Origin of the sequence: Bradyrhizobium sp. SZCCHNR1093 (genome assembly GCF_032381175.1) — a bacterium.
GTDB lineage: Bacteria > Pseudomonadota > Alphaproteobacteria > Rhizobiales > Xanthobacteraceae > Bradyrhizobium.
In genome coordinates this window covers 57,672-510,403 of record NZ_JAUHJJ010000004.1, presented here as the reverse complement: position 1 = coordinate 510,403, position 452,732 = coordinate 57,672, and the positions used below count along the sequence as shown (strand labels likewise).

Annotated in this window: 400 protein-coding genes, 8 tRNA genes and 9 pseudogenes (2 of these 417 cut by a window edge); 207 read left to right on the top strand and 210 right to left on the bottom strand. The window is 65.0% G+C overall.

The window, feature by feature from the left end; genetic code table 11:
* The 10 genes from QX070_RS16955 to surE form a co-directional block, all read left to right on the top strand.
* On the top strand, window positions 1-672 hold the end of the coding sequence (locus tag QX070_RS16955; RefSeq protein WP_315738151.1) for an SPOR domain-containing protein. 864 nt of this gene lie to the left of the window's left edge; only the last 672 of its 1,536 coding nucleotides appear in the window; its start codon lies beyond the left edge, outside the window; the stop codon is at window positions 670-672.
* Window positions 673-714: 42 nt separating this feature from the next.
* Window positions 715-1,743, top strand: coding sequence for a beta-N-acetylhexosaminidase (gene nagZ / locus QX070_RS16950; protein ID WP_315738150.1), 1,029 nt, complete (start codon window positions 715-717; stop codon window positions 1,741-1,743).
* A complete protein-coding gene (locus tag QX070_RS16945; protein WP_315738149.1) occupies window positions 1,740-2,579 on the top strand; it encodes a ScpA family protein in 840 nt (279 codons plus the stop codon). Before nagZ ends, QX070_RS16945 begins: the two co-directional genes overlap by 4 nt.
* 19 nt (window positions 2,580-2,598) lie before the next feature.
* Complete coding sequence (scpB, locus tag QX070_RS16940) at window positions 2,599-3,693, top strand: SMC-Scp complex subunit ScpB (RefSeq protein WP_315738148.1); 1,095 nt, start codon at window positions 2,599-2,601, stop codon at window positions 3,691-3,693.
* A 284-nt stretch (window positions 3,694-3,977) separates the two neighbouring features.
* Window positions 3,978-4,211: a twin-arginine translocase TatA/TatE family subunit gene (locus QX070_RS16935; RefSeq protein WP_006614346.1), complete on the top strand. Its 234-nt coding sequence runs from the start codon at window positions 3,978-3,980 to the stop codon at window positions 4,209-4,211.
* A 112-nt stretch (window positions 4,212-4,323) separates the two neighbouring features.
* On the top strand, window positions 4,324-4,851 hold the full coding sequence (tatB, locus tag QX070_RS16930; protein ID WP_315738147.1) for a Sec-independent protein translocase protein TatB: 528 nt from the start codon (window positions 4,324-4,326) through the stop codon (window positions 4,849-4,851).
* The gene (tatC, locus tag QX070_RS16925; protein ID WP_315738146.1) at window positions 4,848-5,666 is read left to right on the top strand and encodes a twin-arginine translocase subunit TatC; all 819 of its coding nucleotides are present in this window, start codon (window positions 4,848-4,850) and stop codon (window positions 5,664-5,666) included. The genes tatB and tatC overlap by 4 nt, the downstream gene beginning before the upstream one ends.
* A gap of 118 nt (window positions 5,667-5,784) precedes the next feature.
* Window positions 5,785-7,116, top strand: a complete 1,332-nt coding sequence (gene serS / locus QX070_RS16920; protein WP_315738145.1) for a serine--tRNA ligase — start codon at window positions 5,785-5,787, stop codon at window positions 7,114-7,116.
* A 102-nt stretch (window positions 7,117-7,218) separates the two neighbouring features.
* The gene (locus QX070_RS16915; RefSeq protein WP_315738144.1) at window positions 7,219-7,575 is read left to right on the top strand and encodes a hypothetical protein; all 357 of its coding nucleotides are present in this window, start codon (window positions 7,219-7,221) and stop codon (window positions 7,573-7,575) included.
* Between the two features lie 99 nt (window positions 7,576-7,674).
* Window positions 7,675-8,442: a 5'/3'-nucleotidase SurE gene (gene surE, locus QX070_RS16910; protein WP_315738143.1), complete on the top strand. Its 768-nt coding sequence runs from the start codon at window positions 7,675-7,677 to the stop codon at window positions 8,440-8,442.
* Between the two features lie 8 nt (window positions 8,443-8,450).
* On the opposite strand, the gene QX070_RS16905 is transcribed toward surE, so the two are convergent.
* The gene (locus QX070_RS16905; protein ID WP_315738142.1) at window positions 8,451-8,834 is read right to left on the bottom strand and encodes a response regulator; all 384 of its coding nucleotides are present in this window, start codon (window positions 8,832-8,834) and stop codon (window positions 8,451-8,453) included.
* Window positions 8,835-9,098: 264 nt separating this feature from the next.
* Here QX070_RS16905 and QX070_RS16900 point away from each other — a divergent pair, with 264 nt between their 5' ends.
* Both QX070_RS16900 and QX070_RS16895 read left to right on the top strand, forming a co-directional pair.
* Window positions 9,099-9,746, top strand: a complete 648-nt coding sequence (locus QX070_RS16900; RefSeq protein WP_315738317.1) for a protein-L-isoaspartate(D-aspartate) O-methyltransferase — start codon at window positions 9,099-9,101, stop codon at window positions 9,744-9,746.
* Between the two features lie 107 nt (window positions 9,747-9,853).
* Entirely contained in the window at window positions 9,854-11,296 is a 1,443-nt protein-coding gene (locus tag QX070_RS16895) for a LysM peptidoglycan-binding domain-containing M23 family metallopeptidase (RefSeq protein WP_315738141.1), read from the top strand.
* A gap of 51 nt (window positions 11,297-11,347) precedes the next feature.
* Here QX070_RS16895 and QX070_RS16890 read toward each other — a convergent pair whose 3' ends face one another.
* Window positions 11,348-12,364 carry an ATP-binding protein gene (locus QX070_RS16890; RefSeq protein ID WP_315738140.1) on the bottom strand — a complete coding sequence of 339 codons (1,017 nt, stop codon included), beginning with the start codon at window positions 12,362-12,364 and terminating at the stop codon, window positions 11,348-11,350.
* A gap of 203 nt (window positions 12,365-12,567) precedes the next feature.
* Here QX070_RS16890 and yajC point away from each other — a divergent pair, with 203 nt between their 5' ends.
* From yajC to QX070_RS16865, 5 genes are all read left to right on the top strand, one after another.
* Window positions 12,568-12,936, top strand: coding sequence for a preprotein translocase subunit YajC (yajC, locus tag QX070_RS16885; protein ID WP_315738139.1), 369 nt, complete (start codon window positions 12,568-12,570; stop codon window positions 12,934-12,936).
* 89 nt (window positions 12,937-13,025) lie between these two features.
* Window positions 13,026-14,627 (top strand): protein translocase subunit SecD, encoded by a 1,602-nt coding sequence (gene secD, locus QX070_RS16880; protein WP_315738138.1) that lies wholly within the window; start codon window positions 13,026-13,028, stop codon window positions 14,625-14,627.
* 8 nt (window positions 14,628-14,635) lie between these two features.
* Window positions 14,636-15,643 (top strand): protein translocase subunit SecF, encoded by a 1,008-nt coding sequence (gene secF / locus QX070_RS16875; RefSeq protein WP_315738137.1) that lies wholly within the window; start codon window positions 14,636-14,638, stop codon window positions 15,641-15,643.
* Between the two features lie 50 nt (window positions 15,644-15,693).
* Window positions 15,694-16,071, top strand: a complete 378-nt coding sequence (locus tag QX070_RS16870) for an Mth938-like domain-containing protein (protein ID WP_315738136.1) — start codon at window positions 15,694-15,696, stop codon at window positions 16,069-16,071.
* The gene (locus tag QX070_RS16865; protein ID WP_315738135.1) at window positions 16,068-16,931 is read left to right on the top strand and encodes a phytoene/squalene synthase family protein; all 864 of its coding nucleotides are present in this window, start codon (window positions 16,068-16,070) and stop codon (window positions 16,929-16,931) included. Before QX070_RS16870 ends, QX070_RS16865 begins: the two co-directional genes overlap by 4 nt.
* Window positions 16,932-16,944: 13 nt before the next feature.
* On the opposite strand, the gene QX070_RS16860 is transcribed toward QX070_RS16865, so the two are convergent.
* The 5 genes from QX070_RS16860 to QX070_RS16840 all read right to left on the bottom strand — a co-directional run bounded on the left by QX070_RS16860 (window position 16,945) and on the right by QX070_RS16840 (window position 21,689).
* Complete coding sequence (locus tag QX070_RS16860; RefSeq protein WP_315738134.1) at window positions 16,945-17,637, bottom strand: TauD/TfdA family dioxygenase; 693 nt, start codon at window positions 17,635-17,637, stop codon at window positions 16,945-16,947.
* Window positions 17,638-17,880: 243 nt separating this feature from the next.
* Window positions 17,881-18,771, bottom strand: coding sequence for a TauD/TfdA family dioxygenase (locus QX070_RS16855; protein ID WP_315738133.1), 891 nt, complete (start codon window positions 18,769-18,771; stop codon window positions 17,881-17,883).
* Between the two features lie 67 nt (window positions 18,772-18,838).
* Entirely contained in the window at window positions 18,839-19,939 is a 1,101-nt protein-coding gene (locus QX070_RS16850) for a serine/threonine protein kinase (protein WP_315738132.1), read from the bottom strand.
* 7 nt (window positions 19,940-19,946) lie between these two features.
* Window positions 19,947-21,380: a methylenetetrahydrofolate--tRNA-(uracil(54)-C(5))-methyltransferase (FADH(2)-oxidizing) TrmFO gene (gene trmFO / locus QX070_RS16845; RefSeq protein WP_315738131.1), complete on the bottom strand. Its 1,434-nt coding sequence runs from the start codon at window positions 21,378-21,380 to the stop codon at window positions 19,947-19,949.
* Between the two features lie 156 nt (window positions 21,381-21,536).
* Window positions 21,537-21,689, bottom strand: coding sequence for a DUF1127 domain-containing protein (locus tag QX070_RS16840; RefSeq protein WP_006614327.1), 153 nt, complete (start codon window positions 21,687-21,689; stop codon window positions 21,537-21,539).
* A 474-nt stretch (window positions 21,690-22,163) separates the two neighbouring features.
* Between QX070_RS16840 and QX070_RS16835 the strand changes: the two genes are divergently transcribed.
* Window positions 22,164-22,427, top strand: a complete 264-nt coding sequence (locus QX070_RS16835) for a hypothetical protein (protein WP_315738130.1) — start codon at window positions 22,164-22,166, stop codon at window positions 22,425-22,427.
* A 72-nt stretch (window positions 22,428-22,499) separates the two neighbouring features.
* On the opposite strand, the gene QX070_RS16830 is transcribed toward QX070_RS16835, so the two are convergent.
* Window positions 22,500-23,321: a lytic murein transglycosylase gene (locus QX070_RS16830; protein ID WP_315738129.1), complete on the bottom strand. Its 822-nt coding sequence runs from the start codon at window positions 23,319-23,321 to the stop codon at window positions 22,500-22,502.
* A gap of 193 nt (window positions 23,322-23,514) precedes the next feature.
* On the bottom strand, window positions 23,515-24,426 hold the full coding sequence (locus tag QX070_RS16825) for a DUF2189 domain-containing protein (protein WP_315738128.1): 912 nt from the start codon (window positions 24,424-24,426) through the stop codon (window positions 23,515-23,517).
* 403 nt (window positions 24,427-24,829) lie between these two features.
* Here QX070_RS16825 and QX070_RS16820 point away from each other — a divergent pair, with 403 nt between their 5' ends.
* The gene (locus QX070_RS16820; RefSeq protein ID WP_315738127.1) at window positions 24,830-25,234 is read left to right on the top strand and encodes a DUF3597 domain-containing protein; all 405 of its coding nucleotides are present in this window, start codon (window positions 24,830-24,832) and stop codon (window positions 25,232-25,234) included.
* Window positions 25,235-25,322: 88 nt separating this feature from the next.
* Here the strand turns inward: QX070_RS16820 and QX070_RS16815 are convergent, their stop codons facing one another.
* The 3 genes from QX070_RS16815 to QX070_RS16805 form a co-directional block, all read right to left on the bottom strand.
* Window positions 25,323-25,487, bottom strand: a complete 165-nt coding sequence (locus QX070_RS16815) for a DUF1127 domain-containing protein (protein ID WP_315738126.1) — start codon at window positions 25,485-25,487, stop codon at window positions 25,323-25,325.
* 115 nt (window positions 25,488-25,602) lie between these two features.
* Window positions 25,603-25,875 (bottom strand): GNAT family N-acetyltransferase, encoded by a 273-nt coding sequence (locus tag QX070_RS16810; RefSeq protein ID WP_315738125.1) that lies wholly within the window; start codon window positions 25,873-25,875, stop codon window positions 25,603-25,605.
* Window positions 25,876-25,881: 6 nt separating this feature from the next.
* Window positions 25,882-26,424, bottom strand: coding sequence for a DUF3828 domain-containing protein (locus QX070_RS16805; protein ID WP_315738124.1), 543 nt, complete (start codon window positions 26,422-26,424; stop codon window positions 25,882-25,884).
* A gap of 255 nt (window positions 26,425-26,679) precedes the next feature.
* Between QX070_RS16805 and QX070_RS16800 the strand changes: the two genes are divergently transcribed.
* The 6 genes from QX070_RS16800 (at window position 26,680) to QX070_RS16775 (ending at window position 33,356) form a co-directional block, all read left to right on the top strand.
* Window positions 26,680-28,281, top strand: coding sequence for an acyl-CoA synthetase (locus tag QX070_RS16800; RefSeq protein WP_315738123.1), 1,602 nt, complete (start codon window positions 26,680-26,682; stop codon window positions 28,279-28,281).
* A gap of 6 nt (window positions 28,282-28,287) precedes the next feature.
* A complete protein-coding gene (locus QX070_RS16795; RefSeq protein ID WP_315738122.1) occupies window positions 28,288-29,145 on the top strand; it encodes a PCC domain-containing protein in 858 nt (285 codons plus the stop codon).
* Window positions 29,146-29,220: 75 nt separating this feature from the next.
* Window positions 29,221-29,991, top strand: coding sequence for an AAA family ATPase (locus QX070_RS16790; RefSeq protein ID WP_315738121.1), 771 nt, complete (start codon window positions 29,221-29,223; stop codon window positions 29,989-29,991).
* A gap of 693 nt (window positions 29,992-30,684) precedes the next feature.
* Window positions 30,685-31,476 carry a UPF0149 family protein gene (locus QX070_RS16785; protein WP_315738120.1) on the top strand — a complete coding sequence of 264 codons (792 nt, stop codon included), beginning with the start codon at window positions 30,685-30,687 and terminating at the stop codon, window positions 31,474-31,476.
* 116 nt (window positions 31,477-31,592) lie between these two features.
* Window positions 31,593-32,147 (top strand): SRPBCC family protein, encoded by a 555-nt coding sequence (locus QX070_RS16780; protein ID WP_315738119.1) that lies wholly within the window; start codon window positions 31,593-31,595, stop codon window positions 32,145-32,147.
* A 276-nt stretch (window positions 32,148-32,423) separates the two neighbouring features.
* Entirely contained in the window at window positions 32,424-33,356 is a 933-nt protein-coding gene (locus tag QX070_RS16775; RefSeq protein ID WP_315738316.1) for a cytochrome D1 domain-containing protein, read from the top strand.
* A gap of 128 nt (window positions 33,357-33,484) precedes the next feature.
* Here QX070_RS16775 and QX070_RS16770 read toward each other — a convergent pair whose 3' ends face one another.
* Complete coding sequence (locus tag QX070_RS16770; protein ID WP_315738118.1) at window positions 33,485-34,129, bottom strand: HAD hydrolase-like protein; 645 nt, start codon at window positions 34,127-34,129, stop codon at window positions 33,485-33,487.
* Between the two features lie 274 nt (window positions 34,130-34,403).
* On the opposite strand from QX070_RS16770, the gene QX070_RS16765 reads away from it, so the two are divergent.
* The 3 genes from QX070_RS16765 to QX070_RS16755 all read left to right on the top strand — a co-directional run bounded on the left by QX070_RS16765 (window position 34,404) and on the right by QX070_RS16755 (window position 36,473).
* Window positions 34,404-35,396 carry a lipase family protein gene (locus QX070_RS16765; protein WP_315738117.1) on the top strand — a complete coding sequence of 331 codons (993 nt, stop codon included), beginning with the start codon at window positions 34,404-34,406 and terminating at the stop codon, window positions 35,394-35,396.
* A 194-nt stretch (window positions 35,397-35,590) separates the two neighbouring features.
* Window positions 35,591-35,908: a hypothetical protein gene (locus QX070_RS16760; protein ID WP_315738116.1), complete on the top strand. Its 318-nt coding sequence runs from the start codon at window positions 35,591-35,593 to the stop codon at window positions 35,906-35,908.
* A 235-nt stretch (window positions 35,909-36,143) separates the two neighbouring features.
* Complete coding sequence (locus QX070_RS16755; protein WP_315738115.1) at window positions 36,144-36,473, top strand: hypothetical protein; 330 nt, start codon at window positions 36,144-36,146, stop codon at window positions 36,471-36,473.
* 191 nt (window positions 36,474-36,664) lie between these two features.
* Here the strand turns inward: QX070_RS16755 and uvrA are convergent, their stop codons facing one another.
* The 6 genes from uvrA to QX070_RS16725 form a co-directional block, all read right to left on the bottom strand.
* A complete protein-coding gene (gene uvrA / locus QX070_RS16750; RefSeq protein WP_315738114.1) occupies window positions 36,665-39,652 on the bottom strand; it encodes an excinuclease ABC subunit UvrA in 2,988 nt (995 codons plus the stop codon).
* 275 nt (window positions 39,653-39,927) lie between these two features.
* Window positions 39,928-40,572 carry a porin family protein gene (locus QX070_RS16745; protein ID WP_315738113.1) on the bottom strand — a complete coding sequence of 215 codons (645 nt, stop codon included), beginning with the start codon at window positions 40,570-40,572 and terminating at the stop codon, window positions 39,928-39,930.
* A gap of 286 nt (window positions 40,573-40,858) precedes the next feature.
* Complete coding sequence (locus QX070_RS16740; RefSeq protein WP_315738112.1) at window positions 40,859-41,599, bottom strand: outer membrane protein; 741 nt, start codon at window positions 41,597-41,599, stop codon at window positions 40,859-40,861.
* A gap of 212 nt (window positions 41,600-41,811) precedes the next feature.
* Window positions 41,812-42,597, bottom strand: a complete 786-nt coding sequence (locus tag QX070_RS16735) for an outer membrane protein (RefSeq protein ID WP_315738111.1) — start codon at window positions 42,595-42,597, stop codon at window positions 41,812-41,814.
* 273 nt (window positions 42,598-42,870) lie between these two features.
* Entirely contained in the window at window positions 42,871-43,626 is a 756-nt protein-coding gene (locus tag QX070_RS16730; protein WP_315738110.1) for an outer membrane protein, read from the bottom strand.
* A gap of 192 nt (window positions 43,627-43,818) precedes the next feature.
* Window positions 43,819-44,574, bottom strand: a complete 756-nt coding sequence (locus tag QX070_RS16725) for an outer membrane protein (protein ID WP_315738109.1) — start codon at window positions 44,572-44,574, stop codon at window positions 43,819-43,821.
* 461 nt (window positions 44,575-45,035) lie between these two features.
* Between QX070_RS16725 and QX070_RS16720 the strand changes: the two genes are divergently transcribed.
* The 3 genes from QX070_RS16720 to gyrA all read left to right on the top strand — a co-directional run bounded on the left by QX070_RS16720 (window position 45,036) and on the right by gyrA (window position 48,914).
* Window positions 45,036-45,536 carry a single-stranded DNA-binding protein gene (locus QX070_RS16720; RefSeq protein WP_315738108.1) on the top strand — a complete coding sequence of 167 codons (501 nt, stop codon included), beginning with the start codon at window positions 45,036-45,038 and terminating at the stop codon, window positions 45,534-45,536.
* A gap of 58 nt (window positions 45,537-45,594) precedes the next feature.
* Window positions 45,595-45,993 carry a DUF2306 domain-containing protein gene (locus QX070_RS16715; RefSeq protein ID WP_315738107.1) on the top strand — a complete coding sequence of 133 codons (399 nt, stop codon included), beginning with the start codon at window positions 45,595-45,597 and terminating at the stop codon, window positions 45,991-45,993.
* A 170-nt stretch (window positions 45,994-46,163) separates the two neighbouring features.
* A complete protein-coding gene (gyrA, locus tag QX070_RS16710) occupies window positions 46,164-48,914 on the top strand; it encodes a DNA gyrase subunit A (RefSeq protein ID WP_315738106.1) in 2,751 nt (916 codons plus the stop codon).
* Window positions 48,915-49,047: 133 nt separating this feature from the next.
* Here the strand turns inward: gyrA and QX070_RS16705 are convergent, their stop codons facing one another.
* Window positions 49,048-49,305, bottom strand: coding sequence for a hypothetical protein (locus QX070_RS16705; protein WP_315738105.1), 258 nt, complete (start codon window positions 49,303-49,305; stop codon window positions 49,048-49,050).
* A 290-nt stretch (window positions 49,306-49,595) separates the two neighbouring features.
* Here QX070_RS16705 and coaD point away from each other — a divergent pair, with 290 nt between their 5' ends.
* The 4 genes from coaD (at window position 49,596) to queA (ending at window position 52,713) form a co-directional block, all read left to right on the top strand.
* Window positions 49,596-50,090 carry a pantetheine-phosphate adenylyltransferase gene (gene coaD / locus QX070_RS16700; protein WP_315738104.1) on the top strand — a complete coding sequence of 165 codons (495 nt, stop codon included), beginning with the start codon at window positions 49,596-49,598 and terminating at the stop codon, window positions 50,088-50,090.
* A 68-nt stretch (window positions 50,091-50,158) separates the two neighbouring features.
* Window positions 50,159-50,722: a peptidylprolyl isomerase gene (locus QX070_RS16695; protein ID WP_315711771.1), complete on the top strand. Its 564-nt coding sequence runs from the start codon at window positions 50,159-50,161 to the stop codon at window positions 50,720-50,722.
* A gap of 291 nt (window positions 50,723-51,013) precedes the next feature.
* A complete protein-coding gene (locus tag QX070_RS16690; protein WP_315738103.1) occupies window positions 51,014-51,478 on the top strand; it encodes a peptidylprolyl isomerase in 465 nt (154 codons plus the stop codon).
* Between the two features lie 140 nt (window positions 51,479-51,618).
* Window positions 51,619-52,713, top strand: coding sequence for a tRNA preQ1(34) S-adenosylmethionine ribosyltransferase-isomerase QueA (gene queA, locus QX070_RS16685; RefSeq protein ID WP_315738102.1), 1,095 nt, complete (start codon window positions 51,619-51,621; stop codon window positions 52,711-52,713).
* A gap of 39 nt (window positions 52,714-52,752) precedes the next feature.
* On the opposite strand, the gene QX070_RS16680 is transcribed toward queA, so the two are convergent.
* Window positions 52,753-53,778: an aspartate-semialdehyde dehydrogenase gene (locus QX070_RS16680; RefSeq protein WP_315738101.1), complete on the bottom strand. Its 1,026-nt coding sequence runs from the start codon at window positions 53,776-53,778 to the stop codon at window positions 52,753-52,755.
* Between the two features lie 272 nt (window positions 53,779-54,050).
* Here QX070_RS16680 and tgt point away from each other — a divergent pair, with 272 nt between their 5' ends.
* Window positions 54,051-55,205, top strand: a complete 1,155-nt coding sequence (gene tgt, locus QX070_RS16675) for a tRNA guanosine(34) transglycosylase Tgt (RefSeq protein WP_315738100.1) — start codon at window positions 54,051-54,053, stop codon at window positions 55,203-55,205.
* 174 nt (window positions 55,206-55,379) lie between these two features.
* On the opposite strand, the gene QX070_RS16670 is transcribed toward tgt, so the two are convergent.
* On the bottom strand, window positions 55,380-55,598 hold the full coding sequence (locus QX070_RS16670) for a hypothetical protein (protein ID WP_315711782.1): 219 nt from the start codon (window positions 55,596-55,598) through the stop codon (window positions 55,380-55,382).
* 488 nt (window positions 55,599-56,086) lie between these two features.
* On the opposite strand from QX070_RS16670, the gene cysK reads away from it, so the two are divergent.
* A complete protein-coding gene (gene cysK, locus QX070_RS16665; protein WP_315738099.1) occupies window positions 56,087-57,049 on the top strand; it encodes a cysteine synthase A in 963 nt (320 codons plus the stop codon).
* 2 nt (window positions 57,050-57,051) lie between these two features.
* Complete coding sequence (locus tag QX070_RS16660; protein ID WP_315711784.1) at window positions 57,052-57,291, top strand: BrnA antitoxin family protein; 240 nt, start codon at window positions 57,052-57,054, stop codon at window positions 57,289-57,291.
* Between the two features lie 75 nt (window positions 57,292-57,366).
* On the opposite strand, the gene QX070_RS16655 is transcribed toward QX070_RS16660, so the two are convergent.
* Window positions 57,367-58,827, bottom strand: a complete 1,461-nt coding sequence (locus tag QX070_RS16655; RefSeq protein WP_315738098.1) for a caspase family protein — start codon at window positions 58,825-58,827, stop codon at window positions 57,367-57,369.
* Between the two features lie 208 nt (window positions 58,828-59,035).
* Window positions 59,036-59,926, bottom strand: a complete 891-nt coding sequence (locus QX070_RS16650; RefSeq protein WP_315738097.1) for a DMT family transporter — start codon at window positions 59,924-59,926, stop codon at window positions 59,036-59,038.
* A gap of 223 nt (window positions 59,927-60,149) precedes the next feature.
* Here QX070_RS16650 and QX070_RS16645 point away from each other — a divergent pair, with 223 nt between their 5' ends.
* The gene (locus QX070_RS16645) at window positions 60,150-60,380 is read left to right on the top strand and encodes a hypothetical protein (RefSeq protein WP_315738096.1); all 231 of its coding nucleotides are present in this window, start codon (window positions 60,150-60,152) and stop codon (window positions 60,378-60,380) included.
* Between the two features lie 6 nt (window positions 60,381-60,386).
* Here QX070_RS16645 and QX070_RS16640 read toward each other — a convergent pair whose 3' ends face one another.
* The 9 genes from QX070_RS16640 to QX070_RS16600 all read right to left on the bottom strand — a co-directional run bounded on the left by QX070_RS16640 (window position 60,387) and on the right by QX070_RS16600 (window position 79,522).
* Complete coding sequence (locus QX070_RS16640) at window positions 60,387-60,854, bottom strand: hypothetical protein (RefSeq protein WP_315738095.1); 468 nt, start codon at window positions 60,852-60,854, stop codon at window positions 60,387-60,389.
* 25 nt (window positions 60,855-60,879) lie between these two features.
* Entirely contained in the window at window positions 60,880-61,230 is a 351-nt protein-coding gene (locus tag QX070_RS16635) for a hypothetical protein (RefSeq protein WP_315738094.1), read from the bottom strand.
* Between the two features lie 293 nt (window positions 61,231-61,523).
* Window positions 61,524-62,117 (bottom strand): formyltransferase family protein, encoded by a 594-nt coding sequence (locus tag QX070_RS16630; protein ID WP_315738093.1) that lies wholly within the window; start codon window positions 62,115-62,117, stop codon window positions 61,524-61,526.
* Window positions 62,118-62,824: 707 nt separating this feature from the next.
* The gene (locus QX070_RS16625) at window positions 62,825-67,051 is read right to left on the bottom strand and encodes a sulfotransferase (RefSeq protein WP_315738092.1); all 4,227 of its coding nucleotides are present in this window, start codon (window positions 67,049-67,051) and stop codon (window positions 62,825-62,827) included.
* 252 nt (window positions 67,052-67,303) lie between these two features.
* Complete coding sequence (locus QX070_RS16620; RefSeq protein WP_315738091.1) at window positions 67,304-69,118, bottom strand: hypothetical protein; 1,815 nt, start codon at window positions 69,116-69,118, stop codon at window positions 67,304-67,306.
* A gap of 566 nt (window positions 69,119-69,684) precedes the next feature.
* Entirely contained in the window at window positions 69,685-72,948 is a 3,264-nt protein-coding gene (locus tag QX070_RS16615) for a hypothetical protein (protein ID WP_315738090.1), read from the bottom strand.
* Window positions 72,949-73,500: 552 nt separating this feature from the next.
* On the bottom strand, window positions 73,501-75,633 hold the full coding sequence (locus QX070_RS16610) for an autotransporter strand-loop-strand O-heptosyltransferase (protein WP_315738089.1): 2,133 nt from the start codon (window positions 75,631-75,633) through the stop codon (window positions 73,501-73,503).
* A gap of 67 nt (window positions 75,634-75,700) precedes the next feature.
* Complete coding sequence (locus QX070_RS16605) at window positions 75,701-77,656, bottom strand: HlyD family type I secretion periplasmic adaptor subunit (RefSeq protein ID WP_315738088.1); 1,956 nt, start codon at window positions 77,654-77,656, stop codon at window positions 75,701-75,703.
* Between the two features lie 3 nt (window positions 77,657-77,659).
* Window positions 77,660-79,522, bottom strand: coding sequence for a type I secretion system permease/ATPase (locus QX070_RS16600; RefSeq protein WP_315738087.1), 1,863 nt, complete (start codon window positions 79,520-79,522; stop codon window positions 77,660-77,662).
* 777 nt (window positions 79,523-80,299) lie between these two features.
* On the opposite strand from QX070_RS16600, the gene QX070_RS16595 reads away from it, so the two are divergent.
* The 3 genes from QX070_RS16595 to QX070_RS16585 are packed head-to-tail and all read left to right on the top strand — an operon-like array spanning window position 80,300 to window position 83,444.
* The gene (locus QX070_RS16595; RefSeq protein WP_315738086.1) at window positions 80,300-80,482 is read left to right on the top strand and encodes a hypothetical protein; all 183 of its coding nucleotides are present in this window, start codon (window positions 80,300-80,302) and stop codon (window positions 80,480-80,482) included.
* The gene (locus QX070_RS16590; protein ID WP_315738085.1) at window positions 80,479-82,410 is read left to right on the top strand and encodes an ethylbenzene dehydrogenase-related protein; all 1,932 of its coding nucleotides are present in this window, start codon (window positions 80,479-80,481) and stop codon (window positions 82,408-82,410) included. Before QX070_RS16595 ends, QX070_RS16590 begins: the two co-directional genes overlap by 4 nt.
* A complete protein-coding gene (locus tag QX070_RS16585) occupies window positions 82,410-83,444 on the top strand; it encodes a 2Fe-2S iron-sulfur cluster-binding protein (protein ID WP_315738084.1) in 1,035 nt (344 codons plus the stop codon). The genes QX070_RS16590 and QX070_RS16585 overlap by 1 nt, the downstream gene beginning before the upstream one ends.
* A gap of 40 nt (window positions 83,445-83,484) precedes the next feature.
* Here the strand turns inward: QX070_RS16585 and QX070_RS16580 are convergent, their stop codons facing one another.
* On the bottom strand, window positions 83,485-84,342 hold the full coding sequence (locus QX070_RS16580; protein ID WP_315738083.1) for a VOC family protein: 858 nt from the start codon (window positions 84,340-84,342) through the stop codon (window positions 83,485-83,487).
* A gap of 150 nt (window positions 84,343-84,492) precedes the next feature.
* Between QX070_RS16580 and QX070_RS16575 the strand changes: the two genes are divergently transcribed.
* Complete coding sequence (locus QX070_RS16575; protein ID WP_315738082.1) at window positions 84,493-85,803, top strand: NAD(P)/FAD-dependent oxidoreductase; 1,311 nt, start codon at window positions 84,493-84,495, stop codon at window positions 85,801-85,803.
* On the opposite strand, the gene QX070_RS16570 is transcribed toward QX070_RS16575, so the two are convergent.
* From QX070_RS16570 to QX070_RS16540, 7 genes are all read right to left on the bottom strand, one after another.
* Entirely contained in the window at window positions 85,800-87,428 is a 1,629-nt protein-coding gene (locus QX070_RS16570) for an ABC transporter ATP-binding protein (RefSeq protein WP_315738081.1), read from the bottom strand. The two genes, QX070_RS16575 and QX070_RS16570, sit on opposite strands and share 4 nt — an antisense overlap.
* Entirely contained in the window at window positions 87,425-88,255 is an 831-nt protein-coding gene (locus QX070_RS16565) for an ABC transporter permease (RefSeq protein ID WP_315738080.1), read from the bottom strand. The genes QX070_RS16570 and QX070_RS16565 overlap by 4 nt, the downstream gene beginning before the upstream one ends.
* A 2-nt stretch (window positions 88,256-88,257) precedes the next feature.
* Window positions 88,258-89,235 carry an ABC transporter permease gene (locus tag QX070_RS16560; protein WP_315738079.1) on the bottom strand — a complete coding sequence of 326 codons (978 nt, stop codon included), beginning with the start codon at window positions 89,233-89,235 and terminating at the stop codon, window positions 88,258-88,260.
* A gap of 24 nt (window positions 89,236-89,259) precedes the next feature.
* A complete protein-coding gene (locus QX070_RS16555; protein ID WP_315738078.1) occupies window positions 89,260-90,876 on the bottom strand; it encodes an ABC transporter substrate-binding protein in 1,617 nt (538 codons plus the stop codon).
* A 276-nt stretch (window positions 90,877-91,152) separates the two neighbouring features.
* Window positions 91,153-92,763: an ATP-binding protein gene (locus QX070_RS16550; RefSeq protein WP_315738077.1), complete on the bottom strand. Its 1,611-nt coding sequence runs from the start codon at window positions 92,761-92,763 to the stop codon at window positions 91,153-91,155.
* On the bottom strand, window positions 92,760-93,461 hold the full coding sequence (locus tag QX070_RS16545) for a response regulator transcription factor (protein ID WP_315738076.1): 702 nt from the start codon (window positions 93,459-93,461) through the stop codon (window positions 92,760-92,762). The genes QX070_RS16550 and QX070_RS16545 overlap by 4 nt, the downstream gene beginning before the upstream one ends.
* 23 nt (window positions 93,462-93,484) lie before the next feature.
* The gene (locus QX070_RS16540; RefSeq protein WP_315738075.1) at window positions 93,485-95,062 is read right to left on the bottom strand and encodes a DUF4173 domain-containing protein; all 1,578 of its coding nucleotides are present in this window, start codon (window positions 95,060-95,062) and stop codon (window positions 93,485-93,487) included.
* A 108-nt stretch (window positions 95,063-95,170) separates the two neighbouring features.
* On the opposite strand from QX070_RS16540, the gene QX070_RS16535 reads away from it, so the two are divergent.
* The gene (locus tag QX070_RS16535; protein WP_315738074.1) at window positions 95,171-96,532 is read left to right on the top strand and encodes a glycoside hydrolase family 3 N-terminal domain-containing protein; all 1,362 of its coding nucleotides are present in this window, start codon (window positions 95,171-95,173) and stop codon (window positions 96,530-96,532) included.
* Between the two features lie 20 nt (window positions 96,533-96,552).
* Here QX070_RS16535 and QX070_RS16530 read toward each other — a convergent pair whose 3' ends face one another.
* Window positions 96,553-96,840, bottom strand: coding sequence for a hypothetical protein (locus tag QX070_RS16530; protein ID WP_315738073.1), 288 nt, complete (start codon window positions 96,838-96,840; stop codon window positions 96,553-96,555).
* A 289-nt stretch (window positions 96,841-97,129) separates the two neighbouring features.
* Between QX070_RS16530 and QX070_RS16525 the strand changes: the two genes are divergently transcribed.
* The gene (locus QX070_RS16525; protein WP_315738072.1) at window positions 97,130-97,324 is read left to right on the top strand and encodes a hypothetical protein; all 195 of its coding nucleotides are present in this window, start codon (window positions 97,130-97,132) and stop codon (window positions 97,322-97,324) included.
* A gap of 103 nt (window positions 97,325-97,427) precedes the next feature.
* Here the strand turns inward: QX070_RS16525 and QX070_RS16520 are convergent, their stop codons facing one another.
* Window positions 97,428-98,012, bottom strand: a complete 585-nt coding sequence (locus tag QX070_RS16520) for a hypothetical protein (protein WP_315738071.1) — start codon at window positions 98,010-98,012, stop codon at window positions 97,428-97,430.
* Between QX070_RS16520 and QX070_RS16515 the strand changes: the two genes are divergently transcribed.
* Both QX070_RS16515 and QX070_RS16510 read left to right on the top strand, forming a co-directional pair.
* On the top strand, window positions 98,005-98,565 hold the full coding sequence (locus tag QX070_RS16515) for a type 1 glutamine amidotransferase domain-containing protein (RefSeq protein ID WP_315738070.1): 561 nt from the start codon (window positions 98,005-98,007) through the stop codon (window positions 98,563-98,565). The two genes, QX070_RS16520 and QX070_RS16515, sit on opposite strands and share 8 nt — an antisense overlap.
* A gap of 303 nt (window positions 98,566-98,868) precedes the next feature.
* Complete coding sequence (locus tag QX070_RS16510) at window positions 98,869-101,154, top strand: FdhF/YdeP family oxidoreductase (protein ID WP_315738069.1); 2,286 nt, start codon at window positions 98,869-98,871, stop codon at window positions 101,152-101,154.
* A gap of 14 nt (window positions 101,155-101,168) precedes the next feature.
* On the opposite strand, the gene QX070_RS16505 is transcribed toward QX070_RS16510, so the two are convergent.
* The gene (locus QX070_RS16505) at window positions 101,169-102,662 is read right to left on the bottom strand and encodes an HWE histidine kinase domain-containing protein (RefSeq protein WP_315738068.1); all 1,494 of its coding nucleotides are present in this window, start codon (window positions 102,660-102,662) and stop codon (window positions 101,169-101,171) included.
* Window positions 102,663-102,675: 13 nt separating this feature from the next.
* The gene (locus QX070_RS16500; protein ID WP_315738315.1) at window positions 102,676-108,855 is read right to left on the bottom strand and encodes a HAMP domain-containing protein; all 6,180 of its coding nucleotides are present in this window, start codon (window positions 108,853-108,855) and stop codon (window positions 102,676-102,678) included.
* 650 nt (window positions 108,856-109,505) lie between these two features.
* Here QX070_RS16500 and QX070_RS16495 point away from each other — a divergent pair.
* Window positions 109,506-109,697: a hypothetical protein gene (locus QX070_RS16495; RefSeq protein WP_315738067.1), complete on the top strand. Its 192-nt coding sequence runs from the start codon at window positions 109,506-109,508 to the stop codon at window positions 109,695-109,697.
* Between the two features lie 24 nt (window positions 109,698-109,721).
* The gene (locus QX070_RS16490; RefSeq protein WP_315738066.1) at window positions 109,722-109,853 is read left to right on the top strand and encodes a hypothetical protein; all 132 of its coding nucleotides are present in this window, start codon (window positions 109,722-109,724) and stop codon (window positions 109,851-109,853) included.
* 10 nt (window positions 109,854-109,863) lie between these two features.
* On the opposite strand, the pseudogene QX070_RS16485 reads toward QX070_RS16490, so the two are convergent.
* Window positions 109,864-110,290 (bottom strand): annotated as a pseudogene (locus tag QX070_RS16485) (SDR family oxidoreductase); the annotation flags it as partial.
* A 210-nt stretch (window positions 110,291-110,500) separates the two neighbouring features.
* Here QX070_RS16485 and QX070_RS16480 point away from each other — a divergent pair.
* Window positions 110,501-110,665 carry a hypothetical protein gene (locus tag QX070_RS16480; protein WP_315738065.1) on the top strand — a complete coding sequence of 55 codons (165 nt, stop codon included), beginning with the start codon at window positions 110,501-110,503 and terminating at the stop codon, window positions 110,663-110,665.
* 71 nt (window positions 110,666-110,736) lie between these two features.
* Window positions 110,737-111,105 (top strand): PRC-barrel domain-containing protein, encoded by a 369-nt coding sequence (locus QX070_RS16475; protein ID WP_315738064.1) that lies wholly within the window; start codon window positions 110,737-110,739, stop codon window positions 111,103-111,105.
* A gap of 85 nt (window positions 111,106-111,190) precedes the next feature.
* On the opposite strand, the gene QX070_RS16470 is transcribed toward QX070_RS16475, so the two are convergent.
* Both QX070_RS16470 and QX070_RS16465 read right to left on the bottom strand, forming a co-directional pair.
* Window positions 111,191-111,466, bottom strand: coding sequence for a hypothetical protein (locus QX070_RS16470; RefSeq protein ID WP_315738063.1), 276 nt, complete (start codon window positions 111,464-111,466; stop codon window positions 111,191-111,193).
* Between the two features lie 265 nt (window positions 111,467-111,731).
* Entirely contained in the window at window positions 111,732-111,887 is a 156-nt protein-coding gene (locus QX070_RS16465; RefSeq protein WP_315738062.1) for a hypothetical protein, read from the bottom strand.
* 1,129 nt (window positions 111,888-113,016) lie between these two features.
* Between QX070_RS16465 and QX070_RS16460 the strand changes: the two genes are divergently transcribed.
* The 3 genes from QX070_RS16460 to QX070_RS16450 all read left to right on the top strand — a co-directional run bounded on the left by QX070_RS16460 (window position 113,017) and on the right by QX070_RS16450 (window position 116,011).
* Window positions 113,017-115,053, top strand: coding sequence for an acyltransferase family protein (locus QX070_RS16460; protein WP_315738061.1), 2,037 nt, complete (start codon window positions 113,017-113,019; stop codon window positions 115,051-115,053).
* Window positions 115,054-115,202: 149 nt separating this feature from the next.
* Window positions 115,203-115,676 (top strand): hypothetical protein, encoded by a 474-nt coding sequence (locus QX070_RS16455; protein ID WP_315738060.1) that lies wholly within the window; start codon window positions 115,203-115,205, stop codon window positions 115,674-115,676.
* A 122-nt stretch (window positions 115,677-115,798) separates the two neighbouring features.
* On the top strand, window positions 115,799-116,011 hold the full coding sequence (locus QX070_RS16450) for a hypothetical protein (protein WP_315738059.1): 213 nt from the start codon (window positions 115,799-115,801) through the stop codon (window positions 116,009-116,011).
* 82 nt (window positions 116,012-116,093) lie between these two features.
* Here the strand turns inward: QX070_RS16450 and QX070_RS16445 are convergent, their stop codons facing one another.
* The 3 genes and pseudogenes from QX070_RS16445 to QX070_RS16435 form a co-directional block, all read right to left on the bottom strand.
* Complete coding sequence (locus tag QX070_RS16445; protein WP_315738058.1) at window positions 116,094-116,240, bottom strand: hypothetical protein; 147 nt, start codon at window positions 116,238-116,240, stop codon at window positions 116,094-116,096.
* Between the two features lie 499 nt (window positions 116,241-116,739).
* Window positions 116,740-117,465, bottom strand: a pseudogene (locus tag QX070_RS16440) (FkbM family methyltransferase); the annotation flags it as partial.
* Window positions 117,466-117,596: 131 nt separating this feature from the next.
* Window positions 117,597-117,673: transfer RNA gene (locus QX070_RS16435), tRNA-Arg, on the bottom strand.
* Between the two features lie 487 nt (window positions 117,674-118,160).
* Here QX070_RS16435 and QX070_RS16430 point away from each other — a divergent pair.
* The 6 genes from QX070_RS16430 to QX070_RS16405 all read left to right on the top strand — a co-directional run bounded on the left by QX070_RS16430 (window position 118,161) and on the right by QX070_RS16405 (window position 129,348).
* Window positions 118,161-123,380, top strand: a complete 5,220-nt coding sequence (locus QX070_RS16430) for an alpha-2-macroglobulin (RefSeq protein ID WP_315738057.1) — start codon at window positions 118,161-118,163, stop codon at window positions 123,378-123,380.
* Complete coding sequence (pbpC, locus tag QX070_RS16425; RefSeq protein ID WP_315738056.1) at window positions 123,377-125,590, top strand: penicillin-binding protein 1C; 2,214 nt, start codon at window positions 123,377-123,379, stop codon at window positions 125,588-125,590. Before QX070_RS16430 ends, pbpC begins: the two co-directional genes overlap by 4 nt.
* 51 nt (window positions 125,591-125,641) lie before the next feature.
* Window positions 125,642-127,384, top strand: coding sequence for a glycosyltransferase family 39 protein (locus QX070_RS16420; RefSeq protein ID WP_315738055.1), 1,743 nt, complete (start codon window positions 125,642-125,644; stop codon window positions 127,382-127,384).
* The gene (locus QX070_RS16415) at window positions 127,385-128,176 is read left to right on the top strand and encodes a phosphatase PAP2 family protein (RefSeq protein WP_315738054.1); all 792 of its coding nucleotides are present in this window, start codon (window positions 127,385-127,387) and stop codon (window positions 128,174-128,176) included.
* Between the two features lie 96 nt (window positions 128,177-128,272).
* Entirely contained in the window at window positions 128,273-129,010 is a 738-nt protein-coding gene (locus tag QX070_RS16410; protein ID WP_315738053.1) for a glycosyltransferase family 2 protein, read from the top strand.
* On the top strand, window positions 129,010-129,348 hold the full coding sequence (locus tag QX070_RS16405) for a lipid-A-disaccharide synthase N-terminal domain-containing protein (protein WP_172109779.1): 339 nt from the start codon (window positions 129,010-129,012) through the stop codon (window positions 129,346-129,348). The genes QX070_RS16410 and QX070_RS16405 overlap by 1 nt, the downstream gene beginning before the upstream one ends.
* A gap of 145 nt (window positions 129,349-129,493) precedes the next feature.
* Here the strand turns inward: QX070_RS16405 and QX070_RS16400 are convergent, their stop codons facing one another.
* Together QX070_RS16400 and metC are read right to left on the bottom strand one after the other, a co-directional pair.
* Window positions 129,494-131,188, bottom strand: coding sequence for a Na/Pi cotransporter family protein (locus QX070_RS16400; RefSeq protein WP_315738052.1), 1,695 nt, complete (start codon window positions 131,186-131,188; stop codon window positions 129,494-129,496).
* A gap of 120 nt (window positions 131,189-131,308) precedes the next feature.
* Window positions 131,309-132,502: a cystathionine beta-lyase gene (gene metC / locus QX070_RS16395; RefSeq protein ID WP_315738051.1), complete on the bottom strand. Its 1,194-nt coding sequence runs from the start codon at window positions 132,500-132,502 to the stop codon at window positions 131,309-131,311.
* Between the two features lie 315 nt (window positions 132,503-132,817).
* On the opposite strand from metC, the gene QX070_RS16390 reads away from it, so the two are divergent.
* The 4 genes from QX070_RS16390 to QX070_RS16375 are packed head-to-tail and all read left to right on the top strand — an operon-like array spanning window position 132,818 to window position 137,351.
* Complete coding sequence (locus QX070_RS16390; RefSeq protein ID WP_315738050.1) at window positions 132,818-133,834, top strand: amino acid ABC transporter substrate-binding protein; 1,017 nt, start codon at window positions 132,818-132,820, stop codon at window positions 133,832-133,834.
* 28 nt (window positions 133,835-133,862) lie between these two features.
* Window positions 133,863-135,068, top strand: a complete 1,206-nt coding sequence (locus QX070_RS16385) for an amino acid ABC transporter permease (RefSeq protein WP_315738049.1) — start codon at window positions 133,863-133,865, stop codon at window positions 135,066-135,068.
* Window positions 135,065-136,585 carry an amino acid ABC transporter permease gene (locus QX070_RS16380; RefSeq protein WP_315738048.1) on the top strand — a complete coding sequence of 507 codons (1,521 nt, stop codon included), beginning with the start codon at window positions 135,065-135,067 and terminating at the stop codon, window positions 136,583-136,585. Before QX070_RS16385 ends, QX070_RS16380 begins: the two co-directional genes overlap by 4 nt.
* Before the next feature lie 22 nt (window positions 136,586-136,607).
* Window positions 136,608-137,351 (top strand): amino acid ABC transporter ATP-binding protein, encoded by a 744-nt coding sequence (locus QX070_RS16375; RefSeq protein ID WP_315711850.1) that lies wholly within the window; start codon window positions 136,608-136,610, stop codon window positions 137,349-137,351.
* A 64-nt stretch (window positions 137,352-137,415) separates the two neighbouring features.
* On the opposite strand, the gene QX070_RS16370 is transcribed toward QX070_RS16375, so the two are convergent.
* The 4 genes from QX070_RS16370 to QX070_RS16355 form a co-directional block, all read right to left on the bottom strand.
* Entirely contained in the window at window positions 137,416-138,450 is a 1,035-nt protein-coding gene (locus QX070_RS16370; RefSeq protein ID WP_315738047.1) for a cysteine synthase A, read from the bottom strand.
* An 81-nt stretch (window positions 138,451-138,531) separates the two neighbouring features.
* Complete coding sequence (locus tag QX070_RS16365; protein ID WP_315738046.1) at window positions 138,532-139,764, bottom strand: cyclopropane-fatty-acyl-phospholipid synthase family protein; 1,233 nt, start codon at window positions 139,762-139,764, stop codon at window positions 138,532-138,534.
* 110 nt (window positions 139,765-139,874) lie between these two features.
* Window positions 139,875-140,720, bottom strand: a complete 846-nt coding sequence (locus QX070_RS16360) for a DUF1365 domain-containing protein (RefSeq protein WP_315738045.1) — start codon at window positions 140,718-140,720, stop codon at window positions 139,875-139,877.
* A 7-nt stretch (window positions 140,721-140,727) separates the two neighbouring features.
* Entirely contained in the window at window positions 140,728-142,041 is a 1,314-nt protein-coding gene (locus QX070_RS16355) for an NAD(P)/FAD-dependent oxidoreductase (protein ID WP_315738044.1), read from the bottom strand.
* Window positions 142,042-142,408: 367 nt separating this feature from the next.
* Between QX070_RS16355 and QX070_RS16350 the strand changes: the two genes are divergently transcribed.
* The 6 genes from QX070_RS16350 to QX070_RS16325 are packed head-to-tail and all read left to right on the top strand — an operon-like array spanning window position 142,409 to window position 152,510.
* Window positions 142,409-143,863: an efflux transporter outer membrane subunit gene (locus QX070_RS16350; RefSeq protein ID WP_315738043.1), complete on the top strand. Its 1,455-nt coding sequence runs from the start codon at window positions 142,409-142,411 to the stop codon at window positions 143,861-143,863.
* Window positions 143,853-145,247: an efflux RND transporter periplasmic adaptor subunit gene (locus tag QX070_RS16345; RefSeq protein WP_315738042.1), complete on the top strand. Its 1,395-nt coding sequence runs from the start codon at window positions 143,853-143,855 to the stop codon at window positions 145,245-145,247. Before QX070_RS16350 ends, QX070_RS16345 begins: the two co-directional genes overlap by 11 nt.
* A 29-nt stretch (window positions 145,248-145,276) precedes the next feature.
* Window positions 145,277-148,405, top strand: coding sequence for an efflux RND transporter permease subunit (locus QX070_RS16340; protein WP_315738041.1), 3,129 nt, complete (start codon window positions 145,277-145,279; stop codon window positions 148,403-148,405).
* The gene (locus QX070_RS16335) at window positions 148,405-151,509 is read left to right on the top strand and encodes an efflux RND transporter permease subunit (RefSeq protein WP_315738040.1); all 3,105 of its coding nucleotides are present in this window, start codon (window positions 148,405-148,407) and stop codon (window positions 151,507-151,509) included. The genes QX070_RS16340 and QX070_RS16335 overlap by 1 nt, the downstream gene beginning before the upstream one ends.
* Window positions 151,510-151,548: 39 nt before the next feature.
* Window positions 151,549-152,286 carry a tRNA-uridine aminocarboxypropyltransferase gene (locus tag QX070_RS16330; RefSeq protein ID WP_315738039.1) on the top strand — a complete coding sequence of 246 codons (738 nt, stop codon included), beginning with the start codon at window positions 151,549-151,551 and terminating at the stop codon, window positions 152,284-152,286.
* Between the two features lie 50 nt (window positions 152,287-152,336).
* Entirely contained in the window at window positions 152,337-152,510 is a 174-nt protein-coding gene (locus tag QX070_RS16325; RefSeq protein ID WP_315738038.1) for a hypothetical protein, read from the top strand.
* Window positions 152,511-152,560: 50 nt separating this feature from the next.
* Here the strand turns inward: QX070_RS16325 and QX070_RS16320 are convergent.
* Window positions 152,561-152,634 (bottom strand) — tRNA-Cys (locus QX070_RS16320).
* A 223-nt stretch (window positions 152,635-152,857) separates the two neighbouring features.
* On the opposite strand from QX070_RS16320, the gene QX070_RS16315 reads away from it, so the two are divergent.
* Window positions 152,858-153,442, top strand: a complete 585-nt coding sequence (locus QX070_RS16315) for a Panacea domain-containing protein (protein ID WP_315738037.1) — start codon at window positions 152,858-152,860, stop codon at window positions 153,440-153,442.
* 348 nt (window positions 153,443-153,790) lie between these two features.
* Here the strand turns inward: QX070_RS16315 and QX070_RS16310 are convergent, their stop codons facing one another.
* Window positions 153,791-154,267, bottom strand: a complete 477-nt coding sequence (locus QX070_RS16310) for a hypothetical protein (RefSeq protein ID WP_315738036.1) — start codon at window positions 154,265-154,267, stop codon at window positions 153,791-153,793.
* A 67-nt stretch (window positions 154,268-154,334) separates the two neighbouring features.
* Here QX070_RS16310 and QX070_RS16305 point away from each other — a divergent pair.
* Window positions 154,335-154,834, top strand: a pseudogene (locus QX070_RS16305) (PQQ-binding-like beta-propeller repeat protein); the annotation flags it as partial.
* Between the two features lie 120 nt (window positions 154,835-154,954).
* On the opposite strand, the gene QX070_RS16300 reads toward QX070_RS16305, so the two are convergent.
* The 6 genes from QX070_RS16300 to QX070_RS16275 form a co-directional block, all read right to left on the bottom strand.
* The gene (locus QX070_RS16300; RefSeq protein ID WP_315711867.1) at window positions 154,955-155,134 is read right to left on the bottom strand and encodes a hypothetical protein; all 180 of its coding nucleotides are present in this window, start codon (window positions 155,132-155,134) and stop codon (window positions 154,955-154,957) included.
* A gap of 371 nt (window positions 155,135-155,505) precedes the next feature.
* A complete protein-coding gene (locus QX070_RS16295) occupies window positions 155,506-155,910 on the bottom strand; it encodes a response regulator (protein ID WP_315738035.1) in 405 nt (134 codons plus the stop codon).
* Window positions 155,888-156,352 (bottom strand): response regulator, encoded by a 465-nt coding sequence (locus QX070_RS16290; RefSeq protein WP_315738034.1) that lies wholly within the window; start codon window positions 156,350-156,352, stop codon window positions 155,888-155,890. Before QX070_RS16290 ends, QX070_RS16295 begins: the two co-directional genes overlap by 23 nt.
* A 221-nt stretch (window positions 156,353-156,573) precedes the next feature.
* Window positions 156,574-157,419, bottom strand: coding sequence for an EamA family transporter (locus QX070_RS16285; RefSeq protein ID WP_315738033.1), 846 nt, complete (start codon window positions 157,417-157,419; stop codon window positions 156,574-156,576).
* A 15-nt stretch (window positions 157,420-157,434) separates the two neighbouring features.
* Window positions 157,435-158,157 carry an NUDIX domain-containing protein gene (locus QX070_RS16280; protein ID WP_315738032.1) on the bottom strand — a complete coding sequence of 241 codons (723 nt, stop codon included), beginning with the start codon at window positions 158,155-158,157 and terminating at the stop codon, window positions 157,435-157,437.
* Window positions 158,124-158,198: transfer RNA gene (locus QX070_RS16275), tRNA-Asn, on the bottom strand. Before QX070_RS16275 ends, QX070_RS16280 begins: the two co-directional genes overlap by 34 nt.
* A 257-nt stretch (window positions 158,199-158,455) precedes the next feature.
* Between QX070_RS16275 and QX070_RS16270 the strand changes: the two genes are divergently transcribed.
* From QX070_RS16270 to QX070_RS16250, 5 genes are all read left to right on the top strand, one after another.
* Window positions 158,456-158,641, top strand: coding sequence for a hypothetical protein (locus tag QX070_RS16270; RefSeq protein WP_315738031.1), 186 nt, complete (start codon window positions 158,456-158,458; stop codon window positions 158,639-158,641).
* 132 nt (window positions 158,642-158,773) lie between these two features.
* The gene (locus tag QX070_RS16265; protein ID WP_315738030.1) at window positions 158,774-159,439 is read left to right on the top strand and encodes a protein-L-isoaspartate O-methyltransferase; all 666 of its coding nucleotides are present in this window, start codon (window positions 158,774-158,776) and stop codon (window positions 159,437-159,439) included.
* A gap of 282 nt (window positions 159,440-159,721) precedes the next feature.
* Window positions 159,722-161,107 carry a TolC family outer membrane protein gene (locus QX070_RS16260; RefSeq protein WP_315738029.1) on the top strand — a complete coding sequence of 462 codons (1,386 nt, stop codon included), beginning with the start codon at window positions 159,722-159,724 and terminating at the stop codon, window positions 161,105-161,107.
* A gap of 379 nt (window positions 161,108-161,486) precedes the next feature.
* Entirely contained in the window at window positions 161,487-162,245 is a 759-nt protein-coding gene (locus QX070_RS16255) for a DUF2497 domain-containing protein (RefSeq protein ID WP_315738028.1), read from the top strand.
* Window positions 162,246-162,554: 309 nt separating this feature from the next.
* Entirely contained in the window at window positions 162,555-165,419 is a 2,865-nt protein-coding gene (locus QX070_RS16250; protein ID WP_315738027.1) for a valine--tRNA ligase, read from the top strand.
* A gap of 108 nt (window positions 165,420-165,527) precedes the next feature.
* Here QX070_RS16250 and QX070_RS16245 read toward each other — a convergent pair whose 3' ends face one another.
* Complete coding sequence (locus tag QX070_RS16245; RefSeq protein ID WP_315738026.1) at window positions 165,528-166,151, bottom strand: DNA-3-methyladenine glycosylase; 624 nt, start codon at window positions 166,149-166,151, stop codon at window positions 165,528-165,530.
* A gap of 135 nt (window positions 166,152-166,286) precedes the next feature.
* Between QX070_RS16245 and lipA the strand changes: the two genes are divergently transcribed.
* Window positions 166,287-167,246, top strand: a complete 960-nt coding sequence (lipA, locus tag QX070_RS16240; protein ID WP_315738025.1) for a lipoyl synthase — start codon at window positions 166,287-166,289, stop codon at window positions 167,244-167,246.
* Window positions 167,247-167,256: 10 nt separating this feature from the next.
* Complete coding sequence (locus tag QX070_RS16235) at window positions 167,257-167,730, top strand: type II toxin-antitoxin system RatA family toxin (protein ID WP_315738024.1); 474 nt, start codon at window positions 167,257-167,259, stop codon at window positions 167,728-167,730.
* Window positions 167,731-168,078: 348 nt separating this feature from the next.
* On the opposite strand, the gene QX070_RS16230 is transcribed toward QX070_RS16235, so the two are convergent.
* Together QX070_RS16230 and QX070_RS16225 are read right to left on the bottom strand one after the other, a co-directional pair.
* Window positions 168,079-169,341, bottom strand: a complete 1,263-nt coding sequence (locus QX070_RS16230) for a methyl-accepting chemotaxis protein (protein ID WP_315738023.1) — start codon at window positions 169,339-169,341, stop codon at window positions 168,079-168,081.
* Complete coding sequence (locus QX070_RS16225; protein ID WP_315738022.1) at window positions 169,313-169,666, bottom strand: hypothetical protein; 354 nt, start codon at window positions 169,664-169,666, stop codon at window positions 169,313-169,315. The genes QX070_RS16230 and QX070_RS16225 overlap by 29 nt, the downstream gene beginning before the upstream one ends.
* Window positions 169,667-169,894: 228 nt before the next feature.
* Between QX070_RS16225 and QX070_RS16220 the strand changes: the two genes are divergently transcribed.
* The 3 genes from QX070_RS16220 (at window position 169,895) to QX070_RS16210 (ending at window position 171,359) form a co-directional block, all read left to right on the top strand.
* Window positions 169,895-170,155: a hypothetical protein gene (locus QX070_RS16220; RefSeq protein ID WP_315738021.1), complete on the top strand. Its 261-nt coding sequence runs from the start codon at window positions 169,895-169,897 to the stop codon at window positions 170,153-170,155.
* Window positions 170,156-170,201: 46 nt separating this feature from the next.
* Window positions 170,202-170,759, top strand: coding sequence for an HD domain-containing protein (locus tag QX070_RS16215; RefSeq protein WP_315738020.1), 558 nt, complete (start codon window positions 170,202-170,204; stop codon window positions 170,757-170,759).
* Between the two features lie 249 nt (window positions 170,760-171,008).
* A complete protein-coding gene (locus tag QX070_RS16210; protein WP_315738019.1) occupies window positions 171,009-171,359 on the top strand; it encodes a DUF1127 domain-containing protein in 351 nt (116 codons plus the stop codon).
* 36 nt (window positions 171,360-171,395) lie between these two features.
* On the opposite strand, the gene QX070_RS16205 is transcribed toward QX070_RS16210, so the two are convergent.
* From QX070_RS16205 to QX070_RS16185, 5 genes are all read right to left on the bottom strand, one after another.
* Window positions 171,396-172,127, bottom strand: coding sequence for an alpha/beta hydrolase family protein (locus QX070_RS16205; RefSeq protein ID WP_409997700.1), 732 nt, complete (start codon window positions 172,125-172,127; stop codon window positions 171,396-171,398).
* 480 nt (window positions 172,128-172,607) lie between these two features.
* Window positions 172,608-172,970 carry a hypothetical protein gene (locus QX070_RS16200; RefSeq protein WP_315738017.1) on the bottom strand — a complete coding sequence of 121 codons (363 nt, stop codon included), beginning with the start codon at window positions 172,968-172,970 and terminating at the stop codon, window positions 172,608-172,610.
* A gap of 266 nt (window positions 172,971-173,236) precedes the next feature.
* Window positions 173,237-173,746, bottom strand: coding sequence for a hypothetical protein (locus QX070_RS16195; protein ID WP_315738016.1), 510 nt, complete (start codon window positions 173,744-173,746; stop codon window positions 173,237-173,239).
* 159 nt (window positions 173,747-173,905) lie between these two features.
* Window positions 173,906-174,517: a CinA family protein gene (locus QX070_RS16190; protein ID WP_315738015.1), complete on the bottom strand. Its 612-nt coding sequence runs from the start codon at window positions 174,515-174,517 to the stop codon at window positions 173,906-173,908.
* A gap of 66 nt (window positions 174,518-174,583) precedes the next feature.
* A complete protein-coding gene (locus QX070_RS16185) occupies window positions 174,584-175,765 on the bottom strand; it encodes a bifunctional 2-C-methyl-D-erythritol 4-phosphate cytidylyltransferase/2-C-methyl-D-erythritol 2,4-cyclodiphosphate synthase (protein WP_315738014.1) in 1,182 nt (393 codons plus the stop codon).
* 449 nt (window positions 175,766-176,214) lie between these two features.
* Here QX070_RS16185 and dusB point away from each other — a divergent pair, with 449 nt between their 5' ends.
* The 7 genes from dusB (at window position 176,215) to hflX (ending at window position 185,626) form a co-directional block, all read left to right on the top strand.
* Window positions 176,215-177,168 (top strand): tRNA dihydrouridine synthase DusB, encoded by a 954-nt coding sequence (gene dusB / locus QX070_RS16180; RefSeq protein WP_315738314.1) that lies wholly within the window; start codon window positions 176,215-176,217, stop codon window positions 177,166-177,168.
* The gene (locus QX070_RS16175) at window positions 177,165-178,340 is read left to right on the top strand and encodes a nitrogen regulation protein NR(II) (protein ID WP_315738013.1); all 1,176 of its coding nucleotides are present in this window, start codon (window positions 177,165-177,167) and stop codon (window positions 178,338-178,340) included. The genes dusB and QX070_RS16175 overlap by 4 nt, the downstream gene beginning before the upstream one ends.
* Before the next feature lie 9 nt (window positions 178,341-178,349).
* On the top strand, window positions 178,350-179,792 hold the full coding sequence (gene ntrC / locus QX070_RS16170) for a nitrogen regulation protein NR(I) (RefSeq protein WP_315711890.1): 1,443 nt from the start codon (window positions 178,350-178,352) through the stop codon (window positions 179,790-179,792).
* Window positions 179,793-179,967: 175 nt separating this feature from the next.
* Window positions 179,968-182,313 carry a PAS domain-containing sensor histidine kinase gene (locus QX070_RS16165; protein ID WP_315738012.1) on the top strand — a complete coding sequence of 782 codons (2,346 nt, stop codon included), beginning with the start codon at window positions 179,968-179,970 and terminating at the stop codon, window positions 182,311-182,313.
* Window positions 182,314-182,330: 17 nt separating this feature from the next.
* Window positions 182,331-183,701 (top strand): sigma-54 dependent transcriptional regulator, encoded by a 1,371-nt coding sequence (locus QX070_RS16160; RefSeq protein WP_315738011.1) that lies wholly within the window; start codon window positions 182,331-182,333, stop codon window positions 183,699-183,701.
* A 269-nt stretch (window positions 183,702-183,970) separates the two neighbouring features.
* Window positions 183,971-184,219 carry an RNA chaperone Hfq gene (hfq, locus tag QX070_RS16155; protein WP_006613906.1) on the top strand — a complete coding sequence of 83 codons (249 nt, stop codon included), beginning with the start codon at window positions 183,971-183,973 and terminating at the stop codon, window positions 184,217-184,219.
* Window positions 184,220-184,246: 27 nt separating this feature from the next.
* Window positions 184,247-185,626, top strand: coding sequence for a GTPase HflX (gene hflX, locus QX070_RS16150; protein ID WP_315738010.1), 1,380 nt, complete (start codon window positions 184,247-184,249; stop codon window positions 185,624-185,626).
* A 64-nt stretch (window positions 185,627-185,690) separates the two neighbouring features.
* On the opposite strand, the gene QX070_RS16145 is transcribed toward hflX, so the two are convergent.
* From QX070_RS16145 to QX070_RS16135, 3 genes are read right to left on the bottom strand one after another with little or no spacing between them, the layout of a single operon-like run.
* Window positions 185,691-187,424, bottom strand: a complete 1,734-nt coding sequence (locus QX070_RS16145; protein ID WP_315738009.1) for a thiamine pyrophosphate-requiring protein — start codon at window positions 187,422-187,424, stop codon at window positions 185,691-185,693.
* Window positions 187,421-189,121, bottom strand: coding sequence for an FAD-dependent oxidoreductase (locus QX070_RS16140; protein ID WP_315738008.1), 1,701 nt, complete (start codon window positions 189,119-189,121; stop codon window positions 187,421-187,423). The genes QX070_RS16145 and QX070_RS16140 overlap by 4 nt, the downstream gene beginning before the upstream one ends.
* A 20-nt stretch (window positions 189,122-189,141) precedes the next feature.
* Window positions 189,142-190,515: an MFS transporter gene (locus QX070_RS16135; RefSeq protein ID WP_315738007.1), complete on the bottom strand. Its 1,374-nt coding sequence runs from the start codon at window positions 190,513-190,515 to the stop codon at window positions 189,142-189,144.
* 128 nt (window positions 190,516-190,643) lie between these two features.
* Between QX070_RS16135 and QX070_RS16130 the strand changes: the two genes are divergently transcribed.
* A complete protein-coding gene (locus QX070_RS16130; protein WP_315738006.1) occupies window positions 190,644-191,546 on the top strand; it encodes a LysR family transcriptional regulator in 903 nt (300 codons plus the stop codon).
* Window positions 191,547-191,569: 23 nt separating this feature from the next.
* On the opposite strand, the gene mazG is transcribed toward QX070_RS16130, so the two are convergent.
* Window positions 191,570-192,388: a nucleoside triphosphate pyrophosphohydrolase gene (gene mazG / locus QX070_RS16125; RefSeq protein WP_315738005.1), complete on the bottom strand. Its 819-nt coding sequence runs from the start codon at window positions 192,386-192,388 to the stop codon at window positions 191,570-191,572.
* Window positions 192,389-192,522: 134 nt separating this feature from the next.
* Here mazG and queC point away from each other — a divergent pair, with 134 nt between their 5' ends.
* Window positions 192,523-193,239, top strand: coding sequence for a 7-cyano-7-deazaguanine synthase QueC (queC, locus tag QX070_RS16120; RefSeq protein ID WP_315738004.1), 717 nt, complete (start codon window positions 192,523-192,525; stop codon window positions 193,237-193,239).
* 52 nt (window positions 193,240-193,291) lie between these two features.
* Here queC and QX070_RS16115 read toward each other — a convergent pair whose 3' ends face one another.
* From QX070_RS16115 to nthA, 4 genes are all read right to left on the bottom strand, one after another.
* Window positions 193,292-194,059, bottom strand: a complete 768-nt coding sequence (locus tag QX070_RS16115; RefSeq protein ID WP_315738003.1) for a hypothetical protein — start codon at window positions 194,057-194,059, stop codon at window positions 193,292-193,294.
* 186 nt (window positions 194,060-194,245) lie between these two features.
* Complete coding sequence (locus tag QX070_RS16110; RefSeq protein ID WP_315738002.1) at window positions 194,246-194,632, bottom strand: nitrile hydratase accessory protein; 387 nt, start codon at window positions 194,630-194,632, stop codon at window positions 194,246-194,248.
* Entirely contained in the window at window positions 194,629-195,291 is a 663-nt protein-coding gene (nthB, locus tag QX070_RS16105; RefSeq protein ID WP_315738001.1) for a nitrile hydratase subunit beta, read from the bottom strand. Before nthB ends, QX070_RS16110 begins: the two co-directional genes overlap by 4 nt.
* Window positions 195,291-195,926 carry a nitrile hydratase subunit alpha gene (nthA, locus tag QX070_RS16100; protein WP_315738000.1) on the bottom strand — a complete coding sequence of 212 codons (636 nt, stop codon included), beginning with the start codon at window positions 195,924-195,926 and terminating at the stop codon, window positions 195,291-195,293. The genes nthB and nthA overlap by 1 nt, the downstream gene beginning before the upstream one ends.
* 278 nt (window positions 195,927-196,204) lie before the next feature.
* Between nthA and QX070_RS16095 the strand changes: the two genes are divergently transcribed.
* Entirely contained in the window at window positions 196,205-197,665 is a 1,461-nt protein-coding gene (locus QX070_RS16095; protein ID WP_315737999.1) for a GH1 family beta-glucosidase, read from the top strand.
* 103 nt (window positions 197,666-197,768) lie between these two features.
* Here the strand turns inward: QX070_RS16095 and QX070_RS16090 are convergent, their stop codons facing one another.
* Complete coding sequence (locus QX070_RS16090; RefSeq protein WP_315737998.1) at window positions 197,769-197,909, bottom strand: hypothetical protein; 141 nt, start codon at window positions 197,907-197,909, stop codon at window positions 197,769-197,771.
* Here QX070_RS16090 and QX070_RS16085 point away from each other — a divergent pair.
* Window positions 197,908-198,795: a hypothetical protein gene (locus tag QX070_RS16085; protein WP_315737997.1), complete on the top strand. Its 888-nt coding sequence runs from the start codon at window positions 197,908-197,910 to the stop codon at window positions 198,793-198,795. The genes QX070_RS16090 and QX070_RS16085 overlap by 2 nt on opposite strands.
* A gap of 69 nt (window positions 198,796-198,864) precedes the next feature.
* On the opposite strand, the gene QX070_RS16080 is transcribed toward QX070_RS16085, so the two are convergent.
* Entirely contained in the window at window positions 198,865-199,689 is an 825-nt protein-coding gene (locus QX070_RS16080; protein WP_315737996.1) for a hypothetical protein, read from the bottom strand.
* A 359-nt stretch (window positions 199,690-200,048) separates the two neighbouring features.
* Between QX070_RS16080 and QX070_RS16075 the strand changes: the two genes are divergently transcribed.
* The 6 genes from QX070_RS16075 (at window position 200,049) to QX070_RS16050 (ending at window position 206,480) form a co-directional block, all read left to right on the top strand.
* Window positions 200,049-200,867 (top strand): DUF2167 domain-containing protein, encoded by an 819-nt coding sequence (locus QX070_RS16075; RefSeq protein ID WP_315737995.1) that lies wholly within the window; start codon window positions 200,049-200,051, stop codon window positions 200,865-200,867.
* Window positions 200,864-201,589 (top strand): site-2 protease family protein, encoded by a 726-nt coding sequence (locus tag QX070_RS16070; protein WP_315737994.1) that lies wholly within the window; start codon window positions 200,864-200,866, stop codon window positions 201,587-201,589. Before QX070_RS16075 ends, QX070_RS16070 begins: the two co-directional genes overlap by 4 nt.
* A gap of 296 nt (window positions 201,590-201,885) precedes the next feature.
* On the top strand, window positions 201,886-203,118 hold the full coding sequence (locus QX070_RS16065) for an ABC transporter substrate-binding protein (protein ID WP_315737993.1): 1,233 nt from the start codon (window positions 201,886-201,888) through the stop codon (window positions 203,116-203,118).
* A 76-nt stretch (window positions 203,119-203,194) separates the two neighbouring features.
* On the top strand, window positions 203,195-204,070 hold the full coding sequence (locus QX070_RS16060) for a branched-chain amino acid ABC transporter permease (protein ID WP_315737992.1): 876 nt from the start codon (window positions 203,195-203,197) through the stop codon (window positions 204,068-204,070).
* 2 nt (window positions 204,071-204,072) lie between these two features.
* Entirely contained in the window at window positions 204,073-205,002 is a 930-nt protein-coding gene (locus QX070_RS16055) for a branched-chain amino acid ABC transporter permease (RefSeq protein ID WP_315737991.1), read from the top strand.
* Between the two features lie 8 nt (window positions 205,003-205,010).
* A complete protein-coding gene (locus tag QX070_RS16050) occupies window positions 205,011-206,480 on the top strand; it encodes an ATP-binding cassette domain-containing protein (RefSeq protein WP_315737990.1) in 1,470 nt (489 codons plus the stop codon).
* 51 nt (window positions 206,481-206,531) lie between these two features.
* On the opposite strand, the gene QX070_RS16045 is transcribed toward QX070_RS16050, so the two are convergent.
* On the bottom strand, window positions 206,532-207,257 hold the full coding sequence (locus QX070_RS16045; protein WP_409999172.1) for a hypothetical protein: 726 nt from the start codon (window positions 207,255-207,257) through the stop codon (window positions 206,532-206,534).
* Window positions 207,258-207,826: 569 nt separating this feature from the next.
* On the opposite strand from QX070_RS16045, the gene QX070_RS16040 reads away from it, so the two are divergent.
* The 3 genes from QX070_RS16040 to QX070_RS16030 are packed head-to-tail and all read left to right on the top strand — an operon-like array spanning window position 207,827 to window position 212,440.
* Window positions 207,827-208,846 (top strand): TRAP transporter substrate-binding protein, encoded by a 1,020-nt coding sequence (locus QX070_RS16040; protein WP_315737989.1) that lies wholly within the window; start codon window positions 207,827-207,829, stop codon window positions 208,844-208,846.
* Between the two features lie 35 nt (window positions 208,847-208,881).
* Window positions 208,882-210,768, top strand: coding sequence for a TRAP transporter large permease subunit (locus tag QX070_RS16035; protein ID WP_315737988.1), 1,887 nt, complete (start codon window positions 208,882-208,884; stop codon window positions 210,766-210,768).
* A gap of 28 nt (window positions 210,769-210,796) precedes the next feature.
* Window positions 210,797-212,440 (top strand): acyl-CoA synthetase, encoded by a 1,644-nt coding sequence (locus QX070_RS16030; protein WP_315737987.1) that lies wholly within the window; start codon window positions 210,797-210,799, stop codon window positions 212,438-212,440.
* A 43-nt stretch (window positions 212,441-212,483) separates the two neighbouring features.
* On the opposite strand, the gene QX070_RS16025 is transcribed toward QX070_RS16030, so the two are convergent.
* Together QX070_RS16025 and QX070_RS16020 are read right to left on the bottom strand one after the other, a co-directional pair.
* Window positions 212,484-212,720 carry a helix-turn-helix transcriptional regulator gene (locus QX070_RS16025; RefSeq protein ID WP_315711932.1) on the bottom strand — a complete coding sequence of 79 codons (237 nt, stop codon included), beginning with the start codon at window positions 212,718-212,720 and terminating at the stop codon, window positions 212,484-212,486.
* 6 nt (window positions 212,721-212,726) lie between these two features.
* On the bottom strand, window positions 212,727-213,275 hold the full coding sequence (locus tag QX070_RS16020) for a DUF2975 domain-containing protein (RefSeq protein WP_315737986.1): 549 nt from the start codon (window positions 213,273-213,275) through the stop codon (window positions 212,727-212,729).
* 76 nt (window positions 213,276-213,351) lie between these two features.
* Between QX070_RS16020 and QX070_RS16015 the strand changes: the two genes are divergently transcribed.
* A complete protein-coding gene (locus tag QX070_RS16015; RefSeq protein ID WP_315737985.1) occupies window positions 213,352-213,936 on the top strand; it encodes a hypothetical protein in 585 nt (194 codons plus the stop codon).
* A 5-nt stretch (window positions 213,937-213,941) separates the two neighbouring features.
* On the opposite strand, the gene QX070_RS16010 is transcribed toward QX070_RS16015, so the two are convergent.
* From QX070_RS16010 to QX070_RS15980, 7 genes are all read right to left on the bottom strand, one after another.
* The gene (locus QX070_RS16010; RefSeq protein WP_315737984.1) at window positions 213,942-214,571 is read right to left on the bottom strand and encodes an antibiotic biosynthesis monooxygenase family protein; all 630 of its coding nucleotides are present in this window, start codon (window positions 214,569-214,571) and stop codon (window positions 213,942-213,944) included.
* A 177-nt stretch (window positions 214,572-214,748) separates the two neighbouring features.
* Window positions 214,749-215,549 (bottom strand): MBL fold metallo-hydrolase, encoded by an 801-nt coding sequence (locus QX070_RS16005; RefSeq protein WP_315737983.1) that lies wholly within the window; start codon window positions 215,547-215,549, stop codon window positions 214,749-214,751.
* Window positions 215,546-216,337, bottom strand: coding sequence for a TatD family hydrolase (locus QX070_RS16000; protein ID WP_315737982.1), 792 nt, complete (start codon window positions 216,335-216,337; stop codon window positions 215,546-215,548). Before QX070_RS16000 ends, QX070_RS16005 begins: the two co-directional genes overlap by 4 nt.
* Complete coding sequence (gene metG, locus QX070_RS15995) at window positions 216,337-218,415, bottom strand: methionine--tRNA ligase (protein ID WP_315737981.1); 2,079 nt, start codon at window positions 218,413-218,415, stop codon at window positions 216,337-216,339. Before metG ends, QX070_RS16000 begins: the two co-directional genes overlap by 1 nt.
* 70 nt (window positions 218,416-218,485) lie before the next feature.
* On the bottom strand, window positions 218,486-219,526 hold the full coding sequence (locus QX070_RS15990) for a DNA polymerase III subunit delta' (protein WP_315737980.1): 1,041 nt from the start codon (window positions 219,524-219,526) through the stop codon (window positions 218,486-218,488).
* The gene (gene tmk, locus QX070_RS15985; RefSeq protein WP_315737979.1) at window positions 219,523-220,203 is read right to left on the bottom strand and encodes a dTMP kinase; all 681 of its coding nucleotides are present in this window, start codon (window positions 220,201-220,203) and stop codon (window positions 219,523-219,525) included. The genes QX070_RS15990 and tmk overlap by 4 nt, the downstream gene beginning before the upstream one ends.
* Before the next feature lie 4 nt (window positions 220,204-220,207).
* A complete protein-coding gene (locus QX070_RS15980) occupies window positions 220,208-221,401 on the bottom strand; it encodes a D-alanyl-D-alanine carboxypeptidase family protein (protein ID WP_315737978.1) in 1,194 nt (397 codons plus the stop codon).
* 231 nt (window positions 221,402-221,632) lie between these two features.
* On the opposite strand from QX070_RS15980, the gene QX070_RS15975 reads away from it, so the two are divergent.
* Entirely contained in the window at window positions 221,633-222,586 is a 954-nt protein-coding gene (locus QX070_RS15975) for an alpha/beta hydrolase (protein WP_315737977.1), read from the top strand.
* Here QX070_RS15975 and QX070_RS15970 read toward each other — a convergent pair.
* Together QX070_RS15970 and QX070_RS15965 are read right to left on the bottom strand one after the other, a co-directional pair.
* Complete coding sequence (locus QX070_RS15970; protein ID WP_315737976.1) at window positions 222,583-223,101, bottom strand: GNAT family N-acetyltransferase; 519 nt, start codon at window positions 223,099-223,101, stop codon at window positions 222,583-222,585. The genes QX070_RS15975 and QX070_RS15970 overlap by 4 nt on opposite strands.
* Before the next feature lie 19 nt (window positions 223,102-223,120).
* Window positions 223,121-224,041: a septal ring lytic transglycosylase RlpA family protein gene (locus tag QX070_RS15965; protein WP_315737975.1), complete on the bottom strand. Its 921-nt coding sequence runs from the start codon at window positions 224,039-224,041 to the stop codon at window positions 223,121-223,123.
* A 1,081-nt stretch (window positions 224,042-225,122) separates the two neighbouring features.
* On the opposite strand from QX070_RS15965, the gene QX070_RS15960 reads away from it, so the two are divergent.
* The 6 genes from QX070_RS15960 to QX070_RS15935 all read left to right on the top strand — a co-directional run bounded on the left by QX070_RS15960 (window position 225,123) and on the right by QX070_RS15935 (window position 230,106).
* Window positions 225,123-225,530, top strand: a complete 408-nt coding sequence (locus QX070_RS15960) for a thermonuclease family protein (protein WP_315737974.1) — start codon at window positions 225,123-225,125, stop codon at window positions 225,528-225,530.
* Between the two features lie 1,144 nt (window positions 225,531-226,674).
* Window positions 226,675-227,088: a hypothetical protein gene (locus QX070_RS15955; protein WP_315737973.1), complete on the top strand. Its 414-nt coding sequence runs from the start codon at window positions 226,675-226,677 to the stop codon at window positions 227,086-227,088.
* Between the two features lie 91 nt (window positions 227,089-227,179).
* Window positions 227,180-228,394 (top strand): restriction endonuclease, encoded by a 1,215-nt coding sequence (locus QX070_RS15950; protein WP_315737972.1) that lies wholly within the window; start codon window positions 227,180-227,182, stop codon window positions 228,392-228,394.
* A gap of 2 nt (window positions 228,395-228,396) precedes the next feature.
* On the top strand, window positions 228,397-229,092 hold the full coding sequence (locus QX070_RS15945) for an SOS response-associated peptidase (protein ID WP_315737971.1): 696 nt from the start codon (window positions 228,397-228,399) through the stop codon (window positions 229,090-229,092).
* Window positions 229,073-229,627 carry a hypothetical protein gene (locus tag QX070_RS15940; protein ID WP_315737970.1) on the top strand — a complete coding sequence of 185 codons (555 nt, stop codon included), beginning with the start codon at window positions 229,073-229,075 and terminating at the stop codon, window positions 229,625-229,627. Before QX070_RS15945 ends, QX070_RS15940 begins: the two co-directional genes overlap by 20 nt.
* Before the next feature lie 29 nt (window positions 229,628-229,656).
* Window positions 229,657-230,106 carry a hypothetical protein gene (locus QX070_RS15935; RefSeq protein WP_315737969.1) on the top strand — a complete coding sequence of 150 codons (450 nt, stop codon included), beginning with the start codon at window positions 229,657-229,659 and terminating at the stop codon, window positions 230,104-230,106.
* Window positions 230,107-230,943: 837 nt separating this feature from the next.
* On the opposite strand, the gene QX070_RS15930 is transcribed toward QX070_RS15935, so the two are convergent.
* From QX070_RS15930 to QX070_RS15895, 8 genes are read right to left on the bottom strand one after another with little or no spacing between them, the layout of a single operon-like run.
* The gene (locus QX070_RS15930) at window positions 230,944-231,327 is read right to left on the bottom strand and encodes a hypothetical protein (RefSeq protein WP_315737968.1); all 384 of its coding nucleotides are present in this window, start codon (window positions 231,325-231,327) and stop codon (window positions 230,944-230,946) included.
* Window positions 231,305-231,457, bottom strand: a complete 153-nt coding sequence (locus QX070_RS15925) for a hypothetical protein (protein ID WP_315737967.1) — start codon at window positions 231,455-231,457, stop codon at window positions 231,305-231,307. Before QX070_RS15925 ends, QX070_RS15930 begins: the two co-directional genes overlap by 23 nt.
* 29 nt (window positions 231,458-231,486) lie before the next feature.
* Window positions 231,487-231,675, bottom strand: coding sequence for a hypothetical protein (locus tag QX070_RS15920; RefSeq protein ID WP_315737966.1), 189 nt, complete (start codon window positions 231,673-231,675; stop codon window positions 231,487-231,489).
* Complete coding sequence (locus QX070_RS15915) at window positions 231,672-232,559, bottom strand: hypothetical protein (protein ID WP_315737965.1); 888 nt, start codon at window positions 232,557-232,559, stop codon at window positions 231,672-231,674. Before QX070_RS15915 ends, QX070_RS15920 begins: the two co-directional genes overlap by 4 nt.
* A gap of 21 nt (window positions 232,560-232,580) precedes the next feature.
* Window positions 232,581-232,799, bottom strand: coding sequence for a hypothetical protein (locus QX070_RS15910; protein ID WP_315737964.1), 219 nt, complete (start codon window positions 232,797-232,799; stop codon window positions 232,581-232,583).
* A gap of 12 nt (window positions 232,800-232,811) precedes the next feature.
* Entirely contained in the window at window positions 232,812-233,156 is a 345-nt protein-coding gene (locus QX070_RS15905; protein ID WP_315737963.1) for a hypothetical protein, read from the bottom strand.
* A 3-nt stretch (window positions 233,157-233,159) separates the two neighbouring features.
* Window positions 233,160-233,555 carry a hypothetical protein gene (locus tag QX070_RS15900; protein WP_315737962.1) on the bottom strand — a complete coding sequence of 132 codons (396 nt, stop codon included), beginning with the start codon at window positions 233,553-233,555 and terminating at the stop codon, window positions 233,160-233,162.
* A gap of 12 nt (window positions 233,556-233,567) precedes the next feature.
* Entirely contained in the window at window positions 233,568-233,786 is a 219-nt protein-coding gene (locus QX070_RS15895; RefSeq protein WP_315737961.1) for a ribbon-helix-helix domain-containing protein, read from the bottom strand.
* 344 nt (window positions 233,787-234,130) lie between these two features.
* Between QX070_RS15895 and QX070_RS15890 the strand changes: the two genes are divergently transcribed.
* Window positions 234,131-234,469 (top strand): hypothetical protein, encoded by a 339-nt coding sequence (locus QX070_RS15890; RefSeq protein WP_315737960.1) that lies wholly within the window; start codon window positions 234,131-234,133, stop codon window positions 234,467-234,469.
* Between the two features lie 500 nt (window positions 234,470-234,969).
* Window positions 234,970-235,182, top strand: a complete 213-nt coding sequence (locus QX070_RS15885) for a hypothetical protein (RefSeq protein WP_315737959.1) — start codon at window positions 234,970-234,972, stop codon at window positions 235,180-235,182.
* 633 nt (window positions 235,183-235,815) lie between these two features.
* Here the strand turns inward: QX070_RS15885 and QX070_RS15880 are convergent.
* The 4 genes from QX070_RS15880 to QX070_RS15865 form a co-directional block, all read right to left on the bottom strand.
* Window positions 235,816-236,586: a hypothetical protein gene (locus QX070_RS15880; protein ID WP_315737958.1), complete on the bottom strand. Its 771-nt coding sequence runs from the start codon at window positions 236,584-236,586 to the stop codon at window positions 235,816-235,818.
* A 726-nt stretch (window positions 236,587-237,312) separates the two neighbouring features.
* On the bottom strand, window positions 237,313-237,858 hold the full coding sequence (locus QX070_RS15875; protein ID WP_315737957.1) for a hypothetical protein: 546 nt from the start codon (window positions 237,856-237,858) through the stop codon (window positions 237,313-237,315).
* 129 nt (window positions 237,859-237,987) lie between these two features.
* A complete protein-coding gene (locus QX070_RS15870) occupies window positions 237,988-239,820 on the bottom strand; it encodes an AAA family ATPase (protein ID WP_315737956.1) in 1,833 nt (610 codons plus the stop codon).
* Window positions 239,817-240,188, bottom strand: a complete 372-nt coding sequence (locus tag QX070_RS15865) for a hypothetical protein (RefSeq protein ID WP_315737955.1) — start codon at window positions 240,186-240,188, stop codon at window positions 239,817-239,819. The genes QX070_RS15870 and QX070_RS15865 overlap by 4 nt, the downstream gene beginning before the upstream one ends.
* Window positions 240,189-240,552: 364 nt before the next feature.
* On the opposite strand from QX070_RS15865, the gene QX070_RS15860 reads away from it, so the two are divergent.
* The 3 genes from QX070_RS15860 to QX070_RS15850 all read left to right on the top strand — a co-directional run bounded on the left by QX070_RS15860 (window position 240,553) and on the right by QX070_RS15850 (window position 242,292).
* On the top strand, window positions 240,553-240,864 hold the full coding sequence (locus QX070_RS15860) for an Arc family DNA-binding protein (RefSeq protein ID WP_315737954.1): 312 nt from the start codon (window positions 240,553-240,555) through the stop codon (window positions 240,862-240,864).
* Window positions 240,857-242,110: a tyrosine-type recombinase/integrase gene (locus QX070_RS15855; RefSeq protein WP_315737953.1), complete on the top strand. Its 1,254-nt coding sequence runs from the start codon at window positions 240,857-240,859 to the stop codon at window positions 242,108-242,110. Before QX070_RS15860 ends, QX070_RS15855 begins: the two co-directional genes overlap by 8 nt.
* Window positions 242,111-242,202: 92 nt before the next feature.
* Window positions 242,203-242,292 (top strand) — tRNA-Ser (locus tag QX070_RS15850).
* A 66-nt stretch (window positions 242,293-242,358) separates the two neighbouring features.
* Here the strand turns inward: QX070_RS15850 and QX070_RS15845 are convergent.
* Window positions 242,359-242,838, bottom strand: coding sequence for an OsmC family protein (locus tag QX070_RS15845; RefSeq protein ID WP_315737952.1), 480 nt, complete (start codon window positions 242,836-242,838; stop codon window positions 242,359-242,361).
* A 244-nt stretch (window positions 242,839-243,082) separates the two neighbouring features.
* Between QX070_RS15845 and QX070_RS15840 the strand changes: the two are divergent.
* From QX070_RS15840 to QX070_RS15825, 4 genes and pseudogenes are all read left to right on the top strand, one after another.
* Window positions 243,083-243,313 (top strand): annotated as a pseudogene (locus QX070_RS15840) (transposase); the annotation flags it as partial.
* Between the two features lie 79 nt (window positions 243,314-243,392).
* The gene (locus QX070_RS15835) at window positions 243,393-243,821 is read left to right on the top strand and encodes a MerR family transcriptional regulator (protein WP_315737951.1); all 429 of its coding nucleotides are present in this window, start codon (window positions 243,393-243,395) and stop codon (window positions 243,819-243,821) included.
* Window positions 243,757-244,170, top strand: a complete 414-nt coding sequence (locus tag QX070_RS15830) for a carboxymuconolactone decarboxylase family protein (protein ID WP_409998833.1) — start codon at window positions 243,757-243,759, stop codon at window positions 244,168-244,170. The genes QX070_RS15835 and QX070_RS15830 overlap by 65 nt, the downstream gene beginning before the upstream one ends.
* Entirely contained in the window at window positions 244,167-245,000 is an 834-nt protein-coding gene (locus QX070_RS15825) for a serine/threonine protein kinase (RefSeq protein WP_315737949.1), read from the top strand. The genes QX070_RS15830 and QX070_RS15825 overlap by 4 nt, the downstream gene beginning before the upstream one ends.
* A 225-nt stretch (window positions 245,001-245,225) precedes the next feature.
* On the opposite strand, the gene QX070_RS15820 is transcribed toward QX070_RS15825, so the two are convergent.
* The 4 genes and pseudogenes from QX070_RS15820 to QX070_RS15805 form a co-directional block, all read right to left on the bottom strand.
* Complete coding sequence (locus QX070_RS15820; RefSeq protein ID WP_315737948.1) at window positions 245,226-246,509, bottom strand: hypothetical protein; 1,284 nt, start codon at window positions 246,507-246,509, stop codon at window positions 245,226-245,228.
* Window positions 246,510-246,939: 430 nt separating this feature from the next.
* Window positions 246,940-247,203 (bottom strand): annotated as a pseudogene (locus tag QX070_RS15815) (hypothetical protein); the annotation flags it as partial.
* 58 nt (window positions 247,204-247,261) lie between these two features.
* A complete protein-coding gene (locus QX070_RS15810; protein WP_315737947.1) occupies window positions 247,262-248,464 on the bottom strand; it encodes an integrase core domain-containing protein in 1,203 nt (400 codons plus the stop codon).
* Window positions 248,465-248,550: 86 nt separating this feature from the next.
* A pseudogene (locus QX070_RS15805) lies at window positions 248,551-248,934 on the bottom strand (hypothetical protein); the annotation flags it as partial.
* Window positions 248,935-249,427: 493 nt separating this feature from the next.
* On the opposite strand from QX070_RS15805, the gene QX070_RS15800 reads away from it, so the two are divergent.
* From QX070_RS15800 to QX070_RS15745, 12 genes are all read left to right on the top strand, one after another.
* Entirely contained in the window at window positions 249,428-250,768 is a 1,341-nt protein-coding gene (locus QX070_RS15800) for an ABC transporter substrate-binding protein (protein ID WP_315737946.1), read from the top strand.
* A gap of 123 nt (window positions 250,769-250,891) precedes the next feature.
* Window positions 250,892-251,827 (top strand): sugar ABC transporter permease, encoded by a 936-nt coding sequence (locus QX070_RS15795; protein ID WP_315737945.1) that lies wholly within the window; start codon window positions 250,892-250,894, stop codon window positions 251,825-251,827.
* A complete protein-coding gene (locus QX070_RS15790) occupies window positions 251,827-252,738 on the top strand; it encodes a carbohydrate ABC transporter permease (protein WP_315737944.1) in 912 nt (303 codons plus the stop codon). The genes QX070_RS15795 and QX070_RS15790 overlap by 1 nt, the downstream gene beginning before the upstream one ends.
* A 19-nt stretch (window positions 252,739-252,757) precedes the next feature.
* On the top strand, window positions 252,758-253,858 hold the full coding sequence (locus QX070_RS15785) for a sn-glycerol-3-phosphate ABC transporter ATP-binding protein UgpC (RefSeq protein ID WP_315737943.1): 1,101 nt from the start codon (window positions 252,758-252,760) through the stop codon (window positions 253,856-253,858).
* A gap of 28 nt (window positions 253,859-253,886) precedes the next feature.
* Window positions 253,887-254,885, top strand: coding sequence for a hydroxyacid dehydrogenase (locus QX070_RS15780; RefSeq protein ID WP_315737942.1), 999 nt, complete (start codon window positions 253,887-253,889; stop codon window positions 254,883-254,885).
* Between the two features lie 252 nt (window positions 254,886-255,137).
* Window positions 255,138-255,548 (top strand): hypothetical protein, encoded by a 411-nt coding sequence (locus tag QX070_RS15775; RefSeq protein WP_315737941.1) that lies wholly within the window; start codon window positions 255,138-255,140, stop codon window positions 255,546-255,548.
* Between the two features lie 172 nt (window positions 255,549-255,720).
* Complete coding sequence (locus tag QX070_RS15770) at window positions 255,721-256,512, top strand: transporter substrate-binding domain-containing protein (RefSeq protein WP_315737940.1); 792 nt, start codon at window positions 255,721-255,723, stop codon at window positions 256,510-256,512.
* Window positions 256,513-256,786: 274 nt separating this feature from the next.
* Entirely contained in the window at window positions 256,787-257,155 is a 369-nt protein-coding gene (locus QX070_RS15765; protein ID WP_315737939.1) for a hypothetical protein, read from the top strand.
* Window positions 257,156-257,246: 91 nt separating this feature from the next.
* On the top strand, window positions 257,247-257,639 hold the full coding sequence (locus tag QX070_RS15760) for a FixH family protein (RefSeq protein ID WP_315737938.1): 393 nt from the start codon (window positions 257,247-257,249) through the stop codon (window positions 257,637-257,639).
* A 77-nt stretch (window positions 257,640-257,716) separates the two neighbouring features.
* The gene (locus QX070_RS15755) at window positions 257,717-259,141 is read left to right on the top strand and encodes an efflux RND transporter periplasmic adaptor subunit (protein ID WP_315737937.1); all 1,425 of its coding nucleotides are present in this window, start codon (window positions 257,717-257,719) and stop codon (window positions 259,139-259,141) included.
* On the top strand, window positions 259,138-262,311 hold the full coding sequence (locus tag QX070_RS15750) for an efflux RND transporter permease subunit (RefSeq protein WP_315737936.1): 3,174 nt from the start codon (window positions 259,138-259,140) through the stop codon (window positions 262,309-262,311). Before QX070_RS15755 ends, QX070_RS15750 begins: the two co-directional genes overlap by 4 nt.
* Window positions 262,312-262,380: 69 nt before the next feature.
* Window positions 262,381-262,662: a GNAT family N-acetyltransferase gene (locus QX070_RS15745; RefSeq protein WP_315737935.1), complete on the top strand. Its 282-nt coding sequence runs from the start codon at window positions 262,381-262,383 to the stop codon at window positions 262,660-262,662.
* Window positions 262,663-263,673: 1,011 nt separating this feature from the next.
* On the opposite strand, the gene QX070_RS15740 is transcribed toward QX070_RS15745, so the two are convergent.
* A complete protein-coding gene (locus tag QX070_RS15740; RefSeq protein WP_315737934.1) occupies window positions 263,674-264,693 on the bottom strand; it encodes a 1-aminocyclopropane-1-carboxylate deaminase in 1,020 nt (339 codons plus the stop codon).
* Window positions 264,694-264,826: 133 nt separating this feature from the next.
* Here QX070_RS15740 and QX070_RS15735 point away from each other — a divergent pair, with 133 nt between their 5' ends.
* Both QX070_RS15735 and QX070_RS15730 read left to right on the top strand, forming a co-directional pair.
* Window positions 264,827-265,315, top strand: a complete 489-nt coding sequence (locus tag QX070_RS15735; protein WP_315737933.1) for an Lrp/AsnC family transcriptional regulator — start codon at window positions 264,827-264,829, stop codon at window positions 265,313-265,315.
* A gap of 91 nt (window positions 265,316-265,406) precedes the next feature.
* On the top strand, window positions 265,407-266,294 hold the full coding sequence (locus tag QX070_RS15730) for a DUF2147 domain-containing protein (RefSeq protein WP_315737932.1): 888 nt from the start codon (window positions 265,407-265,409) through the stop codon (window positions 266,292-266,294).
* Window positions 266,295-266,383: 89 nt separating this feature from the next.
* Here QX070_RS15730 and QX070_RS15725 read toward each other — a convergent pair whose 3' ends face one another.
* Window positions 266,384-266,791, bottom strand: coding sequence for a cupin domain-containing protein (locus QX070_RS15725; RefSeq protein ID WP_315737931.1), 408 nt, complete (start codon window positions 266,789-266,791; stop codon window positions 266,384-266,386).
* 48 nt (window positions 266,792-266,839) lie between these two features.
* On the bottom strand, window positions 266,840-267,538 hold the full coding sequence (locus QX070_RS15720) for a ribonuclease activity regulator RraA (protein WP_315737930.1): 699 nt from the start codon (window positions 267,536-267,538) through the stop codon (window positions 266,840-266,842).
* Window positions 267,539-267,785: 247 nt separating this feature from the next.
* Between QX070_RS15720 and pxpB the strand changes: the two genes are divergently transcribed.
* Genes pxpB through QX070_RS15705 form a run of 3 tightly spaced genes read left to right on the top strand, consistent with a single transcriptional unit; the run spans window position 267,786 to window position 270,366 of the window.
* Window positions 267,786-268,517, top strand: coding sequence for a 5-oxoprolinase subunit PxpB (gene pxpB / locus QX070_RS15715; protein ID WP_315737929.1), 732 nt, complete (start codon window positions 267,786-267,788; stop codon window positions 268,515-268,517).
* Window positions 268,514-269,548 carry a biotin-dependent carboxyltransferase family protein gene (locus QX070_RS15710; protein WP_315737928.1) on the top strand — a complete coding sequence of 345 codons (1,035 nt, stop codon included), beginning with the start codon at window positions 268,514-268,516 and terminating at the stop codon, window positions 269,546-269,548. The genes pxpB and QX070_RS15710 overlap by 4 nt, the downstream gene beginning before the upstream one ends.
* Before the next feature lie 50 nt (window positions 269,549-269,598).
* Window positions 269,599-270,366 carry a 5-oxoprolinase subunit PxpA gene (locus QX070_RS15705; protein ID WP_315737927.1) on the top strand — a complete coding sequence of 256 codons (768 nt, stop codon included), beginning with the start codon at window positions 269,599-269,601 and terminating at the stop codon, window positions 270,364-270,366.
* A gap of 6 nt (window positions 270,367-270,372) precedes the next feature.
* On the opposite strand, the gene QX070_RS15700 is transcribed toward QX070_RS15705, so the two are convergent.
* The 5 genes from QX070_RS15700 to QX070_RS15680 form a co-directional block, all read right to left on the bottom strand.
* The gene (locus QX070_RS15700; protein ID WP_315737926.1) at window positions 270,373-270,522 is read right to left on the bottom strand and encodes a hypothetical protein; all 150 of its coding nucleotides are present in this window, start codon (window positions 270,520-270,522) and stop codon (window positions 270,373-270,375) included.
* Window positions 270,523-270,682: 160 nt separating this feature from the next.
* Complete coding sequence (locus tag QX070_RS15695; protein WP_315737925.1) at window positions 270,683-272,284, bottom strand: sulfite reductase subunit alpha; 1,602 nt, start codon at window positions 272,282-272,284, stop codon at window positions 270,683-270,685.
* Window positions 272,281-274,071 (bottom strand): NirA family protein, encoded by a 1,791-nt coding sequence (locus QX070_RS15690; RefSeq protein WP_315737924.1) that lies wholly within the window; start codon window positions 274,069-274,071, stop codon window positions 272,281-272,283. Before QX070_RS15690 ends, QX070_RS15695 begins: the two co-directional genes overlap by 4 nt.
* Before the next feature lie 345 nt (window positions 274,072-274,416).
* The gene (locus QX070_RS15685; protein ID WP_315737923.1) at window positions 274,417-275,571 is read right to left on the bottom strand and encodes a CmpA/NrtA family ABC transporter substrate-binding protein; all 1,155 of its coding nucleotides are present in this window, start codon (window positions 275,569-275,571) and stop codon (window positions 274,417-274,419) included.
* Window positions 275,568-276,158 carry an ANTAR domain-containing response regulator gene (locus tag QX070_RS15680; protein WP_012044202.1) on the bottom strand — a complete coding sequence of 197 codons (591 nt, stop codon included), beginning with the start codon at window positions 276,156-276,158 and terminating at the stop codon, window positions 275,568-275,570. Before QX070_RS15680 ends, QX070_RS15685 begins: the two co-directional genes overlap by 4 nt.
* Before the next feature lie 113 nt (window positions 276,159-276,271).
* Here QX070_RS15680 and rimO point away from each other — a divergent pair, with 113 nt between their 5' ends.
* Window positions 276,272-277,597 carry a 30S ribosomal protein S12 methylthiotransferase RimO gene (gene rimO, locus QX070_RS15675; protein WP_315737922.1) on the top strand — a complete coding sequence of 442 codons (1,326 nt, stop codon included), beginning with the start codon at window positions 276,272-276,274 and terminating at the stop codon, window positions 277,595-277,597.
* Window positions 277,598-277,688: 91 nt separating this feature from the next.
* On the opposite strand, the gene QX070_RS15670 is transcribed toward rimO, so the two are convergent.
* Complete coding sequence (locus tag QX070_RS15670) at window positions 277,689-278,810, bottom strand: DUF2336 domain-containing protein (protein ID WP_315737921.1); 1,122 nt, start codon at window positions 278,808-278,810, stop codon at window positions 277,689-277,691.
* Window positions 278,811-279,228: 418 nt separating this feature from the next.
* Here QX070_RS15670 and QX070_RS15665 point away from each other — a divergent pair, with 418 nt between their 5' ends.
* The 3 genes from QX070_RS15665 to QX070_RS15655 all read left to right on the top strand — a co-directional run bounded on the left by QX070_RS15665 (window position 279,229) and on the right by QX070_RS15655 (window position 281,972).
* A complete protein-coding gene (locus QX070_RS15665; protein ID WP_315737920.1) occupies window positions 279,229-280,425 on the top strand; it encodes an acetylornithine transaminase in 1,197 nt (398 codons plus the stop codon).
* Window positions 280,426-280,814: 389 nt separating this feature from the next.
* Entirely contained in the window at window positions 280,815-281,096 is a 282-nt protein-coding gene (locus tag QX070_RS15660; RefSeq protein ID WP_315737919.1) for a hypothetical protein, read from the top strand.
* A gap of 120 nt (window positions 281,097-281,216) precedes the next feature.
* Window positions 281,217-281,972, top strand: coding sequence for a hypothetical protein (locus QX070_RS15655; RefSeq protein ID WP_315737918.1), 756 nt, complete (start codon window positions 281,217-281,219; stop codon window positions 281,970-281,972).
* A 24-nt stretch (window positions 281,973-281,996) separates the two neighbouring features.
* Here QX070_RS15655 and QX070_RS15650 read toward each other — a convergent pair whose 3' ends face one another.
* The 3 genes from QX070_RS15650 to pcsA all read right to left on the bottom strand — a co-directional run bounded on the left by QX070_RS15650 (window position 281,997) and on the right by pcsA (window position 284,628).
* Window positions 281,997-282,971: a quinone oxidoreductase gene (locus tag QX070_RS15650; RefSeq protein ID WP_315737917.1), complete on the bottom strand. Its 975-nt coding sequence runs from the start codon at window positions 282,969-282,971 to the stop codon at window positions 281,997-281,999.
* Between the two features lie 200 nt (window positions 282,972-283,171).
* Entirely contained in the window at window positions 283,172-283,897 is a 726-nt protein-coding gene (locus QX070_RS15645; RefSeq protein ID WP_315737916.1) for a TerC family protein, read from the bottom strand.
* Complete coding sequence (pcsA, locus tag QX070_RS15640) at window positions 283,894-284,628, bottom strand: phosphatidylcholine synthase (RefSeq protein WP_315737915.1); 735 nt, start codon at window positions 284,626-284,628, stop codon at window positions 283,894-283,896. Before pcsA ends, QX070_RS15645 begins: the two co-directional genes overlap by 4 nt.
* 118 nt (window positions 284,629-284,746) lie before the next feature.
* On the opposite strand from pcsA, the gene QX070_RS15635 reads away from it, so the two are divergent.
* A complete protein-coding gene (locus QX070_RS15635) occupies window positions 284,747-285,946 on the top strand; it encodes a UbiH/UbiF family hydroxylase (RefSeq protein ID WP_315737914.1) in 1,200 nt (399 codons plus the stop codon).
* Window positions 285,947-285,952: 6 nt separating this feature from the next.
* Here QX070_RS15635 and QX070_RS15630 read toward each other — a convergent pair whose 3' ends face one another.
* The gene (locus QX070_RS15630; RefSeq protein WP_315737913.1) at window positions 285,953-286,906 is read right to left on the bottom strand and encodes an AEC family transporter; all 954 of its coding nucleotides are present in this window, start codon (window positions 286,904-286,906) and stop codon (window positions 285,953-285,955) included.
* A 144-nt stretch (window positions 286,907-287,050) separates the two neighbouring features.
* Here QX070_RS15630 and hspQ point away from each other — a divergent pair, with 144 nt between their 5' ends.
* Window positions 287,051-287,383 carry a heat shock protein HspQ gene (gene hspQ, locus QX070_RS15625; protein WP_315711998.1) on the top strand — a complete coding sequence of 111 codons (333 nt, stop codon included), beginning with the start codon at window positions 287,051-287,053 and terminating at the stop codon, window positions 287,381-287,383.
* Between the two features lie 149 nt (window positions 287,384-287,532).
* Here hspQ and QX070_RS15620 read toward each other — a convergent pair whose 3' ends face one another.
* Window positions 287,533-288,309 (bottom strand): invasion associated locus B family protein, encoded by a 777-nt coding sequence (locus QX070_RS15620; RefSeq protein ID WP_315737912.1) that lies wholly within the window; start codon window positions 288,307-288,309, stop codon window positions 287,533-287,535.
* A gap of 261 nt (window positions 288,310-288,570) precedes the next feature.
* On the opposite strand from QX070_RS15620, the gene QX070_RS15615 reads away from it, so the two are divergent.
* The 3 genes from QX070_RS15615 to QX070_RS15605 all read left to right on the top strand — a co-directional run bounded on the left by QX070_RS15615 (window position 288,571) and on the right by QX070_RS15605 (window position 293,345).
* A complete protein-coding gene (locus QX070_RS15615; RefSeq protein ID WP_315737911.1) occupies window positions 288,571-290,397 on the top strand; it encodes an extracellular solute-binding protein in 1,827 nt (608 codons plus the stop codon).
* A 51-nt stretch (window positions 290,398-290,448) separates the two neighbouring features.
* A complete protein-coding gene (locus QX070_RS15610; protein WP_315737910.1) occupies window positions 290,449-291,957 on the top strand; it encodes a class I adenylate-forming enzyme family protein in 1,509 nt (502 codons plus the stop codon).
* A 155-nt stretch (window positions 291,958-292,112) separates the two neighbouring features.
* Complete coding sequence (locus tag QX070_RS15605; protein WP_315737909.1) at window positions 292,113-293,345, top strand: GGDEF domain-containing protein; 1,233 nt, start codon at window positions 292,113-292,115, stop codon at window positions 293,343-293,345.
* Between the two features lie 53 nt (window positions 293,346-293,398).
* Here QX070_RS15605 and QX070_RS15600 read toward each other — a convergent pair.
* Window positions 293,399-293,530: pseudogene (locus QX070_RS15600) on the bottom strand (IS3 family transposase); the annotation flags it as partial.
* Between the two features lie 431 nt (window positions 293,531-293,961).
* Entirely contained in the window at window positions 293,962-295,329 is a 1,368-nt protein-coding gene (opgC, locus tag QX070_RS15595) for an OpgC domain-containing protein (protein WP_315737908.1), read from the bottom strand.
* 570 nt (window positions 295,330-295,899) lie between these two features.
* On the opposite strand from opgC, the gene QX070_RS15590 reads away from it, so the two are divergent.
* Entirely contained in the window at window positions 295,900-296,562 is a 663-nt protein-coding gene (locus QX070_RS15590; protein WP_315737907.1) for a response regulator transcription factor, read from the top strand.
* Here QX070_RS15590 and QX070_RS15585 read toward each other — a convergent pair.
* The 4 genes and pseudogenes from QX070_RS15585 to QX070_RS15570 all read right to left on the bottom strand — a co-directional run bounded on the left by QX070_RS15585 (window position 296,557) and on the right by QX070_RS15570 (window position 303,772).
* Complete coding sequence (locus tag QX070_RS15585) at window positions 296,557-298,677, bottom strand: MASE1 domain-containing protein (RefSeq protein WP_315737906.1); 2,121 nt, start codon at window positions 298,675-298,677, stop codon at window positions 296,557-296,559. The genes QX070_RS15590 and QX070_RS15585 overlap by 6 nt on opposite strands.
* A 217-nt stretch (window positions 298,678-298,894) precedes the next feature.
* A pseudogene (locus QX070_RS15580) lies at window positions 298,895-299,588 on the bottom strand (integrase core domain-containing protein).
* A gap of 381 nt (window positions 299,589-299,969) precedes the next feature.
* Window positions 299,970-303,485, bottom strand: a complete 3,516-nt coding sequence (mfd, locus tag QX070_RS15575) for a transcription-repair coupling factor (RefSeq protein ID WP_315737905.1) — start codon at window positions 303,483-303,485, stop codon at window positions 299,970-299,972.
* Window positions 303,485-303,772 carry a succinate dehydrogenase assembly factor 2 gene (locus QX070_RS15570; protein WP_315737904.1) on the bottom strand — a complete coding sequence of 96 codons (288 nt, stop codon included), beginning with the start codon at window positions 303,770-303,772 and terminating at the stop codon, window positions 303,485-303,487. Before QX070_RS15570 ends, mfd begins: the two co-directional genes overlap by 1 nt.
* Before the next feature lie 196 nt (window positions 303,773-303,968).
* Between QX070_RS15570 and recG the strand changes: the two genes are divergently transcribed.
* On the top strand, window positions 303,969-306,071 hold the full coding sequence (gene recG, locus QX070_RS15565) for an ATP-dependent DNA helicase RecG (protein ID WP_315737903.1): 2,103 nt from the start codon (window positions 303,969-303,971) through the stop codon (window positions 306,069-306,071).
* A gap of 126 nt (window positions 306,072-306,197) precedes the next feature.
* On the opposite strand, the gene QX070_RS15560 is transcribed toward recG, so the two are convergent.
* Together QX070_RS15560 and QX070_RS15555 are read right to left on the bottom strand one after the other, a co-directional pair.
* Entirely contained in the window at window positions 306,198-307,061 is an 864-nt protein-coding gene (locus QX070_RS15560) for an NAD(P)-dependent oxidoreductase (protein WP_315737902.1), read from the bottom strand.
* 162 nt (window positions 307,062-307,223) lie between these two features.
* Window positions 307,224-309,116: an autotransporter domain-containing protein gene (locus tag QX070_RS15555; protein ID WP_315737901.1), complete on the bottom strand. Its 1,893-nt coding sequence runs from the start codon at window positions 309,114-309,116 to the stop codon at window positions 307,224-307,226.
* Window positions 309,117-309,397: 281 nt separating this feature from the next.
* Between QX070_RS15555 and QX070_RS15550 the strand changes: the two genes are divergently transcribed.
* Window positions 309,398-309,772: a VOC family protein gene (locus QX070_RS15550; RefSeq protein ID WP_315737900.1), complete on the top strand. Its 375-nt coding sequence runs from the start codon at window positions 309,398-309,400 to the stop codon at window positions 309,770-309,772.
* Between the two features lie 60 nt (window positions 309,773-309,832).
* On the opposite strand, the gene QX070_RS15545 is transcribed toward QX070_RS15550, so the two are convergent.
* The 3 genes from QX070_RS15545 to glmS all read right to left on the bottom strand — a co-directional run bounded on the left by QX070_RS15545 (window position 309,833) and on the right by glmS (window position 313,313).
* Window positions 309,833-310,630 carry a DUF502 domain-containing protein gene (locus tag QX070_RS15545; RefSeq protein WP_315737899.1) on the bottom strand — a complete coding sequence of 266 codons (798 nt, stop codon included), beginning with the start codon at window positions 310,628-310,630 and terminating at the stop codon, window positions 309,833-309,835.
* Between the two features lie 189 nt (window positions 310,631-310,819).
* Window positions 310,820-311,434, bottom strand: coding sequence for a LysE family translocator (locus QX070_RS15540; protein ID WP_315737898.1), 615 nt, complete (start codon window positions 311,432-311,434; stop codon window positions 310,820-310,822).
* Window positions 311,435-311,486: 52 nt separating this feature from the next.
* Window positions 311,487-313,313: a glutamine--fructose-6-phosphate transaminase (isomerizing) gene (glmS, locus tag QX070_RS15535; RefSeq protein WP_315737897.1), complete on the bottom strand. Its 1,827-nt coding sequence runs from the start codon at window positions 313,311-313,313 to the stop codon at window positions 311,487-311,489.
* A gap of 229 nt (window positions 313,314-313,542) precedes the next feature.
* On the opposite strand from glmS, the gene QX070_RS15530 reads away from it, so the two are divergent.
* The gene (locus QX070_RS15530; RefSeq protein ID WP_315737896.1) at window positions 313,543-313,770 is read left to right on the top strand and encodes a hypothetical protein; all 228 of its coding nucleotides are present in this window, start codon (window positions 313,543-313,545) and stop codon (window positions 313,768-313,770) included.
* A gap of 9 nt (window positions 313,771-313,779) precedes the next feature.
* On the opposite strand, the gene glmU is transcribed toward QX070_RS15530, so the two are convergent.
* Window positions 313,780-315,126 (bottom strand): bifunctional UDP-N-acetylglucosamine diphosphorylase/glucosamine-1-phosphate N-acetyltransferase GlmU, encoded by a 1,347-nt coding sequence (glmU, locus tag QX070_RS15525; RefSeq protein WP_315737895.1) that lies wholly within the window; start codon window positions 315,124-315,126, stop codon window positions 313,780-313,782.
* Window positions 315,127-315,261: 135 nt separating this feature from the next.
* Here glmU and QX070_RS15520 point away from each other — a divergent pair, with 135 nt between their 5' ends.
* Both QX070_RS15520 and QX070_RS15515 read left to right on the top strand, forming a co-directional pair.
* Window positions 315,262-316,617 carry a hypothetical protein gene (locus QX070_RS15520; RefSeq protein WP_315737894.1) on the top strand — a complete coding sequence of 452 codons (1,356 nt, stop codon included), beginning with the start codon at window positions 315,262-315,264 and terminating at the stop codon, window positions 316,615-316,617.
* Window positions 316,618-316,725: 108 nt separating this feature from the next.
* Entirely contained in the window at window positions 316,726-317,106 is a 381-nt protein-coding gene (locus tag QX070_RS15515; RefSeq protein ID WP_284416120.1) for a hypothetical protein, read from the top strand.
* On the opposite strand, the gene QX070_RS15510 is transcribed toward QX070_RS15515, so the two are convergent.
* Window positions 317,066-318,646 carry a beta-(1-6) glucans synthase gene (locus QX070_RS15510; RefSeq protein ID WP_315738312.1) on the bottom strand — a complete coding sequence of 527 codons (1,581 nt, stop codon included), beginning with the start codon at window positions 318,644-318,646 and terminating at the stop codon, window positions 317,066-317,068. The two genes, QX070_RS15515 and QX070_RS15510, sit on opposite strands and share 41 nt — an antisense overlap.
* A gap of 381 nt (window positions 318,647-319,027) precedes the next feature.
* Between QX070_RS15510 and QX070_RS15505 the strand changes: the two genes are divergently transcribed.
* The 4 genes from QX070_RS15505 (at window position 319,028) to QX070_RS15490 (ending at window position 324,819) form a co-directional block, all read left to right on the top strand.
* Complete coding sequence (locus tag QX070_RS15505; protein ID WP_315737893.1) at window positions 319,028-319,621, top strand: beta-1-3, beta-1-6-glucan biosynthesis protein; 594 nt, start codon at window positions 319,028-319,030, stop codon at window positions 319,619-319,621.
* A 343-nt stretch (window positions 319,622-319,964) separates the two neighbouring features.
* Window positions 319,965-322,670 (top strand): glycosyltransferase, encoded by a 2,706-nt coding sequence (locus QX070_RS15500; RefSeq protein WP_315737892.1) that lies wholly within the window; start codon window positions 319,965-319,967, stop codon window positions 322,668-322,670.
* A 425-nt stretch (window positions 322,671-323,095) separates the two neighbouring features.
* A tRNA-Lys gene (locus tag QX070_RS15495) sits at window positions 323,096-323,171 on the top strand.
* Between the two features lie 463 nt (window positions 323,172-323,634).
* Window positions 323,635-324,819 (top strand): TylF/MycF/NovP-related O-methyltransferase, encoded by a 1,185-nt coding sequence (locus tag QX070_RS15490; RefSeq protein WP_315737891.1) that lies wholly within the window; start codon window positions 323,635-323,637, stop codon window positions 324,817-324,819.
* A gap of 444 nt (window positions 324,820-325,263) precedes the next feature.
* Here QX070_RS15490 and QX070_RS15485 read toward each other — a convergent pair whose 3' ends face one another.
* From QX070_RS15485 to QX070_RS15465, 5 genes are all read right to left on the bottom strand, one after another.
* Entirely contained in the window at window positions 325,264-326,247 is a 984-nt protein-coding gene (locus QX070_RS15485; protein ID WP_315737890.1) for a site-specific DNA-methyltransferase, read from the bottom strand.
* A gap of 28 nt (window positions 326,248-326,275) precedes the next feature.
* Window positions 326,276-327,928, bottom strand: a complete 1,653-nt coding sequence (locus tag QX070_RS15480) for a phospholipase D family protein (protein WP_315737889.1) — start codon at window positions 327,926-327,928, stop codon at window positions 326,276-326,278.
* Between the two features lie 182 nt (window positions 327,929-328,110).
* Window positions 328,111-328,182 (bottom strand) — tRNA-Lys (locus QX070_RS15475).
* Between the two features lie 326 nt (window positions 328,183-328,508).
* Window positions 328,509-329,054, bottom strand: coding sequence for a hypothetical protein (locus QX070_RS15470; protein ID WP_315737888.1), 546 nt, complete (start codon window positions 329,052-329,054; stop codon window positions 328,509-328,511).
* A 1,071-nt stretch (window positions 329,055-330,125) separates the two neighbouring features.
* The gene (locus QX070_RS15465) at window positions 330,126-331,289 is read right to left on the bottom strand and encodes an IS110 family transposase (RefSeq protein ID WP_315737887.1); all 1,164 of its coding nucleotides are present in this window, start codon (window positions 331,287-331,289) and stop codon (window positions 330,126-330,128) included.
* Between the two features lie 397 nt (window positions 331,290-331,686).
* Here QX070_RS15465 and QX070_RS15460 point away from each other — a divergent pair, with 397 nt between their 5' ends.
* Window positions 331,687-332,310, top strand: coding sequence for a LysE family translocator (locus QX070_RS15460; RefSeq protein ID WP_315737886.1), 624 nt, complete (start codon window positions 331,687-331,689; stop codon window positions 332,308-332,310).
* Between the two features lie 322 nt (window positions 332,311-332,632).
* Here the strand turns inward: QX070_RS15460 and QX070_RS15455 are convergent, their stop codons facing one another.
* Window positions 332,633-334,270 carry an isocitrate lyase gene (locus QX070_RS15455; protein WP_315737885.1) on the bottom strand — a complete coding sequence of 546 codons (1,638 nt, stop codon included), beginning with the start codon at window positions 334,268-334,270 and terminating at the stop codon, window positions 332,633-332,635.
* Window positions 334,271-334,414: 144 nt separating this feature from the next.
* On the opposite strand from QX070_RS15455, the gene QX070_RS15450 reads away from it, so the two are divergent.
* The 4 genes from QX070_RS15450 (at window position 334,415) to QX070_RS15435 (ending at window position 337,529) form a co-directional block, all read left to right on the top strand.
* Entirely contained in the window at window positions 334,415-335,890 is a 1,476-nt protein-coding gene (locus QX070_RS15450; protein ID WP_315737884.1) for a short-chain fatty acyl-CoA regulator family protein, read from the top strand.
* A 159-nt stretch (window positions 335,891-336,049) separates the two neighbouring features.
* Entirely contained in the window at window positions 336,050-336,460 is a 411-nt protein-coding gene (locus QX070_RS15445) for a hypothetical protein (protein WP_315737883.1), read from the top strand.
* 132 nt (window positions 336,461-336,592) lie between these two features.
* Entirely contained in the window at window positions 336,593-337,006 is a 414-nt protein-coding gene (locus QX070_RS15440) for a response regulator (RefSeq protein WP_315737882.1), read from the top strand.
* 94 nt (window positions 337,007-337,100) lie between these two features.
* Window positions 337,101-337,529, top strand: a complete 429-nt coding sequence (locus tag QX070_RS15435; RefSeq protein WP_315737881.1) for a group II truncated hemoglobin — start codon at window positions 337,101-337,103, stop codon at window positions 337,527-337,529.
* A 12-nt stretch (window positions 337,530-337,541) separates the two neighbouring features.
* Here the strand turns inward: QX070_RS15435 and QX070_RS15430 are convergent, their stop codons facing one another.
* The 4 genes from QX070_RS15430 to QX070_RS15415 form a co-directional block, all read right to left on the bottom strand.
* Window positions 337,542-337,736: a hypothetical protein gene (locus QX070_RS15430; protein WP_315737880.1), complete on the bottom strand. Its 195-nt coding sequence runs from the start codon at window positions 337,734-337,736 to the stop codon at window positions 337,542-337,544.
* A gap of 47 nt (window positions 337,737-337,783) precedes the next feature.
* A complete protein-coding gene (locus QX070_RS15425) occupies window positions 337,784-338,170 on the bottom strand; it encodes an NUDIX hydrolase (RefSeq protein ID WP_315712048.1) in 387 nt (128 codons plus the stop codon).
* 145 nt (window positions 338,171-338,315) lie between these two features.
* A complete protein-coding gene (locus QX070_RS15420; RefSeq protein WP_315737879.1) occupies window positions 338,316-339,191 on the bottom strand; it encodes a hypothetical protein in 876 nt (291 codons plus the stop codon).
* Window positions 339,192-339,642: 451 nt separating this feature from the next.
* On the bottom strand, window positions 339,643-339,888 hold the full coding sequence (locus QX070_RS15415) for a hypothetical protein (RefSeq protein WP_315712050.1): 246 nt from the start codon (window positions 339,886-339,888) through the stop codon (window positions 339,643-339,645).
* Between the two features lie 322 nt (window positions 339,889-340,210).
* Here QX070_RS15415 and QX070_RS15410 point away from each other — a divergent pair, with 322 nt between their 5' ends.
* Window positions 340,211-340,564: a DUF6481 family protein gene (locus tag QX070_RS15410; protein WP_315737878.1), complete on the top strand. Its 354-nt coding sequence runs from the start codon at window positions 340,211-340,213 to the stop codon at window positions 340,562-340,564.
* Between the two features lie 119 nt (window positions 340,565-340,683).
* Here QX070_RS15410 and QX070_RS15405 read toward each other — a convergent pair whose 3' ends face one another.
* Complete coding sequence (locus tag QX070_RS15405; RefSeq protein WP_315737877.1) at window positions 340,684-340,923, bottom strand: pentapeptide MXKDX repeat protein; 240 nt, start codon at window positions 340,921-340,923, stop codon at window positions 340,684-340,686.
* A 364-nt stretch (window positions 340,924-341,287) separates the two neighbouring features.
* Between QX070_RS15405 and dctP the strand changes: the two genes are divergently transcribed.
* The 3 genes from dctP to QX070_RS15390 are packed head-to-tail and all read left to right on the top strand — an operon-like array spanning window position 341,288 to window position 344,214.
* On the top strand, window positions 341,288-342,310 hold the full coding sequence (gene dctP, locus QX070_RS15400; protein ID WP_315737876.1) for a TRAP transporter substrate-binding protein DctP: 1,023 nt from the start codon (window positions 341,288-341,290) through the stop codon (window positions 342,308-342,310).
* 3 nt (window positions 342,311-342,313) lie between these two features.
* The gene (locus QX070_RS15395) at window positions 342,314-342,859 is read left to right on the top strand and encodes a TRAP transporter small permease (RefSeq protein WP_315737875.1); all 546 of its coding nucleotides are present in this window, start codon (window positions 342,314-342,316) and stop codon (window positions 342,857-342,859) included.
* The gene (locus QX070_RS15390; protein WP_315737874.1) at window positions 342,856-344,214 is read left to right on the top strand and encodes a TRAP transporter large permease; all 1,359 of its coding nucleotides are present in this window, start codon (window positions 342,856-342,858) and stop codon (window positions 344,212-344,214) included. Before QX070_RS15395 ends, QX070_RS15390 begins: the two co-directional genes overlap by 4 nt.
* 59 nt (window positions 344,215-344,273) lie before the next feature.
* Here the strand turns inward: QX070_RS15390 and QX070_RS15385 are convergent, their stop codons facing one another.
* From QX070_RS15385 to QX070_RS15375, 3 genes are read right to left on the bottom strand one after another with little or no spacing between them, the layout of a single operon-like run.
* The gene (locus QX070_RS15385; RefSeq protein ID WP_315737873.1) at window positions 344,274-345,188 is read right to left on the bottom strand and encodes a hydroxymethylglutaryl-CoA lyase; all 915 of its coding nucleotides are present in this window, start codon (window positions 345,186-345,188) and stop codon (window positions 344,274-344,276) included.
* Between the two features lie 23 nt (window positions 345,189-345,211).
* On the bottom strand, window positions 345,212-347,218 hold the full coding sequence (locus tag QX070_RS15380) for an acetyl/propionyl/methylcrotonyl-CoA carboxylase subunit alpha (RefSeq protein ID WP_315737872.1): 2,007 nt from the start codon (window positions 347,216-347,218) through the stop codon (window positions 345,212-345,214).
* A 2-nt stretch (window positions 347,219-347,220) separates the two neighbouring features.
* The gene (locus QX070_RS15375; protein WP_315737871.1) at window positions 347,221-348,828 is read right to left on the bottom strand and encodes a carboxyl transferase domain-containing protein; all 1,608 of its coding nucleotides are present in this window, start codon (window positions 348,826-348,828) and stop codon (window positions 347,221-347,223) included.
* Window positions 348,829-349,155: 327 nt separating this feature from the next.
* Here QX070_RS15375 and QX070_RS15370 point away from each other — a divergent pair, with 327 nt between their 5' ends.
* Complete coding sequence (locus QX070_RS15370; RefSeq protein ID WP_315737870.1) at window positions 349,156-349,800, top strand: TetR/AcrR family transcriptional regulator; 645 nt, start codon at window positions 349,156-349,158, stop codon at window positions 349,798-349,800.
* A 13-nt stretch (window positions 349,801-349,813) separates the two neighbouring features.
* Window positions 349,814-350,299: an Lrp/AsnC family transcriptional regulator gene (locus tag QX070_RS15365; RefSeq protein WP_315737869.1), complete on the top strand. Its 486-nt coding sequence runs from the start codon at window positions 349,814-349,816 to the stop codon at window positions 350,297-350,299.
* 16 nt (window positions 350,300-350,315) lie between these two features.
* Here QX070_RS15365 and QX070_RS15360 read toward each other — a convergent pair whose 3' ends face one another.
* Window positions 350,316-350,621: an ETC complex I subunit gene (locus QX070_RS15360; RefSeq protein ID WP_315737868.1), complete on the bottom strand. Its 306-nt coding sequence runs from the start codon at window positions 350,619-350,621 to the stop codon at window positions 350,316-350,318.
* A gap of 222 nt (window positions 350,622-350,843) precedes the next feature.
* Between QX070_RS15360 and QX070_RS15355 the strand changes: the two genes are divergently transcribed.
* From QX070_RS15355 to QX070_RS15335, 5 genes are all read left to right on the top strand, one after another.
* Window positions 350,844-351,986: an OpgC domain-containing protein gene (locus tag QX070_RS15355; RefSeq protein ID WP_315737867.1), complete on the top strand. Its 1,143-nt coding sequence runs from the start codon at window positions 350,844-350,846 to the stop codon at window positions 351,984-351,986.
* Window positions 351,987-352,159: 173 nt separating this feature from the next.
* Complete coding sequence (locus QX070_RS15350; RefSeq protein ID WP_315737866.1) at window positions 352,160-352,564, top strand: translational machinery protein; 405 nt, start codon at window positions 352,160-352,162, stop codon at window positions 352,562-352,564.
* Window positions 352,565-352,606: 42 nt separating this feature from the next.
* Window positions 352,607-353,686 carry an efflux RND transporter periplasmic adaptor subunit gene (locus QX070_RS15345; protein WP_315737865.1) on the top strand — a complete coding sequence of 360 codons (1,080 nt, stop codon included), beginning with the start codon at window positions 352,607-352,609 and terminating at the stop codon, window positions 353,684-353,686.
* Complete coding sequence (locus QX070_RS15340; RefSeq protein ID WP_315737864.1) at window positions 353,683-354,918, top strand: ABC transporter permease; 1,236 nt, start codon at window positions 353,683-353,685, stop codon at window positions 354,916-354,918. The genes QX070_RS15345 and QX070_RS15340 overlap by 4 nt, the downstream gene beginning before the upstream one ends.
* A complete protein-coding gene (locus QX070_RS15335) occupies window positions 354,915-355,607 on the top strand; it encodes an ABC transporter ATP-binding protein (RefSeq protein WP_315737863.1) in 693 nt (230 codons plus the stop codon). The genes QX070_RS15340 and QX070_RS15335 overlap by 4 nt, the downstream gene beginning before the upstream one ends.
* 316 nt (window positions 355,608-355,923) lie before the next feature.
* On the opposite strand, the gene QX070_RS15330 is transcribed toward QX070_RS15335, so the two are convergent.
* The 3 genes from QX070_RS15330 to QX070_RS15320 all read right to left on the bottom strand — a co-directional run bounded on the left by QX070_RS15330 (window position 355,924) and on the right by QX070_RS15320 (window position 357,777).
* A tRNA-Pro gene (locus QX070_RS15330) sits at window positions 355,924-356,000 on the bottom strand.
* Between the two features lie 161 nt (window positions 356,001-356,161).
* Complete coding sequence (locus QX070_RS15325) at window positions 356,162-356,815, bottom strand: cold-shock protein (RefSeq protein ID WP_315737862.1); 654 nt, start codon at window positions 356,813-356,815, stop codon at window positions 356,162-356,164.
* A 200-nt stretch (window positions 356,816-357,015) separates the two neighbouring features.
* The gene (locus QX070_RS15320) at window positions 357,016-357,777 is read right to left on the bottom strand and encodes an SIR2 family NAD-dependent protein deacylase (protein ID WP_315737861.1); all 762 of its coding nucleotides are present in this window, start codon (window positions 357,775-357,777) and stop codon (window positions 357,016-357,018) included.
* Window positions 357,778-358,150: 373 nt separating this feature from the next.
* On the opposite strand from QX070_RS15320, the gene QX070_RS15315 reads away from it, so the two are divergent.
* Window positions 358,151-358,315: a hypothetical protein gene (locus QX070_RS15315; RefSeq protein WP_315737860.1), complete on the top strand. Its 165-nt coding sequence runs from the start codon at window positions 358,151-358,153 to the stop codon at window positions 358,313-358,315.
* A gap of 62 nt (window positions 358,316-358,377) precedes the next feature.
* Here the strand turns inward: QX070_RS15315 and QX070_RS15310 are convergent, their stop codons facing one another.
* A complete protein-coding gene (locus tag QX070_RS15310; RefSeq protein ID WP_315737859.1) occupies window positions 358,378-358,662 on the bottom strand; it encodes a hypothetical protein in 285 nt (94 codons plus the stop codon).
* A 132-nt stretch (window positions 358,663-358,794) separates the two neighbouring features.
* On the opposite strand from QX070_RS15310, the gene QX070_RS15305 reads away from it, so the two are divergent.
* Window positions 358,795-358,920 carry a hypothetical protein gene (locus tag QX070_RS15305; RefSeq protein WP_315737858.1) on the top strand — a complete coding sequence of 42 codons (126 nt, stop codon included), beginning with the start codon at window positions 358,795-358,797 and terminating at the stop codon, window positions 358,918-358,920.
* Window positions 358,921-359,387: 467 nt separating this feature from the next.
* On the opposite strand, the gene QX070_RS15300 is transcribed toward QX070_RS15305, so the two are convergent.
* On the bottom strand, window positions 359,388-359,690 hold the full coding sequence (locus QX070_RS15300) for an HU family DNA-binding protein (protein WP_172109121.1): 303 nt from the start codon (window positions 359,688-359,690) through the stop codon (window positions 359,388-359,390).
* 591 nt (window positions 359,691-360,281) lie between these two features.
* Between QX070_RS15300 and QX070_RS15295 the strand changes: the two genes are divergently transcribed.
* Both QX070_RS15295 and QX070_RS15290 read left to right on the top strand, forming a co-directional pair.
* Complete coding sequence (locus QX070_RS15295) at window positions 360,282-360,734, top strand: VOC family protein (protein ID WP_315737857.1); 453 nt, start codon at window positions 360,282-360,284, stop codon at window positions 360,732-360,734.
* Window positions 360,735-361,001: 267 nt separating this feature from the next.
* Entirely contained in the window at window positions 361,002-361,643 is a 642-nt protein-coding gene (locus tag QX070_RS15290) for a glutathione S-transferase family protein (protein ID WP_315737856.1), read from the top strand.
* 5 nt (window positions 361,644-361,648) lie between these two features.
* Here QX070_RS15290 and QX070_RS15285 read toward each other — a convergent pair whose 3' ends face one another.
* From QX070_RS15285 to QX070_RS15270, 4 genes are all read right to left on the bottom strand, one after another.
* Window positions 361,649-361,918: a porin gene (locus tag QX070_RS15285; RefSeq protein ID WP_315737855.1), complete on the bottom strand. Its 270-nt coding sequence runs from the start codon at window positions 361,916-361,918 to the stop codon at window positions 361,649-361,651.
* Window positions 361,919-361,961: 43 nt separating this feature from the next.
* The gene (locus QX070_RS15280) at window positions 361,962-362,219 is read right to left on the bottom strand and encodes a PilZ domain-containing protein (protein WP_315712079.1); all 258 of its coding nucleotides are present in this window, start codon (window positions 362,217-362,219) and stop codon (window positions 361,962-361,964) included.
* Between the two features lie 168 nt (window positions 362,220-362,387).
* Window positions 362,388-362,462: transfer RNA gene (locus QX070_RS15275), tRNA-Glu, on the bottom strand.
* 215 nt (window positions 362,463-362,677) lie between these two features.
* Entirely contained in the window at window positions 362,678-363,010 is a 333-nt protein-coding gene (locus QX070_RS15270) for a Rieske 2Fe-2S domain-containing protein (protein ID WP_315737854.1), read from the bottom strand.
* Window positions 363,011-363,209: 199 nt separating this feature from the next.
* On the opposite strand from QX070_RS15270, the gene QX070_RS15265 reads away from it, so the two are divergent.
* Window positions 363,210-363,962 (top strand): hypothetical protein, encoded by a 753-nt coding sequence (locus QX070_RS15265; protein WP_315737853.1) that lies wholly within the window; start codon window positions 363,210-363,212, stop codon window positions 363,960-363,962.
* Window positions 363,963-364,236: 274 nt separating this feature from the next.
* Here the strand turns inward: QX070_RS15265 and QX070_RS15260 are convergent, their stop codons facing one another.
* The 4 genes from QX070_RS15260 to QX070_RS15245 form a co-directional block, all read right to left on the bottom strand.
* Complete coding sequence (locus QX070_RS15260) at window positions 364,237-364,362, bottom strand: hypothetical protein (RefSeq protein WP_315737852.1); 126 nt, start codon at window positions 364,360-364,362, stop codon at window positions 364,237-364,239.
* Between the two features lie 172 nt (window positions 364,363-364,534).
* Window positions 364,535-365,113, bottom strand: a complete 579-nt coding sequence (locus tag QX070_RS15255; protein WP_315737851.1) for a hemerythrin domain-containing protein — start codon at window positions 365,111-365,113, stop codon at window positions 364,535-364,537.
* Between the two features lie 140 nt (window positions 365,114-365,253).
* Window positions 365,254-366,483, bottom strand: a complete 1,230-nt coding sequence (hemA, locus tag QX070_RS15250; RefSeq protein ID WP_315737850.1) for a 5-aminolevulinate synthase — start codon at window positions 366,481-366,483, stop codon at window positions 365,254-365,256.
* A 185-nt stretch (window positions 366,484-366,668) separates the two neighbouring features.
* On the bottom strand, window positions 366,669-367,817 hold the full coding sequence (locus QX070_RS15245; protein ID WP_315737849.1) for a PLP-dependent cysteine synthase family protein: 1,149 nt from the start codon (window positions 367,815-367,817) through the stop codon (window positions 366,669-366,671).
* 776 nt (window positions 367,818-368,593) lie between these two features.
* Between QX070_RS15245 and QX070_RS15240 the strand changes: the two genes are divergently transcribed.
* The 3 genes from QX070_RS15240 (at window position 368,594) to QX070_RS15230 (ending at window position 371,654) form a co-directional block, all read left to right on the top strand.
* A complete protein-coding gene (locus tag QX070_RS15240) occupies window positions 368,594-369,622 on the top strand; it encodes a PrsW family intramembrane metalloprotease (protein ID WP_315737848.1) in 1,029 nt (342 codons plus the stop codon).
* Between the two features lie 128 nt (window positions 369,623-369,750).
* On the top strand, window positions 369,751-370,338 hold the full coding sequence (locus QX070_RS15235) for an HdeD family acid-resistance protein (protein WP_315737847.1): 588 nt from the start codon (window positions 369,751-369,753) through the stop codon (window positions 370,336-370,338).
* 230 nt (window positions 370,339-370,568) lie between these two features.
* Window positions 370,569-371,654 (top strand): 3-deoxy-7-phosphoheptulonate synthase, encoded by a 1,086-nt coding sequence (locus QX070_RS15230; protein WP_315737846.1) that lies wholly within the window; start codon window positions 370,569-370,571, stop codon window positions 371,652-371,654.
* A 48-nt stretch (window positions 371,655-371,702) separates the two neighbouring features.
* On the opposite strand, the gene QX070_RS15225 is transcribed toward QX070_RS15230, so the two are convergent.
* Genes QX070_RS15225 through epmA form a run of 3 tightly spaced genes read right to left on the bottom strand, consistent with a single transcriptional unit; the run spans window position 371,703 to window position 374,137 of the window.
* On the bottom strand, window positions 371,703-371,960 hold the full coding sequence (locus QX070_RS15225; protein ID WP_315737845.1) for a hypothetical protein: 258 nt from the start codon (window positions 371,958-371,960) through the stop codon (window positions 371,703-371,705).
* A 36-nt stretch (window positions 371,961-371,996) separates the two neighbouring features.
* On the bottom strand, window positions 371,997-373,091 hold the full coding sequence (locus tag QX070_RS15220; RefSeq protein ID WP_315737844.1) for a lysine-2,3-aminomutase-like protein: 1,095 nt from the start codon (window positions 373,089-373,091) through the stop codon (window positions 371,997-371,999).
* A complete protein-coding gene (gene epmA, locus QX070_RS15215) occupies window positions 373,088-374,137 on the bottom strand; it encodes an EF-P lysine aminoacylase EpmA (protein ID WP_315737843.1) in 1,050 nt (349 codons plus the stop codon). Before epmA ends, QX070_RS15220 begins: the two co-directional genes overlap by 4 nt.
* 138 nt (window positions 374,138-374,275) lie before the next feature.
* Here epmA and efp point away from each other — a divergent pair, with 138 nt between their 5' ends.
* The 3 genes from efp to QX070_RS15200 all read left to right on the top strand — a co-directional run bounded on the left by efp (window position 374,276) and on the right by QX070_RS15200 (window position 376,818).
* On the top strand, window positions 374,276-374,842 hold the full coding sequence (gene efp / locus QX070_RS15210) for an elongation factor P (protein WP_315712097.1): 567 nt from the start codon (window positions 374,276-374,278) through the stop codon (window positions 374,840-374,842).
* Window positions 374,843-374,881: 39 nt separating this feature from the next.
* On the top strand, window positions 374,882-376,492 hold the full coding sequence (locus QX070_RS15205; RefSeq protein ID WP_315737842.1) for a M23 family peptidase: 1,611 nt from the start codon (window positions 374,882-374,884) through the stop codon (window positions 376,490-376,492).
* A gap of 62 nt (window positions 376,493-376,554) precedes the next feature.
* The gene (locus QX070_RS15200) at window positions 376,555-376,818 is read left to right on the top strand and encodes a hypothetical protein (RefSeq protein ID WP_315737841.1); all 264 of its coding nucleotides are present in this window, start codon (window positions 376,555-376,557) and stop codon (window positions 376,816-376,818) included.
* A gap of 96 nt (window positions 376,819-376,914) precedes the next feature.
* On the opposite strand, the gene QX070_RS15195 is transcribed toward QX070_RS15200, so the two are convergent.
* Both QX070_RS15195 and QX070_RS15190 read right to left on the bottom strand, forming a co-directional pair.
* A complete protein-coding gene (locus tag QX070_RS15195) occupies window positions 376,915-377,097 on the bottom strand; it encodes a hypothetical protein (protein ID WP_315737840.1) in 183 nt (60 codons plus the stop codon).
* A 59-nt stretch (window positions 377,098-377,156) separates the two neighbouring features.
* Window positions 377,157-377,627, bottom strand: coding sequence for a carboxymuconolactone decarboxylase family protein (locus QX070_RS15190; RefSeq protein ID WP_315737839.1), 471 nt, complete (start codon window positions 377,625-377,627; stop codon window positions 377,157-377,159).
* Window positions 377,628-377,680: 53 nt separating this feature from the next.
* Between QX070_RS15190 and QX070_RS15185 the strand changes: the two genes are divergently transcribed.
* On the top strand, window positions 377,681-378,226 hold the full coding sequence (locus QX070_RS15185) for a MarR family winged helix-turn-helix transcriptional regulator (RefSeq protein WP_315737838.1): 546 nt from the start codon (window positions 377,681-377,683) through the stop codon (window positions 378,224-378,226).
* A gap of 58 nt (window positions 378,227-378,284) precedes the next feature.
* Window positions 378,285-379,517 (top strand): lytic murein transglycosylase, encoded by a 1,233-nt coding sequence (locus QX070_RS15180; protein WP_315737837.1) that lies wholly within the window; start codon window positions 378,285-378,287, stop codon window positions 379,515-379,517.
* A gap of 190 nt (window positions 379,518-379,707) precedes the next feature.
* On the opposite strand, the gene QX070_RS15175 is transcribed toward QX070_RS15180, so the two are convergent.
* The gene (locus QX070_RS15175) at window positions 379,708-380,499 is read right to left on the bottom strand and encodes an NYN domain-containing protein (RefSeq protein WP_315737836.1); all 792 of its coding nucleotides are present in this window, start codon (window positions 380,497-380,499) and stop codon (window positions 379,708-379,710) included.
* Between the two features lie 295 nt (window positions 380,500-380,794).
* Between QX070_RS15175 and QX070_RS15170 the strand changes: the two genes are divergently transcribed.
* On the top strand, window positions 380,795-381,196 hold the full coding sequence (locus QX070_RS15170) for a hypothetical protein (protein ID WP_315737835.1): 402 nt from the start codon (window positions 380,795-380,797) through the stop codon (window positions 381,194-381,196).
* A gap of 121 nt (window positions 381,197-381,317) precedes the next feature.
* On the opposite strand, the gene QX070_RS15165 is transcribed toward QX070_RS15170, so the two are convergent.
* Together QX070_RS15165 and recJ are read right to left on the bottom strand one after the other, a co-directional pair.
* Window positions 381,318-382,325 (bottom strand): serine hydrolase, encoded by a 1,008-nt coding sequence (locus tag QX070_RS15165; RefSeq protein ID WP_315737834.1) that lies wholly within the window; start codon window positions 382,323-382,325, stop codon window positions 381,318-381,320.
* Window positions 382,326-383,050: 725 nt separating this feature from the next.
* Window positions 383,051-384,892: a single-stranded-DNA-specific exonuclease RecJ gene (gene recJ, locus QX070_RS15160; protein WP_315737833.1), complete on the bottom strand. Its 1,842-nt coding sequence runs from the start codon at window positions 384,890-384,892 to the stop codon at window positions 383,051-383,053.
* A 309-nt stretch (window positions 384,893-385,201) separates the two neighbouring features.
* Between recJ and QX070_RS15155 the strand changes: the two genes are divergently transcribed.
* The gene (locus QX070_RS15155) at window positions 385,202-386,290 is read left to right on the top strand and encodes a methyl-accepting chemotaxis protein (protein ID WP_315737832.1); all 1,089 of its coding nucleotides are present in this window, start codon (window positions 385,202-385,204) and stop codon (window positions 386,288-386,290) included.
* Between the two features lie 10 nt (window positions 386,291-386,300).
* Here the strand turns inward: QX070_RS15155 and QX070_RS15150 are convergent, their stop codons facing one another.
* From QX070_RS15150 to QX070_RS33035, 5 genes are all read right to left on the bottom strand, one after another.
* The gene (locus QX070_RS15150) at window positions 386,301-387,020 is read right to left on the bottom strand and encodes a haloacid dehalogenase type II (protein WP_315737831.1); all 720 of its coding nucleotides are present in this window, start codon (window positions 387,018-387,020) and stop codon (window positions 386,301-386,303) included.
* 123 nt (window positions 387,021-387,143) lie between these two features.
* Complete coding sequence (gene glpX / locus QX070_RS15145; RefSeq protein WP_315737830.1) at window positions 387,144-388,145, bottom strand: class II fructose-bisphosphatase; 1,002 nt, start codon at window positions 388,143-388,145, stop codon at window positions 387,144-387,146.
* A gap of 204 nt (window positions 388,146-388,349) precedes the next feature.
* Window positions 388,350-389,669 (bottom strand): homoserine dehydrogenase, encoded by a 1,320-nt coding sequence (locus QX070_RS15140; protein ID WP_315737829.1) that lies wholly within the window; start codon window positions 389,667-389,669, stop codon window positions 388,350-388,352.
* A 39-nt stretch (window positions 389,670-389,708) separates the two neighbouring features.
* Window positions 389,709-390,929: an LL-diaminopimelate aminotransferase gene (locus QX070_RS15135; protein ID WP_315737828.1), complete on the bottom strand. Its 1,221-nt coding sequence runs from the start codon at window positions 390,927-390,929 to the stop codon at window positions 389,709-389,711.
* Between the two features lie 234 nt (window positions 390,930-391,163).
* The gene (locus QX070_RS33035) at window positions 391,164-391,352 is read right to left on the bottom strand and encodes a hypothetical protein (RefSeq protein ID WP_409999088.1); all 189 of its coding nucleotides are present in this window, start codon (window positions 391,350-391,352) and stop codon (window positions 391,164-391,166) included.
* A 369-nt stretch (window positions 391,353-391,721) separates the two neighbouring features.
* Here QX070_RS33035 and QX070_RS15125 point away from each other — a divergent pair, with 369 nt between their 5' ends.
* Both QX070_RS15125 and QX070_RS15120 read left to right on the top strand, forming a co-directional pair.
* Window positions 391,722-393,527 (top strand): class I poly(R)-hydroxyalkanoic acid synthase, encoded by a 1,806-nt coding sequence (locus QX070_RS15125; protein ID WP_315737827.1) that lies wholly within the window; start codon window positions 391,722-391,724, stop codon window positions 393,525-393,527.
* Between the two features lie 73 nt (window positions 393,528-393,600).
* A complete protein-coding gene (locus tag QX070_RS15120) occupies window positions 393,601-393,999 on the top strand; it encodes an MAPEG family protein (RefSeq protein WP_315737826.1) in 399 nt (132 codons plus the stop codon).
* A gap of 9 nt (window positions 394,000-394,008) precedes the next feature.
* Here the strand turns inward: QX070_RS15120 and QX070_RS15115 are convergent, their stop codons facing one another.
* The 10 genes from QX070_RS15115 to QX070_RS15070 all read right to left on the bottom strand — a co-directional run bounded on the left by QX070_RS15115 (window position 394,009) and on the right by QX070_RS15070 (window position 403,900).
* Window positions 394,009-395,073: a LacI family DNA-binding transcriptional regulator gene (locus QX070_RS15115; protein ID WP_409999171.1), complete on the bottom strand. Its 1,065-nt coding sequence runs from the start codon at window positions 395,071-395,073 to the stop codon at window positions 394,009-394,011.
* Window positions 395,055-395,699 (bottom strand): ThuA domain-containing protein, encoded by a 645-nt coding sequence (locus tag QX070_RS15110; protein ID WP_315712128.1) that lies wholly within the window; start codon window positions 395,697-395,699, stop codon window positions 395,055-395,057. The genes QX070_RS15115 and QX070_RS15110 overlap by 19 nt, the downstream gene beginning before the upstream one ends.
* A gap of 10 nt (window positions 395,700-395,709) precedes the next feature.
* Window positions 395,710-396,807: a Gfo/Idh/MocA family oxidoreductase gene (locus QX070_RS15105; protein WP_315737824.1), complete on the bottom strand. Its 1,098-nt coding sequence runs from the start codon at window positions 396,805-396,807 to the stop codon at window positions 395,710-395,712.
* 22 nt (window positions 396,808-396,829) lie between these two features.
* A complete protein-coding gene (locus tag QX070_RS15100) occupies window positions 396,830-397,678 on the bottom strand; it encodes a carbohydrate ABC transporter permease (protein WP_315737823.1) in 849 nt (282 codons plus the stop codon).
* Window positions 397,671-398,612 carry a sugar ABC transporter permease gene (locus QX070_RS15095; RefSeq protein WP_315737822.1) on the bottom strand — a complete coding sequence of 314 codons (942 nt, stop codon included), beginning with the start codon at window positions 398,610-398,612 and terminating at the stop codon, window positions 397,671-397,673. The genes QX070_RS15100 and QX070_RS15095 overlap by 8 nt, the downstream gene beginning before the upstream one ends.
* 1 nt (window position 398,613) lies before the next feature.
* The gene (locus tag QX070_RS15090) at window positions 398,614-399,873 is read right to left on the bottom strand and encodes an extracellular solute-binding protein (protein WP_315737821.1); all 1,260 of its coding nucleotides are present in this window, start codon (window positions 399,871-399,873) and stop codon (window positions 398,614-398,616) included.
* Between the two features lie 247 nt (window positions 399,874-400,120).
* Window positions 400,121-401,347, bottom strand: a complete 1,227-nt coding sequence (locus QX070_RS15085; protein WP_315737820.1) for a threonine ammonia-lyase — start codon at window positions 401,345-401,347, stop codon at window positions 400,121-400,123.
* Window positions 401,348-401,464: 117 nt separating this feature from the next.
* Window positions 401,465-402,457: an N-acetyl-gamma-glutamyl-phosphate reductase gene (argC, locus tag QX070_RS15080; RefSeq protein WP_315737819.1), complete on the bottom strand. Its 993-nt coding sequence runs from the start codon at window positions 402,455-402,457 to the stop codon at window positions 401,465-401,467.
* Entirely contained in the window at window positions 402,454-403,119 is a 666-nt protein-coding gene (locus QX070_RS15075; protein WP_315737818.1) for an FMN-binding negative transcriptional regulator, read from the bottom strand. Before QX070_RS15075 ends, argC begins: the two co-directional genes overlap by 4 nt.
* A 250-nt stretch (window positions 403,120-403,369) precedes the next feature.
* Window positions 403,370-403,900 (bottom strand): DedA family protein, encoded by a 531-nt coding sequence (locus QX070_RS15070; RefSeq protein ID WP_315737817.1) that lies wholly within the window; start codon window positions 403,898-403,900, stop codon window positions 403,370-403,372.
* A gap of 270 nt (window positions 403,901-404,170) precedes the next feature.
* On the opposite strand from QX070_RS15070, the gene parE reads away from it, so the two are divergent.
* From parE to QX070_RS15050, 4 genes are all read left to right on the top strand, one after another.
* The gene (gene parE, locus QX070_RS15065; RefSeq protein WP_315737816.1) at window positions 404,171-406,234 is read left to right on the top strand and encodes a DNA topoisomerase IV subunit B; all 2,064 of its coding nucleotides are present in this window, start codon (window positions 404,171-404,173) and stop codon (window positions 406,232-406,234) included.
* Window positions 406,235-406,472: 238 nt separating this feature from the next.
* Window positions 406,473-407,246: a porin family protein gene (locus QX070_RS15060; protein ID WP_315737815.1), complete on the top strand. Its 774-nt coding sequence runs from the start codon at window positions 406,473-406,475 to the stop codon at window positions 407,244-407,246.
* 202 nt (window positions 407,247-407,448) lie between these two features.
* On the top strand, window positions 407,449-407,634 hold the full coding sequence (locus tag QX070_RS15055; RefSeq protein WP_315712631.1) for a hypothetical protein: 186 nt from the start codon (window positions 407,449-407,451) through the stop codon (window positions 407,632-407,634).
* A 28-nt stretch (window positions 407,635-407,662) separates the two neighbouring features.
* A complete protein-coding gene (locus QX070_RS15050; protein ID WP_315737814.1) occupies window positions 407,663-408,430 on the top strand; it encodes a glucose 1-dehydrogenase in 768 nt (255 codons plus the stop codon).
* Between the two features lie 8 nt (window positions 408,431-408,438).
* Here QX070_RS15050 and QX070_RS15045 read toward each other — a convergent pair whose 3' ends face one another.
* A complete protein-coding gene (locus QX070_RS15045; RefSeq protein ID WP_409999170.1) occupies window positions 408,439-409,938 on the bottom strand; it encodes a caspase domain-containing protein in 1,500 nt (499 codons plus the stop codon).
* 484 nt (window positions 409,939-410,422) lie between these two features.
* Here QX070_RS15045 and QX070_RS15040 point away from each other — a divergent pair, with 484 nt between their 5' ends.
* Window positions 410,423-411,883, top strand: a complete 1,461-nt coding sequence (locus tag QX070_RS15040) for a DEAD/DEAH box helicase (RefSeq protein ID WP_315737812.1) — start codon at window positions 410,423-410,425, stop codon at window positions 411,881-411,883.
* A 349-nt stretch (window positions 411,884-412,232) separates the two neighbouring features.
* Window positions 412,233-413,300, top strand: coding sequence for a diguanylate cyclase (locus QX070_RS15035; protein ID WP_315737811.1), 1,068 nt, complete (start codon window positions 412,233-412,235; stop codon window positions 413,298-413,300).
* 33 nt (window positions 413,301-413,333) lie between these two features.
* Here QX070_RS15035 and QX070_RS15030 read toward each other — a convergent pair whose 3' ends face one another.
* From QX070_RS15030 to QX070_RS14995, 8 genes are all read right to left on the bottom strand, one after another.
* Entirely contained in the window at window positions 413,334-413,885 is a 552-nt protein-coding gene (locus QX070_RS15030; protein ID WP_315737810.1) for a TfoX/Sxy family protein, read from the bottom strand.
* Between the two features lie 117 nt (window positions 413,886-414,002).
* A complete protein-coding gene (locus tag QX070_RS15025) occupies window positions 414,003-414,404 on the bottom strand; it encodes an iron-sulfur cluster assembly accessory protein (protein WP_315737809.1) in 402 nt (133 codons plus the stop codon).
* 61 nt (window positions 414,405-414,465) lie between these two features.
* Entirely contained in the window at window positions 414,466-414,837 is a 372-nt protein-coding gene (locus tag QX070_RS15020; protein ID WP_315737808.1) for an SUF system Fe-S cluster assembly protein, read from the bottom strand.
* The gene (locus QX070_RS15015; protein ID WP_315737807.1) at window positions 414,834-416,081 is read right to left on the bottom strand and encodes a cysteine desulfurase; all 1,248 of its coding nucleotides are present in this window, start codon (window positions 416,079-416,081) and stop codon (window positions 414,834-414,836) included. The genes QX070_RS15020 and QX070_RS15015 overlap by 4 nt, the downstream gene beginning before the upstream one ends.
* The gene (gene sufD / locus QX070_RS15010; protein ID WP_315737806.1) at window positions 416,078-417,391 is read right to left on the bottom strand and encodes a Fe-S cluster assembly protein SufD; all 1,314 of its coding nucleotides are present in this window, start codon (window positions 417,389-417,391) and stop codon (window positions 416,078-416,080) included. Before sufD ends, QX070_RS15015 begins: the two co-directional genes overlap by 4 nt.
* A 22-nt stretch (window positions 417,392-417,413) precedes the next feature.
* Entirely contained in the window at window positions 417,414-418,166 is a 753-nt protein-coding gene (sufC, locus tag QX070_RS15005; protein ID WP_315712154.1) for a Fe-S cluster assembly ATPase SufC, read from the bottom strand.
* A 113-nt stretch (window positions 418,167-418,279) separates the two neighbouring features.
* Complete coding sequence (gene sufB / locus QX070_RS15000) at window positions 418,280-419,776, bottom strand: Fe-S cluster assembly protein SufB (RefSeq protein ID WP_315737805.1); 1,497 nt, start codon at window positions 419,774-419,776, stop codon at window positions 418,280-418,282.
* A gap of 84 nt (window positions 419,777-419,860) precedes the next feature.
* The gene (locus QX070_RS14995; RefSeq protein WP_315737804.1) at window positions 419,861-421,024 is read right to left on the bottom strand and encodes a cysteine desulfurase family protein; all 1,164 of its coding nucleotides are present in this window, start codon (window positions 421,022-421,024) and stop codon (window positions 419,861-419,863) included.
* A gap of 172 nt (window positions 421,025-421,196) precedes the next feature.
* On the opposite strand from QX070_RS14995, the gene QX070_RS14990 reads away from it, so the two are divergent.
* Entirely contained in the window at window positions 421,197-421,988 is a 792-nt protein-coding gene (locus tag QX070_RS14990; protein ID WP_315737803.1) for a LytTR family DNA-binding domain-containing protein, read from the top strand.
* Window positions 421,989-422,306: 318 nt separating this feature from the next.
* A complete protein-coding gene (locus QX070_RS14985) occupies window positions 422,307-422,954 on the top strand; it encodes an alpha/beta hydrolase (protein ID WP_008971476.1) in 648 nt (215 codons plus the stop codon).
* A gap of 327 nt (window positions 422,955-423,281) precedes the next feature.
* Here QX070_RS14985 and QX070_RS14980 read toward each other — a convergent pair whose 3' ends face one another.
* Entirely contained in the window at window positions 423,282-423,959 is a 678-nt protein-coding gene (locus tag QX070_RS14980; protein WP_315737802.1) for a glutathione S-transferase family protein, read from the bottom strand.
* A gap of 81 nt (window positions 423,960-424,040) precedes the next feature.
* On the bottom strand, window positions 424,041-425,144 hold the full coding sequence (locus QX070_RS14975; RefSeq protein WP_315737801.1) for an anhydro-N-acetylmuramic acid kinase: 1,104 nt from the start codon (window positions 425,142-425,144) through the stop codon (window positions 424,041-424,043).
* Between the two features lie 193 nt (window positions 425,145-425,337).
* On the opposite strand from QX070_RS14975, the gene tyrS reads away from it, so the two are divergent.
* From tyrS to QX070_RS14960, 3 genes are all read left to right on the top strand, one after another.
* Window positions 425,338-426,591 carry a tyrosine--tRNA ligase gene (tyrS, locus tag QX070_RS14970; protein WP_315737800.1) on the top strand — a complete coding sequence of 418 codons (1,254 nt, stop codon included), beginning with the start codon at window positions 425,338-425,340 and terminating at the stop codon, window positions 426,589-426,591.
* 55 nt (window positions 426,592-426,646) lie between these two features.
* Window positions 426,647-427,906, top strand: coding sequence for an MFS transporter (locus QX070_RS14965; protein WP_315737799.1), 1,260 nt, complete (start codon window positions 426,647-426,649; stop codon window positions 427,904-427,906).
* 149 nt (window positions 427,907-428,055) lie between these two features.
* Entirely contained in the window at window positions 428,056-429,753 is a 1,698-nt protein-coding gene (locus QX070_RS14960; RefSeq protein ID WP_315737798.1) for a methyl-accepting chemotaxis protein, read from the top strand.
* 52 nt (window positions 429,754-429,805) lie between these two features.
* On the opposite strand, the gene QX070_RS14955 is transcribed toward QX070_RS14960, so the two are convergent.
* Entirely contained in the window at window positions 429,806-433,516 is a 3,711-nt protein-coding gene (locus QX070_RS14955) for a DUF3971 domain-containing protein (protein ID WP_315737797.1), read from the bottom strand.
* A gap of 514 nt (window positions 433,517-434,030) precedes the next feature.
* Here QX070_RS14955 and QX070_RS14950 point away from each other — a divergent pair.
* Together QX070_RS14950 and QX070_RS14945 are read left to right on the top strand one after the other, a co-directional pair.
* Window positions 434,031-434,717: a peroxiredoxin gene (locus QX070_RS14950; protein WP_315737796.1), complete on the top strand. Its 687-nt coding sequence runs from the start codon at window positions 434,031-434,033 to the stop codon at window positions 434,715-434,717.
* A gap of 105 nt (window positions 434,718-434,822) precedes the next feature.
* On the top strand, window positions 434,823-436,181 hold the full coding sequence (locus QX070_RS14945) for a peptidoglycan DD-metalloendopeptidase family protein (protein ID WP_315737795.1): 1,359 nt from the start codon (window positions 434,823-434,825) through the stop codon (window positions 436,179-436,181).
* Here the strand turns inward: QX070_RS14945 and QX070_RS14940 are convergent, their stop codons facing one another.
* Entirely contained in the window at window positions 436,182-437,348 is a 1,167-nt protein-coding gene (locus tag QX070_RS14940; protein ID WP_315737794.1) for a trans-sulfuration enzyme family protein, read from the bottom strand.
* A gap of 249 nt (window positions 437,349-437,597) precedes the next feature.
* Window positions 437,598-438,725 (bottom strand): pyridoxal phosphate-dependent aminotransferase, encoded by a 1,128-nt coding sequence (locus tag QX070_RS14935; RefSeq protein WP_315737793.1) that lies wholly within the window; start codon window positions 438,723-438,725, stop codon window positions 437,598-437,600.
* Window positions 438,726-438,832: 107 nt separating this feature from the next.
* Here QX070_RS14935 and QX070_RS14930 point away from each other — a divergent pair, with 107 nt between their 5' ends.
* A complete protein-coding gene (locus QX070_RS14930) occupies window positions 438,833-440,269 on the top strand; it encodes a PLP-dependent aminotransferase family protein (RefSeq protein WP_315737792.1) in 1,437 nt (478 codons plus the stop codon).
* 207 nt (window positions 440,270-440,476) lie between these two features.
* On the opposite strand, the gene QX070_RS14925 is transcribed toward QX070_RS14930, so the two are convergent.
* The gene (locus tag QX070_RS14925) at window positions 440,477-441,724 is read right to left on the bottom strand and encodes a LysM peptidoglycan-binding domain-containing protein (protein WP_315737791.1); all 1,248 of its coding nucleotides are present in this window, start codon (window positions 441,722-441,724) and stop codon (window positions 440,477-440,479) included.
* A 440-nt stretch (window positions 441,725-442,164) separates the two neighbouring features.
* On the opposite strand from QX070_RS14925, the gene QX070_RS14920 reads away from it, so the two are divergent.
* On the top strand, window positions 442,165-443,337 hold the full coding sequence (locus tag QX070_RS14920) for a DNA (cytosine-5-)-methyltransferase (protein WP_315738310.1): 1,173 nt from the start codon (window positions 442,165-442,167) through the stop codon (window positions 443,335-443,337).
* A complete protein-coding gene (locus tag QX070_RS14915; protein WP_315737790.1) occupies window positions 443,334-443,750 on the top strand; it encodes a very short patch repair endonuclease in 417 nt (138 codons plus the stop codon). Before QX070_RS14920 ends, QX070_RS14915 begins: the two co-directional genes overlap by 4 nt.
* On the opposite strand, the gene QX070_RS14910 is transcribed toward QX070_RS14915, so the two are convergent.
* Window positions 443,712-444,554, bottom strand: coding sequence for a hypothetical protein (locus QX070_RS14910; RefSeq protein WP_315737789.1), 843 nt, complete (start codon window positions 444,552-444,554; stop codon window positions 443,712-443,714). The genes QX070_RS14915 and QX070_RS14910 overlap by 39 nt on opposite strands.
* 798 nt (window positions 444,555-445,352) lie before the next feature.
* Between QX070_RS14910 and QX070_RS14905 the strand changes: the two genes are divergently transcribed.
* Window positions 445,353-447,503, top strand: a complete 2,151-nt coding sequence (locus QX070_RS14905) for a methyl-accepting chemotaxis protein (RefSeq protein WP_315737788.1) — start codon at window positions 445,353-445,355, stop codon at window positions 447,501-447,503.
* Window positions 447,504-447,515: 12 nt separating this feature from the next.
* On the opposite strand, the gene QX070_RS14900 is transcribed toward QX070_RS14905, so the two are convergent.
* A complete protein-coding gene (locus QX070_RS14900; RefSeq protein ID WP_315737787.1) occupies window positions 447,516-448,070 on the bottom strand; it encodes a DUF3124 domain-containing protein in 555 nt (184 codons plus the stop codon).
* Window positions 448,071-448,095: 25 nt separating this feature from the next.
* On the opposite strand from QX070_RS14900, the gene QX070_RS14895 reads away from it, so the two are divergent.
* Together QX070_RS14895 and upp are read left to right on the top strand one after the other, a co-directional pair.
* Window positions 448,096-449,823: a cation:proton antiporter gene (locus tag QX070_RS14895; protein WP_315737786.1), complete on the top strand. Its 1,728-nt coding sequence runs from the start codon at window positions 448,096-448,098 to the stop codon at window positions 449,821-449,823.
* A 53-nt stretch (window positions 449,824-449,876) separates the two neighbouring features.
* Window positions 449,877-450,512 carry a uracil phosphoribosyltransferase gene (upp, locus tag QX070_RS14890; protein ID WP_315737785.1) on the top strand — a complete coding sequence of 212 codons (636 nt, stop codon included), beginning with the start codon at window positions 449,877-449,879 and terminating at the stop codon, window positions 450,510-450,512.
* A gap of 15 nt (window positions 450,513-450,527) precedes the next feature.
* Here upp and QX070_RS14885 read toward each other — a convergent pair whose 3' ends face one another.
* The 3 genes and pseudogenes from QX070_RS14885 to prfB all read right to left on the bottom strand — a co-directional run.
* Window positions 450,528-451,451, bottom strand: coding sequence for a DMT family transporter (locus tag QX070_RS14885; protein ID WP_315737784.1), 924 nt, complete (start codon window positions 451,449-451,451; stop codon window positions 450,528-450,530).
* Window positions 451,452-451,539: 88 nt separating this feature from the next.
* Window positions 451,540-452,445: pseudogene (locus QX070_RS14880) on the bottom strand (NAD(P)-dependent oxidoreductase); the annotation flags it as partial.
* The gene (prfB, locus tag QX070_RS14875; RefSeq protein ID WP_315737783.1) for a peptide chain release factor 2 occupies window positions 452,424-452,732 on the bottom strand (it continues 826 nt past the right edge of the window). Within the gene, window positions 452,424-452,732 belong to an annotated coding region that runs on past the window's edge; the region does not span the whole gene. The gene prfB and the pseudogene QX070_RS14880, both read right to left, overlap by 22 nt.

The window sequence follows — 452,732 nt, the reverse complement described above, 5'->3', positions numbered from 1 at the left end:
GGCGGCGAGAAGCTGGTGTCCCGCGAGGAGACGCCGATGGATCTGAACGCCCGCGGCGGCAATCCGCGCGTGGTGTTCCCGCAAATGAACCAGAATGCGGCTCCGCCGCCGGTCAGCGCCGGGGCGGCCCCGATGTCGCAAATGGCCAACGCCAATGGCATTTTGCCCAACAGTGATCCGCGTCCGATCAAGACGCTGTCCGTGACGGGGGGCAATCAGGCCGCAGCGGCCGATCCGCCGATGCCGGCGACGCCTGCAACCAAGCCGGCGGCGACGCCGAAGGGCCGCAAATCGCCGGCCAACGCCAACGCGTCGGCCGCCAACGACAGCCCGATGCCGCTGACTCCGCAGGCCGCAGCACCGGCGCGCATCGCCGCGGCCGTGCCGGTCACCGAGCAGACCCAGAATGATCGTACCGGCGGCTATCTGGTCTCGATCTCGTCGCAGGCCAGCGAGGCGGAGGCGATGTCGTCCTACAAGGCGGTGCAGGACAAATACGGCGCCGTGCTGGGCAAATATGAGCCGATCATCAGGCGGATGGATCTGGGTGAGAAGGGCGGTGTCAGGTACCGCGCAGCCGTCGGGCCCTTCGCGACCAAGGAAGAGGCCAACAAGATGTGCGGATCGTTGAAAACCGCCGGCGGACAGTGTTTCCCGTTTAGCAACCAGTAAGGCTTGCTTGACCGCCCCCGAGGCGGGGTCTATGCGGCCCGCATGACCATGCGGGCTTTCATTACCGGCATCTCCGGGCCTGATCTCACCGACGCCGAGCGCGCGTTCATCCGCGAGTTCAGCCCCTGGGGTTTCATCCTGTTCAAACGCAACGTCCAGTCACCCACCCAAGTGACTGCACTGGTTGAGGAATTAAGGGCCTGCGTCGGCCGCGCCGAGGCTCCAGTCCTGATCGACCAAGAGGGGGGCCGGGTGCAGCGGCTGGGGCCGCCGCATTGGCCGGCCTATCCCGCCGGCGTGGTGTTCGACCGTCTCTACGATCTTGATTCGGCCGCAGGCCTCCGTGCCGCTTGGCTCAGCGCCCGCCTGATCGCCGACGACCTGCTCAAGCTCGGCATCACCGTGGATTGCCTGCCGCTCGCCGACGTCCCCGTCGCCGGCGCTGATGCCGTGATCGGGGATCGGGCCTATGGCACGACGCCAGAAAAGGTGGCGGCGATCGCCCGGGCGGTGACGGAGGGGCTGGAGCAGGGCGGCGTGCTGCCGGTGCTGAAGCACATTCCGGGGCATGGCCGGGCCACCGCCGACACCCATTTCCGGCTGCCGACCGTGGACACGCCAGAAGCGGAACTCGACGCAACCGATTTCGCCGCCTTCCGGCCGCTGGCCGACCTCCCGATGGCGATGACTGCACATGTTGTGTTTAGCGCGATCGACGCCGCCCATCCGGCCACGACTTCTGCGACAATGATCGAACGGGTGATTCGCAAACGGATCGGGTTCCAGGGTTTGTTGATGAGTGATGACGTTTCCATGAACGCATTGGCCGGATCGATCGCCGAGCGCACGCGTGCGATCGTGGCGGCCGGCTGCGACATGGTTCTTCACTGCAACGGCCGACTGGACGAGATGCAGGCGGTCGCGGCCGAGACGCCGGAGCTGGCCGGCCAGGCTCTGGTTCGCGCCGATCGCGCGCTTGCGGCGCGCAAGGCACCCACAGGCTTCGATCGTGACGCCGCGCGCGGCGAGCTCGACGCCTTGATCAACCGGCTGGGACCCGCGAGCGCATGACCGCTGAAATTCTGTCGTTTGAAACCGGCCGGCCCACCACGGAGCTGGCCGAGGCCGAACCGGCGTTGGTCGTCGACGTCGAGGGCTACGAGGGCCCGCTCGATCTGCTGCTCGCGCTGGCGCGGCAGCAGAAGGTCGACCTCGCCAAGATCTCGATCCTAGCGTTGGCCGACCAGTATCTCCAGTTCATCGAGGCTGCGCGCAAGATCCGGCTCGAGCTCGCTGCCGACTATCTGGTGATGGCGGCTTGGCTCGCCTTCCTGAAGTCGCGTCTCCTGTTGCCCGAGCCGCCAGCGCAGGAAGGGCCGAGCGCCGAGGAGATGGCGACCGCGCTCGCCAACCGGCTGCGCCGCCTGGAGGCGATCCGCGAGGCCGCCAATCGTCTGATGAATCGGCCGCAGTTCCAGCGCGACGTGTTCCCCCGCGGCAATCCGGAAGAGATCGCGGAAGTCCGCCGCCCCAAGTTCACAGCCACCCTGTTCGACCTGCTGTCGGCCTACGCCATTCAGCGGCAGGCACGTGTCGTGACATCCGTTCATATGGCCAAGCGCACCGTCTGGTCGCTCGCCGAGGCGCGCGCGTCGCTCGAACGGCTCGTCGGCATGACCGAGGTGTCGGACGACTGGGGATGTCTCGACGACTATCTGCTGAGCTACGTCGCCGAGCCGGCCCAAAAGGCTACCGTCTTCGCATCGAGCTTTGCGGCCGTGCTGGAGCTGGTCCGCGAAGGGCAGCTCGAGCTGAACCAGAAGCAGGCGTTCGCGCCACTGTATTTTCGTAAGCGTCCACCGATCCAGCCCGGCGCCATGGCTGCGCCGGACTTGACGGTTGAGTAACGAAGAAGGAGACCCTGCCATGGCAAGCTTGGCGGAACTGCGCATGGAAGAGCCCGACGAGATCGCGACGAGCGAGCCCGAGGTGCGCCCCGAAGAGTTGCGCATCCTCGAGGCACTCTTGTTCGCCTCGGCCGAGCCGCTCGAGCAGGCTACGCTTGCCAAGCGTATGCCTGAAGGTGTCGATATCAAGGCCGCGTTGGCGCAACTGCAGGCGGAATACGCCAATCGCGGCGTCAACCTCGTGCGCGTCGCCAACAAGTGGACCTTCCGTACCGCCGGTGATCTCGCCTGGCTGATGACGCGCGAGAGCACCGAAACGCGCAAGCTGTCACGCGCGGCGATCGAAGTTCTGGCCATCGTTGCCTATCACCAGCCGGTGACGCGTGCCGAGATCGAAGAGATCCGCGGCGTCGTCACCTCCAAGGGAACGTTGGACGTTCTGTTGGAGACCGGCTGGATCAAGCCACGCGGGCGCCGCAAGACCCCGGGCCGTCCGCTGACCTTCGGCACCACCGATGCGTTCCTGGCCCAGTTCAGCCTGGAGACCCTGGGCGATCTGCCAGGACTGGAAGAGCTGAAGGGCACGGGCCTGCTGGATTCCCGCTTGCCGACCGGCTTCACCGTCCCGACGCCATCGGACGATCCGACGCTCCGGGAGGACGAGGAGCCGCTGGATCCGGGCGATCTCGATCTGGCGCTTGCGCCGGCGGTCGAGGCCGAACCTGGCGAAGCCGAAGCTGCGGAAGACGAAACGGCCGAGATGGAAACGGTCGCAGCCGACACGGCTGCGGCCGAGGTCGCCGAAGGCCAGATTGCGACCGCCGAGGCCGCTGTTCGGGACGACACCTCGTCGCAGGTCGCTATTGGCGATCTGGAACTGCCGGGCGCCGATGCGGAAACCGAGATCACCGAGGTGGACTTGGCCGTCGAGGAGATCGAGGTCGGGCCGGACGACGGGGCCGTTATCGAGCTCGTCGAGCTGTCTGCCGACGCTGACGCTCAGGTAGACGACGAGGCAGAGGCAGAGGCCGAGGTCGACGCGGCGGATGAGGAGATCGACGCGGCCGATGACGCGCACGACCGCGATACCGACGACAACGGCTCGCCGCACTAAAACTAGCGGCCGGGGCTGTTAACACTCGCGTTATTGCGTAGGTCCGGCCTCGATTTGTCGGACCTTAAGTGCTTGTTTTTGGAGGCGTTGGCGCCTACCTTCCGCCCAGATCGGGCTGTCCGCGCGCCATTTTGGCCAGTGACAGGCCGCGTTCGTGTTGCTGTTTCGCAATCGAATGCTAGAAGCGAAGTGTCGCGGTCAAGTCCATGGATATGGCGCGGTTTCGGCGGTAGCGTCGACGGGCAGTCGGGTGAAGGCTGCGCCGGTGTTTGGAGGGTTGCAGGATGGGTTCGCTTAGCATTTGGCACTGGATCGTCGTGATCGCGGTCGTCCTGCTGTTGTTCGGGCGCGGCAAGATTTCCGATCTGATGGGCGACGTCGCGCAGGGCATCAAGGCCTTCAAGAAGGGCATGCAGGACGACGACAAGGCGCCGGAGAAGACCGAGCCAGTCAAGTCGATCGACCACGGCGCGACACCTTCGGCCACCCGCACGGATGTCGGCAGCAAAGCCGTTTGATCTGCGCGTGAAAGGCGCGGGCGGCGCGCTCCCGCAGAGACGGCACCGGGACCTGTTCGGACAGACCCGGGCAGGCGGGATCAGAGGCGTCGTCGCGTAGGCGGATTGTTTCATGTTCGATATCGGCTGGAGTGAGCTGCTCGTCATTGGGGTCGTCGCGTTGATCGCGATCGGTCCCAAGGAGCTTCCGGGCGTCCTGCGTATGGTCGGGCAATGGATCGGCAAGGCGCGCCGGATGGCCTCGGAGTTCCAGGGCCAGTTCCAGGAGGCGATGCGCGAAGCGGAGATGGCCGACCTCAAGAAGAGTTTCGATGAGGTCCGCGAGGCGGCCAGCGGTTTCACCCCGACCGGCGTGATCTCCTCGTTGCAGCGCGACGTCGACAAGGCGCTCGATATCGAGGGGATCGACAAGTCCGCCGAGCCGGCACCAGCATCGGACGTGGCTGCTGCTTCGCCCGAGCCTCCTGTGATGACCCCGACCACCCCCGAACCTCCAGTGGCCGAGACCTTCGTCGAGCCTGAAGTCCATCAAGCCGTGGGCGAGCCGCTGGCGATCGTGCGTGAAATCAAGCCCGAGCCGCAGCCTGAAATGTCTGCGTCAGCAGAAGCTGAACGTCTGAAGGACGCCAAAGCGTCATGACCGTCGAAGATATCGAGGCCAGCAAGGCCCCGTTGATGGATCACCTGATCGAGCTGCGGTCGCGGCTGATCAAGGCACTGCTCGGCTTCGGCGTGGCCTTCATCTTCTGCTTCTTTTTCGCCAAGCAGATCTACAACATCCTGGTGCTGCCGTTCGTCTGGGTGGCAGGGGCCGAGAACAGCAAGTTCATCTACACCCAGCTGCTCGAATATTTCATCACGCAGCTCAAGCTCGCGATGTTCGGCGCTGGTTTCATCTCGTTCCCGATCATCGCGACGCAGATCTACAAGTTCGTGGCGCCGGGGCTGTATCGCCACGAACGCAATGCTTTCCTACCCTACTTGATAGCGACCCCCGTCTTCTTCGTGCTCGGCGCCATGCTGGTCTATTTTGCGGTGTGGCCGATGATCGTGCGCTTCTCATTGGGCATGCAGCAGCTCGGCGGCCCCGAGACGGCGCAAATCGCGCTGATGCCCAAGGTCGGCGAATATCTGTCGCTGATGATGTCGCTGATCTTCGCCTTCGGCATCGCGTTCCAGTTGCCGGTGATCCTGACCCTGCTTGGTCGCATCGGCATCGTGACCTCGCAGATGCTGAAAGAGAAGCGGCGCTATTTCATCGTCATCGCCTTCATCATCGCCGCCGTGCTGACGCCGCCGGACGTGCTGAGCCAAGCGTCCTTGGCGATCCCGCTGCTGGCCCTCTACGAAGGCGCCATCATCGCGGTGGGGATCGTCGAGAAGCAAGCGGCTGCGAAGTCGGGCTCCGGCACGTCGTCCGGCTCCGGCAATCTGCCCAGCAATCCGGCCGAGTAGGGCCGGGCTTCCCGCCCGGCCTGGCCTGTTCCCATCCGCTGCCATTCGCGGTAGTGCAAGCCGGCCCGTGACCCCGGGCGACTCGCCGAGATCTTTTCGTCTCCAGGACCGAACGACCATGCACGACATCAAATCGATCCGCGACAATCCGCAAGGTTTCGATGCGGCGCTGACGCGCCGGGGTCTGTCGCCCCAGTCGTCGCAGCTGCTCGCCATCGACGAACGGCGTCGCGCTGCGATCCTGGCGTCCGAGCAGGCGCAGGCGCGGCGCAACGCCGCCTCCAAGGAAATCGGCGAGGCCAAGAAGGCCAAGGACGACGCGCGCGCATCGGCGCTGATGGAGGAGGTCGCCAAGCTCAAGACCACCATGCCGGAGCTCGAGGCGGCCGCGAAGCAGGCAGATGAGGAGCTGGCGCGCGAGCTCTCGGCGATTCCCAATTTGCCGCTCGACGAGGTGCCGGACGGCAAGGACGAGCACGACAATGTCGAGCGCCACATGTTCGGCGCGCGGCGCAACTACGCCTTCGCGCCGAAGCCGCATGATGATCTCGGTGCGGCTCTTGGCACCATGGACTTCGAATCGGCTGCGAAGCTGTCGGGCGCGCGCTTCGTCGTGCTGAAGAGGGGCCTGGCGCGGCTCGAGCGCGCGCTCGGGCAGTTCATGCTCGACCTGCATACCAATGAGCACGGCTACACCGAGATCAATCCGCCGCTGCTGGTGCGCAACGACGTCATGTTCGGTACGGGCCAATTGCCGAAATTCGAGGACGACCAGTTCTGGGCCGTGAAGGGCGAGCTGATTGCAGCGCCGGATGATCGCCTCAAGACCGAGCGGCTGGGTCTCATTCCAACTGCCGAGGTGGCCCTGACCAACCTGGTCCGCGAGTCCATCGTTGACGAGAAGGAGTTGCCGATGCGGCTCACGGCGCTGACGCCGTGCTTTCGCGCCGAGGCCGGAGCAGCCGGACGCGACACCCGCGGCATGATCCGTCAGCATCAGTTCACCAAGGTCGAGCTGGTGTCGATCACGACGCCGGAGACCAGCAAGGACGAGCACGAGCGCATGCTGGCCTGCGCCGAGGAAGTGCTGCGCCGGCTCGATCTGCACTATCGCGTCATCACGCTGTGCACCGGCGACATGGGCTTCTCCTCGCAGAAGACCTACGACATCGAGGTCTGGATGCCCGGGCAGGGCGATGGCGGCGCCTTCCGCGAGATCTCCAGCTGTTCGGTGTGCGGCGACTTCCAGGCACGCCGCATGGATGCACGCTATCGCGGAAGCGACGGCAAGCCGCGCTTCGTGCACACATTGAACGGCTCGGGCACGGCAGTCGGCCGCGCGCTGATCGCAGTGATGGAGACCTATCAGCAGGCCGACGGCTCGATCGCCGTCCCCGATGTGCTGCAGCCCTATATGGGCGGCCTCAAGGTGGTGGCCGCGGAGCCATAGCGCCGCGGCAAATTGCATCCGCCCAGGTCGCCGCCATTGCGTGGGCGCCGGCGGGTCGTATCCTCGGTTCTGTTCAGCAATTGCTTTTCAGATACCGGCATCATGGCTCTGCATCGGGATATTTTCTGGATCGGACGGCAATGGGCCGTCACCGGCTCCGGCATCCAGGCGGTCGACCAGCGCCTGAAGGGAGCATTCGATATCGATCGTGCAGCGGTGTGGCATGATGGCCCGCCGGAGGCCCTGCGCCATCAGGCCTGGTTCAACGCTGCTGATTTCGACAAGGCGCTGGGTGTTGCGCGGGCCCGGTTTCCGGCGCCGCCGCTGGCCGAGTCCGCTGTGCCTTCGCCGGTCCCTCCGCCAGCGTCCCATGTGTCCGTCACCCCCGCCGCGTTGCTCCGGCTGGGTACGCGAGGGAAGCTCGCCAGGTTCCTGCCGCAGTGGCGGATTCGGCCCTGAACCACTGCCGAACCCGGCTCGAGGTGGCGGGTTTGCCTCGATGTCGCGCAGCAGATAAGACACCGCGGCAATCGTCTTGAACGGGATGGAAAGGTGGCCATGCGGATTCTCTGCACCAATGACGACGGAATCCATGCGCCGGGTCTCAAGGTGATCGAGGAGATCGCACGCGCCCTGTCCGACGACGTCTGGATCGTGGCTCCCGAACTGGACCAGAGCGGCGTGTCCCATTCGCTCTCGCTCAATGACCCCCTGCGGCTGCGCGAGGTCGGCCCGCGGCATTTCGCGGTGCGCGGCACGCCGACCGACTGCGTCATCATGGGGGCCCGTCATATTCTGGGGGCGAAGCTGCCCGACGTGGTGCTGTCCGGCGTCAACAAGGGCCGCAACGTTGCCGAGGACGTCGTCTATTCGGGCACCATCGCCGGCGCGCTCGAAGGCACCATTCTCGGCTTGCCGTCGTTCGCCCTGTCGCAGGAATTCAGCGTCGCAACCCGTGACAAGCCGTCCTGGGACACCGCGCTCAAATTCGGCCCGCAGATCGTGCGCAAGGTGCTCGAAGCCGGCGTGCCGAGGAATACGGTGATCAACGTCAACTTCCCGGCCTGTGCGCCGGAAGAGGTCAGGGGCGTCGTGGTCACCCGCCAGGGCAAGCGCAATCTCGGCTTCTTGAAGGTCGACGAGCGTCGCGACGGCCGCGGCAATCCCTATTTCTGGATCGGCTTCGACCGCGCTGCCTCGCTCGACGTGCCCGACGAGGGGACGGACCTCGCGGCCCTCGCGGCGCACTACGTGTCAGTGACTCCGCTTCGCCTGGATCGCACGGACGAGGCGTTCTCCGGCAAGCTCAGCGACATTCTGGGCTGAAGCGCCGTCTACCCCTGTGGCTCAGCGCCACGCAGCGCATGGTCGATCGCCTTTCCGAGCGTCTCGAGCTGGAACGGCTTCTGCAGGGCCGGCCGGTCGCGATATTCTTCCGGCAATCCCGACGAGCCGTAGCCGGTTGCGAAGATGAAGGGCCGGTTGCGCGCCTTGATGAGATCGGCCACCGGCGAGATGACCTTGCCGTTGACGTTGACGTCGAGAATGGCGACGTCGAAAAAGGTGCTCTCGGCCAGCCGCATCGCTTCGCCGATTTCGCCGGCCTCGGCCGCGACGGTATAGCCGAGCTCCTCGAGCATGTCGGCCACCATCATCCGGATCATGACTTCGTCTTCAACCAGAAACACAGAGCCGCGCGGCGGCCGCGGTGCAGTCATGATGTCAGTCCTTGCCCATACCCGATTTGACGCTCGCAAATAACGGCTTATGGCGCAACGTCAACAATGTCATCTTTCACTGCCGTGCGGCGTGGGCAGGCTCGCCCATAAGGTGAACGAACCGGAGCCGACTTGGTTCCTCGTGCGAAACGCGGTCGTCGTCGGGACCATGTCGGTGCGTAGTTGCGACGCGGGCGCGGAAATTCGGTGCGCAACCCTCGCCCCGCAGGTAAATTGCCCACGAGCCCACCAACCGACATCCCGATGCCCCCAGCCGCTCCTCCCGAGAAAATGATGTTTCAGCTGACCCTGCGTCGGCGGGGGATCAGCGATCAGGCGGTGTTGCGTGCGATGGAGGAGGTGCCGCGGGAAGAGTTCGTTCTGCCGGCCGACCGCCCGGACGCCTATCGCGACAGCGCGATGGCGATCGCTTGCGGGCAGACCATCAGCCAGCCGTTCGTCGTGGCCTACATGACCGAACAGCTCAAGCTGCAAAAGACCCACCGCGTGCTCGAAATCGGCACCGGGTCCGGATACCAGGCCGCGATCCTGTCCCGGCTTGCGGCTCATGTCCTGACGGTAGAGCGCTTCCGGACATTGGCCGACAAGGCCAGGGAGCGGCTGGAGAAGCTCGCCTGCTTCAATGTCGAGGTCATGCTCGGCGATGGCTACGCGCTGCCGCCGGGGGGCGGCCAATTCGGTCGCATCATCGTGACCGCGGCGATGGACGAGATTCCCCAGAGCCTGCTCGACCGGCTGGAGCCGGACGGTATCCTGATCGCGCCGGTCGGGCCGCAACACGGGGTGCAGACGCTCGTCAGGATCACGCGAACGGGCGATCGTTTCGACCGAAAAGAGCTCGTCGACGTGCGATTTGTGCCGGCAATTCCGGGGATTGCGCGCGAACTTTAAACGTGCGGATCAGCAGGCCGCACAACGCTTTATTCGCGGCTTAAGCGCTTATTTACCGCGGCTGTGTTTACTCGAATTCGTTGTTTGTTGCGTACGAGTGAGTAACCATGCCCACTACCGTCGAGTTGCTTCGCTCGCGCCGCCTGCCGCAGGTTGCGGCATTGGCGCTGATGTCGTTCGGCGTCGCCGGCTGCAGCGCCGACATGTCGACGCGGCTGTCGCAGACGCAAAACCCGTTTTCAAACCCCTTTGCATCCGATTCCACGGGGTCGGTGCAGGCGCAGCCGCCCCGGCAGCACCAGCCCTACACGCCCGCTCCGGCGCCGGCGCCGGCCTACTCGTCCTCGGCGCTGCCGCCCCCGGCGGTCGGGGCTCCGCAATCCTATCCGGCCGGCGGCGGTGCGGGAGGCGTATCCTCGGGCGGGCGCGGCGTCGCATCCTATGCGCCACCTGCTGCGGTCCCCGTGGCTGCACCCCCGGTCGCTGCACCCCAATCCTATGCACAGCCGGCGCATTCCTATGCTCCGCCGGCCCAGCCGCGCCTCGAGACCACCGGCACCGTGCCGCCGCGTTCGGTCGCCGCCGCGCGTCCCGCCATCGGCACCAAGATCATCGTCGGCACCAGCGATACGCTCGACATCCTCGCCAAGCGCTATCGCGTGACACCGGCTGAGATCCTGGCTGCGAACGGCTACAAGGGCCCGCGCGCGTTGTCGCCGGGCCAGCAGCTGATCATTCCGCATCCCGGCACGGTCGCGGCTGCGCCCGCGGCCCAGCCCGTTGCTGCGGCGCCAATGGTTGCGCCGAAGCCGGTGGCGGCCGCAACACCGTCCACCGTCCACTTCGTCAACCGCGGCGAGACACTCGCCAGCATCGCCCGCCAGAATCATCTGACGGCGGCTGAGCTCGCCCGCGCCAACAATCTCGATCAGGCTTCGCCGCTCAAGCTCGGGACCAGGCTGACCGTCCCTGGCAGGGCCGTGGCGGCAGCTGCGCCGGTGGCTCCGGTCGCAACCGTTCCCCAGGCGGTTGCGACCGTGCCGGCGCCAGCGCCGACCACACGGGTCGCGACGGCCGCAGGTCCGGTCCAGACCGCCCGCCTGGCCCAGGCCAATCCGGCACCCGAGAAGGAGGAGGAGCCGGCTCGGTCGGCCGAGACCACCAGCTCGCTGCCGACATTCCGCTGGCCGGCGCGCGGCAAGGTGATCACGAGCTATGGCGCCAAGACCAACGGCAAGTCCAATGATGGCATCAACATCGCCGTTCCCGAGGGCACCCCGGTAAAGGCGGCCGAAGATGGCGTCGTCGCCTACGCCGGCAATGAATTGAAGGGCTATGGCAATCTGGTCCTGGTGCGGCATTCCAACGGCTACGTCACCGCATATGCCCATGCGAGTGAGCTGATGGTGAAGCGCGGTGATCCGATCAAGCGCGGCCAGGTCATTGCCAAGTCGGGTCAATCGGGAGAAGTCGGATCGCCGCAGCTCCACTTCGAGATCCGCAAGGGATCGTCGCCGGTTGACCCGCTGCAATTCCTCAACGGGGCGTGAGGTCCGGTCGTTTGACCTCACGCAATCGTGGACGACACGGGGCCGCGCAGATTACTGCGCGGCTTTTTGCGTTGTCAGCCGCACGCCGAGGCGGCCCGCCAGATCTTGCGTGAACTGCCACGCGACGCGGCCCGAGCGCGAGCCGCGCGTCGTGGCCCATTCCAGCGCCTCGCGCTCCAACTGATCCTCGGCGACCGCGATGTCGAAATGGCTGCAATAGCCTTTGACCATCGCGAGGTACTCGTCCTGGCTGCAGCGGTGGAAGCCGAGCCACAGTCCGAAGCGGTCGGACAGCGAGACCTTTTCCTCGACCGCTTCGCCCGGATTGATCGCGGTCGAGCGCTCGTTCTCGATCATGTCGCGCGCGAGCAGGTGGCGCCGGTTCGAGGTGGCGTAGAGAATGACGTTCTCGGGGCGGCCCTCGATGCCGCCTTCGAGCACGGCCTTCAGCGACTTGTAGGACGCGTCATTGCCGTCGAACGACAGGTCGTCGCAGAACACGATGAAGTGGAACGGCGCGGCACGCAGGATGTCCATCAGCGCGGGCAGGCTCTCGATGTCCTCGCGATGAATCTCGATCAGCTTGAGCCGGTCCGCCGGCTTGCGGGCGACATTGATGCTGGCATGGGCGGCCTTGACCAGCGATGACTTGCCCATGCCGCGCGCGCCCCACAACAACGCGTTGTTGGCCGGCAGGCCGTTGGCGAAGCGCTCGGTGTTCTCGATCAGGATGTCGCGCATCCGGTCGATGCCCTTGAGCAGGTCGATCTCGACACGGCTGACGCGCGGCACCGTCGAGAGCCGGCCGTCCGGATGCCAGACGAAGGCGTCGGCCGCGTTGAGGTCCAATGCCGGCGCGGCACCCGCATGGGTTGTTGCCAGATGCGTCGCAATGGCTTCCAGCGCACGGGCGATGCGCTCGGCGATGTGGTCGGGAGCAGGGCCGGCGGGACGTTTTGCCGCGACCTTCGCCGGCTTTTGCGCTGCGGGCTTGGAGCTTTTTTGGAGACGTCTGACGACGGTTTGGGCGGGACCGCGGGACGGGGCTTTGGCTGGTTTTTTCGACATGCTGCAAGTTCCTGATGGGGCAGCCATATCGGGCCTCGCCCGCTGCCGCAAGCGGGGCGAAATGAAGGGGCGGGGCGCCTTGCTATTGGGACTGCTGCCGCTATATTCCGCGCGAAATTCGCAAGAGGCCGGCCCGCGCCGAGACAAGCGTGGTTCGCCGGCTATTCCCGTCTCACCGGGCGCTGCCCACGAGGATCGACCACATGCTGATCACCCCTGCCTATGCCCAGGCCGCCGGCGCTGGCGACACCAACAGCATGCTGATGTCGCTGCTGCCGTTCGCGCTGATCTTCGTGATCATGTATTTCCTGATCCTGCGGCCGCAGCAGAAGAAGGTCAAAGAGCACGCCGACCTCGTCAAGAACGTCCGGCGTGGCGACACGATCGTGACCCAGGGGGGTCTGGTCGGCAAGGTCACCAAGGTCGTCGACGACGACCAGGTCGAGTTCGAGATCTCCGATGGTGTCCGCGTGCGCCAGATGCGCCAGATGATCACCGGCGTCCGCACCAAGGGCGAGCCGGCCAAGGCGGACGCAAAGGACGACAAGAAGGACGAGAAGGCCGCGAGCTGATCGCCGGCCTGGCCAGTCGAACGCCGGCCGTCGCTCTTTGTGATGTTCTGATTTTTTCGGGCCGGATACGGCCCTTACGGACAACCTCCATGTTGTATTTCACGCGGTGGAAGGCGCTGGGCATCATTCTCACGGCGCTCGTCGTGTGCCTGTGCGCGGTGCCCAACTTCTTCTCCGAAGCGACGGTCAAGACCTGGCCGTCCTGGGCGCAGCGCCGGCTGGTGCTCGGCCTCGACCTGCAGGGCGGCTCCTATCTGCTGCTCGAGGTCGATTCCAACTACATCAAGAAGGAGCGGCTCGATGCCGTGCGCGACGACGTTCGCCGCACGCTGCGCGATGCCAAGATCGGATACACCGGATTGGTGAGCCGGGGTGATGGGGTCGAGGTCCGGATCACCAAGGAAAGCGACACGGGAACTGCGATTTCCAAGCTGCGCGATCTCTCGCAGCCGCTCGGCGGGCTGCTCGGCTCCAGCGGCCAGCGCAGCCTCGAAGTCAGCGATGCCGGTGGCGGACTGGTCCGGCTGACGATCCCGCCGGCGGCCATCACCGAACGCATCCGCCAGACCATCGAGCAGTCGATGCAGATCGTCGAGCGCCGCGTCAACGAGCTCGGCACCGTGGAGCCGGTGATCCAGCGCCAGGGCAACGACCGCATCCTGGTGCAGGTGCCGGGCTTGCAGGATCCGACGCAGCTCAAGAACCTGCTCGGGCGCACGGCCAAGATGGAATTCCGGATGGTCGATACGTCCGTGCCGGCGGATCAGGCGGTGCAGGGAAGGGTGCCGCCGGATTCCGAGGTGCTCCAGAGCGCATCGCCACCCAACCAGCCCTATGTCGTGAAGAAGCAGGTGCTTGTCTCCGGCGGTGATCTCTCCGATGCGCAGACCGGCTTCGACCAGCGCACCAACGAGCCGATCGTCACCTTCCGCTTCAACTCGGCCGGCTCGCGCAAGTTCGCGCAGGCCACGACCGAAAATGTCGGGCAGCCGTTCGCCATCGTCCTCGACAACAAGGTGATCTCGGCGCCGGTCATCCGCGAGCCGATCACCGGCGGCTCCGGCCAGATCTCCGGCAATTTCACCGTGCAGTCCGCCAACGAGCTCGCGATCCTGCTGCGCGCCGGCGCGCTGCCGGCGCCGCTCACGGTCATCGAGGAGCGTACCGTCGGTCCGGGCCTCGGCGCCGATTCGATCGCCAAGGGCGAGCTCGCATCCTATGTCGGCTCGATCCTCGTCATCGTGTTCATGCTGGTGACCTACCGGCTGTTCGGCGTGTTCGCCAACATCGCCGTGGTGGTGAACGTCGCGATGATCTTCGGCGTGCTGTCGCTGTTGAATGCGACGCTGACGCTCCCGGGCATCGCCGGCATCGTGCTGACGGTCGGCATCGCGGTGGACTCCAACGTGCTGATCTATGAGCGCATCCGCGAGGAGCTGCGCGGCGGCCGCAATGCCATTTCGGCAATCGACGCGGGCTTCAAGCGCGCATTGGCGACGATCCTGGACTCCAATATCACCACATTCATCGCCGCAGCCGTGCTGTTCTACATCGGCACCGGCCCGGTGCGCGGCTTTGCCGTGACGCTGGGCATCGGCATTCTCACCACGGTCTTCACCGCCTTCACGCTCACCCGCCTGATTGTGGCGGCCTGGGTGCGGTGGAAGCGGCCGCAAAGCGTGCCAATCTAGGAGCTACTGTGACATACTGGGTTCTCATCGGGCTTGGCATCCTGATCGCGGTGCTGACGGTGGTCAGCGCGCTCGGCCTGCTGCCGTCGCTGCGCATCGTTCCCGACGACACGCATTTCGATTTCACGCAGTTCCGCCGCATCAGCTTCCCGATCTCGGCGGCGCTGTCGATCCTCGCGATCGTGCTGTTCTTCACCCATGGCTTGAACCTTGGCATCGATTTCCGCGGCGGCACCTTGCTTGAGGTGCGCGCCAAGTCCGGCACCGCCGACATCGCGGCGATGCGCGCGACGCTGGCGACCCTCGGTCTGGGCGAGGTGCAGCTGCAGCAGTTCGGCGGGCCGGCGGGGGTTCTGATCCGTGTTGCCGAGCAGCCGGGTGGCGACGCCGCCCAGCAGGAGGCGGCCAACAAGGTCAAGGCGGCGATCGGCGATTCCGTCGAGTATCGCCGGGTCGAGGTGGTGGGTCCGCGCGTTTCCGGCGAGTTCCTAGCCGTCGGCATGCTCGGCCTGATGCTCGCGATCGTCTCGATTCTGATCTATCTCTGGTTCCGGTTCGAGTGGCAGTTCGCGCTCGGTGCCATGATCGCCAACGTCCACGACATCGTGCTGACGATCGGCTTCATGTCGATCAGCCAGGTCGATTTCGACCTCACCAGCATCGCGGCGCTGCTGACCATTCTCGGCTATTCGCTCAACGACACCGTCGTCATCTACGACCGTATCCGCGAGATGTTGCGGCGCTATAAGAAGATGCCGATGCCGCAGCTGCTCAACGAATCGATCAACTCGACCTTGTCGCGCTCGATCATCACGCACGTCACGGTGACCCTGGCGCTGCTGGCGCTGCTCTTGTTCGGCGGCCCGGCGATCCACAGCTTCACCGCGGTGATGATGTTCGGCGTGGTGCTGGTCGGCACCTACACCTCGATCTTCATCGCCGCGCCGATCCTGATCTATCTCGGCGTCGGAGCCGTTCGGGGTGATCAGGCCGACGAGCCGAAGAAGAGGCCTTGATCGGGACTTGAGCCGTTGGACCCGAACCGGGGCTGAGAGGTTGGTCTCGCATGGCAACTGACGCTCCGCATTTCCCGCGGTCCGCGCCGATCGACGGCTATGGCAAAGGCGGCTTCGCCTTTGCCGGCATGTCGCATCGCGGCTCGCTGCTGTGCCTGCCGGATTCGATCTGGGCCTGGGACGTCACCCAGCCGAGCCAGATCGACCGCTACGCGTTGCAGCGCGTTTTCGACGCAGCCAACAAGATCGACACACTGATCGTGGGGACCGGAAACGATGTCTGGATCCCGCCGGCACCGCTGCGCGCGGCCTTGCGGGGCGTGAACGTCGTGCTCGATGCGATGCAGACCGGTCCCGCGATTCGCACCTACAACGTCATGATCGGCGAGCGGCGGCGGGTGGCGGCAGCGCTCATCGCCGTCCCATGAGCGAGGCCAGCGCCAACAGCGACGCCGCGTTCTGTGCGAGCCTCGTCCGCGAGCATGATTTCGACCGCTACGCTTCGACGCTGTTCATGGCGCCGGAACTCCGGCGTGCGCTGTTGTCGCTATACGCATTCAACGTCGAGGTGAGCCGTATTCGAGATCTCGTGTCGCAGCCGCTGCCGGGCGAGGTCCGCCTGCAGTGGTGGCACGACACGCTGACGGGGCATGAACATGGCGGCGCGGAGGGAAATCCCGTTGCAGCCGAATTGCTGCTCACCGTGCAGCGCTTCGCGCTTCCGGTCGAGCGGCTGACGCGCCTGATCGATGAGCATCAGTTCGATCTCTACAACGATCCGATGCCGACGATGGCGGCGCTGGACGGCTATCTCGGCGACACGCGCGGCGCGCTGTTCGCGCTGGCGGCACAGATCATTGCGCCGCCGTTTGCGGAGGCGGATCACCTCGCGCACCATGCCGGCATCGCGCAAGGGTTGCTCCAGGTGATCGCATCGCTGCCGCGCGATGCCGCCCACCGGCAGCTCTATGTTCCGCTCGATCTCCTCGCGCGCCATGGCGTCAGCCAGGAGGAGATGTTCGCAGGCAAGGCATCATCGGCGATCCAGGATGTGATCATGGACCTGCGTGGGCAGGCCCGGCAGCATCTCGATCACACCCTCGAGCTGGCGCGTCAGGCGTCGCCGGCGGTGCGGCCGGTTCTGCTGCCGCTGGCGCTGGTCCGGCGCGACCTCGCGCGGGCCGATCGCCGCACCGACGATCCGTTTCAGCCGCAACCCCGCTCGCGCCTTGCGACGTTGTGGACGCTGTGGCGCGCTGCGAGGACGGCGAGTTTTGGCGCGCGCTGACGCTCTCGCGGGCTCAAGCCGAGGGCATCGTATTCCAGAGTGGCGGGCTGTGAAGGAGTCTCGGCATGTCTGGCGGCTCGTGCCGGTGGATCGTGCAGCGGGTGTCCCAGACGACGAGATCACCGGACCGGCAGGTGTGGGCCCAGCTGAACTCGGGCCGCTCGGCAAGCTGCCAGAGATCGTCGAGCAGCGCATCCGATTCGTCCTGCTCGAGACCGACGACACAGGAATAGCGGCGCTGCCCAAGCGCGAGCATCGCTCGGCCCGTATCGGAGTGATTGCCGACCAGCGGATGCACGGGGCCTGCGACGATGGTGCGACGGCCATCATCGGCGGTGTCGCTCGCGACATGACGGACCTTCAGATGAGCGACGCGGCTGCGCAGCGCCGGCGAGAGCGCGTCATAAGCGGCGTAGAGGCTGCAGAACGACAGCCTGCCGCCCAGCAAGCTGCCGGGGGAGGTGTAAAATAGATCCGCGTGACCAAAGCGACGACTGAAGGCCGCGATGTCACACTCACCAAGACGCTGGCCGCGCACGAGCAGGACCTGGTGCTTGAGCAGCGCGCGCATGAACGAGGCGAACGCCCAATCGTCGAAGGATCTGAGATCGACATTGCAGACCTCGGCACCGAGCGTCTTTCCCGTCGGGATGACCTGGATGAGGCTGCTTTCGGCGCTTCGAGCAACGTTGCTTCTGAGACTCACTTGCGTCATCTCCCAAGTTTCACCAGCGCCTGCAAATCAACCATCGTAATTTGTCGGGGGTGTTTCGGCTCGGAGGCAATTCGCGGAAGGATCGCGGCACGATCTGGCGATTGTCGGCACACTCTGCCGCTCTGAGTCGGAAATTGGACGCTTCAAGGCGACGCGTGAGGAAATATCCAGCAACCTGCAACTCATTCGCAGGCATTCTGGCGCTTGATCGTGCGGATGCCGCGCGCAAGCGAATCAGTGCGGGCGATCTGTTCCCTTGATCTGGGTTCGATGCATGATTCGCCGCGCATGATCATCGAACGGATCGCGCCGATGCATGGTGCAGCGATTGTCCCAGATGACGAGGTCGCCGACCTTCCAGACGTGCTCCCAGGCGAATTCCGGACGAGCAACATAGGTCCACAACTCGTCGAGCAATGCTTCCGACTCGGCGAGCCCGAGGCCGACCAGATAGGCGTTGCGCCGGCGGCCGAGATAGAGCGTCTGCCGGCCGGAATCGGGATGCGTGCAGACCAGCGGATGGATCGCGCCCGGCGACGTGCGCGGATCATCGGTCGGCGTCACGCCCTGCCGGACGAAGCCGCCGCTGTTGTAGGTGCCGTCATGCTTGATCTTCAGATCCGCGACGCGGCGCTTCAGTTCAGGAGGAAGCGCGTCGTACACGGCATACATGCTGCAGAACGACGTGTTGCCCCCGACGGGGGGAATTTCCAGCGCGTAGAGCGCGCTCGCGATCGGCGGCGTGTCGAGATATGACATGTCCGTGTGCCACACCGCTTCGCCGGCGCCGAGGCTGCCGATCGCCTCGCCGTTCACCCTCACGTTCGACACGATGTAGATTTCCGGCAGACCGTCGACGAAGCGCCGGCCGTTCTCCTGCACCGGCGCCCAGTCGAGATCGCCGAAGCGGCGGCTGAAGGCGATCAGATCCTGGTCCGTCAGACCCTGGCCGCGCACCAGCAAAACGGAGTGCGTGTGAAAGGCACGGAGCAGGGCGCTGAAGCCCGCGTCGTCCAGATGCTTGAGATCGACATTTCGAATCTCGGCACCCAGTTGCCGGCCGGTCGGGATAATCTCGATGTTCGACGACCGAGACGTTGTGGCCGCGCGGGTCTCGACGTTCATTGCCAGATCCTCCCAAAGGACATTGCATTCGCAGGATACAATGGTCGGACCGCGAAGTCTCGTCCGCTCAGGCCGAAGGCAGTTTCAGGTCCGCCTCGAAATTGAACCGGTCGCGCAGGTTCTTGCGCGAGTCCAGGATGTCCTTGAGGAAAGCGCGATCGCTGTCGCTCGTGAGCATCGGTTCGATCAGGTCGATCTGGTTCATCGCCACCAGCTGCAACAGCTCAGTGCGTGGCCTGCCGCTGGCGTCGCGCGGCAGGGCATGCACGACCTGGATATGCTCCGGCGGCTTCGGGCCCTTGGCTGAAGCAAGCTCGTTTTGCAGCTGAGTTTCAAGCGTCGGCTGCTCGCTCTCGACGAACGCATAGAGCCCGACGCCGGTCCGGCGATCGGCGAAGGCAACGATCGCGGCGTCGCGCACGGCCGGGTTCTTCCGGATCATGTCCATCAGCACCGGCGCATCGTTGACCAGGCGTCGTCCGCCACCCTCGCGGTCGGTGAAATTGAAGATGCCGCGCGTGATGGCGCGATACACCTTTTTGCCGGTCATCAGCCAGATGCGCGCGAACAGCGATTTGCGCGCCAGGATCTTGCGCTCCTTCGGCGTCAGCGCCTCGGGCGCGTAACTCCGCTTATGCTTGAGCAGATGACGCAGGTCCTCATAGGCCGCGATCCGGAACAGCCGGCTGCGGCTCTCGAAGCAGGCGGCCAATTGGAAATCGGTCACGTAGCAATGGCCGTCGTGACCGACGAGCCAGTTCTGCTCCTTGGCGAGATCGTTGTGCGTGATCCCAGCGCGATGCAGCCGGCGCATCATCTGTTTGGCCGAGCGGAAATAGGCGACGTTGCCGTGCGGCTTGGCCAGATGCAGCGCCACGCCATTGATGAAGCCGCGGACCAGCGCGCGATCCCCAGCCCATAGCAGATCAGGGCCGGCGTTGAGCCCCTTGGCGCGCATCAGCGCCTTGCGCTCGCGCGCGAACAAATGCCGCGCCAGCATGAACGACCACCACGGCACCTCGTCGAGCCGGCGCAGCACGGCGTCGACATCGCCGGCCTCGCTCTTGAAGCGGCCGCGCTCGACGGTCGAGAACACGTCGCGCTTGAGCAGCACACCTTCGCACCAGCGCGCCGCCAGCAAGGCAGAATCGGTCTTCGGCAGGCTCATCGTACTCTCACGCAGCGGCCGCGACGGGCAGGTGCTCGGCGATCCAGCGGTCGAGATCGGCCAGCGCGCGGGCGCTCATCGCCTGCTTCTTCGCCACCGTCTTCTCGTTGCCCTTCAGCCGCGTGCCGTCCGGCTTGCGGGTCGGGGCCGTCGCCAGCGGCGGGAACAGGCCGAAATTGATGTTCATGGGCTGGAACGAGCGCGTCGCTCCATCGATCGTTTCGATATGGCCGCCAGTGATGTGGCCGAGCAGGGCACCGAGCGCAGTGGTCGGAGGCGGCGGCAGCAGATTTGCGCCACGTGTCTCCGCGGCGGCGTAGAGGCCGGCGATCAGGCCGATGCTCGCTGACTCCACATAGCCCTCGCATCCTGTCATCTGGCCGGCAAAGCGCAGCCGCGGCTGGGCCCGCAGGCGGAGCTGCGAATCCAGCAGTTTCGGTGAGTTGAGGAAGGTGTTGCGATGCAGGCCGCCGAGCCGCGCGAATTCCGCGTTCTCGAGGCCTGGGATCGTGCGGAAGATCTGCTGCTGCGGGCCGTATTTCAGCTTCGTCTGGAACCCGACCATGTTGTAGAGCGTGCCGAGCTTGTTGTCCTGGCGCAGTTGCACGATCGCGTAGGGCTTGACCGTCGGATTGTGCGGATTGGTCAGGCCGACCGGCTTCATCGGGCCGTGACGGAGCGTCTCGTGGCCGCGTTCGGCCATCACTTCGACCGGCAGGCAGCCGTCGAAATAGGGCGTGTTGGTCTCCCACTCCTTGAAGTCGATCTTCTCGCCCGCGAGCAACGCCGCGACGAAGGCGTCGTACTGCTCTTTCGTCATCGGACAGTTGATGTAGTCGGCACCGGTGCCGCCCGGACCGACCTTGTCGTAACGCGACTGGAACCAAGCGACCGACATGTCGATCGTGTCCTTGTGCACGATGGGCGCGATGGCGTCGAAGAACGCGAGCGCCGTCTCGTCGGTCAGGTCACGGATGGCCTCGGCGAGCGGCTGCGAGGTGAGGGGACCGGTGGCGATGATCACCTTCTCCCACTCCGCGGGCGGCAGGCCCGCGATCTCGCCGCGGCGCAGCGCGATGCGCGGATGGCCTTCCAACGCGCTTGCGACGGCCGCCGAGAAGCCGTCGCGGTCGACGGCCAATGCGCCACCGGCCGGGACCTGGTTGGCGTCAGCGGCCCGCATGATCAGCGAGCCCAGCCGGCGCATCTCAGCATGCAGGAGGCCGACGGCGTTGTTGGCGGCATCGTCGGAGCGGAACGAATTCGAGCAGACCAACTCGGCAGGCGTGGCAGTCCGGTGCGCCTCGGTCATGCGGTCCGGCCGCATCTCGTGCAGCACCACGTCGACGCCGGCCTCGGCCAGCTGCCAGGCGGCTTCGGATCCGGCGAGGCCGGCACCGATCACGTGGACGGTATTCGAAGGTGATTTGGTCCCTGTCATGCGCGGGACAGGTAGCGCTTTTCCCGAGCGCTGCAAATGCGCCAGTGGGGTTCAGCGTGAGAAACCGGGCGCGTGTGTTCCGTTGCGCCAGGGCCCAGACGCGGCAACGCCCGCAGCGAGGCGGGCGATGTCCGGTAGATATCGGAAGAAGGCTGATCAGCCGTTGTAGTGACCGGCAGCAACGCGCGGGATGTCCGAACGATCGAGACCGATGTCGGCGAGCTCGCGATCGCTGAGCTGCGACAGCTCGGCAACGTTGCGCTGATACTCACGGAACGCCTGCACCATGCGGATGAGCGAGAGCAACATGAAAAATCTCCTTTAGTTCACGATTCAGTTCTTCATCGGAACATCATCGTTGAAATGAACATAGAAGAGCTTGTTGCGATGCGGAAGCGTGAATGTTGCGATGCAGCTAAACCCCGGACGCATAGCTTGCATAACCCTTGAGTAAGAATCGGGCAGGCGCCCGGCAGCTCAGCGACCCGCGCAAGGCTCCGTATTCATGCGGATTTTCGATCGCCCGTTCGAATTGCCGGATCGAGCAATGCCGGCTTAAAGGCCGGTCCAGGCACGAAGCCATTGCCCGACATACACCCCACGAAACGCATGGGTTCATATAATGAACATAAATTCATTATGTACGCTGCGCCTCTCAAATCGATGATCGCCATCACGGACCGCTCGCGCGGATTTCACTTCGCGGCATATAACGAAAGGTGCGACAAAGTGTCGCGGTGCTGGGCAATGATGCCGGCGCCGTCGCACCAGCGAGGAAAAACAATGAACAAACTTTTTGGGGCCGCGCTCATCACTGCGGCAATTGTGGCGGTCGGTCCGGCTCAGGCGGCGCGGATGCATGGCGCCGGCTGTAGCGGGGCCAATCTGGAGAAGACCGAGACGGCGATCGAGGCGATGGCCGACGGCGACGCCAGATATACTGCGCAGAAGGAGATTGCGGCAGCGCAGGACGCGCTGCTGAGCGGCAAGATGGGCGCCTGCAGCGTGCACCTGACCAAGGCGATGCAGGCCGGGATGATCAAGTAGCAGGCGCATCTTTCGCATCATCGAACGAACGGCCGGTCGCGATGCCGCGATCGGCCTCATTCCTGACCCGGGCTACGGCGCCCGCGCCAGCTGGGTCGCGAAGGTCGCGACCGTCCGCGCGTAGACCTCGCTCTTGTTCCACTGCTGGATGACCGCAAAATTCGGGCCGCCGGGCTCCCAATCCTTGCCCTTCTGCCAGCCATAGCCCTTCAAATAGTTCGCGGTGGAGGCGAGAACGTCGGGCGCGCTGCGGATCAGATCGCGCCGGCCATTGCCGTCGAAATCGACGGCGTATTTGATCCAGGACGACGGCATGAACTGCGTCTGACCGATCTCGCCGGCCCAGGCGCCGCGCATGTCGGCCGGCTGAAGGTCGCCGCGGTCGACGATCCGCAGCGCATCCAGCAACTCGCCGCGAAACTGCTCGGCGCGGCGGCAGTCATAGGCCAAGGTCGCGAGCGCACGGATGGTCGGAAATTTTCCGACATTGACGCCGAAATCGGTCTCGAGCCCCCAGATCGCGACCAGCACCTCGCCCGGCACGCCGTAGCTCTGCTCGATCCGCGACAGCACCGAGCCGTATTGCTTCAGCATGTTGGAGCCGCGGGTCATGCGCGGCGGGATCATGCGCCCGGAGAATTCCTCGAAGGTCTGGCTGAACACCTTCTGACCGCGGTCGCGGTTCAGCACGCTTTGGTCGGGCGTCACGCCGGTCAGCGCCGCATTGATCGTGTTTTGTGAGATGCCCTTGGCCGCAGCTTCGGTCTTGAACTCGGCGAGCCAGCCGTCGAAATTGCCGCTGCCGCAAGGCACCGCGGCGCGCGCTGGCGCTGACAGGGTGGTGACGGCAGCGAGGCAGGCAAGAGCGGAAACGGCGAGAACGCGAGCAATCATCGAAACACCTGGACGGCAATGGATTCAAAAAGCGTTGCTGGGCGCGCTCCATGTCGGGCGTAACCGCGGCAGCAACAAGGCCTTTCGATCACATTGGCGTCGGATTTCGTGAGCGCTGCAACACGCTGGCGGCTTCTCGAGACGGCCGCCGGCCCGGGAGGCCGGCGGCCGTGACAAACTCGTCGCTGCGTCCTCACATCCCGTCGCGCGAGCGCCATGGGAACAGGTTCGCCGGGAAGTCGGCCGCGGGTTTGGAGCCGCGCGGGGCCGGCGGCACGATCCGGGCTGCGTCGGGATTGATCGCGATGGCTTCGCGGTAGAGATGCCAAGTGGCGTGGCCGAGCACCGGGATCACAACGGCGAGCCCCAGGAAGAACGGAATCGTGCCGGCGACCAGAAGCACCGCGACGATGAGGCCCCAGGCCGCAACCGGAACGGGATTCTTGGCCACCACGCGCAGCGAGGTGACGACTGCTTCGAGCGCGCCGGCGTGTCGGTCGAGCATCAGCGGGAAGGACACGACGCTCAGGCACAGCGCCAGCAGCGCGAACAGGAAGCCGACGCCGCAGCCGACCGCGATCAGCCACCAGCCTTGCGGCGTCGTGAACACCCGCTGCAGGAAATCGCCCGCGCCCGTCGCGCCGCCGTAGCCGAACACTGCGACGTAGATCGCCTGCGCGGTCGCGACCCAGGTGACGAACAGCGCGAGCAGCAGCGTGCCTAGTCCGAGCATCGAGCCGAACGACGGCGACCGCAGCACCTCCAGAGCATCCCAGGCACTGGTGTCCTCGCCGCGGTCCCGGCGGCTGCTGAGCTCATAGAGACCGAGCGCGGCGAATGGGCCGAGCAGGGCGAAGCCCGCCGCCAGTGGAAACAACAGCGGTACCACCGCATAGCCGAACACCGCGCGCGCGATCACCAGGCCGAGAACGGGATAGATCGCACATAGCATCACGGCGTGACTCGGGACGGCCTTGAAATCGTCCCAGCCGAGCCGCAGCGCGCGCATCAGGCTCGACATGTCGATCGTGCGAATCGTCAGCTCAGCCGCGACCTCGTCTGCCGCCCGAACGTGGGAGGCGGCATTGCTGTGGTAGGTGGCCATCGTCGTGTGCTCCCTCAACTTGCGTAGGGCGCTACCCAACCACGCAGGCGGGCTGCGCTTCTCGTTGGAACAAATTCGCGGATGGCCAGACGCGACGAACCTCGGGGCGGCCATTCGCGAACGGAAGTCATCAGGATAGTGGCAAAACAGGCCGCGCCTACTCACGCCTCGGTGAGTGCTGTGAATGTCGCGGTGCATTAGAACGGTGCCCGCGACCGAAGAAGCCGAGCCATCCACGGACAAAGTCATTCCGCCGTCATTCCGCCTTGGGTAAGCTTCACATTCGTCGCCGTGGTCGCCTTGGCAGGCCTCGGCGGGTGGCGGAGCGGCTCTACGGCCGTCTTTGCAACGGAACAACGCCGGCCGAGTTCTTCTTACGATCACCATCCATTGGGAGCCATTGATGAGCATTTTCGGAAAGATCATGGGCGCTATTTTCGGTCATCATGCCGAGGCTGCCCCGGCCGGCGGCAGCACGCCCGCCGCGGGCGGCACCGCGCCGGCAGGCGGCACGGCAGCTCCGACCGGGGGCCCGGCTGCTGCGGCGCAAAACGTCGATGTGGCGGCGATCGTCGACAAGGCCGCGGCTGCCAAACACGAGAAGCTGGAGTGGCGGACCTCGATCGTCGACCTGATGAAGGCGCTCGACATCGATTCGAGCCTCGCCGCGCGCAAGGAGCTTGCCAAGGAGCTCGGCTACAGCGGCGACACCAACGACTCGGCCAGCATGAATGTGTGGCTGCACAAGCAGGTGATGAGCAAGCTCGCCGCCAATGGCGGCAAGCTTCCGCCGGAGATCAAGCACTGAGGCGGTCGGCCCAGTTGTCGAAAAGCGAAAGGCCCGCCATCGCGCGGGCCTTTGTCGTCTTTGATATCGTCCGGTGTATGCAGGCGCCTCAGGCGTGCACCAGGCTGGCGCGCTCCCAGGCCTCGGCGTGCAACTGGTCGCGGTTGAAGCCGATGTCGCGCAGCGTGCGCTCGTCGAGCTGGTCAAGATAAGCGAGCTGGGTGCGGTAGTGGACGTAGCGCTTGAGAACGTCGAAAATGGCAGTGATGAACATGAGCCTCTCCCCATCGGTCTGGTTGCTTGTTCGGCGGGGGATTGCTGGTCCATCCGGGTAGCCATTGCGTTAAAGCACACGGTCCAATCGTCTTGCTCGGTAATTCTACGGAACGTCACGCCATGATGTCCCGGTTCTCCGGGTGGTCACGGAGGTAGTCGGCGACGAAGCTGCAGCCCGCGATCACCTTGCGGCCCTCGGCGCGGATCAACTCCAGTGCGCCCTTGACCAGCTCGGACCCGATGCCCCGGCCGCGCAGGGCCGCCGGGGTCTCCGTGTGGGTGATGACGACCGCCTGCGGCGTCGCTCGGTAGTTTGCAAAAGCGATGCTGCCTTCGACGTCGAGCTCGAAGCGGCTCTGGGCCTTGTTGTCGCGGACGACGGTCATGCTCCTCTACCTTCGTTTCGGTTTGTCGGTCTGCTTGATGAACTCCGCCAGCATTTCGCGGATCGACCAGGGCTTGCCGTCGACGGCGCCGCGGATGTCGTCGATCTTCCATTGGCCGGCATCGCGCACGAAGTCGTAACGGATGACGTTGTCGGCCTGTTCCGTGCGATCGTTGCGATGGCCGGCGATGGTGACGGCGACCGTCGCCTTGTCGGCCTCCTGCTTCTCCGGACTCACCTTGAACGAGGCGACATCCGGATCCTGCGAATTGGTGACGGGATCGAAATCGACCGCGCCGACCTCGCCCTTCGGCGTGCGGGCGTCCATCTTTGCCCATTGGGCGGCCAGCGACTTTGACAGATAGTACGCGCGTGCCGCCTTGTTCTCGATGACGAAGTTGCCGCCATCCTCGCCCTTGCCCTTGGCGACGCGGGTGTAGATCGCGGTCATGATGCCGGTAGGCTCATTGGCGGCGGGGGCCTGCGCGCGAAGCGGGGATACGGCGAGCACGCCAGCGAGGCCGAGAAGCAGGAAACGACGATTGATCATGGGTGTCCTCAAATCAGATTCGGTGCGTGGTGAAACGAAGGAATGCGCGGCCGGCCTCGGGTTTGTCGCACGGCATCTGCATTCGTTCGAATGACACCGTCGCATGGGAGCGATGGGCAGGCCGCGCTTGCGAGGTCGCGCGGGACCGCGATAAACAAGCGGGAAGGTAACGGGTGGCCGAGACCGCCCGAGAATCGATCGAGGGGACGCTGTCATGGGTCTGTTCATTTGCTGCCGGGATGCGAGGGCTCGTCGATGAGTGGCACACAGCTGCGGATGTCGCGGCGGGTGATGAATCTCGCGCATATCGTGACGCAGAACGGCCGCCGGCTCGGCGACCGCGTCGGCTTCGTCTGGGGCGAGAGGTCGTGGACCTGGCGCGAGATCGACGCGATGGTCTCGGCGCTGGCGGCAGCGCTGGCGGAGCAGGGCATCGCCAAGGGCGATCGCATCTTGGTGCATTCCAAGAATTGCGAGGAGATGTTCGTCTCGATGTTTGCCGCGTTCCGGCTCGGCGCGGTCTGGGTGCCCACCAATTTCCGCCTGATGCCGGACGAGGTCGCCTACCTCGCGACCGCCTCGGGCGCGAAGGCGTTTCTCTGCCACGGCGACTTTCCGGAGCACGCTGCCGCAGTGACGACTGCTGACTTTACCTGGCGCATCGGTGAAGGCGGCAGCTTCGGCACGGGGGCCGTGGCCGACGCAATGAAGGCGAACGCCGGCGCAGACGTTGCGAACGCAGCCGTGGAGCACGACGATCCCTGCTGGTTCTTCTTCACCTCGGGCACGACAGGCCGCTCCAAGGCGGCGGTGCTGACGCATGGCCAGATGGCCTTCGTCATCACCAACCATCTCGCCGATCTGACGCCCGGCACCACCGAGCACGACGCATCGCTCGTCGTCGCGCCGCTGTCGCATGGCGCCGGCGTGCACCAGTTGATGCAGAGCGCGCGCGGCGCCAGGACGGTGCTGCTGCCGAGCGAGAAGTTCGACATCACCGAGGCGTTCCGTCTCATTGAGGCGCATCGCATCAGCAACCTGTTCACGGTGCCGACCATCCTGAAGATGATGGTCGAGCATCCCGCCGTCGACCAATTCGATCATTCCTCGCTGCGCCATGTGATCTATGCCGGCGCGCCGATGTATCGCGAGGACCAGAAGCGCGCGCTGGCGCGGCTCGGCAAGGTCATCGTCCAGTATTTCGGCCTCGGCGAGGTCACCGGCAACATCACGGTGCTGCCGGCCGCGGCGCACGAGGAAGAGGATGGACCGGAGGCGCGGATCGGCACCTGCGGCTATGAGCGCACGGGCATGCAGGTCTCGATCCAGGACGATCAGGGGCGCGAGCTGAAGCCGGGCGAGACCGGCGAGATCTGCGTCATCGGTCCGGCCGTGTTCGCGGGCTACTACGACAATCCCGACGCCAATGCCAAGGCGTTTCGCGACGGCTGGTTTCGCACCGGCGATCTCGGCCACATGGACGCGCAGGGCTTCGTCTATATCACCGGCCGCGCGTCGGACATGTACATCTCCGGCGGCTCCAACATCTATCCGCGCGAGGTGGAGGAGAAGATCCTGACCCATCCCGACATCGGCGAGGTCGCCGTGCTCGGCGTGCCTGATCCCGTGTGGGGCGAGGTCGGCGTCGCCGTCTGCGTGGCGCGCGAGGGCGCGGCCGTGCCGAGCGAGAGCGCGATCGCCGGCTATCTCGCGACCAAGCTGCCGCGCTACAAGATGCCGAAGCGGTTCTTCTTCTGGGATGCCTTGCCGAAGTCCGGCTATGGCAAGATCCCCAAGCGTCTCGTGCGCGACGAGCTCGAGGCGCGCGGCTTGCTCGATCTCACCAGGCAGGGCTGAGCACTGATGCGATTCATCAAACAGCCCGGCGCGCCGGTAGCCGACCGCGTCCAGTGGGTCGAGGCGCGCGGCCGCGCCTTCACCTTCACCATGGAGCAGGGGTTGCCGCTGCTGGAAGCGGCCCATCGCGGCTTTGCGCGTGAAGGCTTTGCCGGCGGCGTGCTCGACATCAAAGGTGGTGCGCTCGGACCGTTCGCCTATGTCATGCCGGCGCTGTCGAAGGCGCCGGATCATGCCGCGTTCTACAGCGAGACCTATCGGCCCGCCGGTGTCACCCAGCTCTCGACCGCGACCATGACGCTGGGTGTGCGCGACGGCGCGCCGTTCTTCCATTGTCACGCGCTGTGGACCGAAGAGGGCGGCCGGGCCGGTGGTGGGCACATCCTGCCCGAGGAGACTGTGGTCGCCGAGCCGTTCGAGGTCGAGGCGTTCGGGCTCGATGGCGCGATCTTCACCGCCGCGCCTGATCCGGAGACCGGCTTCAAGCTGTTCGGCCCGGTGGCGGCCGCACCGAGCAGCGCCCCAACGGATCGCCGTGCCTTCGCCCTGCGGCTGCGGCCGAACCAGGATTTTGCCGGCTGTCTGGAGGAGTTCTGCCGCGCGCAAGGCATCAGCAGGGCGCGGATCCGCGGCGGTGTCGGCTCGACCATCGGCGCGCGCTTCGAGAGCGGTGCTGTGGTCGAGCCGTTTGCGACCGAGCTGACCATCGCCTCGGGCGCGATCGCGCCCGGCGCTGTCGGTCTCGAAGCCACGCTCGACGTCGCGCTGGTGGACTACACCGGCGCGTTGGCGCAGGGGCGTCTGGTTCGCGGCGACAACCCGGTGCTGATGACGATGGAGCTGGTGCTGGAGGTCGCGGCGTAGCCCGCGTGGGACGGTAGCCGATCCCGCCGCCTTGTGCGAGATTGCCCGCGATGTCACCGAATTTGTGAAGGCGTCATGGCGAGGAAGCAACGCGAGATCCGGCTGCGCGCCCCCTATCTGAAGCGGCTGTGGCTCGATCCGGCCAAGATCGCCGACCGCGCTGAATATCCGTTCTGCCTGCCGTTCCTGCAGGACGAGTTCGAGCTGAGCTTCACGAGCGCCATCACCATCATCGTCGGCGAGAACGGCACCGGCAAATCGACCCTGCTCGAAGGCATCGCGGCGCTGGCCGGCTATGACGAGGCCGGCGGCGGCAAGGGCTACAGGCCGGTGGATCATGGTCGTGCGATCGAGCGCATGGGGGGCACGCTCGGTGCCGCGTTCCGTGCGAGCTGGCTGCCGAAGATCACGCAGGGCTGGTTCTTCCGCGCCGAGAGCTTCTTCTCGGTGGCGCGCTATCTCGACGAGGCCGCGTTGGACGATCCATTCGGAGGGCCGCCGCCCGACTTCCTGTCGCATTCCCACGGCGAGGGCTTCCTGCGCTTCTTCGAGGAGCGCTGCCAGCGCCAGGGCATCTACATCTTCGACGAGCCGGAATCGGCGCTGTCGCCGGCGCGCCAGATCGAGTTTCTCAAGCTGATGCGGCGGATGGACGAGTCCGGTCATTGCCAGGTGCTGATGGCGACGCATGCGCCGGTGCTGATGGCCTATCCCGGCGCGACCCTGCTGCGCCTGACCAAATACGGTCTCGAGAAGGTCGTTGTGCAGGACACCGATCACTTCAAGGCCCTGCGCGAGTTCTGCGCCGATCCCGACGGCTTCGTGCAGGCGGTGCTTGCGGAGTGAGGGCGGGGCGTGGTGCATGAGAGTTGGCGAGGTCGACCAACTTGCTCCGCCGTCATTGCGAGCGAAGCGACGTGTCCGCCGAAGCCCATCGGGCGCAGGCGGAAGCAATCCAGGGCTGCGCAAAGACTCTGGATCGCTTCGTCGCTTTGCTCCTCGCGATGACGGAGAGACATGAGTCCGCGTTCCCGCGTGCGAATGGCGTCCGGGCTTTGCATCATATTCTGCCCTCCTCGAAGTGAGAGGGCGCAGGGAAGGCCGGGCATCCGCTGATGCCCGCGGCCCCCGTGCGGGAAAAATGCACGGGGCAGGAACCACAGGCTCAGCCGAGATGACCCGGCCTTCCCTGCGCGATGGTGTTACGGCTTATACGTGATCTCCTCGGTGCACCGGGCTTTCTGGCCACCGTCACCGGCGCGATGCGTGAGCATCACCACCAGCTTGACCTCAGCGTCGGGAGGTCAGGACCACACGATTTCGCCGTCCGCCGCCGGACCCGTCGTCTGCGCATTTGCGCCGGGCCCGTGACGTCCATCGCATCCCGCACTCAACGCCCGTGACGACCGCGAAGCGCCCCTCTCGTGAGTGCAGGACGCACCCAGAAGAACGCAAATTCCGAAAAAGCGAAAGAAGAATATTTTTCGCGACACGACTGGACAGGGGTGATGGCGCTGATCCCGCGTCGAAATATAGATTTTGCGCGCATGGCCGTTTTGGTGTCAAAACGGTCGCGTCACGCCTTCGCGGCGTGCGCGTCGGGCAAATCAGGTCGCGACGCGGGTGAGGGAAGCAGGGTTTCAGATGTCGGAGCAGGCCAACCGTCACGACGAGCTCGACCAGGCGCTGCTCGCCCTCGACGACCGCGCCATGGTGCTGGAGGAGCTCGACGGCTTCATCGCCGGCCTGCTGGTCCTGCCGGAGCAGGTCCCGCCCGGCGAATGGTTCGCCGCGGCGTTCGGGTTCGGCAAAGGCCGCCACTCGGTGTTTGCGAGCATCGACCACGCCAATGCGGTGCTCGACCTGGTGATGGCGTATCATGACGAGATCGCCCGGACGCTCACGCAAACGCCGGAGCTGTATCAGCCGCGCTATCCGGTCGATCCGATCGACGGCAGTGTGATCTGGGAGTTGTGGATCGACGGCTTCGCTGCGGCGGTGGACCTGCGTCAAGAGCGGTTCAAGGCCTACCGGAACGTCGACGGCGACGTGGGCGAGGCGGCGCTGAGCCTGATGGTGGCGATCGAGCTGGCGCGCGACGAGAATGCCGACCGCGTCGAGAATACCAGGCTCGACCGCGAAGCACCTGCTGACATCCGCCATGCGGTGCTGACCCTCAACCGTCATCGGCGGAGCGGGGCGCCCGTGCCCGGCGCGCCCGCCTTCATTGAGCAACCCAATCCGTTCGCCTCCTTCGGCAAGGTCGGCCGCAACGATCCCTGTCCGTGCGGTTCCGGCCGGAAATACAAGCGCTGCTGTGGCGCCAATTGACCCGCTTTCGAGCGCCACGACACGGTCTTTTTTGTTGCAACAATCGGGAGCGGTGCAAAGATGGGCCCGCCGCGTGCCAGATGCGCGGGCCAAATGAGAATGGTTGAGGAAACGAGATGAGGATGGTGTTCGGCAAGGCGCTGGCCGTAACGGCGGCGCTCGCGATCGCAACGACGGCTTTGAGCACGGCGGATGCGCATGGTCCCACCCGGCGCAAGGTGCAGGAGCACGTCGAGATCAACGCCGCGCCCGCCAAGGTGTGGGCCGTGATCGGCAACTTCCAGGACATGAGCTGGCTCGGCGTCGTCGACAAGACCGCGGGCGAGAAGGGCAACGAGATCGGCGCCACGCGCAAGCTGACCCTGAAGGGCGGCGCCACGGTCGACGAGGAGCTCTACAAATACGACGCCGAGAAGATGAGCTATTCGTACCGGATCACGGCGGTCGATGTGAAGGTGCTGCCGGTGACAAACTACTCGTCGACCATCGCGGTGACGCCGAGTGCGGACGGCAAAGGCAGCGTGGTCGAATGGACCGGCGCGTTCTACCGCGGCTTCCCCAACAACGATCCGCCGCCGGAGCTGAGCGACGAGGCCGCGGTCAATGCGGTGACCGGGCTCTACAAGGGCGGGCTCGAGGGACTGAAGAAGAAGGTGGAGAGCGGGAGCTGATTGGATACGACCATGTCGCCAAGTCAGCGCTGCGCTCCCTCTCCCCGTTCTTACGGGGGGAGGGTTGGGGTGAGGGGCAGCCGAACGGGGGGTGTGGGCGGTGAGACCTGTGCCGCCTCACCCGGATTGCATCTGGCGATGCAATCCGACCTCTCAGCGCGAGCGAAGCTCGTCGCGGCCCCGCATCCGCCTTCGCTCTGCGAGCTACGGCGGACAAGAGCGGGGCGAGGTGGGTACAAGGCAGGGCGCTGTACCACTCCTCGTCTCTCAGATCCTATTCGAGCTTTTCTGCTCGCAGCCTTGCTCGTCTGCTGCGCCAGTGCCCATGCCGAAGAAGCCTTCGTCACCAATCAGCTCAGCGATGATCTGACCATCGTCGACCTCGCGACCTCGAAGCCGGTGGCGACGATCCCGATCGGCGGCAAGCCGGCCGGCGTTGCGGTGGCTGCCGACGGACGCTTCGCCTATGTGGCGAGTCCGGACGACAAGAGCATCAGCGTCGTCGACGCTGTCGCGCGAAAGGTTGTTGGACGGATCGAGGTCGGTGGCGGCCCGCTCGGCATTGCCGTGACGCCGGACGGTTCGACGGTCTACGTCGCAGACTGGTACAACGCCGCAATTCGCGTGATCGATGCGAAGACCCGGACCGTGACCGGCAGCATCGCGGTCGGCGCCTCGCCGTCGGGGCTTGCGGTGACACAAGACGGCAAGCTGCTGCTCTCCGCCGACCGCGACGACGACATGGTCTCGGTGATCGACACGGCGACGCGCCAGCGCCTTGCGACCATCAAGGTTGGCACGCGGCCGTTCGGTGTCACCATCGACGCCGAGGGCAAGCGCGCCTACACGGCAAATGTCGCCTCCAACGACGTCTCGGTGATCGACCTCGCCGAGCGTCGCGAGATCGGCCGGGTCAAGACCGGCTTGCGGCCCTATGCAGTGGCGCTGGCGCAGGGCAGGGGCTTCGTAACCGACCAGTATGACGGCACGGTCAGCGTGTTCGACCTGGCGAGCCTCCAGCCGCTCCAGCGCATCAATGTCGGTGACTATCCCGAGGGCATCGAGGCGACGGCCGACGGCCGACGCGTCATCGTCGCCAATTGGGAGAGCAACATCCTGAGCGTCATCGACGTGGCCGCACTGAAGGTCACAGGGGAGATCAAGGTCGGCAACGGCCCGCGCGCGTTCGGCGCGTTCCTGCGGCGGTGAGGCAGGCCGGCCAGTGGCGGGAATGGAGTTGCATCTGCAGCCTCCGTCATTGCGAGCGTAGCTCGCAATGACGCGGGGAGGTATCGAGGCTCGTCGTTATCCCTGCATGTCGCCGGCGCTGATGCAGGCTACGAATCTCGTCTGGCGGGCACCACCAACCGTTCCACGATCTCGTCCATCCGGGTGAACAGCATCTCCGGCTGGTGGTCGCGCAGCGCCTGCTCCGCGGCATAGCCCCATGTCACCGCACCGAAGGCGATGCCGGCGGCGCGCGCAGCCTCGATGTCGCGGGTCTCGTCGCCGATCGCGATGACCTGGGCCGGGTCGACGCGCAGCCGCTTCAGCACCCGGCGAAACTTCCGTGCCTTGCCGAACACCGAGGCTGAGCAATCGAAATCGGCGAACAGACCGGCGCGCGATCCGAGCTTCTGCCGCGCATTGGCCTCGCTGTCCGACGAGACCAATGCGAGCATGGTGCCGTTCGCGGCAAGGGTGTCGAGCATGATGTCGACGCCTGCAAACAGCGGGATGCTTGCTGCATGCGCCGTCTTCAGCCGGCGCACGTGGCGCGCGATCAAGGGCAGCTTCCAGCGCGGCACCTGAAGGAAATCGAGGATCTCACGGGTCGAGGCATGGCGCAGCCCGTCGATGTCCTGCTCCTCGACCTGACGAAAGCGGTACCGCACGGCGACGGCATTCACGTGGGTGCGAAACCACGGGAAGCTGTCGGCGAGCGTGCCGTCGAGATCGAAGATGACGAGGGAATATGGCATCGCGTGGGGTGAGCGCGGCGAGGGGCTGATGATCGTCGAGGCGTGTCGTCCTGCGACAGTCCCTGCGCCATAGCAATGGGAGGGGCGGCGCGCAATGAGCTGCGACCCTTGCGTGTCGCAGCTCCATGATGACGTTCTACGATCAGGGGTTGAACATGTTGTGATGTGCACCTGGAAATGACGCGGTCTATGATCCCGATGCGCCGGCGGATCAGAGTCTGCCTGCCCAATTTGATCGAATTTGTTTTCATCATTCAAGCCAGAGAGATTTCACATGGCCCTCAACAAGGTTGCTGCAGCGTATCTGTCCTACTTCGCCTATATCGACGACGCGCTCGATACGGTTCAGCCGAGCGATTTCGTGACGATGCTGAAGTCCGTTCCGTCGGGCGCAGCGAACGGTCCGTGGTCGCTCGTCTGGGGCCCGGCGGTCAACAACGGCGTGCTCGCCTATGTCGCGCAAGGCAGCGACGGCAGCTACGCGCTGGCGTTCCGCGGCACCGATGTCGACGGCTCGGTCGGCGGTGCCTTCGAGAACGTGCTCGCCGACGTCGATGCAGTCTTCCAGGTGCCGTGGCTGTATCCGCAGCAGGCCGGCTCGCCGCTGCAGATCAGTGCCGGGATCAACGATGCGCTGGCGCTGGTCATCGCGCTCACCGATCCCGCGACGGACCTGTCGCTGCTCGACTATCTGCGCGGCCTTGCGGCCAAGCAGAATCTGCAACTGATGGTGACCGGGCACAGCCTGGGCGGCGCGCTCGCCGTGGTGGCGACGGCGTGGCTGCAGGATCAACTGCCGAAGCTGAACTCGTCGCTGAAGTTCACGCTGTGGCCGCACACCTTCGCGGCTCCGACCATGTGGAACGCGGGCTTCGCGACCACCTTCGCGAAGGCCTATACCTACTATGCGGCGGTCAACAGCAACGACATCGTGCCGATGGGATGGGCCAATCTGAAAGGGATTCTCGTCACCTATGCGCCGCCGGCGCCGGTCCTGAAGGACACCAACTACTACTCGATCTACAAGCCGCTTGAGATCCTCAGCGCAACGATCCCGACCTATACGTCGATCGTGCCGAGCAATCCGGACCTGTTCACGATCACGCCGATCGTGGAGACGAACGATTCCTGGACCGCAGAAGCCGGCTACATGCATTCCATGCAGTTGCAGTACTTCCCGCACGCGACTGGCACGACGGCGCCGCCACTGCCGGGGGTCACCAAGACCGGCGTGGCGCGGCCGCGCGCGGTCGCCGTCGCGGCGTGAGCTGCTGATCAGGGGGACGTCGCCGTTCGGGTCGCGTCTCGCGTTGCCCTCTTGCGAGCCTGCTCCCGCAGGTCTGCAAGAGGGTTTTGACGCGCATCCGATCAACAATCTCTCACGGCCTTTGTGAGCGTGCGCTGCAGGAACACCTTGCGCAGTGCGATCGTTGACCCCCGTACAAGAGCAAGGAGAGACACATGCAACGCACGCTCAAGATGGCCGCGCTGGCCGCCGCCACGCTGGTGCTCGGCACCGCCGCCGCATCCGCGCAGGGCTATGCCCGCTACGGCGACTCGATGGCCTGGGGGCCGCCGACACAGGGCAACGATTCCGAGCCGGTGTATGACGCCGCGCCGGCGCCGGCCTACGCGCCGGGTGAGGTGGCGTGGGGTACAACGGCCTGGGGCCACGGCTACAACGGCACCAACCATCCGACCCCTGGCTCGACCCAGGGCGATGTCGGTCCGTCCGGCAACAACAACGGTACGCTGACCGGTGTCTACCGGCAGTGGTAGCCGCCATCTCGCGTTAGACGTTAGGCGATCAAACCCGCCGCTCGACAAGAGCAGCGGGTTTGTCGTGTCGGACGGGTTCGCTGCGCGTGTCGGCGATGTCACGAAGCCGTTGGATCACGAGGTCGCGCGAAGGGGAGCGTCGCGTTGTGTCGCACGATTGTTGTGGGAACCGGCGGAACCTTGGATGGATCGATATCGTTTGTTCTCCGAGAATTAGGAACGAAGGAGCAAGTTCATGACGCGCACGTTTGGATTCGCCGTGCTGACCGCCGTCACGCTCGTGGCTGGCACCGCTGCGGCCTCGGCCGGCGAATACGGCCCGGGCGGCTACGGCTATGGTGGCCAGGTCACCAGCACCTACGCCTACCGCGATTCCTTCGCCTGGGCGCCGGGGCCGGTCTATGAGGAAGGCTACGTCGCGGTCGCGCCGGGCCCGTATGACGGCCCGGGCTGGGGCACCGGCTACAACGGCACCAACCATCCGACCCCGAGCTCGACCCAGGGCGACGTCGGCCCGGGCGGCAACAACAACGGCACGCGCAGCGGATATTATCGCCAGTGGTAATCTGAGTTCGTTGTGGAAACATCGAGCCCGCCGCTCTGTAGAGAGTGGCGGGCTTTGCTGTGATGAACCGGTATCGACCACATGCGTCATTGCGAGGAGCGAAGCGACGAAGCAATCCAGAGACGCGCACGCGGCCCTGGATCGCTTCGCTTCGCTCGCAACGACGATCGATACAAGGGAATTGAGGGCAACTACTCCGCCGCCTCGCTGGCTGCGCCCCGGCCGCGCTTCTTCGGCTTGGCTGACTTCTCCAGCACCGGCTTGAGGAACTGCCCGGTGTAGCTGCGCGGCGCCTTGACGATGTCCTCGGGCGGGCCCCAGGCGACGATCTCGCCGCCGCCGTCGCCGCCTTCGGGGCCGAGATCGATCACCCAGTCGGCGGTCTTGATGACCTCGAGATTGTGCTCGATCACCACTACCGAATTGCCCTGCGCGACCAGCTCGTGCAGCACCTCCAGCAGCTTCTTGACGTCGTGGAAGTGCAGGCCGGTGGTCGGCTCGTCCAGGATGTAGAGCGTGCGGCCGGTGGCGCGCTTGGACAGCTCCTTGGCGAGCTTGACGCGCTGCGCCTCGCCGCCGGAGAGCGTGGTGGCCTGCTGGCCGACATGGATGTAGTCGAGGCCGACGCGACGCAGCGTCTCGAAGGTGTCGCGCACGCGCGGCACCGCCTTGAAGAATTCGGCGGCTTCCTCGACGGTCATGTCGAGCACGTCGGCGATCGACTTGCCCTTGAACAGCACGTCGAGCGTCTCGCGGTTGTAACGCTTGCCCTTGCAGACGTCGCAGGTGACGTAGACGTCGGGCAAAAAGTGCATCTCGATCTTGATGACGCCGTCGCCCTGGCAGGCCTCGCAGCGGCCGCCCTTGACGTTGAAGGAGAAGCGGCCCGGCTCGTAGCCGCGTGCCTTCGATTCCGGCAGGCCGGCGAACCATTCGCGGATCGGGGTGAATGCGCCGGTATAGGTCGCGGGATTGGAGCGCGGGGTGCGGCCGATCGGCGACTGGTCGATATCGATGATCTTGTCGATGTGCTCCAGGCCCTCGATGCGATCGTGCGGCGCGGCGGCCTCGTTGGCGCCGTTGAGCTTGCGCGCGATCGCCTTGTAGAGCGTGTCGATGAGAAGCGTCGACTTGCCGCCGCCGGAGACGCCGGTGATGGCGGTGAACAGGCCGAGCGGGATCTCGGCCGACACGTTCTTTAAGTTATTGCCGCGGGCGTTGACGACCTTGATGGTGCGGCGATGGTTCGGCGGCCGCCGCTCGGGCACCTCGACCTCGAGCTCGCCGGTGAGATATTTGCCGGTCAGCGACGCCGGATTGCGCATGATCTCGGCCGGCGTGCCCTCGGCGACGATGTTGCCGCCATGGGTGCCGGCGCCGGGGCCGATGTCGAGCACGTAGTCGGCGAGGCGAATGGCATCCTCGTCATGCTCGACCACGATCACGGTGTTGCCGAGGTCGCGCAGCCGCTTCAGCGTGTCGAGCAGGCGGGCGTTGTCGCGCTGGTGCAGGCCGATCGAGGGCTCGTCGAGCACGTAGAGCACGCCGGTCAGGCCCGAGCCGATCTGCGACGCCAGGCGGATGCGCTGGCTCTCGCCGCCCGACAAGGTGCCGGAGGAGCGCGCCAGGGTCAGATAGTTCAAGCCGACGTCGAGCAGGAAGGTCAGGCGGTCGCGGATCTCCTTGAGGATGCGGGTGGCGATCTCGGTCTGCTGCGCGTTCAGGGCCTTCGGCACCTCGGCGAACCATTCGCCGGCAGCCCTGACGCTGAGCTCGGAGATCTCGCCGATGTGCTTGCCGGCGACCTTGACGCACAGCGCCTCGGGCTTCAGCCGGAAGCCGTTGCAGCCGGCGCAGGGCACGTCGTTGAAGTACTTGCCGAGCTCCTCGCGCGCCCATTCGCTCTCGGTCTCGCGGAAGCGGCGCTCGATGTTGGTGATCACGCCCTCGAACGGCTTCTTGGTGTCGTAGGCGCGGACGCCGTCCTCATAGGTGAACTTGATCTCGTCGTCGCCGGAGCCGTGCAGCAGCGCGTTCTGCGTCTTCTTCGGCAGGTCCTTCCACTTGGTGTCGAGCGTGAACTTGTAGAACTTGCCGAGCGCTGTCAGCGTCTGCAGGTAATAGGGCGAGGACGACTTGGCCCAGGGGGCGATCGCGCCCTTGCGCAGGGTGACGTCCTTGTCGGGAATGACGAGATCAGCATCGACGTGCTGCTCGACACCGAGGCCGCCGCATTCCGGGCAGGCGCCGTAGGGATTGTTGAACGAGAACAGCCGCGGCTCGATCTCGGGAATGGTGAAACCGGAGACTGGGCAGGCGAACTTCTCCGAGAACAGGATGCGCTCGGGCCCGCTCTTGTCATGGATCTTGGCGGTCTTCTTCTTCTCCTCGGCCGGGGCGGCGGAGGCGGGCGCGTCGGCGAACTCGATCACGGCGAGTCCCTCCGCGAGCTTCAGCGCGGTCTCGAAACTCTCCGCGAGGCGCTGGCCGATGTCGGCGCGCACCACGATGCGGTCGACGACGACGTCGATGTCGTGCGGGAACTTCTTGTCGAGCGTGGGCACCTCGGCGAGCTCGTGGAAGGTGCCGTCGATCTTGACGCGCTGAAAGCCCTTCTTGAGATATTCGGCGAGCTCCTTCTTGTACTCGCCCTTGCGACCGCGCACGACCGGGGCCAGCAGATAGAGGCGGGTGCCCTCGGGCAGCGCCAGCACGCGGTCGACCATCTGCGACACGGTCTGGCTCTCGATCGGCAGGCCCGTGGCCGGCGAGTAGGGCACGCCGACGCGCGCCCACAGCAGCCGCATGTAGTCGTAGATCTCGGTGACGGTGCCGACGGTCGAGCGCGGATTCTTCGAGGTGGTCTTCTGCTCGATCGAGATCGCCGGCGACAGGCCGTCGATCTGGTCGACATCAGGCTTCTGCATCATCTCCAGGAACTGGCGGGCATAGGCCGACAGCGATTCGACGTAGCGGCGCTGGCCCTCGGCATAGATCGTATCGAAGGCGAGCGAGGATTTGCCGGAACCGGACAGGCCGGTGAAGACCACGAGCCTGTCGCGCGGGATCTCGACGTCGATGTTCTTGAGGTTGTGCTCGCGGGCGCCGCGGATCGTGATCGCCCGCAGGCTCGACTGGTTGGCTTGCGCGCGCTGCTTGGCCTTGAGCACTTCATCCATGACGATCGTCCCACGGCGCAGAGTCGCGCCATCGTTGCAGGCGCGTTCGCCGGAAGCCGGCCATCGGACGCCAGAGGGAAAAGGTATCGTCGGAACGTAGGAAGAACGGGGCTGGATTTCCAGTGCCGTCAGCGAATCATCAACAATGCGCTCAGGGAATGGCAGCGAATGGCAGGAGGCTGCCGGTTCCGTCCTGCCTTGTGCGCGATCCCGCAAAGAAAAAGCCTCCGCTCTGGCAGAGCGGAGGCTGTGTGCGTTGGCCCGGAGGCGAAGACTTAGAAGTGGTAGTTGATGCCGACCTGACCGGAATGCACGTTGAGCGTGCCGGTCGCGAGCGTGCCGAGGCCGGTGAAGGTGTAGCTCTCGCCACCGAAGCTCTTGTAGAGGTATTCGCCCTTCAGCGACCAGTTCGGGGCGAACATGTACTCGACGCCAGCGCCGACGGTCCAGCCGGAGTGGATCTTGCTGTCCGAAGCGGCGAAGCCCGGAGCCGTCAGCGAGACGCGGTTGTCAGCCCAGGCGTAACCACCGGTCGCGTACAGCAGGGTCGGGCCGAAGGCGTAGCCGATGCGGCCGCGGACGGTGCCCCAGTCACGGATCTTGGATTCGGCGTTGACACCGAGCGCGCCAACGTTTGCGTTGATGTCGGCCCAAGCGGCGTCGGCCTCGAGGCCGAACACGACAGCGCCCTGCTGCCAGTTGTAGCCGACGGTGCCGCCAGCGAAGCCGCCCTTCATGGCCGCGAAGTCAGCATCCTCGTTGGCATAGCCGCCCATGGCACCGATGTAGAAGCCGGTCCAGGTCAGCACAGGCGCGGCAACCGGCGCCTTGGTATAGGTCGGGCGCGCGGCAAGATCAGCGGCGGCAGCGGGAGCGGCCAGGGCGGCCAAGGCCACGGTCGCGAGCAGGATCTTCTTCATTCCAGTCTCCAGTTAATTCCTAGCAGTCCGCATCGCACCGAGAGTTTTACGCACGAAACAGACTCACCCGTTCAAGTTGACGAGGTTCCTATAGCCCGGTTCCGTACGGATTACCGTCACCCTGAAGACACACTCGCGGCCAAACCGCGTTTTTACGGGCAAGTTCCAGAAAGCCTATGTCACTCAACTGCTTGGTTCCGGGTGTGGCGAGCCGGCAAGGTGGCATCAGGGCAACAAAAAAGGCCGGCTTTCGCCGGCCTTTCTCGGAACCTGTCGGTTGCAGGTGTCAGTACTTGGCGATGACCGGGCCGCCGAAATGGTAGCTGAGGCCGGCCTTGACGGTGTGGACGGTGTCCTTCCACTCGGAGCGGTTGGTTGCGAAAGCGCTGTACTGGATCGCGCTCTTGCCGAAGTCGAGATAGTTGTACTCGAGCTTGGCCGACCAGTTCGGCGCGAACATATACTCGGCGCCGGCGCCGACCGTGTAGCCCCAGCGGGTGGTGTTCTGGCTGAAGACGTTGCCGGGGACGCCGTCATAGCGATGCTGCAACTGGCCCACCGCGGCGCCGCCGCTGACGAAGAACAGGGCGGGGCCTGCGGCATAGCCGAGGCGGCCCTTGATGTCGCCGAAGCTGGTCAGCTTGGTGAAGAAGGTGTCGCCGAGGCCGGCATTGACCACGGCGGAGCGGCCGTTGATGTCGGCCCAGTGATAGTCGCCTTCGAGGCCGAACACGACGTTGTCGACCTGCCAGTTGTAGCCGACCACGCCGCCGACGAAGCCGCCATTGGTGTTGTAGTTCTGGGTGCCCAGGAAGCCCGGCGCATTGAAGCGGCCGAGGAAGGTCTCCTTGCTGGTGCCCCAGCCGCCGCCGCCCTGGATGCCGGCGTAGAGGCCCGACCAGCTCAGGATCTGCGCGACCATCGGCGGCGCCTTCGTATAGGGACGTGCCGCCATGTCGGCCGCCGAAGCGGACGTGGCCGTTGCGATGCCGACGAGCGCCGTCGTGATCACAAACAACTTCTTCATCAAATTCTCCCCCGGGAGGTTGGAATGACAAGCGATGGGCAAGTCATACACAGGGCATCCCGGCGAGGCTGTAACGCGCCCGCCACAGAAACGAAAAAGCATTATAAATCATATATTTAGCACAAAAACGCCGCGACGCTGCCGGGCTGTTGACACGAAAAAGGCCGGCGCGAGGGCCGGCCTTTCCGAATGCGCGCGAGCGGCGGCTTTTTTCAGTAGCGCGTGCCCATCGGCGCCCCGAATCGATAGTTCACCCGGACTGTCGCCATGTCGATGTCCTGCTTGATGGTATCGACGCGCGACAGCACGGTTGCGGTGGCCGGGAAGCTGATGTCGCGCGAGCCCATGAACAGGTGGTCGTACTCGACGGCGACCGACCAGTTCGGCGCGAAGCCGAACTCGACGCCCGTGCCGACGGTGCCGCCCCAGCGGGTCTCACTGGCGGAATCCAGCAGCGTGCCGACCGGGAAGGGCGCAGCCGCATTCGCCGTGCCGGTGTATTTGTTGTGGGTGACGGCGGCGCCGCCCTTCACGTACCAGAGCACGTTGCCCCAGGCGTAGCCGACCTGGCCGGTGAACAGGCCGATCGCATCGGTCTTGGTGTTGTTGGTGATGCCCGCAGCCAGCGCCGCCGTGCTCGCATTGGACGACTTCAGGTCGGTCCAGTTGCCCTGGGCCTCGACGCCGAACACCCAGCTCGCCGCCTGCCAGCGATAGCCGACCTGGCCGCCGATGAGGCCGCTCGAGGCATTGTGGCAGCCTTCGGACTGGGTCGGCACGACCGGCACGCCGCCGACGCGATTGAGCGTCCAGCAGTTGTGGCTCCAATCGGCGCCGCCATTGACGCCGAGGTAGAACCCGGCCCAGTTCGGCAGCGGCGTGACATAAGCCGGCGGTGGCGCCTTGCTGTAAGGGCGCGTCGCGAAGTCGGCCGCTGAGGCCGGCGCCAGTCCCAGCGCCGCGGCGCTTGCGGTCAAGATCAAGGTCGTCTTCTGCATTCGTCTCTCCCCAGTCCCAATACACCACGCTCCGGATCCCTCCGATCCGGGCCCACGCGAAGGTGGCCTGTTGCTGGTTGTAGGAGAGACTGCTTTCTAAACTCGTGATCGGGAGCAGGCGCGTGGCGGGATGTGCCGAACGTACTTAAGCGCTGGTAAAGATCGCGACCGGTCGTGCAGATCGCAGAGCTGTCCCGAAGCGCGAGGGGCGGGTGAGCGCTTGGCGCGTCAGACCCTCGACCACCAGTCCTCGAGGGTCAGCGCTTGGAAAAGTCAGTGCTTGGATACGACGGGGCCGCCCCAGCGATAGTTCACGCGGACCGTCGCCATGTCGACGTCCTGGCCGACCGCATCGGTCCGGCCCGCGGCTCCACCGGGAACGCCCGAGAAGCCCAGGGTGCGGTTGCCCATGAACAGGTGCTCGTATTCGGCTGCGACCGACCAGTTCTTGGCGAAGCCGACCTCGACGCCGGTGCCGACAGCCGCACCCCAGCGCGTGGCGCTGGACTGGTCGAGCACACCGCCAGTTGCCGTGGACAGACCGTTGTACTTCTCACCCGCAACCGCGGCGCCGCCCTTCACGTACCAGAGCACGTTGTTCCAGGAATAGCCGATCTGGCCGGTGAGCAAGCCGATCCCATTGATCTTGGTCTGGTTGGTCACGGGCGGGACCAACTGGCCGGTGTTGCTGCCCTTGAGGTTGGCCCAGTTTCCCTGGCCTTCGACGCCGAACACCCAGCCGCCGGCCTGCCAGCGATAGCCGATCTGGCCGCCAGCCAGCGCGCCGGTTGCGTCATGGCAGCCTTCCGCGTTGGTTGCGGCCACGCCAGCGAAGCTGACCTTGTTGGTCCAGCAGGTGCGGGCCGATGCGCCACCGGCATTCAGGCCGATATAGAAGCCACTCCAATCATAGATCGTCGTGATCATCGCAGGCGCTTTGGTGAAGGTGCGCGCGGGCAAGTCGGCAGCGATGGCCGGCGCAATCCCCAGCGCCAGCGAAGTTGTCGCCCCCAGCAACAGCCTTCTCATCGCATTCCCCAAACCAAGTCCGACGCCCGCACGCACACTCTCACCAACGCCCACCCGCCGGACCTTGATAGCCCCTTCCGTCGTAAAAAGCCGTCACCCAAATGACACAACGGCCCAGCAAGTACCGGTTCTGGCACACAAAAAAGGCCGGCGCGAAGCCGGCCTTTCGACACATTCGATTTGCGCGTGCAATCAGTAGCGCGACACGATCGGGCCGCTGAAGTGATAGGAGACGCCGGCCTTGACGGTGTGCACGGTGTCGCTCCACTCGGAGCGATTGGCCGGAACCGCGCTGTACTGAATCGAGCTCTTGCCGAAGTCGAGATAGTTGTATTCGACCTTGGCCGACCAGTTCGGCGCGAACATGTACTCGGCGCCGGCACCGATCGTCCAACCCCAGCGCCAGTTGTTCTGAGCGAAGCTATTCGCCGCGCCGCCATTGAGCGCTGCGTCGTAGCGGTGTTGGAGATCGCCGACGGCAGCGCCGCCGCTGACAAAGAACAGCGCCGGACCCGCAGCCCAGCCGAGGCGGCCCTTGATGTCGCCGAAGCCGCGCAGCCTGGTGAAGTAGGTATCGCCGAGACCGGCGTTGATGACGCCCGACCGGCCGTTGATGTCGGCCCAGTGATAGTCGCCCTCGAGACCGAACACGATGTTGTCGACCTGCCAGTTGTAGCCGACCACACCGCCGATGAAGCCGCCGCTGGTGTTATAGTTCTGGGTGCCGGCAAAGATCGCCGTATTGGGCGCTCCGAAGAAGGTCTCTTTGCTTCGGCCCCAGCCGCCGCCGCCCTGCAGACCGAGATAGAAACCGGCCCAGGTCGGAAGTGGCGCCGGCGCCACTACCGGGGCCTTCGTGTACGGGCGGGCGGCGAGATCGGCGGCTCCCGCCGGCGTCAGCGCCCCCAAAACCATTAAGCTGACAGCTCCGAGAAAAATTCTTTTCATCCCAAGTCTCCCGCGTTGGGCGTCTCCAATTGGTCCCCGGAGACGCACTTCTGTGAAGTTGGTGCGACCACGCTTGCGGCCCCAATCCGTCCAGAAATATACGCTATTCAACCCTGGATACCGTCTCCCAAAAGCCACAGCCGAGGAGGAAGTGCGGCGAGCTAACTTGATGAAAATTAATCCCTTTTTCGTGAATAGGGAACTTTTTCCGGGTTCCATTTGCGAGAAGTTGCGGTTCCATCGAGTTCCGCGGAACTCGACGCACGGTTGTGGACATATGTGTGCGAACAAAACTGGAACAATGGCTTTCCGCCTGCTATATGTGGATAAGCAATGGACAGGGCGGGTGGACCGCGCGGCAACCGTATAGGGTCCGCCGCGAGAGGAAGGGTTAGCCACCGGACGCCGTGAGGCCGGTGTGGACGGCCGGTCCGATGATCGAGAACCGCGGGAGAGTGGTGATGGCGGGTAGTGTGAACAAGGTGATTCTGGTCGGCAATCTTGGCAAGGACCCCGAGATCCGGCGTACGCAGGATGGGCGGCCGATCGCCAATCTGAGCATTGCGACGTCGGAAACGTGGCGCGACAAGGCGACCGGCGAGCGCAAGGAAAAGACCGAGTGGCACCGCGTGGTGATCTTCAACGAGGGTCTTTGCAAGGTCGCCGAGCAGTATCTGAAGAAGGGCGCCAAGGTTTACATCGAGGGCGCGCTGCAGACCCGCAAATGGACCGACCAGAGCGGTGTCGAGAAGTACTCGACCGAGGTCGTTCTGCAGGGCTTCAACTCGACCTTGACGATGCTCGATGGCCGGGGCGGCGGCGGTGGCGGCAGCTTCTCCGATGACATGGGTGGCGGCGATTTCGGCAGCAGCGGTCCGTCGATGGCGCCGCCGCGCCGCGCGGTCGCCTCGGCCGGTGGTGGCGGACGCAACAGCGACATGGACGACGACATTCCGTTCTGAGGCGCAGGGGCGGCCGCACGACGTTCAGGCCGCTGCCGTCTGACCACGGGGGTGTTGCATGAGCTTCGCACCGCTGCTCGCCGCCGAACCCTCCGTCCTGCTGCACGCCGTCGCCGCGATGTCGGCGTTTGCGCTGGGACTCGTCCAGTTCGCGGCCCCGAAGGGGACCTTGCCGCATCGAACGATCGGCTGGGTCTGGGTCGCGCTCATGGTTGCCGTTGCAGCCAGCTCGTTCTGGATCCACACCATCCGGCTGGTCGGGCCATGGAGCCCGATCCACCTGCTGTCGCTCTACACGCTGGCCGTGCTGCCGCTTGCGGTGTGGGCTGCGCACCGCCATCGGGTGGCGGCCCATCGCCGGGCCATGATCACGCTGTTTTCCGGTGCCCTCGTGATTGCCGGACTGTTCACGCTGCTGCCCGGACGGATCATGCACAAGGTGGTCTTCGGGCCCTAGCCAGAGACGGTTCCCGAGCAAGCCTCGCGGAGCCGTGTCATGTGGTTAAGTCCCTGGAAAGGCGAGCAGAAAAAGCGCGGCCCACCTCGGTTTGGGGGTGGCCTGCGGCGCGCTCCTGCGCTATATGATTCCAAGCGATTTTCGCGTGTCAAAACCGACCGGTATCCCCTTTGTCCGATAAAGAAGATGAGAAGCCCGGCGAGCCGGGCGGACCTTCCGACATTCGTCCCGTTTCCATCCTCGACGAGATGAAACGCTCCTACCTCGATTACGCGATGAGCGTGATCGTGTCGCGAGCGCTGCCCGATGCGCGCGACGGCCTCAAGCCCGTGCACCGGCGCATCCTGTATTCGATGTACGAGCAGGGGCACACGCCCGACAAGAAATACGTCAAGTCCGCGCGCGTGGTCGGCGACGTCATCGGTAAATATCATCCGCATGGCGACCAGTCGATCTACGACGCCATGGTGCGCATGGCGCAGGACTTCTCGATGCGCGTGCCGCTGATCGACGGCCAGGGCAATTTCGGCTCCGTCGACGGCGATCCGCCGGCCGCCTATCGATACACCGAAGCCAAGCTCGCCAAGTCGGCGATCCCGCTGCTCGACGACATCGACAAGGACACCGTCGACTTCCAGCCGAACTACGACAACTCGGACAAGGAACCGTCGGTTCTTCCGGCCAAATATCCGAACCTGCTGGTCAATGGCGCCGGCGGCATCGCGGTCGGCATGGCCACCAACATCCCGCCGCACAATCTCGGCGAGGTGATCGATGCCTGCATCGCGCTGATCGACAATCCCGCGCTCACGATCGATGACCTCATCAACATCATTCCGGGGCCGGATTTCCCGACCGGCGGCATCATTCTTGGCCGCGCGGGCGCCCGCTCGGCCTACCATCTGGGCCGCGGCTCGATCATGATGCGCGGCAAGGTGACGATCGACACGATCCGCAAGGATCGCGAGGCGATCATCATCTCCGAGATCCCCTACCAGGTGAACAAGGCCACGATGGTCGAGCGCATCGCCGAGCTGGTGCGCGAGAAGAAGATCGAAGGCGTCGCCGACCTGCGCGACGAAAGCGACCGCGACGGCTACCGCGTCGTCGTCGAGCTGAAGCGCGACGCCGTGCCGGACGTCGTGCTCAACCAGCTCTACAAGTTCACGCCGCTGCAGACGAGCTTCGCCGCCAACATGCTGGCGCTCGACGGCGGCCGCCCGCAGACGATGACGTTGAAGGACCTGCTGACGATCTTCGTCGCGTTCCGCGAGCGTGTCGTCACGCGCAGGACCAAGTTCCTGCTCAACAAGGCGCGCGACCGCGCTCATATCCTGGTCGGCCTTGCCGTGGCCGTGGCCAATATCGACGAGGTCATCAGGGTCATCAGGACCTCGCCCGATCCTGCGACGGCGCGCGAGGCGTTGATGTCGCGCGACTGGCCGGCGCGCGACGTCGAGGCCATCATCACGCTGATCGACGATCCGCGCCATCGCCTGGCCGAGGACGGCACCATCCGGTTGTCGTTCGAGCAGGCCAAGGCCATTCTCGACCTGCGTCTGCAGCGCCTGACCGCGCTCGGCCGCGAGGAGATTTCCGACGAGCTCGACAAGCTCAAGGTCGAGATCAACGACTATCTCGACATCCTGCGCTCGCGGGCGCGGGTTCAGGGCATCATCAAGGACGAGCTCGCCGCCGTGAAGGCGGAGTTCGGCACGCCGCGCCGCACCGTGATCGCCGAGCAGGAAGGCGAGGTCGAGGACGAGGACCTGATCCAGCGCGAGGACATGGTCGTGACCGTGTCGCATGCCGGCTACACCAAGCGCGTGCCGCTGTCGGCCTATCGGGCGCAGCGTCGCGGCGGCAAGGGCCGCTCGGGCATGCAGACCCGCGAGGAGGATTTCGTCAGCCGGCTGTTCGTGGCCTCCACGCACACGCCGGTGCTGTTCTTCTCGTCGCGCGGCCAGGTCTACAAGGAGAAGGTCTGGCGGCTGCCGATCGCGGCGCCCAACGGGCGCGGCAAGGCGCTGATCAACATCCTGCCGCTGGAGCAGGGCGAGCGCATTACCACGATCATGCCGCTGCCGGAGGATGAATCCTCCTGGGCCAATCTCGACGTGATGTTCGCCACCACCGGCGGCAATGTCCGCCGCAACAAGCTGTCGGATTTCGTCGACGTGCGCCGCTCCGGCATCATCGCGATGAAGCTCGACGAGGGCGAGGAGATCGTCAACGTGCAGATCTGCACCGAGCGCGACGACGTTCTGCTGACTGCGGCCGGCGGCCAGTGCATTCGTTTCCCGGTCACTGATGTGCGCGTCTTCACCGGGCGAACCTCGATGGGCGTGCGCGGCATCGCGCTCGCCGGCGGTGACAAGGTGATCTCGCTGTCGATCCTGCGCCATGTCGAGACGACCTCGGACGAGCGTACGGCCTATTTGAAGATGCGCCGGGCGATGTCGGGCGATGCTGCCACCGAGGAGCCGGTCGAGACCGAGGGCGAGGAGGCGGCCGCTGGCGCGATCCAGCTGTCGCAGGAACGCTATGTCGAGATGTCCGCGCAGGAGCAGGTGGTGCTGACCGTCTCGGTCAACGGCTACGGCAAGCGCACCTCGTCCTACGAGTACCGCACCACCGGCCGCGGCGGCAAAGGCATCGTCGCGATGTCCGTCAACAACCGCAACGGCAAGCTCGTCGCCTCATTCCCGGTCGAGGATGGCGATCAGATCATGCTGGTGACGGACAAGGGACAGTTGATCCGTTGCCCGGTCGACGGCATCCGCATCGCAGGACGCTCGACCCAGGGCGTCATCGTGTTCGACACCGCCGATGATGAGCACGTCGTTTCGGTGGAGCATATCGGCGAGGAGACCGAGAACGGCACCGGTGGGAACGGGACTGAAGGTGCGAATGGCGAGTGAGTTGCGAATGGCGAATAGGGAGTAGCGAATAGAGGAGGAATCAAGTCTTCCCGCTATTCGCTATTCGCTATTCGCTATTCGCTATTCGCTATTCGCTATTCGCTATTCGCTATTCGCTATTCGCTATTCGCCCTTACTGTGTCCGCTCGACGGAGACCATCCTGGCCTCGCGGATCGTTCCCCTGGTGCCGGCGCTGCGCAGGCAGCCCGCTTCGAAGTTCGGCCAAGCCTGCTGCGAGCAGTCGCGGCCGATCGGGCGAATGTCCAGGCGGTCCGCCTTGGCGAGCGGACGCGGCACGCTGGCTTCAACCTGAGGAGCGAAGCCGGGCAGGACGGTGATGCCGGCAGCCACCAAGCCGGCAGCTGCGACTGCAGATAGCGCTTTGATCATGACGGTCCCCTGTCCGGGCCGTTCGGCCCGTTGTTCGTTAAGGATTTGATAATCAGCTCGGGTTTCGAGACGTCTTCGCGGGACGGGCGAATTGGTTTCTTCTCGGCCCGGCGTGTTTCATGTCCCAAGTTCCGATGAAACAATCGCGGTAGCCGACCACAGTTCCGGCCCCCCGGCGTCGCACCTCATTTCATTGCGGTGCAGTCTCGGCCACTCTTTGCCCATCACAGCCACGCCAGCGGGCCTGGCGGTGGCTTGCCGGCCTGTTCCCGGCGGTATAGGACGGGCGCATGCAACGCATTGCGCTCTATCCGGGCTCGTTCGATCCCGTCACCAACGGCCATCTCGATGTGGTCCGGCAGGCCGTTCATCTCTGCGATCGCCTGATCGTTGCGGTCGGCGTGCATCATGGCAAGAAGCCGCTGTTCTCGACCGAGGAGCGGCTGGCGATGGCGCATGAGATCTTCGGCCCCGTCGCAGCCGCTGCGGGCTGCGGCTTCGAGGCTTCGACCTACGACAATCTGACCGTCACGGCCGCGGAAAAAGCCGGCGCGATCATGATGATCCGGGGCCTGCGCGACGGCACCGATTTCGACTACGAGATGCAGTTGGCCGGCATGAACCAGACCATGGCACCGCAGGTCCAGACGGTGTTCGTTCCAGCCTCGGTGAGTGTCCGCCCGATCGCCGCCACGCTGGTTCGCCAGATCGCCGCCATGGGCGGCGAGATCTCGCATTTCGTGCCGCCGTCGGTGGCCGAAAGTCTCAAGGCCAAGTTCAACTGATCCTTCAGGCACCGGCCGCTTCCGGCGGTGCCTTCCTCTCCTCATCGTCTCATGCCATCGGAGTTGCCATGATCCGCGCTCTCGCTTTCGTCTTTGCTCTCGTGTTCGCATTGCCGGCGTTGGCCCAGTCGCTGCCTGCCGGGCTCGACAAGCAGAATGCCCTGGTCATCGACACCACCAAGGGCCGCATCATCATCAAGCTGCGCACCGATCTGGCGCCGCAGCATGCCGAGCGGCTGAAGACGCTGGCGCGCGAAGGCTTCTACAACAACGTGCCGTTCCACCGCGTCATGGACGGCTTCATGGCGCAGACCGGTGACGGCCAGAACTTCAATGGCACCGGCGGCTCGAAGTACCCGAACCTGAAGCAGGAGTTTTCGAGCACGCCGTTCAAGCGCGGCACCGTCGGCATGGCGCGCCGGGGCGATAGCGTCGATTCTGCCAACTCGCAGTTCTTCATCTGCTTCGGCGACGCCTCCTTCCTCAACGGCCAATACACCGTGATCGGCGAGGTCGTGCAGGGCATGGACGTCGTCGACAAGCTCAAGAAGGCGCCTCCGGGCTCGTCGGGCGGCGCCGTGACCGATCCCGACAAGATGGTCAAGGTGCAGGTCGCCTCGGACATCAAGTAGGTCCGAGAAAGCAGGGCACCTGGGTCTCGCGCCCGGTTCCCTCAGGCATTAAGGAACCTTTTGCCACGTCGCGGAGGCATGCCGATTCTGCCGCCCCGTCACATCGACAGGGCCGGTGGCTTCAGCTTTAAGCGCATTGGGTCTATTCTCGACCAGCATCGCGGGCCTCGTCGTGCTCGGATCGCCGTCAGGAGGGGTGACGGCCGCACATGGGAAGGCGCCGCGACATTTCAGACCCAGGATTTACTTTGTCCTGACCCCCGTCAATTCCACAAAAACCGAGAGACCAGCATGGCTGTGACCGAAAATACCTTGATCCTCGAAACCACCCAGGGCCCCGTCACCATCGAGATGCGTCCCGATCTCGCGCCCGGCCATGTCGCGCGCATCAAGGAGCTCGTCCGCGAGGGCTTCTACGACGGCATCGTCTTCCACCGCGTCATCGACGGCTTCATGGCGCAGACCGGCTGTCCGCAGGGCACCGGCACCGGCGGCTCCGGCAAGAAGCTGAAGGCCGAGTTCAACGCCGAGCCGCATGTGCGCGGCACGACCTCGATGGCCCGTGCGGCCAATCCGGATTCAGGCGACAGCCAGTTCTTCATCTGCTTCGATGACGCCCGCTTCCTGGACAAGCAGTACACGGTCTGGGGCAAGGTCACCGAGGGCATGGAGAACGTCGACAAGATCAAGCGCGGCGAGCCGGTGCAAAACCCGGACAAGATCGTGAAGGCCTACATGGCCGCCGACGCGGCGTAGACTTTGCGATCCTCACGGTGAGGCGCGTGCGCAGCACGCGTTCTCGCACCATGAGGCAGACAGTCGGGCCTTCATCCTTCGCGACGCGTGCTGTCGCACGCTCCCCGGAATGAAGGGCCGATGGTCGTCCCAGAACGACGATGCGCACCGACCTGTTCGATTTCCATCTTCCCCCCGAAAACATCGCGCTCCGCCCGGCGAGCCCGCGCGAGTCCGCGCGCATGCTGGTGGTGCAGGGCGACGGTGTCTTACGCGACCGCACGGTCGCCGACCTGCCGGACTGGCTGGAGCCCGGTGATCAGCTCGTCGTCAACGACACCAAGGTGATCGCGGCGCAGCTGTCCGGTCGCCGCATCAGCCGCGAGACCGAAGCGAAGATCGAGGCGACCCTGATCAAGCGGCTCGACGGCTCGCGCTGGCAGGCGCTGGTGCGGCCCGCCAAGAAGCTCGCGCCAGGCGATACGATCCGGTTCGGCAACGAGGGCAAGGTCTGCCTGCTCGGCCATCTCGACGCCACCGTCGAGGCCAAGGGCGAGGAGGGCGAGCTGACGCTGTCCTTTGTGTTCCATGGGCTCGCGCTCGACCAAGCGATCGCCGATCTCGGCCGGCCGCCGCTGCCGCCCTACATCGCCGGCAAGCGGCCCGCAGACGAGCAGGACGCGACAGATTATCAGACCATGTTCGCGGCCAAAGAGGGCGCGGTGGCTGCGCCGACGGCTGGGCTGCATTTCACGCCGACGCTGGAGCAGCGGCTGCGCGAGCGCGGCGTCGGGCTGCAGCGTGTCACCCTGCATGTCGGCGCCGGCACGTTCCTGCCGGTCAAGGTCGAGGATACCGAGGGCCACCGCATGCATGCGGAGTGGGGCAGTCTCACGCCGGACACGGCGGCCGCATTGAACGAGGCGCGCGCCAAGGGCGGCCGCATCGTTGCGGTCGGCACGACGTCGCTGCGGCTCGTGGAGAGCGCGGCGCAGCCCGACGGCACGATCGCGCCGTTCGAGGCGGAGACGTCGATCTTCATCACGCCCGGCTATCGCTTCCGCGCGGTCGATATCCTGATGACCAACTTCCATCTGCCACGCTCGACGCTCTTCATGTTGGTCTCGGCCTTCGCCGGCTTGGAGACGATGCACGCGGCCTATGCGCATGCGATCCGCAGCGGCTATCGCTTCTATTCGTATGGCGATGCGTGCCTGTTGTTTCGTCAGCCAGACGAGCGCATCGTCGAGCCGTAGGGTGGGCAAAAGGCCCACCCTGCAAGTTCGCTCTGAGAGCTACGCCATCGCGCGCTCCGGCAAGAGCTCCGCGATCTGCACCGCATTGAGCGCGGCGCCCTTGAGCAGCTGATCGGCGGCCACGAACATCGCGATCGAGTGGCCTGACGGATCGGACAGATCCTTCCTGATGCGCCCGACCAGCACGTCGTCCTGTCCCGACGCGTCGACAGGCATGGGGAAGTGGTTCTTGGCGCGGTCGTCGACGACGCGCACACCCGGCGCGGTGGCGAGGATGCGGCGGACTTCATCTTCCGTGATCGGCTTCTCGCATTCGAAGGTGATCGACTCGCAATGGGCGCGCAGCACCGGCACGCGCACGCAGGTGACGCCGATCGCAATGCCCTCGTCCTCGAAGATCTTGCGGGTCTCGTTGATGACCTTGGTTTCCTCGTCGTTGTAGCCGGTCTCGGGATCGATGGCGGTGTTGTGGCTGAACAGGTTGAAGGCGAACGGATGCGGCATCACCTTGGGCGCGTAGACCTGGCCGTTGAGGCTCGCGCGGGTCGACTGCACCAGCTCGTCCATCGCCGCCGCACCGGCGCCGCTGGCGGCCTGATAGGTCGAGATGATCACGCGCTTGATGCGGTTCTTCTGATGGATCGGCCACAGCGGCACCAGCGCCGTGATCGCCGCGCAGTTCGGATTGGCGATGATGCCCTTGTGGTCGCGGATTCGGCGGGCGTTGATCTCCGGGATGACCAGCGGCACGTTCGGGTCCATGCGGAAGGCCGAGGAATTGTCGACCACGACGGCGCCGGAACGCACGGCGATCGGCGCGAACTTCTTGGAAATGCCGCTGCCGGCCGAGAACAGCGCGATGTCGACGCCCTCGAAGGAGCGTTCGGTCAGCTCCTCGATCACGATGGTCTGGCCGCGGAAGGTCACGGTCTGGCCGGCCGAGCGGGCGCTCGCCAGCGCCTTGAGCTTGCCGACGCGGACGTTGCGGCGGTCCAGGGTGGCGATGAACTCGGCGCCGACGGCGCCGGTCACGCCGACGATGGCAATGGTGGGATCGTGGGGCACGTCTCAGGTCTCCGGTTGAAATTCGGGCAATAAAAAAGCCCCGGACCTTCATCAGGCGGGGCTTCGGTTCGAAGATGGTCGCAATCGAGTTCGACTACGCGCGCACGCCTCCCGAGGCCCTCGTGGGCTTGGTGGTTTTCGTCGTGCGTTTGGTCAAGATCGACATGGCGCGGGACCATAGGGGCGGTCGGAACCGCCGTCAACGGCCGAAATGGGCGAAAACGGCGCCATCGCGGTTGAATCGGGGGCCGTCCTGACGCAATAAGCCGGCCATGAGCTCTCCCGCTGGCGACCTTCCCAACCACTTCGAATTGCTCGCGACCTCCGGCGCGGCCCGCACGGGCCGGCTGACGACGCCGCATGGCGTGGTCCGCACGCCGGCCTTCATGCCTGTCGGCACCGCCGGCGCCATGAAGGGGATCCACTGGCGGGACGTGCGCGAGGCCGGTGCCGACATCGTGCTCGGCAACACCTATCATCTGATGCTGCGGCCCACGGCCGAGCGCATCGCCGCCCTCGGCGGCCTGCAGCGCTTCACCGGCTGGGGCGGTCCGATGCTGACGGATTCCGGCGGCTTCCAGGTGATGTCGCTATCGGGCTTACGCAAGGTCACGGAGCAGGCGGTGACGTTCCGCTCGCACATCGACGGCGCTAGAATCGAGCTGTCGCCGGAGCGCGCCATCGAGGTGCAGCGCCTGCTGAACTCCGACATCGCGATGCAGCTCGACGAATGCGTGCGGTTGCCGGCCGAGCGCGACGACATCGAGCGCGCGATGCGGCTGTCGCTGCGCTGGGCCGAACGCTGCCGCCGCGCCTTCGAGAGTGCGCCGGCAGGCTACATGCTGTTCGGCATCGTGCAGGGCGGCGACGTGCCCGCGCTACGCGTCGCCAGCGCGCAGGCGCTGGTCGACATCGGCTTCCACGGCTATGCGATCGGCGGCTTGGCCGTCGGCGAGCCGCAGGCGGTCATGCTCGAGATGATCGAGGCGGCCGCTCCGGCACTGCCGGCCGGCCGCCCACGCTACCTGATGGGTGTCGGCACGCCTGACGATCTCCTGGAGTCGGTCAGGCGCGGCATCGACATGTTCGACTGCGTGCTGCCGACCCGCAACGGCCGCCACGGCGTCGCCTACACGCGCTTCGGGCCGGTGAACCTGCGCAACGCGCGTCACGCCGACGACCCGCGTCCGCTGGATGAAGAGAGCCCGTGGCCGGCGGCGCGCAGCTATGCCCGCGCCTATCTGCATCATCTCATCAAGGCCGGCGAGGCGCTCGGCGCGACGCTGCTGTCGGAAATCAACATTGCCTATTTCCAGCAATTGATGGCTGGGATGCGCGAGGCGATCGCACAGGGGCGCTTCACGGAATTCTACGAGCGCACCAAGGCGGATTGGGCCCGCGGCGACATCGCCCCGCGCGCCGGCTGACGGCCGCGTCAGGTGAAGGCCGTCAGCTTGTTGTGAGCCCGCCCCTATGCGCCGGCCCACATGAAATCGTGCTGGTGATGCATTGCCGACCTGCCCGGTGGCCGACCGTTGTGCGATCCGTAGCGACGGACGGCAGTGATATCGCGTCGCGGAACTCTCTCGCCCTGGCGCCGTTCAGTTGCAGACGAAACGGCTTTTCACGGAGTGCTTGGTGACGAAGCCATAGCCGCAGGTGTCGCAGGTCCAGAGATAGCTGATGGCATTGTCGGCCAAGTATGCCGACGCCTCCGCGGCAATCATGGAGTCGGCGCAGACCGGGCATGTCGGCAGATCGCAGCCGCGGGGATTCGGGCGGGCGGTTGCGGTCGACACGAGATCAGCGAGTGCTGACATATTGACCTCCTGTACGATCTCTTTGTGGGCGATCTCTGCTTGAACGACGTCAATTTCGAAAGGGTCGATTTCGAACGAGTCGCGTTCGAACGGGTCTATTTCCGACGAGTCCAACTTTTCGCGGATATCAAGTCCGTCACACAAAGAGTTTGTCTGGGTGGTCTGTTCTTATGTCTGTTCTACAACGGCGCTGTCGTTTGGCACGAACGCCCCGATTGTATCACTCCGAAGATGACATCTTGCTGATGTCCGCCCGGGTTGCCGTCGACCTGCATCATGAATTTTCGTCCGGCTGAAGTCAAACATACACCCGGTTTATTGACCTTGTCGCAACACAAATGCGTTGGTTTTTCGCAATTTAGCCACGACTTGTTGTGCGCCGCGATCGTCTTAAGATCGCGCAAACGTGCTTGCGCAGCGCAACAGGCTCGCTGAAGATGGTCAGAAGCGTTGTCGATGTCGCGCGGGGCGCGCAGAGGAGTGATTTCATGGAGTCGTCAGCACAGCGTCCCGGACGCGGGCGCGTATTTGATTCAATTGTCGACGCGTTCGGCAATACGCCGATTGTGCGGTTGCGAAAGCTGCCGGAGCAGCATGGCGTCAAGGCGACCATCCTCGCCAAGCTGGAATACTTCAATCCCGCCGCGAGCGTGAAGGATCGGATCGGCGTCGGCATGATCCTGGCGATGGAGCAGGCCGGCGTGATCAAGCCCGACACCGTGCTGATCGAGCCGACCTCGGGCAATACCGGCATCGCGCTGGCCTTCGTCGCGGCGGCGCGCGGCTACAAGCTGAAGCTGGTGATGCCGGAGTCGATGTCGGTGGAGCGGCGCAAGATGCTCGCCTTCCTCGGCGCCGAGATCGTGCTCACGCCGGCGTCGCAGGGCATGAAGGGCGCGATCGCCACTGCCGAGGAGCTGTTGCGGACGACGCCGAACTCGGTGATGCCGCAGCAGTTCAAGAACCTCGCCAATCCGGACATTCATCGTCGCACCACGGCCGAGGAGATCTGGAACGACACGGCCGGCAATATCGACGTCTTCGTCGCCGGCGTCGGCACCGGTGGCACCATCACCGGCGTCGGCCAGGTGCTGAAGTCGCGCAAGCCCGGCCTCAAGGTCGTCGCGGTCGAGCCGGAGGAGAGCCCGGTGCTGTCGGGCGGCCAGCACTCGCCGCACAAGATCCAGGGCATCGGTGCCGGCTTCGTGCCCGACATTCTCGACCGGTCCGTGATCGACGAGATCGTCAAGATCAACAGCACGACCGCGATCGAGACATCGCGTGCGCTGGCCCGCAACGAGGGCATTCCCGGCGGTATCTCCTCGGGCGCGGCGATTGCGGCCGCGATCGAGATCGGCAAGCGACCGGAAAGCGCGGGCAAGACAATCCTGGCGATCGTGCCGTCGTTCTCCGAGCGTTATCTGTCCACCGCGCTGTTCGAGGGGATCTGATCATGGCCGACCAGCCGCGGCGGCCCCGCACCCTCGCTGACGCCCGTACCGAGGCCGAGGCCGCGTTCAAGAAGGTGACCACCAAGCCGGTGGAGGCGCCGCCGAAGAAGGCGGCGGTCCCTGGCGTGCGCGAGCAGGTGACGTTGCGGATCGACCAGGACGTGCTCGAGCACTTCCAGTCTGAAGGGCCGGGCTGGCAGGACCGCATCAATGCGGCGCTGCGCAAGGCGGCAGGGCTCTGAGGGCGGCCGCATTATTCTAACGAAAGAGCCCGGAGCTCGTGCTCCGGGCTCTTGACGTGGGGGAGACGACGACGTTTACCGGCGCAGCGCGCTGCCGAGCACACCGCCCATCATGCCACCGATGAAGGCAGCGCCGGCGGCGTTTCCCGCGTTGTCCTGCGGCGGCGGATTGCGATAGACGGGCGCGCCCTGCGGCGGCGGGCCGCCGGCAGCGACGTTGCCGGCCGGCTTGGCGCGTCGCGGCTTGGCCTCGTCACCGACTGCGGCGGTCGCCGGCGCCGGCTGCGGCTCGGCCAGCAGCGCCTTGTGCTGCAGCTTGGTCAGGAATCCGGTCGACGGATAGCCGCGGGCCGCCTGCCAGCGCTTCATGACGCCGCGGGTCTGGTCGTCGAACACGCCTGTCATCTTGGTGTCGAAGCCAAGGCCGGTCAGCCGCCGCTGCACGTCGCGGCGCTTGGTCTTGTCGAGGCCGATCTGATCCTCGCTGACCTGGCTGCCTTCCTCGGTGTAGGTGGCGGGATCGACGCCCTTGGCGACATTGCGCGTCGCGGTGTTGATGGCGCCGCTCTCGATCGCGGCGATGCGCGCCATCGCCAGCGACTTGAACTGCCCGTTCGGGTAGGTCGCGAGATAGGCGTTGAGCTCTTCCGGCTTGTTGGAATCTTTCACCGAGCGCCAGAATTCGAGCTCGGCCTCGCCCGCGGTCACGGTGGCCGTCGCGACGGCCGGCGTCGTCCCGGCCGTGGCGGCCGTTGCAGCAGGGGCAGCCGCCGGGTTGAGGTAGACCGCGCCGATCAGGTTGGTATGCCCCCAGGGCAACTGGCCCTTGCTGGTCTCCTCATTGACCTGGGCGCGCACCGCCGTCATGGCCTGCTGGATCTCGATGCCGGGCTGGGCGATGTGCGAGATCAGCGCGCGGGTGAACGGGCTGTTGGCGCCGGCCTCGCCGTCGAGGGCGGTCTGGCCCGGGCCGGTGGCGAACGCGATCAGCGTGCCCTCGCCGGACTTCATCTCGGCCAGACCGGTCTGCACCGACACGCTGCGGGTCGGCGAGTTCGACTTGATCTTGGCGGCGAACGGATTGTCGCGGCAGGCATCGAGGAACACCAGCTTGACCTTGGCGTCCCCCATCGTCTGGTCGAGGGTCACGTCGATGTTGATGGCCGAGCCCAGCTTGACGTCCATTTCCGACTTCAGGTCGGCGTCGACCGGCAGCAGGTAGTTGGTGCCGGCAATGGCGATGCCGTGCCCGGCGTAATAGAACACCGCAATATCGGCGCCCTGCGCCTTGCGACCGAAATCGAGCAGCTTCTCGGTCATCTTGTCGCGCGTGAGATTGGTGCCCTCGACGACGTCGAAGCCGACGTTGCGCAGGGTTGCCGCCATGGCCTTGGCATCGACCGGCGGGTTCGGCAATTGAGCCACGCTCTTATAGGCACCGTTTCCGACGACAAAGGCGACGCGGCGGTCGGCCTTGGCGGCTTCAGCGGTCAGCACCATGCAGAGCAGGGACAGGGCGACGGTGAGATAGCGCATCAGGAGATCCCCCAACGATCAAGCGAAGCGTTCACTGCAGCATTTGTCGCGGATCGGCGCGAAAAGTCTTGTTCCCGAGCAAAAAATCACGATTCCGCCACAAACCAGTTCGCGGGTGTTGCGCCAGATCCACGACGGTCGCGTGTAGCGCGCCCGTTTCGTGATCCGAATCACGTCGCTCGAGGGGAGGCAGGGGCTCCCCGGCGCCTCAGGTCCCTGCCGAACCGCCGATCGGCACGGGCCGAGGTTGCGGCGGACGCAGGTTCAGCAAGTTTCCGGCGAGAATCAACCCAGCGCCGAGCACGGTCAATCCGTCGAGACGCTCCGCATAGACCAGCCAGCCGACGGTGGCGGTCAGCGGAACGCGGAGAAAATCCATGGGTACCACGATGGTGGCGTCGGCGTAGAGCAGCGCGCGCGCCATGCAGAAATGCGAGAAGGTCCCACAGAAGGCGACGAGGAGGATCCAGCCCCAGGTCGTGGCCGATGGTGGCATCCAGAATACGAGCGAGGGGATGAGACCGGCGATGGATTGCACCACCAGCATCCAGAAGATGATCGACACGGTGGGCTCGGTGCGCGTCAGCAGCTTGACCAGAGCGATCGAGATGCCGAAGCCGACCGCGGCGGCCAGCGCGATGAGCTGTCCCGAATTGACCGCCCCGGTATCCGGGCGGACGATCACGACGACGCCGACGAGGCCGAGCCCGATCGCCGCCAGCTTGAACAGGGTGATGCGCTCGCCGAGGAAGGCTGCTGCCAGCAGCGCCGTCCAGATCGGCATCGTGAACTCGATCGCCACCACCTGGCCGATCGGGATCAAGGTGAGCGCGAAGAACCAGCCGAGCTGCGCGCCGTAATGGACGAGGTTGCGCGCCGCGTGCTGCTTGAGCCGCGAGGTGCGCAGCCTCGCAAAGCCGCCGCTCAGTGCGATGACCGGCGACAGCATCACCAGGCCGATCAGGCAGCGCAGCTCCATCAGCTCGAACACGTTGAGCTCGCGCATGGCTTCGCGTCCGGCCACCGCCATCACCAGCATCAGGCTGAGCCAGCCCGTCATCCACAGTGCGGCGATCAGTTTCGAAGCGGGACGATGCATGAGGTGGTGGGGACAGGGAGGAGGGCGGCGAAGGCGCGCTGTATCACCTCGCGTGCAGAGCAATGCAAATGAAATCAACGGTGCAGTGCATCAACGCCGCTACAGGCTTTGCTCGCGACGGACGCGTGTCATCGAGAAAAACGTGGAGTGTGGCTGTGTTTCGTCCTAAAGCGACCGCCGCGAAACAGCCCGTGAAACAGCCCAAGGCAGCCAGAGACAAGACATGACCGAACGCGCCGCTTCAGCCGACTTCGTGACCGCCTTTGCCACTGGCTGGCCGGAGCGGGAGCCTCATCTCATGGTGCTGTCGCTGACCACCCATAAAGGTGTGCAGGACTTTGCCATGACGCGGGAGCAGGCGCTGCTGGTCGCCAAGACCATCAAGCGCACCGCCGCGCAGCTGGCTCCGGCGCCATCCGCAGGTGCGGTCCCCGGCGCCAAGCGCAGCGGCTGATCGGGATCACCGCGACATTGAAATGTTGGCTGCGCGGAACTGGCTGTCGGCCCGGATCGATACCGACTGCCTGTTACCGCGGGTGGCGAGCGCGATGTTGGCATTGAAGCCGGCGGTGGTTGCAACCAGCTGGAAGTTGCCGCCGCCGCCGCGTCCCTGCAGCACGCCACTGATTCCGCGGCTGGACTCACTCCAGGTTCCCGAGATGGCGGAGCCCTCGGCGATCACCTCGGCCTGCAGAGCGAACTTGTAGGCATCGCTGGCGCAGGTCAGGACGAGCGTCATCCGCGGTCCCGAGACGCCATAACGGGCCCGGCACCGGATGCGCTCGGTTGAGCCGTCCTCGAGGGCAACCGTGCCGCTGCCGCCCCATGTTCCGGCCAAGGCGGTGAAGGGACCGGGATCGGCGCGCCCCGGCGAAGCGGTCACACCCGCCGTCAAAACGACGGCGGCGGCTGCGAGCCGCCGCACCATCTTCAGGAGCGCGTGCTGCGCGCCGTTACAGGCGCGAAGCCTGCCAGCGGCCGCTGCAGGGGATACCTGCCGAGGCGCCGTTCCACTTGCCCGAGCCAGAATTGCCGTTGAGCTGCCCATTCGCATATGCGCCATTGATGGAGACCTTGACGAGGCCTTCGCGTCCAATCGAACCCGACACATTGGCGCCAGCCGCAGAAATCTTACCGTCTGCGACGATCAAGGTCGAGCTGGCTGTGGGCTCGCAGGTGCCACTGTTGGTCACGATCGTCACCTGCCACTGGCCGTCATAGGGCGACTGGGCGAATGCGGGGGCGGCCGAGCTACCCACCAGGATCGACGCGGCGAAAGCCATTCCAATGCGGTCGAGACGCATGAATCGTTGTCCCTCAATGTCGTTTGATCAGGACCTTATTTGGAAGAATTGTGACGAAAATTTGCCGCACCGCCGCAACGGAATTTTATCGAGCAATTTCAGCTCATTAACGATTAATGCGGAACTCCGCCTTGAACCATTCGGGCGGCATTATGGGCAAACTGCGCCTTCGCGCACCCCACGAGCGGACCAGCGTCACAGCCTTGCAATGGCAGGTGATGCTGCCGTCGCAGGGCACAGGAGCGCGCCGGCTGGAGCGACGACGCAATTGTCGGGGCGATGCGATCGGATGCTCAGTGCGGGGTGAGGCTGGGCGCGTTGGTCGCGAACTGCTCGTCCTGCGGCTTGGCCGGAATCGTGCCGGTCACCTTGGCCGATTCGATGACATCGCCGAGCAGCTTGAGGCCGAGCGGCGCCAGCGCGCGCTCCCACAGCTCGCGGGCGGTCTCGCCCTTCTTGACGAAGCACCAATCCTGAGCGGCGATGGCGCCCGCATCCATGCGGTCCGCGAGGTGATAGATGGTGCCGCCGGCGATCGGATCGCCTTCATTGATGGTCCACTCCACCGCAGCGATGCCCCGGTGACGCGGCAGCAGCGACGGATGGTAGCCGATGCCGCCGAGCCGGGCGGCTGCGACCGCCTCATGGGTGACGCGGGCGTGGCTATGCGCCGTGACGATCAGGTCCGTGTCGGGGGCGATCTCCCCCGCCGGCACGACCTTCGGATTGGCCTGGACTACGACCTCGATCCCGGCCGCCCGCGCCGCTGCTGCGAGCCGGTCCTCGCCATCATGAACGACGACCCGCGCGATCTCGATTCCTCTCTCGCGCAGCATGTTCAGTGTGGCGACACCGAAATGGCGGGAGCCGACGAGAGTGATGCGCATGGTCAGGGATCTTCCACGGTTGGGGGCTGGATCCGGTCGGACTCTGACCGGATGAAACGGGTCAAACCAAGCCTTGGCCTCCAGGTCAAGCGCCTGCTGGGCCGTCGTCACAGTCTGGCTTCGTCCGGCCGGCCGAGGCGTTGGGGACCCAAACGGGAACGGGAAAGCCGCTCCGAGCCAGAGTTGGGGCAGGGCCCTTCGCGCCTATCGGCGCGCCGATCGCCATGGCCGCCATCAAGATGCAGGCCGAGATGACCGTGGCGGATGACACGCCCTCTTTGGTGCCGGCTGCAGCTTCAGATGGACCGGGAGTCAGGATAGGTACCGGCGGCTCGCCGAAAGGTTGTGTCAAGGCCGGTTGCTGCATCACGGCATATCGGTCGACACACCTCAACTAAAAGGATCGAACTATCAGCCGAACTGATGAAGACAACCGAAGACGCTACTCCTGCCGGCTCAATGGACGCGATCTGGTCGGTCTGCGAACGCAATTCCCCTCGGCCAATGGCTGAAGAGGTCAATGAACTTGTGATTGTATTATCAGTTGGCCGTCTGCGTAGTAAAATTGACGCTTCTGCATATGACGAAGATAATTTCTTAAAGGCCCTGCAGCACAATGCTCAAGCCGCTCCGCCGCGCGGCCGGATAGCCGGGTGCCGCGCCTGTCACCGATCCCTGGGCAACAGCACCCGGTTATTTGCCGGCGGTCATGTGGCTTCCGGCGGCGGATGGTCGATGCCGAGCGCGGCGCACAGTGGTCCGAGATGTTTCTCGTAGCGGCGCCAGCTTCCGATCGAACGGCGGTAGATCGGCTCGCGCACCTGCATCAAGCTCGCCGTGCGCACCATGCGCTCGGTGCGATGGAAGTCGAGGCAGGCATCCTCCCAGTCGAGCCCGCAATGGGCGAGCACGCGGCGTGACACGCCCTCGAGGTCGTCGACCAGATCCTCGTATTGAACGTCCATCAGGATGCCGGGCGGCAGCACCTGGTGCCAGTGGTCCATCACGCTCTCATAGCCCCGGTAGTAGTGGCCGAGCTCGGTCAGGTCGTAGGCGAAGGGCTGGGCTCCGGTGAACAGCAGCGAGTAGCAGGAGACGCAATTGTCGAGCGGGTCGCGCCGCGTGTTGATGATCCTAGCGCGCGGGAATGCTGCGTGGATCAGCCCGACGAACAGGAAGTTCAGCGGCATCTTGTCGACGATACGCTCGGCCTCCGGCGCCAGCGTCCGAACGCGGGCTGTGTATTCCTGCCCGATCTTCGTCATCTCCTCGGGTGGCAGAAGCGTGATCAGATCGGGATAGGCCGGAACGACTTTCTGGCGGTTGGCGCATTCGCCGACGAGCTCCTTGAAGGTCTCGAGCTCGCCCGCGCCGAAGACCTTGGAATGGCTGGCCAGCACCTGCTCCATCAGGGTGGTTCCAGAGCGCGGCATGCCGACGATGAAGATCGGGGCCCAGGAGTTGTCGCCGTGCCCTTCAACCGTGCGAAAGAACTCGGGGGTGAAGCGCGCCGCGACATTTTTCATCATGCCGAGCCGCTGCTCGGAGTCGTAGTCGAAGGTCTTGCGCTTGAGGGTGTTGGCCTTGTGCAGATGTGAGAAGGCCTGGTCGTAGTCCTTCAGGTCGGACAACGCCTTGCCCATCGCGAAATGCGCTGCGATCTGCTTCTCCTGATCGAGCTGGTCGACGCGTTCGAGGAGCTGCCGCAGACTCGGAAGCCGGCTGTCGTCCGGCTTGAACTTCGACATGTTCGCGAGATTGAGGTGGATCGGCGCATCGTCCGGCGCCAGCTCCAAGGCCTTCTGGAACGCCGCCGTCGCCTCCTCGAAGCGCCCGAGCGCCTGGTAGGCGACGCCGAGATTGTTGTAGGAGCCGAAGCGCTCCGGCTTGATCCTGATGGCCAGCAGGTTCTGCTCGATCGACTCCTCGAGCCGGTTGAGCTCGAGGAAGGCGTTGCCGAGGTTGCCATAGGCGTCGGCATAGTCGGGCCGACTCGCGATCGCCCGCTTGTAGTGCTCGATGGCACGTTCGCGATGGCCCTGGCGCAGCAGCACGTTGGCGATGTTGTTGTGGGTCTCGGCGTGCTCCGGGCTGAAGTCGAGGACCTTGAGGTAGTGTTTCGCCGCCTCGATGTCCTTGCCCGCCGTATACAGCAGGTTGCCGAGCGCGAAATGCGCGTCCAGGTGCTGCGGCTTGTTGTCGATCGCCCGCCGGAGCAGAGCCATCGCCTCGTCTATCAGGCCCTGGTTCTGCCGGACCATGGCGAAGGCGTAGAGAATGCCGGGATGGCTCGGCGACAGCGACAATGCGGTCTCGTAATGCTGCACCGCTACGTCGTAGCGCCCCGCCGAGGCCTCGACAGCGCCGATGCTGCCATGGGCTTCGGCGGACTTGTCGTTTACCGCCACCGCGCGCTGGAAGTAGTCCTTGGCCTCGTCGAGCCGGTTGGCCGTGGTTGAGATCATCCCGAGGCCGATGAGGGCGTCGAAATTGGCAGGCTGGCCGGCAAGGATCAGCTTGAAGATCTGTTCGGCATCGCTGATTTCGCCGCGGCTCTGCAGCCTCTTGGCGACGGCGACCACGCCGTCTGCCAGCGTCTGCAGGGACGCAAGCCGCGTAGCGTCGAACGGGCGCGAGTCCGTCGTCGGCGTGACCACCGGCGGGGCGACGTTGCCGGGCTGAGGCTGCGTCATGCCCGCGATCGCCTCGGCGATCGTCGGCCGCAGGGCCTCGGTGCCGAGCGCATCGAGCAGCGGCTTCAGCCGGTCGCCATACATGCGCCAGCGGCCGACCGATCCGGTGAACAGCGGCTTGCGCACCTGCACCACGCTCGCGGTGTTCACCGGGCGCTCGTTCTCGTGGAAGGAAAGGCAGGCCTCATCCCAGTCCAGCCCGCAATGCGCGACGATCTTGCGGGCATTCGGCTCGAAATCGCGCACGACGTCCTCGTAGGACAGTTCGAGCATGACGCCCTGCGGCAGGACCGCACGCCAATGGCTCATCAGCGCCTCGTAGGCCCGGTAGTAGCGACCGAGCTCGGCGAGGTCATAGGCGAATGGCTGCGGCTCGGCAAACAGTTGCGTGTAGCAGGACAGGCACGTGTCGATCGGATTGCGCCGGACGTGAATGATGCGCGCATTCGGCAGCGCGAGATGGATGAGCCCTGCGAACAGGAAGTTCGACGGCATCTTGTCGACGATGCGCTGGGTACTCGCCGGAAGCTCCGTGAAACGCTGGAGATAGGCGCGCGCGAGGGCGGTGACATCGGCATCGGACAGTTGGGCGAGCATCTCCGGATAGTCGCCGCGGGCGCGATCGGTGAAGAGCCCCGCGGCTGCCGCGAAGTAGTTGACCTCGCCGGCGCCATGCACGGCGGGATGGCTGGCCAGGATCTGCTCGATCAGGCTGGTGCCGGACCTGGGCATGCCGATGACGAACACCGGCGCGTGCGATGGATCGCCATGGCCTGCGCGCGCCTGTAGCATGTCCCGGGAGAACACCGCGCGGATGCGCTCGATCTGGCGCAGCGTCTGGTTCTCGTCATAGTTGATGCGGCGGCGCTCGAGGGCATTGCCGGCGTTGAGGTGGACCAGCGACCGTTCGCCGTCCTTGATGTCGGCATAAGCCCGCCCGAGGGTGAAGTGCAGGGCGATGCGCGCATCCTCGGTGAGCGTCTCCGATCTCGCGGCCAGATCCTGCAAGGGCGCCCAGCGCGCGTCGTCGACCGCGAACGGCTTGACCACGCCGTAGTTGAGGTGCGTGCCGATACTGCGCGGGTTGACAGCCAGTGCGGATTCGTAGGCACGCGCCGCCTCGTCGAGCCGGCCCACGATCGTCAGGACGCCCGCAAGGTGGTTCATGGTCGTGGTGTCGCCGGGATCGTGCGCAAGAGCGGCCTGATATCCGGCGATGGCCTCGTCGTAGCGCTGCACGTTCCGCAGCGAGTCGGCGCGATTGCGGTGGGCAATGGCGTAGTCTGGTCGCAGCCGCAGTGCCTCGTCATAGTGGGACAGGGCCTCCTCGTGCCGGCCCGCCGACTGCAGCGCATTGGCGAAATTGTTGTGCGCTTCGGGGAAGTCCGGCCGCTCAGTGACGGCTCGCTCGTAGTGGAAAATCGCCCCCGGCCAGCTCTTCATGTCGAGGTGGATATTGCCGAGATTGTAGTGCGCCTCGGCGAGATGAGGGCTCAACGCGAGCGCCTGCTGCAAGGTGCGAATGGCGGCATCCAGTTCGCCCATCGCTTGATGACAGCCCCCGAGATTGAGCAGGACCGTCGGCATCCTGGGCTCGATGGCGAGCGCTCGGGTATAGTGAGCGATGGCTTCCGGATGCCGGCCGAGCTGCCGGCAGGCATCACCGAGACTGCTGGCTGCTGCCGCAAATTGCGGCCTCGCCGCAAGCGCTGCCTCATGATGCGACATCGCTCGCTCGGACTGGCCGAGCCGCTGCAGGGCGAGTCCGAGCGCCTGGTGGAGGTCCGGGTTCGTGCCATCGATGGCAAGCGCCAGTTCGAGGTGCCGGACGGCCGCTGCGGGATCCCCCAGGCCGTACAGCGCGCCGCCGAGCAGCAGGCGGGGCTCGATCGAGGATTCGTCGAGTGCGGCAGCGCGCGCGAAATGCGATGTCGCCTTGGCGAGGTCGCCCAAACCTGCGAACGCCTTTCCGACCGTCAAGTGCAGGTCTGCCGAGTCGCCCGCCGCGTCCGCGGCCCGGTCGAGCAGGGTTCGTGCCTCCTGCGCGTCGCCGAGTTGCAGGCGGACAGTCGCAAGGCTGCACAGGGTCCGGAAATGCCTTGGCTGAAGAGCAAGCACTTTCCGGTAGGCCTCCTCGGCAACCTGCAGAGCGCGACCGTCGAGCGTAGACGGGAGTGGCGCGCTGGAGTTGGTCGATGCGGACACGAGTCGGGGGCGGAAGGCGAGTGCTGGCTCGTTCATGATCACAACTGACTGATTGTTCGACGGAAGCAGTTGTCGTGGCGGAATGAAGCGAAACGGAGGCTTGGCGGGTGCCGATCCCGATTGATCGTCTAGAACCCTTCGAGCCGGTGCGGTCGGTGCGCTCCGCGATCTCGCTGCCCGGTCTCGCCAATGTCTTTCGCGCGATCGCCGGCTCTCGCCGGAATGCAACGAAGCCGGTGCAGACCAAGGAGTCTGCACCGGCTTTGATCGGGCGTGTCGTTGGAGGCGTCAGCCCCACATGTGATGCATCGCGTGGTGGTGCGACATGTCCGGACCGCTCGAAGCTGCTGCCGCCGTTGCGGCTGTGGCCGCTGCCGCCGTGTGGTGGCTGCCATGATGGCTATGGTGGCCGCCGCAGTGGTGCGTCGTGGTGGTGTTGTTGTTGCCGCCGGTTGTTCCACCGCCGGCCGTTCCACCGCCCGTCGTGCCGCCACCGGTCGTCCCGCCTCCCGTGGTGCCTCCGCCCGTAGTGCCTCCGCCGGTGGTGCCGCCTCCCGTCGTGCCACCTCCGCCCATGCCGCCGCCGGGCGTGGTCGGGCTCGCCGGGGCGCCGCCCGTGCCGTTGGCGATGTTCGGATTGGCGCCCGCCGGCATGCCGGTGCCCTGGGCAATGCCATTGACCGCAGTCGCCGTCACGAAGCTCGTCGCGGATGTCACGTAGGCCGATCCGCCGATCGCGATGTTGTTGCCAGCAATGTCTCCGGCATTGCCGATGTAGTTCGCGGCCGCAGCCTTCAACATCGCCTGATCCGTCGCCAGGGCTGCACCCGTGTCGCCGTTCATGATGCCCATCAGCGCCTTGGTGGCCATGATGGTGTCAGACTGTAGAGCTCCGGCGGCGAGCTCGTCGTCGAACCGTCCCTTGAACACCGCTCCCTGCGCCGCATCGAACGCCGCGCCAAAGTTCTGGTAGTTCGTGATCTGGTCGATCAGGGCTTGCGACGCCGCACCTGTTCCATTGGCGACCGCAACCAACTTCGCTCCCAGCGTATTGCCCTCGGCGAGGAACGAGGCCCAGAAATTGGTCTGCGCCTGGTTGTCCTGGAACTTCGTGACGGTCCCGGTCAGGCCGCCGGCCATTTCGGAGAACCCGCCAATGTGACCGGGCGCCCCGGTGCCGCCCGCTGCCGCGTTGAGCGCCGCGTCGTTCTGAAACACGTCGATCATGTCGACGATGTTGTCGGCGGAACCGCGCAGCGCCGTCGGACTGGCCATCGTCTCGGCGACATCGTATTTGTTCAGCTGAAGGTTTGCTTGGCTGAGCAGCGTCATCAGATGAAGTGTCGTCGTTTGGGCAGCAACGGAGGTCTGACCTGCTTCAATCGCGGCGAGCTTCGCCGGGTCATTCAGGATCGCTTGAAGGCCCTGCGTCACGGCCGTGAAATCAGTCTGGATCTGGTTGATGTTGTTGGCGCTCATGCCGCCCAGCGAAAGGTCAGCGACGGCATTGAACACCGTTCCGATGGCGGTCAGGTCGCCCGCTGCCGCTGCAGCAAGATTGGTGGCGCTGTCGTTACCGGCGGGAAGGCTCTGGAACGCCACGTCCATGGCACCCGTGTTGGCCAGGAAGGGAACGTTGTTGAGCGCGGCCGAAAGATGCGCGTCACCCTGGATCTGCGCCAGGATCTGCATCTGCACGTTGTGGATGGTCTGGTCGGCTTCGGCGAGCGTCGCCGGATTGGCCGTCAGCGGGGCGGCGTTGATCAGCGTCGTGAGCTCGTTCGAAACCTGGGTGAGCACCGCGGTGTCGGTCGCGTTGAGCGTGAAGGCCTGACCGCCGACCGTGACCTGGCCGGGATTGGCCAGCATCGCGTTGATGTCGTTCTGCACGGCATGCAGGTCGGTGGTGTAGCTGCCGAGGAACGGGTTGGAGTTGCCGCTGTTCTGCGGCGTCGAGAACAGCCCGATCGAGATGCGAGTAGCGTCGTTGAATACGACGCCGGCCTGCACGAGGTCGGTCGACAGGTTGAGCGCAGAGGCGCGAACCAGCAGATTGGACGTGCCATTCGCCAGCGCCGTCGGGTTGAAGGTATTGGCTGCCATTGATCATCTCCCCAAGTTTCAACCCGGCGTCTGCTGCTTGGCGTATCGGCAGCACGCGGGCGTTGATCGGGCTGCGACGTCTCGTTCACCCCTCGCGGAACGGGCGAAATGTCGCAGCCTCAGAGCACCTGGGAATTATTTGCTCCAATGGGGCCAAAAGAAGCGCCGCCGAGTCCTCAAATATGATGTTGTTCGGGCAAATGGCTCCTGTCGCAGCCGGGTCACGGCGGCGATCGGAAGCTTACTAACTCGTTGATTTCCGTCGTGGCATCCCCGCAACATCGTCGCTCAGCGGCGCTTCGACGCACGGTCCAGACAAGAAGTTGCCCCGATCTCGCGACCGGTCACCGATCTCTCCTTAGAAAAGTTCCAGCGTGACGAGCCTCCGCGATGCGGAACGGAACGTGCATCTTTGTTGATCTTCCGAGGCCTCCTTCTTCAACGCGTGTCGTCTCGCCCGGCTCATTGTCCTTCTCATTTCCCCCGGGAGCACTGCGCGAGTGGACCTCATCTGCTTGCTCCCAGGTATCCGTATTCGAGCCGCAGCAGCTGCTGCGGCTGCCTCGTCAACCCCACATGTGATGCATGGCGTGGAGATGCGACATGTCGGGCCCGGCAGCCGCGGCCTGGCTCGTATGCGCGCCCTGGCTGTGATCGTGATGATGGTGATGATCGCTGTGATGCGTGGCGTTGCTGCCGTTGTTGGCCGTGGTGCCCGCCGCCGTTCCGCCAGCCGCCGTTCCGCCGGTCGACGTGCCTCCGTTCGCCGCGGTGCCACCGGCTGCAGCGCCACCGGCGGCGGTGGTTCCTGCCGCTGCGGTGCCGCCGGTGCCGTTGGCCAGGTTCGGTGTCGCAGTGACGGGAATGGTGCCGTGCGCGGTGCCCTTGATGGAGGTTGCCGCCGAGACCGTCGTGGCCGTCCCGACATAGGTGCCGCCATTGACGGGAATGTTGTTGCCGGAGACGTCCATGGCGTCCGCCGCAAAGCCCTGGCCGGCAGCGGCGATCATCGCCTTGTCGGCCGCGAGTGCTGCGCCGGTGTCGCCGTTGAGGATGCCCTGCAGGCCCTTCACGGCACCGGCCGTGTCAGCTTCGAGCGTGCCGCTGAGCAGCTCGTTGTCGAACCGTCCCTGGAACACGGCGCCCTGGGCGGCGTCGAAATTGGCGCCGAACTGCTGGTAGTTCTGGATCTGCGTGATCAGGGCCGCACTCGCCTGCGCGCCGCCGGTCGAGATTTTCTGCAGCGTCGCGTTGATGGTGTTGGCCTCGGCCAGGAATGCGGCCCAGAAATTCGTCTGTGCCTGGTTGTCCTGGAACTTGGTGACCGTCCCTTTGAGCCCGCCCGGATCCTCGGCAAAGCCGCCCGCATGGCCGGCGTTGCCGTTGCCACCTGCCGCCATGTTGAGGTTGGTGTCGCCCTGGATGATGTCGATGATGTCGAGCAGGTTGTCGGCAGTGCCGCGGAGAGCGGCCTGATTGCCGGTGGTCGCAGCCTGATCATACTTGCCCAGCTGCAGGTTGATCTGGCCGAGCGCTGTCTGCAGATGGATCGTCGTCAGCGCCGCGGCGTTGGCAGTCTCGCCAGCCTCGATCTGCGCGAGCTGGGTCTTGTTGTTGAGGATGGCCGTCAGTCCGTGCTGGACGGCGGTGAAGTCCGCGGTCACCTCGGCAAGGTTACCGGTGTTGATGCCGCCCGAGGCGACCTCGACGGCCTTGTTGAAGACCAGACCAACGTCCTTCAGGCTGTTGCCGGCGGTAGCGGCGGCAAGACTCGCCGGATCGTCCGCGCCCGCGGGCGACGTCTGGAAGGCGACGTCCTGGCCGCCGGTATTGGCGAGGAAGGGGACGTTGTTCAACGCGTTCGCCAGATGCGCGTCGTTGTGGATTTCGCCGAGGATTTCCTGCTGCAGCGCATGAATGGTCTGGCTGGCCGCGGCCTGTGTGGTGGCGTTCGCAAATTGTCCCGCGGCCTGCAGCAGCGTGCCCAACTGGCCCTCGACATTGGTGAGAACCGCCGTATCGGTGGCGTTCAACGCGAAGGTATGCCCGCCGAGCGTGACCTGGCCCGGATTGGCGAGCATCGCGGCGATGTCGGTCTGCACCGCGGTGATGTCGGCCTGGTAGCTGCTCAGGAAGGTCGGCGAGTTGCCGCTGTTGGCGAGACTGAAGAGACCGAGCGAGGCGCGCACCGCGTCGTTGAAGACGACGCCAGCCTGCACCAGATCGGTCGAATGCTGGATCGCCGTGGCACGGGTCAAGAGGTTCGACGTGCCGTTGGCAAGCGCGGTCGGGCTGAAGTTCACCGGCGTGGCGCCGCCAGCCGGCGGCGTCGACGATGAGCCGCCGGTGCCGTTGGCAATGTTCGGGGTTGCCGTCACCGGGATCGTGCCTTGGGCCAGGCCGTGCACCGACGTGGCCGTCGAGACCGTGGTCGCCGAGCCGACATAGGTCGCGCCGCCGATGGCGATGTTGTTGCCGGAGACGTCCATGGCGTCGGCCGCGAAGCCCTGGCCGGCAGCGGCGAGCGCCGCCTTGTCGGCCGCCAGCGCCGCGCCGGTGTCGCCGTTCAGAATGCCCTGCAAGCCTTTCACGGCGGCCGCCGAGTCGGCTTCCAGCGTGCCGCTGAGCAGCTCGTTGTCGAAGCGGCCACGGAAGACGTTGCCTTGGGCGGCGTCGAAATTGGCGCCGAACTGCTGGTAGTTCTGGATCTGCGTGATCAATGCCGCGCTGGCTTGCGCGCCACCGGTCGAAATCTTCTGCAGGGTTGCGTTGATGGTGTTGGCTTCGGCCAGGAATGCGGCCCAGAAATTGGTCTGCGCCTGGTTGTCCTGGAACTTGGTGACCGTGCCGGTCAATCCGCCGGGATCCTCCGCGAAGCCGCCGGCATGGCCGGGCATTCCGTTGCCGCCGGCCGCCGTGTTCAGATTGGCGTCGTTCTGGATGATGTCGATGCTGTCGAGCAGATTGTCCGCGGTGCCGCGCAACGCGGCCTGATTGCCGGTCGTCTCCGCCTTGGCATACTGGTTGAGCTCGAGGTTGACCTGTCCGAGTACCGTCTGCAGATGGATGGTCGTCAGCGCGGCTGCATTCGCCGTCTCGCCTTTCTCGATTTGCGCGAGCTGGGTCTTGTTGTTGAGGATGTTGGTGAGACCTTGCGAGATCGCGGTGAGGTCGGTCGTGACCTCCTGAAGGTTGCCGGTGTGGATGCCGCCGGAGGCGAGGTCGACGACCTTGTTGAAGACGAGGCCGACATCCTTCAGCGTGTTGCCTGCGGTCGCTGCGGCCAAGGTCGCCGCATCATCGGCACCGGCCGGCGTGTTCTGGAAGCCGACGTCCTGGCCGCCGGTGTTGGCGAGGAAGTTGACCTTGTTGAGCGCGCCGGACAGATGCGCGTCGCCGTTGATCTCCTGCAGGATCTCCTGCTGGACCGCGTGCAGCGTCTGATCCGCGGCCGTGATCGTGCCAGCATTCGTGATCTGCGGTGCGGCCGTGAGCAGCGTCGAGATCTGCGCCTGCACGTTGGTGAGAACGGCGGTGTCGGTCGCATTCAGCGTGAAGGTCTGGCCGCCCAGCGTCACCTGACCGGGATTGGCGAGCATCGCGGCGATGTCGTTCTGTACGGCGTGGAGGTCGGTCGTGTAGCTGCCGAGGAACGGGTTCGAGTTGCCGCTGCCGGCCTGTGAGAACAGGCCGAGCGAGGCGCGCACTGCATCGTTGAACACCACGCCGGCCTGGACGAGGTCGGTCGACATGTTGAGCGCTGAGGCGCGCACCAGCAGGTTCGACGTTCCGTTGGCCAGCGCCGTCGGGTTGAAGGTGTTGTTCGCCATAGATCATCTCTCCCCAAGTTCATCCGACGCCCGGCAGGGCCCCGTACCGAAACTGGCCAGACGATGCGGAAGCGCATCGGCCCTGCGTCGGACGTGCTGCGCGCCGCGCCTCACGCCCGTGCGCTTCTGTGCCGCGCGCTTTTCTGACGCGCGTTACTTTGTCGCACCTCGCTATATGCTCGGAGCAATCGGGCCAAAAAAGGCGTGGGGGAGTCCGCAATTATGTCGTTCTCGAGACATCGCGGATCTGTGACGGATGCGCCGCGATCGCGTGCCAAGTGATTGATTCTTGGTGGCAAGCGGCAAATGCGAGGGGTCGCGATCAGGCGCGAGCTGCATGTTGTCGTCAAGATGCTGCCTGTATCTCGCCGGTGAGTGGCCGGTCTCCAGAAGTCAGCCGTAGGGTCTGTCAGACGTTGTCAAGGCTGCCCGGCGACACTTGCGCGCGGCCTTGCCGCAGGGCCATCGCTGGAAAAATGCCACGATGGATCATCCGTCCGGGTGAGCTTTAAGGTGAAGGCGTGGCGGCCGGCCAACCGCGCCGAACGCTGTTCAGGACGGCGGCGCAGCCTGGCGCTGCGCCAGGAGCGCAGTCCTGATCTTCTGCAGCAGCGTCGTGTAGAGCTGATTCCAGGCCGGATCATTCTGCCCGTTCGCGTCCAGCCCTTGCTTGGTGAGGCCGAGGCTGATCCGGTAGACGGCGAGGGCGCCGTCGATGTTGCCGAGCGGAACGAAGGCATCGCCCAGATTCTGGTAGGAGTTTGCAAGCGTCTGCTGCAGCAACGGATCGTTGGAGGCGCTGTTGGCGAGGTGGGTAATCAGCGCGGTGTTGGCGCGACGCTGATCGAAGGCTTCGGCATGCCGGCCCTGGGCGGCGAGCACGTCCGCCAGCAGAGCGTGACACCAGGCGAGATCGCGCTGGAAGCTGAGATTGCCGCGGTGTGCTGCGGTCAGCTTCTGAACGATGGCGAGGCTGGCGGAATAGGCGGCATGCGCGGCCTCGAGGTTTCGCTGAACGAACAGCACGGCGCCGATGCGGTTCAAGGCGACCGAGAGGTTGCGTTGAAACCCGGCGTCGTCCGGATTGGCTCCGGTCAGGTGTCTGACGATGGCGATGCTCTGCTTGTAGTTCTGCAAGGCCTCCATCAGATCGCTGGCGGTGGCGGCGCGATCGCCTTCCGCGATCCCGGCGGCGGCCTGATCCAGCAGTCTGCCGGCGGCGACCGTGACGCCGACCGCAAGGCCCCCGTGGGGAACGTCGCCGCGCGGCTGCGCCAGCAGTGCGGCGAGCGCGACCGGCTCGTCGCTCTCTACGGAGTCCTGCGCAGACTCTGCCCTGGAGGTTCGCTGCCGATCAAAGGGCGCAGGCGGCGCCTGCTGCTGAGAGGTGCGCGGTTTCGGAGGCAATCCCTGTCCGAAGCCGGGAATTCGAAGCAACATGCCCTCGACCTGCGCGGCCGTGATCAGGCGCGTGCATTCGAACTGTCGAGGCGTGCCCTGCCATCGCGGGCACCACAGAAAGTCCTCATGGTCGAAGCGATGACGGACATCATTCCAGCAACTGTTGCAGGCGTGACGGTTGATGACCCGATAGGGGGTCGCAAACTCGTTGGTCGGATGAGTGAAGCCGCTGATCAGCACGACCGGAGTGCCGACAGCCCAGGCCAGCCATGACAGCCCCGAGGAAAGGCCGATGAAGAATGCGGCGTGCTTGAGCCAGCGGGCGCGCTCGGGCAACGGCCGGTCACCGGTCTGATCCTCGGCTGCGGCGGGAATTTGCGTTCGGAAAGCGCCGTGGCTGCGCGCCGCGGTCTGATCGATGCAGATCACGCGATAGCCGGTCGCGCGCAGGAAATCGACGAGGCTCTGCCAGCCCTCAGGATTGTTCCAGTGCTTGCACGCGGTCGTCGCCTGCACCGCGATGCAGACATAGGGCTCCTCGATGGGACGGCTGTCTTCGCTCAGTGCGACGCGCGGCGGCTGCTCGGCCGGATCGACGCCGAGGATATGAGCGGCCGTCCGATGCAGGCCGACCTGCCGGAAATCACAGGGCTGATGGACCAGCTCGGCATCGTCGAAGAACAGCGCGACCGAGTAGGTGGCGTAGTATCGCTCCGCCTGGACCATCTCGTGGCTGAGGAACGTGATGTCAGGGTAGGCGGCGCGGAACAGCGGGATCAGCGGCTCGCCCATAGCACAGCTCAGGCGGCACCGATGCAGGTCCTTGAACCTCACCGCATAGCCCATCCAGCCGATGATGTCGCCGATCGTGCCGACCGGGAACTGGATCAGGACGTCTCGGTCGGTGGCATCATAGTCGTGGCACAACAGCAGCTCGGGCCCTGACCAGACTTCGAGCCTGAACGGGACGAAATAGCGCTTGCTACTGTTGACGTGCCCTGAACGCAGGTCGATGTCGAACAGGACGTTGGTGGTCTCGAGATCGCTCAGCCGGACGCGCCAGGGGTGTCCGGTGTCGGGGAGCATCACGCGGCAGCCGTCGTTGAAATCGAAGCGCAGCCCCTGGGGACCCTCCTGGGTCGGCACGGCCGCTGGCGGCGGCAGTCGCGGCTTGCGTGCGTGATCAGACGCCTCGGTGCGGGCGCCGGGCTGGGCGTCGGCGGGTAACGCACGTGTCGGCACCATCGCCAGGTCCGAGGTGCGGGGAAAATTTGCAACGTTCATGTTGAGGTGCTGACGCGGTCTGCGTTCATTCGTGAGCGATGACGCCGACCGCGGCTGTTCGGCCTTGTTACTCCACGAAGGCGCGGCGCCACTGATCGAGAACCGGCTTCATCAGATAGCTGAGCATCGTCCGGCTGCCGGTTTGAACATAGACTTCGGCCTGCATGCCGGGCATCAGGTTGACGTTGCCAAGCCGCTTGCGCTCCTCGTCGGACAGCGTGATCCTGACCGTGTAGAAGGTGGAGCCGGTTCGCGGGTCATTGGTGATATCAGGCGACACGAACGAGACTTGGCCGCTCAATTTCGGCGTGGTGCGCTGGTTGAAGGCGTTGAAGTGGACCATCGCATCCTGCCCGGTGTGAACGTGATCGATGTCCTTGGGCTGGACGTGCCCTTCGACCTGCAGTTCGTCCGAATCGGGGACCAGCTCCATGACGGTCTCACCCGGCTTGATGACGCCGCCGATGGTGTGGATCGCGAGCTGGTGGATGGTGCCGGAGTTCGGCGCGCGCATCTCGATGCGATCGAGTTGGTCGCGCGCGGCGACGCCCTTCTCGACCAGATCGCCTTCCTTGGCCTGGGACTCGCTGAGGTCCTTGACCACCTCGCTGCGGAAATCCTGATCGATCTTGACGGTCTGGAGCTCGGCTTCGCTGATCTTGGACCTCGTCTCGGCCACGCTGGAGACCAACTGGCCGCGTTCGCCGTCGATTCGAGCGGCTTCCCGCTGCAGCGTCGTCAGTCGCGTTAGCGGAACGAGCCGTTTGTCATAGAGCTCCTGCACGCCGGCCAACTCGCCCTTGATCAACTCGATCTGCTTGTTCTTGGATTCGAGCTGAGACTCCATACCGCTGATCTCGTTGTTCAGTTGGACGATGCGGCCTTGCAGCAGCTCCTTCTGGCTCTTGCGGGTCGTGGCACGGGCCTTGAACAGCGCGTTCTCCGACGCGATGACGGTGCGGACATTTGGATCGTCCTGACGTGAGGTCAGCGTGGACGGATAGTCCGGCTGATCGAGACCGTCACGCTCGGCCGAGAGCCGCGCAATCTTGGCGCGCTGTTCGTTCAATTGCTTGGTGATCGCCTGGAGCTGGGCCTGGCTCTGCGTGGCGTCGAGCCGCACGAGCAGATCGCCCGCTGCGACGCGCTTGCCGTTGTCGACCTTGATTTCCGCGACAATGCCGCCGGTCGGATGCTGAATCGCCTTCACGTTGGATTGCACCACGAGATTGCCGGGGACCACGATCGCGCCGGCGAGCGGCACGAGGGTCAGCCAACCGCCGCCGAGAACGCCGGCGACAAGCAGCACCCGCATGCCGAGACGCAGCTCGTTCTCGAACATGCGGCTGACGCGCGGCACCAGCGATTCGTCCGAGCCGTCGTCGAGATCGGCCGCCGTTCCTTGCGTCGCAATGAAGGTCATGCCAGTGGTCAAGGCCGTGCCGGCGGTGCCGACCAGGCGGCCGACTCGGGTTTGCGGAACGACAGGCGCATGCGCCAGGCGGGCAGGGAGGTTCTGCTGTCCCATCGGCCGCGGCGCACCGACGCCGAAATTGCCGTCGCGTCGCGCATCCTGCAGGTCGAGCAGGGGTGCCGAATTGCCGCCCGCCATGCGTGCAGGCGGATTGCGCTGGGGTGGCGACAGCTCCGGCTCGTAGCCACGCATCGGTGCGGGCTGCTGCCAGTCCATCTCGCGGATGCCTTCACCCCGGCGTGCCCGGGGCGCCTGGGCGCCGAGACCGAACAGCGACAGTGACGCACCGAGGGCGCGGCCCATGGTGCTGCCCTTCTTCTTCGAGCGCGGCTTTGGCCTGACTTGCGACGGCGGCGGACGCCGGCGCTTCTTGCCGCCGTCACGTGCGCCGCGGCGCTGCCGCGGGTCCTCGTCCGAGCCGTCGTCGAATGCGCCCTGCAGCCGCTGCAGTTCGAGAATCAATGCATCGCCCTGCGGACCGACGGCGCGGGTCTTCGGTCGCACATAGTCGTCGTCGTCGAAGGGCCTGAAGTCGTTGATGTGTTTCATTGATCAAGCGCTTTCTGCTGGGGCGGCGCGACGAAGCGAGCGGGCGTTCGGATTTGGCGCCGCTGCCGGAGCTGCAACCCTGGGCGGAGCAGGAGCATGCGCGACGGCAGGTCCCGCGGCCTTGTTGGCCCCGGCGACGCGGGCAAAGATCTCCTGGCAGGGCCCGAATGCGATCGCCTTGCCCTCGTACAGCACCAGCGCCACGTTGAGCGCATTCAGCGCGCTGGGACGGTGTGAGATCACGATCACGATGCTCTGATTCTGTTGCCGCATGATCTGAATGGCGCGGCTGAGCGCGTTCTCGCCGTCGGTGTCCAGATTGGCATTTGGCTCGTCGAGGACGATGAGAAACGGATCGCCATACACCGCGCGGGCCAGACCCACGCGCTGCCGCTGACCGGCCGACAGCGACATGCCGCCTTGGCCGATTCGCGTCGAATAGCCTTCCGGCAGCCGCAGGATGATGTCGTGCACGCCGGCGATCTGCGCCGCCTTCAGAATCGCATCCGAGCTCGCATTCTCGTCGAAGCGGCAGATGTTGTCGGCGATGCTGCCATCGAACAGGGCAACGTCCTGCGGCAGGTAGCCGATGTGGCGGCCGAGATCCTCGTTGCTCCATTGGTCGAGCGCTGCGCCGTCGAGGCGGACGGAACCATGCTGTGCAGGCCAGATGCCGACCAGCGCCTTCGAGAGTGAGGTCTTGCCGGAGGCACTCGCGCCGAGCAGTGCCAGACCCGTGCCTGCCTTGATCGAGAACGACACGTTTTGAACAATCGGCCGGTCGGTGCCCGGCGCGGTGACCGTCAGCTCCTGTACGGTCAGCTCGCGGAACGGGCGGGGCAACGCGACCGGCGGCGCTTCCGGCCTGGCGGTGGCCTTGCAGATATCGCGCAGACGCGCGATGCCCTGGCGCGCGGCGACCAGCTGTTTCCAGCTGCCAAGTGCGATCTCGATCGGGGCGAGCGCGCGGCCCATCAGGATCGACGAGGCCATCATCACGCCGCCGGAGGCCTGCTCGGAGACGACGAGCGCCGCGCCGATGCCGAGCATGCCCGACTGCAGGATGAAGCGCAGCACTTTCGCGGCGGCCCCGAGATTGGCGTAGACATCGCTCGCGCGAATGTTGTCCTTCAGATAGCGCTCGTTGACGGCGTTCCAGCGTGCCGAGAAGCGATCCAGCATTCCGAGCGCGCGAATCACCTCTGCATTGCGCTGGGTAGCATCGGCGAGAACCTGCCGTGCGGCGCTCGTATCGCTGGCGGATTTGCTCGCCTGACGCGACAACCGGTCGGTCACCAGCGTCATCGAGATGATTCCGACCGTGCCGATGACGGCCGTGATGCCGATCAGCGGATGAAACAGAAACATGCCGATCAGGAAGATCGGTATCCATGGCATGTCGAGAAAGGCGGTCGGTCCCATGCTCGACATGAAGGCGCGGAGCTGGTCGAGATCGCGCAGTGGCTGCTGCATCAGCATCGGCTTGGTGCCGCGCAGGGGCAGGGTGGCCAGAGCGTGATGAATCGCGTCCTGCAAGCTCGCGTCGAACACGGTCGCCACCCGGCACAGCATGCGGGTGCGCAATGCGTCGAAATAGCCTTGAATCAGATAGACGACCAGAATCATCACCGACAGGCCGACGAGCGTGGCGAGATTTTTGCTCGGAACGACGCGATCATTGACCTGCATCATATAAACCGAGCCCGAGAGCATCAGGATGTTGATGACGCCGCTGAACACGCCGATGCCGGCCATGCGTTTGACAGCCTGGCGCAACCCGCGCGTCACCGGATCGTCGCTTCCCGAGAGAAGGTCGTTGAGGGCAGCCGCGGCTTTCGTTCTCGGGCGGTCTTGAGCCAGACTCATCCAGGCGCGTCTCCCAAAACACAGTGCTTCACTCCGCGCTATTGACAGTCGATACCGACGATTTTCCGGCAACAATTGGACACGTGGGCAATTCTGTCGCAGCGACGGGGGTACACGACCGGTGCGAGGTACAATGCGCCGGGCCGGCTCTGAAAAGTTGTGGCGTCGCTCAGCGCGATCGGGTCTGCGCGAAATCTGTCCGCGATCGTCGATAGTTGCAGCGTGATAACAGCCATCGGCATGCGACGCGCGTCACACATTCGTCCGTCTATCACCTTGGTTCCGTACTCATTGGTCGCGGTCCGGGCCGAATGACGCCACGAAGGCGAATAAATCTTCCTGCGGTGCAACGCACAGGCGTTGTCATCTCGATCATGCGGTATTCGATGATGGTGCTGAGAACGATCATGATGGCGGCGGCAACACGAGGGCGTGCGGCTCCGCGCACCAATCCAAGACGTGCAATCAGCTCAGCCGGCCATGGTGGCCGACGATGTGTTCTATCATCGAACGTGCGGCCGCTGTGGAACCAGTGACCCGTCCAGCATCGGGCGCACGAGATCAACATCAACTCGAGGGAGGACGAAGCAGATCAGTCCGCGGGTGATCCGAGCAACTCGTCACCGGCTCGGGCCGCGGCAGCTGATCGACCATAGGCGTGATCCAACCGATCACGTTCAAGCGTAGCGGGGCAACGATTGGGTGCAGAACGGCGCTGTGACGCCGAAGTCGGACGAAGTTGCTCACTTAGTAAAGCGTATCCGGGGGACGACAAAGTTGCTGGACGACATCACCATCGAGACGCGTGATGCGGGAATGGATTCGGGTCGAGGGGCGGCCTGCAGGGTTGAATACTTAATCATCCCGCGCCGGATCGATCCGCTGAGACGAAATACGGTCGCCGGGTCGGCGGTGAATCGCGCCGATCGCGTGCGCGCAGCTCTGGAGGCGCACGCATGAAGATCCGCAAGACCGACTATGGAACGATCATCCTGCATTGGACCCTGGTTGGGGCCACTGTGATCGCCTTCATGACAGGGCTTCGCATGGCGACCGAAGCGCCTGGACACGCGTGGATCGCCAACAATCTCGACTGGCTGCTGCCCCGGCACCGGACCTGGACCTGGCACATGCCGGCTGGGGTCGTGCTCGCGAGCGTGGCCCTCGCCTACATGATCTATATCTCGAAGTCAGGGCTCGGTCGCCGCGTCACCATCGACAAGATGCGCTTCAAGGGCTTGCTCGGCCGCCGGCCGGCGCGGCTGGGATCGATCAGTGTGATGCTGCATTGGGTGCTTTTCATCTCCATGGCGATCCTGATCGTCACCGGAGGCATGCTCTTCTTCGGCGTGGCCTCCGGCTACGTCACCATGATGATCCACTGGTACGCGACCTGGGTGATCCCGGCCTTCGTGGTGCTGCACGTCCTGGTTCACTTCAGCATCGGCGGAAAGATGCAGCTCTATCGCGTGTTCCGGCCGGCGCCGTTGCCGCCCCCGCCGCCGAAGCTCGATCCCGTCGAGCTCCTCACGATGTTGGTTGAGCAGTCGGAAAAGCTGGAGGAGGCGGAGGCGCCTCCGAAGAGGCCGGCGCCCGCTGCGCGGCCTGCAGCGCGTGAGCCGATGCCGGCGCCGCGGCGCATGGAGGAGCCGATGCGGGCGCGTTCCGAGCCGCGTGTGCCGCCAGGCCGCATGCGTCCGCCGCCGGCACCTGCCAAGGGCAATTCCCGCCGCCGCAATCCGAGCTTCCAATCCAACCCGTTCATGGTCGCGATCGCCGCAGCCATCGTGATCGGTTCCGCGATGTTCGCCGCCGACTACTACGCCGAGGACACCGTCACGGTGTACCGGATTGCCACATCCGATGCGCCGACCCTCGACGGCGATTCGTCGGATCGCGTCTGGCGCAACATCCAGCCGCACATGGTCACGACCAACCAGGGCGACAATTTCGACGGTACCGGCGAATCGCGAGTGTGGATCAAGGCAGCGCATGACGGCACGTGGGTCTACTTCCTCGTCATCTGGGAGGATCCGACGCGGTCGTTGAAGCAGCTGCCGCTGATCAAGAAGGCGGATGGCTGGCATCTCCTGCAGAACGGATTCGACAAGGGCGACGAGAACGACTTCAACGAGGACAAGTTCTCGCTGTTGTTCACGACGCTGCCGATCACCTTGGCCGCGGACCGAACGTTTCACATGAGCTCGCAGCCGATGCCAGACAAGCCGCCGACCCTGTCCGGTCGCGGCATCCACTACACGCCGGCGCCGAATCTCTATGCCGACGCCTGGCTGTGGAAGGCGACGAGCGGCGGCCCGACCGGATGGATGGACGATGATCATTTCGGTCCGCCTGCGGAGCCGACACCGGATCAGGTCAAGGGACTCACGCCCTACAAGGGCGGGTTCGCGTCGGATCCGGGCACCGCGAACTATTCGGACAATTTCGTGATCGACAGGGAGGCCGCAAGACTAGGGAATCGGGGTGTGAGACCGAAGCGTCTTCCGAAGGACGTCGCCGCGATGACCGCGGCGATGGGCGAGATCAATCTCGATCCGAACATCGGCGAGAGTGAAGGCGCACGCTGGTTCATGACGGAGGCCGAATCCGTGCCGTATTCGGCCGAGGCGGATGCGCAGACGCCGATCGGGACCGTCGTGCCCGGTGTTCTCGTCAGCGGCGAGTTCACCGGTGATCGCGCGGACATCCGTTGCGCAGCGCGTTGGGCCGCGGGCCATTGGACGCTCGAAATTGCCCGCAAAATGGACACGAAAAGCAAGTACGACGTTCCGATCAAGAATGGCGTGTTCATGCGTGTCGCAGCGTTCGACCATACCCAGATCAGACATACGAGGCAGATCCGGCCTATGCGACTTGAGGTGCAGTGATGGGTAAGATTTGCAAAATCCAGTACAACAGGGAAACGTTCTACGCGAATGTGGGCGATATCCTGCTCGACGGCGCCATCAACAGCGGCGTGGATCTGCCCCATGACTGCCGCAGCGGAATCTGCGGATCCTGCAAAGTGACGGTCGTCGACGGCAAGCTGTTCGGCGGCATGGAAGGCGACATGGCGCATGCGTGCCAGGCGCGTGTGGTGTCCGACCTGAAGATCATCACGGAGCCCGTGCCGGATACGGTGACGATGAATTGCGAGGTGGGTGATCTCGTCCGGCTCGCGCCCGATGTCGTCGGTGTCACCATCGAGATGCCGAAGCCGCTGCGATTCTTCCCCGGGCAATACGCCAAGGTCCAGTACCGCGGTTTTCCGACGCGTTGCTACAGCCCGACCTATCCGATGGTCGGCGCGCCTGACAGCCATCTGCTGTATCTGCACATCCGCATCCTGAAGGATGGCTTGGTGTCGTCGGCGCTTGGCCGCGACATCCAGGTCGGCCATCGCGTCAAGCTGACGGCGCCGCTGGGCACTGCGTTCTTTCGGCAGAAGCATCGCGGTCGAATCATCCTGGTCGCGAGCGGCACGGGCTTTGCCCCGATGTGGGCGATCGCGGTCGCCGCCATCACCGAAAATCCGAAGCGCGAGATCGTCTTCATCGTCGTGTCGCGCACCTTGCAGTCGTTCTACATGCATCAGGCGCTGTGCCGGCTCGCGCGCTTCCCGAACGTGAAGATCATCCCGATCGTGTCGGAGCCGCAGAACGTCTCGCCGGCGATTCGCAGCGGCCGGCCGACCGAACACATGCCGGAGCTCACACCGAACGACGTCGTCTACACCTGTGGCGCGCCGGCCATGACGGAGGCGGTTGCGAAGATGGCGCGCGGGGCCGGAGCGAAGTGTCACTGCGATCCGTTCGTATCATCGGCGCAGCCCTCCGAGTCGAGCGGCGGACTCATGAATCGGCTGGTCGGGTGGCTCGACAGCCAGCGCGGCCGGCCGGCCATGTTCCAGCCGGCGGAATGAGATCGTGGCGGCCGCGACGCGCGCGGCCGCAGTCCGGCGCTCAGCCGGCCACGAAAGCGAGCAGAGTGCCCGTGGCCGATGCGGGCGGCACGACCAGGCTCGCACCGCTGCGCACGGCTGCAGCCCCCAGAGCCTTTTCGGTCGTGGTCAGATCATGTGAGGCCAGCACCAGGCCGGCGCCGCCCCGCTCCGGCAGACCGGCAAGCGACACGCCCGGATAGCGCGCTGCGAGCTGGTCCCTGGTCAGGAACACGAAATCGGCGCGGTCACCGCCCGAGGTGACGGTCACGGCGCCGTCGGCTTCGTCTCGCCCGTCGCGATCGATCAGGCGCGACAGGTGAGCCGCGTCCTTGGCCGGATCCGGCGTCACGATCAGCGCCTGCTTCAGTTGCCTGGCGGCGTTGGCATGGCGCATCAGTTCCGGGATCCACACCGTTTCGCGCGTCTTGTGCTGGCAGGCGAAGATGCGCAGGCCGCCCGGAGCCTCCGCGACCGGCCATTGAAACACGCGGAATTTCGCGGCCGAGATGCTGCCGTCGGGCAGGGGCACCGGACGCTCGAAGTCGATGGGACCAATCGGCTCGAAGCCCTTCGCGCGAATTTCCTCGGCGCCGGCCGCGGAATCAATCGCCGTGAAGGCGATGCGCTCGATGCCTTCGCCGCGCTGGGCGAGGAAGTTGCGGGTCGGAACGTTATGGTCGGTCTCGGCGAGGATGCCGAGCAGCTCGATGTAGTCCGGATCGAGCATGATGGTGTAATTGCCGGATCCCATCTTGGCGCTGTGCGTGCCGCGCGGAGACAGCGTAAAACCCAACCGCTTCCAGGTATCCGCCGCCGCGTCGAGATCCTTCACCACGACGACCGCGTGATCGATACCGATGACATTCTTGAGGGCCACGCGTTTGTCTCCTTGCAGCGAACTTGGCATATTGGCGGCCGAACTATGCCCAATCGACCCATGCACCGCAACCGGCGCAGCCGGGCGCCGGGTGCAAGGCAAGATCGACCTCCGGGATGTTGGTCGATCAGCAAGGATGAGCTGTCCTCCATGAGCATGACCGCAGAAAACGTTCAATGGCCGCCGTCCTTGTGGGCCGCACAGACCCCGCCTGGCCCTGATCTGCCCGTGCTACAGGGCAGCTTGCAGGCCGATGTCGTGATCATCGGCGGCGGCTTCACCGGCTTGTCGACGGCGCTGCATCTGCGCGAGGCCGGCGTCGATGTCGCGATCGTCGAGGCGATGGAGCCGGGCTGGGGCGCATCCGGCCGGAACAACGGTCAGGTCATTCCGACGCTGTCACGTCCCGATCCTGACGATCTCGTCGCGCGTCATGGCGCCGCGGGCGAGCGCTTCGTGGCGATGTTACGCGACAGCGCGTTCAGTCTGTTCGATACCGTGAGACGGTACAACATCGACGCCGAGCATGAGCAGGCCGGCTGGGTCCAGCCGGTGCATACGCCCGGCCGCATCAAGATCGCCGAGCGCAGGTTCAAGCAGTGGTCGAAGTTCGGCGCGCCGGTCGAGCTGCTGTCGCGCGATCAGGCGCGAGACATGCTCGGCTCGGACGCCTGGCATGGCGGCTTCTGGAACAAGACCGGCGGCCACATCAATCCGCTCGCGCTGGCGCGTGGCTTGGCGCGGACGGTGCTGAACCTGGGAGGCCGGATCTATGCGCGCTCGCCGGTGATCGATTTCGCCCGGCGGGGGGATCGCTGGATCGTGCGCACCGCACGAGGGGAGCTGTCGGCGCGCGCGCTGGTGCTGGCGAGCAATGCCTATAGCGGCGAGTTCTCCAAGGCGCTCGCACCGGATATCGCGCACGAGGTGATGCCGGTGCTGTCGTGGCAGATGGCGACGCAGCCGCTGTCGGACAATGTGCGGAAGACCGTCATCCCGGCGCGGCAGGCGATGTCCGATACCCATGGCGAACTCTATTTTGCGCGTTACGACGCCCGCAACCGGCTGGTCACCGGCGGCGCCGTGATCGGCCCCGGCAATAAGGCCGAGCGGCTGAAGGCGCGGGTCGCCGAACGCCTGCAGCGCCTGTGGCCGCAGATCGGCGAGGTCAGGTTCGACTACGTCTGGAACGGCTATGTCGGCATGACCACGGACTACATGCCGCGGATTCATCGCCTCGGTCCTGATGCCTATGGCTGGACCGGCTGCAACGGCCGGGCGGTCGCGCTCACGATCCCCCTCGGTGCGGAGCTTGCGAAAGCGGTGCGCGGCGTGTCGGCGAACGAGCTGGCGCTGCCATTCACGGAGCCGGTCACCATTCCGGCGCACGCCCTGCTGCGTCCGTTTGCGCCGCTGATGCTGCTCTTGTACCGATACCGTGACGCGCGCGAGATCAGCTAAGAGGTGGGATGTTCGGTCCGGGCGAAGTCGCCGCCCGGAATGGCCTCGAGCAGAGCCTGCGTATACGGATGCTGCGGGTTGCCGAACACGTCGTGCGTGGGTCCATGCTCGACGACGACGCCGTCCTTCATCACCGCGACCAGATCGCAGATCTGGGCTGCAACGCGCAAGTCATGCGTGATGAAGATGATCGACAGGTCGAGCCGCTCGCGCAGGCTGGTCAGCAGCTTCAACACCTGCGCCTGGACGGAGACGTCGAGCGCGGACACCGGTTCGTCCGCGACCAGCACCTTGGGCCTTAGTGCCAGCGCGCGCGCCAGCCCGATGCGCTGACGCTGACCTCCGGAGAACTCATGCGGGAAGCGATCGGCGGCGGACGGGTCGAGCCCCACCAGGCTGAACAGCTCGCGCGCCTCGGTCAGCGCCTGGTCTCGGGCGGTGCCGTGCACGATCGGTCCCTGCGCCACCAGCTCGACCGCCTTGCGCCGGGGATTCAGCGAGGCGAACGGGTCCTGAAACACCATCTGCATCTGCCGGGTCCGGCTTCTGACCTCGCTGCGCGAGAGGCGAGCCCAGTCCTGACCGTCGAGCAGGATCGTTCCTGCATCGGGATCGATGAGGCGGATGATGCAGCGGGCGAGGGTGGATTTTCCGGAGCCCGATTCGCCGACAACGCCGAGCGTTGCGCCCTTTGGCAGTGCGAGCGAGACGTCCCTGACCGCATGGGTGACGCGCTCGCCGCGGCCGAGGAAGCCACCGGTGCGATAGGTCTTCGAGACGCCGGAGATGGTGAGGATCATCCGGTCCGACAGCTCGCGTGCCGGGGGCGCCGCCACGGGCGGCACCGCGGCGATCAACTGCCTGGTGTAGTCATGCTGCGGCCGTTGCAGGATATCCGCCGCCGCGCCCTGTTCGACGACGATCCCATGCTGCATCACGACGACGCGGTCGGCGATCTCGGCGACGACACCGAAGTCGTGGGTGATGAACAGCACCGCGGTCTTGCGCCGCTGCTGCAGCTCGCGGATCAGCTTGAGGATCTGGGCCTGCGTCGTGACATCGAGCGCCGTGGTCGGCTCGTCGGCGATCAGCAGCTTCGGATCGAGCGCCAAGGCCATGGCGATCATCGCGCGCTGGCGTTGGCCGCCGGACAACTCGTGCGGATACGCCTTCGCCGCGCGCGGCGGATCGGGAATATGGACGTCGGACAACAGGGACAGCACGCGCGACCTGATCTCGGCCTTGGAGAGATCGGTATGGATGTCGAAGACCTCGCCGATCTGGTCGCCGATCGTGCGCAACGGATTGAGCGCGGTCATCGGCTCCTGGAACACCATCGCGATCTCGGCGCCGCGAATGCTGCGCATCTCGGCCGCCGTGGCGGTGCAGAGATCGCGCCCGGTAAACAGGATGCGTCCGCCATCCGTGCCTACACCGTCGGGCAGCAGCCGCATGATGGCATTGGCCATCATCGACTTGCCGGAGCCGGATTCGCCGACGATGCAGACGATCTCGTTTTCGGCGATCGCAAGCGAGACCTCGGAGATGGCATGCGTGCGGTCGGCGCCTTTCGGCAGACGAACGCTGAGGCGATCCACGGTCAGAACGGGCTGTGCTGGACTCATCGCTGCTTCAGCCGCGGGTTCAGTGCATCGTTGAGGCCCTGGCCGACCAGCGACACCGCAAGCACGGTGATGAGGATGGCAACGCCGGGGATCGCCGACACGTACCACTGCACGCGCAGCACATCGCGCCCGAGACCGATCAGGTTGCCCCAGGAGGCGACGTTGGCGTCGGACAGCCGCAGGAAGGCGAGTGCACTCTCCAGGAGGATCGCGACCGCCATCACGACGCCGGCATAGACGATCACCGGGGGCAGCGCGTTGGGCAGGATCTCGCCCAGGATCAGCTGGGTGTCGCGCATGCCGAGCGTGCGGCCGGCCTGGACGAATTCGCGGCCGCGCAGCGACAGGAACTCCGCCCGCGTCAGCCGCGCCGGCGCGGGCCACGACACGATGCCAACCGCGATCGTGACCGTCGTCAAGGTCGAGCCGAACACCGCCACCAGTACCAGCAGCAGCACGAAGTTCGGCAGCGTCTGGAAGGCCTCGGTGATGCGCATCAGGATGTTGTCGACCCATCCGCCGTAGTAGCCCGCGAGCGCGCCGACCATGACGCCGATCGCCACGGCAATCAGCGTCGCGACGCCGCCGATCAGGAGCGAGATGCGGGCGCCATGAAAGATCTGGGCGGCAATGTCGCGGCCGGAATTGTCGGTGCCGAGCAGGAAGCGCGGATTGGCGAACGGCCAGATCAGCGGACGCCCGGCGAGCGCGAGCGGATCGCGCGGATAGAGATAGCCGGCGCTGATCGCCATGCCCACCACCACAAGAAGCAGGATTAGGCCGAACACCGCGGAGGGACTGCGGAAATAGCGTTTCACGGCGTCCATGCTCAGTTCTCCGCCGTGATGCGCGGGTCGAGCCGCGCATAGAGCAGATCGGTGATGAAGTTGACCACGATCACCAGGAGCGCGGAGACGAACACGATGCCGAGCAGGGTGTTGAGATCGCGCTGGACCACGGATTCATAGGCAAGGCGTCCGAGGCCAGGCAGCGAGAACACGGTCTCGACGACGACGGAGCCGCCGAGCATCGTCCCCGCCTGCAGTCCGATCAGCGTGACCATCGGCAGGAGCGCGTTGCGCAGAACGTGGCGGGTAATGATGCGGGTCTCGTCGAGGCCCTTGGCACGTGCGGTGCGGACGAAATCGAGGTTCTGGACCTCGAGCATGGATGCGCGCATGATGCGTAGATAGATGGCCAGGAAGATCAGGCCGAGCGTCAAGGACGGCAACATCAGGTGGCGGGCGATGTCGAGCACGCGCCAGAGGCCGCTCGTGACCGCGCCGATATCCTCGAAGCCGCCGGCTGGCAGCCACTGCAGGTAGATCGAGAACACGACGATGGCCATCAGACCAAACCAGAACGACGGGGTCGCGTAGAAGATCAACCCCACGGTGGAGATCAGCGTGTCGGGCCACCGGTTGACGTCGCGCGCAGCGATCACCCCGAAGACAAGACCGAAGAAAAAGGCAAAGGACAGGGACGAAGTCATCAACAGCAGGGTCGGCGGCAGCCGCTCCAGGATCACGGCGGCGACGGGCTTGCCGTAGATCGCGGAGAATCCGAGATCGAGGCGCACCAGCCGCCACAGGTAATTGGCCAGCTGCATCGGGACCGACAGATCCAGCCCATAGAAGCGGCGCAGCTCGCGGGCAGTCGCAGCATCGCCGCCGCCCATCTGGGCCATCATCGCGTCGACCGTGTCGCCCGGCGCGAGTTGCAGCAGAAGAAAGACGCCGATCAGGATCAGGAACAGGGTGGGGATCGAGGCGGCGAGCCGCCGCCCCGCAAGGCTCAAGATGCGCATGGCCTTATCCTGACGGATTCCGGCTCAGGCGGAAAGCCACAGATCGTGCCAGCTCGACGATCCCCAGCGCGGCGTGTTCGAGTGGTTGCGCGCCTTGGCCGTGATCACGGTGACGAAGATCTGCTCGATCGGCATCCACACCGGCAGCTCGGTATTGGCCTCGCGCACGAAATCGGCATAGAGCGCCTTGCGCTTGGCCGGATCGACCTCGGTCGCCGCGTCATCGATGATCTTGTCGATCTTGGCGTTGTCCCACCCCCACTGGTTGGTCCACGGCGCGCCCTTGGGCTGCCCGGAGCGGTACCAGACCGTGGTCGAGACGGCCGGATCGTTGCGATACTGGTGCCAGCCGGTCGCGAGATCGAAGGCGTGCTCGTCATAGACCTGCTTGAGGAAACCGCCGCCATCATTGCGCACGATCTCGATCGCGATGCCGACCTCGCCCAGCGATTGCTGGAGGAAGGTCGACCACAGCGAGATGTCCTCGCCCCATGGCGCGGGCAGCAGCCGCAGCGAGAAGCGGGTGCCGCCGGAGCCGGGCTTGTAGCCGGCCTCGTCCAAGAGCGCTGCCGCCTTGACCTTGTCGTAGGGATATTGCGGCGTATTGGCGCCGGGGTAGAAGTCGGTCGAGGTCGACGGGATCGGGCCGGTGCCCAGCTTGGCGAAATCGCCGAGGAAGTTCTCGATGAAGAAGGGAACGTTGATCGCATGCGCGATGGCGCGGCGGACCTTCACGTCCGCCAGCTCCTTGCGGCGGACGTTGAACTCGAGCGTATTGGTGCGCGCGTTGCCCTCGTTGCCCTTCGTCGAGACGATGAAGCGCTTGTCCTTGCCGAGCCGCGCCATGTCGGAGATGGTCAGGCCAGAGAACGGGCTGTAGTGCAACTCGCCGGCCTCCATCTGCGCGGCTGCGGCGGCGCGGTCAGTGATCACTTTCCACACGATGCGATCGAGGTAGGGCGCGTTCGGCCGCCAATAATCGGTGTTGCGCTCGGCCATGATGTATTGCCCGCGCTCGTACTTCACGAACTTGAACGGACCGGTGCCGATGGGGGCGAGGTTGGCGGGGTTCTGCCGGATGTCGCCGCTCTCATAGATGTGCTTGGCCGAGACGTAGCCGAGATCGGGTAGCGCGCGCAGGAGCAGGTTGAGCGGCATCGGCCGCTCGTAGCGGAAGATCGCGGTCTGCGGATCCGGCGTGTCGACCGCTGTCAGGAACAGCTGCAAGGTCGATCCGTAGTTGAGGATCTTCTTCCACATGTTCATCGCGGTGAAGGCGACGTCCTCCGACGTGAACGGCTTGCCGTCATGCCAGGTGATGCCCTTGCGCAGCTTGAAAGTGACGGTCTTGCCATCCGGCGTCGCCTCCCAGCTCTCGGCAAGCACGCCGACCGGCTGGCCGTTGGCATCGAGGTCGACGAGGTTCTCCTGGATCTTGCCTCCGATGATGTAGACGCCGGTCGATGCCTGAAGGCTCGGGTTGAGCTGGCGCTGCTCGGCGCCGTAATGCACGTTGAATACGCCGCCTTTGCGCGGGGTCTCCTGGGCGAAGGCCCGGAATGGATTGACCACGTTCGCGGCGATGGCGGCGGAGGTCAGGAGGGCGGTCCGGCGGCTGATCTCGAAACGGCTCGAATTCATCAAGGTCTCCCGAAGGCCAAGCGGGGACGCTGGCCGATGGTGCAATTGCGGCGAAGATTACGCGGATCGCGGGTCCAAGTCATTTGCGAATTGCGATGCAGATCTGCGGCATTCTCGGCCGGTCCATGCAGCCGGCGGCACCGTGGCATATATTGCTCGTATACAAACGAATGGGAGAAGATCTTCGCCGACGGGGACTTGAATGAGGTGGGGATTGCCGGCTGCCACGAACCGACCGGAGGCAACTCTGACGCGGTGCCAATAGACTGCGCTATCTCAGGTCGACGTCATGGGGCCTTCGATCGGCAGCCGCAGCTCGAACGCAACACCGTTGTCGCCCGGCCGCAGCGAGATCTCGCCGCCATGGCTTGCCATGATGGCGCGCACGATCGACAGCCCCATGCCGGTACCGCCGCTGTCGCGCCGGGTCGTGAAGAAGGCATCGAAGATGCGGTCGCGGTTCTCCGGCGAGATCGGATCGCCGTCATTGCTGGCGATGACGATCAGCATCTCCTTGCTCTCCTCGGCCTCGAGGCGGATGCGCCGGGCGCCGTGCCGGACGGCGTTGTCGACGAGATGCGTGAGCACGATCAGCGCGGTCTCGTTCGGGAGCATGGTGCTGCGCTCGACAGGGCCGGACGTCTCGATGACGGTCGACGGGAAACGCGCTCGCAGCGTGCTGACGGCCTCGGCTATGCTACCGGCCTCGACCGTCGACACCGTCTCCGCCCGTGCCAGCTCGCGCAAGCGTTGGGCCAGCGCCGCGAGGCGGTCGGCGTCGCCAAGGATGTTGGTGAGGAATTTCTCCTGCTCGGCGCGTGTCAAGGTCTCGGAAGGACTGGCCAGAGAGTCGAGCAGCAGCTCGGCTGCGCCCTTGATCGAGGTCAACGGCGATTTGAGCTCGTGCGTCAGATGCGCGGAAAAGCTCCGGATGTAGTTGGAGCGTTGGGCCAGTTGCTCGGCCATGGCGAAGAAGTGCTCGGCGAGCTCGGCGAAGTCGCGGGTGCCGTAATGGGCGAGCGGGCGGAAACCGGCGGGATCGTTGCGTCCGATCCTGCCGGCGCGATCGACCAGCTCGCGCATCGGCCGTGTGATCGTCCGTGCCACGATGAGGCCGACCAGCAGCGTCGTGAGGACAATGGCGGAGCCTGCGGCAACGAACTTGCCGCGCTCTTGATAAAGATGCTCGAAGATGTTGCGGGGCGTCCGCGAGGTGTAGATGACGCCGGCGACGCGATCGTTGACGACCACCGGCATGGCCGAGAACACATGGACACCGACGCCGCGGCTGATCGAATAGATCGGTGGCGGCGTCTTGTCCGGAATGCGAATGCGGAGCGCGGCGCTGTAGCGTCCCTTCAGCGCGGCAGCCACCTCGTCGATATGGGCGAGTGACTTGCCCATTTCATCGCGGCCGGCGATCACGACGCCTTGCGGATCGAGCACACGGAATCCGGCCAAGGTGACCTTCTGCGTCTCCCTGACGATCGGAAGCAGCCGCGCGCCAATCGCGACATAGGCGGGATCCGCAGGATGGATCGCGTCGCGGGCGTCCGGGCGGCGGACGAACAGATCGTTGGCCAGCAGATCGAGCAGGGGACGGATGGGTGTCACCTCGTCTGCGGAATCGGGGCGTGCCTCGGGCGGGATTTCGGCGCCGAGCGGAAGGCCAGCGGCAAGGCGCGCGGACACCTCCTCGGCAAAGACCGCCGCGAGCACACGGCTCTGCGCGATCAGCTCTGCCTGTGTCTGACGGATCAGCTGGTTGTCGTAGATGCGAAAGAAGAACAGCCCGACCAGGGGCAGGGTGGCGACCAGCGCCAGCACGCCGAAGACGATCTGTCCCAGCGACGGCCGCCATTTCGCCCTGGGCTTGGGCGCGATCATGAGGCGCCGCAGCGGCCGAGCCGGAAGCCCACGCCATGGACGGTCTCGATCGCGTCGTCGCAATGCGCGGCTGCGAGCTTCGCTCTGATGTTGCGGATGTGGCTGTCGATCGTTCGGTCGGAGACCTGGATGTTGAGCTGATAGGCGGCGGTCATGATCTGCTCGCGACTGAAAACGACTGCAGGACGCGTCATCAGCGTGCGCAGGATGCTGAACTCCAGCGCTGTGAGCGTCAGCGGCGTATCGCCGAAGCGCGCCAGATGCTGCTGCGAGTCGAGACGAAGCCTGCCGTGCGCCAGCTCCTCCGGTTCGAGCGTACGATCCGCAGCACCGGAGTTGACCCGGCGGAGAATGACGTTGACGCGGGCAACCAGCTCGCGCGGGCTGAACGGCTTGGTCACGTAGTCGTCGCCGCCGATCTCGAGCCCGAGAATGCGGTCGATCTCCTCGTCGCGCGCCGACAGGAACAGGATCGGCACCTGCGAGGTCCGGCGGATGCGCCGGCAGACTTCGAGCCCGTCGAACTCCGGCATGCCGACGTCGAGCACGATGAGGTCGGGCCGGTCCTCAGCGAACCTGACCAGCGCGGCCCGACCGTCGGCCGCCTCCGTCACCGCCATGCCGGCCTTGCTCACGGCGACACGCAGGACCTCGCGGATATGCGCGTCATCGTCGACAATGAGGATTCGGGGGGACACGGCCAGGGCTCCGCGGCGAGGCATCAACTGGGATTCTGCGTTAGAGGATGTCTATCGAGATAGCGCTGCAAGCGCCAGCCGCGAAAACTCCAGGATCGCCACGACGCCATTTCGGCCACCTGCTGGTCCAGCAGCCGGTCGTGGATCCGGGGCAGACCGGCGTCCTGCGGCAACAGCAACATGGCCCGCCGCACGGCCGGCAGGGCTTGGGTACCGAGGCTGGAAAGATAGTCCCTATCGATGGCAGAGCCGCTGCGTCCTGCCTCACGGCTGTTGGTCACGTTGTAGTCGGCGATCAGCCCGTTGAAATTGACCAGCGCGCAGCCGTAAAGCGTCGCCGCGAGCGCAAGCAGGTTCATGCGCACGAGCCATGCATTGGGCTTCTCCAGAATGATCCGCGCCATGATCAGGATCAGTCCCACGGCGACCAGCGCCATCCATATCAGAGCCGCGATGCGCCACTGCGTCAGGAGATAGCTCTCGATATAGATGTGGACCCGCTGAATCGAGGATGCGACCAGCATCACGTTCTGTGCGACCCAGAGATAGACGAGCGGGCGGATGAGCCGCGACCCCTCCTGTCCCGAGCGGACGGCGGCGATGACAAAGGCGGCCGCCAGAAGTGCCGTAGCGATCAGCGGGTAGGCGCCTCGGTGGGCGTAGGTCGCGTAAGTCATTCCGTTGGGAAGCGCCGCATGTCCCCACAGATAGACGCCATCCAGGGCGGTCTGGATCGCAAACAGCAGGTTGAACAGAATCAAGGAGCGGACGACGGTCTGCTGGTTGAGGAGGGGGCTGACGACCGACGGCGCCTGGTCGTCGCCATCGAGATCGATCGGAGGACGTTGCGTCTTGCCTCGTTGGCGCCTGCGCAAGTTGATGAATGGCCAGATCAGGGACACCATCAGGAGCCAGAAGATGGGACGGCCCACGCTCAGGCTCGACGCAATGTGCTGAGGATGCAGTTCGTCGAGCCATTGCTCGATGACGGGATTGGCTGCCGCGAACAGGAGAATGAAGACGAGGCTGAGGGCGAGGGGGATGCTCCAGGTCAGCACGATGCGTGTAAAATCGTTGGCACGAAGCGTGGCCAAAGTATCGGGGATCAGTTGGAACGGTCCGATCAGAAGAAGTTGCCGTGCTGCGCTCAGCGGCACGAGAAGTCCTTCGGCGGCCGGATCGGTCGACAGGGCGACGGCCGATATCGTCCCGAGGACGACGATCAATACCGACAACGTCGTCAGGTCCTCGATCGCGGGCAACAGGCCTGCAACGAGGACGATATTCGCAAGAATCGCGCGCGGGCGGTGGATCCGGTCGTGATTGGCGAGGAGGCTGGCTGCGAAGAGCGCTGCCGCAAAGATCGGGAAGGAGAGGCCTAGCGTCTGGTCGTAAAGCAGGATGTCGGCGAGCCCGAGCAGGCCGATCGCGATGATGAACTTGTGCCACATGGACTCAGATGCCTCTGGGGAAGCCGTCAGCTCGGCGGAGCCTTTCATTGAAGTAGTCCTTGGTTGAATCACGACTCGGTCGGCAGCGCCCGCCGATGAAGCGAGCATGACCCCCGCGTGTGCAGCGGTGCCGGAGATGGTCTGCAGCATTTCAGGGTTTGTTTGCAGATTTCGTGCAGACGCGATTCCACATCTGGCGCAGGGGAAGCGTGATTGTTACGCAATGGTCGTCTTTCCCTGGGATGATCGGCTGCACACATGCTCGGACGTATCAGGACCGCGGTTCTCTGGCTTCTTGCTCTGCTCTTCATTTTCGTCACGCTGAACAGCAACGAGCCCTATCTGGTTCGGCTGCGGGGCAGCGGCCACGCAGCCCTGCTTCTCATAGGACTTGCCGTTCCGCTGCTACTGATGCTCGGCGGTCGGTGGCGGCGGGATGCCGCCGGACGCGCTCTCGTCGTGGCATGGTGTGTTCCGCTGATCATGCTGACGTCGACGCAGTTCATGTTTGCTTGGCGCAAGTACGAGACGTTCCGCACGCCCCCGGACGTGGCGCATCTGCTCGGCCGGCATTTCATCGTCGGCTACACGGCCGTGGACGACGCCGCCGCGCTGGCGCGACAGGGATTGATCGCGGGCGTCTATGTGACACACCACAACGTACGTGGCCGGACCGAGCCTCAATTGCGCGCCGAGATCGCGCGATTGCAGGCCGAGCGCCGGAGCGCCGGGCTGTCGCCCCTGCTGGTTGCGGCGGATCAGGAGGGAGGCACTGTCGCACACCTGTCTCCGACCCTGCCGAACATGCCCGGCCTCGCGACGCTGGCCGATCTGCCGGCCTCTCGCCGCGCGCAGGATGCGTTCGCGATGGGACGTACCCAAGGTGAGGCGCTCGCGGCTGCGGGCATCACCCTCAATCTGGCTCCTGTCGTCGACCTTCGCCCGAGCTGGACGCGCAACCGACTGGACTTCCACACCTTGATCGGCCGGCGCGCGATCTCCAACGATCCCACGGTGGTCGGCGACATCGCGCTTGGTTATGTCCGCGGCCTGGAAGCAAGCGGTGTTCGCGCGGCGGTGAAGCACTTCCCTGGCCTCGGGCGCGTCGCGGCGGACACGCATCACTTCTCGGCACAGCTCGACACGGCAGTCGATGTGTTGGAACAGTCGGATTGGCGGCCGTTCCGACAAGTGCTGCAGGGCTCGCACGCGGCAATGATGGTCGGTCACGTGATGGTCTATGCGATCGATCCAGAACGGCCTGCCTCACATTCCAAGGCCGTGCTCGATGGCCTCATTCGCGGCCGCTGGAACTATCAGGGCGTGATCGTGACGGATGATCTGGTCATGGGGGCGGTCTATGGCAATGATCTGTGCAAAGCCGTTGTGGAAGCGCTCAATGGCGGCGCCGATCTCTTGCTGGTGGCCTATGACGGGACCCAGTTCCATCGCGTGCTTGCTTGCGCCAAGGAAGCTCTGGCGGAAAGACGCATCGATCTCGATGCACTCCGGAGGAGCGATGAGCGGCTGAGGCGCTGGAGGCCTGAGGACAATCCGTCCGAGCCTTCGACCATCTCGACGGTTCGGGTGGAAGGCGTGCGTCGGAATGTCGTCGACTGACTCGCAGCAGGAGCCCACACTCAGCGCGGGCCGTTGCCCGTCCAGTTGCGCCAGGCGACGTTGGAGAGGCTACGCAGGTCGGTCGCCAGCGGGCGTCGCGTCTGCTTATCGTGCTGGGCAATGACCTGCTCGGACTCACGAATCTTGAGCTGGAGCTCAGCCACTTGCCGCTTGGTCAGTTCCAGCGCTTTCCCGTCGGCGCTCTCGCCGACGGTGAACCGGGCCGTCTCGATCTGCTTCAAGACCGCACGATTCTTTTTGAGCTGGGCGCGATGCCAGGCAACCTTGCTGTCACTGTCCGCAACCATGGTGCACTCCCGCGAAATGCCGCGAAGACTAAACAACCAGGTCTTGATTCGCGACGGCTCCAGGCCGGCATCGGCAACATGGGAATACCATTTGTCGATCTGTTGTCCTGATTACTTGGGGCACGAACGCTCCAGTCCCCCGCGAGCGTCTCGATCTCATTAATCAGTTCGGATGCCCCAGCCTGTGGAGTGGCTTGCGTAAGTTCATGATTTGTTCTAGATTGCAGCGATGCTTGCCTATGGGTGCTCCATGCGCGATCTGTGTTGGGTCCGAGACGAGATCGATCGAATGCGTCTACAGGTCGGGCGGCAGCGTCGTGAAATCTTGCAACTGCGGCGAGCCGGAGTGGCGACAGCCGCGGCCGAGGCGCTGTTGCAGCGCATGCTGCAAACTCTCGAGCGGCTGCGGCAGCAGCGCGAGCAGCGCAAGGTGGAGCAGGCGAGCCTGCTGCCTCGCAAGCAGCGGGGCGCCCGGCACGCATGAGATGCTGGCGGCGTTGGGAGCATCGCGGAGCGATGCCAGTCGTCTGGAGCCAGAGCGAAAAACGGACCCTCCGGACGCGAGGGCTCTGACCGGCCGATGTGCGTCAGCGGTTCGATGCTTGCGACAGGTCGTTGTTCGGCGCGCCCGAGCCGACTTCATCCTGATCCGTTGCACCCTGGCTGGGGCGTGCGGAGCCCTGCGACTTCCTGTTGGCTGCCGTCGTTGGCGCTGGTTCGGAGGTACGAGCCTCGGGCAAGACGATGTCCGGCGGCACGGTCATGAGCTCTTCCGCGGTAGCCTCGCACGATTTGATCTCGAAATTGTTGTCCAGGATCTTTTCGCCGTGCGTGCCGAGCGTGATGAGATCAGCCTGTTCCGCAGCCTCCCAGACCTCGCGCTCGGTACGAAACGGACGGGTCAGCTGTTCGTCATTCTCAAACAATGCGTAGGGCACGAGCGCCTCCAGATTGCGATCCATCGAGGCAGCGATGCCGCGCTGCTCAAAGCCGGCCGTCCATTCGAGGCAGGCACGTCCAGACAAACTGCTGCAGGTGCTGGCTGGTTCCACGCAGGAGCTTGCCGATCCGATCGACCAGTTGTGACGATCCGTCCGGCCCGCCCGGCGGAACATGGACGCAAGCGCGAGGTTGCCCGCGGTGTCGAATTTCCAGGAGAATTCAATGGACATCAAGGGAAAGAAGATCGCGATCCTCGCGACCAACGGGTTCGAACAATCCGAGCTCGAAGTGCCGTGCGACCGCTTGAAGCAGGCGGGCGCGACCGTCGAGATCATCTCGCTCGCGCCGGGCGAGATCAAGGGCTGGGATGACAAGGATTGGGGACGGTCCGTCAAGGTCGACAAGACTTTGGACCAGGCTTCTGCTGCGGACTACGACGCCGTCGTGCTGCCGGGCGGTCAGATCAATCCGGATCTGCTGCGTCTGGAGCCGAAGGCACTGCGGTTCATCAAGGAGATCTTCGAAGCCAAGAAGATCGTTGCTGCGGTCTGTCATGCGCCGTGGCTCCTGATCGAGACCGGAATTGCCAAGGGGCGCAAGATGACGTCCTACAAATCGATCAAGACGGACGTCGCCAATGCCGGCGCGCAGTGGCAGGACGCGGAGGTCGTGGTCGATCAGGGCGTGATCACCTCGCGCAATCCCAGCGATCTGGAAGCCTTCAGCGCCAAGATTATCGAAGAGGTCAAGGAAGGCCGCCATCTCAAGCGCAGCGCGGCTTGATGCTGAGATCGGAAGCCGGGAGAAAACCCGGCTACCTCAGTGGGACGGGCCCAGCGCCCGAGGGGTCGAACGCTGGGCCGCAGTCCACACGGAGTGCCTCCAGCGCGATGGGGGAACGCCGCCAGAGGCACGGAAATGACTCGCGGCGGGCTGGGTCGTTCCCAATTCCTATGCGCGGACCTTCGCCCGCGGGATCTCGACGATAGCCTCGCAACGTTCAGTCTCGCAACGTTCAGTGAGACGTCGGAACTTCGCTGCTCATCCCGGGTTTGCCGCTCTTGAACGGGCCCCCGGAGATGTGTCGTGAGTGAGAAAGCAAAAATCGAGGACTACAAGGCTCCGGCCGGCGGTTGGGGATCGGTGCGCGCGGTCGCGAGCATCCTGACGCAGGAGGAGGTCACGCTGCTCGGCAGCGAGATCCTGCTCAAACAGAACAAGCCAGGCGGCTTCATGTGCGTCAGCTGCTCCTGGGCCAAGCCGGCAAAGCCGCACCCGTTCGAATTCTGCGAGAATGGCGCCAAGGCAACCGCGTGGGAAATCACCGGCAAGACGGTCCGACCGGAGTTCTTTGCTCGGCACACGCTAGCTGAGTTGCGGACATGGTCGGATCATCAGCTGGAAGAGCAAGGGCGTCTTGCTCATCCCCTGCGCTACGATGCTGCGGCGGATCGCTATGTCGCCGTGAGCTGGGAGGAGGCCTTTCGTGACGTCGGCGCGGAGTTGAACAATCTCGATCCGCATTCGGTCGTGATGTACACCTCGGGCCGGGCTTCGCTCGAGACCAGCTACATGTATCAGTTGTTCGGCCGCATGTACGGCACCAACAATTTTCCCGACAGCTCCAACATGTGCCACGAATCCACATCAGTGGCTCTGCCGGAGGTGATTGGCGTCCCCGTCGGTACGGTGCTCCTTCAGGATTTCGACAAGGCAGATTGCTTCTTCTTCTTCGGCCAGAACACGACGACCAACTCGCCGCGCATGCTGCATCCGTTGCAGAAGGCGGCACAACGCGGCGTGCCCATCATCACGTTCAATCCGCTGCGGGAGCGTGGGCTGGAGCGCTTCACCAATCCACAAAATCCCATTCAAATGGTGCTGACCGGGGGAACGCGGATCAGCACGCAGTATCATCAGCTGCGCATTGGCGGCGATGGTGCGGCGCTACTCGGATTGTGCAAGGCCGTGATCGAGGCGGATGATGCCGCGGTCGCGACCAAGAGCCCGCGCGTGCTCGATGTCGCCTTCATCGAGCAGCACACGTCCGGCTTCGAAGCTTTCGCAACCTGCTGCCGGCAGGCGTCGTGGAGCGATATCGAACGCTCCTCCGGCCTCACGCGCAGCGCTATTCTGGAGGCCGCCAAGGTCTACGCAGGCTCACGCGCCGTCATAGCCAACTATGGGATGGGAATTACCCAGCATCGCCATGGCGTCGAGACAGCCAAGATGATCGTGAATCTGCTGCTATTGCGCGGCAACATCGGGAAGCCCGGGGCGGGTATCTCGCCTGTCCGCGGCCATTCCAGCGTGCAGGGGCAGCGTACCGTGGGAATCTCGGAGAAGACCAAGCTCGTGCCGCTCGACAAGCTGGCCGAGCTTTATTCCTTCGAGCCGCCGCGCTGGGACGGTCTCAGCACGGTCGATGCCTGCCAGGGCATCATCAAGGGCGACGTGAGGGGCGTCGTCAGCCTCGGCGGCAATTTCCTGCGCGCCGTTCCGGAACGTTCGCTGATGGAGCCGGCATGGTCGAAGCTGCGGCTGTCGGTGCAGATCGCAACCAAGCTCAATCGCAGTCACCTCGTTCCGGGCGAGGTGACCTATCTGTTGCCGTGCCTCGGCCGCATCGAAATCGACCGGCAGGCGGGCGGAGAGCAGGCGGTCTCGATGGAGGACTCCACTACCTGCATTCACGGCTCGCGCGGCCAGCGCCAGCCAGTCGCCGAGACCCTGTTGTCCGAACCAGCCATTGTCGCCGGTCTCGCCAAGGCCACCCTGAAGCCAAATCCGCGAGTCGACTGGGATGCCTGGGTCGGCGACTACGCGCGCGTCAGAGATGCCATCGAGCGAACCTATCCCGACCAGTTCAACGACTTCAACAAGCGCCTGTTTCAGCCCGGCGGCTTTCCGCGGCCCATTGGCGCCCGCGAACGCAAATGGAAGACATCGACCGGCAAGGCGAACTTCACCGTGCCCAAGGCGGCACTCAATCCGCCGGAGGAAGGCAATGGCGTGTACCAGCTGATGACCTTGCGCGCCGACGGCCAGTTCAACACCACCATCTACAACGAGGACGACCGATTTCGCGGCGTCACGGGTGGCCGTCAGATCGTTTTCATGAACGCGAGCGACATGGCTGATCTGGGCATCAAGCAGGGCGAACTGGTTCGGCTTTCGACCGAGGCCGATGACGGCGTGGCGCGCTCGCTGGGCGGGCTTCAGGCGGTGGCGTTCGACATTCCGCGCTACAGCGTCGCGGCCTACTACCCCGAATGCAACGGATTGATTCCGCTATGGCACTACGCGGAGGGGAGCAAGGTGCCCGCCGCCAAGTCGATCCCGGTCCGGATCTCGCGCGACATGGCCGCCTGAGCCGTCCGGAGCGGTCAGCCCGCAGCCCGTTGTCGTGCGTCGCCCGGCGCCACCGTTGCGCAAGGGCTTGTGATCTCCGGCGGGGTCGCGCCGGGGCGGAGCGGGACAACCAGCCGGCACACCAATCCCTCGGGACGCCAGTCGAACGAGGCGCGCCCACCGAGCTGGCTTTCCACACTGGCCATCAGGCTGCGCGTGCCGAAGCCGCGCGAGGTCGGCGCGCGCACCAAGGGACCGCCGGTTTCAATCCAGATCAGATCCAGGCGCTCATTCTCGATGGTCCATTTGACTGAGAGATGCCCGGAGCGGACCGACAGCGCGCCGTATTTGGCCGAGTTTGTCACCAGCTCGTGCAGCGCCAGCGCCAGCGTCTGCGCGGTCGCCGGCTCGAGTTGCAGCTCGGCGCCGTCGAAGGCGACCTGGCCGCCGGTTGCATAGGGCGCGAGTTCTTCGGCCACCAGCCTGCTTATCTTCGCACCTTCCCAGCTTGATAGCGAGAGGATGGTGTGTACGCGGGCCAGCGCGCTGATGCGCCCCTCTACCGCGTCGACATAGGTCTTCACACTGTCGGCTTTTGTCAGGCGAACGATCGACTGGGCCAAGGTCAGCGCATTCTTGGCGCGATGATCGACCTCGCGGGTCAGCAGGTTCTGGCGTTCCTCGGCGCGTTTGCGCTCGGTGATGTCGATCGTGACCCCGCTGACGCGGATCACGCGACCGGTCCTGTCGGTTGTCGCTGCGGCTGTTCCGACGCACCAGCGTTCTTCGCCATCTGGCCGGTTGATCCGGAACTCAGCCTCATACGATGTCGTGCCTCGGCTGAATTCCCCGACCACCTGGCGGGCACGCTCGGCATCCTCCCGGTGCAGGAGCGCCATGATGTTCACGGTGTTCAGCTCGAAGCTCTGAGGCGAGACGCCGAAGATACGGTACTGGCCCTCGTCCCACATCCAATCGCCATTGACACCGTCCCAGTCCCACGAGCCCATCCTGCCGGCCGCGATCGCCATGCTCCGACGCTGCTCGCTCTCGACGAGCTTTGCTGTCGATCGCTCAAGCTCGGCCGTGCGGGCCCGTACCCGGTCCTCCAGCTCAAGGTTGAGATGTTCCAGCTCGCGTGTCTTGCGATAGAGCTCGGCAAAGACCTTGATCTTGGCGCGCAGCACCTCCGGCACGACGGGAACCGGTACGTAGTCGACGGCGCCCATCTCATAGCCACGAAGGCGATCGAAGTCGCTCACCTGGATGGCGGAGATGAAGATGATCGCAATCTTCTGGAACCTCGGATGCTCACGGATCATTTGCGCCAGTTCGAAGCCGTCGAGCTCGGGCATGCAGACATCGACGAGGATCACCGCGATCTCGTTCTTCAACAGAATTTCGAGCGCCTCGCGCCCGGAGGTGGCGACTACGAGTTTCTCGCCGAGTTCCTTCAGGATGACCTCGTAAGCCAGCAGCTTCGCCGGCTGATCGTCGACCAGGAGGATGTTGACCTTCGCATGTTCCATCATGATGAACCGTTCAGCGGTGCAGCCACATGCGGATCGCAAGGAGCAGCTGCTCGGTGTTGACGGGTTTTGCCAGATAATCGGAGGCGCCAGCTTCGAGACACTTTTCGCGGTCTCCCTTCATGGCTTTCGCGGTTAACGCGATGATGGGGAGCCGGACGAAGGCGGGATTTTGCCTAATGACGCCGATCGTCTGGTAACCATCCATCTGCGGCATCATGATGTCCATCAGGACGATCGAGATCGCGGGATTGCTCTGCACCAGGTCGATCGCTTCGCTTCCGGTGGTCGCCGTCAGCACTTTCATGCCGCGGCGTTCCAGCACGCTGGAAAGAGCAAAGATGTTGCGGGCGTCGTCGTCGACCAGCAGCACCGTCTTGCCGATCAGATCTTCGTCGGAACTGTTCAGCTTCTCCAGCATGCGCTGCTTCTCGAGCGGCAGTTCCGTAATCACACGGTGTAGGAACAACGACGTCTCGTCGAGCAGCCGCTCCGGCGACTCGACGCCCTTGACGACGATGCTGCGCGCCATCGTATGCAGTTCCGCATCCTCCTCGGCCGACAATTCCCGCCCGGTGAAGACGACCACCGGAACGCTCGATAAGAAACCGTCGGAGCGCAATTGATCGAGTACGTCGAACCCGCTCATGTCGGGCAGCCGCAGATCGAGAACCACGCAATCGCACGGCGCGCTGCGCAGCGTCTCGAGCGCCGAAGCTCCCGTATCCGCCGCGATGATCTCGATGTCGTCGTGATCCAACAACTGGCGGATGCTGAGTTGCTCGGCCGCGTTGTCCTCGACGATCAGCAGCCGCTTGCGTCGCGGCTTGGCGTATTCCTTGATCTGCGACAGGGCCGCGCTGACGCCTTCCGTTGTCGTGGGCTTGCTGACAAAGGAGAACGCGCCACGCGCCAAAGCGTGCTGGCGGTCTTCGTCGAGCGTGATGATCTGCACCGGGATGTGCCGCGTCAGCGGATTATGCTTGAGCTGGCTCAGAACGGTCCAGCCGAGCATGTCCGGCAGGAAGACGTCGAGAGAGATCGCGGCCGGTTGATACTGCTTGGCGAGGTCCAGCGCCTCGGCGCCGCGGCCGGCGATCAGCACCTTGAAGCCCTTGTCGCGCGCGAGGTCGATCAGGACGCGCGCGTAGTGCGGATCGTCCTCGACCACGAGCAGGATCGTATCGCCGGGTTCGAGATCGAGACGATCGTCCGGCGGGGGCTCGATCCCGCGTTCCGGCGCGGCCGCTTGCTGTAGGGCTGGGGGTTGAACATAGGGAACGGGCGATGCTGGACTGACGCGCGGCGTCGTTGCGGGACCTGAATATTTGAGCGGCAGATAGAGCGTGAAGGTGCTGCCCTTGCCGGGTGCGCTCTTGAGATGGATCTCGCCGCCCAGGAGGTTGGCGAGCTCGCGGCTGATCGCGAGCCCGAGGCCGGTGCCACCATATTTGCGGCTCGTGCCGGCATCCGCCTGCTGGAACGCCTCGAAGATCAGTTTCTGCTTGTCTTGCGGAATGCCGATGCCGGTGTCCGAGACTTCGAACGCGATCACGGCCGGTGCAGTGTTGAGCACCGGATGTTCTGCGCTCCATCCGCCGAGCGCCGCAGATACCTTCAAGCGCACCCCTCCTTCGGCGGTGAACTTGAAGGCGTTCGAGAGCAGATTCTTCAACACCTGCTGCAGGCGCTTGGAATCCGTGACGATGCTACGCGCAAGGTTCGGGTCCACGTCGATGTTGAAGGCGAGCAGGCGATTTTCCGCCTCGTGGCGGAACGGACGTCCCACGGTTTCCAGGAGGTTGGTGGTGAGGATCTCCTCGGCATCGACCGTCACGGTGCCGGACTCGATCTTGGAGAGATCGAGGATGTCGCTGATCAGATTGAGCAGATCGGTGCCGGCGCCATGGATGGTGCGGGCGAACTCGACCTGCTTGAGGGTGAGATTGCCGTCCGGATTCTCGGTCAGCTGCTGGCCGAGGATCAGGATGCTGTTGAGCGGCGTGCGCAGCTCGTGCGACATGTTGGCGAGGAACTCGGACTTGTACTTGGATGTCAGCGCGAGCTCGGTCGCCTTTTCCTCGAGCGCGCGGCGGGCCTGCTCGATCTCCTGGTTCTTGCGCTCGACCTCGACGTTGCGCTCGGCGAGCTGTTGCGCCTTCTGCTCGAGCTGCTCGTTGGTCTGTTGCAGCTCGCGCTGCTGGGTCTGAAGCTCCGCGGCGAGCTGCTGCGACTGCTTCAACAGCCCTTCGGTCTGCATCGTGGCTTCGATCGAATTGAGCACGATGCCGATGGAGTCGGTGAGCTGCTCGAGGAACGTCATCTGCGACGTCGTGAACAAACTAAGCGACGCCAGCTCGATCACCGCCTTGACCTGGTTCTCGAACAACACCGGCAGCACCACGAGGTTCTTCGGGACGGCGCGGAGCAGGGCGGAGCCCACGGGGATGACGTCGGATGGAATCTCGGAGACGAGCCGCTGTCGCTTGTCGATCGCGCATTGTCCGATCAGCCCCTCGCCGAACTGGACGTGAGTCCGGTGAGGATAGATGCCGTCATCGGCGTATGAGGCAAGCAGGCGCAGCTGTGGCGTGGACTCGGTCTCGACCTGGTAGATCACACCGCGGTGGGCGTTCACCAGCGGCGTCAGCTCGGTCAGCAGCAGGCGGCCGACGGTGGTCAGGTCGCGCTGGCCCTGCAGCATGTTGGTGAACTTGGCCAGGTTGGTCTTGAGCCAGTCCTGCTCCGTGTTGAGGTCGGTGGTGAGCCTCAGATTGGTGATCATCGTATTGATGTTGTCTTTGAGCTCGGACACCTCGCCGCGGGCATCGACCTGGATGGAGCGGGTGAGATCGCCCTTGGTCACGGCCGTCGCGACCTCGGCGATGGCGCGCACCTGGGATGTCAGGTTGGCCGCAAGCAGGTTGACGTTGCCGGTCAGATCCTTCCACGTGCCGGCCGCGCCGGGCACGTTGGCCTGGCCGCCGAGCCGGCCCTCGACGCCGACCTCGCGGGCAACGCTCGTCACCTGGTCGGCGAAGGTCGCCAGCGTCTCCGTCATGTTGTTGATGGTTTCGGCGAGCGCTGCGACCTCGCCCTTCGATTTGACCGTGAGGTTCTGCTTGAGATCGCCATTGGCGACGGCGGTCACGACCTTGACGATGCCGCGGACCTGTTCGGTCAAATTCGCGGCCATGAAGTTCACGGTATCGGTGAGGTCCTTCCAGGTGCCGGCAACGCCCGGCACCTGCGCCTGTCCGCCGAGCTTGCCCTCGGTGCCGACCTCGCGTGCCACGCGCGTCACCTCGCCGGCGAAGGCGTTGAGCTGATCGACCATGGTGTTGATGGTGTTCTTCAGCTCCAGGATCTCGCCCTTCACGTCGACGGTGATCTTGCGCGACAGGTCGCCGCGCGCCACCGCGGTGGTCACCTCGGCGATGTTGCGGACCTGCGTGGTCAGGTTGGCCGCGAGCAGGTTGACGTTGTCGGTCAGGTCCTTCCAGGTGCCGCCGACGCCGGGCACAACGGCCTGGCCGCCCAACCGGCCCTCGGTGCCGACCTCGCGCGCGACGCGCGTCACTTCGGCCGCGAACGAGCGCAACTGCTCCACCATCGTGTTCAGGGTGTCCTTGAGCAGCAGGATCTCGCCGCGCACGTCGACGGTGATCTTTTTCGACAGGTCGCCGCCGGCGATCGCGGTCGCGACCTCGGCGATGTTGCGCACCTGGGCCGTCAGGTTCGAGGCCATGAAGTTGACGCTGTCGGTCAAATCCTTCCAGGTGCCCGCGACTTCCGGCACCTCGGCCTGGCCGCCCAACTTGCCTTCGGTGCCGACCTCGCGCGCCACGCGCGTCACTTCGGAGGCGAAGGCGTTGAGCTGATCGACCATGGTGTTGATGGTGTTCTTCAGCTCGAGGATCTCGCCCTTCACGTCGACGGTGATCTTGCGCGACAGGTCGCCGCGCGCCACCGCCGTGGTCACCTCGGCGATGTTGCGGACCTGAGCCGTCAGATTGCCGGCCATCGAGTTGACGCTGTCGGTGAGATCCTTCCAGGTGCCGGCGACGCCGGGCACGTTGGCTTGGCCGCCGAGCCGGCCCTCGGTGCCGACCTCGCGCGCGACGCGCGTCACCTCGCCCGCGAAGCGGTTGAGCTGATCGACCATCGTGTTCAGCGTCTCTTTGAGGCTTAGGATCTCGCCGCGCACGTCGACGGTGATCTTACGCGACAGGTCGCCTCCGGCGATGGCCGTTGCCACCTCGGCGATGTTGCGCACCTGCGCCGTCAAATTGCCGGCCATCGAGTTGACGCTGTCGGTGAGATCCTTCCAGGTGCCGGCGACGCCGGGCACCTCGGCCTGTCCGCCGAGCTTGCCGTCCGTGCCGACCTCGCGCGCCACGCGCGTCACTTCGCCGGCGAAGGCGTTGAGCTGGTCCACCATCGTGTTCAACGTCTCCTTCAGCTGAAGGATCTCGCCGGAGACGTTGACCGTGATCTTCTTCGACAGGTCGCCCTTGGCGACGGCGGTGGCGACCTCCGCGATGTTGCGGACCTGGCCTGTTAGGTTCGAGGCCATCGAGTTGACGCTGTCGGTCAGGTCCTTCCAGGTGCCGGCGACTCCGCGCACCATGGCCTGCCCGCCGAGCTTGCCCTCGGTGCCGACCTCGCGGGCGACGCGGGTCACCTCGCCCGCGAAGGCGTTGAGCTGGTCGACCATCGTGTTGATGGTGTCCTTCAGCTCCAGAATCTCGCCGCGCACGTCGACGGTGATCTTCTTCGACAGGTCGCCATTGGCGACAGCGGTCGTCACCTCGGCGATGTTGCGGACCTGCGCCGTCAGGTTCGACGCCATCGAGTTGACGCTCTCGGTGAGATCCTTCCAGGTGCCGGCAACGCCGAGCACGTTGGCCTGGCCGCCGAGCCGACCGTCGGTGCCGACCTCGCGCGCCACGCGCGTGACCTCGCCGGCGAACGCATTGAGCTGGTCGACCATCGTGTTCAGCGTCTCCTTCAACTGAAGGATCTCGCCGGAGACGTTGACCGTGATCTTCTTTGATAGATCGCCGCTGGCGATGGCGGTCGCGACGTCGGCGATGTTGCGGACCTGTGCCGTCAGGTTCGACGCCATGAAGTTCACGTTGTCGGTCAAATCCTTCCAGGTGCCGGCAACGCCGGGCACCTGCGCCTGGCCGCCGAGCTTGCCCTCGGTGCCGACCTCGCGCGCCACGCGCGTCACCTCGGAGGCGAAGGCGTTGAGCTGGTCGACCATCGTGTTGATGGTGTCCTTCAGCTCCAGGATCTCGCCGCGCACGTCGACCGTGATCTTGCGTGACAGGTCACCGCGGGCGACCGCAGTGGTGACGTTGGCGATATTGCGGACCTGAGCGGTGAGGTTGCCGCACATCGCGTTGACGGAGTCGGTGAGGTCCTTCCAGGTGCCGGCAACGCCGGGAACGATGGCCTGGCCGCCGAGCTTGCCGTCGGTGCCGACCTCGCGCGCCACGCGCGTCACCTCCGACGCGAACGAGCGCAGCTGGTCGACCATCGTGTTGATGGCTTCCTTCAACTGCAGAATTTCACCACGCACGTCGACCGTGATCTTCTTCGACAGGTCGCCATTGGCAACCGCGATCGTCACCTCCGCGATATTGCGGACCTGGCCGGTCAGGTTGTTGGCCATCGAGTTGACGCTCTCGGTGAGGTCCTTCCAGACGCCCGTGACTTCGGGAACCTGGGCCTGGCCGCCGAGCTTGCCCTCGGTGCCGACCTCGCGCGCCACGCGGGTCACTTCGGACGTGAAGACGCTGAGCTGCTTGATCATCGTGTTGACGATGGTCGCCGACTGCAGGAACTCGCCGCCCAGAGGCCGGCCATCGACGTCCAGTTTCACGGTCTGCAGGAGGTCGCCTTGGGCCACGGCGGCGACCGCGCGAGTCACCTCACGGGTGGGCCATAGAAGATCGTCGATCAACGTGTTGATCGAGCTCTCCATATCCGCCCAGGAGCCGCTTGCGATCCCGAACCGCACGCGCTGGCGCGTCTTTCCCTCCCGTCCCACGACCTGGCCGACGCGCTCGAGCTGCTGCGCCATCCGCTCGTTGGCCGCAATGATCTCGTTGAACGTGTCGGCGATCTTGCCGTCGATGCCGAGATAGTCGCCGCCCATACGCACGGAGAAATCTCCGGAACGCATGGCCTGGAGAGCGCGGAGCAGGTCCTGGCTGGCATCGGCCGCCTCGGCTCCGTTGCCTTGGCGGCCAAACCCTTGGCGCTCGGGCATCGGACCGGCAGCAGAATCGAGATCGCTCATCAAGTTCCCCGTGGCAGACCGTCTACCAGCAAAAATCCGAGACTCGGATAGCCGGCGGCCATAGAAGCCGCCGCAACTACTCAAATCAAGCCAGGATGCCGATTTCCAAGGCTAATGGAACCGGCCTTTACTGGCGCGAGTGCTTCAACTCCAATCCAGGAAAAGGGTTCCCATGTATTCGTCGCTGACGAAGGAGGCGATTTCCATTGGAACGGGGAAAGGGGGCGCGTCTCATTCGAGTAAGAGGAGAACCCGCCTCAAGTTCGCTATTGCTGCCGTCTTGATGCCTCCGAAGGGGACTAGCAATGGAAACCACGGCAGAGACGGGGATGCCGGAAGCAATGGCGCCGGGATGCCGACGGATCCGAAGATCCCGAGACGCCTAAGAATGCAGGCCCTTCACGATGGCAGTGTCGCGTCGCTTCTGAGCAGGGCCCGCGCTGCAACGTGCGCCATGTTCCACCAGCGCAGAGCGAACATTAATATCGTGTAACAGAGTTGCGGCGGTCCGCCGTGGCTCCCAGCTGATTGAGATGAAACGATCGGATCTTTTCAGAGAGAACGCAGACAACTGTCTCCAGCTCGCGGAGCGCGCCGAGGGAGAGCCGGCGTTCCGGCGCTATCGACGCATGGCTCAAGGCTGGAAAGCGCTCGCGCTCCAGCAGGATTGGCTCGATGGCGAAATCGCACCGCTCGGCGAGTCCCGGACCGCGCTACGCGAGTAACCAATCTGGATGGAGGAGCGTCCCATGACCCCCCGCACCGTTCTCGTTGCGCTGCTGACGGCCTTCAGCCTGGCCTCGGCCGTCGCCGCGTTCACGACAATTCGTCAGGTGCATACGGAAGCGTATTCGCTGCCGCAGCCCATCACCCACATCTGAACCAGCGGCAGCCGAACTTCTCCATCTTCTCCATCGTGGCCCCGCCGGAGACCTGAAGCGGCGTCCAGATCGGCCCGGGCGCGACGGTGTTCACGCGTATGGCCTTCGGTCCGAGCTGCTTGGCCAATGACTTCACATAGTTCATGGTCGCCGCCTTTGTTCGCGCATAGTCGTAGAGATCCGCAGAGCCATCATAGGCCTGCTCGGACGAGGTGCCGATGATGACCGATCCCGGCTTCAGATGGGGCAGGGCGGCCTTGATGATCCAGAACGGGGCATAGATATTGGTTTTCATCGTCGCGTCGAAATCTTCGGACGAGACATCCAGGGTCGACTGACGCGTCTGCTGCCGCGCGGGTGTTATTGACGACAATGTCGAGTCCGCCGCGTGCTTCGACGGCCCGTTGCACCAGCCGCCGGCAGAACGTCTCCTCTCGAGGGACGTGGTCAACAGCCTGAGATCGCCAACGTTTCATTTGGATCGCTCAAGCACCGTGTTGCGCCAGATGCGCGGTCGGCTCTGCGGCCTGTTGGCTCAAGGAGGGAACGAACAGGCGCGGCCCGCGTCGTTTCGATCGAATCGCAGCGGCGTCAGCGCTATCCAATCCGGCGCCCTTCGTGGATCACCAACCAAGGAGAGCCATCCGATGGCGCAGCAAGGCCAAGGCATCGTCAGGACAGGACGCGGTGAGGATCAGCCCGCCGACAAGGAGCGTGCGCAGCAGGTTCATAAGACCACATCTCCGGATGCTCCGTCCCGCGAGGCGACACGTCATCCCGAGCAGGACGGTAACCCGTCGGAGGCCGACTGAGAGCGCTCAGGCTCTTGGGAACGGCCGGTGACGGCCGAACGTTATCGATCCACTCGCACCGGGAGGACCACATGACGTCGATGCTCGATGAACGCGAATATGGCAACCTGATTGGAAGCGACAAGGTCGAAGGCACGGCCGTTTATGGCGCCGACGACACCAAGATCGGCACCATCGAACGCGTGATGATCGACAAGCTGAGCGGGCGGGTCTCGTATGCCGTCCTGGGCTTCGGCGGTTTCCTCGGGCTTGGGAATGATCACTACCCGTTGCCCTGGCAATCCCTGAAGTACGACACGCGACTCGGCGGCTACGTTACCGGCGTGACCGAGAACCAACTGCGAGGCGCGCCGAAATATTCCGACGAGCGTGAGTGGGACTGGGGGGATGCCGGGGCGGGGCGCAAGGTCGACGACTATTACGGCGTCCAACTCGCGTAGGACCGCCGATCCCGTTCATTGCCCTGGCGAGGCTTGCTGACGAACGTGGCGCGTAGCGGCCATCGTCAGCGATCTCCGATGAATCTCAGGCGGCCGGCGGCTGAGCGCCGCTTTCGGCCGCCGATCCAGCCATCATGCTGCGGCGGCTCGACAGCCAGATCGGGATCTCGCGGTAGCAGGTGCCTTTTTCATTCATCTCCGCGACCGTCCACCGGCTCGGATGCCGTTCCTTGCCGACGAAGACCCAGTCGTCGGCGGCGGGCGGCGGCTCATTCGGCCTCGTCCTCAGCCATGCCGAACGAGCTCCTTTCGGCAAGCGATCCTGCTTCATCTGATAGAGATCATATACTGGTGAACGCATGACGCTACTCGTCCTCAAGCAACCGCAATCCTCAACACCCTCAGCGTGTCGCGTCGTCGCGGCGGAATTGTGGGAGCGGCGCGGCCAAGCTGTGCAAAAGCACGATCAAGCCTGCAATGGACGGCATCTGCCATATTCTTCGCGTGGCGCGTATCACTTCGAAAAGGCGACGCGCGGGGCCGTTCAACAACCCCGCGAGCCCGGACCGACGCCGATTGCGTCCGGCAATGAAGAGCCGCCAGCCTCGACCGGCAGACTGATCAAATCAGAAGAAGGCGTAGCTGAGATCGAGACCGTAGGTGGCGTGGAGAATGAAGCCAAACGCAGTGGCGCCGCAGAGCATCAGGATCGTGCGCAGCTTCTCGGAGTCGATACGAGTCTCTTCGAGATGGGTCGGGAGAGCCTTGATGAGTGTTGTCATTGTGGGACCTCTGTACGCGAAACGAAGACGGAGAGTGAGTTTTGAAAAGTATATCCGAGGTTGTTAGATCCCGTTTCTGGGGAGGTGGTTTTGTAGGGCCCCAGAAGAGTTCTAATTGTGAAAGAGGAACCCAGCATCGTGCAGTTTTTGGGGCAAAGTTGCGGAAAGTAAATGATCAGTAAATTAAATCTGAGGTTGATATTAGTTGCGTGCAGTATTGTTGCACGTTTTGGCTGTTGAAAGAAGTTGCCAGGTTGCGGAGACGCGGCGTCGCACGTTTTTAAGCCAAATTCCTTCAGGGAAGCGGTTTAGGCGCGCTCAGCCTGCGCGGGCCGGTGCCGATAAGCACTGTCCGAGGTACGACGCCAATGCGGTTGCAAAAGCAACTCGAAGTATAGAGGCAGCCCACCTCGACCTCGGCCGATTTGTGGCGAGGTGTTAACGGCTATGGCGATGTCGCCACTCGCTCGCCAGCTTCTTTGGCATGACTGGTATCATGTGAGTGGTGACGACGGAAGGCGGTCGCTGAAATCTCGCGGGTGGGTGTGCTCATCAAACAACAGCCGCACAATCATCGAGCGTGGATCCCGCGTGCGTCTCGCGTCGAGCCTAGTTGAGGCGTCAGCGTGGCAGGCGTTTCGTGGATGATGATCGCGGGAGTACGCGCGGCACGTCTGCCCGCGTGACGACAGCGCGTTGCTAGGCCGGGGCAATCAAGGCGGAGGGCTGGTCAGTCACGGACACACAAGCGGTCCTTGTGTCGAAAGCTGCGTCGGGCGGGGGCGCGCTGGCGCAGTGAATGATCCGGCTTGCCGGCATGTTGGCCTTGACGGTGCTGCCATTCTCTCTGGCGCGTCGGGCTTCCAATCACCGCCTCGAAGTCAGCACCGGGATCGGGACCGAGTGCGAGTTCTCTTGATGCTCGCGGGATGCACCCCCGCAGGCGAATGGCCTCCCGCTGGGCCTGCGATCCGTCGGCGTCCCCACGCGGCGGGACCGTGGGATAGTGCGGCAATTCGGATACACCAACCAAGAACGGTATTTCCGTGTGTTTCGGAACGTTGCAATCCATTTGCGGACATGTCAGCAGGTAACTCGTTAGGGCGAACGGCCCGCCCAGGCTACCAGCATGACGCGCACAAAGGATTTGGAGTACCGGCCGGACATCGATTGGCTGCGCGCCGTAGCCGTGATTTCGGTCATTGGATTTCATTTCGAGTTGCCAGGCTTTGGCGGCGGGTTTGTCGGCGTCGATATCTTCTTCGTCATCTCCGGTTATGTGATCTCCCGGCTCATCTGGACCGGCATTCAATCCAATTCGTTTTCGTTCATCGCCTTCTACGAACGAAGGGCGCGGCGCCTGCTTCCGGCGCTCTACCTGATGATTGTCGTCACCGGGATAGTCGCGTGGTTCTTTGCGCCTCCTGGCGACTACCGAATGTTTTTCGGAAGCGCGGTCTCTACGCTTCTGTTTTCGTCGAACATCTTCTTCTGGTCGCAGACCGGCTATTTCGATCTTCCAACGATCGGGAAGGTTCTCATCCACACTTGGTCATTGTCGGTGGAGGAGCAGTTCTACTTCCTGTTTCCGGTCGTGACTTGGCTCTGGAGCAGGCTGTTTCCCGACCCAACGTCGAAGCTGTCGCTCGGACTGGTCGTCACCGGAACGGTCGCGCTGTGCGTGCTCGATGAGCTTTGGATCAAGCAATCGCCCTCTGCCGCCTTCTACATCGCCCCGCTGCGGGCCTGGGAGTTTTTGATCGGAAGCATCGCGTTCTTTCTGCATCGATGGTCACCGGTCAGAAGCGAGGCGCGTCTCATCCTTGCGACAGCCGGCATGGGCTCCATGCTGATTCCCGTGGTCATCTTCCGCGCGGAGACACGATTCCCCGGGTTGCATGCGCTAATTCCCTGTCTCGGTACTGCGTTCTATATTGTCGCCTTCAATCAGAAGCAGGGCAGGCCCCGGCTGCCGTTCCGCGAGACCGGAGCCTTTCTCGGCCGTCTGTCCTATTCGCTCTATCTTTGGCATTGGCCGGTGTTCGTCCTCGGCAGGGCCGCGCTGCCGCTCGATGTCGCGCCCTCGGCGTTTGCCACCGCCGGGCTCCTGCTGTGCTCGCTGCTGCTGGCCTATCTCTCTTACGTCATCGTCGAGCGGCCGGCACGCGCGCGAACGGAGTGGGTTGGCGTGCGTGGCTCCCCGGTGATCGCGGGCATTGCCGTCGTCCTGATCGCGGTCGGAGTTCACGGCATCGCTCATGACGGCTACGCCGATCGCTTCCCGCAATCCCAGGCACGAATGCTCCGGTACGATTCCCGGACGATGGAGCCGTTCTATCGTGCGCACAGCTGCTTCTTGCAGCCCGATGAGCCGCCATCGGCCTACGACTTTGATGCGTGCCTGAAGCCGGCCGCAAACAAGCGCAACATTCTGCTCGCCGGCGACAGTCTCGCCGCACATTATGCCTGGGGATTGCGCAGCTACCTATCCTCCGATGCCTATCATCTTCTGCAGCGTACGTCAGCGGCCTGTCCCCCGTTCGTCGAGCTCAAGCTGAGCACCTCGCGAAACTGCAACGACGTCAATCAGCTGCTACGCGATCAGATCAGGGCCCACGGCTTTGACGGCGTCGTTCTTTCCGGCAATTGGCGCGCCTATCTCGAAACCTACGGCCAGCCTCCTGCACGGCGCGTCGATCGGTATTTGAACGCGCTGCTGGCGGCAGCTCAGGAAGCCGGCGTTCCAGTTCTGCTCCTCGGTCCTTCGATCGAGTTCCCCGCTCCCTTGGCTTCGACGTTGTTCAACCATGAGCAGACGCACGTCCCAATCGGCAATTCGCTCTTGCCGAGAGAGGGGGCGTTCAAGGCGGACGACCGTTTGAAGGAGATCGCCAGCGCGTATCCGCTCGTTCAATACGTTTCCATTCTCGACACGATTTGCAGCAAGAGGCGTTGCCCGCTGACGATCGACGCGGAAACGCCGATTGTTTGGGACACCATCCATTTCACCCCGGAAGGGTCGAGGTTTTTCCTTTCGCAACTCGCGCCGCAACTGGATGCGTTCTTGCGGAGACTTGAGCAGCCCGCCGAGACCGGAACGCACGAACTCATGGCGGGTGACGGCCCGACGGCAACCCGGAACGTCGCTCCATCCCAGGTTCAATGATGAGGAGCGATCGAGCACGGGACCTGCGGGAGCCATGAACCTTCGACTGGGGTCGCGCGTTCGCCTGCCGCTGATGGCGGACGCTGCCTTCGCTGAGCCGCGAAGGTGGTTCAACGTCATGTTTTCTCAAGCCGTTGGGGACGACAGACATGAATCCGATCATCAAGGCCATGGCTGTGCTTGCATGCGCCGCGTGCTGGAGCAACGCCGCGCCGGCCGAATCGGTGCGCTGGAACACCTATAGGATCCCGGAGACCGGCACGTCGGTCGACATTCCCGTCTCGATCTTCAGCGACACGGCGGGCCAACCCGAGGGCTACGGCCAGCGCTTCCAGACCGCGGACGGTCGCGCCAATCTGACCGTGCAGTCGATGCCCGATGACACCCGGGAGTCGCCGGCGCGATTCCTCGCCCAGAAGAACCCGCCGCCGAACATCCAGTACAAGCGCGTCACCTCGCGCTTCTTCGCGGTGTCGAGCTACAAGGGCGACTACGTCTGGTATAATCGCTGCAACTTCGTTGGGGGCTATGTCCACTGCGTGCTGATCAACTACCCCCGGGCCTGGGAGCGCGATTGGGACGGCATCGTCACCCGCATCAGCCTGTCGCTGAATCGGAGCTGAGCGGGACGCCCATAGCGAAGCCTGGGACCGGCGGCTTTGATCCGCCTCAATGATACCGTCGGGCTGCGTCGCATAAGCTTCGGCTTCATTTCAGCCGCCGCTTACAGACGAGCCCGCCCCTCATGGCCGCCGCGTCCTTCACCGTCCGGGCCGAAAGCGCCAGCGCGATCGCCACCATCAGGTGCCGCAGCGCGCAGGATGCGCTGCTCACGGCAAACGCCTATCTGCGTCTCGGCGCTGCCTGCGTCAGCATAGAGACGCCGGGTGGACAGAGGATGAGCCCAGACCGGCTCGATGCGCTGCTCAACGATTCCGGCGGGCGCATCGGCTTGTGAAGCCGGGCGTCATGCAGATCGGCAATCATCGCTGGCGTGATCGCGACGGCCTGCCCGGTGCCTCCCGGGAGCACATCCAGGTTCAGGGTGACGACGCTTCGATGCGGTCGTCGGGCAGCGCCGTCGGCCACGAGACATCCGCGATATAGGGGCCGTAGAGGACGTCCTGACGCCGCCGGTAAATGATCGTGAGGGCGACAGCGGCGATGAAACAGATTGCGGCAAACATGGCTAGTTCAAACATGGTCCAACTCCATCGCCCAAGACGTGGCGGATGAAGGGCGTCGGCGTCAAATGGAAGCCGCCATTAAGCTGAAGAGCAAAGCTTGATGCGCGTGGGTTTTCCGGACGAGCAGTCTGCAGGCAGACAGCCAAAGTGGGCCGGCGGCGCCCGCGCGGCTCAATCTCGGATCGAAATTCCGGCCACTCGGCCGCGACCTACTCCGCGACGGTCGACTGATCGGTATTGAGCTCTGGAAACATCGCCCGGCAGCTCAGGCAATAGGATTCGAAAATGAAGCTCAGCAACGCGGACATCGGTAACCCCTACGGTCGATTTGATGTTCGGCAACATGCCGGGGGTCTGTTTCACGACGACTTCGTAGGCGCGGCGAAATGGTTTCGATCGGCTCCCGGAATGTTTCGTCCTGCGCGGGGGAGGGGCGATTGATCAGCGACTGTGACGTCATCATCGACCAGCCCGGCTCATCCGCAGTTCCGGACGTGGGCGCGTGCAAGCTCCTGAAGATGAAGTTGTTGCAGTAGTCCTTCCGCTTCCAGAACCATTCGCCATCGGCGCGCTGGTGGATCTCCGGGTCGAAGGCGGACAACGGAAGCAATCTCCCGCGGCTCAGGAATTGGCCTCGATAGCCAAGACCCCGCAGGAGCAAGAACGTCTCCTTCACCCTGTCGAGCGTCGCCAGGCGGTGGTCGCACTCGACCACGATCAACGGCCGGCATCGGCGCAAGGTGCGCTCGGCGCCGCGCAGCACGTCGAGTTCGGCACCCTCGACGTCGATCTTGATCGCAGACACATTTCCCGTATCGGGGAGATAGTCGTCCAACGACGTCGTCTGCACCTGGATCGTCTTCGAGGTCTCGGCGGGGCGGAGCAGCGAGGCCCCGGGCTGGTGCCCCTCGGGCACGAACAGGGTCTTCTTGCTGGAGCACGAATAGACGGCGCGTGGTTCGACCACGACGTTGTCGAGCGAGAACCGCTTGCAGAGCCGCGCCAATCTTTCGGCCAGGTCCGGCTGGGGCTCGAAGGCGACGACCCGCCCCGGCGCCGACCACCGCGCCAGCCAGTAGAGAAAACTGCCCTTGTTGGCGCCGATGTCGCAGACGACGTCGCCGCGCCGGATGTGACGCCGCAGCTCGGAAAGCTCCGTCTTGTGGTCGCGGAATCTGGACCGCAAAATTCTCACCAGAAACCGGGATGCCTCATGTTTCGCCAACCGAGCCCCCCAATGCCATGGCCACGCATCCGCCAAACGAAGGCAAGCTTGGGTGCGCACGCCCTGTCGTTCACGGCAATGTTTCGAAATGGACGAGCGGCGGGGCGCCACGATGGCGCTGGCGTGGCGATTGGCGATCCCAGCAGGACTCGAACCTGCAACCCGCGGAGTAGAAATCCGCTACTCTATCCAGTTGAGCTATGGGACCGTCGTCGCGACGTGAACGGCACGGGCGGACGTCACGGGATGAACGCCCCGAGGCGAAGCCCCGCAGGTACGGCCATCCCATAGCATGGGTCATATGAAAAATCTTCCGTTTCGCCAAGACCGTCCGAACCGGATACGGGCCGGCGGCGACCAAGCGGAGGCGGAGGAGGGTCATCAAGGGCCCGTTCGCGCGTCAGCGGCGCTGGTCAAACGGCTGCCGCGGCCTTTGCCGGTATGCCATGTCCTGTGAACATGTCCTTTGAATTGCCGTTGATGAACAGATTTTCCCGGCCGCGGCCGCCTGCCGATGGCAGCCAAGGCCACGGGTCGCTATCTTGGCCCCTACAACCCTTGCCATCAGTCCGTCACCATTTCGCGTCCATTCTCGCCACCAATCGGTCAAACACGGGCGTCGATCCGTGCACCGCCAAGAGCTGTCTGGAAATCTTTCCAGAGAACTTTCAAAGAGCCGTCCAAGGAGCTGCCCCATGATCGGTCTGGTTCGCGCCGTCGCCCTCTGCGCCATCATGGCGCTCGGCCTCGTGTCCGCCCATGCCGCCGACAAGGCGTTCAAGCGCGACGATCTGGCTGACGCCGCCGTCAAGCTGGAGGCCCAGATCAAGAGCGAGGCGGGGGCGGTCAACAAGCCGCTGGCGACCTTGCGCACCGACGCCGATGCTGCGCTGCGCCGCAACGACCTCCGCACGGGTCTGCAAATCCTCGGACAGATCGCCACAGTGGCCCCGGATGATTCCGGTAATTGGCTGCGGCTGGCGCGCACCGTGCTCAACCAGATCAAGCCGATCAACTCGTCGGAGCAGACCTTCCTGCTGGAGCGCGCCTCGACGGCGGCCTACATCGCCTATCAGCGCGCCGGCAATGCCGGCGAGGAGGCGGACGCGCTCGCGGTGCTCGGCAAGACCATGGCCGAGCGCAAGCTGTGGCGGCCGGCGCTGGATGCGCTGCGGATGTCGCTCGACCTGCGCGAGGTCGCCGATGTCAGGGGCCAGTATGAGCGGATGCGCGACGAGCACGGCTTCAAGCTGCTCGACTATACCGTGGATTCCGACTCGGCGAGCCCGCGCGCCTGCTTCCAGTTCTCCGAGGATCTTGCCAAGCGCACCGACTTCTCGCCGTTCGTGGCACAGGCAGGTACCGACAAGCCGGCGCTGACCGCGGAGGACAAGCAGCTCTGCGTCGAGGGCCTCAAGCATGGCGAGCGCTACAACATCAATCTGCGCGCCGGGCTGCCGTCAGGCGTGAAGGAAAGCCTGCCGAAATCGGCCGAGTTCAACATCTATGTCCGCGACCGCAAGCCGTTCGTGCGCTTCACCGGCAAGGCCTATGTGCTGCCGCGCACCGGCCAGAAGGGCATTCCGCTGGTCAGCGTCAACACGCCCGCCGTCAACATCAACGTCTTCCGGATCGGCGACCGCAACCTGATCAACACCGTCATCGACAGCGACTTCCAGCGGCCGCTGTCGAGCTACCAGCTCACCGATCTCGGCGACCAGCGCGGCATGAAGGTGTGGAGCGGCGAGCTCTCGACCGCGATGACCCTGAACCAGGACGTCACCACCGCCTTTCCGGTGGATCAGGCGCTCAGCGACATGCAGCCGGGCGTCTATGTGATGACGGCCGCGCCGAAAGGCCCGACCAGCGGCAATGACGAGGACAGCGGCGGCCAGCTCGCCACGCAATGGTTCATCGTGTCCGATCTCGGCGTCGCCTCGTTCTCCGGCAATGACGGGATCCATGTGTTCGTCAACTCGCTGGCTTCAACCGATCCGGTGGTGCGCGCCGAGGTGCGGCTGGTGGCGCGCAACAACGAGATCCTGGCGACCCGCAGGACCGATGAGGCCGGGCACGCGCTGTTCGAGACGGGGCTGGCGCGGGGCGAGGGCGGGCTGGCGCCGGCGATGCTGACGGTGGTCGGCGAGAAAACCGACTACGCCTTCCTCAGCCTGAAGACGACCGCCTTCGATCTCTCCGACCGGGGCGTGTCCGGACGCGAGGCACCGGCCGGGCCGGACGCCTTCGTCTATTCCGAGCGCGGCGTCTACCGTTCCAACGAGACCGTCTACCTCACCGCGCTGCTGCGTGACGGCAAGGGCAACGCCATGACCGGTACGCCGCTGACGCTCGTCGTTGAGCGTCCTGACGGGGTCGAGTTCCGCCGGGCCGTGCTGCCGGATCAGGGGGCGGGCGGCCGATCGTTCAGCGTGGCGTTGAACTCGGCGGTGCCGACCGGCACCTACCGCGTGCGCGCCTTCACCGATCCCAAGGGGGCGGCCATCGGCGAGACCACCTTCATGGTCGAGGACTACGTCCCCGAGCGGCTGGAATTCGACTTGTCGTCCAAGGACAAGCAGATCAAGGCTGAGACTCCTGTGGAGGTGAAGGTCGACGGCCATTTCCTCTACGGCGCGCCGGCCTCCGGCCTGCAGCTCGAGGGCGACCTGCTGGTGACGACCGCGTCCGAGCGGCCGGGGTTCCCGGGCTACCAGTTCGGCGTCGCCGACGAGGAGAGCGCCTCCAACGAGCGCACCCCGATCGAAGGCATGCCGGAAACGGACGAGAAGGGCGCGGCGACGTTCCCGGTCAGCCTTGCCAAGCCGCCGTCCTCCAGCCGGCCGCAGGAGGCGCAGATCTATGTGCGGATGGCTGAGACCGGCGGCCGGGCCGTCGAGCGCAAGCTGGTGCTCCCCGTGGCGCCCAAGGCCGCGCAGATCGGCATCAAGCCGTCGTTTTCCGGCAAGAGCGTCGGCGAGGGCGAGAAGGCCGAGTTCGACGTCGTGTTCGTCTCGCCCGAGGGCAAGACGCTGGCGCGCAATGGGCTGCGTTATGAGCTGCTCAAGATCGAGTCGCGCTATCAGTGGTACCGGCAGAACTCCTATTGGGAGTACGAGCCGGTGAAGTCGACGCGCCGGATCGGCGATGGCGACGTCACGATCGCCGCCAACAAGCCGGCGCGGCTGAGCTTCCTGCCGGAGGCCGGGCGCTATCGCCTCGACGTCAAGTCGGCGGATGCCGACGGTCCGGTGACGTCGCTGCAGTTCGACGTCGGCTGGTACACCGACGGCAGCGCCGATACGCCGGATCTCTTGGAGACCTCGCTCGACAAGCCGCAATACCAGTCGGGCGACAGCATGGTCGTGACGGTCAATGCGCGCACCGCCGGCAAGCTGACGGTCAATGTGCTCGGCGACCGGCTGCTGACGACGCAGACCACCGAGGTCAAGGAGGGCACCAACCAGGTCAAGCTTGCAGTCGGCAAGGACTGGGGCACTGGCGCCTATGTCGTGACGACGCTGCGCCGTCCGCTCGATACGGCCGCGCAGCGCATGCCGGGCCGAGCGCTCGGCGTCGCCTGGTTCGGTATCGACAAGTCGGCGCGCACGCTCAATGTCGCGCTGACGCCCCCGGCGCTGGTGCGTCCGGGCTCGGCCTTGAAGATTCCGGTCAAGATCGGCGGGCTCAATCCCGGCGAGGACGCCAAGGTCGTGATCGCGGCGGTCGATGTCGGCATTCTCAACCTCACCAACTACAAGCCGCCGGCGCCGGACGAGTATTATCTCGGCCAGCGCCAGCTCTCGGCCGAGATCCGCGATCTCTATGGCCAGTTGATCGACGGGATGCAGGGCACGCGCGGCCAGATCCGCTCTGGCGGTGACTCTGGCGGCGCCGAGCTGCAGGGCTCGCCACCGACGCAGAAGCCGCTGGCGCTGTATTCGGGCATCGTCACCGTCGGGCCCGACGGAACTGCCGAGGTCAGCTTCGACATTCCGGAGTTCGCCGGCACAGCGCGGGTGATGGCGGTGGCGTGGAGCGCCACCAAAGTTGGCCGCGCCAATGTCGACGTCACCGTGCGCGATCCCGTGGTGCTGACCGCGACCCTGCCGCGCTTCCTCCTGTCAGGCGATCGCGGCACGCTGTCGTTCGATGTCGACAATGTCGAAGGCGGGCCCGGCGACTATGTCGTCAGCGTGAAGGCGGGCGGTCCGGTCAAGGTGTCCGGCAATGCCAACGTCACGATGAAGCTCGCGGCCAAGCAGCGGGCGTCGTCGACCCTGCCGCTGGAGGCCAGCGGCACCGGCACGGCGCAGCTCGACGTCGAGATCAAGGGACCGAACGGGCTTTCGCTGGCGCGGCACTATCAGCTCGACGTCAAGCCGGCGACCCAGGTGCTGGCGCGGCGCTCGATCCGCACGCTCGCCAAGGGCGAGAGCCTGACGCTGACGTCCGACATGTTCTCCGATCTCGTGGCGGGCACCGGCACGGTGTCGCTGTCGGCGGGGTTGTCGACCGCGCTCGATGCGGCGACCATCCTGAAGGCGCTCGACCGCTACCCCTATGGCTGCTCGGAGCAGATCACGAGCCGCGCGATGCCGCTGCTCTATGTCAACGAGCTCGCGGCCGGCGCGCATCTGGCGATGGACACCGAGGTCGACCAGCGCATCCGCGACTCGATCGACCGGCTGCTGGCGCGGCAGGGATCCAATGGCTCGTTCGGCCTGTGGTCGTCGGGCGGCGACGATCCCTGGCTCGATGCTTATGTCACGGACTTCCTGACCCGCGCCCGCGAGAAGGGCTTTGCGGTGCCGGACGTGCTGTTCAAGAGCGCGCTCGACCGCGTCAGGAACTCGGTGGTGAATGCCGAGGAGCCGGAGAAGACGGGCGGCCGCGATCTCGCTTATGGCCTCTACGTGCTGGCGCGCAATGGCGCGGCGCCGATCGGCGACCTGCGCTATCTCGCCGACACCAAGCTCGGCAATCTCGCCACCCCGATCGCCAAGGCGCAGCTTGCCGCGGCGTTGGCGCTGGTCGGCGACCGCGCCCGTGCGGAGCGGGTCTATGCCGCCGCGGCCGACAGCCTCGCGCCGAAGCCGGTCTTGGTGTTCGGCCGCACCGATTACGGCTCCGACCTGCGCGATGCAGCGGCGCTGGTGTCGTTGGCGGGCGAGGGCAATGCGCCGCGGGCGACGTTGACGCAGGCCGTCGCCCGTGTCGAAGCCGCGCGCGGGCTGACGCCGTACACCTCGACGCAGGAGAATGCGTGGATGGTGCTGGCGGCGCGCGCGCTGGCCAAGGAGACGCTGACGCTCGACATCAACGGCCAGGCCGTGAAGCAGGCGATGTACCGCAGCTACAAGGCGGCGGAGCTCTCAGGCCAGCCGCTGAAGATCACCAACACCGGTGATGCGCCGGTGCAGGCAGTGGTCTCGGTCTCCGGCTCGCCGCTGACGCCGGAGCCGGCCGCGTCGAACGGTTTCAAGATCGAGCGCGGCTACTACACGCTCGACGGCAAGCCGGCCGATATCAGAACCGCGAAGCAGAACGACCGTTTCGCTGTCGTGCTGAAGGTCACCGAGGCCAAGCCGGAGTACGGCCACATCATGGTGTCGGACTATCTGCCGGCGGGGCTTGAGATCGACAATCCGCACCTGGTGTCGTCGGGTGACAGCGGCACCTTGGACTGGATCGAGGACGGCCAGGAACCGGTCAACACCGAGTTCCGCGACGACCGCTTCACCGCCGCGCTCGACCGCGCCGCGGATTCCAAGTCGGTGTTCACGGTCGCCTACGTCGTGCGCGCGGTGTCGCCCGGCAAATACGTGCTGCCGCAGGCCTATGTTGAGGACATGTACAATCCCTCGCGCTATGGTCGGACGGGCACGGGCTCGGTGGAGGTCCGCGCGGCCAAATGAGCGAGGGTGGGACGAGCGATCGTGAGCTGGGTGGCAAGACGGACCTCCACACTCCGCCATGCCCGGTCGCTCCGCGCGCTCCGAACGACGTGGATGGCCGGGACAAGCCCGGCCATGACGGCAGGAGAGGGTGGGGCGTCAAACGGCTGTTCGCCATTGCGCTCGCATTGGTCGCGTCGGTCGCCGTCGCCATCACCGCCTGGACCATCTCCCTCGGCCCGCTGCCGCTGGGCGAGGCGAGGGCGGTCTCCACCACCGTGGTCGACCGCCACGGCAAGCTGCTGCGTGCCTATGCGATGGCGGACGGGCGGTGGCGGCTGCCGGTCAGCGTCAAAAAAGACGTCGATCCGACCTATCTGAAGCTGCTGCTGGCCTATGAGGACCAGCGCTTCTTCGACCATCACGGCGTCGATCCGCGCGCGCTGGTGCGGGCGGCCATCCAGCTCGGCTCGCACGGCCACATCGTCTCCGGCGGCTCGACCATCACGATGCAGCTGGCGCGGCTGCTCGAGCCGCGGCGGCAGCGCTCGCTGCATGCCAAGCTCCGGCAGATCGTGCGCGCGCTCGAGCTCGAGCGAAAGCTGAGCAAGGACGAGATCCTCGATCTCTACCTGACGCTGGCGCCCTATGGCGGCAATCTCGAAGGCATCCGTGCCGCCTCGATTGCATATTTCGGCAAGGAGCCGAAGCGGCTGTCGCTGGCGGAAGCGGCCCTCTTGGTGGCGCTGCCGCAGTCACCGGAGACGCGGCGACTCGACCGGCAACCCGAGGCCGCTCGACGCGGCCGCGACCGCGTGCTCGACCGCATGGTGTCGGAGAACGTGATCTCCGCCGAGGACGCGGCGCAGGCGAAGGCGCAAGCCGTGCCGGCCTTCCGCAAGCCGATGCCGATCCTGGCGCCGCATGCCGCCGACCAGGCCTCGGCGGCCGTCAAGGATCAGCCGATCATCCGCCTGACGCTGGATGCGTCGCTGCAGAGGGTGCTGGAGCCGCTGGCGCGCGACCGTGCCATCGCATTGGGACCGAACATCTCGGTCGGCCTCATCGTGATCGACAATGACAGCGGCGACGTGCTCGCCCATGTCGGCTCGGCGGATTATTTCGACGAGAAGCGGGCAGGGCAGGTCGACATGACCCGCGCGGTGCGCTCGCCGGGCTCGACCCTGAAGCCGTTCATCTATGGACTCGCCTTCGAGGACGGCTTCGTGCACCCGGAGAGCCTGATCGAGGACCGCCCGGTGCGCTTCGGCTCCTACGCGCCGGAAAATTTCGACATGACGTTCCAGGGCACGGTGCCGGTGCGCAAGGCGCTGCAACTGTCCCTGAACGTGCCCGCTATCGTGCTGCTCGATCGTGTCGGCGCCAGCCGGCTGTCGTCGCGACTGAAGCAGGCCGGCGGCAATCTGGTGCTGCCGAAGGACGAGGCGCCCGGCCTTGCGATGGGGCTCGGCGGCGTCGGCGTGACCCTGCAGGACCTCGCCCAGCTCTATGCAGGCTTTCCGCGCCTCGGCACCACCAGGCCGCTGCGCGAGATCATGACGGCTGAGGGGACTGACGGCGCGCGCGAGCCGATGCGGCTGATGGATTCGGCGGCCGCCTGGCAGGTCGGCAACGTGCTGCTGGGGACGCCGCCGCCGGAAAACGCAGCCCGCAACCGGATCGCCTTCAAGACCGGTACCAGCTACGGCTATCGCGACGCTTGGTCGGTCGGCTTCGACGGCCGCGTCACGATCGGCGTCTGGGTCGGCCGGCCTGATGGCGCGCCGGTGCCCGGCCTGATCGGTCGCGTCGCCGCGGCGCCGATCCTGTTCGACGCTTTTGCCCGCAGCGGCAAGCTGCCAGCAACATTGCCGAAGCCGCCCAAGGGGGCACTGGTCGCCAGCAATTCAAAGTTGCCGCTGCCGCTGCGCCGGTTCCGGCCGATCGGCGAATTGGTGCGGACCGGCGCCGAACAGGCGCCGCACATCCAGTTCCCGCTGAACGGCTCGCGCATCGATGTCGACCGATCCGCGGGACGCGAGGCATCGGTGATGCCGGTGAAAGTGTCGGGCGGCGTGCTGCCGCTGACCATGCTGGTCAATGGACTGGCCGTCGGCGAGATCGATAGCCGCCGCCAGCGCCTGATCGATCCGCCCGGGCCGGGCTTTGCCCGCCTCACCGTGATCGATGCCACGGGCGCTGCGGACACAGTTGTGGTCAGAATCCAGTGAGGGTTCGCTAAGCGGTTGTCGGCATGGCGGTTTCAGCGTATTCGGAACCCCATGGTCGAGACCTATGCCCGCCCCCGTTTTGGAGAGCCGCGCGAGCCGAAGAACCTGGTCAATCCAGGCAATCGGCTGGTGCGGATGATCGATGCCGTCACCGTGAGCCACACCAGGGCGGCGGCGTTCCTGCTCGTCTGCGGGCTGCTGTTGTTCCTGCCGGGCTTCTTCACGATCCCGCCGATCGATCGCGACGAGGCGCGCTTCGCCCAGGCGACCAAGCAGATGGTCGAGAGCGGCGATTACGTCGACATCCGCTTCCAGGACGACGTGCGCTACAAGAAGCCGGTCGGCATCTACTGGTTGCAATCGGCCGCGGTCGAGACGGCGTCGGCGATCGGTCTGCCGCGTGCGCAACTGCGCATCTGGGTCTACCGCATTCCCTCGCTGATCGGCGCGATCGGCGCGGTGCTGCTGACCTATTGGACCGCGCTCTCCTTCGTGACACGGCGCGGCGCCGTGTTCGCCGCCTTGCTGATGTGCTGCTCGGTGCTGCTCGGCGTGGAAGCCCGGCTCGCCAAGACCGACGCGATGCTGCTGTTCACCGTGGTGGCTGCCATGGGTGCGCTGGCGCGCGTCTATCTGTCGTGGCAGCGCGGCGAGGATCCGGTGCATCCGCCCTGGGGACCGCCCGCGATCTTCTGGACGGCGCTCGCCGGCGGCATCCTGATCAAGGGCCCGCTGATCCTGATGTTCGCGGGACTGACGATCGTGACCCTGGCGATCATGGATCGCGGCGCCGGCTGGCTATCGCGTCTGCGCCCTCTGTGGGGACTGATGTGGATGCTGGTGCTGGTGCTGCCCTGGTTCGTGCTGATCTTCCTGCGCGCCGGCGACACCTTCTTCGCCGACTCCGTCGGCGGCGACATGCTGAGCAAGATCGGCGCCCAGGAGTCGCATGGCGCGCCGCCGGGCCTCTATCTGCTGCTGTTGTTCATCACCTTCTGGCCCGGCGCGCCGCTGGCCGCGATGGCGGCGCCTGCGGTGTGGCGCGCGCGGCGCGAGCCGGGGGCGCAGTTCTTGCTGGCCTGGCTGCTGCCGTCCTGGATCGTGTTCGAGGCGGTGCTGACCAAGCTGCCGCATTATGTGCTGCCGCTGTATCCGGCGATCGCGATCCTCACGGTGGGCGCGCTGGAGCGGCGGGTGCTGGCGCGCAACTGGCTGCGGCGCGGCGCGGCCTGGTGGTTTGCGATTCCCGCCATCACCTCGGTGGTGGCCGTGATCGGCGCCATCATCGTCACGCACCAGCCGGTGTTCCTGGCCTGGCCGTTCGTCGCGGCGTCGCTGATCTTCGGCCTGTTCGCCTGGTGGCTCTATGACGACGGCCGTGCCGAGCGCTCGCTCTTGAATGCCGGCGTGGCGGCGATGTTCCTGGCGTTCGTGGTATACGGCGCCGTGCTGCCGGCGCTGACGCCGCTGTTTCCCAGCGCGGAGATTGCGCGCGCGCTCCGCAACGTGGTCTGCGTCGGGCCGAAGGCGGCGGCGGCAGGCTTCCACGAGCCGAGCCTCGTCTTCATGACAGGGTCGTCGACGCAACTCACCGACGGCTCCGGCGCCGCCGACTTCCTCAGCCAGGGCACCTGCCGCTTTGCTTTGGTCGAGCAGCGCACCGAGCGCGCCTTCGTGCAACGGGCCGAAGCGATCGGGCTGCGCTACAACGTCGCCAAGCGCATCGACGGCTACAACATCTCGCAGGGCCGTCCGGTCTCGATCGCGATCTATCGCTCGGAGGGCACCGAATAGATGTCGGCGCCCGACAGCCCCGCGCGATCGTCAGGCTATTTCGCCCAGCTCGCGCTGGTCGGCAAATTCTCGCTCGGCCGGCTGGTCCGCCAGCCGCAAACGGCGCCGGAGGCCGCGAGCCGGCAACGCCTGGGGCGCGAGCTTCTCCTGCTCGGCGCCATCGGCCTGAGTGCGATCCTGATGCTGATGTTCGCGTTCGATGCTTACGAGATCGGGCTGATGCCGACACGCGGAACATCGAGCCTTTGGCCGGTGCGGATCATCACCGAGTTCGGTCAGGATGAATACGTGCTGGGACTGTTGGCCGTGAGCGTCGTCGCGACGATCCTGATTGCGCCGCTGTGGCCGGAAGCCAGCCGCAGCCGTCTGCTGAATTTCGCGACCCACGTTCAATACGCCTTCTTCGCGGTGCTGAGCGCGGTACTTGCTGCCCAAGTGCTGAAATACATCATCGGCCGCGGCCGCCCCTTCGTCGGCGGCAAGGCGAATGCCTTCAATTTCGACCCGTTCAACGGCACGCCGGCCTATTTCAGCATGCCGTCCGCACATGCGGTGACGGCCTTCGCGCTGGCCTTTGCAATGTCCGCCATCTGGCCGCGGTTGCGCGTTCCCATGTTCATCTATGCCGTCGTGATCGCCTTGAGTCGGCTGGTGCTGCTGGCGCATCATCCGAGCGACGTGGTCGCCGGCGCCGTGGTGGGATTGGCCTGCGCCGTGCTCGTCCGCTACTGGTTCGCAGCTCGTCGGCTCGGCTTTCGTCTCGGCAAGGACGGCCAAATCGTACCGCGCTAAAGGGGTTGATAGCGGGCCCCAAGCCCCATAAGAAGCCTCCGCCGGAGCGCCCCGGGGCAGGAACCGGCCCGATCACGCCCTTACGAGTCTCAACTCTTGTCGACCGAATCCCCCGTTGCCGTCTCCATCGTCGTTCCCGTGCGCAACGAGGCCGGCAACATCACGCCGCTGATCAGCGAGATCGCGACCGCGCTCGATGGTCTGTGGCCGTACGAGATCATCTACGTCAATGACGGCTCGACCGACGAGACCGCGCAGCGGCTCACCGAGGAAATGGCACTGCGGCCGAACCTGCGCGTCCTGCGGCATGAGACGTCTTCCGGCCAATCGGCGGCTGTCAGGAGCGGCATCCGCGCCGCCCACGGCGCTGTCGTCGCGACGCTCGACGGGGACGGGCAGAACAACCCTGCTTTTCTGCCCGAGCTCATCGCCGCGCTCGAAAAGGGCGGTGCGCATGTCGGCCTCGTCGCCGGGCAGCGGGTCGGCCGCAAGGATACTGGCTTTAAGAAACTGCAGTCACGGCTCGCCAACAAGATCCGCAATGCGGTGCTGCACGATGGAACGCGTGACACCGGCTGCGGCCTCAAGGCGGTTCGCCGCGACGTGTTCCTGATGATGCCGTATTTCGATGGTCTGCACCGCTTCCTGCCGGCGCTGGTGCGGCGCGAGGGCTATGACATCGCCTATGTCGACGTGATCGACCGGCCTCGGCACTCTGGTGTCTCGAACTACGGGTTCTTCGACCGGCTCTGGATCGGGATCATGGATCTCGCCGGCGTGTGGTGGCTGATCCGCCGCAAGAAGCCGACGCCGGTTGCGATCGAGGTGAAGTAATGCTGATTCAATTCGGGCAGGCGTTCAGCAACTATCTCTACGACATCTTCATCGCCAAGTTCGATTTCTGGCTGGTGTTCGGCCTCGCGGCACAACTGGCCTTCGCTGCGCGCTTCCTGGTGCAGTGGATCGCCAGCGAGCGCGCGGGCAAGAGCGTCGTGCCGCTCGCATTCTGGTTCTTCTCGATCGGGGGAGGGCTGATGACGCTGATCTATGGTCTCGTGAAGCGCGAGCCGGTCATCATCTTCGGCCAGCTGTTGTCGAACATCATCTACGTCCGCAACGTGATGTTGATCTTCAAGAACCGCCAGCGGGAATCGCAGACGCTGAGCAATTGATCGGGCCGTAGGGGTCTCACCACCGCCGACATTCCGGGTTCAATCGCCACGCGCAGCCGCGTCGCGGCTGCACATTGACGCTTGCCCAGGAATGACGGTGGTCGTGAAACCGGAAGAGTAGTTTCACTGATAGGACGCGCAAGACTCAGCGCGGCAATGGCTGGGCCGACGATGCGGGCAGGGCGGCGGCCTCTGCGCTCTCGACTGCTTCGCTGCGGCGGGGCGCGACCTCGCCGGCCGCATCGAGCACGGGATAGGCGACCGAGCAGATGTGCGAGTGGATACGCCTGAGATCGCGCAGCACGTCGAGATGCAGCGAGGTGGTTTCCAGCGTCTCCGAGCGGCCCTCGCGCAGACGTTCGAGGTGCCGCTCGGTCGCGCCGAGTTCGGCGTTGCGGAGCTCGGCTTTCTGATCGAGCAGTTGGTGGGCTTGCTGCGCATCGCCGGACATGAAGATGCCGAACGCGATGCGGAGCGCCTCCATGATCTGGCGATGAAAGGCCTGCAGCTCGTCGGCGCCCTCAGCGGAGAACTGGAACCTGCGTTTGATCTTCTTGGTCGCGAGCTCGCTCAGGTTCTTGTCGATGATGTCGCCGATATGCTCGAGGTTGATCGCGAAGGAGATGATCTCCATCGCGCGCTTGCCCTCGCGCTCGTCCAGGCTGCCGCGCGTCAGCTTGGTGATGTAGAGCTTGATGGCCTCGTCGAGCCGGTCGACGACGTTGTCGGCGCGTGACACCTGATCCACGAGGCCACGGTCGTTGGTCATCATCGCGGTCATGACGTTGCGCAACATGGTCTCGACCAGATCGCCCATGCGCAGCGCCTCGCGCGCCGCGTCCGCAAGCGCAAGCGACGGGGTTTCCAGCGCGGTCTCGTCGAGATAGCGCGGCTTCGCCGGATCGACCTCGGCCGGGCGGTCCGGAAACAGTCGCGTGAGCAACTTCTCCATGCCGCCCAGCAGGCCGATGAAGACCACGGCCGTGCCGAGATTGAACGCCATGTGGAACTGCGCTGTCAGCTTCGACAGATCCGGTTGCCACGATTGCAGCAAATTGGCGAGCGGATGCAGGAAGGGTGTGATCAGCGCGACGCCGATGATGCGGTTGAGGAGATTGCCGACGGGCAGGCGATAGCTCGCAGGATTGTCGCGGTGCGCGCCCTCGAACACCGGGTTGACGGCGCTGCCGAGATTGGCCCCGAGCACGAGCGCCAGCGCCGCATCGGCCGTAACGAAATGCGCATAGGCCAGCGACATCACCAGCAGCACGCTGGCGACGCTGGAGTGCACGACCCAGGTGACGAGCGCACCGAAGATGATGCACAGCGTGACATCGGCCGTGATCGCCTGCATGAACACGCGCATCGCCGGCGCTTCTTCGGCGGGTGCCAACGTATCGATCAGAATATGCAGCGACAGCAGCATCAGGCCGAGGCCGATTGCTACTCGGCCGAGATCCTTGATGCGCGATCGCGGCCCACTGCGGAACGCCACCAGGCCGAGCACGAACAGGATGGGGGCGACTGCCGCCACGTTGAACGAGAGCACCTGGACGATCAGCGTGGTGCCGATATTGGCGCCGAGCATGATCGCGAGCGCCGGGATCAGGCCGACCAGGCCTTCCGCTGCGAAGGAGGTCGTGATCAGCGCGGTCGCCGTGCTGCTCTGGAGCAGAGCGGTCAGACCGAGGCCGGCAGCGAGGGCGCTGAAGCGGTTGCGCAGCGCCCGCGACAGCAGCAGCCGGAGATCCGGGCCGAAGGCGCGGAGAATGCCGCTGTGGACCATGTGAAGGCCCCACAGCAGCAACGCCACGCCGCCCATCAGATCGAGCAGAACCATGATTTCCGTTCGTTCGAGCTTTCCTTGCCGCGCAGGCTACCCCCAATCGGCGGGACATCAACGCCAATTTGTCGGCCCCGGCTGCCCGATCGCGCGGCGCTCCGCTGGCTGCGAGCGTGCTTAAGCCGCGTTGAACGCCGCAAAGCCTCGGTCGAGATCCTCCTTGAGATCCTCCACGTTCTCCAGGCCGATATGCAGACGCAGCGTGGGCCCCCCCGGCGCCCAGGTGGTGGCCGTGCGGTAGCTCGCGCAGTCGAACGGAATCGCAAGGCTCTCGAAGCCGCCCCAGGAATAGCCCATTCCGAACAGCGTCAGCGTGTCGAGCATCGCATCGACCGCGGCTTGTGGCTTTGGTTGCAGCACGATGCTGAACAGGCCGGAGGCGCCGGTGAAGTCCCGCTTCCAGATCGCATGCCCCGGATGGCTCTCCAGCGCGGGATGCAGCACCTCGATCACCTCGGGACGCGCGGCGAGCCAGCGGGCCATTTCCAGCCCCGAGCGATGGTGCTGCGCCAGGCGCACGCCCAGCGTCCGCACCCCGCGCAGGGCGAGGAACACGTCGTCCGGGCCGGCGCAGACGCCGAGCAGGCGAATGCCCTCGGCGATCAGCGGCCATGCCTTCGCATTGGCCGAAATCGTGCCGAACATGATGTCGGAGTGGCCGCCGATATATTTGGTGGCCGCCTGCATGCTGATGTCGACGCCCTGGTCGAGGGAGCGGTGGTAGAGCGGCGTCGCCCAGGTGTTGTCGTCGATGACCAGTGCGCCGTGCGCATGTGCGACCGCGGCAATGGCGGGGATGTCCGGCATTTCGAACGACTGCGAGCCCGGCGCCTCGACAACCACCGCGCGTGTATTTGGTTTGAGCAGTTGCTCAATTCCTGGGCCGATCAATGGGTCGAAATAGGTCGTCTCGACGCCGTAGCGTGCCAGCATGCCGTTGCAGAAATTGCGGGTCGGACGATAGATGCTGTCGCACACCAGCACGTGGTCGCCGGCCTTGAGCACCGACAGCAGCGTGGTCGAGATTGCCCCAAGGCCGGATGGTGCGATGCCGACGCCGGCGCATTGCGGTCCCTCCAGCGCCATCAGGACCTGCTGCAGGGCCTTCGTCGTCGGCGTGCCGTGGCGGCCATACTGGAATTCGCCGCGGTGTGCGTGCAGGTCCTCGGCGGTTGGATACAGAACCGTCGAACCATGAACGACGGGGGGATTCACGAATCCGTGCTGCGCCTTAGTATCCCGCCCCGCCGTGATCAGCCGTGTTTCGACGTTTTGTCGCACCGCCGCAGCGGGGTCATTCGATGATGCCATTCGCGTGTCTTTTCTCTCTTAACCTGCCGGGATAGCTCGAAATCGGGCAGCACTGCGGTCGTTAATAACAGAATGCAGAACAGGCCCGTCAACCCCTTGACCCGGACCGCCAGTCGTTCTGTGATGCCGGCGCAATTCGATCGCTGCACGTTGAGGGGCTTGCCGCGATTTCCGCTTCATCTCGCCTGCACGGCTTCGTCGTGCATGGTGTACGCCATATTCTTGGTATGGCGTTTGCAACGCGGATTCAGGTCGGGCCCCCCTGCGCGCTGAGACTTCATCGCTCCCCAAGGACGACCGCGAAAGGCTGTATTTATGAAACGCGTCACTCTGGCTCTCACTCTTGCTCTCGCCCCGGTGCTGGCGAGCGTCGGCGCCCAGGCCGAAACGCTCAAGACCGTCAAGGATCGTGGCATGCTCGCCTGCGGCGTCAGCCAGGGCCTCCCTGGCTTCTCGTCGCCTGACGACAAGGGCAACTGGACCGGGATCGACGTCGACGTCTGCCGCGCCATCGCCGCCGCGATCTTCAACGATCCGACCAAGGTGAAGTTCGTTCCGCTGTCCGCCAAGGACCGCTTTACCGCACTGCAGTCGGGCGAAGTGGACGTGCTGTCGCGCAACACCACCTGGACCCTGTCGCGGGACACCTCGCTGGGCGCCAATTTCGCCGGCGTGACCTATTATGACGGCCAGGGCTTCATGGTGAAGAAGGCCCTCAAGGTGAATTCTGCGCTCGAGCTCAACAGCGCCTCGGTCTGCGTGCAGACCGGCACCACCACCGAGCAGAACCTCGCCGACTACTTTAAGGCCAACAAGATGAAGTACGAGGTAATTGCGTTCGCCGGCGCCGACGAGACTGTGAAGGCCTATGAATCCGGCCGCTGCGACGTGTTTACCACCGACGTCTCGGGCCTCTACGCCGAGAGGCTGAAGCTGTCCAATCCGGCCGATCACGTCGTGCTGCCTGAAGTGATCTCGAAGGAGCCGCTGGGCCCGATGGTACGTCACGGTGACGATCAGTGGTTCGACATCGTCAAGTGGACGCTGTTCGGGCTGGTCACCGCCGAGGAGCTCGGCGTGACGCAGGCGAACGTCGACGAGATGGCCAAGTCGGACAAGCCCGAGTTCAAGCGCGCCTTCGGCACCGATGGCAATCTCGGCGAGCAGCTCGGCCTCACCAAGGACTGGTTCTCGCGCATCGTGAAAGCGGTCGGGAATTATGGCGAGATGTATGACCGCAACGTCGGCGCAGGGTCCAAGCTGCAGATTGCGCGCGGTCTGAACCAGCTCTGGAACAAGGGCGGTCTGCAGTACGCGCCGCCGATCCGCTGATCGCTGCACGAGATCGGGGCTGCGGCGAATGAGCATCGAAGCGAGGCTACCGCCTCCGCAATATGGGCTTCGGCTGAAGCGCATGCTCGGAGGAAAGGCAGGATGGAACGGCATCATCCTGCAGATCCTGTTCGTCGCAGTCCTGGTGTGGGTTGGCTACGAGATCGTGGCCAACGCACGCAGCAACCTCGCAGCCCAACGTATCACGTCGGGATTCGGCTTTCTCAACAACACGGCCGGCTTCGACGTCAACCAGACCCTGATCAGCTACTCCGGCTCCGACAGCTACAGCCGCGTGCTGATCGTCGGCGTGCTGAACACCCTGCTGGTCTCGGTCATCGGCATCGTGCTGGCGACCATCCTGGGCTTCCTGGTCGCTCTAGGCCGGCTATCACCGAATGTGCTGCTGTCGCGTGTCTCCGGCGCCTATGTCGAGCTGATCCGCAACCTGCCGCTCCTGTTCCAGATCCTGTTCTGGTATCTTGCGGTGTTGGCGGCTCTGCCCGGACCGCGACAGAGCATCTCTCTTTTCTCGACGTTCTTTCTCAACAATCGTGGCTTCATCGTTCCGCGACCGATCGAGGAGCCCGGCCTGATGCCGTTCCTGGTCGCGCTCGGTGCCGCGATCGTCGGCTCGGCCGGTCTGCACTATTACGCGCGGCGTGAGCTGTTCGTACGCGGCCATGCGATGCGGATCTGGCCCTACGTGCTGGGGCTGCTGATCGGCCTGCCGCTGATTGCAACGCTCGTGTTCGGCGTGCCGATTTCGTTCGAGGTGCCGGCGCTCAAGGGATTCAACTTCGCCGGCGGTTCGCGCATCATTCCCGAGCTCGTCGCGCTGACCCTGGCGCTGACCATGTACACGGCGTCGTTCATCGCCGAGGTGGTGCGTGCCGGCATCCTCTCCGTCCACAAGGGGCAGATGGAAGCGGGGCTCTCGCTCGGACTGAGCCGCGGCACCGTGCTGCGCCTGATCGTCGTGCCGCAGGCGCTCCGCGTCATCCTGCCGCCGCTGACGAACCAGTATTTGAACCTGACCAAGAACTCCTCGCTCGCGGTCGCCATCGGTTATCCCGATCTCGTTTCGGTGTTCGCGGGCACGACGATGAGCCAGACGGGTCAGGCCATCGAGATCATCGGAATCACGATGGGCGTCTATCTGGCGCTGTCGCTGATCACCAGCGCGATGATGAGCTTCTACAGCTGGCGGCTTGGGAAGAGACTTGGCGCATGACCGACATCACGGCCTCAACCTTCATCCGTCAGGACATGGCCGGAGAACGTCCGGCGCCCATCAAGACGACGGGGTTCGTCGGCTTCGTCCGCACGAGGCTGTTGAACTCGCCGACCAATATCCTGCTCACCCTGGTGAGCGCGCTGTTGATCTGGTTCACCGTGATCCCGGCGGTCAAGTTCCTGCTGGTCGACGCGGTGTGGGTCGGCAAGGACCGCGAAGCTTGTCTGGCGCAGAACGCGGGCCATCCGGTCGGCGCCTGTTGGCCCTACATTTCGGCGAAGTTCGGCCAGTTCATGTACGGCTTCTATCCGGAGGCCGACCGGTGGCGGGTCAATCTGACCTACGGGCTCGCGGTGGTGCTGCTGGCGCCGCTGCTGATCCCGCGCCTGCCGGCCAAAGGATTGAACGCGGGCCTGTTCTTCTTCGCGCTTCCGGTGGTCGCATTCTTCCTGCTCTATGGCGGTGGGCTGGAGGGCTTCGGCGTGAGCTGGACCACAGGCGCGCTCCAGCTGTTCGTCGAGAGCATCGATACGGCCGGTAACGCGCTGGTTCGCGCCGGCGACAATTTGCCGGTGGTCGGCATGCTGCTATGGCTGCTCGGCAAGCTGGTCGTGCTGATCGGTACGCTTGCATCGCTCGTGATCTGGCCGCTGGTCTGGATCCGCAATGAGCTGCAGCAATCTCACCAACCCGTGTGGAACGATCTCGTGCTCTCCGCGATCATTGTCACCGCGCTGGTCTTCATCGTCGGTGGCGGGAGCAGGGCGCTGCGCAGCGTGATCGCCACGGCCGCGGCCTTCGCCGGCATCGCCATCGTCATTGCGATCATGGGCCTCGATCGCGGCGGCCTTCCCATCGTCGATACAAGGCTGTGGGGCGGAATGCTGGTGACGCTGGTCGTCTCGGTGATCGGCATCGTCGCGTCGATGCCGATCGGCATTGCGCTTGCGCTGGGCCGCCGTTCAACCATTCCACTGATCCGCATCTTTTCGATTGCCTTCATCGAGCTGGTGCGCGGCGTGCCGCTGATCACGGTGCTGTTCTTCGCCACCTACATGCTGCCGCTGTTCCTGCCCGGCAATGTCAGGGTCGACGGCCTGGTTCGGGCGCTGATCGGCGTCGCGCTGTTCTCGGGCGCCTACATGGCCGAGGTCATCCGTGGCGGCCTGCAGGCCATACCGCGTGGTCAGGCGGAGGCATCGAGCGCGCTCGGGCTGTCCTGGTGGAAGACGACCAGCTTCATCGTGCTGCCGCAGGCGCTGCGCCACGTCATCCCCGGCATCGTCAACAGCTTCATCTCGCTGTTCAAGGACACCTCGCTGGTGTCGATCGTGGCGCTGTTCGACCTGCTCGGCAGCCTCAAGGCCTCGTTTGCCGATCCGGTGTGGGCGACGCCGACCACGGCCTTCACCGGCTTTGCCTTCACCGGCCTGATCTACTTCGCCTTCTGCTTCGGCATGTCACGCTACTCCATGCTGGTCGAGCGCCGCGTCAATGCGCACCGGCGCCATTGAGCCAGAGATCATCGAGAGACCCATGACTGCAAATTCGATCGTCAGCATTTCCGCCCTCAACAAATGGTACGGCGAATTCCACGTCCTGCGCGACATCAACCTCTCCGTCGGGAAGGGTGAGCGCATCGTGATCTGCGGGCCCTCGGGCTCGGGCAAGTCGACCCTGATCCGCTGCATCAACGCGCTCGAGGAATTCCAGGAGGGCGAGATCAATGTCGACGGCATCGATCTCGGGCCCAACCTCAAGCGCGTCGACGAGGTCCGCCGCGAGGTCGGCATGGTGTTCCAGAGCTTCAACCTGTTTCCGCACCTGACCGTGCTGGAGAACTGTACCCTGGCGCCGATCTGGGTGCGCAACATCCCCCAGAAGGAAGCCGAGGCGACTGCGATGAAGTTCCTGGAGCGGGTCAAGATCCCGCATCAGGCGCAGAAATACCCGGGCCAGATGTCGGGCGGTCAGCAGCAGCGCGTCGCCATCGCGCGCGCGCTGGCGATGAACCCGAAGGTCATGCTGTTCGACGAGCCGACATCGGCGCTCGATCCGGAGATGGTGAAGGAGGTGCTCGACACGATGGTCGATCTCGCCAAGGAGGGCATGACCATGCTGGTCGTGACCCACGAGATGGGCTTCGCGCGCGAGGTCGCCAACCGCGTCGTGTTCATGGACGCCGGCCAGATCATCGAATCGAACACGCCGCAGGAATTCTTCGCCAACCCGCAGCATGCGCGCAGCAAGCTGTTCCTGAGCCAGATTTTGCGGCATTGATGAGGAAGCGAATAGGGACTTGCGAATAGCGAATAGGGCGAAAAGTTCTACTCGCTACTCGCCCTCAAACGAAAGGCGGCTTGATGCCGCTGCGCCGCTCCAGCCAAGCCGGCACCGGCAGGTTCTTCGAACGCATGAATTCCGGATTGTACAGCTTCGACTGATAGCGCGTGCCCGAGTCGCACAGGATGGTCACGATGGTGTGGCCGGGGCCGAGTTTCCTGGCGAGTTGCACCGCGCCGGCGACGTTGACGCCGGTCGAGCCGCCCAGGCATAAGCCTTCATGCTGTACGAGGTCGTAGATCGTGTTGACGGCGTCCTCGTCGGACACCAGGAACGCGTCGTCGACCTTGGCGGTCTCGATCACGGGCGTCACACGACCGATGCCGATGCCTTCGGTGATGGAATCGCCGGGCGTCGATTTGACGACGCCGTTCTTGAACCATTCGTACATCGCGAAGCCGTGCGGATCGGCGCAGGCGGTGACGATATTCTTGTTTCTGTCCTTCAAATAGCGGCTCGTGCCGGCGATCGTGCCGCCGGTGCCGACCGCGCAGATGAAGCCGTCGACCTTGCCGCCGGTCTGCTCCCAGATCTCGGGTCCCGTGGACTCATAATGCGCCTTGGCGTTGTCGAGGTTGTTCCACTGGTCGGCGAACAGCACGCCGTTCGGTTCGGTCTTGCGCAATTCGTCGGCGAGCCTGCGCCCGACATGCTGATAGTTGTTGGGATTGCTGAACGGCAACGCCGGCACCTCGACCAGCTCCGCACCGCACAGCCGCAGCATGTCCTTCTTTTCCTGGCTCTGCGTCTCCGGGATCACGATCAGCGTGCGATAGCCGCGCGCGCTGGCGACCACGGCCAGACCGATGCCGGTGTTGCCGGCTGTGGCCTCCACCACGAGGCCGCCGGGCTTGAGATCGCCGCGCCTCTCGGCCTCCAGGATCATCCACTTGCCGGCACGGTCCTTGACCGACTGGCCCGGGTTCATGAACTCGGCCTTGCCGAGAATGGTGCAGCCCGTCGCCTCCGAGGCGCGATTGAGCTTGATCAGGGGCGTGTTGCCGATCGCCGCGACGACGTCGTTGTGAATGGTCATTTTGCAGATACCGTAGGAGTTTCCTCGAGCACACTTAAGAGGACCCTAGCCTGATATCCAGGGCAGCGTAAGCCGGCCGGATCAGCCCCCTGATTTCGCAAAGACGACCTGGCGAACATCGATGTTCCCAGAGAGGAAACCTGCTTCGCAGTAGGACAGATAATATTCCCAGAGCCGCCTGAAGCGCTCATCGAATCCTGCGGGCGTGAGGTCCGGCCAGGCCTCCCGGAAGTTCTTTCGCCAGATCGCGAGCGTCCTGGCATAATCTTCCCCGAAGATGCGCTCGCGGATGACGGGTATGCCAAAGCGGTCGCCGAGCGACTTCAGGATCTGCGGCGTCGGCAACATGCCTCCCGGGAAGACGTAGCGTTGGATGAAGTCGACCTCGCGGCGGTAGTGCTGGAACAGGCTGTCCTGGATGGTAATTGCCTGGACACCGGCCAATCCGCCCGGCAGTAGACGGTCTCGCAGTTGCGAGAAATATTTCGGCCAGAACTGTTCGCCGACAGCCTCGATCATCTCGATCGAGGCGATGCGATCGTAGCGGTCACGCTCGTCGCGGTAATCCTGCAGGCGGATTTCGACTTTCTCGGCGAGCCCGGCCTCGTGGATGCGGCGCTGCGCGAAGTCGCGCTGCTGTTGGCTGATCGTCAGCCCAACGACCTGGGCGCCGAACGTCTTGGCGGCATATTCGGCAAAGCCGCCCCAGCCGCAGCCGATCTCGAGCAGCTTCTGCCCGGGCTTGAGATCGATCGCCTCGGCCAGCCGCTTGTACTTGTTGGTCTGCGCGGCGGTGAGGTCGGTGGTGTCCTCCTCGAACAGGGCCGAGGAGTAGGTCATGCTCGGATCGAGCCACGCCGAGTAGAACGAATTCCCGATGTCATAATGGGCGTAGATGTTGCGCTTTGCCTGACGCTTGGTGTTGCGGTTGAACCAGTGCCGGACCAGCTGGGCAAACCGGATCAGCGGCTTGTCTTCCAGCATCGACTGCAGCAGGTGCTGGTTGACGCAGAACAGATAGAGAAACTGCGTCAGGTCCGGCGTGTCCCAGTCGCCGTTCAGATAGGCCTCGGCGATGCCGATGTCGCCACCATTGAGAAGGCGCGATGCGAAGCCGTAATTGGCCAGGATCATTGCGGCGGCCGGCCCGGGCTCAACGCCGCCGAGCCGGATCACCCGTCCGTCCGGCAGGGTCACGTCGAGCGTGCCTTTCCGCAAGCGCGAGCCGAAGCCGAGGGCAAGGCGGGGCAGGCGGGGAAGATCGGCAAGCACCTTGTCGATGGTGTCAGGGGTGACTGGGATGACGTTCTGCATGGCAGGTCCATTCACGCAAACGGCTCGAGCCCACGTCCCCCGTCGGCTGGCCGGTGTGGCACCTGTGCGGGCAGGGAATCACGGACGCAGAGCGCGCCGGCCGTTTCCGGTCAGCGTCGTGAAATATAAGCGTGGCTGCCGTTCCCCGCCAAGCCGGTATTGGTTCCAGGGCTTGCGCTGATTTCGCCGCGCGGGACGAGGCGGACGCCTTTGGCCCACAGCCGCAGCGCCTCCCAATGGATCGCGGCAAAGATTTTGACAGTCACCAGCGGGAGCGAGACGAAGGTGGCGAGCAGGGAGCCAGAGGTCAGCGTGCGACGGCGGCCGGAGAAGGTTGCGGCGAGCAGGGGGCCGTCGGCCCCAGTTTCGAGAATCCGCAGCTTGACATTGTCGCCCGGCGGCATGACCCGGAAATAGTAACGCATCGCCATGTCGATGAAGGGCGAGACGTAGAAGGTCTTGTCCTGCGCCTGGCGGAGCCCTGCTGCCGATAGCTCATCCGGCCTGACCGGCAGCACATAGGGCTTGATCTCGCCGAAGGTGTTGCGGACCTCGTAGATCATCAGCGCCAGGGTGTCGTCGCTGCGATAGCAGAAATAGACCGACAGCGGATTGAACACGTAGCCGAGCAGCCGCGGATAGCACAGCAGCAGCACGCGCCCACCGCTGAGATCGATCCCCTGATCCGCCGCACAGGTCTGCGCATAGGCCAGTAGCGACGAGCCGTCGCCCGGACCGTGGTCGGCCTCGTGGAAGCTGTAGAGCGCGCGCCGATTGACCCCGAACAGCGAAGCCTGCCGGTCCGCCTGGTCGAGCCGACCGAGATCGATCAGCAGGCTCATCACGCGATAGCGGAAGCGATGCGTGGTCGGGCGCATGCGGGCATGCATGACCTGTCCGACATAGAGCGCGGCCGCTTCCGTTCTGTCATCTGGTCCCGAGTGATCCATGTCCATATCGCGCCTATTCCGCAGCCTCGGCGAGCTCGGTGGGAAGCCCGCGCCACGGCACGTTCGCGCCGAGCGCCTCTGCCACGGCGAGACCCGAGCGTAGCCCGTCCTCATGAAAGCCATAGCCGGTCCAGGCGCCACAGAACCAGGTATGGCGCTGCCCCTGAATCGCTGCCAGACGCTTCTGCGCCGCAAAGGCGGCAGCCGTGTATTGCGGGTGCTCACAGATATACTTGCCAAAGGTTAGCTCCGGAGCCGGAGCGAAGGGTGGGTTGAGGCTGACGAACAGCGGCTTGGCGTTGTCGATGTCCTGGAGGTTGTTCATCCAATAGGTGACGGCGACGTCGTTCATGGGAACGCCCTCACGCTGCCAGCGCAGGAAATTCCACGAAGCCCAGGCGCGGCGACGCTTCGGCATCAGCCTGCTGTCACGGTGCAGATAGATCGTGTTGGGCGAATATTTGATCGCCCCGAGGATGCTGCGCTCCCGCTCGTCCGCATCGGTGAGCATCGACAACGCCTGGTCGCTGTGTGCGGCGATCACGACATGATCGTAGGTGTCGCGACGGCCGCTGCTGTCCTGAACGACGACGCCGTGGGCAGTGCGTTCGATGCTGGTCACGGCGCTGCCGAGCCGGATGTGCTTGCGGAAGCTCGACGTCAGCTTCTCCACATAGCGGCGGCTGCCGCCCTTGACGGTGCGCCAGACCGGACGGTCATATTGCAACAATCTGTGATTGCTGAAGAACGCGACGAAGTTCTCGGCCGGAAAGTCCAGCATCTCGGACGCCGGGGCTGACCAGATCGCGGCACCCATCGGCGCCAGATAGTCGGTGAGCAGTCGCGGGGCGAAATGGTTGCGCCGGAAATAATCCCGGAGCGTAAGGCCATGCAGGCGCCCGGCCTTGAAGTCGGCTGTACTCTGCTCGTTGAAGGTCAGGATGTCCCTGAGCATCCAGAGATAGGATGTCGACAGCAGATTGCTCGGCTGCGCGAACAGCCCCTTGGCGGTGTCGAGCCAGGTGTTGCCGCCCCCCTTCCATTCGAAGCGGCCGGCATCCGCGGTGACGGCAAAGCTCATGCTGCTGTCGACCGTCTCGACCCCCAGATGGTCGAACAAGGCGGTGAGCTCAGGATAGTTCAGCTCGTTGTAGACGATGAAGCCGATGTCGACAGAGACCGGAGCGCCGTCATAGTCGATCGTCACGGTGTGGCTGTGGCCGCCCGGACGGAGATCGCGCTCGTAGACGGTGATCGGATAACGCTTCGCCAGGGACCAGGCCGCGGCGTTACCCGCAATACCCGTTCCGACCACCGCAACTCGCATGAATGCCCCCCTGAAGTTCACGTGCAAGTTACGGAGTCGCCGCCAAAGGGTTTCACGGGCGCGCTCCCCGCGTCACACCCCGTCCAAAACGGCATTCGACAGATGAAATCTTGGTAAGGCGGCAGCCCGTGGCCCGTGGCCGTGCCTGCACGAAACTCCGCTGATTTACGGGAGATTCGTCGATTCGGTGGACTTTATCGGCACCATCGCTGCTGGGGGGACGGGGGGCTGCAGGGCTGTCCGGCGCCGTGGGCTGCGGCTAGAATGATTCCCAAGACTACAGGGAAGCATCACGCCAGTGTCCATCGTGCCGATCGCCGTCGACGAGCCTTGCCGCGCGTCCGCTGACCCGCGGATCGTCGCCGGGATGCGGGAGCGCCGTGTGCCGGCTACCCTGCGGCGATTTGTCCACTGGCTGGCGGCGATCGGATTGGCGGCGAACTCGGCCGGCTGCCTGCTGACCCAGGATATTCCCGATCCGGCCCTCGACTTGCCCCAGCGCTACAAGGCGGCGTCCGGTTCCGATATGGCGGCGCCGCCGCCGCTGGATTGGTGGCGCGGCTTCGGATCACGCGAGCTGACCCAGCTGATGGAGGAGGCGCAGAGCGTCAACCTTGATATTGCCGCTGCTGTGGCAAGGTTCCGGCAGGCCGATGCGCTGGCGCGGCAGGCCGGCGCGGCGCTGCTGCCAAGCCTGTCGAGCACGGGGCAGGAGACCTATTCGCGCACGTCCGGGTCGAGCTCCAGCGGGCTCACCAATGGCGGCCGCGAGGTCGTCAATTACCAAGCCTCGCTCTCTGCGAGCTACCAGCTCGACTTCTTCGGCCAGAATCGCGACGCGCTGCAGGCGGCCGAGGAAACCGCGGTGGCCAACCGCTTCGACCGCGACGTCACGCAGTTGACGACGCTCGCCACCGTCGCCAATGCCTATTTCCAGGTGCTGGCCGCTCAGGATCGGATTCGGACCGCCGAGCGCAACATCGCCAGCGCCACGCGTGTGCTCGATGCCATCCGCGAGCGGCAGAAGGCGGGCACCGGCAATGATCTCGACGTCGCGCAGCAGGAGAGCGTGCTCGCCAACCAGAAGGCGGCGGTGCCGCCGCTGCGCCAGACGCTCGATCAGAACGTCAACGCGCTGGCCGTGCTGGTCGCGCGATCGCCCGAGGGCATTCGCATTGCCGGCGGCTCGCTCGACCGGATCAGGACGCCGCGGGTCACGCCCGGGCTGCCGTCCGAACTCTTGACGCAACGGCCGGACATCCGCCGGCAGGAAGCGCAGCTGGCGTCGGCCACCGCCAATGTCGGCAGCGCGCGGGCGCAGTTCTTTCCCAGCATCCAGCTGACCGGCAATGGCGGCTACCAGAGCGCAGCACTGGTGTCGCTGTTTCAGCCGCATGCGGCGTTCTTCAGCCTCGCCGGCAGCCTGACCCAGCCGATCTTCGATGGTGGCAGAATCCTGGGCAATTTCGAGAACGCCAAGGCGCGACAGGACGAGCTGCTGCAAACCTACCGCAAGACGGTCATCCAGTCTTTCACCGACGTCAACAATGCGCTGTTCTCGATCAAGCAGACCACGATCAAGTTGCAATTGCAGCGAGAAGTCGTTGCCGCCTCCCGCCGCGCCTTCCAGCTCTCCGAGCAGCAACTGCGCGCGGGAACTGCCGACATCGTGACAGTCTTGAATACGCAATTGACGCTGTTCCAGGCCGAGGACGCGCTATGGCAGGCGCAACTGGCGCGCCTGCAGGCGTTCGTGAGCCTCTATCAGGCGCTCGGCGGCGGCTGGGAGCCGCGCATGGAGAAGTCGGCCGATGCTCTTTAAACCGGACGAGAAGGGAGCAGCGGCAGTGAAGCGCGCGCGGTCCAGCGTGGCACGGCGGCTGGTGTCGATCACGATCACGCTGCTGATCCTGGGCGGCCTCGGCTATATCGGCTGGTCGGCGATGCAGCAGAAGCAGCAGGCCAACAACCGCTTCGCGCGGCCCGACCTTCCGGTTCCGGTCCTGGCCGCCTCGCCTGTCATCAAGGACGTGCCGGTCTATCTCGACGGCGTCGGCGCGGTGCGCGCGCTCAACACCGTCACGGTGCGCTCCCAGGTCGACGGCAAGCTGATCGCCGTCAATTTCGTCGAGGGGCAGGACGTCAAGAAGGGCGACGTGCTCGCCGAGATCGATCCGGCGATCTACCAGGCGCAGTACGACCAGGCCGTCGCCAAGAAGGCACAGGACGAGGCGCAGCTTGCCAACCAGAAGCTCGACCTCGCCCGCTACGAGCAGCTGGCCGCCAGCAATGCCGGCTCCAAGCAGCAGGCCGACACGCAGCGCGCGGTGGTGGCGCAGCAGCAGGCGCTGATCAAGGCGGATCAGGCCGCGATCGATAATGCGGCGACGACCTTGAGCTACACCAAGATCGTGGCGCCGTTGTCCGGCCGCGCCGGCCTGCGCCAGGTCGACCAGGGCAACATCGTTCATGCCTCCGACGCGACCGGTCTCGTCGTCATCACGCAGCTTCAGCCGATCGCGGTGCAGTTCAGCCTGCCGCAGCAGCAGATCATGCGCGTCAATGCGGCCGCCGCCAAGGGGCCGCTCGCTGTCGACGTGTTCGGCAATGACGGCGTCACCGTCATCGACACCGGCACGTTGCGGGGTATCGACAACCAGGTCGATCAGACGACGGGCACGCTGAAACTGAAAGCAGAATTCCCCAACGGCAAATTCCAGCTCTGGCCCGGACAGTTCGTCAATGTCCGCCTCAAGGTCGAGATCTTGTCGCAGGCGATCACGGTGCCGACCTCGGCCGTGCAGCGCGGGCCGGCAGGCACGTTCAGCTACGTGATCGGCGAGGGCGACATCGCCTCGGCCCATCCGGTGACGGTCGTGCAGCAGAACGAGAGCGAGGCCGTGATCGCCAGCGGCTTTAGCCCGTCGGACCGCGTGGTGACGACCGGCTTTGCCAATCTGGCCGACGGCGTCAAAGTCGTGGTCGGACGCGCCGAGCAGACGCCGCAGGCCGATCTGGCGCCGCGCAAGCGCAGCCGCAATCCGCAAGGAAAAGAGCAGGCGAAGGAGGGCGGAGCGCCACCCGAAGGCGCGCCGAAGGACGGCGAGCGGCGCCGCAGGCCTGAGGCTGGGGGGCAGACCGACGCCGGCGGTGCAGCGCCCCAGGGAGGGAGTGAGGCAGGTCGCGGCGCGAAGGCACAGCCATGACGCAAGCGCAAGAGTGACGAGCAGTCGCGATGAGCGTCTCCGAACCCTTCATCCGCCGTCCCATCGCGACCTCGCTGCTCGGCGTCGCCCTGCTGATCGGCGGCCTGCTTGGCTATCTCGCGCTGCCGGTCTCGGCCCTGCCGCAGGTCGACTTCCCGACTGTCCAGGTGACGACGCAACTGCCGGGCGCCAGCCCTGATGTGATCGCCTCGCTGATCACGGCCCCGCTGGAACGCCAGCTCGGCCAGATCCCGTCGTTGTCCGCGATGAACTCGACAAGCTCGTTCGGCGTCAGCCAGATCTCGCTGCAGTTCGATCTCGGACGCGACATCGACGGCGCCACGCAGGACGTCCAGGCGGCAATCAATGCCGCCGCCGGCGTCTTGCCAAAGTCGCTGCCCTATCCGCCGACCTACGCCAAGGTCAATCCGGCCGACGCGCCGGTCATGACGCTCGCGCTGACCTCGGACACGATCTCTTTGCGCGCGATGAGCGACATGGCCGACACGATCCTGGCGCAGCGGCTGAGCCAGGTCTCCGGCGTCGGCCGCGTCTCGGTGCTCGGCGGACTGAAGCCCGCGGTGCGCGTGCAGGCCGACCTGGCGCGGCTCGCGGCCTATGGCATCTCGATAGAGGACCTGCGCGCCGCCATCGCAGGCGCCAACGTCTCCGGACCCAAGGGATCGCTGGACGGGGCGCAGCAGGCCTATCTGATCACGGCCAACGACCAGATCGGGGCCGCCGACGCCTACAAGCCGATCATCATCGCCTACCGCAACGGCTCGTCGGTCACGATCGGCGATGTCGCAACGATTCTCGATGGTCTGGAGAACGATCGGACCGGCGGCTGGTACCAGGGTGTCCCTGCGGTCATCCTCGACATCCAGCGCCAGCCGGGTGCCAACGTCATCGAGGTCGTCAAGCAGATCCGTGCCGAGATCCCGAAGCTGCAGCGCATGATTCCGGCCGGGGTGAAGCTCGCTATCGTCAGCGATCGTACCGTGACCATCCGCGCCTCGGTGCACGACGTGCAGTTCACGCTGCTGCTCAGCGTGGTGCTGGTGACGCTGGTCGTGCTGCTGTTCCTGCGCTCGTTGCGGGCCACGATCATCGCCGGCGTCGCGCTGCCGCTGTCGCTGATCACGAGCTTCGGCGTGATGTACTTCGCCGGCTTCAGCCTCGACAATCTCTCGCTGATGGCACTCACGATCGGCACCGGCTTCGTCGTCGACGACGCCATCGTGATGATCGAGAACATCGTGCGCCACATGGAGAATGGCGAGAGCGCGATGAACGCCTCGCTGCGAGGCGCGCGCGAGATCGGCTTCACTGTCATCTCGCTGACGGTATCGCTGATCGCAGTGTTCATTCCACTCTTGTTCATGTCCGGTCTGGTCGGCCGCATGTTTCGGGAATTTGCGCTGACGCTGACGATTGCAGTGGTGACATCGGCGGTGGTGTCGTTGACCTTGACGCCGATGATGTGCTCGCGGCTGTTGAAGCACGCCAGCGAGGAGTGGGTGCTGCCGGGGCTGAACGCCGTCAGCCGCTTCATCGACCGTACCGTGGCCGTCTATCATCGCAGCCTGCTGTGGGTGCTGGATCGCCAGACCGAGACGCTGGTCGTGACCTTCGCGACCTTGGCGGCGACCTTGGCGCTCTACGTCGTCGCGCCCAAGGGCTTTCTGCCGCTGCAGGATACCGGCTCGATCACTGCGGTGACCGAGGCCGGCCCCGACGTGTCGTTCGCCGAAATGACGAAACGCCAGGCGGACGTCGCCGCCGCGATCCAAGCTGACGCCGACGTCGTCGGCGTCGTCTCGGTGATCGGCGCCGGATCGGTCAACCCGACCACCAATGTCGGCCGTCTCGTCATGACCTTGAAGCCGCTTGGCGAGCGGCAAGATGGCGTCGCCGAGGTGATCGATCGGCTGAAGCAGAAGACCTCGGGCGTGCCCGGCATGACCGTGTACTTCCAGCCGGTCCAGGACGTGCAGATCTCGACCCAGGCGAGCCGCTCGCAATATCAGTACACGCTGACCGGCGCCGATGCCACCGAGGTGTCGAAATGGGCGAGGCAGCTTGTCGGAGAAATGCGCCGCGACCCTCTATTCCGCGACGCCTCCTCCGAAGCCCAGGAGGGCGGCCTGCGCGCGGAGCTGACCATTGACCGCCAGCGCGCCGGCCAGCTCGGCGTCAGTCTGCAGGGCGTCACCGACACGCTCAACGACGCCTTCGCGCAGCGGCAGATCTCGACGATCTATGGTCAGGCCAATCAGTACCGCGTCGTGCTGGAGGCGCTGCCGATGTATCAGCGCGATCCCTCGATCCTATCGAAGCTCTATCTGCCTGGCGCCGGCGGCCAAGTGCCGCTCTCGGCGGTGGCGAGCCTGAAGCGCACCACCGCGCCGCTCGCCATCTCGCACCAGGCGCAGTTTCCGGCGGTGTCGCTGAGCTTCAATCTCGCGTCCGGCGCGGCGCTGAGCGAGGCGGTCGAGGCGCTCCATGCGACCGAGAACCGCATCGGCATGCCCGGCAGCATCATCGGTGTCTATTCGGGCGATGCCGCCGAGTTCGCCAAGTCGCTGGCCGGCCAGCCCTGGTTGCTGCTGGCGGCCGTGGTCACGATCTACATCGTGCTCGGCGTGCTCTATGAGAGCTACATCCATCCGATCACGATCCTGTCGACCTTGCCGTCGGCGGGCGTCGGCGCCATCCTGGCCTTGATGCTGTTCGGCCAGGATCTCTCGGTCATCGGCTTGATCGGCATCATTCTGCTGATGGGTATCGTCAAGAAGAACGCGATCATGATGATCGACTTCGCGCTCGAAGCGGAGCGTCACGAAAACCGCACACCCTACGAAGCGATCGTGCAGGCGTGTCTCCTGCGCTTCCGCCCGATCATGATGACGACCCTGGCCGCGCTGTTCGGCGCGCTGCCGCTGGCGATCGAGAGCGGCACCGGCTCGGAGCTGCGCTTTCCGCTCGGCATCTCCATCATTGGCGGCCTGCTGCTCAGCCAATTGCTGACGCTGTACACGACGCCGGTCATCTATCTCGCGCTCGACCGCATCAATCGTCGCTTCGAGCGCGCGCTGCCGCCGGCGCCGAACCTGCCGTCGCCGCCGATCGCAGGTGCGACCGAAGGCATCCAGTGATGGCCTCGATCTCCGAGCCGTTCATTCGCCGGCCGGTCGGCACCACGCTGCTCTCGATCGGCTTGTTCCTGGTCGGGATCGTCGCCTATATCTTCCTTCCCGTCGCGCCCGTGCCGAACGTCGATTTCCCCGCGATCTTCGTCAGCGCGTCGCGCCCGGGTGCGGACCCGTCCGTCATGGCGGGGACGGTCGCGGCGCCGTTGGAGCGGCGGCTCGGCGAAATCGCAGGTGTCGACCAGATCACATCGACGAGCTCGCTCGGCACCACCAACATCCAGATCCAGTTCTCGATCGGCCGCGACATCGACAAGGCCGCGCGTGACGTCCAGGCGGCCATCAACGCCTCGCTGTCGGACCTTCCGAGCGACCTGCCGGCGCTGCCGCGCTTCCGCAAGGCGAACACGGCCGCGGCTCCCGTATTCGTTCTGGCCCTGACCTCGAAGACGATGACGCCGAGCGCGATGTACGACGTCGCCGACACCGTTCTGGCGCAGCGTCTGTTCCAGGTGCCCGGCGTCGGCAATGTCACGGTCAGCGGCGCCGATCAGCCTGCCGTGCGCATCGCACTCAATCCGGTCTCGCTCGCCAATGCCGGGATTTCGACCGACGATGTCCGGACGGCGATCATCAATGCCAATCCGATCGGGCCGGTCGGCATCTTCGAGGGCGCGCGGCAGAGCGAGACCATTGCCATCAACCGGCAGATGCGCAGTGCGGCCGAATTCCGCGACATCCTGATCAAGAGCAGCAATGGCAGCTTCGTGCGGCTGTCGGATGTCGCCGACGTCGAGGATTCCGTACGCAACGTGCGTTCGATTGCCTGGTTCAACAAGCAGCCGGCGGTGCTGATCCAGATCGCCAAGCAGGGCGACGCCAATGTCATCGAGACCGTCGACCGCGTGAAGGCGCTGATCCCGGAGCTCAAGCAATGGCTGCCGGCCGGCATCGAGATCTCCACTCTGGTCGACCGCACAGGGACCATTCGCGCCTCGGTCGAGGACATGCAGTGGACCTTGCTCGCGACCGCCGTGCTGGTGATGGTCGTCGTGTTCATGTTCCTGCGCCGCCTGGTGCCGACGGTCGCGGCCGGCGTCTCGGTGCCGCTGGCGCTGGCTGGCACCTGCGCGGCGATGTGGCTCGCAGGCTTCTCGATCGACAATCTCTCGCTGATGGCGCTCGCGATCTCCGTCGGCTTCGTCGTCGACGACGCCATCGTCATGATCGAGAACATGTACCGCAATCTCGAGCATGGCCTGTCGCCGATGCGCGCCGCGCTCGATGGCGCCCGCCAGATCGGCTTTACCGTGTTGTCGATCAGCCTTTCTTTGATTGCAGCCTTCGTGCCCTTGATCTTCATGGACGGCGTCGTCGGCCGTCTCCTGCGTGAGTTCTCGCTGACGCTGACCTTCGCAATCGTCGTGTCGACATTGGTGTCGCTGACGGTGACGCCGATGATCTGCGCGCATTACATCAAGGAGACGCTGTCCGATCGTGCCACCTGGTTCGACCGTATCGTCGAAGGCGCGCTGTCCGGCATGGTCCGCTTCTATGCCTGGACGCTGCGCGGCGTGCTGGTTTATCCGTTCCTTACCCTGATCGTGTTCTTCGCCACCATCGCGCTCACGGTGACGCTCTACATCAAGGTGCCCAAGGGCTATTTCCCGACCGACGATTCCGGCTTCGTCATCGGTGCGACGCGCGCCTCGGCCGACATTTCGTTCCAGTCCATGCTGGGCCTGCAGCAGCGGCTCGCCGACATCGTGATGGCCGATCCCGCCGTGGCCGGGATCGGCTCGACGATCGGGGGCGGCGGCGGGCCGGGCGGCGCGACGTCCAACCGCGGCACCATGTTCATCAACCTCAAGCCCCCGGCGGAGCGCGAGGGCGTCTCGACTGAGCTCGTGATCAACCGCCTCAGGCGGAGCCTCGCGATGGTCCCCGGCATTCGGCTCTTCATGTTCGCCGCGCAGGACGTGCGCACCGGCGGTCGTCAGAGCGATTCCGACTACCAGTACACGTTGAGCAGCCCCGATCTCGACCTTCTGCAGAAATGGGCGCCGATCGTCGCCAAGCGCCTGGAGACGGTCGACGGCATCACCGACATTTCCAGCGACCGCGATCCCGGTGGCCTGCAGCTCGCGCTGCGGATCGACCGACAGAAGGCGGCGAGCCTCGGCGTCCGCGTCCAGGACATCGACAACGCGCTCAACAACGCCTTCGCGCAACGCCAGATCTCGATCGTCTACAGCCAGCGCAACCAGTACATGGTCGTGCTGGAGATCGACCCGAAATTCCAGACTGATCCCTCCAATCTCGACCGCATCTATGTGGCCGGGGCAGGGGACGCGCAGGTGCCGTTGTCGGCGCTGGTCAAGGCCGAGCGCGGCCTATCACCGCTGGCGGTGTATCACTCACAATCGTTCCCTTCGACCACCGTGTCGTTCAACCTGCTGCCGGACGTGCCCTTGCAGACCGCGACGGCCAACATCCAGCGCGCCGTCGATGAGCTGCACATGCCGGAGGGCATCCGCGGCAGCTTCGACGGCAATGCCGGAGACTTCAACAAGAGCAGCGGCCGCCAGCCGCTCTTGATCCTGTTCGCCCTGGCCGCGATGTATATCGTGCTCGGCGTGCTCTATGAGAGCCTGGCGCATCCGCTGACCATCATCTCGACGCTACCGTCGGCGGGGCTCGGCGCGCTGCTCGCGCTGCAGATCACCAATACGCCGCTGACCGTGATCGCCTTCGTCGGCATCATCCTGCTGATCGGCATCGTCAAGAAGAACGGCATCATGCTGGTCGACTTCGCGCTCGAGGCCGAGCGCCAGCGCGGCATGTCCTCGGCCGATGCGATCTTCGAGGCCTGCCGGGTGCGCTTTCGCCCGATCCTGATGACGACGCTCGCCGCGCTGTTCGCCGGCCTGCCGCTGGTGATCGCGACCGGTCCCGGCACCGAGCTGCGCCGTCCCCTCGGCATCACCATCATTGGCGGCCTCCTGGTGTCGCAGATCCTCACCCTCTACACCACGCCGGTGATCTACCTGCTGATCGACCGGCTACGCCGCCGGCCTGCGCCGGAGCCGCTTGCCGCGCCCGCCGAATGAGCCGTTGTGGCGCTGTCCGCGGGCGCGTATAGCCGCCGCATGCCAGAACCACACGACCATCCGCCGCTCGCCACCGAGGCGCCGCCCGATTGCCCGCGTTGCCAGAAGCCGCTGCCGCTGTGCATCTGCGACAGCGTCACACCGCTGGAAAGCCGGCTGGGGCTCCTGATCCTGCAGCACCCGCAGGAGCAGGATCGCGCCCTCGGCACCGCGCGGCTCGCCGCCCTGCATTTCAAGAACGCGGTGGTCAAGGTCGGGCTGTCCTGGCCGAGCCTCGCCAAGGCACTGGGACGGCCGGTCGCCGATCCCGCGCGCTGGGCCATTCTCTATCTCGGCTCGGCGAAGGCGGCCGAGCTCGATCCCGAGAGCGAGGTGGTCGCGGTGACCCGCAAGGGTGAGGTGGCCGACAACCAGCGCGCCATCCTCAAGTCGATCGAGGGCGTGATCCTGCTCGACGGCACCTGGAGCCAGGCCAAGGCGCTGTGGTGGCGCAATCCGTGGATGCTGAAGTGCCAGCGCGTGATCCTCGGGCCGCGGCAGCCGTCGCGCTACGGTCGGCTGCGCCGCGAACCGCGCCGCGACGGGCTGTCGACCATCGAGGCGGCCGGGATGCTGATGGCCGCGCTGGAACGGCGGCCTGAGATCGCCACGGCCCTCGACGCGAGCTTCGAGCGCATGCTTGCGCGGTATCGGGAGGTGGAGAAAGAGCATCCGGAGCTCACGCCCCGCCCAAAGGCCCGCAAGCCGGATTGGCGCAGCCGCAAACGGCGGGTTTAGGAACCGAGGGTACGCTTCTTGCATCGCAGCATGGAACGAGGATGAGAGCCATGCAGGAAGCAGAAAAGTCCAATGTGGTGCAGTTCCGGGATTACGCGCCCCGGCTGGCCGGCAGGTCTGGCTCGGATCGGGGCGGTGTCTCGGCCGGTGAACGGAGGGCAATTCTGACCTGGCCGCGCGCGCAGGTCAGCTATCCCGGCGGCATCGACGATCTGCCCTTCTAGGGCCGGTTCGCGGCCCCAATGGGTAGTCCAACCGCTTGATTTTGATTGAGTGGAGGCCACGACCAGAATTGAACTGGTGTAAACGGTTTTGCAGACCGCTGCGTAACCACTCCGCCACGTGGCCCCAACATGACGGATCGATACCGGAGATCAATGGGTTAGGCAACCGGCTTGTTTCGTTCCATCCACCAGTTCTGAAACTCCCGGCCGCTTCATTTCTGAAACTGGAGTTGCGGGTTCGTTCCATGAGAATGCGTGAGACGCTGATGAATGTCATTGGGCGGATCAGTCGGCGCCGGATCTGACGAGGGCTAGCGTAGAATCGTTCGAGAGCCTAGGTTACTGACATGTCAAGCATTCCGGAGACCCGAGCAAAATTGACCTGGGAGGTCGATCTACCCGGCGGCCAGCGCCGTCTTCGGGAGGCGGTCCTTTATGTCTCCAAGGCTTGTGAGAGGACACCTTTCTTTGGCCTCGTAAAACTCAACAAGATTATTTGGCACGCCGATTTCGAGTCATTCACCCAGCGAGGGCAGCCGGTAACTGGGCGGATGTATCAGAAGCTAAGACAGGGCCCGGCTCCTGTTGAAATGCTCCCGGTTCTCAATGACCTTCAAGCCGAAGGCCATCTAAAGATTAGCAGAATTCTAAAGGGACATCACTACGAACAGCGCCCTGTCGCTCTCTCAGATCCATTCCTTACAATCTTCAGCAGGCAGGATTTAGATTACCTTGATCGTGCCGTTGCCGCCTATTGGGATTTGACGGCAAAGGAGGTCAGCGAGAAGTCGCACGGGGTTGCGTGGAGAACGCGGGAAAATGGTGAACCGATGCCGTATCAATCGGCCTATTTGTCGGATGAACCAATAGGGGCTGGACAGCGTGGACGACTCCTCAAATTGGGAGCTGAACACGGTTGGCGCAGCAAATAGCAAGTGCGACAGATAATCGAGGGCCCCAATTTTGCGGAAAGCGTGGAGCAGCTTGGAGGCTACCGAGCAGTTGACCTAGCCCTTGAAACAATCATTGAAGGACTACAAGAAAATCCGTTTGGCTTTCCGCTTTTTGAAAACGACTGGTGTCGCTTCAGGTACGCGCGAACACGCATGATCGAGGGTTATATCCCGCCTCTAGTCGTGACCTTCGTAGTCAACGAGGATAACGACGTAATTCTCCAGTGGGCGGAAGTCGCAGACGAGGGCGAAGACTACTAATAATCGGTGAGCGTCCTATCGAATTGAGCGTCCTATCGAACACGGGCCTTGGGTCTGGTTCTGATCTCACCCTACGATCCCGATCCGATGCGCATAGCGCTTCCGTGTTGCCGCCAGCGCCCGTTTCTTCGCATATCCCTCATACGCCTTCGACTTGTGGGCAGACAGCGCGCGGCCCGGGCCGTCGGTGAACTCTGCCTCTTCGAGTTCGGTCATGCCGCCGTGGCGGCAGGCGTCGATGGTGAAGGTCGCGGGCAGGCCAAGCCGCTCGCGCAGCGCCCGCACCAGGCGGGCCATGCTCATGTTGTCCCATTTGCGCGGGCCGCTCGGCGTCGGGCGGTCGCGCATGACGATGCCCAGGCCGAGGCGCGGCACCTTGGCCAGCACGGCCTCGGCCTCCTCGTAGAACAGCGTGTGGCCGTCGGCCGTCGTCTCCTCGAGCGGATGTAGCACCATCTCGCCGGTCTTGTGGTGCTCGATGCGGATCTGCGTCGGCGCGCGCGGGCCGCGGTAGTCGTTCCAGGTCAAGTAGCCGGCCAGCACGTTTTCCGGCCGCTGCAGCTACTCGAAGCAGATCACCGCGGCGGCCGCCGCATCGGGATGACCGGCGTACGTGCCGGCGAACGAGAATTTCTGCGGCGGCTTCACCGGGGAAAAGCTGTCGCTCGTTCCCGCCAGCTCTGGCTCGGCACCAAGGCCGAGGACATCAGGCTCACGGTGCGGCCCGGTGCCGACCATTTCGGGGAGCTGCAGGCCTGGGATCCAGCGACAGGCAAGAAGGTCTGGTCGCACAATTTCCCCAAATCCCAGCTGTTCGGGTCGGTGACCGCGACGGCGGGCGATCTCGTCCTGGTCGGCGGCACCAATGACCGGATGTTCCGGGCTTTCCATGCCAAGACCGGCGAGCTGCTGTGGGAGCAGAAGACGAATTCGGGCATCATGGGCATGCCGGTCGCCTATGAGGTCGATGGTACCCAGTACATCGCCGTGCAGTCCGGCTGGGGCGTCGACGCGCAGCGCATCCAGGATGCGCTCTCGAAAGGCAACATCGGTCTCGAAGACAACGTTCCGCAAGGCGGCGTCGTCTGGGTGTTCGCAGTCAGGAAGTAGCGCCGGTGATCTGAATGGCGGCGGCCTCGGCCGTCGCCATTCCGGGAAACGAAGATCGCAGCAGTGTTCCGGCCAAGACGTGCCGATCGCCTGGCCTGCATGGCGACAGAAGATCGCGCGTCAGCAGGCCGCGAACCAGCCGTCTGGAAACGGGATCAGCGGCCAGGCGCCCTGGTTGTCGTTGGCTGCCGTGGGGAAATGCAGGATCGAAAACAAGCGGGCCATGGAATCGGTCTCGGTCTCGGGCGCAATAGCCGTTCTCACAACGTCCATCAACAACTCGTATTCGGCTTCGCTCATCTTGCCCTCGCGCAAACTGCGAGCCACGATGGCAGAATTCCACTTTGTTCAAATTGAGCGGATCGCTCAAATTCTAACGATCGGGCGCAAAGGACCTAATCGTTACCGGTGCCCGTCGTTCCAAAAGGTACGGCGGTCCGCGCTGTTCCGATGTGAACAGGCTCACACCCCTCGAGACTTCTCGTCTTCCCTTGACCCGTCTCCCTGTGCGGCAGGTGATGCCGTACAGCGACGACGAGCCGGCCTGCAGCCGACCGTGAGCAAGAGATCGACATGGCCGCCGCGAGTCGCAGGCTGCTTCTCCGGCAAAGGTCGAAGAGGCGATCCGCTCCAAACGTTCGGCTCGACGCGTGCGACCGAATCGCTGGCGGTCAGACCGCGACGGCGAGAGGTTCGGTGTCCTGCGCCAGAATGTCACGCATCAGCTGCGACAGGTCTTTCGGCTTGAACGGCTTCGCCAAACGATGAAGGCCGACCACTTTGGCCGAGGGGCCGAGCAAATCAGCCGTCCCACGTCCTGATTCCAGCACCATGCCCGACATCATCACGATGGGCATCGTGGGCCGAGCCGCGCGTGCAGCCCGGATCACGTCGTTGCCGTCCATGTCGGCCAAGTTGAGATCGATCAGAGCCGCGGCGAAGTCACCGCGGGTCACCGCATCCATCGCCAGCCGACCGTCGGTGACGGCAGTGACCGCGTAGCCCTCGCGAACCAGAAGGTGCTGGATGACACAGCAAACGCCGACTTCGTCATCAACGACCAGGATGTTCATCATGAGGCCTTCCTGACAGATGTGAGCGAGGAGCCACGTGCCGCGCCTCGGTCAGAAGTCGTTGACGCACCTCGATCGCACGATCGACCGCTTCGAGCAGATCGCGGATGTCGAACGGCTTCTGCAACGCAGCCGTCGCTCCGAGCTTGATTGCCATACCGAGGAAATCCGGAGCGCCCTGTTTCTTGTCGGTGAATGCGTAGCCGGAGATCGCGATGAACGGCACCGTGGGATCGATCTTGATGAGCTCACGAATGGTTGCGATCCCATCCATACCCGGCATGAACATGTCGATCACGACGGCATCGAAGGACACGCTGCCGATCAATCGAATGCCGGTCGGACCGTCCGGCGCGAGAAACACGCAGAACCGCTTCTTCTTCAATGATGCTTCCAGCGCAGCGCGCGTAGGATAGTCATCGTCAATAATGAGGACAGTAGGCATGGGCCACCTCAGTATCAGCGGGACTGAAGGACTCTCACGCTACAAGGACAATGGGTTGAAGCTCGAAAATGACAAAGTGGTTAACACTGAATTAGTTGTTACGATTCTGCAACGAGGAGTTTTACGGAACTTCCCGGCCGCGGGCCGGCGCATGTTGTGCACTAAGCGACGAAGATGGAACCATGCTTTCCGGACCAATCGCTTCGGCAGTTTGGAGAAGCTCAGCCCGGCTTGAGCAAGGCGATGGCGACCAGCCCGGCTGCGATCAGTGCGGCGCAGCAGAGCCGCCGCGGCGTCGCATGCTCCTTCAAGAACAGCACGCCGATCAGCGTCGCAAACAAGACGCTGCATTCGCGGAAGGCCACCACATTGGCGATCGGATTGCGGCTCAAGGCCCAAAGGAATACCACGAATGACGCCAGCCCCAGGGTTCCTGCGATCAGCACCGGAATCCAGGCGTCGCGGATCTCCCACACCAGCGCAGGCCCTCGCAGCATCATCGCGACGAGGAAGAACGCGACACTGTCGAGCACGATCATCCAGACCGTGAACGAAGCCCAGCCTTCGGTCTGCCGGGTGCCTGCCGCATCGATGACCGAATAGCCAGCGACCAGTGCGGCGGCGCAGATCGCAGCCCAGAACGCACGGCGATCGACGGGACCGTGGATGCGGTCGCGCGCCAGGCCGGTGATGCCGAGGACGATGACGGCAATCCCGATCAACTGCCCGCTCCGTGGCGGTTGCTGTAGACCCAGCGAGGCAAACAGCGTTGCGAACAGCGGAACGGCGCCGCGCGCGATCGGGTAGGAGCGTCCAAGCTCGGCCGAGCGGTAGGCCGTTGCGAGGCTCGCCTTGTAGCCTGCGTGCAAGACGAGCGAAGCGACGATGAGCGGCCAAGTCGAGGGGGCCGGAACGGGAACGAGAAACATGAAGGGCAGGATCAGGATGCTGCTCACCAGCCCCATGCCAGCCAGGAGAGAGAGGCTGCTGCCGGTCTTGACGATGGCATGCCAAGTCGCGTGAAGCAGACCGGCCATCAGCATGAGGCTTGCGGCGACAGGATCCAACGTCTTGTGTCCGGATCAGCTCTCGGGCCGCCAGCTCGCGGCAGCGAAGTAGGGGACGGGGTCGTGCTGGAGCGCCTGCCGCGAGATGATTCGGCTCGATGGCGACACCGCGAGCTGTTCCCATTCCGCGCGATCGACAAATCGCAGGCTCGCCATCTCCTCGCCGTCGGGCGCAAGCGCGCCGCCTTCGATGACGGCCTCGAACGCGATGACCGTATAGTAGGTCAGATCACCGTTGGGATAGCGGATGAGGAACTCCGGGCCGCCGAACACCCCGAGCAGACGTTTTGGCCGGACCACCAGTCCGGTCTCCTCGAAGCATTCGCGGGTGGCCGCGTCGGCTGGGTGCTCATTCGGATCGATGGCGCCGCCAGGCAACGTCCAGAGGCCCGTCTCCGCGTCGCGTCCGAGTAGAATGCGTCCTTGGTCGTCGAACACGGAGATGGAAACTGCCGTGGTCGCCAACAGATCATGGCCGATCTTGCTGCGGACGGCTCTCAGATGATCGGAAATCGGCATCGCTGGTCGCCACTTGCAAGAGATCCGTCCCGCTTGCCCGACGCCCCATGCGCCGTCAAGGCGGACAGCCACGCCGCCCAGCCAGATGACGGTCAGGAGGCGCGCGTTCGCCGCGAATCGGCGGGTGCCCAGCGTCACAAGAAAGAGGGAATGTGAGGATAAAGAGCCATTCGGCTTGGCCAGAATGGCTCCCCGGGCTGGATTCGAACCAGCGACCATTCGATTAACAGTCGAATGCTCTACCGCTGAGCTACCGAGGAACAGGCGAAACAATGTTCGCGAATGCGGCTGCGTATAACAAAGCCGTTTCGCCTTGCATAGAACGAAATCGCATCTTTGCGACGATTGCGGGTTCAGGAATAAAATACCGAAATTTCAGATGGTTAGATTCATTTTGAACGCTTGCTGGGCAGCGGTCGCCCACAGTTCGATGACAGGAAATTCACTTGGAGGGGAGCAAACCGGCCCCGATAGTTTGCTGGAACCGGCCAGTGCCCGCGCTCATGGAGTGTCGCAGATGCCAAACACCGTGATCCAATTCGCCGAAGCCGCCTCCGCGCCCTCCTTGATTCCCGACCAGGTCGAGCGTCTCAGCGACGACGAATGCCTCACGCGGCTGGCCGACATGGTGACGCGCGGTGATTCCGAACACATTGACGAGATCGTGCAGTTGCTCGGACGACTCGCCGTGGTGATCGAGTAGCTGGCGACCGCCCTCGCAGACGCGGCTTCCCAGCGGATCCGTTCAAACCCGCATGTTGCCTTTTCGGGGACCTTGTACCAAAAGATTGCGCAGATCGTCCGCGGTCCATCCACTTTGCTTGCAGGTCTGCTCATGTCTTCATTCGCGACGGCGCGCCAGAAAATGGTCGATGGTCAGGTTCGGACCAGCGACGTCACCGATCACCGCGTGCTGGATGCGTTGTTGACCGTGCCGCGGGAAGCCTACGTTCCCGCAGATCGGCAGGCGCTGGCCTATCTCGACTTGGATCTCGACGTCTCCGAATCCGCTTCTGCCAAGCGGTATCTGATCAAGCCGATGCTGACCGGAAAGCTGCTGCAGGCTGCCGAGATCAAGCCAACCGACAACGTGCTGGTGGTTGGATGTGCGACGGGCTATCTCGCCGCGCTGACCGCCCGACTCGCGGGCAGCGTGACGGCGACCGAGGTCGATTCTGCGGTCGAAGGGCGCGCCAAGCAGCTGCTTGCCGCCGTCGATGGCTGCCCGGTCACGATTCGGGTCGCGCCGGCCGCGCAGGGTGATCCGGCGGACGGCCGCTTCGACGTGATTCTCCTCAATGGGGCCACCGAGGTCCCTGTCGACGGTCTTTGCCGTCAATTGAAGGAGGGCGGCCGCCTTGTCGGTGTCTTCGCCACCGTACGTCCCGCCCGCGCCATGATCTTTACGCGATCGCATGGTGATATCGGCAGCAGGGTCCTGTTCGATGCCGCGGCACCGGTCATTCCCGGTCTCGAACAGCTCCCGGAATTCGTGTTTTAAATCGCCCAACGAAGTTCTTCGCGGCTTCTCTGAACTGGCGGGCCATCCCGTGGCGAGCAGGGTTTGCTGCGTCGTTTTCGCGCCCTCTAGCGGGCGAAATTCTGTTTTAAATCAGAAGTGTGGCCCGGATGCTGCACGTTGACAGTTTTCGGCACAGGTTCCAGGCTTGGGTAGTTCCGTTGCGCATGCATGGGGAATAAGGTGCGAGGTGCGCGGGAGTCTCTTCAACAGGTTACGGCCCGGCTCTGGCGTTCGAGCCGGTAACAAATGAATGGAACAGGGATGTTTGGGGTGAAGCTCGTCACTGCAGCGGCGGCTGCGGTCCTCGTGATGGCTTGTGCGGGCCCGACGCCTGCGCTGGCCGACACGATCGAGGCTGCGCTGGTGCGCGCCTATCAGAACAACCCGCAACTGAACGCGTCGCGGGCTCAGGCTCGTGCGGTCGACGAAGGCGTTCCGCAGGCACTCTCGGGGTATCGGCCGAAGGTCAGTCTGAATGCGACGGCGGGCATTCAGTATACGGATTTGCAAGCGGCACCCGCGACGCCGGCCGCGCACGGCGTGCAGAGGCCGCGAAGCGTCGGCCTGACGGTCAACCAAACTCTCTACAACGGTCAGCAGACGGCAAACGGCGTGCGCAAGGCCGAGGCGAACGTCTCGGCGCAACGCGAGGCTCTCCGCATTCTTGAGCAGCAGGTGCTGCTAGCGGCGGCCACGATCTATATGGACTATCTGCGCGATGCGGCGATCGTCGAGGTCCAGCGCAGCAACACGCGGGTGCTGGAGCAGACGCTCAAGCAGACTCGCGATCGGTTCAACGTCGGCGAGGTCACCCGCACCGACGTCGCACAATCCGAGGCTCAGCTCGCCGCCGGCCGCACGCAGCAGCTCACAGCAGAGGCCCAACTAACGGCGACCCGCTCGAACTTCCGCCGAATCATCGGCAACGATCCCCAGAACTTGGCGCCGGGCTCTCCTGTCGACCGTTACTTGCCGCCGACCCTCCAGCAGTCGGTCGAAACGGCCCTGACGGAAAACCCGAGCGTGACCTCGGCGATGTACGGCATCGACGTCCAGTATCTTGACACGAAGATCAAGGAAGGTGCGCTGCTGCCGACCGTAAACGTCCAGGCTCAGGCTCAGCAGGGCTATGAGTCGAGCCTGCAATCCTATCGTGGGTTCAGCGCGTCGGCTGTCGCCTCGCTGAACGTCCCAATCTACAACGGAGGGGCGGAATATTCGCTGATTCGTCAGTCCAAGGAGTCGCTGGCGCAGCAGCGTCTGGTCCTGGAGCAGACCCGCGATCAGGCTCGCTCCGACGTGGTATCTGCCTGGGGCAAGCTGCTCGCGGGCAAGGCACAGGTGCAGTCGGCACAGGCCCAGGTCTCAGCCTCCGAGATCGCCCTCAATGGTGTCCGCGAAGAGGCCAAGGCCGGGCAGCGCACCACCCTCGACGTGCTCAACGCTCAGCAGGCGCTGGTCAACGCGCGGAATTCGCTGGTGAACGCCCAGCATGACCGCGTGGTGGCATCCTATACGGTGCTTCAGACCGTGGGGCGGCTGTCACCGCAGGTGCTGAACCTGCCGACCACCACCTACGATCCCAGCGTGCACTACCAGCAGGTCCGGGATAACTGGGCGGGTGTACGGACGCCGGATGGTCATTAGTACATTCTTAATATCGACCCTGATCCCTCGGTCCTTGGCCGGGGGATTTTTTTGTGGCACATGCTGTGGTTGTGACGAATGGGCGACGCTTGACAGGCGACCTCCGTGCTCCACCGGGTTCGCGGCCGGCGTTGCTTGCATTCATTTGTTGCCATGACATAGCCTCAAAATGGCCGCCGAACGATTCGGACTGCGTCGGAAGTTCTTCCAAGAATAGACTCCGACATGGGCAGTATCGTTCTGTTGTTTTGCATCGATCAGGCCTTGTCCGGAGACAAGTTGGCATGTCCGTTGAGAAGTCCAAGCCACTTGGGGCCGGCGCCCGGGACTTTTGCGCTGAGCCGGTTCGTACGGCAGCGTTGCTGATTTGGAGTCGGAAATGACGCAGCCTGCGAAGGTCCAAGAACCCTCCATGGAGGAGATTCTGGCGTCGATCCGGCGTATCATTGCCGACGACGAGGGTAAGCCGCCGGCGGCAGACAAGGCCGCCGCGCCGGAGCCGGTCAAGGCCGAGAAGCCGGCGGCCCCGGCAGCGAAGTCGGCGATGAACGACATCCCACCTTCGAAGATCGCCGCTGCGGCTCCCGCCAAGCCCGCACCTCCACCTCCCGCACCGCCGCCAGCGCCTGCGGCCGCCGCGAACAACAACCAGGACGACATTGACGCATTGCTGGCGGGTTTGGATGAAACGACTCCAGTCGCAGAGGTTCGGCCGGTAGCACCCGAGCCCGATCCCGAACCTGAAGTACTCGAGTTGACGGACGACATGGCAGTGGCCCCACCGACTCCCGCTCCAGCGCCAGCCCCCGCCGCGGCATCCTTCCGAAAGGTGGATCCGCGGGACGATATCGAGTTCATCGAGGCCGGGCGGCTCAATCAGAAGGCTGCCAGCTTCGAGTCCCCGTTCGAGCAAGTCACGCCGAAGCAGCCGATCCTGGCCCCATCGACGGTGAACGCCGTCGAATCGGCGTTCAACGCGCTGGCCAATACGGTGCTGAGCAACAACGCCCGGACGCTTGAGGACCTCGTCAAGGAGATGCTGCGTCCGATGCTGAAATCGTGGCTGGATGACAATCTTCCGGCCCTGGTCGAGCGCATCGTCAAGGCGGAGATCGAGCGCGTCTCGCGCGGCCGCTGACGCCAAGACGGCACGATCTCCCGTTCCGTTCTGGAGTGAGCCGCGGCGGGCGGTAGACGCTATCCGTCAATGTTCGCCGCTGCTGTTGACTTGGCGCGCCGCGGCGGCTTTCTAGCCCTGTCAAGCTGATCCCTGCCGGACGGATCGAGAGGGCTCTTCCGGGAGCGCGGTCCGCGGTCGGGCATCAGTCCGAAAACAGCCCAAGCACCAACAGCTTGCGCGAGCTTTTTCAGGTCGTGTCACAAAAGGCCCGGACGAGTTCCGCGACATCCCGAATTGGACAGCCGGCCCCGCGCCGCTGGAAATGCCATGATCGATAAGAATTATCAGCCCACCGATCTCGAAGGTCGCATGTCCCTGGTCTGGGAGGATGCCCGCGCGTTCTCCGCCGGTCGCCCCGATCGGCGCAATGCGGATCCCTTCACCATCGTGATCCCGCCGCCGAACGTGACCGGCTCGCTGCACATGGGGCACGCGCTCAACAACACGCTGCAGGACATCCTGTGCCGTTTCGAGCGCATGCGCGGCCGCGACGTGCTGTGGCAGCCGGGCACCGACCATGCGGGCATCGCGACCCAGATGGTGGTCGAGCGTCAGCTGATGGAGCGCCAGCAGCCCGGCCGCCGCGAGATGGGCCGCGAGAAGTTTCTCGCGCGCGTCTGGCAGTGGAAGGACGAGAGCGGCGGCACCATCATCAACCAGCTCAAGCGCCTCGGCGCCTCCTGCGACTGGGGCCGCGAGCGCTTCACCATGGACGAGGGCCTGTCCAAGGCCGTCGTGAAGGTGTTCGTCGAGCTGCACCGCGCCGGCCTGATCTACAAGGACAAACGGCTGGTCAACTGGGACCCGAAGCTCCTGACCGCGATCTCCGACCTCGAGGTGCAGCAGATCGAGGTCAAGGGCAATCTCTGGTACCTGCGCTATCCGATCGAGGGCACGACGTTCAGCCCCGAGGATCCCACGAGCTTCATCGTGGTCGCCACCACGCGTCCCGAGACCATGCTCGGCGACAGCGCGGTCGCGGTGCATCCGGACGACGAACGCTATCAGCATCTCGTCGGCAAGCGCGTGATCCTGCCGCTGGTCGGTCGTGAGATCCCGATCGTCGCCGATACCTATTCCGATCCTGAGAAGGGCACCGGCGCAGTCAAGATCACGCCGGCGCACGACTTCAACGATTTCGAGGTCGGCCGCCGCCACGGCCTGCCGCAGATCAGCATTCTCGATCGCGAAGGCTGCATCGCGCTGGTCGACAACGAGGACTATCTGCGCGGCCTGCCCGAGGGCTCCGAGGAGTTTGCCAGGGAGTTCCACGGCATCGAGCGCTTTGCTGCGCGCAAGAAGATCCTGGAGCGGCTGGAATCCTTCGGCTTCCTCGAGCGCGTCGAGCCGAACACGCACATGGTGCCGCATGGCGACCGCTCCGGTGTCGTCATCGAGCCGTACCTCACGGACCAGTGGTACGTCGACGCCAAGACCCTGGCGCAGCCGGCGATCGCAGCCGTCAGGTCGGGCGCGACGACGTTCGTGCCGCGCAACTGGGAGAAGACCTATTTCGACTGGATGGAGAACATCCAGCCCTGGTGCATTTCGCGCCAGCTGTGGTGGGGCCACCAGATCCCGGCCTGGTACGGGCCCGACGGCAAGGTGTTCGTCGCCGAGACCGAGGAAGAGGCGGTGTCCAACGCACTCGGCTACTACGTCGAGCAGGAGGTCATCACGGCCGAGCAGGGGCGGGAGATGGCGCTCGACCGCAACAAGCGCGACGGCTTCATCACACGTGACGAGGACGTGCTCGACACCTGGTTCTCCTCGGCGCTGTGGCCGTTCTCGACGCTCGGCTGGCCCGACGCCACGCCGGAGGTGAAGCGCTACTACCCGACCAACGTGCTGGTCACCGGCTTCGACATCATCTTCTTCTGGGTCGCCCGCATGATGATGATGGGCATCCACTTCATGAAGGAGGTGCCGTTCTCGACCGTCTACATCCATGCGCTCGTCCGCGACGAGAAGGGCGCCAAGATGTCGAAGTCGAAAGGCAACGTCATCGATCCGCTCGCGCTGATCGACGAGCACGGCGCCGATGCGCTGCGCTTCACGCTGGCCGCGATGGCGGCGCAGGGCCGCGACATCAAGCTGTCGACCCAGCGCGTCGACGGCTACCGCAAGTTCGCCAACAAGCTCTGGAACGCGAGCCGCTTCGCCGAGATGAACGGCTGCACCGTGCCGGACGGCTTCGATCCGGCCGCTGCGAAGGAGACGCTGAACCGCTGGATCGCCCACGAGGCCGCCGCCGCGACGCGCGAGGTCACCGAGGCGCTGGAGGCGTATCGCTTCAACGACGCGGCCAATGCGATCTACCGCTTCGTCTGGGATGTCTATTGCGACTGGTATGTCGAGCTCTCCAAGCCGACGTTGCTCGGCGAGGACGGCCCGGCCAAAGCCGAGACCCGTGCCATGGTCGCCTGGGCGCGCGACGAGATCCTCAAGCTCCAGCATCCCTTCATGCCCTTCATCACCGAGGCGCTGTGGGAGTCGACCGCCAAGCGCGACAGTCTGCTGACCCTGTCGCCCTGGCCGCACCGCACCGACAGGCCGACGGTCGCCGAGATCGCCGCGCTGTCGGCCGCCAGCTTCGGCGATCCCCTGGTGCCGCCGCTGCTGGTCTCGTTCGACGCCGCCAGCTTCAAGGACGAGGCGGCCGAGGCCGAGATCGGCTGGGTGGTCGATCTCGTCACGTCCATCCGCTCGGTCCGCGCCGAGATGAACATCCCGCCGGCGACTCTGATGCCGCTCGCGCTCGTCGCTGCCTCCGCCGAGACGAGGGAGCGCGCGCCGCGATGGAGCGAGGTCATCAAGCGCCTTGCGCGTCTCTCCGACATCTCCTTCGCCGATACGGCGCCCGAAGGCTCCGCCCAGCTCGTCGTGCGCGGCGAGGTCGCCGCGCTGCCGCTCAAGGGCGTCGTCGATCTCGCCGCCGAGCGCACCCGCCTGGGCAAGGAGATCGCCAAGGCCGAGGCCGACATCGAGCGCGTCGACAAGAAGCTCGGCAACGAGAAGTTCGTCGCTAACGCGCCCGAGGAACTCGTCGAGGAGGAGAAGGAGAAGCGCGAGGCGGCACTGGCCCGCAAGGCCAAGCTTCAAGACGCGTTGTCGCGGCTTCAGGGCGCGTGACGTCGTCCTCTCTCCCTCGTCATTCCGGGGCGATGCGAAGCATCGAACCCGGAATCTCGAGATTCCGGGTCTGGTCCCTTGGGCCATCCCGGAATGACTGCCATGGGCTTAGCGCGCGAACGGCTTGCTCAAAAACCGCGAGCCCTTCAGTCCGAACCGCCAGGGCAGCTCGACGGCCTTGGTGATGCCGATGCGCACGCCGGTGACGACGTCGACATCACCCGCTCGTGCGAACAGCTCGATCGGTAGAGCATCCAGCGCCAGGCCATTATGGGCGATCGTGATCCCCATCGCCTCGGTCAGCTTGCCCGGCCCCGAGCACAGTGTCCTGACATCCTCCAGCCCGCGCCGCTGCCGCATCTCGTCGATCCCGAACGTCGGCTCGATCGCCCGGATCAGGACCGCGCTCGCCGAGCCCTCCACCTCGCAGACGAAGTTCACGCACCAGTGAATGCCGTAGGAGCGGTAGACATAGGCGAAGCCGGGCGGACCAAACATCACCTGGTTGCGCGGCGTCGGGCCGCGGAACGAATGCGCCGCCGGGTCGGTGTGATGATAGGCCTCGACCTCGACGATGGTTCCGCCGACGCCGTCGACCAGAAAGGTCGCCCCGATCAGCTCCGGCGCCACCGCGAGCACCTCGCGGGCGAAGAACGCCCGCGTCAGCCGTTTGGCCGCGCCATGCCGCCGGGGCCGTGAAACCCCGGGGGCTTTTGCCGGTTTTTGCGCCATTCTTGAGGAAATCCGCCGTGATGAGCGCTGTTCCGCGCTGCCCATATCTGCCATGCCCTGGTATCGTCGGCCAGCCGGTTGCGGCGCGCCGCGGCACGGAATAGCTAGGGCGCAACAGAGGTTTGTGCGAATCCCATGGTCACCATCGTCGACACGCTCTCGAACACGCCGCTGCGCCCGCGCCACCCCGAAAAAGCGAACCGGCCGGACTCGATCTCGCCGGCCAAGCCTGCCTGGATCCGGGTCAAGGCGCCGACCACCCGCGGCTATGCCGACACCCGCAACATCGTGCGCGAGAACGGCCTCGTCACCGTCTGCGAGGAGGCCGGCTGCCCGAACATCGGCGAGTGCTGGGACAAGAAGCACGCCACCTTCATGATCATGGGCGACACCTGCACGCGGGCTTGCGCCTTCTGCAACGTCAAGACCGGCCTTCCCGCCGCGCTCGACGCCGGTGAGCCCGAGCATGTCGCGGAAGCGACCTTCAAGCTCGGCCTGGCCCACGTCGTCGTCACCTCCGTCGACCGCGACGATCTCGCCGACGGCGGAGCCGGCCATATCGCCGCGACCATCCGTGCCATCCGCGCGAAATGTCCGACCACCACGATCGAGGTGCTGACCCCGGACTTCCTGCGCAAGGACGGCGCGCTGGAGCAGGTCGTCGCGGCCAAGCCCGACGTCTTCAACCACAATCTCGAGACCGTGCCGTCGCGCTACCTCTCGGTCCGTCCCGGCGCGCGCTACTTTCACTCGATCCGGCTGCTGCAGCGGGTCAAGGAGATCGATCCGACCATCTTCACCAAGTCCGGCATCATGGTCGGCCTGGGCGAGGAGCGCCACGAGGTGCTGCAGGTGATGGACGACCTGCGCTCGGCGGAGGTCGATTTCCTCACCATCGGCCAGTATCTGCAGCCGACCAGGAAGCACCACGCCGTGATGCGCTTCGTCACGCCGGAGGAATTCTCCGGCTACGAGACCGTCGCCTATACCAAGGGCTTCCTGATGGTGTCGGCGAGCCCGCTCACGCGCTCCTCGCACCATGCCGGCGAGGACTTCGCCAAGCTGAAGGCCGCGCGCGAAGCGATCGCGCGCTGATCGAGACCAGATGCCGAGATTTTCCAACAAGCGCCGCGTCGCGCATACGGCCGAGCAGATGTTCGACCTCGTCGCCGATGTCGAGCGCTATCCCGAATTCGTGCCGCTGTGCGAGAAGCTGGTGGTGCGCCAGCGTAGCCAGAAGCCCGATGGCACCGAGGTCGTCGTCGCCGACATGACGGTGTCGTTCAAGCTGGTGAAGGAGACCTTCACCAGCCGGGTTACGCTGGATCGGGCCAAGCGCAACATCCTGGTCGAATATGTCAGCGGGCCGTTCTCCAGCCTGGAGAACCGCTGGAGCTTTGAGCCGCGCGAGCAGGGCGCCTGCGAGGTGACGTTCTTCATCGCCTACGAGTTCAAGAGCCGCATGCTGGCGATGCTGATGGGCTCGATGTTCGACACCATCTTCGCGCGCATGTCGGCGGCGTTCGAAAAGCGCGCGGATGCGATCTACGGCCGCAAGCCGGCGGTGTCGTCGACGTAAGTCCTTGCCAATCCCTGCCGATGGTAGACCACGGCCGGCGCCCCAACCTCAGCTGTCATCCCCGCGAAGGCGGGGATCCATGGCCACAGGATGCGGTGTGGCTGCACCCGCGAAGTTCCAGTCTCGTCTCACCATAGCCGCCGCGGAGTATGGGTCCCGGGTCGGCGCCTCCGCGACGCTCTGGCTTGCCCGGGACGACAGCGTGAGGACGCTCCTCGTCATCTCACCCCGCGCGTTCCGAGTGCGAAGCCCGAGCGCTTTCCTTCCTATCCACGTCTTCAAACAGCTGCTCCGCGACATCGTCGCGGAGTCGTTCTGATCGCGGACACGTCGCGCCGGCGATCGAAACTACGCCGCCTGCACGGCGCTCAAAAAGTCCTTCACCTTGCCGCGCAGCTCGTCCGCGTGCTTGGCGAGCTGGCCGGCCGCGCCCAGCATCTGCCGCGCGGCGCCGCCAGCTGATTCCACGGTCTGGCTGACCGAGCCGATGTTGGTGGCGACCTCGCGGGTGCCGCTGGCGGCCTGGCTGACCGAGCGGGCGATCTCCTGCGTCGCGTGGCCCTGCTGGTCGACCGCGGTCGCAATGGTCTTGGCGATCTCGCTGATCTGGCCGATGGTGCCGCCGATGCCCTGGATCGCGGCCACCGTGTCGCTGGTGGCGCGCTGCATCGCGCTGATGTGGGCTGATATCTCGTCAGTCGCCTTTGCGGTCTGGCTCGACAGGCTCTTCACCTCCGAGGCGACCACGGCGAAGCCGCGGCCGGCATCGCCGGCGCGCGCCGCCTCGATGGTCGCGTTCAGCGCCAGCAGGTTGGTCTGGCTCGCGATCGCATTGATCATGTCGGTGACCGCGCCGATCTTGGCTGCGGCGTCCGCGAGGCTGTTGACGAGATCGTTGGTGCGCGAGGACGCCTCGACCGCTTCGGCTGCGATGGTTGAGGAGGTCGCGACCTGGCGGTTGATCTCGCTGACCGAGGTCGAGAGCTCCTCGGTGGCGCCGGCCACCGACTGCACGTTGGACGATGCGGAGTTCGAGGCGGAGGCGACCAGCGCCACGCGCTGCGCGGCCTGGTCCGCCGTGGTCGTCAGCGACGCGGCCGTCGTCTCGACTTCGCGCGAGGCGCCAGAGATCGCATTGGCGATGGCGCCGACGCTGGTCTCGAAATCCTTGGCGATCTGGTCCAGCGCGCGCTTCTTCTCCTCGCGTGCGGCGACGAGGTCGGAAAGATCGCGGCGGAAGCTCATGACGTAGGTCTGGCCCTCGACCTGGGTCGGCACCAGCGTGATCTGCACCAGGGCCGGGCTGCCGTCGGCGCGCTTGGTGGTCCACTCGAACGTCGCGTGGCCCTCGCGCCTGGCCTTGGCATCCATCTCCTTCACCACGTCGGCGGAGCGCTTGCCACTGGGCTGAAACTCCGGCGCCATGGTCGCCGGCGAACGCGACAGCAAGTCCTGCTTGCTGCGGAAGCCGCCGAAGCGAACCGCGGTCTCGTTGCAGGCGATGATCTTGCCGTCGGACATCACCAGGATGGCGTCGCGATGGCGTTCGAACAGCTCCGTCATCAGGAGGTTATGCGTGCGATCAGCCGACTTGCCGGAGAAGAAAGCCATGGGGTCCCGAATCCACTGTCAGAGAAGAATGCGCGAGACGTAGCAGGACAAAATTAACCAAAACCTTTAGGCCGTGGAGGGGCGAGCGATAATGGTCGGCGATCGCGGTCCGGACGGTGAGGGACGGCATCCAGCGGGCACGCAGCCGCATCCTCCGCGGCGCAATCACGCCCGGGCTGTGCATCTCGATCGACCCTCTGAAATCACGAGGGCGCAGGGAATGCCGGGTGCTGGCCGCAACCCATGGCCCGCCTGCAACAAAAAGCAGGCGGCAGTCACCACAGGTCCAGCCGACATCCGGCATTCCCTGCGCGATGGTCTTCACGTTTATACGCAGTCTCCCCGGGGACCGGGCTGTCTTGCCCCCGTGACCGGCGGATCATCATCTCCACCGGCGTGACACCAGCATCGGGGTGCCAGGACGCTGCGACTTCACGTCCGCCAAGAGCCGTTCGTCCGCACGTCATCAGACGTGCTGCGGCCCATCGGCGGCCATCGCCTCCCCACCTCGCGTGTCGTGACGATCGCGATACGCCCCTCGTGTCGAGGCGGGATGACGAGAGGGAAGCATGAATTCTGGAAAATAGAAACGAGAATATTTTCGTCGGCAGGACTGGACAGTGAGTCGGACATTGAACGGATTGAGGAAATCAGTGTCTTGGCGCACGCCCTCGCGATGCGCTTCGATCGCAGCAAGGCACCGGAGGCGGGCTCTCCGCTATTCCGCACGCCAGCTGATTCGCCCGACGGGTCGGCTAGGATGATGCTCGACGTGGTGCCCAATGATTGGAACAATGCCGACAATCCCCAATGACGAACCATCGGTCTGACCCTGCGTCAGCCAGAGAAGAAAGCAAGCAATGTTACTCTCCCATCTCTACGACGAAGTGCTCGTCTATGCGACAAGGCTGCACCGGACCCAATTGAGAAAGGGCAGCAACGTGCCCTACATCGCGCATCTGCTGAGCGTCTCCAGCCGCGTGCTGTCGGCGGGCGGCAGCGAGGTGCAGGCTATCGCGGGACTGTTGCATGACGCCGCCGAGGACCAGGGCGGGCAGGCCACGCTGGATGAGATCCGCCGGCGTTTTGGCGATCGCGTCGCCGGGATCGTCGCGGACTGCACGGATTCCTGGGGCGATCCGAGGCCGGCCTGGCGCCCGCGGAAGGAAGCCTATCTCGCCCGGCTGCCGCTCAAGCCGGCGTCATCGCTGCTGGTCTCGCTCGCTGACAAGGTTGACAACGCGGAAGCGATCGCGAGCGACCTTGATGAGGTGGGCGACGTCGTGTGGCAACGCTTCACCGGTGGAAGGGATGGGACGATCTGGTATTACCGCACGCTGAGCCGGATTTTCGATGAGGCTCTGCCCGGACCGTTGGCGCGGCAACTTGCGCGGACCGTCGGTGCTTTTCCCTCCTGACCAGATCGGGCAAGGCGCTTGCCCGCCTCGCACCGGATTCGATGATGACAACCTCAGGGCGATCAGCTATAGAGCCGGCCATGATCACCGTCGCTTCCCATCGTTTTGGTCGCATCACGCACCGTAGCTCGCTGGCGGCGGGAGGATCGCGCTCAATCTGACGATTTGCAGCAAATGATCCGATCAGCCGCCAGAACCTGGCGGCTTTTTTTGTTGCCGGCAGGTTCTTCATTTGAAGGGGAGCCCGCCATGCCGAGCACGACCGACGATCCGAGGGGCAGCGCCATCGAGGAGCGAACTCCGCTCCATCATGTGCTGCGTTTCCAGGAACTCGACGAGCGGCGCCGTGGTCCCTCGGCGAGCCATCCCATCTCGCCCAAGCCCGGCGCCGAGATCTACTACTTGGCGCGACCGGCGCCTGATCAAAGCTGCGCCGAGCTGCAGCCAGTGTCATTGCTGCGGCTCTGGTGGAAGCGCTGGCGCGAGCGCGGTCGCTTCGCCCGGGAGTTGCCGTGGATCGCCGACGAGGTGCTGCAGGACTACGGCCTGACACGCGACGAGGCGCGGCGGCTGTGCCGGCGCCCGTTCTGGCGCGCATGAGAGCGACGCGGCGGAACGCAGGTTCTGCCACGGATCCTACTTGCCCAGCTTCTCGGAGAAGAACCTGACGACCTGGGCGTCAAACTCTCGGTGAAACGCCGCGCGGTCGAAATCCGCAGGCGTATCAGCACAGATGCGCGGGACGGCGGCCGCGAGCTCCGCGGAGCACGGCGCGAGGAAAGCAAAATGCGCGGCGGGCACGGTGTGGACCTCGGGCGTGCCGGGAAGGCTCGCGGTTACGCGGGCGGTCCCTTCCGGATCGACCCCGTTGCCGCCGAGCTCCGAGCGCCAGACCTGGAGGGGAATCTTGATGCTCGCGAGATTTGCTCGCGTGAATCCGACCGTGTGGGCGGCGTCGGCCAGCACGGCCGCCTTGATCCTCTCGTCGTGCGGCCAGCTTCTGGGAAACTCGCCATTGCGGACCTGCTCGCAGAACGGGTTCTGTTGCGTGCAGTAGTGCGCCACCCTTTGAAAGTCCGGGTCGACGCCGGCGAGAACGGTTCCGGTGTAGCCACCGCGCGAAAAGCCGAAGAAGCCGATACGGTCCGGATCAATCGCGGCTCTGCTTGTCCAATCGTTCAACATGAAATCGATCAGATGCATCATGTCCTGCGGCCGTGAGAGCCAGACCGACAGGCTGTCGCGCAGCGCCAGGTCGCCGACACTGTCGCCGGGATGGTTGATCGCCGCGACGATGAATCCCGCGTCCGCCAGCGCTTCCGCAACATCGTGGTTTCCACCGATCCAGCCGCCGCGCCCGTGGGACATGACGACCAATGGCAGCTTCGTGCCCTTGATTGGACAATTCTTTACCCCGGGCAGTGTCTCCAGCCCTGGGATCGCGAGGCTTCCAACCGGCACCCTACCGGCGTCTGCGGCGCAAGGCGTCCAGATGATGCCGTGGAATCCATGATCGACCTCTAAGAGCTGCAAGCCAGCGGCGTGGGCGGAGGAGGTCAGGAGTAGGAGGACGAACGAGAGGGCAGCGAATGTGCGGTCTAGCAATATGATCTCCTCCTGACATGTAGCTCGGCGCGCTCTCGCGAGGGTTGCGTCGATCAAGTTCGCGGTGCGCAATGGTCTAGCGAGCTTGTCATGCTGTCAGGAGCGCTTCGCGTCCGTCGTCGCGATGTCCTTGACGGTTCAACGCCAGCCCAAGCTTGATTCATGACAACATTGTTAAATCACGCTTTCGAGATCGTGCGGCAACTCTCCGTTTATCATCATTGCGAGGCGCACTTTCGATGCTCAATTGATCGTGCCTTCAGCGTAACCGATCAGGAGGAATTCAAAATCGGCACATTGCAGAGATAGCAACTGCGATTCGTCATCGACCACCTCGAAGCGTATTCCCTCCCGCTGCCAATGACCGATGTCCCTGACGTCCAGACGGAAACCGTCCATGCGGTCCAGGTGTCCGATCCTGACCTCGACCGCGCCGATGAAGCGCAATTCCAGCCGCGGTTCGGTTCGCGATCGATCCGTCAGGAGCACCAGCTCGACGATGCAAGTCGGTTGTCCAGAATACAGATGCTCGACCGTCAGCCGGCGAATCTCGTGAAACGCCCATGGCCGCAGCGCATGGAATTTGTCTATCTTCGACTCGCTCATTGGATCGAGAGCCTTGTATCACGCGAGGTTGCTAACGACGGACGGATTGGATGAGCCCAGCGTCGCCGTCCGTTCTGGCATGCGTGAGAGATGTGTAGGGTGGGCAAAGGCGCCCCAATTCTTTTGCTCTTGTCCGCGACCGTATGAGCGCGCCGTGCCCACCATTCCGGTGCACCGTTGCCGCTGGTGGGCGCGCGTCCACCTTGCGGCGGACGCTTTGCCAACCCTACGGACTACGCGTTTGCTGCGGCTACCCCGCCGACGAGCTACGACATGGCGATGCTGGCGCGCAACTCCGCAAGACCCAAACGAAATATGTGGGACATCTGCTTCATGTCTTCTTCGGACCAAGCTGGATCATAGTGCGTGCCGATCGGCGTTACGGAGGGGAGATTATTGGCCCAGAACAACTTGTCGTAAACGTATCCTGCCTCACTCAAACTGTGCTCATGAAGGCTACGCACACCTGATTTAAAGCTGTGCGCGTCATCGAGCATGTTCCAGGCATTGAGGAATGCCGCGGGATCAATATCCCGAATCGCAGCATTCGTACACCACGCTGCAATACGATCGAAGTCATAGACCACGGCTGGCTCTGCCATGAGCGATATGCCAGCTACGCGACAGAATTCGGCGGCCCCGCTTTCGTCTCGGAAAGTAGCGATCTTTCCATTCGACAGACGTATCAACTCGTCCGTATTGTTCGACGCCCAAATGACGTAGGGGCGTTGCCCGTCAAATAGAAATTGACAGAGGTAGTAGTTGCGTTGACCCATGGATAGTTTTCCGATCAGTAACTTCGGCAGAGCTCCTCAATCATTATTGCCAAGCGCGATTTGGTCGATGCAATCTAGTACGGATGCCTTGGCAAAAACTGGATTGCGTCGCTGCGCTCGCGATGACGATGCGGCGAGAGCCGCGCGCGTCACTTCCAACTACGTCCGGGGCCGCCTCGGCCGCTTGACCGGATGCAGCCGCGGCGTGCGGGCGACGCGCGGACGTAGTCGCGTCGCCGCCGCGCGTTTCGGCTTGGCGGGGACCTGTGGCCGGGCCAGCTCCATCAGCAGGCGCAGGGCCTCGATGACGGAGCGCGTGCGCACGGCGCTGCGGCCGATGGCGCCGAAGCGGTGCTCGCGGTGGGTGATGCGGCCGTCGCGGGCGGCGACGGCGAAATGGACCAGGCCGACCGGCTTGCCGGGGGTGGCGCCGCCGGGGCCGGCAATGCCGGTAATGGCCACCGCGAGGTCGACGTCGGCGCGCTCCAGGGCGCCGACCGCCATCTGAATCGCGGTCTCCTTGGAGACGGCGCCGAAGGTCTGCAAGGTGGAGGCCTCGACGCCGAGCATCGCGCGCTTGGCCTCGTTGGAGTAGGTGACGAAGCCGCGGTCGATGACGTCGGACGAGCCGGGGATGTCGGTCAGCGCTGCGGCGACCAGGCCGCCGGTGCAGGACTCGGCGGTCGCGATCATCAGCTTGCGCGACCGGCACAGGTCGAGCAGCGAGCGGGCCAGCGCGCTGGTAGAGCCGATTTGACGTTCGCTGGCCATGGCTGCGTTGTCCTCATCCGACCGTCAGATCGAAAGCTCCACGAGCGGTGACAGGGTGGTGCGCCTCTAGGCGCTCCACGGCAGACGGATCGTCGCGCTCGCCGTCGCTGCGATGCCTTCCTCGCGGCCGGTGAAGCCGAGCCGCTCGCTGGTGGTGGCCTTCACCGCGATGCGCGAGATGTCGACGCCGGTGATCTCGGCGATGCGGGCGCGCATCTGGTCGCGCAGGGGGCCGATCTTCGGGCGCTCGCAGATCATCGTGACCTCGAGATTGGCGACCCGGCCGCCGCGCGCGGTCACGCGCTCGATGGCGTATTTCAGGAACTGGTCGGATGCGGCGCCTTTCCACTTCATGTCGGAGGGCGGGAAGTGCGAGCCGATGTCGCCATCGGCCAGGGCGCCCAAAATTGCATCAACCAGAGCGTGCAGACCGACGTCACCGTCGGAGTGGGCAAGGAACCCCTTGCTATGCGGCACACGCAGGCCGCACAGCCAGACATGGTCGCCTTCGCCGAAGGCGTGGACGTCGTAGCCGGTGCCGGTCCGGATGTCGCCGAGCTGCGCGGCAAGGCGCGCTTCCTCGCGCACGAAATCTTCCGGTGTGGTGAGCTTCATGTTGGCAACATCGCCCTCAAAGGTCGCGACGGTCAATCCCGCCCATTCGGCGATCGCCGCATCATCTGTGAACTCGGTGAGGCCGTCGCGCGCGGCGCGGCGGTGTGCCTCCAGGATCGTGTCGAACTTGAAGGTCTGCGGCGTCTGGGCGATGCGCAGCTTCGCGCGCTCCGGTGTCGCGGTGATGTCGCCGCCCGTGCCGACTTCCTTGATGGTGTCGGTGACCGGCACCACGGGAATCGCCGCACCGGTCTTGCCGGCCGCTCGAATCGCGCGCGAGATCACGGCGGGCGTGACGAACGGGCGCGCGGCATCGTGGATCAGCACGATGTCGGGCTTGTGCGGCGCCAGCGCTTCCAGGCCTGCGAGCACCGAGGCCTGGCGCGTCGCACCGCCATGCGCCGGGACCTCGTGGCGCAGGCCGAAGACGGCTGCGTTGAAGATGTCGATGTCGTCGGGGTTCACCACCGGCTGGACCACCGCCACCTCGGGGTGATCGGCGAAGGCGGCGAGCGCGCGATGGATGACCGTGCGGCCGCCGATCATGCGGTATTGCTTCGGACCGCCGGCGCCGGCGCGCAGGCCACGTCCGGCCGCGACGAGAATGGCTGCAGTCCGCTGAGAAGTCGTCATGGGAACAGGGTATCGATGCAAAGGGAGATGATGGGTTCGCGGCTTCTTACATCTGCAGAACATGTTAAGCGAGCAGGATCACACGTTGCCTGAGCGGCAACTGCGATCGCGATGCATGTGCCGGGAGGCGCCGTGGCCTCGAGCGGACCGATCGCCCTGCCGCCTGTGGGCATCCTCGCTGAGCCATGCAAAAATCCGGCGGCTCACGGGTTTACCATGACTGCCGAACAAGCATATTTTGCTGCACTGCACTTGAAATGCTGATTGTCTTGGCTAAAGTGTAGGCATGACGCTTGACTGCCCAAGATTTGTGCTTGAGAGTACAGCGCAGACGCGATGATGCGTCCGAAGAGCTTTAAGAGTCGTTCGTGACCGGTCCGGCCAATACACACGCCAAAGCCTTGAAGATAGGCGACGTTTCACTCGCCAACCGGGCCATTCTCGCGCCGATGTCGGGCATCACCGACGCGCCGTTCCGCCGACTCGCGGCCGAGCTCGGCGCCGGGCTGGTGGTGTCCGAGATGACCGCGAGCGACGATCTCGTGCGCGGGCGGTGGATATCCCGGTTGCGCTGCGAGGCGAGCGGCGTCGGGCCGCATGTGGTGCAGCTCGCCGGCTGCGAGGCGCATTGGATGGCCGAGGGCGCGAGGGTCGCCGAGGAGGGCGGCGCTGATATCATCGACATCAACATGGGCTGCCCGGCGCGCCACGTGACCGGCGGCCAGTCCGGCTCGGCCCTGATGCGTGATCTCGATCATGCGCTGACCCTGATCGAGGCGACGGTCGAGGCCGTCGATGTGCCCGTGACGCTGAAGATGCGGCTCGGCTGGGACCAGGGCAGCCTCAATGCACCGGAGCTGGCGCGCCGCGCCGAAGCCGCGGGCGTGCAGCTGATCACCGTGCACGGCCGCACGCGGCAGCAGTTCTACAAGGGCGAGGCCGACTGGAGCGCGGTGCGCGCGGTGAAGGATGCCGTCGATCTGCCGGTCGTCGTCAACGGCGACATCACCACCTACGAAGACGCGCGCGAGGCGCTCGATACGTCCGGCGCCGATGCCGTGATGATCGGGCGCGGCGCGCAAGGACAGCCGTGGCTGCCCGGCCAGATCGGCCGCCGGCTCGACGGCGGTGCGGAAGAGGGCGCGCCCGAACTGGCGCAGCAGCTCAGTCTTCTCACCGCGCTCTATGACGAGATCTGCCGTCACTATGGCGCGCGTGTCGGCCTGCGCCACGCCCGCAAGCATCTCAGCTGGGGGCTCGACGTCGCCGCCCAGCACGCCCAGGCGCCGGCCGAAAAACGGAAGGCATGGCGCGAAAAGATCCTGACGTCCGAGCAGCCATCCCAGGTGCATCGGGCGCTGCGTGAGGCTTTCGACGATTTTGCCTGGAGTGCAGCCGCATGAGCTCAGCCGCAGAACAGCGCAAGCGACTTCCGTCGGATGGCGACGCCATCCTCAACGCTTTGCCGAATCCGGTCCTCGTCATCGGCCCGGATGGCATGATCGTGGACGCCAACATGGCGGCGGAATCCTTCTTCGATTCCTCGACGCAGTTTTTGCAGCGGCAGTCGCTGAAGAAGCTGGTGCCGTTCGGCAGCCCCTTGCTGGCGCTGATCGACCAGGTCCGCACCACCAGCGCGCCGGTCAATGAATACAAGGTCGATCTGGGCACGCCGCGCACCGGCGCCGATCGGCTCGTCGACCTGCACGTCGCGCCGCTGCCGGAGCGCCCCGGCCATATCGTGGTGATGCTGCAGGAGCGCACCATCGCCGACAAGATGGACCGCCAGCTCACGCATCGCAGCGCTGCGCGCTCGGTGATCGCGCTGGCCGCGATGCTGGCGCACGAGATCAAGAACCCGCTGTCGGGCATCCGTGGCGCCGCGCAGCTTTTGGAGCAGCAGGCCTCCTCCGAGGACCGCATGCTGACCCGGCTGATCTGCGACGAGGCCGACCGCATCGTCACTTTGGTCGACCGCATGGAGGTGTTCGGCGACGACCGCCCGGTGGCGCGCGGGCCCGTGAACATCCATTCCGTGCTCGATCACGTGAAGCGGCTGGCGCAGTCGGGCTTTGCCCGCAACATCCGCTTCGTCGAGGATTACGATCCGTCGCTGCCGCCGGTGCTCGCCAACCAGGATCAACTGATCCAGGTGTTCCTGAACCTGGTCAAGAATGCCGCGGAAGCGGTCGTCGATCTCGGCTCGGATGCCGAGATCCAGCTCACCACGGCCTTCCGCCCGGGCGTGCGCCTGTCGGTGCCCGGCAAGAAATCGCGGGTGTCGCTGCCGCTGGAGTTCTGCGTCAGGGACAACGGCCCCGGCGTGCCGGAAGACCTGATGCCCAATCTGTTCGATCCGTTCGTGACCACCAAGCCGACCGGAAGCGGCCTCGGACTTGCATTGGTCGCGAAGATCGTCGGCGACCATGGCGGGATCATCGAGTGCGAGTCGCAGCCGCGCAAGACGACCTTCCGGGTGCTGATGCCGATGTACAGCGCAGCCAGACAACCAGACCACGGCCATCGCGATGACGTTTCGGGGACGCCGTTGCATGCCTCACAGGGATCAAATTGAGGACCACCTATGCCTGCAGGTAGCATTCTCGTTGCCGACGACGATACGGCCATCCGCACGGTCCTGAACCAGGCGCTGTCACGCGCCGGCTATGAGGTGCGGCTGACCGGCAACGCCGCCACGCTGTGGCGCTGGGTGAGCCAGGGCGAGGGCGATCTCGTCATCACCGACGTGGTGATGCCGGACGAGAACGCGTTCGACCTGCTGCCGCGGATCAAGAAGATGCGGCCCAACCTGCCGGTCATCGTGATGAGCGCGCAGAACACCTTCATGACCGCCATCAAGGCGTCGGAGCGCGGCGCCTATGAGTATCTGCCGAAGCCGTTCGACCTGAAGGAGCTGATCGCGATCGTCGGCCGTGCCTTGGCCGAGCCGAAGGAGCGTGCGGCGAGCCAGCCCGACGACGGCGAGTTCGAATCGATCCCTCTGGTCGGCCGCTCGCCGGCGATGCAGGACATCTACCGCGTGCTGGCGCGACTGATGCAGACCGACCTCACGGTGATGATCTCCGGCGAGAGCGGCACCGGCAAGGAGCTGGTGGCGCGCGCGCTGCACGATTACGGCAAGCGCCGCAACGGCCCGTTCGTTGCGGTCAACATGGCGGCGATCCCGCGCGACCTGATCGAGTCGGAACTGTTCGGGCACGAGCGCGGCGCCTTCACTGGCGCCAACACCCGAGCGTCCGGCCGTTTCGAGCAGGCCGAGGGCGGCACGCTGTTCCTGGACGAGATCGGCGACATGCCGATGGAGGCGCAGACGCGGCTTTTGCGCGTGCTGCAGCAGGGCGAGTACACCACCGTCGGCGGCCGCACCCCGATCAAGACCGACGTGCGCATCGTCGCCGCCTCCAACAAGGACCTGCGCATCCTGATCCAGCAGGGGCTGTTCCGCGAGGATCTGTTCTTCCGCCTCAACGTCGTGCCGCTGCGGCTGCCTCCCTTGCGCGAGCGCATCGAGGACCTGCCGGATCTCGTCCGGCATTTCTTCGCGCTGGCCGAGAAGGACGGCCTGCCGCCGAAGAAGCTCGATGCCGCGGCGCTGGAGCGGCTCAAGCAGCACCGCTGGCCGGGCAATGTCCGCGAGCTGGAGAATCTCGCCCGGCGTTTGGCCGCGCTGTATCCGCAGGACGTGATCACTGCCTCGGTGATCGATGGCGAGCTGGCGCCGCCGGCAGTCACGACCGGCTCGAACACGCCGACCTCGATCGACAATCTCGGTGGCGCCGTGGAGGCCTATCTGTCGTCGCACTTCCAGGGGTTTCCCAACGGCGTGCCGCCGCCGGGGCTGTACCACCGCATTCTCAAGGAGATCGAGATTCCGCTGCTGACGGCAGCGCTGGCGGCGACCCGCGGCAACCAGATCCGCGCGGCCGATCTGCTCGGCCTCAACCGCAACACGCTGCGGAAGAAGATTCGCGACCTCGACATTCAGGTGTACCGCAGCGGCGCTTGATGGTGATTTGATACCTTTCCGGCGGGCTCAGGCCCGCCTCAGGTGAGAATTAATGTAGACAAATCCGCGACGCGCTCCGGCGCCGCGGATTTGTCGCAATTTGGCAACAGCGTGGTAGGAATGCATCAGTCCGATTCCCGGACATGCCGCGTTCAGCATCACCCACCTTGCCGGAATGACCAGCGCAGAGACCTCGGCCACCCCCTTCGATTCGTCGTCCACCGACGGCCGGCGCTGGACCTGGCGCACCTGGCTGGCGCCGGTGGCGGTGGCGCTCGCGCTGCTGTCGGCCTTCCTCACCTTCATCGTGCTGGTCGGGTTGACCCCGGTCGAGCCGACGACCGACGTCGTCAAGACCTTCTACCTGATCGACGCCGGAACGATCCTGGTCCTGGTCGGGATCATCATCCGCGAGGTCTGGCAGGTGGTGCAGGCCCGCCGGCGCGGCCGGGCGGCGGCGCGGCTGCACGTGCAGATCGTCAGCCTGTTCTCGGTGATCGCGGTATTGCCGGCGGTGCTGGTCGCCGTGGCGGCCAACGTCACCATCGATCGCGGCCTCGACCGGCTGTTCTCCGGACCGGCCAAGGTCGCGATCCAGAACTCGCTGACCATCGCGCGCGCCTACATGCAGGAGCACGCGCAATTCATCCGCGGTGACATCATCGGCATGGCGACCGACATCGCACGCGCGCGGCCGCTGTTCGACCAGGACCGCGCCAGCTTCCGCGAGCTGCTCACCACCAGCGCCGCCTCGCGCAACCTGCCGGGCGCGATGATCATCGACAAGAACACCAATCCGATCGTCTGGGCCGAGACCGGCGGGGTGCAACTGGCCTATTCGCCGCCGGCGCCCGAGTTCCTCAACAATGTCCGGGAGGAGGAGCCCGAGATCGCGGTCCTGCCGGAATCGAACTACGTCGCCGCGGTGATCCGGCTGCGCGCGTTCAACGACACCTTCCTCTACGTCGCGCGTCCGCTCGATCCGCAGGTCGTCGAGCAGCTCAAGCAGACCGAGCTGTCGGTCGCCGAATACGCCCAGGTCGAGGCGCGGCGCTTCGGCATCCAGATCGCCTTCGCGCTGATGTTCGCGGTGATCGCGCTGACCATCCTGATGGCCTCGGTGCTGATCGGGCTGAACTTCGCCAACTGGCTGGTGGCGCCGATCCGGCAATTGATGAATGCCGCGAACACCGTGTCGACCGGCGATCTCAACGTCCAGGTCCCGGTGCATCGCTCGGAGGGCGATCTCGCCCAGCTCGGCCAGACCTTCAACAAGATGACGCAGGAGCTGCGCACGCAGCGCGACGAGCTGGTCAGCGCCAGCGAATTGATCGACAGCCGGCGCCGCTTCATCGAGGCGGTGCTGTCGTCGGCCTCCGCCGGCATCATCGGCGTCGATGCCTCGGGCAGCGTCGGCATCCTCAACCGCTCGGCCGAGAAGCTGATTGGACATGCCGAGCAGGAGGTGCTGGATCATCCGCTCTCCGACGTGCTGCCCGAGCTCGACGACATGATGAAGACGGCGCGCGAGGGCAAGCAGCGGCTGGTGCAGGGGCAGATCACGATCCAGCGCGACGGCCACGAGCGCAATCTGTCGGTGCGCGTCACCGCCGAGCAGACCAACCAGGCGCGCGACAGCTACATCATCACGCTGGACGACATCACCGAGCTGGTCTCGGCGCAGCGCACGTCCGCCTGGGGCGACGTCGCGCGCCGCATCGCGCACGAGATCAAGAATCCGCTGACGCCGATTCAACTCTCGGCTGAGCGCATCCGCCGCAAATTCGGCAAGGTCATCACCGAGGACAAGGCGGTATTTGAGCAATGTACCGAGACGATCGTGCGGCAGGTCGACGACATCAGGCGAATGGTCGACGAGTTCTCGCGATTCGCGCGGATGCCGAAGCCGGTGATGGAAGGCGAGGACGTCGCCGACACCGTGCGGCAGGCCGTGTTCCTGATGAAGGTCGCGCATCCCGAGATCGACATCGAGACCGAGATCAAGCAGGACCCGTTGCGCGCGCAGTTTGACCGCCGCCTGATCTCGCAGGCGCTGACCAACATCATCAAGAACGCCACCGAGGCGATCGAGGTGGTGCCCGAGGCGGAGCTCGGCAAAGGCCGAATCGATGTCGTCGCCTCGCGCGAGGGTGAGGACGTGCTGATCGACGTCATCGACAACGGCATCGGTCTGCCGAAGGTGGCGCGGCAGCGGCTGCTCGAGCCCTATGTCACGACGCGCGCCAAGGGCACCGGCCTCGGGCTCGCCATCGTCGGCCGCGTGCTGGAAGACCATGGCGGCAAGCTCGAGCTGAAGGACGCGTCCGATTTCCGTCCCGGCCAGCGCGGCGCCTGGATGCGGCTGCGCTTTGCCGTCTCCGGCCAGGCCGCGAAGACGGGCGCGAAGGAGCAGGCGGGGGCGTCTGACAATGCGCAGAAGACCGAGGCCGGCGGCGAAACCGCTGACACGGTTCAAACGACCAATGATGAACCAAAAATCCAAGCCGCAACCGGCAGCTGACGAGACAGGCGTGACCCATGGCGAGTGATATTCTGATTGTCGACGATGAAGCCGATATCCGGGAGCTGGTCGCCGGCATCCTGGATGACGAAGGCTTCACGACGCGAACCGCGCGCGACAGCGATTCGGCGCTCGCGGAGATCACGAGCCGCCGTCCCAACCTGGTGTTCCTGGACATCTGGCTGCAGGGCTCCAAGCTCGACGGTCTGCAGCTCCTCGAGCAGATCAAGAAGGACCATCCCGACCTTCCGGTCGTGATGATCTCCGGCCACGGCAACATCGAAACGGCGGTCGCCGCGATCAAGCGCGGCGCCTATGACTTCATCGAGAAGCCGTTCAAGTCCGACCGCCTGATTCTGGTTGCCACGCGTGCGCTAGAGAATTCCCGGCTGAAGCGCGAGGTGCGCGAGCTCAAGCAGCTGGCGCCGACCGCGAGCAGCATGACCGGCCGCTCGCCATCGATGAACCAGTTGCGCCAGACCATCGAGCGCGCCGCCAAGGCCAACAGCCGCATCCTGATCGTCGGCCCGCCGGGCTCGGGCAAGGAGCTTGCCGCGCGTTCGCTGCACGCTCAATCGCCGCGCTCCGAGGGCCCGTTCGTCGTCATCAACGCCGCCGCGATCACGCCGGAGCGGATGGAGGAGGAGCTGTTCGGCATCGAGCAGTCGAACGGCGAGCAGTCGCGCAAGACCGGCGCGCTGGAAGAGGCCCATGGCGGCACGCTGTTCGTCGACGAGATCGCCGACATGCCGCGCGAGACGCAGAACAAGATCTTGCGCGTGCTGGTCGATCAGACGTTCCAGCGTGCGGGCGGGACCACCAAGGTGCACGTCGACGTGCGCATCATCTCCTCGACCGCACGGAATCTCGAGGAGGAAATTGCCGCCGGGCGTTTCCGCGAGGACCTCTATCACCGTCTGTCGGTGGTGCCGATCCGGGTTCCGCCGCTGTCGGAGCGCCGCGAGGACATTCCCGAGCTGATCGACTATTTCATGGAGCAGATTTCGGCCACGACCGGCCTGCCAAAGCGCCAGATCGGCCAGGACGCCATGGCCGTGCTGCAGTCGCATGTGTGGCCCGGCAACGTCCGTCAGCTTCGCAACAACGTCGAGCGTGTCATGATTCTGGCTGCCGGTGGACCGGAGGTGATCATCACCGCCGACATGCTGCCGCCGGATGTGGGATCGATGGTGCCGGCGATGCCGACCAGCAACAATGGCGAGCACATCATGGGCCTGCCGCTGCGCGAGGCACGCGAGGTGTTCGAGCGCGACTATCTGATCGCCCAGATCAGCCGCTTCTCGGGCAACATCTCGCGCACGGCCGAGTTCGTGGGCATGGAGCGGTCGGCCCTGCATCGCAAGCTGAAGGCGCTCGGCGTCGGCTGAGGCTCCAGCTCGGCCAAACCTGCCGACTGGACGAATTTACATTGGAAAATTCGTCCATTTCCGGAATTTTACGGATGAATCCGGTTGTTTTGGAACCGGCTTCCTTGCAAGCGGCTTGCCTAATATGCTCGCCTGTCTTCTAATCCGGCATCCCGTGGTCCCTCGAGGGGGATCTCAATGGACCATGGGCCACCTCGATGAATCCGGGGCCTGCGATCGGGACATCGAAGGTTCAATAAGAAAAAGCACAAGACTGCGAGACAATAACAATGGCGGCAGACCGCGCACAAAACCTACAAGACACCTTTCTAAACCATGTCCGCAAAACCAAGACGCCGCTCACGATCTTCCTGGTCAATGGCGTGAAGCTGCAGGGGATTGTCACATGGTTCGACAATTTCTGCCTGCTGCTCCGGCGCGACGGTCACTCGCAGCTCGTCTACAAGCATGCGATCTCCACCATCATGCCAGGCGCGCCGATCCAGTTGTTCGAAGGCGGCGAGGACGCGTCTGCGTGAGTGTGACCTGACGTGAGAGTGACCTGATTGGAACCCCGCGATCGCGAAGGGACCATCGGCCTGTCGAGGCCGGATGACAATAAGGGGACCGGGCTCGTCATCGTGGTCGGCCCCTACTTGCGAGCGCGCCGCGGCGACGATGGCGCGCAAGCAGGCCAATCCGACATGCGTGATTTCGAGGCGCGGATCGACGAGGCGGCGGGCCTCGCGCGGGCCATCGACCTGACCGTGGCCGAGGCCATTCTCACGCCGATCGGGCAGATCCGCCCCGCGACCTATCTCGGCAAGGGCAAGGTCGAAGAGATTGCCGGCGTGATCGCCGGCCATGGCGTCGAGCTGGTGGTGATGGATTGCGCGCTCTCGCCGATCCAGCAGCGAAACCTCGAGAAGGCCTGGAACACCAAGGTGCTCGACCGCACCGGCTTGATCCTGGAGATCTTCGGCCGCCGCGCCAAGACGAAGGAGGGTGCGCTGCAGGTCGAGCTCGCGCATCTCAACTATCAGCGCAGCCGCCTGGTGCGGTCCTGGACCCATCTCGAACGCCAGCGCGGCGGTTTCGGCTTCATGGGCGGTCCCGGCGAGACCCAGATCGAGGCCGACCGCCGGCTGATCGGCGACCGCATCACGCGGCTCGAGAACGAGCTGAAGAAGGTCCAGGCGACGCGGCGGCTGCATCGCGCCGGACGCCAGCGCGTGCCGTATCGCGTCGTGGCGCTGGTCGGCTACACCAATGCCGGCAAGTCGACGCTGTTCAATCGCCTGACGCGCGCCGACGTCCAGGCCGCCGACATGCTGTTCGCGACGCTCGATCCGACCTTGCGCGCGATCACGCTGCCGCATGGCGGCAAGGCGATGCTGTCGGACACCGTGGGCTTCATCTCCAACCTGCCGACGCAGCTCGTCGCCGCCTTCCGCGCCACGCTCGAGGAGGTGCTGGAGGCCGACGTGATCCTGCACGTCCGCGACATGTCGCACGAGGATGCCGAGGCGCAGCAGCACGATGTCGAGCTGGTGCTCAGCCAGCTCGGCATCGATCCCGAGGCCACCGACACCATCATCGAGGTCTGGAACAAGATCGATCGCCTCGACGAGGCGGCGCGCGAGAACCTCGCCAACATCGCCGCACGGCGGCCACCGGAGCGCCCGTGCCTGCTGGTCTCGGCCCAGACCGGGGAGGGCGTCGACGCGCTCCTGCAGACGATCGAGGACCGGCTCGCGGCGGCGCGGACGACGCTCGATCTCACCATCGATGCGGCCGACGGCGCCGGCATCTCCTGGCTGCATCGCAACGCCGAAGTGCTGGCCAAGGAGCTGCACGAGGGCCACTACGACATGACCGTGCGCGTCGATGCCACCAAGCGCGACATCGTGGTCGAGCGCTATCACGGCGTGCCCCGCGTGGCGTGAGCCTCGCGCGACGTCGTTTGCCTCTCGTGCAGGATGACATGCATCGCTGCGCCTATCCATCTGGCTACAAGGGCGTGATGTCGACGTGCAGCACGGCGGCTCGGCCGTCACCGAGGGCGGCGAGGCAGCGCTCGATCGCCGCATCGAGCTTGTCGGGATCGTCGACCCGCTCGCCATGGGCGCCGAATGCGCAGGCGATGTCGGCGAGACGACGCTGCTCGCCCTGGCGCCCGGTGCTGAGCCTAGAGAGGAAGGAGTCCGTGCGCTGTGCGGCGCCGTCCGGATAGACGCGCTGCACCGATGCCTTCACCGCCTGCCATCCGTTGTTGTCGAGGATCACGGTCAGGATCGGGAGCTGGCACTGCTGCGATAAGGCGTAGACGGAGTCCGGCGCGGCGAAATGATAGGCGCCGTCGCCGACGATCTGCACCACTCGCGCTGAGGGATTGGCGAGCTTGAGTCCGAGCGCCATGCCGCCGCTGAAGCCGAGGCCGCCGCCGGCCAGGCCCACATAGGTCATCGGCTTGGTGCGGCGAAGCTGCTGTTGCAGGATTGGCGCGTTGCGGACCGCCTCGTTGAGGACGATGTCGTCCTCCGACAGCAGCGCCTGCAACCGCGCAAACAAATAGGCCGGGTTGATCGCTCCGATCCGGCCCTTCTGTGCCGCCGCGGATATCCGTTTCGCCTGCGCGGCCTCGCGTGCCGGCTGCCAGCTCGCGATCCGGTCGCGCACTCTCGTGAGATAGGCGTCGTCGCCACGGGCAACGATGATCTCCAGCACCTGACGAAGAATGACGGCCGAATCGCCCTGAATACGGAGGTCGGTGGCAAATCCCCACATCGGGATGTCCGCCTTCAGGGCGTCGATATCGATCTGGATCCAGCGCAGCCGATCGGCGGCCTTCAGCATCTGCGGAATGAATGGCACGTCGATGTCGATGAGCAGCCCGAGATCGGCGCCGGCGACCAGCGCGGCCGGGTCGGAGCCGGCAAAGCAAGGGGAGTCCTGGCAGATGTTCATCGTGACGGGGTTGAACTCCGCGACACGGATTCCGCAGACCAGCGCCAGCCGCTCCAGCACAGAGACGGCCTCGGCGCTGCGTCCGAGATAAGCGGTCAGCGCGATCGGATTCTCCGCCTTCATCAGCGCGTCCGCGATGGCACGCGCGCGCTCCGGCTCGATCCCTCCCGCCTTGACGCTGCCACGGCGCGCGGGCGGGTAGGCCGGCATCGCCGCCTCGTCCCAGGTCTCGGCGAGGGTCTCGCGCGGCAGCATCATGTAGACCGGGCCGGGCGGATCGCTGTGCATGAACGCGGCAGCGCGGGCGACCGCCTCCTTGACGACGACACCCGACGGCAGCGTGTATTCCCATTTGACATAAGGACGCACGATGCTGCCCTGATCGAAACTCTCCTGCACGAAGTGGACGTAGGTGTCACGTCCTCCCGGCAGCTCGCCATGCATCGCGAACGGAGCCCGCCCTGCAAACAGCAGCACCGGCAGCCGGTAGCGAAAGGCGTTCTGAATCGCCATGCACGCATTCGCCGTGCCGGCATCGACATGGACGAACACGGCCTGGCCGCGGCCGGTCGCGCTCGCATAGCCCATTGCCATGTGCACCGCGACCACCTCGTGGGGACACAGGATCACCTCGGGGTGCCGTCGACCTTCGCTGTCCCAGCGTGCAATCTCCTCGATTAGCGAGACATGATCGGTGCCGAGATTGGCGAAGATGTAGTCGATGCCGATCTCGACGAGCGCCTCGAGGAAGTAATGCGCGGTGGTGTGGCGGGTCATGGCGCGACGACGCGGGTCAGGGCGACGACGGCATCGTCACGGCGCATGCTCTGACTTGCCTGTCCACGCAGGCGATCGACCAGGTCGTTGGGCTCGAGCGGTGCGGCCAAGCCGCGCCAGGCAATGTGCGAGTCCGGCCGCAGCACGAGCAGGCTGTCCGGGAATCCATAGCCGGCCTTTGCGCGCTCGACGTCGACGAGCGTCAAGGGAACGCCCTGGCGGGCCGCGGCGTCGACCAGTGGCATGACATCGACGGCCGGATCGAACCGCACCAGCGTGTAGGCCGGGCCAAGCGCATCCAGCAGCGATCGGCCATCGGCCAGCCAGACGTGCGGCGCGCGTGCGCCGGGCACTGTGGACGCGCTGAAATGGCCCATGCCGTAGGGCGGCGGCGTCTCGCCATCGTATGAGATCGCCGGAGACCGGTCGTAGTAATAGCCGAAATTCAAGCCGGCGCAGCAATATTGCTGCACGTTGAGATCATAGGCGGCCTTGCCGACCTTGCTGCGCGCCGCGTCGCCGACGGGGCCATCGATCTCCACCTCCGCAGGCACGGCGCGTCTCTGGCTCATCACCGCGAGCGCGTGGTTCATCGCGAAGTGCGACACCTGCTCGGTGATCGGCTGCCGCTCCGCTTCGTACGCGTCGAGCAGGGCAGGGGTGGCCCAGCCGTGGAGGACGCCGCCAAGCATCCAGCACAGGTCGACCGCATCGGCGATCCCTGCATTCATGCCGTAGCCGGCATAGGGGATCCACAGATGCGCCGCATCACCGCAGATGAAGGCGCGGCGATCGCGGAAGCGATCCGCCACCAGGCGACGTCCGATCCAGTCCTCCTTGCTGATGATCTCATACTGGAAACGGTCGTCGACACCGAGAATGGTGCGCAGTGCCCAATCGCGATCGACACTGTCGAACTCGAGCTCCTCGGCCGCGAGGTGGTTGTGGATCAGCCAGTTGTCGCGGCCGTCGATGGAGACGGTGGTCCCGCAGCGCCGCGGGTTGAGCGACATCGTCATCCAGGCCGGCTTCTGGGTGATCAGCTCCTTCAGCGCGGGAGCGTGGATGTAGGTCGACTGCACCCGCTGCACGACATCGGTGCCGCTGAGCCGTGAGCCGATGAGCTTGCGCACCGTGGAGCGGCCGCCGTCGCAGCCAATCAGATAGTCGGCCGAAATGGTGATGTCCCGGCCGGCGTCGAGATCGCGCGCCCGCGCGATCACGCCGTTTTCATCCTGGTCGAACCGATCGACCTGGACGCGGTTGAGAATCGTGATGCCGCGTTGCGCCTCTGCGCAAGCGAACAGGATCGGCTCGAGATAGATCTGATTGATGCGATGGGGCGGCTCGGGCGTCGGCCAATCGGTATCCGGCCCACCGGTTGCCGTGTAGCGGTCCTGGCGGCATGGGATCGGGATGCGCGTCAGCTCGCGGCCGACGACGGCGGTGCGATAGGCGCAGTCGTTTGGAAAATCAGCCGGCAGGCCGCCTTCGCGCACCTCGCGGACGATGCCGAGGCGGCGGAACACCTCCATCGAGCGCGCGGAGACGTGGTTGCATTTCACGTTGGGCGGCTCTCCGGCGCGCCTGATCTCCGCGACCACGACGTCGATGCCGCGCGAGGCGAGATCCATGGCGGCGGTCAGTCCGACCGGGCCGGCGCCCACGATGAGCACCTGGGTTCGTATCGTCTTCATGTCGGTTCTCTTGCTTTGATCTACGCGCGCTCGGGCGTGGAGAGCGCACTGCGTTGCGCATCGTCGGCGCTCGGAAGACTGCCGCGCATGCCGAGGACCGCGAGGCCGAGGATCACCAGCGCCGAGAACAGTTGCGGTACCGCGCTGGCCTGAAACAGCGAGGAGACGTCCCATTTCGCCGCGAGCATCAACCCGCCGATCGTGACGCCGAGGATCGAGCCGAAGCGGCCGATGCCCAGTGCCCAGCCGATGCCGGTGCCGCGGATGTAGGTCGGATAGATGCGCGCCGCGTAGGCGTTGCAGCCGATCTGTCCGCCGATCACCGCGACGCCGGCAATGAAGACGGCCGGCACGAGAATCGGCAACGAGGCTCCCGCGAGACCGATGGTGATGATCGAGAGGAAGCCGGCAACGTAGGTCGCGAACAGGACGCGATCGAAGCCGAACTTTTCGATCAGCAGGCCGAGCCCGACGGTGCCGAGCATGCCGCCGAGCTGGAAGGCGATGCCGACGGAGATCGCCGCCTGGACGTCGAGCCCGACACCATGTGTGAGCGTCGGCAGCCAGCTGTTGAGGAAATAGATGTCCATCATGTTCATGAAGAACATGACCCACAGCAGCAAGGTCGGCAGCAGACGCCGCTTGGTGAACAGCTGTGGCAGCAGAAAGCCTTTGCCGCTCTCCTCGATGATCGTAAAGCGCGCGTCGGCGGGCAGGCGGTCCGACGGATCGATCCGCGTCAGCAGCGCGCGCACGCGATCATTCTTGTTGTCGTCGAGGGCCAGCAGCGAGAGCGATTCCGGCAGCCAGATAATGAGGACGGGACAGAGGATGAGCGGCAGAATGCCGCCGATGAGAAAGATGATCTGCCAGCCATAGGCGGTGATGAGCTTGGCCGCGACCGCTCCGCCGATCGCCGATCCCAGCGACACCGTCATGAACATCAGCATGATCAACAGGGTCCTGCGACGCTGCGGCGAATATTCGCCGGTCAGAGCGATCGTGTTGGGCAGGACGCCGCCGAGCCCGAGGCCGGTGAGGAACCGAATGATGACGAGGTCGGATACGCTCGTGGCCTGGGTGGTCGCCAGCGATCCAAGCGCGAACACGAGAACGCCGGCGACGACGAGCCATTTGCGCCCGAGATAGTCGGCCAGCGCGCCGAGCACCAGCGAGCCGATCATCACGCCGAACAGGGACGCGCCAAACACCGGTCCCAGGGCGCCCGGCGCCAGATGCAGGTCCTTGCTGAGGGCAGGGGCGACGAAGCCGAGCGCCTGGGCATCGAAGCCGTCGAGCCCGACGACCAACGCGCACAGGCAGATCACCCTGATCTGGAATCCCGACAGCGGCCGCTCGTCGACGTAGCGCGTGAGATTGATCGCTTGCGTCAAATGTCCCTCCCCATGTGCTTGTTGTTGCCTGGCCGCTTCACCGCAGCCGCCGGCTGTTTGCAAATATGTTGCATGATCAGACTCTTTCGATTAGCCACAAAATTCTCATTCATTCATAAGGAAAGCTAATGCCCCCGACCTTGCGGCAATTGGAGGCCCTGGTCCTGGTGTATCGGCTCGGCAGCATCACCAAGGCGGCCGCCGAGCTGCGCGTCACGCAGTCGGCGATCAGCCTGCTGATCCGGCAGATCGAGGAGAACTTTCAGCTCAAGCTGTTCGATCGCACGACGCGGGCGCTGCACCCGACGGCGGCCTGCCGCGAGGCGATTACCGCGGCGGAACGCATCCTGGCGGGGACGCAGGGGCTGTCGCAGCGGATGCGCGACCTGGCCGAGATCAAAGCCGGCCGAATTTCCATCGCGGTCTCAGCGGGCGTCGCGTCGGCGCTGCTTCCACGCGTGTTTGCGACGTTTCGATCGCGCCATCCCGAGGTGCGCATCGATCTGCGTGATGTCGCGCCCGACGAGCTGCTCGCGATCGTGATGGCCGGGCATGCGGAGTTCGGCCTCGGCAGCGTGGAGGACGAGGGCGTACCGGAGGTCAGGATTGAGACGCTGATGCAAAGTCCGCTCTCGGCGATCGGCATCAAGGACGGCCGGTTCGAGAAGCACCGCCGTCTGACGTGGGACGGCATCATGAGCTCCGACCTGATCACGATGCGTCACGGCACGCGCATCCGCCGCCAGATCGACGAGGCGCTGGCGGAGACCGGGCGGTCGCTGAAGCCTGCCTGGGAAGTGTCGCTGATCACGACCGCGCTGGCGCTCACGGCGGAGGGCGCCGGCATCAGCATCCTACCCGCGCACATGCTGCCCAAGGCACAATTTCCGACCTTGGCCGCGATCCCGCTGTCGCAGCCGACGATTCATCGGCACGTCTCGCTGCTGAGCCGCGCCGACTTTGGATTGTCGCCGGCCGCCCAGCGCTTCGTCGAGATCGCAAGGGCCGAGCTGTCGCGCAAGGGCGGCTGATCACGACCTCGGAACCGGGGACGCTACTTCTCCAGCCGCTTCGCCTCGTTCCACAATTCGTCCATCTCGTCGAGCGACGCTTCTTCGAGTGTGCGGCCCTTCGCCGTCAACGCCTGCTCGATGTGCGCGAAACGGCGCTCGAACTTGGCGTTGGTGCCGCGCAATGCGGTCTCCGGATCAACCTCGGCGTGGCGGGCAAGATTGACCAGCGCGAACAGGAGATCGCCGGTCTCTTCGGTCAGCTCGGTCGCATCCTTGTTGTCGAGCGCGGCCTCGATCTCGTCGGCCTCCTCGCGGATCTTCTGCAACACCGCGCGCGGATCGTTCCAATCGAAGCCGACGGTCGCGGCCTTGCGCTGCAGCTCCATGGCGCGGACCAGCGCCGGCTGTCCGGCCTTGATGCCTGATAGCAGCGAGGACTTGCTCGTCTGCGCCTCGGGCGGCCGCCGCGCGGCGCGCTCGGCCTTCTCCTCGGCCTTGATGCGGTCCCATGTGCCTTTGGTCGGCTGGGTGACGTTGCCGTCCTTGTCCGGGAACACATGCGGATGGCGGCGGACCATCTTCGTCGTGATGCCCTCGACGACGTCGCCGAATGCAAACGCGCCTTGTTCCTCGGCGATGCGGGCGTGATAGACCACCTGCAGCAGGAGATCGCCGAGCTCCTCGCGCAGATCGTCGAGATCGTCGCGCGTGATCGCGTCGGCCACCTCATAGGCTTCCTCGATGGTGTAGGGCGCGATGGTCCGGAACGTCTGCTCGATATCCCACGGGCAGCCGGTGACCGGCGTGCGCAGCGCCGCCATGATCTCGATCAGGCGTGAGATGTCGCGGGAGGGGATCATGGGCAGGTCCTGACAGCATCGTTCGCTCGGGTCCTGTATGCCCCAAGCCGCGCGCGGCTCCCAGCGAAAAGGGCGACTGCACGGGATGCGCCCGGCGGGTTGGCCCGACCCGTCGATGATGCTAAGCGGGAGCCATGAGTGAGCAGGACACGACGGCCCTGGTGCTGTTCTCGGGCGGGCAGGATTCCACGACGTGCCTGGCCTGGGCGCTCGAGCGCTTCGCGCGCGTCGAGACGATCGGTTTCGCCTACGGCCAGCGCCATGCGATCGAGCTCGCCTGCCGCGACCGGCTGGTCGAGGGCATCGCGCGCCTGCGCCCCGACTGGGCAGCCAAGCTCGGTGACAGCCATACGCTGGACATTCCAACGCTGGCTGCGATCTCCGAGACCGCGCTGACGCGCGACGTCGCGATCGAGATGGGCGCCGACGGCCTGCCCAACACCTTCGTGCCGGGCCGCAACTTGGTGTTCCTGACCTTTGCGGCGGCGCTCGCCTATCGCCGCGGCATCCGCCACATCGTCGGCGGCATGTGCGAGACGGACTATTCGGGCTATCCGGACTGCCGCGACGAGACCATCAAGGCGCTGCAGAATGCGCTGAGCCTGGGCATGGCGCGCGCGTTCGAGCTGCACACGCCGCTGATGTGGCTGTCGAAGGCCGCGACCTGGCAGCTGGCGCATGACCTCGGCGGCGCCGGTCTCGTCGACCTGATCCGCGACCAGTCGCACACCTGCTATCTCGGCGAGCGCGGCGCGCGGCATGACTGGGGTCACGGCTGCGGTCACTGTCCCGCCTGCGAGCTGCGCGCCAAAGGATGGCGCGCGTACGTCGCGGCGGGCGGGCCATCCTGAATCGGAAGCGGGGCCCTCGGGCCCCACGGAGAGCTGCGCGACAGACGAGCGCTCAGGCGGCTTCGTTGTCCGACGGCTGACGCTGGCTGACGATGACGAGATCCGCATCGGCGAGGTCGTGGCCGTCATCGGCCTCACTGGCTGCGGCGGAGGCCGCCTGCGCGACGAGGCGCGCGGTGATGTCGTCCTTGCCGCTCTTCTCCCAGGCGGGCGCGTTCAGCACCACGATGTCGTCGTCTTGGGCGGCATCGTGGTGATGGGCGGGCACGATCGACGGCGACTTCACCGGGGTGTCGACGATACGCAGGGTGGGGGCCTCGGCTTCGACCGGCTGCGCTGCGGCTGCCGCCGGTTCGTCCTCGGCCATTTCTGCCTGCTCCGGCTCGGGGGGCGCGGCCTCCTCGGCGGGGGCATCGGTGTCGGCGCTCGCAGCGCGGGCCACAGCCTCGGCGGCTTCGGCGGGCTGTTCGGCGGCCGCGGCAAGGCCCTCCTTGGCCGGCGCATCATCATGCGGCGCGAGGCCGAGATGCTGCGAGATTTCCTTGATCAGCCTGTCGATCGCCACCAGCACGCGATACTCCGGGATCGAGGCCATGTGCTGCTCGAACCGGTTGCGCGCATATTGCAGCGAATCGATCACGTCGGTGGCGATGGAGGAGCCCGACGCCTCGGTGCCGTGCAGGGCTCCCGCAGCCTTCTCGGTCGAGCTCTCGATCAGCAGGAAGGCCTCGTATTGCGGAATCGATTTGAGCTTCTCGTGATAGTCCTGACGCACGCCGGCGAGCGTGTCGACGATGGTGGCGAACTCTGGCGCGGGCATTTCGACGTCCCCTCAACTTCAACAAAGAAGATGCGCGGGACGCTACGGACGCACTGATGAACGTTCAATTTCGAACGAATACCGCTGTTCGCGGCATGAATAGCCGGCCGTTAAGACCGGACCATCAAAAGCAGGATCGTCCGCACACCGGGCATTAAGCATCCGCCAGACGCGCGCGCGAAGGGCTCAGCCGACAAAATCCTCGGGCCTTAGCTCGATCGGCTTGCCATGCGGGGTGCGATCGGCAGCGTGATCCCAGGCATTGCGGTAACGCGTCAGCGCGTCGGCGGAGGTGACGCCCTTCTCGGCGACGAGCCGCTCGAGCGTCGCGAGCCAGTGCCGGTAATATGTATCGCCGCAATCGGGATCGCCAGACGCTTGCGCGCGCGAAATCTCCTCGGCGAGCGCAGCCGCCCATTCGGGCCAGGTGAAGAGGCCGCGGGCGTGCAGCGTGACGGCCATCGCGAAGGCGTGGGCTTCCCACGGCTCGCGAAACACGGGCCCGCTGTCGTCGACGGGAATGCCGGGCAGGGCGCGCGTCGCCGCGGCTGCAGCCTCGCGGTCGGGTGTCATCGGGCCGGCTCCAGATAGGGCTCGAAGGCGTCGACCGTGACCTCCAGCAGCGGATCGGGCGCATCGGCCCACAGCTCGGCGCCGCTGAACGACACCGTGTAGAGCCATTGCGGGTCTTCGCCGCCGCCATGGGCGTTGCTGTCCGGAAACACGTGCACGCCTCTGACCGCCTCGACGCGGCCGAGATGGCCGCGCACGTAGCGCGGCAGCCGCGTATGCGTCGTCGGATGGATGTCCTTGGCGCGGACGCGGTCGCCGACCGCGAACAGCGCCGGCTTCGTCGCCGCGCGCTCGGTCGGGCCGCCGCGACGCAAGGTCGGCGCGACGGCATCGGCGGTGAGGATCTTGGTGACGGGCTTGGCCGGATGCAGCACCTTGCCGGCGACGATCTCATCCGCGTCGACCAGATGCCGCTCCTGCATCAGCCGTTCGATGCCCGCGAGCCAGATCTGGTAGTAGCTCATGCCGAGGTAATCGTCCGGCGGACGGTTCTCGCGCGCGAAGCGCGACATGTCGATGTTCCAGCCGCCGGGCGTCGCCATCGCCAGCGTCATGGCAAAGGCGCGACGCTCCCATTCGGCGTGGAACACCGGCTCGTTCGGCTCGGGGCGGACCGGACCAAAGCCGGCCACGCCGCCCATGTCATGCGCACCATCCATCAGCGGCCAACCTCGTGCGGTTGCTTCGGCAGGCCGGTGCCGATCATGCTGTCGCGCGTGACGAGCGCGGCGAGCTGATCCTCGCTCCAGCCATCGGTCCCGGCGGGACGGATCGGCAGCACGAAGTAGCGGACCTCGGCCGTCGAATCCCACACCCGGATCTTCGTCGTCGGCGGCAGCTCGAAGCCGAAATCCTTCAGGACGCCGCGCGGATCCTTCACCGCCTTGGCGCGATAGGGCGCCGACTTATACCAGACCGGCGGCAGGCCGAGCACGGGCCACGGATAGCAGGAGCACAGCGTGCACACGACCATGTTGTGCAGATCCGGCGTGTTCTCGACCGCCACGATGTGCTCGCCCTGGCGGCCGGCATAGCCGAGCTCGCCGATCGCCGGCGTGGCGTCGGCAAGAAGGCGCGCCCGATAGGCCGGATCGCTCCAGGCCCGCGCCACGACCTGCGCGCCGTTGCGGGGACCGACCTTGCTCTCATAGGTCTCGATGAGCACGTCGAGCGCGGCGGGATCGATATACCCCTTCTCGGTCAGGATGCTTTCGAGCGCGCGGACGCGCAGATCGGTCTCGGACAGGTCCGAGTGATCGTGCTGATGGTCGTGATGGTGATCGTGATCCGTCATGACTCAACCATAGGCGTAATCGGGCACCGCTGTCGAGCCGGGGCCACTACGAACCCACGGTGCGAGCCGTCGCGTTTCACTGCCGCCGCAGCCGTGCGGCGGTCACAATGCCGAGCGCGGCGTCATCGGTCATTGACGCGTCGATTCCGGACGCAGATGTGATCGGGGCCGCTCCATTGCCGCCACCTCGGGCGGTTCAAATCGGAGCCCAGATATGGTTCGTAGTGCTTTCGCCGTTCCGATCGGGCACGATAGCAACAGAGGTTTGAGGTTCATCAATGCCGAACGACGTTTCCCGCCGTGATCTTGCGAAGCTGGCCGGGCTGGCCGCCCTCGGGGCGGCCAATGGCCCGGCGCAAGCGGAGGAGGGCGCGGTGAAGGAGGACATCGGGCGGCGGTTTCCCGCAGATTTCGTGTGGGGGACGGCGACGTCGTCGTACCAGATCGAGGGCGGGGCTACGGCCGATGGCCGCGGGCCGTCGATCTGGGACGTGTTCACGCATTTGCAGGGCAACGTCGAGGACGGCAGCACCGGCGACGTCGCCTGTGATCACTACAACCGCTACAAGGACGACGTGCGGCTGATCAAGGAGCTCGGCTGCCGGGCCTATCGGTTCTCGATCGCCTGGCCCCGGCTGTTTCCCGACGGCGGGCTGACGCCCAATCCGAAGGGCCTCGACTTCTACAACCGGCTCGTCGACGAGCTCCTTGCGAACGGCATCACGCCGTACGCAACGCTGTATCATTGGGATCTGCCGCAGGCGCTGCAGGACCGTGTCGGCGGCTGGCTCTCGGCCGACACGGCCAAGGCCTTTGCGCATTATGCGGGCTACGTCGCGCAGCATCTCGGCGACCGTGTCAAGACCATCTTCACCATCAACGAATGCGGCCGCTTCGTCCCGTTCGGCTATGGCCTCGGCGTCGACGCGCCCGGGCTGAAGCTGCCGCAGCAGCAGGTCAACCAGGCGCGCCATCACGTGGCGCTGGCGCACGGTCTCGCCGTCCAGGCCATCCGCTCCGGCGGGCGCGCCGGCATGCGCGTCGGCATGGCCGAGAACATCACGGCCTGCCTGCCGGCGATCGACACGCCGGAGAACATCCGCGCCGCCGAGATCGCGACGCGCGAATTGAATGCCGGCTTCCTCAACGTCATCCTCGAGGGGCGCTACACGGAGGGTTTCCTGGCGTGGTCCGGCAAGGATGCGCCGAAATTCACCGCCGACGAACTGAAGATCATTTCGGCGCCGGTCGATTTCGTCGGCCTCAATATCTACGCGCCGCAAGCCTATGTCGTCGCGTCGGACCGCGCGGCCGGATTCGACGTGCTGCCGATGCCGTCCTCGTTCCCGCACATGAGCTCACCCTGGCTGCTGGTCGGTCCGGAGACGGCCTATTGGGTGCCGAAGCTCGCCGCCAAGATCTGGAATCTCCAGACCATCTACATCACCGAGAACGGCACCTCCTCGGACGACAAGCTGACCGCCGATGGCAAGGTCCACGACCTCGACCGCGTGATGTATCTGCGCAACTATCTCGCCCAGCTGCAGCGCGCTACGTCCGAGGGCGTGCCCGTGAAGGGCTACTTCCTGTGGAGCCTGCTGGACAATTTCGAGTGGGTGTTCGGCTACAAGCAGCGCTTCGGCATCTATCACGTCGACTTCGACACCCAGGTGCGCACGCCCAAGCTCAGCGCGTCGTACTACCATCACGTGATCAGCCGCAACGCCGTGAGCGCGTGAAGCGCCGCGACGCCACCCGGGGTCCAGCCGGACGCAGTCCGCGCCATTCAGGCGGCCAATGTGCCGTCGGCATCCGGCGCATTGAGTGTCGGCACGCCGGCCTTCACGCCGCGATTGCAAATTCATGATGCGGAAAGCACACCTTGTGCGACTCTTTTGCGCGCATGCCGTTTTCGTGGCGAAAGCTGGCTGCAGATGACGTAAACCGGCAATCTGCCGGCCCCTCAAGCGAGTTTTCCAGCATGCAAGTTTCCGTTGTTTGTCCGCCAGCCGTCCGCGCCGGCGTTCTGTTCTGCGTCCTCGGAGTGATCGCTGGCTCCAGCGCCTGGGCTCAGGGAGCCGCGAACGATGCGGCCAAGCCCGCCACGGAGCAGTCTGCCGCGCCGACGGCCGACAAGCCCGCAGAGTCCGAGCCGAAACCCGCGGTCGCTGAAACCAGGCCCGCCGAGCAGCCCTCGGATGCCGCCGGCAAGCCTGCGGCCGAGCCTGAGAAGACGGCCGAGAAGCCCGGCGAGCCAGCCGCTGCGGACGCCAAGCCCGTTCAGGCCACAGACAGCGCGAGCCAGCCGCCGGCGGACAAGGCATCGACTGAAAAAGCCGCGACGGATGCTGCGGCCGAGAGCAAGCCGGCCGAGGCCAAATCCGAGACCAAGGTCGAACCGAACTCCGGCACCGACGTCGGCCAGAAGCCGGCCGTGACCGAGTCGAAACCGGCAGAGCCCACTCTGGCCGTTCAGCCCGCTGCCGTCGCCAAGGACGCGCCCGCATCGGAGAAGGTCGAGGAGAAGGCCGCCGAGAGCAAGCCCGCGGCGGCGCCGGCCGAGCCCAAGAAATCCGAGCCGCCGGCCGCAGCTTCTCCCGCGGCCACGCCGGAGAAGGCGGCTGCGAAGCAGAACACCGCAACCACGTCAGCCAAGCCCGAACGGCACGGCCAAGCGCATCACCATGCCGAGGACGACGCCAAGCCCGCCAAACGCGAGCACCGCGCCCGCAAGCCCAAGAGCCAAACGAACAGCGAAATGAAGCGGGAGGCGAAGAGGGGTGGTGCCAGCTGCAAGAGCTTCCGCACCTATGACGCGGAGAAGGGCACCTATCGGGGCTACGACGGGCGCGTTCACACCTGCTCGTAAGGAGCGATCGGAAAGTGGTGCATCGGCGGCGGCCAAGACCGCCACCGATCGCCGCTGCCGATCACACCATCAACGCGGCATCGGCGGCTGAATGCCCGAGGTGTTGCGGGTAAAGAGTGTCCCGAACGTCGAGCCCTGCGGCTGCGCCGGCTGCGGCCGGGCCATTCCCGTCGTGGTCCGCTGCTGCGGCGTCACGATGATCTGCTGGGGCGGGCCCGGGGGGACCGCAGTGCCGCGTGCCTGCACCGCCTGGTTCGACATCCGCGACACCAGTCGCATCAGCTGATCCTGGCCGGCCTGCAGTTGCTCGATGGCGCGGGTGTGATCGCGGCTGGCCTGATCCTGCGTTGACTTGATCTGCTCGATGCCCTGCTGCAGCTCGGCGATGTCGCGCGCCATCCTCTGCATCAACGTTCCCGGCTCACGGGCGCCGGTGGTGTCTTCCGCTCCCCTCAGCGAGGCATTCGACATCATGGCATCCTCGCTGCCCTGCTGGACCGACGCCTCATCCTGCGACGCTTCGCTGGCGCCCGGCATCCAGCGGTCCATCAGCGAGGCGCCGGCGTCGCGCTGCGACCAGGCGACGGAGCCACCGACCAGCACGACCAGCAGAGCGAGGCCAACGGCGTTGCGCCCGCGCAGCTTGCCGAGCGGCGCCTTCATCCGCGCCCAGCGGCTGGCCCCGCTGCCTGTCGCCTCGCTCGTGCTCGCCGCCGCCGCCGCATCCGCCGCCACACCCGGCTTCTCGATTGCCGCGAGCCGCGTATCGATCCGGGTCAGCACCTCGCGCAGCACCCGCCGGTACAGTTGATCGTAGCTTGCCTTCTCGGGCTTCTCCGGGGCGAGGCCGATCTCGCGCTGATCAATCTGTTGCACGTTCTGTGTGGACTGCATTGCTGATCCCCAAACCCCTTAGCCCGCCGCCGACGCCGCTGTTCTCTTTGAATTTTCAAACGTGACTCGACCCGCCGCTTTGGCCGAAAGCAAGACAGCGTCGTGACGAGGAGGGGGCCTTTTCGGACCATCTCTCCCTCGCTGCAGCGCCAGCAGATCGCTTCGAGAGGCTTGAATCCGCCCTTGGTTGCGCACCGCCGAGCCTTCGAGGTACTATCCGACCGATATTTTTGGGGGGATTGGGGCCGGTGCAAAGCTTGATTGTCATTGCGCGCGCAGTGTTGTGCGCAGCGTTCGTAGTCCTTAGCGCTCACGTGCAGGCCGCGCCAGCGGATGAGGCCACGCGCAAGGCTGAATTGATGGCGGCTTGGCAGGCGGCGAGCCAGGCGGGCACCGACGGACCAAGCGACATCGTGCTGATCGATCAGGGCACGCTGAAGCTGCCGGCCGACTACTTCTACGTGCCGAAGAGCGAAGGTCTGCGGGTCCTACGCGCGCTCGGCAACGTCGTCAACGACGCGACCTTCGTCGGGCTGGTCGTCGGCAGACGCCAGAACGACGATTGGATGGTGGTCATCAAGCACATCAAGGACGGCTACATCAAAGACGACGACGCCAAGAACTGGAACGCGGACGATCTCCTGAGCAACCTTCGCGCCGGCGCCGAGGAGGCGAACAAGGACCGTGCGGCGCGCGGATTTCCGGAAATGGCCGTCGTCGGCTGGGTCGAGCCGCCGGCCTACGATGCCACGGCGCATCGTCTCGTCTGGTCGCTGCTCGCGAAGGAGAAGGGCCAGCCCGACGATGCGCCGAAGAACGTCAACTACAACACCTACGCGCTCGGGCGTGACGGCTATTTCAGCCTGAACCTCCTGTCCGGCTCGGAGCGGATCGCGGGGGACAAGGCGGTGGCGCACGAGCTGCTGTCCGATCTCTCCTACAATGCCGGCAAGCGCTATGAGGATTTCAGCGCGAGCACGGATCGGATCGCCGAATATGGATTGCTTGCGCTGGTCGGCGGCGTTGCCGCGAAGAAGCTCGGGCTGCTGGCGCTGGCTGGTGCGTTCGTCCTGAAGTTCGCCAAGATCATCATCTTCGCCGTCGTCGGCGCCGCGGCTGCGGTCATGAACTTCTTGCGCCGCAAGCGGCGCGGCGACAACGCGGGCGGGCCGGCGTGAAGGCTCTCCTGCTGATCCTGTTCTCCGGCCTGAAATGGGGGAAGCTCGCCATGAGCGGCGGCACGATGCTGCTGTCGCTGGTCGTCTATGCCGGCATCTGGGGCTGGCGCTATGCGGCCGGCTTCATTGCGCTCCTGTTTGCCCATGAGATGGGACACTACATCGCCGCACGCCAGCGCGGCCTCGACGTCGGGGCTCCCGCCTTCATCCCGTTCGTTGGCGCCTGGATCGCGCTCAAGGAGCAGCCGGTCGACGTCGAGACGGAAGCCTATGTGGCACTCGCCGGTCCGCTGGTCGGGACCGCCGCCGCGCTTGCGGTCTATCTGTGGGCGCGATCGGACGACAGCAATCTGCTGCTTGCGATCGCCTATTCCGGTCTGTTCCTCAACCTGTTCAACCTGCTGCCGATCTCGCCGCTGGACGGCGGCCGCGTCACCAGCGTGCTGAGTCCGCGCATCTGGCTGCTTGGCGTTCCCATGCTGCTGACTTTGATGCTCTATCGGCCGAGCCCGATGCTGATCATCATCGCCATCCTCGCAGCCCCGCAACTGATGAAGGCCTGGCGCTACGATCCCGGCGCGCCCGAGAACGTCGCCTATTACGGTACGACGCTGCAGACCAAGCTCGAATATGCCGGGACTTATCTCGCGCTGGCGGCGCTTCTCGCCGTCATGACCTACGACGTGCACGAGATGCTTGGGCCCTTGCGTCAGCTTGGCTGAGTGCTGTTGAGGTCGCCGCTTCAGTTGAGAAGCTTCATGTAGGTCAAGGCGCCGCCTCGTCGTGAGGACATGGGCCTTCCTCAGCTTGGGAATATCCGCTGCTGCAACGCAGCGGACATTTGGGCGCGGCAGCAGGAACCAAGTCGTCTTGTAAGACATTCAGTGAGCCATGAGCGGCGCGCGCTGTCACAATGCGCTGAGCGCAGAGCACGTCTCGGGATGTTCCCTTGCTCACTGGCATATCGGAGACCAAAGTTGAGCCTGCCCGTGAGAGGCATAAGGATTCGGGAGGTTTCATGATTTCGCTCAAGTCCATCTTGCTTGCGAGCTGCGCAACTGCGCTCGTCTCCTCGGCCGCCTGGGCCGCAGACCCGATCAGGATCGGCGTCATCTCCGAAGCGCAAGCCGTCGCCGGCTCGTCGATCGCACCCGCAGCGCAATTGGCCGCCGAGGAGATCAACGCCAAGGGCGGCGTCGACGGGCGCAAGATCGAGATCGTCGTCTACGACAATCATTCCTCCTCGGCGGAATCGGTGCGCGCGTTTCAGCGCGCGGTCAGCGAGGACAAGGTCAACGCGGTCATCGCCAGCTACATCTCCGAGGTCGTGCTTGCCCTGGAGCCATGGGCAGGGCGTCTCAAGACCTTGATGATCACGCCCGGTGCCGCGTCCGACGTCATCACCCAGAACATCGCCAAGAACTACGACCAGCTCAAATACACCTTCCACGGCTATCTGACATCGACCTCGTTGGCCGGCCTCGTCTGCGACGCGGCTAAGGATCTGCTGGTCGAGCCCTATAAGATGAAGACCGCGGTGATCATGAGCGAGGATGCGGCGTGGACGACGCCGCTCGACGCCGGCTACGAGAAGTGCCTGCCGGAGATCGGGCTGAAGGTCGTCGACCATATCCGCATGTCGCCTGATACCACGGACTTCACGCCGATCTTCAACAAGATCGAAGCCCTGAAGCCGGACGTCATGATCACCGGTATCTCACACGTCGGCACCCAGCCAACGGTGCAGTGGAAGAGCCAGCAGGTGCCGATTCCGATGTTCGGCATCTCCTCGCAGGCGACCAACTCGACCTTCTGGAAGGACACCAACGGCGCCGTCGAGGGCGTCATGTACAATGCCGTGTCGGGACCGGGCGTCGCGGTGACGCCGAAGACGTTGCCGTTCGTGGAGGCCTATCAGAAGAAGTTCGGAAACTTCCCGTCCTATGCCGGCTACACCTCCTATGACGACGTCTACATGATCGCGGATGCCATTCATCGGGCCGGCGGCACTGATCCCGACAAGATGGTCGAGGCGATGGAAGCGACCGACTATGTCGGCACGATCGGCCGCGTCGCCTTCAAGCCGAAGGGCGACCCGAACCCGCACGCGCTGCGGACCGGAAAGGGCTACATCACCGGGCTGATGCTGCAATGGCAGAATGGCAAGCAGGTCAACGTCTGGCCCAAGGAGCTCGCCGCCGGCACCGCCACCTGGCCGTCCTTCATCAAGCTCAAGGCGGCCAGCAACTGACGCATCGCGGGGCCGCTCCTTCAAGGAGCGGCCCATTTTCTTGGTGCCTCAGTCTGACGTTGCAGGTCGATTTTCAATGCTTTTCTGGCAGATCTTGATCGATGGCTTTGCCATCAGCGCGCTGTATGCCCTCGGCGCAACCGGCTTCACGCTGATCTTCGGGGTCTCGGGCGTACTCAACCTTTCCCATGGCGCCATCATGGTCGGCGCTGCGGTTGCGGCCTGGGCCGCCGCAGGCGAGCTCGGAGTCGGGCCGTATACGGGAGCCCTGATCGGCATCCTCGCGGGCTTCATCCTGGCCTTCGTCACCTACTTCATCGCCGTGAGGCCGATCCAGCGCTCCAAGGCGATCGCGGAGTCGGAGAAGGAGATCTTCATCCTGACCGCGACGCTGCTGTGGGGCATCATTATCCAGGAGGCGATCGCATATTTCTTCACCAACAATGCCAAGACCGTGCTGCCGATCGTCGAGGGTGTCACGACCGTGTTCGGCGTGCGTACGCCGCGCAACGAATACTTCACCGCCGTGATCTGCTGGGTCGCCATCGGGCTGTTGTGGTTCCTGGTCAACCGCACCAGGCGCGGCAAGGCCGTGATGGCGGCCTCGATGAATCCGCGCGGCGTCACCTTGCTGGGCATCGAACTATCGTCGATCTACCTCACCGTCTGGGCCATCTACGGCCTGCTGGCGGGAGTGGCCGGCATCCTGCTTGGCATGTTCTTAGGCGTCAGCTCCTACAGCGTCGGACCGCTGACGGCGAGCGCGTTCTCGATCGTCGTGCTCGGCGGCCTCGGCAGCGTGTCGGGCTCGCTGATCGCGGCCTATGTCGTCGGCTATCTCGAGACCGGAACGGCCTATCTGATCTCGCCGGCCTACCGGACGATCCCGGCGCTGCTGCTGCTCGTCGTCGTCATGTATCTGCGCCCGCAAGGGCTGTTCGGACGGAGGTGAGCATGCCTGCATTCGTTACGTCGCGGCTGTTCTGGATCGCGCTCCTGACCGTGATCGTCGCTCTGGTCCTGCCGACCTACGTCTCAGGCTACGTCCTCGGGCTGCTGACGGTCGCGTACTACACGGCCGTGTTCGCGATGTCCTGGGACCTCCTGTTCGGCTTCGCCGGCGAGGTCAATTTCGGACCCACCTTCCTGATCGGCGTCGGCGCCTATACGGCCGGCATTCTCGATGCGAACTTCTCGCCGGGCCTGTCGATCTGGCTGTGCATCGCCGCCGGCGCCCTGGCGGCGGTCGTCGGCGGGGTCGTGCTGGCGCTGCCGGCGCTGCGCGTCAGCGGGCCATATTTCGGCCTGACGACGCTGGTCGCCGTGCTGATGCTGCAGAACTTCATCGTCGTCGCCGCGGGGCTGACCGGCGGCGAGATCGGTCTCGCCGTGCCGGACGTCATCTCGATCGATGCCAAGACCAACTACTGGATCGCGCTCGGCTTCATGCTGGTGAGCGGTGCGATCCTGTTCGGCTTGTCGCGGAGCGCCATCGGCCTGATCCTGCAAGCGAGCGGGCAGGACAAAATCCAGGCCGGCGCGCTCGGATTCAACGTCACCAAGCACAAGCTCGCGGCCTTCGTCGTCAGCGCGTTCTTCTCCGGGCTCGCCGGCGCGCTGATGGTGTTCTACATGGGCACGGCGTCGGTCTCGACCTTCGTCGATGTCGGTGTCGGCGTGCAGATCATCATCGCCGCCGTGCTCGGCGGCCGCCGCACCGTGATCGGGGCCGCGATCGGCGCGATCTTCCTGATCGGCATGGGCGAGCTGCTGCGGCCACTCGGCGAGCTCGCGACCCTGATCGTCTCGGTGATCGCGCTCGTGGTCATCCTGTTCTTCCCCGACGGCTTCCTCGGCATGATCAGGGGAGGGGCCAAGGCATGACGCAAGGCATGAGCAGCGCTCCGATGCTGGAGGTCAGCGGCCTCACCAAGCGCTTCGGCGGCCTCGTGGCCGTCAAGAACCTCAGCTTCTCGATCCATCCCGGCGAGATCCTCGGCCTGATCGGGCCGAACGGCTCGGGCAAGTCAACGGCGATGAAGAGCGTGATGGGCGTCGAGCGGCCGACCGCAGGTTCGGTCAAGCTCGATGGCGTCGAGCTGGCCGGCCTGCCATCGCACCGCATCGCGCGCATGGGCGTCGGGCTGGTGTTTCAGCATTCGCGGCCGCTGGCGCGCCAGACCGTGTTGGAGAACATCAAGGTCGCGCTGCTGCCGGACAAGCTGACGCGTCTGTTCGCCGACAAGGACGTCGATGCCAGGGCGCGCGCGATCGCCGAGCGCGTCGGCCTCGGCGGTGTCATCGATCGCCGTCCGCCGACGCTGGCGTTTGCCGACCTGCGCCGGCTCGAGCTCGCCAAGGCTGTCGCGCGCAGCCCGAAGCTGGTGCTGGTCGACGAACCCTTCGCCGGCCTCACGGCCTCCGAGGTCGCCGACTTCTCCGACCTCATCCGCGAATTCCGCGACGACGGCCGCGCCGTGCTGCTGGTCGATCACAACGTCAAGAGCGTGTCGGCGCTGGTCGACCGCGTGCTCGCGATGTATCTCGGCGAGAAGATCGCCGAGGGCAGGGCGACCGAGGTGATGCAGGACGAGACAGTGCGCCGCGTCTATCTCGGCGGCGCGCTGGTCTCGACCGCGCGGCCCGAAGCGAGCTTCAAGGACGTCACGCCGGCACTGCAGGTCGACAATGTCGGCGTGCTCTACGGCAAGGCGCAAGCGCTGCAGGACGTCTCACTGCACGTCCACGAGGGCGAGTTCGTCTCGGTCGTCGGCCTCAACGGCGCCGGCAAGACGACGCTGTTCAACGCGATCTCTGGCTTGGTGCCGTATTCGGGCGAGGTGAAGTGGGCAGGGCGCAGCCTTGCCGGCGGCACGGCGGCGCAGATCGCGCGATCCGGCATCGTGCAGTGTCCGGAAACGCGCGAATTGTTCGGCGACATGAGCGTGCGCGAAAATCTCGAGCTCGGCGGCAATGCGCTGCCCGACACCGAGCGTGCCGAGCGGCTCGAATGGCTGTTCGGGCTGTTTCCGATCCTCAAGTCGAGGCAGCCGCAGCTGGCGCGCACGCTGTCCGGCGGCGAGCAGCAGATGCTGGCGATCGCGCGCGCGCTGATGATGAAGCCGAAGCTCCTGATCCTCGACGAGCCGACGCTCGGACTTGCGCCGGTCATCCTGGAAACCTTGTCGAAGGCGCTCGATCGACTGCGCGAGACCACCAAGATCACGGTGCTGCTCGGCGAGCAGAACGTCACCTTCGCGCTCCCGCACGCCGACCGCGTCTACGTGCTGGATCATGCCAAGATCGTCTGGGAAGGCCCGCCGGAACGCTTCGAGGCGGAGGCTGCGGCGGACTATCTCTGAGGGACAGGAGCAGGGGTCCCAGCTCCCTGCCCGGATCTCATTCGTTCGGAGCTACGGGAAACGGGGCGGGCGCGCCTGGGGCGGCCGGGGCGCGAGGCGCGCCGCTGCGCCGACGGTCGTCGGTTCGGTCTTCGCAGCGCGGAACGCGCGCGCGAGCTGGTCCTGGCTCGCCTGCAGCTGTTCGATCGCCCTGGCGTGATCGCGGTTGGCCTGCTCCTGGCTGGCCTTGAGCTCCTGAAACCCGCTCTGCAGTTCGGCGACATCATGCGCGATCTTCTCGATCAGCGGCGCGACGTCCCGGTCGGGAGCGGGCGGCATGTCATGCTCCGGCGTTGCCTCCGCCATCGCGGAGGATGGATCGCTGGAGCGCGTTGATGCTGATGCCGTCTCGGGTGTCGGCGAAACGGATGGTGATGGCGAGGAAGGGGCCGTCTCGGCCGCGCTCGATCCGCTCGCCGCCGTCTCCGGTGACCCGGCCGGATTCGCCGTCTGAGCGTTCTCACGCCGGATGGATTGAACCGCCGCTTCGATCCGGTCGGTGACGGAGGTGATGGTCTCAGTATGGTCCCGCGCCAGGGTGACGGCAGCGCCGACGAGCCCGGCTGACGCTATCAGCGTGATCATCGCCCGCAATACGGGCCGGCGCCGGGTCGGAGGAGGCGTTTCCACGGGCTCGCTGCCTACAGCGGGGTCGGCAGCCTCGACTGCATCAGCGGCGGCCTGGGCCTCGATGGCGGCGATCCGCTGGTCGATACGTGCGCGCACCTCGGCCAGCACCCGCTGATAGATCTCCTCGCAGATATCGTCGTCGGGCGGCAGCGCGACATCACCCGGATCAACTTCCTTCGGCGTCGACTGAACTGGCATGTCTTCGGGTCCCCATTCGCGATACGCCCGTGCCCAATCCTGAAGGATGCGCTTTTGACCTCTGGGCTTTGACCAAACGAAGACTGCGGGGTGACGAGGCGGGGGCGATTTCGCACAGGCGCCGACGTCCGCTGGGCGGGCCGTTGTGCGGCTTCTCACATCAGGAGCCGCCCATAGGCAATTCGCATAAGGTATATTATGGAATATTAATATGCTTGGGCAAATCAGAGACTTGCGGCCAACACCTCAAACTCTGCCGTAGCACCGAGCCTGCAGCCCGCGTCGCGAGCACGACCATCGCCGCTCGCCATTGGCGCCTGAAACCCGCGCCAAGGCGCCCGCAGCGAACGCCGCATATTGCTGCTGCGGCTCATCGCTGCAATAAGCGCTGATGACGCTGCTGACGTCGCGGGATTCGGACCGCGCCATCATGCGGCGACTGGATGCAACAAGAAGAAGCTTCTCAGGGAGAAACGAGCATGAGCCTGTCACGACGCGCGCTGCTGAAGGCCTCCGCAGCGTCAGCCGTACTGGGTGGGATCGCGGCGCCGCATGTGGCGCGCGCCCAGAGCGCCGAATTCACCTACAAGTACGCCAACAACCTGCCCGACACCCATCCGCTCAACGTTCGTGCCAAGGAGATGGCGGCGGCGATCAAGGCCGAGACCAACGGCAAGTTCGACTTGCAGATCTTCCCGAACAACCAGCTCGGATCCGACACGGACATGCTGAGCCAGATCCGCTCCGGCGGCGTCGAGTTCTTCACGCTGTCCGGGCTGATCCTGGCGACCCTGGTGCCGGCGGCCTCGATCAACGGCATCGGCTTCGCGTTCCCGGACTACGACACGGTCTGGAAGGCCATGGACGGCGATCTCGGCGCTTACGTGCGCGGCCAGATCAACAAGGCCGGCCTGGTGGTCATGGACAAGATCTGGGACAACGGCTTCCGCCAGACGACGTCGTCGACCAAGCCGATCAATGGGCCCGACGACCTCAAGGGCTTCAAGATCCGCGTGCCGGTGTCGCCGCTGTGGACCTCGATGTTCAAGGCATTCGAGGCGGCGCCCGCCTCGATCAATTTCAGCGAGGTCTATTCGGCGCTGCAGACCAAGGTGGTCGAGGGCCAGGAAAACCCGCTGGCGATCATCTCGACCGCCAAGCTCTACGAGGTGCAGAAATACTGCTCGCTGACCAACCACATGTGGGACGGCTTCTGGTTCCTGGCGAACCGCCGCGCCTGGGAAGCCGTGCCGGCCGACATGCGAGCCATCGTTGCCAAGCACATCAATGCGGCCGCCGTGAAGGAGCGTGAGGACGTCGCCAAGCTCAATGCCGGCCTGCAGCAGGAGCTCGCGTCGAAAGGCTTGACGTTCAATCAGCCCAACGTCGCGCCGTTCCGCGACAAGCTGCGCTCCGCCGGCTTCTATGCCGAGTGGAAGGGCAAATACGGCGATGAGGCCTGGGCGCTCTTGGAAAAGGCCGTCGGCAAGCTGTCCTGACGGGTTGATGGCTGAAGGCGCGTTCGGGTGACGTCATGGCGCATGCCGAGTTCACGGAAATCGCGATCAGCGAGGTGGTCATCGAGACCCCTCGCCGCCGGTCCTGGCTCGATGGCTTGGATGCCTTGCTGGGTCTCATGGTCGAGATCCCAGCCGCGCTGCTGGTCGTGGCCGAGATCGTCATCCTGTTCGCGGGCGTCGTGGCGCGCTACGGCCTGCACCGGCCGCTGATCTGGTCGGACGAGCTGGCTTCGATCCTGTTCCTGTGGCTCGCGATGCTCGGCGCCGCGGTGGCGTTCCGCCGCGGCGAGCACATGCGGATGACGGCAATGGTGGCGCGCGCCAGCCCCGGCTTGCGCGCCTATCTCGATCTGGTCGCCACTGCCGCGGCGCTAGCGTTCCTTGTCATGATCGCCTGGCCGTCCTGGGAGTACGCCTACGAGGAAAGCTTCATCACGACGCCGGCGCTGCAGATCGAAAACATCTGGCGCGCCGCCGCGCTGCCGGTCGGCATCGGACTGATGGCGCTGTTCGCCCTCATCCGTCTCGCCCGCGCGGCCAGCCTCAAGATGATGCTGCTGGCTGTCGTCTCTATCGCAGCCATCATCGCGCTGTTCTGGGTGGCGCAGCCGCTGCTGAAGCCGCTCGGCAACATCAACCTCGTGATCTTCTTCGTCGGCGTGGTCGGCTTGTGCGTCTTCGCCGGCGTGCCGATCGCGTTCGCCTTCGGGCTCGCGATCTTCGGCTATCTGGCGCTGACGACGCGCACGCCGCTGATGGTGCTGGTCGGGCGCATGGACGAGGGCATGAGCCATCTCATCCTGCTGTCGGTGCCGCTGTTCGTCTTTCTCGGATTGCTGATCGAGATGACCGGCATGGCCCGCGCCATGGTCGCGTTCCTGGCGAGCCTCTTGGGTCACGTCCGCGGCGGGCTGCATTACGTGCTGGTCGGCGCGATGTATCTCGTCTCGGGCATTTCCGGCGCCAAGGCGGCCGACATGGCCGCGGTCGCGCCCGTGCTGTTTCCGGAGATGAAGGCGCGCGGCGCCCGTCCCGGCGATCTCGTCGCCCTGCTCGCCGCCACCGGCGCCCAGACCGAGACCATTCCGCCGAGCCTGGTTCTGATCACGATCGGCTCCGTCACCGGCGTGTCGATCGCGGCGCTGTTCACCGGCGGCCTGCTGCCGGGCGTGGTGCTGGCAATCACGCTGTGCGCGCTGGTGTGGTGGCGCTACCGCAACGAGGACATGAGCGGCGTCTGCCGCGCGACGGGAGCCGAGATCAGCAAGGCCTTCATCGTCTCGCTCCCTGCCCTGGCCCTGCCCTTCGTGATCCGCGCTGCCGTCGTCGAGGGCGTCGCGACGGCGACGGAGGTCTCTACCATCGGCATCGTCTATGGCGTGCTGGCGGGCCTGCTGGTCTATCGCCGCTTCGACTGGCGCCGCCTGTTGCCGATGCTGATTGAGACGGCCGCTCTCTCCGGCGCCATCCTGCTGATCATCGGGACTGCGACCGGCATGGCCTGGGGCCTGACGCAGTCCGGCTTCTCACGCGCGCTGGCGGCGGCCATGACCGGGCTGCCGGGCGGCCCGGCGACGTTCATCGCGGTCTCGATCGTCGCCTTCACGATCCTGGGCAGCGTGCTCGAGGGCATTCCGGCGATCGTGCTGTTCGGCCCGCTGCTGTTTCCGATCGCGCGTGCCGTCGGCGTGCACGAGGTGCATTATGCCATGGTGATCATCCTGGCGATGGGAATTGGCCTGTTCGCACCGCCGTTCGGAGTCGGATATTACGCCGCCTGCGCGATCGGCCGGGTCGATCCCGCCGAGGGCATCCGTCCGATCTGGGGCTACCTGCTGGCGCTTCTCATCGGCCTCATCATCGTTGCGATTTTTCCGTGGATTTCGATCGGGTTCCTGTAAACTCTTCAGATGACGAGGGAGGGTGGTGATGAGCACGAACCAGTATCAGCTCGGTCTGGACAAGACGCCGGCCAACTACGTGCCGCTGACCCCGCTCAGCTTCCTGGCCCGCAGCGCGGCCGTCTATCCCGACCACGTCAGCACGGTCTATGAAGGCCGCAGCTTCACCTGGCGCCAGACCTATGACCGCTGCCGGCGCTTCGCGTCGTACCTCGAGGGCCGCGGCATCGGCGTTGGCGACACGGTGGCGGCGATGCTGCCGAACATCCCGGCGATGAACGAGGTCCATTTCGCCGTGCCGATGGCCGGCGCCGTGCTCAACACGCTCAACATCCGCCTCGATGCGGCGGCGATCGCGTTCCAGCTCGATCACGGGCAGGCGAAGATCATCCTGGTCGATCCGGAATTCTCAGGTGTGATCAGCGAAGCGCTGAAGCTGATGAGCGGCGCAAAGCCGTTCGTGATCGACGTCGACGACGCCTCCTATGCCGGCGGCAGCCGCATCGGCGAGATCGAGTACGAAGCCGCCGTCGCCTCGGGCGATCCGCTGTTCGAGCCGCGCCGTCCGGCGGACGAATGGGACGCGATCGCGATGAGCTACACCTCGGGCACCACAGGCAATCCCAAGGGCGTCGTCACCCATCACCGCGGTGCCTATCTGAACGCCGTCAGCAACATTCTCGCCGGCGGGCTCGGCCAGCATCCGGTCTATCTGTGGACGCTGCCGATGTTCCACTGCAACGGCTGGTGCTTCCCCTGGACCATGGCGGCGGCGGCCGGCGTCAATGTCTGCCTGCGCAAGGTGGAGCCGACGAAGATATTCGAGCTGATCAAGACCCACGGCGTCACCCACATGTGCGGCGCGCCGATCGTCTACAACGTGCTGATCAATGCGCCCGACGCGCCCAAGGGCAAGCGGGAGAAGCCCGTCGTCGGCCTGATCGCCGGCGCCGCGCCGCCGGTCGCGGTGCTCGAAGGTGCCGAGAGCATCGGCATCAAGCTGACGCATGTCTACGGCCTGACCGAGGTCTACGGCCCGGCCTCGGTCTGCGCCGAGCAGCCCGGCTGGGACGACCTGCCCGCGCCCGAGCGCGCGCGGCTGAAGCGGCGCCAGGGCGTGCCATATCCGTTGCAGGAAGCCGTCACCGTGCTCAATCCGGAGACGATGCAGGAGGTGCCGCGCGACGGCGAGACCATCGGCGAGGTCATGTTCCGCGGCAACATCGTCATGAAGGGCTATCTCAAGAACGAGAAGGCGACGCAGGAGGCGTTTGCCGGCGGTTGGTTCCACACCGGCGATCTCGGCGTGCTCGACGAGCACGGCTACGTCATCATCAAGGACCGCTCCAAGGACATCATCATCTCCGGCGGCGAGAACATCTCCTCCGTCGAGGTCGAGGACATCCTCTACAAGCACCCCGCCGTGCTGTTCGCCGCCGTCGTCGCCAAGCCCGATCCGAAATGGGGCGAAGTGCCCTGCGCCTTCGTCGAGCTGAAGGATGGCGCCGAGGCGACCGAAGCCGAGATCATCGCCTATTGCCGCAGCCACATGTCCGGCTTCAAGACGCCCAAGGTCGTGGTGTTCGGCCCGATCCCGAAGACGTCGACGGGCAAGATCCAGAAATTTCTGCTGCGCAATCAGATCGACTCGGCCAAGGCGATCTCGGCGTAAGCCAAGGACATGCGCATGAGCGAGGCGCGCGCGTGCGCCTCGCTCATGCGGTCTCCGGCGTGGTGGTGTCTTCGTTGCCTCTGCGATACTCGAGAATGTCACCGGGCTGGCAGCGCAGCACCTCACAGATCAGCGCAAGGGTGTCGAAACGCACGCCCTTCACCCGGCCCGATTTCAAGAGCGAGACGTTCTGCTCGGTGATACCGATGCGTTCGGCGAGCTCCTTGGATCGCATCTTGCGGCGCGCCAGCATGACGTCGAGATTGACGATGATCGGCATCACGTCTCACACGATGCTGGCGTTCTCTTCGGCGATCCGGGTCGCCTCAGCCATGACCCAGGCGACGGCGAGCAGCACGCTGCCAACGATCAGCGCGATGTAGTCGTTGACCGAGAGCGCGATACCGAGTTGCCGGCTGCCAGGCGGATTGCTGATGGTGAAGGCGATCAGCAGGGCCGTCGACGACAGCGGACCAAGCAAGGCCTGCGCCAGGACTGTGACGGCGAAATCGCGCAAGCGGCGCGCTGTCGCCAGCGTGAAAACCATCCCTTCCGCAAAATCCAGGAACAGGGCTCTCACCCGCCACAACCCGTACAGCATCACGCCGACCGGGATCGCAGTCACCGCCGCGCCCAAAAGCACGCGATCCGGCGTGGTTTGCAGCTCCGCGCCAGCCGTGCCGAGGCGCGCCAGGAGCAGACCTCTCGTCCACTCCGGAATCATAAAGACGAGACACGTCGCGGCGGCGATCAAGACGATGCCGAGCCCCGTGATCCAGGCCATTACCCGGGAGAAGTGGCGCAGGCGACGGGATTGATCCGCACGGTCCAGCATGACGAGCCTCCTATTGACCAGTGAATAATTTATCGTATTACGATAATTTATGACTGTCAAACGAAGGCTCCTTCTCATGCCCATGCATCCCTTCAAGCGGCTCGTTCTGGCCATCGGACTAACGTTGAGCGCTGTTGGTTGTGGCCATATGCCGGTGACCTCAATGGTCAAGCTGGCCCGGGTCGATTTCCAGACCAGCGACCCCGCACAGCTGCGCGCGGCCGTGAGACTGCCCACGAGTCTGCGGCCGCTGCCAGGTGGCGTGGTGCTGAGGATTGCCGTGAAACGCGGGCGCGGCGCGGAACAGCAGCGGGACTTCGTGCTGCGGGAAATTCCGGATCCCCCGGCTCTGGCGCAGGAGGCCGGAGCCGGCACGCGCATCTACGCCTACCGCCTCGAGGAGGCCGACACGGCGCGTCTACAGTCTTTTCGCGCCGAGCTGATGGCGGAAAAGAACTCTGCCGGTGGCGGATCGATCACGATCTCGGTCGCGCCGAAGGCCTGCACCACCGTAGCGCTGCCGGCTGGCCCCATCAACTTCACGACCTATCTGAGGACATCGGAGACCATCGACTATGTTACGCTGGCACGTGACGTCGATCTGCGCTCGATTGCTCCTGATCAGGCCGTGGTCGATGGCATTCCGCGCTGCCCCACCTGAGCTCGCTACGCGTCTCGTGTCTTCTCCGCGTAATATTGCGGCGCCTCGCGGCGGTCGTACATGCCGTAGTCGCGGGTGACCTCGACGATACGGATGTTGTCGGCACCCGGCTCGGTGAGCAATTGTTTGCTCAGCGCAAGGCCGGTGGCCTCGTCCGGCAGCTCGACGAGATGCGCGAAGCGGCCCTCGCGATAGACGCTCGAGAAGCTCGCGACCGGCAGGTCGGTCACGCTGCCCAACTGCGGCCTCGCCGTCTCGACGGCCAGCACATACGTCGGCCCACGCCGCTTGGGATCGTTGTAGGTGCCGCGCCGCTCCGGCTGCCAGGCGGCCTGCCCTGGCCTGATTTCGTGGACCAACTCGGCGATACGCAGGCGATAGTCCGAGAACACCTTGTCGCGGCCGAGGGTCTGGATGTCGTGATGATGGGCGTGGACGCGCCAGGCGGTCATGGCGCCCTCGTCCTGCCAAATCTGATAGGAGAGGATAAGATTGTCACGCGACAGGCTCCTGAAGCGGTCAAGGAACAGGCAGCCGCCGAGCGCATCGAGCTCGGGCCGCAGCGCCGCGGCGAGTTGCAGATATTGGTCGAGGCGGCCCGGCTTGACCTCGACCTCGAAGAACAGCGACAGCATGGCAAGGCTGCTCCTTGTTAGTTCGCGAACATGATAGTCGCTGCGTAGGGTGGGCAAAGCGGCGCCGTCAGGCGCCGCGTGCCCACCGTCGGGCGGCGGACTCAAGAAGCAAGATGGTAGGCACGGCGCCATCGCAATCCCGCATGGGGAGAGAGCGCGGCCGCGCCTTTGCCCACCCTACGAATCCAGCTCCAGTCGCATGCCGTCATACGCCGGTACCACGCCATCGGGTAGGCTCTGGCGCAGCACCTCGTAGTCGAGATCGGCGGTCATGTTGGTGATGACGGCGCGCTTCGGCTTGAAGCGCTCGATCCAGGCCAGAGCGTCGTTGACCGAGAAATGGCTCGGATGCGAGGCAGGGCGCAGGCCGTCGACGATCCAGAGGTCGAGATCCTCCAGCGCGCCCCAGCTCTCCTCGGGGATGTCGTTGAGGTCCGGCGTGTAGGCGGCATCGCCGATGCGATAGCCGAGCGCGGGGATGTTGCCGTGCTGGACCAGGAACGCCGTCAGCTTCAGCTCGCCGCCCTTGCCTTCCACCGCCTGGGTCTCGCCCGCCTCGATCGCGTGCTGGGTCAGGATCGGCGGATAGTCGCTTCCCGGTGGCGAGATGAAGCAATAGGAGAACCGGTGCATGATGTCCTTGGCGGTCGACTGGTTCAGGTAGACCGGAATCCGCCGCCGCTGATGCATCACCACCGAGCGCAGATCGTCGATGCCATGAGTCTGGTCGGCGTGCTCATGCGTGAGAAACACCGCATCGATGTGATCGACTTGCGTATCGATCAACTGCTCGCGCAGATCCGGCGAGGTGTCGATGACCACGCGCGTCACGCCATGCGCTCCGCCGCGCTCAGCCAGAAGCGAGCAGCGCCTGCGGCGGTTCTTCGGGTTGTTGGGATCGCAGGCGCCCCACCCTAGCGCCGGGCGCGGCACGCCGGCCGAGGAGCCGCAGCCGAGGATGGTGAGCGTCAACGTCATGCAGCCTCCTGTGGCCGCGGCACCTTCGAGAACAGCTTGAAGAAGGTCTCGGTGGTCTGGCGCGAGAACTCCTCGAACGAGACGCCGCGCGCCTCCGCCAGCACCTTCGCGGTCTCGACGACGTAAGCGGGCTCGTTGCGCTTGCCGCGAAACTTGCCGGGCGCCAGATACGGCGCGTCGGTCTCGACCATGATGCGGTCGGCCGGCACCTCGGCGGCGAGCGCGCGCAATGCCTCGGACTTCTTGAACGTCACGATGCCCGTGAACGAGATGTGCAGTCCAAGATCGATCGCCTTCATCGCCAGCTCACGCCCGCCCGTGTAGCAATGCAGCACGGCCTGGAAAGGTCCGCGCGCCATCTCCTCCTCGAGGATACGGCTGCACTGCGCGTCGGCCTCGCGGGTGTGGATCACCAACGGCAGGCCTGTTTCACGGGCGGCTGCAATATGCGCGCGGAACCCGCGCTCCTGGGCGTCCTTCGAGCCGTGATCGTAGAAATTGTCGAGCCCGGCCTCGCCGAGCGCGACCACCTTGGGATGACGGGTCAAGGCAATCAGCTCCGCGGCCGGGATGCCGTCCTCCTCATCCGCATTGTGCGGATGGGTGCCGACCGAACAATAGACATTCTCGAACCGCTCGGCGATGGCGAGCAGCTCATGCAACCGCCGCACCCGCGTCGAGATCGTCACCAGGCGGCCGACGCCGGCGGCCGCGGCGCGCGCAACGATGCCATCCAGATCCTCGGCGAAATCCGGAAAGTCCAGATGGCAATGGCTGTCGACCAGCATCACGCCGCCGTCGGCTCGATGTAGCGCGGGAACACCGCCTGGGGCGCCGGCAGTTGCGTGCCGGCCGCAATCCTGAACTCGCCGCCGAGCCGCGCGAAATTCCGTTCGTCCTCGGGAATGCCGAGGCTCTCGAGCAGCTTTGCCGACGCCGCCGGCATCACCGGCTGGGTCAGGATCGCGACCTGCCGGATGACCTCGGCGGTGACATACAGCACGGTGTGCTGGCGCTTCGGATCGGTCTTGGCCAGGGCCCACGGCGCCTCGCCCGCAAAATAGCGATTGGCCTCGGCCACGACCGACCACACGGCGTTGAGCCACTGGTGGATCTGCTGCGTCGCCATCGCCTTCCGTGCGGCGCCGATCATCGCGTCGGCCTCCGCCAGGATCGCCTTGTCGTTGGCCGAGAACTCGCCGGGCTCCGGCAGCACGCCGCCGAGTTGCTTTGCGATCATCGACAGCGAGCGCTGCGCGAGGTTGCCGAGGTCGTTGGCGAGATCGGCGTTGATGCGCGCGACGATCGCCTCGTGATTGTAGTTGCCGTCCTGCCCGAACGGCACCTCGCGCAGGAAGAAGTAGCGCAGCTGGTCGACGCCATACTGGTCGGCGAGGTTGAACGGATCGACGACGTTGCCGACCGATTTCGACATCTTCTCGCCCCTGTTGAACAGGAATCCGTGCGCATAGACCCGCTTCGGCACCGGCACGCCGGCCGACAGCAGGAACGCCGGCCAGTACACCGCATGGAATCGGATGATGTCCTTGCCGATGACGTGGACGTCGGCCGGCCAGTACTTCCAGTTCGGATCGTTCTCGTCGGGGAATCCGACGCCGGTGATGTAGTTGGTGAGCGCGTCGACCCACACATACATCACGTGCTCGTCGTCATGCGGCACCCGCACGCCCCAGTCGAAGGTGGTGCGCGAGATCGACAGGTCCTTCAGCCCGCCCTTGACGAAGCTGATGATCTCGTTGCGCCGCGCGTCCGGCCCGATGAAATCGGGCTGGCTGTCATAGAGAGCGAGCAGCTTCTCCTGATAGGCCGACAGGCGGAAGAAATAGCTCTTCTCCTCGACCCATTCGACCGGCGTGCCCTGCGGGCCGCGGCGGACGTTGTCCTCGCCGACCACCGTCTCGTCCTCGGCGTAATAGGCCTCGTCGCGTACCGAGTACCAGCCGGCATAGCTGTCGGCATAGATGTCGCCATTCTCGCGCATGCGGTTCCAGATCGCCTGGACGGAGCGATGATGCGCGGGCTCGGTGGTGCGGATGAAGCGGTCGAACGAGACGTTCAGCCGCTCGTCCATGTCGCGGAAGCGGCCGGCATTGCGGGTTGCGAGCTCCGATGGCGTCAGCCCCTCGTTCTGCGCGGTCTGCACCATCTTCAACCCGTGCTCATCGGTGCCGGTCAGGAAGTACACGTCCTTGCCGTCGAGCCGCGCAAAGCGCGCGATGGCGTCGGTCGCGATCGCCTCATAGGCGTGGCCGATATGCGGGTTGCCGTTGGGATAGGCGATCGCTGTCGTGACGTAGAAGGTGTTCTTGTCGACCGGCGCTGCGGCGACCTGCGCTACGATCTCATCGATCTCGACGACCACGGCGGCATCGACCTTCGGCTTGCGCGGTGCCTTCGGCTTCGCGGCGCGTGGCGGCTTCGGCGCTTCAACGATGGCCGGCGCGGCCTTCTTCGGTGCGGCCGGCTGCTTCGGAGCGGCGGGCTGTTTCGCTGCCGACGGCTTGTTCGTTGCTGCCGCGGGCTTGGGCGCCGTCTTCTTGACCGGCGGTGTGGCAGGCTTTGCCGCGGCCTTCTTGGCTGGCGCCTTCACAGCTTTCTTGACAGCTTTCTTGGCGGCGGTCGTCGCAGCTTTCTTGGCTGCGCTCGCCGCCGGGGCTTTGCTCTTGGCTTTCGCGGGCGCCGTCTTGGATTTGGCGGTCTTTTTCTTGGCGTCCTTGTCCTTCGCTGCCTTCGCTTTGGACGCGCTGGTCTTGCCCTTCGCGGGCGCCTTGGCGGCAGCCTTCTTCGCGGCGCTCATGCCCGCGGGCTTGCCCTTCTTCACGGTTGTCTTGCTGGCCTTTGCCACGGCAAATTCCTCTTTGACGACGTCGGTCGACGGATTGATCCTGATGATCCCGGGATGATGGTCGGCGCGGTTACCGCGTGGCTTCGGCGAGCATCCCGAACACCGAGAAAACCAGCGGTTTTCGCTCCAGATTATAGGATTCGGTGTCGCGCGCGGCGCGGACGATCTTTTCCCATACCTCCGCCAGCCGTGCAAGGCGCGGCAGTTCCGCGTTCGGATCTGCGGCCCGCAGCCGCTCCGCCACCCAGCGCTCGATGCTGTCGAGGAAGCTTGCCAGCGCGACACGGTCGCTGGTGCCGAGCGCATCGCCCAGGGCATGCAGCTCGCCCGGGTCGATCCGGGGCAGGCTCGCGAGCAGCGCGGCGGTCCGGGTCTGCAGCTGCAGCCCGTCGCCGCCCAGCAGCATCAGGGTCCGCGCGACGCTGCCCTCGGAGGCCCTGGCGGCCTCGCGCAGCGCCGGATCGGCTCCGTCCATTCCGGTGGCCTCGGCCGCGGCGCTGACGACGTCGTCGGTCGACAAGGCCCGCAGCGCCAGCCGGCGGCAGCGCGATTTGATGGTGGCGAGCACCCGCGCCGGTGCGTGGCTGACCAGCAGGAACAGCGACTGCTGCGGCGGCTCCTCGAGGATCTTGAGCAGCGCGTTGGCGGCGTTGGGATTGAGCTCGTCGACGGTGTCGACGATGCACACCCGCCAGCCCTCGACCGCCGCCGTCGAGCCGAAGAACGAGATCGTCTCGCGGGTCTCGTCCACAGTGATGACGGTGCGCAGCACGCCCTTGTCGTTGGCCGAGCGCTCCAGCGTGAGCAGCCCACCATGGGCCTCGGAGGCGATCAGCCGGGCCACGTGATCGTCCGGGTCCACGTACAGCGAGCCGGCGGTACGCACCGCGTCCGAGGCAGGATCACGGTGGGTGAGCACGAAGCGCGCCATGCGGTAAGCCAAGGTGGCCTTGCCGATGCCTTGCGGGCCGCCGATCAGCCAGGCATGCGCCATCCGGCCGCTGCGATAGGCCGACAGCAGCGCCGCCTCGGCGTCGCGATGGCCGAACAAGGCGGTGGTTTCGCGTGGGTGGCGGACCGCGATCTCCGGCTCGACCTTGCGTGCGCTCATGACGCCGCCGCCACTTCCGTGAACAGGCGCTCGCGCACGGCGTCCCAAACGAGCTGCGAGACGGTCTCCGCGCTCGCCGTCGCGTCGATCAGCACGCAGCGCCGGGGATCCTCGGCGGCGATCTTGTGAAAGGCCTCGCGCAGCCCCTTGTGGAACTTGATGTCCTCGCCTTCGAACCGGTCCGGGGTTCCGGTGCCGCGCCGCGCCGCGGCACGCTGCAGACCGATCTCGACGGGAACATCGAGGATGAGGGTCAGATCCGGCTTGAGGTCGCCGATCGTCACCCGCTGCATCGCATTGAGCACATCCGGCGCGACCTTGCCTTGGCTGCCCTGGTAGGCCCGGGTCGAATCGAAGAAGCGATCGCACAGCACCCAGCTACCCTGGTTCAGGGCCGGCAGAATCACGTTGCGCACATGGTCGTCGCGAGCGGCGGCAAACAGCAGCGTCTCGGCCTCCGGGCCCAGCAGCCTGCCCATACCCGACAGCACGAGGTGGCGCATGATCTCCGCGCCCGGTGAGCCCCCGGGCTCGCGGGTCAGGACCAGACGCACACCCTCTTTCTGCAGATGGTCCGCCAGCATCTTGATCTGCGTAGATTTTCCGGCGCCCTCGCCGCCCTCGAAGGTGACGAATCGGCCGCGGCCAGGACCACGTTTCAAAGCTGCTTCCGCCATGTCTCTAGAGCTTCTCGGCCCCGGCGCGGAACATCCCGATCACGAGCTCGCTGACCCCATCGATCGCACGCCGCATCGTGGACCCCTTGCCCACCGCCTCCGCAGCATAGACAGGGGCCTCCATGGCGATATTGGGGCCGCGCCAGACCCTGACAACCCCGACCTTCTGCCCGGGCTCGACGGGTGCCCTGACCGGGCCGCTGTAGACGATGCGGGCGATCAGCTTGTCGCCGCCGTTCTTCTGCACCATGACCTTGACCGGCACCGGGCTCGACAGCTTGACCGAGCGGCTCTCGCCCCCGAACACCTTGGCGTAGCCGATCGGCTGCTCCGCCGCGAACAGGGTGCGGGTCTCGAAGTTGCGGAAGCCCCATTCCAGCATCTTCTTGGCCTCGGTGGCGCGGTCCTCGGGATCCTCGAGACCATTGACCACGACGATCAGCCGTGTGCCGTTCTGCACGGCCGAGCCGACCATGCCGTAGCCGCCCTCCTTGGTGAAACCGGTCTTGAGGCCGTCAGCGCCTTCCATCGCGTTCAGCAGCGGGTTACGGTTCTGCTGCCGGATCTTGTTCCAGGTGAATTCCTTCTCGCCGAAGATCTTATAGAACTCCGGAAAATCCAGGATGATGTGCCGGGCGAGCATGGAGAGCTCACGCACCGTCATCTTGTTGCCGGGGTCCGGCAGCCCGTTGGAATTGGCGAAGGTCGATTTGGTGAAGCCGAGCTCGCGCGCCCGCTTGGTCATGTAGTCGGCGGCGAAGATCTTCTCGTTGCCGGCCATCCCTTCGGCGAGCGCAATGCAGGCGTCGTTGCCGCTCTGGATGATCGCGCCGTGCAGGAGGTCGCTCACCGACACCTTGCTGTTGAGGGCGGCGAACATCGTCGAGGTGCCGGAGGGCGCTCCGCCCCGGCGCCAGGCATTCTCGCTGATGCGATATTCGTCGTTGAGCTTGATCGTGCCCTCCTTGACGGCGTTGAACACCACCTCGGCGGTCATCAGCTTCATCATGCTGGAAGGCGCGCGCAGCTCGTCCGCGTTCTTCTCGAACAGCACGCTGCCGCTGTTGGCCTCGATCAGGATCGCGGTCGGCGCATCGCCGTCGAAGCCGCCATCCTCCTTGCGCGCGCCCTGGACGCTCTGGTTGGCAGCGAAAAGCACGCCACTCCAGCCGACGGCAAGCGCTACGGCCAAGGCCATGAGCGCACGCGTCGTCCGTCCGGACGTGAAACCGGAGCGACGGAGCGGTAAGGTCATGAAATCCACCGGCTAAGCTCTGGAGCGCACTGGGAATCTAGCAGCTGCGGCAGGCGCAAACAACTCGGCAATCCCGCGGATCCGACCGCTGTCCCGTGGATTTGCACGACCCGTCGCGCGATGCGATACGTCCAGGGCCGGCAATCAAAAAGTCGAGCAATCAAGGGGGAAACGGTGTCATCGACGCGGATCATCAAGGCCAACGGAATCGAGCTGTTCGTGCGCGAACAGGGCGAAGGCCCGCTTGTCGTGCTGTGCCACGGCTGGCCCGAACTGTCGTATTCGTGGCGGCACCAGATCCCTGCCCTTGCCGCTGCGGGCTATCGGGTCGTGGCGCCGGACATGCGCGGGTTCGGCCGCTCGCAGGCGCCTGACCATATCGGCGCCTATACCATCTTCGACACGGTCGGAGACATGGTCGGACTGGTCGGGGCGCTGGGCGAGCGCCAGGCCGTCATCATCGGCCACGACTGGGGCGCGCCGGTGGCCTGGCACGCAGCGCTGTTCCGGCCGGACCTGTTCACCGCCGTCGCGGGCCTGAGCGTCCCGCCCCCGTTCCGCGGCCACGGCCGGCCGCTCGACACCCTTAAGGCCGGCGGCATCGAGAATTTCTACTGGCAGTACTTTCAGACACCGGGGATCGCCGAGGCGGAGTTCGAACGCGACGTGGCGCTGACGATTCGCACCATGCTCGCGCGCGGCTTCTCCGATCCGCAGGCGCTGTTTGTCGCGCCAGGCAAGGGCTTCCTCGGCGCGGCTAACCCCGACCTGCCGCTGCCCGCGTGGCTCGGTGAGGCCGACCTTGCCGAGTTCATCGCGGCCTATCGCGCCTCCGGCTTTCACGGCGGCCTGAACTGGTACCGCAACATCGACCGCAACTGGGAGCTCACCGCGCCGTGGCAGGACGCGCAGATCCGCCAGCCGGCGCTGTTCATCGCCGGCAGCGCGGACGCGGTCGTGACCGGGATCATCGGTGCAAAGCGCGTTCAGGACATGGCGCGCGTGCTGCCGGATCTCCGGCGCAAGCTGATCATCGACGGCGCCGGGCACTGGATCCAGCAGGAATGCGCCGCCGAGGTGAATGCGGCGCTGATTGCATTCCTGCGCGAGGCGGCTCTTGCTCGCTAGCCCGCGAGCGGCAGCTCCATCATGCGATGCGACGCCGTCGCCCCGTGCGCCACGTCGCGGAAGCCAAGCCGCACGTAGAACCGGATCGCGTCGTCATTCGTCGTCGCGACCGCGAGCGAGAGCACCTCGGCGCCCTGCTCCCGTGCCGCCGTGGCGACCGCCTGCATGATCTCGCGTCCGACACCCGCGTTGCGCGCGCCAGGCAGCAACGCGAGATCGACCACGTGCCATCTCTGCGCCGCGCGGTCGAGCAGCAGCCGCCCGACCGGCGCAGCATCGCGGAGGATGATCAGCGAGTGCGCCGCAGGACACTGAGTCGCATGGCCTGCGACCTGTGCGCGAAATTGCTGCGCCAGCACGAGGTCGAGCATCGCGGGCGGCAAGCCGGCTGCGGCAAGTTGCGCGCCTTTGACGGATTTGAAGAGGTCGCGCAGAAACGGCGCGTCGGCGGTCTCGGCACGTCGCAGCCGCAATCGGGCGTCGCGCGAGACGATCTCGGCCTCGATCGTCGTCACGCCGACCGAGCAGCGGAGGTCAGTACAGGCCGCGGCCGCTCATGATGTCGCGCGCCTCGTTGGCGCCGTCGTTCGCCTCTGCCCTGCCCTGCGAGACGTAGCGGCCGTCCTGGTCATAGGACACGGCGCGCGGGTTCTCGAGGTTGCGGCCCCGCGTTCTGCTGGACGCCGACATTTCCGAGGTCGCCGCAATCGAAGCCATGTCGGCCGAACCGTTGCCGAGCGTATACGGCCGCCCCTCGGGCAGCGGGATCTCGCCGCGGATCGGACGGCCCGCGCCCATCTCGGGCACGAACGGCCTGGCCGAGGCGACGCGCACCAGGGAGGGGGCCGGCGCCGGGATGCCGGTGCGCAAGGTCGCCATCAGCTGGGTATCGTCGGAGCCCTCCAGCGGGGCGCGGCCGACATACTCCACCCGCACCTTGGCGATGCCGTTGCCCTTGAACTCGAGCAGATCGGCCGCCTTGTTGGAGACGTCGATCAGCCGGTTGCCGTGGTAAGGGCCGCGATCATTGATGCGGACGATCAGCGATTTGCCGTTGGCGAGGTTGGTGACGCGGGCGTAGCTCGGCAGCGGCAGGGTCGGATGGGCGGCCGTCAGCGACGTCATGTCGAAGACCTCGCCATTGGCGGTCAGCCGGCCGTGAAAATCATCGCCATACCAGGAGGCCATGCCCTCGGCGCGATAGTTCGTATCCTCCTCGGGAACATAGGTCTTCCCGGCCACGGTATAGGGCTTGCCGATGCGGTAGACGCCGCCGCCCTTCGGCACCGGCTCGCCGATGCCGACGACGCGCGGGCTCGACGACACGCCGTATTTCGGATCGACCTTGCTGGCGAACTTGTTGGACGAGGCGCAGTTCGCGACCATCAGGCAGGCGAGGACGGCGACGGCACTGCGCACCGCTCTCTCGACCGGATCTGTTTGACCAATCCCCATCGACCCCAATTACCAATGTGCCGGTCGCAGCCGAGCCATCCCATCAGGCCTGCGCGTCCCGGCTTGTCCCCGAGTCGCATCCCCGCAACTCAATGCACAAGGATAACGCAACCCGAACACGGCGGAAATGGGGTGGGCCCCGTCGTGGTTAACCGGAGCTTTCCAGTGGTTGTGACGCGGACGATAGCCGCCCAAGCGTGCACTCCACTGCGCCTCCTTGTTGCGAGTGCACCTTTTTGGACACATATGTTGCGTGAAATCCTCACTTGGGAGTGTTCTCATTTCTCGGGACCTGAATCATTTTGACTGTGCAGGGCTGCACGTCGTTTGCTTCACGTGGGGCGCAACAGGGTGTGTTCGCTATGATCGAAGCAATGACGGCAGTGATGGGCTTGGTTGGCGCCGGGATCTTCCTTGCTCATGCGTTTGAAGGGGTCCGCTCGCGGGCCTGATTCCGGACGGATCGGACAGCCGACGTCATGGTCGGCTCTCGTCCGCTTCGATGTTTGCGTCCACTTCAACAATGACACTTCAGGAGCAACCTGAAGCTTGCAGTTTCGACCAGCAGGTCTTCCAGACCCCTCTTCTTCCGGTCGTCCGCTTCTTCCGATCGACGTGAGGTCGGATCGGCAGCCCAGCTGCAGAAGGTGGCCCATGCGACACCAAGACTTGAGACATCAAGACTTACGACGTCAAGACATGCTCTCGGGCAGCTTTCTCGCCCTGGCAGCGCTGAGCACGGCAGTGTTGTGCTCGGGTCTGATGGTTTTCGCGTTCCGGTGAACGCGGGCTTCGCATCACATCCGGCGCCGTCGTGAATGCGCCGTTGACGAGCCGCAAGCCAGCACCCTAAACAAGGATCGCGTCGATACCGCGCCGTCATGGCGCGGGTATCGCCGACGTTCCGGAGACGACGCCGGATGGAAGGGTGGCCGAGTGGTTTAAGGCACCGGTCTTGAAATACGAAAGGGACTTTCCCGAGCCATACCGGAAAGTCCCGTTTCCCCTTGTTTTAGAAGGTTTTTCCGGTCCGACGATTTCTTAAGAACGCCCCCTGCTAGGGTCGGTTACCGCAACAGATATGCCCAGACATTTGCCCACGATCACGTTTCGTCATTTCGATCTCAACACCTGCAAACGCTCCTCCGTAATCGCCATTTTCTTGCTCTGCCTGCTGTCGCCTAGCGCAGCTCCTGCCGACGACATCGTCGGCCGCGCCGTGGTCGTCGACGGTGACACGATCGAAATCCACCGCGAGCGCATCAGGCTATGGGGCATCGACGCGCCGGAGAGCGACCAGCTTTGCCGCAACGGCGACAGCGATCTCTACCCCTGCGGCCGACAGGCAGCCGCGTCTCTGGCCGGGCTGTTCTACGCCATACCGCGTCCTGTCACCTGCTCTCCTCGCGGCCACGACCAGTATGGCAGCACGGTTGCGGTCTGCCTGCTCGGAGTCCCTGGTCCGGACCTTCGCCAATGGCTCGTCTAAGCGGCGGCTTCTGCATCAGCGCTCCGGCGGTCTTACGGGATCACACGTAACATGCCGTTGATTGCCGCCGAGGCCAAGGCATAGCGCGAACCGCGTCCAACATACCACGTGACCTTGACGAGCTTACCGCTCGCGTTTGAATGGCCCATGAAAGCAGGGGACTGCGAAGAGGTATAAGCGGCGGCGAGCGAAAAGACGCGGACAAACCCTACCGTAGAGTTGCAAGACCGCGAAAGAACAAGGCAGAATAGCAGCCGATCTGGCAGGGAGGACGGAATGGCTACGCGAGACTGTCCATCATGCGAAGGAACGGGACGCTGCCCAAAGTGCGATGGCCGGGGCTTTTGGCTCGATTGGGGAGGTTTCGTCCAGAAGACGTGCAAGCATTGCGACGGGGATACAAAGTGCCCGCGTTGCAACGGGCGCGGTGTCGTTAAAGACTAAAACGCTCGTTGCGATCCTGATCAAAGCCAGCCGGGACCAGTACTACGCCACTGGCCGCCCCTGCGCGTGTCCTGATGATCGAATGAGGAACGGCAGGGCCTGCGGCGCGAGGAGCGCGCATTCAAGACCGGGCGGCGCCTCGCCCCTGTGCTATCCCGCCGATGTGACGGCCGAGATGATAGAGGCGTATCGGCGTCAAGCGGCACGAGCGAATTATTAGAGCAGGTACGAGGCTGCAAAGTTGCAGGTCAAAATGAGAAGATCAATCGCGCTAAGCTTTGCCCTTATGATTGGACCGGTCACGAGCAAAGCTGAATATTTTACATACTTCGAGTGGCAGAACATGCCTCTTCAACAGCGGGCCGCGTACGTCACCGGAATGTACGATGGGCTGACCACATTTGTCGCATCCCCGACGGAAGAAAAGGTCGCTGCACATTATCGTCAATGCGTAATTCGTCTGAAGATCACAAACGTCCAATTGGCAGAGAACGTGCTCAAGTATGCCGAAGCGCGCCCCGAGGTTCAGAAAGTCGGAGTCGGGAGCGCTCTGATCGGGTACCTGATCAGCCTTTGCGGCAGACCCGAATAATGGACTGCTCGAAGACCCGCTGCGCGATTGCCTTAATTGTGGCTCGGCGGTTTTCCACCGCATCATCTAGCGGCTTTCCGCGGCGCGCATTTCGCGGAATCATGCGCCATGAGCACGAAATCGCGGGAGCGGCTGTACGGCGCCGACATCCGCATCGCAGCGGACCGCGCTGCCCGTGCGCGGAAGAAGGCCGATTGGCTCGCCTGCGATGCCTGGAACAAGCGCATGCTCGGCTTCCAGGGGCCTGCCCAGCCCTCCCCTACGCTCGGCGACGCATTGAACGCGGGCTTCTGCTATCTTGAGGTCCGATGCCTCGGCTGCGACACCAACCAGACCGTGGCGCTGGACATCGTCCGCCGACCGAAGCTCACGCCTATCCATGAGCTGGAGCGATACATACGCTGCAAAGACTGCTCGCAGCTCCGAGGCTATCCATACAAGCGGAGCGCGCTGGTCGCGCTGCGCGAGACCAAGATTTCGGCGGCCAATCCGGCTTCTGTATGGTGGCCCGGTGAGCGCTAAGGGGGAGAGCACACGGGTCAACCAACCCCCTAGGACTGCTCGGAAGCTCGCGGAACCGATTTTGACGAACCCATCCGATTAGGCGATCACCATGTCCACTCTCGATTTCAGTGAACTGAGCAGTAAGCCATCGGGTGAGGCGTTTGAGGGGCTGATCCGCCTTATCGGAGAACGGTTGGGGGTGACTGTGTCTTGGACTGGTCGTGGCGTCGATCAGGGCCGCGACCTGATCTTTTACGAAACGCAAGCCGGCCGAATCGGGTCAAGTCCTGTTCGCTGGCTAGTGAACTGCAAGGACAATTCGAAGACTAATAAGGCCGTGACAGAGCAGGATGTCGGAAGCATCAGCGATAAGGTGAAACAACACGACTGCAACGGCTTTCTACTAGCCACCACAACTACAGCCGGGACAGCGCTCAAGTCCACACTCGATGCGCTCGCGAGCGACATTGCGCGGGATCGCATTCAAACGAGAGTTTGGGATCGGTTCGAACTCACAAAGATTTTGTTGTCTGACCAGTTCGCAGACTTGCTGAGACAGTTCTTCCCACGGCAGAGTGCGAGCAACTCAGCCATGGAGATCGATGCGGCCCGGAAGAAGATCGAATCTGCTCTCCCAAGGCAGGTCGTCGGAGCGATTCGACAACACCTTGTGCCTTATTCGGAGCGGTATGCCTCGCTGGCTGGTTCAAACGTCTGGCCCCACGATGCAGCTCAACAAACCTTGATTGACCAGCTTCGGCCATTAGTCGTCAGAGGCGCTGCCACCCCACGGACAGCTGAAAAACTTTCGGAGCTTAACTCCGAGGCATTTTTTGCGTTCACCGATCAGCTAATCCGATCGTTTCCAAAGCAAGCCTATAATCAACTGCTGTTCTACGCCAAAACGAGCAAGGACAGTGCTCGGATTTTCAACTTGGTCGGAATATTGCAGGAATTTGATGAATTCTCCGATGAGCTGGAATACTCAATTACTGCTCATTGCGACAGTGATACGCTTTGGGACTTGTATCGCGACCATGTTGAACAAAGCCTCTGTGTTCCGAGTTACTGGTGGAACCGAATCCCGACGGAAATCGAGTCTTTCGCTTCAAATAGCGAAATCGTCGATATTGAACTCGACGATCTTGAATTTGATGGAGGCGAGTCTGTCACCTTCTGCGGTCGTTTGCAATTCAACGTAACCAGCACCTCAGAAGACGACGAAGGCGAGCACCACCTAGACCGCCAAGCTTTCACGTATTCCGTATCCGGACGTCCGGCCGGCTCCGGTGCAGTCGTCGACGAACTCACATTTCTCTATTGAGCATGTGCAATCTCTATTCGATCACCACCAATCAAGCCGCGATCGCTGCACTGTTCCGGATCATGCGCCGGTACGAAGCTAACCTGCCGCCTATGCCCGGCGTGTTCCCGGACTATCCGGCGCCTGTGATTCGCGGCAATGACAACGATCGCGAGATGGTTCTGATGCGGTGGGGCATGCCACCCCCGCCCCGGACGGGCGGGCCGCCCGTGACGAACATCCGCAACACGTCCTCACCCCACTGGCGCGGCTGGCTCAAGCCGGAGAATCGCTGCCTCGTGCCGTTCAACAGCTTCGCCGAATACGCGCCTGAGCCAAACCCGGAGACGAAGAAGAAGGACGTCGTCTGGTTCGCGCTGTCAGACGACCGGCCGCTGACATGCTTTGCCGGCATCTGGACCGAGTTCAAAGGCGATCGCGGCACCAAGTCCAAGCCTGTGCCGGGTCCGCATCTGGTCTATGGATTCTTGACCACCAAGGCGAACGCCGTGGTCGCGCCGATCCATGACAAGGCGATGCCGGTCATCCTGACCAACGCCGAGGAGCGCGAGGTCTGGCTGCGCGCGCCATGGGATGAAGCCAAGACGCTGCAGCGCCCCATACCCGACGATGCGCTCATGGTAGTTGCGCGAGGCGAAGCGAAAGAAGATGTTCTGGTAACAACTTGGGGGAGCGAAGATGGAGGAAGCAGATCGTGAATTTGAGCAATTGAAGCTTTTGTTCGACTACACCAAGTTTCACATCGGGCTCTACGCAACCGTGGCCACAATCTTCGGCGGGCTTTATTCGGCGAGCGACAAAGTCCCCTTGAAGTTCAATCCGTTTTGGTTGGTTCTTTCGATCATCTGCATATTTATGGCTGGGATTGCAGGCGGAACGATCGCCAGCAGCATCCCCGGCTACACCAGCTACGCGAAATTTTGGAGTTCTAAGATCGGGCCCTTCAGATCGAAGCTCATCACAGCAGAGAATTGGACCTACATCGAGCATTCGGCGTTCTGGCTGGCGGTGTTCCTGGCTTTTCTCTCAATAATGTGTGGCTGGCCATCACACGCCACGGGCTCGCAGCAACAGAAAGCGGCTCTCTCCGCAGACGCTGTCGGCGTGGGGGTCAACTGTACGACACTTGCGCAATCTGCGCCCTTCGCACTGAACCGTCGCGGCTACACGGAATTTTCAGCCGTTGATGATTGGATGATCAAGCCCTTGGAGCCGTATCCATGGAGCCCATAAGCGCAAGCGCGGGATTAGCCGGCGTTCGCATGATCTGGACCGGCATCCAATGGATTTTGCGGTCCAGAAAGGCGCCGTGGTCCGTAGTACCCGTTTCGGCGACGATATCGCCCCATATTTTGCCTTGGTATGCGGTGCGGTTTTTCAGTCGCTCTGACAGGCCGTTCGCCGTGGAACTCCTGACAGTCCGAACTATCAGGCCGAAGTCGCTTCAGCTCTGCGCGGCAGACCCGGCTGTGCAATTGGGCATTCCGACAAACACCGGGGCGAATCAGATTGCCGACTTGAAGTGGCTTATCGAAGAGAACAACATTTCGCAGAATCGGCCATTCCAACGGCATCTCTTCGTGAACCTTGCCGGGTTGAAAGGCGATGTCGCCGTAGACTTCGAGTTCACCGCCAGCTTCTACGACAACCAACGCACTAAGGCTCTGATCTGGGTTCGGACCAATCCGCTGACCCTTGCAGCGACTAGTTGATGCACTCTCCAGCGGTCATGCCTTGATCCGCATCGGATGACCCGGTGCAATGAACGTAACGAGTTACCACGGTGACCTTAGGGCACCAGCGATTCGCAAGGGACACGTTGCACAACTAAGTAATAATAAGTTGATGGGATTTTGGTCTCGAAAGCCCAATTCGAGGACACGATTCCGCTATGTTGTTGCTCAACTACAACAAAAAAGGGAGGTCTTTCGCATCGCACAAAGGAGTTCAGATGCTCACCAACCTCAGCTGGATCAAAAGTACCGAGAACACTTGGTTACGGCTCCCGTTCAATTTCGCTAGCGTCACCCCGACAGTCGGAGTGTACATCATCTGGCATAGCGGCCCGGTGCCACGGACTGTCCGAGTTGGGCAGGGAGACATTGCAAGCCGCCTTTCGGCTCACAGTCGCGATCGCGAGATCATGGCTTACTCCGGGCTGGGGCTCTACGTCACGTGGGCAGCCGTACCGACACTGTATCTTGACGGCGTTGAGCGCTTTCTCGCTGGTCGCCTGGACCCACTAGTCGGAGACCGCTTCCCCGACCGGATTCCGATCCCCGTAAACCTGCCGTGGGCTGCGTAGCGTCCATTCCCTCTAGAAGGGCTTCGCTCGCTTCTCGCAGCTTCATGAGTTGATACCAGACCCACGGGGGCTCGTTCCCCGTGGCTAGCTTCGTCGCGGCCAGATCGCGAATGCGCTCAAGATCAGCTTTCATCATGGTGCAAATCCTCGGTGCTTCGCAGTTAACAGGCCTTTAAGAACCCGGTTCCCGTGTTGCGTTACGATGTCGGGATGGCGTTTTCACGATCGCAGCACAGCGTTGGTGTTAGGCTGTTCCCAAGTTGAACCGCAGCACGCGAGCGATGCCGGCGTGTGTCACAGTCAACGCAGCGGGCTGGGTCGAATCCCCCAGCAGCGGTTCGAATGCGCCGTTCAATGCCAACCCCAACCGTTGGACGATCTGACCGGGGATGATGCGCTCGCCTTCCCCTGCCGGCGTCAGCTCGTATCCGGCTTCGGTCAGCTCATCCATCAGGAATGATCCGGGCAGGCACTCGATGACAACGGGATCGGCTCCGGGCAGCGAGACAATCCAGCCACCGCGAGCCGTCACCCACCTGTTGAGCGCGGCGAACCGCTCCAGGCGGCTCTTTTTCTCGGCAACGCCCATTGGGATGTAGCGGGTCTCACTGCTGGCAATCGTGGGCATGGGCCATGACCTTGTTGACCAGCTCCTGCAGGCTCTCGCGCAAGCCCGCGACGTCCTTCTGTCCTGGCGTGAACCTCATGACGGTCAAGCGCGTGGCCACGTTCGCCATCAGGTCTTCAATCTCGCGCATTGCGTAGTCCTGGCGCGTTGGGATCGGCATCAGTGCACCGTGATCCTGACCGAGCTGGCCGCCCAATCGCCATGCTCGGCGCGGATGGTTTCGATGATCTCGGCGCGCGTTTTGGCGGGTGGCGGCGTCTGACCAACGGCGACATACGGCGACTGCTCGAAGTAATAAAGCAGCAGCTCAATGTCGTGGTTGATCTCGACATCGTCGGAATAGGTCATCGGCCGCCACCCTGATCCGAATAGGTTCCGTCTTCGCGCATCTTCAAGTAACGCGCCTTGTTCCTGGCGTACAACCGTTCCTTCTCGGCATCGCTCATCTGGACGCCCCCGACCGCGCCGAACGAATTGCGGGCGATGGCGCGCTCCTCGGCGGTCAGCTTGATCTGACCGTCAACAACTAGCGGCCTGCCGGACGCGCTCGGAACCTCGCGGGACACTGGCGCCGAGACCGGGATAGAACGGCGAGCGGGGGCTGTTGATAGTGGCAGAGCGGCGGGTCGCTGTTGGATGGGCGGCTGCGCCTGGCGCTCTGGAGGTGGCTCCTGAGCCCGTGCAGCGGGTGCCGACACTGCCGGGTCCGTCCGCAAAGGCGCGGCACGGGCGCGCTCCATCAGCCGCAGATCAGCCGTCACACCTTCAAGGATTCGGGTCTGCATCAGCTCGGTGTCATCCTCGACACCGTCCGCCAAGGCTGCGGCATAATGCCGATGCGCCAGCGGCGCGATGGAAGGGTCCATGAGCCGAGGAAATTGCTTCAATGTCTGGCGCTTGAACTCAGAGATGTCTGGGATGCGATCAATCTGTTCCTCGATCGACAGCGGCTGCGCCCGCGCCGGCACCAGCTCCTCGCGCCGCTCGCGCTCACGGTCGGCGGCACGTCGGCTGGCTTCGTCGCGTTCGCGCGCGGCATTCCGCGCCAGTTCCTCGGCATGAAGCTGCGCCTTCAGCGCGCCAGCAATAGCATCGTGCTGTTCTGGCGCAACAACTTCGGGGACAGCGGCATTCGTCGCTGGCATCCCTGACGGAGTCACCTGATCAATCACCGGCACCGCCCCGCCATCCTTGAAGGCCAGCGGCTTTCGATACTTCCGACGAACCACCATCGGGTTCACCAAGGTTAGAGGTCAGCTTCCGGTGCGGTGAACGTTCGGCATGTAGTCGTCCTCGCCGAGATGGTTCTTGTCGCTGCGACCCGGACCGCCGGCCTTCGGCCCGCGCCTGCCGGGATGAAGCGAGTTCTCGCTCGCGTAGTTGGCCCAATAATCCAGAGTCTTCTGGCTTCGGCTTTCGCCGCTCGGGCCATCTTTGCGCTTGTACTCCCGGAGTCGTTCAAGCCGATTCATTGGTGTCTCCTATCAGCGGTGTGACCGGAACGTGGTGATCTCGGCCGGCTCGCCCAGATCGTTGATCGCGACGTTGGCATCGCGCCTCGGAGCCTCGGGTCGGTGACCGCGCGCGGCCTCCTGCAGGTATTCATTGCGCGTGCGGTGCAGATAATCGGCGAGTACAACAGCGACATCGCCCCGATTGCCATAGATGTTGCTGCACTGCCGAGTCCCTGCCGGGTGTTCGATCTGCGCGGACCACTGTTTCGGGTTGTTGTTCATTTGGAACGCGCGAGCGACGCGCTGGTCGCCGTTGGCCTCACGCTCGACAATATAGACCTGAGCGACGGCAGTGCTCTTGTAGGTCAGGACCATGGCTCACCTCCGGACAACGACGCCTTGATCGTCTCGATACTGGCCCGTGCGGCGCATCTCCTGGTAACGAGCCTTCTGCCTCGCGTACAATTCGAGCCGTTTCTCGTCTGTCATCTGCATATCGGTGCGCGTGAAGCTGTTACGCGCGACCTCGACCTCCTCGTCAGTCAGGCCATGCGGATTCTGCTTCATGGCTGGCGCCTGCGTGTAGAACGTGTTCGCGCGCTGGGCCAAGGCAGCTTCCTGCGCATCGAGTTCGAGGATGCGATTGGCGGCATAGTTGACCCGGTCGGGGTCCTCGGCATAGCGCCCCGCTTCAAGCTCTGCTGCCTGCTGCGCCTTCTCCTGCTGGATGCGCTCAAACTGCGCGGTCATGATCGCTTCGTAACTGTAGCTCACAGCTCACTCCTATCAGGCTGATTCCGTTGACGTGTGATGGGCGGCGCCGTTGGTCTGCTGCTGCCGCACGGCCGCGATTGCTCCGTGATTCGCCAGATACGCATGGACCGCCTGCCGCAGATGATCCGAGCGGTCCATCAGCGAGGCGTCCGCGAGCAACTGAAGCGCCTCGTATTGCTCGGGCGACGTCCAGAACTCCAGCTTGATCGGGAAGCGCGGCTTCTTTGCCATGGCAACGTCCTGTTACTTGCATGCGGCGATCCAGTGCAGACGCCCCTCGCGTCGTGGTCCCGTCGGGGCAGTGACGTGGCGCGATGCCACCCGAGCAATTGCGGTATTCGCTCCAAGCCTCGGCAAGACGATCGTTGGCCTTGTTGAGCTTGTCGGGTGAACCGCGACGGCCATAATCATTTGTCGCCTTGCGGACCTCATCTTCAGCAGCGACAATGGCAGCGGAGCATCGTTCAAGGTCGGTCATGAAGAACACCTTCTAGACAACTGACGTTCGTCCGGTCAGTGTACGAGGATACGCCTCTACTAACACGACGTTGTTAGTTGTCCAACGAGTGCCCAACATGCAGCCAATCTACGTGACCGTGTCGTCAAGTGGCATTTCAAATTGGAAGCTGACGAACTGGCAAGGTCAGCCGCCAATGCACATCGGCTTCGGCATCGCCGTCTCCGGCCTGTCCAGCCAGTACAGCCTGCAGGTGACGATGGACGATCCGACCAACGTCTATCCGAGCAGCGGAGGTCCGACCGTTTTCCCGGCCAGCGCCATCGGCGGCCCGGTGACGTCGTCGCAGAACCAAATCGCAGCGGTCTCGTCCTGTCCCATCGCAGCGTGGCGGCTTGTCAATTCATCGACCGGCGGCAGCGTGACCGTGACAGCACTGCAGGTAGGGATGGGCTGACGACGGACGAAGCCGAGATCGTCGAACGGCACGCAGCCCTCTCCCGCATCAGCGAGCCGATGACTGCAATCAACAGATGCGGCTGATGTCTATGGTGACTTTGTAGTTGCTGAAATCCACCGGCGCGCCGCGCCGTTCTCCGGAACGAATCCGGAGACAAGGAATCGGACTCTAAGTCAGCTGTGTAGTAAAGTTGCGTGATGGTGCAACGGTATCAAGTTAGATCAGAGATCACGGACTGCACGTCCGATGCGCTGCCCCGAAGCGTCTGCCTGCGTTGCGGCGGCGCCCATTGGATTTGCGAGGCGCATCATGACAGGCCATGGGGCAGCGGTCCGAATGCGTGTGACTGCGGCGCGCCCGGCGATCCATGCCCGGTCTGCAACAGCGGCGACATCGACAACTTGCCGTCACTGCCGCCTGGCTTCGAAGTCGACGAGGCCCCGCGATCTCGAAACCGACCCGATCCTGTCCATTGAGACGGAGCGCAAGGACGATCGATGCGCAAGCCGGTGGAGCTGCCGCCTGATGTCGCCCGCGCCTTCGTCCAGCGCATGAACGACTACTTCGGCGAGGTCGACGCGACGAAGCGCGACATTATCGCTGTTCTGGCGCTACGCGAGTTGGAGGACCATTGGCCCGGCCGGGTCCGGCTCAACGACATCAAAGCGCTGTTTCATGAGATGCGGGGCGAGGCGGAGCGGTCGGGATAGAACAGCACGTTTGCAGAGCAAGGCATGAGGACAAGGCCGCCATCGGCACCGCACAAGATCACCTTCGCCGAGATGCGCACCACTGGGCTGCGCGGCGTCTTGGTGTCCTGCAGGATTACAAATGTGGGCATTGGGTCCGGCTCTCGGCAGATCAATGGTCCGAAGCGTGGCCGCCTAGGAACAAACGTCGGCCGGCGAGCTGACGCGATCCAAAAAGCCGGCGCGTTGGCGCTGTTCGCCCCTGGCGCCCTGTCCTCGGCCCGTGCTTGGCTATTGTGGGCTGTTCGAGGTTTCCGACCATGATCAAAGTTTGGGTTCTGCTGATCTTTACGAGCAACGTTCCTGCCGTTGATCTCTCGACCATCGAGACCGTCAAGCACGCATTCCGAAGTTTCGACGAGTGCCAGCAGGCGCGAGCGGCGCTCGAAGCAACTTGGGCCGCGCAGCACCGTTGGGCGCCTTCGCGCTGCGATGAAGTCGTCTTCACGCCATGAACCGCAGCAGCCACGCGCAATGCTGGGAGAGGCGGCACGGCGACGCAGGTGTGAGAAGGAGAGGCCTGCACGGCGGTGATGTCAGGCCGGATTGGCAGAGTCGATGATCAGCGCCCGGTTGGGCCTCCAAGCAAGCCACCTACTCCATGGCCCGTTTCTTCCAATCTGGGCCGCATTCGTCATCTGAGCAATTGTGGCGATCGCAAAGCTCCCCCTCGGCCCGCACGGGCTGGTTTGCAGGATAGGTAGTAAAGTTGAAAGTTGGCAGAGGTCTCGCGATGTAGCAATATTCGGTCAAATGCCAACCGCCGAGGATGTCCTGATACCTAATTATACCCGCAGCCCCGAATTTTGGGCCGTTTTGCATCTGTTTGAAGCCTTCGGGATTGTTTCCCACCGTCTGAGCTATAGAGCTTCCTTTTGGGGCAATCATTCTGTGCGCTCGCGGCTGCTGTTTTGAGGGATCGTCCCAAGGGAAACCAGTCGGGAGACCAACCGTGCCCTGCGTAAACGTTGTCATGTTTCTGGTCTGAGTATTGCCGGCATTCTCGATCAGCGGAAACGCCAGCCATACACGCCCAGGGTCCGATGGCTCTTGATACGTGATATACTGAAATGCGTTCGAAAACACGAAAGCCCGGTTTGCTACAATCGTGCCTTCGCGGGCGATCAAGGCTTGCCAACCCGCGAAAATCGCAGCAGCAAAACCACCAATCGCTGCGATGAACCCGAAGAGCGCTGTCGCGTAGTCGATCCAGTGTTTGCTACTCCCTCTCAAACCTGTTGTCTCCGCAGAAGCAGGTTGGATTTCGCTATGGGGCCGGTCCAGGGGCTGCCCGTCAGCCGTCGTGGCCTTTTGCGTCTGGCTATGTGGCGCCTGTGTTTTGCGTCTACCCAGTTTTCTGTTCATCCCAAACACCCCCACCCCGATGATGACGGCGAGCCCGGCTCGACGTCGTCGCAACGTTGAGGCGGTACATATCGGATCGTTTCAGGACGCTTACGTCATCATGCGGCTCGGCAAGAACGAGGCACCATCTACGGAATGGGGCCGCCGGTTGATCACATTGGCGGCGCCTACTACTTCGTACCGAGCTTACGAGCGACGGCCCTCGCGATTTCGTCAACGTCAGGCAAAACACCGAGGACAGCGTTACAAGACGGACACTTGGCCACGAAACCACCCACAAGTGGACCCGTGACGGTGTTGCCGACCGGATCGGCATCCAACGCGACGTTCGACATTCCCTTTCCGCACGAAGGACACTTCAAAATCATTGCACTGCCTCCGATCACCTAAAGTAGTAAGCGATCTTAGCGACAGCTCAGGAGTCATCAAACGAGAAGGCCTGAGATATGCACCATCTTGGCGACCTCCTGCGGAAAACTCCCGCACCCGGAAAAACGGGACTCCTGGAGTCCCGTGAATGGGTCCCATCTGCGCGCATATGGTGGGAGAGGCGCGGGTCCCATTTTCACCAGGGGAGGTGTTTCTATACAGGTGGGTGGGCAGGGGCGGGTCCCCTGCCCCGCCCACCGCGCGGGGCGGCCGCCTTGACGCTGGCGTCGAACGATAGCGGCGGCAGACGTGATTTGCCCGAGCAATTCGCCCGAGGCCGACTAAGCCATTGATCCGTCAACGCTCGGCACCGGTTATCTGAACCGGCCTCGCTCGATCGGCCAGTTCGGCCTCGACCATGTTCGCCATCTCTCGGAGCTGATCCGGCCAGTCCGCAGGGTCGTCGTCGCTCGTGGCGTCGTCCATCAGCTTCCTGATGACCTCGATGGGCGACGAACAGGCCGAGAAGTCGCCCGGCGCGCCAACCTCAACTCGATCGACCAGCGCGCCGCCGAGCTTGCCCTGCAGCTCGATGGCCTTGCCAACCGCGCCGAGCTGGTCGGTCGCAACGCCACGCTCGTACAGGGTCTCAGCCTTGTCGATGAGCGCAGCGGCGCTTACGTTTGCGCGCCGTACAGCGTCCTTTGGAGCTGAAAGCTCGGCCTTTCGCCGCTGAATATCAACATTCCTCAACAGCCTCGATGCGGCGACCTCAGCAGCATGACCACTGCAGCGATAGCCGGCGCGCTGGTAGCACTCGCCTTGTGTCCAGCCGTTCTTGGCGCCGTGGATCAATGCCTGAGCAAAGGCCTCGTGTCGGGCGTTTTTCAGTGGCTCGGCCATCGCTGTAAACCTTTGATCTCAAACATTGTTCGGGTGTTCTGTTCGTGTTCGGTTCGTGTTCTTGTTCGGTGTTCTGTTCGGTTCTGCCCCCCTATAAGGGGGCAGAAACCGGAACAACCGGCGGAACAATCAATCGGAACGGTGATCCACCGTCCACTTGTCGCAGTAAACTCTCACGAGTTTCTTCCGTTTGAGGCCATTTCTCGCGTCCGTCAGATCGGCGCGGCGTGGCTCCCCGAGGCCTGCGGCTTTGCCCAGCTCGTCCCATTCAGGTGTCGTCAACGCGCGGCCAGCATCGTACAGCAAGTTGAACATGGTCCTCTCGTTGGGCCTCAGCCTCACCTTGCGCTGCTTCGGCGCGATCGGTGCCATAACCTCACCAACCGAGACGATTGCGGTGGTGACATCGTCGCCATCATCATCGGTGCCGAGCACGATCTGCTCAAGCCGAAATTGCGCGACAACACGCTCGGCTTGATCGTTGGCCTTGGTGATCTCGACCACCTTCACACCATTGCCGCTGATCTGGACCATGAGGTCGACGTCGCCGAGGTGCGCGTTGCTGCCACGAGCGCCGCGCCCCTCGTCTTTCCCGGTGTGACCGATCAGAGCAACGTGAACCTCAAGCTCCTCCTGCAGCAGTCGCAGGTTCGCAGCAACACGATTCTGGTCCCTGGCCTTGTCCTCGTCACCGCCGCCAGCCGCGATGGACTTTGCGAACGTGTCGACGACAACGAGCCCGACTCGGCGGTCAAACTGCCGCTCGGCTTCCCGGATAATCTCGGCGATGAGTGACACGCTGCTCGGGTTCATCAGGTCGATGACGCCCGCATGAACCGCGATCGGGAGATCGACGAGCCCATCCCTTTGCGCGTAGGCATGGAGCCGACGCTTGCAAAGGTCTGCGCGCTCCAGCGCGAGGATGACGACGCCACAGGCTTGCTTGGCCTTGTGCCCGCGCCAATTGTCCGCGCTGGCGCAGTGAACGGCAATCTCAGTCAGCAATGCCGACTTGCCGCAGCCAGGAGGGCCAATCCATGCGGACGTCTCGCCGAAGGCGAGCAGGCCTTTCATGATCCAGCGCTTGCGGACCGCGACGGCACAATCGTTGAAGTAGGTCAGCCGGTGTTTCGCCTCAGACGGCTGTTCGGCGGGCACCTCATCAATCAGTTTGGCCAACTCGTCCGCCGTCCCGCCCGTGGCGAACCAATCCGAGACATCGCCCTTGGCCGGCAGACCGGGCAATCGCAGGATGCGAACCGACCGCGCGATCCCCCGCAACGCCGCCGCCACCTGCGCGGCATGCTTCTCGCCGGGCTCGTCATTGTCTGGAATGATCACGACGTCCCGGCCCTTGAAATGGCGGCTCAGGTCCGGGTGCCATTTCCCGGCACCTCCGGGATTGGTAGTCGCGACGAAGCCGCGCTCGTAAAGCCCGTCGACGTCCTTCTCGCCTTCGACAATCAGGGTGGCGTCGTGCTCGGCCTCGATCAGCTCGCGCAGGCGATATGGTACACGCGCAATGCCTTCGGTGTTCCAAACCCACCCACCGCTGCCGTCAGGGCGGCGCTGCTTGAATGTCTTCGGCTGGTAACGCGCGACCTGGAACAGCAAGTTGCCATGCTCGTCGACGTAGTTGTAAAGCGCGACGGGCTGGCCGAACTTCAGTTGCGCCCGGCCATTTGCGGTCGGACGCGGTGCGGCACCGTCGATCTCGTCAAGCAATTGCTTGGCGTCGGCGCCGCGCTTCCCCGTCTCTCGCTCGATCAGTTGAAGGACGCCTCCGCCTTGCTCCTGCTCGAAGTCGTAAAACGTGCCTTTCGACAGGTCGATCGACATCGACCCGTTCGTGCCATAGCGCAGCTCGGTCTTGCTCGACAAATGCGCGTTGGGTTCGCCCAGCAGCTTGCGGGCGACGAACTCCATGTTCCTGCCGATGTCGGACGATGACATGGTGATCATGACGACCTCGCAGTCAGACCGAGCGTGCTGGCCTTGCGCAAGGCAGTGCCGAGCGCCTGGTTGAGATGGGAAAGTGCCCACATGCCAACAGAGAAGCCGCGTGCAGTCGGCCTCATCTGGCCGGCGACGTTCAACTCGTGCAGTCGAACATCAACAAACGGCGTGTTCTCGTAATGACGGATGGTGACCTCGATGCACTCGCGGCGGTTACGTCTGGACTTCCAGAACCTGCCGCAGTGGACCAGATCAGCGGTGTTAGTTTGCGATTGCGCCGAGGCGCGCGGCTCGGTATCGAATGGAGACTGACCTTGCCTATTCGACGACGAGATGCCCGCGCGCGGTCGGCTCCGCGTTGCGGGCTTTCTCATTTGCGAGCCTCAGCCTCCCTGCAGACGTTTTCGAGCAACCGCTCCATTGCAGCGATTGGCACACGCAGTCGGCCACCAATTCTGATCGTCGGGATGTCGCCGCGCGCGGCGGCAACGTATGAGCCATTTTGACTCAATCCGAAGTAGCGCCGACCGGCCTCGGGGACCGACAAAGTCCGGCATTCGGATAGGTCACTCATCTTACTCCTCTTGGTTTGAAATCCGTCAGCCCTGCTTAACACGTTGACGGTGCACGTGATTTACAAAAGCTACACATGGGTACAATATGGGTCAAGGCCCATTGTTTCCCCACCCGTGTTTTGCTACGGTTTCCGTATTGTTCAATTTTCATTCGGAGTCGCTGATGGCCCGCAAGCCAGTCAAACCCGCTGAGCTGAAGCTGCGCATCCCAAGGGGGCTGCATCAGATGATCGAAGCCGAGGCGCGCAGGAACGAGCGGTCCTTGAACCAGGAAGCGATCCTGCGGCTGCAACGTTCGTTTTCGGACGACCAAATGCGTGACGTCGCGAAGTTCGCGGCGCTCGAAACGGCATTGAGCATCAACAAGACCATCGATCTGCGGTTCGCGAACCTGACGGACCGCTTGAACATGCTGTTCGTGAAGCTCGGCTACCCCGAGTTCGCACTTCAGACCACGGAGGAGAACAATGGCTAGATCATACGGCAACGGCTCGATCGAGGAGCGCGACGGCAAGTTCCGGCTGCGCTACCGCCTAAACGGCAAGACGATGTCGAAGACGCTCGGCGACCACATCAAGACCAAGAGAGAGGCGCGCGAGGAGCTGCGCAAGCTGCTCAAGGCCAAGGATGACGGCATGGCCGTTGAGCCGACCAAACTGACGGTCGCGAAGTGGATCGAGCAGTGGATCGCGTCCGGGGCACCTGGACCAAAGAACCGAACCAAGGTCGGCCAGCGGACGCTGGAGCGCTACGAGCAGTTGCTCAACGAGCATGTCATCCCGGCCCTCGGCACGACGGCCATGCAGGCGTTGCAGTCCACCGCGATCGACAAGCTGTACGCCTCGCTCGAAGCCAAGGTCGCGGCCGGACGGATGGCTCCGCGAACAACCCGGCATGTCCATGTCGTTTTCAATTCCTGCCTTGGCACCGCCGTCCGCAAGAAGCTGATTGCGGTCAACCCGATGCTGTTCGTTGAGCAATTGCCGAACCCGAACCCCAAACCTGCCGACCTCGACGACGAGGACGAAGGAGACGACCACCAGGAAGGCCTTTCCGAAGCCGAGCTGGGCAAGCTGGTGGCCGGCTTCAAGCCGTCCAGCCTGTATCCGCTCATCGTGCTGGCTGCTGCGACGGGCGCCCGCCGCAACGAGCTGTTGGCCCTACGTTGGACCGATCTGGACGTCGCCAAGAAGACCATCCGCATCGAGCGCGCTTGGGAGCACACCAAACGGTTTGGGCTCCGGCTCAAGGCGCCAAAAAGCGCGCGAGGTTTCCGGACGATTGGCCTTGACGACGCCACGCTCGGGGTGCTGCTCGCCGAGATGCGCAAGCATCAGCAATTGATGGCGGGCATCCCGGACGGTGCGGACGTTGACCTCTCGCTGGTCAAGCTGCCGCCGAAGGCGTTGATGTTCCCGGCCGCCCCGGACATCGGGCAGGACTTCGTCCTGACGGCCCCGCGCATGCCCCGCAACGTCTCCAAGGAGTTTCGGCGAAAGGCCGATCTGCTCGGTTTCGGCATCAAGCTGCACACCTTGCGCGGCATCCATGCGACCGGGCTCCTGGACGCGGGCATTCCGGTTCACATCGTCGCCGAGCGAATCGGTGACGACCCGGCGACCTTGCTGCGCTGGTACACCAAGCGGAAGCGGAGCCAGACGGCCAATGAGACCGTATCTGCGGCCCTAACCACGCTCACGGCCGGCTTCCTCAAGTCGTAACGGCAACATTTGCCCGAGATTTGCCCAAGACCAAGCATCGTTCGCCTTGCGTTCAACTCACCCATTCGCTAAGCGATTGAAATTCCTGCTCCGGAAGGGTGGCCGAGTGGTTTAAGGCACCGGTCTTGAAAACCGGCGTGCCCGCAAGGGTACCGTGGGTTCGAATCCCACCCCTTCCGCCATTTCCCAGCTGTCCGGCCCGGAGACATGCCGTCACACGTGAGATGGCCGGTTAAAGAGAACCCGCCCTACGCGAGCTTGGCCAGCCGTCGATTACGCCATTTGTTCGTGACGCTGACGCCGCTGCGGGCGTAAAGCTGGGTCAAGGGGCAGCGTCGCTCGACTTCGCTTGAAAGCCTTTGAAAATCCGCGTCGTTAGCGTCGGTTTCTATCGTAATATCGAGCGAGACCTCAGAAAAATTCGGGTTGCCCTCGGCTCCGAACACCAGCACTGAGTTGTCGAGCTCCGCCCGAAGGTCGATCTCGAAGCTGCCGACCGCAATACCGAGGTCGCGCGCCACGATGAACGTCGTCACCTGATTGCACGATGCCAGCGCGCCAAGTGCGTAGTCGAGCGGACTTGGGGCCGAGTTCTTGCCACCGAACGCGGGATGCCCTTCCGCCCGGATCGTGTGCGGAGATCCTTCGATCGCAACGGCCTGCAAGACGCCGTGTCCCTTTCCCTGAAGATGGAACGGCAAGATCGAGCCTTTCGGATCCAACGGCATGGCAGCCCCTATGAATGAGAGGTGACGAGAAATTGCTCACCAGACTTGCCGCCTGATCGGCAACTACGACCGCTGCGTCAGCGCACGGCCGCGGCTCACGTGAGTGACCCTGAGCGAAATGGTCGCTTGGCGATTTCGATGTGTCTAGCCATCCAAAAAAATAGCGATGCGCGTGCTCCAGCATCGCATTTCGGCGTTCAATTCATTTTGGGCGGCAGGAGCGACACAGTTCATTTCTTCCCGCCGCATTTGCGCGGCGGCGGTGATCATTGTGGTCGGCGTCAACAGTGATGGCCGGCGCAAAATTCCTGGCATGGATATTGGTCCCTCCGAAGCCGAGACGTTCCGGACGGCGTTCCTGCGCAAGCTCGCCCGTCGCGGCCTGCGCAACGTCAAGCTGGTCGTGTCCGATGCCCATAAGGGCATCAAGGCCGCCGATCGCCGCACAAAAAAATCCGCCATAGTGCTGCGCTGCATCAGGCGAGACGAAATCCCTTGACTTAGAGTGCGCTCGAACCCGTAGTTTCTCCCGCGTCGTGGCGAAGAAGGTGCTCATGAAGATTGGCGAACTGGCAAAGCGTTCGGGATTGTCGGCCCATACCATCCGCTATTACGAGCGGATCGGGCTGCTTCCCTATGCCGACCGGGACCAATCGAGCCAACGTGACTACGACGCATCAATCCTGATCTGGATCGAATTTCTCGGCCGTCTAAGAACGACTGGAATGCCGATCCGGGAAATGCTGCGCTATGCAGCCTTGCGGGAGCGCGGCGTCGGCACGGAAGCGGAGCGCCGTGACCTGCTGGAGCGGCACCGCGAGCGCGTCCGCGCCCATGTTGCCGAATTGCGAGCCTCTCTCCTCGTCCTCGACACCAAGATCGCCGGTTACGCCGACCAGGAACAGAGGATGAAGGACTATGATGCAACACCACCAGAGCGCCGGCGAAAGCCGGCTGGAACGCGGGCGGCGCGCGCTCGCTGACATCGACGGTCAGGCGGGAGAGAATGTCGTCACCTCGCTCGCGGACATCGCCCCCGACTTCGCCACCTATCTGATCGAGTTCCCCTTCGGCGATATCTATTCCCGCCCCGGACTTGACCTACGCGCCCGCGAGATCGCCACCATCGCGGCCTTGACGGCGATGGGCAACGCCACCCCACAATTGAAAGTGCATATCGAGGCCGGCCTGAATGTCGGATTGAGCCGGGATGAGATCACCGAGATCATCATGCAGATGGCCGTCTACGCTGGGTTTCCGGCGGCACTGAACGGCTTGTTCGCGGCCAAGGAGGTGTTCGCGCAACACGCAGAAGAGGAACGCGCGGCATGATGAACCTCCTGCGTTCCTTCAGCGTCAGCGGTGCCATTGCATTGGCGGCGGTTTCCTCAATCACGCCCATGGCACCATCGACCGCGCGCACGAACCCAGACGCGCCCAACAAACTGTGGGGCGGCTTCAGCGCTCCGACCGGAATTGCCGTCCACCCGGATGGCTCGGTCTATATATCGAACTGGGGCGGCGGCACGGTCGAGCGGATAACCGAAGACGGTATACGCTCGACCATTATGGACGGCATCGCCGCTCCCGCCGGCATCGCCATTGACGTGACAGGGGCTGTATTCGTCGCGTCCTATTCAGGCGACTACATCGTACGCGTCGCTCCTGATGGAACACGCAGGCGGGTTGCTGAAAGTCTGGCGACACCAACCGGGATTGCTTTCGCTGCCAACGGCCGCTTGCTCGTCGCCAACCGCGCCGCTGGCGAAATCCTTTCGATCGACCCGTCGAACGGATCGCGCCGGGTCATCGCCCGCAGCCTGTCATTGCCGGTTGGCATCGTCGAGATGGAGGATGGCAGTGTGGTCGCTTCGCAGTATGGCGGGCGGGTGACACGCATTCTGGCGGACGGCTCAACGCAGGAGTTGGGTCAAAGCTTCTCGCGTCCCGGCGTGGGCATTCTGGCCGATGGTCCCGATGCAGTTGCGGTCATCGACAACGGCGCTGGTCTTGTGCGGCGTGTTGCTTTCGATGGCCGGTCCGAGGTGATCGCTGATGGCTTTGAGGGGAGCGCGGTCGCGCTCGCTCGAGCCCGGAACGGCGATCTGCTGGTTGGCACCTGGGGCGCGGGAGCGATCTATCGGACGCCGGCTCCTCGATAGGGGCAACGCGCGGCGGCAAGCATGAAAGGAGGTTCCCCAATAAGGAGGGATTTGGAGGGGTATGGCGTGGACGTGGTTCTCATCTGGTTCCCGCTCGGCCCGCCAAGTCTCCTTCCTCATCCCCGAACTTGCTGCTGATCGCAGTGCGCGTGACGGATCGGCTGGCCGCGCACAACGCTGGCGGGCGCGCCCGCAGCCTCCCCTGCTCAGAGCCGCGAGCCCCGGTCAACGACTCGGGTGCGCTCCATGGCTTGCCTGCGGCGCGCGGTGGCCGTTCACAGCGCCGGCCGTCTCGGGGGGCACGCCGACCCGCTCCATCAGTTCGCGAACGTCGCGGATGCGGTTGTCGAGAAGGCTGTGCGTCTCGCTGAGCGTCCAGCGCAGCTCATCCAGCGCGCCCGGCGCCGCGTCGGGAAAATGCGAGAGATGATAGATCATCTCGTTGAGGACCTGCCGTAGCCCGTACAGGTCGTCATGGGCGAGCTTCTGGACATCGAGCTGGCCGAGCAGCCGCTGCACGAAGCTGCGGCGATCGGGCGGCACATGGCGCAGATCGACGAACCGATTGACGTGGAAGGCTCGCGGCGCCTCGGCACTACCGGCCGCATGAGCCAGCGCGAGGCGCACGCTGTCCGCGCTTAGGTCCTCGGTATCGACGGAGAGCGTGTTCGGGAACAGGCTCTTGTATCGTTCGATCAACGTGTGGGTCTGATCGTAGTACCAGCCGAACTTGTCGGCCAGCGACAGATCCATCCATTGCCGCTTCGACATCTCTCCGAAGTGGAAAGCGGCCGGACGCATGCGCTGCGCGGCCGGCGAGTCGGCGTAGTAGACGTGGTTCTGCGGCGACAGCTCCGCATTCTCCACCAGGCTTGCGATGCACGCCGCCCGGTCGCGCCGGCGCAGATGCACCAGCGTGAGCTGATCGCCGACGAGCTCGGCGATGATCGGCAGCACGGCCGCGTAACCATTGCCGACGACGCACGCATGGGGGCAATCGAGGATCATCTGACGAATCTGATCCGCAAAGCTGGGATCGTTGGTTTCCTTGAGCTGGCAGAACAGCTCATTGAGCTCGCTCGACGCCCATTCGTGCACGGCCATGTCGCCGTTGCCCTGGTTGTCGAATACCTCTTGCATCATCCGCGCCAGCGACGTCGTGCCGTCCCGGCCGGTGCCGACGCACAGCACCCGCAGCGTGGAAGGCGGAGAATTCCTCAAGGCCACGTCGCGGCCATTGCCGGAGGGGCGGGGCGCTCCATTGTTCGAGACTACGGCCAGGCGCTGGCGCGCCAGCCGGCGAAGCTCCGCGGAGGCCGCCTCCCACTCCAGCCTGTAGCCGTCGCGCTCGTCGCGCAGGCGGCCCATGATCACGCCCCTCTCTTCGGTGATGCGCCTGTACCGCTCGGACTCGTCCTTCGCAGCGACCAACTCCGCTTGCAGCGCATCGACGAAGCGTTTCACGTCCGCATCGAGGCGGCTTTCGGTGCTGGCGGTGCCAATCCCCAATCGGTTCTCGATCCACCGGCGCAGTCGCACTCTCGACAACAATAATCCTCCAAGAAATCGAGCCGAACGGCCTGCTGATCGTCTGCCGCCCGATCGCTGCTGCGATTCAGCACGCCTGCGAAGGCCGCCCTGCCGGCTCCGGCTCTCCATGTAATACAATTGCAATGTACATCAAACCTGCATCGCAATTCGGTTGCAGAGGCAGCGATGGTGGCCGGCACGTTGCGCGAGCCGTGCCCGCTCATGCCCGATAAATGTGCATGCCGCGGAGCCTGCTTTCTCCCGACCATGCCGTCAACGCGACCAATTGCCATTCTTAGGGTACTAGTGTACCGTGACCCGGCGCGACCGCGGTGGTCATGCGTCACGGCACGCCGCAGGCGCCACTGCTGCCAACGGGCGCAGCCCCGACGACGCCAGCTCCGTTGAGCTAGTCCAGTCCGCGCTCGCGACTCAGGCGCACCATCTCGTCGATGAAGATCTGCTTCTGCTTGTCGTCGAGGCTGGTGAACAGCGGTTCCGACGTGTCGGCCACCGCGCGCTGGTCGGCGGCACGATCGACCAGGAACTGAGCCTCGTTGCGCATCTGCTCGACGATGTCATCCGGCGGATCGCGCTTCGACCGCGCGATGCGCAGCTCGAGTCGATCCGCGCCGTTGCGGCCGAGCGCGTGCATCGCGTCGGCGAACGGACCTGACCGACCGGGTTGATCCCTGACATTTTGGACCGGGCTGATCCCTGACACTATTCGATCACTGCTGTGTTGTCTCCGCCGTTTCCTGCGCGACGCGGAGCCGCGCACGCGGCGGAGCAAAGCGCAGGAAACGGCGGTCGCGGTCGATCAGCCCGAGGTCTCGGCCCCAGAAGCGGACGATGTGGCCGCCGGTATCGTGCTTGGCGAGGCCGATGAGTTCGCCGGCGAGCGCTTCGCCAACGAAGACGTGCTCGCCTTGCCATTTGATGTCCCCGGTGGGACGCACGCGGCGGACCTCGTGATCGGCGTCGTACCAGGGATCATCGAGACGGTCTGGCATGAAGCGCACCGGCCTGCGCCAGAGCTTGACGGGGGCCACCTGGTCGAGCGCCTCGTGCGGCCGCTCCTCGTTGAAGTGGCGGCGAAAGGCGTCGAAGCGTCGCTGCTGCTCGACGGCCGTGTCTGCCGGTGGCTTCGACGTCTCGGCCTTCAGCGTGCGGTGCATGCGCTCGTGCCGGCCGTTGTCCTGCGGGCTCGCTGGTGGGATGTAGCGTGGCTCGATGCCGAGCTTGAGCCACCACACCGAGAGCGCCGAAAGGCCGCCAGCTCCCGTCGATCCGAACGGTACTCCATTGTCGGAGCGGATCGCGTCGGGAAGGCCGATATCCTTGAAAACGCGCTCCAGAGCGCCCTTCACGCCAGCCCAGGTCGGATCGACAATGCGCACCTCGATGAGATAGCGGCTCGCCGCATCGGTGATGGTGAGCGGATCGCAGCGCGTGCCATCGCCAGTGCGGAACCAGCCTTTGAAGTCGATCGCCCACTCGTCATTGGGGCCCTCCGCCGGCGTGATCAGCTCGCCTTGCGCGATCGCCCGACGTCGGCGTGGCCGCGCTTCGACCAGGCCTTCACGCTTCAGGAGGTCGCCGATCGTCGAGGCCGCCGGCCAGTCGACCTCCGTTCGCTCGCGCGCGAGCCAGGCCTTGATCTTCTTGGGGCCAAAATGCGGAAACCGTCGTCGTGTTGCGATGATGCGCCGTGCCAGCCGGTCCGCTGTGGCGTGCGGGCAGTTCTGCACGGCGTGGCTCTTCTCCTCGAACCACTGCGGATCCCCGCTCGCGCGGCGGCGCTCCCAAACGTAGAACGTCTCCCGGCTGATGCCGTGCCGCGCGCACAGCTCCGTCACCGAAAAAGCTCCCGTGTCGTACTCCCGAAACAACCCGATACGCTGCTCCACAGGACTGCTCTCCCTGAAAGGCATCGACCGATCCTCCTTCGAATCGGACGAAGCTTGCCTGTCAGGAATCAACCCGGTCTGAATTGTCAGGACTCAGCCCGGTTCATACCACCCCAGTTCTTCGCCTGCTCTTCCGTCAGGTTCAGCCCGGTCTTCAGGCGCTCGATATTGCTGTCGCTGTTGGCGACGATCTGTTCGGCCGTGAGTTGCGGGACGCCCGGCTGCGTCAACATCGGCGTCGCCTTGGCGACCTTGCTCGTCTTCGTCGCCTTGGAAGGCTTCGCCTTCCTGCCCTCGGCCGGCGGTGCCTCGGGCTGCGTACTCTGCTGGCCGCTGTTGCCGGTGAACGCCCCGGTCACGCCGGTAACCACGCCGACGACACCGCCGATCGCGCCGCCGAGCACACCGCCGACCGGGCCCGCCGCCCTGTTGCCTTCGCGCGCGCCCTGCTCGACGCCCTTGAACAGGCCCTGCGCGCCAAGCTGACGCGGCAGGCCCGCGAGGCCGATGAGGCCTATTGACACTCCTATTGCGATGCACCGGAAAGACCGGCGCCAAATGCCGGCGGGGCTCGTCATCATCAGTTCAGGCTCCGTGCAACACGTCCGACCGTCGCGCGCAGTCGCTGGTCGTGACGGCCATGATTCCAACGAATTCTATCGTTGCCGCAACGCGCAAGTCCATCGGCCGCATGCAGTGCGATGCATCGAACGCGTTCGGCTAGACTGATTCCTGCTCTGCTTCCTGCTCTGCCGGGGACGCGCCTTGCACTGCAGCGCTCAGCGCTGCGATGCAATCAGTTACGGACCTGCGACGAATTGTGCCCGCCATTAGTTCAAGGATTCGCCTCACCTGCTTTCTCGACAGCCGCTCGCAATTCTGCTCTGATTGCACCCAAGCGAAATCCATGCGCGCATGACGCGACGCAACAACTAACAAATCGGATTCGCATTGACAGAATGCTTGGCTCACCAGGGAGGGAACGCCATGTCACGGAGGAAGCTGAACCGTCGACAATTCGTTGCTGCGACCGCTGCCACCTCGGCGGTCATGATTGCCGCGCCCTATGTGCGCGGTGCCTACGCCGCCGGCAAGCTCTCGATAGGCTTCTGGGACCATTGGGTTCCGGGCGCCAACCAGGCCTCGACCGATCTCGTCAACGAGTGGGCCGCCAAGGAGAAGGTCGAGGTCCAGATCGACTACATCACCAGCCAGGGCAAGAAGATCGAGCTGACGATCGCCGCCGAGGGCGCCGCGAAGTCCGGCCACGATCTGATCGCTATGCCGACCTGGTGGCCGCATGCGCATGCCGAATTGCTGGAGCCGGTCAACGACATCATGGGGCCGATCATCCAGGAGAATGGCGAGGTCAACGGCACCGTCAAATATCTCGGACAGTCCGGCGGCAAATGGCTCGCCGTGCCGGCCTGCGTCGGCAGTCAGATCAAGGGCCCCTGCACCCGCATCGATCTCATGAAGAAGCATGCGGGCATCGACGTGCAGGAGCTGTATCCGGCCGGCTCTCCACCGAAGGCCGACAGCTGGACCACAGAGACCTTCCTGAAAGCGGCGGAGGCCTGCCAGAAGGCTGGCGTGCCGTTCGGCATCGGGCTCGGCGAAACCACCGATAGCGTGGACTCCGCCGGCGCGTTCTTCCAGGCGTATGGCGCCGAGCTGGTGAATGCCAAGGGCGATGTCACGGTGAAGACGGATGCCGTGCGCCAGGCGCTCGAGTTCTACAAGCGGCTGATCGCGGCACTGCCGCCGGATGTCGCCTCATGGGACGACGCATCGAACAACAAATGGCTGGTCTCGGGCAAGGGCGCGATGATCATGAATCCGCCGAGCGCCTGGGCGGTGGCCAAGCGCGACGCGCCGCAGATTGCCGAGCAGTGCTGGACCCACGGCTTCCCGGCCGGCCCCAAGGGCCGCTTCGCGCCGTTCCTGCCCTACTTCTGGAGCATCTGGTCGTTCTCCAAGAACAAGGAGGCCGCCAAGAGCCTGATCGTGCACCTGTCGAAGCCGTCATCGATCGAGAAGATGGTGGTGGCGAGCGGCGGCTACGATCTGCCGGCCTATCAGAAGCTGACGACGCTCAAGGTGTGGCAGGAGGAGGGCCCGCCGAAGGGGACGCTCTATCACTATCCCAACCCCTATAATCACCAGACGCTGTCGATCGCAGCCTCCCCTGCTCCGCCCAAGATCGCGCAGCAGATCTATGCGCAGGCAACGATGACCAAGATGTGCCTGCGCTACGCCCAGGGCGAGAAGATGGAATCGACCCTCGCCTGGGCCGAAGGCGAGTGCGAAGGCTTCATGCGCAGCTGAGGCATGTTGAAGCAACGCCGGCGGTCCGCTTCAGCAGGCGGGCCGCCTCCTTTCACCTTGTCAGTGTTCCCCATCCAGTGAGGACCCCGCCGTCGCGGGGGACATCACGAGGAGCCCTTTTTCATGGTTGATGCCGCCATCGGTGAAAACGCCGTCGCCCGCCCTCGCGCGGCCCGCCGCAATGGTCTGCACAGGGCGCTGAAGCGGAAATCGACCGCCGCTTTCCTGATGACGCTGCCGCTGATCCTGCTGATCGTGCTCCTCGTCGTTTATCCCGCCCTGTATTCGGTGCATCTGGCGACGCTGAACAAGTCGATGCAGCGCTTCGTCGGTTTCGGCAATTTCGAGTTCCTGTTCAAGCGCGACACGTTCTGGCTGGTCGTCAAGCAGTCCTGCATCTTCGCGATCACCGCCGTCGTGTTCAAGGCGCTGATCGGCTTCATCGTCGCGCATTTCGTGCACAACATCCCCGCCAAGGGGCAGCGCAAATGGCGCGGCATGCTGCTCGTACCCTGGGTGATCCCGCCGGCGATGAGCACGCTGGCGTGGCTGTGGCTGTTCGACCCGTCCTACAGCGCCTTCAACTACACGCTCGCCTTCTTCGGCATCGGCCCGATCCCGTGGACCGGCGACGCCGCCTGGGCGCGGTTCTCGGTGATCCTGGTCAACATCTGGTACGGCGCGCCGTTCTTCATGATCATGTACCTGGCATCGCTGAAATCCGTCCCGGAGCAGCTCTACGAAGCCGCAGCGATCGACGGCGCCAATTGGTGGCAGCGCATCTGGTACGTGACGCTGCCGATGATGCGCAACATCATCGCCATCACGACGCTGTTCTCGCTGATCGTGACGTTCGCCAATTTCGACATCGTCCGCATCCTCACCGCCGGCGGCCCGCTCGACAAGACGCACATCTTCGCGACCTGGGCGTTCCGCGTCGGCATCGAGGGCAGCGACATTCCGCTCGGCGCCAGCGTCTCGCTGTTCATGGTGCCGATCCTGGCGGTGGCCGCCATCTTCATCCTGCGCGACGTCAACAAGCGGGGGAACGAATCCTGATGAGCACCGTCACGATCGACAAGGCCGGCCCGACCCGCAACGTCAAATATGGCTCGATGAGCCGCGACCGCGCCTGGGCGCTGCGCTGGTCGTATTTCTTCCTGACGCTGTTCGCGATCTTCTCGCTGGTGCCGCCGCTCTACATGCTGATCACCTCGCTGAAGGGCAGCGCGGAGATCTCCGCGGCGACCAATCCGTGGTGGGTATTCCACCCGACGCTGGAGAACTATCTCGAGCTGCTGACCTCGAACCAGTTCATGCGCTTCTTCTTCAACTCGGCCATGGTCTCGATCGTCGTCGTGATCATCACCATGCTGATCAGCATCCCCGCGGCGTTCGCGCTGTCGCGGATGAAATTCTGGGGCTCGGCCACGCTCGCGACCGGCGTGTTCCTGACTTACCTGATTCCGGACAGCCTGCTGTTCATCCCGCTGTTCAAGATGTTCGCACTGATCGGCGACGTCACGGGCATCCAATTGATCAACCGCTGGTACGTGCTGCTGTTCATCTATCCGACGCTGACGGTGCCGTTCTGCACCTGGATCATGATCGGCTATTTCGCGTCGATCCCGAAGGAGCTCGACGAAGCCGCCATCATCGACGGCGCCTCCTGGCTACAGACGCTGACGCGGATCTTCATTCCCGTCGCCCTGCCCGGCCTGATCGCCGCGACGATCTTTGCCTTCACCGTCTCCTGGGCGCAGTTCCTGTATCCGCTGGTGTTCACGACCTCGACCGACCAACTGGTGCTGCCGGTCGGCATCGTCACGAGCCTGATCAAGGGCGACGTCTTCAACTGGGGACAGATCATGACCGGCGCGCTGCTTGGCGCGGCGCCGCCGTTGATCATCTACGCGTTCCTGATGGATTATTACATTGCCGGACTCACGGCCGGCGCGACCAAGGGCTGATGACGGGGGTTGACCACACATGGCTGAAGTGAGCTTGCGCAAGGTCGTGAAGCGTTATGACGACGTCGAGGCGGTCAGGGGCATCGATCTCGATATCGCCGACCACGAGTTCGTCGTGCTGGTCGGCCCGTCCGGCTGCGGCAAGTCGACGACATTGCGGATGATCGCAGGGCTCGAGGACATCTCCGACGGAGACATCACCATCGGCGGCGACGTCGTCAACGACGTGCCGCCGAAGGACCGCGACATCGCGATGGTGTTCCAGAACTACGCGCTCTACCCGCACATGACGGTGGCCGAGAACATGTCGTTCGGGCTGCGTCTGAAGCACTATCCGAAGGCCGAGATCAAGAGCCGCGTGGCGGAGGCCGCGCGCATGCTGGATATCGCCGACCTCGTCGACCGCAAGCCCAAGCAGCTCTCCGGCGGCCAGCGCCAGCGCGTGGCGATGGGCCGTGCGATCGTGCGCAATCCCAAGGTCTTCCTGTTCGACGAGCCGCTGTCAAACCTCGACGCCAAGCTGCGCGTGCAGATGCGCATCGAGATCAAGAAGGTGCACCAGAAGGTCCGCACCACGACGGTCTACGTCACCCACGACCAGGTCGAGGCGATGACCCTGGCCGACCGTGTCGTGGTCATGAACAAGGGCCGCATCGAGCAGATCGGCACGCCGAACGAGCTGTACCACAATCCGGCGACACGCTTCGTCGCCGGCTTCATCGGCTCGCCCGCGATGAACTTCGTGCCGTGCCGGCTCGAGGAGGCCAATGGCCGGCTCCACATCCGCCTCACCGACCGCATCGCCTTTCCGCTGCCGCCGGCGCGCGCCGCGCGCTATCAATCCGTGTCACGAAATGAGCCGCTGCTGCTCGGCATCAGGCCGGAGCACATCACCGAGACCAAGCCGCATGCGGAGCCTGGGATTGAGCCGTTCGAGGCGCTGCTCGACGTCACCGAGCCGATGGGCATGGAGACGCTGGTCTACTTCACCCTCAACGAGACGCCGGTCTGCGGGCGGGTGAACCCCAACGCCGGCGCGCGGGATGGCAGCCCTCTGCGCATGGCAATGGACCTCAACAACATGCACCTGCTAAACGAGGCGACCGGGCTCGTGATCTGACGAGCACAAGAAGCTTCAAGGGCAGGATATGACCACCAGGACGGCAACCAACAAGAACAAGATCCTCGTCACGGAATCCTTCTCGGCCAAGGGACGCGCGCTGCTCGCGGCGCGCGACGACGTCGAGATGATCGAGTTCCCCAACATGATCTCGGCGGCGGACTTTTCTGCGCTGCTCACCTCCCATGCCCCGGTGCATGGCGTCGCCCTCGGTGCGACCCGGTTCGGCGAGCCGGAGCTCGTCGCTGCCGGCGACATGAAGGTCGTGACCCGGATCGGCGTCGGCTTCGACGCGGTCGACGTGCCGGCGCTGAGCCGCCACAAGGTGCCCTTGATGGTCGCGGGCACCGCGAATTCGCCGTCGGTCGCCGAGCAAGCGCTGTTCATGATGCTGACGCTGGCAAAGCGCGCCAACGAGATGCATGCGATGGTCAGGGACGGCACCTGGGGCGCGCGGCTCGGCGTGCTGCCGTTCGATCTCTACGGCAAGACCGTGCTGATCATCGGCTTCGGCCGCATCGGCACCCGCACCGCCAAGCGCTGCCTGGCGATGGAGATGCACGTCCTGGTCTACGACCCGTACAAGCCCGCCGCCGATATCACCGCCGCCGGCTGCGAGCCGGTGACCGACCTCGACGCCGCGCTGCCGCGCGCCGATTTCGTCAGCATCCACTGCCCGAAGACGCCGGAGACCATCGGCCTGTTCAATGCCGCGCGTCTGCGGCTGATGAAGCCGTCCGCCTATCTGATCAACACCGCGCGCGGTGGCCTGATCGACGAGGCCGCGCTGTACGACGCGCTGCTGTCCGGCCGCCTCGCCGGCGCCGGCCTCGACGTGTTCGAGCAGGAGCCGCCGCCGGTCGGCCACGCGCTGCATGCGCTACCCAACGTGATCATGGCGCCGCACGTCGCAGGCGTTACCCGCGAGGCCGTCGACCGCATGAGCGAGCAGACCGCGCGCAACATCCTGAGTGTGCTCGACGGCGATCCGATTCGGCAGAACGTGATCAATCAGGACGTGCTCTGAGTCGCGAGCTGGTGCCGTCCTCGGACTGACCCATGCTCAGTTCTCACGAATAATCATGGCCGGGCTCCGTCCCGGCCATCCATTTTTGGAGAACGGGCCGGCTGAGTCGAGCGTCCTCCTGCACTCCTCGAGATCCTCATCCACCGCTTTGTTGCCCAAATTTGAACGCATTATTGCATCTCGCCCAGATTTCGCTACAACTATAGCTATTGGCGTCGGCGTTTGCGCGCGTCAGTAGGAACAGAGGCGATCATGAGTGTTGCGACGGAGCACGCGCTCGCAACGATAGCGAGCATCCTCGACAAGCCGGAGTCTGCGAAGCGTGACGACCGGGCGGCCGCGCCTGCTCCCAACTCTCCCGCCAAGAAGGCCGCAGGCACGGTGGTCTCGTTCGATGAGGCCGACGGCTACACCAAGATCGGTCCCGGCCCGATCTCTGCGATCCGCTTTCGCTGGACCGCGCGGCGCGGCGAAGACGGCTACTACGTCGATGAGACCGTCGGGCCGACCTCGATCGCCGTCAGCAGCGGCCCGATGACGGCCGAAGCCGCCATCGACATGGTCGACACCCGTGCGCACGAGGCGGCAGAGCGCTTCGAGGCGCTGAAGAACGAGATGACCGGCAAGGGTGCGTTTGCTCCGGTAGGACCCGGCCGGACCTAGCGCTCGGTCGCTCCGCATCGTTGAATGATGCGCGGCATCGCCTGGTGGACCAGCAGGCTCGACCGCCGGCGGCGGCCGTGAGCCGATCCGAACGGCCGCCCCCTGCCCCTCGTCCAGCGACACCGCTTCGTATAAGAAGAACCTCGTCCCACTCAAGCCGAGGTGTCGCATCATGGGGTTCTTCGATCGTCCGCTGTCCGTCCTGACTGGGCTCGTCCTCGTCTGCAGCCTTGCCGTCCCGGCGGCCGCCGAGCAGGCCTCGCGCCTCGACGAGATCATGCAGCGCGGTAGCTTGCGGGTCGGCATGACCGGCGACTACAAGCCCTTCACCTATCTCGACAAGGCGACCGGAAAATTCTCCGGCTTCGACGTCGACATGGCCGAGTCGCTCGGCAAGGCGCTCGGCGTCAAGGTCGAGTTCGTGCCGACCAGTTGGCCGCAACTGATGAAGGATTTCGAGGCCGACAAGTTCGACGTCGCCATGGGCGGCGTGTCGATCACGCTCGACCGCCAGAAGAAGGGCTACTTCTCGACCGCGATCATGCGCGAGGGCAAGACGCCGATCGCTCGCTGCTCGGACACGTCGAAATACCAGACGCTGGCCGACATCGACAGACCCGGCACCCGCGTCGTCGTCAACCCCGGCGGCACCAACGAGCGTTTCGCCCGCGCCAACGTCAAGGCCGCCGACATCCGCGTCCACAACGACAACGTCACGATCTTCGAGGAGATCGCCAAGGGCGACGCCGACCTGATGATGACGGACGCGTCGGAGACGCGCTATCAGCAGAAGCTGCATCCCGGCGTGCTCTGCGCCGTCCACCCGGAGAAGCCGTTCGACTTCTCCGAGAAGGCCTACTGGCTGCAGCGCGACGTCGCCCTGAAGGCGTTCGTGGATCAGTGGCTGCATATCTCCACGGAGAACGGCAGCTACCAGGCGATCTACAAGAATTGGTTTGATTGACGTTGCCATTTGCCCCGCGCGACTCCTGTCGGAACCATCGCTTCAAACCGGGCGCGCGCCGGAATGGCAGGAATTCACCGGACTTTCGGTCGTCATGCCCGGCTCGCCCGGACATTCACCCGGCTTGCGGAATCTACCCCATGGGGGTATATCGTGGTCGATGACGTCGACCCTGGCAGCCATCGCGTCCGCGATGGCGCAGTTTGACCCGTCTCAAGGACTGCCTCCAGAAGCGCAGTAAGGTATGCTGCGGTCAAGGCAAACTCGGATCCTGATGCGGCTTGTTCGTACCATCCTGGCGTTCGCGATCGCCCTCTCGCTGGCGATGCTGCCGATTGGCGCATCGACGGCGGCGGTCGCAATGTCGTCGAACGACATGCAGACAAGCATGGCCATGGGCGATGGCGCCGACATGTCGATGGACGAGTGCTGTCCTGACGACGTGAAGGGGACGAGTTCCCCGTCACACGGCGACAAATGTGGGATGGGTTTCTGCTGCGCCGGCGGAACGGTTGCGCTCGGCGATATCAGGACCATCGTCGTCGCTCCACTCGCCATCGCGGCGACCACGCTGGCGCTTCCCGCCGACCAGGTGGCCTCCCTCGATAGCGGCAGTCCTCCTTTCCGACCTCCTCGAGTCTGATCTCGTTACCGACGCGCGCATGCCTGCGCGCCGACCGCTGACGTGCGCGCCATCGGCGCCACGGCCGAGATCCATTCATGAGGACAGGACCATGCTTTCCAGACTCAGCATCGCGGCGTTCGCCGCCACCCTTTCGCTTGCCACATCAGCCGCCCTGGCAGGCGCGACTGACTACACGTTCGAGCCGGTCACTCCGGAGATGAAGAAGGGCGACGATGTCACGGTCGCCATTCGTCTCACCAACAAGCAGACCGGCAAGCCGGTCGCCGACGCGGTCATCTTCAAGACGCGCGTCGACATGGCTCCCGACGGGATGGCCGACATGGTGTCGGACGTGGCGCCGCTGCCGTCGAAGGAACCGGGCGTCTACGCCTTCAAGACCGACCTGCCGATGGCCGGGCGCTACCAGGTCACGCTGTCCGCCAAGGTGCAGGGCGAGCCTGAGACGGTCACCGGCAAGGTCATCGTCAAGGCGACGAAGTGAGCTTCGCGGGGCGCTCCCGACGAGCGCCCCAGTCTCCCAACGGATAGCGCGCGCCTAGCGCGCCTCACGGTGATGCCATGAACACGTTGCGTCTGCTCGCGACCATTGCGGTCGGTGCTGGCCTCGGCTTGGGTGGGCTCGTATCCATCCAGACCACGCCTCCGTCGTTTCGCGCCCCTCTTGCCGCCGCCGCGGCGGATCGGATGCCGCTGTACTATCGCGACCCAAGCGGTGCCCCCGCTTGGTCGGCGACCCCCAGGAAGGACGATCGCGGGCACGACTATCTGCCCGTCTATGACGACGATCAAGCGGGGCCGGAGCCGGCCAAGCCGAAGCAGCAGGCGGACTCCTCACGCAAGATTCTCTACTACCGCAATCCGATGGGCCTGCCGGACACGTCTCCCACTCCGAAGAAGGACCCGATGGGAATGGACTACGTTCCCGTCTACGACGGCGACGAGGCCGACGACGGCGTGGTGAAGCTGTCGCCCGGCAAGATCCAGCGCAGCGGCGTGAAGTCAACGCCGGTCGAGCGGCGCACGCTCCACGTCGCGGTGAAGGCGCCGGGCACCATCCAGCTCGACGAGCGGCGCATCTCCGTGATCGCGATGCGCACCGAAAGCTTCGTGCAGAAGGTCGCCGACGTGACGACCGGCACGCGCGTCAGAGCGGGCCAGCCGCTGATGGAGATCTATAGCTCGGCGATCGCGGCGGCCGCCGCCGAATATCTCTCCACCATCAATTCCAACATCGTCGGCGGCAATGCCGCCTATGGCCGCGGCTCGCGCCAGCGGCTGACCAATCTGGACGTGCCGGAGCCGGTCATCGCGGCCATGGAGAAGTCGCACGTCGCCCCCGTGACGGTGCAATGGTCGGCGCCGCGCGACGGCATCGTGCTCGAGCGCAATGCGATCGAAGGCATGCGGGCCAATCCGGGCGACGTACTGTTCCGCATCGCCGACATCTCGCTGGTCTGGGCCCTGGTCGACGTCGCCGAACGCGACCTCGGCAGCATCGCGGTGGGTCAGCCCGTGATGATCCGCGCGCGCAGCTTCCCGGGGCGGACCTTCGCTGGCGCGATCGCGGTGATCTATCCCCAGGTGAACAAGGACACGCGGACGGCGCGGGTGCGGATCGAGCTCGCGAATCCGGACCTCGCGCTGCTGCCTGACATGTATGTCGATGCCGAGATCGAGACCGCAGCCCCGGCGCCGGTGCTGGCTGTGCCGGCGGATGCCGTGCTCGACACCGGCAGTCGCCAGGCGGTCCTGATCGACAAGGGCGACGGCCGCTACGAGCCGCGCGCCGTCAAGCTCGGCCGCCACGGCGCCGGCTATGTCGAGGTGCGGGACGGTCTGTCGGAGGGCGAGGCGGTCGTCACGTCAGCCAACTTCCTGATTGATGCCGAGAGCAACCTCAAGGCCGCGTTGAAGAGCTTTGCCGAAGCGGCTGAGCAGCAGCCCGCCAACGCCGATCACGCCGGGATGGGAGCGCACAAATGATCGCCCGCATCATCGCCTGGTCCGCGCGCAATCTCCTGCTGGTCCTGTTCGGCACCGGCTTCGCCGCAGCCGCCGGCTTCTACGCGCTCATTCATCTGCCGCTCGACGCGATCCCCGATCTGTCGGATACACAGGTCATCGTCTACACCGAATATCCCGGTCAGGCACCGCAGGTGATCGAGGATCAGGTCACCTATCCGCTGACCACGGCCATGCTCACGGTGCCGAAGTCGAAGGTCGTGCGCGGCTTCTCGTTCTTCGGCGTCTCGTTCGTCTACGTCATCTTCGAGGACGGCACCGACATCTATTGGGCACGCTCGCGCGTGATGGAATTCCTGAACAGCGCAGCGTCGCGGCTGCCGGCGGGAATTGCACCCACGATCGGCCCCGACGCCACCGGCGTCGGCTGGGTCTATCAATACGCCGTCATGTCGAAGGAGCTGAACCTCGCCGACGCCCGCACGATCCAGGACTGGACCCTCAAATTCGCATTGGCCAAGGCCGAAGGTGTCGCCGAGGTCGCGAGCATCGGCGGCTTCGTCAAGCAGTACAACGTCGTTCTCGATCCGCAGCGGATGCGCGATCGCGGCGTCAGCACGCAGAAGATCCGCGATGCGATCCGTTCCAGCAATGCCGATGTCGGCGGCCGCACCGTCGAGCTCTCGGAGTTCGAATACGTCATCCGCGGCAAGGGCTACATCAAGAATATAAACGACCTCGGCAACATCGTGCTGAAGACGTCCGGCGGCACGCCGGTGCTGCTGCGCGACGTCGCAACCGTCGAGCTCGGTCCGGACGAGCGGCGCGGCATTGCCGAGCTCAACGGCGAGGGCGAAGTCGCCAGCGGCATCGTGCTGCAGCGCTTCGGCGTCAACGCGCTCGATGTCATCGAGAACGTCAAGAAGCGCTTGCACGAGATCGCGAGCAGTCTGCCAAAATCGGTCGAGATCGTTCCGGTCTACGACCGCTCGAACCTGATCTATGCCGCCATAGCCACGCTCAAGCACACCCTGCTCGAGGAGAGCATCGTCGTCGCCCTCGTCTGCGTCGTCTTCCTGCTGCACGTCCGCAGCGCCCTGGTCGCGATCCTGATGCTCCCGGTCGGCGTGCTCATGGCGTTCGGCGCGATGAGACTGCTTGGGCTCGGCTCGAACATCATGAGCCTGGGCGGCATCGCGATTGCGATCGGCGCCATGGTCGATGCCGCGATCGTCATGATCGAGAACGCCCACAAGCACCTCGAGCGGGCCAAGCCCGACCAATCGCGTGTTCAAATCCTGATCGACGCGGCCGCGGAGGTCGGCCCTGCCCTGTTCTTCAGCCTCCTGATCATCACCGTGTCGTTCATGCCGATCTTCACGCTGGAGTCGCAGGAAGGCCGGCTGTTCAGCCCGCTCGCCTTCACCAAGACGTTCGCGATGGCGGCGGCCGCGCTGCTGTCGGTCACGCTGGTGCCGGCGCTGATGGTGATCTTCGTGCGCGGCAGAATCATTCCCGAGCGCCGCAACGTCATCAACCGCTTGCTGATCTGGATCTACCGGCCCGTCATCAAGGGCGTGTTGCGGGCCAAGACGATCGTAATCCTTGCCGCGGTCGCGGTGCTCGCCATCTCCATCTGGCCGGCGCGCCAGCTCGGCACCGAGTTCATGCCCAGCTTGAACGAGGGCACGCTGCTCTATATGCCCACGACCCTGCCCGGCATCTCCGTGACCAAGGCCGCGGAGCTGATGCAGATGCAGGACCGCATCATCAAATCGTTCCCGGAGGTCGCTTCGGTCTACGGCAAGGCCGGGCGGGCGGCGACCGCAACCGATCCCGCGCCGATCGAGATGTTCGAGACAGTCGTCAACCTCACGCCGAGGGATCAATGGCGCCCTGGCGTCACGATCGACAGCCTGATCGCCGAGATGGACAAGGCGTTGCAATTCCCCGGCGTTTCCAACGCCTGGACGATGCCGATCAAGGCCCGCATCGACATGCTCTCGACCGGCATCCGCACGCCGATCGGCGTGAAGGTGATGGGCACTGATTTGACCGAGATCGATCGCCTGGCAAAGCAGATCGAACGGGTCATCAAGACCGTCCCCGGAACGTCCTCGGCCTATGCCGAGCGCGGCATCGGCGGCTACTACCTCGAGATCACACCCGACCGCGAGGCGCTCGCCCGTTACGGCCTGCTGGTCCAGGACGTCCAGGATACGATCGCGGCTGCGCTCGGCGGCCAGACGGTCACCACCACGGTGGAGGGCCGCCAACGCTTCACGGTCAACATGAGGTATCCGCGCGATCTCCGCGACAATCCGAAGGCCATCGCCGACGATGTCCTGGTGCCGATGCCGGCCGGCGGCGCCGTGCCGCTCGGCGAGGTCGCCAGGATCGAGCCGGTCCGGGGACCCACCTCGATCCGGACCGAGAACGGACAGCTTGCAACTTACATCTATGTCGACATCCGCGATCGCGACATCGGCAGCTACGTCGCCGACGCGCAGCGCGCCGTCACCGAGAACATCCAGTTTCCAGCCGGCACCTACGTGGTCTGGAGCGGCCAGTACGAATATCTGCAGCGGGCCGCTGCCCGCCTCAAGATCGTCGTCCCCGTGACGCTCTCCATCATCTTCCTGCTGCTCTATCTGAACTTCCGGGCCATGACGGAGACCCTGATCGTGATGCTGTCGCTGCCGTTCGCGCTGGTGGGCGGCATCTGGATGATGTGGTGGCTCGGCTTCAATCTATCGGTCGCCGTCGCGGTCGGCTTCATTGCACTCGCCGGCGTGGCCGCTGAGACCGGCGTCGTGATGCTGATCTATCTCGACCACGCGCTCGCCGAGATGAAAGCCAGGCGGGCCGCTGAGGGCGCGCCCTTGACCCGGCGCGATCTCCATGACGCGATCATGGAGGGCGCCGTCGAGCGCGTCCGGCCGAAGATGATGACCGTGGTCGCCATCATGGCAGGTCTGCTTCCGATCATGTGGAGCAATGGTACGGGCTCCGAGATCATGCAGCGCATCGCCGTCCCCATGATCGGCGGCATGATCTCATCGACTCTGCTCACTCTGATCGTGATCCCCGCCATATTCGGTCTGGTGAAAGGACGTGGCCTGTCATCCGGCAGCACAGCGGCGCGCGGCACCTCTGGCGATGGATCGGAACCGGTGGCAGAGGCGGCTTGAGCCGAAGCTTCGAGACGGAGGTTAGGTCATCGCCCTGCCGCCAGGCTCGCTTGGACACGTCGACGGGACTTGCGGGTCGCGCGCTCGCGGTGGCACGCGAGAACAGCCGTCTTCCAATATGCTGCCTTGGGGGAGCTGCGCGACCTGCGTTGCGCCGACAGCGCCATTGCCTCCCCTCGTCTGGCGCAGGACACGTGCTTGCCTGGTGATTACGCCCATTGCGGCACCCTCGGCATAGGTCTGCTGCCAGCTCATCGCGGCCGCGGAATTGGTCGTGCTCTCATTCGACGGACGATGGACGCCGCGCTTGCCGTCGGCCTCACGCGCATCAAGCTGACCGTGTGCGAGTAGAACATGAATGCGATCGCCTTTTACAAGGACGTCGGCTTCCGAGCCGAAGGGCTGCAACGCTACGCCGTCCGCATCGACGGCCGCTATGAGAACGTGATCTCGACGGCGTTCGTGGTAGCGTGAGTGTAGCATAGTGCGATGATTTCGCTGCTGTGGATGTCTCCGGAGAGCATTATCGCGGGGCTTATACAAGACGGCGGTCGGGGTCTCCATTGGGATACTGCGGATTCCGAGATGAGGCCGCAGCCGGAACCTGACATGGAATGTCCAGCAGGACGCAAAACGCAAAGTCCTGCAGTCATTTCAACGCGAAGACCCCTGTCCAGTCCTTGCGCTAAAAATATTCACATTTCGTTTTTCCGGAAACTATGATTGACTGCCGCCATCCCACCTCAACGAGAGGGGCGTTGCGCGCGATCGTCACGACACGCGAGGTGGGGAGGCGATGGCCGCGTTTTGCCGCAGCGTGCTTGCACGCGGACGAACGGCACGGCGCGGACGTGAAATCGCAGCGTCCTGACACCCCGATGCTGGTGTCCAGCGCAGTGCGCGCAAGCGCATTGTCGCCATGGTGGCCAACAAGCCCGGCGCACCAGGGAGACTGCGTATAAGCGTTAAGACCGTCGCGCAGGGAATGCCGGATGTTCGGCTGATCCTGTGGTAACTGCCGCCTGCTTTTCTTGTTGCAGGCGGGCCATGGGTGAGGCCCTCACCCGGCATTCCCTGCGCCCTCTTCATTCAGAGGGGCGAACTGATGGATCCCTCGGACGCTGGCGCGTCGCGAGAAGGCGACGTCATGTGTGGATCGCTCGCGCGACACATTCGGTGTCGTCCCGGCCTTGAGCCGGGACCCATACTCACAGGCCGTGGTTTGAGGCACAGCCGGAGATGCAGAGGACGACAACAGCACCGCCGGCGGCTATGGGTCCCGGCCCGAAGGCCGGGACGACAGCGGAATGTGGTGTTGGACCTCGGACCACCGCTACGCTGCGGCGGAAGACGAAACCGCCCTCACCCGTTCCGGTACGTGTAGCTGTAGCCGTTGATCGCCGGGGCACCACCGAGATGCGCATAGAGCACCTTCGAGCCTTCCGGGAAGTAGCCCTTCTTGACCAGGTCGATCATGCCCTGCATCGACTTGCCCTCATAGACCGGGTCGGTGATCATCGCCTCGGTGCGGGCGGCGAGGCGGATGGCCTCGTTGGTCTCGGCGCTCGGCACGCCATAGGCCGGATAGGCGTAGTCATTCAGGATCACGATCTCGTCGTCGCGGACCTTGCGGCCGAGCTCGACGAGCTCGGCGGTGTTGTCGACGATCTGGCGCACCTGGGTGCGGGTCTGCTCCGGCGTGCCGGAGGCGTCGATGCCGATGACGCGGTCGGCGCGGCCGTCGGCGGCGAAGCCGACGATCATGCCGGCCTGGGTCGAGCCGGTCACGACGCAGACGATGATGTAGTCGAACTTGATGCCCATCTCGGCTTCCTGCGCCCTCACCTCCTCGGCGAAGCCGACATAGCCAAGGCCGCCGAACTTGTGCACGGAGGCGCCGGCCGGAATGCCGTAGGGCTTGCCGCCGGCATCCTTCACCGACTGGATCGCATCCTCCCAGCTCTTGCGGATGCCGATGTCGAATCCATCCGGCACGATTCGGCTGTCGGCGCCCATCAGGCGCGTCATCAGGATGTTGCCGACGCGGTCATAGACGGCGTCCTCGTGCGGCACCCAGCTCTCCTGCACCACGACGCACTTCATGCCGATCTTGGCGGCAGTCGCCGCGACCATGCGGGTGTGGTTGGACTGCACGCCGCCGATCGAGACCAGCGTGTCGGCATTCGACTCGATCGCGTCGGGCATGATGTATTCGAGCTTGCGCAGCTTGTTGCCGCCCATCGCGAGGCCGGAATTGCAGTCGTCGCGCTTGGCGTAGATCTGCACCTTGCCGCCGAGTGCCGCGGTCAGCCGCGGCAGATGCTCGATGGGCGTGGCGCCGAAGGTGAGCGGATACTTCTTGAACTTGTCGAGCCGAAGCACGGGATCTCTCCGTGGGTGGATGAAAGGGTCGCCTCACCATACGAAAATCCCTCAGAAAGGTGCTCTCTTTATCGCCCAATGTTTTCGTGCTTACCTCCGCATCGTCGCGATTTGACGATAGATACATCCGCAAATGACGCAGAAATCGAAAGAAGCTTCCACCCCTGATCTGAACCGTGTCGACCGGCGCATTCTGCAATTGCTGCAGAAGGACGGCCGGATGACCAATGCCGAGCTCGCCGCCGCCGTCCACGTCAGCCCCGCCACCTGCCATCGCCGCACGCAGCGGCTATTCGACGACGGCTACATCACCGGTGTGCGCGCCCAGATCGCGCCCGAGAAGGTCGAGCGCAGCGCGCTGGTCCTGGTCGGGGTCGTGCTCGACCGTTCAACGCCGGAGAGCTTTCGCACCTTCGAGGCCGCGATCCGAAAGCTGAAATTCGTGCTCGACTGTCATCTCGTGGCCGGCGATTTCGACTTCTTCCTGAAGATCCGCGTCCGCGACATGCACGACTTCAATCGGATGCATGGCGACCAACTGATCTCGCTGCCCGGCGTGCGCCAGACGCGCACGTTCTTCGTGATGAAGGAGGTCGTCGACAATGCGCCGCTCGATTTCTGAGCAGGTGGCGCATTGAACCGGGGACGCCGCATCAGCGACTTAACTGCGCGTGAGCTCGCTCACATCAGCAACCGACATCGCGGAGACACGGATGAAGAGGCTGTTGGCTGTTGTGGCTTTGGTTCTGGCCAGCAGTGCCGCCGAGGCGCAGTACGTCATCGAATACGGCGGCAAGACGATCCGCATCGATCCCGACCGCGGCACCGTGCAGATCCCCGGGGTCTACGACAATACCGAGCAGAAGAAGACCAAGCGCACCAAGCGCGATCCGGATCCGGCGGCCAGGCCGCAGCCCGGCGCGGACAAGCCGGCCCAGGCGCCAGCCGAGGCGGCCGTTACGCCGGCCCCGCAGCCGCAGGTTCCGGCCGCCGCGGCCCCAGCCCCTGTTCCTCCCGCACCAGCTCCGACGGCAGCCGTACCGGCGACCCCGCCGGTTGCGCCTGCTCCCGCCCAATCAGCCGCGCCACCAGCGCCGCTGCCGCCTACGGCAGCCCCGGCCGCCAACGCCGCGGCACCGGTTGCGCCGCCAGCCGCTGCGACGGCCGTTGTGGCACCTGCTGCGGCTCCGGCTCCTGCCGCCGCGCCGCCGCCACCGCGCCCAGCCCAGACGCCTGCCGTGACCACCGCAGCCGCGCCGCCCGCTGCGGCGCAGACCGCCGGTCGCGATCCCAACTCGCCGGTCGGCATCTGGTTGACCGAGGAGAAGGAGGGCCAGATCCGCATCGAGCCCTGCGGCACCAATCTCTGCGGCTACGCCGTGGACGCAAAGACCAACCAGAACGGCGAGCAGATCCTGATCAACATGCGTCCGAGCGACAAGACGCAGGAGAAGAAGTGGACCGGCCGCATCTTCGATCCGAACAGCGGCAGCACCTACGACTCGACCATCGCGCTGAAGGGAATGGACAGTCTGCGCGTGCAGGGCTGCGCCTTCGGCGGCATGTTCTGCGGCGGCCAGACCTGGACGCGGGTGAACTGAGCGCCGCGCCTGCGGTCGACGCTCTTTCAAATGAAAAGCGCGCGGCCCTGCGACCGCGCGCTCGAACTGATCTCGGGGGCTGCTCAGCTTCAGCCGACCTGGGTGGCGTATTCCTCGTCGGTGACGTGCTCCATCCACGTCACGTGCTCGCCATTGAGCGATTCATGCATCGCGACGTGGACCATGCCGGTGGTCGGCGCTGCGCCATGCCAATGCTTCTCGCCCGGCGGAATCCAGACGACGTCGCCGGCCTTGATCTCGCGCACCGGCCCGCCCTTGGCCTGCACGCGGCCGACGCCCTGGATGACATAGAGCGTCTGCCCGAGGGGATGGGTGTGCCAGGCCGTGCGAGCACCCGGCTCGAACGCGACACGCGCCGAGGCGACGCGAGCCGGAGCCTGTGGCGTGATGATCGGATCCTGCCAGACCGTGCCCGTAAAGCTTTCCGCCGCCGCGCGGCGGGTGGGGCGAGAGCCCGCGAGATAGACTTCGACCATTGTTCTACCTTTCCTGAATCTGTGCCGTCGATTGATCGGGGCCGTGAACTACTTCTTCGACGCGGAGTAACGCGCCTTGGTCTCTGCGTTCATCGGATAGAGACCCGGCAGCACCGCGCCCTTGTTCACCTCGTCGACGATCCAGGCCTCCATGCGTTCCTGCTCGGGGCCCTCGGCGAGCACGTGATCGAGCATCGCCTGCGGGATCAGCACCGCACCGTCCTGGTCGGCCACGACGACGTCGTTCGGGAACACGGCCACACCGCCGCAGCCGATCGCCTCGCCCCAACCGACGAAGGTCAGGCCGGCGACCGAGGGCGGAGCAGCGTAGCCGTCGCACCATACCGGAAGCCCGGTGCCGAGCACGCCTTCGAGGTCACGCACCACGCCGTCGGTGATCAGCGCGGTGACGCCGCGCTTGACCATGCGGGCGCAGAGGATGTCGCCGAAGATGCCGGCGTCCTTGACGCCCATCGCATCGACCACGGCGATGCAGCCTTCGGGCATGGCCTCGATCGCGGTGCGGGTCGAGATCGGCGACGACCACGATTCCGGCGTCGCCAAATCCTCGCGCGCCGGCACGAAGCGGAGCGTGAAGGCGGGACCGACCAGCCGCTTCTGTCCCGGGCGCAGCGGCTTGGCGCCGCGCAGCCAGACATTGCGCAACCCCTTCTTCAGCAAGACCGTCGTGATGGTCGCGGTTGTGACTTGAGACAGGGTGGCGATGGCTTCGGGAGTGAGGGACATCTTGAGACTGGCGCTCCAAACAGCTGGCGGAAAAAGCAGGCGCATCTTGCGAGCGACGAAGGCGGCGTCAAGGGCATGCTCGGTGCGTCCAGCGCATGCGGGGCTTGCGCCCATCCGATAAAGTCTTCTTATCGCCGAGCATCCGATTAATTTATTGAATTTTCGAGACTTTTTGCCTTTGACCCAATTCCACTTGCGATCGAAACGAGCTAGATCAGGGACCATCAACGCGGATCACTTCGGACTCATGGCCGATCCTTTTCCACCTCCCCGCCTGCTGCCCAGCGGCGACAGCGCCGTCACCGTCGAGTTCAGCCGGACCATCGACGAGATCGCCAACCGCCGCGTCCTGGCGCTCGACCATGCAGTGGCAGCGGCCGGGATCGAGGGCATCACGGAGACGGTGCCGACCTATCGTTCGCTGCTCGTGCATTATGATGCTGACGTCATCGACCACGACACGCTGGGGGCAAGGCTCTTCGCGCTGTCGGCCGGGTCGCTCGCGCCGGACAGCGAGGTCAGGCGCTGGCGGGTTCCAGTCTGCTATGGCGGAGAGAATGGCATCGACCTCGAGGATGTCGCCAAGGCGTTGAGCCTCACGCCGGACGAAGTCGTCGCACGCCATATCGCCAGCACTTATCGCGTCGCAATGATCGGCTTCACACCGGGCTGGTCCTATTTGTCCGGTCTCGATCCCACGCTGCAGATGTCGCGCCGCCAGAATCCGCGGCTCTGGACACCGGCCGGCATCATCGCCATCGGCGGCATCCAGACCGGCATCCAATGCCTTGCCGGCCCGTGCGGCTGGCACCTGCTTGGCCGCACCGCGATGCGGACGTTTCAACTGCATCGCGAGCCGACCTTTCTGCTCGAGCCCGGCGACGAGGTCAGCTTCTATGCCGTTGACGTCAAGACCTTCGCGGAGCAGGAGCGCGCCGCCGAGGGCGGCGAGCTCATCGCCGAGCGGGTCGCCGCATGAGCACGCTCGTCGTCTCACAGATCGGCCCGGCAAGCTCGGTCCAGGATGGCGGGCGTTTCGGCGCGCAGCGCTACGGGCTGACACCGTCCGGTGCAATGGACAAGCTGGCGCTGGCCGCAGCTAACAGCCTCGTCGGCAATGAGCCGATGGCGGCTGCGATCGAGATCGGCCCGTTCGGCGCGACCTTCACGGCGAAGGGCGGCGCGGTGCGCGTGGCGCTCGCGGGCGCGCAACGACCGGCGGATGTTGCCAAGCGGCAGGTCGAGATCAACACGTCGGTGACGCTGAACGACGGAGAGGAACTCACGCTCGGCTTTGCTCGCGGCGGCTCCTTCACCTATCTCGCCGTCGAAGGCGGCATCGCCGGCGAACCGATGTTCAACAGTCTCTCGGTGAATGCACGCGCTGGACTTGGCAGTCCCTACCCGCGGCCGCTCCAGGCCGGCGACGTGTTCGAGGTCGCACCCGCCGGCGACGCGCCGGAACTGCGGATCGATCTGCCGAAAATTAGCGGCGCGATTCGAGTCGTCATGGGGCCGCAGGACGACGAGTTCAGCGACGAGATGAAAGCGCTGTTCCTCGGCAGCGACTGGATGGTCTCGGCGACCAGCGACCGCATGGGCTATCGGCTCGAGGGGCCGCAGATCCACCACCTGCACGGTCACAACATCGTCTCGGACGGCACCGTGGACGGCAGCATCCAGGTGCCCGGCAATGGTTCGCCGATCGTGCTGATGTCGGACCGCGGCACCAGCGGCGGCTATCCGAAGATCGCGACCGTCATCACAGCCGATTTCGGCCGCCTGGCGCAGACGCCCGCCGGCACGCCGTTCCGCTTCAAGGCGGTGAGCATGGCCGAGGCGCAGGCCGAGCTGCGCCGCTATAAGGGCCTGTTGCGCAGCCTGCCCGGCCGCGTCACCGCGATCGCGAGCAGCGACTTCAACGTCGATGCGCTGCTCACGGCCAATGTGGCCGGTCATGCCGTCAGCGCAACCGACGCCACCACCTGGCCCGAAGTGACTCTCGATTAACCTGATCGCATCTCACGTTGCTTCGGACCCATCAACGAGCGGACCCTGACATGACCAGCACCGTCGATCTGAACTGCGACCTCGGAGAAGGCTTCGGCCCGTGGGAAATGGGCAATGACGTCGCGATGATCGAGCTGGCGACATCGGTCAACGTCGCCTGCGGCTTTCATGCCGGTGACGCCGACATCATGCGGCGGACGGTCGAGATGGCGAAGGCCAAAGGCGTCAGCGTCGGCGCGCATCCCGGCTATCGCGATCTGCATGGTTTCGGTCGGCGTCCGATGCCGGGGCTGAAATCATCGGAGATCGAGAACCTCGTAGCCTATCAGATCGGCGCCCTGCAGGCGATCGCCACCGCGGCCGGTCACAAGGTCACGCATGTGAAGGCACACGGCGCGCTGTCCAATGTCGCCTGCGAGGACGAGATGACGGCGAACGCCATCGCCAAGGCGATCAAGGCCGTCGATCCCACCCTGATCTTCGTCGTGCTCGCCAACTCCAAGCTGGTGACAGCTGGCGAGAAGGCCAATCTGAGGATGGCTCACGAGGTGTTTGCCGACCGCGCCTATGGCGACGATGGACTGCTGGTGTCGCGCAGCAAGCCCGGCGCGGTGCTGCACGATCCCAAGGTCATCGCCGATCGCGTCGTGCGCATGGTTCTGGACGGCGCGGTGATTTCGGTGACTGGCAAGGTGATGAAGATGCGGACCGACACCGTCTGCATCCATGGCGACACCGCCGGCGCCGTCGAGATCGCACGCGAGGTCCGCAAGGCACTCGACGCGGCCGCCATCACGGTCGCGCCGTTCAAGAGGTGATGAGAATCAGAACGGATGCGTGAAAGACGTGCCCAGGGTGATCGCGGCAATCAGCGCCATCGCGCTGTAGAAGGCAACCAGCGCGACCGCGGTGCCGCGCTCGCGAATGGCGCGGGCCTGGGGCATGTGTCGCAGGGGCGTCGATATCGTCCGCATGGCCGGTCTCCTGAAGTTCCGGCCATGAGAAAAGCGTTCCCGCGGCCGGGTGCAAGGCAACCGGCGAAATAACGACAAGCCCCCTGTTTCGGGTCCGCTTGGAACCAAAAAATTCTCGATCGGTGTTCCGACCGAGAAATATTCTCCATCGGGTTCCGGCTCAGTAGACGTCGAGCTGGAACCGGCCCTTCTTCTTGAGGTCCGCAACGAAGCTGACGGCCTCATCCGTGGACCGGGCACCAAACTGGGCGACGATGTCGACCAGGGCGCGCTCGACGTCCTTGGCCATGCGCTTGGCGTCGCCGCAGATGTAGAGGTGGGCGCCGTCGGCGAGCCAGGTCCACACCTCACGGCCGACCTCGCGCATGCGGTCCTGGACGTAGAACTTCTTGTCGCCGTCGCGCGACCACGCCAGCGACAGCCGCGTCAAGAGGCCCGCGGTCTTCATGGCGTTGAGCTCGTCGGCGTAGAAGAAGTCGCAGTCGCTGCGCTGATGGCCGAAGAACAGCCAGTTCTTGCCCGGCGCGCCGGTCGCCCTGCGATCGAGCAGGAAGGCACGGAACGGAGCAACGCCGGTGCCGGGGCCGACCATGATGATCGGCGTCTTGGGATCGGCCGGCAGCGCGAAGCCATGCGCCTTCTGCACATAGACGCGCAGCTTGTCGCCGGGATTAATCCGCTCGGCCAGGAACGTCGAGGCGAGGCCCAGCCGCTTGCGCTTCCCGATGACGTAGCGGACGCAGTCGACCGTCAGCGACAACTTGCCGGGCGTGGCATTGTGCGACGACGAGATCGAGTAGAGCCGCGGCTGCAGCGGCTCCAGCGCCTCGACGAAGGCTTCGGGATGCGGCCGGACACCGGAGAACTTCTGCAGCACCGCCATCACATCGAGCGTCGCCGCATCGCCATCGGGATCCTCACCCTGCGCCAGTTGCCGCGCCTTCTCGCGGGTCGCGCCGCCGGTGATGAAGGAGATCAGCTCGAACAGCGAATCCGGTGCCGGCGCCAGCGAGACATCCTCCAAGAGGCACTGCCGCAGCGGCTTTCCCTTCACCTCGGTCATGTGCGAGGCGCCGAGCAGCGCGATGATCTGGTCGACCAGGCCGAGATCATTCTTGGCGAAGATGCCGAAGGAATCGCCGACGACGTAGTCGAGCCCGCTCTCTCCCAGATCAAACTCGATGTGCCAGGTCTCTTTCTCCGAGCCCGGCTTGTTGAGCAGGCGCCGCGACAGGAACGTCGCCTCGACCGGATTGTCGCGCGAGCGGCCGGGCTCGCTGACGACGACGGAGACGGTGGCCGGCGCAGCAGCAGCGGGCTTGGCGGCCGCCGGAGCCGTGTCGATCTCCTCGTAAAGAGCCTTCAGCATCCGCGCGGTTTCTTTGCCACCGGGGACGCACAGATTCAGCCGCGCCTCGCTGCGACCGGCGATCGCATCCGAATAGTCGTTGCAATTGTAGCCACATTGGCCGCAGTCCTGCTGCGCCATGGCCGCCATCATGCGCCGGCGCAGCGGGCGACCCTCGGCCAGCTTCATACGTTCGGCGATCGGCATGGTCTGATCGTGCCATGGCGCCTCGCCGTCATCACCGTCGCCTGCGGGCGCGAGCACAGCGCCGTTCTGCGCCGGCGACAATGCTGTCGAGCCGTCTAGACCGAGCGCTCCGGCCAGGAAGCCGTTGAGCCACGAGCGCTGCGCCTCGGAAAATGGCGCCGTCGGAGGAATGATATCGATGTTGGGCATGGGCGTGATCTGGTTCATGCTGACACCTGCGACGAGGTCTGGGCTTCGGCGAGATTGCGCAGCGCTTCGCCGTCGTGACGGCGTGCGAACGACAGGAAGGTCTCTTCGGGCGAGGCGCGATGGGCGAGATAGGCCTTGAGCAGCTTCTCGACGGTTACAGGCGCATCCGCCGCCTTGAGGTCGCGATAGACCTCGCGGCCGATATCGGCCTGGGGGCCGAAACCTCCCCCGGCGAACAGATGATAGCCTTCGACCGTGTCGTCGCCGTCACCAACCGGCACCTTTGCCGCGATCAAGCCGATGTCGCTGATGTAGTGCTGGGCGCAGGAGTGATGACAACCGGTGAGATGAATGTTCAGCGGCGTGTCGACGTCCACCCTGCTCTCGCACCAGTCGCCGATCTCGGCCGCATGTTTCTTGGTGTTGGATGCTGCGAACTTGCAGCCGGCGTTGCCTGTGCAGGCGATCAGTCCGGCGCGGATGTGCGAGGCCTTGACCGACAGTCCGATCTGCTCGACCGCGGCGCAGGCCAGCGCGACCTTGTCGTCGCGGACGCCGGATAACAGCAGGTTCTGCCACACCGTGAGCCGGATCTCGCCGTCGCCGAGATCCGCAGCGATCTTGGCGAGCGCGCGCATCTGATCCGTGGTCAGCTTGCCCAGCGGCAGCACGACGCCGATCCAGTTCAACCCTTGCTGCTTCTGCTGGTGCACGCCGACATGGGCCATGCGGTCGGAGTCGGGCCGCGGCTCGAGCGCCTCGTCCGGCACGCGCGCAAGCTTGCGGCCGAGCCTCGTCTCGACGGCTTCCATGAACTTGTCGTGCCCCATGTTGTCGAGCACATATTTGAGCCGCGCTTTGAGACGATTGGTGCGGTCGCCGGTCTCGATAAAGAGCCGCACGATGGCGTCAGCCACCTCGGTCGCCCGCTCCGGCTCGACGATGATTCCGGTCGGCTTGGCAAAATCCTTGTGTCCCGTAATGCCGCCGAGGCCGAGTCTGAACCACACGCCGGGCGCAACCCCAAAACCGTCCTTCACCTCGACCGCCGAGAACGCAATGTCGTTGGTGTCCTCGAGCGCCGCGATCTGCCCGGCACCATCGAAAGCGACGTTGAACTTGCGTGGCAGGCCGTACAGCGAGCGGTCGTTGAGGATGTGGAAATGCCATTCGCGCGCATAGGGCCGCGTATCCAGCAATTCCTGCGGATCGATGCCGGCGGTCGGCGTTCCCGTTACGTTGCGGATGTTGTCGGCGCCGGAGCCGCGAGCGGTCAGACCGAGATCCGAGAGTCCCTCCAGCAGCATGACCGCGTGCCTGGGTGGGATTTCGCGCAGTTGCAGGTTTGCCCGCGTGGTGACGTGGCTGTAGGGACCGCAAAGCTCGTCGGCGAGATCGGCGAGGCCGGTCAACTGCCAATGCTTCAGGATGCCGTTGGGGATGCGCAGACGGCACATGTAGGAGTCCTGCGCCGGAGCGACGTGAAACAGGCCGTAGTAGCGCCAACGGAAATTGTCGGCCGTGGATGGCGCGGCATCGTTGCGCGCCTGCTCCTTCAGCCGTTCGTAGGCATCGAACGGATGTCCTTCGCGCTTGACCTTTTCCTGGTCGGCGAGCTTCCGTCCCGACGCGATCACCTTGTCCTGCGCCTTGATGTGGATGGCGTCCGGACCGGTCGGCTCGCTTGCTGTCGGCGCGCCACCCTGGCCGCGTCCTGCGAGCGTGACCTTGAGGCCCGCGGCCAACCCTTCGAGATAGCGCTTCTGCTCGTCGTTGAAGTCGACTGACAACGATTCGATTTTCATGATGGCGGACGAAGCTCCAGCGGCCAGGGCGATTGGCGTTCGGGAATGGGATGAGGATCGCATCGTCCGACCGGCCGGTATGGCCTGATTCAGGTGAGCGATCCGACCAGCTTCGTTGCTGCGGAAATCCGACATGGATTGCAGTCAGCGGCGTCTGCGGCGGCCGACTGCACCGCAACATTCAAGTTGCGTGCCAGCGGGACAAATCAAGGAAAAGCGCGAAGAATCAGGTCGCTGCCCGAATCGATGAAGGCGCGTTGTCAGGCTCAGGCCCCGAAATACGGGCACGCCGCCCAAAAATTGGTCGGCGGCGCCCGGTGCCCAGACCCTGATCGGAGCGGTGGATCAGGCCGTCCAGCGGCCGATCTTGAATGCCTTGAGATGGCCGATCACGTCGTCCACCGCAAAAGGCGGACCAGCGAACGCGCCGATGGCGGCATCCGTGCCGACCGCGGCCGTGCCCATCGCCGCGTCGTAGATATCCGGCCGGAACACGCCCATGGCGGTGCCCAGGGCTTCATTGCTGAGGGGAGTCTGGCCCCACCGCACCATCTGGGCATACAGCCATGCCGCCTGGATCTTCTCGGGCCGTCCCGCTTCTTCCCGGCCCACCAGCAGATAGCGCGAGCTTTCGCGGAAGGTGCCATCCGGCGAGATCTTGAGGCGGCCGTCCAGCGTACGCTGGAGCACCTCCGCATCGACGCCGATCCGCTCCGGCTGGGCCAGGATACGCGCGGCTTCTGCGTGGTTCTGCTCGATGAAGTCGGCGGCCTTGGCGCAGGCGCGGACCAGGCCGGCGAGGGCGCCGGGATTTTTGTCAGCCCAGCTCTGCCTGACCGCCAGCACCTTTTCGGCCGCGCGCACCAGCACGTCAGACACGAAGTGGAGAATATGGCCGATGCCGAGATCGACCGCGATCGAGTTCCACGGTGCTCCGACGCAGAACGCGTCGACGTGACCGTTGGCGATGCTCTCCACCATGTAGGGCGGCGGCAGCACCACGAGGCGGACGTCCTCATCGGGGTCGACGCCGCCTGCGGCCATCCAGAACCGCAACTGATAGTTGTGGGTCGAGAACGGAAACGTCATGCCGAAAGTCAGCGGCTCGGCGCCGGCCTTGCGCCGTTCAGCGACGACGCGCGCCAGGGCCAGCGCCGTCGCCATCGGGTCGAAACGATCACCCTCGAGGTGGGCCATGATTGCCGCATGCAGCGCCGGCGTCACGGTGATCGCGTTGCCGTTCACGCCGAGATTGAACGGCGCGACGATCGGAACCTTGACGTGGCCGATACCAAGACTGGACGCAATGGCCACCGGTGCCAGCAGATGCGCGGCATCGAACAGGCCAATGTTGAGCTTGTCGCGGACGTTCGACCAGGAAACCTCGCGGACGAGGGTGACGTCGAGCCCCTCCGCGGCCGTGAAGCCCTTATCGACGGCGACGATCAGCGCCGTGGCATCGACCAGCGGAATGAAGCCAATGCGAAGCGGGCCGGTCATTTCAACATCTCCGAGGCGGTCAGGATCGATTGTGCGATCTCGCCGATCTTCTTCTTTTCGCGCATGGCTGTGGAGCGCAACAGCACGTAGGCTTCCTCTTCGGTGAAGCCCTTCATCTTCATCAGAATGCCCTTGGCGCGGTCGATCACCTTGCGGTCCTCGAGCGCGGACTTGGCGCGCTCCAGCTCGTCCTGAAGCTTGGAGAACGCATTGAAGCGGGAGATGCAGAGGTCGAGGATCGGCTTGATCCGCTCCTTCTTCAGGCCATCAACGATGTAGGCGGAGACGCCCGCCTCCACCGAGGCCTGGATCGAGGCGGCGTCGCTCTGGTCCACGAACATCGCGATCGGCCGGCGGACGGCGCGGCTGACCTGGAACATCTGCTCCAGCACGTCGCGGCTCGGGTTCTCCAGGTCGATGACGATGACGTCCGGATCCAGGGCATAGATGCGCGCCAGAAGACCCTGCATCTCGCTGACATGCACGACGCCGGTAAAGCCCGCTTCCCGCAAGCCCTCCTCCAGGATGGCCGCGCGGATCGGGCTTTCGTCGACGATCACGATTTTAGGCGATTGCTCGGCGCTCATCGATCACCAGGTTGTCCGGGCCCTCACCCATAGCATGGACGTGGCCGCCTCAAAGCCTTGTCTTTCTGGACAATTCGGACTAGCTGACGCCTATCTCATCAGGCAGTTCCAAGATGCAGCAGGGTTCGGCGCCCAAGATCAGCTTTGTTTCGCTCGGATGTCCCAAGGCCTTGGTCGATTCCGAGCGCATCATCACGCGTCTCCGCGCCGAGGGCTACGAGCTTGCCCGGAAGCATGACGGCGCCGACGTCGTCATCGTCAACACCTGCGGGTTCCTGGACAGTGCCAAGCAGGAATCGCTGTCGGCGATCGGCTCGGCCATGGCCGAGAACGGCAAGGTCATCGTCACCGGCTGCATGGGCGCCGAGCCGGAGCAGATCGAGCAGGCCTATCCTGGCGTACTGTCGATCACCGGCCCGCAGCAGTATGAGAGTGTGCTGGACGCCGTACACCGCGCGTCGCCGCCTGCGCACAACCCTCATCTCGATCTGGTTCCTCCGCAGGGCATCAAGCTTACGCCCCGGCACTACGCCTATCTGAAGATCTCCGAAGGTTGCAACAACCGCTGCACCTTCTGCATCATCCCGAAGCTGCGTGGCGATCTGGTGTCGCGCCCCGCAGCCGACGTGCTGCGCGAGGCCGAGCGGCTGGTCGCAGCCGGGGTCAAGGAGCTGCTGGTCATTTCGCAGGACACCTCGGCCTATGGGCTGGACCTGAAATATGCCGAAAGCGCCTGGAAGGACCGCAGCGTCCGGGCTCGCTTCCTCGATTTGGCCCGCGAACTCGGCGAGCTCGGCGCCTGGGTGCGAATGCACTACGTCTACCCCTACCCGCATGTCGACGAGGTGATCGGCCTCATGGCCGACGGTAAAATATTGCCTTATCTCGACATCCCGTTCCAACATGCCAGCCCGAACGTCCTGAAGGCGATGCGCCGCCCGGCGGCGCAGGACAAGACGCTGGACCGGATCAAGGCCTGGCGGGCAGCCTGCCCCGACCTTGCGCTGCGTTCGACCTTCATCGTCGGATTCCCCGGCGAGACGGACGCGGATTTCGCCTATCTGCTGGACTGGCTGGATGAGGCCGAGATCGATCGGCTCGGATGCTTCAAATACGAGCCGGTGGCCGGCGCGACCTCCAACGCCCTACCCGACCAGGTCCCGGACGCGGTCAAGCAGGAGCGCTGGGACGCCCTGATGGCTCGCCAGCAGAAGATCTCGGCGCGCCGGCTCAAGCGCAAGGTTGGCGCGCGTCAGCAGGTGATCATCGACGAGGTCGGGCCAAGCGTCGCCAAGGGCCGCACCAAGGCTGATGCCCCCGACATCGATGGCGCCGTTTATCTGTCCAGCCGGCGGCCGCTGCGTGTCGGCGAGATCGTCACGGTCAAGATCGAGCGTGCCGACGAATACGACCTGCACGGGACGGTCGCGGGTTTCTAGCGCGGCTCTGTCGCGTCTCGGGCCACCGTCGGGAACTCGCGGGAATTGCAGAATGGGCGTGTCAACGCGCCCTGGACCTGCGGACCGCCCCTCAGTGCGAGGAGCCCGTGGTGCGAACCGACCAGAGCTTCAGCAGGCGAAGCGCCTCGTCCTGCTTCAGTTCGAGATATTTGTTCTTGAGCTTGGTCAGCTCGTCGGGAGGCGTTGCACCTGAGACGAACCGGCTGTCGAGGATGGCCGCAACCGTGACCCAGCTCAGTCCAGCGGCCTTGCACGGCACGAGAATGCCGTCGCTGCGCAGGCTCTGCATCAGCGGCCGCACCAGCTCGATGCTGCATTTCGCGAGCTCCGCGATGGCCGCGATCGTCTCGCCGTAGCGCCGCTGACGGGCAAATTCCAGCAGCGCGGCCTCGGTCAGCTTTCCGCCCTGCTTCAGCTGGCCAACCGCCACCTTGGAGCTGCCACCATCGCGGTTTCGCGACATGTCGCGCTCGGCGTCGACCGTGGCCGCTGAAATGGCGCTGCGGATTTCTTCGTAGAGATGCGGCGGCGCCGACGCGAGCAGCCGCGCCCTCACCGCCTCCGTCGCGCGCTGCAACAGGGTCCTGCGCAAGGCTGCCGGCAGATCGGCGCGGATGCCGGCCGCGACCGTGAGCTCCGCATCTCCAGCCGCCTGTGCCACGATGGCGGCGAATCCGGCGGGAGACACCCGCGCCCCGGGATTCCTCATCAGTTGGCGGCTCACGCTCGGATAGCGTCGCGCGAGCAGCGCATCGGTAACGATCTCCTGCAGCCACCAGCGCCCGGCGATCGCAATCAGGTGCTTCTCGCCGCGCGTCTGCGCGATCTCGACGAGATCCTCGCTGCTCAGCCGCGGCGATTCCGAAAGCACCGGCCCCGCGACGGCGATGTCGTCATGATAGGCCAGCCGCCGGATCACGCCGGCCGGCGCCTGCGGGATCGGGGCAAGCTGGGCGCTGAGTTCGGCGAGTGCGATCCGGGCACCGACGTCGGCCAGCGCGCGCAGCTCGATGGTGTTGACGAGACGCTCGAAGACGTCGGCAAACAGCGCGTGCTGCTCGATATCCAGGCTGCCGGCCGAGGCGACGAACAGGGCGGCCACCCGCTCGGCCACGCCGGAGCAGCGGTCGGCTGAGCCGGTGGCTATGGCCGCCTGCACTTCTTCGGCGATCGTGAGATGGGGGTTCGACATCGCTCGTCCTGAGCGCTTGCATTTTCAAGCTGCCCGGCAAAGTAAACGCAGCCGCTAAATGTTTGGTAAAGTTGTCACTAAAGCGCGAGACCCGAGATTGGATCGTGCGGCCTTCGCACCGGCCGGCGCTTCCCTCGCCGCTTCCCGGAGCAGCGGCCCGTATTGCAGCCTGCAGGCCGGCATCTTGACACCGGTTGCGATTTGCCTGTATGGCCGCCGCATGATCTTCAACCGGACCAACCGCCGCGCCGCCGTTTGCCGTCGTCACCGCCGTGACGATGCCGGGGCGCGCCATGTCCGAAGACGTTGCTGATCAGCTAGCTCATCAGCTCCAGGTTTTCGAGAAGGCCGCTCCCGCAAAGGAGCGGCCTTCTCGCTTTTTGGCCCACCGTTTCCCCCTGAGCACAGGAGATTGCACATGCTGACCGCCTCCCATCCCTACGACGCTCTAATGGAGATCACGGCGCGTCCGCGCACCGTTTTCGTTCAGGGCAAGGGCTCCTGGCTATGGGACGACGACGGCAAGCGCTATCTGGACTTCATCCAGGGCTGGGCCGTGAACGCGCTCGGGCATGCGCCGCCGGAGCTTGCCAGCGCGCTCACCAACCAGGCGGCGCGCCTGATCACGCCGAGCCCAGCTTATTTCAACGATACCAGCCTGCAACTCGCCAAAGCACTGGTCGACCGCTCGTGCTTCGACCAGGTGTTCTTCACAAATTCGGGCGCCGAAGCCAATGAAGGCGCCATCAAGCTCGCGCGCAAATACGGCGCCCTGCGCAAGAACGGCGCGTATGAGATCATCACCTTCGAGGGCGGCTTCCACGGCCGGACGCTGGCGACGATGTCGGCTTCTGGCAAGAAGGCGTTCGAGCCGCTGTTCGAGCCGAAGGTACCGGGCTTTCCCAAGGCGCGCCTGAACGACATCGACTCGGTCGAGGCGCTGATCTCCGACCAGACGGTCGCGATAATGCTGGAGCCGATCCAGGGTGAGGCCGGCGTATGGCCCGCGACGGACAAGTTCCTGCAGCATTTGCGGGCGCTGACCGCCGAGCACGGGCTGCTGCTGATCGTTGACGAGATCCAGACCGGAATGGGCCGCACCGGAAAGCTGTTCGGCTATGAGCATGCCGACGTCCTCCCGGACATCATGACCTTGGGCAAGGGCATCGGCGGTGGCGTCCCGCTCGCCGCCCTGCTGGCGACCGATGCGGCGTCTTGTTTCGAGCATGGCGATCAGGGCGGCACCTTCAACGGCAATCCGCTCATGTGCGCGGCGGGACTTGCTGTGCTCGACGTCATCGAGAAGCCGGAGTTTCTCAAGGCTGTCGCGGACAACGGGATCTATCTCGAGAGTGAGCTGCAGCGCATCTCGGCAAGGCACGGCCTGGGCGAAGTGCGCGGCCGTGGTCTATTGCTCGCGCTCGACGTGATCAGACCGATCGCGCCGGCGATCGTCGCGCATGCCTTCGAGCTCGGCCTGCTGCTGAACGCGCCGCGTCCGGATGCGTTGCGCTTCATGCCGGCGCTCAACGTGACCCGGGACGAAATCGCGGCGATGATCGACACGCTGGATGGCATCCTGACCAAGGTCGGCGCTGCCCGGTGCGTGGCGTAGCAGCTCAGGTCGCTAGGACCGGCGCGGCATTCATCAGTCGAGCCGACCTTGCGGGATGCGCGTCCGGAGGGGCGCGCGATCGCCGAGAACATGATTGTCGGAGGAGCGGAAGCATGCCGGCGCGAAGACGAGGAGCCACAACGTCAGGTCTATCGTGTCGCGCCGGAGGCTCCAGAACCGGACGTCGATTGACCTAGATCAAAGACAGCGCGCCGCCTGACCAACGATCTTTGCGGAGCCAAACACCTGCGGTCCGATGACATACGTTATATCCTTGTGGATATAGCGTTGTACGGGATGTGATCAGCTCGGAGGGACGAGGCTTGCCGGACCAAGCTGATGATCATTCCGCCGACAACGACGTCGGTACGACACAAGGAGATACGAGAATGGCGAGAGACAATCTGGCTCGGGCACTACCCGTCACGGACGCCGCGAGCCACATCGCCCCCGCTGCCGCCACCGAAGAGGTTTTGATTCACGTCCGCTTCTTTCCGAACTCGGACATCAACTCGATCGGCGAGAAGCCGGCCGGGCTCACCGCGAACGAATGGTACGAGCGCCTGCTCGAGATGGCACGTCCGCACTATCGGACGTTCGCCGGCGGCCGCGGATTCTTCCGCATCCCCCGCCCCTGCTTCGACGCGATCCTGAAAGGCGTTGCTGCCTGACGTCGGCTCTCTCCGGATGAGGCAGCGGGCGTCCTCTCTGCCTCATCCTTGTCGACCGCGGTGCGCCGGGTGCGCCGCGGTCGCTGACGTTTTGGTTCGTGCGGGCGTCGGAGGACAACATTGAGCGAAGCAGCTTTCAGCGAACTGCGACGGGTCTTCAGCGCGCTGCTGGCGTCCGGGCAGGCCTCGCAGAACCTGGCGAACATGCTCGCCGACCGCGCCTTCGATCTGTTCGAAGCCAACATCCATGCCCAGACGGCGCATCTGCCCGCCCTCGCCTGCGCCAAAGGCTGCCCCTCCTGTTGCGCGCTGCGCGTGACGGCGACGGCACCGGAGATCTTCCTGCTCGCGCGCTACGCCCGGCAGATCGATCAGCGCATGCCGGCAACCGCGCTCGGCTCGCTGTCTCGACGGATCAAGCTCGCCAACCGCGCGACGCGCGGCTTGGGCGAGACCGAGCGAATGAAGCTGCGCCAGCCTTGCCCATTCGTCGTGCGCGGCGGCTGCATCATCCATCCCGCGCGTCCGCTCGCCTGCCGCGGCCATGCCTCGTTCGACCGGCGCGCCTGCGCGCAGGCCATGGCCGGCCGCGAGGTGGACGTGCCGGTCTCGGCGCCACACGTCGCTCTGCGCGCCCTGGTGCAGGATTCGCTCAGGGAAGCGCTCGACAGCGCAGGACTCGCCGCTGGCCTCTATGAGCTCAATCAGGGTCTCGTTCTGGCGCTCGACGACCCCGAGCGCGAGCGCGCCTGGCGCGACGGACAAGACAGCCTCGCGCCGGCGCGGATCGAGGCGTCGACGACGGCAGCGCAGACGGACGCGGTGCTCTGGAGCCGGGCTTCGGCTGGTGGCGCTTCGATCCGGGACGAATTCTAGCGGCAGATCCCGATCGCCAAGCGCCTATGGCTTGAGGATCGAGGCCCCGGTCGTGGCGCGGCTTTCGAGATCGGCGTGCGCCCGGCCCGCATCCTTCAGCGCATAGGCGTGATTGATCTGCACGTGCAGCTTGCCGCTGATCACCGCCGAGAACAGCGTGTCGGCGCCCTCCAGCAACTCGGACCGTTTGCCGATGTAGTCGTTGAGCTTCGGCCGGGTCGCGAACAAAGAGCCATGGCTGTTGAGCTCCGCGATCGAGAATGGCGGCACCGGACCCGAGGCATTGCCGAAGCTGACGAACAGACCGCGCGGCTTCAAGCAGGACAACGAGCCGGGGAAGGTCGACTTGCCGACCCCGTCATAGACCACGTCGCACAATTCACCGCGGCTGATCTGCTTGACCCGTGCGACGAAGTCCTCCTCGTTGTAGAGGATGACGTGGTCGCAGCCATTGGCCAGGGCGAGATCGGCCTTCGCCTTGGAGCCGACGGTGCCGATGACGTGCGCGCCGAGCGCGCGCGCCCACTGGCAGGCCAGCAGGCCGATGCCGCCGGCGGCAGCGTGGATCAGCACGCGATGGTGCGGCTCGACCTTGAACGTCTTGTGCAGCAGATACCAGACCGTCAGCCCCTTGAGCATCAGCACCGCGCCCTGCTCATAGGTGATGTGGTCGGGCAGCTTGACCAGGCGCTGCCAAGCGATATTGCGCTCGGTCGCGTAGCCGCCCAGATTTTCGTAGTAGGCGACGCGGTCGCCGGGATGAAAATTCGTGACGCCCGGCCCTACGGCCATCACCTCGCCTGCCGCCTCGTTGCCGGTGATGAACGGCAGGCCGGGCGCCTTGTACAGTCCGGTGCGGTAGTACACGTCGATGAAGTTCAGGCCGATCGCGTGCTGGCGGATGCGGACCTCGCCGGGGCCGGGCGCGGCGATGTCGACCGGCTCATAGACGAGCACCTCGGGGCCTCCCACCTTGTGCACGCGCACCGCCTTGGTCATCCCGCCATCTCCCTTCGGACTCTCCATCGCCGCGTCCGAGAATCCGGCGAGAGAACTTTCGACACTTACCTGATTCTCATCGGACCTGATTCTCATCGGACATCCGGCTCCGTTGAAGGAGCCGGACTCCGGCCGTGCATCGGGCGCTGCCGGCGGCAAAAGCGAAGGCGATCACGACGGCCTTGTCAACTCGGCACCTGTCAGGCGTTGCGCTTCCTGCGGTTGCGCGAGGCCATCACGTTGAAGGCTTCGACCGCCAGCGCAAAGACAATCGCGAAGTAGATGTAGCCGCGCGGGATGTGGAACTTGAAGCCGTCGGCGACCAGCGCGACGCCGATCAGGAGCAGGAAAGCGAGCGCCAGCATCTTGGTGGTCGGATGGTTCGCCACGAAGCGAGCGACCGGTCCGGAGGACACGTACATGATGACCATGGCGATGATGACGGCGGCGATCATGATCTCGAGATCCTGGGCCATGCCGATCGCCGTGATGATCGAGTCCAGCGAGAACACGAGATCGATGACGATGATCTGCACGATCACCCAGAAGAACTTGTTGGTGCCGCCGCCCTGCGACCCGCCGTCCTCACGCGCCTCGACCTCGGCATGGATCTCATGCGTGGCCTTGGCGATCAGGAACAAGCCGCCGGCGATCAGGATGATGTCGCGCCAGGAGAAGCCGACGCCGCCGATCGTGAGCACCGGCTGCGTCAGCCCGATCAGCCAGACCAGCACGCTGAGTAGCACGATGCGGAAGATCAAGGCCAGCGCCAGCCCGACCTGCCGGGCGCGTGTCGCCTGCGGCTGCGGGATGCGCGAGGTGATCACCGACAGGAAGATGACGTTGTCGATGCCGAGAACGATCTCGAGGGCGGTCAGGGTGAGCAGCGCCGCCCACGCTTCGGGACTGGTCAGAAGGTCGATCATGCTTTCAAGGATCTCAACAGGCGGATCGCGGAGTCGCTCGCGACGATGTAGAGGGCGATCGCGCACAACAGCGTCGTCACGATCGGGCCCACGGCGAAGTTGTTTCCCAGCACATCGATGACCAGGACGCCCCAGAGCGCGACCAGCGGCAGCGTCAGCCAGCGCAGCCGTTCGACGCGCACCGGGTGGATGACATGGAATGGGACGAAGGTCAGCGCGATCAGGACCGCGAGCCCCAAGGTCGCCAACGATGGCGAGGGATGCAGCAGGAACAGGTAGAATGCCGCGATGTTCCAGAGTCCCGGAAAGCCGCGAAAATGATTGTCGTCGCTCTTCATGCGGCGATCGGCGAAATATAGCGCGCCGGTGACGGCGATGCCGACGCCGATGACAGGCGCCGCGAGCGGCAGCAGCATCCCGCTGGCGGTGATGGCGTAGGCCGGCACGAACACATAGGTCGTGAAATCCACTACCAGATCGAGCACGTCGCCCGACCAGTCCGGCTGCACATGGACGACGTCGAGCCGACGCGCCAGCGGCCCGTCGATGCCGTCGATGACGAGCGCGACGCCGAGCCACCAGAACATCGCAGTCCAATGCTCGCGTACGGCCTCGAGCAGCGCGAGCAGCGCGACGCCCGCACCGAGCGCGGTGAAGACGTGCACCGAGAACGCCGCGGCGCGATGGGCGGGCGTTGCGGCCACCCTGCTCTCTGGTCTCAACTGATCCATGCGGCGCCAGTGCTATCAGGAATCGGAGCCAATTGCATATCCGCCGTTGCGGCGATGCGCCGCGCAGGCTCACGCAATACTCTTGAAAAAGCCCCGCAGGAACGTCAAATGTTCCCGCATGAGCAACACAGACGCCAGCTTTGATGTCATCGTCGTCGGCGGCGGGCCCGCCGGGCTCGCCGCCGCCGTTGCCTTGTCGCAGACCGGGGCGCGGACGGCGCTCGTGGCCCGCAAGGCCCCGTATGCAGACAACCGCACCACCGCCCTGCTCGGCGGCTCGGTCGATTTCCTCGACGAGATCGGCGTCTGGTCATCGTGCCGTGACCGCGCCGCCGGCCTGAAGGCGATGCGGCTGGTCGACGATACCGGCCGGCTGATCCGGGCCCCGGAGGTGCGCTTCGTCGTCGACGAGATCGGTCTCGACGTGTTCGGCTACAACGTCGCCAATGCCGTCCTGGTCGAGGCGCTGGAACAACGCGCCGGCGAGATCGACGGCCTGATGCGGATCGCCGAGGATGCGGAAAGCGTCCGCAGCGATGCCGATGCGGTGACCGTCACCAGCGCATCGGGCCGCGTGCTGACGGCGCGGCTCGTGATCGGCGCCGATGGCCGGCATTCGCTGTGCCGCGAGGCCGCCGGCATCGGCGTGAGCCGGCGCACGCTGCAACAGTCGGCGCTGACCTTCAACATCACCCATGCGCGGCCGCATCACAACGTGTCGACGGAATTCCACACGCCGCAGGGACCTTGTGTGTTCGTGCCGCTGCCGGGCGACCGCTCCAGCGTCGTCTGGGTCGCAGCCCCGAAGGAGGCCGACCGGCTGTTCGCGCTCGACGACGATGCCCTGTCCGCCGCGGCCGAGCGGCAGTCGCATTCGATCTTCGGCCGCGTTCGCGTCGAGCCGGGCCGCCATGTGTTTCCGCTCGCGATCGAGCGGCCCCTGCGCTACGCGCAAAACCGCATCGTCCTGGTCGGCGAGGCCGCGCATGTGGTGCCGCCGATCGGTGCCCAGGGACTGAACCTCGGCCTGCGCGACGGCATCGACATCGCCGATGTCGTGCGCAAGGCCAATGCGGCCGGCGAGGATATCGGGGCGCCGCAGGTGCTCGCGCGCTATGGTGCGGCGCGCCGCGCCGACATCCTGAGCCGCACCTTCGCCATCGACGTCGCCAACCGCTCGCTGCTCAGCGATCTCCTGCCGATGCAGTCGCTGCGCGCCGTCGGCATGCACCTGATCGGCGGCATCGGCCCGCTGCGGCGGCTCGCGATGCGCGAGGGCCTGGCGCCGTCATGGAGAGCCACGCGCAGGGCCGGTTGAGCACCGTCAGGGAAACACCAGCCGGCCAGTCTGGATCAGCCACATCACGCTGGTCAGGGTGATCACCGAGGCGAAGGTGCCGATCAGCACCGCCGATGAGGCCGGCTCGATCCAGCTGTCATTCTGGCGCGCGATTACGAACACATTGAGCGCCGGCGGCAGCGCCGCCATCAGCACCGCGGTCGCCGCCCAGGGCTGCGCGAACGGCCCGAACAGCAGCATCAGCCCGAACGACAGCAGCGGGTGGACGACGAGCTTCACCACGGTCAGGACCGGCACCTCCCAGGGCAGCCGCTCGAACGGGCGCAGCGCCACGGTCACGCCGAGCGCGAACAGCGCCGTCGGCGCAGCGGCGTTCTGCAGGAACTGCAGGGTGCGATCGAGCACCGTCGGCGGATGCAGCTGAAATGCGGCCGCCAGGATGCCGGCTGCCGTCGCCATGATCAGCGGGTTCTGCAGGATCTGGCGCAGCACGGTGCGCAGCGCATGCGCCACCGAGGCGTGGTCGCGCTCGGTCAGCTCGACGAGCAGCGGCACGATCGAGAACAGGAAGATGCTGTCGCAGCAGAAGATCAGCGCGGTCGGCGCCGCCGCCTTAGTCCCGAGCACGGCCAGCGCCAGCCCCGGCCCCATATAGCCGATATTGCCGTAGCCACCCGCGAGCCCGGCCATGGTCGCCTCGCGCAGCGACAGCCGCCCGATGGCCTTGCCGAGCACGAGCGCCAGGGCGAAGGTGAGCATGGTGGCAAGCGTCGTTGCAACCAGGAAGGGAGGGTTGCTCAGCTCCGTGAACGGCGTGCGCGCGATGAGGTTGAACATCAAAGCGGGCAGCGAGACGTAGAGCAGGAAGAAGTTCATCCAGGCGAGCCCGGCTTCGGGCAGCCTCCTCCACTTACCGCAGGCGAAGCCTATGAAAACGACGCCGAAATAAGGCAGGGCCAGATTGAGAATGTCGAACATGGGCTCGGAAGATGACCCCCTGAGGGGGCCTGGGAAGGGCCTGGAATGCGGGGGCGTCGCGGCTTGACGCGAATCGGATTGGTCTAGATCAAATCCGCCCGCGGGGCACTAGCATCGCTCCCCATCCTGGTCTATTCGACTGGGATGATCAAAGCGCGAACTGCCAAGTTTCAGATCGGCCAGATCGTCCGGCATCGGGTGTTCTCGTTCCGGGGCGTGATTTTTGACATCGATCCGGAGTTCAACAACACTGAGGAATGGTGGTTGTCGATTCCCGAGGAGGTCCGTCCGCACAAGGACCAGCCATTCTATCACCTGCTGGCCGAGAACGCGGAATCCGAATACGTCGCCTATGTCTCCGAGCAGAACCTGGTTCCCGACGAGTCCGGCGAGCCGATCCGCCATTCCCAGGTTGCGGAGATCTTCATCAAGGACAAGTCGGGCGGCTATCGTCCGCGCAATCCGCTGATGAACTGACCTGTCGACCGGAGGGTTTCAACCCAGCGCCGTCGGCGCAGGCTTGATCTTTGGTCCCGGCGCGCAAGTTCCCCTCACATCCGTTCGCAGAACGAAAAAGGCGCTCCGAATGGAGCGCCCTTGATTTTGCGGAATGGACCCGACCGGCGTTACTGCTTCGCCTGCGGCTGGCCTGGCTGGGTCTGCTCGAGCTTCTTGCGCTGCTCCTCGGCGCGCTTCTGCAGCTCTTCCTGCAGCTTCTTCTGGGTCTCCTCGAACTGCTTCGGGTCGGTCGGCGGGCCATCATAGGCTTTGGCGAAGCTGCTGTTGCCTTCCTGCAGCGGCAGCGGCAGCGTCAGCGCGGTGCCGTTCGAGTTGATCGCCTGGACAAACAGGGTCTGGCCCTTCTTCAGGTTGTTCACGAACTCAGGCGTGGCTTCGTAGTCCGACATGCAGCCGTTCTGGAAGCAGATGACGTATTTGCCTTCCATGAACTGGTTGTTGTCGATGACGATGCGGGTTCCGGGCTGGAGCTGCATGCCGAGCGGCAGCGTCACGCGCAGGATCTTCTTCGGCTCGCCTTCAGGCTCGATGATGACGGCTGCAACCACAGGCTGACCGGATTCGATGCGGCCGTCCTTGCCGATGAAGCAGACCTGCTTGGCGTTGGCATCCTGCCCCTTCAGGCAGAACTTGGTCCACGGCGCGTAGATCAGCTGCGGCATCTCCTGCTGAGCCTGGGCCTGAGGCTGGCCGCCGGCGGGAGGAGTTGCAGGGGCCTGAGCGGCCGGAGCGGGAGCCTTGGGAGCGGCAGCCGGAGCCTTCGCCTTCGGCGCTTGAGCCTGCGCAACCGAAGAAGCGAAGGAAACGGCCAGCGCGGTGACCGCGAGCAGCGCGACGAGCCGCCCACGCGGCCCAACCGACGAGGCCAAGTCACGGAAATTCATTGCGGAAAACCCTTTCTGAACGGCAGCGCCCGAGACCGCCAAAGGCGCCACACCAAGCCGTTGAAGCGGCTGTCTCCTCAGGAAATGAGGCGGTTAAGTGACAGGCGTTGCCGCCCTCACTCAATCGCCCGCCTTCTTAACGCGGTGCGCGGAAGAATCAATGCCGCGAGACCATGTCGAAGCCGCGGTCTAGCGCTGGCGAGCCTGTGGTAAAAGCCCCTTGTGACCTGTTCCGAATCAAATGCTTGCGCCCCGATCCTGATGCTGCAGCGCATGTTCAGCGCGGCCGTGCGATGGGTCGCCGTCATTCTGGCATTGTTGCCCGCGGTCTACACTCCCACGGCGAACGCGGCAGAAACTGCGGCGATCGCCATGCATGGTCACCCGGCCTTGCCCGCCGACTTCGACCACATGGCGTACGCGAATCCCGACGCGCCCAAGGGCGGTCGTCTGGTCTGGGGACTGCTCGGCACCTTCGATAGCCTGAACCCGTTCATCGTCCGCGGCATCGCAGTGCAGCAAATCCGCAGCTATGTGGTCGAGAGCCTGCTCACTCGCGGCAATGACGAGCCGTTCACGCTGTATGGCCTGCTGGCGAAAACCGTCGAGACCGACGAGAACAGGACCTATGTCACCTTCCGACTCGACCCGCGTGCCCGCTTCTCCGACGGCAGCCCGGTGCTCGCCGAGGACGTGGCGTTCTCCTTTGCGCTGCTGCGCGATCACGGCCGCCCCAACCACCGGCAGTTCTACGGCAAGGTCGCCAGGGCCGACGTGCTCGACCCGCTGACCATCCGGTTCGATTTCGGCGGCGCCGAGGACCGCGAGCTGCCGCTGATCCTCGGCCTGATGCCCATTCTAGCGAAGCACGCGACGGACGTGGCGAGCTTCGAGGACACGACGATGACCGCGCCGCTCGGGTCAGGCCCGTATCGTGTCACGGCGGTGCAGCCGGGATCCAGCGTCACCCTCACCCGCAATCCGGACTATTGGGGACGCGACCTGCCGGTCAACCGCGGATTGTGGAACTTCGACGAGATCAGGCTCGATTACTACCGCGAGTCCAATGGACAGTTCGAAGCCTTCAAACGCGGGCTGTACGACTTCCGCGTCGAGACCGAGCCGCTGCGCTGGCACGACGGGTACGATTTCCCGGCCGCGCGCAATGGCGAGGTCATCCGCGACAGCTTCACCTCGGGGATGCCGCAGCCCTCGCAGTTCCTGGTGTTCAACACGCGGCGGCCGGTGTTCGCCGACGTGAAGGTGCGCCGTGCGCTGACGCTGCTGTTCGATTTCGAATGGATCAACCGCAACTACTTCTTCGGGCTGTACCGCCGCAGCGGCGGCTATTTCGCCGGATCCGAGCTTTCGGCCTATGGACGTCCAGCCGATGCGGCCGAGCTCGAGCTGTTGAAGCCGTACGCCGCGCAGATCCCCGCCGACATCCTGGACGGCAGCTACCGCCTGCCGATCACCGACGGGTCCGGCCGCGACCGCGCAACGCTGAAGGCGGCGCTCGATCTGCTGAACGAGGCTGGCTACGGCTTCGACGGGACCGTCTTGCGGCATCGGACGACGCGGGCCCCCCTCGCCTTCGAGATCCTGGTCACGACGCGCGATCAGGAGCGTATTGCACTGGCTTACGCCGGCAGTCTCAAGCGGGCCGGCATCAATGCTTCGATCAGGGTCGTCGATCCCGTGCAGTTCGACCAGCGCCGCCTGAGCTTCGAGTTCGACATGATCCAGAACCGCTGGGACCAGTCGCTGTCTCCCGGCAACGAGCAGGCGTTCTATTGGGGCAGCGAGGCCGCCGACCGCACCGGAACCCGCAACTACATGGGCGCCAAGGATCCTGCGATCGACGCCATGATCGCGGCGCTGTTGCGCGCCCGCGACAGGCCGGAATTTATCTCGACGGTTCGCGCATTGGACCGTACCCTGATGGCGGGGTTCTACGCTATTCCAGTGCTCAATGCCGCCGAGGAATGGATTGCTCGGTGGAATCGTATAGAACGGCCAAAGAGGACGGCTTTGACGGGAGCGCTCCCGGAGAGCTGGTGGCAGCGGCCGGAGCCGGCACAGAAGTGACCAATCGGGGCAATTGGTCGTGGCCGGGTCCGTGAAAGTACGGGGCAACAGGTGAATCAGGCCAATACGTCGCCGACGCTCGACGCGTTGTTTCAACGCATCCTGGCGCGCAAGCCGGATGCGGTTGCGCTGGTCGATCCGATCAACAAGCAGCGCGTCGCCGGGCGGCCGCCGATGCGCCTGACCTATGCCGAAGCCGATCGCGTGATCTCTGCGCTGGCGGCGCATTTCATCGACGCCGGCCTGCCCGCTCATTCGGTGATCGCGGTCCAACTGCCCAACACCATCGAGTTCGTGCTGACGGTGCTGGCCGCGCATCGCGCCGGCCTCGTGGTCGCCGTGTTCCCGCTGCTGTGGCGTCAGTCGGAGCTCGTGGCGGCGCTGAACCGCACCAGCGCGCGCGCCATCGTCACGATGTCGAAGATCGACGGCGTGATCCACTCCGATCTCGCGATGAACGCGGCGGCGGAGGCGTTCTCGATCCGCCACGTCTGCGGCTTCGGCTCCGACCTGCCGGAGGGCATGTATTCGCTGGACCAGTCGATCGCAAAACCCTCGCGTTCGACGCGCGGGATGATGCCGGACGGCCGCAAGGCCGCGATCGTCTCGTTCGACGTGACCGCCGACGGCTTCCGCGCCGTCCCGCGCACCCATTTGAGCCTGATCGCCGGCGGGCTCGCCGTCTCGCTCGAGAGCGATCTGCCGCAGGGCGTGAATATGATGTCGGCCTTCCTGCCGTCGTCATTCGCCGGTCTCGCCGCTTCGGTCGTGACATGGCTGTTGTCCGGCGGCACCCTTGCGCTACATCACCCGTTCGACGCCGATGCGCTGGAACAGCAGCTCGCGGAGCTGGCCTGCGATACGCTGATCGCCCCGGCCCAACTCGCCTTGCGTCTCGACGAGGGCGACCTCGCCGCGCGGCTGCCGAACCTGCGCTATGTGCTCGGCCTGTGGCGCGCGCCCGAGCAGGTCGCGTCGAGCGCATCGTGGAAGACGCGCGACATCGAGCTCACCGATGTCTATCTGTTCGGCGAAGCCGGCCTGTTCGCGGTGCGCCGCACCGCGGCCGACGGCAGCCCGGGCCCGGTCAAACCGGGACGCCAGGGCGCGCCGCGCGAACAGCCGGGCTCGTCGATCGCCGGCGAGATCCTGGTGACGCCGAAGGGCACGCTCGGACTGCGTGGGCCCATGGTCGTGCTGGCCGCCTACGCGCCACCGCCGCCGCCAAGCGACTCGCTGCTGCCGGCAGCGCCGCGCGACTACGTCGACACCGAATACGCCGTGCGTTTCGACCGCGCCCAGGACACAATCTCGATCACGGCGCCGCCGGCAGGCGTGATGGCCGTGGGCGGCTACCGCTTCCTCGCGCAAGATCTGCACGAATGGTCACGGCGGCTCGGCCAAGGCGCGCTGCTCACCGCTCTGCCCGACCGTCTCAGCGGTCACCGCCTCGCGGGCCGCGCGATGGACAATGCGCGCGCACGGGAAGCGCTCGCCGAACTCGGACTCAATCCGCTGATGGTCGAGGCCTTCCGCGATCGCGCCAGCTCGGGCGGTTGATATTGCCGCGTTGGCCAGGTCGTCGATCCGGTGCGCCCGCGAGAAGGGCGCGCGCTCTGACAGGGGAACCGGTGCGTTCGGAACAGTGTTGACGCCGCGTTAACGGGAACGACCTAGGATCGCGACGTATCGTCAGCGTATCCTGAGTTTCCTGGATGTCCCCACAAGGCCCGCTTCTCATCGTCTCTCCTTCCACGCGGCCTTCGCTGACGGCTGCCCTCGCGGCGGCGCAGATTCTCCCCTCCGTCGAAACGCGCTGGACCGATGCGCTGAGCGCGATGTCCAAGGTGCAGCCGGCCGCAGTGGTGGCCGTGATGGAGGGCGCTGATGCGGCCGAGCTTGCGGCGCTCTCGCGTCATATCGGCGCGCGAAAGCCCTACGTGCCGCTGATCGCAATCACGCCGGGTGACGCAACCCTGCCCGATCACGCTCTTCCCCTGCAGGACAGCGACAACCACGAACGGCTGCTGGCGCGATTGCGCGCCGCCCTGCGTGTCCGCACTCTGCACACCACCGTGTTGCGCCGTCTCGACGAGAAGAAGACGCCCGACGCCGCGCTGCCGGAAACAGATCCGCTCGATGATGCGACCGTGCTACTGCTCGGCCGCGGCACCTCTCTGCCCGGCCTCTCGGTTGCGCTCGGCGAGCGCATGGCCGTGGTCGGCGCGCTGAGCATCGAAGCCGCCGCGAAGCATCTGTCGAGCCGCGACATCGACGGGATCGTGCTCGGCGAAGGTTTTTCGCCGCGCGTGGTCGATGCGTTCCTCGCCGTCCTTGCCGAGGACACTCGCTTCCGCAACCTCGCCGTGGTCGTCACCGCCAACCAGCCGGCACCGCTGCAGGAACTCGCCAATCTCGAGATCATCGCCGGCGCTCCCGCGCACATCGCGGCCAGCGCGCTGCCCTTGATCCGCCAGCACGCCTTCGAGGCCCGCCTCAACCGCACGCTGCGCGCCATCGAAGCCGGCGGCATGCTCGATCCGCAGACCGGCCTGCTCACCCGCAACGCGTTCGCCCGCGACTTCGCCGCCGCCGTCAGCCAGACCCAGAAGAACGGCGGCAGCCTTGCCGTCGCCCGCTTCGCGTTCGATCCGGTCAATCCGCGCGCGCAGTATGACGGCGCGCGCATCATCAGCCGCCTGATGCGGCGGATGGATTTCGGCACCCACGAGGACAACGGCTCGGTCGTCGTCGTGTTCGCCGAGACCGATCTGCGCTCGGCTCACGCCATCGCGCGCCGCCTCTCCAGCGTGATGCGCCACACCTCCCACGGCAAGCGCGATACGCGCACGGAGCCTTCGGTCACCGTCGCCGCGCTGCAGGCCGGCGATACCGCCCGAAGCCTGCTGGCCCGCGTCTACGGCGAGGCGCAACGCGCGGCTTCATAGAACGATGTTGCCTGCGTCACGGGCGTCATTGCGAGTGACCTGCCACCGAAGTTTCATCCAGTAGCATTTAGAGTCCTGTTGAATTTTACGCCGAGTGGCGCGGGTGCAGCAACGGGCGATTGGCGGAGCTGGTCGGGGTTGCGCAGCCGATCGCCCGTTGCGGTGAGGTTGGCGGCATAGGCCGCAAATTCTTAGGGGCAGGTCACTACATCAAAGCATATAACGTCAGATCTGAGCCCTTCGTCTGGACCAAGAAACGTCTGGACCAAGAAAAAGGCCCGGCAACGCCGCTTCAAAGACCGCCGCGTCACCGAGCTATGATTCCGGGTACCAGGTCCGCTTGCGCACGCCAGTTGAAACGGTCTCGTGTGCACGCACATGGGTGCAGGTCGTGATAACGAGCGCAAGCCGGCTGCACTGCCAGTCAGCGCCGAGCGCGGCGCTAGTGGGTGACGTCAGGTTGACCGACAATAATGCCGCTACGCAGGCAAACATCACACACGCCGCGATCAGCACCGCTCCCTTGTGGGTCCTTGGGTGGGAAATCATGGCCTTGGCTCCTCTGTACGATGGCCGGAAGAATAAAGGGCAGGCTCCACGGTCCTTGTGATCTAATTCACGACCTGACCCACAGTTTTCGCTGGTGGCCCGAAGGCGTGCTCATTGCTGGCACTGGACCAGCGCCGCAGCCGGACTCGCGCACCGGAGCAAACAGCATCCTTATTCGGCCACCTCGTCGGCCCGAGGCGGGCGACGTGGGCGGAATGTCAACGCCGAGCGCCTTGGCTGGCTTGAGATTGACGACCAGCTCAGACCTGGTTGTCTGCTCGACGGGCTTCGCGTCCGGCTGCTGCCTCGGCTTGATCTTGATCAAGTTCAGCAGCGTCGCCGCCACGATCATCACTAGGACGCCACCAACACTGAGCGCGATCTGCATCGTCAGCCCCTCCGAGATGCCGAGCAGCGCCAGGCGGCTGGCGAACGTCAGCAGAACGCCGAGGCAGTAGATTGGCAGCGAATTCTGGCCACAGAGAATGGCGCCGCGCATCACCGCCGTCGTCAGCCCTCGCCAATTGCGAGGCACTAACCATACCACCAAAACCGCAAGGGCCAAGAAATGCAGCAGTCGCAATGGATCGAGATTCGATTTGTCCATCGGGTAAAGCAGCGTCAGCAGCGCCTGCGGGACCAGCGCTTCCAGCGGTTTGATGCTCCAGCTCAATGCGATGATGAGGCTGAACACCAGATAGAGAGCGGCAGCCACAAGCGCGGTGCCTGAGGTCACCCATGGCCGGGCTCTCTTGTCTTCGATCATCCACCACACGCCAAGCACGACCAGCAGCTGCCACGCCAGCGGATTGAAGGCCCAGTGGCCGTTCGGCCATGCCGGGATGCTCCAGCCGAAGACGTGCACCAGTGCGTAAAGCAACAGCGACGCGCCGAGCGTTGCGTTCGGCGCTCGCAGCAGCAGCCACAGCAGCGGCGCGAACAAAAGGTGATAAAGCACGAAGAGCGGCAAGACGTCGGTGTTGACGGGGCAGTATTGCAGGATCGCCGCGTGCGCGAGCGTCACGCCCGGCTGTTCCAACAGAATGCGCGTATTGCTCTCGTCGGCAAGATGGCCGCCGCCTGCGAGGTGAACCATGATGGCGCAGGCGAGCGTGAGCAGCAGAAATGCGACATAAATATCCCAGCTTCGCCACAGCGTTCGGCCGATCACGCCGGTCCAGCCCCCGCAGCGCCATGCCTTGCCGTAGGCCAACGTGCAGGTTACGCCCGACACGAACATGAACACTTCCGCGGCATCGCTGAAGCCGTAGTTCCGCAGCGTCAGCCAGCTCCCGATGTTGTTGGGGACATGATCAAGAAAGATGCACCAGAGCGCGATGCCGCGGCAGGCATCAATGCGCAAATCGCGGCCGTAGCCTTTCAGCTCCGGCAACGCGCCTACCGATGGCTTCAGGTCGACAGTTCGATCACGCATCTGATTGCCCCGTCCGGCGTACGAGCACGCTTCAAGAGGGACCGAATTTGACAAAAAGTCACCGCCGCGCTGCCGGATCGTGACAACGCCGCAATCTCGATCTGCTTCACGCCGACCCCAGCCACGAAAGCTATTACGATAACGATCATATGGCGGCGCTTGGTAGAACCTGCTGGCGCGTGAGGCTATCCGTCTGACGATCATCGTTCAAACGGCACAGCGCGTAAATCAGCCGGAGGTCCACAGAGAGAGGTTCCTAGGTCCTATGATCAAGGTACCGTACAGATCTCGGCATCAATCACCTTTGCCTACAGGCGAAGGAGCTGAGTCCCACGACTTTCGTGGTCCGTACTCGCGCTCCTACCGTGCGGTGACTACAATTACACCACACAACGGCATTCGGCTCCTACCTTGAGTGCGCGGCGGCGAACCGCTGGTTGGGCCAAGGATGATGGTGGATGGACGGTATCGGGAGCCAGTCTCCGCCAGCTTCTTCCTCGCCAAAGACCCGAAGGTGGGTGTATGTTTTTTAAGTTGGATCTCCGTGCAATGGGATGACGGAGAGCTTTTATGAAAGTTCTTATTGTCGACGATCATGCATTAATCCGCGAGGCGTTGCACGCTGTCGTGAAACAACTGAAGCGAGACTCCGTCACTTTTGAAGCTTCGAACGGCCGTGAGGCAGTGCACATAGTCGAGGAACATCCTGACATCAGCCTCATTTTGCTTGATATCAATTTGCCTGATCGAGATGGCTTCTCTGTCCTCCGCGAACTGCGTGACCGCTATGCGACCATTGCTATCGTCATGCTCTCGTCCTCGGATGATCAAGATACAGTCAAGCGCGCTTTCAAACTTGGCGCTCTGGGTTTCATCCCGAAAACGACCGAACGTGAGGTCATGCTCAACGCCATCAAGTTGGTGTTCTCTGGCGGCATTTACATTCCCTCGGAGATTCTTGAGGAACCAACGTCTCCGCGGCTTACAAATAAGCTAGCGGCGCGCGACTCTCCCAAGGGTCTCGGGTTGACCGATCGGCAGATTGAAGTGCTGGCGCTCCTGATGAAGGGAAAAAGCAACAAGATCATTGCCAAGACCCTCGATATGGCCGTGCCGACAGTGAAGAACCACATCACGGTCGTTCTCAAGGCACTCAATGTAACGAGTCGCACCGAGGCAGTAATAGAAGTAGGAAAAATGGGCTGGGAATTGTCGCCGAAATCTGATTCATAACGCCGCCCCGGTGTCTCTCCTATCGTCTTGATCCCTCAAGAACTCGTGCATCACAGCGCGGAGCCGCATTGGGTCGACAGGTTTGTGCAGCAAAATGTACCCTCTATCCTTAGCGTCACGTAATGGTTCGGGTGCCGTATCGCCGCTGGTGAGGATAGCTGGAATTGATGAGCCAAACGCCGCACTAATTTGTTCAACTGCTCGGATCCCGGTCTTTCCGCTCGCAAGATGATAATCCGAGATTATAAGATCGAGGCGTTGTTGGCGCTCAGCCAGTCGGATAAGCGCAGCTTCGTCGGATCCGGCGGTAAGGACGGAGTATCCCCATTTGCCAAGCAATCCGCCCGTCTCCTCTCGCACAATTGGAGCATCGGCAATAACAAGAATTACCTTGCCTTCGACCGCAACGACTGCGGGGCGAGGTGAGTCGACGGGCTCCGTGGACGTGACGCATTTATCGGCCATCGGAATCAAGATTGCGAATCGCGAACCTCGGCCCACGGTCGAAGCTAAGTCGACTTGATGGTTGAGAAGTACGCGAAGCCTGTCGACAATAGCCAGGCCGAGCCCCAGGCCGCCGTACCGGTTCCGTTCTGGGCCGGGTAGTTGAAAAAACTCGCCAAAGATATTCTGCTTCTGATCCTCAGGAATGCCGGGACCGCTATCCCATACTTCGATACGCAACATTTCACCGCGCCGACGACATCCGACGATGATCCCGCCCCGTAACGTATAGCGCACAGCATTGGATACCAGATTGAGCAGTATGCGTTCGAGCAGCATGGCGTCGCTCCGCACCCAGGCATCACTTCGCCGAACGCGTAGACGCAAGCCTTTTTCTCGCGTTGCCTGATCAAACGTAGTCTCAATTGTTTGCAACAGGCGCGCGATCGGGAATTCGGTAATTTTGGGTGTAAGGATTCCAGCATCGAGCCTGGAAATATCCAGGAGCGAGTTGAACATTTCGTCCATTTCTTTGCGCGTTGCATCGATCCGCTCGATCGTCTTTGTCCTTTCCCCCGATTTGAGCGGCGTGCGCAGCTGCGCAACGAACAGGCCTAGTGCATGTAATGGCTGCCGCAAATCATGGCTTGCCATGGCAAGAAAGCGCGATTTTGCTGCATTGGCGAGCTCCAGCTCTTGCGTACGCTCTGCAACCTTCCGTTCGAGTTCCATGTGCGCGTGGCGCAGACTTTCCTCCGCTTTCTTGCGCACCTCGACGTCGGCGCTCAGTAACAAACTTGGAACGGTAATACTGATCAAGAACATCAATACCAGCAGGAATGAAACGTTGAGATCCACGGTCGTGAAGGGGCCGCCGCCCGCGAGCGTCCCCCAAATCGTGATCCCCGCAAGCACCAGCGCAACCGTTGCGGTGTCACGTGGACCGCGGCGCAGCGCCGCCCACAACATTGGCAGGATCGCAAGAAAACCCAGTGGATTTCGGCTCGGCGTTTGCTCGATCAGGGGGCTGAAAGCAATGAGTCCAACAGCCGCCGCTGTTGCGAGGACGCCGACCGTCTCCAAAAATTCCTTGCGGTTGAAAGCATGGTAGGGGCTTGATGCCCAAAGCACGATAACGGGGGCAATGACCAGCGCGCCGGTCACATCTCCCAGCCACCATGTGACCCAGGCGTTTGCGAAATTCGTCCGTTCGATGTACCCGGCGGTTGCCAGGCTGGACAGTCCAATGGTGGCGCTGATCGGTGTCGCGATCACGAGGCAAATCAGGGTAAACTTCGCGACAGAATTTGGCGTCGAAAACGTATTACATCCGCTCGACCATCGATTGATTAGGTAAGCGCCAACAACCGCTTCAAGAGAGTTACCGGTCGCAATCGCAATTGCGGTGGCAACCGAGCCGGCGGTCGCCGCATTGGCGATCACCGCCGCCGTGAAGATTGCGGGCCAAGTCCGATATCCCCACAACAGCACCGCCGCCAGCGCGACACCTGTCGGTGGCCAAATTGGCGTTGCACTGGGATGAATAGAGGCGAGAGCAAGGCCACCTTTTGCCAGGGCGAAATAGATCAGTCCAATTGCGACCAGACCGCCGGCATAGCTAATGCCTCGGCGGAAATTTATCTCCGGCGATAGTGATCGTGGATCGGACATCGTCGACGCCTGGACTAGGCAGTTGGATCGTCCCCCACAACTGATCTTTGATCTTCTTGATGAAGATCTGCGAAACATTAATCCTCTTTAGGGACTCGTGCGACCATCTCAAGGTTGCACACGCGTTCGAGCCGGACTTAGCTAGCGCTCGCATGAGGCCGATACGGGCGAGCATCGCAGGCCCGCCGTGTTCTGCAACTGACCTGCCACCGAAGTTTCATCCACGAGCATTTAGAGTCCTGTTGGGTTTTAAGCCGAGTGGCGCGGGTGCAGCGGCGATTGGCGGAGCTGGTCGAGGTTGCGCCGCCGATCGCCCGTTGCGGGGAGGTTGGCGGCATAGGCCGCAGGGGTCTGGTATTTCAGTGAAGAGTGCGGCCGCTCGCCGTTGTAGTCCGTGACCCAGGCGGCGAGCTTGCGCCGCGTGTCGTCGAGGCCGAAGAACAGCGTTTCGTTCAAGAACTCGTCGCGCATCCGGCCGTTGAAGCTCTCGACAAAAGCGTTCTGGATCGGCTTGCCGGGCGCGATGAAGTGCCAGTCGATGGCGTTGTCCTTGCACCAGGCCAGCATCGCATTGCAGGTGAACTCGGTGCCGTTGTCCGAGACGATCGAACCCGGCTTGCCGCGTCGGGCGACGATAGTGGTCAGCTCCCGCGCCACCCGCCGGCCCGAGATCGAGGTGTCAGCGATCGCTCCCAGGCTCTCCTTGGTGACGTCGTCGACGATGTTGAGGATACGGAAGCGCTGTCCTGGGGCGAACTGGACACGTCCATGCCGCCAAACTTGGTCTTCCAATTGTAGAACGTCGCCTCCGATATCCCGTGCTTGCGGGCAAGATCAGCCGTCTTCGCGCCGGCCTCGTGCTCTTTCAAAACCGCGATGGTCTGCTCTTCCGTGAACCGCTTACGCTTCATCTGTCCGTCCTTCGTCAGGCCGGACTCTAAATCCTTCTGGAGGAAATTCTTAGGGGCAGGTCACGAGGAGCAAAGCGACGAAGCAATCCAGAATTCTGGCGTGGCTTCTGGATTGCTCCGATTCGCTCGCAATGACGGAACGTCGGCTTGGCCACGATCTCAACCAAACACGTACATCTTCAGATCGCGCATTCGCCTCACTCGTCTGATCTGATCATCGGACGGGGCGTTTGGCGTCTTGTGAAGCGGAGCGTTGCGATGCAAAACAGACAATCTCGCGATGAGACCGACTGGATCAGCGTGATCGCGATCGTCTCAGTCTTCACGATCGCCAGCCTTGCGTTGCATTTCGGCTGGATGCTTCGCTAACGCTCCATTCCGCTACGCCGCTTTCTTCTTCTCCGCGAGGTCGGCGAGTTCCTTCAGGATATCGGTGGTGCCGGCGAGCCGCTCCTCGGGCGTCTCCCAGACCTGCAGGAACACGACCTTCATGTCGGGGCGCACCTTGGCGGCCTGGCCGTGGCGCTTGATGAAGGCGACGAGACGATCGGGATAGGCGAAGCTGTTGTCGCGGAAGGCGATGACCGCGCCCTTCGGGCCGGCATCGACCTTCTCGACATTGGCCCTGCGGCAGTAGTTCTTGATCGCGGCGACCTTGAACAGATAGCGCGTCTCGTCCGGCAGCTTGCCGAAGCGGTCGCGCAGCTCGACCGCGAAGTTGTCGATCTCGTCGTCGGTCTCGAGATCGGCGAGCCGGCGGTACAGCGACAGTCGCACCGAGAGGTCGGAGACGTAGTCCTCGGGGATCAGCACGGGCATGCCGATCGTGATCTGCGGCGACCAGCGGTCGACGGTCGGCTCGGTGATGCCCGCCTTGAGGTTCTCGATCGCCTCCTCCAGCATCGACTGATAGAGCTCGAAGCCGACCTCCCTGATGTGGCCGGACTGCTCGTCGCCGAGGAGGTTCCCGGCGCCTCGGATGTCGAGGTCGTGGCTGGCGAGCTGGAAGCCGGCCCCCAGCGTCTCCAGCGACTGCAACACGCCCAGGCGCTTTTCGGCCAGGGGGCTGATCTTGTGCGTCGACGGCAGGGTGAACAGCGCATAAGCGCGCAGCTTGGAGCGGCCGACGCGGCCGCGCAGCTGATAGAGCTGGGCAAGGCCGAACATGTCGGCACGGTGCACGATCAGCGTGTTGGCGCGGGGAATGTCGAGGCCGGATTCGACGATCGTGGTCGACAGCAGGATGTCGAACTTGCCGTCGTAGAACGCCCCGATGATGTCCTCGATCACGGTCGGCGCCATCTGGCCGTGCGCGACGGCGACCTTCATCTCCGGCACGGTCTTGTCGAGGAACTCCTTGACCTCGGCGAGATCGTCGATACGCGGCACGACGTAGAACGCCTGACCGCCGCGATAGCGCTCACGCAGCAAGGCCTCGCGGATCATCACGGGGTCGTGCGGCGCGACGAAGGTGCGAACGGCGAGACGATCGACTGGCGGCGAGGCGATGATCGACAGCTCGCGCACACCGGTGAGAGCGAGCTGCAAGGTGCGCGGGATCGGCGTTGCCGACAGGGTCAGCACATGCACCTCGGCGCGCAGCTGCTTCAGCCGCTCCTTGTGGCTGACGCCGAAATGCTGCTCCTCGTCGACGATGACGAGGCCGAGATCGCGGAACTTGATCGCCTTGCCGAGCAGCGCATGGGTGCCGACGACGATGTCGACCGAGCCGTCGGCGAGGCCCTTCTTGACCTGATTGAGCTCCTTGGTCGAGACGAGGCGCGAGGCCTGCGCGACGTTGACCGGAAAACCCTTGAAGCGCTCAGCGAAAGTCTTTGCATGCTGGCGCGCGAGCAGCGTGGTCGGCACGACGACGGCGACCTGCTTGCCGTCGAGCGCAACGGCGAAGGCGGCACGCAGCGCCACCTCGGTCTTGCCGAAGCCGACGTCGCCGCAGACCAGCCGGTCCATCGGACGTCCCGCTTCGAGATCGGCGAGCGTCGCCTGGATAGCAGCGAGCTGATCCTCGGTCTCGTCATAGGGGAAGCGCGCGCAGAACTCGTCATAGAGGCCGGCCTGCACCGGCAGCTTCGGCGCCTCGTGCAGCATGCGCTCGGCGGCGATCTTGATCAGCTCACCGGCCATCTCGCGGATGCGGTTCTTCAGCTTGGCCTTGCGCGTCTGCCAGCCGGAGCCGCCGAGCTTGTCGAGCTCGACGTTGGTCTGGTCGGAGCCGTAGCGCGACAACAGCTCGATGTTCTCGACCGGCAGATACAGCTTGGTCTCGCCGGCATAGCGCAGTTCGAGACAATCATGCGGCGCGCCGGCGACCTCGAGCGTCTGCAGCCCGACGAAACGGCCGATGCCGTGATCGACATGGACCACGATGTCGCCGATCGCGAGGCTCGTCACCTCCGAGATGAAATTGTCGAGCTTGCGGCTCGCCCGGCGCGGCCGCACCAGGCGGTCGCCGAGAATGTCCTGCTCGGAGATGACGGCGATCTGGTCGGTCTCGAAGCCGGTCTCCAGGCCCAGCACCGCGAGCATGGTCTCGTTGCGCGGCGTCGCCTGCACCACGCGCCAGGTGTTGACGCTGGTGACATGGATCAGCTTGTGGTCCTTCAGCATGCTCGCCATGCGGTCGCGCGAGCCCTCGCTCCACAGCGCGATCACGACCTTCTTGCGCACCGATTGCAGCGCCTGCACGTGCGCCACCACGGCCTCGAATACGTTGACGGCGGAATCGTTGCGCTCGGGCGCGAAGTTGCGGCCCTGCCGCGCGCCGATGTCGACGACGTTGGCGCTCTCCGGCACCGCGAACGGAGTGACACGCGCCAGCGGGACGGCGGCGAGCCGCTCGGCCCATTCGGAGGACGTCAGATAGAGGCGGTCGACCGTCAGCGGCTTGTAGATCGCCCCGCCGCCGGGATGCTCCATCGCCTCGCGGCGCGCGTCGTAATAATCGATGATCTGCTTGAAGCGCTCGCGCGCGGCGTCCTCGCCCTGCGGCTCGATCACGATGGGTGTGTTCGGCAGATAGTCGAACAATGTCTCCATCTTGTCATGGAACAGCGGCAGCCAGTGCTCCATGCCGGGATAGCGGCGGCCTTCGCTGACGGCCTCGTACAGCGCGTCGTCGCGCTCGGGCGCGCCGAACTCGGCGACATAGCCCATGCGGAAGCGGCGGATGGTGTCGGTGACGAGCTGGAATTCAGAGACGGGCACGAGATCCAGCGAACGCATGTCGAGCAAGGTGCGCTGCGTCTCGGCGTCGAAGGTGCGGATCGACTCCAGGCTGTCACCGAAGAAGTCGAAGCGCACCGGCTGGTCGAGGCCGGCGGGAAACAGGTCGAGAATGCCGCCGCGCACGGCATATTCGCCGCTCTCGCGCACGGTCGACGAGCGGTGATAGCCGTTATGCTCGAGCCAGGCGACGACGGAGTCCATCGGCACGACATGGCCGGGCGCGACCGACAGCGCCTGCCCGGCCATGGTGTCGCGCGCCGGCACGCGCTGCACGATGGCGTTGACGGTGGTCAGCACGATCAGCGGCTTGTCGCTGCCGGCGAGGCGCGACAGCCGCGCCAGAGTGGTGACGCGCTGGGCCAGGATGCCGCCATGCGGCGAGACGCGATCGTAAGGCTGGCAGTCCCAGGCCGGGAACTGCATCACCGGCAGGTCCGGCGCGAAGAAGTCGAGCGCCCGCGCCAGCTGCTGCATCCGATTGCCGTCGCGACAGACCACGGCGAGGCTCACCGCCGGCGGCTTCGGCTTGGCCGCGACCGCCCGCGCGAGATCGGAGACGACCAGGCCTTCGGCGCCCTCGGCGACATTGGCGAGCGTCAGCGCGCGCCCCGGCGCGAGATGCTCGGCTGGCGACTTGACCGGGCTCTTCATCAATCGGCGTCCACCGCGCGGAACGCCTTGATGCGCTCGAACAATGCCGGGGTCTGCTCCGGCGGCAGCGGCCGGGCGCCGGTCACCGCGGCGTAGAAATCCGGGTCCGGAACTTCCAGAAGCTGTTCGAGCTCGGCCAGCTCGCTCTCGGAGAGGCTCCCGATCTCGGCATCGGCGAAGCGGCCGAGGATCAGGTCCATCTCACGGGTGCCGCGATGCCAGCAGCGGAACAGGAGCCGCTTGCGACGGTCGTCTAGGCCTTGGCTCGATCGGGTCGTTCCGGTCATCGCGATATTCCTGCAGGACAACGCCAAAAGCCCGGACGGTGCCGGGCGCGGTTCGATATAGCGGCACGCAGCGCTCCTGTCAGCCCTCCCAGGCTGCAGAACCGGCATGCCCGGCACCTGAAACCTGAGAAAAAGACGTGGATGTCTTGGCATTCGCGGCTATTCCGGCTCTCAAACCGCTTTAAGTGTTCGGTCCATGCGCCCAAGCGTTCTCAATCCCCTGTTCGCGCCGGTCACCACCCTCTCCGGGGTCGGGCCGAAGCAGGACAAGCTGCTGCGCTACCTGCTCGGCTGCAGCGAGACGCCTCGCCTGGTCGACCTGCTCCTGCATCTGCCGGCCAGCGTGATCGACCGCCGCAACCGGCCCAAGGTGCGCGACGTCGCGGTCGGAACCGTGGTGACGCTCGAAGTCACGGTCGATCGCCACCGCCCCTCGCGCAACGCCCGCGCGCCGTACCTCGTTTACGCCAGCGACGAGACCGGCGACGTCGTGCTGACCTTCTTCCGGCCCAAGGGCGACTACATCGAGAAGATGCTTCCGGTCGGCGCCAAGCGCTACGTCTCCGGCACCGTGCAGATGTATGACGGCGTGCCGCAGATCGTGCACCCCGACCGCATCCTGGATGAAGCGGGGTTTGCAAAACTCTCCGGCATCGATCCGGTCTATCCGCTGACGGAAGGCCTCGCACTCGGATCGTTGCGGCGCGCGATCGCCGCGGCGCTGACCAAGCTGCCCGAGCTGCCGGAATGGATCAGTCCGGAGGTGCTCAGCCGCTGCGGCTTCCCCTCGCTGAAGGAGGCGCTGACGCGGGTGCATGTGCCGCAGGAGCTGACCGACATCCTGCCGGAAAACCCGTTCTGGTCACGGCTGGCCTTCGATGAGCTGCTCGCCGGCCAACTGGCACTGGCACTGGTGCGGGCGCAATTGCGCCGGCCCGCGGGCAACCGTCATGCCGGCGACGGCCGTCTGCGCCGCAAGATCATCGATGCCCTGCCTTACGCGCTGACGAACTCGCAAGCCAAGGCGATCGAAGCGATCGCCGCCGATCTCGAAAAGCCGGTACGCATGCTGCGGCTGCTGCAGGGCGACGTCGGTTCCGGCAAGACGGTGGTGGCGCTGCTGGCGGCAGCCGCCGTCGCCGAGGCCGGCAAGCAGGCGGCCCTGATGGCCCCGACCGAGATTCTGGCGCGCCAGCATGCCAAGACCATCACGCCGCTCGCCGAGCGCGCTGGGATGAACGTGGCCATTCTCACGGGGCGCGAGAAAGGCAAGGAGCGTCGCGACATTCTTGCGCGTCTGGAGGCCGGCGAAATCGACCTGCTGGTCGGCACCCACGCGCTGATCCAGGACGACGTGGTCTTCAAGTCGCTCGCGCTCGCCATCGTCGACGAGCAGCATCGCTTCGGTGTGCGCGAGCGGCTGGCGCTGACCTCGAAGGGCGAGGCCGTCGACGTGCTGGTGCTGTCGGCGACGCCGATCCCGCGCACCCTCGTGCTGACCTATTTCGGCGACATGGACATCTCCGAGCTGCGCGAGAAGCCGGCCGGCCGGCAGCCGATCGACACCCGTGCGGTCGCCGACACCAGGCTCGGCGAGGTCATCGACGCGGTGGGGCGCGCGCTCGATGCCGGCAAGCTGGTGTACTGGATCTGCCCGCTGGTCGAGGAATCCGAGGCCGAGGGCATCGATCATCTCACCAATGCGACGGATCGCTTCGAGAGCCTGCGCGAGCGCTTCGGTGCCAAGATCGGCCTCGTCCACGGCAAGATGAAGGGCAGCGAGAAGGACGACGTCATGGGCCGGTTCGCGGCCCATGAGTTGCGGCTGCTGGTTGCGACCACCGTGGTCGAGGTCGGCGTCGACGTGCCGGCCGCCAGCATCATGGTGATCGAGAATGCCGAGCGCTTCGGCCTCGCGCAGTTGCACCAGTTGCGCGGCCGTATCGGCCGCGGCTCGGAAGCGTCGACCTGCATCCTGCTCTATCACGAGCCGCTGGGGCAGATGTCGAAGGCGCGGCTCGCCGTGATCCGCGAGACCACCGACGGTTTTCGGATCGCCGAGGAGGACCTCAAGCTGCGCGGTGAAGGCGACGTGCTCGGCATCCGCCAGAGTGGCCTGCCCGGCTATCGCATCGCCCGTCCCGAGGTGCATGCGCAACTAATTACGCAGGCGCGCGACGAGGCGCTGCGCATCCTCAAGGAGGATCCCAAGCTGAAGGGCCCGCGCAGCGACGCGCTGCGCTGCCTGCTCTATCTCTACGAACGCGACGAGGCGATCCCGCTGCTGACGGCGGGCTGATATGTCGTAGGGTGGGCAAAGCGACGCCAAAGGCGGCGCGTGCCCACCATGTCGATGGTCGTAAAGAACAGCGGTGGGCACGTCACACCGCGCGTTGCGCGGTGCGCCTTTGCCCACCCTACGAGTCTATGACGCCGGCTTATTCACCTTGCAGCTCTCGGCGAACGCCACCAGCTGCGCCGCATCGGTGCCCTGCCCCTGCACGTCCGCCGCAATGTGCTCGAACAGCCGGGCAAAGCCTTCGTAGATCAGCGCGGCCGGATGGTCATCACCCAGGAAGCCCGCGATCTCGCGCATTTCGGCGACCCAGCGATAGGCCTTCGGCAGCATGTCCGGCAGCGCATTGGCAAGCCGCGCCTGGACGTGCGGCAGGCTCAGCGCCAACTCGTCGCGCAACGCGTCGGCGGCGCCGGCGCGGGTGGCGGCCAGCACCATCGCGGCGCCGAGCCCCGTCAGGCCCTTGTTGATGCCCGCGTAGGACATCTTCAGCGCCGAAGCCGCGCCGATCGGCCCTTCGATCCGGCGCAGATCGAGCCCGAGTTGGCCCAGCACGGCGACATCAACGGCCGCCTCGCCGCTCACATACAACGCCGGTCCCTTCGTGCCCGGCTTCGGCGGCAGACCGATGATGGCGGCATCGACCAGACGCGCGCCCGAGGACAGCACGATGTCCTCGATGGTCCGGATGGTGTCGACGTTGACGGCGTTGCAGTCGACGATGACGGGCTTCTTCGAACTCCGGTTGATGACCGTCGCGAGTTGCTCCGCCAGCGCCACAGCCTCGCCCGGCGGCACGATCGACAGGATGATGTCGGCATTGGCGATCTCGGCGTCGCTGGCGCCGACCATGCCGGATGCGGCCGCCCTCGCCCGCGTCGCCGCGCTGCGCTCCTCGAGCGAAGTCAGAACCTTGCAGCCGTGCTCCACGAGACGGGCGGCGATGGCGCTGCCCATGGCGCCGGGCGCGATGACGGCAATGCTGGGAGGCATGATGACGCTCCGATTCCAACGATGGTCTCTAAAACTATGCCCACCCCATGACAAAACTGAAGGCACGAAAACGAAGGGCAGCCCTTCCGGGCTGCCCTCGCCTTGGCCGCAACGTCAGCGCCCCCTCAGAGCCCCCGAGAACGCTGGCCGCCGCGGCAGACCTCAGAACGCGATCTTCAAGCCTCCGCTGCCGAAGAAATCGTCTCCCCCCGTGCGTCCGATGGTGCGCGATACGTTCACCGTCAGCGCCACATTGCTCCAGAATGGCGCCACGACGCCGGCGCTCACCCGGCCGTAGACGTTGTGCGAGGTGCCGTTCGGAATCGTCCAGTTGTTGACGATGACGGGCGCCGAGGTCGCGTTGTACTGGATCAGGCGGCCGTTGCCGATGATGTCGTCATCGAGCGTCAGGTTCAGGTACGGATTGATGACGTTGCCCTGCACCTGGAACGGGGTGCGCAGCTGCACGCCGACGCTGCCGATCAGGGTCTCGGCGGTCTGCGAGCCGACCGCGAGCGTCAGCGCAGGATCGCCGGTCTCGGTGTAGCCGTCGACACGGGCGCGGGCATAGGTCAGCCCGCCGATCGGTCCGAGCTTCGCCGTGCCTGCATCGAACAGGTAACCGGCCTTCCCGGCCGCGACGAAGGTGGTGCCGCCGGGATTGGAGGTGATGGTGTCGACCACGCCCGGCCGCGTGTTGCGATAGTCCTGATGGCCGATCGTCGCCAGGCCCTCGGCAAACAGGTTGCTGCTGGCCCAGGCGCCGTAGAGGCCGAACTGATAGGAGTTGGCATCCGTGGTGCCGGCGCTGTTGAACAGCCTCGCCTTCGGATTGGAATAGTCGAAGGCGGTACCGATCATGGCGTTCGCCGACAGCCGGTACTCGACGCCAATTGTGCCGCCGATGCTGTCGAGATTGAAGCCGTTCGAGGCGGCGCTGCCCTGGCGGTCGCTGACGCCGCCATTGCCCTGCATGTAGAACGACCATGGGCTGACCGGCGCCAGCGGCGGCGCCTTGGTGTAAGGGGACTTGGCGTAAGGCGCCTTCGTCACGGCGGCAAAGGAATTCATCGTCGACGGCGCGAAGCCGGTGGTCTCGCGGAACTGATCCAGCTTGCCGAACAGCGTCGAGGCAAACCCCATCGCCGTGATCGAGGCCACCTCACCCTGCGGCGCGAAGGTCAGCGGCGCGTTGAGGCGGTTGACGATATACTGGCCCAGCACCTCGAAGCCGTGCGACGTCAGGTGCACGCCGTCGACATAGAACAGATACTGGTTCTGCAGCGCCGGATTGCCGATGCACGCGATCGGACAGGCGCCGACATTGGTGAAGCCATAGCGCTGTGGATTGGCCTGGATCAGCGTCCCCACCAGTCCGGTGTCGACATACTCGACACGTACGCCCGAACGCGCGACGCCTGCGAGCGACTGCTGCATCAGGCTGTTATAGGTCGTGCTGTAGGCCTTGCCGGCCGGGGCATTGGCGTTGCCGACGGCCTCCGGCAAGGTGCTGACATCGCCGGCCGTGAACACGATGCTGCGCGCGCCGTCCCCGACCAGCGCGTTGATGCCGGCCATGGCCTGCTGGGCCGTGACGGCCGCGGCCGTCGGCGCTCCAGCGAGCGAGCCGCCGGCGCGGTAATAGGCCCGCGCATCGTTGCCGCCGACCGAGATTTCGACCAGGTCGGTCGACGAGATCCTGCCGGAGAAGCCCGTCAGTCCGCTCCATTCCTGGAAGAAGCCGGGAATGCCGGGCGCCACCACGTTGGTGTTGCCGGCCATGGCGCCGCCGATCGCGTAGTTGAGCTGGGGAATGCCGAGCAGCGCCGAGGTCGTGTCGACGAAATTCGTGCCACCGCTGAAGCGGCCGGTGGGATAGAGCGGCAGCTTGCCGGCGCCGCCGGTGAAGGTCCAGAGATTGCCCGTGTCGGCGTAGCTGTCGCCAAATGCCTGAATGCGCGTATAGGTGGTCTGGGCTGCTGCCGGCCCCGTCAGTTGCAGGGACGCCGCGGACAGCGCGACCGCGCACAACAATGTCGTCCTACTCACAGGCATCCTACGCGCCTCCCCAACGCCCTACTTTTGTTTGCCCGATGTTTCCATGGTGACCATTCGAAACACCACCGCCCGCTGGTTGTAGGAACGACGACATCCGTGGCTGTGCTTTCCCCGCATCATCATGCAGTGCAAAGCGCCGCGACGCGCACGTTTGCCCGCTGGGCGGACCGGACCGCCAGCGACCATGCTCACGAAGGCTGCTGACAGAATCTGGCAGAGGGCTCGGCTAGTCGTGTGGCTGAAGCGCTGCAGACGGCGCCGCCACCGGAGAAACGACGATGCCCGACTTCAATTTTCTGATCCTCTACGTCGACAACCCGCCGAGGAGCGCGGCCTTCTATGCGGATCTGCTCGGCCGGCCCGTGATCGAACAATCGCCGACGTTCGCCATGCTGCCGCTGCGCGAGGGGGTCATGCTGGGCTTGTGGTCGCGGCACACGGTCGAGCCGACAGCGACAGGCGCAGCAGGCTTCGCCGAGGTCGCGTTCGCGGTCGGCAATGCCGGCGAGGTCCAGAGGCTGCACGACGACTGGAAGGCGCGCGGACTCTCGATCGCGCAGGCGCCGACACGGATGGATTTCGGAACGACGTTCGTCGCGCTCGATCCGGACGGGCATCGGCTGCGCGTGTTCGTTCCGCAGGATGCGGCCTAGCTCTTCCGCAGTGGCTAGCCTTTCGCGCCAGTCGGCCTTTTAGCCTAGTCTGCTTTCAGCCTAGTCCGCCTTGGCCGGCTCCGGCTCGCGATGCGGCGATGGCTGCGCGGGTGCGTTGGCGAGGCGCGCGGTGTTGGCCATGTTGGCCAGCGCCGCGACCTTTTTCTGCTGGTCGGATCCCGGCTGCACCACGCCGCATGACATGATCAACGTCGCCGCGTCCTCGGCGCTCATGTCGACCTCGATGATCTTGCTCCGCGGCAGATAGAAGAAGAAGCCCGTGGTGGGGTTCGGCGCGCACGGCAAGAACACCGAGATCTGCTCGTCGTCACCGGGCAGGCGGCTCGCAATCTCCGTGCTCGGCGGCTGCGAGATCAGGACGATCGACCACATGCCCGGCGACGGAAACTCGACCAGGCCGACTCGGCGCAGGCTCGAGCCCTTGCCCGAGAACAGCGTCTCGAACACCTGCTTGAGGCCGCGATAGATCGCCCGCACCGCCGGGATGCGGCCGAGCAGCCGCTCGCCGAGGTCGACCAGGGTGCGGCCGATCAGGTTGGCCGTCAGGAAGCCGAGCAGCGTCAGTCCGATCACGGCCACGATCAGGCCGGAGCCGGGCACGCCGAACGGCAGATAGGTTTCCGGACGATAGACCAGAGGCACGAACGGCCGGACCAGCCCGTCCACCCAGGTCACGAACCACCACGTGATGTAGAGCGTGATGGCGACGGGTCCGGCTACGACGAGGCCGGTCAGGAAATAGTTGCGAAACCGGAACATCAGCCCATGGTGGGGCGTCTCGGCCGGAGCATCGGCCAAGGGATCGGTCTCTGGCGGCAGGTCGTCGCGGGAACTCATGCGAACTTCCGGGTCGGATCAAATCTCAGCTAAGGGTCTTAGCAGATTTTTGAAGGGCAAAGGCCCTCTTTCCGACACATGCGCGCTTTGCCGCTGACCTGTGGCCCGGCAGCCGGACACCCATTTCAGGCGGAAGGTGCTTCAGGTCCGTGGCGGCGAGTTGCGACGCGGACGGCCGAACGCGGCGCCCTAGGCGCTGCGCAGCGGCAGGGCCAGCCCGACCGCCACGAAGATGCCGCCGCAGACCTGGTTGAAGCGCCGCCCAACCCGCGCGAGCCAGGGGCGAACCTGGGCCGCCGCGCTGGCGATGGCGTATTCGGTGACGAACTCGGTCACCGTATAGGTGACGGCCACGACGGCGAACTGCACCGCCAGGCTGCGATCGGGATCGATGAACTGCGGCAGCAGCGCGCTGAAGAACAGCAGGCATTTCGGGTTGGTCGCCGCGGTCAGGAAACCCTGGCGGAACAGCGCGTGTCCTCTGGCCGTCACGGCTTGGTCGGCCAGATCGACGCCCACCGGCGGCGCGAGCCACAACTTGCCCCCGAGCCATGCGAGATAGAGCCCGCCCACCCATTTCAGGACCACGAGCCAGGTGATCGACGACTGCACCAGCGCACCGATGCCGAACATGCACAGCGCGATGACGAGGATGAAGCCGATCAGGCCGCCCGCGATCGTGAACAGCGTCCTGCGTCCGCCGTGCAGCGCCCCGTGCGTCAAGGCGAGCAGGCCGTTCGGGCCTGGCGTCAGGGAGATCCCCACGGACGTGACGAAGAACAGCAGCCAGGTGTTGAGGGTCATCCCGATCCCCGTGATCAAGCGAACCGACCGATCCGCCGGGCCGGACGTTTGCCTATTCCACCGTGACCGACTTCGCGAGGTTGCGCGGCTGGTCGACGTCCGTCCCCATCACCACGGCGGTGTGGTAGGCCAACAGCTGCACCGGGATGGCGTAGACGATCGGCGTGAACGTTGCGGCCATATCCGGCATGGTGATCGTCACCAGCGAGTCCACGGTCGCCTCCTCGGCTCCCTTGGCGTCGGTCATCAGGATGATCTTGCCGCCGCGCGCGGCGACCTCCTGCATGTTCGACACCGTCTTCTCGAACACGCGGTCATAGGGCGCGATGACGACGACCGGCATGGTCTCGTCGATCAGCGCGATCGGCCCATGCTTGAGCTCGCCGGCGGCGTAACCCTCGGCGTGGATGTAGGAGATCTCCTTCAGCTTCAGCGCGCCTTCCAGCGCCAGCGGATAGGAGGTGCCGCGGCCGAGATAGAGCACGTCCTTCGACTTCGCGATCTCGCGGGCGAGCTTCTCGATCTGCGGCTCGGTCGTCAACGCCGCCGCGATCAGGCGAGGCACCTCGACCAGGCCATGCACCAGCTTGGTCTCGTCGGCTTCCGAGAGCTCGCCGCGGCCGCGACCTGCCGCGATCGCGAGCGCCGCGAGCACCATCAACTGGCAGGTGAAGGCCTTGGTCGAGGCAACGCCGATCTCCGGGCCAGCGAGCGTCGGCATCACGATCTCGCTCTCGCGCGCAATCGTCGAGGTCGGCACGTTGACGACGGAGAGCGTGTGCACGCCTTGCGACTTCGCATAGCGCAGCGCCGCCAGGGTGTCGGCAGTCTCGCCGGACTGCGAGATGAAGATGGCGAGATCGCCCTGGCGCAGCGGCGCCTCGCGATAGCGGAACTCCGAGGCGACGTCGAGTTCGACCGGCACGCGCGCGAAGCGCTCGAACCAGTACTTGGCGACGAAGCCGGCGTAGCTCGCGGTGCCGCAGGCGGTGATCGAGATGCGCTGAATGTCCTTGAAGTCGAACGGCAGCCGCGCCGGCAGCACTACGCGCTCGGCGCCCATGTCGACGTAGCGCGCCAGCGTATGGCCGACGACCTCCGGCTGCTCGTGGATCTCCTTGGCCATGAAGTGGCGATAGTTGGCCTTGTCGACCAGGAACGACGACGCGCCGGATTTCAACACGTCGCGCTTCACCACCGCGCCCGAGGCGTCGTGGATGATGCCGGAGTCGCGGGTGATCTCGACCCAGTCGCCGTCATCGAGATAGCTGATCGTGTCGGTGAACGGCGCCAGCGCGATCGCATCCGAGCCGAGGAACATTTCACCGTCGCCGTAGCCCATCGCGAGCGGCGAGCCCTTGCGCGCACCGATCAGGAGGTTGCCATGACCCTTGAACAGGAAGGCCAGCGCGAACGCACCCTTCAATTGCGGCAGCGACGCAGCCACGGCCTGCTGCGGCGAATGGCCTTTCAGCAAATAGGAGTTGACCAGATGGACGACGGTCTCGGTGTCCGTTTCCGACGCGAACCTGGCGCCCTGCTTTTCGAGCTCGGCCCGTAGTTCGCGAAAATTCTCGATGATGCCGTTATGTACCACGGCAACGTTGTCAGTCGCATGCGGATGCGCGTTGCTCTCGGTCGGCTTGCCGTGGGTCGCCCAGCGCGTGTGACCGATGCCGGCGTGCCCCTTCAGCGGATGCTGCTCGAGCCGCTTCTGCAGGTTCTTGAGCTTGCCCTCGGCGCGCCGCCGGTCCAAATGATCGCCCTCGAGCGTGGCAACGCCCGCGGAATCGTAGCCGCGATATTCGAGACGTTTCAAGGAATCGACGAGATGCTCGGCAACCGGCCCGCGTCCCAGGATCCCGATGATTCCGCACATCAGCGCTAGTCCCCAAATCGTCGAGAGAGATTCAAAAGCGTGGCATTGTCTTAACGAAAACCGCGCGCTTTCAGGATTCAATAATTATTGCGGATTGCGACAGGGTTAAGTGGGAGCCCTAACCGAGGGCCTGCATGCAACTCCGGTTTGATGCGGAGGTCCGGTTCGGAGCGCACTTAACGTCCGGTCAACGCTTTCGCGCAGAGACTGTCGCGTCGGAGAGGACGCCATGACCTATAGCCGCCGCCCAACTGATCCCAAAGGCACCAGCCCGCTGAGCCTGTCGCATCCGACCTCCGGAAGCCATCTGGCGCACTGGCCGCCGCCGGCCTTGAGCAGCGAGCTCAAGCCGATGCCGATCAAACATCGCGCCAACGAGCCCGTCAAGCACGCCACCCGCCGCGGGTGGCGTTTGACACGTGCGATGTTCGCTGAGTTCCAGGACGACGAAAGCTGATTTCTCAGCTCACTTCTTGTGGCGTTGCTTGGCATTCCGGAAGCGCGCCGCAGCGCCCTCACGCGTCGTCTGCGGGCTCCGCTCGAGCGCCAGCGCATCATCGGGCACGTCGCGCGTGATCACCGAGCCAGAGCCGATATAGGCGCGGGCGCCGATGGTGATCGGCGCCACCAGCGAGGTGTTGGTGCCGATGAAAGCGCCCTCGCCGATATTGGTCTTGTGCTTGTTGAAGCCGTCATAGTTGCAGGTGATGGTGCCGGCACCGATATTGGCATTGGCCCCAACATGGGCGTCGCCGATATAGGACAGGTGATTGACCTTCACGCCCGCCTCCAGCACCGCGGCCTTGGCCTCGACGAAATTGCCGATCTTGGCGCCGTCTCCGAGTGTCGTACCGGGCCGCAGCCGCGCAAACGGCCCGAGCAGGCTGTTCCGGCCGAGCTTGGACTGCACGATGTGCGAAAACGAATGCACCACCGCGCCGTCGCCGATCGACACGCCGGGGCCGATCACGACGAACGGCTCGATGGTCACGTCCTTGCCGAACGTGGTATCCGCAGCGAGGTAGACGGTCTCCGGCGCGACCAGCGTCACGCCTGCATCCATCGCCGCGCGGCGCAGCCGGTTCTGCATCACCGCCTCGGCTTCGGCGAGCTGCGCCTTGGTGTTGACGCCGCGCACCTCGTCCTCGGAGGTCTCGATCACGACCGCCTCGAGCCGCTGCTCGCGCGCGATCGCCACCGCATCGACCAGATAGTACTCGCCCTTGCTGTTGGCATTGCCGATCCTGTCGAGGATCGCGAGCGCGCGACGGCCGTCCATCGCCATCACGCCGGCATTGCACAGCGTGATCGCCCGCTCCGCTTCGCTTGCATCGGCCTGCTCGCGGATCGCGACCAGCTTCGATCCGTCGAGCAGAAGGCGTCCATAGCCGGTCGGATCGGCGGCGCGGAAGCCGAGCACGGCGAGCGCTGCGCCTTCCACGAGCGCTGCCCGCAGCCGCGCGAACGTCTCGGCCGTGATCAGCGGCGTGTCGCCGAATGCGACCAGCAGATCGTCTGCGCCGCGCGCGATCGCCTGCCGCGCCGCCAGCACCGCATGCGCCGTCCCCAGCCGCTCGCGCTGAACGAAGATATCCGCGTCGGGCCGCAGGCGCCTGGCTTCCTTCTCGACCGCTTCGTGCCCTGGCCCCACCACCACGGCGATGCTGGCGCCATCGCCTTGCGGCGCCGCCGCCAGGACGTGCGCGAGCAATGATTCGCCGGCGATGGGATGCAGCACCTTGGGGACGCTCGTGCGCATCCGCGTGCCCTCGCCTGCCGCAAGCACGATGGTCAGACTGGATCGAGCGGTCATGAAACACCTGGGATGAAGGGAGCGCATAGGTCGCGCTGTCATAATGCGTTTTCTGCGCGGGGCAAACCGCACCCGCTGAAGCCCCTGGTGGTTTTCCTGTTAATGTTCGCTTCGTGATTCGATTAAGGCAGGTTCATGGCTAAGGACTCCCGCAAATCCGCCGGCACAAATGGAGCTGAGAAGACGGGGGCGACTCTGTCCGGACTGTTTGCCGACGAGAACGAGTTCGATCGCCGCGCGCTGTGGCGACTCAGCTGGTGGGGGGCTGGCGCCGTCGGCGCCGTCGGCCTGGCCGTTTTCACCAATCAGGCGGCACAGGGATGGCGGCAGGACCGTGTTTCCGCGGCCGATCTGTCGCGCCAGGCACAATTGCTGCAGTCGCTGGCCCGCGAGACGCAAGGCGAGGCGCGCCAGCTCGGCGCGGCCATCGAGACGCTCAACACCGATCGCGACCGGCTGTACGCGCGCGTGACCGTGCTCGAGCAGGGATTGGACTCGGTGACCGGCGCGCTGGCCAAGCAGAGCGCCCAGGCAACCGCCAATCCCGCCCCCGGCGGCAAAGTCGCACCCGCGCCGCAGATCGCGGCCGTGGAGTCCCAGGCCACGGTGGCGGCCCCATCGAGTTCCGCGGCGTCCAGCCCCTTGCCGGCCTACGCGAACGCGTCGCCGTTCATGCCGATTCCCAACGGGGCCGCCGGAATCAATCCGGCTCAGCCCGGTTCCCCGGCGGCTGCCGCGAGCGCCGACAAGACGAAACAGGAGCAGTCCAGGCCGATGTCGGCCGGGCTGTCGGGTGCTTCGTCATCGTCCGTCTCCGCCGCTCTGTCGCCGCCCCCACCTGCACCCGCCGTCGCGGCGACCGGTTCCCAGTCGCCTGGTGGCGCACCGGACCCGGCCGGCAAGCCGGCCGAGACCGACAAGCTCGCAAAGGCTGAGCCCGCAGAGGCCGCCGCCAAGGGCAATGACAGCACGGACGTCACGGTCACGGCGGTCCAGAAGACCGAATTCGCAGTCGATCTCGGCGCGGCCAGCTCGCTCGGAGGATTGCGGGCGCTGTGGCGGGATCTCGTGAAGACCCATGCCGACCTCGCCTCGCTCAGGCCGATCATCATCCTGAAGGAAGGCCGGAGCGGTCCGGGCATGCAGCTGCGACTCGGCGCCGGCCCATTGGGCGACGCGGCCACGGCGGCGAAGATCTGCGCGGTGCTCGCCGAGAGCCGGCGCGCTTGCGAGACCACCGTCTATGACGGCCAGCGCCTCGCAGTCCGTGAGGAGCCGGAGGGGGCCGAGGCGGCCAAGCCGGGCGCTCCGGCGGCTGCCGCCCTGAAGCCGGTGCAGCGTCGGCGCACGTTTCAGCCGCAGGCCCAGCAGCAGCGCCACGGCAAGCGCGAGGAGCCGCCGCCCACAGCAGCAGCACCAGCGCCGCCGCCGGCAGAGGCGCCCAAGCCCGAGCAACCGTCGGCGCTGTCGTCGTTCTTCCGCCGCTCCTGAGCCTCAAATCATCGTGCAGCCAAAGCCGGTTGGGACGGATTGTGAAAGCAGTCCGCGAACCGGCTTTGCGGCTTGTCCGACGATCCTTTCCGCAGCATAGTCCCGCGCATGAAAAAGACCCCGTTCCGCCTCTCGCCCTATCAGGTGCAATGGCTCCTGATCATAGGCTTCGTCACCGTCGGCTATGCCCTCTATCTGCGCTATCTCGCGATCGAGCTGTCGAGCGTCGCGCTGGCCTGCGATGCCGGCCTGCAGACGCTGGCCTGCAAGAGCCGGGCGGTCGCGACCACGCTGTTCAAGAATTCGGTGTTCGGCGCCACCGCGCTGGTGATCGCGGTGCTGCACGTGATGCGGCCGTCGATCGTGCTCTTGACCGGCGGACTGATCGCCGCCGGCCTCGGCATCGTGCTCTACAACATCGTGCTGTCGGGGCTGGCGATCGGCCTGCTCATTCTCGGATTTGCGCGGCCCGCGCCCGCCACAGCGTGAACGCCAGCAGCAGATACATCGCGCAGGTCCACATCGCCTGCCAGTTGTCGCGGCCCTCGTTGTAGATCACGTAGACCGAGGAGATCGCGAGCAGGCCGGCGAAGCTGGCCTCGGCGATCGGGCGCGCGCCCTGCGCCGGACGATTGCCGAGCAGCATCGCGAACGGCACCACCGCCATGGTCAGGCTCGCGAACGGGAAATCGCGGTAGCGCGGGTCGAATACGAAGCCGAGCGCCGTCTCGGCCGCGATCAGCACCGTCACGACCAGGACCAGACCCAGCAGGTAGGTGATCTTCAACTGCTTGCGGCCGTCATTCGGTCCGAGCAGGTCGAGAAAGGTCGGCAACGGCCGCCCGGCCATCGCCGCGTTGGCGCTGAGGATGGGCGCCAGGACGCCGGCAGCGAGCAGCGCCCCCCAATGCAGCCAGCCGCCGACACCGAGGCTCTCATAGAACATCTTGTCCGCGGCCATGCCGAACAGCACGCCCGCTGTCGTCGCGGAGAACCCGACCCCGATCCAGGCCGAAACGTGCGGCGGCCAGGGCCGGCGCCGCACCGTCAGCCACCCGGCCAGGAACACCACGAACGACAGGATCATGCCGCCGCCCATCTGCAGCTTCCACAGCGGATAGTTGCTGACGGGCTCGCCCGGCGGATATTTCAGCGCGCGCTGGTCATCGCTGATCAGGCCCCAATAGCCGCCGACCGTGCCTTCGAGCTTGCGCTTCCACGGCTGGTCATAAGCCTCGATCAGGTTGACGCGGAAGTTCTCGCGCTTGGCGAGGCTGAGGATCTCCGATACCACCCGCGCCTGGTTGGCGCGCGACGGCAGCGCGCCCTCGCGCATCCGCCCCTCGCTCGGCCAGCCGGTCTCGCCGATCAGAATCTCCTTGCCCGGAAAGGCGATGCCGACCTGCTGGCGGATGGCGTCGACATGGGAGGCGGCGAATTTCGCGCGCACCGGCATGTCCTCCCAATACGGAAGGATATGAACCGTGACGAAGTCGACGATGTCGTAGAGCTCGCGGTTGCGCAGCCAGAACTCCCAGACGTCGGCATAGGTCACGGGGACCTGGACCTGGGCCTTGACGCTGCGGATGGTCGCAGCGAGATCGGCGGTCGTCATCTCACCGCGCAGCAGCACCTCGTTGCCGACCACGACCGCCGTGATCACCTTCGGATAGCGCTTGATCAGGTCGACCGCGATCGCGATCTGCTGCTCGTTCTTCAGCTTGTTGGAGCCGAGCCAGATGCCCTGGATCACCTTGATGCCGACCCGGGATGCGATTCCCGGCACCTGGTCGAGGCCGTTCTCGATCGAATAGGTGCGCACGCATTCGGAGATCTTGGCGAGCTGCACCAGGTCCTGCTCGATCTGCTCGGCGTCGATATGGGTGGTCGGATCCAGCGGGCTCTGCTGGCCGCGGAACGGCGCATAGGACACGCACTGCAGCTTCGAATCGAGCTCGATCGGCGCGCGCGCGAGCGTGATCGGCTGGGCCAGCCACCACCACGCGGCGGCGATGACACCCAAGGATATGAGCAGAAGCGCCAGCGGCGTAGGAAGGGATTTCAGTTCCGTGTCTCCAGGCAGGGTGGTGTCGATTACCCGGTCGGCGGCGATCTGCCAAGTAGGCGATCGGCCGAGCCCTCTGGCACTCTTGGCGGACCCGCTTCAAATCACCCTTTTACGATGACGCGAGAAAGTTGGTACGTTGCTGGACAAATTCCGAGATTCCGGTCATTGGGAATCCCGGTTGACCCCGGCCGTCGCAACCAGGTTTCTCGGCCCTGCGCAAGCGCCCGTCAGGAACGCTCCGCGACAGTCGGAATCAATCTCCCGCCGCAATCGGGGCCGATTTGATCGGCATCACCACTGCGTCCGTCAGGGGACGGCACGAAGGCAACAATCGGGGAATTTATGGGTCGACGCGTGCTCAAGTCCAAGTTTTCGGTTTCGCGCCTGTCCGCGGCTCTGGGCCTCGTGCTCCTCATCGGCGCGCCCGGCGCCCTCGCCCAGAGCGGCAGCGACCATCCCCAGGACCAAAAGCCGCAGGCGGCCAATCCGGCCGACGTGTCGAGGGACAACCAGCGCAAGGCCGACGAATTCACCGAAGCGTCCCAGGCGCTCAGTGGCGGCCCGGCCGGCAATCCCGAATGCGTCTGGCTCGGCCGCCGCGTCGTCCAGCTGATGTACAACGACGACCTCGATACCGCCTTCCGCCACCTCGATCTCTATGACCGGTTCGGCTGCCCCGGTGGCCACGTTCAGGCCGCCTTCCGCTGCCTGACGCGATTCATCCCGCAGATCGATCCGAAGGTGCCGAACTCGCTGAACAACCACGTCCATACCTGCTGGATCAATCCGGACGCGAAGCCGCAGGTGGCTGCGGCGCCTGCGCCGGGCCCAGCCTCGAGCCCGGCAGCGACGCCGGCCGCGCAGGCGTCTCCAGCGCCGACGCAGCAGCCCGCCCCCCAGGCTTCGCCCTCGCCCCCGCAGCCTCCGGCGAAGTGACCGGCGCCTGAGGCAGGCAGGACGCACGATCGCGGCGACCGCCCCCCATGCGTGGCGTGCGCATGACAGCGCTCCGATCACGTGGCAGGATACGATCGAGGTCGTCGACGCGCGCTTGAGCCTCGCCCCGGTTCAGGCACCGTTCAGCATGATTGGGCTCTGTTGGGATGGCATATGATGTCGCGGCCTTCGGCTGTGACGGCGTGAGAATGACCGCCTTCGTCGTTCGTCGTCGAACGTCACGCGTGAACGTGCTCCCGGTAGCATCGCATACCCGAGATGGAACGGCGATCGACCGCTCCGCTTCGCCGCTGACTTGATCCTAGGAATGGTTGCCCCTCCAATGCGTGCCGTCGTCGCCGTCCTGCTCCTCGTCACCGCTGTGCACGCCGCCCTCTGGGGACTGCTGCAGGACAAGCAGGAGGCCCCCAATTTCACCGGCCTGCTGCAGAGCGTTTCCTACGATCCGCATGAAGGAACCGGAGCCCCCGGCGCCAACACCGTGGCCTCGCCGGAACGCATCCGCGCCGACATGAAGAAGCTCGCCACGATGACGCGGGCCATCCGGCTTTACTCTTCTACCGGCGGCCTCGAGATCGTGCCGCCGCTGGCCGCGGAGGCCGGACTGAAGGTGATGCTCGGCGCCTGGATCGACAAGGATCCGGACCGCAACGAGCGCGAGATCCAGTCGGCCATCACCCTCGCCCGCCGCAACAGCAACGTCATCGGCATCGTGGTCGGCAACGAGACCATCCTCACGGCGACCCAGAAGGTCGATGAGCTGATCGAGAAGATCAAGCGCGTGAAGAAGTCGGTCAACGTGCCCGTTACCACCGGCGACGTCTGGAACAGCTGGCGCGACAACCCCGAGCTCGCGGCCAATGTCGACTTCATCGCCGCGCACGTGCTGCCCTATTGGGAATTCTTCACCGACGACCAGGCCGTCGATCAGGCGGTGGATCGCTATCAGCTCCTGAAGAAGCAGTTCCCCGGCAAGCGCATCATGATCGCCGAGTTCGGCTGGCCGAGCCAGGGCTACAGCCGCAGCGGCGACAACCGCGGGCCCGCCGTGCCGGGCCCACTCCGGCAGGCGAAGGTGTTGCGCAATTTTCTCGCCCAGGCCGCCTCGATCGGCATGGAATACAACATCGTCGAGGCCATCGATCAGCCCTGGAAATATTTCGAAGGCGGCGTCGGCCCGTATTGGGGCGTCCTGAATGCCGCGCGCGAGGCGAAATTCGCCTGGAGCGGCCCGATCGTGAATCCCGACTATTGGCAGCTCGCGGCCATCGCGCTGCTGGTCGGCGTGCTGCTGTCGCTGCCGATCGTGCGGCTGCGCCAGCCGACCGTGCTGCAGGCGATGATGCTCGCCATCACGGCACATGGCGTCGGTGCCTGGGTCTCCAACGTCTTCGCCTATTGGAACGTGCACTATTTCGTCTGGGGCTCGACCTTCGCACTGACCCTCGGCCTGATCCTCTTGGTTCCATTGATCCTCATTGCGATGGCCCGCATCGAGGAGATCGCCGCGATCGCCTTCGGCCGCGAGCCGCGCCGTCTGCTGACCCGCGACAAGGCCGCGCGCGACCGCGCCGCCATGCCGGAGGGCTATTGCCCGAAGGTGTCGATCCACGTGCCGGCCTATTTCGAGCCGGTCGACATGATGAAGCAGACGCTGGATGCGCTGGCGCGGCTCGACTACCCGAACTACGAGGTCGTCTGCATCATCAACAACACGCCCGACCCGGCGTTCTGGCAGCCGATCCAGGATCACTGCCGCATGCTCGGCGAGCGCTTCAAGTTCATCAACGCCGAGAAGGTCAAGGGCTTCAAGGCCGGCGCCTTGCGCATCGCGATGGAGCGCACCGCCGTCGACGCCGAGATCATCGGCATCATCGACGCCGACTATGTCGTGACGCCGGACTGGCTCTCCGACCTCGTGCCGGCCTTCGCCGACCCCGCCGTCGGCCTGGTGCAGGCGCCGCAGGAGCATCGCGACGAGGATCTGTCGCTGATGCACTACATCATGAATGGCGAATATGCCGGGTTCTTCGACATCGGCATGGTCCAGCGCAACGAGGAGAACGCGATCATCGTGCACGGCACGATGTGCCTGATCCGGCGCGCGGCGATGGACATGGCCGGCGGCTGGTCGAGCGACACGATCTGCGAGGACACCGATCTCGGCCTCGCCATCCAGGAGCTGGGCTGGCAGACCCACTACACCAACACCCGCTACGGCCAGGGCCTCCTGCCCGACACCTACGAGGCGTTCAAGAAGCAGCGCCATCGCTGGGCCTATGGCGGCTTCCAGATCGTCAAGAAGCACTGGCGCCGCTTCCTGCCCGGCCACAGCCGGCTGACCTCGGACCAGAAGCGCGAGTTCTCGCTCGGCTGGCTCAACTGGCTCGGTGCCGAGAGCCTCGGCGTCGTGGTCGCGATCCTCAACCTGATCTGGACGCCGATCGTTGCCTTCGCCGGCATCGCCATTCCCGACAAGATCCTGACCATCCCGATCCTCGCCGCCTTCGTGGTCTCGCTCGCTCACTTCCTGATCCTCTACCGGCTGCGGGTGGCGGTGAAGCCGTGGCAGATGCTGGGCGCGATGGTCGCGGCGATGAGCGTGCAGTGGACGGTCAGCCGCGCCGTGGCGCAGGGCCTGATCACCGAGCACCTGGCGTTCGCCCGCACGTCCAAGGGCGGCCTGTCGCGGATGTCGATCGAGTTCCAGGCGTTCTGGGAGGCCGTGATCGGCGCCCTGCTCCTGATCGGCGCCACCATCCTGATCGTGACCAACACGCTTGCCATCACCGAACTCTACATCTTCGCCGCCGTCCTGATCCTGGAGAGCCTGCCGTTCCTCTCAGCGGTCGCCATCGCGCTGCTGGAGATGTCGCGCATCAACTCCTTCGAGTTCTGGCGCTACACCACCGTCCGCACCGCCGAGCTGATCGGCCTGCGCCCGGTCTGGGTGCCCGAGCTGGCGGGGCCCGGGATGCAACCGGCGCCGCTGAGCGCGGCAGCAACGAAGGCGGCGGATAAGGCGTAGCGCCGAGCGAGGCCTGCCGAAGCCTGCACCGCGTAGCCCGGATGAGCGGACGCAAGGGCCCCGAAGGGCGCAGGCGGCAGCGACATCCGGGGTCATCGCGACGGGGCCCGTGAGACCCCGCATGTCGCCGTCGCTCTGTCGAGCGCCGGCGGCGGCTCATCACGGCGGCTCATGGCGGGCGACGGCCCCGTCATCGCCGCGCCCGAAACGATCGTCGATCTCCCGTGGTTTCCCCCGCCCGCCCTATTGACCGGAACGGACCCACCCCCTACACAGCGCCCACGACAGCATGCGGCCCAAGGTCGGGGTTTTGCCGCCCCGATTTCATGCCGCAATGAACCACGGCCACGCCGCAAGCGTTCCGATGGGTACCTGCCGACGATCCGGACAGTGACGGCCCTGCCGTCGCACCGCTTCTTGGAAGCGAGCGCGTAGCTCAGCCGGTAGAGCACGTGACTTTTAATCATGGGGTCCCGGGTTCGAGTCCCGGCGCGCTCACCAAGATCCCGAACGATCGAATAGTCAGCCTGGTAGACGCCTCCCTTGGCCACGTCGGAACATCGGTAAGACGATGCGTGGCCTCGATCGCCCGTAAGCGGCGGCCTGAATGGGTCTCGATCGGAACTCGATTTGATATTCGACGAGTCGAACGCCCTCGATCCTCATGCGGCTTTGGATCCTCAGTCATTTCCTTGGCTACGATGCTCGTGCGAACCTGACGGGACGTCTCCATGTTCTTTCCACCCAGGCGATGTAACGAGGAAGCTGCCCGATCGCGCGGTCGGACGCGCAGCGCGCCCGCTCTCGCGCGTCAGCTCGATCATGTCGGCACCTCCACGTCTGCCAGAATTGCAGTCTGCGCAAGCAGGGTGCTAAGGTCGATAACCAAAGGTATCGCAAGTCATTTTCATCGAATTCCAGTAAGGCCTTTTTGGCAAGGCGCTCGCGCGTCAGGGGAGCCAGCATGTCTGCAAGCTACGGCGCCGTAATCAACGGGCTGCTCAACGGCGTCGGCTTCCAACTCATTCGCCAATCGACGCTCGATCAGCTGATCTCGTCGGCTCGCAATGGACATGCAAGCGAGCAGGACAACGAGGCAGGACCGAACGACGCCGTCGAACTCGATCCCACGCGATTGGGCAACGAAGGTGAGGATCAAGTCCGAACGGATTTGCAAGCCAGCGAACCGACGGAGACGGTATCGGCCAGCTATCTCCAGAACCTGCAGCGCGAGAGTTTGGCGCTTCGCGAGATGTCGACCGAGCTCATCAAGCTCAAGCTGCAACTGGCCGGAGCGAACGACGGCACCAACTCGAGCGAGCCATCGACTCCGGACGTTGCCGGCCCCCGACTCTACACACCGGTATACGACCACGCGGGATTGCGAACCGATCCCGCGATCGTGCACAACCATGACTTCATGCGGGATCCCCGCTTTGTCGCCGCCTACGAACGTGGCGTCGCCGCCGAGGGCTATGAACCTCGCTATTTCTGGCGGACGCACGTTGCGCTCTGGTGCGCCAGCATCGGCGTCAGCCTTGGCGGTGATTTCGTCGAATGCGGCGTATGTCGCGGCATGCTCAGCTCTTCAATCATGCACTATCTCGACTGGAACAACATCCAACGTCGATTTTTTCTGTTTGATACGTTTACCGGTGTCGACGAGCGCCTCGTCACCGATGAGGAGGTCGCAAGCGGCAACCTCGGCTACTTCAGAGAGATGTACAAGAGCGACATCTATGAGGATGCCGTTCGCAACTTCTCCGAATACAAGAATGTCGACATCATTCGTGGCAGTGTCCCAGCGAGCCTGTCGACCGTCGACATCAATGCCGTCGCGTATCTGTCGATCGACATGAACAATGTCACGCCCGAGATCGCGGCCATCGACCACTTCTGGAGCAAGCTCCAGCCAGGCGCCCCGGTTCTGCTCGACGATTATGGTTTCGTTCGCTACGAGGCCCAGAAGCGCGCATTCGACACCTGGGCCTCTCAGCATGGCGTCACTATTCTCGCGCTTCCCACAGGACAAGGCCTGATCATCAAGCCACCATCGGCGTCAGGGGCTGTGCGTCGGAAGTGGCGCCGCATAGCTCCATTTTTGTGCACCGCCACCGTGAAGCGGTTTTTTGGGATGACGACGGCGTAAGGTTGTCCACATGCCGACTGGCTTGTTCGGCCAATCCAAGGCACAATCGAACATTGCAGTCTTTGATTTATTACCGGGGCGTTTCAATGAATTGGGCAAGAACAGTCGTCGCGATTCCGAATTACGGTGACAGTGCACAATATTAGCCGTCGCTTTCACCGAGTTAATTAGTGCACTGTCACCGTAATCCTAGCCGAAACCGGCGTGCGGCCCGCGGTCGGCTTCAACTGGAACAATGGCACCCTGACCTCCGTCATGGTGACCTACCCCAAGCTCTACACCGCCGAACCGCTCCTGGAGAAAGTCCGCGCAGCGGTGATTAAGGAATTCAAGCGAAGTCCGAGGCAAATGTGCTCGGGTTTGCGGTGAATGGGTGAGGGAGCGCGAGAGGGCTACCTAACTACGAGAGAAGTTTAGTGCAGTCCCACACCGGCCGCACGACCGCTACACTCCTGCAGCCTTAGGAAGCGCTACCTTGGGTCTTCCTCGCCTTCGGACTTGTTTCGACGGGAGTTCGATTACGTGCACGTCAGAACAATCTCTCAATAATGGATGCTCGGACCAGTCCTTGCTGTCGATTAACCGATATTCTGGAACACTCGTAGTCATCTGCGCTCGATGTTGGGCGAAGTAGTCAAGAAATTTTGGGTCGACATCCGAGGAAATAGAGTGGCGCCGATGTTCAATGGCAACTCTACTGGTAACACCGCTGCCGGCAAAGAAATCCAGCACCGTCGACTCTGGGTACGACATCGAACGGATAATTCGCTCGATCAAAGCTTTAGGCTTTTGCGTAGGGTGTCCGACGCGCTCTTTGGAGTTTCCATTCAACCGAGGGATTTTCCACACGTTCGTTGGATTAATACCCTTTTCCAAGCTTTCATGCTTCAAACGTTTGTCACGCTTGTAAAGCTCCAGAATGTGCGGCGGCAATTTTTGCCTTACCGCATCAAGATCAAAGTAATATTTGGGGCTTTTCGCGAACCAAGCTATTTCCTCATGCCTGTTGGCAAAGAAGCGCTGTGCGCCCATGCCGTTCGGATAGTTCCATATAATGAGATTCGCCAAGAGCATATTGCTGTTTTGACGCATCCAACTAATTAAACTGAGAAGATCGCCTGAACCTGCTTCCCCCTGATATTGAAGGCCACCGAAAATGACGAAATTACCGGTCGGGGATAAGACCCGTTCAACCTCTCTTATCCACTGGGACGCCCAATCAACGTAGTGGTTCATATCGTCCCATGTAGCCACGTTGATATTGTACGGAGGATCGCAGATTACGAGCTGGACCGAACTCGACGGCAGCTTCTTAAGCGTATCGAGGCAGTCAGCGACTGCAATGACGTGTGACGTCGGGTCGCTCGTCGGCTTGGCGACTGACCGTGTGGAGGAATGGGATATCCCGTTCTTCCGAAGAAGATTCATCCCAATGTGGCCGCCGTTTCTGTGTGATCTATTGGACATTTGGTGCCGGAATCTGCATTACGCTCTTCAGGTAATAGGTGTCAGTCAGGAACGAAGCGCCGAACAAATTGCGCAGGGCTTTCTGATCAGCGAGTGCAAGGGTCGATTTTTTACCCCAATCGGCCAGGATTATCGGGAGCATTTTCTCGCCTACCTTCGGATCAGTCCCCGGCGCTACGATGACATCAGGTGCTAGGGCAAGCGTACCAACGAGCACGCTTGAATTGTTCTGCCCAACGATCCTGCAGCTTTCGAGCAGGTTCAGCAGAAACGGACAACGATGTTTAGCTGATTCTACCGTCCCTGCCTCTATGCCGATTTCATCGCAGAATAGCTTTACCGCGTCCGACTCGAAGAAGGTTTCATAGATGCGCACCTTTGCTACCGTTGCAGTCCGCTCTTGCTGATAAAGCAGGATCAGCATCTGTTTGACCGCTGGCATGTTCAGCACGCATGAATGGTACAATTTTTGAAGCTCGGCCGATTCGTCGCAAGCCGTGCTGACTACTTCATTGTAATAATTGGCCTGCTGCATCGCTGTTGAATAGTCGCCGTTCTCGTCTCTTTTCAGGACCAAGTCGGCAGGCTTGACGAACGGCTTGATCAAGTTCCAAAGCTTCCGACCCGCATCGGTCAACGCTGGGACGTAGGAGATCGTATCGTCGATCAGCCGAATGTCGGTGATTAGCCCGAGCTCGATAGCAGCAAGCATCTTGTACTTAATTTGACGCCGATAGGCCGCAAGCCGCCCGCTACCCAGCGATCCATCTAGGCGGATGAACTGATCGTCAAATGCAGTGCCCGTCCGATCGCCTGCAAAATGCGACAGGATCGTTAGGATGTGACCAAGATGAGTTCCCTGGGGGTAGTGGAAGCTCTGCTCGGTGTGCCGAACGAAACGACGCCGTTCGGGCGGACTCGATGGAATTATTGCTGGCGCAACCGTAGATCCCGACTCCTCCAGCTTAACGCCCGGCAATTTGAAGATAGATTTGAGGTATACGCTCGGCTTGCCGGTCTTTGTCGCAGCTTCTTCGCCTTCTTCTTCGATCTCACGAGCGCGCTTTGTGGGGGCGAGTGCCAAGCTTCCGGCAGCCAGAAGATCATCGATATCCGCATGCTTGTTAATCCGCGACAAGCCCGCTTGAGTTCCTTTGAACCAGTTTTCGATGCGAGCTTCGATATCCTTGAGAATCGTCAGGTCGTCGCCGCTGCCAGAATCGAGTATCAACCCAGCTTCCACATTCGAGCCAGCGATACCCGACTCTGTCAAGTTCGCAGAGCCCACGTAGGCAGTCTGCGAGCCATCCTCCCGAACGAAGTGATAGACCTTTGGATGGTAAAGACAATTGTCGAAACTGACCACTCCAAGGGATACGTTCGTCTTCGGTATGCCTAAGGTCCCTGCAAGGAATGCAATGTGGCTCGCCAATGTCACGCCGCCGTTCGAACCTAACAGGAGGCGCACGATGTTTCCGTCTGACGCGCATTGTTTCAAGAGAGGCAATAGAAGGCTTGAGCCATCGAGGGTGAAGTATCCCGCTTGGCACCGAAACTCGCGAATCTTAGACTCAACGGTCGATTTCATCCAAAATCCGACCGTCTGTTCGGCTTCGCGTAAACTTGTGTCGATGTATTTCATGGTAATCGCAAACGAGGATGCTGAAGAGGTCATAACAGCACACAACCGCTTCCCGTGCCCATGGCCACGACGATTCCAACAAAGATATTCGTATGAAATCTGTAATCCCGGTTAGACCTAGACCTAACCTTGTCCTGGGGGCAAGCGTCTAAACTGTCGGCTAACGTATTGATCTCACTGGGTGAGCGCGCTGAGGCTCGAACCCAGGACCCCGAGATTAAAAGTCACGTGCTCTACCGGCTGAGCTACGCGCTAGCTTCCAGGGAAGCGGTGTGGCGGCTTGAGCCGTCACTGTCCGGATCGTCGGCAGGATACCATGAGAAGGCGCAAAGCGTCGTCGTGATTCACTGCGGCGCGCGATCGGGGCGGCAAAACCCCGGCCTTCGGCCGCATGCTGTCGCCCGCGCTGTGTAGGGGGTGGGTCAGTTTCGGTCAATAGGGCGGGCGGGTGAAACCACAGGCTGGGGGGCTTGGGCGGATTCCCTGAGCCTGGGGAGGGGCTTGCGGAGGGTCCCGCGCAGCCAGTTTCGTGCACCCTCGCCGCAACTGCCGTAACCGCCAATACCGAAAGATCCGTCCCTTACCTGCCGGGGGCAGCATCGGCCTCCAGCACGACCTTCGCGACGGGATACCGCCAATCGTTCTTCGTGTTGTCGGCGGCGGCGTCGATGCCGGCCACGATGACCGCACCAAGGATGCCGCCGTTCATGCCGCTGGCCAGACGAGCCTGGCGCGTCGAATCGAAGGGCGCGACCGTGATCATCCGCTTTTGATAGCCGGGCTTCTGGCAGGTCACGGCAAGCGTGCTCGACTGTCCGCGATAGAGCGGCACGCGCACCTTGGCGGGGCTCGTCATGGTTGCGCTGAAGCCGGAGGCTTCCAGTGAGCAGGACGCTCCGGCCATCTCGACCTCGCCTCCCCCGCCGGGATTGTGAAATGTCCGCACCTCCACGAGCTGGTCACCCGCGAGCTCGGGCACGCTTGCGTCGGTGCGGCGCTTCGGCTCGTAGACGTCGATTCCTCGGCTGCCTGTCGTCGACCTGACGTCGGTCACACTGTTGACCGCAAGCGGCGCAGCACACCCGCCAAGACACGCCGCTCCCACGATGGCCAGCCAGCCGGCCATCCGACGCAAACCGTTCATTTGAGCCCCCACAGCACCCCTACTGTCGTTACTAGCGGTAGCAGGGGCCGATCTGGGGAACAATAGTCGCAACCTCAGGGGGAATAGAAACAACTAACAAAAAGCCGACTTCGTTGCGGGCCGGCCACAATCGCTGTCGTCCCGGCACGCAATGCTCGCATGAGTTGCAGTGGTCGTTGGGCCTTCATGGCGCAGCTTCTTGGGACAGCCAGCGGATCATGGCGCGACGGCCCTGCGCATTCCAGCAGCGTTGCCGTGAGGATGCGCGGAAAAACTCATTTCATCAGGTCCCTCAAGGCGATCACCCTTGTCCAGTCCCTCCGCCAAAAATATTCGACTTCACTTTTTCCGAATTTCATGATTGACTGTCCCCAACCCGTGCTCCTCGAGAGGGGCGCTTCGCGATCGTCACGGACGTTGAGCGCGGGATGCGGTGGCCGCAGGTGGGTCGCAGCGTGCTTGATGTGCGCGGACGAACGGCTCCTTGCGGACGTGAAATCGCGTGGTCCTGGCGCCCCGAAGCTGGCGCCAAGTCCTGGGGGTGATGATCCCCGAGGGCGACGGTGGCTATCAAGCCGGACACCGGGGAGATCGCGTATAAACGTGAAGACCATCGCGCGGGGAATGCCGGATGTCGGCTGAACCTTGTATGGGGAGTAAGTTGTCGAGAGGGGCGTCGTTTGTTGGGGGCGGCCTTTGGCGCCAAGGAGAGGCGCGGTCAAGGCTGGCCGAAGGCCACCGCCGGAGGCGGCGCGTCAGCGGCCTTGAGCGCGCCGAGCTTGGCGCCATCATGGCGCGCCCGCAACGCGCGGTGTCGCGATGGCAGGCCGGACGTGATGCGAGGATTGGGCCGTGAACGACAATGCGGAACGACCGCATCACCTTGTATCCGGTCGGGCGCGAGGCCCGGTACCCTGATCTTTCATGCACGGGGGAAGGTAAGGCCCAGTCAAGACGGGACCCCTCTGTGAGAGCGGGAGGTTTATGCCCCCGGTTCAGCACGGTCACGCGTCGGTCCTGGCTCACGTCGGCTGTCATGGCGCGCGCAGCCGTTTACGAAGTTGGACGCAGCACGGCGCCTTCGGGAACAACGCCGGTCACCAGATAGCGCCACAGCGCCACCATCAGCTTGCGTGCCAGAGCGACAATGGCAATTCGCCGGATGCGTCCCTTGATGTCGCGCACCCGCTCGCGGAACCAGCGTGTCAGTGCGCTGTCCGGCTGATGAACGGTCCATAGCCACGCCAGCTCGACCGCGAGCTCACGGGCGCGCCGGTTGCCGGCTTTGCTGATGCCCTGCTCACGGCTGCGCTCGCCACTGTCATAGGGCGTGCCGGTGAGACCAAAGTAGCTGCCGACCTGACGACGGTTGTCGAAGTCGCGATAGAACACCTCGTTGACCAACTTCTGGCCGCCGACCGGGCCGATGCTCCTGAGATCCATGAGCTGCATGATCCTGGCTTCCGGCGAGCCGGGCCGAGCGGCGCACAGCTCGGCTTTGCTTTTGGCCTCGAGCTCCTTGAGCTGCCGTGCCACCAGGCACAGTCGCTCGTGTTCGCGCACGATCTCTTCCTTGAGCCGCACCGGCAGTGGACGACCGTCGCCAGTGCGCAGGCTGGCAAGGCTTTCCAGGAACGAGCGATCGAGCGGGTGGACGTCGCGAATGCCCTGGCCGTGCAGCAGTCCCTTGATGCGGTTGCTGTGAGCCGTGCACTCCTGGATCAGGCGATCACGTTCACGGGTACGGCGCTTGCGATCCTCATCCTCGACGCTTGGCACGTGGACGATGCTGCAGACCCGAGGCTCGCCCCGCAAATGGGCGAGGAACGCCCGCATCAGCTTCTCCAGATCGATCCGGTCGGTCTTGGCGCGCCGGGCACGACGGTTCACCTCGATGCTGGAAGGGTCGACCTCATGATTGACGATGCCTTGTCCGCTCAGCCATCGGTGCAGCCAGTGGCCATCCAAGCCTGCTTCGTAGCATGACAGGATGCGCACCGGCCGGCCGCCCCCGGCAGCCGCAGCCTTCTTGCGCATGTCCGCAAGCCGGGCCGCCAAGGCGGCCAAGTCACCGCCGCCGATCGTGTACCGGCTCAGTTTCTGCGAGCCAGGAAGCAGCACGCCGAGCTTCCATTTCGCTTTGCTCAGTTCAAACGCGAGGTAAACCGTGGCATGCTCCGCCGCGGCGGGTGTGTCAGTGCGATCGAGCTTGATCATCTTGATCCTCCGAGGGCCGGATGGTTCAGAAATCCAATCCTAACCCTTCTTGACCACCCGCCGCCCCATAGGATCTGTGGTGACTGCCGCCTGCTTTTTCTTCTGCAGGCGGGCCATGGGTTGCGGCCCGCAGCCCGGCATTCCCCGCGCCCTCTGTTTGATGGGGGCGAGACGACCAGCAAAGCTCGGGCGCGAGATGCGTTGCGACGATGGTTGAACGCGCCCCCTGCCCTTCGTTGTCAACGCATGGTCCGCGCCGGTGCAAGCAACGCCGCGTGTCCTGATCGCCGATGCGTGAACCTGTCACGGCTATCGTCCGCCGGGGCTGTGTGGAATGCTGGCGTTCGATGTGAGAGGCGCTGTTCGCTGATGCGGCCGCGAATTTGGGAGCCCGCCGATGTCTTTTGCCTTTCTCCTGACCTCGCTGATCGTGGTGGCCTCGCCCGGCACCGGCGTGCTCTACACGCTGGCCGTGGCGTTGACCAAAGGGACGCGGATGAGCGTCGCCGCCGCGCTCGGCTGCACGCTCGGCATCATCCCGGCGATGCTCGCGGCCATCGTGGGGCTTGCCGCCGTGCTGCACACCAGCGCGCTGGCTTTTGCCGCGCTGAAATGGTGTGGCGTCGCCTATCTGCTGTACATGGCCTGGCAGACGCTCGGGGAGCGCGGCGCGCTGTCGGTCGAGGCCAAGGATGACGCAAAGAAAGAGGCGCGCTCGGCCGGGCGCGTGGTGCTGACCGGCTTTCTGATCAACATCCTCAATCCAAAGCTGTCGATCTTCTTCCTCGCCTTCCTGCCGCAGTTCATCGCGCACGACGAGGCGCATCCGCTCGCCGTGATGCTGGAGCTGTCGGCCACGTTCATGGCGATGACGTTCGCGGTGTTCGTGGTCTACGGGCTGTTCGCGTCAGCCGTGCGCGATCGCGTCGTCAGCCGGCCCCAGGTGATGGCCGGGCTGCGCCGCGCCTTCGCCGGCGGTTTCGCTGTGCTCGGCGCGAGGCTGGCGCTGAGCGAGCGCTGAGGGAGTCCGATCGGGCGAGTGACGTTTATGGCGACGGGCATACGGACTCCGCCCCTCACCCTGAGGCGCCCGCCGCAGGCGGGCGTCTCGAAGGGCTAGGCCCCCTACTGTGGCCTCATGGTTCGAGACGCGCCGCGAGGGCGGCGCTCCTCACCATGAGGGGTGGGGTCTCCGAGGCAGCCGCTGCACGTTGACCACGAGTAGCGCGTTTATGATGGGAGTATCGAGTTGCGTCCTGGAAAGCCTGCCCAAAAACAAAACCCGCCCAGAGCGGTGCCGCTCCGGACGGGTCGTGTTAGTTCAACAATTCAGCAGGACTGTATCAGCCGAACTGGTTCATCGTGTTGTGCGCGCCGCCGGCCTTCAGCGCCTTGTCACCCGCGAAGTACTCCTTGTGGTCGTCGCCGATGTCGGAGCCGGCCATGTTCTGGTGCTTGACGCAGGCGATGCCCTGGCGGATTTCGGCGCGCTGGACGTTCTTGACGTAGCCCAGCATGCCCTGCTCGCCGAAGTACTCGCGGGCGAGGTTGTCGGTCGAGAGCGCGGCCGTGTGATAGGTCGGCAGCGTGATCAGGTGGTGGAAGATGCCGGCGCGCTTGGCCGAATCCGCCTGGAAGGTGCGGATGCGCTCGTCGGCTTCCTTCGCCAGCGGGGTGTCGTCATACTCCGCCTTCATCAGCTCGGCGCGGTTGTAGCGGCTGACGTCCTGGCCCGCCTCCTTCATCGCGTCATAGACCTGCCAACGGAAGTTGAGGGTCCAGTTGAACGACGGCGAGTTGTTGTAGGCGAGCTTGGCGTTCGGGATCACCTTGCGGATGCGGTCGACCATCTTGGCGATCTGCTCGATGTGCGGCTTCTCGGTCTCGATCCACAACAGGTCGGCGCCGTTCTGCAGCGAGGTGATGCAGTCGAGCACGCAGCGGTCCTCACCGGTGCCGGGACGGAACTGGTAGAGGTTGGAGGGCAGCCGCTTCGGACGCAGCATCTTGCCGTTGCGGTTGATGACGACGTCGCCGTTGCGCGCGGTCTCCGGGGTGATCTCCTCGCAGTCGAGGAAGCTGTTGTACTGGTCGCCGAGATCGCCGGGCTGGCTGCTGTAGGCGATCTGCTGCGTCAGGCCGGCGCCGAGCGAGTCGGTGCGGGTGACGACGATGCCGTCCTCGACGCCGAGCTCCAGGAAGGCGTGGCGGCAGGCGCGGATCTTGGCCAGGAAGACGTCATGCGGCACGGTGACCTTGCCGTCCTGGTGGCCGCACTGCTTCTCGTCGGAGACCTGGTTCTCGATCTGCAGCGCGCAGGCGCCCGCCTCGATCATCTTCTTGGCGAGCAGATAGGTCGCCTCGGCATTGCCGAAGCCGGCGTCGATGTCGGCGATGACAGGGACGACGTGGGTCTGGAAGCCGTCGATCTTGGCGATGATCTCCGTCTCCTTCGCCTTGTCGCCGGCCTTGCGGGCCGCGTCCAGCGTGCGGAACAGATCATTGAGCTCGCGCGAGTCGGCCTGGCGCAGGAAGGTGTAGAGCTCCTCGATCAGCGCGGGCACCGAGGTCTTCTCGTGCATCGACTGGTCCGGCAGCGGGCCGAACTCGGAGCGCAGCGCCGCGATCATCCAGCCGGAGAGATAGAGGTAGCGGCGGTCGGTCTTGCCGAAATGCTTCTTGATCGAGATCAGCTTCTGCTGCGCGATGAAGCCGTGCCAGCAGCCCAGCGACTGGGTGTACTTGGTGCTGTCCTCGTCATAGGCGGCCATGTCGGCGCGCATCACGGCCGCGGTGTAGCGGGCAACGTCCAGGCCGGTCTTGAAGCGGTTCTGCAGGCGCATGCGCGCCACGGCCTCGGCGGTGACGCCGTTCCAGGTCGGCTGGGTCTCGAGCAGCGCACGCGCCGCCTCGACTTCGGCCTGGTAGGACGCGGGGCCCTGGAGGGCCTGATCGTGAAGTCCACGCGGTTGGAAGTTCATGTCCGTGATCCCTTCGGTGAAGACAACCTGGGACCTGTTGTAAGCACGCTGGGACGGCGGACCAGACACTGCGCGGAAAACTTGTCACACTTTACAAACTTCTCGTGTATAGCTGTAAGGAGATTACAAGACCGGGATTTGGCCATGACCACCGCCACGGCACGATCGATCTTCATGGGCCCGCGCCTGCGCCGCCTCCGGCGCGAGCTCGGCCTGACCCAGGCCGACATGGCCGCGGACCTCGAAATATCAGCGCCTTACGTGGCGCTCCTGGAGCGGAACCAGAGGCCGGTGACGGCCGACATGCTGCTGCGGCTGGCGCGGACCTACAAGATCGACCTTGCCGATCTTGCCGGCGACGGCGGTGCCGACCACACCGCGCGGATGCAGTCGGTCCTGAAGGACCCGATGTTCTCCGACATCGACATCCCCGCGCTGGAGATTTCCGACCTCGCCGTCAGCTACCCCGGCATGACCGAAGCCTTCCTGCGCCTCTACACGGCGTATCGCGAGGAGCAGCTTGCGCTGGCCGAGCAGCGCGCGCCGGCGCTGGCGGGGACTGCGCCGCGGCCGGGCAACGACGGCTTCGACGCCAACGATCCGGTCGCCGACGTCCGCCGCTTCCTCGCCGCCCGCCGCAACAATTTTGCGGGTCTCGACGATGCCGCCGAGCGGCTGGCGCAGGCGATTTTCCAGGGGCCGCCGACCGGGTCCCCGCAGGTCTCGGCGGGGCCGGCCGGCTTCATCGAGCGCTTTCGCGCGCGGCACAATCTCCAGGTCCGCTACATGCCGCCGAACGTCATGCTCGGCTCGCTGCGGCGGCTCGACCTGCACCGGCGGCAATTGCTGATCGAGGACTCGCTGGACAGCGCGAGCCTGAAATTCGAGCTCGCCCGGCAGCTCGCTTATCTCGAGCTCGATACCGAGATCGGCGCAGCCCTGGAGGACGGCAAGTTCGCCAGCAAGACCGCCGAGCTCTTGGCGCGGCGCGCGCTCGCGGCCTACGCGGCGGCTGCGATCATCATGCCCTATTCGATCTTCGCGAAGGCCGTCGATGCGAGGGCCTATGATCTTGAGGCGCTGGCGCGGCAGTTCGGCACCAGCTTCGAGCAGACGGCGCATCGCGTCACCACCCTGCAGAAGCCGGGCGCCGAGCGGATTCCGTTCTTCCTGATCCGCGTCGATCCCGCCGGCAACGTCTCAAAACTGCTCGACGGCGCCGGCTTCCCGTTCGCGCGCCACGGCGGCGCCTGCCCGCTGTGGTCGGTGCACGGCATCTTCAAGACGCCGCGCCAGATCGTGACGCAATGGCTGGAGCTGCCGGACGGCCGCCGCTTCTTCTCGATCGCGCGCACCGTGACCGCCGGCGGCGGCTCCTACGGCGCCGTCCGGGTCGAGCGGGCGATTGCGGTTGGCTGCGCGGCCGAGCACGCGGGCCAGCTGATCTACACCCGCGACGGCCACGGGCCTGATGCCGACGCGCCGACCCCGATCGGGGTCGCCTGCCGGGTCTGCCACCGGCCGAAATGCGCCGCCCGCTCGGCGCCGCCGATCGGGCGCGAGATCCTGCCGGACGATTTCAGGACGTCGTCGGTTCCGTTCGGCTTCTCGGCGGATTGAGCATGGGCCGGCAATGGAACAAGGAGCTGGTCGGCGGCCGGGATGGCGGGCGAAAATCCGCCAAAACGGGCTGCAAATCGGCTGGGACGCCATGGCCCTTGACGGAACAGCCATAAACCGGACAAAGATTGCGCCAAAATGTCGCGGCGGAGATTGGCCATGAGATACGTCGACGGCGCTGTGATGTTCCTCAGTCTGTGGCTGCTGGCATCGATGGTCCTCGACGCCGTGACGCCGCCCGAGCTGAACTTCTACATGATCGGACCGATCATTGCGCCGGCCGCGATCATCACCGGCTTCCTGTACTGGCTTCGCATCCCCTCCCGCGACTTCGTGCTGGCGTCCGCAGCCATCTGGATGGTCTGCGAGATGACGATGGAGATGATCACCCCCAAGCCGCTGTCGCCGCTGCTGGCGGTGGCCGCCGTCGCGCCGCTGTTGGTGGCCGGGATCCTCCTGCACGTCCAGCACTGGCGCCAATCGAGCGGCCGCTCGCCACCGCCCGCTTCGGCGCCGACGACCAATCTGCCGGGCTCCTCCAACGCGATGCCGGGCCGGCGCCCGTTCTGAGCCGCGCCGGCAATGGTGGATAGCGTGCAGCTTCCCGTTGTTCTACGGGACTGGATGTTTACGAGGAAATCAGAAACCCCCTCTTAAGCTCCGCCGGTCCATCAGAAGCCGACACGCAGCCGCGCGGGGACCATGCTCAACGAACTTCTCGTGATCGAAGATGCCGACGTTCATCTGTCGATCCTGCGCAAGATCGCCGTGCAGGCGGGCTTTGCGACGACCGGCGTGAACTCGGTCGACGGCGCGATGAACGTGCTGCGCCGGCGCAGCTTCGAATGCATCACGCTCGACCTGAATCTGGGCGAGCGCTCCGGCACGGAGGTGTTGCAGCTGTTGGCGGACATCAAATCCCGCACGCCGGTGCTGATCATCAGCGGCTCCGACGATCAGACCCGGGACGTCACGGTCCGCGCCGGCAAGATCCTCGGCCTCAACGTCTATCCGCCGTTCTCCAAGCCGGTCGACCTCGCTTTGCTCCGACAGACGCTGCGCCAGATCGCTGCCGATACCGACCGGCAGCGCCGCGTCAAAGCGAGCATTCGCTAGCCCGAACGCCCCCTCGTTTCCCGCTTGATCCAGATCAAGGCGCCATACCTCTGCCGCTTGTTGGCTGCAGAGGGACGAGCGGAAACGAGATGCGATGACGGCAGCGAATTCAGCCAACGAAGCAGAAGCAGTTGTGATCGAAGCGACGCCTTACGAGCTCGTGGGCGGCGAGGCTGGCGTGCGCCGTCTGGCGGAGCGCTTTTACACCATCATGGACCAAGAGCCCGGCGCCAGCCGCATCCGGGCGATGCACGACGCCGATCTTGGTCCGATCAAGCAGTTGCTGTTCGAATTTCTCAGCGGATGGCTCGGCGGGCCGGCGCTCTATTTCGAGCGGGCCGAGCATCGCTGCATCATGTCGGCGCACCGTCCGTATCCGATCGGCGATGCCGAGCGCGACGAGTGGATGACATGCATGCGCCGCGCGATGTTCGATTGCGACATCACCGGCGACATGTATGCATTGCTTGATCAAGCGTTCCTGCGGATGGCGAACGCATTCCGGAGCCGCCAGGCGAGCTGACCGGAGCTCCCATCAGTCCGACTTGGTGGCGGCCTCCCGCGCCAGACGCTCGGCCCTGAGCCGCTCGCGGTTGGCGTAAAAGGCCCGCTGGGCCGCCTCGTGATCGCGCATGGCCTGCTCGGCATCAGCCCTGCGGGTGGCGTCACGCGCCCGACGCTCTTCCGGCGTGAGGACGCGAGGCTGTCTGTCTGTGCTATCGTAAGGCATGGGCAGATAACGCCCAAGCGGCCGGGATGTTCCCAGCATACGATGGTTCAGTCCGACTTTCGTGGAAACAGCTGGTCGCGGATGTAGCGCGACGTCGGCGTCAGGCTGAGTCCGTAGGGCTTCTGCCACACCGCGCGGTCGATCTCCTTCTTGTCTCCGATCTCCAGGCGCCCTTTGGCATGCTTGGCGATGAAGATGGCGTCGCTCATCTTGCGGCCCGAGCGCTTGTTCTTGGCGGTGACTTCCTTCCACAGCCGCAGGCGCCCGAGCTTGAGCTTCGGAAGCTCCTCCTTGATCTCGCGCTTCAGGCAATCCTTCGCCGTTTCCTGCGCGCGTTTGCGGCCGCCCGGAAACATCCAGCGTCCATCGGCCCGGCGCCGGACCAGGAGAACCCTTCCGCCCTTGGCGGCAACCAGCTTGGACGCCTTGGTCATGGCCCCGAAGCTCTCACCTCTCGAACAATGAAGCGGAGTCTATCAAGATTCGCTCCCACTCCTGCTCCGGAGCTTTGCGGAGATTCGGCCAGGACCGCGCGTCCGCCGAGCAGGCTCGACCGCAGCGCTCCCCGTCGGCAGTGGCTCAGTAGCAGGAGCGCGGATCGACCGCGACATACTCTCCCGACGGATAGCGATAGTAGCAATTGCCCTGCGACAGATAATAGCCCGGTCGCGCCGCAGCCGTTGCGCCGGCGATAGCGCCGGTGGCACCACCGAGCACGGCGCCCGCCGCGGCACCGCCCGCCTTGCCGGTGAGGATGCCGCCGAGCACCCCGCCGATGATCGCGCCCCCGAGCGCGCTGGCGCCCGGATCGACTTCGGCCGGAGGCGGCGGCGCCGGTTCGTAGGCGACCGGCGGGGGCTCCTCATAGGCCGCCGACGGTGCATAGACCACATCGTCAGCATAGTCCTCCGACACGTAGGTCGGCGGTCCTTCCATGGGCTCCGGATAATAGTACCAGACGCCACCGACGTCCCACCACCAGCCGGGACGGCCGTTGTGAACCTCGTGCCGCCATCGGCCACCCTCCCAGCCGACCCGGCCGCGATAAGACTGCCCACCATAGTCGCGCACGGCGACCCGGCCGTGCGCATAACGCGCATCCGGTCCCCGCCCGATCGCCGCCGGACCCGGGCCTGCGGCGTAGCCATGGCTGGCTCCCGGCGGACGTCCTTGGGGCGCAACGGCAGCCCGCGGCGGTGCGGCCGGCTGTGCTCCCTGCGGCTGGCCGGCCATGGGGCCGGCTTGCCGCGGAATCTGGACATGGGGCTGGCCGCCCGGTTGCCCACCCTGGGCTGGCGCTTGGCGGATGACACCCGGCGAGCGGGCCTGGGGCGAATGCCCGGCGCCAGGACCAGCCTGGTCCTGGGTTTGCGCCCCGGCTTGGGCGGGGATCGCGACCGCGGTCAGGATTGCGATCGCGGGCAGCCACCGTGTGCTCTGGTTGGACAACGTCATTCTCCCCTACCCCTTTGATCGCCCGCCGTCTGCGTTGGTTGCCGCACAGGGCGGGGTGCGATGCGGACTGATGACTCCGGCTCGCCGGCTTCCGCGTGTACGGTCCGGACACACCATAATTTGCGCGACAAACGGGTAAAATCCCGACTATTTTGCGGCCAAGTCAGCCTGCCGCGTCAGGTTAGCCGAGACGCAGCCTGATTCGCCGCTCCGATCGTGCAACCTCGCTTGCGCGGTCTTACCGATCCGGTTCGAGCTGATCGGCGGTCACCGGTCGGGCACGATCACGTTGCAGTTGGTTCGTCCCGACATCAAACAATCCTGCATCCGGCTTGCGGAGGTCAGGCTGCGGGCCAACCATAAGCCGAAGGCCACCACGACCGCCGCGAACACGAGTCCCGCCACGGCGCCGCGTCGCCCGTTATCCGGCCCCTGCGTACTCATCGGTGACCTAGGCGGCCCGCAGGCCAGCGGCCTCACCGTGCGGTTGCTGCTGCTGGCGCGATGCCGGCGAGATCGACTCGATCCGCGTGCAGCTCGTCACCCAGAACAGCTGCCCGCATTCCCATTCGGAACCCAGCACACCGGCCGAAACGGGCCTCGGGCGGGCGAGGACCGCGGTCATCACGCATGCGCTGACCACGAGAGCGACGAGCGCGAGGCCGAGCGCCATGCGCCCACGGCGAACAGAGGTCATGCCGGTCAACTCCGTTGGATGTCGCACCCGGGCGGTGCGCTGGTGCCGCGAGGCGTGAACCGACTCACAGCCCGCCGACCTGCGTCAGCGACGGGGCTGCTTACATAGCCTCCGGCGAACGCCATGCAAGCGCCGGGCAGGTCGGATGTGGAGGAGCGGCGATAAAGCATTTGTCATCGACGCATGCGATCCTATACACACGGGCTCGCGTCGGCCTCCGCTCGTGTTCACGACATCGTGGAAGAATTGCCTGGCGGCGCGTGCAGCCCCTGACCGACCACACCCTGACCGAACACCCAACTAGCGAAGTGACGACGTCTCCATGAGAGGATTCAAGGAACCTGGATTTGCCGATCGGCAGAAGGCCGCACAGCAGGCCCGCCAGAGCATCGTGCAGAAGTTCAAATCGCAGCCGGGACCGGACGATCCCGAAGTCGTGAAGCGACGGCAGGAGCGCGAAGCCGCCGCCGCCCGCCGCGAGCAGCAGCGATTGGAGCGCGAGGCCGCCAAGGCCGAGCAGAAGCGTCTCGAGGAAGAGGCCAAGGCCGCCGAGAGTGCCCGGCTTGCGCGCGAGGCGGAAGAACAAGCCGCCCGCCTGGCCGAGATGGAAGCCGAGCAGAAGGCGAAGCGCGATGCGCGCTACGCCGCGCGCAAGGCCCGTGGAAAGAAGAAGTAAGCAGCGACGCTGCCACCACGAGATCTGCGTGTCGTCGCAGCCGGCATCGCTGCGATTCCTCATTCATCGGCGATGGGACTGATACGGTCGTCCCATCGCACGATGACGTGCGAAACGCGTCAGTTCTTCTTCATCATGCCGTCGTCCTTCTTCATCCCGTCCTTGGACATGGCATCGTCCTTCTTCACGGCGTCCTTCGCCATCGAGTCCTTCTTCATGCCGTCGTGGGACATCGCGCCCTTTTTCATCCCATCGTCCTTGCTCATCTTGTCCTCCGCGAATGCCGCCGGCGCGACGGCCACGTTGAACGCGAGTGCGGCAGCGGAGATTCCGAGGATGAGGCGGCTACGATTGGTCATGATGATCGCTCCTTCGTATGACGGGTTCGACGGCGACGGACGCGCCGTTCTTGGACATCGACGTTCCGATGAAGGCGATTGTTACGAGCGCGGACGAGAATCATTGTTCGATCAAATTTGACTCGAATGCGCCCTCTTCTGGAATCAACGACACAATTTTGCCCGGCAAAACCATGTTAGTACAACCAGCGCAAGGGATTCACAGGCCGGCACGTGCGCCGCAGCATTATGTCGCTTCCCATGCATTTGGCCTCGAACGAACTGTCTAGTTCGGCTAGAGGTAAGTCCGGTAAATTGGCTGGTATAGGTCACGCCAACGAACCGGGGTCGGGAACCCAACCAAAAGTTGTCCAGGGGAAATCTCATGCTATCACGCCGTCATGTCATCGCATCCGCGCTCGCTGCGCCGGCCATTCTGCGTTTTGGAACCGGTACGGCCCACGCGGCAACGACGCTGAAGATCTCCCACCAGTTTCCCGGCGGCACCATCGACAAGGGCGATTTCCGCGACCGGCTCTGCCGGGTGTTCTCCGAGGCGGTTGCGAAACGCTCCGGCGGCGAGATCGCGACCGAAATCTATCCGAACTCGTCGCTGATCAAGACGGTGGCGCAGTTCTCGGCGATGCGGAAGGGCGCGCTCGACATCAGCCTCTACCCGATGCCCTATGCCGGCGGAGAGGTTCCCGAGACCAACATCGCGCTGATGCCGGGTCTGGTCACGACCTACGACCAGGGCATGCGCTGGAAGAACGAGCCAGTCGGCAAGACGCTGAGCGATTTTCTGGCGGACAAGGGCATCATCCTGCTGACCTGGGTCTGGCAGGCGGGCGGGGTCGCCAGCCGATCGCGGCCGCTGGTGACACCCGACGATGCCAAGGGCATGAAGGTGCGCGGCGGCTCGCGCGAGATGGACATGGTGCTGCAGACCGCCGGCGCCTCGGTGCTGTCGGTTCCATCGAACGAAATCTACACCGCGATGCAGACCGGTGCCTGCGATGCCGGCATCACCTCGTCGACCAGCCTGATCTCGTTCCGCCTGGAAGAGGTGTCGAAGGCCCTCACCTCCGGAGCCAAGGCGTCGTACTGGTTCATGCTCGAGCCGCTGATGATGTCCAAGGCCTCGTTCGACAAGCTGCCGAAGAACCAGCAGGACATCCTCCTCGCGGTCGGCGCGGAGATGGAGGCGTTCGGGCGCAAGGGCGCGCAGGACGACGACATCGAAGTTGCCAAGGTCTACGAAAAGGCGGGCGCCAAGGTTGTGGAGCTCGATGTCGGGACCGTCAACAAATGGCGCGACATTGCCCGTGACACGGCCTGGAAGGACTATGGCGGCAAGTCTGCGAACTGCGCCAAGCTCCTCAAGCTCGCCTCCGACGTCGCGGCCTGATTGATGCACGCGCCCGTTATCGATACCGAGGCCACGACAGCCATCGGCGCCAGCGGACCGCTGGCGCCGCTCCAGCGTGTTGTCTCGCTACTCAATCGCATCATCGTCGTTCTGGCTGCGTTTGCACTGGTCGCGGCCTGCGTCATCCTGAGCTACAGCGTGGCGGGCCGTGCACTGTTCAAGGCCGCCAACTACTGGCAGGACGAAGCCGCCGTATTCTTGCTCGTCGGCGCCACCTTCATGACTGCGGCCTATGTGCAGGAGCATCGCGGCCACGTCAGCATCGAAGCCTTCGTTGGGTTGATGTCTCCGCTCGCCAACAAGATCAGGCTCTGGCTGGTCGACGTCGCGAGCTTCTTGTTTTGTGCCTTCTTCACCTGGAAATCCTGGACCCTGACACATGAGGCCTGGGTCGATGGCCAGGTCTCGAATTCGATGTGGTCGCCGCCGCTGGCGATTCCTTACGGCCTGATGGCCGCCGGGATGACCCTGCTGTGCCTGCAGATGCTGCTGCAGATCGTGGCCCCGCTGACCGGAGCGCGTCGATGAGCGTGTTCGGAATTGGGGTTGCCTACGGACTCTCGACCCTGTTTGCGATGTTCGCGGGCATGCCGATCGCGTTCGCGCTCGGCGCCGTCGCCGTCGTATTCATGGCCATTTACATGCCGGCCGCGTCGCTCGATACCGTCACGCAGAACGTCTACGAGGAGATGGCGTCGATCACGCTGCTGTCGATCCCGCTGTTCATCCTCAAGGGTGCCGCGATCGGCCGTTCCCGCGCCGGACAGGATCTCTATTCTGCGCTGCATGCCTGGCTGCATCGCGTGCCCGGCGGATTGGGCGTCGCCAACGTGTTCGCCTGCGCGCTGTTCGCGGCAATGGCGGGATCGTCGCCCGCGACCTGCTCGGCGATCGGCTCGGCCGGCATTCCCGAGATGCGCAAGCGCGGCTATTCCGGCGGCTTCGCAGCCGGCATCATCGCCGCCGGCGGCACGCTCGGCATCCTGCTGCCGCCGTCGATCACGATGATCCTGTTCGCGATCGCCGCGGAGAAATCGCTGGGACGGCTGTTCCTGGCCGGCATCGGCCCCGGATTGCTGCTGGTCACGCTGTTCGGCGTCTATGCCGTCGTGCGCTTCCGCCAGGAATACGCGCGCGCAAAAACGGTCTATGAGAAGTCGGGCACCTGGTCGGACATCCTGATCAAGGACGAATACACGATGGCGCAGCGCTTCTCCGTGCTGCCCCGCGTGATCCCGTTCGTGCTGCTGCTGACCGGCGTCATGGTTGCGCTCTACGGCGGATTGGCCACGCCGTCGGAGACGGCAGGTCTCGGCGGCATCCTGGCGCTGGTGCTGATTGCGATCATCTACCGGGTCTGGAGCCCGACCGATCTCGCGCCGATCATGAAGGCGACGCTCCGCGAGTCGACCATGCTGATGCTGATCATCGGCATGTCGCTCTTGTACTCCTACGTGATGAGCTACCTGCACATCTCGCAGTCGGTGGCGGAATACATCGTCGCGATGCATCTGCCACGCTGGGAGCTGCTCGCCGCGATCCTGCTGATGGTGATCGTGCTCGGCTTCTTCCTGCCGCCGGTGTCGATCATCCTAATGACGGCGCCGATCATCCTGCCGCCGCTGCGCGCGGCGAACTTCGACATCATCTGGTTCGGCGTGGTGATGACGATCGTCATGGAGATGGGCCTGATCCATCCGCCGGTGGGTCTCAACATCTTCGTCATCAGAAACGTCGCGCCGGACATCCCGCTGCGGGAGGTGATCTGGGGCACGCTGCCGTTCGTGCTGCTGATGATGGCCGCCGTGCTGCTGCTCTGCTTCGTGCCGCAGATCTCGACGGCGCTGCCGGATCTCGTGATGGGGCCGGATCTGAGCCGCTGACGCGGCGGCGAATGGCGAATGGGGAGTGGCGAATAGGGGATATAGCGAATGGGCCTTCCCTATTCGCCATTCGCTACTCGCCTCATCTTCGCATTCAGTGCCGCTGCAACACGGCTGACCGGTGGCCGGCCGAGCAGCCGGCTGATTTCGTTGGTGGCGGCCAGCAGTTTCGTCATGTCGACGCCGGTGCGGATGCCCATGCCTTCGAGCATGTAGACGACGTCCTCGGTCGCGACGTTGCCGGTCGCGCCCGGCGCGAATGGGCAGCCGCCGAGGCCGCCGGCCGCGGCATCGATGACGCGGACGCCCTCCTCCATGCCCGCATAGAGATTGGCCAGCGCCTGGCCGTAGGTGTCGTGGAAATGCATCGCCAGATGCGTCACCGGCACGTCGTCGCAGACAGCGCGCAGCATCTGCCTGGCCTTGAGCGGCGTGCCGACGCCGATCGTATCGCCCAGCGATATCTCGTAGCAGCCGAGGTCCCACAGCGCCTTGGCGACATTGGCGACGGCCTGCGGCCTGATCTCGCCTTCATAGGGGCAACCCAGCGCGCAGGAGACGTAGCCGCGCACCCGGATGCCGTCGGCCTTGGCGTGGGCGATCACCGGCTTGAAGCGCTCCAGCGACTCTTCGATCGAGCAATTGATGTTGGCGCGGGAGAAGCTCTCGGAGGCCGCGGTGAAGACCGAGATCACCTTGGCGCCCGCGGCGCGCGCCGCCTCATAGCCCTTCACGTTCGGCACCAGCACGTGGAATTCGCCGGGCAACGCGGCGACGCTGCGCATCACCTCGTCCGATCCCACCATCTGCGGGATTGCCTTGGGCGAGACGAAGGCGCCGACCTCGACCGTGGTCAGCCCTGCGTCCACCAGCGCACGGACAAAGGCGATGCGATCGGCCACGCTGATCGGCATCTTCTCGTTCTGCAGGCCGTCCCGCGGGCCCATTTCGATGATGCGCACGCTTTCGCTCATGCCGACCTCTTCGGGTTCGAGGATCAGGCGGACGGTTCGAGGTCCGCCAGTTCGACGCCTTCCTGCACGATGTCGCCGACCTTGCACTTGATCGCCTTGAGCCGGCCTGCGAACGGCGCCCGCAGGGTCTGCTCCATCTTCATGACTTCGAGCGTCAGGATCGCCGCGCCCTTCTCCAGGACCGCACCTTCCTGCGCGAGCAGCGCCACCACGGTCCCCGGCAACGGCGCCACGATCTTGTCCTCGCCGGCCTGCTCCTCGTCGTCACCGCCGAACGGATCGATCCAATGCAGATCGAAACGGCCGTTGCGGGTTCGCAGGTACAGCTCGTGGCCCTCGATGACGGCCACCACATGGGATTTGACGCCGTCGCGCACAAGGTCGAAGCCGCCGTCGTCGGTCGGAAGTGCCGAGAACGAGCTCTCACGGCCCTCGATCGACAGGCGCTGCACGCCCGGACCATAGGCCAGCGTCACCGTCCGCGACTCCGCTCCGGCGCCCTGGCGGAACGAGAACATGCGCTGCCGCAGTCCCACCGGCATCCAACCGGATGCGCGCCACGGCGATCCCTGCTCCTTCACGGCCACGGTCTGCTCGTCGATGAGAATGGCCGCGACGGCGGCACAGAGCTCGACATCACCGGCCACCGCCCCTGACTGGGTCAGATGCGTCAGATGGCGCTCGATGAAACCGGTGTCGATCGTGTTCGCCACGACGTCGGGATGCGTCAGCAGCGCCGACAGGAACGGGATGTTGCTGACGATGCCGCGGGCGTCGGTGTCCTCCAGGCCGCGGTTGAGCCGCTCGATCGCGACCTCGCGGGTCGGCCCCCAGGCAATCATCTTGGCGAGCATCGCGTCGTAATAGGGCGAGACCGCATCGCCCTCGCGATAGCCGGCATCGATGCGCAGGCCGCCGGTTTCAGCAGGAAGCCGCCAGGTCTTGATCGTGCCGACTGAGGGCATGAAGTTCTTGGCGGGATTTTCCGCGTAGACGCGGGCCTCAATGGCATGGCCATGCAACCGGATCTGGTCCTGCGTCAGCGGCAGCTCTTCGCCGAACGCGACGCGCAACTGCCATTCGACGAGATCGACGCCGGTGATCAACTCGGTGACGGGATGCTCGACCTGCAGGCGTGTATTCATCTCGATGAAGAACACGTCGCGGCCGTCGGAGACGAACTCGATGGTGCCGGCGCCCACATAGTTCACCGCGCCCGCCGCGCGCCTCGCCGCCGCGCAAACCGTCTCCCGCTGCTCCGGCGTCAGCGTCGGCGACGGCGCCTCCTCGATCACCTTCTGGTGCCGGCGCTGCAAGGTGCATTCGCGCTCGAACAGCGACACCAGATTGCCGTGGCTGTCGCCGATGATCTGCACCTCGATGTGGCGCGGGTTCTGGACGAATTTCTCGATCAGCACACGGTCGTCGCCAAACGCCGCCTTGGCCTCGCGCTTGGCGCTGGTGACGGCATCAGCGAGATCGCCGGCTGCATTGACCACGCGCATGCCGCGGCCGCCGCCACCGGCGGAGGCCTTGATCAGAACGGGAAAGCCGATCCGCGCGGCTTCATTGGCGAGCGTCGCCTCGTCCTGCGCCTCGCCGTGATAGCCGGGCACCAGCGGCACGCCGGCCTGCTCCATCAGGAATTTGGAGCCGGACTTGGAGCCCATCGCGGTGATCATCGCGGCCGTCGGCCCGACGAACACCAGGCCCGCGTCGAGACAGGTCTGCGCGAATTCGGCGCTCTCGGACAGGAAGCCATAGCCGGGATGAACCGCCTCGGCACCTGTCTGCCTTGCAGCCTCGATCAAGCGCTCGATGTTGAGATAGGAGTCGCGGGCACGCGCGGGGCCGAGCAGCACGGCTTCGTCGGCGAGCGCGACATGCAGCGCGTTTCGATCCGCCTCAGAGTAGACCGCGACGGTCTTCAATCCCATCGCGCGTGCGGTGCGGATGACGCGCACGGCGATCTCGCCGCGGTTGGCGATCAGGAGCTTGCGGAAACGGCGATACAATCCGGGACGAACCATGATCACATCCTGAACAGGCCGAACCTGGTCGGCTCGACCGGGGCATTGGCGGCGGCAGACAATCCGAGGCCAAGCACGAGGCGGGTATCGGCGGGATCGATCACGCCGTCGTCCCACAGCCGCGCCGTCGCGTAGTACGGATTGCCCTGCGCCTCGTATTGCGCACGGATGGGGCTGCGGAATTTCTCTTCCTCCTCCGTCGGCCAGCTCTCGCCCTTGGCCTCGATGCCATCGCGGCGGACCTGGCTCAGCACCATCGCGGCCTGCTCGCCGCCCATCACCGAGATGCGCGCGTTCGGCCACATCCAGAGGAAGCGCGGCGCATAGGCGCGGCCGCACATGCCGTAGTTTCCGGCGCCATAGGAGCCGCCGATCACGACGGTAAACTTCGGCACCGCGGCGGTCGCGACCGCCGTCACCAGCTTGGCGCCGTCGCGTGCGATGCCCCCGGCCTCGTATTTCTTGCCGACCATGAAGCCGGTGATGTTCTGCAGGAACACCAGCGGAATGTTGCGCTGGCAGCACAGCTCGATGAAGTGCGCCCCCTTCAGCGAGCTCTCGCTGAACAGGATGCCGTTGTTGGCGATGATGCCGACCGGATGGCCCCAGATATGCGCGAAGCCGCACACCAGCGTCTGGCCGTAGAGCTTCTTGAACTCGTCGAACTCCGAGCCGTCGACCACCCGCGCGATGATGTCGCGCACGTCGAACGGCTTGCGGCCGTCGACCGGCACGACGCCGTAGATCTCTTCCGCCGCATAGCGCGGCTCGCGCACCTCGCGCATGTTCAGCGCGCTGCGTGCGCCCGGCGGCTTCAGCGTGCCGACGATGCGCCGTGCGATGCCGATCGCGTGCGCGTCGTTCTGCGCATAGTGATCGGTCACGCCCGACTGCCGCGAATGCACGTCGGCGCCGCCGAGTTCCTCGGCGCTGACGACCTCGCCGGTTGCCGCCTTCACCAGCGGCGGGCCGCCCAGAAAAATTGTGCCCTGGTTGCGCACGATGATGCTCTCGTCCGACATCGCCGGCACATAGGCGCCGCCCGCCGTGCACGAGCCCATCACGATCGCGATCTGCGGAATGCCGGCCGCCGACATCTGCGCCTGGTTGTAGAAGATGCGGCCGAAATGCCGCTCGTCGGGGAAGATCTCATCCTGCAGCGGCAGGAACGCACCACCCGAGTCGACCATGTAGACGCAGGGCAGATTGTTCTGCCGGGCGATGTCCTGGGCACGCAGATGCTTCTTCACCGTCATCGGGTAGTAGGTGCCGCCCTTGATGGTAGCGTCGTTGGCGACGACGACGCATTCGCGGCCGGCAATGCGGCCGATGCCGGTGACGATGCTGGCCGAGTGGACGTCGCCGCCATAGAGCCCGTGTGCGGCCAATGGCGACAGTTCGAGGAACGCCGTTCCGGGATCGAGCAGCAGGTCGACGCGCTGGCGCGCCAGCATCTTGCCGCGCGACAGGTGCCGGTTGCGCGAGGCTTCGCCGCCGCCCTCGGCGACCTGCGCCAGCCTTGTTCTGAGGTCGGCGACCAGCGCGCGCATGGCGTCGGCATTACGGGCGAAATCGGAGGACGATGGATCGATCGTGGAGTGAAGCGTCATGACCGGCGTCTTCGTTGCGAGGCTGGAGGGGAAGCCGTGGGAGCACGCGTCAGAGCGGTCGCGGCCGTCCAGGCCGCTGCGAGCCCGGGTGTACCATCTTTGCCCGCATGCTGTCCTCCCTGCCCGCCGGCGGCCCGGTTTGCGGCCATCCGTCCTTCTCGAATTAAACGATCATACGTTTTTAAATTCTATTCTCAAGCGGATTGTTGTAGGGTCCGGGGCGAGCAGCATTTGCTTGAGACCACGGAATTTTCAGACTTCACTACGGGACCCCCTACCGTGGCGGATCCGCCGCGATCGGCACCGGGACGGTCCAGCGAGGACGAGATGGCGCGCACGATCGGGTCGCATGGTCCGACGACGATGGAGGCGATCCGCAAGGCCGGCCTGCGGCTGATCTTCCAGCATGGCTATGAGGCCATGAGCCTGCGCCAGCTCGCCGCCGAGGTCGGCATCCAGCCAGGCTCGCTCTACAATCACATCAGCACCAAACAGGAGCTGCTGGCGGAGCTGATCCAGGACCACATCAACAACCTCCTGCGCGAGCTCGACCAGGCGCTGCGCGGCACCCAGGGTCCGGTCGAACGTCTCAGGGCGTTCGTCGCCTTCCACGTCGGCTATCACATGACCCGAAAGCGCGAGGTCTTCATCGCCAACTCGGAGCTGCGCAGTCTCGATCCCCGCAACTATGAGGCGGTGGTAGCGCTGCGCGGCGCCTATGAGCGCCGGCTGGCCGACATCCTCAGCGACGGTGTGGCGCAAGGCGTGTTCGACGTCGACGACATCCAGGTCGCGACCTTTGCCATCATCGCGCTCTTGACCGGGCTGTGCAGCTGGTACCGTCCGGGCGGCCGGCTCAGCAAGGAGACGATCATCGCGGCCCATGAGAAGCTCGTCCTCTCCGGCGTCATGCCGCGCACCGCCGGGCCTGCGCAGGCCGGCGGCGGCCGGCCTGATCACCCGACCGGCTGAACGGGCCGCGCCGATGGCTGGCAGCCCGGAGCTCGACGCGATCGATCGCAGGATCCTGGCGGAGCTCCAGGCCGACGGCCGGATCCGCATCAACGAGCTCGCCGGCCGGGTGGGGATCTCGCATCCGAACTGCCTGCGCCGCGTGCGGACGCTGCGCAACAGCGGCGTGATCAAGTCCATCCGCGCCAGCATCGACGAGCGGTCGCTGGGCTATGAGGTGGTAGCGTTCGTGTCGATTCAGCTCGACAGCCAGCACCAGACGGCGCTGGAGGCGTTCGAGGCCGCGATCGTGCCGTTGCCCTGGGTCCAGCAATGCTGGCGGCTGTCGGGAGATGCGGATTTTCTGCTGAAATGCGTGTCGACCGGGGTCGAAGGCATGAGCCGCCAGCTCCGCCAGTTCGCCGCCCTGCCCGGCGTCCGGGCCATCAGGAGCTTCCCGGTGCTCGGCCTGTCAAAGGACGCGCCGCTGCCCATCCCCGGCGGGCTGCTGAACGGATGATGGCCGTGTCGGCCCCTCAATGCGTCCAGGGCTCGCCGCGGCGGAACGAGAAATTGTCGGCATAGGCGATCTGCCGCTTCACCGGCTCCTTCGGCTCGATCACCTCATAGGGAATGCCCTTGCGTTCGCAATAGGCGATCGCCTCGTCCTTGGTGTCGAAGCGCAAGGTGACCTGCTGCTTCATGTCCGAAGAGGATGTCCAGCCCATCAGCGGCTCGACCGAACGCGGCTGCTCCGGCTCATAATCCAACTGCCAGTCCCGGGTCTTGGCCTTGCCCGATTGCATCGCGTTCTTGGCGGGCTTGAAAATGCGTGCGGTCATGGCTGGTAGAGCCCCTGGAAGCTGCGGTCGTCATGCGTTTGGCGGAAACGGCCGGGATGGGTTACAGGCAAGCTTCAGCACGGAACGGTGATTCCCATCCTGGACATGACCGTTTATCGTGCTCCGTATAGTCATTCTGCCGTCCCGTGACAATCTCGGTCGACTGCCACGGCGCCTCTGCCCCCCGACGTTTTCCATTCAAAACAGTGCGTTGAAGCGGCCATGAAAATCAATGCCACGCTGCCCGAGCGAGGGCGCGACCTTCGGCTCGACCTGTTTCGCGGAATCGCCAACTGGGCGATCTTTCTCGATCACATCCCGGACAATGTGGTGAACTGGATCACCACGCGGAATTACGGCTTCAGCGACGCCGCCGACCTGTTCGTCTTCATCTCCGGCTATACCGCCTCGTTCGTCTATGCGCGCATGATGATCGACCGCGGCTTCATCGTCGGCGCCACCCGGCTGTTCAAGCGGGTGTGGCAGCTCTACGTCGCCCACATCGTGCTGTTCGTGATCTATATTGTGGCCATCAGCTATCTGGCGACGCGCTTCGGCGTCTCCGAGATCATCGACGAGTTCAACGTCGCGGGCCTCGTCGACCACGCCAGCGATACGCTGGCCCAGGGGCTGATCCTGAAGTTCAAGCCGGTCAATCTCGACGTGCTGCCGCTCTACATCGTGCTGATGGGCTTCTTCCCGCCGGTGCTGTGGATGATGCTGCGCCAGCCCGACCTGACCATGATCGCCTCGATCGTGCTCTGGCTCGTGGCGCGGCAGATGGGCTGGAATTTTGCGGCCTACCCGGCCGGCACCTGGTACTTCAATCCGTATTGCTGGCAGGTGCTGTTCGTGTTCGGCTCATGGTGCGCGCTCGGCGGCGCCCGCCGCTCGATGGGCATCATCATGGCGCCGGCCACGCTCTATTTCTGCATCGCCTATATGGTGCTCGCACTGGTCATGACGATGGCCGGCCGCTTCCCTGAGCTCGGATCGATGTTTCCGAACTGGCTCTATTCGGCCTTCAATCCCAACGACAAGACCAATCTCGCGCCGTACCGCTTCCTGCATTTCGTGGTGATCGTCATTTTGGTCATCCGTTTCGTGCCGAAGGAATGGCCGGGCCTGGAGTGGAAGGCGCTCGATCCCCTCGTCGTCTGCGGCCAACAGTCGCTGGCGGTGTTCTGCGTCGGCGTGTTCCTGTCCTTCATCGGCCACTTCACCCTGATGCTGAGTTCAGGTTCGCTGCTGGCGCAGATCCTCGTCAGCGCCGCGGGCATCGCGATCATGACCACCGTGGCCTACTACATCTCCTGGTCGAAGAGGCAGGACAAGCCGCTGCCGAAGCCGCCTGCGCCGAAGTAACCCCCGCACATCAGGGGCGCGGGGGTGGTTCCCGCGTCCGTTGACCTGCATCAAGCCGGCCACGATCGGGCTCGCTAAGGTTTGCATCACAAAGGGTGCCGCCTTCCGCGGCGCGCGTTCCCTGGCGAACGCACAAGGCCGCCACGCGGCGATTTGCTGACAAGGACCAGAACATGCCGACTCATTTCCATGCCGTTGTGTGGCTCGATCACAGCGAGGCCAAGGTGTTCCATATCGGACTGACCGGTGCCGACGAGCTGACGCTGCATCCACACCTGCAGACCAAGCATCTGCACCACAAGGCCAACGAGATCGGCAGCGGCCACGCGGCGCCCGACAAGAATTTCCTCGAGGAGGTCGCGCACGCGCTCGATGACGCCGGCGAGATCCTGATCATCGGCCCGTCCAGCGCCAAGACCGAGCTTGCCAAGTACCTGCACGAGAAGCATCCTGCGGTCGGAAAGCGCATCGTCGGCGTCGAAGTTGCCGATCACCCGACCGATCGCCAGATCGTCGCCTATGCCAAACAGCACTTCAAGATGGCTCCGCCCCGCGTGGCGACTGGCACTGCGGGCTAAGTATAGCCTTTCTCCCGTCGCAGAGTCCGTTCGATCATGGACATGCTGACGCCGGACCAATCCAATGCCATTGCTGCCACGCCGGCCATCGATCGCGGCCGGCGTCGTTTTCCGTGGCGCGGCCTGCTCTCGATCATCCTGCTGTTCGGCGCACTGGCTGGGTTTGCCGTATGGTGGATGCGTGGACCGCTCATCGCGACCGCCCGCATCACTCGCGGCACGGCGGCCGAGATCGTCTATGCAACCGGCGCGGTGGAGCCGGAGACGTGGTCGCGGAGCACGCCGCTGGTTCGCGGCCGCATCGTCGAGCGCTGCCGCTGCGAGGGCAAGCTGGTCAAGGCCGGCGACGTGCTGGCGCGGCTCGACGACAAGGAGGCGCTGGCCACCTTGAACGATCTGCGCGCACAGGAGGAATTCCAACGCCTCGAATTCGAGCGGCAGACGCAGCTACTGGCGCGCGGCGCGGCCACCTCGCAAGCGTACCAGCGCTCCGAAAGCGATCTCGCCCGCATCCGCGCCCAGATCGCGGCCCAGACCCAGCGCCTCGACTACTTCAAGCTGGTGGCGCCGATGGACGGCGTCGTCCTCAAGGAGGACGGCGAGGTCGGCGACATGGTCGATCCCGGCACCATCCTCTACCGCGTCGGCCTGGAGAAGCCGCTCTGGGTCGTCGCCGACGTCAACGAAGAGGACATCCCCCGTGTCCAGGTCGGCCAGAAGGCGCTGCTGCGCGCCGATGCGTTCGGCAACCAGGCGCTGCCTGGGACGGTGAAGCAGATCACGCCGGCGGGCGATCCCGTGGCGAAGACGTTCCGCGTGCGGATCGGCTTGCCCGACAACACGCCGCTGCGCGTCGGCATGAGCGTCGAGGCCAACATCGTCAGCCGCGAGACGGCCGACACGCTGCTCGCGCCGGCCAATGCCGTCGTCAACAACAGCCTCATGGTGATCGAAGGCGGCCGTGTGCACCGGCGCGCGGTGCGGATCGGTATCCGCGGCTCCGCGGCGGTCGAGATCCTCGACGGCGCCCACGAAGGCGAGCTGGTCGCGGCGCCCGCAACCGCCGACATCACGGACGGCGAGCGGATCCGCGTGATCGAGCCCGAGACGTCCGCGCCATGAGCCTCGTCCTGACCATCGCCTGGACCCATGTGCGCCATCGCGCCCGGCAGACGCTGGTCGCGATCGCCGGCGTCATGACCGGCGTGGCGTTTTCGGTGATGATGGCGGCGATGATGGAGGGCTCCCAGGACGACTTCATCCGCACGCTGGTCGACGCGCTGCCGCACATTTCGATCACCGACGAGCTGCGCCAGCCGACCCGCCAGCCGGCCGACCTGGTCTATGCGGCGGCCGAATTCCACCGGTTGACCCCGAACGTCCGCCGCCCCGGCATCAAGAACCCGATGGCCACCATTGCCTCGCTGCAGGGCTGGGTGCCGGGCGCGCTGACGGCGTCGGTGCAGTCAAAGGCCGTGCTGCGCTTCGCCGGCCGCAACCTGACGGTCGCGATCATCGGCATCGATCCGCGCACGGAGGGCCAAGTCTCGACGCTGCCGAGCCACATGCGGCAGGGCAATCTCAATTCGCTGTACCGGTCCTCGCACGCGATCCTGCTCGGCGACCGGCTCGCGGCCAAGATCGGCGCGCGGGTGAACTCCAACATCACGCTCGCCTCGGCCCAGGGCATCAGCATGAACGCGACCGTCGTCGGCACCTTCCATTCCGGCTTCCGCGGCACCGACGAGACCACCGGCTACGTGCTGCTGCGCACCGCGCAGATCCTGGAGCGCCAGACCGGGATCATCAACGAGATCCGCGTCCGCACCAACGATCCGATGCAGGCGCGCCTGATCAGCGAGCGCATCGGCGAGCAGACCGGCTACAAGGCGGTCTCCTGGCAGGAGGCGCAGGAGGATCTGCTGGCGGCGATCACGCTGCGCAACGTGCTGATGTACACCATCGTCGGCGCCATCCTGCTGGTCGCGAGCTTCGGCACCTACAACATCATCTCGACCATCACCCACGAGAAGACCCGCGACATCGCCATCCTCAAGTCGCTCGGCTTCCGCGACCGCACGGTCCGCGCCATCTTCATCGTCGAGGCGCTGTTCATCGGCCTCACCGGTGCCGCCCTCGGCTGGGCGCTCGGCTACCTGCTTACCCGCGGGCTCGCCTCGCTCGAGTTCAAGACGCCGTTTTCCGACTACAATCATCTGCCCGTGCTGTATTCGCTGAAGCACTATCTGCTGGCGGGCGCGGTCGCGCTGATCTCCAGCGCCGTCGCCGGCTACTTTCCGGCCCGGGCCGCAGCGCGGTTGCATCCGGTCGACATCATCCGGGGCGCGACGTGAGCCCGCCCCTGATCGAGGCGCGGCAAGTGACGAAGGTGCTGCCCGGCGAGGTGCCGGTGACGCTGGTGGCCGACATCGATCTCGTGATCCGTCCGCGCGAGCTCATCGCCATCACCGGACCGTCGGGCTCGGGAAAATCCTCCCTGCTCTACCTGCTTGGCCTGCTCGACCTGCCGAGCCAGGGCGACGTGCTGATCGACGGCCGCTCGACGACGGGCATGAACGAGGATGAGCGCGCCGAGGTGCGACTGTCGCGGCTCGGCTTCGTCTTCCAGTTTCATTTCCTGCTGCCGGAATTCTCGATCACCGAGAACGTCGCGCTGCCGATGCGCGCGCTGGCCCGGCTGTCGCCGCGCGCCGTCACCCAGCGCGCCGAGGAGCTGCTGGCGTCGCTCGGCCTCGCCGATCATCTGCGCAAGACGCCGGACAAATTGTCCGGCGGCCAGCGTCAGCGCGTTGCGGTGGCGCGCGCGCTCGCCAACGATCCGCCGGTGATCCTCGCCGATGAGCCGACCGGCAGCCTCGACACCGCCGCGACCGCGCAGGTGTTCGGCATCCTGCGCGATCTGGTCATGCTGCGCGGCAAGACCGTCGTCGCGGTCACGCACGATCTCAACCTCGCCGCTCAGATGCAACGGCGCGTGCACATCATCGACGGCCGGCTGGCGCAGGACGAGCTGGCGCGCTGATCCGCCCGCCGCGACCTCGGCACGGCCGACGCGCGAACCGCCTCCTGCGCCTGATTTGATTTAGCGCAAAGACGCGAGATTTCGATTCAGAGGATGCTGACCACCAGCGGATGTTCCTTCCCCGGATTCACCCGCACACTTCGGATGCTCCCGGGTTTTGCCGCTGCGGGAGCATCCGAATTTTTTTATCGGCCCAGCCGCGCTCGCGGTCGCTCGGCCGTTTGACCGCTGGCGGCCTGGCCGAAATCTTTCTCGCTATCGTGAGTATCGCGCCAGCTATCAGGCCCCGCCTGAGAAAGCCGCGCCGCTGCGGAGATGGTCGGGGCAGCTGGATTCGAACCAACGACCTGCAGTACCCAAAACTGCCGCGCTACCAGGCTGCGCTATACCCCGATGTTCTCAAGGACCATTGTCCTGGAGGACCCGTCACTACACGGTCGCGGCCTCCGCAGCAAGACCGCGGCCCGGTCCGTGAAGCGGGGCCGACATGAAAACGGCCCCAGGAAGCGCCGTTCCGGGGGCCGTCAAATACCGTGGTCGCAGGAAGCATCCGCTCAGTGCGAGGACAATGCCGGCGAGCCCGTCTCGGGGTGGATCTCGGCCGCCATCATGCCCTTGGAGCCGGGCCCGTAGCGGACCAGCACCCATTGGCCGGGGCGCAACTCGGTCATGCCGTAGCGGCGCAGGGTCTCCATGTGGACGAAAATGTCCGGGCTCCCTTCCCCGCAGGTCACGAAGCCGAAGCCGCGCAGCCGGTTGAACCACTTGACCTGGGCTCGCTCCAGCCCGCTGGTCGGCGTCACCGTCACATGGGTGCGCGGCGGCAGCATCTGCGCCGGATGGATCGCCGTCGACTCGTCCATCGAGACGATGCGGAACGCCTGGTAGCCCTTGGAGCGCTGCACGCACTCCACCACCAGGCGAGCACCTTCATAGGCGGTCTGGTAGCCGTCGCGCCTGAGCACCGTGACGTGCAGCAGCACGTCCGGCCAGCCATTGTCGGGAACGATGAAACCGTATCCCTTCGAGGCGTCGAACCATTTGATGACACCGCTGATTTCGACGAGGTTCTCGCCAAGACCGGTCATCGCATCGATTGCCGAGTCGCGCGCGACGCCGGTTTGATATTCCGCCCCGAGCCGGGTTGGTGTCGATACACCAACGACCGGCATCCCAAGCTTCTTGGACTCAAATCCGTCCGACCCCATAACCCCGGACCTCACATATGAATTGTGAGCCGCCACCCCTGCAACGGCGCCCTCATACACGTGCTCACCACCTATACCCACGATGAGTCACGCGAATCTCTCGAATCAAAGATAACATTCCCTCGTGCCGCGCATAGATAAAAATCGGTTTCAGTGAGGCATATGAACAGAGATGCCGACAAAAATGCATCAATTTCCGTTCAATTACGGACGAACGATCCGAGTACTTCGCCGATGTCGTGGTGGATAACAAGGTCTGCAACGTCGTCCTGATCGGTCGGTTCCCGGTTGATGATCACGAGTTGCGCGCCAGCCCGCTTTGCCATCAATGGAAAGCCCGCGGCCGGCCACACAACCAGCGATGAGCCGATCGCGACGAATAGATCGCAGTGCTGCGCGAGTTCGGTGGCACGCTGCATTTCATGCTCGGGCATCGACTGACCAAAGGATACCGTCGCCGTCTTCACCGGCTCCGCGCAATCGGGACAATCCGGCGCGGCACCGTCGGCCTCGAAGCGCTCGCGCACCCAGTTGAGCTCATAGCGCTGCCCGCATCCGATGCATCGCGCGTAGGTGGTGTTGCCGTGCAGTTCGATGACGTGATCCGGGGCGAAACCGGAGTCCTGGTGCAGGTTGTCGATGTTCTGAGTGATGACGGCCGGAATTTTCCCCGCACGGTAAAGCGACGAAAGCGCCAGATGGCCGCGGCCGGGCCGCGCCGCGGCAAACGTCTCCTGCATCGCGAAGCGCCGCCGCCAAGCCTCGTCCCGCGCCTCCTGGCTGGCGACGAATTCGTCGAAATGGATCGGCCGGTTGCGCGTCCATAGACCGCCGGGAGAACGGAAATCCGGAATGCCCGTCTCGGTCGATAGTCCAGCGCCGGTGAAGGGCACGATCACACGCGCCGCAGCGATCATGTCTCCCAGGCGATTCACCCCGTCGTGCAGATCGGATGCAATCATCAGCGGCTGCCCCGAACCATGAGACCTCGCATCATCATTGTCCTCCCTTCATAGCACGACAAGCTGGCTCCCGCCTCCAAGCGTGTCCGGCCCGGCTGCGTCGTCGTGCCACTCCGTATCCACCGGAACCGGCCGTGAACGACGCGGCCACAAGCAAAACGAGTCGGATTGTTCCGTGTCTACCTGAAGACGTTGGCGCTGCTCGCCTCCCGCGGTCTGTCCCCGGCAAAACGCGCGGGCCGCCTGCAGCCGGGCCGTGCGTCCGCAATCACGCCTCAATCGGACATCCACATCGCGCCAGCGATTCGCCAGGAAGTTTGTCACGCGTCTCACGGCGAGGCTCGCCGGATAGCAACCGGAGCAGAGAGGATCCGTGAGGCAGAACGAGACGCAGGACGACCGCCGCGCGAAGGAGCGCGCCGACATCACCGCAAGGATTGCACGGTTCAAGTCGACCCAGGAGAAGTTCGCGCGCGAACGCGAGGAATATGCCCGCTCGGCGTGGAAGAAGGCGCAGCGCGGCGAGGCCGCGGAATAGCAGGGATGAAACGAGAGCCCGGAGGCTTTCGCCATCCGGGCTCTCCTTCTCACGACTGACGCCTACCAGTGATGACGCCAGTGGTGGTAGCGATGATAGTACGGTCCGCCGTAATAGGCATACGGGCCGGGCGCGTAGACGTAACGCGGGCCGTAGTCATAGTAGTCGTAGCCCGGACCATAGTAATAGGGATGCGACGCCGCGATCGCGCCGGCGGTCAGCGCGCCCGCCGCGAGGCCGAATGCGAGACCCGGACCAAGACCGCGCGCCTGTGCCGGCGCGGGTGCCGCCAATGCGGTGACGGCGACGGCACCCGCGGTCGCCAGAACTGCCAATGCCTTTCTCATGATCGTTGTCCTCCAATTCCGATGCGTCCAAACAACGCAGATGCGGGGGAATTGGTTGCAGGCTGGTCGCCCCCGCGCGCGGCGGGAACGGTAACGCTAGTCATGCGTTCACCCCTCTAGGGGGAGTCCGCGATGGCATCCTGGCTGGAACTTCTATTCAACATCATCGGCTATGGCGGCTTCGTCGTGCTTGCGTTCCTTCATCCCGGGACCGAGGCGGCCGGTACGGAAGACGGAGCGGATCTGGACCGCGACTGACGCCGAGCCGCGTGGCGATCACGCCGGAGGCTCATCCACAATCGATCCAACGCCTGTCCACAGCTCCCAGCCTGTGTCTTTTGGCTCCCGGATCAACGGCTTGCTGCGCAACATCCACCAGCTTGTCCCCAGCGCGCGCGACGACGCTGCCCGCTCGGGCGGAGGCCGCACGGGCCGGTCAAACTTCCCGGAAAAGCCCTTGAACCTTCCTGCGGCACGCCGAGACAGATCAGTACTGGGGATTTCAGGGCCCAGTGTTCGAGGGTGGCGCCACGCGACGAAGATATTCCGTCGCGCTGGCGCTGCTGTCGTTTTCCGCTTTCCCCGCGCGAGACTTCGCGATCCGCGCCGGCGGCGCTTCGGCGAACGCGACACTCAGGCCCGCCGCAGCCTACACATTCCGCAACGAAAGAGGCCCCCTTCTCAGGGGGCCTCTGACGTGATCACGACCGTGACTGACGGTCAGATCAGGCAACCGCGTCCTTGGCGGCCTTGACCGGGCGCGCGCGCACGATCTTGCGGGCCGGCTTGGCCTTGAACATCATCTCTTCGCCGGTGAAGGGGTTGGTGCCCTTGCGCGCCTTCACGGCGGGTTTCTTGACGACGACGAACTTGGCGAAGCCCGGCACCAGGAACACGCCGTTCTTCTTCAGCTCCTTGTGGCCGACGTCGGTGAGCGTCTCCATGACGTTCTTGACGTCGCGCTTGGACAGCTCGGTCGAGGTCGCAATCTTCTCGATCAGCTGCGACTTGGAAAGTTGGGTAGCCATCGTATCTCCTTGTGATTGGTACCGGTGAATGACGTGACGACTGCGCGGCTATCAGCGCATTGCTGCGCAGACTGGTCGGGGCATTCTGGCTGCATTGCACAGCCGGGACTTCAGTCGTCTGGTGGCGTATCACCCCGCGATTTTTCGGGATTCTCCTGCATTTCAAGGGGCCCCGAAGCACCCACAGCGGCGCCAAAATTCCAACGGAGCGCGCAGAAGTCAAGCTGCGATGGCGATCGAACGGAGCATGCGATTCATTTTCCCCTATATTTCCAGGCATTTTCGATGGTCCTGCGTGATTTTGGCCTCACATTGCAGGCGAAACACGCTGAAATCCCTGCATGCGGTCGCATCGCGCCCGTTCATCCCTGCCGCGAATCACTGCCAAAACAGCGATTCGCTGGCATACGGAGAGGCTCTCGCAACACCGCGCGGCCCCGTCGAATGCGTCGCCGCGCGCACCGCACATCCGCGCGAGCCGGCATCGCCGCAGCATCAGGCTCGATACACGGGCGAACGAATTGCTGCTATGGATCGGCGTCCGCAGGCGGCCGTTGAGCATCCGCTTCGAGTTCAGGGAGAGAAGAAACGATGCGTTATCTCCACACCATGCTGCGCGTGCGCAATCTCGACGCCGCGCTCAAATTCTATTCCGATGCGCTCGGCCTCAAGGAGGTGCGCCGGATCGACAACGACAAGGGTCGCTTCACGCTGGTGTTTCTCTGCGCACCCGAAGATGAACACCTGCTGAAGAGCCTGCCGCCGACGCGCGGCGCCCCGCTGGTCGAGCTCACCTACAATTGGGACGAGGAGAGCTATGGCGAGGACCGCTTCTTCGGCCATCTCGCCTATGAGGTCGACGACATCTACGCCACCTGCGACCGGCTGATGAAGCTCGGCATTACCATCAACCGGCCGCCGCGCGACGGCAACATGGCCTTCATCCGCTCGCCCGATCTGCACTCGATCGAGCTGTTGCAGAAGGGCGAGCCGAAGGCGCCGGCCGAGCCCTGGCTGTCGATGCCGAACACCGGACATTGGTGAGCCGTTCGCACTCGTCCACCTGCCGGAACATCGAGGCCATCCTCGCGTTGTCGCTCCGATTGATGGAGAGGATTCGAGGAGGCCGAGATGGGTCGAGGAATTCTACTGTGGTTGTTGGGCGTGCCGATTCCGGTGATCATTCTGCTGTGGCTGTTCTTCGGCCACTGATCGCCGCGAACGACGCGTTCGACGGAAAAGCCCCGCTTCGAGCGGGGCTTTTTGCGTAACATTCGCTAGCAATGCCGTTCGCCCAGACAGGAGCCGGACGTGTCCGCCGACAACAGACTGACGATCTGGGGCCGCCCCAATTCGGTGAACGTGCAGAAGGTGCTGTGGTGTCTCGCCGAGCTCGATGTCCCTTATGACCGTATCGACGCGGGCATGCAGTTCGGCCGCAACAACGAAGCGGATTATCTCGCGATGAATCCGAACGGCCGCATCCCGACGCTGGTCGAGGGCGATTTCGTGCTGTGGGAGAGCAACGCGATCATGCGCTATCTCTGCCTCGCCCATGGCGATGGCACGCCGCTCTATCCAACGACGCCGCGGCACCGCGCCGCGGTGGAGCGCTGGCTGGACTGGACGCTGTCGACGGTGCAGCCGATCGAGCGTCCGCTGTTCTGGGGATTGGTGCGAACGCCGGCGGAGCAGCGCGACATGGCCGCCTTGCAGAAGGCGGCCGACGACGCCGCGGCGATGTGGCGCATCCTCGACACACATCTGGCCACGCGCAGCCATGTCGAGGCCGAGCGCTTCACGCTCGCCGACATCGCGCTCGGCGCCTATGCACGGCGCTGGTTCGGAGTCGAAGGTGTCGTCAAGCCGGAGCTGCCGAGCCTCGCGCGCTGGTACGGGGAGATCGCGCGACGCCCGGCCTTCATCCGCCACATCGCGCCGCCGCTGTCGTGAGCACCTCAGCGGCTGGTCGAGGTGCCCATCTCGACACGCAGGGCGCCGCCGACCTTCACGCAGGTATCGGTTCCCTCGACGCGCACGAAGTTGGCACCGTAGGACGCGCAGGGATTGTTGCTGGCGGCGCCTGAACGGAGTGCAGCCTTGTTGGGTCCAGCCGCCTTCGGCGCGGGAAGCGGTGGCGCAAGAAGCGATGATCCCGGCGAGCCGGCGGCTGCCACGGTCACGGCGGCCAGCGCCGCGATGGCGCCCAGGATGAGAGATCGACACATGCCGCTTGTTAGCGCGTCTGCCGCAGGGAAGCGATAGCGACGCCTACTTGCCGATGAACTTGACGCCGACCGAGGCGCCGCGGCGCCACACCACCTGGCACTGGCGGCCCGTTCTTGCGTCGCGCGCGAAGGCGAGCCGGATGGTCGCCGGCAGCGCCGCCGCGTCCTGCAGGGTCAGCTTGGCGCCGGCGCTGGAAATGTCCTGAACCAGGCAATGGCGCACGGCGAACCCGCCATCCAGCGTGATCCACGCCGGCTGCTTCATCGATTTGCGGGCTTCCCGCTTCTTGGGCGCGGCCATCATCCTGCTCCTGCTTCGCCCGCTGCAGTACGGCAAGGACCCTAATGGACGGTTGACCGGACCACGTACTCGCCTGCGGTGCATGAGCGCAGACCTCACGCCGACCGCATCTCGACGCGGACCGTGGATTTCGAGATCGGGGGATGGGTAAGGAAAGCCGGCGCGGAGTGGCGCTCCCTAGCGGAATCGAACCGCTCTCTCCACCGTGAAAGGGTGGCGTCCTAACCGATAGACGAAGGGAGCAATACGCACGATGCCAGAGGGCACGAGGTCCCGGTGCCATCGCCGCTTGCACGTTTCGGTAAAACCTTCAGCAAATCAGCCGCTTGAGGCGATGATCTGCGAGGTCGGCTGAACCACCGACGGTGATTCCGTGCCGCGCGCCGAACGTATAGAGGCGTTTCGCCGGCCGGGCAAGCCACCCCTCGGCGGTCTTTCCGCGCCTCCTCCAGCCATGCTCAACGCGCCGCAAACAGCGGGGAGATGCCGTCCGTGTCGATGTAGACCACGCCCTCCTCGACCTTGACCGGATATTGCGCCAGCGCGCTCTCCGGCGGGTGGAGCGGCGTACCGGTGAAAGCATCCCACGTCCAATTGTGCACGGGGCAACTGAGGACGCGGCCGTCGAAGCCGGCCTCCTCCATCGGCGCCGCCGTGTGCGGGCAGACGCCCTGGAACGCCTTGAGCTCGCCATTGTCGGGCCAGGCAAGGATGATGAGCTGGGCGTCGGCGATGACGAGGCGCATGCCGCCTTCGTCGATGGTGTCGGCCTTGCAGACGCGGGTGAACATTCGCTGGCCTCATGCTCCATTGCGACCATCGCAATCGAAGGACCACGAGCAAAACTCGTTCCGCGGACCGCGCTGTACCCCGCGAGCCCGACAAGACCGTGGCACCCTTCTTGCTGCCTGCCCTGCAGATCTGGTCGAACGAGCCGACGTGTCGCAAAGGCGACAGACCGCTCGGCGGCGAGTTGCGGCGGAGTGCGACATGACCGACATGACCGAGCTGAGAACACGCAAGGAGCCGCTCAATCTCGCCATCGTGCATGTCGATCCCGACGCCTTCATCGCCAACCTCATGGGCTGGCTCGAGATCACCGCCTTCATCAAGGCGCAGCGCGCCGGAGAGGCCACGGTGCCTGCAGACGGCAAGACACCCGCATTGTCGGCGGCGCAATTGCAGAACGGCGGCGTCCACGAGGTCGGCAACGACGCGCTGTTCGCCTTCGCGATGACGGCGTCGCTGAAGGGCGACAAGGCCGCGGTCGACAAGGTCGAGACCGCCTTGCTCGACGGCATGGGCAAGGATTTTCCCGGCTCGTTCGCGCTGTGGCACTTTCGCGCCACGATCGATGCACCGACCACGCTCGACGATTTCGTCGGCCAGGCCGGCAAGAAGATGCTGACGGGCGATCTGCCGCCACCGCCACTGCGCGCCAAGGAATATTGGAGCGCCGGACTGCGCTTCTTCGAGAAGGCGCGCAAGTCGAACTTCGTCCACGAGATCATGTATCCGCTGGCGAAATGGACGCGGGCGCGCTGGACCGAGACGGCGGAGAAAGGCGTCGCCTTTCTGCATCACATCGAGGACAACGTCCCGGTGCTGCGCGAGGTGCTGGAGGAGCCGCGAAACGACCAGGCGTTCATCGCCAATGTCCTGCTGAGGCTCGCGCCCGCGGTCGATATGGAATTGAATGAGGAATATCAGGGGTTCCTGCGCTCGCTGGCGCGGCGCAACTGACGCAAGGGTGCGGTGTCAATTCCAGCTGACCCGCCCACGCAAAAAGGCCGGCGGGCGTTACGCCGCCGGCCTCTTGTCGCGACTGCCGGCTCCGGCCGTCCGGTTCCGTCGCATTCCTGGGGAATATGCGAACAGGGTCGCGCGATCTGGTTAATGACAGGTTAACGCACGTATGCCGGAATAACCACGATCCTGGGCTCTACAACCATGATCCCGGGTTTGCGTTCCGGCCATGAAGCAGCGCGAGGACCATCGGCGAGATCGGACAAGACCGTCAGCTCAGTTGCAAGGTGCGCTTCGTCTCACGGCGCAGCGCCTGCTCCTGGCAGCCCGACAGCCGGACGAGCTCCTGGGGATACATGTCGTAGCCGTGGCTGCCAAAGGCACTCTGCTGCGCCATCGGGACCTGCGCAGGCGTCCGGGCCGCATCTGCCCCTCCCCCTGCATTCGACGAACCTCGGACCGGATCGAGCCCAGTGTTCAAAGCGGCCATAGCCAGCTCCGCGAAAGAGTGCCTGCCCCGACTGGAACTATAGTCCACCAGCCACGGGGCGCAATTGGGCAAAACGCCATCAGCCGGCGGTGGCGCGCGCCTGCTCCGCCTCCTGTTCCCAGCGCAGGATGGTCCGCTCAAGATTGTGGAACTTCTCGGCGACGTCGCCGTCGAACAGCGGGTCCTTGCGGTCGGACATGCGGGCATCGATGTCGGCCCAGTCCTCCGCGCTCAGGGCGCGCAGCGCCGCGGGAAACAGCAGGGTCTCCTCCTTGCGCAGGTGCTCGCGCTGGCTGTCGATGAACTGGTGCACGGCGGCATGAAAGCTTTCGCGCAGGATCTCCTGGTCCGACAGCACCGCGTTCACGGCGTCGGCAAAGCCGCGCAGCCGCTGCGCCTCGGTCTCGTGCTCGTCGTCGACGTCGCCATAGGCTGCGGCCGCGGCAGGGTCGCGCTCGCGCAGCTTGTCGAAGATCATCTCCTCCTTGGGATGATGACAGCGCTGCGGATAGTCCTCGAAATAGGCGATGATGCTTTGCAGGATGTCGTAGTCCGGCCGCCGATTGTGATCGAACAGCTCCAATTCGTGCTCGAGCACCGACAGAAGCTTCTCGAGATTCTCGTGCTCCTGCAGCAGCGCTTCGATGATCCTAGCCATGGCCGCCCTCGCCTGTGCGCCGGCCGGGCCCTGCCGAACCGGCATTTTCCCTGAACGCAAAAGACTACGCCCGCGCGAGCGCGGGCGGCATTGCGGCAGATCAAACTGACTGGCCGATGTGACAGGTCAGCGGGACGGGCTCACTCCGCGGCCAGCGCCTGCGGCGCCCGCGCAAGGCCGAGCCGGTCCCAAACGTCGACCAGCGCCTCGGCCAGGGCGTCGATCAGGCCGTCATCATGGTAGGGCGATGGCGTGATCCGCAGCCGCTCCAGGCCGCGCGGCACGGTCGGATAGTTGATCGGCTGGATGTAGATGCCGTGCTCGGACAAGAGCAGGTCGGACGCCGTCTTGCACTTCTCGGGATCGCCGACATGCACCGGCACGATGTGCGTGTCGGACGGCATGACCGGCAGCCCGGCGGCGTTCAGCACGGCCTTGAGTCGGGCCGCCCGATCCTGGTGCCGGTCACGCTCCCACTGCGAGGTCTTGAGGTGGCGAATCGCGGCGGTCGCGGCGGCGCAGACCGGCGGCGGCAAGGCGGTGGTGAAGATGAAGCCCGGCGCATAGGAGCGGACGGCGTCGATCAGATTGGCATTGGCGGCGATGTAGCCGCCGAGGCAGCCATAGGCCTTGGCGAGCGTGCCTTCGAGGATGTCGATGCGGGCCATCGCGCCGTCGCGCTCGGCGATGCCGCCGCCGCGCGGGCCGTACATGCCGACCGCATGGACCTCGTCGACGTAAGTGAGCGCGCCATAACGCTCGGCGAGATCGCAGATCCGGTGCAAGGGCGCAACATCCCCATCCATCGAATACAGGCTCTCGCAGACGATCAGCTTGGGCCGGTCGGGATCGGCCGCCCGCAGCAGCTCCTCGAGATGGGCGAGGTCGTTATGCCGCCAGACCTGCTTCTCGCTGCCGGCCTTGCGGACACCCTCGATCATCGAATTGTGGTTGAGCGCGTCCGACAGCAGCAGGCAGTTCGGCAGCAGTTTTGCGATGGTCGAGATGCCGGTCTCGTTGGAGACGTAGCCCGAGGTGAACACCAGCGCCGCTTCCTTGCCGTGGAGATCGGCAAGCTCGCGCTCGAGCTCGATCAGCGGATGGTTGGTGCCGGCGATGTTGCGGGTGCCGCCGGCGCCGGTGCCCATGCGCGCGGCGACATCGACCATGGCGCCGATCACCTTCGGATGCTGGCCCATGCCGAGATAGTCATTGGAGCACCAGATCACGACGTCCTTCGGCCCCTCCGGCGAATGCCAGATTGCGCGGGGGAAACGGCCGGCGAGGCGCTCCAGATCGGCGAAGACGCGATAGCGCCGTTCCTGGTGCAACTGGTCGAGGGCACGCTCGAAATAGCTGTCGTAGTTCATCACCTGATCCGTCCTTCCCCTGCCCGCGTCCCGAACCTGCGTTCCGGCGCGCCCTTGGAGGCCTGTTCGGGGTCGGACCAAAGCGCAATCCGGCGCGTCCTTCGTTGATCCAGATCAGGGATCGCGCACGATGCCGGGCATCCGGATGCCGCGCGCCGCGGTCCGCGACGCCCCCCGGGAGGCGTTCAGGAGCGCAGCGGGTTCTCCGCATCGGCAACCTCGAGCCGCAGCGGCGCACCGGTGTCGAGGAAGGCAGACAGAGCTGCCTCGTACGGCGCGGGGTCGAGACCGCGCGCGGAGAGCCATTGCGGCTCGTAATAGGTTTGGCGGTAGCGCTCCCCGGAATCGCAGATCAGCGTGACCAGTGAGCCGCTCTGTCCATCCTGCCGCATCTCGGCCGCCAGCCGGCACAGCGCCAGGAAATTGGTCCCGGTCGAGCCGCCGACCGGCCGGCGCAGCCGCCGCGTCAGCACGTTCATCGCCGCGACCGAGGCGGCATCCGGCACCTTCATCATGCGATCCACGACCCCCGGCACGAAGGATGGCTCGCAGCGCGGACGGCCGACGCCCTCGATCAGCGACGGCCGTTCGCACGTCCGGGCGCTGTCGCCGTTGCAGAAGGCGTCAAAGAACGCGGAATGCTGGACATCGGCGACGCACAGCCGCGTCGGGTGGCGGCGGTAGCGCAGATAGCGGCCGATCGTCGCCGACGTGCCGCCGGTGCCAGCGCCCATCACGATCCATTCCGGCAGCGGGCAGCGCTCGCCCTGCAGCTGGTTGAAGATCGACTCGGCGATGTTGTTGTTGCCACGCCAATCGGTGGCACGTTCGGCGAACGTGAACTGGTCCATGTAATGGCCGCCGAGCCGGCTCGCGAGCGCAGCCGCCTCGGCATAGAGAAACCGGCCGTCATCGATGAGATGGCAGTTGCCGCCGTAATGCGTGATCGCGGCGATCTTCTCCGCCGAGGTGGTGCGCGGCATTACCGCGTAGAACGGCACGCCGATCATCTGCGCGAAATAGGCTTCCGATACCGCTGTCGACCCGGAGGAGGCCTCGACCACGGGCGTGCCTTCGCGGATGTGGCCGTTGCACAACGCATAGAGAAACAGCGATCGGGCCAGCCGATGCTTGAGGCTCCCGGTCGGATGGGTCGACTCGTCCTTCAGGTAGATGTCGATGCCCGCGAGCGCGGGCACGATCAGCCGGATCAAGTGCGTGTCGGCGGTCCGGCACTGGTCGGCCTCGATGGCCGACACGGCGTCGTCGACCCAGCCACGGCGATAGCGTGGACCACGGGCTCTGTCGGAAGCTGACCAAGGCGGCGAATTCATCGCGGCAACCGACCATGATCCCTTCGCCACATCAAGCCCGCCCGGCCGCCCATGCCGAGCAAGCTGGGGGCAAATAGCGGTTCGGCGCCAGCCGCCGAGCCTTGGCGCCGCAACGGAGCGAACGGCTTCGCATTTGCATCAGCGGAAAACGCTCGCATCGCTTGCAACTCATGGAATGCACGCGTGAATTTCGGAAGAATCTTTTGAATGACGGCGGGAATGGTCAAATATTTGCACGCTTTTGCGACCAAGCTGGGCATCATCGAACGGCACGACCGAGTCGAGCCTGCATCACGGGCGACCCACGCCTGCTCCGAGGGGCACCATGAGAGTTCTTTCGATTGTTCTGGTTGCGTGCGCGATCAGTCAGGCCGCTCTCGCTGAAGGTCTGGAATGCCGGCGTGTGGCCGACCCGACGCCACGCTTGAGCTGCGTGGAAACGCCGACGACCGCCCAGGCGCCAACCACCTCCCGCACCGACGCCTGGACCCCGGTCGAGCCGCGCCAGGAGGCCCCGGTGCGCGGCGGCGAGGCGACGGCGCCGAGAACCTCCCGGCCCCGTTGAGGCCAGCCGGGCGGCAGCCGACCGCGGCTGCACTCGGCCCTGCAACGGTCTCTCCCCAATCGAGCACCAGGGCGCGGTTCTTTCCCTTGAAGGGCGGCTCATTCTGCCGACATGTAGATCTTGCCGTGCGGCCACGGACCGATGTCAAATCCACCCCCGCGCGGGCGGTGGAGGGCCGGTTCGGCTCCGCCGCATTGGATGATCGGAGACCATGGCTTACTTGCCATCGCAAATGAACCTGCTCGAAGCCCTCGCGACCGTGATCGGCACCGCGGCGATCGCTCCCGCGCTGCTGATCCTCTGGCTGGTGGTCGCCGCCGGTGACAATTCAGGCCCCCCGCTCAAGATCTGGACCGCCTTCCTGCTCGGGGCAGCCAGCGTGCTGCTGCTCGGCATTGTCAGGATGCCGTTCCAGCATGTCGGGCTGACATTGGAGAATCCCTGGATCGCCCAGGCGGTCCGGGCCCTGTTCGGCGTCGCCTTGCCGGAAGAGCTCGCCAAGGTCGCGGTGATCGCCGCGCTATGGTCGCGGCGCCGGCAGGTCGGCAACGCCATGGACACGGTGTTCTATGGCGCGGCCGTAGGCCTCGGCTTTGCTGCCTATGAAAATCTCGCTTACCTCGTCCAGCATGCCGAGATGTGGCGCTCGTTGGCGGTGCTGCGCAGCGTGCTCACCGTGCCGTTTCACGGCGCGCTCGGCATCATTGCCGGTGCCTATCTCGCGATCGCCCGCACCAGTACGGCGCTCGGCGCCAACCGCCACAATCGCGAAGGGGCACGGCTGTCGAGCTGGGCGCTGGTGCTGGCCGCTCCCGTGATGCTGCATGCGGCCTTCGACTATCCATTGCTGTTGCTGCAGCGGGCGTCGACGCTCGACACCGCCGCGCGCCTCTGGCTCGGCGGCGTCAGCGTGCTGATCGGGTTCTCCTCGATCGGCCTCGCCGTACGGCTGGTGCGCCGGGTCGCCCATCACCACACGCCCCGCACCGAGGTGGCGCGGGCAAGACTGAGCCAGCTGCGCAGGATGTGGGCGCTGCTGCTGCTCGGCGGCGCCGCCGGCTTCGTCGGGCTGGGATTCGTGCTGACCTCGATTCGGCATTGGCTGCTCAACCCCGACCGCAACGTCGCCGGCGTTCTGGTTCCGCTGGGCCTCACCGCGATCATCGTCGGCATGGCCCTTCTGATTGTCACGACGACGATCTATGTTTTCGGCCGCAACCGGATGCGGACGACGGCATAATCCCGGCCCCGCCGCGCCATCAGAGCAACGAAACGCGCATCACGCGCTTGTCCCGGCCGTCGTTCCTCACCATCTGCGTGGGAGGCGGACGCGGCATCCAGCCCGTGACCTTGCCCGGAGTGACGATCATGACCCTTCCGCAGGATACGATTCCGCCCGAGCTCGAGCGCATGAGGTCGCAAATGGGCGCAGCCGTGCGCACGCATTGGAAGGCCTTCCTGATCGAGGGCATCCTCCTCGCCGTACTCGGCCTGCTTGCGATGATCCTCACCCCGCTGGCAAGCCTTGCGGTAACGATCTTCCTCGGCTGGATGTTCCTGATCTCGGGCATCACGGGGCTCGCGCTCACCTTCTGGGCCCGCGGCATGCCGGGCTTCTGGTGGTCGCTGTTGTCGGCGGTTCTCGCCATCATCGCCGGAATCATTCTGGTGGCGCAGCCGGTTCAAGGGACGGTAACGCTGACCATCGTGATCGGCGTCTATTTCCTCGCCGAGGGCGTCGCCACCATCATGTATGCGCTGGAGCACCGCCGCGAGCTGTCCGGGCGCTGGTCGTGGCTGGCAATCTCGGGCGTGGTCGACATCGCGATCGCCGGCATCATCATTTCCGGGCTGCCGGGCACAGCGTTGTGGGCGATCGGTCTGCTGGTCGGCATCAACCTGCTGTTCGGCGGGCTGTCGATGATCGGCATGGCGCTCGCCGCGCGCAACGGCTGACGCCGGGGGGCTCGATTTTCGGGATGACAAGCGGCCGCGCGGCCGCTATAGGATGGCCATGATCAACGCCGCCACCAGCTTCTATTGGTACTTTAGCTACGACAGCTCGCTGGCGGCGGGAGGATCGCGCTCAATCTGACACATTGCAGCAAGATATCCGAACGAGCCGCCAGAACCTGGCGGCTTTTTTGTTGCCGGCAGGTGCCCATCAAGACACCCAGGAGCCCGCCATGCTGAGCACCACAGACGATCTTCGTATCAAGGAAATCAAGGAATTGAGCCTGCCGGCGGAGGTGATGGGTGAAATCCCCCGCACCCTCACCGCGACCCGTGTGGTGATGGCGGCGCGCAACGCGATCCACGCCATCCTGACCGGCAGCGACGACCGCCTGCTGGTCATCGTCGGCCCCTGCTCCATCCACGATCCCGACGCGGCGATCGACTACGCCGGCCGCCTCGCCACCTTGCGCGAGCGCCTCGCCGACCGCCTCGAAATCGTGATGCGGGTCTATTTCGAGAAGCCGCGCACCACCGTTGGCTGGAAAGGCCTGATCAACGATCCCGGCCTGGACAATTCCTTCGACATCAACAAGGGCCTGCGGCTCGCGCGCAGCGTGCTGTCCGCCGTCAACAATCTCGGCCTGCCGGCGGGATGCGAATTCCTCGACATGACGACGCCGCAATACATCGCGGACCTCGTGGCCTGGGCCGCGATCGGCGCGCGCACCACCGAGAGCCAGATCCACCGCGAGCTGGCCTCAGGCCTGTCGTGCCCGGTCGGCTTCAAGAACGGCACCGACGGCAACATCCGCATCGCCGCCGACGCGGTGAAATCGGCCGCTCATCCGCATCATTTCATGGCGGTGACCAAGGGCGGCCGCTCGGGCATCGCGGCGACCACCGGTAACGAGGACTGCCACATCATCCTGCGCGGCGGCAGCGGCCCCAATTACGACGCCGCCCATGTCGAGCAGGCCTCGGCCGAGCTGATCAAGTCCGGACTGCCGGCGCGGCTGATGATCGACACCAGCCACGCCAATTCGAGCAAGAAGCCGGAGAACCAGCCGCTGGTCGCCGCCGACGTCGGACGCCAGCTTGCCGCAGGCGAGCAGCGCATCATGGGCGTGATGATCGAGAGCCATCTCGTGGCGGGTCGGCAGGACGTGAAGCCGGGCGTGGCGCTGACCTACGGCCAGAGCATCACCGACGGCTGTATCGGCTGGGACACGACGGTGGAGGTGCTGGAGCAGCTCGCCGAAGCCGTCGCCGCCCGGCGTGCGGCGCATCGCAACTCGCCGCGTGAGCGCTCGGCGTAGCACTCACGACCGATGAGCGGCGCGCGTCGGGCGCGCCGCAGGTCGCGCTCAGCAGCCGCGGCAGATGCCCTTGATCTTGCGATCGAGCTCGCGGTCTTCCTTGGTCATGCCGCTGAATGAATTTTCTTCGGCCTGCTCGGCCTTGGGCAAATCGCTCGGGCGGACCTGGCGGTGACCGACCGGCGCCTGCGGCGGCATGCCGCTCTTCGATCCGGTGCCGGCGGAGGAGCCGCTGCCGCTCTGCGCCAGCGCGATGCCATCAGTCACGACCATCAGGAGCCCCATCGCGATCGCAAGTCTCTTCATGTTGCTCCTCCGTGTCAGCGGAATCGGCAGGACACTTCATCCCGCGGCGGGCGGATAGAGGTGCGCCTCGCCGCAATAGTCAATCACACGATAGCGCGTTTGCGCACCTGCCGCATGATCCTGCTCAACAGTTTCATCGGCAGTGAGGTATTGCGGCCCCACCGGCGCCTTGCCGTAGCCGCCGGGAATGTCGAGCACGTAGTCGGGCTGGCACAGGCCGGACACCCGGCCGCGCAGCGTTCGGATCAGGGCCTGACCTTGCGCCAGCGTGGTCCGCAGATGCGCCGTGCCCGGCGCGAGGTCGCCATGGTGCAGGTAATACGGCTTGATGCGAATCTCGACGAAGGCGCGCATCAGCGCCTCCAGGGTCGCCGCATCGTCATTGACGCCGCGCAGCAGCACCGACTGGCTGACCATGGGAATGCCGGCATCGATCAGCCGCGCGCAGGCCGCCTGAACCGCAGGGCTGAGCTCGCGCGGATGATTGGCGTGCAGCGCGACCCAGGTCGCGGCGCCCGGCACCTTCAGCGCCTCGACCAGCGCCGGCGTGATGCGCTGGGGATCGGCGACCGGCAAACGGGTGTGGATACGGATGATCCTGACGTGATCGATGCCGGCGAGATCGGCCATGATCTCCTTCAGCCGCCGCGGCGACAGCATCAGCGGATCGCCGCCGGTGAGGATCACCTCCCAGACCTCGTCATGTGCGCGGATGTAGTCCAGCGCCGCGCGATAGGCCTCCTCCGACAGCGCGTTGTCCTTGCCGGGCCCGACCATCTCGCGGCGGAAACAGAAACGGCAATACACCGCGCAGACATGCACGAGCTTGAGCAGCACGCGATCGGGATAGCGGTGCACGATGCCGGGCACCGGCGCATGCGCGTCGTCGCCGATCGGATCGCCGCGCTCGCCGGGCGCGGCCTTCAGCTCGTCCATGCTGGGCACGAACTGGCGCGCGATCGGATCATTCGGATCGTCAACGTCGATCAGGTCGGCGAGATGCGTCGTCACCGCCACCGCATAGCGCTGCGCCACGCGCGCCAGCGCCGGCTGGTCCGCCGCGTCAGCCAATCCCTGCGCGACGAGATCCTCGGCGCTGCGCAATGTCGTCGGACGTTCGACCCTGTTCATCGCTCACCTGCCGGCGGCGTCCATACCACCTGGTCGATCCTCGTGGCGCCGGCCGCCAGCATCACCAGGCGGTCGAAGCCAAGCGCCACGCCGCTCGCCTGCGGCATCGCGGCCACGGCGGCGAGGAAGTCCTCGTCGAGCGGATAGCGGTCGCCATAGCGCCGCTCCTTCTCGGCCATCTCCTGCTCGAAGCGGCGCCGCTGCTCGGCGGCGTCGGTGAGCTCGCCAAAGCCATTGGCGAGCTCGACGCCGCAGGCGTAGACCTCGAACCGTTCGGCAACGCGCGGGTCCGCCGCCACCCGCGCCAGCGCGGCCTCCGGCGCCGGATATTCATATAGCACGGTGAGGCGTCCCTGCCCGAGATGCGGCTCGACATGCTCGACCAGCACCTTGCTGAACAGGTCCGACCAGGTGTCGTCGTCGCTGATTCGGATCTTGCCAGCGGCGGCCTGCGCCAGCGCCGCGCGGTCGCCCGCGCCGTCGCGGATGGTCGCCAGCAGGTCGATGCCTGCATGGCGCTCGAACGCGCCGGCAACCGTCAGCATCTCGGGCTCTGCGAAGGGATCGGCGGTGCGGCCGCGAAAGGCGAACTGCCGGATTCCGGTCGCCTGGGCCGCGTGCGCGATCACCACGACCGTGTCGGCCATGATCGCATCGTAGGGTGCCTCCGCCCGATACCATTCCAGCATTGTGAATTCCGGCAGATGCAGGTCGCCGCGCTCGCGGTCGCGGAACACGCGGGCAAACTCGAAGATCCGCCGCTCGCCGGCCGCCAGCAGCTTCTTGCAGGCGAATTCCGGCGACGTTCGGAAATACCGCCGATGGCGGGTTCCGTCCGGCCTCGTCAGGTCGGTGCCCGGCGCGTGCAGATGGGTCTCGTTGCCCGGCGACACCTGCAGGATGCCGGTCTCGACCTCAATAAAGCCCTGCTCGTCGAACCAGGCCCGCAGCGCGCGGATGATGGCGGCCCGGGCGAGCAGGAACGGCCTGATGTCGGCGTGCCGCTGCGGCGACCACCAGGGCGAAGGCTCGGGCTCCCGGGACATCAGGGGATCGCCCGTTCGGGCCGCAAAAGACTGGCAACCCCGGACAAAATCAGTATGTTGCCGCCCGAAACCGCATTCCGCGTCGCGCGGCGCCCCGGCCCAGTCCGGCGCCCCTTTTTCAGTGTCAGGAAAACAGCTTTGAAAGTCATCGCCAGCTCTATTCGCAAGGGTAACGTCATTGAGCAAGATGGAAAGCTCTATGTCGTCGTCACCGCCGAGAACATCCATCCCGGCAAGGGCACTCCGGTCAGCCAGATCGAAATGCGCCGAATCAGCGACGGCGTGAAGATCTCCGAGCGCTTCAAGACCACCGACCAGGTCGAGAAGGCGACGATCGAGGAGCGCAACTTCACGTATCTCTACGAGGATGCCGACGGCTTCCACTTCATGAACCCGGAGACCTACGACCAGGTCCAGGTGCCGAAGGACGTGGTCGGCAACCAGGCCGCCTATCTCCAGGAGAACATGACGGTCAAGCTGTCGATGCACGACGTGGTCCCGGTGGCGATCACGCTGCCGCAGCGGGTCACGCTGGAGGTGGTCGAGACCGAGCCGGTCACCAAGGGCCAGACCGCGTCGTCGTCCTACAAGCCGGCGGTGCTCTCCAACGGCGTTCGTACCGGCGTGCCGGCGCACATCACGGTCGGCACCCGCATCGTGGTCATGACCGAGGACGGCTCCTACTGCGAGCGCGCCAAGGACTGAGGCATCTCGAGGATCTGACGCCGGGGGGCGTGGGGGGAATTGGGGGCACGGGTCACCATCATCGCCGCCGCCCTTGCGGCGGTCATCGCGCTGGCCGCGTCGCCAACGCGCGCGGCGGATGGTTTCACGACGCCCTCCGTCACCGTCAATCGCGCCGACTGGCGCGCGGCGCTGGACCAGCTCCGCTCCGAGCTCAACGCGGCGCCCGAGGTCGCCGCCAACTTCGCGCCGGCGCGCCGGAGCAGCGTTTCGGCCGGCGATGCGCGGCGCAGGCCCGCGCTGGTCCAGCTCAACGGCGTGACCTCAACCATCTTCACGGGGATCGGACGCAGTCCGGTCCCCGTTTTGCTGCCGTTCGACGCCTCCGCCTATCTCGCCGCGCGCCGCAGCGCCGCCATCGCGGCGCGCGGCCTGCCGCGCTATCAGGCCGACTTCCAGACCGACCTGTTCGATGCCGGCCCGTCCGGCTACGACGCGGTGTTCTCGCTGCCGCCGGAGGTGACCTCCGGCCTGCCGTCGCGCGTCTTCGCAAAACCGGTCGAGATCCAGATCACCGGATCACTCCTCACCTACGATGTCGCCGATCCCGCGGGCGGCAAGGGCGAAGCCGTCAAGGCGCTGTCAGCGCAATATCCCGATCTGCGCCGCTTCATTCGCGAGGGCTATGTCCGCTACGCCTTCACGCGCTTCGGCGTGCCCTATGTGGTCTCGATCCAGTGCCTCGACAGCGCGCCGCGACTGCGGCGGCTCGCCTGCCGCGAGGCCAATCCCATCGCCGAGCGCTTCCTCAAGGCACTGCGCATCGCCGGCGGGCAGCCGTCGCGCATCCCGCCGGAGATCGCGCCGCTCGCCGCCGAGCGCCCGGTCACGCTGGATGCCGATTTCACCTATCGGCCCGTTGGCGACATCGTCGCCAACAGCGGCGGACGCGGCCAGGGCGGGCGGGCCGACCGCACCGTCTATTCGCAGATCCGCTACCCCCTTGATGCGCCGGCCTATGTGCATTCGCAGTCGTTCGGCCGCCGGCGCGCGAGCGACAAATTCGACCAGCCGTGGAGCCAGTATCCCTGGCGCGACAATTTCTGCGAGGCGCGCAGCTTCAACGTCGGCCAATGCGCCAGCGGCTTCGGCCATCAGGGCCAGGATCTCAGGCCGGGCGCCTGCCCGGTGCGCCGCGACGGCGCCGACGGCTGCAACCCGTGGCGGCAGCGCGTGCTCGCCGTGCGCGACGGCGTCGTGATCCGCTCAACCCGGCAGCAGGCCGTGACGGTGCAGGTCAACAGCGGCACCGAGCACGTCCGCTTTCGCTACATGCACATGAATCCCGCGGCGATGGATGCCGACGGCCTGCTCAATGGCCGCAGCCTCCGCGAGGGCGAGCCGATCGGCGTGGTCTCGAACTATCTCGACCATCCCAACGGAACCACGCGCCATCTGCATTTCGACGTCCAGCTGTTCACGCGCGATGGCTGGATCTGGGTCAATCCCTACGTGACGCTGATTGCAGCCTATGAACGCCTGATCGGCGGCCGCGGCCGCGAGGTCGGGCTGGAGGAGATCGCCGCGTCGCCGCCGGCGACCACCGGGGCACTCGGATCGTCGCCGCTCGGACCTGCGGCCGACGCCGCCGCCGCGCGCGACCGGAACTGATCGCCGGCGGACCCGGAACCGGGGCCCACCGCTCCGGGTTGTCTGGCCACGGAGGATCGCAGATGATGACAGCCAACCCGCATCGCAGAGCCGGACCGGCGCTCGTTTCAGCCGCGATTGCGCTGCTCTGCGTGGGCGCGCTGACAATGCTGGTGCGCGACCGCTGGCATCCGCCGGAGATCAAGTCCCCCGAGGCGGCACGGCATTCGACGACCGGCCAGGTTGCCCGCGCCGCCGGCGCGCGGGTGATGCCGACCGACCCCAGCCTCGCAGTCGAGCCGAAGCCGGAAGGCCCCAAGCGGGCGCAGCCGGCGAATCCGTTTTGAGCGTGGCACGCGCGCTTATTCGTTCGAGCTGATTGCAAGCGGCATCTGTCTCCCGCAACTCTCAGCGAAGACAGAAGACGGGGAGACAGTCAACAGTCACGCCGACCACTTGTCCTCTTCGCGACGATGCTCCTCGGCATTGAGGCGGTCCGCAATCTCTTGCGCCATCGCCTTGTTCTTGGTCGTGGCGATCGGCTTGCCGTCCTGGCGCTGCACGCGCTCCTTGTCGGCTTCCAGCGGAAAATCCTCCGGCTTGAGCGGTTCGTCCGTCCCGGTCATGCGCGCCTCCTCTGCCTCCCGCGCATAACCCGCCGGGCCGTGCCGCGGTTCCAGGCAACTCAGGAGGCCGCCCGCGCCGGCCGCTCCGCCGGCGTCCAGCGGAACGCGACGCCGTAGCGATTCCAGAGATTGATCACGCCGATCGCCGACGTCAGGAACACCAGCTCCGTTTCCGAGAATTCCGCCCGGGCCTGCGCATAGACCTCGTCGCTGACGCCGCCCTGCAGCGTGGTCAACGCCTCGGTGAAGGCCAGCGCCGCGCGCTCGCGTGCCGAGAATTGCGGCGCCTCGCGCCACACCACGACGAGATTGATCTTGTCGGCGGAGACGCCGAGCTTCTCGGCCAGCAGCACGTGATGCTGCACGCAGAACGCGCAACCGTTGATCTGCGACGCCCTGATCTTGACGAGCTCGAGCAGTTGCTTGTCGAGGCCGGCCTTGGCCGCCTGCTGACTCACCGCAAGGATGGCATCGTACAGCTCCGGCGCCTGGCTCCGGAACGTGGTGTACTCGCTGCGCGCATGTGACATGGTCTGTCTCTCGTGTTATCAGATATCTGATAACTTATCAGGGCTCTGATGATATGCGCAAGGCACCGGAATTGACGACCTCGCGAGCGTCGCGAAAGGCAGCCCCCGCAAAGGCCGGCCCCGCGCGTCGGCCGAAGACAGCGGCCCGCCCGCCATCGCCCGGCGAGGGCAAGCGCGGCGAGGACGGCTACCTCGCCTATTTGCTGCGCCAGGCACAGGCCGCGGCGCGGCTGTCGCTCGACCGCGCGCTCATCGCGACCGGACTGACCCATCCGCAATTCGTGGTGCTGACGATGCTCAAGGCCTATCCCGGGCTGTCCGGCGCCGACCTCGCCCGCGTCGCGCTGCTGACACCGCAGACCGTCAACGTCATCATCGGCAATCTCGAGCGCGACGGCGCCATCCAGAGAGCACCGCATCCCGTGCACGGCCGGGCGCTGCAATGGACCCTGACCCGGCACGGCCTCGCTCTGCTCGCCAAGGCCCGGCGCCGCGCCAGCGCGCTGGAGCGGCGACTCGCCGGCGACCTGAGCAAGCGGGACCTCGCGACCATCCGCCGTTGGCTGGCCCGCATCGCCGCCGAGCTCCACCAAGCGTGAAAGTTCCGCCCGTTCCGGGCTTTGCCGCCGGCCCGCATCAGCGGGTAGACTGCCCTCCATGACTCAGTCCGATTCACAGCCCGATACGATGACCCGCCGCGCCCTGCTCCGCTCCGGCATCGGTGCCGCCGCGCTGCTCGGCCCCGCCCTGCCGGCAGCGGCTGCCCCGGCCGAGTTCGAGGCCTGGCGCGACGGCTTTCGCGCCCGCGCGCTCGCCAAGGGCATCTCGCCGGCCACCTGGACCCGGGTCATGGCGCGGCTCGAGCCCGACATGACCGTGTTCAAGGAGTTGCGCAACCAGCCGGAGTTCAAGGAGCAGCTCTGGCAGTACATCAACCGTCGCGTCTCCGACTGGCGCGTCATCAACGGCAAGATCGCGCTGCAGAAGAACGAGGCGCTGTTCGCCCGCATCGAGAAGGACTTTGGCGTCGAGCGCGGCACGCTGCTGGCGCTGTGGGGCGTCGAGTCCGCCTATGGCGATCCGCTGGTGCAGCAGAACCACATGCGCCCGGTGTTTCCGGCGCTCGCCGCGCTCGCCTGGAACGAGCCGCGCCGCAAGGCCTATTGGGAGACCGAGCTCACCAACGCGCTGAAAATCGTCGATCGCGGCTGGAGCACGCCGGAGGAGATGCGCGGCTCCTGGGCCGGCGCGATGGGCCACACGCAATGGATGCCCGAAGTCTGGCTCAACGTCGGCTTCGACTATGACGGCGACGGCAAGATCAACCCGTTCGGCCGCCCCGACGACGCGCTCGGCTCGACCGCGCGCTATCTCGTCAACCGCGGCAAATATCACCGCGGCGAACATTGGGGCTACGAGGTGCGCGCGTCCGGCAACATGTCGGGCAGCCGCAGCTACGCGGCCTGGCAGGCAGCCGGCATCACCCGCGCCGACGGCCAGCCGTTCCCACAGCCCAATGCCACCGCGCAGCTCTGGATCCCGGTCACAGGCGGCCCCGCCTTTCTGCTCGGCCCGAACTTCTATTCGGTGAAGTCCTACAATCCGGCGATGAGCTACGCGCTCGCGATCTGCCATCTCGGCGACCGCATCCTGGGCGCCCCGCCGTTCCTGCAGCCCTTCCCCGGCTCCGAACGCACGCTGACGCTTGCCGAGGTGCAGGAGATGCAGAAGCGCCTGACGGCCGCCGGCTTCGACACCGGCGGCACCGACGGCCGCGTCGGCAACGACACCATGAAGGCGATCCGCGACTTCCAGGCCAAGGCCGGCCTCCAGCCGGCCGACGGCTATGGTGGCCTGAAGGTGCTGGCGAAGCTCAGACAGGGCGGCTAGCCGCGAAGAAATGTAGGGTGGGCAAAGGCGCGGCCGTGCTCTCGCCACCGGAGAGCTGGTAGTGGCGCCGTGCCCACCACCTCACCGCTGAGCACGCCGCCCGACGGTGGGCACGCTGCCGCCTTCGGCGGCTACCTTGCCCACCCTACGTGTCCGTCATGTTGCGAGCAACGGCGACGCTCAGCTTGCGTCACGCCTTGGCCGCCGCCTCGCGGTGTCCCCTCGGCGCCTTCGCCTTGGGCTGCGACGCGCTCGACGCCCTGACGCGAATGCGCACCGAGCCGCCTTTCGGCTGCTCCTCGATCTCGAACGCGCCGGTCTTGCGGACGAGATCGCTCAGCTTGCGGCAGCCATAGGTGCGCGGATCGAAGTCGGAGACCAGGTTGGAGAGCTGCTTGCCGACCTCGCCGAGCGCGACCCAGCCGTCCTCGCTCTCCATCTGCGTGATGACGTTCTTGATCATCGGCGTCGCCGCGGTGATGGGCAAAAGAGATTTGGGTGCCGCAGCCGTATCGGCGTCCTTGCTGGTCGCGGCGTCGCTGCGCAAATTCTCGGTGTAGATGAACCGGCGGCAGGCCTGCCGAAAGCTCTCCGGCGTCTTCTGCTCGCCGAAGCCGAACACGTCGATGCCCTGCTCGCGGATGCGCGCCGCGAGCCGGGTGAAGTCGCTGTCCGAGGACACCAGGCAGAAGCCGTCGAACCGGCCGCTGTGCAGCAGGTCCATGGCGTCGATCACCAGCGTGATGTCGGAGGCGTTCTTTCCCGTGGTGTAGGCGAACTGCTGCTGCGGCACGATGGCGTGTCTGGCGAGCGTGTCGGCCCAGGGCCTGGAGCGCGGGCTGGAGAAGTCGCCATAGATCCGGCGCACGCTCGCCTCGCCGATCTTGGCGATCTCCTCGAACAGCCCGTCCACGATCTTGGCCGAGGCATTGTCGGCATCGATCAGAACGGCAAGACGCGGCGAGCGAGGTTCGGACGGCATCGGATAGTCCTCAAAGTTGGCCCAGTTCTCATTCCCTTATACGCGCCCTTATACGCGGGCCGACATCCAGCCGAATGATTTTCTTGAGACGAATGGCAAGACCACGGGATGCGCAACCAGGCACTCCGCGAGTCGCGGCACGGCTGGCAGGTTGCGCGAAGACCGGCCGCTGACGCTCCCTCCGTTCGTACACGAACAAATTTGGGTTCCAGGCCTGTTCTGACGGTTGTTTTCACCTTCTCTTAATTTGCCTCGCACAACGATGCGGACGACCCAACGATGGGATCTGCGGCAGATGATGAAGGAAGGCACCTATTCGGCCTGGTTCAGGACCCCCAAAGGCCAGGGAACCGGCATCGTCGAGCTGGTGGGCGGCAAGGTCTGCGGCGGCGATACCGTGCTGAGCTATGCCGGCAGCTACGAGACGCATGGCGATCGGTTTACCGCCATCATCAAGACGAAGCGTCACGCGCCGGGACAGCCGTCGCTGTTCGGCCCCGACGAGCTGACGCTCAGCCTCGAAGGGTGCTGCAGAGGCACGCCCGTCACGTGCTCCGGCTATGCCGCGGAAGCTCCCGACGTGCCGTTCGAGGCGCTGCTGCTGTTCTCGGCGTCCGACGACGCCGCACCTCCGCAAACGCCCCGGCCGACGCCGAAATTCAGTCCCGATCATCTGCCGAAGCCGTCCTGGCGCTGAGCTGTCGCGGTTGTCGAGGAGCCCTGTGTCGCGCGCTGCGACCCGATCCCACGGACGCTCGATCTCACCTGCTGAGACGTGATCCGATCTCAGATCGAGCGCGATCGCCATCGCATGCTCCTCACGGCACCGACGCGCTGATCCTGCTCACGAGATCGAGGACGCGCTGGGTTCGGACGCCATGCGGGTTGACGGCGAGATCGACCAGCTCGACCAGCACCAGGCGCTTCGACGGAACGACGACGACCAATTGCCCACCATAGCCATTGGCCAAGAAGGCGCTGACGCCCGGACTGCCCTTCGTGTACGTCCACCAGAGATAGCCATAGCCGCGTTCAGGCTGCTCGGTATCCGACAGCCGCGTCGTCGATTCCGTCACCCAATGAGCCGGGATCAGCTGGGTCCCGTTCCAGCGTCCGCCGTTGAGATAGAGCACGCCGAACCGCGCGAGGTCGCGTGCGCTCATGTGAAACACGTAGGCGGGATGAGAGGACGAGTCCTCCTTCTGGTAGTGACCATCCTTCGTCGAAAAATCCTCCATGCCGAGCGGCCGCGCGATCCGCGTCTCGAAGCTTTTGAACACGTCGCCCAGGGATTGCCGATAGATCGTGCCGAGCGCATTGAAATCCCAATTGTTGTAGTACCAGAAGCTGCCAGGCGGATGGCTTCCGCGGGCAGGCCGGAGGTCCTTCATCCGCGGCGTCTCGTAGGCCGCGAGATGATAGACGCCGGAACGAGCCATCAACAATTGGCGAACCGTCGCGGTCTTCTCGGTCGGCGACAGGGCGTCGGGACGATCGTCAATCGCAAGTTCGGCAAGGGTGCTGTCGAGGTTGATCCGGCCCTCCTCGACCGCCAAGCCGTACAGGGCGCTGATGAGGCTTTTGCGCTCGGACCGGATATTGACCTTGGCGCCGATGTCACCCGACGACGCAATGATCTCGTCGTCTCTGACCACCATGATCGCCGTCGGCTTCTGCGCGTCGGCGAACTGCTGAACCTCCTGCGAAATCGCCGCGGTCCAAGGCTTTTCGCTGGGGTTTGCTGTCTGCCAGTGCAGGCCCGGTTCGGCATGCGCCCACGGCAAGCACAGCAACAGCACCACGAAGACACCAGACAGATATTGCATCGAACACCCACATTGTCGGACAGCCGCCCTCGTCGCGAAGATGACTCAGTGCGCCAAGATGGCAAATTGGCAAGAACGAGCGGCAGGTTGCAACACCGACGTCCCGTCGCCGCGTGCTCCTCAACGCCACAGCAAGCGAACGTCATGTCTCGCACCGATGTCAGTCGGATGACCGAAACCGCTTTGGGAGGCGCAAGATTTCGCTTGCTATTCTTATGAAAATCGGAAATTATATGACGGTCCCGTCCTCATGAGAGGGGCGCTTCGCGATCGTCACGAACGTGGAGGATGGGATGCGGTGGCCGCGATCGTGTCGCAGCGTGCTCGATGTACGCGGACGAACGGCAGGTTGCGGACGTGAAATCGCGTGGTCCTGGCGCCCCGATGCTGGCGCCAAGTCTTTGGGTGATGATGATCCCGGAGACGACGGTGGCTATCAAGCCGAACACCGGGGAGATCGCGTATAAGCGTTAAGACCTCCGCGCAGGGAATGCCGGTTGAAACGGCTTTGCCTGTGGTGACTGCCGCCTGCTTTTTGTTTGCAGGCGGGCCATGGGTGAGGCCTTCACCCGGCATTCCCTGCGCCCTCTCTTCTCTGATGAGGGTCTTGATCCAGCATCACTCGAGCGCAGATGCGCGGCGGGATTACAAAGACTTGCCCTGTAATCACGCGACGGCCCCCCGCACTCCGCTGTCGTCCCTGCCTCCGCGCGGTGTTGGGGCCGCTACCTGATCATCGCCGGTCCATGATCCGGCACGGCGACATCGAGCACGCGCAGTTGCACGCGCTCGACTCCCTGGTAGCGGTCGACGGTGAGCGTGCCGGCGACGTGCAGGATCTGGCCGCGATGCTGAACCAGCGCGTTGCCGAGCTTCTGGCCAACCGAGCGGAATGCGATGGCGTTCACCATGGCGCCGTCACCGGACTTGAAGCGCAACTTCAGATGCGCCTGCCCGACCTCGTCGGCATAGACCAGTTGATGCGATGGCAGCGCCACGATCGGCTCGGGATTGCCGCTGCCGAACGGACCGGCGCGATTGAGGGTCGCGACCAGCTCCGGCGTCGCGGCGCGCGCGCTGATGGCGCCGTCGATCAGGATCTCGTTGACGTGCCGTGCGTCGGCGACGTCGGCGGCGAGCGCGCTTTCGAGAAAGGCGCGAAACTCGGCCAACCGCTCCTTGCGCAAGGTGACGCCGGCGGCCATCGCGTGCCCGCCGCCCTTCATCAGGATGCCCTGCTCCACGGCATGGCGGACGGCCTTGCCGAGATCGACTCCGGGAATCGAACGGCCCGACCCGGTGCCGATGCCGCCCGGCTCGAGCGCGATCGCAAACGCCGGCCGGGCAAACTTTTCCTTGAGCCTGGACGCGACCAGCCCGACCACGCCGGGATGCCAGCCCTCGGACGCCGTCACGATGACGGCGCCCTTGTCCTCCAGGCCGAGCGAGGCCAGCGCCTCGGCCTCGGCCTGCGCTTCGGCCTGCTGCTCGATGACGCGGCGCTCGCTGTTGAGGCGGTCGAGCTCGGCGGCGATGCGCGCGGCTTCGGAGACGTCGCTTTCCAACAGCAGCCGCACGCCGAGATCGGCGCGGCCGATGCGCCCGCCGGCATTGATGCGCGGTCCCAGCATGAAGCCGAGATGCCAGGCTTCGGGCGGACCGTTGAGCCGGGCGACATCCATCAGCGCGGTGTGCCCAACATGGTCGCGCCGGCGCATCGCGATCAGGCCCTTGGCGACGAACGCGCGGTTGAGCGCGATCAGCGGCGCGACGTCGGCGACGGTGCCGAGCGCGACGTGATGCAGCATGCTGAGCAGATCCGGCTCCGGGCGCGTGCTGCTCCAGAAGCCGCGGCCGCGCAGCTCGCGATTGACCGCAACCAGCGTGACCAGCGTCAGGCCGACCGCGGCGAGATAGCCGAGGCCGGAGAGATCGTCGGGCCGGTTCGGATTCACCAGAGCGTTAACCTCGGGCAGGTCCTCGCCGCATTGATGGTGATCGATCACCACCACGGACATGCCGAGCCGCCGCGCCTCCGCCAGCGGCTCGAGGCTGGTGGTGCCGCAGTCGACCGTCACGAGCAGCGTCGCGCCCTTGGCCGCGAGCGCGCGGATGGCGTCGACGTTCGGGCCGTAGCCTTCGAAGATGCGGTCGGGAATGTGGATCAGCGGATCGAGCCCGCAATGGCGCAGGTGCCAGGCGAGCAGCGCCGCCGAGGTCGCGCCGTCGACATCGTAGTCGCCGAAGATCGCGACCTTCTCGCCCTTGACCGCGGCGTCGGCAATGCGCTCGGCCGCCGCCTCCATCTGCGTCACCGTGAACGGATCCGGCATCAGCTTGCGGATGGTGGGATCGAGGAAGTCGTTGACTTGATCGAGCTCGACCTCACGCCCCGCCAGAACCCGGGCCAGCATCTCCGGCAGTTGATAGCGCTGCACCATCGCCAGCGCCCGCGCCGCACCGCGCGCATCCAGCCGGTCGCGCCACAATTTGCTGGTCAGCGACAGCCGCACGCCGAGAAACGCCTGCGGGGCGCTCAGGGGCAGTGCAAGGGCGGATGGTGCCATGACGCGCGGGGCCTCGCTTGCAGCGCAGCGATTCGAAACGGACGCCGTCGAATCTACAGCAACTGGCCTGCCTCAGCAGGTTCCATCCATGAAACCCACCAGAATCGTCCCAGAACTTGGCGGAACTCACAGGAAATCAGGGAAATGCCGCCCATATACGGCTGGTTGCCTAAAATTCGAGCTGCGTTCAATGGAGTGCATTAAACAGCCGTTAGGCGAACTCCGTAACATTTCAATCAATTATTACGTCCGATTTGTCCGCCCTCTTCGTGCCGACCAGGAGGCGCGGCAACATGGAGTTCATTGCCGATGCTGACCGCGCCCGAGTTGAAGACGCAGCCCTCCGCCGCTCCGGCACAAACGACTCCCAAGGATGACGAGACCGACGTCTCGGCGCTGATCGCCCGGCTCACCGGCGAGGTCAATCAGATCGCCTGCGAGAAGACCAAGTCGATCCAGCAGATCACCAACCAGATGAAGATGCTGGCGCTGAACGCGCTGATCGAGAGCTCGCGGGTCGGCGCCCAGGGCGCGGGCTTCGCCGTGGTGGCCCAGGAGGTCCGCGCCGTCGGACAGCTCGTCGAGACCATCGCGCGCGAGCTGGAAGGCCAGCTCACGACCCGCACCGGCAATCTGAAGAGCTCGATCGAACGCATGACCGAGCGGGCGCGCGGCGAGCGCATGGTCGATCTGGCGCTGAATGCGATCGAGCTGATCGACCGCAATCTCTACGAGCGGACCTGCGACGTGCGCTGGTGGGCGACCGATTCGGCCGTGGTCGATTGCGCGGCGGACCCAGACGCCGCACGCGTCGCCCATGTCTCCGATCGGCTCGCGGTGATTCTGTCGGCCTACACCGTCTATCTCGATCTGTGGCTGTGCGATCCGAGCGGCAAGGTGATCGCCAACGGCCGCGCCGACCGCTTCAACGTCGTCGGCCAGAGCGTCGCCGACACCAAATGGTTTCGCGAGGCGCGCGGACTGCGCTCGGGCGACGACTACGTCGCCGGCGACGTCGAGTGCCAGCCGCTGCTCGGCAACGCCCAGGTCGCGACCTATTGCGCCTCGGTCCGCGAGGACGGCAAGGCCCATGGCAAGCCGCTCGGCGTGCTCGCCATTCATTTCGACTGGGAGGCTCAGGCGCGCGCGATCGTGCAGGGCGTCCGCGTCAGCGAAAGCGACAAGGCGCGCGTGCTGCTGGTGGATTCGAATCTGCGCGTCATCGCGTCCTCGGACGGCCAGGGCATTCTCAGCGAGCGGGTGTCGCTGAAGCTCGATGGCAAACGCAGCGGCTTCTATCAGGACATCTCCGGGCGCATGGTCGCGTTCCACGCGACGCCCGGCTACGAGACCTACAAGGGTCTCGGCTGGTACGGCGTGATCGTGTCGGGTGCGTGAGGCAGGAGGATCAGCAGCCCAGCCGGTCGGCGATGCCGCCGAAATCATCGGCGACGATATCCCAGGCGCCGGTGGCCTCGAAATCGCGGCTCTGCAGCGGGCCGTATTCGGTGGGGCGGGCGACAAAGGCGGTCTTGAGGCCGTAGCGTTGCGCCGCCTCGAGATCATTGTTGTGCGCGGCGACCATCATCACCTCGCCGGGCGAAAGGCCAAGGAGACGTGCGGCACCGAGATAGGTCTCGGGATCGGGCTTGTAGTGCGCGAACAGCTCTGCGGAGAGCACGAGGTCCCAGGGCAGACCCGCAAACTTCGCCATGTTGGTGAGCAGCGCGACATTGCCGTTGGAGAGCGGCGCGATGATGTATTTGGACTTCAACCGGGTCAGCCCGGCGACACTGTCGGGCCACGGATGCAGCCGGTGCCAGCCGCGGGTGAGATGATCGAGATCGGCTTCGGTGAGGCCGGTGATGCCGAGCTGCGCGACCAGCGTCTCCAGCGAGCGCCGGTGCAGCACGTCGAGGATGACGTAGCCGCGCTCCGGATGCCTCCGGACCTCGTCCATCGAGCCGACATAGAGCCCGCGCCAGCCATCGACCAGCGCGGTCCAGTCACCCTGGATGCCGCGGGTCTTCGACCACGCGGTAAAGTCGTTGATCAGGCTGGTGCGCCAGTCGACGACAGTGCCGAACACGTCGAACACCAGCGCCTTGACCATGGACAGATCGGACATGCTGAGCCGCTCTCCAATTTCGTCATTCCGGGATGCGCGCACAGCGCGCAGACCCGGCATCTCGCGCCACGGTCTCGAGATTCCGGGTTCACGCTCCGCGTGCCCCGGAACGACTGTGCTGGATCAGTCGAGGTGGAATTTCGCCAGCTGGCGGTGCTCGGCGCGGATGTAGCGCACCGTGCCGGTGACCGAGCGCATCACGACGGTCTCGGTCTCGATGACGCCGTCCTTGCGGAACTTGACGCCGGAGAGCAGCGAGCCGGTGGTGACGCCGGTGGCCGCGAACAGACAGTCGCCGCGGGCCATGTCCTCGATGCCGTAGATCATCTTGGGATCACCGACGCCCATCTTGTGGGCGCGCTCGCGCTTCTCCTCGGTGTCGAGGATCAGGCGGCACTGCATCTGGCCGCCGATGCAGCGCAGCGCCACCGCGGCCAGCACGCCCTCCGGCGCGCCGCCGGTGCCGAGATACATGTCGACGCCGGTGTTGTCGGGATCGGCGCAGTGGATCACGCCGGCGACGTCGCCGTCAGTGATCAGGCGTACCGCAGCGCCGGTCGAGCGCACGCCCTGAATGATGTCAGCATGGCGCGGGCGGTCCAGCACCAGCACCGTGATCGCGCCCGGCTCGACGCCCTTGGCCTTGGCGAGCCGGCGGACGTTGTCGGCAGGCGTCGCGTCGATGTCGACCACGCCCTTGGCGTAGCCGGGGCCGACCGCGATCTTCTGCATGTAGACGTCGGGAGCATGGAGGAGCGTGCCGCCATCGGCCATCGCCATGGTCGCGATCGCGCCGGGCATGTTCTTGGCGCACAGGGTGGTGCCCTCGAGCGGGTCGACCGCGATGTCGACCCTGGGGCCGGCATTGAGGCCGACCTTCTCGCCGATATAGAGCATCGGCGCCTCGTCGCGCTCACCCTCTCCGATCACGACCGTGCCTTCGATCGGCAGCTTGTTGAGCTCGCGGCGCATCGCATCCACGGCGGCCTGGTCGGCCGGCTTCTCCTGGCCGTGGCCGCGCAGCCGCGCCGCCGATACCGCCGCCCGTTCGGTCACGCGCACCAGCTCCAGCGTCAGGATGCGCTCGAGCAGCAATTGTTGCGGGACAGAAATCTGCGTCGACATCGGTCAACTCCTCAAGACGTCACGGCGGACATCCGCCATCAAAATCTACCGCTCGCACGCCGCCCCCCTGGGCGGCAGCCGGGTCAGGCGGTCGGCACGAATGGCCGTTCCCCGCCTGTCTACTCTCCCGGTTTGAGCATGAACCTATACCAAACGCCACGCGTTTGTTTGAGCAGGGACAAGCGGTTCCCTGTGCATCATGCGCTAGTTCTTCTCGATCCGGATCACCTGGGGCTTGCCGCTGATGACCTTGTCGCGCTGCACCGCCTGGAGCGCGCGATGCACGGCGTCCTCGTGGGTCGCGTAGGTGATCAGGATCACCGGGACCGGAGCGGACTTGCCGGCGGTCTTCGCCGGCTCGCTGCCGTTGGGATGGCGCTGCACGATCGATTCGATCGAGATCTTCTGCTCGGCGAGCCGGGTCGCGATGGTCGCTGCCGTGCCGGCATGGTCGCGCGCCATCAGGCGGATGTAGTAGCCGCCCTCGTGCCGCTCCATCGGGGCCTTCTCGGTCGCCTGCAGCTTATCGACCGGCCGTCCGAACGGCGCCGCGCGGATACCGCGCGCGACATCGGCGATGTCGGCGACGACCGCGGAGGCCGTGGCGGCGCCCCCTGCTCCCGGACCGACCAGCGTGATCGGCGGGATACCGTCGCCGTCGATCGTGACCGCGTTGGTCACGCCCATGACCTGGGCGATCGAGGAGGATTTCGGCACCATCGTCGGATGCACCCGCTGCTCGATGCCCTTGGCGGTGCGCACGGCAACGCCAAGCAACTTGACGCGGTAGCCGAGCTCGGCGGCCGCGCGCAGGTCCTCCGGCGCGATCGAGGAGATGCCTTCGACATAGACGGAGTTCTGCGCCACCTGGGTGCCGAAGGCGAGGCTCGCCAGAATCGCAAGCTTCTGTGCGGTGTCATGGCCGTGGATGTCGAAAGACGGGTCAGCCTCGGCATAGCCCAGGCGCTGGGCATCCTTGAGGCACTCGTCGAACGACAGCCCTTCCTGCTCCATCCGCGTCAGGATGTAGTTGCAGGTGCCATTCAGGATTCCATAGACGCGGTTGATGCCGGTGCCGGCAAGCCCCTCGCGCAGGGTCTTGATCACCGGAATGGCGGCACCGACGGCCGCTTCGAAGTTCAGCGCGCCACCATGCTTCTCGGCCGCCTTGGCGAGCTTCAGGCCATGCTTCGCAATCAGTGCCTTGTTGGCGGTCACCACCGACTTGCCGGCCTTGAGCGCGGTGTCGATCGCCGACAGCGCGGGATCACCCGCGCCCCCCATCAGCTCGACCAGGCAGTCGATTTCGGGATCACCAGCCAGTGCGATCGGATCCTTGGCCCATTTGATCCCGGACAGATCGATGCCGCGCTTCTTGGCCTTCGACCGCGCCGTCACGGCAACGACCTTCACCGGGCGTCCCGTCCGCTCGGTGAGCACGCGCCCCTGACGCTCGATGAGACGAACGACCTCGACACCCACGGTGCCGAGGCCCGCGATGCCCACTCTCAGGGGTGCGACCATGGAATCAAAGAACCTGTCGAAAGGAAAATACGGGAGGGTTCAACGCCGGTTGGCGATGGGAACGACGTTGTGCAACGTTTCGATCCCGCTTTCAAGGAAGCGGCGGACGCCGCGCGCGGCCTGCCGGATGCGCTGCTCGTTCTCGACCATCGCGATGCGGACATAGCCCTCGCCATGCTCGCCGAAGCCGACGCCCGGCGACACCGCCACGCCGGACTTCTCGACCATGAGCGTCGCGAACTGCATGCTGCCGAGGCTCTTGAACTTCTCCGGCAAAGGCGCCCAGGCGAACATCGAGGCCTCAGGCGACGGGATCTCCCAGCCGGCCCGGCCGAACGCCTCGACCAGCGTGTCGCGGCGCTTGCGATAGACGTCGCGCATCTCGCGGATGCAGTCGTCGGGACCGTTCAGGGCAGCCGTGGCCGCGACCTGCACCGGGGTGAACGCGCCGTAGTCGAGATACGATTTCACGCGGGCGAGCGCTGCGATGATGCGCTCGTTGCCGACGGCAAAGCCCATGCGCCAGCCGGCCATCGAATAGGTCTTGGACATCGAGGTGAACTCGACCGCGACGTCCATCGCGCCGGGCACCTGCAGCACGGACGGCGGCGGGTTCTTGTCGTCGAAATACACCTCGGCGTAAGCGAGGTCCGACAGGATCAGGATCTCGTGCTTCTTCGCGAATGCGACGAGGTCGCGATAGAAGTCGAGGCTCGCGACATAGGCGGTCGGGTTGCTCGGATAGCAGACGATCAGCGCGAGCGGCTTCGGGATCGAATGGATGATCGCGCGCTCGGCTGCCTCGAAGAACTGCGGCGTCGGCTCGGACGGCACCGAGCGGATTACGCCGCCCGCCATCAGGAACCCGAAGGCGTGGATCGGATAGCTCGGATTGGGACAGAGAATGACGTCGCCCGGCGCGGTGATCGCCTGCGCCACGTTGGCAAAGCCTTCCTTGGAGCCGAGCGTCGCCACGATCTGGGTGTCGGGATTGAGCTTCACCCCGAAACGGCGATCGTAATAGGCGGCCTGCGCCCGGCGCAGCCCGACGATGCCGCGCGAGGCCGAATAGCGGTCGGTGCGCGGCTTGCCCAGGGTCTCCTTGAGCTTCTCCAGCACGTGCGGCGGCGCCGGCAGATCCGGATTGCCCATGCCGAGATCGATGATGTCGGCCCCGGCGTTCCGCGCGGCCGCCTTGGCCCGGTTGACCTGCTCGAACACGTAAGGCGGCAGACGGCGGATGCGATAGAAATCTTCCATGGGTCTCTCGGCTCCGGCAACCGGGGGCGGATTCGCCAGCAGAGCTGGCGCTGCGGCGACGCGGGCCATGCATTGAAACCGGTGCTGGATCAGGAGTTTAGCACGGGCTCGCGGCTTGGCTGGCAACGACACGCGGAGGTGTTGATTGCGGTGTTTTATCATGGCCGCCGCGCCACGCCAGACAATTACGCCGCTCAGAGCGGCCGATCTCCCAGCCCTTGGTCGCCTGGCCGATCATTTGGGCCTGGTGCTGGTGCCCGCCGAAGCCTGGCGGTCACGCGCCGCGAGCAACTCCTTTTCGATCTTGGCGCGCTCCTGCGGCGAAATGATCGGCGCATCGCGGTCGCGCGGCACGTCGTTGACGGGCAGATACCCGCCCGGCTCCTTGGGTCGGGCGACCGCATCCGCGTCGAGCGACGGCATGTCCGCGATTGGACTGGAGCACCCGGCAAGCGCGAGCGCGCCGAACACAACGAGCCCCGCAACAAGGGCGCGCCGTTCCGACCTCCAGCCTCGCCCCTGCGTCCCCACGCGCACGTCCCTCGGTCCCCAAGATCCAGTCAACGGTCCCCAGTCCGACCGCAGCGCGGCGCATTTTGCCGCAGTACAACCAATTGTCACTCGAAACGTTACCGGCTTGAACAGGAATTTCATCCAGCTACGTGATCAACATGTCGGAAGCGAGAGATTTTTTCGCAACGCAACAATCAGAAATCGAATTTGTCGCAAACTCGCGGATTATTGATCTCGCGCGGTGACGAGACGGTCCCGACGCGATAGTGTGATTGAGCCATGACCGACGTTCAGAACAGCAGCAATCCAGAAAAAACATTCGATGCGGAAGCGTTCGCGATGAACATCGCGAAAGCCATGGAAAGCAGCGGCAAGGCGCTCTCGGCCTATCTGAAGCCGCGCGAGACAGGCGAAGTTCAGGACCGGCCACCGACCGAATTGACCGAGGTCGTCAAATCCTTCACCGCCGTCGCCGACTACTGGCTGTCGGACAAGGAGCGCGCCAGCGACATCCAGACCAAGATCGCCAAGGGCTATCTCGATTTGTGGGGCTCGGCCGCGCGCCGTCTCGCCGGCGAAGACGCGCCCCCGGCCATTTCACCCTCTCCGCGCGACAAGCGCTTCGCCGATCCTGAATGGAAGTCGAACCAGTTCTTCGATTTCGTGATGCAGGCCTATCTGCTGACGACGCGGTGGGCCCAGGACCTCGTCCACAATGCCGAAGGCCTCGATCCGCACACGCGCAAGAAGGCCGAGTTCTACGTCAACCAGATCACCAATGCGCTGGCGCCCTCGAATTTCGTCCTGACCAATCCGGAGGTGCTGCGGCAGACGGTGACGTCGAGCGGCGACAATCTGGTGCGCGGCATGCAGATGCTCGCAGAGGACATCGAAGCCGGCAAGGGTTCGCTGAAGATCCGCCAGTCCGACCCGGGCAATCTCGAGGTCGGCGTCAACATGGCGACGACGCCGGGCAAGGTGATCTTCCAGAACGAGATGATGCAGCTGATCCAATATGCGCCGTCGACGGAGACCGTGCTGCGCACGCCACTGCTGATCGTGCCGCCCTGGATCAACAAGTTCTACATCCTCGATCTGCGCCCCGAGAAATCCTTCATCAAATGGTGCGTCGATCAGGGCCTCACGGTGTTCGTGGTCTCCTGGGTCAATCCCGACAAAAAGCTCGGGACCAAGACCTGGGATGATTACATGAAGGAAGGCCCGCTCACCGCGATGGACGTCATCGAGAAGGTGACCGGTGAGATGAAGGTGCACACGCTCGGCTATTGCGTCGGCGGCACCATGCTCGCGACCACGCTGGCCTGGCTCGCCGACAAACGCCGCCAGCGCGTGACCTCGGCGACCTTCCTCGCGGCGCAGGTCGACTTCACCCATGCCGGCGATCTGCTGGTGTTCGTCGACGAAACCCAGATCTCGGCGCTGGAGCGCGACATGCAGGCGTCGGGCGTGCTCGAGGGCAGCAAGATGGCGATGGCCTTCAACATGCTGCGCTCGAACGACCTGATCTGGTCCTATGTCATCAACAACTACCTCAAGGGCCAACCGCCGCAGGCGTTCGACCTGCTGCACTGGAACTCGGACGCCACGCGGATGTCGGCGGCGAACCATTCCTACTACCTGCGCAACTGCTATCTGGAGAACCGGCTGACGCAGGGCACGATGGTGCTGGATAACACGCTGCTGGATCTCTCCAAGGTGAAGGTGCCGGTCTACAACCTCGCCACCCGCGAGGACCACATCGCGCCGGCCGACTCCGTGCTGTACGGCTCGCAATTCTTCGGCGGGCCGGTGAAGTACGTGCTGTCGGGCTCCGGCCACATCGCCGGCGTCGTCAACCCGCCCTCCTCCGGCAAGTATCAGTACTGGACCAACGACCAGATCCACGACATCTCGCTGAAGGACTGGATCAAGGGCGCGCAGGAGCACAAGGGCTCCTGGTGGCCGGACTGGCGCGAATGGCTGAGCCAGCTCGATCCGGAAGAGGTTCCCGCGCGCGGCGTCGGCAGCGAGGCCTATCCACCGCTCGAGGATGCGCCGGGCTCCTATGTCCGCGTCCGCGCATAGCGTGATCCGCCGCGATTGACTATAACCGCTCCGTCCCGCCGGGACGGGACGGGAATCAGTTGAGGGGATCTCGATGACGCGCGAACTGTTCTGGCTGACGCTCACGGTCATTCTGACCGGCCTGCTGTGGGTTCCCTACATCCTGAACCGCTGCCAGGTCCGCGGCCTCACGGGCGCGATGGCCAACCCCTCCCGCAACGACAAGCCGCACGCGCCGTGGGCAACGCGGCTGATGTTCGCGCACGACAATGCGGTCGAGAACCTCGTGATCTTCGCGCCGCTGGTGCTGATCCTCAACGCGATCGACTATTCGACCAAATGGACCGTGCTCGCCTGCGCCGTCTATTTCTGGTCGCGGGTGGCCCACGTCATCGTCTACGCGATCGGCCTGCCCGTGTTCCGGACGCTAGCGTTCGTGGTCGGCTTCATCGCCCAGGCCATCCTGGCGCTCGCCATCTTCGGCTGGCTCTAGGCCGATCTGCTAGGGCAGATTGTCCCGCAGAAAGATATCGATGCGGATGCGCTCCTGGTCTGGACTGATCGGCTCCCCCGAGCAGTGCGCGAGCAGAATGCGCGCCGCCGAGCGCGCCTCGTGGCCAGGGTCCTGGTTGATGATGGCGTCCAGCGTTCCGCGGACCAGGAACCGCCGCGTGTGCTGGGTCAGCTCATGGGTGATCCAGACCACATCCCGGGCGCGGCCGGATGCCTCGAGCGCGTCGGCGATGCCGCGGTTGCCGGCGCCGCAGCAGTAGATGCCGCGCAGATCCGGATGGCGGGCGAGCAGCGCGGCGGTCAGCTCCCGCGTGCGCTCGCTCTCATCGCGGCCCTCGATGGCCGGAAGCGCGAGCAGGTTCGGGTACTCGCTGGACAGGATCTGGTGAAAGCCGAATTGCCGCTCGGCGTGATCGCGCAGCGACAATGATCCCGCGATCACGGCAACCGTCCCCTCGCGGCCGCCGAGGTAGCGTCCCATCAGCGTGGCCGCCGTCCGTCCCGCGGCAGGGTTGTCGATGCCGACATAGTGCAGGCGGCGCGAGCTCGGAGCATCCGAGACCAGGGTCACCACCGCGACGCCGCGCGCGGTGAGCTCGTCGATCGCGGCGCGCACTCTGGGGTGATCCAGCGCGATGACCGCAACGCCCTGATAGGCCGGCGACAGGTTCTCCAGCGCACCGGCCAGCACGTCAGGATCGAACACGTCGACGTGGAGGATATCGATGAAGCCGCGCTGGCCGGCCAGCCACTCTGCCGTGCGCTGGACCTGCTCGGTCAGGATGGTCATGAAGCTGTTGCCACCGGTCGGCAGCACGAAGGCAAAGCGGAAGCTCTGGCCGCGCGCGAGCCGTGCCGCTGCGACGTCGGCGCGATAACCCAGCTTGGCAACAGCGGCCTCCACCCGGGCAACGGTCTTGGCACGCACGCCCTCGCGCCGGTTGATGACGCGGTCGACGGTGGCGAGCGACACGCCCGCCGTCCGCGCGACGTCCTCCAGCGTGGCCCGGACCGGTAACGGGTTCACGTCAGCCGTCACTCGCGCGCCGCCCATAGCATGCCGCGGGTCATCAACGTCCGGATCTCCGGCACGTCGAGCTCGTAGGCGCGGTGGCCGAGCGAAGAATAGAATACCCTGCCCGCGCCGTAACGCTTCTTCCAGACCACCGGCATCACCACGCCCTCGATCCATGGGGCGTGCTCTCCGGTGAAGGTCGTGGTCGCCAACACCTCGTTGGCCGGATCGACATGCATGTAATACTGCTCGGAACGGTGCTCGAAACTTGTCAGGCCCTTCATGATGGGATCGTCCGGCCTGGTCAAGTCGACCCGGTAGTCGATGATGTTGCCGGGATGGGCGACCCATTGCCCGCCGCACAGGAACTGGTAGTCGACCGAATCGCGGAAGGCATCGCACATGCCGCCATGATGGCCGGCGAGCCCGACCCCGCTGCGCACCGCCGCGCAGAGATTGAGCGCTTCCGCCTTCTCGATCTTGGACATCGTGTAGATTGGAATGATTAGCGACAGATCGTGGATCGCAGGATCTGCGAACGCGGCCGTCGTGGTCTCGATCCGCACCTCGAAGCCTTCCGCCTTCAGCCAGCCGCGGATCATCGAGGCGCACAGATCGGGGTCATGTCCTGGCCAGCCGCCCCATACAATCATTGCCTTGCGCATGTCTCTGTCCTCAGTCGATCTGTCCGGTGTCGCGTCCAACAGGCAACATCGCTGGCCGCTCCACGCGGCTCTCGATCCTGACCCGCCGGCCTTCGTTTGCGGAGGTCTGGAACGCCTCCATGACCTCCAGCACGTGGAAGGCGAGCGCACCGCTGGCCCGATGCGGCCGGTCGTTCAGGATCGCGGTCGCCATGTCGGCGACACCGATGGAGCGGAACTCGCCGTCGACGTGACCATGCGTCAACGGCATCGTCTGCCAGTCGCCGCCGGTCTTGGCGACCTGGACCTCGCCACCGAAGCGGTTGGGGTCCGGCACCAGCATGCTACCCTCGGCGCCATAGATCTCGATGGGCGCGTGCCGGTGCTTCGGAACGTCGAAACTCATGGTGACCGAGACCACCGCCCCGCTCTCGAACTCGAGCGTGCCCGCGACGTGGGTCGCGACCTCGACCGGGATCAGCGTGCCGTTCATCGGTTGGCTGGTGACAAGGCGCTCTGATCGCGGGCGCGCCGTGGAGCCCATGACGCTCACGACCGGGCCGAGCAGTTGCACGAGATCGGTGACGTAGTACGGGCCCATGTCGAGCATCGGCCCGCCGCCGCGCAGGTAATAGAAGCCCGGCGCCGGATGCCAGCGCTCATGGCCGGGACAGCCGAAGAACGCGCTGCCCGCCACAGGCCTGCCGATCGCGCCGTCGTCGATCAGCTTGCGCGCGGTCTGGTGGCCGCCGCCAAGGAACGTGTCGGGCGCGCAGCCGACCCGCAGGTTCTTCTGCGCGGCAAGCTCGATCACCTTGCGGGCTTCCGCGACGTCGATTCCGAGCGGCTTCTCGGAATGCACGTGCTTGCCGGCATTCAGCACGGCGAGACTGACGTCGGTATGGGCGAGCGGCACGGTGAGATTGATGACGATCTCGACGTCATCGCGCTTCAGCAATTGATCAACCCGCATCGCCGGCAGGCCGAAGGCTGCGCCCTGTCGCTCGGCTGCGTCGCTGCGCATGTCGGCGAGCGCCTTGATGTCCAGAACGGGGAAGCGCTGGGCCGCCTTCAGATAGGCGGTGCTGATGTTGCCGCAGCCGATGATGCCGATGCCGACTTTTCTCATTGTGGTCTCCGTGAGGTCCCGTTCATCCCTTGACCGCGCCTGATGTCAGGCCAGCAACGATGTGCTTCTGCGCCAGGAGGAACAGAATGATGGTGGGCAGGATGGTCAGGGTGATGAAGGCGAGGATCAGGTGCCACTCGGACGAATACTCGCCCTGATAGACCATGATGCCGAGCGGCCATGGATACAGCGCATCGGTGTTGAGCATCACGAGCGGCAGCAGATAGGCGTTCCAGCTGTTGACGAAGGTGATGGTGCCGACCGTCGCCAGGATCGGGCGCGACAATGGCAACGTCACGTAGCGGAAGAATTTTATATAGCTGCAGCCGTCGACCAGCGCGGCCTCGAGCAGCTCGTAGGGGATGTCCTTGAAGAAGCGGCGCAGCAGCAGCACGCTCATGGCGAGGCTGAAGGCGACCTGCGGCAGTGCGACGCCGAAATAGGTGTCGAGCAGCCCGAGATCGCGCACCTTGATGAACAGCGGCAACACCGCGGTCGCCGCCGGAAACAGCAGGCCGAGCGTCAAATAGCTCAAGAGCATCGAGCTGCCGTAGAATCGGACATGGGCAAAGGTGAAGGCCGCCATCGAGGCGACGATAAGAGTCAGGACGACCGTCAGCGTCGAGATGATCAGCGAATTGTGCAGCAGCTGCCAGTAGCGCCCGGAGAACAGGATGTCGGCATAGTTCTGCCACTCCCAATGCTGTGGCAGGCCGAACGGGTTGACGCGCAGCTCCCCGAGCGACTTGAAGCCACCGAGCAGCGTCGCGAGCAGCGGCACCAGCACGAAGATGGCGACGATGGCGAGGAACGCTGCCTTGAACAGCACGGCAGGATCGAACGGCGCCCTGGTGGCCTCGGCACTATTCATCGCGCATGAACCATCGCTTGTAGGTGAAGGCAAAGGTCACGCAGATCACGAACAGGATGACGCCGATGGCGCTGCCGTAGCCGACCCGCATGCGGGAGATGCCGTTGTTGTAGAGAAAGCTCACCATCGTATTCGAGGAGTCGGCGGGCCCTCCGCGCGTCAGCGGCATGACCAGGTCGAACAGCTGCAGCGAGCCGACAATGGCGAAGAACACCGAGAGCCGGATCGTCGGATGGAGCAAGGGAATGACGACGTGGCGCAGGCTCTGCGACCGCGTCGCACCGTCGATCCGGGCGGCCTCGATCAGGCTCTTGTCGATGCTCTGGAGCGCGGCGATGAACAGCATCATGTGGAAGCCGAAATACTTCCAGACGATCACGATCAGCACTGCCAGCATCGCCGTGTCGGTCGAGGCCAGGAGATGCGGCGGGTCGGCGCCAAAGCTGCGCCAGATCGAGGCGACCAGGCCGTAATCGCCGTCATAGACGAAGCTGAAGATCAGCCCGGTCGCGATCTCGGCGAGGATATAGGGCATGAAGAACAGCATCCGCAGCGCCACTGCGCCGCGGAACCGCTCCGCAAGCATCAAGGCCAGCGTCAGCGCAAGCGGTAGCTGGACACAAAGCGAGACCGCGACGATCAGACCATTGTTGCGAAGCGCGAGCCAGAACGCCCGTGTCTCCAGCACGAAGCGATAGTTGTCAAAGCCGATCCAGTTGGTCGGCCTGCCAAACCCATTCCAATTGAAGCCCGAGTACCAGGCGGCCTCGCCGATCGGCAGCACCACGAACAGCGTGAACAGCAGCAGCGCCGGCGGCAGGAACAGGATCAGGACGGTGAAGCGGCCGTCCCAGCTCGGGCCACGCACCGCGCGAGACGAGAGCGATGCCGGCGACACACCCATCGCCGGCGAGCCCGCGAATGGCCTTGCCACGTCAGTTGCCCTGCTTCCGCGCCGCCTCGATCGCCTTGGCGGCGTCCTGCGGGCTCATGCTGCCACCCGCGATCTCCGCGGAGACGTCGTTGACGACGCGACCGACCGAGGGGCCGAGGCTCTGGTCATAAAAGTTCTGGTGATAGTTCGATTTCGCCAGATTGGCGGCGATCAGCTTCATGAAGGAGTTGTTGAGGCCTGCCTCCGCGCCCTGCACCACCGGGATGACGAAATTCCCTGCCGCCAGCCGTGTCTGCACATCTTTCGAGATGAAGTACTTTAGGAAATCGACCGCTTCCTTCGGCGAGCCCTTGGTGACCAGCCAGCCGGTGATGCCGCCGAGCGTATCCGTCGGCGCCCCCTTGCCGCCTTGCACGACCGGAAAATCGAACCAGCAGATCTTGTCTTCGCTCAACCCGACCTTGTCGGCGGCGAGCGCCCGCTGGAGATTGTAGACCGAGCTGATCGCGAGCGTCATCGCCGCCTTGCCATCGCCGAAATAACCGACCGCCTGCGGATTCTTGAAGCCAAGAAAGCCGTTCTGGAACGGCTGCAAATCGACGAGCTGCTTGAACAGCTCGCCTGATTTGACGAAGGTGTCGCCGGCAAAGCCGCCATTCTCGCCGCGCAGCGCCGCGTCGAATGCCGGCTTGCCGCCGATGCGCACCGCAAGATGCGTCCAATAGAAGTGCAGCGGCCATTTGTCGGCGCCGCCGACCACGATCGGGGTCACGCCGGCCGCCTTCAACGTCTTCACGGCGCTCAGCAGATCGTCCCAGCTCTTGATCGCCGTGGGATCGACCTTCGCCTTGGCCATCAGCTCCTTGTTGCAGACGAAGCCGACTTGCGAGAGCGAGATCGGAAGGCCGTAGACGTGGCCGCTATCGGTGAATGCCGCAAGCGCCGCCGGAGTCACGCTGTCGCTGTAGCCTTTCACCTGCTCGGTGATGTCCTCGAGTACGCCAGCCTCGATCTGCGCCTTCAGAACGCCGCCGGCCCAGCTGTAGATGATGTTCGGGCGGTCCTTGGATTGCAGGATGGTCGGCAGCTTGGCCTTGTAGGCCTCGTTCTCGAGGAACTGCATCTCGATCTTGACGCCCGGATGCGACGCCTCATAGGCGCGGGCCACCTCCTCCCAGATCTTCACCTGCGCCGGATTGACCTCGATATGCAGCCATTTCACGGTCGTATCGGCGCTCGCGGCGTTGGCCCAGAGCAGGCATGCGGCAGCGGCGAGTCCCAGCTTCGCGAGCAGTCTCATCAGAAATCCTCCCAACCGTCTTTTTTGTTGCGGTAATCCTGTCCTCATTTTTTGAGGTACGCAACTGAAATTCTGACCGAGCAAACCTCAAACGTGTTCGCATTTGCGAACAGCTTCACGAGCAGACAGAGAGATTGCTAATTGGGCTGAGCAAGAATCGGCGGGCAGCCGCACGCGCCTTTCGCCTGGAAAATGCGGAGCGGACGTCTGCCGCACCGCGAAGGATCTGCTGGAGATCGCCTGACGCTCAGGTGCAGCGCGCCTTGAAATCGGCGGCCACCAGTTTTGCCATCACGTCGTTGAGATGCCCCTGGTCGCGCGTCTCGATCACCAGCTCCAGCAAGGTCGCCTTCGCCGGCAGGTCGGAGAACGTGCGCTGGTGCGACACCTCGATGATGTTGGCGCCTGCGTCCGCCAGCAATGTGGAGACGGCAGCAAGCTGTCCGGGACGATCGACGATGTCGATCGACAGCTGCGTCAGCCGCCCCTCGCGCGCCAGTTCGCGGGTGAGGACCGAGGCGATCAGCCGGGTGTCGATGTTGCCGCCGCTCAGCACAAGCCCGACATTGCGTCCGGCAAACTGCGCGGGGTGCGCGAGCACGGCCGCGAGACCGGCGGCGCCGGCGCCTTCGACGACCGTCTTCTCGATCGAGATCAGGGTGGCAAGCGCCCGCTCGATCTGCGGTTCGGTGACGAGCAGGATGTCGTCGACGAGATGGCGGATGATCTCGGTCGTGATCCGGCCCGGCGATTTCACCGCGATGCCCTCGGCGAGCGTGTCGCCGCGCATCGGCAGCTGACTGCCGCGGATGGCGTTGTACATCGACGGATAGAGCTCGGCCTGAACGCCGACGATGCGCAAGCCCGGCTTGATCGCGCGCGCCGCGACCGCCATGCCGGAGATCAGCCCGCCGCCGCCGATCGGCACCACGAGCGTATCGAGCTCGGGGACCACCGCGAGCATCTCCAGCGCCACCGTGCCCTGCCCCGCGATGATCAGCGGATCGTCGTAAGGGTGGATCATGGTCATGCCGTGAGCCGCGCCGTGCTCCCTGGCGAACGCGCCCGCCTCCTCCAAGGTGGCGCCGGAAATCACGACCTCGGCGCCGTGCCGCCTGGTGTTCTCCACCTTCACCATCGGCGTGCCCACCGGCATCACGATGGTCGCGGGAATGCCGAGACGCCGCGCGTTGTAGGCGACACCCTGCGCGTGGTTACCGGCCGACATCGCGATCACGCCGCGTTCGCGCTGCTCGGCGGACAGCGCATTCAGCCGGTTCAGCGCGCCGCGCTCCTTGAACGAGGACGTGAACTGCAGGTTCTCGAATTTCAGCCAGATGTTGCATCCGCAGATCTCGCCGAGCGTCCGGCTCTGGTTGCAGGCGGTCGCGAGTACGGCGCCGTGGATGGTCGCCGCGGCGGCTCGCACATCGCTCACGGTGACGGCCAGCGCATTCAGATCGGTGGGGGTCATGGGTCTGCCCATTCCTCAGCGTGCGTCGTTGCACATCGCGGCCGGCGGAACGCCGGCCGTCGCATGATGTTGCCGATCGTGCCGGGCGCTTCCGCGACCGGATGATCCAGATCGATCTTAGCTGCCGAGATCGGGTAGCCCGAGCATCAGCCGCATGTTCTGCACGGCCGCGCCCGACGCGCCCTTGCCGAGATTGTCGAGCCGCGCCACCAGCACGGCCTGGTGATGCTTGTCGCTGGCGAAGACGTAGAGCTCGAGCTTGTTGGTCTCGTTGAGCGCCTCCGGCTCCAGACGGCCGCTCTTGGCCGCCGCACCATCGAGCGGCATCACCGAGACGTATTGGCTGCCGGCATAGTGCTTCGCCAGGGCGGCCTGCAGGTCTGAGCCAGACGGCTTGCCCGGCAGCGTGTCGAGCTGCAGCGGCACCGAGACCAGCATGCCCTGCCGGTAGTTGCCGACCGAGGGAATGAAGATCGGCCGCCGGGTCAGCCGCGAATAGAGCTGCAGCTCAGGCAGATGCTTGTGCTCGAGGCCGAGACCGTACAGCTCGAAGTTCGGCGCGGTGCCATTCTCAAAGGCCGCGATCATCGTCTTGCCGCCGCCGGAATAGCCGCTCACCGCGTTCACCGTGACGGGATAGTCCTGCGGCAGCAGGCCGGCATCGACCAGCGGCCGCAGCAGCGCGATGCCGCCGGTGGGATAGCAGCCGGGATTGGAGACCTTCCGTGCATTCCGGATCTTGTCGGCCTGGTCGGCGGCCAGTTCGGGGAAGCCATAGGCCCAGTCCGGCGCGACCCGATACGCGGTCGACGCGTCCAGCACCTTCGGCGCGGCATTTCCCATGCCGTCGATCAGCGCCACCGTCTCCTTGGCCGCATCATCCGGCAGGCAGAGGATGACGAGATCGACCTCCGCCATCAGCGCCCGCTTGGCCGCTGGATCCTTGCGCTTGTCCTCGGCGATCGTCTTCACGACGATGTCCGGCTGGTGCCGGAGCCGCTCGGCGATTCCCAAGCCGGTCGTGCCCGAGCCGCCGTCGACGAACACGGCGCGCGCCGCAGCCCCGGAGGCGGTGTGAGCTTTCGGCAAGTTGCTATCGATCACGGTCATGACACGCTCCTTGAGGGGTGGGTTCCGCCGGCAAAGGCCTGGGGCCGCGCCTGCCGCATGAGAGACGATATCTGTTGCGAGCCGATGTCGGGCCGCTCGCCGAGCCGGGTTGCGACCGCCGCATAGTCGGCTTCGGACTTGTGCTGGTTGAGCTTGAAACTGCCTTCGACCTGGTCGATCGTCATCACGATGCCGACGATCGCCTTGCGCATCGCCTCAAGCCGGCCAGCGCTCATCTTGTCCGAGGTCCACGGCGTTTTCGGCAACAGCCTTTGCTCGAACTTGGCACTGACCGCATCCACCTGCTCTGCGAGTTCCGCCTCCGACAGGATGCGTGCCGGGCCGGTCAGATGTACTGCCTGATAAAGCCAGGTCGGCACCTGATCGGGCGAGACGTACCAGTCGGCCGACACATAGGCATCGGCGCCGTTGACGGCGAGCAGCCACGGCGTCGCGCCGTCGGCGAGCTTCGCCAGCGGATTGCCGCGGGCGACGTGGAAGAACGCCTGCGGCGTGCCGTCGTTGAGCGCCCCGAGATGAAACGGCACGGAGGACGCGATCGGCTTGGTGCCGTCCGACGCGCACACCGTGCCGAAGCCGCGCGCGTCTGCAAAGCCGAGGCTCGCGGCGCGATCGGGCTTGAAGGGTGGTGGCGTGTACATCGGAAACTCCTGCTGGACGAAGGAGCCGCCTGATCAATCGCGCTGCAAGGAGAAAGTCTGCCGCGGGATTCGGATCCGGCGGCAGGGGCTGTGATCTAGACGCAGATCATCGCCCGTACCGCGGGGGTACGACGGCGCATTTCGGCGATCATGTTGGTCGCTGCGTTGATCATGGGGGCAGGCCTATAAGGCCGCCGGGTTCCTGCGTCAAGCTCGCAAGTCGGCCCGGTTCCCGTTTTTAGGGCTGGCATCAGACCGCATGCCACAGCCATTCCATGATGCGCCCGATGATGTCGCCGAACAGCAGCAGCACCGCCGACCACACCAGCGCCGACACGAAGTTGGCGATCTGGAACACCATGTAGGGCATCTCGAAAATGCCCGCCGCCAGCGGCACCGATGCACGCAACGGGCCGAAGAACCGGCCGATGAAGATGCTCGGCACGCCCCAATCGCGCACGAAGGCCTCGCCGCGCGGAAGCATCTCCGGGTAGCGCGACAGTGGCCACATCTGGGCGACACGATCCTTGTAGCGGTAGCCGAACCAATAGGAGAGCCAGTCGCCGAGCGCGGCGCCGATGCCCCCGGCCAGCCATATCGGCCAGAAGCTGATCCCGGTGGCGCCGATCAGGGCGCCGATCGCGACCAGGGCGCCCCAGGCGGGAATCAGGAGTGAGACAAAGGCCAGGGACTCGCCAAAGGCAAGCAGCAGGACGATCGGAGCAGCCCAGGCCTGATGGTCGCGCACGAAGTCGGCAACCGCGCGGCCAAAATCTTCCATCTGCTCGACGCCTTTCTGCTCCGGGGCGCTTAAGTGCTTGAAGGCCTTCGCGGTTCCCTGGCGCAGACTGGTACGCCACCGAACCCGCCCACTTCAAGTCACAACAACCGGCTGAACCGCGTGAACAGCGTCGATCCGGCGATCGGAACCGGCCAAGACGTGGCGGGCCGGTGAACGTCGTTGTTTCCCGGGTCATTGTTTTATGCCGGTCCATGGCATAGTCAGGCCCAACGATTCGTTCCATCTTGCGCACACGCAACATCAGATTCCATGGGTAAGCCGTTGAAATCAGCTGCAAAAGCCAAGGCCAAGGGCGTCACGGACCCGTTGGCGGCGTTCGCCGCAAAGGGCAAGGCTCCGGCCAAGCCAGCCGCCCGCTCTGCGGGTGCCGAGGGCGATTACACTGCCCGTGACATCGAGGTCCTCGAGGGCCTGGAGCCGGTGCGGCGCCGCCCCGGCATGTATATCGGCGGCACCGACGAGAAGGCGCTGCACCACCTGTTCGCCGAGGTCATCGACAACTCGATGGACGAGGCGCTGGCCGGCCACGCCACCTTCATCGAAGTCGAGCTCGACGCCGAAGGCTTCCTCACCGTGACCGACAACGGCCGCGGCATTCCGATTGATCCCCATCCCAAATTTCCGAAGAAGTCGGCGCTCGAGATCATCATGTGCACCCTGCACGCGGGCGGCAAGTTCGATTCCAAGGTCTACGAGACCTCGGGCGGCCTGCACGGCGTCGGCATCTCCGTGGTGAACGCGCTGTCGACCCGGCTCGAGGTTGAGGTTGCCCGCAACCAGAAGCTCTACCGCATGGTGTTCGAGCGCGGCCACCCGAAGGGCAAGCTCGAGGAGGTCGGCAAGGTCGCCAACCGGCGCGGCACACGGGTGCGTTTCCAACCCGACCCGACCATCTTCGGCGCCAAGGCGACGTTCAAGCCGCAGCGCCTGTTCAAGATGGCGCGCTCGAAGGCCTATCTGTTCGGCGGCGTCGAGATCCGCTGGAAATGCGATCCGTCGCTGCTGAAGGGCATCGAGGACGTTCAGCCCGAGGCGACCTTCCACTTCCCCGGCGGCCTGAAGGACTATCTGGCCGCCGCGATCCATGCCGACACGCTGGTCCATCCGGATATCTTCGCCGGCAAGTCGGGCCGCACCGGTGGCCATGGCGGCTGCGAATGGGCGGTGGCCTGGACCGCGGACGCCGACGGATTCCTGTCCTCCTATTGCAACACGATTCCGACGCCCGACGGCGGCACGCACGAATCCGGCATCCGCAGCGCGCTGCTGCGTGGCCTGAAGGACCACGCCGAGCGCGTCGGCCAGGGCAAGCGCTCGGCCAACATCACCTCCGAGGACATCATGGCGGGCGCCGCCATCATGCTCTCGGTGTTCGTGCGCGAACCGGAATTCCAGGGCCAGACCAAGGACCGTCTCGCCACGGCAGAGGCCCAGCGCATCGTCGAGCAGGCCGTCAAGGACCCGTTCGATCACTGGCTGTCGGGCAATCCGGTGCAGGCGAATCGCCTGCTCGATTTCGTCATCGAGCGCGCCGAGGAGCGTATCCGCCGCCGTCAGGAAAAGGAGACGGCGCGCAAGACCGCGACCAAGAAGCTGCGCCTGCCCGGCAAGCTCGCCGACTGCACCGACGCGGGCACCGAGGGCTCCGAGCTGTTCATTGTCGAGGGCGATTCGGCCGGCGGCAGCGCCAAGCAGGCGCGCGACCGCAAGAAGCAGGCGGTGCTGCCGCTGCGCGGCAAGATCCTCAACGTGGCCTCGGCCGGCAAGGACAAGCTGACCGCCAACGCCCAGCTCGCCGATCTCGTGATGGCGATCGGCGCCGGCACCGGCACGTCGTATCGCGAAGAGGATCTGCGCTACCAGCGCATCATCATCATGACCGACGCCGACGTCGACGGCGCCCACATCGCCTCGCTGCTGATCACCTTCTTCTACCGGCAGATGCGGCCGCTGATCGACGAAGGGCATCTCTACCTCGCCGTGCCGCCGCTCTACCGGCTCACCCATGGCAGCAAGACGTTCTACGCGCGCGACGATGCCCATCGGGACGAGCTCCTGAAGCGCGAGTTCAATGCCAACGCCAAGGTCGAGATCGGCCGCTTCAAAGGTCTCGGCGAGATGATGCCGGCCCAGCTCAAGGAAACCACCATGGATCCGGCCAAGCGCACCCTGCTGCGCGTGGTTCTGCTGGCCGAGGATCGCGACGGCACCGCCGACTCGGTCGAGCGGCTGATGGGGACCAAGGCAGAGGCCCGCTTCGCCTTCATTTCGGAAAAGGCCGAATTCGCCAGCGACGAGCTGCTCGACGTCTAGCTTTTGACCCGATTTCACGCCTCGATTGCAGGTTCCATTCGCTCGCCTGGGCCTGCTTTTCTCTTTCTGTTTCAGTTGTTTACAGAAAGCTAAGGCGTCCCGCACCGCACTTTCCCCTCCGGTGTGGTCAACCGGCAACAGCTTTTGGGCACCAATCGGCTATAGTTCGGGCACATCTGGCGAGGGAATCGCCGCCGCAACCCGGCACCTGCGACATGACGATCTTGGGGAATTGAATATGAAAAAGCTTTTGCTTGCTGCCACTGCGCTGGTTGCGATCACGGGTGCCGCTTCGGCTGCTGATCTGGCGGCTCGCCCCTATGTGAAGGCTCCGATGATGCCGGTGGCGCCGAGCTGGACCGGCTTCTACATCTTCGGTGGTGCCGGCGGCGGCATCTGGGATGCAGACTCGCACACCAACTTCAACGGCGTGCCGGTGACGATCGATCAGCGCGTCGGCGGCGACGGCTGGTTCGGCACCGTCGGCGCGGGCTATGACTGGCAGTTCAACCCGACCTGGGTCTTCGGTGTGTTCGCTGACGGCCAGTTCGGCAGCCTGCGTGGCACCGTGCAGGATCAGTTCGCTGCCCTGACCGGCCGGATCAAGATGGAAACCGCCTGGGCCGCTGGCGCTCGCGTCGGCTACCTGGTTGCGCCGAACGTGCTGTCCTACGTCAACGCCGGCTACTCTGGTTCGCACTGGTCGGGCACCGGCCTGACCACCCTCACCGGCGCGGCGTCCGGCTTCCACACCGACTCGTTCAACCGCAATGGCTGGTTCGTCGGCGGCGGCGTCGAGAACAACCTGAACATCTTCGGCATCTCGGCGCCGGGCTGGTTCATGAAGACCGAATATCGCGCTGCCTACTACGACCGGAAGGACATCGCGGTCCGTACCGACGTCGGCAATCTCGTGACGACAGACTCGGTCAGCTTCAAGCCGTGGGTGCAGACCATCAGCACTTCGCTAGTCTACCGCTTCAACTGGACCGGCCCGGTCGTCAAGTACTGAGCCGAACGCACTCGGTCTTTCGATAATCCTGCGAAAAGCCCCGGTTGATCCGGGGCTTTTTGTTTTCGGCTCGGATATTGGCGGCTGGAGCCGCTGGTCATCTGCCGCGCCGGCCGCTAGCCTCCTCGTCACAAAACTTCACAAAAAAGACGGCAGCAGCGTTTCCGATGCTGTGACGCGGTCGATGAGGGAGGAAGTGGCCATGCGGAAATTCCTGATGATCGGCGGCCTGCTTCTGCTCGCCATCGGCCTGCTCTGGGTCGGTCAGGGCACCGGGGTGGTGGCATGGCCGCGGACGAGCTTCATGATCAACCAGCTGCAGTGGGCAGGCTACGGCGTCGGCATGGGTGCGCTCGGCCTGGTGATGATCTGGCAGGGCACCTGCTGATCTCTGACCACAACAATGGAGACACTGCATGGCGGGCCGTTTCGACCTGAGGGGCAAGGTTGCGATCGTGACGGGCGGCAACGGCGGAATTGGCCTGGGGATGGCACGCGGGCTTGCCGATGCCGGCGCTGACATCGCCGTGGTCGGCCGCAACGAAGCCAAGTCGCAGGCGGCAGTTGCCGATCTGGCGGCGCGCGGCGTCAACGCCATCGCCGTCACGGCCGACGTCGGCAACAAGGACGACGTCACCGCCATGGTCGCGCGCGTGACCGGCGAGCTCGGTCGCATCGACATCCTCATCAACAATGCCGGCATGAGCATCCGCAAGCCGCCGCACGTGCTCGAGCTGGAGGAGTGGCAGGAGGTGATCGACACCAATCTCACCAGCGCCTTCCTGTGCTCGAAGGCCGCCTACCCGGCCCTCAAGGCGAACGGCGGCGGCAAGATCATCAACATCGGCTCGATGCTGTCGATCTTCGGCGCCAGCTTCGCGCCGGCCTATGCAGCCAGCAAAGGCGGAATCGTGCAGTACACGCGCGCCTGTGCCTGCGCCTGGGCGCCCGACAACATCCAGGTGAACGCGATATTGCCGGGCTGGATCGACACCGACCTGACGCGCGCGGCGCGCAGCCAGATCGACGGCCTGCACGACCGCGTGCTGGCGCGCACGCCCGCGGCACGGTGGGGCGACATCGACGACTTCGCCGGCATCGCCACGTTTCTGAGCTCATCGGCCTCGGACTTCGTCACCGGCACAGCCATTCCCGTCGACGGCGGCTATTCGATCATGGCGTAGCCGAGGCCTCAACGTCGAAAGCTCTTGATCTCGGAGACGCTGCCGTCGCGATAGGTCAACTCCACCGAGACGAACTTCGTCGCCGGCGGCAATTTCAAATAGGGCGTGGCGTTGGATGGAATCGCAATGGGATCGCGCATGTCGCAGCCGGGCATGTTCAGGACCTTGTCCGGCACGGCCGTGTCGATGCCGATGCGGACCTCGCGGATCGCGCAGCGATACGACATCAGGTGCGTGTAGTAGACCAGGAGACCGTTGAACTCGCGGAACGACAGCCAGCTCGTCGCCGTCATGTCGAGGATCTTGCGCTGGTCACGCACCAGCGCGGCCTCCGGCTCGAAGCGGATCGGGAACGGTCCCTGCATCTCGCCGGATGCATCGACATAGCGGACCTGGATGGTGCCCGCGGGCGCATCCGCCGACAGCTGGATCGAGGGATTGGGCATGCGCTTGCGCGTGCGCGGATCGAGCACGTCCATGAAGCCGGTCTCGCGAAAGTCCCCTGCCTCACCCATGCGCCAGGAAATACCGAGCGTCGGATCGGCGATCGAGAACGTGACGGTCCAGCCGCCATTGTGGCGCGAGAACATCGCGATCGGCGCGTTCAAGCTTTCGTTCGCCGGAGGGATGCGTGGCGCAGAGACGGGAGGCAGCGCCGCGAGCTTCGGCTGCGGCTCGGCCGGCTTGTCGGCCGCGGCCGGGCCCTTCGCCATGCCGTTGAGAAACACATCGTCGACCATCTGGTCGAAATAGACCGGAATCTGCTTGTGCCGCACGGTCTCGGCGAGTTCGCTGACCAGACGGCGGGTGCGCTGTGCGACCTGCACCAGATTGACGCCGGGCTGCGTCAGCTCCTTGGCGAAGGTGCGCGTGAACACCGAGTTCGGATTGGCGTCATCGTTGGAGAGCCGATCGAGCGCGGTCTGGCGCGGACCGGCCGAGAACACCGAGAATACGCCTTCGGGCAACTGCGTCATCGGGGCCAGGCCACCCCCGCCCGCCACCGCGCGGGTGCCCGAGCGCTCGAACGGATTGTTGCGGCAGGCGTCGAACACCAGGATCGAGGTGCGCGCCTTCTTGTTCTGCAGCCGCTCGATGACGCGGTCCGCGAGGATCGAGGCGTCGCGCACCAGCTCCTCCTGCCCTTCGGTCGCCGCCGGCACGTCGGTCGGCAACAGGAAGTTCTGGCCCGCGATCTCGAAGCCGTGGCCGGCATAGAAGAAGAACGCGGTGTCGCCCGGCTCGACGGCATTGTCGAACGCCAGCAGTGTCTGGCTGAACTGCTGGCGACTGAGATTCTCCGCGACCATGACATTGAAGCCGAGCTGTTTCAGCGTGTCGCCCATCGTGCGCGCGTCGTTGACGGCCTTCTGCAGCTTCGGAACGTAGCGGTAGTCGTTGTTGCCGATCACGAGCGCAACACGCTTCTCGGCATGCGCGGCGGCCGGCGCCAGAACCACCGCCAACATCGCCAGTCCGCACGCCAGCCACGTCCGCATCGATCTCATCGTCCGTCCCTGCCTTCATTGCGTGGGCTGCCGCCATCGATAGTCGGCGGCACGCCGCCACCGGTTCATCTCCGAGGCGCCCGCGGGCCGCTCCAACTCCCTGCCGAACACACGCCGCAATTCCGTCGACAATTCGACCAGAGCGCTTTCCGCCAGCGGCCGGCCAGAGCTTCGGAGCAGCCGAATACGACAGCTCGACGACAGGTTGCCCGCAAATAATGCAAAAACATTAAGCTTTTTCGGTACTTCGTTCCCCTCTTCCATTGACTTTGCAGGATTCGCCCCTATCTTCCGCAGCAGCGCGGCCGGATCGCATCCGATTCCTGAGAGATTGACCGCGGGTCGGCGTTAGTCAGAAAACCCCCAGCTTCCTTAGAGCATGCCGTTTCGGGGTTGAGCGCGACCACAGCCTTTTACCCCTCGATTCCTAACGGCGGCGTCGAATAGAGGCCCCGTGCCTATCGGCGCGTGACATAGAGGCTCGATGTCTTTTTCCAATCTCGGCTTGTCCGACAAGGTGTTGGCTGCAGTTGCGGCCACCGGTTACACCACCCCCACGCCCATTCAGGAACAAGCGATTCCTCACGTCCTGGCGCGCCGCGATGTGCTCGGCATCGCCCAGACCGGCACCGGCAAGACCGCCGCGTTCGTCCTGCCGATGCTCACGATCCTCGAGAAGGGCCGCGCCCGCGCACGAATGCCGCGCACCCTGATCCTGGAGCCGACCCGCGAGCTGGCCGCCCAGGTCAAGGAGAATTTCGATCGCTATGGCGCCGGGCAGAAGCTCAATGTCGCGCTCCTCATCGGCGGCGTCTCCTTCGGCGACCAGGACGCCAAGCTGACCCGCGGGGTCGACGTCCTCATCGCCACGCCGGGCCGCCTGCTCGACCATACCGAGCGCGGCGGATTGCTGCTCACCGGGGTCGAGCTCCTGGTCATCGACGAAGCCGATCGCATGCTCGACATGGGCTTCATCCCGGACATCGAGCGCATCTGCAAGCTCGTCCCCTTCACCCGCCAGACGCTGTTCTTCACAGCAACCATGCCGCCGGAGATCCGGCGCATCACCGAAACCTTCCTGCACAACCCGCAGAAGGTCGAGGTCTCCAAGCCGGCCACGACCGCCGTCACCGTGACCCAGTTGCAGGTCCCATCCGGACGCGAGGCGCATCAGAAGCGCGAGGTGCTGCGCAGGCTGTTGCGGAACGCCAAGGATCTCAACAACGCGATCATCTTCTGCAACCGCAAGCGCGACGTCGCCATCGTTCACAAGTCGCTGCAGAAGCACGGCTTCAGTGTTGGCGCCCTGCACGGCGACATGGACCAGTCGGCCCGCACGGCCGCGCTCGATCAATTCCGCAAGGGCGAACTGCCCTTGCTCGTCGCCTCCGACGTCGCCGCACGCGGCCTCGACATTCCGGAAGTCAGCCACGTCTTCAATTTCGACGTGCCGCATCATTCCGACGACTACGTTCACCGCATCGGCCGCACCGGCCGTGCCGGACGGACCGGCACCGCAATCTCGATCGTGGCCCCGGCCGACCAGAAGTCGATGGTTGCCATCGAGAAGCTGATCGGACAGGGCATTCCGACGATCGAGGGCGACTACGAGGTGCAGGAATCCTCGGGCGACGAGGACACGCGTGAGCGCCGTCCGCGTGACGCCGCGCGTCGCGGCAGCCGCGGCAAGGCGCGGGAGCGCGATGCGGCCCCTCGCGAGCGTGATGCAGCCCCGCGCGAGCGTGAGCCGCGGGCGGCAGCGCCGCGCGCCGCACAGGCAAATTCTCCTCGGCCTGCCGCGCCGAGCGCTCGCAAGGAACAGCCTCGTAACGAACAGCCTCGCAATGAAGCGCGGCGGCCGCGGCGCGACCTCGACAACGAGCCCGCTGATCACTCACATCTGCCGGCGTTCCTGCTTCGCCCGGTGAGGGCACCGCTTCCCTGAGCAAGCAAGATTCCGGGCTGTTCCAAATGTGGTCGCCCGGAACGTCGCGTCCGCAAAAAGATCAGCTGCCGCTTCCGTCGGACATGAGACCTAAGTCGACGACAGCGCTGGAGCTATCAGCGAGGCGCACACCCGAGCGAACAGCTCCAGCCCGCTTCAGCAAGTTCCCAGAAGCGTCCTATGTAGCTTATTGAACATATGAGGTGACGTTCCCGTATGCGTGGCTTGGGCGTATCCGGGACTCTACGGCCGTATTTACCCCTGGTTCACAAACGTCCTTTAGCTTGGCCGGCATTGTTTATTTCATTGCTGTGACGACGGCGACGCGGGCGATTGGGGAGAACCTGTGGTGGTCAATGCGCTTGACGAACACGAACGCACGATAGGCTTCGCCGAAGTCGCGCTCAGCCAGATCAGAACGCTTCGCCATTCGGCCAATCCGCGCAATTACGAGGTCTGGTACGTCTACGCGACGGGCTACAACGCACCGCTGAACGAGATCATCAACGAGACGCTGTCGCGCAACGGCAAGCTGTCGCAGTCCGATCTCGATCAACTCTACGACTCCTACCTCGCGCAGCTCAAGACGTCGGATCGCATCGACAAGGTCGGCGCGCGCGTCGTCGGCGAGATCGACGACCTGGTGAACATGCTCACCGATGCTCTCGGCAGAACGGCGAGCTACGATGCGAGCCTCGCGGGCGCCGATCAGCGGCTCGCGTCGGCGACCAGCCGCGAGCAATTGGTGGACATCATCGAGGCGCTCACCGATTCGACCAGACAGATGCGCGAGACCAACCGGATCCTCGAAGAGCGGCTGACGCTGTCGAAGGACGAGATCAGCGGGCTACAGCATAGCCTGGAGGTGATCCGGGCCGAGAGCCTGACCGATCCGCTCACCGGCCTCGGCAATCGCAAATATTTCGACCGAATGATCGAAACGACGGTGCAATCGGGGCTCGCGACCCAACAGCCGCTGTCGCTGCTGATGTTCGACATCGACCATTTCAAGTCCTTCAACGATTCCTACGGACATCTCACCGGAGACCAGGTGCTGCGCCTGGTCGGGATGACCCTGAAGCACGCCATCAAGGGGCAGGACATCGCGGCGCGCTACGGCGGCGAGGAATTCGCCGTCGTGCTGCCGAACACCTCGCTGCAGCACGCGCTGACAGTCGCCGATCACATCCGCCGCGCCGTGACGGCGAAGGAGCTGAAGAAGAAGTCGACCGGGGAGATCCTGGGACGTGTGACGATCTCGGTCGGCGTGTCGCTGCTGCGGGCCGGCGACGATACCGATACGCTGATCGAACGCGCCGACGCCTGCCTCTATGCCGCCAAACGCAACGGGCGCAACAAGGTGGTGTGCGAGAACGATCCCGAATACGCGACGACGACGCGAGGTCGGGTGGCCTGACTGCGACGGTGCCGGCGTTGGCCGGCAGCAGCATCAACGCGTCCGCGATGATGGCGTGCGGGATTTCTGTCGGCCCGACGCTGCTGTCGCACTGCGCGTCTTGCGACCTGCCGCGGGCGCTTTGCGGATCGTCTTGGCGACCTTCCGCGTCTTGGCCGGCTTGGCCGTTTTCGCCGCTGGCTTGGTCGCACCGGGCTGCACCCCACCACGTGCCGGCCCCTGCTCGCGCCCGCGGCGAGATGCCGCCCGCTTCCTGGTCTGCTTGCTCAGGGCCGCTCTTTGCGCCGCTGCAAACGCATCTCTGGCCCATATCGCGAACTCGTCGGAGTCGTCGAACAGATGCGCCGGCACTTGCCAATACGAGCGCACCGTCATGGTCCGCGCGCGGGTCTCGTAGGAGAACGGCTTGGATCCGGCCTCCTCGAACCTGGCAAAGCTGGTTTCATCAGCACGGAGATAAAGGCCGCTGCGCAGCGCAAGCGCGAAGTTGATGCCGTCGGCGGAGATGCCGAAGCCGGAGAACATCCGCCGGATTGTGACCGGACCGAAACCGGCGAACAGATCGATCAGGAATTCGCGGTCCATCGCACCAGCTCTCGCCAACGCCCCAGTTGCTCGCCTGGAGTTTTCGGTCGAGAGGGTGGCGCGTGTCAATGTCCGGAACGCGACAGCTCCGGTGCCGCCCTGGCTGAAAGCGGACGATCAGACCTCGGCCGGCTTGAGCTGAACCGACTCGCCGCAGCCGCACGCGCTGATCTGGTTCGGATTGTTGAACACGAACTGCGCCTGCATCTTGTCGGCCTGATAGTCCATCTCGGTGCCGAGCAGGAACAGCACGGCCTTGGGATCGACCAGGATCTTGACGCCCTTGTCCTCGACGACCTCGTCGGTCGGCCGGATATCATGGGCATATTCGACCGTGTAGGACTGACCGGCGCAGCCGCCATTCTTGACACCGACACGCAATCCGATGATCTCGGACTCGGCGCGATCAGTGAGCTCACGGATGCGCCTGGCCGCCGCATCGGTGAGCCGCATCACCTGCGGACGGGGCCGCGGCTTGGGCTTGGCAACAGGCGCTGTCGAATTCGTCGTGCTGGTCATGGCGTCATCCCGGCGGGGTATGTGATCCGCCCTTACTATTCAAACTTCGTGCCCGCTCGTCTCACCACATGTTCAGGACGAGCCGGGCCTCGTCGCTCATCCGGTCCGGCGTCCATTGCGGCTCCCAGACGATGCTCACATTGACCACGCCGACCCCAGGAACGCTGGCGATCGCGTTTTCCACCATGGTCGGCAACTCGCCGGCCGCCGGGCAGTTCGGCGTCGTCAACGTCATCAGGACGTCGACGCTGCGATCGTCCTTGATGTCGACCTTGTAGATCAGGCCGAGTTCGTAGATGTCGGCCGGGATCTCCGGATCGAACACCGTCTTCAGCGCCGCGATGATCTCGGTGGAGAGCCGCTCGGTCTCCTCCGGCGGCAGCGCCGAATGGGTTTCGACAGTCTGAGTTTTGACGTCGGCCGTGTCGGTCATGCAAACAATTCCCGCGCCTTGATCAATGCCTGTGCAAGCTGATCGACCTCTTCCCTCGTATTGTACATGCCAAACGAGGCCCTGCAGGTCGCCGTGACGTTGAATCTCTCCAAAAGCGGCATCACGCAGTGCGTGCCCGCGCGCACCGCGACGCCCTGGCGATCGATCACGGTCGCGATGTCGTGCGCGTGCGCGCCCTTCATCTCGAACGAGATGACCGGGCCCTTGCCCTTGGCGGTGCCGATCAACCGCAGCGAATTGATCTCGCGCAGCCGATCCTGGGCATAGGTGAGCAGGTCGTGCTCATGCGCGGCGATGCGCTCCTTGCCGACCGAATTGACGTAATCGATCGCCGCGCCCAGCCCGACCGCCTCGACGATCATCGGGGTGCCGGCCTCGAATTTGTGCGGCGGATCGCCATAAGTGACCCAGTCGCGCGCGACCTCGCGGATCATCTCACCGCCGCCATTGTAGGGGCGCATGGCAACGAGGTGGTCGTACTTGGCGTAGAGCACGCCGATGCCGGTCGGCCCGTACAGCTTGTGGCCGGTGAAGACATAGAAGTCGCAATCGATGTCCTGGACATCGATTGCGAGGTGCACGGCGGCCTGGCTGCCGTCGACCAGCACAGGGATGCCGCGCGCATGCGCAATGCGCACGACCTCTTTCACCGGGACCAGCGTGCCGAGCATGTTCGACATCTGCGTGATCGCGACCAGCTTGGTCCTGTCCGTCAGCAGCTTCTCGAACTCGTCGATCAGGAAGTTGCCGTCATCGTCGACCGGAGCCCACTTGATCACGGCGCCCTGGCGCTCGCGCAAGAAGTGCCACGGCACGATGTTGGAATGGTGCTCCATGATCGAGAGCACGATCTCGTCGCCTTCACCGATGTTCGGTCCGCCCCAGGAGGATGCGACGAGGTTGATCGCCTCGGTCGCGTTGCGGGTGAAGATGATCTCTTCACTGCGCCGCGCGTTGAGGAAGCGCGTGACACGCTCGCGGCCGCCCTCATAAGCTTCGGTCGCGGCATTGGCGAGATAATGCAGGCCGCGATGCACGTTGGCGTATTCGCTGGTGTAGGCCTGCGTCATGCGGTCGAGCACGGCGCGCGGCTTCTGCGCCGACGCCGCATTGTCGAGATAGACGAGCGGCTTGCCGTAGACCTGCAGCGCCAGCGCCGGAAAATCTTCGCGGATGCGGGCGACGTCGTAGGAGCCGTTTGAGACAGCGGGATGCGTGCTCATGCGCGCGCCTCCATCCAGTCCTGGGCGGCGGCGATGACGCGCTCGCGCAGGCCATCATCCTCGATCGCCTCGATCGCCTCACCGACGAAGGCCTGGATCAGCAGCGCCTGCGCCTGCTTCTCGGGCAGGCCGCGGGCGCGCAGATAGAACAGCAGGCTTTCGTCGAGCGCGCCGGCAGTGGCGCCGTGGCCGCAGGAGACGTCGTCGGCGAAGATCTCGAGCTCCGGCTTGCTGTCGGCCTCGGCCTCGTCGGACAGCAGCAGCGCCCGCGTCATCATCTTGCCGTCGGTCTGCTGCGCGTCGGGGCGCACGATGATCCGGCCCTGGAATACCGAGTGGGCACGATCGTCGAGCACGGCGCGGAAGTTCTCGCGGCTGGTGCAGCCGGGCACCGCGTGGTCGACAACCAGGGTCATGTCGCCATGCTGCTTGTCGCGCAGCAGGTTGACACCGTTGACGATGAGCTCACTGCCTTCGCCCTTGAGAGTAATGAAGCCCTGCAGACGACTGACGGCGCCGCCTGTTGTCATGTTGAAGAGATTGAGTTTCGACCGCGCACCGACCTCGTACTTGGCTGACGTGATGCTAACGGCGTCCCTGGCATCGCGCATCAGGCGAATGGTGGACAGCGCAGCGTCATCACCGAGGGAGACGACCACGGCGTCATTGGCCTGATAGCCTGAGGCACCATCGGCTGCGATCGCGCTTTCGATCAAAGTCGCCTGCGCGCCGTTCCCTACCGAAAGATGCGAGCGGCTGGCACGCGATGCTTGCGATGCTGTCGCGATGTGAATGATCTGCAGCGGGTTCGAGAGCTTTGCACCATCCGCCACGGAGATCAGGACACCATCGGTCGCAAGCGCCCCGTTCAAGATGACCATGGCATCGTTGACGGTCGTTTCCAGCAGCCGCTCGCTGCCGGCGCTCTGCAGCGCCTCGCGCAGCGTGTGAACCTTGACACCATCCTCGGAGGCCGAAATATCCGAGAGCTCCGCCACGAACACGCCGTCGACCAGCACCAGCTTCCGAGCACCGTCGACGGCAACAGAAGCCAGCACGGCTTTGGCCCGCGCCAGCGCCGCCGCGTCCGGCGCGCCTGCCAGCGGCAGCACCTCGCGCATCAGCACACGAAGATCGGTGTACTTCCATTCCTCGATACGACGGTGCGGCAGGCCGGTGCGCTCGAAAGCCGCGAAGGCTTCGCGCCGGATATCAGCCACCTTGCCGATGCCGGGCAGACGGCCCAAAGCGGCAGAGAGCAAGCTGCTCGCCGCCGGACCGCTGTCGTTCTTGACCAAAGCTACGTTCATCACAGATCCATTCACGCAGCGATCAGGCCGCGTCTTCGAACTGGGCGTAACCGGACGCCTCGAGCTCCAGCGCGAGCTCCTTGCCGCCGCTCTTCACGACGCGGCCCTTCGACATCACGTGAACGACGTCGGGCACGATGTAGTTCAGCAGCCGCTGATAGTGGGTGATCACGATCATCGAGCGCTCCGGCGAGCGCAGCGCGTTGACGCCGTCGGCGGCAATGCGCAGCGCATCGATGTCGAGGCCGGAATCCATCTCGTCGAGGATGCACAGCGACGGCTGGAATAGCGCCATCTGCAGCACCTCGTTGCGCTTCTTCTCGCCGCCGGAAAAGCCGACATTGACGCCGCGCTTGAGCATGTCCTGCGGAATGCTGAGCGATTTCGAGATCTCGCGCACCTTCCTGAGGAAGTCCGGCGTCGAATACTCCTCCTCGCCGCGCGCCTTGCGCTGCGCATTCAGCGCGGTGCGCAAGAACGTCATGGTGGCGACGCCGGGGATCTCGACCGGATACTGGAACGCCAGGAACACGCCCTTGGCGGCGCGCTCGTCCGGCGCCATCGCCAGGAGATCCTCGCCCTTGAACAGGATCTCGCCGCCGGTGACCTCATAGCCCGGCTTGCCGGCGATGACATGGGAGAGCGTCGACTTGCCGGAGCCGTTCGGCCCCATGATGGCGTGCACCTTGCCGGCGTCGATCGAAAGCGTCAGGCCGTGGAGAATCTCGCGCTCCTCGACGCGGACCTGCAGGTTGTTGATTTCGAGTAGTGCCATAATATGTTTCCGCTCAACGCTTGCCCTGGAGCAACCGATCGATCGGGTCCGAGGGCGGATGATGTTGATGTCAGCAAGAGCGGGCCGCGCCGCGGACCCGCTCCCATGTGGCCTTAGCCGACCGATCCTTCGAGGCTGATCGAGATCAGCTTCTGCGCCTCGACCGCGAACTCCATCGGCAGCTGCTGCAGCACGTCCTTGACAAAGCCGTTGACGACAAGGCCGACCGCCTCCTCCTGCGAAAGGCCGCGCTGGACGCAGTAGAACAGCACGTCCTCGGAGATCTTGGACGTCGTCGCCTCGTGCTCGAAAGTGGCCGAGGAATTCTTGGCCTCGATATAGGGCACGGTGTGCGCGCCGCACTTGTCGCCGATCAGCAGCGAATCGCAGGCGGTGAAGTTGCGCGCGTTGGACGCCTTGCGATGCGCCGTCACCAGGCCGCGATAGGTGTTCTGCGAGCGGCCTGCGGCGATGCCCTTGGAGATGATCCGGCTGGTCGTGTTCTTGCCGAGATGGATCATCTTGGTGCCGCTATCGACCTGCTGATAGCCGTTCGAGATCGCGATCGAATAGAATTCACCACGGGAATTGTCGCCGCGCAGGATGCAGCTCGGATATTTCCAGGTGATCGCCGATCCCGTCTCGACCTGGGTCCAGGAGATCTTGGAATTGTCGCCGCGGCAGTCGCCACGCTTGGTGACAAAATTATAGATGCCGCCCTTGCCTTCCGAATTGCCCGGATACCAGTTTTGCACCGTCGAGTACTTGATCTCGGCGTCATCGTGCGCGACCAGCTCGACCACGGCCGCGTGCAGCTGGTTCTCGTCGCGCTGCGGCGCGGTGCAGCCTTCGAGATAGGAAACGTAGGCGCCCTTGTCGGCGATGATCAGCGTGCGCTCGAACTGGCCGGTGTTGCGCTCGTTGATGCGGAAGTAGGTCGACAGCTCCATCGGGCAGCGCACGCCCGGCGGCACGTAGACGAACGAACCGTCGGAGAACACCGCCGAATTCAGCGTCGCATAGAAATTGTCCGAGGTCGGCACCACGCTGCCGAGATATTTCTGCACCAGCTCGGGATGCTCGCGGATGGCTTCCGAGATCGGCATGAAGATCACGCCGGCCTTCCTCAGCTCCTCCTTGAACGTGGTCGCGACCGACACCGAATCGAACACGGCATCGACCGCGATCTTGCGCGTCTCGGGGCTGCCGGCACCGGGCACCGGCTCGACGCCTTCGAGGATCGCAACCTCGCGCAGGGGAATGCCGAGCTTCTCATAGGTCTTCAGGATCTCAGGATCGATCTCGTCGATCGAGGAGAGCTGCTTCTTCGGCTTCGGCGCCGAGTAGTAGTAGAGATCCTGGAAATCGATCTTGGGATAGTCGACGCGCGCCCAAGTCGGCTCGGTCATGGTCAGCCAGCGCCGATAGGCCTCGAGGCGCCATTCGAGCATCCAGGCGGGCTCGTTCTTCTTGCCCGAGATGAAGCGGACGGTGTCTTCGGAAAGCCCCTTCGGAGCCTTCTCGGATTCGATGACAGTCTCGAACCCATAGCGATATTGGTCGACGTCGATCCGCCTGACGCGGTCGACCGTCTCTTGTACGGCTGGCATTCCATCCTCCGCTCGCGGTTTCAAGGACCGCGGTGGACACGTTCTGGAACCGTCTTACGACGTTTCGTCGACGAAATCACGCCCTTAGAATCGCTCAAGCACGGTTTCGTCGCCTCCTTTAAGTAGGGTCAACGACAGCTTTCGCCAAGCCTGGACGCAACGATCGACCTCCGCCTCCGTGGTGGACCAGCCGAGACTGAGGCGCACCGCTCCCTGGGCCGCTGCGGAACTGGCGCCCATCGCTTCCAGCACGTGGGACGGCTGGACCTTGCCGGACGAGCACGCCGAGCCGGAAGACACCGCGATCCCTTCGAGATCGAACCCGATCACGGCCGTCTCGGCCTTGAGCCCCGGTGCGGTAAACAGCGTCGTGTTCGGAAGCCGCGCCGCTTCGGACGAAAATACCGTCACGCCAGCGGTCTGACGAAGGCCCGCTTCCAGCCGGTCGCGCAGCGCCGTGATCCGGGTCAGGTCCACCTCGCGCGAAGCCAGGGCAGCGCCAGCCGCGGCGCCAAATCCGGCAATTCCGGCCACGTTTTCGGTTCCAGCCCGGCGACCGCGCTCCTGGCCGCCACCGCGGAGAACCGGAATCGGCTCCTCCACGCCGGCGCCCAGGACCAGCGCGCCGACGCCCTTGGGTCCGCCGATCTTGTGCGCAGAGATGGTCACAAGGCCCGCGCCCATCTGCTTGATATCGAGGGGTACTTTCCCGAATGCCTGGATCGAATCGACGTGCAGCACGCCGCCCGCCTGGCGCACCATCTCGGCGACTTTCGAAACCGGTTGAAGCACCCCGGTCTCGTTGTTGGCGGCCATGACGGAGACCAGCGCCGGCGGCCCGCCGGCCAGCAGGGCTTCCAGGCGGCCGAGATCGACCACGCCGGAGGAGTCGACCGGGATCGTCTGCACCGCTGATGGCGCGAACCGGCCGCCGGCCAGCACCGAGGCATGCTCGACCGCAGACACCAGCAGCCGCTCGACCGGGCCGGCCGGCGCGCGCAGGCCTGGGCTCAAAGCGAGCACATTGGCCTCGGTTCCGCCCGAGGTGAACACCACGCGGCGCGCGACGGTGCCGAGCCCCCGGGCGATCACCTCGCGGGCCTCCTCGGTCAGCCGCCGCGCCTTGCGGCCTTCGGCGTGAACCGACGAGGGATTGCCGACCAGATCCATGGCGGCGAGAATCGCCGCGCGCGCTTGCGGTCGCAGCGGGGTCGTCGCATTCCAGTCGAGATAGATCCTGTCGGCCATGGCTCGTTCTTATCAACTCGGGGCACGAACGACCATCGCTCGCCCGCGCCATGATGGTGCGCGACGGCCAGCGTGATATCGTCAGGCGCGAGATTGAGATAGCGGGTCCGGTTCCATGAACAAGCTTGTCGGCTCGATGCTGCGTCCGAATGATCGTACCTTCTACGCGATCATGGCCGGGCTCTCGCTCAGCATCGGCGTCGTCAACGCCCTTTCCGCCGCTCACGATGCCGTCAGGCGGGGCGCGGCCTATGATCTGGAAAAGCAGTTGCTGTGGGAAATGACGAGCATTGTCGTCATCATCCTGCTGGCGCCGCTGCCGGTCGCCACCGTTCGTTCCATCCGGCTGGGCCCGGCCGCCATGGCACGTCATATCGCGCTCGCCGTCGCCGCCATCGTCGCCTTCTCTGCGCTTCACATGATCGGCATGGTGACGCTGCGCAAGCTGCTGATGTGGACCGCGGGCGGCGCGTACGACTTCCAGCTCTCCCTTGCCACCATCGTGTACGAGTTCCGCAAGGACGTCATGACGGCGCTGCTCATCGGTGGCACGCTCTGGCTGCACGACGGCTATCGCGCGAGCGCTGTCCGAGAGCCGACACGGCGATCCGAGCCTCCTGCCCCCGCCACGCTCTGGCTGCGCGACGGCGCGAGTCGCATCCGCATCTCGCCGGCCGACATCCTGTGGGTGGCCGCGGCCGGCAACTACGTTGAATATGCCATGGCCGACGGCAGGCGGCATCTCATCCGCGGCACCTTGTCGGCCGCCGAGGCCGAGCTCGCCCGCTTCGCGCTCGTCCGCATCCACCGCGGCCGGCTGGTCAACATGGCCCGGGTCGCCGCGCTTTCGGTCCTGCCAACGGGCGATTTCGGCCTGACCTTCGACAACGGACAATCCGTGCAGGGCAGCCGCCGCTATCGCAGCGCCGTTGCGCAGCTGGAGCAGACGGCGTCGCTGCGCTGAACGGCCGGGCTGCAGACGAAAACGTCAGTATTTTCATAGAATTGCAGGCGCATTCGGATGACGTTCCGCGGCCGCTTCGCCCCGCCGCTGTATCGGCGGCCCGGTCTGTATCCCTGCCGCAGCCGCCTTGCCGGGCGTTGAAAATCCTTGCTTTTTGCCCCGCGCTCCATGCTAGAAGGCCAACTTCCAGTCACGCCAGCGCTGCTCCGTCCAAGCGAACGGATGGCGCTCGATCACCACTTGTCCTGCGGAATTCGTCGGCGAGGCGCCAGATGAAGCTCGGACGAAGTCGGTCGACGCTCTGCCAAGGATTCTCTGATGCCTGAAGTCATCTTCAACGGTCCGGCCGGCCGCCTCGAAGGCCGTTACCATCCGGCGAAGCAGAAGAACGCGCCGATCGCGATGATCCTGCATCCGCATCCGCAGTTCCACGGCACGATGAACCATCAGATCGTGTACCAGTGCTACTATGCCTTCGCGCATCGCGGATTCTCGGTGCTGCGCTTCAATTTCCGCGGCGTCGGCCGCAGCCAGGGCTCGTTCGACCACGGCACCGGCGAGCTGTCGGATGCGGCGTCCGCGCTCGATTGGGCGCAGACCATCAACCCCGAGGCACGCGCCTGCTGGGTCGCCGGCTTCTCGTTCGGCGCCTGGATCGGCATGCAGCTTTTGATGCGCCGCCCGGAGGTCGAGGGCTTCATCTCGATCGCGCCGCCCGCCAATCTCTACGACTTCTCGTTCCTGGCGCCCTGCCCGTCCTCCGGGCTGATCGTGCATGGCGAGCGCGACGCGGTGGTGCCGCCCAAGGACGTCAATACGCTGGTCGAGAAGCTGAAGACGCAGAAGGGCATCGTGATCGACCAGCAGGTCATCCCCGGCGCCAACCACTTCTTCGACGGCAAGCTCGAGCCGCTGATGGAAACCATCACCGCCTATCTCGACATGCGCCTCGCCAATGTGAGGTGAGGTCGGCGCGTCGTTGCAAAGCCCTCGGTCTGTAGGGTGGGCAAAGGCGCGTCCGACACTCCGTCAACGCGGATGGTCGCAACGCGCCGTGCCCACCATCTTCATTTGACGGCTCGGAGACGATGGTGGGCACGCCTGCGGCTTTGCCCACCCTACGAACTACGAACTGCCGCCACATCCTCCGCCGTCATCGTCCGCAGGCGGGTGATCCAGTGCGCCGCGGCTTCTCAGTTCGTCACCGGCGTCTCGGAATACTTGATCGTCCGCCTGCGCGGACGATGACGCTGTGAGTGGAGCCGGCACCTTCCATGACAACGTCGTGCCTCTCTACGCCGCCTGCTTCAACAAATACGCATCGTGCCGCGCGAGGAACGCGCGCAGTAGCTGCGGATAGTCGGCGCTGACCGCCGTCCTCACGCTCGGCCGCTGCGCGAGTTGATCGCGCCACGCCCGAACTTTCGGCGTGGACGCAAAGATGCCGAGATCACCGTACGCATCGAACACATCGAAGTAGCGGAAGATCGGCGCGAACACGGCGTCGACCAGGCTGAAACGCGCGCCGGCAAAATACGGCCCCTCGCCCAGCGCATCCTCGACGCGAGCAAACTTCGCCGTCAACGCCTCGCGCTTGGCGGCGAACAATGCGGCATCCTGCGTCGTCTCCAGGCCCCAGAGATCGCCGAGGATCGCAGAGCCGAACTCCATCCAGGCCCGATGCTGCGCGCGGACCAGCGCGTCCTCGGGATGCAGCCTCACAGCCGGCTGCGTGTCCTCGATGTACTCGCAGATCACGTTGCTCTCGAACAGCGCCACCTCGCCCTGGCCTAAGGGCACCACCAGCACCGGCACCTTGCCGAGCGGCGAGATCTTCAAGAACCAGTCGGGCTTGTTGGCGAGATCGATGTCGATCCGCTCGAATGCGACGCCCTTCTCGGTGAGCGCAATGACGGCGCGTTGCACATAGGGGCAGAGCTTGTGGCTGATCAGCTTCAGGACAGGCGCCATGACATCCTCGGCAGTTTGATGCAGATGCATCAAACTAGATGCATACGCATCGAACTGTCAAGATTCATGCAATTGCATGAATCAAGGGCGCGCAATCACCCCGCCGGTCATCGGAAACGGCACGCCTGTGGTGGTGGGATAGCTCAGCGGCAGGCCCTTCATGCCGCGGACCGCCAGAAAGCCAAACGCCTGGGCCTCGATCGCGTCCGCCGACCAGCCCAGCGCATCGGCCGATTCGACGCTCGCCGGCGCGACACGCTCGCGCAACATCCGCATCATGGTATGGTTGCGGGCGCCGCCGCCGCAGACGATCCAGCTCGCCGGCGGCTTCGGCAGCAGCGGGATGATGCGGGCAATCGCTGCGGCCGTGAACGCCGTCAGGGTCGCGGCCCCGTCCGCCGGCTTCACATCACCCAGCTTCAGCGCGGCAAAATCGTTGCGGTCGAGAGATTTCGGCGGCGGCAGCGCGAAAAAGGGCATTTCCAGCGCGCTGGTGATCCAGGCCTCGTCCGGGTTGCCCTGCTCCGCCACGCGGCCATCCTGATCGAATGCCTGTCCCGTGGTCCGGTGCATGAAGTCGTCGAGCAGCGCATTACCGGGACCGGTGTCGCAGGCGATCAGCACGTCGTCGCCGTCGATATAGGTGATGTTGGAGACGCCGCCGATATTGACGACGGCGATCGGCCCCGCGCGCGACAGCGATTGCGCCAGGGCGCGGTGATAGACCGGCACGAACGGCGCGCCCTGCCCGCCGAAATCGACGTCGGCAGCGCGGAAATCGTGCATCACCGGGATATGGACGGACTTGGCGAGCGCGGCCGCGTCGCCGATCTGCACGGTCAGGCGGCGTTCGGGGCGGTGCAGCACGGTCTGGCCATGAAAGCCGATGATATCGATGTCCTCGGGCTTGAGCCGGTGCTGCGCCAGGAACGCGGCGACCGCCTCGGCATGCGCCACCGTCACGACGCGCTCGGCGTCGCGCACCCGTCCGGGGCGCGCATCGCGCCGCTCGATCTGCACCGCATCGGCGAGCGCCTCGCGCAGCAGGCTGCGCTCCGCGGCGCTATAGGCCCGGTAGCCCGAGGGACCGAGGCTCTTGATCTGCCGCCCATCGGTCTCGATCAGGGCCACGTCCACCCCGTCGAGCGAGGTGCCACTCATGAGGCCAAGTGCGGTCAGAATCATTGCAGTCGAACCTAAAAACCCTGCCCTGCTTGCCAAGTACGGCCGATTTGAGGTCCCGCCCAGGCCGTGCACATGCTTGTACAAGCCCGGCGCATCTTATAATGCCACAACGCCCGTATCCGTGGCATGTGCCTCCCGCACGTCCCCGCGACAAGCGGTCAATACCGTAAACAAATGCTCAGAGTCGCCGACAATGACTGGCTTCAAGTCTGATTTCCTGAACGTGCTGCAGAGCCGCGGGTTCATTCATCAGTGCTCGGATTTCGAGGGGCTGGATGCCCTCGCCGCCAAGGGCCAGGCGACCGCCTATGTCGGCTACGACTGCACCGCACGCTCGCTGCACATCGGCAACTTCCTGACCATGATGATGCTGTACTGGCTGCAGCAGACCGGGAACAAGCCGATCACCCTGATGGGCGGCGGTACGACGATGGTCGGCGATCCCTCCGGCAAGGACGAGACCCGCGCGATGCGCACGGTCGAGGAGATCGAGGCCAACAAGGCGTCGATCCGCGGCGTGTTTGCCAAGGTGCTGCGCTACGGCGATGGCGCCACCGACGCCATCATGCTCGACAATGCCGAATGGCTGACGCAGCTGAAATGGATCGAGATGCTGCGCGACATCGGCCGGCACTTCTCGGTCAACCGCATGCTGACCATGGACTCGGTCAAGCTGCGGCTCGAGCGCGAGCAGGAGATGAGCTTCATCGAGTTCAACTACATGGTCTGCCAGGCCTACGACTTCGTCGAGCTGGCGCGGCGCACCGGCTGCCGGCTGCAGATGGGGGGCTCCGATCAGTGGGGCAATATCGTCAACGGCGTCGAGCTCGGCCGCCGCATGGGCACCGAGCAGCTGTTCGCGCTGACCACGCCGCTCTTGACCACCGCGTCCGGCGCCAAGATGGGCAAGACCGCGCAGGGCGCGATCTGGCTCAATGCCGACCAGTGCAGCCCGTATGATTTCTGGCAGTACTGGCGCAACACCGAGGACGCCGACGTCGTCAAGTTCCTCAAGCTGTTCACCACGCTGCCGCTGTCCGAAATCGAGAAGCTCGCTGCACTGCAGGGCGCCGAGATCAACGAGGCCAAGAAGGCACTGGCCGATGCGGCCACCACCTTGCTGCATGGCGAAGAGGCGGCGCGCACCGCTGCCGAGACCGCCCGCCGCACCTTCGAGGAAGGCGCCATCGCCGAGAACCTGCCGACGGTCGAGGTGCCGCAGGCCGAGCTCGACGCTGGCCTTGGCGTGCTCAACGCCTTCGTCAAGGCCGGCCTCGTCGGCTCCAACGGCGAGGCGCGGCGGCAGATCAAGGGCGGTGGCCTGCGCGTCAACGACGTTGCGGTCACCGACGAGAAGATGGCGCTGACGCCGGCTGCACTGACCAGCGAGGGCGTGATCAAGCTGTCGCTGGGCAAGAAGCGCCACGTGCTGGTCAAGCCTGCATAGCCGCATTCGTTTTTGCCTGCTTGTCAGGGAAGGCCGAAAGGCGCTCCCTGACGGCATGACGATCAGCGCGCCGCGAGAGCCTGCGCAAGCCGAGGAAACCCCGACAGCTCCACCACGAGTGCGCATGGCGTTCGTGGTGCTGGGTCTCTGCTTTGCGCTGTCGGTGATCGGCCGCGGGCTGGGAGAAAGCTTCACCGTCTTTCTCAAGCCGATCTCCGACAGCTTCGGCTGGGATCGTTCCGAGGTCGTCTCGATCTATTCGCTGACGGCGCTCGCCGGCGGCCTCGCCGCTCCGCTGATCGGGCGGCTGTTCGACCACTCCGGACCACGCGCCGTCTATGCGCTCGGCCTCCTGCTGCTTGGTTCAGCGTTCACGGCCGCCGCGCACGCGCAGGCGCTGTGGCAATTCCAGATCAGCATCGGCCTGTGCGTCGGCATCGGCATCGCGCTGATCGGCAACGTCCCCAACTCGATCCTGCTGGGCCGCTGGTTCGGCAAGAAGCTGCCGACCGCGATGGCGGTGATCTATTCCGCCACCGGCGCCGGCGTGCTGATCCTGCTGCCGGGCTCGCAACTGCTGATCGACGCGATCGGGTGGCGCAGCACATATCAGGCGTTCGGTGCCGCCGCCTTCATTCTGCTGGTGCCGCTGGCGCTGCTGCCCTGGCGGCTGTTTGCCGCCGGCGCGCCCCACATCACCAGGCCCGTCGCCGACGAGCTCGCCGACGATGCCTGGACCTTGTCGCGGGCGCTGCGCCATCACGCCTTCTGGGCGTTGTTCTCGACCTTCTTCTTCACCGCCGTTGGCATGTATGCCATCGCACCGCAGGTCGTCGCCTATCTGATCGACACCGGCTTCGCGCCGCTGCAGGCCGCCACCGCCTGGGGCTTCTCGGGCGTGGTGCTGCTGTTCGGCATGCTCGGCGTCTCGGCCCTCGATGGGCTGATCGGCCGACGGCCGTCGGTGCTGTTCTCCTACGCCGTATCGATCGCAGGAATCCTGATGCTGTGGGCGTTGCAATTCTCGCCGAACATCTTCCTGCTCACCGGCTTCGTCGTCTGCTTCGGCAGCATGATCGGCTCGCGCGGACCGCTCCTGTCGGCCACCGCGATGAAGATCTTCCGCGGCAGGCGGCTCGGCACCATCTACGGCACCATCACGATCGGCAGCGGGCTCGGATCCGCGCTGGGATCGTGGAGCGGCGGCGTCATCCACGATCTCACCCACGGCTACGGTGCCGTCATTCTGCTCGCGCTTGTGAGCGTCGTCATCGGCATGATCCCGTTCCTCGTGGTTCCTTCCCTCCGCACGTAGTTGCGGTCGGGCCATCCGCGCACGATGTGCTGGGACGCGCCTGATTGCCGCGTCAGTCCACATAGTGGACTCGGCTCGACAGATCCGCATTCATGATTAGTAAGCAGCTTGATGATAGTTGTTCCGGCAACAACAACGAAGAGGACGCCGTGACACTGCTCAGCCGCATGAAGTTCCGCACCAAGCTTGCGAGCATGGTGATCCTTGCGATCGCAACGGTGATCGCGATCGTGGCCGTCTCCGGTTGGCTCAGCCGCGCGCGCATGCTGGAGGACCGCATCACCCAGATGCATACGGCGGTCGACCTCGTCTACGGCCTCGCGGAGACGCTGCAGACGGAGGTCGCGGCAGGAAAGATGTCGGTGGACGAGGCCAAGAACAAGTTCCGCTATCTTGCGCGTCGGATGACGTTCAACAACGGCCAGGGATATCCGATCGCCTACAACGCGTCCGATTCGGCGCTTCTTCTGAACGCCGCCAACGAGAAGCTGGAAGGCAAGATCCTCGGCACCAAGGACGCCAACGGCGTCATGATCGCCGATGCGCAGATCAAGGCTGCGCAGCAGAAACCCGAAGGCAGCACGACGTCCTATCTCTATCCCCGGCCCGGCCAGACCGAGCCGCTCAGGAAGGTCGTCTTCGTCCGCAGCTTCGCGCCGTGGAACATCGTCATGAGCTACGGGCTCTATGTCGACGACATCGAGGCGGACGTCTATGCACTGCTGATGCGGCTCGCGGGGATCGGCGCGGCGCTGCTCGTGCTGCTCGGCCTCCTGTCCTTCCTGATCTCGCACAACGTGGTCGGCGGGCTGCATCGGCTGAAGGATCGCATGCAGGACATCGCCGGCGGGCGGCTCGAGCAGCCGGTGGCCGAGACCGAGCGTGGCGACGAGATCGGCCGCATGGCCGAGACCCTGGAGGTGCTGCGCAAGACGGCGATCACCGCGCGCATGCTGGAGCAGGAGCAGGCCGCATCCAAGCAGCGCAGCGAAGCGGACAAGCGCGACGCGCTGATTGCGATGGCCGACCGCTTCGATGCCTCCGTCGGCCAGCTCGTCGCCCTGATGGCGTCCGGCGCCGGAGAGCTCGAGGCGACGGCAAAATCGATGACCGGCACGGCAGAGAGCACCAATGCGCGCGCCACCGCCGTCAGCTCCGCGGCGACGGAAGCGAGCTCGCGCGTGCAGACGGTCGCCACCGCCGCGGAGGAGCTGACCTCGTCGATCACCGAGATCAGCCGTCAGGTCGCCCAATCCGCCGAGGTCACCGGACGCGCCGTCGAAAGCGCGCGCCACACCGACGGGATCGTTCGCGCACTGGCCGACGGCGCCAAGCAGATCGAGCACGTTGCCGAGTTGATCTCCAGCATCGCGGGCCAGACCAACCTGCTGGCGCTCAACGCCACGATCGAGGCCGCGCGCGCCGGCGAAGCCGGCCGCGGCTTCGCCGTGGTCGCGGCGGAGGTGAAGAGCCTGGCCAGCCAGACCGCGCAGGCCACGCAGGAGATCGGCGACCGCATCGCCCAGATCCAGAACGCGACCAGGGAAGCGGTCGGCGCGCTCGACGGCATCACCCTGACCATCGAGGAGGTGTCGGCGATCGCCGCGACGATCGGATCGGCGATCGAGGAGCAGGGAACCGCCACGGCGGAGATCGCGCGCAACGTCACCCAGACGGCGCAGGCCACCCGCGAGGTCACCGCCAACATCGGCGGCGTCTCGACGGCGGCCAATGAGACCGGAAGCGCCGCCGGCCACGTGCTGATCGCCGCCGGCAACCTCTCCAAGCAGGCCGAGCAGCTCTCCCGCGAGGTCGACACCTTCCTTGCGGGCGTCAGAGCCGCCTGACCGCTTCGATCCGCCACAATGGCGTCGCCAAACGCTGACGCGGCCAGCAGCGTCAATTGTTCGGCGGCAGCTCCGCCGGCGGGTATTGCTGCCTGCCGGTGTTGAAGTCCATGATCTTGCGCGTGACGCCCGGCAGCATCGCCGAGATCGGATTGATGCGCACCACCGGCTGGCTCGGCGTGCCGACGACCTCGTAGGTCACGCCGAACAGCCCCTCATTGCTGCCGCCGAGGAACAGGCCGACGATCGGGATCTGGTTGAACATGTTGTTCAGCCCGTACAACGGCACGATCGTGCCCGAAGCCCGGACCTGGTTGACGTTGTAGTCGATGCTGCCTTCGATGGTCAGGCCGAGCGTCGGTCCCTTGACCACGCCGTCGCGGATCGAGAGCAGCCCGTTCTGCCGCGTGAACTCCGCGCGCAGCATGGTGAAGGCGATGCCTTGCGAGGCGCCCTGTGCGGCGCCTGAGGCAGCGCGATCCAGCGCCTGCTCACCCCTGACGGTGAAGTTGCGAACGATCGCCAAGCCCTCCTTGGGGCTGGTGTCGGCCGTCGGCGGCTCCATCGCAAGCTCCAGCTCGCCGCCGGCCATCTTGGAATAGGTGTCGGCGAACCGCAGCAGCGCGCCGGCATCATTGGTCACCAGATAGATCACCTCGCGGCCCTGGCGGCGTGCCCGCGGATCGGCGCTGGGCGCTTCGCGGCCGATGCGCAGGTCGGCCGTCACCGGCGTGTCGCGGCCGACCTTTCCGCTCAGATTGAAGCTCTTGAAAGCACCGCCGCGCCTGGAGAGCTTGACGTCGACGCTGCGCAGCGCCTCGCCGTTGAAGCCGGCGACGGCGCCGAGCTTGACCTCGGCGTCGAAGTCGAGGTTCGAGCGCGCCTTGTTCTTGTCGGCGTCCTTGTTGGTGCCCGAGATCGCCGACTTCAGAAAGCCGCGGCCGTCGAACACGTCGCCACGCATCGACAGCTTCAACACGCCGTCCTGGCCGCGCTCGGCCTTGAGCTGCGTCTTGTCGCCTTCCGACGGCGAATAGGTCGGAAAGTTGGCGTTCATCAGGTCGCCGTTCTGGTCGACTTCCAGCGAGCCCTTGATGGAGACGCCGCCGCCTTCGATGTTGATGTCCTCGAAGCGTGTCGATTGCTGCTTGGCGACAACGTTGAAGGTGGCCTTCCCCGATTTGCCCGGATTCTTCACCCAGCCCGGCAGCAGGTTGTCGAGCTTGAGCTGGGTCAGATCGGCCTCGACGCCGATGCGGCTGTCGCGATCGCTGGAGCCCGCAATCTTGCCATTGAGCTTGAGCGGCACGTTGCCGGTGATCGCGGTGCCCAGATCCATGCCGAGCCGGGCCCGGCTGGCATCGTCGAGGATCGCCTGCATCTTGATGTCGGCGTCGCCCTCGGTCGGCTTGCGATAGTCGAGCGTGGCCGGCTGGCCGTTGATCTTGACGTCGCCCTTCACCTGATAGCCGGCGGTGTTGGCCACGATCTTGAGCGTGTTGGCCTCGAGCTTCTGGTTCATCACCAGCTTGTCGGCGGCAAAGCCGTTGAGATCGGCCGTGACCGCGTAACTGGTGTCGGCCTTGGTCAGTTCGCCCTTGACCGGCATCGCGAGATTGACGCTGGCCTGGAACGTTCCTTTGGTCTGGTTGGGATCGATCGGCATCGACGACAGATCGTTGAGCCGGTCGGAGGCGAGGATCTCGGCGGCAGCGGCGACCTGACCTTCGACGCGCATGCGTACCCGCGACGGCGACGGCTTCGGCGCCATGTCCGGCACTTCGAACACGACGTCGGAGAAGTTGAGCTTGCGTCCGGCCGGCGTATCCGCGACGCCCTGCCCGATCGTCACCGTCGCGGTGCGGCCGGTGACATGCGCCTTCACGTCGGCATCGCGCACCGACGGCAGGCCGTCGACCGGATGCACGGTGACATTGGTGGCGACGATGTTGACGTCGAGACCATCGTCGGGAATCGGCGGCCCCTTGCGCGGCAGGTTGCGCGTCGGCGAGTTGACCGCGACATCGATCCGCTGCACCGAGCCGCGTTCGATGCGCTCGATGATCCAGGCCCGCACCTCCGGCACGATCAGCGCCGGCCAGATCCGCTTCATCGCCAGCGCGGGCATCGGCGTCGCCGCGAAGCCGAGCTTCAGCCGCGGCTCGCCGGCATACTCGACGCTGCCGGTGCCGGCGACGCCGATCTCGCCGTTGGACACCTCGGCCTGCGTCAGCAGCACGCGCTTGCCCTCGGTGTCGAAGCGGAAGTTGATCGAGATGCGGTTGAAGATCAGCGGTGGCTCGTTTTCGATGGCGCCGAGCAGAATGGTGCCGCCGTTGAGACCCAGCCGCCAGTCGTTTGCGGTGTCGTTCGGCGGCTCGAGATTGGCGTTGAGCGTGACGCGGTTGGCGCCCGAGATCACCTTCAACGGCGCGACCAGCACGCGGCGCCCGGCGTCCCATTCCATGCTGATCTCGGCGGAGTCGATCGCCATCGGATAGTCGGGCGTATCGGTGTCGATGATCTTGCCCGCGCCGATGTTGATCTTGCCGCGCAGATAGGTCGGCAGCCCGTCGCGCGCGAGCTCGCCCTTGATCTCGCCGCTCATGGGCAGGTCCGCCATGTAGGTGAGATCCTTGAGGCGCATCGCCAGCAGGATGTTGCTGGTGGAGACCTTGTCGGCCTTGATGTCGACCGTGCGCACGCCGTTGGCCTGCGGCCCGACCAGAATGCGCAGCTGCCACGGCTTGGCGCCCTCTTCGCCGAGGCTCAGCGCCACCCCGCCGCCGGACGGCCGGCGCAGGCTGAGGCTGATGTTCTCGAACGTCCATTTGTTGCCGCGCTGCTGGTCGTCGACGACCAGCACGCCGTTCTTCAACCCGATCTCGTTCAGGTTCTGGCCATCGAGCCCGGTCAGGCTGAGGCTGTCGAGCCAGTCGAGGCCGGCCAGCAGGCCGTTCTGGGGCGCGGCTGGCGCGGCGGCCGCAGGCAAAGTCGAAGTGGTCGGTGCTGACGGCTGCGAGCCGGCCTGCGGTCCCGGCGCATTGGGCGGTGGCGCGGCCTGTCCCGGCCGCGGGAATGTCGGCGGCAGGCCGGCGTCGCGCTTGGAGGCGACGCCCGTCGCCAGCGGCTTGTTGGTCTCACCCGTCGATACGGTGACGGTGCCGTCCGGCGTGATGCGGATCGCAAGCTCGGCGTCGACCAGCTTGAGGCTCTCGGCGCGCAGCTGGCCCATCAGCAGCGCAGCGCCGGACAGCCGCACCTCGGCCTTGGGCGCGCTGGCGACGATGGCGTGATCCTGATCGCGCACGATGATATCGCGGATCCGGACCGCGATCCGGATCCGGCCGGCGCGCTCGATCTGGGTGCCGCCGACCTCGACGGTGTTGCCGTGGCCGATATTGTCCTCGATCGCCGCCGCGAGCCACGGCGTCGCCAGATCGAGGCTGATCGGGCCCGCACCCAGCCGCAGCCACAGGCCGGCGAAGCCGAGCCCCACGAGCAGCATTAGCGATGCCAAGGTGACGACGACCCGCTTGACCATGCGGCCGCCCGGCACACGCGGGCGCGATCCGCCGAATCGACCGGTGCTCTCGCCCGAATCGGACCGCGACAACAGGCGGCGGGCGCGCTGCCCAGCCCTCTCGTCGGGCTCGGCGGCGGCCTCGTACTGGTCGGCCACATCCCAGTCGGCCTCATCCCACTGTTGGCCCTGGGTGTCCGCTTGCAGATGGGGCCGGTGGGGTGATGTCTGTCTTGCCATTGCCTCTCGGTGCCGGCCCCTCGTGTCCGAAACATTTCGTGCCAATCTGGCCTCGGCCAGGTCGGTCGCCGGTGTAGCCCCGCCCGTTCACGCAGCGCGCGTGCTCACTGCCGGCAGGGCCCGATCCCCCAATGATCCCGTCACGCTTCGGCGGGAGCTGTCAACACGCCTGCCGGCGGTACGCCGGCGGCGCGGACGACGCGCGAAATCCCCGTCACCATACCCCACCGCCGTCAGGTTTGCCCACCTGCTCGCGCCAGCGGACCGGCGCCGCTCCACCGCCGGACGAAATTTTTGGTGGAGCGTCTGATCCGGACGGTACGAGAGTCGTCATTGCACTGTGCTCGACTGCGCTGGTGCTCACGCCTGCTGGTAGCCATGATCTTCCCTTCATCGCAAGAGGCGTGATCCCCTGCGCGCCGCGAAGCACGGATGCCAGATCGATCCCGGGACACCGGACAAGAACCGAGATACTTTCATTTTTGAGCCGCCGAAAGCGACGAAAGGAAGGCGTATGTCAAAGGAATCACAAAAGAAATCCTCCAACCCGGCGTCCTACGGGGCGATTGACGGGAACCGGCTTGCCACCGCGGCCAAGAAGGCCACCAAGAAGACGGCCAAACCGACATTGACGAAAGCCGCCAAGACGACCTCCGCAAAGACCGCGACGACCAAAGCCGCGCCCACCAAAACCGGGGCGGCGAAGGCCAAACCCGCGACGCCGGCTGCGGCCGGAACGGGCCTCGCCGAGGGCGCCAAGGCGCCCGCCTTCAAGCTGCCGCGCGATGGCGGCGGAACCGTCTCGCTGGCCGACTATGCCGGCCGGAAGCTCGTGCTGTTCTTCTATCCCAAGGCCAATACGCCCGGCTGCACCAAGGAGGCGATCGACTTCACCCGCCTGTCGAAGGACTTCGCCGCCGCCGGCGCCGCCGTGCTCGGCGTCTCCGCCGATTCGGTCAAGGCACAGGACAATTTCCGCGACAAGCACGATCTCGCCGTGCCCCTGATCTCGGACGAGACGCACGAGATGCTGGGGGCCTACGGCGCCTGGGGCGAGAAGTCGCTCTATGGCCGCAAGTTCCTCGGCATCATCCGAAGCACCATCCTGATCGGCGCCGACGGCCGCGTCGCCAAAGTGTGGCGCAACGTCAAGGTCGACGGCCACGCCGATGCGGTGCTGGCGGCGACGCGCGCGCTCTGAGAATGCGCCTGACGGCGTTGGCGGAAAATTAACCATGCAGAGGTCAAATCGCTCCCGTAAATGACGCCGCTGGAATGACGATCTCCGGCCGGCGCGGGAGTGCCGATGTCGTATCGTTCCGGCCATCACGCCGAATATCCCCAGCACCATCCTCATGATCGCGGGCACGCCCACCACCATCGGCGTGCACCCGTCAGCCATCCGGCGCAGGTCGCGGCCGCATCGCAGGGCGACTACACGCTGGTGCATGCCGGCAAGCAGGTGCGCATCGGCCCCGTGGTGTTCTGGATCGTGGTCGGCACCGTCAGCCTGCTCGGCCTCTGGTCGGCGGCGACCGCGACCTATTTCGCCTTCCGCGACGACGTGCTGACGCGGCTGATCGCGCGCCAGGCCGAGATGCAATACGCCTATGAGGACCGCATCGCCGAGCTGCGCGCCAAGGTCGACCGCGCCACCAGCCGCCAGCTGCTCGACCAGGAACAGTTCGACCAGAAGCTCGACCAGATTCTGAAGCGGCAGACCGCGCTCGAGGGCCGCGCCACCGCGCTGGGTAGCATGCCCGACGTCACCGGCTCGATCCGTCTGCCGGCGCGCGGACCCGCGGCAACCGAGTCGGCGCCGTCCGCGCCAAAACCGTCGCCGATCAGCGACACCGTGATCTTCACCGCGCCGCCGGATCGCGAGGCCCGGCTCGAATCGCGCAGCCCCGTGATGGCGAATGCGCAGCCGAACCCATCGACCAAGCTCGCCGGCGTCGACAGCGTGCTGACGCGGCTGACGCGCTCGCTCGACCAGGTCGAGGCGCGGCAGATCGCGATGCTGTCCTCGGCCGAGGAGACGCTGGAATCGAAGCTGCGGCGGATGCGCGGCGTCATCACCGACCTCGGCCTCGACATGGGTCAGATCGAGGCGGCCGCGCCGAAGGGCGGCATGGGCGGCCCGTTCGTGCCGGTCAAGCTCGGCGCCGAATCTGGTCCGTTCGAGCGTCAGCTCTACCGCATCAGCATCACCCGCGCCCAGGTCGAGAAGATGAACCGCGCGCTGTCGCTGGTACCCTATCGCAAGCCGGTCATCGGCGAGGTCGAGTTCACCTCCGGCTTCGGCGTGCGCTCGGATCCGTTCCTCGGCCGTCCCGCGATGCATACCGGGCTCGACTTCCGTGCTGCCACCGGCGATCCGGTTCGCGTGACCGCGAACGGCAAGGTGGTCAATGCCGGCTGGGCCGGCGGCTATGGCCGCATGGTCGAGGTCGATCACGGCAACGGCCTCTCCACCCGCTACGGCCATCTCTCCGAGATCAACGTCAAGATCGGCCAGCAGGTGAAGATCGGCGACATCATCGGCGAGGTCGGCTCGACCGGCCGCTCGACCGGCCCGCATCTGCACTACGAGACCCGCATCGACGGCGAAGCCGTCGACCCGCAGAAATTCTTGCGCGCGGGGATCAGGTTGAGCGCTGGCTGATCAGCCCGCCACCAGCGCATCCAGAAAGCGCGACAGGTCGTCCCACAGTTCGCCCGGCTCCTCGAGTCCGATGCTGAGCCGCACCAATCCTTCCGCGGCATTCCACGGCCGCACCGTGCGGTCGGCGACCACATCCATCGGCGCGATCAGGCTGTGGGTGCCGCCCCAGGAGGCGCCGATCGCGAACAGGCGGACATGGCCGAGCGCCGGATTAATTCGCGCCGTGAACTCCGGCTTGATCACCAGGCTGAACACCGTGCTCGCGGCCTTGAAGTCGCGCGCGAAGATCTCGTGGCCGGGACAGGACGGCAGCGCCGGATGCAGCACGCGCGCGACCGCCGGCGCGGCCTGCAGGCGCTCGGCGAACTCGCGCGCGACCCGGCCGGAATGCGCCATGCGCACGCCCATCGTCTCGATGCCGCGCAGCGCCAGCGCCGCCTCGTCCGGCGAGACGCCGATGCCGAGCACGCCGAGCACCTCCTTCAGCGCTTTGCGCAGGCCGAGATCCCCAACCGTGATCGAGCCGAGCAGCAGGTCGGAATGACCGCCGACATATTTGGTCAGCGCCTCCACTGCGAAATCGACGCCATGCGCCAGCGGCTTGAACAGCAGCGGGCTCGCCCAGGTGTTGTCGCAACCGGTGAGCACGCCCCGCGCCCGCGCGGCCCGCGCGATCGCCGGCACGTCCTGCACCTCCATCGTGCCCGAGCCCGGCGACTCCAGCCAGACCAGCTTGGTGCTGGCGTCGATGAGATCGGCGATCCCGGCGCCGATCAGCGGATCATAGACGCGATGCGCGATGCCGCGCGAGGCGAGATAATTGGCGCACAGATGCCGCACCGGCGGATAGACGTGATCGGGGATCAGCACGGTGTCGCCGGGCTTGAGCACGGCGAGCATCGTGATCGCGACCGCGGCCTGTCCGGACGGCACCAGCACCGTGCGCTCGCCGCCATGCAGCGCGGTGATCTGCGCTTCCAGCGTCCGTGTCGTCGGCGTGCCGTGCAGGCCATAGGTGTAGCCGTCGAGGCCGCGCGCGGCGCGCCCGGCAAAGTCCTGCGGATCGTCATAGACGATGGTCGAGGCGCGATAGGTGGGAACGGCCAGCGACGTGAAGCCGTCATGCGACACGGCAGGGTGCTGAACGCAGCGGGTGAGATCGTGCATGGACACCTCGTGAGACAATGCGTGCAGCCATCGTAACGCAAATGCGCGAGGTCAGGGGGTCGGTTTCGATAACCGAAACTGGGGAGTGACCGATCCAACTGAGAAGAGGCCCGCCGCTTGGCGAAAGGTCATCTTGGGGCACCGTCATTGCGAGGAGCGAAGCGACGAAGCAATCCAGAGTCGCACTCGCAGCCCTGGATTGCTTCGCTTCGCTCGCAATGACGGCTGATCGACCGCCATAACGGACGCCTATTTCAGCGCCTGTGAGACGCGCCGCAGCGCCTCGTCGAGTTCGGGCAACGCGAGCACGCCAAAGCCGAGACGGAATACCCGCGCCTCGTCGCCAAACCACGATCCCGGACCGACGCGAGTCTCGCGATCGGCCAGCTCGCGATGAAAGCGCGCCACCGCCGCGTCCTCGAACATCTCGCGCCTGAGCCTGATGCAGCACAGCGCGCCCGCATCCGGCCTGATCCATTCGAGCAGGCGGGCATGGGCGGCAACGAAGCCGGCGGTGCGCGCCAGACCCTCGGCAAGATGACGGCGCCGCTCGCCCATGATCCCGTCGAGATTCCGCAGGATCGATCGCGCGATCGCCTCATCGACGACCGAGTTCGATATCGTGGTGTTGAACTTGCCGAGCACGAGCTGTGCGCGCAGCGCCTCGTCCCGCGTGATCACCCATCCGGTGCGGATGCCCGGCGCGCCATGGCATTTCGAGAACGACGCGCAGCTGATGATGCGCCGATCCAGCGCGACGACGCTCGGACGCGGCTCCGCCTCGCCATGCACGGCCTCGCGATAGGTCTCGTCGACCAGCAGGAACGCATCGGGGCAGATCTCGTCCATCGCCGCGAGCACCTCGCGCAGCTCGGCATCGGACAGCGCCACGCCGGACGGATTCTGCGGCGAGGCCAGGCTGACCAGCCGCGTCCGCGCCGTCAGCAACGAGCGCAGGCGGCCGACATCGAGACGATAGCCGTCATCGAAATGCAGCGGCAGGTCGAGAACGCGCAGGCCCACCGACGCAAGCACGTTGCGCGCGTTGGGAAACGCAGGACGTCCGATCACGACCTCCGCGCCGGGCGCGCTGAGAACGAAGGCCGTCAGGAACAGCGCCTGCATGGCGCCGACGGTGGTGATGACGTCGTCAGCGCCGACACCATGTCGCGCGGCGATCAGCTCGCGCAGCTCGGGGTGGCCTTCGGTCGGACCATAGCTCAGCACAACATCCGTCAGCGCGTCGCCGAGCCCGTCCGCGAGCAGGTCGTCAAGCCCAAGATCCGGGCCGATGCTCTCGGCGAGATCGTAGCGGACCGGCTGCGAGGTCAAGCTGATGATGTCGTTGTACGGGAAACGGCTGGGCACGTGCGGCATGGCTGAGCTCCGAGTGATGCGCTCAAGCTACCGCCCGGGGGACTGGGGATGACAGATACAGAGACGCCCGATTGCCACCAGTACAGATTTGCGATTGGATGATCTGTATGGACCAGCGCACCCCGTCTTCGCCGCTCTACGAAGCCCTCGCCGGCCACCTCACGGCGCTGGTCGACGACAACGTCCTGCGTCCGGGCATGCGCGCGCCCTCGGTGCGCGCCTTCGCCGCCCAGCACAGCGTCAGTCTGACCACGGCGGTGCAGGCCTATCGCCTGCTGGAAGATCGCGGCGTGCTCGAAGCCCGGCCGAAATCCGGCTTCTACGTCACGCAGCGGAGCCACCGGCAGCGCGCGCTGCCGACCGCGTCGCAGCCGCCGCAGCGCGCCAACCCGGTGGCCGTCTCCAGTCCCGTCTTCAGCGTGCTCGCCTTTGCCGGCGACCCGACCTATACGCCGCTGGGCTGCGCCCTCCCGAGCGCCGGCCTGCTCGCCGCCGAGCGGCTCGACCGTCATCTCGCCCGCTGCGCCCGCGTCCATGGCCGCCACTACAACATCTACGCCGATCCGCATGGCGATGCCGAGCTGCGCGCGCAGATCTCCGCGCGCGCACTGCGCCTCGGCCACGCCGTGCCGCCCGATGGCGTCCTCATCACCAACGGCTGCACCGAGGCGCTGAACATCGCCTTGAGCGTCACCACCCGGCCGGGCGACGCGGTCGCGATCGAATCCCCGACCTATTTCGGCCTGCTCCAGGTGCTCGAAGCCCGCGGCCTGCGCGCGCTGGAGCTGCCGACCGATCCGACCCGTGGCGTCGACGTCGCCGCGCTCGACAAGGCGCTCGGCGCGCGCCGCGTCGCCGCCTGCCTGCTCGCCTCGAGCTTCAACAATCCGCTGGGCACGCGCACCGACGATGCCAGCAAGGCCGCCATCATCCGCGTGCTCACGCGCCACGGCGTGCCGCTGATCGAGGACGACATCTACGGCGACATCAGCTTCGGCGACGACCGGCCGCGCCCATTCGCCGCGATCGCCCCGAAGGCCGACATCATCCTGTGCAGCTCGTTCTCGAAGACCATCGCGCCGGGCTATCGCATCGGCTGGCTCGCCTCCAACCGCCGCCACGATCAGATCCTTGCCGCGAAGTTCGCGCTGTCGCTGAGCGGCGCGGCCTTGCCGCAGAAGGCGATGGCGGATTTCCTCGGCTCCGGCGGCTACGACGCCCATCTGCGGCGCATCCGCAAGGTGTTCGCCGCCAACATGGACCGCATGCGCCGCACTGTCGACCGCAGCTTCCCCAAGGAGACGCGGATGACCGACCCCAGAGGCGGCTTCGTGCTCTGGCTGGAGCTGCCCGCGGATTTCAATTCCGACGCACTTTATGACCACGCCATCCGCGAACGCATCTGCTTCGTGCCCGGCAGCCTGTTCACGGCGACATCAGATTATCGCAACTGCCTGCGGCTGAGCTGCAGCCACGACTGGGACGCACGCATCGAGCGCAGCGTCGAACGGCTGGGGGAGCTGGCTCATGAGCCGCTCGCCTAGACACCGTTTCCTGAGAGCCGGCAATTGATGGGCGGTGGAAGTCTGGCCGTCTCCACCCTCGCCATGCTCCGCGAAAGCGGAGCATCCAGTATTCCGCGGCAGAAGATGCGAACCGCGACGTCTCGGCGTACTGGATCGTCCGCCTTCGCGGACGATGACAGCGATGGTTCAATCATGGATCTGCGCGAGCGGTCAGTTCAGCCCCGCCTAGCGCTTGGCCGGCAGCACGAACACTTGGCCGGGATAGATCAGATCGGGCCGGCGGATCTGCTCGCGGTTGGCACGGTAGATGACCGCATAGCGCGTGCCCTCGCCGAGCAGGCGCCGGCTGATGTGCCACAGACTGTCGCCGCGCGACACGGTGATCGTCCTGGCGCCACCGCCGCGGGCGGGTGATGCCGCCATGTCCTTGAGGTCGGCCGGCGATGCCGCCGCAAGCTGCGTGCGCGCGCCTGGAGCGCTTGCGCTCGCGGGAGCGGCTGCGCTCCCCTGGCCGGCGGCCGCGGGCAGCGAGGCCGTGGTCAGCGTCTCCGGTACGTTCAAAGGCACTTCCGCGCGGGCCTGAACCGTGCCCGACTTGGCATCCACCTCGTCGAGCCGCAACCGGTCCTTGCTGCCCCAGGCGGCGTCCTTGATGGTCGCCGCGAGACGACCGTCAGCACCGGCAATGGCCGAGCTGACCAGGCGATCGTTGAGATAGAGCCGCACCGTCGCGCCGGGCCGGGCCCGTCCACTGACGCGCAGATTTCCGTTCGGCTCGAAGTCCACGGCCTCTATCGCCACGGCCTGAGGCGTCGCCCCCTCAGGCTTCGACAGCACGCGGGTCGGCTGGTCCGGCGCGATCAACGCGACCGTAGGCGGTTGCTTTCGGGCGTCGACCACGACGGCCACGCTCTGCTTGGATGACACCTCGCGGCCGTCGAGCTGCCGTGACCGCAGGGTCAGGTCGAACGCTCCAGCCGGCAAGGGAGGCGGAACCATGGAGAATTGTCCCGATCGATCGGCAACCGTTTGCGCATGCGGTTCGCCGTTGCGCAGCAGTTCGACGGTCGCGCCGGGCGCGGCCCGGCCTGCGACCACGGTCTCCCCCGAGGGCTCCACGCTGACCACGTCGAACGACGGCTCGTCGCTGTCGAGGGCGGCTGGCGCGACCGGCGCCAACAGCGCTGCCAGACCGCTAGCCTGTTGTCGGGCAGTCGCCAGCGCGGCCGCAGCTTGCTTCGCGCCGCCCGGGTCTGCCGGCTCCTGCTCCACCACCGCGCGGCCCGGAGCCGCTGGGGCAGACGCCGCTCGCGGTGCTGCAGCATCCGTCGGGCTTGCGGCCGACGGCTCACGCTTGAAGATCGAAAGGTCGAGACCGATACCAGGCGCCAGCACGATCGCGGCAGCGCCCGCCGCGAGCGCGGCCACGAAACCGCCTGCCCAAAACACGCCTCGACTGATTCCGGTGCTCATGCGTAGCTCCGTCCTGTTCGCGGCGAACACGGAGACGACGGCTCCGCCAGCAGGATGCTCGGTTCGCCCTTAGCATCATGTTCGCCGAAACGCCATCATTCGGCTGAACGGGCCCATGCTCGGCATGCATCCCCTTTAGCCGAATACCCCCACGCCATTTGCGTCCAAGCGGTTTGGCCGGCGGAGGCGTGAGAGCTACACGGTCTCGCCTCCGCATTTGGCTCATCTCTCTTTGCGCCGCCCGGAGTGTACAAGGTGACCCTGTCGAGGTCGCACCTATGAAACTGGCCAATTCTTTATCGAGGCATGATGCGGGTCTGCCGCGGAACGGACATGGGGATAAGCTGGGCATTTCAGGCTTTCCTGACAGAGAGGGGTTGAGAACATAATAAGAACTTGATATGGAGACGTAAGTACGATTCCTCAAACTAGGCTTGGAAGTGAAAGTAGCTGGCTTATTTGCCGGGGTTGGCGGCTTCGAGCGGGGCTTGGCCGCGGCTGGTCACGAACCAAGTTTGCTTTGCGAGATTTGGGAGCCCGCCAGGGCGGTGCTCGCGACGAAGATGCCGGACGTTCCGCGCCCGAACGACGTTCGTGAGCTGAAGGCGCTTCCTCGAGAGATCGACTTGGTGGTTGGCGGATTTCCTTGCCAGGACCTCAGCCAAGCGGGTCACACTGCCGGGATTGGCGGTGCACGGTCTGGGTTGGTCAGCGAAGTGTTTCGGCTTCTCGATTGTGGGCGCGTTCCCTGGGTCGTATTGGAAAACGTGTCCTTCATGTTGCAGCTAGATAGAGGGAGCGCGATGCGCACTCTGGTCGAGTGCTTCGAAGAACGCGGTTATCGTTGGGCCTATCGTGTCGTAAATTCACTCTCCTTCCTGCCGCAGAGGCGCGAACGCGTGTTATTCGTCGCCACGACGACGGATGTCGATCCGGCAAAGGTCGTTCTGGCAGATGAAGCGGAACCTGGCGTGTTGCCAACCGACCTCGATGCCTACGCCCACGGATTTTACTGGACAGAAGGCATCCGAGGACTCGGATGGGCTCCCGATTCGATCCCCACGTTGAAGAACGGTTCGACGGTTGGTATTGCTTCGCCTCCGGCGATCCTGCTTCCGAGCGGCGACGTGATAACGCCCGACATCAGGGATGCAGAGCGCCTTCAGGGATTTCCGGAGAACTGGACGCGTCCTGCCGAAGACATTGCCCGAGCCTCGATCCGATGGTCGCTAGTTGGAAATGCTGTGAGCGTTCCCGTGGCCAAGTGGCTTGGAAAGCGTCTCAACCGCCCCGGAAATTATGAGATGAAGCGGGATGCAGAAATGCCGGCGAACGGCCGATGGCCGAGGGCAGCACGTTTCGACGGTGATCGTCGGCATGCGGTTCAGATCAATGCGTACCCGAAATGGGAAGAGCGACCAGCTTTGACCGATTTTCTTCGGCATGACGGAAAGCTGTTGTCGGCACGTGCCACGCGAGGCTTTCTTTCGAGAACGGAACGGGCAAAGCTACGTTTTGCCGACGGTTTTCAGGACCGGCTTCGCGGTCATCTACTCCGCATGGAGGCGCGTGAGAACGTGGTTCAGCGAGGCTTTGCAGTCGCTGCGGAATGAAGCGAATACGTCTCACCCCTGAATCTTCTGCCCGGATGGCGCGTATAAGGCAGCGGGGGACCAAGATCGAGACGGAAGTTGCAGTCGTTCTCCGCGAGCTCGGGCACTATTATCGCAAGAACGTAAAGAAGCTTCCCGGAAGCCCGGACTTTGCCAATCGTTCGAGGCGCTGGGCAATCTTCGTCAACGGATGCTACTGGCATCATCATACGAACTGCTCGAAAGCAACGATCCCCAAATCAAATCGCGGTTTTTGGACTGCGAAGTTTCGTGACAACCGGAGGCGAGATGCGCGATCGGTTATCAGTCTTCGCAAGGCAGGGTTTCGTGTGGTCGTCGTGTGGGAGTGTCAGCGGGAACGAATTCGGAACAGACTAGCTAAGGTCCTTGAACCGCGTCGCGTAGATGCCTGAGAGCCGATTGATCATGCTCTCGTAGTGGTAGATGTCGCCTTTTTGAGGCGCTGGGTCTTTTTCCAGTAGTTCGACCGGTCTCCCGTCGTTCGCCATATCAACCACGACGATTGCGATCGCATCGTAGCCTACATCCCCGGCTTTCGAGCGACGCGGAAGCTGCTTAATCTTGCCGATGGCGAGCTCAGCATCTCGTGGCTGTTTGTGGTGGCTCCATTGCGGATCGGAATATCTGTTCTTCTTGTTGAGATCAGGGCTGAGATAGGTCTCTGCAACATTTACCATCGTAAAGGCGACCGCGATTGCCTGATCGCTCGCTCCATGGACCGTGAGGTGAGACGAGTTCAGCTCGTCGTAGAGCCGCGGAAGGGCGCGCTGGTGAGCGGTCATGCAAGCCTTCGCCTCCAGCGCCATCAATACCGAACCAACGGGCGCTCGCGTCAATTCTGGCAACGATTCGAACAATGACTGCTCTTGTGCCGACAATTCGATCTGGCAGTCCTTTGCGTAACTTGCCAAGGTGTGCTTGGTCCTCAGCCCGCCGGGCGTGCAGAGCACGAGGTCGAGATTCTTCTTCCGATCCTGAACGAAGTCCCGCATTTCGTGATTAATACCGAAACACACTGCGCCTTCTTCGACATGTCGTCTCAGGAGCGGTGTCGTTGCCATTAGGTCAAAGATCACGCCCCAACACGCGACCTTGGAGTGGCGATCACTGCGCGAATGATACTGCCAAGCGTTTCCGTAACTATCGGTCAGATTTTCCGACGAGAGCGTTCTGACGAGAATTGCAGGCCCATTCATTATTTGCCTTTCCGCGAAACCACTCTCATACCTGATTCCTCCATCAGGAGCCGCCTGCCAAGAGCAAAGCTGCAAACCAGGGTCTCCGCAACTTGCGGATACGTCCGTGCCCGACACCAATCATGCGCCAAATTCGCGGCTTTCGGCCGATGAGGTGTTCCGGTCGCACAGTCAACCCCAACTTTCCTCTTTCGCTTTTACAGAATTCGTGTATGATCCGGCCATCCCGCCTCGTTGCGAGGGGCGTACGCGTCGTCACGGACGTTGGGGCGGGTTGCGGTGGACGTGGGCTGCGATGCACGACGGGCATGGCCGCTCGCGGACGACGAAGTCGCGTGGTCCTGGCGCCCCGATGCTGGCGCTAAGTTCGTGCCGGTGCCGATAAAGTCACGGCGCGGATGACGGGGGCAAGAAAGCCCGGTCCCCGGGGAGATCGCGTATAAGTTGTTAAAACCATTGCGCAGGGAATGCCGGCTACGGCTTTGCCTGTGGTACCTGCCGCCTGCATTTTTTTCGCAGGCGGGCCATGGGTGAGGCCTTCACCCGGCATTCCCTGCGCCCTCGTTTCGAGGGCTCGCTGCCCGAAGCTCGGACGCTTATGCGTCACGAGGCATTTCGCATGCGGTATCAATTGCTGGTTGTTTGAGGCGGTGCCCAGCTCCCGCCCCACTGCAATGCACAACGCGTAGTCCTACGGTGCCCATCTTTTACGCAACCTTTAACGGATTGGGGCCTCTTGTTAGTTCCAAGGTTGGCATTCCGACACCAAATACGACTGGGCAGCTGGAGTTCATATCCGTGCGCAAGAATCTACCCGTCACGTCCAACGAATACCCGATCACCGACGAGACGCTGATCGTCTCGCGCACCGATCTCAAGGGCAAGCTGACCTATTTCAACGACCAGTTCGTCGACGCCGCGGGCTTTACGCCGGACGAGCTGATGGGCCAGCCGCACAACATCATCCGTCATCCCGACATGCCGGAGGCCGCATTCGCCAACCTCTGGGACACGCTGAAGCAAGGCAAGCCGTGGGCCGGCGCCGTCAAGAACCGCCGCAAGAACGGTGACTTCTACTGGGTGCAGGCGACCGCGTCGGCGATCCGCGAGAATGGCGAGATCACGGGCTACACCTCCATCCGCACCAAGCTGCCGGCCGAGCAGCGCGCCGAGGCCGAGAAGGTCTACGGGCTGCTGAATCAGAACAAGGCGCAGGGCTACGCGATCAGCGCGGGCGTCATCCGCCGCCGCTCGGTGTTCGACCGCCTGTCGCTGTTCACGGGTACGCTCAGGGCGCGCCTGACGACCTTGGCCGCGGTGCTGGGCGTGTTCATGCTGATCATCGGCGCGGCCGGCCTGCTGTCGACCCGCTCCACCAACGTCGCCATGAAGTCGCTGTACGAGGATCGCACGATCCCGCTGGCGCAATTGCTCGAGATCAACGATCGCACCTTGCAGAACATGTCGTCGCAACAGTCCGCGGCGGCGAACGGCAAGGCCGGAAAACCGATCGACGGCATCAGGGCGCTGGTGGACGGAAACAGCGCCAGGATCACCAAGGTGTGGGCCGACTACATGGCGAGCTACCTGACGCCGGAGGAGAAGATCGTCGCCGATGCCTTCGCGATCAGGCGCAAGGCCTATCTGGAGGAAGGCATCAGGCCAGGATTGGCTCTGCTCGAGCAGGGCAAGTTCGACGAGGCGAGCCAGCATATCGCCACCAAGGGGCATGATCTGTTCGAGGCCGCCAAGCACGAGCTCGACAAGCTCGTTCAGATCCAGGTGAAGGAAGGCAAGACGCTCTACGAGGAGGCCGAGAGACAATATCTGGTGGTGCTCGCGATCATTTCGGTGATGATCCTGGCGGGTATCGGAATCGGTGCTACGTTCAGCCTGCAGAGCATCCGCGCGGTGCTGCGGCCGCTCAAGGTGCTCAACGACGCGATGCAGAACATCAGCCAGGGCAAGCTCGACAACCGCATCCCGGTGGAGCGCGACGACGAGCTCGGCGAGGCGCTGCGCAACCTGCAGACCGTGCAGGCGATCGTCCGCTTCAACAGCGAGGAAGTGAAGGCAGTGCAGCACTCGGCCGAGGTCAAGCGCAAGGCCGGAATGAACAAGCTCGCCAGCGAATTCGAAAGCGCGATCGGCGGCATCGTGCAGACGGTATCTTCGGCGTCGTCACAGCTCGAGACGTCCGCCGGCACGCTGACCTCGAACGCGACGCGCTCGCAGGAGCTCGCCACTACCGTGGCCGCCGCGTCCGAGCAGGCCGCGACGAACGTGCAGTCGGTCGCCTCGGCCACCGAGGAACTGACTTCGTCGGTGACCGAGATCAGCCGCCAGGTGCAGGAATCGGCGCGCATCGCCAACGGCGCCGTCGATCAGGCGCGCACCACCAACGACCGCGTCAACGAGCTCTCGAAGGCAGCTGCGAGGATCGGCGACGTGGTCGAGCTGATCAACACCATCGCCGGCCAGACCAACCTGCTGGCGCTGAACGCTACCATCGAGGCGGCGCGCGCCGGCGATGCCGGCCGCGGCTTCGCCGTGGTCGCGTCCGAGGTCAAGGCGCTCGCCGAGCAGACCTCGAAGGCCACCGGTGAGATCGCCCAGCAGATCTCGGGCATCCAGGCGGCGACGCAGGAATCGGTGTCGGCGATCCGGGAGATCAGCACGACGATCGAGCGGCTGTCGGAAATCTCCTCGACCATCGCCGCCGCCGTCGAGCAGCAGGGCGCGGCGACGCAGGAGATCTCGCGCAACATCCAGGAGGCGTCGCGCGGCACCACCGAGGTCAATACCAACATCGTCGACGTCCAGCGCGGCGCCTCGCAGACCGGCTCTGCTTCGGGCAACGTGCTGTCGGCGGCGCAGTCGCTGTCGCAGGAAAGCGACCGGCTGCGGCAGGAGGTCGACCGTTTCCTCGGCAACGTGCGGGCGGCCTGAGCCGCCCCGCGCTCACCGCCCGGTCAGCCGGATCGGGCGGCCCTGACTGATGAAGGCGTAGTGGCCGGCGCCGATGCCGCCGACCATCAGCGCCTCGACGACGGGCTCGGCGATCTCACCGGTCGCGGCCCAGTCGATGACGAAATTGGCGCCCGTGCCGCCGCGGGTGTCCTTGATGGGCACGAAGACCTCGACGGTCGCGAACGGCCTCAAGGCGACGGGCTCGCGCAGATGCGCCTCCACCAGCGTGCCGGCCGTATCGTAATAGTTGATGCGCCGGACGATCAGCGGCCGCTGCTCGGAGGCGTTGTGGATGCTCAGCGTCACCGAGAAATCGGCCTGGACCCGGCCCGGGGTCATCGCGACGCTGGAATAGACGGGGACATAGACGGCGCCCGTGACCGTGACGGGCTCCGCCGGAACTGGCGTCAGCGAGCTCGCGAAAGCGGTGGTCACGTCGTCGGCGGCCTGCGCCGGGCCGGCCGCAGCAGCTGCGATGAGCAGCAGCGCGAATGCGCCGGTCCGGATGTGACAGATTGCGGGTTTCCTTGCGCGGCGGCACGACATAAGTTGCCGCCTCGGGGGTTGCTTCATGCATGAACTGATCGGCGACATCACGCTCTGCATCCTGTTTGCGTGGGTGCTTGGACTGGCAGCGCATAAATGGCGCCAGCCCTCGATTCTCGCTTATCTGGTCGCGGGCTTCGCCATTGGCCCCTTCGGCACCGGCTGGGTCAAGTCCCAGGAGTCGATTTCCGTGATCTCGGAGCTCGGCCTGATCTTCATGCTGTTCATGATCGGGCTCGAGATCGACCTCAAGAAGATCATCCGCGCCGGCCCGGTGATTCTCATCGCGGGCGGCGTCCAGCTGCTCGGCGGCGCCGCGCTCGGCATCCTGTTCTTCGTCGCGATCGGCATGCGGATGGGCGCCGAGAGCTACGACGCACTCTATCTCTGCGTCGCCTGCGCGCTGTCCTCGACCGTCATTATCGTCAAGGTGCTGTACGAGAAGCGCGAGCTCGACACCCTGCCCGGCCGTATCACGCTCGGCGTGCTCGTGCTGCAGGACGTGTTCGCGATCCTGTTCCTGGCGGTGCAGCCGAGCCTCGACGACCTCCATGTCAGCGTGATCCTGCTGTCGTTCGCCCGCGCCGGCACGCTGGTCGCGATCGCCCTGCTCCTCAGCCGCTACGTCTTGCCGCCGGTGTTCCATCGCATCGCGCGTACCCCGGAGCTGATCCTGCTCGGCGCGCTGGCCTGGTGCTTCCTGATCGGCGAGATCGCAGAAAGGCTGCACCTGTCACGCGAGATGGGCTCGCTGGTCGCGGGCGTCTCGCTATCGACCTTCCCCTATGCGCTCGACGTCACCGCCAAGGTCACGACGTTGCGCGATTTCTTCATCACGCTGTTCTTCGTCGCGCTCGGCATGACCATCCCGATCCCGACGATGTCCGTTGTCGGGCTGGCGCTGGTGATCGCGCTGTTCACGGTGGCGAGCCGGCTGCTCACCACGTTCACGCCGCTGTACATGATGCGGCAGGGCCTGCGCGCCAGCCTGCTGCCGGCGCTCAACCTTGCCCAGATCAGCGAATTCTCGCTGGTGGTGATCCAGACCGGAGCCGCCGCCGGTCACCTCAAGAACGGCACGTCGAGCGCGGCGTCCTTTGCCTTCGTGCTGCTCGCGGTGCTCTCGACCTTCGTCATCGTTCGCTCCGATCCGATCGCGCGGCGAAGCATCCCGCTGCTCAAGCGGATCGGTCTGCGCGACCTCGATGCAAGCAAGGACGGCGAGGCCGGCCATGAGGGCGGACACGGCGCCGGACGGCCGATCGTTCTCCTCGGATTCTTCCGCACGGCAAGCGCGCTGCTCAGCGAGATCGAGCGCAACCAGCCGGCGCTGCTGGAGCAGATCGGCGTGGTCGATTTCAATCCGGTGGTGTTTCGCACCCTGTCCGATCGCGGCATCCAGGTGACTTATGGCGACATCAGCAATGTCGACACGCTGGTTCATGCGGGGGTCGGCCAGGCCGAGCTGATCATCCTGAGCATCCCGGATTCGCTGCTCAAGGGCGCCAACAACGAGAAGCTGGTGCGGCACGTCCGCAGCATTAATGCCACGGCCAAGATCGTCGCCACCGCCGACCTGCTCGCGGACGTCAATGATCTCTACGACGCCGGCGCCGACTATGTGACGGTGCCGAGGCTCAGCGATGCGCAGGTTCTGCTCAACCTGATCCAGGACGCCAGCGCCGGGCTGTTGTCGGAGCGCCGCAACGAGGCCGAGGCCATGCTCGCCGATCGCCGCGAGGTGCTGCCATGAGGCCGGCGCGCATCCATCTTCCACAGAATCTCCGATCCCGCTGGACTTGAAGCATGGCAAACACGAACGTTCACGTCGTCGATCACCCGCTGGTCCAGCACAAGCTCTCGCTGATGCGCGAGCGTGACCGCTCGACCAAGGGCTTCCGTGAGCTGTTGAACGAGATCGGCATGCTGCTGGCCTACGAGGTCACGCGCGACCTGCCGCTCGAGCTGGTCGACATCGAAACGCCGATCGCGCCGATGAAGGCGCCGAAGATCGCCGGCAAGAAGCTGACGCTTGCGCCGATCCTGCGCGCCGGCGTCGGCTTCCTCGACGGCATGCTGGCGCTGATGCCGTCCGCGCGCATCGCCCATATCGGCCTGTACCGTGACCCGAAGACGCTGCAGGCCGTCGAGTACTATTTCAAGGCGCCGCAGGACCTGACCGACCGCACCGTGATCCTGATGGACCCGATGCTTGCGACCGGCAATTCGGCCTGCGCGGCGGCCGAGCTGCTGAAGGCGCGCGGCGCCCGCGACATCCGCTTCGTCTGCCTGCTGGCGGCACCTGAGGGCATCGCGCAATTCGAGAAGGAGCATCCGGACATTCCGATCTGGACCGCCGCGATCGACGAGAAGCTGAACGACCACGCCTACATCGTGCCCGGTCTCGGCGATGCTGGCGATCGGATGTTCGGCACGAAGTGATCGTGCGCGAGCGGTTCAGCAGGACGGTCGCGGCGAAGGACGAATGACGCTGAAGATGCGACCATCGATCACCAGCAGCGCACTCCCGATCACCAGCGCACCGCCGATCTCCCGCAACGAGATGCTTTCGCCGAGCACCAGCGACCCGAGCAGGATGGTCGTCAACGGGATCAACAACGTCACCAGCGTCACGTTGGTTGCACCGGAGCGGCGCAGGATTTGGAAGAACACGATATAGGCGAAGGCCGTCGACAGCGCCGCAAGCCCGATGACCGCGAGCCAGGTCTGCAGTCCGGGAATTGGAAGACGCCATGGCTGGTCGACGACAGCGGCGATGGCCAGCATCATCACGCTGGAAGCCGAGAGCTGGAAGGTGGCGGTCGCAAGCGGCGGCGAATGGGCGAGATGGCGGCGCACCAGCAGCGCGGCGATACCGTAGCTGAGGGACGCGCCGAGACCGAACAGAATGCCGTAGCCGCCTCCCGAGCCGTCGAGCCCCGGCCCACCTCGCAGGATCACGACGCCGATGAAGCCTACGACCAGACCCGCTGCCCGCCGGGCCGACAGCCTTTCCTCTCCCACGGCGGCCATCACCACGATCGTGAACAGTGGCGTCGTCGCATTGAGGACGGAGGCAAGGCCGGAGGTGATGAACGTCTGGCCGATCACGATCAGGCAGAACGGCACGACATTGTTGAACAGCGCCACGGCGAAGAACGGTCGCCAGCCGGCACCCCCCTTGGGAAAGCCGAGCCCGCGCAGTCGCAACGCCGGCAGCAGGATCGCGGCCGCCAGCACGATGCGCAGCAGCACCAGGGTCAGCGGCGGCAATTCCTTCAAGGCAAGGCCGTTGAAGATGAAAGATCCGCTCCACAGCAGCGACAGCAGGCCGAGCAGCCACCAATCCCGCGCGTTCATGTTGTCGTTCAGGGATGTCATCACCGCAGCCGCTGTTCGATGTCCGCGCGAACGTTGCAGATGAAGCGGAGCAAGGTCCACCCGCTTTCCGTTGGCGCTGACGCCCGCCCTAGGACGGATCCTTCGGCCGCGAAACCAGCTCGATCATGCGGCCTTCGTCCTCATCAGGCATCGCCGCCTTCGCCCGGGCATAAGAATCCACGGCCGCCTGGGCCATGACCGGACGCTCGCCGAGCAACTCCTCTGCAAGCTGCAGCGCATAGGCTGCATCCTTGTGACGAAGCGCCGCGGTGAAACTCGCGTCGGCGAAGTTGCGCGCGATCATGCGTGGCGCGTGGCGCAGAACTTGCGGGCTCGCCACGACCCCGCCCTTGATCGCCTCCAGCACGAGATGCATGTCGAGCCCGGCCTGCTCGGCGATCGCGAGGCCTTCGGCGAGACCTGCGATCTGCATCGCGCCAAGCAGGTTGTTGATCAGCTTGTAGACTGTCCCGGCGCCCACGGGCCCGAAATGGCGAATGGTCGAGCCGATCGGCGCCAGATACGGCCGCGCGCGGTCGAGATCGGCGGCGTCGGCGCCGACCAGCAAGGTCAGCTTGCCGCTCGCGGCCGCGTCGGGCAGCCCGGTCACCGGGCAGTCGAGATAGGTCACGCCGCGCGCATCCAGCTCGCGCGACAGGCGCAGCGCATGGTCGCGCGACACGGTCGAGCATTCGATCGCGATCGTGCCGACCCGCATGGTGGCCGCGGCGCCATCCGGCCCGAGCCACACCGCGCGCGAGGCGTCGTCATCAGCCACCATCGTAACGACCGCATCGGCATCGATTGCCGCATCAGCTGGCGAGGTCGACCAGCGCGCGCCGCGCGCGATCAGATCCTCCGCCTTCGCCCGGCTGCGATTCCAGACCGCGACGGAATAGCCTGCGTCGAGATAACGACCGGCCATGCCATGGCCCATGCGCCCGAGCCCGATGAAGGCAACGCGCGCCACGCTCAATCGACGTCCTCGATCGCAGCGCCTGGCGTCGTGCCGAACGCGCGCTGCGCCAGCGTCGCCGCCATGAACTCGTCGAGATCGCCGTCGAGCACGCCGGCGGTGTCGGACGTCTGCACGCCGGTGCGCAGATCCTTCACCATCTGATACGGCTGCAGCACGTAGGAACGGATCTGGTGACCCCAGCCGATCTCGGTCTTGGCCGCCTGGTCGGCCGCCGCTTTCTCCTCGCGCTTCTTCAACTCGATCTCATAGAGACGTGCGCGCAGCATGTCCCAGGCCTGAGCGCGGTTCTTGTGCTGTGAGCG

What these genes read in the sequence shown, in the direction of transcription:
- QX070_RS14975 (WP_315737801.1), bottom strand. Translation starts at nt 425,144, where the DNA reads ATGATTCTGACCGCACTTGGCCTCATGAGTGGCACCTCGCTCGACGGG.
- QX070_RS15945 (WP_315737971.1), top strand. Translation starts at nt 228,397, where the DNA reads ATGTGCAATCTCTATTCGATCACCACCAATCAAGCCGCGATCGCTGCA.
- QX070_RS15720 (WP_315737930.1), bottom strand. Translation starts at nt 267,538, where the DNA reads ATGTCCCTCACTCCCGAAGCCATCGCCACCCTGTCTCAAGTCACAACC.
- QX070_RS16600 (WP_315738087.1), bottom strand. Translation starts at nt 79,522, where the DNA reads ATGAGTCTGGCTCAAGACCGCCCGAGAACGAAAGCCGCGGCTGCCCTC.
- QX070_RS15895 (WP_315737961.1), bottom strand. Translation starts at nt 233,786, where the DNA reads ATGGCAAAGAAGCCGCGCTTCCCGATCAAGCTGGAGTTCTGGACGTCG.
- QX070_RS16705 (WP_315738105.1), bottom strand. Translation starts at nt 49,305, where the DNA reads ATGATCAAAGCGCTATCTGCAGTCGCAGCTGCCGGCTTGGTGGCTGCC.
- QX070_RS15755 (WP_315737937.1), top strand. Translation starts at nt 257,717, where the DNA reads ATGAACACGTTGCGTCTGCTCGCGACCATTGCGGTCGGTGCTGGCCTC.
- QX070_RS16265 (WP_315738030.1), top strand. Translation starts at nt 158,774, where the DNA reads ATGTCTTCATTCGCGACGGCGCGCCAGAAAATGGTCGATGGTCAGGTT.
- QX070_RS15500 (WP_315737892.1), top strand. Translation starts at nt 319,965, where the DNA reads ATGCGTGCCGTCGTCGCCGTCCTGCTCCTCGTCACCGCTGTGCACGCC.
- lipA (WP_315738025.1), top strand. Translation starts at nt 166,287, where the DNA reads ATGGTCACCATCGTCGACACGCTCTCGAACACGCCGCTGCGCCCGCGC.
- QX070_RS15555 (WP_315737901.1), bottom strand. Translation starts at nt 309,116, where the DNA reads ATGCCTGTGAGTAGGACGACATTGTTGTGCGCGGTCGCGCTGTCCGCG.
- QX070_RS16840 (WP_006614327.1), bottom strand. Translation starts at nt 21,689, where the DNA reads ATGTTGCTCTCGCTCATCCGCATGGTGCAGGCGTTCCGTGAGTATCAG.
- QX070_RS15860 (WP_315737954.1), top strand. Translation starts at nt 240,553, where the DNA reads ATGGCCCGCAAGCCAGTCAAACCCGCTGAGCTGAAGCTGCGCATCCCA.
- QX070_RS15520 (WP_315737894.1), top strand. Translation starts at nt 315,262, where the DNA reads ATGGCTAAGGACTCCCGCAAATCCGCCGGCACAAATGGAGCTGAGAAG.
- QX070_RS15650 (WP_315737917.1), bottom strand. Translation starts at nt 282,971, where the DNA reads ATGACCAAGGCGGTGCGCGTGCACAAGGTGGGAGGCCCCGAGGTGCTC.
- mfd (WP_315737905.1), bottom strand. Translation starts at nt 303,485, where the DNA reads ATGAAGAGCCCGGTCAAGTCGCCAGCCGAGCATCTCGCGCCGGGGCGC.
- QX070_RS16560 (WP_315738079.1), bottom strand. Translation starts at nt 89,235, where the DNA reads ATGCGCATCTTGAGCCTTGCGGGGCGGCGGCTCGCCGCCTCGATCCCC.
- QX070_RS16515 (WP_315738070.1), top strand. Translation starts at nt 98,005, where the DNA reads ATGGACATCAAGGGAAAGAAGATCGCGATCCTCGCGACCAACGGGTTC.
- tyrS (WP_315737800.1), top strand. Translation starts at nt 425,338, where the DNA reads ATGACTGGCTTCAAGTCTGATTTCCTGAACGTGCTGCAGAGCCGCGGG.
- nagZ (WP_315738150.1), top strand. Translation starts at nt 715, where the DNA reads ATGACCATGCGGGCTTTCATTACCGGCATCTCCGGGCCTGATCTCACC.
- QX070_RS15605 (WP_315737909.1), top strand. Translation starts at nt 292,113, where the DNA reads ATGTCCCCACAAGGCCCGCTTCTCATCGTCTCTCCTTCCACGCGGCCT.
- QX070_RS16900 (WP_315738317.1), top strand. Translation starts at nt 9,099, where the DNA reads ATGCCCCCAGCCGCTCCTCCCGAGAAAATGATGTTTCAGCTGACCCTG.
- QX070_RS15480 (WP_315737889.1), bottom strand. Translation starts at nt 327,928, where the DNA reads ATGAAATACATCGACACAAGTTTACGCGAAGCCGAACAGACGGTCGGA.
- QX070_RS16550 (WP_315738077.1), bottom strand. Translation starts at nt 92,763, where the DNA reads ATGATCGCGCCCAAGCCCAGGGCGAAATGGCGGCCGTCGCTGGGACAG.
- QX070_RS15825 (WP_315737949.1), top strand. Translation starts at nt 244,167, where the DNA reads ATGATGAACCTCCTGCGTTCCTTCAGCGTCAGCGGTGCCATTGCATTG.
- QX070_RS16640 (WP_315738095.1), bottom strand. Translation starts at nt 60,854, where the DNA reads ATGGTGCGGCGGCTCGCAGCCGCCGCCGTCGTTTTGACGGCGGGTGTG.
- QX070_RS15170 (WP_315737835.1), top strand. Translation starts at nt 380,795, where the DNA reads ATGATGAAGGAAGGCACCTATTCGGCCTGGTTCAGGACCCCCAAAGGC.
- QX070_RS14910 (WP_315737789.1), bottom strand. Translation starts at nt 444,554, where the DNA reads ATGAATGGGCCTGCAATTCTCGTCAGAACGCTCTCGTCGGAAAATCTG.
- trmFO (WP_315738131.1), bottom strand. Translation starts at nt 21,380, where the DNA reads ATGACAGGGACCAAATCACCTTCGAATACCGTCCACGTGATCGGTGCC.
- QX070_RS16025 (WP_315711932.1), bottom strand. Translation starts at nt 212,720, where the DNA reads ATGCCGATCATCGTCAATCTCGACGTCATGCTGGCGCGCCGCAAGATG.
- QX070_RS15485 (WP_315737890.1), bottom strand. Translation starts at nt 326,247, where the DNA reads ATGAATCTTCTTCGGAAGAACGGGATATCCCATTCCTCCACACGGTCA.
- QX070_RS15950 (WP_315737972.1), top strand. Translation starts at nt 227,180, where the DNA reads ATGTCCACTCTCGATTTCAGTGAACTGAGCAGTAAGCCATCGGGTGAG.
- upp (WP_315737785.1), top strand. Translation starts at nt 449,877, where the DNA reads ATGGCAAACACGAACGTTCACGTCGTCGATCACCCGCTGGTCCAGCAC.
- QX070_RS16745 (WP_315738113.1), bottom strand. Translation starts at nt 40,572, where the DNA reads ATGAAGAAGATCCTGCTCGCGACCGTGGCCTTGGCCGCCCTGGCCGCT.
- glmS (WP_315737897.1), bottom strand. Translation starts at nt 313,313, where the DNA reads ATGTGCGGAATCATCGGGATCCTGGGACGCGGGCCGGTTGCCGAGCAT.
- QX070_RS15470 (WP_315737888.1), bottom strand. Translation starts at nt 329,054, where the DNA reads ATGGCCGGCTGGCTGGCCATCGTGGGAGCGGCGTGTCTTGGCGGGTGT.
- QX070_RS15430 (WP_315737880.1), bottom strand. Translation starts at nt 337,736, where the DNA reads ATGCCTTACGATAGCACAGACAGACAGCCTCGCGTCCTCACGCCGGAA.
- QX070_RS16660 (WP_315711784.1), top strand. Translation starts at nt 57,052, where the DNA reads ATGGCCGACCAGCCGCGGCGGCCCCGCACCCTCGCTGACGCCCGTACC.
- QX070_RS15375 (WP_315737871.1), bottom strand. Translation starts at nt 348,828, where the DNA reads ATGACGCTTCACTCCACGATCGATCCATCGTCCTCCGATTTCGCCCGT.
- QX070_RS15965 (WP_315737975.1), bottom strand. Translation starts at nt 224,041, where the DNA reads ATGGGGATTGGTCAAACAGATCCGGTCGAGAGAGCGGTGCGCAGTGCC.
- QX070_RS16605 (WP_315738088.1), bottom strand. Translation starts at nt 77,656, where the DNA reads ATGAAACACATCAACGACTTCAGGCCCTTCGACGACGACGACTATGTG.
- QX070_RS16555 (WP_315738078.1), bottom strand. Translation starts at nt 90,876, where the DNA reads ATGAATTCGAGCCGTTTCGAGATCAGCCGCCGGACCGCCCTCCTGACC.
- QX070_RS16480 (WP_315738065.1), top strand. Translation starts at nt 110,501, where the DNA reads ATGGCGCAGCAAGGCCAAGGCATCGTCAGGACAGGACGCGGTGAGGAT.
- QX070_RS16755 (WP_315738115.1), top strand. Translation starts at nt 36,144, where the DNA reads ATGACGCGCACGTTTGGATTCGCCGTGCTGACCGCCGTCACGCTCGTG.
- QX070_RS15295 (WP_315737857.1), top strand. Translation starts at nt 360,282, where the DNA reads ATGCGTTATCTCCACACCATGCTGCGCGTGCGCAATCTCGACGCCGCG.
- QX070_RS16230 (WP_315738023.1), bottom strand. Translation starts at nt 169,341, where the DNA reads ATGGCTTTCTTCTCCGGCAAGTCGGCTGATCGCACGCATAACCTCCTG.
- QX070_RS16020 (WP_315737986.1), bottom strand. Translation starts at nt 213,275, where the DNA reads ATGCTGGACCGTGCGGATCAATCCCGTCGCCTGCGCCACTTCTCCCGG.
- QX070_RS16690 (WP_315738103.1), top strand. Translation starts at nt 51,014, where the DNA reads ATGGCTGTGACCGAAAATACCTTGATCCTCGAAACCACCCAGGGCCCC.
- QX070_RS16530 (WP_315738073.1), bottom strand. Translation starts at nt 96,840, where the DNA reads ATGGTTGCGGACAGTGACAGCAAGGTTGCCTGGCATCGCGCCCAGCTC.
- QX070_RS16360 (WP_315738045.1), bottom strand. Translation starts at nt 140,720, where the DNA reads ATGGACATGGATCACTCGGGACCAGATGACAGAACGGAAGCGGCCGCG.
- QX070_RS15730 (WP_315737932.1), top strand. Translation starts at nt 265,407, where the DNA reads ATGAAGAGGCTGTTGGCTGTTGTGGCTTTGGTTCTGGCCAGCAGTGCC.
- QX070_RS16820 (WP_315738127.1), top strand. Translation starts at nt 24,830, where the DNA reads ATGAGCATTTTCGGAAAGATCATGGGCGCTATTTTCGGTCATCATGCC.
- QX070_RS15235 (WP_315737847.1), top strand. Translation starts at nt 369,751, where the DNA reads ATGACCCTTCCGCAGGATACGATTCCGCCCGAGCTCGAGCGCATGAGG.
- QX070_RS16850 (WP_315738132.1), bottom strand. Translation starts at nt 19,939, where the DNA reads ATGAGCCTGCCGAAGACCGATTCTGCCTTGCTGGCGGCGCGCTGGTGC.
- QX070_RS16615 (WP_315738090.1), bottom strand. Translation starts at nt 72,948, where the DNA reads ATGGCGAACAACACCTTCAACCCGACGGCGCTGGCCAACGGAACGTCG.
- QX070_RS16625 (WP_315738092.1), bottom strand. Translation starts at nt 67,051, where the DNA reads ATGAACGAGCCAGCACTCGCCTTCCGCCCCCGACTCGTGTCCGCATCG.
- QX070_RS15795 (WP_315737945.1), top strand. Translation starts at nt 250,892, where the DNA reads ATGGTTGATGCCGCCATCGGTGAAAACGCCGTCGCCCGCCCTCGCGCG.
- QX070_RS16765 (WP_315738117.1), top strand. Translation starts at nt 34,404, where the DNA reads ATGGCCCTCAACAAGGTTGCTGCAGCGTATCTGTCCTACTTCGCCTAT.
- QX070_RS15260 (WP_315737852.1), bottom strand. Translation starts at nt 364,362, where the DNA reads ATGGCGCAGCAGAGTGCCTTTGGCAGCCACGGCTACGACATGTATCCC.
- QX070_RS15530 (WP_315737896.1), top strand. Translation starts at nt 313,543, where the DNA reads ATGACCTATAGCCGCCGCCCAACTGATCCCAAAGGCACCAGCCCGCTG.
- QX070_RS15735 (WP_315737933.1), top strand. Translation starts at nt 264,827, where the DNA reads ATGACGCAGAAATCGAAAGAAGCTTCCACCCCTGATCTGAACCGTGTC.
- QX070_RS16035 (WP_315737988.1), top strand. Translation starts at nt 208,882, where the DNA reads ATGGCGCATGCCGAGTTCACGGAAATCGCGATCAGCGAGGTGGTCATC.
- QX070_RS15935 (WP_315737969.1), top strand. Translation starts at nt 229,657, where the DNA reads ATGATCTGGACCGGCATCCAATGGATTTTGCGGTCCAGAAAGGCGCCG.
- pcsA (WP_315737915.1), bottom strand. Translation starts at nt 284,628, where the DNA reads ATGGATCAGTTGAGACCAGAGAGCAGGGTGGCCGCAACGCCCGCCCAT.
- QX070_RS16185 (WP_315738014.1), bottom strand. Translation starts at nt 175,765, where the DNA reads ATGACGACTTCTCAGCGGACTGCAGCCATTCTCGTCGCGGCCGGACGT.
- QX070_RS15835 (WP_315737951.1), top strand. Translation starts at nt 243,393, where the DNA reads ATGAAGATTGGCGAACTGGCAAAGCGTTCGGGATTGTCGGCCCATACC.
- parE (WP_315737816.1), top strand. Translation starts at nt 404,171, where the DNA reads ATGGGTAAGCCGTTGAAATCAGCTGCAAAAGCCAAGGCCAAGGGCGTC.
- QX070_RS16890 (WP_315738140.1), bottom strand. Translation starts at nt 12,364, where the DNA reads ATGTCGAAAAAACCAGCCAAAGCCCCGTCCCGCGGTCCCGCCCAAACC.
- QX070_RS15395 (WP_315737875.1), top strand. Translation starts at nt 342,314, where the DNA reads ATGCACGCGCCCGTTATCGATACCGAGGCCACGACAGCCATCGGCGCC.
- QX070_RS16635 (WP_315738094.1), bottom strand. Translation starts at nt 61,230, where the DNA reads ATGCGTCTCGACCGCATTGGAATGGCTTTCGCCGCGTCGATCCTGGTG.
- coaD (WP_315738104.1), top strand. Translation starts at nt 49,596, where the DNA reads ATGCAACGCATTGCGCTCTATCCGGGCTCGTTCGATCCCGTCACCAAC.
- QX070_RS16060 (WP_315737992.1), top strand. Translation starts at nt 203,195, where the DNA reads ATGCTTTTCTGGCAGATCTTGATCGATGGCTTTGCCATCAGCGCGCTG.
- hspQ (WP_315711998.1), top strand. Translation starts at nt 287,051, where the DNA reads ATGATCAAAGCGCGAACTGCCAAGTTTCAGATCGGCCAGATCGTCCGG.
- QX070_RS16915 (WP_315738144.1), top strand. Translation starts at nt 7,219, where the DNA reads ATGGCTCTGCATCGGGATATTTTCTGGATCGGACGGCAATGGGCCGTC.
- QX070_RS16325 (WP_315738038.1), top strand. Translation starts at nt 152,337, where the DNA reads ATGCAGGAAGCAGAAAAGTCCAATGTGGTGCAGTTCCGGGATTACGCG.
- QX070_RS15865 (WP_315737955.1), bottom strand. Translation starts at nt 240,188, where the DNA reads ATGAGAAAGCCCGCAACGCGGAGCCGACCGCGCGCGGGCATCTCGTCG.
- QX070_RS15225 (WP_315737845.1), bottom strand. Translation starts at nt 371,960, where the DNA reads ATGAAGAGACTTGCGATCGCGATGGGGCTCCTGATGGTCGTGACTGAT.
- QX070_RS14900 (WP_315737787.1), bottom strand. Translation starts at nt 448,070, where the DNA reads ATGTCGTGCCGCCGCGCAAGGAAACCCGCAATCTGTCACATCCGGACC.
- QX070_RS16030 (WP_315737987.1), top strand. Translation starts at nt 210,797, where the DNA reads ATGAGCACGAACCAGTATCAGCTCGGTCTGGACAAGACGCCGGCCAAC.
- QX070_RS15785 (WP_315737943.1), top strand. Translation starts at nt 252,758, where the DNA reads ATGGCTGAAGTGAGCTTGCGCAAGGTCGTGAAGCGTTATGACGACGTC.
- QX070_RS15790 (WP_315737944.1), top strand. Translation starts at nt 251,827, where the DNA reads ATGAGCACCGTCACGATCGACAAGGCCGGCCCGACCCGCAACGTCAAA.
- QX070_RS16830 (WP_315738129.1), bottom strand. Translation starts at nt 23,321, where the DNA reads ATGATTGCTCGCGTTCTCGCCGTTTCCGCTCTTGCCTGCCTCGCTGCC.
- QX070_RS15370 (WP_315737870.1), top strand. Translation starts at nt 349,156, where the DNA reads ATGGCGCGCACGATCGGGTCGCATGGTCCGACGACGATGGAGGCGATC.
- serS (WP_315738145.1), top strand. Translation starts at nt 5,785, where the DNA reads ATGCACGACATCAAATCGATCCGCGACAATCCGCAAGGTTTCGATGCG.
- QX070_RS16945 (WP_315738149.1), top strand. Translation starts at nt 1,740, where the DNA reads ATGACCGCTGAAATTCTGTCGTTTGAAACCGGCCGGCCCACCACGGAG.
- QX070_RS16460 (WP_315738061.1), top strand. Translation starts at nt 113,017, where the DNA reads ATGACGCGCACAAAGGATTTGGAGTACCGGCCGGACATCGATTGGCTG.
- QX070_RS15060 (WP_315737815.1), top strand. Translation starts at nt 406,473, where the DNA reads ATGAAAAAGCTTTTGCTTGCTGCCACTGCGCTGGTTGCGATCACGGGT.
- QX070_RS14915 (WP_315737790.1), top strand. Translation starts at nt 443,334, where the DNA reads ATGAAGCGAATACGTCTCACCCCTGAATCTTCTGCCCGGATGGCGCGT.
- QX070_RS15155 (WP_315737832.1), top strand. Translation starts at nt 385,202, where the DNA reads ATGCTGACCGCGCCCGAGTTGAAGACGCAGCCCTCCGCCGCTCCGGCA.
- QX070_RS16220 (WP_315738021.1), top strand. Translation starts at nt 169,895, where the DNA reads ATGACGAGAGGGAAGCATGAATTCTGGAAAATAGAAACGAGAATATTT.
- QX070_RS16340 (WP_315738041.1), top strand. Translation starts at nt 145,277, where the DNA reads ATGAGCGTCTCCGAACCCTTCATCCGCCGTCCCATCGCGACCTCGCTG.
- QX070_RS15915 (WP_315737965.1), bottom strand. Translation starts at nt 232,559, where the DNA reads ATGGTGGTTCGTCGGAAGTATCGAAAGCCGCTGGCCTTCAAGGATGGC.
- sufB (WP_315737805.1), bottom strand. Translation starts at nt 419,776, where the DNA reads ATGCCAGCCGTACAAGAGACGGTCGACCGCGTCAGGCGGATCGACGTC.
- QX070_RS16075 (WP_315737995.1), top strand. Translation starts at nt 200,049, where the DNA reads ATGGCGGCTTGGCAGGCGGCGAGCCAGGCGGGCACCGACGGACCAAGC.
- QX070_RS15110 (WP_315712128.1), bottom strand. Translation starts at nt 395,699, where the DNA reads ATGCGCAAGGCAATGATTGTATGGGGCGGCTGGCCAGGACATGACCCC.
- QX070_RS16210 (WP_315738019.1), top strand. Translation starts at nt 171,009, where the DNA reads ATGCCGAGCACGACCGACGATCCGAGGGGCAGCGCCATCGAGGAGCGA.
- QX070_RS15055 (WP_315712631.1), top strand. Translation starts at nt 407,449, where the DNA reads ATGCGGAAATTCCTGATGATCGGCGGCCTGCTTCTGCTCGCCATCGGC.
- QX070_RS16420 (WP_315738055.1), top strand. Translation starts at nt 125,642, where the DNA reads ATGGTCGAGACCTATGCCCGCCCCCGTTTTGGAGAGCCGCGCGAGCCG.
- QX070_RS14950 (WP_315737796.1), top strand. Translation starts at nt 434,031, where the DNA reads ATGTCAAAGGAATCACAAAAGAAATCCTCCAACCCGGCGTCCTACGGG.
- nthA (WP_315738000.1), bottom strand. Translation starts at nt 195,926, where the DNA reads ATGACGGATCACGATCACCATCACGACCATCAGCACGATCACTCGGAC.
- surE (WP_315738143.1), top strand. Translation starts at nt 7,675, where the DNA reads ATGCGGATTCTCTGCACCAATGACGACGGAATCCATGCGCCGGGTCTC.
- metC (WP_315738051.1), bottom strand. Translation starts at nt 132,502, where the DNA reads ATGGCATCATCGAATGACCCCGCTGCGGCGGTGCGACAAAACGTCGAA.
- QX070_RS14895 (WP_315737786.1), top strand. Translation starts at nt 448,096, where the DNA reads ATGCATGAACTGATCGGCGACATCACGCTCTGCATCCTGTTTGCGTGG.
- QX070_RS15925 (WP_315737967.1), bottom strand. Translation starts at nt 231,457, where the DNA reads ATGCGCGAGATTGAAGACCTGATGGCGAACGTGGCCACGCGCTTGACC.
- QX070_RS16015 (WP_315737985.1), top strand. Translation starts at nt 213,352, where the DNA reads ATGCCCATGCATCCCTTCAAGCGGCTCGTTCTGGCCATCGGACTAACG.
- QX070_RS15280 (WP_315712079.1), bottom strand. Translation starts at nt 362,219, where the DNA reads ATGGCCGCGCCCAAGAAGCGGGAAGCCCGCAAATCGATGAAGCAGCCG.
- QX070_RS15940 (WP_315737970.1), top strand. Translation starts at nt 229,073, where the DNA reads ATGGAGGAAGCAGATCGTGAATTTGAGCAATTGAAGCTTTTGTTCGAC.
- QX070_RS16835 (WP_315738130.1), top strand. Translation starts at nt 22,164, where the DNA reads ATGAACAAACTTTTTGGGGCCGCGCTCATCACTGCGGCAATTGTGGCG.
- QX070_RS16080 (WP_315737996.1), bottom strand. Translation starts at nt 199,689, where the DNA reads ATGCAGTCCACACAGAACGTGCAACAGATTGATCAGCGCGAGATCGGC.
- QX070_RS15270 (WP_315737854.1), bottom strand. Translation starts at nt 363,010, where the DNA reads ATGTTCACCCGCGTCTGCAAGGCCGACACCATCGACGAAGGCGGCATG.
- QX070_RS15920 (WP_315737966.1), bottom strand. Translation starts at nt 231,675, where the DNA reads ATGACCTATTCCGACGATGTCGAGATCAACCACGACATTGAGCTGCTG.
- QX070_RS15405 (WP_315737877.1), bottom strand. Translation starts at nt 340,923, where the DNA reads ATGACCAATCGTAGCCGCCTCATCCTCGGAATCTCCGCTGCCGCACTC.
- QX070_RS16085 (WP_315737997.1), top strand. Translation starts at nt 197,908, where the DNA reads ATGCAAGTTTCCGTTGTTTGTCCGCCAGCCGTCCGCGCCGGCGTTCTG.
- QX070_RS16855 (WP_315738133.1), bottom strand. Translation starts at nt 18,771, where the DNA reads ATGAACGTCGAGACCCGCGCGGCCACAACGTCTCGGTCGTCGAACATC.
- QX070_RS15955 (WP_315737973.1), top strand. Translation starts at nt 226,675, where the DNA reads ATGAGCACGAAATCGCGGGAGCGGCTGTACGGCGCCGACATCCGCATC.
- QX070_RS15025 (WP_315737809.1), bottom strand. Translation starts at nt 414,404, where the DNA reads ATGACCAGCACGACGAATTCGACAGCGCCTGTTGCCAAGCCCAAGCCG.
- QX070_RS16905 (WP_315738142.1), bottom strand. Translation starts at nt 8,834, where the DNA reads ATGACTGCACCGCGGCCGCCGCGCGGCTCTGTGTTTCTGGTTGAAGAC.
- dctP (WP_315737876.1), top strand. Translation starts at nt 341,288, where the DNA reads ATGCTATCACGCCGTCATGTCATCGCATCCGCGCTCGCTGCGCCGGCC.
- QX070_RS15685 (WP_315737923.1), bottom strand. Translation starts at nt 275,571, where the DNA reads ATGACCGGCCCGCTTCGCATTGGCTTCATTCCGCTGGTCGATGCCACG.
- QX070_RS15015 (WP_315737807.1), bottom strand. Translation starts at nt 416,081, where the DNA reads ATGAGCACGCATCCCGCTGTCTCAAACGGCTCCTACGACGTCGCCCGC.
- pxpB (WP_315737929.1), top strand. Translation starts at nt 267,786, where the DNA reads ATGGCCGATCCTTTTCCACCTCCCCGCCTGCTGCCCAGCGGCGACAGC.
- QX070_RS16770 (WP_315738118.1), bottom strand. Translation starts at nt 34,129, where the DNA reads ATGCCATATTCCCTCGTCATCTTCGATCTCGACGGCACGCTCGCCGAC.
- QX070_RS16715 (WP_315738107.1), top strand. Translation starts at nt 45,595, where the DNA reads ATGAGCTTCGCACCGCTGCTCGCCGCCGAACCCTCCGTCCTGCTGCAC.
- QX070_RS16430 (WP_315738057.1), top strand. Translation starts at nt 118,161, where the DNA reads ATGATCGGTCTGGTTCGCGCCGTCGCCCTCTGCGCCATCATGGCGCTC.
- opgC (WP_315737908.1), bottom strand. Translation starts at nt 295,329, where the DNA reads ATGCGTGATCGAACTGTCGACCTGAAGCCATCGGTAGGCGCGTTGCCG.
- QX070_RS15505 (WP_315737893.1), top strand. Translation starts at nt 319,028, where the DNA reads ATGGGTCGACGCGTGCTCAAGTCCAAGTTTTCGGTTTCGCGCCTGTCC.
- QX070_RS15700 (WP_315737926.1), bottom strand. Translation starts at nt 270,522, where the DNA reads ATGCGGACGATATCGACGCCCCTGCGACACATGCCCCAGGCCCGCGCC.
- QX070_RS15200 (WP_315737841.1), top strand. Translation starts at nt 376,555, where the DNA reads ATGATGACAGCCAACCCGCATCGCAGAGCCGGACCGGCGCTCGTTTCA.
- QX070_RS15780 (WP_315737942.1), top strand. Translation starts at nt 253,887, where the DNA reads ATGACCACCAGGACGGCAACCAACAAGAACAAGATCCTCGTCACGGAA.
- QX070_RS15040 (WP_315737812.1), top strand. Translation starts at nt 410,423, where the DNA reads ATGTCTTTTTCCAATCTCGGCTTGTCCGACAAGGTGTTGGCTGCAGTT.
- QX070_RS14885 (WP_315737784.1), bottom strand. Translation starts at nt 451,451, where the DNA reads ATGACATCCCTGAACGACAACATGAACGCGCGGGATTGGTGGCTGCTC.
- QX070_RS15910 (WP_315737964.1), bottom strand. Translation starts at nt 232,799, where the DNA reads ATGAATCGGCTTGAACGACTCCGGGAGTACAAGCGCAAAGATGGCCCG.
- QX070_RS16535 (WP_315738074.1), top strand. Translation starts at nt 95,171, where the DNA reads ATGCTCGGACGTATCAGGACCGCGGTTCTCTGGCTTCTTGCTCTGCTC.
- QX070_RS16090 (WP_315737998.1), bottom strand. Translation starts at nt 197,909, where the DNA reads ATGCTGGAAAACTCGCTTGAGGGGCCGGCAGATTGCCGGTTTACGTCA.
- QX070_RS16115 (WP_315738003.1), bottom strand. Translation starts at nt 194,059, where the DNA reads ATGCCCGCGCCAGAGTTCGCCACCATCGTCGACACGCTCGCCGGCGTG.
- QX070_RS15435 (WP_315737881.1), top strand. Translation starts at nt 337,101, where the DNA reads ATGACGGCAGCGAATTCAGCCAACGAAGCAGAAGCAGTTGTGATCGAA.
- QX070_RS15705 (WP_315737927.1), top strand. Translation starts at nt 269,599, where the DNA reads ATGACCAGCACCGTCGATCTGAACTGCGACCTCGGAGAAGGCTTCGGC.
- QX070_RS16735 (WP_315738111.1), bottom strand. Translation starts at nt 42,597, where the DNA reads ATGCAGAAGACGACCTTGATCTTGACCGCAAGCGCCGCGGCGCTGGGA.
- QX070_RS15765 (WP_315737939.1), top strand. Translation starts at nt 256,787, where the DNA reads ATGCGGCTTGTTCGTACCATCCTGGCGTTCGCGATCGCCCTCTCGCTG.
- QX070_RS16175 (WP_315738013.1), top strand. Translation starts at nt 177,165, where the DNA reads ATGAGCTCAGCCGCAGAACAGCGCAAGCGACTTCCGTCGGATGGCGAC.
- QX070_RS16495 (WP_315738067.1), top strand. Translation starts at nt 109,506, where the DNA reads ATGAAACGATCGGATCTTTTCAGAGAGAACGCAGACAACTGTCTCCAG.
- QX070_RS15450 (WP_315737884.1), top strand. Translation starts at nt 334,415, where the DNA reads ATGACCACCGCCACGGCACGATCGATCTTCATGGGCCCGCGCCTGCGC.
- QX070_RS15980 (WP_315737978.1), bottom strand. Translation starts at nt 221,401, where the DNA reads ATGGCCTTGGCCGTAGCGCTTGCCGTCGGCTGGAGTGGCGTGCTTTTC.
- QX070_RS15175 (WP_315737836.1), bottom strand. Translation starts at nt 380,499, where the DNA reads ATGCCGTCCGAACCTCGCTCGCCGCGTCTTGCCGTTCTGATCGATGCC.
- QX070_RS16500 (WP_315738315.1), bottom strand. Translation starts at nt 108,855, where the DNA reads ATGCGTTCCGGAGATTTCTCCGTGCGTATGGGCGGCGACTATCTCGGC.
- QX070_RS15930 (WP_315737968.1), bottom strand. Translation starts at nt 231,327, where the DNA reads ATGCCCACGATTGCCAGCAGTGAGACCCGCTACATCCCAATGGGCGTT.
- QX070_RS16645 (WP_315738096.1), top strand. Translation starts at nt 60,150, where the DNA reads ATGACCGAACGCGCCGCTTCAGCCGACTTCGTGACCGCCTTTGCCACT.
- QX070_RS15150 (WP_315737831.1), bottom strand. Translation starts at nt 387,020, where the DNA reads ATGTCCGATCTGTCCATGGTCAAGGCGCTGGTGTTCGACGTGTTCGGC.
- QX070_RS16670 (WP_315711782.1), bottom strand. Translation starts at nt 55,598, where the DNA reads ATGTCAGCACTCGCTGATCTCGTGTCGACCGCAACCGCCCGCCCGAAT.
- QX070_RS16295 (WP_315738035.1), bottom strand. Translation starts at nt 155,910, where the DNA reads ATGATGAACATCCTGGTCGTTGATGACGAAGTCGGCGTTTGCTGTGTC.
- QX070_RS16760 (WP_315738116.1), top strand. Translation starts at nt 35,591, where the DNA reads ATGCAACGCACGCTCAAGATGGCCGCGCTGGCCGCCGCCACGCTGGTG.
- QX070_RS16470 (WP_315738063.1), bottom strand. Translation starts at nt 111,466, where the DNA reads ATGCGTTCACCAGTATATGATCTCTATCAGATGAAGCAGGATCGCTTG.
- QX070_RS15455 (WP_315737885.1), bottom strand. Translation starts at nt 334,270, where the DNA reads ATGAACTTCCAACCGCGTGGACTTCACGATCAGGCCCTCCAGGGCCCC.
- QX070_RS15800 (WP_315737946.1), top strand. Translation starts at nt 249,428, where the DNA reads ATGTCACGGAGGAAGCTGAACCGTCGACAATTCGTTGCTGCGACCGCT.
- QX070_RS15425 (WP_315712048.1), bottom strand. Translation starts at nt 338,170, where the DNA reads ATGACCAAGGCGTCCAAGCTGGTTGCCGCCAAGGGCGGAAGGGTTCTC.
- QX070_RS15135 (WP_315737828.1), bottom strand. Translation starts at nt 390,929, where the DNA reads ATGGAAGATTTCTATCGCATCCGCCGTCTGCCGCCTTACGTGTTCGAG.
- QX070_RS15870 (WP_315737956.1), bottom strand. Translation starts at nt 239,820, where the DNA reads ATGATCACCATGTCATCGTCCGACATCGGCAGGAACATGGAGTTCGTC.
- QX070_RS15070 (WP_315737817.1), bottom strand. Translation starts at nt 403,900, where the DNA reads ATGGAAGATTTTGGCCGCGCGGTTGCCGACTTCGTGCGCGACCATCAG.
- QX070_RS16445 (WP_315738058.1), bottom strand. Translation starts at nt 116,240, where the DNA reads ATGTTTGCCGCAATCTGTTTCATCGCCGCTGTCGCCCTCACGATCATT.
- QX070_RS16490 (WP_315738066.1), top strand. Translation starts at nt 109,722, where the DNA reads ATGACCCCCCGCACCGTTCTCGTTGCGCTGCTGACGGCCTTCAGCCTG.
- scpB (WP_315738148.1), top strand. Translation starts at nt 2,599, where the DNA reads ATGGCAAGCTTGGCGGAACTGCGCATGGAAGAGCCCGACGAGATCGCG.
- QX070_RS15100 (WP_315737823.1), bottom strand. Translation starts at nt 397,678, where the DNA reads ATGAATAGTGCCGAGGCCACCAGGGCGCCGTTCGATCCTGCCGTGCTG.
- QX070_RS16405 (WP_172109779.1), top strand. Translation starts at nt 129,010, where the DNA reads ATGCTGATTCAATTCGGGCAGGCGTTCAGCAACTATCTCTACGACATC.
- QX070_RS16465 (WP_315738062.1), bottom strand. Translation starts at nt 111,887, where the DNA reads ATGACAACACTCATCAAGGCTCTCCCGACCCATCTCGAAGAGACTCGT.
- QX070_RS16050 (WP_315737990.1), top strand. Translation starts at nt 205,011, where the DNA reads ATGAGCAGCGCTCCGATGCTGGAGGTCAGCGGCCTCACCAAGCGCTTC.
- QX070_RS15875 (WP_315737957.1), bottom strand. Translation starts at nt 237,858, where the DNA reads ATGGCCGAGCCACTGAAAAACGCCCGACACGAGGCCTTTGCTCAGGCA.
- QX070_RS15770 (WP_315737940.1), top strand. Translation starts at nt 255,721, where the DNA reads ATGGGGTTCTTCGATCGTCCGCTGTCCGTCCTGACTGGGCTCGTCCTC.
- pbpC (WP_315738056.1), top strand. Translation starts at nt 123,377, where the DNA reads ATGAGCGAGGGTGGGACGAGCGATCGTGAGCTGGGTGGCAAGACGGAC.
- QX070_RS16005 (WP_315737983.1), bottom strand. Translation starts at nt 215,549, where the DNA reads ATGACGTTGACGCTCACCATCCTCGGCTGCGGCTCCTCGGCCGGCGTG.
- queC (WP_315738004.1), top strand. Translation starts at nt 192,523, where the DNA reads ATGAGTGAGCAGGACACGACGGCCCTGGTGCTGTTCTCGGGCGGGCAG.
- QX070_RS16370 (WP_315738047.1), bottom strand. Translation starts at nt 138,450, where the DNA reads ATGACCATTCACAACGACGTCGTCGCGGCGATCGGCAACACGCCCCTG.
- QX070_RS15570 (WP_315737904.1), bottom strand. Translation starts at nt 303,772, where the DNA reads ATGACCGGAACGACCCGATCGAGCCAAGGCCTAGACGACCGTCGCAAG.
- glmU (WP_315737895.1), bottom strand. Translation starts at nt 315,126, where the DNA reads ATGACCGCTCGATCCAGTCTGACCATCGTGCTTGCGGCAGGCGAGGGC.
- QX070_RS15630 (WP_315737913.1), bottom strand. Translation starts at nt 286,906, where the DNA reads ATGTTCGACATTCTCAATCTGGCCCTGCCTTATTTCGGCGTCGTTTTC.
- QX070_RS16290 (WP_315738034.1), bottom strand. Translation starts at nt 156,352, where the DNA reads ATGCCTACTGTCCTCATTATTGACGATGACTATCCTACGCGCGCTGCG.
- QX070_RS16165 (WP_315738012.1), top strand. Translation starts at nt 179,968, where the DNA reads ATGACCAGCGCAGAGACCTCGGCCACCCCCTTCGATTCGTCGTCCACC.
- QX070_RS16130 (WP_315738006.1), top strand. Translation starts at nt 190,644, where the DNA reads ATGCCCCCGACCTTGCGGCAATTGGAGGCCCTGGTCCTGGTGTATCGG.
- QX070_RS15125 (WP_315737827.1), top strand. Translation starts at nt 391,722, where the DNA reads ATGACCGACGTTCAGAACAGCAGCAATCCAGAAAAAACATTCGATGCG.
- QX070_RS15240 (WP_315737848.1), top strand. Translation starts at nt 368,594, where the DNA reads ATGGCTTACTTGCCATCGCAAATGAACCTGCTCGAAGCCCTCGCGACC.
- QX070_RS15305 (WP_315737858.1), top strand. Translation starts at nt 358,795, where the DNA reads ATGGCATCCTGGCTGGAACTTCTATTCAACATCATCGGCTATGGCGGC.
- QX070_RS16895 (WP_315738141.1), top strand. Translation starts at nt 9,854, where the DNA reads ATGCCCACTACCGTCGAGTTGCTTCGCTCGCGCCGCCTGCCGCAGGTT.
- QX070_RS15880 (WP_315737958.1), bottom strand. Translation starts at nt 236,586, where the DNA reads ATGAACAGAAAACTGGGTAGACGCAAAACACAGGCGCCACATAGCCAG.
- QX070_RS15420 (WP_315737879.1), bottom strand. Translation starts at nt 339,191, where the DNA reads ATGACGTTGTCCAACCAGAGCACACGGTGGCTGCCCGCGATCGCAATC.
- QX070_RS16620 (WP_315738091.1), bottom strand. Translation starts at nt 69,118, where the DNA reads ATGGCAGCCAATACCTTCAACCCGACGGCGCTGGCGAATGGCACGTCC.
- QX070_RS15680 (WP_012044202.1), bottom strand. Translation starts at nt 276,158, where the DNA reads ATGAGCGCCGAGCAATCGCCTAAAATCGTGATCGTCGACGAAAGCCCG.
- QX070_RS16800 (WP_315738123.1), top strand. Translation starts at nt 26,680, where the DNA reads ATGAGTGGCACACAGCTGCGGATGTCGCGGCGGGTGATGAATCTCGCG.
- QX070_RS15620 (WP_315737912.1), bottom strand. Translation starts at nt 288,309, where the DNA reads ATGAATTTCCGTGACTTGGCCTCGTCGGTTGGGCCGCGTGGGCGGCTC.
- QX070_RS33035 (WP_409999088.1), bottom strand. Translation starts at nt 391,352, where the DNA reads ATGCCGTCGCTCGACGCGGATGCGGTCGCCCGACCCAAGGAGCCGGGC.
- QX070_RS16795 (WP_315738122.1), top strand. Translation starts at nt 28,288, where the DNA reads ATGCGATTCATCAAACAGCCCGGCGCGCCGGTAGCCGACCGCGTCCAG.
- QX070_RS15440 (WP_315737882.1), top strand. Translation starts at nt 336,593, where the DNA reads ATGCTCAACGAACTTCTCGTGATCGAAGATGCCGACGTTCATCTGTCG.
- QX070_RS15255 (WP_315737851.1), bottom strand. Translation starts at nt 365,113, where the DNA reads ATGGCTAGGATCATCGAAGCGCTGCTGCAGGAGCACGAGAATCTCGAG.
- QX070_RS16065 (WP_315737993.1), top strand. Translation starts at nt 201,886, where the DNA reads ATGATTTCGCTCAAGTCCATCTTGCTTGCGAGCTGCGCAACTGCGCTC.
- QX070_RS16365 (WP_315738046.1), bottom strand. Translation starts at nt 139,764, where the DNA reads ATGCAGAACGTCATCCCAGTCACCCCTGACACCATCGACAAGGTGCTT.
- QX070_RS16570 (WP_315738081.1), bottom strand. Translation starts at nt 87,428, where the DNA reads ATGAGTCCAGCACAGCCCGTTCTGACCGTGGATCGCCTCAGCGTTCGT.
- QX070_RS15415 (WP_315712050.1), bottom strand. Translation starts at nt 339,888, where the DNA reads ATGACCTCTGTTCGCCGTGGGCGCATGGCGCTCGGCCTCGCGCTCGTC.
- QX070_RS16375 (WP_315711850.1), top strand. Translation starts at nt 136,608, where the DNA reads ATGACTGCAAATTCGATCGTCAGCATTTCCGCCCTCAACAAATGGTAC.
- QX070_RS15300 (WP_172109121.1), bottom strand. Translation starts at nt 359,690, where the DNA reads ATGGCTACCCAACTTTCCAAGTCGCAGCTGATCGAGAAGATTGCGACC.
- QX070_RS15885 (WP_315737959.1), top strand. Translation starts at nt 234,970, where the DNA reads ATGCGCAAGCCGGTGGAGCTGCCGCCTGATGTCGCCCGCGCCTTCGTC.
- QX070_RS15550 (WP_315737900.1), top strand. Translation starts at nt 309,398, where the DNA reads ATGCCCGACTTCAATTTTCTGATCCTCTACGTCGACAACCCGCCGAGG.
- QX070_RS16720 (WP_315738108.1), top strand. Translation starts at nt 45,036, where the DNA reads ATGGCGGGTAGTGTGAACAAGGTGATTCTGGTCGGCAATCTTGGCAAG.
- QX070_RS16205 (WP_409997700.1), bottom strand. Translation starts at nt 172,127, where the DNA reads ATGTCCCACGGGCGCGGCGGCTGGATCGGTGGAAACCACGATGTTGCG.
- QX070_RS15265 (WP_315737853.1), top strand. Translation starts at nt 363,210, where the DNA reads ATGACCGACATGACCGAGCTGAGAACACGCAAGGAGCCGCTCAATCTC.
- secD (WP_315738138.1), top strand. Translation starts at nt 13,026, where the DNA reads ATGTTGTATTTCACGCGGTGGAAGGCGCTGGGCATCATTCTCACGGCG.
- QX070_RS14930 (WP_315737792.1), top strand. Translation starts at nt 438,833, where the DNA reads ATGGACCAGCGCACCCCGTCTTCGCCGCTCTACGAAGCCCTCGCCGGC.
- QX070_RS16250 (WP_315738027.1), top strand. Translation starts at nt 162,555, where the DNA reads ATGATCGATAAGAATTATCAGCCCACCGATCTCGAAGGTCGCATGTCC.
- QX070_RS15670 (WP_315737921.1), bottom strand. Translation starts at nt 278,810, where the DNA reads ATGTCGAACCCCCATCTCACGATCGCCGAAGAAGTGCAGGCGGCCATA.
- QX070_RS15245 (WP_315737849.1), bottom strand. Translation starts at nt 367,817, where the DNA reads ATGAATTCGCCGCCTTGGTCAGCTTCCGACAGAGCCCGTGGTCCACGC.
- QX070_RS16935 (WP_006614346.1), top strand. Translation starts at nt 3,978, where the DNA reads ATGGGTTCGCTTAGCATTTGGCACTGGATCGTCGTGATCGCGGTCGTC.
- QX070_RS15105 (WP_315737824.1), bottom strand. Translation starts at nt 396,807, where the DNA reads ATGAGAAAAGTCGGCATCGGCATCATCGGCTGCGGCAACATCAGCACC.
- QX070_RS15725 (WP_315737931.1), bottom strand. Translation starts at nt 266,791, where the DNA reads ATGGTCGAAGTCTATCTCGCGGGCTCTCGCCCCACCCGCCGCGCGGCG.
- epmA (WP_315737843.1), bottom strand. Translation starts at nt 374,137, where the DNA reads ATGTCCCGGGAGCCCGAGCCTTCGCCCTGGTGGTCGCCGCAGCGGCAC.
- QX070_RS15350 (WP_315737866.1), top strand. Translation starts at nt 352,160, where the DNA reads ATGCCGACTCATTTCCATGCCGTTGTGTGGCTCGATCACAGCGAGGCC.
- QX070_RS15690 (WP_315737924.1), bottom strand. Translation starts at nt 274,071, where the DNA reads ATGAAAATCGAATCGTTGTCAGTCGACTTCAACGACGAGCAGAAGCGC.
- QX070_RS15540 (WP_315737898.1), bottom strand. Translation starts at nt 311,434, where the DNA reads ATGACCCTCAACACCTGGCTGCTGTTCTTCGTCACGTCCGTGGGGATC.
- QX070_RS14940 (WP_315737794.1), bottom strand. Translation starts at nt 437,348, where the DNA reads ATGCACGATCTCACCCGCTGCGTTCAGCACCCTGCCGTGTCGCATGAC.
- QX070_RS16260 (WP_315738029.1), top strand. Translation starts at nt 159,722, where the DNA reads ATGTTTGGGGTGAAGCTCGTCACTGCAGCGGCGGCTGCGGTCCTCGTG.
- QX070_RS16215 (WP_315738020.1), top strand. Translation starts at nt 170,202, where the DNA reads ATGTTACTCTCCCATCTCTACGACGAAGTGCTCGTCTATGCGACAAGG.
- QX070_RS15615 (WP_315737911.1), top strand. Translation starts at nt 288,571, where the DNA reads ATGCTGCAGCGCATGTTCAGCGCGGCCGTGCGATGGGTCGCCGTCATT.
- QX070_RS16505 (WP_315738068.1), bottom strand. Translation starts at nt 102,662, where the DNA reads ATGGAACATGCGAAGGTCAACATCCTCCTGGTCGACGATCAGCCGGCG.
- QX070_RS16000 (WP_315737982.1), bottom strand. Translation starts at nt 216,337, where the DNA reads ATGCTGGTCGACAGCCATTGCCATCTGGACTTTCCGGATTTCGCCGAG.
- QX070_RS16010 (WP_315737984.1), bottom strand. Translation starts at nt 214,571, where the DNA reads ATGCTGTCGCTGTTCTTCGAGGTCGAGGTCAAGCCGGGCCGCCTCGAC.
- QX070_RS16235 (WP_315738024.1), top strand. Translation starts at nt 167,257, where the DNA reads ATGCCGAGATTTTCCAACAAGCGCCGCGTCGCGCATACGGCCGAGCAG.
- cysK (WP_315738099.1), top strand. Translation starts at nt 56,087, where the DNA reads ATGGAGTCGTCAGCACAGCGTCCCGGACGCGGGCGCGTATTTGATTCA.
- QX070_RS16805 (WP_315738124.1), bottom strand. Translation starts at nt 26,424, where the DNA reads ATGATCAATCGTCGTTTCCTGCTTCTCGGCCTCGCTGGCGTGCTCGCC.
- QX070_RS15030 (WP_315737810.1), bottom strand. Translation starts at nt 413,885, where the DNA reads ATGGACCGCGAATTCCTGATCGATCTGTTCGCCGGTTTCGGTCCGGTC.
- QX070_RS16730 (WP_315738110.1), bottom strand. Translation starts at nt 43,626, where the DNA reads ATGAGAAGGCTGTTGCTGGGGGCGACAACTTCGCTGGCGCTGGGGATT.
- QX070_RS15090 (WP_315737821.1), bottom strand. Translation starts at nt 399,873, where the DNA reads ATGAGACTGCTCGCGAAGCTGGGACTCGCCGCTGCCGCATGCCTGCTC.
- QX070_RS15185 (WP_315737838.1), top strand. Translation starts at nt 377,681, where the DNA reads ATGCGCAAGGCACCGGAATTGACGACCTCGCGAGCGTCGCGAAAGGCA.
- QX070_RS16245 (WP_315738026.1), bottom strand. Translation starts at nt 166,151, where the DNA reads ATGGCGCAAAAACCGGCAAAAGCCCCCGGGGTTTCACGGCCCCGGCGG.
- QX070_RS15515 (WP_284416120.1), top strand. Translation starts at nt 316,726, where the DNA reads ATGAAAAAGACCCCGTTCCGCCTCTCGCCCTATCAGGTGCAATGGCTC.
- yajC (WP_315738139.1), top strand. Translation starts at nt 12,568, where the DNA reads ATGCTGATCACCCCTGCCTATGCCCAGGCCGCCGGCGCTGGCGACACC.
- QX070_RS14995 (WP_315737804.1), bottom strand. Translation starts at nt 421,024, where the DNA reads ATGGCCGACAGGATCTATCTCGACTGGAATGCGACGACCCCGCTGCGA.
- QX070_RS16400 (WP_315738052.1), bottom strand. Translation starts at nt 131,188, where the DNA reads ATGGTTCTGCTCGATCTGATGGGCGGCGTGGCGTTGCTGCTGTGGGGC.
- QX070_RS16315 (WP_315738037.1), top strand. Translation starts at nt 152,858, where the DNA reads ATGTCAAGCATTCCGGAGACCCGAGCAAAATTGACCTGGGAGGTCGAT.
- QX070_RS15075 (WP_315737818.1), bottom strand. Translation starts at nt 403,119, where the DNA reads ATGTACACGCCACCACCCTTCAAGCCCGATCGCGCCGCGAGCCTCGGC.
- QX070_RS16540 (WP_315738075.1), bottom strand. Translation starts at nt 95,062, where the DNA reads ATGCTGCAGACCATCTCCGGCACCGCTGCACACGCGGGGGTCATGCTC.
- QX070_RS14945 (WP_315737795.1), top strand. Translation starts at nt 434,823, where the DNA reads ATGTCGTATCGTTCCGGCCATCACGCCGAATATCCCCAGCACCATCCT.
- QX070_RS16390 (WP_315738050.1), top strand. Translation starts at nt 132,818, where the DNA reads ATGAAACGCGTCACTCTGGCTCTCACTCTTGCTCTCGCCCCGGTGCTG.
- QX070_RS15585 (WP_315737906.1), bottom strand. Translation starts at nt 298,677, where the DNA reads ATGTCCGATCCACGATCACTATCGCCGGAGATAAATTTCCGCCGAGGC.
- QX070_RS16350 (WP_315738043.1), top strand. Translation starts at nt 142,409, where the DNA reads ATGCGGGAGCGCCGTGTGCCGGCTACCCTGCGGCGATTTGTCCACTGG.
- QX070_RS16565 (WP_315738080.1), bottom strand. Translation starts at nt 88,255, where the DNA reads ATGGACGCCGTGAAACGCTATTTCCGCAGTCCCTCCGCGGTGTTCGGC.
- tatB (WP_315738147.1), top strand. Translation starts at nt 4,324, where the DNA reads ATGTTCGATATCGGCTGGAGTGAGCTGCTCGTCATTGGGGTCGTCGCG.
- sufD (WP_315737806.1), bottom strand. Translation starts at nt 417,391, where the DNA reads ATGAACGTAGCTTTGGTCAAGAACGACAGCGGTCCGGCGGCGAGCAGC.
- QX070_RS16095 (WP_315737999.1), top strand. Translation starts at nt 196,205, where the DNA reads ATGCCGAACGACGTTTCCCGCCGTGATCTTGCGAAGCTGGCCGGGCTG.
- QX070_RS15445 (WP_315737883.1), top strand. Translation starts at nt 336,050, where the DNA reads ATGAGATACGTCGACGGCGCTGTGATGTTCCTCAGTCTGTGGCTGCTG.
- QX070_RS15810 (WP_315737947.1), bottom strand. Translation starts at nt 248,464, where the DNA reads ATGCCTTTCAGGGAGAGCAGTCCTGTGGAGCAGCGTATCGGGTTGTTT.
- QX070_RS16450 (WP_315738059.1), top strand. Translation starts at nt 115,799, where the DNA reads ATGGCCGCCGCGTCCTTCACCGTCCGGGCCGAAAGCGCCAGCGCGATC.
- QX070_RS16825 (WP_315738128.1), bottom strand. Translation starts at nt 24,426, where the DNA reads ATGGCCACCTACCACAGCAATGCCGCCTCCCACGTTCGGGCGGCAGAC.
- QX070_RS15355 (WP_315737867.1), top strand. Translation starts at nt 350,844, where the DNA reads ATGAAAATCAATGCCACGCTGCCCGAGCGAGGGCGCGACCTTCGGCTC.
- QX070_RS16355 (WP_315738044.1), bottom strand. Translation starts at nt 142,041, where the DNA reads ATGCGAGTTGCGGTGGTCGGAACGGGTATTGCGGGTAACGCCGCGGCC.
- QX070_RS15890 (WP_315737960.1), top strand. Translation starts at nt 234,131, where the DNA reads ATGCAGCCAATCTACGTGACCGTGTCGTCAAGTGGCATTTCAAATTGG.
- QX070_RS16655 (WP_315738098.1), bottom strand. Translation starts at nt 58,827, where the DNA reads ATGCGCTATCTCACCGTCGCCCTGTCCCTGCTCTGCATGGTGCTGACC.
- QX070_RS16630 (WP_315738093.1), bottom strand. Translation starts at nt 62,117, where the DNA reads ATGCGCATCACTCTCGTCGGCTCCCGCCATTTCGGTGTCGCCACACTG.
- queA (WP_315738102.1), top strand. Translation starts at nt 51,619, where the DNA reads ATGCGCACCGACCTGTTCGATTTCCATCTTCCCCCCGAAAACATCGCG.
- QX070_RS14965 (WP_315737799.1), top strand. Translation starts at nt 426,647, where the DNA reads ATGACGATCAGCGCGCCGCGAGAGCCTGCGCAAGCCGAGGAAACCCCG.
- QX070_RS15660 (WP_315737919.1), top strand. Translation starts at nt 280,815, where the DNA reads ATGGCGAGAGACAATCTGGCTCGGGCACTACCCGTCACGGACGCCGCG.
- QX070_RS15490 (WP_315737891.1), top strand. Translation starts at nt 323,635, where the DNA reads ATGTCTGCAAGCTACGGCGCCGTAATCAACGGGCTGCTCAACGGCGTC.
- QX070_RS15635 (WP_315737914.1), top strand. Translation starts at nt 284,747, where the DNA reads ATGAGCAACACAGACGCCAGCTTTGATGTCATCGTCGTCGGCGGCGGG.
- QX070_RS16345 (WP_315738042.1), top strand. Translation starts at nt 143,853, where the DNA reads ATGCTCTTTAAACCGGACGAGAAGGGAGCAGCGGCAGTGAAGCGCGCG.
- nthB (WP_315738001.1), bottom strand. Translation starts at nt 195,291, where the DNA reads ATGGATGGTGCGCATGACATGGGCGGCGTGGCCGGCTTTGGTCCGGTC.
- QX070_RS15195 (WP_315737840.1), bottom strand. Translation starts at nt 377,097, where the DNA reads ATGACCGGGACGGACGAACCGCTCAAGCCGGAGGATTTTCCGCTGGAA.
- QX070_RS15345 (WP_315737865.1), top strand. Translation starts at nt 352,607, where the DNA reads ATGCTGACGCCGGACCAATCCAATGCCATTGCTGCCACGCCGGCCATC.
- recJ (WP_315737833.1), bottom strand. Translation starts at nt 384,892, where the DNA reads ATGGCACCATCCGCCCTTGCACTGCCCCTGAGCGCCCCGCAGGCGTTT.
- QX070_RS15115 (WP_409999171.1), bottom strand. Translation starts at nt 395,073, where the DNA reads ATGGGCGGCGCGCGAGTGACGGCTGACGTGAACCCGTTACCGGTCCGG.
- QX070_RS14935 (WP_315737793.1), bottom strand. Translation starts at nt 438,725, where the DNA reads ATGCCGCACGTGCCCAGCCGTTTCCCGTACAACGACATCATCAGCTTG.
- glpX (WP_315737830.1), bottom strand. Translation starts at nt 388,145, where the DNA reads ATGTCGACGCAGATTTCTGTCCCGCAACAATTGCTGCTCGAGCGCATC.
- QX070_RS15120 (WP_315737826.1), top strand. Translation starts at nt 393,601, where the DNA reads ATGACGCGCGAACTGTTCTGGCTGACGCTCACGGTCATTCTGACCGGC.
- QX070_RS16650 (WP_315738097.1), bottom strand. Translation starts at nt 59,926, where the DNA reads ATGCATCGTCCCGCTTCGAAACTGATCGCCGCACTGTGGATGACGGGC.
- tatC (WP_315738146.1), top strand. Translation starts at nt 4,848, where the DNA reads ATGACCGTCGAAGATATCGAGGCCAGCAAGGCCCCGTTGATGGATCAC.
- QX070_RS15045 (WP_409999170.1), bottom strand. Translation starts at nt 409,938, where the DNA reads ATGAGATCGATGCGGACGTGGCTGGCGTGCGGACTGGCGATGTTGGCG.
- QX070_RS16040 (WP_315737989.1), top strand. Translation starts at nt 207,827, where the DNA reads ATGAGCCTGTCACGACGCGCGCTGCTGAAGGCCTCCGCAGCGTCAGCC.
- QX070_RS16725 (WP_315738109.1), bottom strand. Translation starts at nt 44,574, where the DNA reads ATGAAAAGAATTTTTCTCGGAGCTGTCAGCTTAATGGTTTTGGGGGCG.
- QX070_RS15325 (WP_315737862.1), bottom strand. Translation starts at nt 356,815, where the DNA reads ATGGGGTCGGACGGATTTGAGTCCAAGAAGCTTGGGATGCCGGTCGTT.
- QX070_RS15960 (WP_315737974.1), top strand. Translation starts at nt 225,123, where the DNA reads ATGCCCAGACATTTGCCCACGATCACGTTTCGTCATTTCGATCTCAAC.
- QX070_RS16870 (WP_315738136.1), top strand. Translation starts at nt 15,694, where the DNA reads ATGGCAACTGACGCTCCGCATTTCCCGCGGTCCGCGCCGATCGACGGC.
- QX070_RS15760 (WP_315737938.1), top strand. Translation starts at nt 257,247, where the DNA reads ATGCTTTCCAGACTCAGCATCGCGGCGTTCGCCGCCACCCTTTCGCTT.
- QX070_RS15050 (WP_315737814.1), top strand. Translation starts at nt 407,663, where the DNA reads ATGGCGGGCCGTTTCGACCTGAGGGGCAAGGTTGCGATCGTGACGGGC.
- hfq (WP_006613906.1), top strand. Translation starts at nt 183,971, where the DNA reads ATGGCGGCAGACCGCGCACAAAACCTACAAGACACCTTTCTAAACCAT.
- QX070_RS14980 (WP_315737802.1), bottom strand. Translation starts at nt 423,959, where the DNA reads ATGGCGCCTGTCCTGAAGCTGATCAGCCACAAGCTCTGCCCCTATGTG.
- QX070_RS16590 (WP_315738085.1), top strand. Translation starts at nt 80,479, where the DNA reads ATGAAGATCCGCAAGACCGACTATGGAACGATCATCCTGCATTGGACC.
- QX070_RS15385 (WP_315737873.1), bottom strand. Translation starts at nt 345,188, where the DNA reads ATGAGCGAAAGCGTGCGCATCATCGAAATGGGCCCGCGGGACGGCCTG.
- QX070_RS15905 (WP_315737963.1), bottom strand. Translation starts at nt 233,156, where the DNA reads ATGGTCCTGACCTACAAGAGCACTGCCGTCGCTCAGGTCTATATTGTC.
- QX070_RS15695 (WP_315737925.1), bottom strand. Translation starts at nt 272,284, where the DNA reads ATGAACCAGATCACGCCCATGCCCAACATCGATATCATTCCTCCGACG.
- QX070_RS15380 (WP_315737872.1), bottom strand. Translation starts at nt 347,218, where the DNA reads ATGGTTCGTCCCGGATTGTATCGCCGTTTCCGCAAGCTCCTGATCGCC.
- QX070_RS15020 (WP_315737808.1), bottom strand. Translation starts at nt 414,837, where the DNA reads ATGACCGACACGGCCGACGTCAAAACTCAGACTGTCGAAACCCATTCG.
- QX070_RS15465 (WP_315737887.1), bottom strand. Translation starts at nt 331,289, where the DNA reads ATGATCAAGCTCGATCGCACTGACACACCCGCCGCGGCGGAGCATGCC.
- QX070_RS15845 (WP_315737952.1), bottom strand. Translation starts at nt 242,838, where the DNA reads ATGCCGTTGGATCCGAAAGGCTCGATCTTGCCGTTCCATCTTCAGGGA.
- QX070_RS15390 (WP_315737874.1), top strand. Translation starts at nt 342,856, where the DNA reads ATGAGCGTGTTCGGAATTGGGGTTGCCTACGGACTCTCGACCCTGTTT.
- QX070_RS15855 (WP_315737953.1), top strand. Translation starts at nt 240,857, where the DNA reads ATGGCTAGATCATACGGCAACGGCTCGATCGAGGAGCGCGACGGCAAG.
- QX070_RS16780 (WP_315738119.1), top strand. Translation starts at nt 31,593, where the DNA reads ATGAGGATGGTGTTCGGCAAGGCGCTGGCCGTAACGGCGGCGCTCGCG.
- QX070_RS16520 (WP_315738071.1), bottom strand. Translation starts at nt 98,012, where the DNA reads ATGTCCATTGAATTCTCCTGGAAATTCGACACCGCGGGCAACCTCGCG.
- rimO (WP_315737922.1), top strand. Translation starts at nt 276,272, where the DNA reads ATGCAGCAGGGTTCGGCGCCCAAGATCAGCTTTGTTTCGCTCGGATGT.
- QX070_RS15340 (WP_315737864.1), top strand. Translation starts at nt 353,683, where the DNA reads ATGAGCCTCGTCCTGACCATCGCCTGGACCCATGTGCGCCATCGCGCC.
- QX070_RS16865 (WP_315738135.1), top strand. Translation starts at nt 16,068, where the DNA reads ATGAGCGAGGCCAGCGCCAACAGCGACGCCGCGTTCTGTGCGAGCCTC.
- QX070_RS15560 (WP_315737902.1), bottom strand. Translation starts at nt 307,061, where the DNA reads ATGCCTCCCAGCATTGCCGTCATCGCGCCCGGCGCCATGGGCAGCGCC.
- uvrA (WP_315738114.1), bottom strand. Translation starts at nt 39,652, where the DNA reads ATGGATGAAGTGCTCAAGGCCAAGCAGCGCGCGCAAGCCAACCAGTCG.
- QX070_RS15410 (WP_315737878.1), top strand. Translation starts at nt 340,211, where the DNA reads ATGAGAGGATTCAAGGAACCTGGATTTGCCGATCGGCAGAAGGCCGCA.
- QX070_RS14985 (WP_008971476.1), top strand. Translation starts at nt 422,307, where the DNA reads ATGCCTGAAGTCATCTTCAACGGTCCGGCCGGCCGCCTCGAAGGCCGT.
- QX070_RS16330 (WP_315738039.1), top strand. Translation starts at nt 151,549, where the DNA reads ATGCCAGAACCACACGACCATCCGCCGCTCGCCACCGAGGCGCCGCCC.
- QX070_RS15180 (WP_315737837.1), top strand. Translation starts at nt 378,285, where the DNA reads ATGACTCAGTCCGATTCACAGCCCGATACGATGACCCGCCGCGCCCTG.
- QX070_RS16195 (WP_315738016.1), bottom strand. Translation starts at nt 173,746, where the DNA reads ATGGGTCAACGCAACTACTACCTCTGTCAATTTCTATTTGACGGGCAA.
- QX070_RS16790 (WP_315738121.1), top strand. Translation starts at nt 29,221, where the DNA reads ATGGCGAGGAAGCAACGCGAGATCCGGCTGCGCGCCCCCTATCTGAAG.
- ntrC (WP_315711890.1), top strand. Translation starts at nt 178,350, where the DNA reads ATGCCTGCAGGTAGCATTCTCGTTGCCGACGACGATACGGCCATCCGC.
- QX070_RS15140 (WP_315737829.1), bottom strand. Translation starts at nt 389,669, where the DNA reads ATGGTCGCACCCCTGAGAGTGGGCATCGCGGGCCTCGGCACCGTGGGT.
- QX070_RS16525 (WP_315738072.1), top strand. Translation starts at nt 97,130, where the DNA reads ATGCGTCTACAGGTCGGGCGGCAGCGTCGTGAAATCTTGCAACTGCGG.
- QX070_RS16740 (WP_315738112.1), bottom strand. Translation starts at nt 41,599, where the DNA reads ATGAAGAAGTTGTTTGTGATCACGACGGCGCTCGTCGGCATCGCAACG.
- recG (WP_315737903.1), top strand. Translation starts at nt 303,969, where the DNA reads ATGCGCCCAAGCGTTCTCAATCCCCTGTTCGCGCCGGTCACCACCCTC.
- tgt (WP_315738100.1), top strand. Translation starts at nt 54,051, where the DNA reads ATGAGCTCTCCCGCTGGCGACCTTCCCAACCACTTCGAATTGCTCGCG.
- QX070_RS15775 (WP_315737941.1), top strand. Translation starts at nt 255,138, where the DNA reads ATGAGTGTTGCGACGGAGCACGCGCTCGCAACGATAGCGAGCATCCTC.
- QX070_RS15190 (WP_315737839.1), bottom strand. Translation starts at nt 377,627, where the DNA reads ATGTCACATGCGCGCAGCGAGTACACCACGTTCCGGAGCCAGGCGCCG.
- QX070_RS16455 (WP_315738060.1), top strand. Translation starts at nt 115,203, where the DNA reads ATGAATCCGATCATCAAGGCCATGGCTGTGCTTGCATGCGCCGCGTGC.
- QX070_RS14955 (WP_315737797.1), bottom strand. Translation starts at nt 433,516, where the DNA reads ATGGCAAGACAGACATCACCCCACCGGCCCCATCTGCAAGCGGACACC.
- QX070_RS15545 (WP_315737899.1), bottom strand. Translation starts at nt 310,630, where the DNA reads ATGAGTTCCCGCGACGACCTGCCGCCAGAGACCGATCCCTTGGCCGAT.
- QX070_RS16270 (WP_315738031.1), top strand. Translation starts at nt 158,456, where the DNA reads ATGCCAAACACCGTGATCCAATTCGCCGAAGCCGCCTCCGCGCCCTCC.
- QX070_RS15830 (WP_409998833.1), top strand. Translation starts at nt 243,757, where the DNA reads ATGATGCAACACCACCAGAGCGCCGGCGAAAGCCGGCTGGAACGCGGG.
- QX070_RS15990 (WP_315737980.1), bottom strand. Translation starts at nt 219,526, where the DNA reads ATGAGCGCACGCAAGGTCGAGCCGGAGATCGCGGTCCGCCACCCACGC.
- QX070_RS15085 (WP_315737820.1), bottom strand. Translation starts at nt 401,347, where the DNA reads ATGACCCCCACCGATCTGAATGCGCTGGCCGTCACCGTGAGCGATGTG.
- QX070_RS15165 (WP_315737834.1), bottom strand. Translation starts at nt 382,325, where the DNA reads ATGCAATATCTGTCTGGTGTCTTCGTGGTGCTGTTGCTGTGCTTGCCG.
- QX070_RS15230 (WP_315737846.1), top strand. Translation starts at nt 370,569, where the DNA reads ATGCTGAGCACCACAGACGATCTTCGTATCAAGGAAATCAAGGAATTG.
- QX070_RS15710 (WP_315737928.1), top strand. Translation starts at nt 268,514, where the DNA reads ATGAGCACGCTCGTCGTCTCACAGATCGGCCCGGCAAGCTCGGTCCAG.
- QX070_RS15665 (WP_315737920.1), top strand. Translation starts at nt 279,229, where the DNA reads ATGCTGACCGCCTCCCATCCCTACGACGCTCTAATGGAGATCACGGCG.
- mazG (WP_315738005.1), bottom strand. Translation starts at nt 192,388, where the DNA reads ATGATCCCCTCCCGCGACATCTCACGCCTGATCGAGATCATGGCGGCG.
- QX070_RS16585 (WP_315738084.1), top strand. Translation starts at nt 82,410, where the DNA reads ATGGGTAAGATTTGCAAAATCCAGTACAACAGGGAAACGTTCTACGCG.
- QX070_RS16335 (WP_315738040.1), top strand. Translation starts at nt 148,405, where the DNA reads ATGGCCTCGATCTCCGAGCCGTTCATTCGCCGGCCGGTCGGCACCACG.
- QX070_RS15460 (WP_315737886.1), top strand. Translation starts at nt 331,687, where the DNA reads ATGTCTTTTGCCTTTCTCCTGACCTCGCTGATCGTGGTGGCCTCGCCC.
- QX070_RS16145 (WP_315738009.1), bottom strand. Translation starts at nt 187,424, where the DNA reads ATGACCCGCCACACCACCGCGCATTACTTCCTCGAGGCGCTCGTCGAG.
- QX070_RS16815 (WP_315738126.1), bottom strand. Translation starts at nt 25,487, where the DNA reads ATGTTCATCACTGCCATTTTCGACGTTCTCAAGCGCTACGTCCACTAC.
- QX070_RS16110 (WP_315738002.1), bottom strand. Translation starts at nt 194,632, where the DNA reads ATGACACCCGACCGCGAGGCTGCAGCCGCGGCGACGCGCGCCCTGCCC.
- QX070_RS16160 (WP_315738011.1), top strand. Translation starts at nt 182,331, where the DNA reads ATGGCGAGTGATATTCTGATTGTCGACGATGAAGCCGATATCCGGGAG.
- QX070_RS15360 (WP_315737868.1), bottom strand. Translation starts at nt 350,621, where the DNA reads ATGACCGCACGCATTTTCAAGCCCGCCAAGAACGCGATGCAATCGGGC.
- QX070_RS16255 (WP_315738028.1), top strand. Translation starts at nt 161,487, where the DNA reads ATGACGCAGCCTGCGAAGGTCCAAGAACCCTCCATGGAGGAGATTCTG.
- QX070_RS15220 (WP_315737844.1), bottom strand. Translation starts at nt 373,091, where the DNA reads ATGAACAGGGTCGAACGTCCGACGACATTGCGCAGCGCCGAGGATCTC.
- QX070_RS16385 (WP_315738049.1), top strand. Translation starts at nt 133,863, where the DNA reads ATGAGCATCGAAGCGAGGCTACCGCCTCCGCAATATGGGCTTCGGCTG.
- argC (WP_315737819.1), bottom strand. Translation starts at nt 402,457, where the DNA reads ATGACCGTGATCGATAGCAACTTGCCGAAAGCTCACACCGCCTCCGGG.
- QX070_RS15590 (WP_315737907.1), top strand. Translation starts at nt 295,900, where the DNA reads ATGAAAGTTCTTATTGTCGACGATCATGCATTAATCCGCGAGGCGTTG.
- QX070_RS15750 (WP_315737936.1), top strand. Translation starts at nt 259,138, where the DNA reads ATGATCGCCCGCATCATCGCCTGGTCCGCGCGCAATCTCCTGCTGGTC.
- QX070_RS16055 (WP_315737991.1), top strand. Translation starts at nt 204,073, where the DNA reads ATGCCTGCATTCGTTACGTCGCGGCTGTTCTGGATCGCGCTCCTGACC.
- tmk (WP_315737979.1), bottom strand. Translation starts at nt 220,203, where the DNA reads ATGGCGGAAGCAGCTTTGAAACGTGGTCCTGGCCGCGGCCGATTCGTC.
- QX070_RS15310 (WP_315737859.1), bottom strand. Translation starts at nt 358,662, where the DNA reads ATGAGAAAGGCATTGGCAGTTCTGGCGACCGCGGGTGCCGTCGCCGTC.
- hemA (WP_315737850.1), bottom strand. Translation starts at nt 366,483, where the DNA reads ATGAACTACGACAGCTATTTCGAGCGTGCCCTCGACCAGTTGCACCAG.
- QX070_RS16280 (WP_315738032.1), bottom strand. Translation starts at nt 158,157, where the DNA reads ATGGTCGCTGGTTCGAATCCAGCCCGGGGAGCCATTCTGGCCAAGCCG.
- QX070_RS16380 (WP_315738048.1), top strand. Translation starts at nt 135,065, where the DNA reads ATGACCGACATCACGGCCTCAACCTTCATCCGTCAGGACATGGCCGGA.
- QX070_RS16810 (WP_315738125.1), bottom strand. Translation starts at nt 25,875, where the DNA reads ATGACCGTCGTCCGCGACAACAAGGCCCAGAGCCGCTTCGAGCTCGAC.
- QX070_RS16190 (WP_315738015.1), bottom strand. Translation starts at nt 174,517, where the DNA reads ATGGCCAGCGAACGTCAAATCGGCTCTACCAGCGCGCTGGCCCGCTCG.
- QX070_RS16140 (WP_315738008.1), bottom strand. Translation starts at nt 189,121, where the DNA reads ATGAAGACGATACGAACCCAGGTGCTCATCGTGGGCGCCGGCCCGGTC.
- QX070_RS15365 (WP_315737869.1), top strand. Translation starts at nt 349,814, where the DNA reads ATGGCTGGCAGCCCGGAGCTCGACGCGATCGATCGCAGGATCCTGGCG.
- QX070_RS16695 (WP_315711771.1), top strand. Translation starts at nt 50,159, where the DNA reads ATGATCCGCGCTCTCGCTTTCGTCTTTGCTCTCGTGTTCGCATTGCCG.
- QX070_RS15320 (WP_315737861.1), bottom strand. Translation starts at nt 357,777, where the DNA reads ATGATTGCATCCGATCTGCACGACGGGGTGAATCGCCTGGGAGACATG.
- dusB (WP_315738314.1), top strand. Translation starts at nt 176,215, where the DNA reads ATGTCGGGCATCACCGACGCGCCGTTCCGCCGACTCGCGGCCGAGCTC.
- QX070_RS16300 (WP_315711867.1), bottom strand. Translation starts at nt 155,134, where the DNA reads ATGAGCGAAGCCGAATACGAGTTGTTGATGGACGTTGTGAGAACGGCT.
- QX070_RS14990 (WP_315737803.1), top strand. Translation starts at nt 421,197, where the DNA reads ATGGCCGGGCTCTCGCTCAGCATCGGCGTCGTCAACGCCCTTTCCGCC.
- QX070_RS14925 (WP_315737791.1), bottom strand. Translation starts at nt 441,724, where the DNA reads ATGAGCACCGGAATCAGTCGAGGCGTGTTTTGGGCAGGCGGTTTCGTG.
- QX070_RS16575 (WP_315738082.1), top strand. Translation starts at nt 84,493, where the DNA reads ATGAGCATGACCGCAGAAAACGTTCAATGGCCGCCGTCCTTGTGGGCC.
- sufC (WP_315712154.1), bottom strand. Translation starts at nt 418,166, where the DNA reads ATGGCACTACTCGAAATCAACAACCTGCAGGTCCGCGTCGAGGAGCGC.
- QX070_RS16610 (WP_315738089.1), bottom strand. Translation starts at nt 75,633, where the DNA reads ATGAACGTTGCAAATTTTCCCCGCACCTCGGACCTGGCGATGGTGCCG.
- QX070_RS15645 (WP_315737916.1), bottom strand. Translation starts at nt 283,897, where the DNA reads ATGATCGACCTTCTGACCAGTCCCGAAGCGTGGGCGGCGCTGCTCACC.
- QX070_RS16200 (WP_315738017.1), bottom strand. Translation starts at nt 172,970, where the DNA reads ATGAGCGAGTCGAAGATAGACAAATTCCATGCGCTGCGGCCATGGGCG.
- QX070_RS16475 (WP_315738064.1), top strand. Translation starts at nt 110,737, where the DNA reads ATGACGTCGATGCTCGATGAACGCGAATATGGCAACCTGATTGGAAGC.
- QX070_RS15285 (WP_315737855.1), bottom strand. Translation starts at nt 361,918, where the DNA reads ATGTGTCGATCTCTCATCCTGGGCGCCATCGCGGCGCTGGCCGCCGTG.
- QX070_RS16415 (WP_315738054.1), top strand. Translation starts at nt 127,385, where the DNA reads ATGTCGGCGCCCGACAGCCCCGCGCGATCGTCAGGCTATTTCGCCCAG.